A 461,373-nucleotide genomic window follows, 5' to 3' on the forward strand; every position below is an offset into this window, starting at 1 on the left:
GGGTCCCCTGGCAGGCTGCCCGGTGTACCGGCGGACGAGCGCTCCCGAAGCGGACAGCGTGAGTACCCCGAGCCCGTCCCGGCTCAGCGCCACGTCCACCACCGGGTCCTGCCGCCCGCGGCTCTCCAGACGCGTCGACGACCGGTCGACGGTGTTCCAGACGAGCAGGTCGCCGTTGGCGCAGCCGACGACGGCGAGGCCCGCGTCTCCGCTGAGCGCGACGGCTCCGGCAGCGGCGCGGTGGCTGCCGAGGTCGAAGACGTTCCCCCCTGAACCGGTCCGCCAGGCGGTTACGCTGTGGTCGTCCCCCGCGCAGAAGACCACGTGGGCGGTTTCGTCGAGGGCCACGCCGTTCACCGCGCGCCCCACCTCGAAGCTCCGCAGGAGGCGCCCGGCCGTGTCCCAGACAGCCACGGTGTGGTCGGCCGCGCCCGACACCACGGTGCGCCCGTCGGGACCGAACGCCACACCCCACACGCCGGCTCGATGCCGAACCGTCGGCACGGGCGGGCCCTCGGGGCGGCCGGTGCCGAGGTTCCAGACGATCACCGCACGGTCGGCGGACCCGGACACGGCGCGACGACCGAGCCGGTCGACCGCCACCGTCCACACCGGTCCTTCGTGCCCGGTGAGCGTGCGGCGCAGTTCGCCGGTCAGGGTGTCCCACAGCCTCACCGTGCCGTCCGAGGAACAGGTCGCGGTCACCGCGCCCTCCGCGCCGCCGACCGCCACTCCGGCCACCACGTCCCGGTGGCCGGTGAGCCGGTGCAGCGTCCGGCCCGAGGGGGCGTCCCAGACGACTGCCGTGCCATCGGCCGAGGCCGAGACGATCCGCCCGCCGTCCGGTGTGACGGCGACTCCGAGTACGGCACCCTGATGACCCTCGTACCGGCCGAGGATCCGCCCTGTTGTCACTTCCCAGCGGATCACCGTGCGGTCGTCCGAGCCCGATACGGCGACCCGCCCGTCGGCCGACAGCGCGACTGCGCGTACGTGCCCGCTGTGTCCCTGAAGGGTGCGCACCGTGCGGTGTGTGACCGGATCCCACACGATCACGGTCTTGTCGGCCGCTGCAGTGACGAGGACACCGGCCCGCTGAGCGACGGCCCAGACGGGGGCGGTGTGTCCGAAGCGCAGTTCGTCACGCAGCCCCGGCCGGTAGGCGACTTCGGCAAGTGCTTGCAGTGCCGTGGGGGACGGATGCTCCAGCCGTCCGGCGGCGAGCGCCAGCGCCAGCGCGCTCTTGGGCTCGTCGTGCCGCAGCGCGCGGGTGGCCCACAGCGTGCTGCGGGACTCGTCGGCGGTGCGCCGGACCCGCCAGGCGTTCTCCTGCTCGCGCTCGATCCGTTCGACGCTGGCCTGTACGTACGCGCGGGCCGGGCCCGCCATGAGGTCCGGTAGCTCCTCACACCACTTCCGCGCCGCCTCGGTGATCGGCTTGGGCAGGAGGAACTCCTCCCTGCGGTCGTGGTTCGCCCAGAGCTGGAACGCGGGCGCGAAGTCCCTTCCGTACCAGGCCGCGAACTTCTTGTGGTTGCTCACCAGGTTGGCGAGCATCGGCCACGCCTCCAGCAGAGCCTCGTGGGCGATCTCCACCGCCGGCTGTCCGCTGACCGGATCGCTGCGCAGGGTCAGCAGCCGAGCCTGGACGAACTTGGCGATGACGGAGCGGGCCGTGACGTCCCACTCGTCGAGCCAGGCGCGCCGTGCCGTGAGGACTCCACCGGCGGCCGCGGTGTCGCCGAAGTCCTTCTCGGTCGCCACGAGCCGCAGGAAGACGGCTGGGGCGACCCGTCTCTCCTCGGCCGTCAGCTTCTTGTACCAGGTTTCCTCCGCGGCCCGGTACACGGCTCCGGCGACGCCTTGCCGGGAGATCCCGCCCCGCGCGTCGTGCCGTACGGGGATGTCGTCTCCGCCCAGCTCGAGGTAGCTGCCGAGTGTGAGCACGCCGGTGTGGGCGTCACGTTTCCAGAGTTGTTCCAGGGTCAGTTGCAGCAGCGGCAGGGCGCCGGGGCGTCCGCGTACGTCGGCGATCAGCCTTTCGACCAGGCCTCCTTGCACTTGTCGGCGCTGGCGGCGGGCAGGCATGACGATGGCCTGGCGGAGTTCCTCATGGCTCATGGGCAGCACGGTGAGCTGTGCCTTGGTGAGGGCGTTCGCCAGTCCCGTGTGACGCAGTGCGCGGCCGTAGAAGTCCGCCCGCAGGGCCATGCCCACGGCAGCGCCGTGTCGGGTCAGCGCGAGGAGGATGTCGACGAAGTGGTCGGCGGTTCCCTGGTCGCACGCGGTGTACAGCCGCTCCAGCTGGTCGACGAGAAGCAGCAGTCTGGTGGGAACGGTCTCTGCCAGGACCTCGGCCGCCGCGTCGGGCGACATGGTCCGCAAACGCCGGGCGGCCTGCTCACGGAGGTCTGGAAAGGCGACCGTGGCGGTGGCACCGTCCGTGGTCCCGGTCGGATCGACCGTGAGCGCCTCGGCCAGCCGCCCGAGGGTTTCCCGCGCGGCGGGCGAGGGTTCCGGAGCCGAGTGTGCGGTGTTCTCGTTGCGGCCCCCGCTGCCGGCATCGTCCTCTGCGCCGGGCTCGTCGTCGAGTTCGTCCTCCGGCACCCAGGCCTCGTGCGCCGGGCGGCCATCGGCGAGTGACTGGACGAGCGCCGAGAGCGGGTCGGCGTCCGGAACCATGTCGCAGCGCAGCCGGTCCGCCAGCACGCCCGAGGAACGGAAGAGCGCGGTGTGCAGTCCCGCCCGTAGGAGGGAGGACTTACCGGAGCCCGAGTTTCCCACCAGGACGGCTATTTCGTGTTCTCTGAGCGAGTCGGTCAGCTGCTCCACGGCGCGGGTACGGCCGTAGTAGAAGTCGGGGTTCTCCAGGACGTCGAGGCCGCGGTACGGACTGCGGTTCCGTAACTCCAGTTCCGGGCACCGCTGGCGGATCGTGGCGGCCGGAATCATGAATGCCGTGCGGCCCTGACGCCCTCCGGGATCGAAGGGGGCCGGAAACTTGGCCTTTTCGCCGATTCCCGCAACGACCTCACGGGCGGCCGTGATACTTACCACCATGCCCACGACAACGCCGAGTTTCTCGTCCACGACCGGTGCGCCACTGTAGCCCTTGGTCACCTGGTCGCTTTCGATCACATGGACGGCGTAGCCGTGTTCCCTCGCCGGTCCCACCACCCGGCACGAACCCGACATGCCGTCGATGGGTTTCGCCGCGGGAAATCCGTAGGTCCACAGCCACCGGTCCGCGGAGAGGTCCGGGCTCCCCAGCAAGAGGGCCGCTTCCGCGGGTGCTTCCTGGACCCTGAGGACGGCGACGTCGTCGTCCTGCTCGCCACCCCACCACTCCTCGGCGACCGTGCCCAGCCAGCTCGCTCCGTCGGAGTGCCGTACGAGTCGCACGTGCTGTCCGGGGCCCGCTCCGGCCTTCACCACCACATGAGCACAGGTGACGACCAGCCCCGCGGATGCGATGAAGCCCGTGCCCATCGTCCCGCCGTCGCCGCCGACCACTCGCACGATGCCCGCCTCATACGGCCCGGCCACCCGCGCCACCCCCTGTCGCCACGCGCTCCGTGCCTACGGCTGGGAGGTGTCGGTACGTTGCTCCCCGTCCTGCCGCGTGTCCGCGTCTCGCCGGGGAGCGTTCCAGACCAGCCTGACTCCGTAGTTCATTTCGCCCGTGACTTTGGTGACGACGAAATTACCGGCCTCTCCGGTGGCTTTCAGGCCGAAACTGATTTCCGCCTCGTCAGGCGGGTCATCGATTGCTCGGATGGCATTGACGAACGTTCGGGCGTGAACTTCGACAACCTTGCCGATCACTCGCTCGAAGGATTCCTGTGCGACTGCCGTTCCGTCCCTCAGCCGACCCCTCAACCCCGCCTTCTGGACACCGTTCCGATCCGCGAGATCATCACTCTCGCTCTCGACGAGCACGGAGATTCCATCGGGATTCTCGAACCGCAGATAACCGGACATCAGCTCCCCCTCCGATCCGTATCACCATGCTACCGACGCCTTTCGACCCATGTCCGGGAATCCGGGCGGTTCATCGGTTCATCCGCAGTCGGGCTCAAGGATCTCCGCGTCGACGATCGGGCTAGTCGGTCTCCTCCAGAAGCACCTTGACATCCCAGGGGCCGAGCGGCACCGCGTCGGCGTACACGGTCTCCGACAGCACGTCCCGCAGGGCCGAGGGCACCGGCACGGACACCTCCTGCCACGACCAGTTGTGCAGGAAGCGCACGCGGCGGCCGTCCCGGGCGGTCGCCGAGGCGGCCGTGACGCTCGGGTGCGCCGGACGCCAGGCGTCATCGGGGGCGTAGCGGTCGAACAGGGCCCGGGCGAAGACCGGGTCGGGCACGGTGCCCACGTAGGTGATGCGGCCGGCACCGTGGCGGCGGGTGGTGACCGCGGGCCAGCGTCCGAAGTGCGGATGCACGTACGCCGCCAGCGTCTCGGCGCCCTGCGGCAGCAGCCCGTCCGCCCAGTGCAGGGCGTGCGCGTCGGCCGGGAGGGGGAGGGAGTCCGTGCCGGTGACGGGCAACGGGTCGCGCAGGTTGCTGAATTCGTCGTACGTCACCCCGGCCGCCTCGGCCAGCCCGCCCGGCTGGAGATCGGTGCGGGCCCTGGCCTCGGTGTCGCCGTAGCCGGTGCGGGGGCCCAGCACGAGGTGGCCGCCGGCCTCGGCGTAGGCGCGGAGCCGGTCCAGGACGGTGTCGTCGGCGGCGTAGTAGGCGGGGACGACCAGGAGCGGCGGCAGGTCGGCGTCCGGGAGCTGCCCGGGGTGCAGCACGCGGGCCTGGAGTCCCGCGTCGAAGGCGCCCCGGTAGAAGGCGTCGAAGATCCTCTCGTACGACCGCCCGTCCGGGCCCCCGTCGGCGTCGGCCAGCGGCGGCTGCCCCTGTAGGGCCCACTTGCTGGGGCCGTCGTACAGGAAGGCGACGTCGGCGTCCGGGGTGAGGGCCGACACGAGGTCGCCGGCCTTCTCCAACTCCGCGCCCAAAGCGGCCAGTTCGCGGTAGACGCGGCCGGGGCGCCCGTTGTGCGGGAGGATGCCGCCCCAGTAGGTCTCGGTGCCGAAGTGCAGGGTGTGCCAGTGCCAGTACTCGATCATCGAGGCGCCTCGGGAGATCAGCGCCCAGGCCGCCTGCCGCCACTGGCCGTCGTAGGCGGGGCGGTTGTCCCACGGCCCGCTGATGGCCTGCGCGTTGGTCTCGGTGACCAGGAACGGCTCCTGGCGGGAGGAGTACATGCGGTCGGCGCTGCGGTACAGCGCCCAGGTGCCGTTGGTCGTCCAGTTCTGCCCGGCGGCGCCGGTGTCGGGCAGGGCGAGGGCGTCCTGCATCGTGTAGTACGGGTTGCCCGCGGTGACGTCGAGGCGCTCGGTGAGCCGGTCGTCCTCGACGCCCTGGCGGTCGTAGGAGATGCAGGTCGTGACGAACTGGCCGGGCCGGGCGTACTCGCGCACGATGTCCGCCTGCCAGGCGATGAACTCGGTGGTGAGCCGGGCCTGGAAGCGCCGCCACGCCAGGTCGTACTGCGGCTGGGCGTTGCCGTCCGGGGTCCACAGGTCGGCCCAGGTGGACAGCCGGTGCGACCAGTAGACCAGGCCCCATTCGCGGTTGAGGGTCTCCACGTCGCCGTATTTCTCGCGCAGTTCGTCGGTGAAGCGCTGGAAGACGCCGTGGTTGTGGAAGAGGTGCAGGCCCGGTTCGTTGTCGACCTGGTAGCCGATGACCGCCGGGTGGCCGGCGTACCGGGCGACGACCTTGCGGATGATCCGCTCGGCGTGGAAGCGGAACGCCGGGTGGGTGAAGTCGACCTCCTGCCGGGCACCCCAGCCGATGCGCTCACCGGTACGGTGCTCCCCCGCGATCTCCGGGTACTGGCGTGCCAGCCAGGGCGGTACCGCGTACGTGGGCGTCCCGAGGACGACCGAGATGCCCCGCTCGTGGGCGCCGTCCAGCACCGGCTGGAGCCAGTCGAGGTCGAAGCGGCCGTTCTCGGGCTCCCAGGTGGACCAGACGGACTCGCCGACCCGGATCACCGAGAAGCGGGCTTCGGCCATCAGGTCGAGGTCGTCCTTGAGGCGCTCGTACGGCTGGTACTCGTGGTAGTAGGCGGCACCGAACAGAACGCGCCGGGGCAGCTCGAACATGCTTCTCCTTCAGATGATGTGACGGCTATTCAGCCCTTGACCGCGCCCGTGGACAGGCCTTCGAGGAGCTGTTTGCGCAGCAGGACGAAGAGGGCGACGGCGGGCAGGACGGCGAGGACGGCTCCGGCGAGCACGAGGTCGTACTGCCGTTGCTCCGACACGAACAGGGTCTGCAGGCCCAGCGGCAGGGTGTACTGGGAGCTGTCGGAGACCAGCACCAGGGGCCACAGGAAGCTGTTGTAGCTCTGGAGGAACTGCCAGACGGCCAGGGCGCCCAGCGCCGGCCGCAGCAGCGGCAGCACGATGGTCCGGAAGATGCCGAACTCGCTCGCCCCGTCGATCCGGGCGGCCTCCAGCACCGAGTCCGGGATGGACTGCACGATGTACTGCTGCATCATGAAGATCCCGAACGCGGGCGCCACCCAGGGCACGATCAGCGCGAACCACGGACTGCCGAGCCCGGTCTTGACGACGATCACGAACAGCGGCACGAGGATCACCGCGAACGGGATCGACAGCGAGCTGAACATCACGTTGAACAGCAGCCGCTTCCCGGCGAAGCGGAACTTGGCGAAGCCGTAGCCGGCCAGCGCGCACACGAAGACGGACACGGTGGTGGCGACGACGGCGACGACCGTGCTCATCAGGAACCAGCGGCCGAAGGGCTGGTCGGTGAGCAGGGTGCGGTAGTTGTCGAGGGTGAGCGGGTCGGGGACGAGCTTCGGCGGGTAGCCGAAGATGTCGCCGCGCGGTTTGAACGAGCCGCTCAGCGCCCACAGCAGCGGGGCGAGGAAGCCCAGGAGCAGCAGGACCAGTGCGCCGTAGAGAGGTGCGCGGGTGCGGGTCATCAGGCGGCCCTCCCGATGCCGAGGAGACGGTTGAAGAGCCGGCTGAGGCCGAAGACGAGGACGAAGAGGACGACGGCCGCGGCGGCGGCGTAACCGAACTGCTGGCGCTGGAAGGCCGCCCGGTAGATGAACATGGTCACGGAGAGGGTGGACTCGGCCGGTCCGCCGCCGGTCAGCAGGTACGGCTCCTCGAAGATCTGGGCCGCGCAGATGAAGGACGTGACGACGACGAACGCCGTCACCGGCTTCAGCGCCGGCAGGGTGACGGTGGCGAAGGTGCGCAGCCGCCCGGCCCCGTCGAGAGCGGCGGCCTCGTACAGCTCCCGGGGCACGTTCTGGAGGCCGGCGAGGAAGAAGACGGTGAGGTAGCCGGTCCAGCGCCACAGCATCACCAGCGCGATGCTCACCTTGGCCATGCTCGGATCGCCGAGCCAGTCGACGCCGCCGGTGCCGAACAGGGCGCGCAGCACCGCGTTCGCCAGCCCGAACTGCCGGTCGAAGATCAGGCCGAAGAGGAGAGCGACGAGGATGGGCGAGACCACGATCGGCACGAAGTAGGCGGTGCGCCACAGGTCCCGCACGCGCAGGCCCCGGGTGTTGAGGGCCTGCGCGATCAGCAGCGCCAGCGGAACGACGACGCACACTGCGACCAGCACGAACACGGCGGTGTTGCCGAGGGCCCGGTGGAAGCTGATGTCGGTGGCGAGCAGCCGGTAGTTGCGCAGGCCCACCCAGTGCGGGGTGCCGAGTCCCACCCACTCGGTGAGGCTCAGCCACAGCGAGGCGCCGACCGGGATCAGCATGAACAGGACGTAGAGGAGATAGAAGGGGGAGATGAAGAGGTAGGGGGCCCAGGACTTGCCGGGGCGGTGTTCTTCCCGGCCCGGGGCGTTGTGCTTGCGTGCGGTGCCGGACGGCCCGGCAACGGTGGTGGTCATGGTGGGTACTCCTGATCCGCCGAGTTCGGCAGCGCCCTCAAGGGCGCGGGGAACTGCGCGACAAGCCACAGCGGCGCCGCGGCCGCATTACCGCCCGGCCTGGTCATGGAAGTCCGCCGCGGTCTGCCGCAGCGCCTCCCGCGGCGACAGAGCCCCGCGGTACGCGCGCAGCAGGTTGCCGGCGAGGACGTCGTAGAGGATCGACTGGTCGGGGCTCTGGTGGAACGGCGGTACGTCCGGCAGCAGATCTCGGTAGAGGCGGAAGAGCCGCTGCCCGCCGCAGAAGTCGTCCGTGTAACCGCCCAGGCGCGGATCGTCGTAGACGGACCGGCGGGTGGGCAGGTAGCCGGTCTCGGTGAAGCGGCGGACCTGGCCGTCGTGGGTGAGCCAGGTCTTGAAGAGGAACTCCGTGGCAGCGCGGGTGTTGGCCTTGTCCTTGACGACGCCGAAGCCGGTGCCGCCGAGCGCGGCGGTCACCCCGCCGCCCTTGCTGAACCGGGGCAGGTCGCGCACCCGCCACTTGCCCTTCTGCTCGGGCACGTTGGGCACCAGGCCGTAGTTCTTGTACCAGATGGCCATGGGCAGGCCGACGACCCGGCCCTGCTTCAGGGCGGTCTGCATGGCGGCCCCGTAGTAGTCGGCGACGTCGACGACGAAGCCGCTGCGCAGCCCCTCGCACAGGAACCGCAGCACCTCCTCGGCCTCCGGCGAGTCCAGGAGCAGCTTCCCGTCGGCGTCGAAGAACGCGCCGCCGCGCTGGTAGAGCAGCATCTGGAAGGACTGCACGACCTGGCCGGGGTCACTGCCCACCGTGGAGACGACGCACAGCGAGGCGCGGTGGTCCTTGTACACCCGGGCGCCGGCCTCGGCGAACTCCTCCCACGTGGCCGCGTCCGTCGGGAGCTTGTACTTGCTGAAGAGGTCGTCGCGGTAGAAGTAGACGACCATCGGGGTGTCCGAGTCGAAGGCGTAGACGCGGCCGTCCTTGCTGAAGGGCGCGGTGCGGGCCGGCAGCAGATCGTCCTTGAGGCCCGGTACGGCCTCGATGTCGGGGGTGAAGTCGTGCAGCAGCCGTTCGGAGATGTCGCCGCGCAGCATGCGCGGGAAGCTGCCGATCTCGAAGCCCACCAGATCAGGCGTGCCGCGTCCGGCGACGGCCTGGGCGAGCAGCTTGGTGACGATGTCCGAGGGTCCGGAGCGGGTCACCTTCAGGTGGTAGCGGAAGTCGGTGGCGCGGTCGGCCTCCGGGACGCCCATGACGAAGAACTCCTCGTAGCCCGGGTCGTGGGTCCACAGGGAGAGGGTGACGTCGCCGGAGGTGCGGGGCGTGGTACTGGCGTCACCGCAGGCGGAGAGTGCGGCGGCCGTACCGAGGCCGAGGGCACCGCGCAGCAGGGCGCGGCGGGTCGGAGGGCTGGGGGGCATGGGGGTGTACACACGTGACTCCTCACGTGGTGCGGCTACGGGCGGGCGTGCGCGGAGTCCTGGTCGCGTACCGGCCCGGTGGAGGCCCGTACGGTCAGTTCGACTGCCTGGCCGGGTTGTGCGGCCGGGGCGGGGCGGCCCTCGATCAGGGCGATCAGTACGTCGACGGCGCGGTCGGCGACGGCGGCGAAGTTCTGCCGGACGGTGGTCAGCGGCGGGAAGAGGTAGGCGGCGGCGGGGATGTCGTCGTAGCCGACGACACTCACGTCGCCGGGGACGGCCCGGCCCGCGTCGGCGAACGCGCGCAGGGCGCCGATGGCCATGTCGTCGTTGGCGGCGAACACGGCCGTGACGTCGGAGAGTTCGGCGAGCTGCCGTCCTGCGGCGTAGCCGGAGGCCGGGCTCCAGTCGCCCGGTGACGGCAGGGGTGGTTCGGGGGCGCCGGCGGCGGCGAGCGCCTCGCGCCAGCCGCGCAGGCGGTCGCGGGCGGCCCACCAGTCCTGCGGACCGGGCACGTGCCAGACGGTGCGGTGCCCCAGGGAGAGCAGGTGCTCGGTGGCGAGCCGGGCCGCCGCCACACCGTCGGCGCCGACCACGGCGCTCGTGCCCGGCGTCAGCTCCACGCCCTCGCCGAGGCTGACCACCGGCAGTTCGGCGCTCAGTCTGAGCGGCGTGCCGTCGTCGATGGGCTCGGACAGCACGATCCCGTCCACGCCCTGTTCCAGCAACGCGTCCACGGCGACCGAGACTTTCTGCCCTTCCAGGGTGCTGGCCAGGGCGACGGAGTAGCCGGCGCGCTGCATCGCCCGCTCCAGGGCGATGAGCAGGGTCGAGGGGCCGTAGAGCGAACTGCCCAGCGAGACCACGCCGATCCGGCGGTAGCGGCCGAGGAGCAGGGCCCGGGCGGCGGTGTTGGGACGGTAGTCCAGGTCGCGGACGGCCCGCAGGACGCGGTCGCGCACCTCGGGGCTGACGTGCGGTTCGCCGTTGACGACCCGCGACACGGTCTTCTGCGACACCCCGGCGGCCCGCGCGACCTCGGTCATCCCGGGGCCACGCCGCCGGCGCCCACCGGCGGCCGGGTGGCCTTCGGCTCCGCTCGTCATGTGGTCTCCCGGGGGTGACAAAAGGGTGTGGACTACGTAGTCAACGACGGCACGATGGATGAACGGGCCGGGTATGACTACGTAGTCACGCCAGTGTCGAGGCGCCTCACCGCCGCGTCAATGGTCCGGACGGAAGCGGTTTCCCGGTGCACGGTGCACGGGGTGTGCGGCTTCCGCAACGGCTTTCCTGGGCGGCTGGACAGAACCCGGGGCCTCGCGGAGGATGTGGGCGATGCGGCCCGACCCCAAGCACTTTCTCACCCACGCGGTCCGTCGCGTCGCGCGCGCCGGACATCCGGCGCAGGTACTGGAGGAACTCTGCGGGGCGACGGTGCCGTCCGTCGCGGACGCCCTCGTCGTGTATCTCGACGCCGCGCCGGGCACCGCGGACCCGACGGCCTCCGACGCGCAACTGCGCCTGAGCGGAACGGGGTTCCGCCGCTCCCCCATCCCGGCCCAGCCCTCCGGCCCGGCCTCGTCCCCGGCGGGCGGTCCGCCCTACGACACCGGCGCGCAGTGGCATCCCGGGTCCCAGGACGGGCTGTGCGGTGTCCTGGGCGGGGCGGCGCCGGTCACCGTCTCGATGGCGCCGTCCGGCGTCCTGGCGAAGGTCCTGGACGCCGGCGAGGCGCTGGGCGGGGACTCCGGTGATCTGGATCCGGCCCTGCGCGAGCTGCTGGGGCCGAACTCCCGTGTGCCGCGGGGGGACCGTGTTCTCCTCGTCCCCCTCGTCGGCCCCGAGGGCACCGTGGGTGCCGCTCTGTTCCTGCGGCGCCCCGACCGGGACGTCTTCCGGGCGCAGGACCGGCAGGTGCTCGGCGAGTTGTCGGCTCATGCCGCGCTCGGCGTGAGCGGGACGCCGCCGGCCTCGCACCCGGCGGCGCCCCCGCCGCCCCAGGCCTCGCGAGCCGCTGCCGCCGGACCGATGCGGCAGGACGCGGACCGGCTGCGGTTCGTGGGTGCCGCGACGCGGCGGATCAGCCGTGCCATGGATCTGGACGAGATCGTGGCGGGCCTGTGCCGGGCCGTCCTGCCCAGCTTCTCGGACGGGATCCTCGTCTGTCTGCGCGAGCCGCTGCCGGTCGGCGACGAGCGGCCCACCGGCCCGTTGGTCCTGCGGCTGCACCGCGCCGACCGCGCCCCGGCGGAGGACGACACGGACGCCTCCCCGTCCTCCGAGCCGGGCATGCCCGCCCCCGGACTGCGCGAGGTCCGGCCGGGCAGCGATCTCGCCGAGGTGCTGCGGGGCGTGCGCCCGGTGTTCACCGACTCCCCCGCCGGCCGCGGCGCACTGTCCGAACTGACCGGCGAAGACGGCGCGTTCGCCCCGCCGGACGGACAGCGCGCGATCCTCGCCCCGCTGCGTGGCCGGCGCCGCGTCATCGGCACGGTCCTGTTCCTGCGCCGCCCCGAGAGCAGGCCCTTCGAGGTCAACGACCTCCTCGTCGCCGCGCAGCTCGCCACCCACAGCGCCCTCGGCATCGACAAGGCCGTGCTGTACGGCCGCGAGGCCCACATAGCCGACGAACTCCAGCGCACGATGCTGCCCGAGACCCTGCCCAGCCCGCCCGGCATCCGGCTCGCCGCCCGTTACCTGCCCGCCGCCGAATCGGCCCGGGTCGGCGGCGACTGGTACGACGCCATCCCGCTGCCGGGCAGCCGGGTCGCCCTGGTCGTCGGCGACGTCATGGGCCACTCCATGACGTCGGCCGCCATCATGGGCCAGCTGCGCACCACCGCCCAGACCCTCGCCGGCCTGGGGCTGCCGCCGCAGGAGGTCCTGCACCACCTCGACGAACAGGCCCAGCGCCTCGGCGCCGAGCACATGGCGACCTGCCTGTACGCGGTGTACGACCCGGTCTCGCACCGCATCACCATCGCCAACGCCGGGCACCCGCCGCCCGTCCTGCTCCACCCGGGCGGCCGGGCCGAGGTGCTGCGCATGCCGCCCGGCGCGCCCATCGGCGTCGGCGGCGTCGACTTCGAGGCGGTCGAGCTCGACGCCCCTGGGGGCGCGACGCTGCTGCTCTACACCGACGGCCTGGTCGAGTCCCGCCTGCGCGACGTGTGGACCGGCATCGAGCAGTTGCGCGACAAGGCGGGGACCACCGGCAGGCTCGCCGGACCCGACCGTCCCCCCGCGCTGGAGACCCTGTGCGACGACGTGCTCGACATGGTCGGCCCCGGCGACCGGGACGACGACATCGCGCTGCTGGCCGCCCGCTTCGACGGCATCGTGCCCGGCGACGTGGCGTACTGGTCCCTGGATCCGGAGGACGCCGCGCCCGGCCAGGCCCGCCGGCTGGCCCGCCGCACCCTGTCCCGCTGGAACCTGGAGGAGCTCGGCGACTCCGTCGAACTCCTCGTCAGCGAGCTCGTCACCAACGCCGTGCGCCACAGCTCCCGGCCCGTCACCCTCCGCCTGCTGCGCACCGATGTGCTGCGCTGCGAGATCGGTGACGACGCGCCCGAACTGCCACGCCTGAGGCGCGCCCGGCCCACGGACGAGAACGGCCGGGGGCTGTACCTGGTCAGCCGGCTGGCCATGCGGTGGGGCGCGGCCCGGCTCAGCACCGGCAAGATCGTGTGGTTCGAGTTCGCCCGGCCCTGAAAGGCCACAAGCGTCGGTCCTGAAGCGTCTCAGGTCCGGACGGCCTCCTGGAAACGCCGGTTCAGCTCGCCGTGCGGCGGATCCGGCCCGCGTACTTCTTCTCCAGCTCCAGGTTGCCCTCGAACCCGCCGGGCACGTTGGCCGAGACGTAGACCGGGGGGCGCTCGCCCGCGGCGAGGAGGCGGCCGGCCGCCTCGGCGACCGTCATCTGGACCAGCATCACGCCGGTGAGCGTGGACAGGGCGCAGACCGAGCCGCCGCCGGGGAGTTCGAGCAGGGAGTCGCCGCGCGGGGCGGCGTTGTCGAGGACGACGTCGGCGATGTCGGCCAGCTTCCGGCCGCTGGGATGGGCGGCGGGGACGGCCCGGGTGTGGGCGAGGGAGGTGACGGCCAGGACGCGGTGGCCGTGTTCCCTGGCGTGCAGGGCCATCTCCACGATGACGTTGTTGACGCCGGAGTTGGAGATGACGACGAACAGGTCCTGGGGATTGGGGGCGGCCAGTTCGTAGAGCCGGGCGGCCACCCCGGCCCGGCGTTCGAGGAGCGGATCGTCCAGGACGGCCGGGTCCTCGCCGCCGTAGAGGACGAGGTCGGCGATGCTCAGCCGGTTGGTGGGGACCAGTCCGCCCGCGCGCCCGGCGAGTTCGAGGACGAGGGCCTGCGAATGGCCCGTCCCGAAGGCCTGGACGACGCCCTCCGCGCGGACGCACTCGGCGACCAGGTCCGCGGCGGCGGCCACGTCGTCCCGGGCGGATTCGATGACGTGCTGGAGGACGGCGAGGCTCTCCCGCGCGAACCCCTGGGCGCTCACAGACTCGACGGACACGCGTCACGCTCCCCACTGATGGATTGATTCACCCTACACTTCTCCACTGATGAATCAATAAATCACACACCTCCCCGGTCATCAATCGGGGCGTGGATCGGGCATCGGTCGGGTCCTGGTATTCAATCCGCGCCTGGAAGGGTGGCTGGTACCTTCTCCCCATGCCTCCCACGGACGTCACCACACTGATCCGCACCGAGCTGCCCCGGCTGGCGGGGTCCCTGCGGAAGGTCGGCGAGCTGATCCTGGAGGATCCGGCCGCCGTCACCCACTGCTCGGCCGCCGAGCTGGGCCGCCGCACCGGCACCTCCCAGGCGACGGTGACCCGTTTCTGCCGGGCCATCGGGCTGGACTCCTACCAGCACCTGCTGATCGAACTGGCCCAGGAGCGCGGCCGGGGCGAGGCCTCCGACTGGGGGACCGCCGAGATCGGTCCGGACATCTCCCCGGACGACAGCCTCGAACGGGTCGTCCAGGTCGTCGGCACGGCCGACCTGCGGGCCATCCAGCAGACCATCGACCGGATCGACCTCGACGCGCTCGAGCGTGCGGCCCAGGCGCTGTCCCGCGCCCGGCGCATCGACGTCTACGGCGTCGGCGGCAGCGGCGCGGTGACCCAGGAGACGGAGACCCGGCTGTTCCGCATCGGCTGCGCGGTCCGCGGCTGGACCGAGGTGCACGCGGCCGCCACCTCCGCGGCCCTGCTCACCCCCGCGGACGTGGCCATCGGCATCTCCCACTCCGGGGCGACCCGCGAGACCCTCGAACCGTTCGAGATGGCCAAGGAGCGGGGCGCCACCACGATCGCCCTGACCACCGACCCGCGCTCGCCGCTGTCCAGGTCCGCCGACATCCGGCTCATCTCGTCCTCCTCGGAGACCAGCTTCCGGGCCGAGAGCATCAGCAGCCGGCACTCCGTCCTGATGCTGGTCGACTGCCTGTACGTGCGGGTCGCCCAGCTCACCTACCAGCGGGCGAGCGCCTCGTTGGCGCTGACCGACCACATCACCCCGCAGCACGCCGTGAAGTCCCGGCGGGCCAGGTGATCCGACCGAGCGTGCATGGATGAACCACCAAGTTGACGTGAAGATGGTTGTTTGAATCACTCCTGCCGTGCAGGATGGGGCTCCCCCCAGAGCACTCGTAGGAGCCCCATGCGCGTCACCTCTGTCGAGTCGACCGAGCTCTTCACCGGGACCACCGAGCAGCCGCGCCAGGTGGTGGCCGTCGAACTGAGCCACACTCCGGGCCGGACCGTGCGGCTCACCGTCGAGGGCCCGGGCCTCACCGGCACCGCGGAGGCCACAGCCGGCGAGGACGGCACCGTACGCGCGGAGATCCCCGTCACCGGCGAGGACCTGGTCCCCGGCGACCGCCGCGAGATCACGGTCACCGCGGCCGACGGCGACCAAGTCACCACCCGTACCGGCGAGTTCACGGCGGCCGAGCCCGGCTGGACCATGTTCATGGTCAGCCACTTCCACTACGACCCCGTCTGGTGGAACACCCAGGGCGCCTACACCGAGACCTGGGACGTCGCCGACGACTCCGCCGCCACCGGCCTGCCCGCCCGCACCTTCGACTCGCGCGGCCAGTCCGGCATGAGCCTGGTCCGGGCCCACTGCGACCTGGCCCGTCGCGACCCGGCGTACACCTTCGTGCTCGCCGAGGTCGACTACCTCAAGCCCTACTGGGACGCCTTCCCGGAGGAGCGCGCCTTCCTGCGGCAGCTGATCCGCACCGGCCGCGTGGAGATCATGGGCGGCACCTACAACGAGCCCAACACCAACCTCACCGGCGCCGAGGCGACGATCCGCAACGCCCTGTACGGCGACGGCTTCCAGCGCGGCATCATCGGAGCGTCCCCCGAAACCGCCTGGCAGCTGGACGCCTTCGGGCACGATCCCCAGTTCCCGGGTCTGATGGCGGACGCGGGGGTCGGCTCCAGTTCGTGGGCGCGCGGGCCGTTCCACCAGTGGGGGCCGACGCTGTCGGTGTTCGGCGAGGAGCCGAGGGACCCGGGCCGGATGCAGTTCCCGGCCGAGTTCGACTGGATCGCCCCGTCGGGACGCGGGCTGCTGACCGCGTACATGGTCAACCACTACGGCGCCGGCTGGGCCATCGACAACGCGCCCGCCCTGCCCGAGGCGGAGGCCGCCGCGTACACACTCTTCCAGCGGCTCAAGCAGGTCGCCCTCACCCGCAACGTGCTGCTCCCGGTGGGCGGGGACTACGCGCCGCCGTGCCGCTGGGTCATGGACATCCACCGCGACTGGAACGCCCGGTACGTCTGGCCCCGCTTCGTCAGCGCGATCCCCCGGGACTTCTTCGCCGCCGTCCGCGCGGAACTGGAGGCCGAGGGCCGCAGGGCATCACCCCAGACCCGCGACATGAACCCCGTCTACACCGGCAAGGACGTCTCCTACATCGACACCAAGCAGGCCCAGCGGTACGGCGAGACCCTCCTCGCCGACGCCGAGGCCTGGGCGACACTCGCCTCCCTTCTCACCGGCCGCCCCTATCCGGACGCGGCCCTGGACAAGGCCTGGCGGCAACTCGTCTACGGCGCCCACCACGACGCCATCACCGGCTCGGAGTCGGACCAGGTCTACATCGACCTGATGACCGGCTGGCGGGAGCTGCACGACCTCGCCCGGAGCGTGCACGCCGACGCGACCCAGGCACTGGCCGACCAGGTTACCCCGGGCGACGGCCCCGACCTGGTCGTGTTCAACTCCGCTACCTGGGAGCGCCGTGACGTGCTGACCGTCGACGACCCGGGGCTCGTACCCCAGGGGCTCCCCGCGGTCCGGGAGGACGGCCGGCTCCATGTCGTCGTCCCGGAGGTGCCCGGCATGGGCCTCACAGCGCTCCCGCTCACCGAGGGCTCCGCCCCCGGCTGGGCGCCCGGCGAAGGGCTGACCATCCGCAACGAGTTCTACGAGGTGACGGTCGACCCGGCGCGCGGCGGTGGCGTCAGCGCTCTGCGCGCCCTGGCCGACGGCGGCCGGGAGCTGCTGCGCCCCGGAGACATCGGCAACGAGATCGTCGTCCAGGAGGAGTACCCGAGGCATCCGCGCTTCGGCGAGGGCCCCTGGCACCTCACCCCGACCGGCACGACCGCGGCCCGCGGCCGGGACGTGACCGCCGAGGTGCGCGTCGAGCACTCCCCCGCCGGTTCCCGCATCACCGTCACCGCCGACCTCGGCCTCTTCCGCTACACCCAGCGGCTCACCCTGTGGCAGGGCGTCGACCGGCTCGACGTCACCACGACCGTCGACGGGTACGACGGCGCCGACCGGCTGATCCGGGTGCGCTGGCCCTCGGACGTACGCGGCGGACTGCCGGTGCACGAGGTGGCGGACGCGGTGATCGGGCGCGGGTTCGGCTTCGTCGAGGTGGACAGCGAACGGTTCCCGTGGACGCTGGACAACCCGGCCAACACCTGGTTCGGCATCGGCTCCACCGCCCGCGTCGCCGTCCACGACGACTCCGGCGTCCTCCTCGGACACCGCTCCATCGGCGTCGCCGAACTCGTCTACGCCGACTGGGACATCGCGGGCGACCTCGGCACCCCGCTCGCGGCGGCCCTGGTCCGCGCCGGGGTCACGGCGACCTCGACCATCGCGGGCGGCCCGCGCTACGGCGACCTGGAGGTCGACTCCAATCTCCCGGACGTCCGGATCGCCGTCGGCGGCCCCGACCGCAACGCCGTGGTCGCCGAGGCGCTCGGCTGGGACCCGGCGGCCGGCCGGGAGCTGAAGCGCCAACTGGCCGAACGGGGTGTGGCCGCCGTCTGGGTCGCGCCGCGCGCCTGTCTGCGCGAGGAGTGGGTCCCCGGGGCCGATCTGCGCGATCTGGAACGCCTGCCGCTGCTGGTGGTGGCGGGCGCCCGGCCGGAGGACGACGCCAAGGCGGTCGACGCGCTCGTCGCCGACCTGGACGACTTCACGGTGACGGCCACGGCCGCCGGCGGCGGCGAGGCACTGCCGCCCGGCGACGCCTGGGACGGCCGCAGCTTCGCGATCCTCAACCGCGGCACGCCCGGCTGCGTGATCACCTCCTCCGGCGACCTCTACATGTCCCTGATGCGCTCCTGCACCGGCTGGCCGTCCGGGATCTGGGTGGACCCACCGCGCCGCACCGCCCCCGACGGCTCGGGATTCCAGCTCCAGCGCTGGTCGCACACCTTCGAGTACGCCGTCGTCGCGGGCACCGGCGACTGGCGCGAACTGCGGCTGCCGCAGGCGGGGCACGCGTACAACCGCCCACTGACGGCACGGCTGCGGCAGTCCGCCGGTGACCTGCCCTCGGGTACCCGGTCCTCCGATGCCCTGCCGGTTAAGGCCACCCTGCTCGGCCTGGAACCCTCCGGCGAGGTGCTGCTCGACGCGCTCAAGCCGCTCGGCTCCCCGCTGGCCCGGGGCAGCCAGGCACCCGTGGATCCCGGACGGGGCCTCGTCGTCCGCGTGCACGAGGTCGACGGCCGACCGGTACGGGCACGCGTCACCGGGCCGGTGGCATGGACGGCGGGCGCCCGCGCCGACGTCCTGGAGAGGCCCGGGGCGCCTCTCGCCCCGGAGGAGACCGGCGGCCTCGAAGCCGACCTGACCGGCTTCGAGGTCGCCACCCTCCTCGTCACGCCGGCCCATGCGCCGGAAAGCGCGGTCGGCCCCGGCATCGGCGCCCACGAGCCCGCCCAGCCCGTCGCCACCCGCTACTGGCTGCACAACTCCGGCCCTGCCCCACGGGGCAACATGCCGGTCGCCGTGTACCTCTCCCCCATCGCCCTCACCGCCGACGGCCCGGTCACCGCGACCGTCCGGGTCTCCTCGGAGCTCACCGACGCGCCCGTGTCGGGCACGGTGGCCTTCGAGGTGCCGCCCGGCTGGAGCGCCGAGCCCGCCACACTCCCGTACACACTCGGCCCCGGCGGCTTCACCCTCACGGACATCACGGTGACGCCCCCGCCGGACCCCGTCCCCGGCCGGCACTGGCTCGCCGCACGGCTGTCCTACGACGGCCAGACGTACGAGGACGTGGTGGCCCTGGACGTGCCGGACGGGCACACGGGCCCGACTCTGATGACAGATCTGGGAGTTGACCGGGTGACCGTACGCCGGGGCGAACGGGCCCGGGTCCCCGTGACCCTGCGGAACCCCACACGCGGCCCCGTCAACGGCACCCTGTGGGCCGTCTCCTCCTGGGGCACCTGGCCCGGAGTCGCCCCGGCCTGCCAGGGCTTCACGGTGCCCGGCGGGGAGCAGCGGGAGTGCGCGATCGAGGTGGACGGCGCCGCGATCCCACCGGGTTCGTACTGGCTGATGGCGAAGACAGCCTGGCACGGCTGCGTGGCGTACACGAAGGCAGTGGAGCTGGAGGTGACGCCATGAGGGAGGAGTACGCGGCGCGCGTCCGGGGTGAGGCGATCCCGAAGCAGCACGTGGAAACCTTCCTGAGCACCGTTGCCCCCAGGGGCGCGGGGAACTGCGCGACCAGCCACGACGCCGCCGCACAGGCAAGACGACACCGCCAACAACGGCGCTGGGCAACCCAGGTCATCGTCACCGACGAACTCGCCCGCCACGCCTGCGCGGAACGCGGCCTGGCCCCACCGGACGACGTCCTGCCGATGCACCTGCTCACCATCCCGGAAACCGACGTCGCCGACCTGGGCAGCATCATCGCCGCAGCCCTCGCCCACTCCCCCGCCGCCCGAGCCCTGCTCGCCGACCTGGAACGCGAGCAACACATCCCCGAAACGGCCGTACGGGACTACTACGACCGCAACCGGGACCGCTTCCTCGCCCCCGACGCGCTGAGGCGCGGAGTCGACCCGTTCAACACCGTTGAACCGTCGGACATCCATCCCTACGAGCACGTCCGCGACGGCATCGCACAGCAGCTGCGCCACGCCGCAGCCCGCCGCGCCTTCTTCGACTGGCTCGACCGGGCAAAGGCGGACGTCGTGTACGCCGAAGGCCACGAACACCCCGGCGACCCCTCCCAGCCGGACCACGAACACCGGCACTGATCGCCGCACGCAACCGAACAGCAACACGGCAAACCATTGACCTCCGATGAATTCTGGTCCACCTTTTCATCAATCGAAGTCCAACTTGGTGATTTGATCCAGCGAAGACTGGTCCCAGGAGGGCAGCAATGCGCGCAAGAAGACTCACCGGATCCCTGACCTGTCTGGTCGTCCTGACGCTGACGGCCGCCGGCTGCGGTCTGTCCGGCGGGGGTTCCGACGGCGGTGACGCCACGGCCGGCGGCTGCAAGGTCGACAAGGGCAACGTCGGTTCCGGCAAGCTCTCCGGCGACGTCAACGGAAAGATCACTTTCCAGACCACCAACCTGAAGAAGGACTTCGGGAAGTACTTCAACGGCGTCATCGACGCCTTCGAGCAGGCGCACCCCGGCACCAAGGTCAACTGGATCGACGACCCGGGCGACGCCACCTTCACCCAGCGCCTGGTCGCCGACGCGCAGGGCTGCACGCTGCCGGACGTGGTGAACATCAACGTCAACACGGCGGTGGCCCTGACGAAGAACGGCTACCTGCTGAACCTGGACGACAAGGCCCCGGACGCGGGCAAGCCGTTCGCGCCCGCGCTGTGGAAGTCGAGCATGTACGCCGACGGGGACGGCAAGAAGGTGCACAGCGTGCTGCCCTGGTACTCGGGCGGCATCGTGCAGACCTTCAACACCGACCTGATGGAGAAGGCGGGCCTGGACCCGGCGAAACCTCCGACGACCGTCCTCGGCCTGTTCGACGACGCGGAGAAGATAGCCAAGGCCTCCGACGGCAAGTACTACGCGTTCCTCGCCAACCCGCAACTGCGCATCCCCGCCGACTGGCAGCAGATGGACATCAAGATCCTCTCGCCGGACGGCAAGAAGTTCACCTTCGCCGACGACCCGAAGACGGCCCAGTGGGTCGAGGCCATGACGAAGCTCTACAAGGCCGGCGGCATGCCGAGGGACTCCCTGTCCTCCACGCAGGACCCGGCCAACGTCTACGGCCAGGGCAAGCTGGTCTACGGCCCCACCAACCCCAACTTCCTGCGGTTCATCCAGCAGAACAACCCGAGCGTCTACAAGAAGACGGGCGTGGCCCCCTTCATGCTGGACGCCCTCGGCCACACCGTTGGCGCCCCTCAGTACATCGGTGTCGCGTCCACCAGCAAGAACGCCTCGACCGCGCTGGCCTTCGCGCAGTTCCTGACGAACGCCGAGAACCAGCTCGCCTGGGCCAAGGACCCGAACGTCGTCATCTTCCCGTCCACCACGGCCTCCCTGAACGACCCGTTCTTCCAGTCGGTCAAGGGCGACGACCCGTTCGCCGAGGCCCGCAAGATCGTCGCCAGTGACCGCAAGACCGCCACGGCCGACGAGATCGCGCTGACGCCCGGCGAGCTGAACGCCATCTCGGCCCAGATCCAGCTGGCCATGCAGGGCAAGAAGAGCGCCGAGGACGCTCTGAAGGAGGCCCAGTCCAAGGCGAACCAGCTGATCGAACAGGGCAGTTGAGGATGACCCAACCGACCGTCCACCAGGCGCCCGTCCCCGCTCCCCCGGGTGCGGGCGCCCGCCGCCCCGGTGCTTCCCCCTCGCCTGGCACGCCGGGGCCCCTGCGCCGCGCCCTCCGCTTCGTCCTGCCCGGCCCGAGCGCCGACGCGGGGGGCGCGGCGCTCTACCGCCGCTGGTGGCTGCCCTGGCTGTGGATGACCCCGGCCATCGTCGGCGCGACCGTGTTCGGGGTCTTCCCGTTCCTCAACACGGTCGTCGTCTCCTTCACCGACGCCAAGCCACTCGGCGGGGCGTACGACGTCGTCGGCCTGGAGAACTACCGCCGGATGCTCAGCGATCCGGACTTCTGGCTGGCCACCCGCAACAGCCTGCTGTACGCCCTGTTCGTCGTCCCGCTGATGGTGCTGCTGCCGCTGCTGCTCGCGATCCTCGTGGAGAAGAACCTGCCGGGCATCGGCTTCTTCCGCTCGGCGTTCTACACGCCGGTGCTCGCCTCCAGCGTGGTCGTCGGTCTGAGCTGGCAGTGGCTGCTGAGCGACCAGGGACTGGTCAACACCTGGCTCCAGAAGGCCCACATCATCCGCGAGGCCATCCCGTTCCTGTCCGACTCGTGGCTGATCCTGCTGTCGGCGATGGGCCTGACCCTGTGGAAGGGCCTCGGCTGGTACATGATCTTCTACCTGGCGGCCCTGGGCAACGTCCCAAGGGAACTGCACGAGGCGGCGGCCGTGGACGGCGCGGGTGCCGCGCGCCGCTTCTGGCACATCACCGTGCCCGGCGTCCGCCAGTCGATGATGCTGGTCGGCACCCTGACCGGCATCGGCTCCCTGCGGGTCTTCACCGAGATCTACATGCTGGGCGGTGCCACCGGTGGCCCGGGCGGCGCCGACCGCACGCTGCCCTTCTACATCCGCGACGTCGGCCTCGACCCGCTCACCGGCAACGCCGGCTACGGCGCGGCGGTCAGCGTCGCCCTCTTCGCGCTCACCCTTGGCCTCACGCTGCTCGCCCAGCGCCTGACGAAGGAGGACGAGGCATGACGACCGCCGTCGACAAGCCCCGGCGCCTGATGCCCCGCTGGCGGGACTACGGCCGCCCGCGCGAACTGGTCGTCCGCTACCTGCTGTTGGTGTTCGTCCTCTTCATCACCGTCGGCCCGCTGCTGTGGCAGTTGCTGTCGTCCCTCAAGGGCGCGGGCGAGGACGTCTTCGGCGCCGGCGCCTCCCTGATCCCCCGTCACCCGTCGCTGCGGGCGTACCGCGAGGTCTTCGACCAGGTACCGGTGTGGACGTACATCCGCAACAGCGTGTTCGTCGCCCTGCTGTCCATCACCAGCCAGCTCGTCTTCTCCACCATGGCCGGCTACATGCTGTCCAAGCCCGGCTGGAAGGGCCGCAAGCTGGTCTGGATCGTGTTGCTGGCGTCCATGATGTTTCCCTTCGAGTCGATCATGGTGTCGCTGTTCCTCAGCGTCCGGGACATGGGTCTGGTCGACAACCTGGTGGGCGTCTGGCTGCCCGGCTTCGTCGCCGCGATCAACGTCCTCATCATGCGGGCCGCGTTCCTCGCCGTGCCGCGCGAGATCGAGGACGCGGCGATGCTGGACGGGGCGGGCGAGTGGAAACGCTTCCGGTACCTGTATCTGCCCTCCGCCTACGGCGCGATCCTCGTCGTCACCATCAACACCTTCATCAGCGCCTGGGACGACTTCCTGTGGCCGCTGATCGTGCTGCGCACCGAGGACCACTTCACGCTGACGCTGGGCCTGGCCCGGCTCCAGACCTCGTCCTTCGGCTATGACCAGCGGATGGTGATGGCGGGCTCGGTGATCTCCGTGATCCCCGTGCTGGTGCTGTTCGTCATCACCCAGCGGTGGTTCTACAAGGGGGTTTCCTCGGGGGCCGTGAAGCTCTGAGTCGGTACGGCGGTCAGGGCGGCCCGCGCGGACGCGGCGACGCGGAACTCGACCACCGTGCCGGGCGGCACGGCTGCGGCGAAGTCGGCGCCGAGCGGGAACGTGACCGTGCGGGTCTCGCCCGGCGCCAGATCGACGGCCCGGAAACCGTGCAGTTCGAGCGTGCGCGGCCAGACGGGGGTCCGCAGCCGGCGCAGGTAGAGCTGGGCGACGGAACGGCCGTGGCGCCGGCCCGTGTTGGTGACATCGGCCTCGACGGCGTGCCCGGACAGCCGCGGCGGACCGTACGCGAAGCTCGTGTACGACAGTCCGTGCCCGAAGGAGTGCAGCGGCTCGGCGCTGTCGTCCACGTAGCCGCCGTACTCGGTGTCCTTGTGGTTGTAGTAGACGGGGAGCTGGGCCGCGGAGCGGGGCACGGAGACCGGCAGCCGGCCGGCCGGCTCGGCTAGCCCGAGCAGCACCTCGGCGATCGCCTCACCGCCCCACGGGCCGGGGTACCAGGCGGTGAGCAGCGCGGCCGCCGTGTCGGGCACGACGTGCGGGCGGCCCTGGACCAGCACGACCACGGTCGGCGTCCCCGTCGCGACGACGGCGTCCAGCAGCGCGTACTGGGCGTCGCCCAGCCGCAGCCCGGCCAGATCGACGCCCTCGCCGCAGGTCATCTCGGACACGACGGTGCGCGCGGCTCCGTTGGCGTCGAAACCGGTCCCGGCGGAGCGCGCGCTGCTGCCGCCCAGCACCAGCACGGCGACGTCGCAGGCGGCGGCCCGGTCGATCGCCTCGGGGATGCCCGACAGGTCGCCGCCGGTGAGGGCGCATCCCCGGGCGTGGCGTATGTCGACGCCGGCCGGGGCGAGCTTCCGCAGCCCGTCGAGGACGCTGGTGCCGGTGCCGGGCCGTTGCGGGGCGGTGTAGTCGCCCAGTTGGTGGGCGACGGTGTCGGCGTGCGGACCCAGGACGGCGATACGGGAGACGGTCGCCGGGGAGATGGGCAGCACGCCGTGGTCGTTGCGGAGGAGGGTGACGGCGGCGCGGGCGACGGCGGTGCTCAGGTCGCGTCCGACGGCCGGGGACGGCAACGGCGAAGCCCGGTAGGGCTGTTCGAACAACCCCAGGCGGAATTTCAACCGCAGGACGCGTGCCACGGCCTCGTCGAGAGCGGCCTCGCTCACCAGGCCTCGCTCGACCGCCGCCTCCAGATGCGTGAAGCCCTCGTCCCACAGGCTCAGATCCACCCCCGAGTTGAGCGCGAGGGCGCCTGCGGAGACCTTGTCCCCGGTGATCCGGGCCAGCCGGTCCACAGCGAGCCCGTCCGCCATGACGAGCCCCTGGAAACCCCAGCGTTCCCTGAGCAGTTCGTGGAGCAGGGCGCGGTTCCCGGAGCAGGGCAGGCCGTCGACCTCGTTGTAGGCGGCCATGACGGCGGCGGCTCCGGCCCGGACCCCGGCGCGGGCGGCGGGGAGGTGGATCTCGTGCAGCTCCCGGAGCCCGAGCTCGGACTCGGCGGAGTTGCGGCCGCCGACGGTGGCGCCCTGCCCGGCGAAGTGCTTGAGGACGACGGGGGCCTTGTCGGCGGGGAAGTACTCGGCGGGTGCGCCCTGCATGCCGCGCACCAGCGCCTCCGTCAGCCGTGCGGCCAGATACGGATCCTCGCCGAAGCACTCCTCGGTCCGCCCCCAGCGCGGGTCGCGGGCGATGTCGAGGGCCGAGACCAGGGCGACATGCCCGCCGCGAGCGCGCAGTTCGGCGGCGGCGTGCGCGGCGGCCCGTTCGTACAGCCCGGGGTCCCAGGTGGCACCGACGGCCAGGTTGACGGGCAGGACCGTGCCGTCGAGGGCCATGTGCCCGTGCGGCACCTCCTCGACGAACAGGGCCGGGATGCCGAGCCGGCTGCGTTCGACGACGTGGCGCTGGACGAGGTGGGCCAGTTCGGCGCCGTCCCCGGCGCCGGATCCGGTGGCGTGGTCGACCCCGGACCAGGCGTCGGCGCGCAGCAGCCCGTACAGCGCGCCGAGTCCGGCGAAGCGCTCGGTCTCGGCGTACAGGGCGTCGGTGAGCTCGAAGCGGCCGTCGGGGGTACGCCGGTAGGCGTCCCAGCCGTACATCCGCTGGTTGAGCTGGCCGGCCTTCTCGCGCAGGGTCATACGGGAGAGCAGGTCACGGACGCGGGCGTCGACCGGGGCGGCGGGATCGCGGTACAGGGGCGCGCCCTGCCGGGTGGCGGTCACGTACGGCCGCCGTGGGCGAGCCGGGCCAGTGCGACGGCGCCCCGGCAGCCGTCGGGGACCCAGTCGAGGGTCAGGCCGAGGGCGTGGAGGCGGGTTTCGAGGCGGCCGGTGAGGGGCCCGTCGGGCCCGAGCAGCCCACCGGTGGCGACCACCCGCTCCCCCGGGCTCGGCTCCAACGCCCGTACAGTCTCCGTGAGTTGATCCGCAGCCTCGTCAAGGATCGCCAGGGCGACCGCATCCTCGGCGTCCCGGGCCGCCGCGACGACCAGCGGCGCGAGCCGTGCCAGCCGGACGGGGGCCTCGGCCATGACGGCGGGGAGCAGGTGCCTGCGGTAGGCCTCGCGGTGGGGGCGGGGCCAGGGGATGTGGTCGTGGGGCGGAAGAGGCCGCCGCCCGACGACCGAGGTCCCGACCACGCCTGGCACGACCCCGGCTGCACCGACCGGCCCCGGACCTCCGGCTACTCCGGCCTGCCCCGGACCCCTGGCCACGTCGGCCTGCCCCGAACCCCCCGCCACGTCGGCCTGCCCCGGGCCCCTAGCCACGTCGGCCTGCCCGAAACCGCCGGTCACACCGGCCTGCCCCGGACTCCCGGCCACACCGGCCTGCCCCGGACCCCCGGTCACACCGGCCTGCCCCGAGCCCGTCGGCCCTCCGGCCGGGCCGCCGGTCTCTCCAGTCTGCCCCTGGCCCTCCGACCGCCCGCCCACGTCCCCGCCTCTTCCGGACTGCCCGGGTCCCGTCGACCACCCACCCGCAGCGCTCGGCCCCGTCACCGGCGGCACTCCCTCCTGCCGCCCGTCACGCGGCGTGCCCTCCGCGGTGCCCGGGACGACGTCGGGGGACAGTCTCCGCACCGCGCCACCGGCTGCGCCGCCGCCGGGCAGGACGTCGCCCGGCAGCCCGAGTTCCCGGCCCACCGCCTCCGCCAGCACCGTCGGCGCGCCCCTGCCGTCGGCCATGCGCAGCGCGGCCCGTACTGCCGCGCGGCCGATCCAGAAGCCGCTGCCGTCGTCGCCGAGGAGCCAGCCGTCGCCGTCCACGGTGACCGTGCCGCGGCGGTCGGTGATACGCATGGCGACCGCGCCCGTGCCGGCCACCAGCGCGAGACCGCCGGCCGGGGTGCCCGGCGCGGAGGCGAAGGCCGCTTCGATGTCGCTGCCGATGACCGGCGGGCCGGCGTCGATGCCCAGCCGGCGCAGGGCGGCGGTGAGGGCGGCCAGGGCGTTGCGCCGCCCCGGCTCGTCGTCGGCGGCGTCCGTCGCGCCCGCGAAACCGCCGGCCACGGCCACCACCCGGTCCCGGACCGGCTCCGGCACGGCCCGCCCGATGGCCTCGGTGAGGTGCTCGGTGAGCTGCGGCAGCGGCACGGTCAGGGCATTGCCCGGCCCGGCGGCGCCCTCGCCCACCGGACGCCCGTCGTCCGCCGTCGCCAGGACCGCCCGGGTCCGCGTGCCGCCCGCGTCGATACCGATCACCAGGGACGAGGCGGCTTGACGCTCCTGGAGCAACTCCTGGTTCAATTCATTACCCATCGCCGACTATGGTGATTGATGCATTCACCCAGGGCAAGCACCAGGCACGCCTCGACCCGAGGAGGACCCCATCCTCACGCTCCGCTTCGGCGTCAACTACACGCCCCGCCGCGGCTGGTTCCACTCCTGGCACGACTTCGACCCGAAGCACGCCCGCGAGGACCTGGACCAGATCGCCGCGCTCGGCCTCGACCACGTCCGGGTCTTCCACCTGTGGCCCCTCCTCCAGCCCAACCGCACACTCATCCGCACCGCCGCCGTGGACCAGCTGGCGCACCTGGTCGACCTGGCGGCCGAGGCCGGTCTCGACGTCCTGGTGGACGGCGTGCAGGGCCACCTGTCCAGCTTCGACTTCTACCCGGAGTGGACCCGCAGCTGGCACCACCGCAACGTGTTCACCGACCCGGAGGCCGTCGCCGCCCAGGCCGAACTCATGCGCACCCTCGCCCGCGCCCTCGCCGGCCGCCCCAACCTCATCGGTCTCCAGCTCGGCAACGAGCTCAACAACCTGGTCGAGCACAACCCGGTGACCCCAAAGGAGGTGGACCGCTACCTCGACACCCTGCTGGCCGCCACCCGCGAGCACCTGCCCCCGGGCCGGCTCGCGACCCACTCCGCCTACGACGCCGCCTGGTACGGCGACGACCACCCCTTCACCCCTCACGCCTCGGCCCGCAAGGGCGACGTCACCACCGTCCACCCCTGGGTGTTCTCCGGCGACTGCGCCCGCCGCTACGGCCCCCGCTCCCCGCAGGTCCTGCACCTGGCCGAGTACGGCACGGAACTCGCCAAGGCCTACGCCGAGGACCCGGCCCGCCCGGTCTGGGTCCAGGAGACGGGCGCCCCGGAACCGCACATCCCGGCGGCCGACGCGCCCGAGTTCGCCCGGGCGACCGTGCGGAACGCGGCCGGGTGCGAGGGACTGTGGGGCGTGACGTGGTGGTGCTCCCACGACGTGGACCGCTCGCTGGCCGACTACCCGGAACTGGAGTACACCCTGGGCCTGTTCGACGCGCGGGGCAGCGCCAAGCCGATCGCCACCGCCCTCGCCGAGACGGTCGCCGAGGTCCGCGCGGGGCACCACCCGGCCCGCCCCCGCGACACGGCCCTCCTCCTCGACTGCACGCCGTCCACGCGTTCCGTGTCCGGCCCGGGAGGCGCGTACTTCGACGCGTGGATGGCCCTGCGCACCGAGGGCGTCCGCCCGGCGGTGGTCCTGGCGACCCGGGCGGACGACGCCGCGTACCTGGCGGCGCGCGGCATCAAGGAGGTCGTACGGGTGCCATAGGGATGCCGCGGGGATGCGGTAGGGGTCCCGTAGGGATGCCGGAGGGCTCAGCCGCCCGCCAGCGCCTCGGCGAGGGCCCGCAGATTCACCCGCCCCCGCCCGTAGGAGCACAGTGCGCCGCCCTCCGGCAGCCCGGTGTCGACCCGTACGGCATCGGGCCGCCGGGCCAGCAGGGCGGCGCGCAGCCGTTCCTGCCAGGGGTGCAGCCCGGCGTCGCAGGTGGCGACGACCAGCGGCGCGTCACCGGACGCGCGCAGGATCCCGTCCGCGACGGCGGCCGGATCGGCCGGCTCCCCGGCGACCGCCGTACCCGTGGCCGCGGGGTCCACGGCGCGCACCTCGCTCAGCAGGTCCTCGCCACCCCAGTTGAGCGCGGGGTGCGGCGGCGGGAACAGGTCGACGACATGGGCGCCGCGCACGGCCGACGGCACCGGACGGCTGCGCACGGCCCGGCGGGCCGCCTCCAGCCCGGCCCCCGCGTCCCAGCCCCCGACCGCCCCGTCCGTCACCGCGTACCGCCCGGCGAGCCGCCGCACCCGCCCGGCGGCCTCCCACAGCCGCTCCTCGGCCAGCACACCGGAGCGCAGCGCGCCGAGCACCGCGTCCCGGCAGGCCAGGGTGACCTCCAGGTCCGGCACGGCCACGATCACCTGGTCGGCACCCGCCGCGAGGGCGATCCGCGCCCCGGCGGCCTCGCCGTAGCGGTCGGCTATGGCCTTCATCTCCAGCGCGTCACTGACCAGGACCCCGTCGAAGTCCAGCTCGTGGCGGAGCAGATCGCCCAGGATGCGGCGGCTGAGGGTGGCGGGCCGCTCGGGGTCCAGCGCCGGGAAGACGACATGCGCGCTCATGAGCATCGGCACCCCCGCGTCGACGGCCGCGCGGAACGGTTCGAGGTCGGCGCGCAGTTCGTCGTACGACCGCGGGTCGACGGCGATGCCGTGATGGCTGTCGGTCTCGGTGCCGCCGTGGCCGGGGAAGTGCTTGGCGCAGGAGGCGACGCCCCGCCGCTCGGTGGCGGCGATCCAGGCCCGCAGATGCCGGGCGGCGAGCGCGGGCTCGGCACCGAAGGAGCGGGTGCGGACGATCGGGTTGCGCGGATGGTGCTGGAGGTCGGCGACCGGGGCGTAGGAGACCGTGATGCCGAGCGAGGCCAGATGCCCGGCCAGGGCGTCGGCGCAGCGGGCGGTCAGTCCGGGATCGTCGACGACACCGAGGGCGAACGACCCGGGCACCTCGGGAGCGCCGGCACCCACCAGGTGCCCGATCCCACCGCCCTCGTTGTCGATCCCCACGAGCAGGTCCGGCCGGACGGCCCGCAGCTCCCCGGTCAGCCGCCGCACCTGCTCCGCGTCCCGCACGTTGCGGGTGAACAGGATGACCCCGCCGAGCCCCCTGTCGACGAGCCGCTTGAGCTCGTCCGGAACGCCCCTGGTCCCGTCGAACCCCGCGACGAGACAGCGGTGGGCGGCATCGTCGAGGTCGGAGGGAAGGGTGGGGTCGGTGGAGGTTTGCTCGAAGACCGGCACCCCATCCATTCTGTGGATCACAGAACCGAAAGTCAACACGAAGGATGGATAATTGATTCATTCACGGCCCCGCGGGGGCTCACCCACGACCCACCATTCGTCTGTGTCCGCTTCGGCGTCCCCTTGCGAGGCCCGACCGGATCCGGCCACCGGTGCCGGCAGTGCCGGCCGCAACCGGGCCAGCAGTCGCCCCCGCTCCGCCGCGAAGGCCGGGTCGGCCTGGTAGCCGGAATGGCCGAGGATCGGTGCGGGCAGCGGATGCACATCCGTACGGCCGTAGGCCAACGGGTCCTTCAACGGCGCGTGGTCGACCTCGGGGCCGTCGCGGCCAGGAACGCGCACCGGGCCGCCGATGGGGTCGGTGAGCCGGTAGAGGTTGCGCCAGCAGTCGACCTCCCGGTGCAGGGAGCCGAGCGCGGCGGGGCCGAAGTGGGCCGGGAACCAGCGGCCGTAGAGCCGCTCCAGCGGGGAGCCGTACGTCAGCAGCGCGACGCGTCGGCGGGTGGACGGGGAGAGCTGCCAGGCCGCGGCGGCGGCGAGCACGCTGCCCTGCGAGTGCCCGGAGATGACCAGCCGTCCGCCGGTGGCGCGGGTCCAGGTCGCGATCCGCCAGGTCAGGTCGGGCACCGCGCGCTCGGCGTAGCAGGGCGGGGCGAAGGGGTGGGCGGCGCGCGGCCAGAAGGTGCCCACGTCCCACAGGATGCCGATGGTGCGCCGCGCGGCGGCGCCCTTGTAGGCGCGCCGCCCCCAGGTGACGAACAGGATGAAGCCGACCGCGATCAGCCAGGAGCCCAGCGCCTGGGCCGCCTGCGCGGCACCGCGCACCACGTGCGTACCGCGCGCGGCCTCACCCGGCGTCTCACCGGTCGCCAGGGCACCGACCAGAGCCCCGGCCCCGAGCAGCAGCGTGGCGGCGGCGGTCACGGCGACGACGAGAGGGGCCCGGTCGGTGAGCGTGGCCATCGCGCGCACGGACGCGATACGGCGGGAGCGCTCGGGGTCGGGCATCTCGCCCGGGTAGTCGTGGTCCACGACGGCCTGCTCGATGCGGGCCAGTCGCCAGGCGCGCCGGGCCGGCCAGGCGCAGAACGTCAGCAGCACGATCAGCAGCGGCGGGATCACGGACGCCTGCCAGGTCAGCAGGACCGGCGGTCCGTCGATCGACGCCCCCGTGCCGTCCAGCCAGTCCGACACCCGCTGGGAAACGCCCCCCGACATCACCCCACCCAGCGCGCAGGCCAGCATCGCGACCGCCGGACCGCCCTGTCCACGCAGCACTGCCCGCCGGTCGGGACGGGTGCGGTACAGGACGCCGGCGACCACAGCGAGGACGATCACGAGCAGGCCCTGGACCAGGGCGATACCACCGAAGATCGAGTCCCCCGCCAGCCGGCCCGACGACTCCCACCCCCGGCGCTCCCAGCCCGCGTACACGAAGGCGAGCGCGAGCAGGACCAGGGCGGCGAGCGGCAGCAGTCGTACCACGTGCTCGTCGAGTGCCAGGTCCGGACGCCTCTCGCTGCGGCCCCGGCGGCACACCACCCACACCACGGCCACCGCACCGACGACGAGCGCGCCCTCCAGCAGCACGCCCAGCACTTCCAGGACGACCGGACCGCCCGGCTCGCGGTCGTACCGGGCCGTGGTGCCGCCGACCGCGGCGGCGACCGTCAGCAGACCGGCGGCGGTGTGCGCGGCGCGCAGCCGTGCCACCAGGCGACGCCCGTACCAGAAACCGGGCCGGCCCAGCGCCGTGTGTCCGTCGGCCTCGGGCTCGTGGGCCTCGGGGGCGTGGGCCATCGGCTGCTGGGACTCGTACGCCCTCCAGGTCCGCAGGGACAGGTACCAGAGCAGGCCGGTCAGAGCCATGGGCACCAGCGCGGCGAGGGCGAGTCTGCGGCCGGGCGCACTCCACCAGCCGCCGCTGCCGGACGTGGGCGACAGGAAGCCCAGCCAGGAGCGCCGCTCGGCGCACGCGCGGGTGCCCGCGCACTGCCACGCCACCAGATCCAGAGCCACCTCGCAGGCCGCCGCGACGAGCAGCACCGTCAGGGACAGTGCCACCAGCCGCACCAGCAGCCCGAACAGGCGGATCGTCCGCCTGCCCCCCTGGGCCGCGGGCCGCATCCAGTGGGCGAGGTTGACCACCATGAAGGGCAGCAGCAACAGCCACAGCGCGCGCGTGCCGTTGCCGGAGGTGAGGTTCCCCCAGACGTAGGCCTCGCGAACCAGGCCGTCCCGGCGCTCGGGCTGCGTCTCCGCGTCCACGTCGTCGGCGCGGCGGAAGACGGCCGCGATGTCGTCGCCGGTGATCCGCACCGTGCGCGGATCGTCCAGCATCTCCTGCGGCGTGGTGCCGCCCACCCCGTGGACCAGGAGTTCCAGGGCGGTCCCCGTCTCCTCCGGCCACCGCTCGGCGCCCGTGGCGGGCAGGGTGTCCCTCGACGGTGCGGGCTGCGCCGAAGAGGAGGACGTGCCGGGGCTCCGGGCGAAGTGCGCCCGCTGCCTGCGGGCCCTTTCCCTGGCCTCGAAGTCCTTGGTGGCCTCGAAGGCGCCGGCGAGCAGCGTGCGTGCGGATCGCGTCAGGGGGTGCCGGGCCCCGAGCACGGCGGAAGCGCGTTGGGCCGCCACGGCCAGGACGTCCAGCAGGTGCTCCATGCGTTCGACGCCGCCGTTCATCTCGGCCACGCCGTGCTGGGTCGCCGCGGTGATGACCAGGGCTTCGAGCGCCCGGGGATGGTCGTTTCCCCACATTCCGATCTGCTGCCGGCACACCGCCGTGAGAGTGCGCGCATACGCGCGGGCCCTGCGGTCGTCGCCCTGAGCGCGTGCCGCCCGGAACAGGGTGAACGTCGCACGCAAGCGGAGGTGGAGACGACCACCGCCGCCGTGCGCGAACCAGGTCCCCCGGAGAGCTTGCCGCGCGTACGAACCCGCTCGCGGCCAGTCGTCGTGGTGCGCGGCGACGGCGCCCAGACCGGCGAGGGTGAGCGCCTTGTCGAGTCGGGTCCCGGGGGCGTGCAGCACGAGTTCGAGGGCCTCGCGGGCCGATTCCCACCGGCCGCTCTCGGCGAAGACGGTGGCCAGTCGGTTGTGCACGGCTCGCCGGTGCCGCCAGGGCACGCGCTCGGCCGCGACCCACTCGGCGGCGGTGGCCAGAGCTCCGTCCTGTTCCGAGCCGGTTCCCGCCTCTCGCAGCAGCGCCACCCAGTAGGCGAAGTGCCCGGCGGTGGTGGCGTCCGTGAGGAGCGCGTCGTCGTCGGGCAGTCCCGCCACCGTCTCCCGGAGGGCCGCGAGGGCCGTCTCGTCTCCTGCCACCGCCCGCTCGGCGACGCTCAGCCGCCGCTGCCACCGCGCCTCCGGGCTCTCAGGCACCGCCGCCCCCGTCGCCCAGCAGACGCTCGCGCAGCATCCGAAGGGCCGAGCGTCGCTCCTCGTCGGCGACCGCCCGCGGTATCACAGCGGACTCCTCCCACTCCCGGATGCGCCGTAGGTAAAGATCAGCGTTGGTGACGAGGCTCTGCGCCGCCTCTTCGCGTTCCTCGCTCCGGCGCGGCCGTGGGACGAGCTCCTGACGCCCGGGCCGGGACGTCAGCTCCTTCAGGCGTTCCATGTGGAACGCGGAGAAGACCTCGAAGGCGTGCAGCACGGAGGCGGCGACCAGCACATTGGTCCCCGACACGTGGTCTTCCCTGCTGAGCTGCTGTTCCATGAGGATGCCGACCACCGACCGTTCCTCCGGCTCCGGCTCCCCCGGGCTTCCGGCGTCGGTGTCCACGGGGCTTCCCGAGTAACCCGAGTAGTCACCCAGCTCCTGCTCCACGGTGAGCTGCACGCCGGTGAAGGCACCGCCCGCCCTGCTGCGATAGCGATAGGGGACGTGAGTGATGCGGCCGCTGAGCTGAGTGTTCTCGCCCGGCGGCGCGTACGCGCCGCGCCATGCGACACCGGGTCGTGGCCGGTCCGTCGGGGACGCGAGGGGCAGGCGGTGCGAGTGGGCCTCCTCCACGGCGATCAGGGCGAGATCGACATCCTCAGCCACATCGCAGAGCCACCCGTGTACCCGGCGTCCGTCGGCCAGTTCGAGGACGAGCCGGGCGTCGTCCGACGAACGCCGGCGCAGGCAGTGCAGGGCGGTGAGGACGTACTCGCGCGTCAGCAGGAAACCGGCACCCAGGTGCCGGTCCTCCTCACCGATGTGTACCCAGTACTCCTGATCACTCACGGAGCGCCGGCACTCCGCTCCACCGTGAGCGTCACCTCGAAAGAGGCCTCGGCGGAGGCCTTCGAGAGGATCACTCCGGCCTCCGCGCCGAGCGTGAGCCCGAAGACCACCTGCATGCTGGTGACCGCCCAGCCCTGGCGCTCGGCCACCTGCGCCAGTGAGTCCTGCGCGATGGCGGACGCCTGCACGATCGCTTCCTGGACCTCTCCCGCGCGGTCGTCCAACGGCGCCGAGAGCCGCGACCTGCTCCCGATCTGCCGTGCTCCATGGGAGTCCAGCTCAACGGTCTCCACCCGCACCACCGCCGGGCCACCGCTCGCTTGTTCCGTCACGACAACTCCCCTCCCCCGCAACCGCGTTGATCACTCTCAGCGTAGACTCCGCCGAGTCCTGGCGCGGCGGGACGGGGAGGTCCGTGACGGGCTCAGCCCTCCTCGGGCGCCAGCCGCAGCGCGATGCTGTTGATGCAGTACCGCTGATCGGTGGGCGTCGGATACCCCTCACCCTCGAACACGTGCCCGAGGTGGGAGCCGCAGCGGGCGCAGCGCACCTCCGTGCGGACCATGCCGTGGGAACGGTCCTCGATCAGTTCCACCGCGTCGGTGTCCTTCGGGTCGAAGAAGGACGGCCAGCCGCAGTGGGACTCGAACTTCGTGTCGGAGGTGAACAGCTCCGCGCCGCAGGCGCGGCAGGAGTAGACGCCCCGGGTCTTGGTGTCGGTGTACTCACCGGTGAAGGCGGGCTCCGTCGCCGCCTGGCGCAGGACCGCGTACTCGCCCGGGGTGAGCTCCGCGCGCCACTGCTCGTCCGGCTTCTCGACGTCGTACGGCATGAGCCTCCAGCCCCTCAGTTCGACAGACGGTCCAGGATGCGCGGGCCGAGGTCGGTGACGTCGCCCGCTCCCATGGTGAGAACGAGATCCCCCGGCTTCGCCATTCCCGCGACCACTGCGGGCACGTCCGCCTTGTCGTGCACCGGCGTCACGTCCGCGCCCGCCGCCCGGGCCGCCTCGATGATCAGCTCGCTGGTCACGCCGGGGATCGGGTCCTCACGTGCCGGGTAGATGTCCAGCACGACCGAGGCGTCCGCCAGGGCCAGGGACTGCCCCATCTCCTTGCCCAGCTCCTGGGTCCGCGAGAAGAGGTGCGGCTGGAAGACGACCAGGATCCGGGCGTCGCCCGCCGCCCCGCGCATGGCCTCCAGGTCGGCGGTCATCTCGGTGGGGTGGTGCGCGTAGGAGTCGATGACCTGCACCCCCGCGGCCTCGCCCTTGAGCTGCAGCCGCCGCTTCACGCCCGTGTACGCCGCGAGCGCCGGGGCCAGCTCCTCGGCGGGGACGCCGAGCGCCACGCCCGCCGCGAGCGCGGCCACCGCGTTGTGCGCGTAGTGGCGGCCGGGCACGGAGACCGTGAAGGTCAGCTCCTTGCCCTCCAGCACCACGGTGACCTCGCTCTTGAGGCCCTGCGGCACGACCGACAGGATGCGCACGCCGGCGTCCGCGGACTCGCCGTACGTCACCACCCGCACGCCGCGACCCGCGACCCGTCGCGTCAGCTCCCGCGCGCCTTCGTGGTCAGCGGTGATCACCAGCGTGCCGCCCTCGGTGACGCGGTCCACGAACGTCTCGAACGACTCGTAGATCTCGTCCATCGACGCGTAGTTGGCGTGGTGGTCGAGTTCGACGTTGAGGACGATCGCGACCTCGGGCGCGTACTTGTGGAAGCTGCGGTCCGACTCGTCCGCCTCGGCGACGAAGATCTCGCCCTCGCCGTGCAGCGCGTTGGATCCGGGCGCGTCCAGGTCCCCGCCGATCGCGTACGACGGCTTCAGGCCCAGCTCGCTCAGCGACACCGCCAGCATGGAGGTCGTGGTCGTCTTGCCGTGCGTACCGGCGACCGCGATCGGGCGCAGGCCCTCCATCAGGGCCGCGAGCGCGTCGGAGCGGTGCACGACGGGGATGCCGAGCTCGGCCGCGCGCGCCAGCTCGGGGTTGTCCTGCCGGATCGCCGAGGACACGACGACACAGCTGGCGTCGTCGGCCAGGTGCTCCGCGGCGTGCCCGATGCGCACCGTCACGCCCAGCGCCCGCAGCGCCTCGGCCGTCGCCGACTCCCTGGCGTCGCTGCCCGCCACGACGGCCCCACGCTGCGCGAGGATCTTCGCGATCCCCGACATCCCGGCCCCACCGATGCCGATGAAGTGCGGTCGGTCCATGGCGGTGGGAAGGCCGGGTGCCATGCGTGTCTCCCTGTACGTGTGCGGAACGTTCAGCGGCACAGCCTATGCCGAAGCGTTTACCGATGCTGACACCGTCGGGAGCTACGCCTTGCTGTGCGAGAACAGCTTCAGCACCGGCACCCCCACCTTGTGCCGGGCCCGGGAGGCCCAGTCCCGGTGGAAGAACTCCTCCACGTAATGGGGGTCGGTCAGCACGATGACCTCGTCCGCGCCGGCCTCCTCCACCAGGGACTTCAGCGCGTCCAGCGGATGGTCCTCGATCAGCCGCCCCTCGGCCCCGCTCCCGGATGCCCGCAGCGCCGCGAGCGAGACCTCCAGCGCCCGCTGCCCGACGCTCAGCGCGTCCTCGCCCTCGGGCGTCTCGCCCTCGCGGACGGCCTCGTCGAGCTCGCCGAGCGCGACGTCGTCGATGGCCCGCAGCAGCCGGTCCGCCTGCTCGCCGCGCGGCTGGAGCAGCACCTGGAAGGAGACCGGCTCCTCCCCGTGCAAGGTCGTGACGAACTCCACGTCGGCGGACGTCAGGGCCTTCTCGATCATCAAAACGCTTGTGAACACCAGGCGCCCCTTCTGCTCCCGGGGGCCCGCGGCCCCACTCCTCCGTGGGCCGCGCCGGGCCCTGCGGAAACCATCCTGCCCCGTGGTCGCACGGGCACTGCCGGATCCAGTGTGCCCTCCGGAAACCAAACAGAACGGCACATTCTGTCGATTACCGGACCGGCGACGACCATCGCACCGATTCCGGGCCCACCGGCCGGTCCGACCGTGCGGCCGCCGACACCTGTACCCCGTGCCGGGCGATTCAGTACGTCAGGACCGGCCGTAGCGCGTGTACAGGAAGCCGTCCTCCTCCAGCATCGACACCAGCCTGAAGCGCTGCGGCACCGTGACCGCGGGCCCTCCGGCGATGCGCTGCGCGTCGCCCGCGGTGAGCATCGGGGAGACGGTCAGGCACAGCTCGTCGAGCACACCGGCCGCCACCAGTTGCCCGAGCAGCCGCGGACCGCCCTCGGTCAGCAGCCGGGTGTGGCCGAGGCCGGCGAGGGCCTGGACCGCACGGGCGGGGTCCACGCCGATGCCGTCCCCGGCGGTGACCACCCGGGCGCCCGCCTTCTCGGCGGCCGCGACCCGGTCCGGGGCTGCCGAGGCTCCCGTGAGGATCAGGGTGGGCACCAGGGGCGAGGTGAACAGGGGCAGCGAGAAGTCCAGGTCCAGGCTGGCGGAGACCACCGCGATCGCGGGTGCGGGGCCCTGCCCGGCCGCCTCCCGCTGCTCCGCGAACTCGGCACGCGCGCGTGCCGGCCGGTACCCCTCCTGGCGCACCGTCTGCGCGCCGACGACCACGACGTCCGCCAGCGCCCGCAGCGTGCCGAAGATCCGCATGTCGGTCTTGCTGGAGATGGGCTGCGAACGGCCGTCGTGCTGGGCGGCCCCGTCCAGCGTGGACACCATGTTGGCGCGCAGCCACGGCAGCGGCCCGCCGGGCCCCGCCGCGGGATAGGCGTACGCGGCGGCCAGCTCGGCCGTACTCCACTCCCGCCCGGCCCCGTCGCGGCCCTCCTCCCCGGGCGTCCCGCCCGAGTCCGGAGCTGCTGTTTCATCGGTCACAGGGAACAGACGTCGCATGCCGTGCAGTGTTCCACGCGCCGTAGCATGGTGAACCGTGTCTCCTTCTCCCGTCCCTTCCGGAACCGGCCCGATAACCGACGCGGCCCCGCTCTCCCTGTGCGCCCGTGAGCCGCACGTGCCCGCGGATCGGCTGGTGGCCGAGATGGTGCCGCCGCCGCGGTTCGACTCGGTGCGTTTCAGCACGTACATCCCGGACCCGAACCAGCCCAGCCAGACGGAGGCCGTCCGGGTCCTGGAGGGCTTCGCGGCGGGACTGGGCGGGACGGCCGACTCGGGCAGGCGGCGGCTGTTCGGATTCGGCAGGGCGCCGAAGAAGGCCCCGGCCGGCCCGCGCGGTGTCTACCTCGACGGTGGTTACGGCGTCGGCAAGACCCACCTGCTGGCGTCCCTCTGGCACGCCACCCCGGCCGAGCCCGCGCTCAAGGCGTTCGGCACCTTCGTGGAACTGACCAACCTGGTCGGCGCCCTCGGGTTCCAGCAGACCGTGCAGACCCTGTCCGGCCACCGCCTGCTGTGCATCGACGAGTTCGAGCTCGACGACCCCGGCGACACCGTCCTGGTCTCCACGCTGCTCGGCAAGCTCGTCGACGCGGGCGTCGCGCTCGCCGCCACCTCCAACACGCTGCCCGGCAAGCTCGGTGAGGGCCGGTTCGCCGCGGCCGACTTCCTGCGCGAGATCCAGGGCCTGTCGGCCCACTTCCGCGCCCTGCGCATCGACGGCGAGGACTACCGTCACCGCGGCCTGCCCGAGGCGCCGCCGCCGTACTCCGACGAACAGGTGACCAAGGCGGCGCACGCCACCGAGGGCGCGTCCCTCGACGCGTTCTCGCCCCTCCTGGAACACCTGGCCCGGGTCCACCCCAGCCGGTACGGCGCTCTGACCGACGGGATCAAGGCCGTCTGCCTCACCGGTGTGCGGCCGGTTCCCGACCAGTCGACGGCGCTCCGGCTCGTCGTCCTCGCGGACCGGCTCTACGACCGTGAAGTGCCCGTGCTGGCCTCGGGTCTGCCCTTCGACCAGCTGTTCAGCGAGGAGATGCTGAACGGCGGCTACCGCAAGAAGTACTTCCGGGCCATCTCCCGGCTCACCGCCCTGGCCCGCGACGCGGCCACGTTGGCGAACTCTCGGTAACCACAACCCCCATATCGTGCCAACCGCCGTACGGCAAGGGGTGGTTCAAGCCAACCCGCCTACGGTTTTCAGGCTCTCTTCAGCTTGAAACGTTAAGTTAACCCTGCAAACGACTTTGCAGGGTTAACGTGTTTCTTGACCAGCAGTTGACCAAGTGTTGGTCAGCGCTAGATGTGCGAATCACCTGAAGGGGGGCGCATGTACCGAGGTACGACGGCACGGACCGTGGTTTCGATCCTCGCCGCCGTCCTGCTCGCCCTCCAGCTCTTCGCACCGACGGCGTCCTTCGCATCCGCGCACACGCCCAGTGAAGTAGAGGCCAAGGCTCAGCCCGGAACTGAACCTTCCGGCAAGTCTTCGCGCCCCGGAACCAAGCTTTCCGGGAAGGCTCTGCGCGACGAGATCGCGAACTGCCGCGCCGGACACCACGGGGGCCCGACCGGCCCCCTGCGGACCCGCGACCGGTTCCACAGCACCGACTCAGCGCCCTCGGCGCCCGATCGGCACCTGCTGAGGCTCATCCCGCCGACAGCACCGGACCGGGTCACACCCGGCGTCGCGCACGAACGCACGTCGAGATCCTCGGCGTCGCGCACTCCGGCAGCGCTTCAGGTCTTCCGCTGCTGAGGAACAGAGCAGTTCCATCCCCCATCTCTGTCATGCCCGTCCGACGCGCCCCCACTGCGCGCCAGGAGGAGTCACCACTTATGCAACCCCTCATCGACAACGCCCGCATGTTCGGACAGCGCCCTGAGGAGTTCGCCCGCCTCGCCGAGGGCCAGTCCCCCGACGTCCTGTTCATCACCTGCTCCGACTCCAGGGTCGTACCGGCCCTGATCACGGGCGCCCGGCCCGGCGAGCTCTTCGAGCTGCGCACCGCGGGCAACATCGTCCCCCCGCACGCCCTGGAGCACCCCACGTCCGAGGCGGCCACCATCGAGTACGCCGTGGAAGTGCTCGGCGTCAAGGACATCGTGGTCTGCGGCCACTCGCACTGCGGTGCCGTGGGCGCGGTGGTCCGGGGCGACGACCTCGCCGGCGTGCCGGCGGTGCGCGACTGGCTCGCGCACGCCGCCGAAGAGCCCAAGTGCGAGGACCCGGCCGACCCGACGGTCGCCGAAGCCGTGCAGAACCACGTCCTCACCCAGGTCCTGCGACTGCGGTCGTACCCGTTCATCGAGCGCCGGCTGGCGGAGGGCCGACTCGGCCTGCACGCATGGTTCTACGAAGTGCACACCGGAACCGTGTGGCAGCACCACGCGGAGACCGACACCTTCGAGACCCTGTGAGGGACGCCATGACCAAGTTCCCTTACCTGAGGCAGGACTTCCTCGCCTCCATCGTCGTCTTCCTCGTCGCCGTGCCGCTCTGCATCGGCGTGGCCGTCGCCTCCGGCGTCCCGGCCGAACTCGGCCTGATCACCGGCATCGTGGGCGGCCTTGTCACCGGCCTCATGCGCGGGAGCAGCCTCCAGGTGTCCGGGCCCGCCGCCGGCATGACCGTGCTGGTCTTCGAGGCCGTCAGCCAGTTCGGGGTGGCCGCGCTCGGCGTGATCGTGCTGATGGCCGGTCTGCTCCAGCTCGCCATGGGCTTCCTCGGGATAGGCCGCTGGTTCAGGGCGATATCCGTCTCCGTCGTCGAGGGCATGCTCTGCGGCATCGGCCTGGTGATCATCGCCGGGCAGATCTACGCGGCGGCGGGCCTGAAGGCACCGGAGTCCGGCATCGGCAAGATCGCGGGGCTGCCGGGGGCGTTCACCGACGCGCTGGGCAGCACCGAGGCCATGACCTCGCTCGCGATCGGCGCGGGCTCCATCGCCGTCATCGTGCTGTGGAAGAAGCTGCCGAAGGCCGTGCAGTCCGTGCCGGGCGCCCTCGCGGCGGTGGTGCTGGCCACGGTCGCCACGCTCGCCTTCAGCCTGCCGGTCGCCACGGTCGAGGTGGAGGGCCTGCTCGGCGTCATCCAGCCGCCCGGGACCGAGGCCCTCAGCCAGCTGGCCGGTCCGGCCATCTGGGGCACGATCATCGCGTTCGCACTGATCGCCTCCGCGGAGAGCCTGTTCAGCGCGGCGGCCGTGGACCGGCTGCACGACGGTCCGCGCACCCAGTACAACAAGGAGATGATCGCCCAGGGCGCGGGCAACACCGTGTGCGGTCTGCTCGGCGCGCTGCCCATGACCGCGGTGATCGTCCGCAGCTCGGCGAACGTCAACGCGGGCGCGAAGACCAAGGCGTCCCGTGTGCTGCACGGCGTGTGGCTGCTGCTGTTCGCCGCCGCGATGCCGTGGGCCCTGGCCCTGATCCCGCTGCCCGCCCTTGCCGGCATCCTGGTGCACGCGGGCTGGAAGCTGATCCCGTTCCGCCAGGTCGTGGCGCTGTGGCGGGCTCACAAGGGCGAGGCGCTGATCCTCGTGGTCACCGCCGTGTCGATCGTCGCGGTGAACATGTTCGAGGGTGTCCTGATCGGTCTGGCCCTGTCGGTCGTCAAGACCGCCTGGGAGGCCTCGCACGTCAAGCTGGAGGTCATCGACAAGGGCGCCGGTCCGATCCAGGCGTACCTGTCGGGCAACGCGACGTTCCTGCGGCTGCCGAAGATCCTCGACAGCCTGGAGAGCCTGCCCCAGGACCGCCCGGTCGAGCTGGACCTCTCGGGTCTGCACCACCTCGACCACGCCTGCCGCACGGCCCTGGAGAGCTGGGCCGAACGCCACAGCGCGACGGGCACGGAGCCGGTGAAGGTCACGGAGCCGGAGCCGGCACCGGAGGCCGAGAAGGTCACGGCCGCGTAGTGACGTAGCCGGGACTCCGACAGCCCCTGGTCCGGGGCGCGCCTCAGCGGCGCGCCCCGGACCTTCGCGTGTCCGCCCCAGCTTCCAGGGCATGGCCCCGACCCCGAGTCCAGGCATATCGTTACAGCAACAGACGAATCGGACCTCTGGACGGGGAGGTCGGCATGGTCGAAGAGCTGATCGGGGCGGTGGCGGCGGCAGCAGCCGGAGGGCTGGTCTATCTGGCCTCGGCGGCTCGGGTCGTCAAGCAGTACGAGCGCGGCGTCGTGTTCCGGCTCGGACGGCTGCACGGGGAGGTGCGGCGTCCCGGGTTCAACCTGATCGTCCCCGCGGTGGACCGGATGCGTAAGGTCAACCTGCAGATCGTGACCATGCCGGTGCCCGCCCAGGAGGGCATCACGCGGGACAACGTGACCGTGCGGGTCGACGCGGTCGTGTACTTCAAGGTCGTGGACCCGGCGGCCGCCGTCGTCAATGTCGAGGACTACCGCTTCGCCGTCTCCCAGATGGCACAGACCTCCCTGCGCTCGATCATCGGCAAGAGCGAACTGGACGACCTCCTGTCCAACCGGGAGAAGCTCAACCAGGGCCTGGAGCTGATGATCGACAGCCCGGCCGTGGAGTGGGGCGTCACGATCGACCGTGTGGAGATCAAGGACGTGTCCCTCCCGGACACCATGAAGCGCTCCATGGCCCGCCAGGCCGAGGCCGACCGTGAGCGGCGAGCCCGGCTGATCAACGCCGACGCCGAGTACCAGGCCTCGAAGAAGCTGGCCCAGGCCGCTCACCAGATGGCCGACACACCCTCCGCGCTCCAGCTCCGCCTGCTCCAGACGGTCATGGCCGTGGCGGCGGAGAAGAACTCCACGCTGGTGCTGCCCATTCCGGTGGAGCTCCTGCGGTTCCTGGAGAGGGGTCACCAGGAGGCGGCCCATCAGGAAGGGGCCCAGCAGGAAGCGGCCCATCCGGAGGGGAGCCGGCCGGCACCGGCGCCGGCGGAACACCCCGTCGACACGACCGAACAGGCCATCGACGAGCTGCGGCGCGCGGTCGAGCAGTGAGCCACGCTACGCGCGTGGTTCCCGTGACCCGCACCAGGTGATAGACACAGCGGGATCACAGTTCCTGTCCGCCAGCAGGAAGGTTTCCCCATGACCGAATCCGGTCGTATCGCCACACGACGTCAGGTGCTCGCCGGGACGGGCGCCGTGGGCGCCGGCATTGCGTTCTCCGGCGCCCTGGCCGAACTCTTCGCCGGCACCGCCGCCGCCCAGCCCCTCGGCCACGGCGGCGGCTACGGCCCGCTCGTCCCCGACCCCAAGGGCCTGCTCGACCTGCCGAAAGGTTTCCGCTACCGGGTCCTCTCCCGCGAAGGAGACCCGCTCAGCTCCGGCGAGGGCAAGGTCCCCTCCAACCACGACGGCATGTCGGCCTTCGCGGGCAGAGGCGGCCGGGTCCATCTGGTCCGCAACCACGAGAACCGCGCCGACGGCAGGGTCCCCGTCCCGACGGTCGAGGGCCTCACCTACGATCCGGCGGGCAAGGGCGGCTGCACGGCCCTGACGCTGGACTCCCGCAACAACGTCCTGTCGGAACGCGTCGCGATCGCCGGCACGGCCGTGAACTGCGCGGGCGGCCCCACCCCGTGGGGCACCTGGCTGACCTGCGAGGAGACCGAGGACAGGGCGGGCACCAACGGCTACGCCAAGGACCACGGCTTCATCTTCGAGGTCGACCCGGTCGATCCGCACCGCACGGGAGCCGTACCGCTGACCGCGATGGGCCGCTTCCAGCACGAGGCGATCGCCGTCGACCCCCGGCGCGGGGTGGTGTACGAGACCGAGGACGCCTTCCAGAAGCCCTTCGGCCTGTTCTACCGCTTCCTGCCGGACAGGCCACTGGGCGGGCGGGGTTCGCTGCGCGCGGGCGGCCGGCTCCAGGCCATGCGTGTGCCCGGCGTGCCGGATCTGTCCTCGATCCAGGACATCGGCGCGGAGTTCGACGGCGTCGAGTGGGTGGACGTACCGGACCCGCAGGCGGCGCAGACGCCGATCCGGCTCCAGGACTTCGGCCGCAGGGGCATCACGCACGCGCAGAAGCTGGAGGGCTGCTACTGGGGCGGCCGGTCGGTGTACTTCGTGTCGTCGTTCGCCCGCAGCGCGGAGGGGTCGGCGGCCGACCACTTCGGGCAGATCTGGCGCTACGACCCGGACCGGCGACGGCTCACCCTGGTGATCGTCTTCGGCCCGGACACCGACGTCCAGCTGCCGGGAGAGTCGCCGGACAACATCTGCCTGGCACCCAGCGGCGGCCTCATGGTCTGCGAGGACGGCAACGGCGCCCAGCACGTCTACGGCGTCACCCGGCGCGGCGAGGTGTACCCGATGGCCCGGGGCAGCCAGAACATCGGCACCCCTGAGGAGCCCGAGTGGGGCGAGTTCGCCGGGGTGACCTTCTCGCCCGACGGCGACACGATGTACGTCAACTGCTACACCCCCGGCACCACCTTCGCGGTGACGGGCCCCTGGCGCCGGTAAGCCCGGCTCTGCTCCCGTCCGGGGCGCCGGGTGCGGAACCCGGCGCCCCGGCGGACGATCGAGGCACAGACCGGAAGGGGGCCCGGTGACGGAGAAGGACAGAAAGAAGCAGGACGGGGACGAGCGCGGGACCTCGCTGCGGGAGCGGCTGCGCCTCCCCGGCGGTGAGCCGGTCGATCTGTCCCGTCACGACGCCGCCACCACCCCCGGCGGCCCGGACGGCAAGACCGCGGGCAAGGCCGCCACGGTCCGGATCGGCGAGCAGCTCGCCGGCCTTCAGGAACGGCTGTGGGCGGCGAGCACCGCAGGCGACCGGCGCCGCGTCCTGCTGGTCCTCCAGGGCATGGACACCAGCGGCAAGGGCGGCACGGTCAAGCACGTCATCGGCCTGCTCAACCCGGCCGGCTGCCGGATCACGGCGTTCAAGGCACCGACCGCCGAGGAGCGCGCGCACCCCTTCCTGTGGCGCGTGGAGAAGGCGCTCCCGCTCCCCGGCGAACTGGGCATCTTCGACCGCTCGCACTACGAGGACGTCCTGGTCGCCCGCGTCCGGAACCTCGTGCCACGCGCCATGGCCGAAAGCCGCTACGAGCGGATCAACCGTTTCGAGCGGTCCCTCGCCGACGACGGCGTGACCCTGGTCAAGTGCTTCCTGCACATCTCCTACGACGAGCAGCGCCGCCGCCTGCTCAGACGCCTCGACAAGCCGGAGAAGCGCTGGAAGTTCGCCCCGTCCGACATCGACGACCGCGCCCTGTGGCCCGCGTACCAGGACGCATACGAGAGGGCCCTGGAGCACTGCGGCACCTCGTACGCGCCCTGGTACCTGGTCCCGGCCGACCACAAGTGGTACCGCAACTGGGCGGTCAGCACACTGCTCCTGGAGCACCTGCGGGAGCTGGATCCGCGGTATCCGGAGGCGGACTTCGACGTGGCGGAGTGCCGGAAGCGGCTGCTGCGGGAGTCCTGACCGGGGCGATCGGTCCTGATCCCGGCGGTCAGGCGGCCAGCAGGGCGTCGATCTGGCCGACGGCCTCCTTCAGGCCCTCCTCCATGCCCATGGAGACCAGCTGCTCCATCTGTTCACGGGAGTCGAAGAGGGAGCGCATCTCCATCCGGGTCCCGCCACCGTGCTCGGTGAGCCGCACCGTCACGGACATGGTCGGCATGTCGTCCTTGGGCTTTCCGTCATCGTCGGCGAAGCCGTCGGTGAACTCCAGGGCCGTCGGCTCGGTGACCGAGGAGACACGCCACCAGCCGCGGTGCCGGTCGCCCTCCGGGCCGGTCATGAAGTACGTGACCTCTCCGCCGGGGGTCAGGTCGTGCTGCTCCACGGTCGCCGGGTAGGACGGCGGGCCCCACCAGCGCTCCAGCTGCCGGGGGTCGGCCCACAGCCGCCACACCCGCTCCACCGGGGCGGCGAAGTCGGCGATCAGGGTGAGGGTGAGGTTGTCGAGGTCCTTGTCGACACTGGTGACGCTCATCTTCGGGGTCCTTCCGGGGTGTCGTTCTCTTGGTGACCGGGATCTTCCGGCTCTTCGGCACCGGCGTCCTCCGCGAGCAGCCGGGCCATCCGGTCCACGCGTCCGCGCCATGCCGACTCGAGCTCGTCGAGGGCCTGGCGGGCGCGGCCCACCGCGTCGGGGTCGGTGCGCACGAGCTGCTCCCGTCCGCTGCGCTGTTTGCTGACGAGACCGGCCCGTTCCAGCACCGCGACGTGCTTCTGCACCGCCGCGAAGCTCATCGGATAGGCCTCGGCCAGCCGCGAGACCGACAGCTCCCCGCGCACGCAGCGGCGCAGTATGTCCCGCCGTGTGGTGTCGGCCAGGGCGTGGAACAGCCGGTCCACCGTCTCGTCGTTCAGCTCATCCACATCTACAACCATTTGGTTGTACGTTAGCCCTGCCGGCCCCTTCTGTAAAGCGGCACGTCGGCACACTGAAGCGGGCAGTCAGGGGTACTCGGTGGCTCATGAGCGAGAAGCAGCAGGTCAGCAGCTCGTACTGGATGGAGACGGCACCCGACGGTCGCCATCCGGCCCTGACGGAGGACCTGGACGTCGACGTGGCGGTGATCGGCGCCGGGATCGCCGGACTGAGCACGGCGTGGGAGCTGACGCGGGCCGGCCGGAGCGTGGCGGTACTGGAGGCCGGGCGGGTCGCCGCCGGGGTCACCGGGCACACCACCGCCAAGGTCACCGCCCTGCACACGCTCGTCTACGACAAGCTGCGCCGCACCCGCGGCCCCGAGGGCGCGCGGCTGTACGCCCGCTCCCAGTCCGAGGCGATCGAGCGCGCGGCCGGGATCGCCGAGGAACTGGGGATCGACTGCGACTGGGAGACCAGGAGCGCCTACACGTACGCCTGCGACGCGGGCCGGGTGGAGGAACTGCGCGCCGAGGCGCGGTCGGCCGCCGAGGCCGGGCTGCCCGCCTCGTTCGTGACGGAGACCGGGCTGCCCTTCCCGGTGGCGGGCGCGGTCCGGGTCACCGGCCAGGCCCAGTTCCACCCCCGCAAGTACCTGCTGGCCCTCGCCGCCGACCTGGTCGAACAGGGCGGGCGGATCTTCGAGGACACCACGGTGCTCGGCCTGGACGAGGGCGAGCCGTGCCGGCTGTCGACCACGACCGGGGCGACGGTGCGGGCCCGGGACGTCGTCGTCGCGACGCACTACCCGATCTTCGACCGGGCTCTGCTGTTCGCCCGGCTGACACCGAAGCGCGAACTGGTCGTCGCCGGGACGATCCCCGCGGACCGGGACCCGGACGGAATGTTCATCACGCCGGATGAGAACACCCGCTCGGTGCGCACGGCACCGTACGAAGGGGACCGGCGTCTGCTCATCGTCACCGGTGAGCACTTCACGCCGGGCACGGGCGACCCGCGGGCCGCCTTCGAACGCCTCACCGCCTGGGCCGTCGAGCACTTCCCGGACCTGGACGTCACCAACCGGTGGGCCACGCAGGACAACAGCCCGACCGACACCGTGCCGATGGTCGGCCCGCTGCACCCGGGCGCCCGGCACGCCTATGTGGCCACCGGCTTCGGCGGCTGGGGCATGACCGGCGGCATCATGGCGGGCAGTCTGCTCGCCGCGCAGATCACCGGCGAGGAGCGCGAGTGGAGCGGGCTGTACGACCCGCGCCGGGTGAAGCCCGCCGTGCGGGAGGCGCCGTCGTTCCTCAAGACCCAGGCCAAGGTCGCCGGCCACTTCGTCGGGGACCGGCTGCGGCCCGCGCCGCCGGTGGAGTCCCTGCCGCCCGGCGAGGGGGCCGTGGTCCGCGCCGACGGGCACCACCGCCTCGCGGTCTACCGGGACGACGACGGCAACCTGCACTCCGTCTCCGCCCGCTGCACCCACCTGGGCTGCCTGGTCGCCTTCAACTCCGCCGAACGCGCCTGGGAGTGCCCCTGCCACGGCTCCCGCTTCGACACGGACGGCAAGGTGATCCAGGGCCCGGCGACCAAGCCGCTGGAGCAGCGCGACCTCTGACGGCCGGGTGACGCCGGCAGCCGTTACGCATAAGAGGACGATCCCGCTCATATCTTCATACGGTGATCACCGTACTCCGCCGGGTCACCGCCGTGTGTGCCCTGGGCACGTTCCTCGCCGCGTGCGGGACCGGCCGTCCCGCGCCGCCGCCCTCGCCGCCGGTGTCCGCGCCGCCGTCGCGCCCTCCGACCCTCGCCCCCGGCCCCGCCGGCCTGACCCCGGTCTTCGAGCACGGCCCCCGCACCCGCGGCAGGACCGTCGCCCTCACCTTCGACGCCGACATGACCGCCGGGCAGGGGGCACGGGCGGCGGCGGGTGAGCGGTTCGACCATCCGCGGCTGATCTCGACACTGCGGGCGCTGAAGGTGCCCGCCACCGTGTTCATGACCGGGCGGTGGGCCGAGCAGTACCCCGACCAGGCTCGTTCCATCGGCCGGGACCCCCTCTTCGAGGTCGCCAACCACTCCTACAGCCACTACGCGTACACACCGGACTGCTACGGCCTGCCGACCGTGCCCGAGGGACGGATGCGGTCGGACGTGGAGCGGGCGTACGCCGCCTTCCGGAAGGCGGGTGTGGCGGACCCGATGCCGTACTTCCGTTTCCCCGGCGGCTGTTACGACCGGCGGGCGCTGAAGGCGCTGACGCCGACCGGTGTGACCGCCGTGCAGTGGGACGTGGTCGGCGGCGACGCGTTCGAGACGGACCCGGACGTGGTCGCCCGGCAGGTGCTGGACGGGGTGCGGCCGGGGTCGGTGGTGGTGCTGCACTGCACCCGCAGCGCCGCCCCGGCGACCGAACGGGCGGTGCGCGCGATCGTGCCCGGGCTGCGTCGCGAGGGCTTCCGGTTCGTGAAGGTGTCCGAACTGATCGGGGCCGTGGGCGCACGGCCCTGACCGGCCTACGCTGGACGTATGAGCGAGGACGACTACTGCCTGATCGACGCGACCAGGCCGCCCGTGGCGGAAGGCCCGCCGTACGCGGAGTGCGTGCTGTGCCGGGAGCCGACGGAGTACCCGGAGTCGTACAAGGGCATCACCCTCTGCCCGGTCTGCGAGTGGCAGGAGGCGCAGCGCACCGCCTGCTCAGGTTGATCTGCGGGCCGCGAGCGCACCGGCCAGGGCCAGCGCGGCGGCCGTGACCAGGGCTGCCGCGGCCAGGGGCAACAGCGGCAGCGGGACGGTGCCCGACCGGGAGCCGGTCACCAGGCCCTGCACCGCCGCCTGGGCCGGGGAGCCGGTGGCCACGAGGGACAGCAGCGCCGCGAGCAGCAGGGCCAGGACGGCACGGCCCCGCGACCGCAGCAGCGGCCGGCTGGTGAGCGCGCCGACGGCCGTGCCGAGCAGCGCGCAGGCCAGGGCCGCGAGCAGCCCGGCCCCGCAGGCGGGGGCGAGCGGCACCGGGGTGCGGTGGTCCGAGGCGACCGGAGCGCTCAGCAGCGTCACGCCGAGGGTCGCGACCGTGCCGAGCGCCGCCGCCCCGGACAACGCCACCAGCAGGCAGGCCACATGGGCGCGCGCGGGCCCCACGGCCGCCGCCACACAGCCGCGCGCGGCCTGCGGCTCGGCCGTGACACAGATCCGCGCCAGCCAGGCGGCGACGGGCAGCAGCGCGGCGGCCGTGTAGCCGAGCGAGTCGAGCACCGGCTGCCCTGCCTGGACGCTGACCGCGAGGAACGCGGCGTACAGCAGGAACGGCGGCAGCCAGCGCTGGGAGCGCAGCAGCAGGGCGGCGTGGTAGCGCAGGAGGGCGGTCATCGGCGGCTCCCGGGGGCGTCCGCCTGCCGCGCCACGCTCACCACGTGCCAGGGCGGGCGGGCCGTGAGCAGGGCGCGGAGCAGGACGTCGGAGTGCGGGGCGGCGACGGTGAGGCGGTGGCTGCCCGGCGCGGTCTCCTCGGCGGAGGTGACGGTCCGCCGCACGGCGTCGGGGAGCCGTGCCTCCGGCGGGCCCTGGACCTCGACGGTGACCTGCGGTCCGGACGGCGACGGTCCCGGCACGGCCCGCTCGACGAGGCTCCCGTCGCGCACGGTGTACATGGCGTCGGGCAGGCCGGCGAGGCGGCGCGGGTCGTGGTCGACGAACACCACCGATCCGCCGGCCGTCGTGCGCTCGGCGACCGCCCGCTCCAACGCGGCGCGGGCGTCGGTGTCCAGGCCCGTCCACGCCTCGTCCAGGACCAGCAGCTCCGGCTCCCCCAGCAGGGCCTGGGCGACCGCGACCTTCTGGCTGCTGCCCTTCGACAGCCGGGCCATCGGCGTATCGGCGTACGCGGCGGCCCCGAGGCGCTCCAGCCACTCGGCGGCGGCTCGGGCGGCCCCCGTGCGGGTCAGGCCGTGCACGGTGCCCAGGTGGGTGAGGTAGCCGACGGCGGTGAACGGCAGGGCCGGCGGGAACCGCTCGGGGACGTACGCGGTGCGCGGGCGGCCGGTGATCCGGCCCTCGCTGGGGGCGTCGATGCCGGCGAGCAGCCGCAGCAGGGTCGACTTGCCGCTGCCGTTGGCGCCCTCGACGCGGACGAGCCGGCCCGGGGACACCGTCAGGTCGACGCCGCGCAGCACCCAGGGACCGCGCAGGCCGTAGCGACGGCCCGCGTTCTCCAGGCAGAGGTCGGGTCGCATGGGCCCCATCCTCCACGATCTTCCGGCTGGCACACTGGGATTCGTGAGCGAAGACCCCACGCCCGTGAGTGACAGCCCCTTCCGTTCCGAGCCCTCGGACCGCGACACGGCCCCGCAGTTCGTGCTGCCGCTGGTCGTGCGGATCGAGCGGGCGGACCCGCCGGCGCGCACGGACGCGCTGGAGACGGCCGCGCGGGCCGTGCTGACGATCCTCAGCGACGAGCGGTCGGCCGGCGACGGGCCGTGGGCGCAGGCGGTGCGGGCCTGGCAGGACGCCAGGATCCGCAAGGTGGTGCGGCGGGCGCGCGGCGCCGAGTGGCGGCGGGCCGAGGCCCTGCCCGGTATCACGGTCACCGGCAAGGCGGCCGAGGTGCGGGTCTTCCCGCCGGTCCCGCTGGACGGCTGGCCCAAGGACCTGGCCCGCCTCCAGGTCTCCGGCACCGACCTGGACGACCCTGAACCGCCCGTGGAGGCGGACCCGGCCGCCCCCGTGCTGTGGCTGAACCCCGACCTCGGCATGTCGGCCGGCAAGGCGATGGCCCAGGCCGGCCACGCCGCGCAACTGGCCTGGTGGGAGCTGCCCGACGAGGAGCGGGCCGCCTGGCACGACGCGGGCTTCCCGCTCGCCGTACGGACGGCCGACCCGGCCCGCTGGCCCGGACTGACGGGCAGCGGGCTGCCGTTGGTCCGCGACGCGGGGTTCACCGAGATCGCGCCCGGCTCGTGCACGGTGGTCGCGGACCACCCCGCGCTGCGCGAGGAGCCGTACGCGCCGGGCGGCCGGGTGGCCACCCGTTCGGAGTAGCCGCGGGCGCGCCGGTCGCGGCCGGGTGCTCCAGTGGGGTTACCGGACAACCCGACCAGGAGGCAGCCATGACCAGCGCCGCGCCCCCTCCCCCCGCTCCGCCCGCCCCCGACCGGACGCCAGGCGGCTCCGGCGGCACCGGCGATCCCTGGGCGAGCGGGGGTATCGCTCTCGGCGGCACCCTGATGGTCGTCTACGGCCTGTTCGCGGTGCTCCAGGGCATCACGGCGATCGCCGACGACGAGGTGTACACGAGCTTCGGCGAGTACGTCTTCGAGTTCGACCTGACCGCGTGGGGCTGGATCCACCTGATCGTCGGTGTGCTCGTGGTGGCGGCCGGGTTCGGCCTGTTCACCGGGGCCGCCTGGGCCCGGGTCGTGGGCGCGGTCGTGGTCGGACTGGCGCTGATCGCGAACTTCATGTGGCTGCCGTACCAGCCGTTCTGGTCGATCATCATGATCGTGACCGGCCTGTTCGTGCTGTGGTCGGTGTTCAACTACCGCTCCACCCGGGCGGCGTAGCAGCCGCCCCCGGGTCAGGAGGACGGCGGACGCCGGTCGCGTGCGGCGACCACCGCGTGCAGCCGGCGCGAGAGCGCGGTGGCCCCCGCCGTGAGGAAGACGAACGTGTACAGGATCTGGGCGACCGCCACGAGACGGGCCTCCTGCCCGCTCGGGGTGATGTCCCCGTAGCCGACGGTCGCGAGCGTGACGACGGTGAAGTACAGCGCGTCGACGCGGGTGCTCAGGCCGGTGAACTGGCCCGGCTGCTGGGCGAGGGTGTAGTACCCCGAGGAGAAGACCAGCACGGCCAGGCACATCAGCAGCACGATCATGACGCCGGGCCGGGTGTGCGGCTTCTCGAGCATGACGTAGCGCACCTGGCGCAGCAGCAGCGCGGCCAGCAGCCCCAGGCACAGGACGAACAGCGGCCAGCCCAGCCAGGAGCGGTCGTCGCCGAGCCCCTCCAGCGGCAGCAGGAAATAAGCCGTGCCGACGGCGACCACCAGTCCCCCGGCGCCGGCCCACACCCACCGCTCGCTGCCATCGCGCATACGTCCGGTCTACGACGTATCGGGGGGTGGCGCGACTCCGGTGCCTCCGTCGGTGGAGCCGGGGCCGTCGGGGGCCGAACCTCAAATGTTCCTCTGAAGGCGCCCATGGCGGGGTTCGGGGGCGGACGGCTGGGCCATACCCCCCTCACGTTCGAGGAACCGGCGGTGCGGAGGAGGGGACGATGGAGCGACTGGGGACGGGCATCGGGTGGCGACCGGAGATCGCGGACGCCGTGGAGCGCATGCCGGGCATCGACTGGGTCGAGACCGTGGCCGAGAACGTCTGCCCCGGGCATCTGCCCGAGTCGCTGCGGCGGCTGCGCGAGCGCGGCGTCACCGTGGTGCCGCACGGCGTCTCGCTCGGCCTCGGGGGTGCGGACCGGCCCGACGAAGGCCGTCTGGCCGCGCTGGCCGAGCGGGTGGAGGCACTCGGCTCGCCGCTGGTCACCGAGCACATTGCGTTCGTACGGGCCGGCGGTGCCCTGACGGCGACCCCGCACCTGGAGGCCGGGCATCTGCTGCCCGTCCCGCGGACCCGGGACGCGCTCGACGTGCTGTGCGAGAACGTGCGCATCGCGCAGGAGGCGCTGCCGGTGCCGCTGGCCGTCGAGAACATCGCCGCGCTGATCTCCTGGCCGGGCGAGGAGATGACGGAGGGCCAGTTCCTGTACGAGCTGGCCGACCGCACGGGCGTCCGGCTCCTCATCGACGTGGCCAACCTGCACACCAACCACGTCAACCGCGCCGAGGACCCAGCCAAGGCCCTCGCCGAGCTGCCCCTGGAGGCCATCGCCTACGTCCATGTCGCCGGCGGTTTCGAACGCGACGGCGTCTGGCACGACAGTCACGCCCACCCCGTCCCCCGGCCGGTCCTCGACGTCCTGACCGACCTCGCCTCCCGCGTGTCCCCTCCTGGGGTCCTGCTGGAACGCGACGAGAACTTCCCGGAACCGGCGGAGCTGGAGGCCGAGTTGGCCTCGATCCGGCGGGCCGTGGAGGCGGGGGCCGTCGAGCGGGTGAAGGCGGAGGTGCGCGCGGCGGGCCACGCGGTCGCCGCGCGGCGGCCGGGGGCCGCGCCCGGCGGCTGGAGCGAGGTCCGCGCCGACGTTCCCGCGCGCAGTGACGGGGCGACGGAGCAGGGCCAGGAGACCGGGGCGGCCGGGGCGACACGGGGCGCCACCGGCCGGCCCGAACACACGGGCACCGACGAGGCCCGGCAGCGGCTCGGGGTCGCGCAGGCCGCGCTGCTGTCGGCGCTGGTCGCGGGGACGCCCGTGCCCGAGGGGTTCGACCGGGCGCGGGTCGGCGTACAGGCACGGGCGCTCGCCGCGAAGCGGGCGGACGTCGTGGCGAAGGTCGCGCCCGAACTGCCGGAGGTCCTCGGGGCGGACTACCGTACGGCCTTCCTCGCGTACGCCCAGACGCAGCCGATGACCGGCGGCTACCGGCGCGACGCGCTCACCTTCGCCGAGCACCTGCTGTCCGCCGGGCGGCCCGGCGACGCCGCGGCGCGGCGGGAGCTGCGGGAGTGGTGGCTGGAGCGGTCGGGACCCGCGCCGCGCTCGCGACGCCCGGTCCGCCGGCTGGCCCGCGCCACCCGGAAGGCGCTGCTGCGGCGTTGACGCGGGGATCGCCCGTCAGCGCTTGGGCACCGCCTCGGCCTTGTCCTCCGGCACGGCGTCACCGGCGGCCGCGTCGCCACGGCCGTAGTGGTGGGTGGTGAACATGTACAGCACGCCGGTCCCGACCACCACGGCACCGCACAGCAGGACGATCCAGTTCTCGTACCACGGCTTCTCCGGGCTGCGGGCCCAGCAGATGTTGACGATGGCGAAGATGCCGTAGGCCAGCGCCCCGATGTTCACCGGCAGGCCCCAGCGGCCCAGGGTGAACTCGCCCGCCGGACGCCACCCCTTGAGCCGGGCGCGCAGCGCGGCCAGCACCACCATCTGGAACGAGCCGTAGATGCCGAGGATCGCGAACGAGACGATGTTGGTGAGGGCGTCCTCGGAGAACAGTGAGGCGAAGGCGATGAGCAGCGGCACCGCCGCGGAGACGAACAGCGCGTAGCCGGGTACCGCGCGGGCGTGGGCGAACCGCCGCAGCAGCCGGTGCCCGGCGATCATCTCGTCCCGGGCGTAGGAGTAGATGAGCCGCCCGGCCGCGGCCTGGAGGCTGATCGTGCAGGACAGGAAGGAGATCAGCACCACGGCCATCACCAGCCGCGCCCCGGTCTCGCCCATGGCGTCGTACAGCACGTCCACCACCGGGTCGGCCACCTCGCCCGAGATGACCGCGTTGAAGTCGGTGACCGACAGCAGCAGCGACATGCAGGTGAACGTGGCCGCGGCACCGCCGATGTAGATGGTGCGGCGCATCGCGCGGGGGATGACGCGGCCCGGGTGGGCGACCTCCTCGGCCGTGTCGCCGCACGCCTCGAAGCCGTAGTACTGGTAGAAGCCGATGATGGCGGCTGCCAGGAAGGCCGGCAGGTAGGAACCGTCTCCTTCGGTCCCGTAGGTGTCGAAGATGACGCCGATGCCGTGGTGGCGGTGGGTGGCCAGCAGGTAGATGCCGACGACGAGCGCGCCGATGAGCTCGCCGCCGAAACCGATGATGGCCGCCAGCGAGAGTGCCTTGGTGCCCATGTAGTTGATGAGGATGGCGACGACGATGAGCACGGCCGTGCACAGCACGGTGGTGTGCACGGTGGCGTCGAAGCCGAAGAGGATGGCGATGTAGGGGCCGGCGCCGTACGCGACGGAGGTGATGGTCACCAGCAGCGCCCACATGTAGACCCAGCCGGTCATCCACGCCCAGCGCTTGCCCCACAGCCGCCGGGCCCAGGGGTAGACGCCGCCCGCGATGGGGTACTGGGCGACGATCTCGCCGAAGATCAGCGCGACGAGGAACTGGCCGCAGCCGGCCAGCACGAACGCCCAGATCATCGGCGGTCCGCCGTCGACGATCGCGATGCCGAAGAGGGTGTAGGTGCTCACCACCGGGGAGAGGTAGGTGAAGCCGAGGGCGAAGTTGGCCCAGGGGCCCATGTCCTTGCGGAACTCCGAGCCGGGCTCTCCCCCGGGCGTGCCGGCCGCTGGTGCGGGGGGCGTCGGGCTGGTCATTTCCGGGCCTCCTGTTCGGTGGGGCCGGGCCGGTCGAGGATCAGGTCGGCGGCGCGTTCGGCGGCGAGCAGGACGGTCACCATCGGGTTGATGGTGGGCATCGTCGGGAACACCGACGCGTCGACGATCCGCACGCCCTCGACGCCGAGCAGTCTCAACTCCGGGTCGCAGACGGCCATCCGGTCGTCCGGGGCGCCCATGCGGCAGGTGCCCGCCGGGTGGTAGACGGTGTGCGCCGCGCGACGGCCGTACTCCGACAGGGCGGCGTCGGAGACGACGTCCGGGCCGGGCGCGACCTCGCGCATGAGCCAGTCGCGCAGCGGGTCGGTGGCGGCGACCTCGCGGGCGACCTTCAGTCCGTCCACGATGGTGCGCTCGTCGTGCCCCTCGGGGTCGGTGAAGTACCGGAAGTCCAGGGCGGGATGCTCGGCGGGGTTCTTGCTGCGCAGCCACATGCGGCCGGTGGAGCGGGCGCGCGGCACGTTGGGCGTCATGCACACCCCGTAGGGCGGTACGGGGTAGCCCAGGCGCTCGGTGTTGACGGTGAACGGCACCTGGTAGAAGTGGAACATCAGGTCGGGGCGCGGCTGGCCCTGGTCGCGGCGCAGGAACAGGCCGGCGTCGGAGTCCATCGCGGAGTTGGGCGGCAGCGGCCCCTCCGTCTCCCAGACGATCACGGACTCGGGGTGGTCCAGCAGGTTCTCGCCCACGCCGGGCAGGTCGGCCCGTACGTCGATGCCCAGGGCGCGCAGGTCGTCGGCCGGGCCGAGTCCGGAGAGCATCAGCAGGCGCGGGGTGTCGATGGCGCCCGCGCACAGCAGGAGTTCGCGTTCGGCCCGCACGGTGGCGGGTTCGCCGTCGGCGCCCCGGACGGCGACGCGGGTCAGCCGGCCCGACTCGTCGGGGAGCAGCCGGTGCGCCCAGGTCTCCAGCAGGAGCGTGAGGTTGGGCCGGTCCAGGACGGGGTGGAGGTAGGCGACGGACGCGGAGGAGCGCAGGTTGCCCTCCGGCTGGTAGGCCAGGGAGAAGAAGCCGGTGCCGTCGGCGAAGGGCTCGGCGTTGAAGTCGTCGACGACGGGGACGCCGAGGGCGCGGGAGGCGGCGGTGACGAAGTCCTGGGCGATGGGATTGCGGTCGGCCTCGGCCACCGGGACGATCCGGGTGAGCAGCCGGTCGCGGTAGGGGAGGATCGTCGCCGGGTCCCAGCCGGAGCAGCCCCGGCTCACCCAGTCGTCGAGGTCCTGCGGCAGCGGCAGGAAGCTGATCAGGGTGTTGTGCGAGGAGCAGCCGCCGAGGACGCGGGCCCGTGAGTGCAGGATGTGGGAGTTGCCGCGCGGCTGCTCGACGGTGGTGTAGCCGTAGTCGAACTCCGAGCCCAGCAGGTTGATCCAGTTGCGCAGGCGCAGGATGCGCTCGTCTCCGATGTCGCTGGGGCCGCCCTCGACGACGCAGACGCGGCAGTCGGGGTCCTCGCTCAGGCGGGCGGCGAGCACGCAGCCGGCGGTGCCGCCGCCGACGATGACGTAGTCGTAGGCGGACTCGGCGCCGTGCGGGGTGGTCGGGGCCATGCGGTGCCCTGCTTTCTGTGTCGTTCAGCCCTTGAACCAGCCGGAGGGGGCGGGGGCGAGGTTCTGGTAGATGTGCTTGGCCTCCTGGTACTCGCGCAGCCCGGTGGGGCCGAGTTCGCGTCCGACGCCGGAGCGGCCGAAGCCGCCCCACTCGGCCTGCGGCACGTAGGGGTGGAAGTCGTTGATCCAGACGGTGCCGTGCCGCAGCCGCTGCGCGACGCGTTGAGCCCGGCTCGCGTCGGAGGTCCACACCCCGCCGGCCAGGCCGTAGCGCGTGTCGTTGGCCAGTTCGACCGCCTCGTCCTCGGTGCCGAAGCGCTCGACGGTGACCACCGGGCCGAAGACCTCCTCCTGGACGATGCGCATCGACCGGTCGCAGTCGGCGAAGATCGTCGGCAGCAGGAAGAAGCCGCGGCTCAGGGCGGGGTCGTCGGGGCGGGTGCCGCCGGTGACGAGCCGGGCGCCCTCCTCCTGGGCGACGGCGATGTAGCGCTCGACCTTCTCCCGGTGCTCGGCGGAGCTGAGCGGGCCGCTCTCGGTGCCCTCCTCCAGGCCGTTGCCGAGCCGGATGGCCTGCGCGCGGCGGGCGAGGGTCTCGACGAACCGGTCGTGCAGCGAGTCCTGGACCAGCAGGCGCGAACCGGCCGAGCAGACCTGCCCGGAGTGCAGGAAGGCGGCGTCCAGCGCGTAGTCCACGGCGGCGTCGAAGTCGGCGTCCGCGAACACGATGTTGGGGTTCTTGCCGCCGAGTTCGAGGGCGATGTTGCGCGGTCCCTCGGCGGCGCTGGCCATGATGGACCGCCCGGTGGTCAGACCGCCGGTGAAGGACACCAGGTCGACCTCGGGGTGGCCGGTCAGGGCCGCGCCGACGGTCGCCCCGGAGCCCAGCACCAGGTTGGCGACGCCGGGCGGTGCGCCGGCCTCCTCGATGAGCCGGATCATGGCGATCGTGGTGAGCGGTGTGGTCTCGCTGGGCTTGAGGACGAAGGTGTTGCCGGCGGCCAGCGCCGGGGCGACCTTCCAGGAGGCCTGGAGCAGCGGGTAGTTCCAGGGGGCGATGAGCGCGCAGACCCCGACCGGCTGGTAGACGACGCGGCTGAGGACGTCCGGGCCGACGTCGACGACCCGGCCGCCGTCCTTGCCCGCGAGTTCGGCGAAGTAGCGGAAGGCGTTCGCCACGTCCTCGACGTCGATGCGGGCCTCGGCCAGCGTCTTGCCGGTGTCGAGGGTCTCGGTGCGGGCGATGTCCTCCTGGTCGCGCAGCAGCAGGTCACGGACGCGCAGCAGGACGTCCGCGCGGTGGCGGGAGGTGGCGTTCGCCCAGTCCCCCTGGTCGAAGGCGCGCCGGGCGGCGCGTACGGCGCGGTCCACGTCGGCGGCGTCGGCCTCGTCGACGGTGGTGACGACGGAGGCGTCGTAGGGGTTGACCACCTCCCGCCGGCCACCGGCCGCCGCCTGTGTCCACTCGCCGTCGATGTACAGCTCGCCCACCGCGGGGCCTCCTTCGCATCCGGCCGGTGCCGATCGGCTCGACGGTCAGCAACATGGCCCATCGGGCGGGCGGCGGCCACGGGCCACACCGCCGCGACGGCGTCCCGGTGGCCCAGAGGACCCGGGTGGGCTAGTCGCCCCGCCGCACCCGTCCGCTCGCGAGTGTGCCCGGGCTAACACCCGGGTCCCGGCCGCCTGGAGCCATGGAATGTTTTGCGCCTCTTTGCCCCGGCGAGTCCCCCGTCGCCCCTCCCCCAATCGCCCCTTCCTGCCCCCGTTACAACGATTCGCCCCTGTACGGCAGTTGACGTAGACCCCGCAGTAACATGTCAACTCCGCACCTGAAGCCCATTAGCGTGCGGTGCCGTACCAGGAGGCACCACCATGCGACCGCGACCCCCCGTCAAGGGCCGAGGCATCGTCAGCGGCACGGGGCTCATCGTCACGTGTCTGACGGCGACGCTCGCCGCGCTGGTCTGCTCCCTCTGGTCGTACACCGACCGGCCGGGGACGGGACCTGACGTGCTGAGCGCCCAGACGCTGCGCACGAGCTACGGCCCGTTGTCCGCGCTCGACCAGGACTTCCTCGTCAAGGTCCGGCTGGCCGGGCTGTGGGAGCTGCCCGCGGGGCGGCAGGCGCAGACGAAGGGGACCACTCCGGCCGTCCGGACGGCGGGCCGGCATCTCGTCGAGGGGCACAGGTTCCTCGACGAACGGGTCCGCGGTGTCGCCGCGCGACTGAACCTCGCCCTTCCGGACGCGCCCAGCGACCAGCAGAAGCAGTGGCTCGAAACCCTGGACACGGCACAGGGTGCCGAGTACGACCGCCAGTTCGCCAACATCCTGCGGCTGGCGCACGGCAGGGTCTTCTCGGTCGTCGCCCAGGTCCGTGCGAGCACCCGCAACTCGCTGGTGCGCGACCTCGCCGACGACGCCAACACGACCGTCCTCGACCACATCAAGGTCCTGGAGGCCACCGGCTACGTCGACTTCGACGCCGTGGCCCGCGACATGGCCACCGGGAGCACTCCCCCGACGGGCGCCCCCGCTCCGGCCGCACCCCCGGCGCCGGCCCCCGACCCGGCCACCACGCTTCCGCCGCCCACCTTCCGCCCGCCGCCGGAACAGTGAAACGGAACGTCACATACCGACAACACTCGGTCCGGATTGTGAACAAGGCATGGTGTTTCCGGGACCGTGTCACATACAAACAACATATGCTCTGGGTTCTTTTCCTACTGGCGGCCTGGGCCGCGGCCGGCACGGCGTGCACGCGCCTGTGCCTGGCCGCCGTACGCGCCGCGGCCGGCGACACGGACACCGGCCGGAACCATGAACTCACGCTGTACGAGGCCGCGTTCCTCTCCGGCGGGCCCCGGCGGGTCGCCGACGTGACCCTCGTCGCCATGGCACGGCAGCGCCGACTGCTGCTCGCCCACACCGGCTGGGCGACGGTCGTCGATCCGCGCGGGCGGGACGAGATGGAAAGGTCGGTCATAGGCGCCATCGGCCCCGAGGGGCAGTCCCGGATCGCGCCGGTGCGGGCAACCGCCGCCACGGCGGACGCGGTACGCGGTATCGCCGACCGGCTGGTGCGCGCGGGACTCGCGGTGCCCGACAGTGCCCGCACGACGGTCGCGGCGGCCGTCCGGCAGGTCCGCTCGGCGGCCGTCGCCGTGCTCGGTCTCGGCGTCGCCGCGCTGCTGACGCCCGCTCCACCGGACATGCCGCGGCATCTGGTCGCCCTGTGGTTCGCGCTGCCGCTCGCCCTGACCCTGAGCTCTCTGGCCGTCGCCCGCATCGAGGTCCACCCGTACTCGCGCTGGGCCTCCCCGGCCGGCCAGCGGCTGCTCGGCGCACTCACCCGGAACGCGGACGGCACCGCGGACGACCGCACGTACCTCACGTCCGTGGCCGTACGCGGTGTCAGCGCGATCGGCGAACCGGACCTGCGCGCCGCCTTCACGCACCGCTAGGCGGACACCGCCTGGGCACACGGCTGACAGACCGGGGGCGCGCAGGGGCATTGGTGCCGACACCGGCAGACGGTGCTTGCCTTTCCCAACCGCCGCACCAAACATCCCTTTTGTCGCCACCATGCACCGAAGGGATACGCGATGAGAGCCGCCCTCCTCTACTCGGCAGCAGGATCCTTGCTGCTGAGCGCCCTCACCGCCGCCCCGGACGCCGACGGCCCGACAGCGGCGGCCGAGCTGCGCGGCACCGCGGTGGCCGCCGCGCGGGCGAAGGCGGCAGGCATCGACTTCGGCCCGTGTCCCGACGCGCAGGACCTCCCGGGCAGCATGCAGTGCGGCACGGTCGCCGTCCCGCTGGACTACGCCGAGCCCGACGGCCGGCAGATCGAGCTGGCCGTCGCCCGCGCCCGGGCCACGCACAAGGACCCGCACAACAGCAAGCGCAAGGTCCGCCGCCAGGGCGCCCTGGTCTACAACCCGGGCGGCCCGGGCGCCTCCGGCCTGTACTTCCCCCTCACCGGTCTGCTCCCCGAGTGGAAGCGGATCGCGGCCGCGTACGACCTCGTCGGCTACGCCCCGCGCGGGGTCGGCCGTTCAGCGCCCCTGTCCTGCCAGGACCCCAAGCGGTTCTTCAAGGGACCCACCCAGGCGCCGACGCACCCCTCGGAGTCGTACAAGAAGGAGCGCATCGCGCAGGCGAAGGCGTACGCGCGCGGCTGCGCCGAGCGGGCCGGCGGCGCGCTGCGGCACTACCACTCGCTGAACAACGCCCGCGACCTCGACGTCCTGCGCGCCGCGCTCGGCGAGGAACGGCTGACTTTCATGGGCTCGTCGTACGGCACGTACTTCGGAGCCCTGTACGCGACGCTGTTCCCCGCCCACGTACGGCGGATGGTGTTCGACTCGGCGGTCGATCCCGATCCGGCGGAGATCTGGTACCGCAACAACCTCGACCAGTCGGCGGCGTTCGAGGGCCGCTGGCGGGACTTCCGGAGGTGGATCGCCCGGCACCACGACGTGTACGGGCTGGGCAGGACCGCGCGGGAGGTGCGGCGCAGCTACGAGCGGGCGAGGTCGCGGCTGGCCGTCGAGCCGGCCGGCGGGAAGGTCGGGCCCGGGCAGTTGCAGGAGGCGTTCCTCCAGGCCGGGTACTACGACGACCAGTGGCCGCACCGGGCGCACGCGCTGTCGGCGTACCTCAAGGGCGATCCCGGGCCGCTGGTCGAGCAGGCGGAACAGCGCCCGGAGGCCGCCGCCGAGGCGGAGAACACCCGCGCGGTCTATGTGGCGGTCGAGTGCAACGACGCCCCCTGGCCGACGGACTGGAAGGTGTGGGACCGGGACAACACCCGGCTCGCTCGGCTGGCGCCCTTCGAGACCTGGGACAACGTGTGGATGAACCTGCCCTGCGCCTACTGGGAGGGACCGCGGCAGCGGCCGCTCGACGTCGGCGCCGGGCCGGGGGTACTGCCGCCGACGCTGATCCTGGCCGCCGAGCGGGACGCCGCCACGCCGTACGACGGCGCCCTCGAACTCCACCGCCGCCTCGCCGGCTCGGCCCTGGTGACGGAGCGGGACGCCGGCGCGCACGGCCTGGCGGGCGGGCCGAACGCCTGCGTCAACGGTCATGTGGAGGCGTATCTGCTGGAGGGCCGGCTGCCGGGACGGCGCACGGACTGCGCCGCGCATCCGGAGCCGAAGCCCAAGCCGCGGCCGAAGTCGCAGCCGGCGGCCCCGGCACAGCCCGGGGCCGACCGACCGCGCGGCTGATCAGGCCAGGCCGGCGACCAGCTCCGCGATGTCCTTGCGGCGGCCCGTGAAGAACGGGACCTCCTCGCGGACGTGCCGGCGGGCCTCCGAGGCGCGCAGGTGACGCATGAGGTCGACGATGCGGTACAGCTCGTCGGCCTCGAAGGCGAGGATCCACTCGTAGTCGCCGAGGGAGAACGAGGCGACCGTGTTGGCACGCACGTCCGGGAAGCCACGGGCCATCTTGCCGTGGTCGGCGAGCATGCGGCGGCGGTCCTCGTCGGGCAGCAGGTACCAGTCGTAGGAGCGCACGAAGGGGTAGACGCTCACATAGTTGCGGGGCGTCTCGTCGGCGAGGAAGGCCGGGATGTGCGAGCGGTTGAACTCGGCGGGGCGGTGCAGCGCCATGTTCGACCACACCGGCGTGAGCGCCCGGCCCAGCTTCGTGCGGCGGAAGAGGTTGTACGCCTCCTGCAGCGCGTCGCTGGTCTCCGCGTGCCACCAGATCATGAGGTCGGCGTCGGCGCGCAGGCCCGAGACGTCGTACGTGCCGCGGATGGTCACGTCCTTGGCCGCGAGCTGGTCGAACAGCTCCTGGACCTCGTCGGCGTACCCGGCGCGGTCCTCGGGGAGGACGTCCTTCAGCTTGAAGACGGACCAGAGCGTGTAGCGGATGACCTCGTTGAGGTCCTTGGCCAGCTTGCCCTTGTTCGGGATGCGGTCGGGCTCGGCGCTGGAGGCCGTGGTGGAGGCGTCGTCACTCATGCTCCTCATTCTCCCGCTCCGCCGTGCAGGCTCTGCACCGGGTGGGCGGTGAGCTCCTGCACACCCCGCAGGTCACCGTGGATCTGGTCGACGGCGGCGTACGCGCTCGCGATGCACGCCGGGATGCCGACGCCGTCGTACTGCGCGCCGCACACGGCGAGCCCCGGGAGCTTCGCCACGTGCTCGCGGATGCGGGCCACGCGCGCGTGGTGGCCGACGGGGTACTGCGGCAGGCCGTCGTCCCAGCGGGTGACGCGGGTGGCGACGGGTGTGGCGTCCAGGCCAGTCGCCGCCTCCAGGTCGTGCCGGGAGACCGCCACGAGCTCGCTGTCGTCGCGCTGGAGGATCTCCGTCTCGCCGTACCGTCCGACGGAAGTGCGCAGGACGACGAGGTCGGGGTGCTCGTCGGCGATCCAGCCCCACTTCTGCGAGGCGAAGGTGGACGCCTTGATGGTGCGCCCGTCCACCGGCGGCACGAGAAAGCCGCTGCCCGCGGGCAGGCCCGCCTCGGCGCGGCGGTAGGCGAAGGTGACCAGGGCCATGGAGGCGTACTCGACGCCGCCGAGCTCGGCGGCGGCCCCGGGGGACTGCGTGCGCAGGAGCCGGGCGGCGGCGGCAGCGGGGACGGCGAGCACCACTGCGTCCGCCCGCAGCACGCGCTCACCCGCGACCACGCGCCATCCGCCGCCGTCCGCGGCGCTGTGGCTCAGCTCCGTCACCGGCGTCCCCGTGAGGATCTCGCCCCCGCGTGCCCGCACCGCCTCCGCCACCGCCAGGGGCAGCGTGCCGACGCCGCCCTGGATGCCCATGAACACCGGGCCGGTCTGCTGGGCGGCGGCCGCCTTCGCCTGGATCTCGCGGACCCCCTCCGTCAGGGAGGCATGACTCCGGGCCGCCTGGAAGAGCTGCGGAACGGCCGAGCGCATCGAGATGCGGTACGCGTCGCCCGCGTACACGCCGCCCAGCAGGGGTTCCACCAGGCGGTCGACGACCTCGCGGCCGAGGCGCGCCGCCACGTACTCCCCGACGGCCACGTCGTCGCCGACCTCCGTGCGGGGCAGCTCGGCGTCGCGGCCGATGCGGGCGAGGCCCTCGTCGGACAGCACGCCGGACAGGGCCGCGGCGGTGCCGGGCACGCCCATCACGTGTCCCTTGGGCATCGGGCGCAGCGCGCCCCGGGTCCAGATCGAGGCCGTCGCGGTCGCGGGCGGCCGGAGCCGGTCGGCGAGGCCCACCTCCCGGGCGAGCGCCACCGCCTCGGGGCGGCGGGCCAGCATCGACTCGGCACCGAGGTCCACGCGCGCGCCCGCGATGTCCCCGGGCAGCAGCTTGCCGCCGACCCGGCCGGAGGCCTCCAGCACGGTCACCCGCGCCCCGCGCTCCAGCAGCCGGTGCGCCGCGGCCAGTCCCGCGATTCCCGCCCCGATGACGACGACCTGCCCCGTGCCCGCACGGGCTTGAACTTCGCGCATGCCCCCAGCCTCTCAGACCCCGCTGACAGCGCTTCCGTGCCCCGGTGTCCTGCACGAGTCCCGACCGTGACCGCATCGGAACCGTCCCGGACCAAACGTCCGGCACCTCTCGGGCGTCGAAGAAACGTCAGCCGAACCGATCCCGGGGGATGCCCACATGCGCACACGACGACCCGCCCGCCACCCCGCCCCGGCTCTCGCCGCGCTCCTGCTGGCCGGAGCCCTCGCGCTCACCGGATGCAGCGGCGCAGGAGAGGACTCCGCCGGCAGCAGCGCCGACCGGGGAGTCGCCGCTCCGCACGCGAACGACAAGGCCGGCGCGAACGAGGCCGCCCCCGGCGGTGCCGGAAGCGGAGCCCGGGCGACCGCCCCGCCGAAGCTCCCCACGAGCCACATCATCCGCACGGCGTCCCTGACCGTGCAGGTCAAGGACGTCCCGAAGGCCCTGGAGGAGGCCCGCGCCGGTACCGAGAGCGCGGGCGGCTACGTCGGCAACGAGACCACCACCCGGGACGGGGAGGGCCACGAGCGCACCCGGGTCGTGCTGCGCGTCCCCGTCGAGAAGTACGACGAGGTCCTCACCGAGCTGGAGGGCGCGGGCAAGCTCCTCGACCGCAGCGCCAAGGCGGAGGACGTCACCGACCAGGTCGTGGACGTGGAGAGCCGGATCAAGTCGCAGCGCGCGAGTGTGGCCCGGATCCGCGAGCTGATGGACCAGGCCACCAAGCTCAGCGACGTGGTGACCCTGGAGGGCGAGCTGAGCACCCGCCAGGCCGACCTGGAGGCGCTGCTCGCGCGCCAGGCGTCCCTGAAGGACCGCACGAGCCTGGCCACCATCACCCTGTCGCTGTCCGAGACCCCGGTGAAGAAGGAGAAGGCCAAGGACGACGACCCGGGGTTCGTGGACGCTGTCGCGGGCGGCTGGAACGCGTTCGTGACGATGCTGCGCTGGCTCGCGGTGGCACTCGGCGCGGTCCTGCCGTTCGCGGCGGTGGCCGCCCTGCTCACGTTGCTGTGGCTGCGCGTCGTCCGCCCCCGCCTCCCGCGGCGCCCGCGCCCCGCGCCCGCCACGAGCGCCCTGGGCCCGCTGCCGACGGCCCGGCCGGCCCCGCGGTCCACGCCCGCGCGCACGCCTGACGAGCCTGACGAGCAGGACTGAAATGCCCTGCTCCCGTAGCGTGTTCGCATGAACATGAGCCGTACGCGCAGGGAGCGACTGGTCGTGATCGGCGGCGACGCCGCGGGGATGTCCGCGGCGTCGCAGGCCCGCCGTCTGAAGGGCCCCGACGAGCTGGAGATCGTGGCGTTCGAACGCGGCCACTTCACGTCGTACTCGGCGTGCGGCATCCCGTACTGGGTGGGCGGTGACGTCACCGACCGGGACCGGCTCATCGCCCGCACCCCCGAGGAGCACCGCGCGCGGGACATCGATCTGCGACTGCGCACCGAGGTCACGGACATCGACCTCGACGGACAGCGGGTGCGCGCGCGTGACGTCGACTCCGGCGCCGAGTCCTGGACGTCGTACGACAAACTCGTGATCGCGACCGGAGCCCGGCCGATCCGTCCGGACATGCCCGGCATGGACGCCCCCGGGGTGCACGGCGTGCAGACGCTGGACGACGGCCAGGCGCTGCTCGACACGCTGGCACGCACGCGTGGCCGCCGCGCGGTGGTCGTCGGGGCCGGCTACATCGGCGTGGAGATGGCCGAGGCCCTCATCAACCGCGGCTACGAGGTGACGGTCGTCAACCGCGGCAGCGAGCCCATGTCGACCCTCGACCCCGACATGGGCCGCCTGGTGCACAAGGCCATGGAGGGCCTGGGCATCACGATGGTGAACGACGCCGAGGTCACCGGGATCCTCACAGGGGACGACGACCGGGTCCGGGCGGTGGCCACCCCGGACCGCGACTTTCCGGCGGACGTCGTCGTGCTCGGCATCGGCGTCCGCCCTGAGACGACCCTCGCGAAGGCGGCGGGCCTCCCCCTCGGTATCCACGGCGGCCTCCTCACGGACCGCTCGATGCGGGTGCGCGGCCACGAGAACATCTGGGCGGGCGGCGACTGCGTCGAGGTCCTCGACCTGGTCTCCGGCCAGGAACGGCACATCGCGCTCGGCACCCACGCCAACAAGCACGGCCAGGTCATCGGCACCAACGCGGGCGGCGGTTACGCCACCTTCCCGGGCGTGGTCGGCACGGCGGTCAGCAAGGTCTGCGACCTGGAGATCGCGCGCACGGGCCTGCGCGAGAAGGACGCCCACCGCGTGGGCCTGCGCTTCGAGGCGGTCACCATCGAGTCGACCAGCCGCGCGGGCTACTACCCGGACGCCTCCCCCATGACGGTCAAGATGCTCGCCGAACTCCGCACGGGCCGCCTCCTCGGCGTCCAGATCGTCGGCCGGGAGGGCGCGGGCAAACGGGTCGACATCGCGGCGGTCGCCCTCACGGCGGGCATGACGGCGGAACAGATGACGACCCTGGACCTGGGTTACGCCCCACCGTTCTCCCCCGTCTGGGACCCGGTCCTGGTGGCGGCCCGCAAGGCGGCGGCAAAGGTGCGCGGTTCTTTGTAGGGGACGGTGGGGCTAGGCACCTCGGGGGCGCGGGGAACTGCGCGAACGACCACAACGAGCCCGCACCGGGCAACGCACCCGCACCCCTACGGCGAAACGCTACGCAGTCCCGGCCGAACCATTGATCCGGTCGATCGCCTGCCGAGCCTGCTCCGCCGGAGGCCGAGACGGCAAGGACGACACCGACGCCGAAGCGGCCGTCACCGCCGGCGGCTGCTCCCCCGCCGGCTTCGCGTGGGAAGCCACCCGCGTCGACCGCAACCGGTGACTCACGGCCTCCTCCAGCGTCACCGGCCGCCGCAGCTGGGCCGCCAGCCGCCCGGCATCCTGGCCCAGCCGGGCCACGTCCTCCCACGGGAGCCGCACCACCAGCGTCAGCTCCGCCTCGCCGTCGGGCAGGGCGTGCATCGGAGGAGTAACTCGGTCGTTCATCGCCTGTTCCTCACGTCGGCCCCGCGACCCGCCTTCCCCGCGCCGCGGGCGGTTGCCGAGACATACGCACGGCCGGACGACCGCGTTCACCGCCGCACCCGATTCACCGGCGACTCGTGCGGTGTGCTCACCGCCCGTCAGCCGGTCATGGCCAGCCGCAGCCCCAGTCCGACGATGACCGTGCCCGTGATCCGGTCCAGCACGCGGCGAGCCGCGGGACTCTGGAGCCGGACGCGCAGGGCGCGGGCGCAGCCGATGAGGGCCGCCGACCAGACCAGGCCCAGGGCGATGTGCACCAAGGCGAGCAGCACGCCGGTGGTGAAGTGCGGTGCGCCGTCGGGGATGAACTGCGGCAGCACGGCGACGTAGAAGACGCCCACCTTGGGGTTGAGAAGGTTGGTGAACGCGCCCTGACGCCACCCCTCCCCCAGGCTGTTGCGCACGGTCACCTCGCCGGGCGCGTCCCCGGCCGTCGAGCCCCGGTGGCGCAGCGTGTCCACCAGCATGCGTCCGCCGAGCCACAGGAGGTACACGACGCCCGCCCAGCGCAGGACCTCGTACGCCGCCCGGGAGGCGGTGATCAGGGCCGTGAGCCCGAGGGAGGTGAGGACGCCCCACACCAGGACGCCGGTCTGAACTCCCAGGACCACGCCCCAGGCCCTGCGGTGGCGGCCGAGCGCGGCGGTTCGCAGGATGAGCGCGGTGTCGATGCCCGGCGTGAGGGTGAGCAGCCCGACGACCAGGACGAAGGACCACAGTGCGGAGTCAGGGGCCATGGCCATGCGGGGAGCCTTCCGTGGGCAGCAGCAGGACGTAACGGAGCTCCTGCCGGTAGGCGGGGAGCAGGACCTGTGAGGTGACGGTGATCGTCTCGGGGGATACGTGGGGCAGGCGCAGTTCGTAGCGGTGCCCGTGCCGGTAGGCGAGGACCTTCGGGCTGCGGTCCCACAGTCCGCGGCACACGGGGGCGTCCAGGACGGCGTCGCGCAGCGCGGTGAGGTCCTCGTCGTCGGGACGGGTCACCAGCGCGAAACGCAGCAGGGCGAGGTACTGCACGGCGTGCCGTGGCCAGTCCACGATCTGCTCGCGGGCCGTGGCGGTGGTCAGTGCCCAGCGCATGAGGTTGGCTCCCGGTTCACGGACCCAGGGGAACCAGTGGGCCATGGCCGCGTTGTGGTCGAGGACGTTCCACGCCCGGTCGGTGAGGTAACTGGGGAATTCGGTCTGCGCCGAGGCGAGTACGGCCAGCTCGTCCATGAAGTCCGGCGGGCCTTCGTCCTCGTCCGACTGTCCGCCGGCACCGGCGAGCGCGTGCCCGTACAGCGCCATGCGTTCGTCGGGGCCGAGCAGCAAAGCCTGGGAAAGGCGTTCGAGCACCTCGGTGGAGAGCGGTACGCGCATGCCGGTCTCGAGATTCCGATACCAGCGTTCACTCACACCCATGCGGTCGGCTACTTCTTTTTGGGGTAACGGTCTCCCCCTGTTCATTTTGCTTCCCGCTTCCACCCGCCAAGCACGCAACAGATCGGGCAGCACATCGGTGCCGCACGTGTTGTCCGACACGGAAGAAACAGATTGGGTGCGACGTGACACTGCTCGGAAACACTCCCTCTGCGTATCGCCGGGAGAACACACCGTAACAAGGCCGGGACTGACTCGCGAAAGCGGGGCTACGAAAAGTGAAGGCCGTCACGCCGACACACGGAGTCCGCTCGGGGACATATGCCCTGCTCGGCGCGGTAAGACCGGAGAACCGGCAGAAAATTGCCGGTCCTCGACCGGTCGCCCGCCCCGTTCCGAGGTGCTCTTCCGGGAATTCCAGGACCGCAAAGGAACGGCAAAAAGCTGCCGGTTGACGGACGTTGTCGGCCGCTGACAGCATCACCGACGTGTGCCGCTCACCCATCCATCGCGGAACAGTTGCATACGATCCGTCCGGGCCTGAGAACCGGATTCCATACCGCATTCCGCGCGACATTCACCGCGCAGTTCAGTTCACGTCCGTTCGCTATTCCTGCTCGCCAACGGGGCAGCCGGCGACCGATTGTCCGCAGCATTCCGTATGCCCATAGACATGCGTCCGCGCAGGGATTATCCGCTGCCCAGATCTTTCGAACACTTCGAACGCCTCGAACCCCAGGAGTACGCATGACCGTCGCCACCGCCGAGCCCGGCACGTTCACCGGCTCCCCCCTCCCCGGGGACAGCAGCAGTCTGCACCGGGTGGTCCAGGACCTCGCCCGGGGCGTGCGGACCGCCCACCCCGTGCGGGACACCCTCGCCAACAAGGAGCTGGCGAAGGTTCTCTCGTCCTGGGACTCCTCCCCCGCTCCCGTGCACCCCGACACGCTTGTCGCTCCCCTCTTCCCCGAGCCGTCGCGTGCGGCGGGGGTCCCCTTCCTGCCGAAGGAGCGGCTCCTGTCGCGGGAGGAGAAGAGCGCCGCCGCCGACGCTTTCACGCGGGTGTTGGAGAGCTGCGAGTTCACCAGCGGTCCCGCCGTCACCGCCTTCGAGGACGCCGTCGCCGACTACCTGGCCCTGCCCTGCGCCGTCGCGACCGGCAGTGGGACCGACGCGCTCGTGATCGCTCTGCGTGCGGTGGGGGTCGGGCCGGGCGACGAGGTGATCATGCCGGCCAACAGCTTCGCCGCCACCGAGAACGCGGTCTTCGCCTGCGGTGCCGTGCCCGTGCTCGCGGACGTGACCCGGCCCGACGGGAACCTGGACCCGGAGTCGGTGGCGGAGCTGATCACTCCGCGCACCGTGGCCGTCCTTCCCGTCCATCTGTACGGCAAGCTCGCCGACATGGCGGGGCTGCATGCCGTCGCCGACCGGCACGGTCTGCGGATCGTCGAGGACGCCTGCCAGGCACTCGGGGTGACCGGTGTGGGGCAGTACTCCGACGCGGCCGCCCTCAGCTTCAACCCGTACAAGAACGTCGGGCTGTGCGGGAAGGCCGGTGCCGTCGTCACCGGCTCGGCCGAGATCGCCGAGCGCTGCCGGGTGATCGGCTACCACGGCTTCGAGCCGGGCCGGAAGAACTTCAAGTGCGAGGCGTTCGGGCTCAACGCGCGCATCGACAACACCATGGCCGCGATCGGTCTGGCCCTGCTGCCCTGGACCAGTCTGCGCGGACTGCGGCGCACCTATCTCGCCCGGCGCTACGTGGACGCGCTCCGCCCCCTCGCCGAGGAGGGCGTGCTCGAAGCGCCCGCCTTCGCTCCCGACCACTCCTGGCACCTGTTCCCCGTGCTGCCGGCCGGCGGCGCGGCGGCCCGCGACGCGCTGCTGGAGGACCTGGCGCGGACGAGCCGGGTGGAGTCGGACGTCTACTACCCCGTCCTGACGCACCGGCAGGAGACACCGGTGCGCGAGCGGCTCTTCGGACAGGCTCACCTGCCGCGGACCGAGTGGCTGCACAACCGGGTGCTGCACCTGCCACTGCACGCGGGTCTGTCCCTCGGCGAGCAGGACCGCGTGGTCGAAGCCCTGTACGCGGCGACGCGCCGGGTCCGGTGACGGCATGACCGACACCCTGCCGTTCGACACCACCGGCGGCCCGGCCCCCGGCCCGCCACCCCACCTGCGCCTGCCGGAGGCGGTGGGCTGGGCCGCGTTCTCCGACTTCGACGAGACCTACCTGGCCCATGCCGCGACCCCTGGGCAACGGGCCCACCTCGCGGCGCTGGAGGAGTTCCTGCTGACGGAGGCCGTGGAGCACGGTCTGCTCTTCGGCTGGGTCACCGGCAGCTCGCTGGCCTCCGTGCGGGAGAAGATGGCGCGCTGCGGCGCCCGTGTCCTGCCACACTTCGTGGCCGGCGCGCTGGGCACCGAGCTGACGTTCTTCCCCGACGGCGTCGCCCGCCCGGACCCCGAGTGGCGGCAACTGCTGCTGGACAGCGGATTCGACCGGGACCGGGTCACGAAGGCCGTGGACCGTCTGGCCCGGCACCGGGTCGAGCTGTTCCCGCAGAACGCCCCGCACACCGGGAACCCGACCGAGTTCCTGGTCAACTACTACTTCCGCTCCCTCGGCGACCCGCGGCGCGACGAGCAGAGCCTCGACCTCGTGCGCGACCTCGCCCGCGAGCACGGCCTCGGGCTCAACATCAGCCGCTGCAACCCCGCCACCGGGGACCCCGCCGACTGCTACGACGTCGACTTCCTCCCGCCGGTGTGCGGCAAGCGCAACGTCGTCAGGCACCTGTGCGCCCGCTTCGGCGTCGCGCCGGAGCGGACCCTCGCGTTCGGCGACAGCGGCAACGACCTGGAGATGCTGGGCGCCGTGAGCCACGGCTACCTCGTCGCCAACTGCACGCCCGAGGCCAGGAGCCGCTTCCCGCAGGTGTCGCCGCACCCGCACGCCCAGGCCCTGCTCACCGCCTTCCGTCACCACCTCCGCCGCTGAACCGCTTGCCCCGGTCCGGCGGGTCCGGACCGGAGGGCCGTCACTGAGAGAGGCAGACCATGCAGATAGGAATCATCGGCGCCGGCGGCATCGCCCTCGCCCACCTGCGCGCCGCCGAGACCGTCCCCGGCGTCGTACCGGCCGGTGTGTACGACGTGCTGCCGGAGAAGGCAGCGGAGCTGGCCGAGCGCTTCGGCTGCCCCGTCTTCTCCTCGACGACCGAGCTGTACCGGCACGTCGACGCCGTCGTCATCGCCTCGCCCAACCACACGCACGCCGACTACGCCGAGGAGGCCGTCCGGCACGGCAGGCACGTGCTGTGCGAGAAGCCGATGACGACCACGGTGGCGGAGGCCGAGCGCATCACCGCGCTGGCCGAGGAGAGCGGCCTGGTGTGCGCCATGGGCTTCAACTACCGCTATCTGGAGGCCATCGGCGAGATCAGGAACCTGGTACGGAGCGGGGAGCTGGGCTCCATCCTCTTCGTGGAGGCCGGTTTCCGGCGCGGCAGCGCCCTGACCCGCTCCCGTTTCACCTGGCGGGACAGCGCCCTGGGCCGCTCCACCAGCGGCTCCCTCGGCGACCTGGGCGTGCATCTCGTCGACATGCTCGACCGCCTCTTCGACAGCCCGGTCGACAGCACGAGCTGCCGCACCAAGCTCCAGGTCAACGTGCCGCAGAAGGAGGGCCAGGACGTCCAGGTCGACGACTACGCGTTCGTCACCGGCCGTCTGGAGAACGGCACCTTCTTCAACCTGGTCACGTCCAAGTCCTCGCTGCCGGAGGAGCTCGGCTTCTCGCTGAAGATCATCGGAGACCGCAAGGAGCTGTACTACCACTCCAAGGACGACACGACCTACTTCCTGAAGTCCCGTGTCACCTGGGAACAGGGCACGTTCACCCGCGAGGAGACGCTCGCCTCTCCGCCCGGTGAGGTGCCCGGCTGGAGCGACACCTTCCGGCACCAGCTGCGGGAGTGGCGCGACGCGGTCACCGCGCGGGACACCGGCGTCGCGCGGAGCGCCGACAGCGCCCTGGCCTGCTTCGGCGACGGGCTGCGCAGCCAGCGGGTGCTGGAGCGCCTGCTGGCGGGCGACCAGCAGGACGCGCTCGCCCCTTCGGTGACCTCGTGACACCGCGCGACGCACACGCCAGGGGCGCGACAGGGAAGAGGAACGTCTCTTGACCGGGACCTCGGCGCAGGCCGCGCCACCCCGCACCACCGTGGCGCGGCCCCTGTTCAGTCCGTTCGCCGTCGTCGCGTCGTGCGTGGGCTTCGCCCTGATCGGGGCCCTGCAGGCGCTGTACGGTCCGGCGATCCCCGCGTTCCGCACCGAGTTCGGCCTGTCGCCGGCCGCCGCCGGGCTGAGCCTGAGCGCTCACTTCGTCGGCGGCGTGGCCGGTGTGCTGCTGCTCAACCGGGTGCACGGGCGGCTGGGCAACAGAACGCTGCTGTCCGCCTCGTACGCGCTGATGGCTCTCGGCGGGGCCGGCTTCGCGCTGGCCCCGGCCTGGCCGTGGGCGCTGGCCTGCGCGCTGGTGACCGGGGTGGGCTTCGGCGGCATCGACTACGGCCTCAACCAGCTGTTCTCGGTGGGGTTCGGCCGCCGCAGCCCCGCCATGCTCAACATCATCGGCGCGGCCTACGGCCTCGGTGCCGTGGGCGGTCCCGCACTTCTGGGGCTGCTGGGCCCGGGCGAGTACCCGGCCGTCTTCGCCGGGTTCGCCGCGCTGTCCGCCGCACTGGTGCTGGCGCAGCGCGGCGTGCGCGAGGGCGGGGACGCGCCCGCCCCGTCGCCGTCAGGCGAGGAGGGCGAGGAGAGCGAGGCGGGGACTCCCGGGCTGCGGTCCTCGGTGGCCCTGGTCGTCTCGGTCTTCATCGCGCTGTACGTCCTGATGGTGGCGGTGGAGACCGGGGTCGGCGGCTGGGAGCCGACGCATCTGGAGTCCGTCGGGCACGACGCGGCGACCGCCGCCACGGCGACCTCGGCCTTCTGGCTCATGGTGACCGTGGGACGACTGCTGGTCGCACCGCTGACCCTGCGCTGGTCCGTGCAGACGATCATGGTCGTCAGCTCCGTCGGCATGGTGGTCTGCCTGCTGCTCGCCCTCGTCCCGGCGGCGGCGCCCTACGCGTACGCCGGTGTCGGCCTCTTCCACGCGCCGATCTTCCCGACGGGGCTGCCGTGGCTGTCCCGGGCGGTGCCGCGGGCGCGGCGGGCCGGGGCCTATGTGATCGCGGCCTCGATGATCGGCGGGGTGGCCGCCGGGCCGGTGCTGGGCAAGGGCATCGAACTGGCCGGTGTCGACGCCGTACCGGTGCTGCTGGCCCTGCCCGCGGCCGGTTGCCTCGCAGCCACCTGGTGGCTGATCCGGGCCACCCGGGACCGCTCGCCCTCCTGAACCGCGAACTCGCTCACGTGAGAGGCTGCCATGCTGTACGAGAACGCCAGCGACGTCATACTCGACGATATTTTCCTCGAGCTCACCGGCTTCGTCCCCGGAGTGGAACTCGCCCTGAAAATGGAGGGGTTGAACCCGGCCGGGTCGATCAAACTGAAAACGGCGGTGGGACTCGTGGAGGCCGCCGAGAACAGCGGCGCCCTCGTCCCCGGCGGCCATGTCATCGAGTCCTCGTCGGGCAACCTGGGCATCGCGCTCAGCTCCGTCTGCGCCGCCCGGGGGTACGCCTTCACCTGTGTGGTGGACCCGAACACCTCGCAGCAGAGCAAGGCGCTGATGCGAGCCCTCGGAGCCGAGGTGGTCCTGGTCGGCGAACGCGACGCCTGCGGCGGCTATCTGCAGTCCCGCATCGACTACATCGCGGCGCGACTGCGCGAACACCCCTCGCTGGTTTGGCCGAACCAGTACGCGAACCAGGCCAATCCCCAGGCGCACCACGACACGACCGCACCCTCGATCATCAAGCAGTTCCCCACGGTCGACCACCTGTTCGTCGGGGCGGGCACCACCGGGACGCTGATGGGCGTGGCCCGGTACTTCCGGCAGTACTCGCCGCGCACCCGGATCGTCGCCGTGGACACTGCAGGATCGATCACCTTCGGCTTCCCTCCGGGCCCCCGGCGCATCCCCGGACTCGGTACCAGCCGCCGGCCCGAGATCTTCCGTCCCGGTCAGGCCGACGAGACCGTCCTGGTGCCCGAGTCGGACGCGATCCGCATGTGCCGCCGGCTCGCGGCCGAACGGGGGCTGCTCCTCGGCGGATCGACCGGAGCTGTGCTGTCGGGTGTGCAGCGGCTGCGCGCGGACATCCCCTCCGGGTCCCGGGTGGTGGCGATCTCCCCGGACAACGGCGACCGCTACCTCCAGACCGTCTACAGCGACGAATGGGTCCTCGGCCACTACTCCCCCGCCGCCCTGGAAACGGCCGGCTGAACCCGCGAACACCGTCTTGGGAGAACAGGAACAGAGCATGTTCGAATTCAGCGTCATAGGGGGCCGAACGGCCCGGCAGATCATCGCCGACCACCGTCCCGGCATCGTGAGCGAGGTCAGGGAGACCTACCTCACCCACCGGGCCGGGGACACGGTGAACCCGGACAGCCACTTCCTCCGCTTCCCGGAGAAGCCGGACAGCCGGATCATCGCCCTCCCCGCCTATCTCGGCGGGAAGCACGGGCTGGCGGGGATCAAGTGGATCTCCAGCTTCCCGCGCAACATCGAGCGGGGCGTTCCCCGCGCCTCGGCGGCCCTGCTGCTCAACGACTACACGACCGGCTACCCCTTCGCGGTGCTGGAGGCGTCCCAGATCAGCGCCGCCCGCACCGCGGCCTCCGCGGTGCTCGCGGCGGAGGTGCTCACGGGCGGCACCGCCGCCCGGCGGGTCCTCCTGGTGGGCGGCGGCATCATCGCCCGCAACATCACGGAGTTCTTCGCCGCCCGGGGCTGGACCTTCGACAGCGTCGCGGTCCACGACCGCAGCCCGGAGTACGCCGCGGCGCTGGCCGACCACACCTCCGCCCGGCTCGGGTACGCCTCGGAGGTGGTGTCCGACCTGCCGGCCGAACTGGAGAAAGCCGACCTCGTCGTCCTCGCCACCACCGCCGCCGTGCCGCACATCGTCGATCCGGGCTCCTTCGCCCCGGGCCAGGTGGTGCTGAACATCTCGCTGCGGGACATCGCCCCGGAGATCATCGCGGAGTCGTACAACGTGGTCGACGACGTCGAGCACTGCCTCAAGGCCGACACCTCCGTGCATCTGGCCGAGCAGAAGTACGGCCATCGCGACTTCATCACCGGGACGCTGGCCGACGTCATGCGCGGGGACGCCGTGGCGGCAGACGACAAGCCCTTGGTCTTCTCGCCGTTCGGACTCGGCGTCCTGGACCTGGCGGTCGGCGCCTTCGTCTACCAGAAGGCCGTGGAGACCAACTCCCACACCGTCATCGAGGACTTCTTCGGGGAGACCCGGCGCTGGTAGCCGCCGGCTCGCAGCCACCCGTCATCCGCTCGCGCCCGTCACCGCCCCTTCCGAAAGAGGACTAGCCATGCAGCCCGCCCGCTTCCTGCCCGGCCCGCCCGCTCCCCGTCCGGAGCGCGGGATCTTCTCCCTCGGCGAACTGACGTCCGAGACCGTGCACCGACTGGCACGCCGCGCCTGCGACTTCCACGACGACCCGAAGGCCGGCGGACGGCCGCTGGACGGCCGGACGGTCGGAGTCCTGTTCACCCGGACGTCCACCCGGACCCGCACCGCGTTCACGGCCGGCGCCATCAAGCTCGGCGGTACGCCCGTGACGTTCGGTCCGGACGACCTCCAGACGAACACGGGCGAGTCGCTGACGGACACCGGTCGCGTGCTCGGTTCCATGCTGGACCTGCTGGTGGCCCGGACCTCGGGCCCGCTCCACGAGCTGCGCACGCTCTCCGGCTCCGGAGGCATCCCGGTGATCAACGCCATGGCGACCGAGGAGCACCCCACCCAGGGCATCTGCGACCTGGCCACCATCTCCCTGGTCAGGGGCAGCCTCGAAGGCGTCAGGGTCCTGTACGTCGGAGAGGGCAACAACACGGCGACCGCCCTCGCCCAGGGGCTGTCACACGTCCCCGGCTGCCGGGTCACCTTCGCCACCCCGCCCGGGTACGGGCTCCCCGCGGACGTGGTGGAGGAGGCCGCCAAGCGCGGCGCCGAGCACGGCACGGAGTTGGTCGAGTCGCACTCCATGGACGAGCTGCCCGACCAGGTCGACTTCGTCTACACCACGCGCTGGCAGACGACCGGCACCAGCAAGGGCGACGCGCACTGGCGGCAGACGTTCCGCCCCTTCCACGTCGACGAGGCCCTCATGAACCGCTGGCCGGACGCCTGGTTCCTGCACGACCTGCCGGCGCACCGCGGCGACGAGGTCGCGGCCGGGGTGCTGGACGGAGAGCGGTCCGTGGCCTGGATCCAGGCCCGGATGAAGCTCACCAGCGCCATGGCGGCACTCGAGTGGGCGGCCGGGACGGCCTGAGACCTCCGGTGCCGGAGGCCCGGGCCGTCAGCGGGCGGTTTCCGTGTGGACGTGCGCGGCGAGCCGGGCCGGCGCGGGGTGGGTGCGGCCCCGCGCCCCGGGCCGCGTCAGCGCGCCGTGTGCGTGTGCACGTACTCCACCAGCCGCGTCAGCGCGTCCGGGTCCGTCGACGGCATGACGCCGTGGCCGAGGTTGAAGACATGGCCCTCGAGGTCCTTCGCCGAGTCCAGGACCTCGCGGGTCTTGGCCTCGACGGCCTCCGTCGGGGCGAACAGCACGGTCGGGTCGAGGTTGCCCTGGAGCGCCTTGCCGGGCCCGACGCGACGGGCGGCCTCGTCGAGCGGGACGCGCCAGTCGACGCCGACGACATCAGCGCCGGCCTCGCCCATGAGCCGCAGCAGCTCGCCGGTGCCGACGCCGAAGTGGATGCGCGGGACGCCGTAACCGGCCACGGCCTCGAAGACCTTCGCCGACGCGGGCAGCACCGAGCGCCGGTAGTCGACGGGGGCCAGCGCCCCGGCCCAGGAGTCGAACAGCTGGACCGCCGAGGCGCCTGCCTCGATCTGGACCTTCAGGAACGCGGCCGTGATGTCCGCGAGGCGGTCGAGCAGGTCGGCCCACAGCTCGGGGTCGCCGTACATCATCGCCTTGGCGTTCTCGTACGTCCGGGACGGGCCGCCCTCGACGAGGTAGCTGGCGAGGGTGAAGGGGGCGCCGGCGAAGCCGATCAGGGGCGTGCTGCCGAGTTCGCGGGTGAGCAGGCCGATGGCCTCGGTGACGTAGGAGACGTCCTCGGGGGTCAGATCGCGCAGCTGGGCGAGGTCCGCGCGGGTGCGGACCGGGCGCTCGACGACCGGGCCGACACCGGGCTTGATGTCGAGGTCGACGCCGATGGCCTTGAGCGGGACGACGATGTCGCTGAAGTAGATCGCCGCGTCGACACCGTGCCGGCGCACCGGCTGGAGCGTGATCTCGGTGACCAGTTCGGGCCGCATGCAGGACTCGAGCATCGCGATGCCCTCGCGGACCTTGCGGTACTCCGGCAGTGAGCGCCCGGCCTGCCGCATGAACCACACCGGCGTGTGCGGCACGGGCTCGCGCCGGCAGGCCTTGAGGAAGGCTGAGTCGTACGTGGCGGACGGCTGCTGGGCCCGGGGGGCGTCGTTGGCACTCACGGGCCAAGTTTCGCACGCCCCCGATGGGCGTGATCCAGCCCCTGGAGAGGCGCGGGGTGTCTAGCCCGGCACCCGGGCTCCGGTCCCCGTAATCTTCCGGCATGGCTGCGGCTCAGGGACGACTGTCGGACGGCGCTGGCGGAATGGACGAAGCGAAGGACACCGAGAAAGACCGGCGGGAGGCGGACACCGCCCCGCTGCCCTTCCGGGCCGCCGTCGACGCGCTCAGGTCGGCGCGGCTGCGGCCCCAGATCGAGGTCGAGCCGACGCCCCCGCCGAAGCGGCTCGCCCCCTACGCCCACGCCCTGGAGGCCGCGGTCGTCGACGGTGACCAGGACCTGGCCGACGGCCGGCTGGTGCTGCTGCACGACCCGGCGGGGCACGACGCCTGGCAGGGCACGTTCCGGCTGGTGACGCTGGTGCGCGCGGAACTGGAGCCGGAGATGGCCGCGGACCCGCTGCTGCCGGAGGTGTGCTGGTCCTGGCTGACCGGCGCGCTCCAGACGCGCGGGCTGACGTACGGGGAGCCGAGCGGCACCGTCACGCGGGCGAGTTCGCACTACTTCGGCGGTCTCTCGGCGCGCCCGGCCGCCTCGCAGATCGAGATCCGAGCCTCCTGGACGCCGCGCGAGGGCCTGGGCGGGGTCCCGGACACGGCCGCGCACCTGGCGTCCTGGTGCGATCTGCTCGCCCAGGTCGCGGGGCTGCCGCCGGCCGGGCCGGGGGACGCGTCGGTGGTGACGCTGCCGCAGCGGCGAGGACCGCAGTCCCGCTGACCGAACCAGTTCCGACCCCGTACTGATCGAACTTGTACGGGGCGGTCAACCATGCCCTGTCGACGATCACACCTGCGTCCCCCTCTTGGCCGAATCACTTTGTCGATACGGCCACTTTCGACCGCGTACCGACGCAGACCGAAACCGTCCGGCCTTCGAATGATCGACCGCGTGTCCGAATTGTACGGATTGTTATCACCGATTCGTGATCATTCTCTAAAGGCGGACGGGCTGGGTGCCGAAGACGACTGTGACCTTGAAAGCACGGTTCGTCCCGGCTTAAACCCCACGAGCCGGTCCCGTCCCGCACCCCAGGAGGCCTGGTGTCCGTTCTCCTCGAGCAGCCCGCAAGCCTGGTCGCCTACCGCCCGAACAAGCCGACCGCCATGGTGGTCGTGGCCGACCCGCGCGTCCGCTCCACCGTCACCCGCCACCTGTGGGCGCTCGGTGTGCGCGATGTCATCGAGGCCTCGTCCATCGCGGAGGCTCGTCCCCGCATCGGCAACCCCCGCGACATCTGCGTCGCCGACGTCCACCTGCCGGACGGCTCCGGCCTCACCCTGCTGTCGGAGACCCGCGCCGCGGGCTGGCCCAACGGGCTCGCCCTCTCCGCCGCCGACGACATCGGCGCCGTGCGCAACGCGCTCGCCGGCGGTGTGAAGGGCTACGTCGTCACCGGCACCCGCACCAACGTCGGGCTCCCCACCCGGCCGGGTGCCGCTCCCATCGGCGCCGCCGCCGCGCGCCTGCACCGCCGCCCCCCGGGTGCCCCGAGCCACCCGGGCGGCTACCGCGAGCTGTCCGGCCGCGAGGTCGAGGTGCTGCGGCTGGTCGCGGAGGGCCAGTCGAACAAGGCGATCGGCGTATCGATGGGCCTGTCCGCACTGACCGTCAAGAGCCACCTCGCCCGCATCGCCCGCAAGCTCGGCACGGGTGACCGCGCCGGCATGGTCGCGGTGGCCCTGCGTACCGGAATCATTCACTGACCCGCTTCACGATGACCTTTTGTGATCATGCGCTCACGTGAACGGGACCGGCCGCGGGTCCCGCTCATGTCACTCACGGTTCGCGCACCCGACACTCCCCCGACCTGACTGGTTTGCGACCCCGGGCGCCCGTCGACGGAACGTTCCGTCGACGGGCGCTGTCCATACACGGATACCCTTGACATGTGACCGACGCCCACGAGACCGCAGCAGACAGCTCACTGCGAACCACCGGAGGCGCTCCTCCGGACGACGGCGGATCTTCTGCTACGGAGGCGCCGATCCCCTTGCTGGAACCGCGCGAGGGCATTCCGCCCGTGATCGCGGACGAGGCCGCCCTGGCCCGGGTGATCGCCGCCTTCGAGGCGGGCTCCGGACCGGTCGCCGTCGACGCCGAGCGGGCCTCCGGCTACCGCTACGGCCAGCGCGCCTACCTGGTCCAGCTGCGCCGCCAGGGCGCCGGAACGGCTCTCATCGACCCCGTCGCCTGCCCCGACCTGTCCGCCCTGGGCGAAGCCCTGTCCGGCGTCGAGTGGGTGCTGCACGCCGCCACCCAGGACCTGCCCTGCCTGCGTGAGATAGGCATGGTGCCGACGCGGCTGTTCGACACGGAGCTGGCCGGGCGGCTCGCCGGCTTCCCCCGGGTCGGCCTCGGCGCGATGGTCGAGGGCGTCCTCGGCTTCGTCCTGGAGAAGGGGCACTCCGCCGTCGACTGGTCGACCCGGCCGCTGCCCGAGCCCTGGCTGCGGTACGCGGCGCTGGACGTCGAGCTGCTCGTCGACCTGCGCGACGCGCTGGAGAAGGAGCTGGACCGGCAGGGCAAGCTGGAGTGGGCCCGCCAGGAGTTCGACGCGATCGCCTCCGCCCCGCCGCCCGAGCCGCGCAAGGACCCCTGGCGGCGTACGTCCGGCATGCACAAGGTGCGCCGGCGGCGGCAGCTGGCCGTCGTACGGGAGCTGTGGCAGACCCGGGACCGGATCGCGCAGCGGCGGGACGTCTCGCCGGGCAAGGTGCTCGGGGACGCGGCGATCGTGGAGGCCGCGCTGGCTATTCCGGCCAACGTGCACGCGCTGGCCGCGCTGAACGGTTTCGGCCACCGGATGAGCAAGCGGCAGCTGGAGCAGTGGCAGGCGGCCGTGGACCGGGCGAAGGCGCTGAGCGAGGCGCAGTTGCCGCAGCCGGGGCAGCCGGTGACCGGTCCTCCGCCGCCGCGGGCCTGGGCCGACAAGGATCCGGCGGCCGCGGCTCGGCTGTCCGCGGCCCGGACGGGTGTTTCGGCGCTGGCCGAGCAGCTCAACATGCCGCAGGAGAATCTGATGACGCCGGACACGGTTCGGCGGGTGTGCTGGGAGCCGCCGGCGGTGGTGGATGCGGAGTCCGTGGGGGCCGCGCTTGCCGGGTACGGTGCGCGACCGTGGCAGGTGGAGTTGGTGACGCCGGTGTTGGTGGAGGCTCTGTCCGCGAAGGAGGCCTAGCCGCCGTAGCGCTTCGTGGCGTACGGCGGCTGCGGGTTCCTTGGGGTTGTTCGCGCAGTTCCCCGCGCCCCTTGAAAGAAGGCCCCCTATTTCGTGGCCCCTCGAGTGAAACCGTTGTAGATGAACCGCTGGAGGAACAGGAAGACGATCAAGGTGGGGGCGATGACGAGGATCGCGCCTGCCGAGATGGTCTCCCAGTGGGCTCCGAAGGGGCCCTTGAAGCGGAACAGGGACGTCGAGATCACGCCAAGATCTTCGGAGGGCATGTAGAGGAAGGGGATGTAGAAGTCGTTGTAGACGTTGATCCCCTTCACGATCACGACCGTCGCGATCGCGGGCTTGAGCAGCGGGAAGATGATCTTCCGGTAGACGGTGAAGGCGTTGGCGCCGTCGATGCGGGCCGACTCGTCCAGTGAGACGGGGATGGCCCGTACGAACTGCAGGAAGATGTAGATCGACACGATGTCCGTGCCCATGTAGAGCGCGATCGGCGCCAAGAGGCTGTCGAACATCCCGAAGCTGTTCACGATCTGGAAGGTGGCCACCTGGGTGGTCACCCCGGGGACCAGCGCGGCGACCAGGAACAGGGCCAGGACGAGCTTCCGGAAGCGGAACCGGAAGCGGTCGATGGCGTACGCCGTCATCGAGCCGATGAGGACCGTGCCCCCGATGGCGACGACCAGGATCACCGCCGTGTTGCCGAACGCCGAGAGCATCCGGCCGTCCTGGAACGCCGTCACGTAGTTGTCGAAGTTGAGCGGGTCGTCGGGCAGCGTGAGGGCGCCGCTGTCGTCCGCCATCTCCCCGGAGGTCTTCAGCGAGGTCAGGAAGACCACGGTGAGCGGCAGCAGCACGACCAGCGTCGCGACGACCAGCGACAGGTACACGAGGACACGGGCCACGGCACGGCGCGTCATACGAGGTCCACCTTGTCGTCCGGGACGAGGCGCCGCTGCACCCAGGTCACCGCCAGGATGATCAGCAGCAGTACGACGGCCGCCGCCGAGGCGAGGCCCGTCTTGTTGAACTGGAAGGCCAGCTTCACGGTCTGGATCACGAAGGTCTCGGTGCCGGTCGCGCCGCCGGTCATGATGTACGGGATCTCGAAGACCGACAGCGACCCGGAGACGGACAGGATCACCGACAGGCTCAGCACGGGCCGGATGCCGGGCGCGATGATGTGGCGGAACTGCTGCCAGCGGTTCGCCCCGTCCAGTTCCGCCGCCTCGTACAGCTCTCCCGGGATGGACTGGATCGCGCCGAGGAAGAGGACGAAGTTCAGGCCCAGGTAGCGCCAGACGGAGACGCCTGCGAGGGAGACGTTGGCCGACGTGGGTGTGCCGAGCCAGGCGCGGTCGCCGTCGTGGCCGAAGAGGCTCAGGATCGCGTCGAGGGTGCCGCCGTCCTGGAAGAAGTACAGGAAGACGAAGCCGATCGCGACGCCGTTGATCAGGTACGGGAAGAAGAGCACGCCCTTGAAGAAGCTGCGGAAGCGGACGTTGAAGCTCAGGACGGTGGCGAAGTAGAGGGCGGCGGCGATCTGCACCACGGACGCGGCCAGGTAGTAGCCGCTGACGAAGAACACCTCGAACAGTTCGGGCCGGGTGAAGAGTTCGGTGTAGTTCTCGGCGCCCGTGTAGTGCAGCTCGGGGCTGACGCCGTCCCAGTCGGTGAAGCTGTACGCGACCATGTTGAGGATCGGCGCGTAGGTGAAGGCGATCAGCAGGGCGAGCGGGGCGATCAGGAACAGCCAGGGGGTCACGCCCCGCCACCGCCGCGGCCGGCGCGCGGCGGACGGCGGTGTCGGCCCGGCGGGCGCGGCCGGCGGCACCGGCCGCGCCGCCTTCCGGGTGGTGTCGGTCATCAGGACCCCAGGTTCTGCTGCGCCTCGGTCCACTTCTCGCCCAGCCCGGTCAGGAAGTCGTCCAGGCTGCCCTTGCGGGCGCCGCGGGCGAGGTCGACGAGTTCCTGGCGGTAGTCGGGCTTGTAGATGCCGACCTCGGACTGGTTGTCGATGGACTTCACCTCGGCGCCCTTGGTGTCGTCGATGTCGAGGAGCTTCACGCCCGCCTCCTCGTACGGCCCCAGGACGTCGGGCAGCGGGGCGTCCTTGAGGGGCGAGAGGGCGAGGTTGGCGTTCGCGTAGCCGGACTTGTCGGTGAACCAGTCGATCCAGGCGCGGGCGGCGGCCTTGTGCTCGGAGTGGACGTTGACGGCCTGCTGGTAGTCGGGCGACGTCACCGCGCAGAAGGTGCCGTTCTTCTGGGCGGGGAACGGCATGAAGCCGATGTCGGCCGGGTCGGTGCCCGCCTGCTTCGCCGCGTCCTGCATCTGCACGATCGCCCAGGAGCCGAGCCACATCGTGGCGATCCGGCCCTTCGCCATGCGGGGCTTGGAGGCCTCCCAGTTGGTGGTCGTCGGGTCCTTCTCGATGAGGTCCGACTTCACGATGTCGTGGAGCAGCGTGTCACCGACCCGCAGGTCGGCGCCTTCCGCCCAGGGGTTCCCCTCGGCGAGCCGGGTGGTGGCCTGCGGGTCGCAGCCGACCGAGCCGTTGACGTTCGTCCACTGGGTCAGCGGCCACATGTCCTTGAAGTTGGTGTAGTACGGGACCGCGTCGGTCTTGGCCTTGATGGCCTTCAGGTCGTCGAGGAACTCGGCCGGGGTCGTGGGCCAGTCGGTGACGCCGGCCGCGCTCCAGACCTTCTTGTTGTAGACGAAGCCCGGGACCACGCCGATCGGGCTCTGCCCGTAGACCTTGCCCTGGACGGTGGAGTAGTCGGTGAAGCGGTACTTCTTGCTGCGCTCGGACCGACTGCCCAGCGAGGCGAAGAACTTCGGGTAGTCCTTCTTCTCGATCACGGCCGGGATCATCAGGACGTCGCCGTAGTTCTCCGTGTTCATACGGATCTTGACCTCACCCTCGTAGTCGGTGAGGCCGTCGAACTCGACCTTCACCTTGGGGTAGGTCTTGTTGAACTCGGCGGCGTACTTCTTCATCGTCCCGTCCTGCACGAGGTCGGTCCGGTGGGTGAGGACGGTGATGGTCCCGTCGACCTTGGCGGGATCGTCGGGCGCCTTTGCATCCGCGCCCTTGGAGGTGCCTCCGGTGCCGGTACAGCCCGAGGCCAGCAGGGCTGCGCCCACGGCGAGGGCGAGGACGGTACGGCGGTTCATGTGCATCAGCTCCGTTCGCGGAGGGGAACTCGGGACGGAAGAGCACGTGCGGTATGGCTGGTTCGGCACTCTGACAGCGCTTTCTCAACCGGTAAAGTCCCATTCCCGCCAACGCTGCGAAAACCTGTACACGACTCTTTACTTGACCGGTTAAGGGAGTGCGCATGCTGGAGGCCACACCGCTCGGCGACGGATGGATCCTGCGGCACGAGCCGGGCCCGCTCCCGGCCTCCGTGCCGGGCTGCGTGCACACCGACCTGATGGCGGCCGGGGCGATCCCGGACCCGTTCCTGGGCCTGGGCGAGTCCGAGGTGGCGTGGGTGGGGCGCCGGGACTGGACGTACGAGCGCGAGCTCACGAGCGCGTCCGCGCAGGAGCAGACCGACCTGGTCTTCGACGGGCTCGACACCGTCGCCGAGATCTCCCTGGACGGGCGGCTGCTGGGCAAGGTGCGGAACATGCACCGCTCGTACCGGTTCGACGTGACGGGGCTGTCCGGGCGGCTGTCCGTGCGGTTCGTCTCCGCCTACGCCGAGGCCGAAGCCGTGCGGGGACGGCTGGGCGAGCGGCCCGCCGCCTACGCCGAGCCCTACCAGTACCTGCGCAAGATGGCCTGCTCCTTCGGCTGGGACTGGGGTCCGACCCTGGTGACGGCCGGGATCTGGCGGCCGGTGCGCCTGGAGCACTGGTCGACGGCCCGGATCGCCCGGGTGCGTCCGCTGGTCACCGTCGACGAGGGCGTGGGCGTCGTCGAGTTGGCCGTCGACGTGGAGCGGACCCGGGTGGAGGCGCCGCTCGCCCTGGAGGCGACGGTCGGCGGGGTGCGGGCGCGCGCGGAGATCGACGGGGCGGGCGGGGTCGTACGGCTGCGGGTGCCGGACGTCCGGCTGTGGTGGCCGCGCGGCTACGGCGAACAGCCGCTGTACGACGTCGAGGTGCGGCTGCTGCACGGCGACGACGCGCTGGACGTGTGGCGGCGGCGGATCGGCTTCCGGACCGTGGAACTGGACCTACGGCCCGACGCGCACGGCACCGGATTCACGCTCGTCGTCAACGGCGAGCGGCTCTTCGCGCGGGGCGTCAACTGGATCCCCGACGACGTCTTCCCGTCCCGGATCACCCGCGAGCGGTACCGGGAGCGGCTGGAGCAGGCCGCCGGGGCGGGCGTGGACCTCGTACGGGTGTGGGGCGGCGGGATCTACGAGAGCGAGGACTTCTACGACGCCTGCGACGAACTCGGGCTGCTGGTCTGGCAGGACTTCCCGTTCGCGTGCGCGGCCTACCCGGAGGAGCAGCCGCTGCGCGGTGAGGTGGAGGCCGAGGCCCGGGAGAACGTCGTACGGCTGATGCCGCATCCGTCGCTGGTGCTGTGGAACGGCAACAACGAGAACCTGTGGGGCTTCAGGGACTGGGGCTGGGAGCCGCGGCTGGCCGGGGACTCCTGGGGCGAGGGGTACTACCTGGGCGTACTGCCGCGGGTGGTGGCCGAGTTGGATCCGACACGGCCGTACACGGCAGGGAGTCCCTGGTCCGGGTCATGGGACCGGCATCCGAACGATCCGGAGCACGGCACGCACCACTCCTGGGAGGTGTGGAACCGGGAGGACTACGCCGACTACCGGCTGAGCGTCCCCCGGTTCGTCGCCGAGTTCGGCTGGCAGGCGCCGCCCGCGTACGCCACGCTGCGGCAGGCGCTGCCCGGGGAGGAGCTCGCACCGGACTCCCCCGGCATGCTGCACCACCAGAAGGCCGACGACGGCAACGGGAAGCTGGAACGGGGGCTGGCCCGGCACTTCGCCGTGCCGAAGGGGGACTTCGACCGCTGGCACTACCTGATGCAGGTCAACCAGGCACGGGCGGTCGCGGCCGGGATCGAGCACTGGCGTGCGCACTGGCCGGTGTGCGCGGGCACGGTCGTCTGGCAGCTCAACGACTGCTGGCCGGTGACGTCCTGGGCGGCGATCGACGGGGACGGGCGGGAGAAGCCGCTGTACCACGAGCTGAGGCGGCTGTACGCGGACCGGTTGCTGACGCTCCAGCCGCGGGACGGCGGGCTGGTGCTGGCGGCCGTCAACCAGGCGGCCGGAAACTGGACGCCGGCCCTTACCCTGCGGCGGATGTCCGTCGGGGGCGAGGTGCTGGGGCAGGTGGCGGTGGAGGTGACCGCCGGGGGGCGGACGGTGGCGCGGGTGGATGTTCCGCGGGAGCTGACGCCGGCCGGGCCTGAGGAGTTCCTGGTCGTGGACGCGGACGGTATGCGTGCGGTGCACTTCCCGGTGCCGGACCGTGAGGTGCCCTACCCCAGGCCGGAGTTCGATGTCGCGCTCGCCCCCGACGGCATCACCGTCACCGCCCGCACCTTGGTCCGGGACCTGCTGCTCCAGGCCGACCGGCTGGATCCGCGGGCGCGGGCCGACCGGGGGCTGGTCACGCTGCTGCCGGGGGAAGAGGTGACCATCGGCGTGCGCGGCTGGAAGACTCCGGACGCGGAGAGTGCTCGTTCGGCCCTGTACTGCGTGGAGCCCACCCGATGACGGCAACGCCGACCCCCCGCGTCACCATCAAGGACGTCGCCGCGCGCGCCGGTGTGTCCAAGGGTGCCGTGTCGCTCGCGTTCAACCACAAGCCCGGGCTGTCGGAGGCGACCCGGGACCGGATCTTCCGGGCGGCACGGGAGCTGGGCTGGGCGCCGAACCTCACGGCGCGGACGCTGGCCGGTTCGCGCGTGGACGTGGTGGGGCTCGCGGTGTGCCGGCCGGCGCGGATGCTCGGGCTCGAACCCTGGTACATGGAGTTCGTCTCGGGCGTGGAGAGCGTCCTGGCCGAGCACTCCTGCTCCCTGCTGCTGAGACTCGTACGGAATCTGGACGAGGAGGTGGGGGTCCAGGAGTCGTGGTGGCGGGGCCGGCAGATCGGCGGGTCGATCCTCGTCGACTTCCGGGCCGGCGACCCCCGGGTGGACCTGGTGGAGCGGCTCGGGCTGCCGGTGGTCGCGGTCGGGCATCCCTCGCTGACCGGGGGGCTCACCTCGGTGTGGACCGACGACGCGACGGCCGTGACGGAGGCGGTGCGGTATCTGGCCGCGCTGGGGCACCGGCGGATCGCCCGGGTGGGCGGGGCGGCGGCCCTCGGGCACACGGCCATCCGGACGGCGGCGTTCGACGAGGCGGCGGGGGCGCTGGCGCTGGCCGGGGCGTGGCAGGTGGCGACGGACTTCTCCGGGGACGCGGGGGCGCGGGCGACGCGTTCCCTGCTGACGGCGGCGCCGCCGGACCGGCCGACGGCGATCGTGTACGACAACGACGTCATGGCGGTGGCGGGGTTGTCGGTGGCGGCGGAGATGGGGTTGCGGGTGCCGGAGGATGTGTCACTGCTGGCCTGGGACGACTCGCAGCTGTGCCGGCTGACGCATCCGACGCTGTCCGCGATGAGTCATGACGTGCACGGGTTCGGGGCGGAGGTGGCTCGGACGTTGTTCTCGGTGATCACGGGCGATGGGGCGACTGGGTCACATCCTGTGCCGACGCCTGTTCTGACGCCCAGGGGATCCACTGCGCCGCCTCGGTGAGATGGGTGTGACCTTCGCCGCTCGCCATGTCAGGACTGTGCAGCTACGTTACTCATAAGTAGCATGGGATGAGCAAGCGCTCAGCGTCCTGGACCCTGGAGGAGAGCCATCGTGCCTCGTACCGTCAGGGACGTCGTCTTCGTAGACGGCGTCCGCACCCCGTTCGGCAAGGCGGGCCCGAAGGGCATCTACCACGAGACCCGTGCCGACGACCTCGTCGTGAAGGCGATCCGGGAGCTGCTGCGCCGCAACCCCGGCCTCGACCCGAAGAAGATCGACGAGGTCGCCATCGCCGCGACCACGCAGATCGGCGACCAGGGCCTCACCATCGGCCGTACCGCGGGGATCCTCGCCGGTCTGCCGCAGTCCGTCCCCGGTTACTCGATCGACCGCATGTGCGCGGGCGCCCTGACGGCCGTGACCACGGTCGCCGGTTCCGTCGCCTTCGGTGCCTACGACGTCGCCATCGCCGGCGGTGTCGAGCACATGGGCCGCCACCCCATGGGCGAGGGCGTGGACCCGAACCCGCGGTTCGTCAGCGAGAAGCTGGTCGACGAGTCGGCCCTGTTCATGGGCATGACCGCGGAGAACCTGCACGACCGTTACCCGCAGATCACCAAGCTGCGCGCCGACGAGTACGCCGTGCGCTCCCAGGAGAAGGCCGCCAAGGCGTACGCCAACGGCAAGATCCAGGCCGACCTGGTGCCGGTCTCGGTGCGCCGCACCAACGCGGAGGCCGGTGAGACGGGCTGGGGCCTGGTCACCGCCGACGAGCCGATGCGCCCGGGCACGACCCTGGAGAACCTCCAGGGCCTCAAGACCCCGTTCCGCGTCCACGGCCGGGTCACCGCCGGTAACGCTGCCGGTCTGAACGACGGCGCCACCGCCTCGGTCATCGCCTCCGAGGAGTTCGCGCGGGAGAACGACCTCCCCGTGAAGATGCGCCTGGTCTCCTACTCCTTCGCGGGCGTCGAGCCGGAGGTCATGGGCTACGGCCCGATCCCGGCGACGGAGAAGGCGCTGGCCCAGGCCGGCCTGTCGATCTCCGACATCGGCCTGTTCGAGATCAACGAGGCCTTCGCCGTCCAGGTCCTGGCCTTCCTCGACCACTACGGCATCGCCGACGACGACGAGCGCGTCAACCAGTACGGTGGCGCCATCGCCTTCGGCCACCCGCTGGCCTCCTCCGGCGTCCGTCTGATGACGCAGCTGGCCCGCCAGTTCGAGGAGCAGCCGCACGTCCGCTACGGCCTGACGACCATGTGCGTCGGCTTCGGCATGGGCGCGACGGTCATCTGGGAGAACCCGCACTTCGAGGGGGACAAGTGAGCACCACCGCCGAGCTTCTGAAGCAGGCTTCCGAGCTGTTCCCGGACGAGGTCGTCACGCAGGCGCACGTACGCCACTTCGACCTCCCGTCGGGTGCCGGGCGCTTCGCCCTGATCACCCTGGACAACGGCCTGGACCACACCAAGCCGACCACCTTCGGCCCAGCCTCGCTGGCGAACCTGAACGCCGCGATCGACCAGGTCGAGAAGGAGGCCGCGGACGGCGAGATCGTCGGCGCCGGCATCACCGGCAAGCCGTTCATCTTCGCGGTCGGCGCCGACCTCAAGGGCGTGGAGATCCTCAAGGAGTACGAGCACGCGCTCGCCATCGGCAAGGGCGGCCACGAGGTCTTCAAGCGGCTGTCCAAGCTGGCCGTGCCGACCTTCGCGTACTACAACGGCGCCGCGATGGGCGGTGGCGTCGAGGTCGGTCTGCACTGCACCTACCGGACCGTCTCCGCGGCCCTCCCGGCGTTCTCGCTCCCCGAGGTCTTCCTCGGCCTGGTCCCGGGCTGGGGCGGCTGCACGCTGCTGCCGAACCTGATCGGCGCCGACAAGGCCGTCTCGGTGATCATCGAGAACAGCCTCAACCAGAACAAGCAGCTCAAGGGCAAGCAGGTCTACGAGCTCGGGATCGCCGACGCGCTCTTCGAGGGTGCGGACTTCCTGGAGCAGTCGCTGATCTGGACCGCGTCCGTCCTCAAGGGCGAGATCGAGGTCGAGCGCCCGGTGATCGACCGCGGCGAGGGCTGGGACCAGGCCGTCGCCAAGGGCCGTTTCATCGCGGACTCCAAGGTGCACGGCGCCGCCCCGGCCGCCTACCGCGCGCTGGACATCATCGCCGCCGCCAAGAACGGCGACCTCCAGCAGGGCTACGACGCCGAGGACAAGGCGCTCGCCGACCTGATCATGGGCGGTGAGCTGCGCTCCGGCATCTACGCCTTCAACCTGGTGCAGAAGCGCGGCAAGCGCCCGGCGGGTGCCCCGGACAAGAACCTGGCCCGTCCGGTCACCAAGGTCGGTGTCGTCGGCGCCGGCCTGATGGCCAGCCAGCTCGCGCTGCTGTTCCTGCGCCGCCTCGAGGTACCGGTCGTCCTGACCGACATCGACCAGGAGCGCGTCGACAAGGGTGTGGGCTATGTCCACGCCGAGATCGACAAGCTGCTCGGCAAGGGCCGTATCAACCAGGACAAGGCCAACCGCCTCAAGGCGCTGGTGTCCGGTGTGCTGGACAAGGCCGAGGGCTTCGCGGACGCGGACTTCATCATCGAGGCCGTGTTCGAGGAGATGGGCGTCAAGCAGAAGGTGTTCGCGGAGGTCGAGGCGGTCGCCCCGGCGCACGCGATCCTGGCCACCAACACCTCCTCGCTGTCGGTGTCGGAGATGGCGTCGAAGCTGAAGAACCCCGAGCGGGTCGTCGGCTTCCACTTCTTCAACCCGGTCGCCGTGCTGCCGCTGCTGGAGATCGTCCGCGGCGAGCAGACCGACGAGGCCTCCCTGGCCACGGCGTTCGGTGTCGCCAAGAAGCTGAAGAAGACCGCGGTGCTGGTGAAGGACGCCCCGGCGTTCGTCGTGAACCGCATCCTGACCCGCTTCATGGGCGAGATCCAGAACGTCATCGACGAGGGCACCCCGGTCGAGGTGGCCGAGAAGGCCGTCGAGCCGCTGGGCCTGCCGATGTCGCCGCTGGTCCTGCTGGAGCTGGTCGGCCCGGCGATCGGCCTGCACGTCTCCGAGACGCTCAACAAGGCGTTCCCGGACCGCTTCACGGTCTCCCCGAACCTCAAGGCGGTCGTCGAGGCGGGCAAGCGCGGCTTCTACGTCTACGACAGCGGCAAGCCCGAGCTGGACCCGGAGGTCGCCGCGCTGCTGAAGCAGGGCGACAGCGTCCTGACGGAGGAGCAGGTGCGCACGCGCGTGCTCGACGCGGTGGCGCAGGAGATCGGGCTCATGCTCGACGAGGGCGTCGTCGCCGAGGCGCAGGACATCGACCTGTGCCTGATCACGGGCGCCGGCTGGCCGTTCCACCTGGGCGGCATCACGCCGTACCTGGACCGCGAGGGCGTCTCCGAGCGGGTCAACGGCAAGAGGTTCCTGGCGCAGGGCGTGGCGAGCGTCCCCGCGTAACGCGTAACCCCTGAGGGGGGTGGGGCGTACGGTAACGATCCGGACGCCCCGCCCCCCTTCTGCATACCGTCACAGATAGGATCCTCACACAATCTGACCATTGTTTACCGTGCCCTGACGGTCTCCACCGGAGACCACCGGGTGTCCTCGAAGGAGTCGTTCGTGGCGTCCTCCCGCCGCCGCCCACCCGGACGCCGGGTCTGGCCCAAGATCAGGCTCCTGCTCCTGGTGGCGGTGGTCGCCGCCGGCGGCACGGCGCTGTATCCCGTGTGGAAGGCGGCGAATCCGGACCCGCCCGAGCTCAAGGTCCGCTACCGGACCGACACCCCGGCGACCGCGACGGCCGCCAAGCCATCGCTGGAGGTCTTCAACGACACGGAGAAGCCACTGCCGTTGAGCGATGTGACGCTCCGGTACTGGTTCACCGCCGACGGCGCCGCCTCCTATACCTTCAACTGCGTCAACGCCGCCTTCGGCTGCTCGAACGTCGCCGGCCGGATCGTCGCGATGGACAAGGCCACCGACAGCGCCGACCACTACTTGGAGGTCAGATTCACGGCCGGCGCGGGCAGCCTCGAGCCCGGCGCCAACAGCAAGGGCATCGACCTCCAGCTCTTCCGCACCGACCACAAGCAGTTGAAGCAGTCCGACGACCGCTCCTTCGACGCCGAGATGACGTCGTACAAGGAGGCGGAGAAGGTCACCGCCTACAAGCGGGGCGTCCTCGCCTGGGGCGAGGAGCCGGACGGCACCGAGGCCAGTGCCGAGAAGAAGGCCTCGGCTCAGGCCGCCGCGCCCGACCCGCTGCCGGCTCCCCCGGCCGGGGTGCTGTTCGACGACTTCACGTACCTGGGTGCCAAGGACCCGGCCCTGTTCAAGCACGGCTGGCTGGTCCGCACCAGCAAGGGCGGCCCCGGCATCGAGAGCACCTGGTCGGCGGACGGCGTCACCTTCCCCGCCGCCGAGGGCGCCCACGAGGACGGCCAGGTGCTCAACCTGCGCGCCAGCACGGACGGCACCAGGGCCGGGACGAAGCAGGCTAGCCTCGGCACGGCCGCGAGCAAGTTCCGCGACGGCACCTACGCGGCCCGGATCCACTTCAGCGACGGGCCGGCCACCGGAGACCCCGGCGACCACGTCAACCAGACCTTCTACACCATCGGCGGCACGGGCTCGAAGTACAGCGAGCTGGACAACGAGTACATGCCGAACGGCGGCTGGGGCCGTCCCGGTCCCAAGCTCGACACCGTGACCTGGTTCGACCACAAGACGAACGACCGGGTCTACGAGACCACGAACAAGAGCCTCGCCGCCTGGCACACCGTGCTGATCAGGGTGAAGGACGGCGTGGTCGCCTACTGGCTCGACGGCAAGAAGCTCTTCCTCAGCAACGGGAAGTACGCCCCGCGCGCGGACATGTCCGTGAACTTCAACCACTGGTTCATCGATCTGCCCTTCAAGGGAAACCGTGCTTGGGACATGAAGGTGGACTGGCTCTACTACAACGCGAACGAGACCCTGTCGGCGAAGCAAGTGCAGTCCGCTGTCGACGGCTTCACCGACGAGGGCATGAACTACTTCGACACGGTTCGGGAGTCCCGGTGAGCAAAAGGCGGTCCGGCGCCCACAGGCACGCTGCACAGGCAACGGAGGACAAGCCGGTGGTGAGCAGGCGCTCCGCGCTGCTGATGGGCGGTACAGGAGGCGTCGCCATGGCAGGCGGCGGCGCGTGGCTGGGCAAGGTGGTGGCGCAGCCCGCCGCCGCGCCGGCCGCCGAGGGAGCCATCGGAGGCCTCGCCACGCCTCCCCTCTACGCCCCCTCCGGCCGCCGACCCAAGTACCGCCGGGCCGGCTGGTCCCAGCAGTTCCAGGCGTCCCACGGCTGGACGCCCGGGGGTGCGGGCACCGCGTCGGCCGAGGCGAACGACAAGTCCGTCTTCGTGCGCGGCACCCAGTCGGTCCGGGTGACCACGAACGGCAGCGGCAAGCAGTCCTACGTCCGCAAGACCGGCATGCCAGCGGTGAGCCTGACCGGCAAGATGATCCGGCTCGTCTTCCGCGTCGACGACGTGACGAACCTGGCCAAGCTCGTCTTCTACCTGGGCAGCGGCTCCCTCGCGAACCACTTCGCCTGGACCTTGCACACCCACTCCAAGACGTCGGCCAACTACGTCCAGTCCGGGGAGTGGGTGACGGTCCACCTCCAGTGGGCGGACGTCAACGCGGCGGCCGGCACGTATTCCATCGGCGCCGACGGCAAGCCGTCCACGAAGACCGGCTTCACCGACATGTCGTTCGCCGTGTACGACAACGCCGGCGGCCCGGTGACGTACCGGCTCCAGGCCGTGGAGCTGATACCGGACACGGTCTCGGTCTTCCCCAAGGGCGTCGTCTCCATCACCTTCGACGACTCACACAAGTCGATCCACGACCTGGCCCGCCCGGTCATGGACCGCTACGGCTTCCCGGGCACGGTCTACAACATCGCCGACGCCATCGGCACCGGCAGCTTCCTGACGCTCAACCAGATGCGTTCGATGCAGGACTTCTCCGGCTGGGAGATGGCGGGCCACTCGTACGCGAACGCCGTCCACACGGCGAGCTATCCCAAGCTCACCGCCGAGGAGGCCGACGCCGACTTCCGGAAGCTGCGCGAGTGGCTGGTGTCCAACGGCTTCACCAGCGAGCACTTCGCGTATCCGCACGGCGCGTTCCAGAAGACGACCGACGGAGTCCCGGTCGACCAGATCGCGAGCCGGCATTTCACCACGGCCCGGTCGATCATCTCCGAGACGATCGAGTCGTTCGCGCCGGCGATGCCGTACCGTCTCAAGGCGCTGACCGGCATCAACGACGGCACCGGCATCGGCGGTACGGCACTGTCGAAGCTGACCGGCGCGGGCGGCCGGCTCGACCGGTGCGTGAACAGCGGTGACTGGCTGATCCTCTGTCTGCACAAGGTCACCGAGGGCGCCCCCGCGACGAGCACCGAGATCGGCAAGGCGGGCCTGGAGACGCTGATGAAGGCGATCGACGACCGGGACATCCCGGTGCTGACGGTCGAGGAGGCGATGGCCTCGTACACCTGAGGCCCGGACGCACCAGACCGGACACATGAGAGAGGGGCGGCCCCCCGGCCGCCCTCTCTCATGCCCGTCCGACGGAGGCGGCCTACCAGCCGCCCTGGCCGTTCCCCTGCTGCCAGGAAGGGTCCTGGTACGGGTACGCGCCCTGCTGGGGCTCGTGGCCATGTCCCGGGTACTGCTGCTGGTACTGGTCGGGGTAGCCGTCATACCCGCCCTGCCACTGCTGATGGCCGGCCGGTTCCGGTGTCCCCCAGCTCACGCGCTGCTGCGGGGCCGCCGCGTGCTGCTCCTCGTCGTAACCGGGGATCGGCTGCGGCTGGGCCGGGATGCCGCCGGACGGGCGGGGCCGGGTGCGCAGGGCCACGCCCTCCAGACGCATCAGCTGGAGCGTCTCGGTGACCTTCTTGTCGGAGTACGGGTCCTCTTCCTCGAAGATCTCCGTCACATCGGACTCGTGGTCACCGGCCACGGACACCTCGACACCGCCCTGGCGGGTGCCCCAGCTGCCCTTGTGCAGGGTGAACAGGGCGTAGAAGCGCAGCGGGGTGAGCAGGGTCAGCTGGATCACGCCGTAGATCGGGGCGAGCAGGAACATGCCGAACCGCTTGACGAAGCCCATGCCGCGGCGCGGGAAGTCGAGGTAGCGCACATTGCGCAGGTAGCCCATCAGGACCATGAAGACCAGGTAGTCACCGATGTGGTTGACGAACTGCTCGGGCTTGATGATGGGCAGGATGACCATCGAGTAGAACATCGCCGAGCCGAAGACCAGCCACAGCGCGAGTTCCATGCAGGTCAGCCAGAAGGCGGGCCGGTACTTCTTCTGGTGCCGGAAGGCCCACAGCGACTCGCGGAAGAAGGACTTGTTCCAGCGGACCTGCTGGCGCAGGAAGTGCGGCAGTTTCTCGGGGACGGCGGTGTAGCCGACGGCCGTCTCCTGGAAGACGACCTGGCCTTCCATCAGGCAGTAGTTGGTCATGCGGCGGTCGTCGCCGAAGACGGCCGGCTTGCCCAGGAACTGCTGGTTGAGGAAGTCCGGCAGGTACTTGCGCACCAGCGTGCCGCGGTAGGCGGAGAGCGCGCCGCAGCAGCACAGGACCGACTTCAGCCGCGAGTAGGCGGCCCGCTCGAAGAGGAACGAGTTGCCGTAGCGCAGGTCCTGCAGGCGCGTGAAGATGTTGCTGTCGTGGTTGAGCGCCAGCACCATGCCGGTGGAGGCCATGATCTTCTCGTCGGCCAGCGGCAGCAGCAGTTCGCGCACGGTGTCCCGGGACAGCACGGTGTCCGAGTCGACGCAGAGGAAGATGTCCGAGTACGGCGCGGCCTCGAAGCCCAGCGCCAGCGCCTCGCGCTTGCCCTTGTTCTCGGGCTGGACGCTGACGGTGTACTTGACGCCCTTGGCCTCGAACTCGCGGCGCATCTTCTTGGCCGCGCGGATGCCGGAGTCGTCGGCGCTGGCGTCGTCGATGATGTGGATCTCGTTGGGCAGGCGGCTCTGCGCGAGGAGGCTGCGCATGCCCTGCTCGAACATCACCGGGTCCTCGTTGTAGATCGGGATGACCGCGGTGACCCAGGCGTTCTCCAGGTACTCCAGCTCCTCCCGCCCGGCCTTGGCCGGACGGTAGAAGAGCGCGCCGAACATCTTCAGGGCGAGCAGGCCCATGGCACCCATCGAGTACAGGTGCAGGGACCCGGCGTCGAGCCGGGTGGCGATCAGCGCGGCCAGGCCCAGGAAGACGAAGTACGAGACCTTCAGGTGCCGCCGTTTGCGGTGCGCGCGGCGGCCGCCGGAGTCGACGGCCCCGGGTATGTACGTGTCTTCGGTTGTCACAGCTTGACCACCCGCGGGTGGTCGGCGGACTTGCCCCGGGTGTCGAAGAGTGTGCGGGCCCGGTCGGCGAGCACGTCCAGGTCGATCTCGCGGTGCGGCTGGAGCAGGATGGTGAGGTCGGCGGCCTCGGCGGCGGCGAGATAGTCCTCGGCACGCTCGACGGGGGCGCCACCGACGCGCCAGTCCTCGACCCGCGGGTCGAAGTAGACGAGTTCGGCGCCGCGCGCGAGGAGGTTCTCCGCGACGGCCAGCGCCGGGCTCTCGCGCTGGTCGGAGATGTCCGGCTTGTAGGTCACGCCGAGCAGCAGGACGCGCGAGCCGCGCACGGCCTTGCCCTGGTCGTTGAGCAGATCGGCGGCCCGGTTGACGACGTGCACGGGCATCCGCTGGTTGATCTCCTGCGCCAGCTCCACGAACCGGAACGGAATGCCCAGCGAACGGACCTTGTACGACAGGTAGTTGGGGTCGATCGGGATGCAGTGCCCGCCGACGCCGGGGCCGGGGTAGAAGGGCGCGAACCCGAACGGCTTCGTGGACGCGCACCGGATCGCGTCCCACAGGTCGACACCGATCTCACGGCAGAACATCGACATCTCGTTGACGAGCGCGATGTTGACGTGCCGGTAGGTGTTCTCCAGCAGCTTGGCCATCTCGGCCTCGCGGGTGCCCTTGGCCTCGACGACCCGGTTCACGAAACGCTCGTAGAGGGCGCGGGCGGCCTTGGTGCAGTCGGCCGTGACGCCGCCGACGACCTTGGGCGTGTTCTCCAGCCCGAAGGAGGCGTTGCCCGGGTCGATGCGCTCCGGGGAGAAGGCGAGGTGGAAGTCGGCGCCGACGCGCAGCCCACCGGCCTCCAGCCGGGGCCTGACGACCTCGTCGGTGGTCCCCGGGTACGTCGTCGACTCCAGCACCACGAGCGTGCCGGCCCGCAGATGGGCGGCGATGTCGTCCACGGCCGCGTGCACCGCGCCGAGGTCCGGAGCACCGTGGTCGGTGAGCGGCGTCGGCACGCACACCACGACCGCGGCGGCATCCGCGATGACCCCGGCGCGGTCGGTGGCCTCGAAGCCCCGCTCCAGCATGGCGCGCACATCGGAGTCGGTGATGTCGTCCACGTGCGAACGGCCGGCGTTCAGCCCGTCGACCACCCGTCGGCTGCGGTCGAGACCGACCACCTTGAGGCCGGCGGCAGCCGCGGACCTGGCCAACGGCAGCCCCACGTAACCGAGTCCGACAACCACAAGATCCACCGCGGAGGATCTGCTCACGACATCATTCCCCAACCCCGTTGCCGCGGCCCCGGCCAGACGCAGCGGCAACCGGCCCCCCAGCAAATCGAACAGTGCGAGGAGGCTAACAAAACCTTCACTTTATGACCATGTTCACCCGAGGTGCGTCTCGTCACGCACACATCCCTACAACCCTTGTCACACTTCGAGTGTCCGGAGCGACGGGAGCCTCAGAAGGAACGGGGTGTCAGATCTCCCGCCAGGCCTCAAGCGCGAGCCCCGGCTCGTCCTTGCGGCGGGTGAGGAACAGCTTCCCGGTCGACGGCGAGAGGGAGGCCGCGACGACCTCGTCGTGCTCGTCGAGCGCCAGCGACACGGCGGCGTCGGCAGGCAGCTGGGGTCCGGACTCGGTCCACCAGGCCCCGGCGGACTCCTGTTCGGTCGGATAGGCGGCGAACGCGACCCGGCCACTGGAGGACCGCTGGGCGAGCACGGTGACGTCGTGCCCCTCGATCTCACAGCGCACGGCGGACACGGGACCCGGCCCCGCGGAGGCGATGAGCGTCACCGGCTTCTCCCCCGGGCGCCAGGCGCACAGGTCGCCGGAGACGTCCGTGAAGAAGAGGGTGGTGTGCTCGGCGGACGTGGCGATCGCCCGGAGGGTCCCCGGACGCGCGGGCACGTCGGCCCCCTCTCCCCGCACCGGGGTCCGGCCCGGCTCCTCCTGCCGCCAGTGCAGAATCCCGCCGCCCGCACTCGCATACACCTCGACCAGCCCCGACTCCCCCGTGACGGCGGCCAACTCCCCCTCCACGTCATGCCCCTCGAGGTCCTGCCAGGGCCCCCAGCCGCCCTTCTCCTTCTGGTTGCGCAGGCTCACTCCGCCGCCCTTGTTACGGACGAAGACATAGCCACGCCCCTGGGCGTCGACGGCGACGGCCGGCTCGCCCGTCCGGTCGCCCTTCTTGTCGGGATGCCCGATCGGAACCCAGTCCAGGGGCGCGAGCCGGGGCCGGAAGTGCGTGGAGTGCACGAGGCCCGACTCGCCCGGCACGGTGGGCCGCCAGGCGGCCAGATGGGCGTAGCCGTCGGCACCCTGGCCGACCGCGACGCCCGGGTGCAGCTTCTGGGTGCCGCCGACGGTTCGGGGGGCGTCCCAGGAGCCGGCGGGGCCGCGTTCCGCACGGCACAGGACGGCGTCGCCGGAGGGCAGGTAGACGGTGAGGCGGCCGTCGCGGCCGCGGATGAGCCAGTCGCCGTTCACCGGTTCACCTTACGCGGACGGGACGCGTTGACGACCCGCCCGCCCCCTGCCCGGCCGGGATCCGCCGTGCGACCCTGACCACATGAACAGCAACGCTCCCCTGCTTGTCGTCGTCGACGCCGCGAATGTCGTCGGGTCGGTGCCGGACGGTTGGTGGCGGGACCGGAAGGGGGCGGCGGAGCGGTTGCGGGACCGGTTGGCGTCGGACGGGGTGCCGGGGGTGGCTGCCGCCGGGGCGGTGGAGATCGTGCTCGTGGTGGAGGGGGCGGCGCGCCGGGTGGAGTCCGTGGCGGGGGTGCGGGTGGAGTCGGCGCCGGGCAGTGGGGACGACCACATCGTGGAGGTGGTCGCGTCGGCCGGTGACCGTTCCGTACTGGTGATCACGGCGGACCGGGAGCTGCGGAGGCGGGTCGGGGAGCTGGGGGCGGAGGTGGCGGGGCCAAGGTCGGTACGGCCGTAGGGGCGGGGGGACGCTCAACCCGGTGCTGCAGCGGCTGCCCGGGTCGGGCGGACCCGCAACCCGGCGGAGCGGGGTGCCGCTGCGCCCACCCGTGCCGCCTGGGGGCACCTCCAGGCCCTAAAGGCACTGGGGGAGGCACGACTGCCCGCAGCTAGGGCAACCACGACGCGCCCGCACCCCCCGGCGCGGCCCCGACCCACCACCCGGCGTCAGGCGCAGGGGGCGCGCTAGAGCGCCTCCTCCGGCTTGGTTGCCTCTCCCCTCGCGAGGCGGCTGTGTGTGCGGCCGTAGAGGAAGTACACGACGAACCCGGCGGCCATCCAGATGCCGAACCGCACCCACGTCTCCGCCGGCAGGTTGATCATCAGCCACAGTGAGGCGCACACCGACAGGATCGGGATGACCGGCACCCACGGCGTGCGGAACGCCCGGTGCAGGTCGGGGCGGGTCCTGCGGAGGACGAGCACACCGATGGCGACGACCACGAAGGCGAACAGCGTGCCGATGTTCACCAGCGCGGCGAGCTCCGTCAGCGGAGTGAAGCCGGCCAGGATCGCGATGATCACGCCGAGCAGGATGGTCGGCCGGTGCGGGGTCCTGAACCGCGGGTGGACGTGCGAGAAGAACCGCGGCAGCAGCCCGTCACGGCTCATCGCGAAGAACACGCGGGTCTGACCGAGCAAGAGGATCATGCACACCGTCGTCAGACCGACCGCGGCGCCGAAGCTGATGAACCCCGCGTACCAGGGATGCCCGGTGGCCTTGAACGCGTCGGCGAGCGGCGCGTCGACGGACAGCCGGCTGTAGTGCTGCATGCCGGTCACGACGATCGACACGGCGACGTACAGGGCCGTGCAGATGAGCAGCGAGCCGAGAATGCCGCGCGGCATGTCGCGCTGCGGATTCCGGGTCTCCTCCGCCGCCGTGGCCACGACGTCGAAGCCGATGAAGGCGAAGAACACGACGGAGGCGGCGGTGAAGATGCCCATCACGCCGAAGTTGGAGGGCGCCCAGCCGAACATGAGCTGGATCAGCGGGGAGTCGAGACTCGACCCGGCCTCCACCGGCTTCTCCTTCGGGATGAACGGGTCGTAGTTCTCACCCTTGATGAGGAACGCCCCCGCGATGATCACGACGAGGACGACCGTCACCTTGATGGCGACGACGAGCGACGTGATCCGCGCGGACAGCTTCATGCCGAGTACGAGGATGAAGGTGAGGACGAGGACGAGCGCGGCGGCGAGGATGTCGAAGCCGAAGACGTCGGCACCCTCTCTGCTGCCCAGGGCCGCGGGCATCTCCCAGCCCGCGTTGTCCATGAGCGACTGGATGTAGCCCGACCAGCCGACGGCCACCACCGCCGTACCGAGCGCGAACTCCAGCACCAGGTCCCAGCCGATGATCCAGGCGGGCAGCTCACCGAGGGAGGCGTACGAGAACGTGTAGGCGGACCCGGCGACCGGGACCGTCGACGCGAACTCGGCGTAACAGAGCGCGGCCAGCGCGCACGCGACGCCGGCCGCGACGAACGCCAGGGCCGTCGCGGGCCCGGCGTTGTTCTTCGCGACTGTTCCGGTGAGGACGAAGATGCCAGTGCCGATGATCACGCCGACGCCGAAGACGGTCAGATCCAGCGCGGACAAGGACTTCTTGAGCGCGTGCTCTGGCTCCTCGGTGTCGAGGATGGACTGCTCGACCTTCTTCGTCCGGAAGAGGGTGCTGCTCACGGGGTACCTCCCACGCTTGTCGTCCTCGACATGATCGAGAGGGGGCACCATCCGTATGCCCCGGCACGGACGCATTCACGCCAATGGGCCGGTTCCACCACCCTTCACGGTGGCGGAACCGGCCCATTCGGCGGCGTCAGTCGCGCGCGGGTTCCACGGAGTCGACGGCGTCGGCCGCGGAGCGTTCGTACCGGCCGTCCAGCCTGGCGACCAGCCCGGTCACCTGGCGGGCGATGTCCGGCGCGGTGAGGCCGATCTCGGCCATGACCTCGGCGCGCGAGGCGTGGTCGAGGAAGCGCGGCGGGATGCCGAAGTCGCGCAGCGGCACGTCGACGCCCGCGTCCCGCAGCGCCTGCGCGATCGCCGAACCGACACCACCGACCCGGCTGTTGTCCTCGACGGTGACGACCACGCGGTGCCGCTCCGCGAGCGGGGCCATGGCCTCGTCGACGGGTTTGACCCAGCGCGGGTCGACGACGGTGGCGGAGATGCCCTGCCTGTCGAGCAGCCCGGCGATCTCCAGGCACATCGGCGCGAGGGCACCGACGGAGACCAGCAGCACATCGGGCCGGTCGGTGCCGGGCTCGCGCAGCACGTCCATGCCGCCGACGCGGCCCACGGCGGGGACGGCGGGACCGACGGCGCCCTTGGAGAAGCGGACCACGGTCGGCGCGTCGTCGACGGCCACGGCCTCCCGCAACTGGGCGCGGACCTGGTCGGCGTCACGCGGCGCGGCCAACCGCAGCCCCGGCACGACCTGGAGGATCGACATGTCCCACATGCCGTTGTGGGACGCCCCGTCGGTGCCGGTGACACCGGCCCGGTCCAGGACGAAGGTCACCCCGCACTTGTGCAGGGCCACGTCCATCAGCACCTGGTCGAAGGCGCGGTTGAGGAAGGTCGCGTACACCGCGAACACCGGGTGCACCCCGCCCGTCGCCAGGCCCGCGGCGGACACGGCGCCGTGCTGCTCGGCGATGCCGACGTCGTAGACCCGCTCGGGGAAGCGCTTGGCGAACTTGTCCAGGCCCACCGGCTGGAGCATGGCGGCGGTGATGGCGACGATGTCCTCGCGCTCCTCGCCGAGCTTGACCATCTCCTCGCCGAACACGGAGGTCCAGTCGGCGCCGGAGGAGGCGATCGGCAGGCCCGTGTCGGGGTGGATCTTGCCGACGGCGTGGAAGCGGTCGGCCTCGTCCTGGAGGGCGGGCTGGTAGCCGCGGCCCTTCTCGGTGAGGCAGTGCACGATGACGGGGCCGCCGAACCGCTTGGCCCGCGCGAGGGCGGATTCAAGGGCCTCCAGGTCGTGCCCGTCGATCGGGCCGACGTACTTCAGGCCGAGGTCCTCGAACATGCCCTGCGGGGCGATGAAGTCCTTCAGGCCCTTCTTGGCGCTGTGCAGGGTGTCGTAGAGCGGCCGGCCGACGACGGGGGTGCGCTCCAGAACCTCCTTGGTGCGGGCGAGGAACCGCTCGTAGCCGTCCGTCGTGCGCAGCGTCGCGAGGTGGTTGGCGAGACCGCCGATCGTCGGCGCGTAGGACCGCTCGTTGTCGTTGACGACGATGACGAGGGGCCGGTCCTTGGCGTCGGCGATGTTGTTCAGCGCCTCCCAGGCCATGCCGCCGGTCAGCGCGCCGTCACCGATCACGGCGACGACGTGGCTGTCGCGCTCGAGGAGCTCGTTGGCCTTGGCGATGCCGTCGGCCCAGCCGAGGACCGTCGAGGCGTGCGAGTTCTCGATGATGTCGTGCTCGGACTCGGCCTGCGAGGGGTAGCCGGACAGGCCGCCCTTCATCTTCAGCTTCGAGAAGTCCTGACGGCCGGTGAGCAGCTTGTGCACGTAGGACTGGTGGCCGGTGTCCCAGAGCACCTTGTCCTTGGGCGATTCGAAGACCCGGTGCAGGGCGATGGTGAGCTCCACCACGCCGAGGTTGGGGCCGAGGTGACCGCCGGTCTTGGAGACCGCTTCGACAAGGAAGGTCCGGATCTCCTCCGCCAGCTGGTTCAGCTCTTCCAGGCTGAGCCGGTCCAGATCGCGCGGTCCCCTGATACGGGTCAGCAGCGGCACCCGTGCCTCCTTGCAGTAGAGCTGTTGCCGGGCTTGTCGAGTCTAATGTTCCGCCTTCGCGGGCGGCGCCGAGGCCATGCGTCGTACGTCACGCGTTCGGCTGTACCCAAGTTGTGCCACACCTACGACATGACTGTGCCCGGCACCTGGCGGTGCCGGGCACAGTCATGTTCCTCGGAGCTACGCGCGCCCCGCGGTCTTCTGCGTCTTGCGCGTCACCGCGTCGATCACGACCGTGGCCAACAGCACACCACCCGTGATCATGTACTGCACCGGAGAGGCGATGCCCTCCAGAGCGAGCCCGTACTGGATCGACACGATCACCAGCACACCGAGCAGCGCGTTCCACGTCCGTCCACGGCCGCCGAACAGCGACGTACCGCCGATCACCGCGGCCGCGATCGCGTTCATCAGCAGGTCACCTCCACCGGCGCCCTGGTTCGCCGCGGCGATCTTCGACGCGATGAACAGACCGCCGACCGCCGCGAACGTCCCGGAGATCGCGAAGACCGAGATCCGGACCATCTCCACGTTGATACCGGCCCGGCGCGACGCCTCGACGCTGCCGCCGAGTGCGAACACCTTCCGCCCGTACGCCGTGCGCCGCAGTACGAAGTCCGTGACCAGCAGCACCACGATGAAGATCACCACGGCCAGCGGCAGGCCCTTGTACTGGTTGAAGACGATGGCGACGGCGAACGCGACGACCGCCAGCAGCACCGTCCGCACGATGGTCTCGCTCAGCGGCCGCGACGGCACCCCGGCGGCCTCACGGCGCCGGTTGCCGAGGAAGGAGCTGAGGAAGAACCCGGCGGTCACCACGGCGGCCAGGCCGTACGCGGCGGCCACGTCCGAGAAGTAGTAACTGGTCAGCTGGGCCACGACCCCGTCCGGGTCGAGGTTGATCGTGCCGTTGTCACCCAGGATCTGGAGCATGAAGCCGTTCCAGAACAGCAGTCCGGCCAGGGTGACGGCGAACGCCGGGACGCCGATCTTCGCGAAGAAGAAGCCGTGCAGCGCGCCGGCGACGGTGCCGGTGACGATGGCCAGCACGAAGGCGAGCCACTCGTTCATGCCGTTGGTGACGTTCAGCACGGCGAAGCTCGCGCCCGCCACACCGCTGACCGAGCCGACCGACAGGTCGATCTCGCCCAGCAGCAGCACGAACACGATACCGACGGCGATCATGCCCGTGCCGACCATGGCAACGGACATGTCGGACAGGTTGCCCGCGGTGAGGAAGTTGGAGTTCAGGCTCGTGAAGATGAGCCAGATGATCGCCAGACCGATGACGACCGGGATGGAGCCCAGGTCACCGGACTTCATCTTCCGCTTGAACTCGGTGACGTAGCCGGCGAGACCCTGCTCGCGCACCAGCAGCCGGGGGTCGACGACCGTGACGGCGGCCTTGGCCGCCTCGGGGTTCTCCACGACGTGGTCCTCGGGGGCTCCCGTGGCCGCGGAGGTCTTGTCGATGCTCACTTGGAAACCTCCCCGTTCGTGCGCGCCGCACGGCGGGTCACGGCGTTGTCGGTGGCGCCGGTGATGGCGGAGATGATCTCTTCCTGCGAGGTCGACTTGACCTCGAAGACGCCGTTGTTGCGCCCGAGGCGCAGCACGGCGACCTTGTCCGCGACGGCCTTCACATCGGCCATGTTGTGGCTGATGAGGATCACGGCGTGGCCGCGCTCGCGCAGCCGCTCGACCAGGTCGAGGACCTGCGCGGTCTGCTCGACGCCGAGGGCGGCGGTGGGCTCGTCGAGGATGACCAGCTTGGGCTCGCCGAGCATGGACCGGGCGATGGCCACGGTCTGGCGCTGGCCGCCGGACAGCGAGGCGATCGGGATGCGCACGCTGGGGATGCGGATCGACAGCGTGTCGAGGAGCTCGCGGGAGCGGCGCTCCATCTCCACCTCGTCCAGGACACCGCGCTTGCGGATCTCCCGGCCCAGGTAGAGGTTGCCGACGACGTCGATGTTGTCGCACAGCGCGAGGTCCTGGTAGACGGTCGCGATGCCCAGATGCTGGGCGTCGTGCGGCTTGTTGATCTGGACGGACCTGCCGTCCCATTCGATGACGCCCTCATCGATGGGGTGCACGCCGGCGATCGTCTTGACCAGCGTGGACTTTCCGGCGCCGTTGTCGCCGACCAGGGCGACCACCTCACCGGCGTGGACCTCAAGCTCTACGTCGGTGAGCGCCTGTACGGCACCGAACCGCTTGGAGACCCCGCGCAACGCCAGCACGGGCGTAGCGGACACGTGAACCATCTCCTTCGCCGCCTGACCCGGCGGGAGGTTGTGCAGAAGTGTGGGAGGAGTGATCACTCCGGCGCCCCGCAGAGCTTGCGGGGCTGATGTGGCGGGGCGCCGGAGGAACTCGGGGCAGCGGGTCCCGTACGGGGGTAACGGGAGCCCGGTCCGGACTCCCGTGCCCCTCCGGGGACTTGGTGGCTGCTTACTTGAGACCGATCTTGTCGCAGGCGGCCTTGTACTTGCCGCTGCAGATCTCGCTCACGGTGTAGATGCCGTCCTTGATGACGGTGTCGTTGATGTTGTCCTTGGTCAGCGAGACGACCGGGACCAGGACGGAGGGGATGGCCTTGGTGGTCGGGCTGTCGACCTTGTCCTTGGCGATCGAGTCGAGCGACTTGCCCTGGGCGAGGGCGACGGCCATCTCGGCCGCGACGTCCGCCTCCTGCGGGTAGGGCTTGTAGACGCTCATGTACTGCTCACCGGTGACGATGCGCTGCACGCCGGAGAGTTCGGCGTCCTGGCCGGTGACCGGGATGTCGGCGATGCCGGCGGCCTTCAGGGCGGTGATGATGCCGCCCGCCATGCCGTCGTTGGCGGAGTAGACGCCGACGATCTTGTCCTTGCCGAGGGCGGAGATGGCGCCCTCCATGTTGGCGTTGGCGTTCTCCGGCTTCCACTCCTTGGTGTCGTACTCGCGGCCGATCTTCACCTTGCCGTCGAGGACGGAGTGCGCGCCCTTCTTGAACTGGGCGGCGTTCGGGTCGGTGGACGACCCGTTCATCATGACGATCTGGCCGTCCTTGGCCTTGGAGCCCAGGGCCTTCAGCAGGGCCTCGCCCTGGGTCTTGCCGACGGTCTCGTTGTCGAACGAGGTGTAGGCGTCGATCGGGCCCTCGGCCAGGCGGTCGTAGGCGACGACGGGGATGCCGGCGTCCTTGGCCTTCTTCACCGAGCCGGCGATGGCCTTGGAGTCCACCGCGTCCACGATCAGCACGTCGACCTTGTTGGTCACCATCGTGTCGACCTGCTGGTTCTGCGTGCTGGCGTCCTGCTTGGCGTTGGCGTAGACGACCTCGCCCTTGCCGTTGGTGAGTTCCTTGACCTTCTTCTGGATCAGCGGCCGGTCGAACTTCTCGTAACGAGCGGTCGCGTTCTCCGGAAGGAGCAGGCCGACCTTGATGGCGTCGCCCTTCTTGGCGGACCCCGTGGAGTCGGCGTTGTCGCCGGACTCCTTGGCGCTGCCACAGGCAGCAAGCGAAACGGCCATCGCACCGGCGGCAATCGCAACAGCGGCGCGACGCATACGCGTGTTCACTTCAGAAACCTCCCTGACGAGGCCGCGACATTGCGGCCGAGGTGGCTGGAAGTCAACTCGGCCACACGTGCGACGTCAAGAAGTAAATCCTTAACGAGATGGCAACGGTGCCATCCGTTCTCTAAGTGAAGGCAGGGGTCGCCGCCTGCAGGGCCCCGACGGCGGTCCCGTCCAAAAGTGTTGAATCGCCCATCTCGCTGAGGGCCAGTGCGAGCGCTCCGAGCACCTCCGCACGGCCGCCGAGTGCCCCGGGGAGAACGGACAGCTGGCGTGCCGCACTGGGGATGGCGTAGCGGCCCACGGACTCCCGGATCGGCCCGAGCACCAGCTCACCGGCCTCGGCGAGATCACCGCCGAGGACCACCCGGCTCGGGTTCAGCAGGTTGCAGAGATTGGCGACTCCACTGCCGATGTGGCGGCCGACGTCGGCGATCACCCGACGGCAGCCCGGGTCTCCGTCCCGCGCGAGCCGTACGACGCCTTCCATCGTCAGGTCGGTGCCGTGGCTGGACTGGAGGAGCGGGAGCACGTAGCGCGCGGCCGCGAAGGTCTCCAGGCAGCCGCGGTTTCCGCAGCGGCAGACGGGGCCGGATTCGTCGAGTGTAATATGTCCGATTTCTCCTGCGGTACCGCCCGGGCCGCGGTAGATCTTGCCGTTGATCACCAGGCCCGCGCCGACACCGCTGGCGACCTTGATGTACGCCAGGTCGCGCACGCCGCGGCCGCTGCCCCAGACCATCTCGCCGAGGGCGCCGAGGTTGGCGTCGTTGTCCACGTGCACGGGTACGCCGAGCCGCTCGCGCAGCTCCTCGGCGGGCTTGGTGCCCGTCCAGCCGGGGAGGATGGCGGTCGAGCCGAGGGTGCCGGACTCGACGTCGATGGGGCCGGGCACGCCGAGGCCGACGCCGGCGATCTTGGACCGGTCGACTCCGGTGGCCTCGATCAGCCGGCTGACCAGCTGTTCCGCCCGGTCGAAGCCCTGGGTCGACGAGGCGTCGACGTCGAGGGGCTCGGACTCCTCGGCCAGGACCTGGTGGGCGAGGTTGCCGATGGCGACGCGGAGGTGGGTGTGGCCGAAGTCGACCCCTATGACGATACCGGCGTCCCCGCTGAGGGACACGCTGCGGGCCCTGCGGCCGCCCGCCGAGGTGGGTGTGACCTCGACGGTGCCGCCTTCCTTCAACTCCCGGACGATGTTGGACACCGTCGCGGCGGACAGGCCCGTCGTCCGCGCGATCTCGGCCTGGGTGAGGGAGCCCGCCAGGCGCACGGCTCGTACGACCCGCTCCAGGTTGGCTCGGTGCAGCGACGACTGCGACCCCGGAGTCTCCACGACGACCTCCTGCGCGCGGGGCCGCTTCGATGAGACCCCGTCCATGTCCAACTAGTGAACTCTAAGCTGAGCCGTTCGGGTTGCCTCCCGTCAAGAGGTTGAGCTGATTCCTCGGTGTGCGCGTGTGGTCGCGCAGGGCTACGGGTGCCCGCTTGCGCCTTCGCGGTGGTGGTGGGTCGGGGCCGCGCCGGGGGGTGTCCGTCCTCGGAACGGCGCGATGGGGTCGGACGCCGACTGACTCTCCGTTGACGCGCCGACCGCTGCGGGCGGACACCCCCCGACACGTCCCCTTCCGTGCGTCGGCGGGCGCGGGCGCGTCGTGGTTGCCCTAGCTGCGGGCAGTCGTGCCTCCCCCAGTGCCTCAAGGGCCTGGGAGGTGCCCCCAGGCGGCACGGGAGGGCGCAGCGGCACCCCGCTCCGCCGGGCTGCGGACCCACCCCGCCCCGGGCAGCCGCCGGCAGTGGTTACTTCAGCGCCCCCGCCGTCAAGCCCTGCACCACCTGTCGCTGGAAGATGATGTACGCCGCCAGGACCGGGAGCATGGCCATCACCAGGCCCGCGAAGAGACCCGACCAGTCGCCCTTGTAGCCCTGGCTGACCGCCAGCTGCACGAGGCCCTGGGTGAGGACGCGCTTGTCGGGGTCGGTGTTCAGGACCGTGGGGAGCATGTACTGGTTCCACTGGCCCAGGAAGTTGAAGATGCCGACGCTGACCAGGCCCGGCTTGGCCATGGGGAGCATGATCTGGAAGAACGTACGGCTGTGGGAGGCGCCGTCTACGAAGGCCGCCTCGGCGATCGAGGTCGGCAGGGTGCGGAAGAACGCCGTCAGGAAGAAGACCGTGAAAGGCAGCGAGTAGGCGATGTAGACGAGGATCAGGCCGTGGATGGTGTTCAGCAGGCCCATGTTGTTCACGACGTAGAACAGCGGGACCAGCGCCAGCATGATCGGGAAGCTCATGCCGCCGATGAACAGGTAGTAGATGAAGCGGTTGCCCGGGAAGTCGAAACGGGCCAGGACGTAGGCCGCCATGGAGCCGAGGACGAGCGTGCCGATGAGGGAACCGCCGACCACGAGGACCGTGTTGAGGAAGTAGTCGCTCATGTTGGCCTCGGTCCACGCCCGCGACCAGTTGTCGAAGTGCAGCGTGTCCGGCAGCGACCAGGGGGAGGAGAAGATCGAGCGGTCGTCCTTGAAGGACGTCATGACCGCCCACAGCAGCGGCATGACCACCATGACCGCCCAGATGACGAGGATGCCGTGGGAGAAGGCGTTGAGGACCGTGCCTTCCTTCTTCTCCTTCGGGCGCGGGCCCGGCGGGGCGTCGACCTTGGTGACGGGCGCACCGGACTCGGCCGGCACGGGCGCGGGGGTCTGTGTCGTCTTCATCAGTACTCCAGCCGCTCGCGACGGCCCAGCCGCATCACCACGGCGGCGAAGGCCAGCGTGACGACGAGCAGGGCGACACCGATGGTGGTGGCGTAGGCGGCCTGCCCGTCACGGAACGCCTTCTGGTACACGTACAGGACCATGACGGTGGTCGAGTAGTCGGGACCGCCCGGCCCGGTCGTCATGATCTGCACGACCGCGAACGACTCGGCGCCCAGGGCGAGGATGCCCATGTAGACCCAGCCCGACTGCACGGTGTCCCAGAGCAGGGGCAGGGTGATGCGGAAGAACGTGGTGAAGCGGCTCGCGCCGTCCAGCAGCGCCGCCTCGTACATCTCCGCCGGGATGGACGCCATGCCGGCGGAGAAGAGGACCACGAAGAAGCCGACCGTGGACCAGACGAGGACCGCCATCACGGCCCACAGCGCCAGGTCGGGGTCGCCGAGCCACAGGGGCTGGACGTCGCCGAGTCCGATGCCGCGCAGGACCGAGTTGATCGCGCCGCTGTCCGGGTTGTACGCGAACGCGAACAGCAGCGCGACGATGGCGATCGAGAGGACCTGCGGGAAGAAGTAGACGATTTTGTAGAAGGAGGAGCCGCGGACGCCGGAGACGACCGGGCCGTTCTTCCTCTTTCTGCCGCCCACGTTGATCATGAAGGCGAAGAACAGCGCGAGGCCGATCGTCACCACCGGCAGCAGGAGGGCGAACAGCAGGCTGTGCTGCAACGACTTCCAGAAGATCTCGTCGTCGAGCAGCCGGCTGTAGTTGTCGAAACCGACCATCTTGAATTCGGGGCTCAGGCCGGTCCAGTCCGTGAACGAGTAGTAGATGGACTGGATGAACGGCCAGACCACGAAGAGCGCGTACAGTCCCAGGGGCAGCGCGAGGAAGCCCACGATGAACCGGTACTTGCCGTGCTGCATCGCCACTCCGGTGCCGTTGCGGAAATTGGGTTTCCGGTGCTGTTACTGGTGCTTGTAGTGCTTGATGGAGTCGTCCTTGGCGGCCTCGTCGGCGAAGCCCTGGATTTTCTTGATGGCCTCGGCGGGGGTGAGGCGGCCGGCCATCATCTCGCCGAGGCCGGAGACGCCGATCTTCTCCTTCTGCAACTGCACGTACCAGTCCTGAAGGCGGGGGTTCACCACGTTCTCGCCGGCCTTGTCCAGCGCCGCGACGCCCGACTTCAGCCCCGGGGTGAGGGCGATGCCGTCGGTGCCGCCGTTGTACGCGGTCAGCGACTTCACCTTGCTGGTGAAGTTCTTCGAGGAGGCCTCACTGAGCATGATGCGCAGCTGCTCCATGCCGCCCTCGGCGTTCTTCGCCTTCGCCGGGACGATGAAGGGCTCGCCGCCGGAGGCCCAGATGGTGCCGAAGGGCATCTTGTCGGAGGAGTCGAGGCCGGTGGGCGCGGAGACGGCCAGGTCGAAGTCCTTCGGGATGACCTTCGCCGACTCGTTCTCCACCCAGGAGCCGTTCGGGATGAACAGCGCCTTGCCCTCGGCCCAGGCGGTCTGGGACTGGATGTGGTCCAGGCCCGGGGTGCCCTTGAGGACGTAGCCCTTCTTGTAGAGCTCGTAGTACGCGTCGAAGCAGGCCTTGACGGCCGGGTGCTTCCAGGCGTTCGGCTCCAGGTTGTCGATGGCGTCGAGGACTTCGCGGCCGCCGACCTTGCCGATCATCGGGTAGAGCGAGAAGGGCAGGTAGTAGGGGTATTTGCCCGCGTATGTCCAGCCCGCCATGCCCTTCTTCTTGGCCTTCTCGCAGACCGCGAGCATCTGGTCCCAGGTCTCGGGGTACTGCTCGTCGAGCGAGTCCAGGGCCTTCTGCGAGTACCAGACGCCGTAGACCGTGTAGGCGTAGTAGAGGATCCAGACCTTCTCGCCGTCGAACTGGCCCATCTCGACGATGCCGGGGCGCAGCGTGTCGCGGACCTTCTTGTTCGGGTCGTCGTAGGAGGGCGCGTCCAGCAGCGGGGTGAGGTCGGTGAGCTGGTTCTTGCCGACGAGGACGCCCATGTCCATCTGCTCGGCGCCGGAGTTGTCGATGAGGTCCGGCGGGGTGCCCTGGTTGAAGCGGGGCTGGAGGGTGGACTGGATCTTCTGGGTGGCGGAGAACTTCACCTTCACCTTGGGGAAGTTCTTCTCGTAGATCTTCACGGCGTCCTCGGCGTACTCCTTGCCGAAGCCGCCGTCGAACAGGACGAATTCCATGCCCGCGGTGTCGTTGACGCCGAGCGGGTTCTTCGCGGTCTTCTTGCCGGCCTTGGCCTTGTCCCCGCTGTCGTCGCCGCCGCTGCTGGCGCAGGCGGACAGGAAGCTCATCGTGGGAACGGAGATCAGCCCGAGCGCGGCGGACCTTTTGATCAGATCACGGCGGCCGACACCCTCGGTGCCGTGGTTCTCGGCGGAAGTGGATCCCATGCTCAAGTCCTCGCCTTCTCCAGGACTCAGGCGGTGAACCGGATCCTTCCGGCACCGCGATCGGGTCAAGCTGGGTCGTGCAGGAAAGTGCGGGTGGAGACGTGCGGATCGTGTGAAGCGTGCGACAGGTATAGTCCACTTCCCGCCAGCGGATCAAGATCGAACACAGGGTTGGCCGTGGGTCTTATCCGAGTTGAGACCTCACGGAAAGCCGAGCGCTCCGCCTGTTCCTCGGCGGAAATATCCCGGTCGTCACCCCCGAATGCCACAACCAACACCCTTGACACTCCTTGGCACTTGGGCAACTACTGGTGCTTGCGCATCGAAGTTGACAACGTTGTCCACTGCGCAGGGAGGGTACCCGTTGATGCAACGGAAAGCTCGGCACAGATGGGGTACGGCGGTCGTGTCGGCGACCGCCTTCGCTGTGGCCCTGGGGTCCCAGGGCGTTGCGGTCGCACTGCCCGAAGCGCCCGAGAAGGCCGACCGGAGGTTCACCTCCTCCTTCGAGGCGGATGACCCGGTTCCGGACTGGCTGAACACCGTCGACACGAACCCGGACGGCGGCAAACGCGCCTCGGGTGTCGACGGTGGCTACAGCAGCGGCATACCGGGCAATGTGACCGACCATGTCACCGATGTCCGGGCCAGTGCCGAGAACACGGGCGGGGGTGAGGTGAAGGAGAACCTCGCCGACGGGGAGCCGAGCACCAAGTGGCTCACCTTCGAGTCCACCGGCTGGGTGGAGTTCGACCTGGACAAACCAGTCAAACTGGTGCGATACGCACTGACGTCGGCCAACGACCACGACGAGCGCGACCCGAAGGACTGGACCCTGAAGGGCTCCGCCGACGGCAAGGAGTGGAAGACGCTCGACACCCGCTCCGGGGAGTCCTTCTCCGAGCGGTTCCAGACGAAGACCTATGACGTGGCGGAACCGGCCGAGTACCGGCACTTCCGGCTCGACGTCACCGGCAACAACGGCGGCGACATCCTCCAGCTCGCCGACGTCCAGTTCTCCACCGGCGGCGGCGACGGGCCCGTCCCCCAGGACATGCTCTCCCTCGTCGACCGGGGCCCGAGCGGCTCCCCCACCGCCAAGGCGGGCGCCGGGTTCACCGGAAAGCGCGCCCTGCGGTACGCCGGCCGGCACACCGCCGACGGGCGGGCGTACTCGTACAACAAGGTCTTCGACGTGAACGTGGCCGTCGGCCGGGACACGCGGCTGGCCTACCGCATCTTCCCGTCGATGGCGGACGGCGACCTCGACTACGACGCGACGAACGTCTCCGTCGACCTCGCCTTCACCGACGGCACCCACCTGAGCGACCTGAGGGCGACGGACCAGCACGGCTTCCCGCTGACCCCGCGGGGGCAGGGCGCGGCGAAGGTCCTCTACGTCAACCAGTGGAACAACGTGGTCGCGCGGATCGGATCGGTGGCGGCCGGGAAGACCGTGGACCGGATCCTGGTGGCGTACGACTCCCCCGAGGGTCCGGCGAAGTTCCGGGGGTGGCTGGACGACGTGACCATCGAGTCCGTCGCTCCCGAGCGGCCGAAGGCGCATCTGTCCGACTACGCGGTGACGACGCGCGGCACCCACTCCAGCGGCGGCTTCTCGCGGGGCAACAACTTCCCGGCGACGGCGGTGCCGCACGGCTTCAACTTCTGGACGCCGGTGACCAACGCGGGCTCGCTGAGCTGGCTGTACGACTACGCGCGGGCGAACAACGCGGACAACCTGCCGACGATCCAGGCGTTCAGCGCGAGCCACGAGCCGAGCCCGTGGATGGGTGACCGGCAGACCTTCCAGGTGATGCCGTCGGCCGCCTCCGGCACCCCGGACACCGGACGGGAGGCGCGGGAGCTGGCCTTCCGGCACGAGAACGAGACCGCGCGGCCGTACTACTACGGGGTGCGGTTCGAGAACGGGCTGAAGGCCGAGATGGCGCCGGCCGATCACGCGGCGGCCCTGCGCTTCACGTACCCGGGCGATGACGCGAGTGTCCTCTTCGACAATGTGACGGATCAGGCCGGGCTGACTCTGGACAAGGAGAACGGGGTCGTCACCGGCTACTCGGACGTGAAGTCCGGACTGTCGACGGGCGCGACCCGGCTGTTCGTCTACGGCGAGTTCGACAAGCCGGTCACCGAGGGCTCGTCGTCCGGCGTCAAGGGCCACCTCCGCTTCAAGGCCGGCGACCGGACCGTCACGCTGCGCCTGGCGACCTCGCTCATCAGCGTCGACCAGGCCGAGGACAACCTCCGCCAGGAGATCCCGGACGGCACCTCCTTCGAGGCGGTGAAGCGGAGCGCCCAGCGGCAGTGGGACCGGCTGCTCGGCAAGGTGGAGGTCGAGGGCGCGACCCCCGACCAGCTGACGACGCTGTACTCCAGCCTGTACCGGCTGTACCTGTACCCGAACTCCGGGTTCGAGAAGGTCGGCGGGAAGTACCGGTACGCCTCGCCCTTCTCCCCCATGCCGGACCCGGACACCCCGACGCACACCGGAGCGAAGATCGTCGACGGCAAGGTGTACGTCAACAACGGCTTCTGGGACACCTACCGGACGACCTGGCCGGCGTACTCCTTCCTCACGCCCAGCAGGGCGGGTGAGCTGGTCGACGGGTTCGTGCAGCAGTACAAGGACGGCGGCTGGACCTCGCGCTGGTCCTCCCCCGGCTACGCCGACCTCATGACCGGCACCTCCTCGGACGTGGCGTTCGCGGACGCCTACGTCAAGGGCGTCGACTTCGACGCGAAGGCGGCGTACGACGCGGCCGTGAAGAACGCGACGGTCGTGCCCCCGAACTCGGGTGTCGGCCGCAAGGGCATGGCCACCTCTCCCTTCCTCGGCTACACGAGCACCGAGACCCACGAGGGCCTGTCCTGGGCGCTGGAGGGCTACCTCAACGACTACGGCATCTCCCGCATGGGCCGGAAGCTGTACGAGGAGACCGGTGAGCGGCGCTACAAGGAGGAGTCGGAGTACTTCCTGAACCGGGCCCGCGGCTATGTGAACCTCTTCGACGCCAAGGCCGGTTTCTTCCAGGGCCGCGACGCCGCGGGCGACTGGCGGGTCGAGTCGTCGAAGTACGACCCGCGGGTGTGGGGCCACGACTACACCGAGACCAATGGGTGGGGGTACTCCGTGAGTGTCCCTCAGGACAGCCGAGGCCTGGCGAACCTCTACGGCGGCCGGAAGGGGCTCGCCGACAAGCTCGACACGTACTTCTCCACGCCCGAGACGGCCTCCCCCGAGTTCGTCGGCTCGTACGGCGGTGTCATCCACGAGATGACCGAGGCGCGGGACGTGCGGATGGGCATGTACGGGCACTCCAACCAGGTCGCCCACCACGCCGTCTACATGTACGACGCGGCCGGGCAGCCCTGGAAGGCGCAGGAGAAGGTCCGCGAGGTGCTGTCCCGGCTGTACACCGGCAGCGAGATCGGCCAGGGGTACCACGGCGACGAGGACAACGGTGAGCAGTCGGCCTGGTACCTGTTCTCCGCGCTCGGCTTCTACCCGCTGGTGATGGGCAGCGGTGAGTACGCGATCGGCTCCCCGCTGTTCAAGAAGGCGACCGTCCGTCTGGAGAACGGGCGTCAGCTGGTGGTGAAGGCACCGGAGAACAGCGCGCGGAACGTGTACGTGCAGGGGCTGAAGGTCAACGGCCGGACGTGGACGAAGACCTCGCTGCCCCACTCGCTGGTCGCCAAGGGCGGCGTGCTGGAGTTCGACATGGGTCCACGGCCGTCGTCGTGGGGCACGGGCCGGCACGCGGCGCCGGTGTCGATCACGCAGGACGACGAGGTGCCGACGCCCCGCGCGGACGTGCTCGACGGTGAGGGCGCCCTGTTCGACGACACCTCGGCGACGGACGCGGCGGTGACGTCCGTGGACCTGCCGGTGCCCGAGCGCGCCGAGGCGGTCCAGTACACGCTGACGTCGTCGGCGGACCGGGCGAAGGCACCGGCCGGCTGGACACTCCAGGGCTCCTCCGACGGCACGACCTGGCGGACGCTGGACCGGCGCTCCGGGGAGTCCTTCGCCTGGGACAGGCAGACACGCGCGTTCAGCGTGAGGTCGCCGGGTACGTACGAGAAGTACCGCCTGGTCCTCGACGGCGAGGGCACGCTGGCGGAGGTCGAACTGCTCACCTGAGCAGCCGAGTTGGGGGTCTCATGCCGCTTCCCGTGCCCGTCCTGCCCGAGGGTGTCGACCCGGCCTGGCTGCCGCCCGCCGCCTTCCGTGCGGTCGGCGGCCGGCGGACGCTGATCCGCGGGTCGGGGCCGTTGGCGGAGACGGTGCACGGGGAGGTGGCGGAGGCCTGCCGTCGGTTCGGGGGCCGGGTCGTGTGCGATGCCCGGCCGGGCGATGCCGCGTACGACCTGGTCCTCGACCTCGGTGACGAAGGCCTCGGTGCCGACGACCTCGGTGCCGACGACCTCGGCGAGGAAGGCTTCGCGTGCGCGCGTGAGGGCGGCACGACGACCGTCACCGCCTCCGGCGGGCGGGGGCTGCTGTACGGCCTGTTCCACGTCGTACGTCTCGGCGAGGCGGCGTTCACCGGAGGGTGGGCGCCAGAGAGGCATCGCCCCGCGCTCGCCCTGCGCATGCTCGACCACTGGGACAACGTCGCCGTGCACCCGGTCATGGGCCAGGTGGAGCGCGGGTACGCGGGCGGCTCGCTGTTCTGGGAGGACGGGCGGGCGCGCGGCGACCTGGAGCGGGTGCGGGCGTACGGCAGGCTGCTCGCGGCGTGCGGGATCAACGCGGTCGCCGTCAACAACGTCAACGTCCACGAGACCGAGGCGCACCTGCTGACCGACCGGATCGGCGAAGTGGCCGCGATCGCCGATGTGTTGCGGCCCTATGGGGTCCGCACACACCTGTCCGTGTCCTTCGCCGCGCCGGTGGTGCTCGGCGGGCTTCCCACGGCCGATCCGCTGGACGAGGCGGTGCGAGGTTGGTGGGCCGCCGCGACCCGACGGGTGTACGAGGCGATCCCCGATTTCGGCGGGTACGTCGTGAAGGCCGACTCGGAGGGCCAGCCGGGCCCGTTCGCCTACGGTCGCAGTCACGCGGACGGGGCGAACCTGCTGGCCGCCGCTGTGGGGCCGTTCGGCGGCACCGTCCACTGGCGGGCGTTCGTCTACGACCACCGTCAGGACTGGCGCGACCGCACGACGGACCGGGCCCGGGCCGCGTACGACCATTTCGTGCCGCTGGACGGCGAGTTCGCGCCGAACGCCGTGCTCCAGGTGAAGCACGGGCCCATGGACTTCCAGGTGCGCGAGCCGGTCTCGCCGCTGATCGGCGCGATGCCGCGCACCCGGCTGGCGGTGGAGTTGCAGGTCACCCAGGAGTACACCGGGCAGCAGCGGCACGTCTGCTGGCTCGGGCCGATGTGGAGCCAGGTGCTGCGGTTCCGGCACGGACCGGAGTCGTCCGTGGCGGAACGGGCGCGGGGCGGGCTGGTCGCCGTGTCCAACGCCGGCGACGATCCGTTCTGGGCCGGGCACCCCCTCGCCCAGGCCAACCTGTACACCTTCGGACGGCTGGCCTGGCGGCCGGACGCCGAGCCGCGTGAGGTGCTCGACGAGTGGATCGGGCTGACCTTCCCGGAGGCCTCGGAGCGCCTGTCCGACGGGTTGCACGCGGTGCTCGACGGCTCGTGGCGGACGTACGAGAAGTACACCGCTCCGCTCGGCGTGGGCTGGATGGTGCAGCCGGGCCACCACTACGGGCCGAGCGTCGACGGCTACGAGTACAGCCCCTGGGGCACCTACCACTTCGCCGACCGGGACGGCATCGGCGTCGACCGCAGCGTGGCGAGCGGGACGGGGTACGCCGGGCAGTACGGCAAGCCGTGGGCCGAGCTGTACGAGTCGCCGGACACCTGCCCCGACGAACTGCTGCTGTTCTTCCACCATGTGCCGTACGGGCATCTGCTGCAGAGCGGGACGACCGTGCTCCAGCACATCTACGACACGCACTTCGAGGGTGTGGAGGAAGTCGAGGAGGCCCGGGAGGTGTGGGCTTCGCTGGCCGGACTGGTGGACCGGGCGCGTCACGCGCGGGTGGCGGAGCGGTACGAGGAGCAGCTCAGCAGCGCCCGCGAGTGGCGCGACCAGATCAACAGCTACTTCTTCCGCAAGTCGGGGGTGCCGGACGAGCGGGGGCGGCGGATCTACTGAAGGATCCGGCTCCGCTGAAGGATCCGGCTCTGCTGAAGGATCGCGACAGCCAGGGGGTCGAGGACCAGGGGGTCGCCCTGTTCGACCCGTTTGCCGGTGAGCAGGTCGGTGGCGGTGGTGTGGGCGGTCAGGTGGGCCGGTTCGGGGGCGTGGTTGAGGAGGAAGAACAGTCGGGTGCCGTCGGGGGCGACCCGGGTCGCCGTCTCGACCTCCGGGTGGTCGGCGTAGGGGCCGAGCAGGTCGTGGCGGGCCAGGATCCGGCGGACGACCTGGTCGACGCCCGGCTGGTCGAGGGCGGTGGCGACGTACCAGCCCTCGCCGTCCCCGTACGGGTTGCGGGTGACGGCCGGGGTGCCCGCGTAGAAGTCGGTGCCGTAGGTGGCGACGGGTTCGGCTCCGCGCGGCAGCACGATCTCGAAGACCAGCCGGGCCTCGGCTCCGAGCTCGGGGACGGTCTGGGTGAACTCCGGTGGGCGGGCGTCCCATTCGTCCACGCGGATGCCCGTCAGCGGCGCGAGCGGGCCGGGGACGTCGGTGAGGAAGGCGCGGTCGTGCTCGTCGACGCGGCCGGAGAGGAAGGTGGTCAGGACCGTGCCGCCGCGTGCGGCCACGTCTTCGAGGCGGGTGGCGAGGTCGCCCTTGACCATGTGGAGGGCGGGGGCGATCACCACGTCGTAGGGCGTGAGGTCGGCGGTCTGCGGGATCACGTCCACGTCGGCCCCGGCCTCGCGGGCGGCCCGGTAGTAGGCGTGGACCACGTCCGGGTACTTGACCAGCCGGGACGGGCCGTCGGAGATCTCCAGGGCCCACCAGCTGTCCCAGTCGAAGAGGAGAGCGGTGCGGGCCGGGGTGCGGGCGCCGAGGGTCCGGTCGCCCAGGGCTTCCAACTCCCTGCCCAGTTCCGCTGCTTCGAGGAACACACGGGTGTCGTCGCGGCCCGCGTGGCCGATGACCGCCCCGTGGTACTTCTCGCAGGCGCCCCGGGAGGCGCGCATCTGGAAGTAGAGGGCCGCGTCCGCACCGTGGGCGATGGCCTGGAAGGTGGCGAGGCGGAGTTCGCCGGGCCGCCGGAGCGGGTTGACGTCCCGGCACGCGGTGGTGGACGGCGTCTGCTCCATCAGCCAGAACGGGGCGCCGTCCTTCAGGCCGCGCATCAGGTCGTGGGCGAGGGCGGGCCGGGTCGGCGGGGCGTCGAGGGGCGGGTAGTTGTCCCAGGAGGCGAAGTCGAGGTGGGGCGCCCAGCGGTGGTAGTCGAGGGGGCGAAAGGTGCCCATGAAGTTGGTGGTGACGGGCGTGTCCGGGTCGTGGGCGCGGATCACCTCCTTCTCGGCCAGGAAGCAGCCGAGGAGGGCGTCGGTGGTGAAGCGGAACCAGTCGAGGGTGATGCCCTGGAAGGCGGTGTGGTCGGGGCCGCGCCAGTGCTCGGTGAGGGCGTTCGGCGGCTCGATCTGGTCCCAGCCGGTGTAGCGGTGCGACCAGAAGGTGGTCCACCAGGCGTCGTTGAGGGCGTCGAGGGTGCCGTGCCGGTCGCGGAGCCACTCCCGGAACGCTTCGGCGCACAGCTCGCAGTAACAGGCGCCGCCGTACTCGTTGTTGATGTGCCAGGCGAGCAGGGCCGGGTGATCGGCGTACCGCTCGGCGAGGCGGGAGGCCAGCGCGGTGGCGTGCTCGCGGTAGGCCGGTGAGCTGGGGCAGAAGTTGTGGCGCTGGCCGTAGCGGTGGCGCCGGCCCTCGAAGTCGGTGCGGTTGACCTCGGGGTGCCGCTTGGCGAGCCAGGGCGGGAGGGCGGCGGTGCCGGTGGCCAGACAGACCTGGCGCCCTTCGGCGGCGGCCCGGTCCAGGACGCGGTCCAGGACCGTGAAGTCGTAGGTGTCCGGGGCCGGTTGGGTGAGGGACCAGGTGAAGACACCGACGGTGAGGGTGTCGATGCCGGCCCGCGTGAACAGACGGTGGTCGTCGTCCCAGACGGTCTCGGGCCACTGCTCGGGGTTGTAGTCACCGCCGTACGGGATCTTCGGCGTGCGGGGCGCGGTCATGCCGTGAAGTCCTTCTGGGTCTCGGTGATCACCGCGCGGCTGCCGTGCAGCAGGGACAGCAGCAGCGGGGCGGCCAGCAGAGCGGGCAGGGCCTCGGTCAGCAGGGCGGTCAGCGCGGCCGTCAGGACGAGCAGGGAGGCGGCGGCGAGGGTGGCGCGGCCGTGCCGGAACAGGAAGTACCCGGCGAGGCGGGCGGTGTCCCGGGCGCGGAAGGCGAACAGCGAGGTGAGGACGAGGGCGTGCGCGCCCCAGAGGAGGGAACCGGCGCCGATCGCCGCGAGCAGCAGCGCCCACCAGGCGGGCAGGCCCGTGGCGGAGAAGTGGGTCAGGGTGAAGGCGATGACCGTCAGCCAGGCCAGCAGGGGTGCCCACAGCTGCAGCGCCGGTACGGCGTTGAGCCGCCAGCCGCGCAGGTAGGCGCGGGCCGGGTGCAGTTCGGTGAGATCGTGGCTGCGGTGGTGGAGGGCGTAGAGCGCGGCGGACAGGGCCGGTCCGAGGGGCAGCAGGCACAGGGCCGCGAGGGGGAGGTTGGCGGGGTCGGGTCCGAGCAGGAGCAGTCCGGCCAGGCCCGGGGAGGCGGCGAGGAGCAGCAGCGCCTCGACGGTGAGGACGGTGTGGATCAGGGCGGAGGCGCGGGAGAGGGCACCGGTGCCGAAGTCGGAGGTGCGTACGGTGCTCATGCCGCCTCCCGTCCGGGCAGGCGCCGCTCGTCGCGCCGGGGCGGGGGCTCGTCGGCGACCGGGGTGAGCTCGACGAGGACGACCTCGTGGCGGCCCAGGGGCAGGGGCAGGTGGACGCGGCCGGCGTCGGCGGTCCGTCGCCGGTGGGTGCGCGGGGGCTCGGCGAAGCCCTGGAAGCCGCGACGCAGGGCCAGACCGTCGCGGCCGACATCAACGGCCAGCCCCCGACAGGTACGCGCAGGCACGGCGCAGTCCCGGGCGTCGGTCGGCCGGGCGGTCGGGGCGGCGGGGGCGTGGATCACCCGTTCTCCTTCTTGAACCGCTCGTACGCCTTGTTGTGCAGGTCGACGAGCTGCTGCATGTTCTTCGACTTCAGTTCGGCGAGGTAGGCGTTCCATTCGGACAGGGGCCGTTTGCCGAGGACGAACTGGAGGGTGTTCTGGATGACGGTGTCCTTGAGCGGGGTGTCCCAGAGGGTCGCCTGTTCCTGCTCGAAGGACTGGAGCGGGTGGGCCGGGTCGATGGGCAGTTGCTCGCGCTGGGTCATGGCGTCCTGGAACTTCTTCTCGTCCGGGCTGAACGAGGAGGAGACCAGGGCCCAGCTGCCGCCGTAGGTGAAGACGCCGTTGAAGAAGCCGTAGTCCTTCTGGAGGTCCTTCGGGGCGTCCGGCTCGGAGCCCATCAGGGAGATGCCGGGCTTCAGCCGCGGACGGCCGCCGGACTCGGTGTAGGTGACGCCCTCGACGCCCCACTTGCAGAACTTCTGGCCCTCGTCGGAGTACCAGAGCCAGTCGAGGAACTGCATCATCGCGACGAAGCTGTCGCTCTTGAGGGCCTTTCCGGAGACCATGACGCCGTTCTCCAGACGGGTGCCGCCGAGCACGACCGGGCCGGCCGGTCCGAGGGGCACAGGGACCATCTCGATCCTGGCCCCGTCGACCTGCTTCTCCAGGTTGTAGCGGTAGTTCTGCACCAGCTCCTGGGGGTTGGCGCTGATCGCGTAGGACTTCTCGGCGAGGAGCTTCTGCACGGCCTGGTCGTCGGTCTGGCTGAAGCTCTCGGGGTCCATGAGCTTCTCGGAGACGAGCCCGCGCAGGTACTCGACCATCTGGCGGTAGCCGTCCTGGGCGCCGGTGAAGACGAACTTCTGTGCCTTGTGGTCGAAGCTGATGTTGTCGTACGCCCATCCGGCCCGGACGCCGAAGGCCTGGCCGAGGTAGCCGAACAGGGCGCCGCAGGGGAACGGGGTGTTGGTGCTCCAGCGGTCGGAGAAGGGGTACGTGCCGGGGTACTCCTCCTTGAGCGCCTTGAGGACGTCGTGCACCTCGTCCCAGGTGGTGGGCAGGCTCAGGCCGTGCTTGTCGAGGACGTCCGTGCGGAAGGACAGCGAGTAACCCGCCTTGGCCTTCTCGTGCAGTCCGGGCAGCAGGTAGTACTTGCCGTCGGACTGGCGGATGGAGTCCAGCTCGGGCTCCAGCTTCCACTTGCGCACCTTGTCGCGGAAGTTGGGCATCAGGTGGACGTAGTCGCTGACCGGGAGGATCGCGCCCGAGGAGACGAAGGCGACCTCGGAGGGGTGGTACGTCTTGGGGATCAGGAACGGGGCGTCGCCCGCGCCGATGAGGACGCTGCGCTTCTTCTCGTAGTCGGCCAGGGGGACGTCGACGGGTTTGAGGGTGACCCCGGTGCGCTTGGTGAGTTCCTTCCAGAACAGCCAGCCGTCCTTCATGGGGTAGACGGGGTTGTTGTTGTGCAGCACCGAGAAGGACAGCGGCTTGGCCGCCTTGAACTGCTGCCCGGCCCGGTAGTTCTTCATCGCCCCGTTCTGCTTCTTCGACAGGTCCTTCCCGTCCCCGCCGTCGTCTCCGCTGCCGCAGCCGGTGACCGTGGCGAGACCGATGAAGCCGGCGGCGGCGAGTATCTGGCGCCGCGACAGCTGTCCTGCGTTCTTCACGGAGACTCCTTTGTTCCGTAAGCGAGTTGACCCGTAAGCGAGTTGACCCGTAGGCGAGTTGACCCGTAGGTGAGTTGGCCCTAGGCGAGTTGAGGAGACGGCGTCAGCCCTTGACCGCGCCGAGCATCACGCCCGAGACGAAGTAGCGCTGGACGAACGGGTACACGCAGAGGATCGGCAGGGCGGTGAGGACGATGGTCACCGACTGGATGTTCGCGCCGACCTGGCTGAGCTGCTCCGTGCCCGCGCCGGCGTTGCCGCCGCCTGTGGCGCCCTGGATGAGGTTGCGCAGATAGACGGTGACCGGCATCAGATCCGTCCGGTCCATGTAGAGGAAGGCGCTGAACCAGGAGTTCCAGAAGGACACCGAGTAGAACAGCACCATCGTCGCGACGACCGCCTTGGACAGCGGCAGCACGATCCTGAGCAGGATGCCGTACGTGCTGAGGCCGTCGATCTGCGCGGCCTCCTCCAGTTCGGTCGGCAGGTTCTCGAAGAAGGCCTTCATGACCAGGAGGTTGAAGACGCTGATCGCGTTCGGCAGGGCGATCGCCCAGACGCTGTTCTTCAGGCCGAGGCTGGTGACCAGGATGTAGTTCGGGATCAGGCCGCCGGTGAAGAACATGGTGAACACGGCGATGCCGACGAGCACACCACGGCCCTTGAGGTGCCTCTTCGACAGCACGTAGGCATAACACGTCGTCAGCACCATGGCCACGGCGGTCGCGACGACCGTGTAGAGCACGGTGTTGCCGTAGTTCCGCCAGAACATCGAGTCCTGGAACACGATCTCGTACGTGGTGAGGTTGAACCCCTTGGGCAGCAGGGTCACCTCACCGGCCCGGATCTGCCGCTCCCCGCTGAAGGACCGCGCGAGGATGTTGACGAAGGGGTACAGGGTCACCAGTACGACGAGGGTGAGGACCACCCCGTTGACGCCCTGGAAGACCCGGTAGGAACGACTCGGCTTCACCACAGGCTCGTCCCCACTGTGCGGCGCGAGAGCTGGTTGGCGGACGTGATGAGGACCAGGCCGATGACCGCCTCGAACAGTCCGATGGCGGCGGCGTAGCTGAAGCTGTTGGACTCCACACCGGACCGGTAGACGTACGTCGAGATCACGTCGGCGGTCGGATACGTCAGCGGGTTGTACAGCAGCAGGACCTTCTCGAAGCCGACCGCCATGAACGCGCCGATGTTGAGGATCAGCAGCGTCACCATGGTGGGCCGGATGCCGGGCAGGGTGACGTGCCAGATCTGCTGCCAGCGGTTGGCGCCGTCGATGCGCGCGGCTTCGTACAGGTCCTCGTCGATCGTGGTCAGCGCGGCGAGGTAGAGGATCGTGCCCCAGCCGGCGGTCTGCCAGATCTCCGAGCCGACGTAGATCGTGCGGAACCACTCGGGTTCCTGGATGAAGCGGATCGGCTCGTGCCCGAACCAGCCGAGGAGGTGGTTGACGGGGCCGTCACTGGCCAGCATCTGCATCGTGATGCCCGCGACGATCACGATCGACAGGAAGTGCGGAAGGTACGACACCGACTGCACGAACCGCTTCAGGGAACGCCGGCGCACCTCGTTGAGCAGCAGCGCCAGCACGATCGGGACCGGGAAGCAGAACAGCAGCGTGAGCCCGCCGATCCACAGGGTGTTGCGGAACACCTGCCAGAAGGTGGGGTCGTTGAGGAACATCTGCACATAGCGCAGCCCCACCCACTCCTCGCCGAAGATCGACCCGCCCGGCTCGAAACGCCGGAAGGCGATGACGTTGCCGATCATCGGCAGATAGCGGAAGACCAGGAAGAACAGCAGCGGCAGGATCGCCAGCGAGTACAACTGCCAGTCGCGGCGCAGCGCCCGCCGCCAGCCGGTCCGGGCGGGGTCCCGCTTGCCGCGTCGGGGAGCGGCTCTGGCCGGAGACGGATCCTCGGTGCCCGGCGGGGCCGATGTGGTGGACGTGCTCATGCTCGGGCCTCCCGTGGCATGGGACGCGGAACCGAAACTTTCGAGCTCTTACCGGTAACTTCGCGGCAACTTAAGGGCAGCAGAAAGCGCTGTCAATGGGGGCGGCGGCAGTCGGCTGGGGCGCATGCGCCGCGTTGGAAGAGCGTCGAACATGGGTAGACCCCAGGGACCTGCCGCCCGTCGTCCGTCGCAACTTTCTGGATGACCACCGACTCCTGCGAGGTGCCGCCGTGCCCGCGTTCGACCTGCCGCTGACGGAACTGGAGCGCCATCGCCCGGACGTCGCGGAGCCCGCCGACTTCGACGCGTTCTGGCTGCGCACCCTGAAGGAGGCCGGCCAGGCGGACCCGCTGGTGTCGGTACGGCCGGTGGAGACGGGGCTCCGGCTGATCCGGACCTGGGACGTGACGTTCCGGGGTTTCGCGGGCGACCCGGTGCGCGCCTGGTTCAGCAGACCCGCCGGGGTGGACGGATCCCTGCCCGCCGTCGTGGAGTTCGCCGGGTACGGGCGCGGCCGTGGCCTGCCGCACGAGCGCCTGACGTGGGTGAACGCCGGGTACGGGCACCTGCTCATGGACAATCGCGGCCAAGGCGACGAGTACGGCTGCGGCGGTGACACGCCCGATCCGCACGCCACCGCGCCGGGTGGCCCCGGCCCGGCGGTGCGCGGCCTGCTCTCACCCGAGGACTACCACTACCGCCGCCTGATCACGGACGCGGTCCGCGCGGTCACGGCGGTACGGGAACTACCCGGTGTCGACCCCGCGCGGACCGCGGCCGTCGGCAACAGCCAGGGCGGCGGGCTGGCCCTGGCCGTCGCGGGACTGGTCCCCGACCTGGCGGCGCTGCTCGTCACCGCCCCACTGCTGTGCGGCATCCGCCGCGCGCTCGACCTGACGGATGCGGGGCCGTACGGCGAGATCGCGTCCTACCTCGCCGTCCACCGTGGCGCCGAGCACGACGCCTACCGCACGCTCTCCTACGTCGAGGGCGTCTCCTTCGCCCGTCGCGCCCAGGCTCCGGCCCACTTCGGGGTGGGGCTGCGGGACACGGTGTGTCCGCCGAGCGGGGCGTACGCCGCGTTCAACCGCTACGCCGAACTGACCGGCACGGACCCGCGCAAGGAGATCCACGCGTATCCGTTCAACGGGCACGAGGGGGGTGACGCGGTGCAGGTGCGGCGTCAACTGGCTTGGGCACGGGAGGTGTTGGACGGCCGGGGAGGAAGCGGGTGGGACAGTAGATCACTCGGTTCCTGAACCGCCGTGAGCCGCTGCGGGAGAACCCGCGGCTCGGGGTCACTTCCCGATCGGGGACTCCGCGGTGCAGCCGCCGGCGGTCACCAGGCCCTCCGCGCTCTGTTCCTCGAGCACCTTGCCCTTGTGGATGATCTTGCAGGTGACCTGGGCGCCTTCGGGGTCCGCGGCGACCGGCATGACCGCCGCGGGCATGATGCCGCGCAGCGTGACCGTCTTCTTCCAGGGCAGTTCGGGCTTCGACACCGACTCGACCTTCGGCTCCATGGCCTTGCCACCGCCGCCGTGGAACTCGATCGAGTCGACGTTCTTCCCCGTGACCTCGTAGGTGACTTCGTAGGTCTCGTCCACTGCTTTGTCGACCTGGTCGACCGCCTCGGAACAGGAGCTGAGACCGAGCGCGAGACCGGCGGTGGCGACGGCGCAGACGGCTGCACGGATGGTGCGGTTCAAAGGGATCCCCCCGGATCATGAAAGGTCGGATCCGCAGCCAACCGTGAAGGGATGGCAAAGTCAACTGCGAGCAGCCCGCAGCCAGTTCGCCAGGTGGCGGTTCCATCGAGGGCTTCCGGGAGGCAAGGTGCGCTGCCCCGTACGCCCGTCCGTCCTGACCGGCGCTCTTGCGCCGCAGCCGTAGACAACTGCGCCGTCCGGCGCTAACTTCCGCAACAGCGGGGTGGGAGCGCTCCCATAACGGTGGACCGGAACCCGCCCTCGAGTCGCTCCCACCCCGCGCATCCGCGCACACGCATCCACAGGCCCGTACCTCAAGGAACGGACGATGCTGTCATGATCCTGACAAGAAATTCGGGTGGACCCCCGATGTCCCGCTTAGCACCCCCCGCCCGGGCCAGAGCCTTCTTCCTGGTCCTGCTCTCCCTCCTCGTCACCGTTCCGGCCCTCGGCCTGGTCATGACGGCCGGTGGTGAGGCGGAGGCGCACGGCACCCCCATGAAGCCCGGCAGCCGCACCTTCCTGTGCTGGCAGGACGGTCTGACCGACACCGGTGAGATCAAGCCGGTCAACCCGGCGTGCAAGGCCGCGCAGCAGGTCAGCGGCACCACGCCGTTCTACAACTGGTTCTCGGTGCTCCGCTCGGACGGCGCCGGCCGCACCCGGGGCTTCGTCCCGGACGGCGAGCTGTGCAGCGGCGGCAACACCAACTTCACCGGGTTCAACACGCCCAGCAAGGACTGGCCGCTCACCCACCTCACCTCGGGCGCGACGGTCGACTTCTCGTACAACGCCTGGGCGGCGCACCCGGGTTGGTTCTACGTCTACATCACGAAGGACGGCTTCGACCCGGCGAAGACGCTCACCTGGAACGACATGGAGGAGCGGCCGTTCCTGAGCGTCGACCACCCGCCGCTGAACGGCTCCCCGGGCACGGTCGAGGCCAACTACGCCTGGACCGGGAAGCTCCCCGAGGGCAAGTCGGGCCGCCACATCATCTACATGGTCTGGCAGCGCTCGGACAGCCAGGAGACCTTCTACTCCTGCTCGGACGTCGTGTTCGACGGCGGCAACGGCGAGGTGACCGGCATCAAGGAACCGGGCAACCCGTCCGAGCCGGTGCCCGGCACCTGCACGGCCACCCGCAAGACGACCGGCAGCTGGAACGGCGGCTACCAGTCCGAGGTGACCGTCACCAACACCGGCACCGTCCCGATGCTCGGCTGGATGGTCGACTGGACGCTGCCGTCCGGCCACAAGATCGAGAGCCTGTGGAGCGGCAACGCCACCTACAACGGCCAGTCGGTGATGGTCCACAACGCCGGCTGGAACGGCTCCCTCGCTCCGGGCAAGAGCACGACGTTCGGATACACCGCCTCGGGCTCGGGCGGCGACAGTACGACGAGCCTGCCCTGCCGGGTCGGCTGAACCGTCACTCCGGGCGGGTCCGTCGCTCCGGGCGGGGCCATCGCTCCGGGCGTCGCTCCGGGCGGGGCCATCGCTCCGGGCGGGGCCGTCAGTCCGGGCGGGGCCGTCAGTCCGGGCGGGGCCATCGCTCCGGGCGGGGCCATCAGTCCGGGCGGGGCCATCGCTCCGGGCGGGTCCGGTGGCCGGTGAGTCGGCTGCCGGGCCCGCTCGCGGGTGACCGTGAAGATGCGGCAGCGGCAGCAGCACCGGGCGACCGTGGAGACGCGGCAGCAGCACCGCGTCACCGGCCCCGGCTGAACCGTCGCCCCGGGCAGGTCCGTCGCCCCGGGCGGGGCCGGTGGCCAGTGAATCCCGGCGGCCGGGCCCGCTCGCGAGCGACGTTGAAGACGCGGCAGCGGCACCGTCACCGGCCGCCGGGCGATCTCGGCCTGGGCCATGTGGGGCAACGTCAGCCGGGTGGCGGCTCGGGGAGACGCGCGCGGGCGGAAATCGCCGGACGCCCGAGCGGGCCGGCCCGTCGATCCCCTCGCCGATCCCACACTCCATCCCATATGTCGCTGTTATCCAGGTATGCGATTCTGAGGTGTGGGTGCCCTGCCGCTCACGTGGGCGTGGAGCCGCCGCGTCGTCGTCGCCTGAGTTCCGGGGACTCCCACCTGCCGGTGGCTGCGGCATGGACGGGAGGTGGATGCGGACATGCCCCATTACGGCGATGCCCGGGCCACGGTCCCCGGTTTTCGGGTGCCGGGGAACGGGGGCGCCGGTTCGCCTCGCCCCACGCCGGAGTCCGCCGCGCGGGAGCGGGTGCTGGCGTTCGCCGGGGTGGCGCTGGCGGCGGTGTACGTGCGCAGCGAGGACGGTGCGGAGCTCCAGCTGGTGGAGTCCGCCGGTGCCGAGCCGGAGCGGTACGGGTTGCCGGGTCGTGTGCGGCATGGCGGGGGCACCTCGCCCGCTCCGGCGCCCGGCTATGCGGCGGTGTCCGGGGACAGTGGGTCCGCCGTGGTGGAGGCCTTCCGGAGCGGCCGGCCGCTGTGGCTCGCCGGCCGGCTGGAGGGCGGAGCCACCGGCGCGCCGCTCGGGGTGGTGCCGCTGGGCGCCGCCGGCGGGTGGCTGGGATGCCTGGCCGTGGTGGGAGAACCCGGGGAGGGGTTCGGGGGCGAGCAGCGGGAGTTCCTGGAGCGGTACGCCGAGGCGATCGCCGGGCGGCTCCGGGGGGAGGCCGACCGGTCCGCCCCTTCGCCGCTGCTGGATTCCGCCCTGCGTGCCCTGGGGGTGGGTTCCTTCGCCCTGACCCCCGGCACCGGGCTGGTCGAGACGGACCCGGCCCTGCTCGAACTGGTCGGCATCCCCGAGGGCGGCTTCGACGGCAAGACCGACACGCTGCTCTCGTACAGCCTCCCGGAGGACGTCCCGGCCCTGCTGTCGGTCATCGAACCGTCCGCGCAGACCCCCGGGCGCCGGGAACTGGAGTTCCGTACCCGCCGGGCCACCGGTGAACTGTGCTGGCTGCGCCTGAGCTGCCGGGTGCTGAAGGGGCCCGACAGCGCCCCGGAGCGGGTGCTGGGTGTGGTGACCGCGGCCCCGGTGCTGCGGCGGAGCGCCAGCGACGTCGCCCGGATCCAGTGGCTGACGGCCGCGCTCGACGACGCCACGACGGTCCGGGACGTCAGCCGCGTGGTGGTCGCCGCGCTGCGCGAGCCGCTCGGTGCCGACCGGGTGGCGCTCGCCGAACTGCTGGAGGACCGGCTGGCGGTCACCGTGCTCGATCCGCCGGGTGCCGGTGCCTGGCCGGAGCTGTGGCGTTCCGAGTGGCGCTCGGAGTGGCCCGACGCGCCGGTCACGGCCCTGCCCACGCTCCATGCCGCGGTGCGGGACGGGCGGATGAGCCTGTGGCCGGCGGGTACCGCGCTGGAACCCGGACTCGCGGAAATCGGCCCCGGCGGGCTCGCGGTTTTGCCGCTGCCGGCCAAGAGCAGGGTGGCCGGGGTGTGCCTGGTCGGCTGGGACGCGCCGCACGAGTTCGCGCCCGAGGAGCGGGCCCTGCTGACGGCGACCGCGGGGCTGGTGGGGCAGGCCCTGATCCGCGCGCACGCCTACGACGCCGAGCAGGAACTGGCGACGATGCTCCAGCGCAGCCTGCTGCCGCGCCGTCTCCCCCAGTTGCCCGGCGGCATCGCCGTGGCCCGCTATCTGCCCGCCCGGCGCGGGCTGCAGGTGGGCGGTGACTGGTACGACGTGATCGCGTTGTCGGACGGGAAGGTGGCCCTGGTCATCGGGGATGTGCAGGGGCACAGCGCCGGGGCCGCGACGATCATGGGCCAGATGCGCACGGCGGTTCGGGCCTACGCCGTGGAGGGTCATCCGCCGGACGTGGTCGTCGCGCACGCCAACCGGCTGCTCGTCGGCATGGAGACCGATCTGTTCGCCACGTGCTGCTATGTCGAGCTGGACATGGAGGAGGGCAACGCGCTGTTCGTGCGGGCCGGGCATCTGTCGCCGCTGGTGCGTCATCCCGACGGCGGCACGGAGGAGATCGCGGTCGAGGGCGGGCTTCCGCTGGGGGTGCTGGAGGACGCGGAGTTCCCGCTGACGGCGGTGGCGCTGGCGCCCGGCTCGGTGCTCGCGCTGGTGACGGACGGCCTGGTCGAGTCGGCCGAACTGGACGTGGACGAGGGCATGCGGATCGTGCGCGAGTTGCTCGCCGCGGCGGATCCTGCCGACCCGGGGCGGATGGCCGACGACCTGCTGGGCGAGGCCGGCCGGCGGGAGGACGACGTGGCGTTGCTGCTGCTGCGCTACGACGGGATGCGGGTGCGGCCGGTGCGGGCGGGCTGGGTGGTGTGGCGGCTGCCGGACGCGGTCATGCACGCCCGCCGGTTCAGTGCGCGCACGCTGCGTTCGTGGGACGTCGTGGCCGAGGCCGACACCGTTCTGCTGGTGGTGTCGGAGCTGGTCACCAACGCGCTGGTGCACACGCAGGGCGCGCTCCGGCTGGACCTGACCCTGGCGGCGGACCGGCTGCGGGTGACGGTGAGCGACTCCTCGCCGCGGGCGCCGGCCAAGCCGGTGGTCGTGGACTGGGAGTCGACCGGCGGCCGGGGGCTCTTCCTGGTCGAGGCGCTGTCGGCGGCCTGGGGGTCGGTGCCGGTCGGCGGCGGCAAGCAGGTGTGGAGCGAGATCGTCGTGTCCCGCCCGGAGGCGGACCAGGAACCGGAAGCGGAAGCGACGCCGGAGGCGCAGCCGACGATCGAGCCGGCGGAGGAACCGCAGCCGGCCCGGGACCGGGGCTGGGGCATCGGCCGTAACCGGGTCTGGGGCGTGGGCCGAACCCGCGACCGGAGCGGAGGCGGCAGGGGTTCAGGCCGAAGCCGGAGCCGAGACCGCGACCGGGACCCGGCCGAAGGCCGAACCCCGGACAGCGACGGCAGCCCGGCAGTCGCCCCCGGTGACGCGGTCGGTCCCACCAGGAGGGAGGGGCGGGATGAGGGGCCGTAGGTGGCGGGTGGGGGCCGGGGTCGTCGCGGCCGTCCTGACGGTGGCCCTGGTCGGCTGCAGCGAGGACGGCGGGGAGGGCGCGGGCGGGCTCACCGTCGGGCTGCTGCTGCCGAGCCGCGCGGTGCCCCGCTGGGAGCAGTCCGACAAGCCCATGATCGAGAAGCGGGTGAAGGAGCTGTGCTCCGACTGCAGGGTCGTGTACGCCAACGCGGAGAACGACGCGGCGAGCCAGCGGCAGCAGATGAACTCGATGATCACCAAGGGTGTGTCCGCCCTGATCCTGGACGTCGTCGACCCCAGGGCGCTGCGCTCCTCGGTCCGGGCCGCGGACCGCGCGGGCATCCCGGTCATCGCCTACGACCGGCTCGCCGAGGGCCCGATCTCGGGTTTCGTCAGTTTCGACGGCGACCGGGTGGGCCGGCTCCAGGGCGAGGCGCTGCTGAAGGGCATGGGGGCAAGGGCCGACGACGGCGGTGTCGTCATGGTGAACGGCGACCCGTCCAGCCCCAACGCCGCCTGGTACGAGGGCGGCGCCCGGTCGGTGCTCCGGGACAAGGTGCGGATTCTCAAGTCGTACAACACGCTGGGCTGGCGCACGGAGAACGCGCACGACCACATGTCCGCCGCGATCAGCGCCCTCGGCACGAACCAGATCGACGGGGTGCTCGCGGCCAACGACTCGATCGCCACCGGGGTCATCGCGGCGCTCAAGAGCGCCCGCATCTCGCCGCTGCCCCCGGTCACCGGCCAGGACGCCGACCTCGACGCCGTGCGGCGCATCGTCAAGGGGGAGCAGTACATGACCGTCTACAAGCCCTTCCGGCAGGAGGCCGAGGCGGCCTCCGCCATGGCCGTCGCCCTGGCGCGCGGCAACGACGTCGACGCCCTGGTCACGACGAGCGTGGACAGCCCCACCACCAAGGACGTCCCGGCGGTGCTGCTCGACCCGGTCCCGGTGACGGCCGAGATGATCGGGCAGACGCTCGTCCGGGACGGCGTATACACGATCGACCAGATCTGCACTCCGAAGCTCCGGCCGACCTGCGACCGGATCGGGCTCACCCGGTGAGGGAGGTGACCCCCTGTGGCCCATCCACCCGTATTGGCGTTGCGCGGCATCTCCAAGCGGTTCGGCGGCGTGCAGGCGCTCGTGGACGTCGACCTCCAGGTCCGGGCCGGTGAGGTCGTGGCCCTGGCGGGCGACAACGGCGCCGGCAAGTCCACGCTGATCAAGGTGATCTCGGGCATCAGCCCCGCCGACCGGGGCGTCATCGAGTGGGAGGGGCACCTCGTGCAGATCAAACGCCCGCACGACGCCCACAGCCTGGGCATCGCGACCGTCTACCAGGACCTCGCCATGTGCGACAACCTCGACGTCGTGGGCAATCTCTTCCTCGGCCGGGAGATCGACCGGGTGGGCATCCTCGACGAGGTGGAGATGGAGCGCAGGGCCCGCGATCTGATGCGGACCCTGTCGATCCGTATCCCCGACGTGCGCATGCCGGTCGCGGCGCTGTCCGCCGGGCAGCGGCAGGCCGTCGCGATCTCCCGCTCGCTCATGGGCGCGCCCAAGGTCCTGCTGCTGGACGAGCCCACCGCCGCCCTGGGTGTCGAGCAGACCAGCCATCTGCTCGACCTCATCGAGGAGGTGCGCGACCGCGGTATGGCGATCATCCTGATCAGCCACAACATGGGCGACATCAAGGCCGTCGCGGACCGGGTCGCCGTGCTGCGCCTCGGCCGCAACAACGGTCTGTTCGACGTGAGCACGGTGACGCAGGAGCAGATCATCTCCTCCGTCACCGGGGCGGCGGACAACGCCGTGGCGCATCGCACGAAGGGCGACGAGGAGGCATGGCCGTGACCGGGGGCGGGCCGCACCCCGGCGGTGGGCCTGCCGCGCCGGGCGGCGGCGCCCGGCCGGTCGCGCCCGGCCGCCCGCCGCGCACCCGCGGCTGGTCGGGCACGCTGCGCGCGTACGCCCTGGAGATGCGCGGAAGTGTGCGCGACGGCGAGCGCGGACCACTCCTGGTGATCGCCGGGCTGATCGTGATCGGGTGCCTCTTCCAGGCGCTGGACGACAACTTTCTCTCGCCGAGGAACCTGTCCAACCTCAGCGTGGACATCGTCGGGACCGGCCTGGTCGCCGTCGGCATCGTGTTCGTGCTGCTGATCCGGGAGATCGATCTGTCGGTCGGCTCGGTCAGCGGCCTGGCGGGCGCCGTGTTCGCCGTGCTGAACGTGAACCACGGGATGCCGGAGTGGCTCGCGGTGATCGTGGCGATCGCCGGGGGCATGGCGGTGGGCGCCTTCCACGGGCTCTTCTTCGCCTGGCTCGGCGTGCCCGCGTTCGTCGTGACCCTCGCGGGGCTGCTGATCTGGAACGGCCTGACGCTCGACCTGCTGGGCGCGAGCGGCACCATCAACATCGACGAGGAGGGCCTGGTCGCCTCCCTGACGAGCCGGCACTTCGGTGACGACATGGCGGCCTACGCGGTGGCGGCGCTCGGCACGGCCGGGTACTTCCTGGCCGCCCACCGCAAGCGCGCCCGGCACCGGGCCGCCGGGATGCCGTACCGGCCGCCGGTCGAGATCTGGGTGCGCACCGGTGTCCTCGCGGTGCTCGCCTTCACCGCCGCCTACACGCTCAACCGGTTCCAGGGGCTGCCGCTGGCGCTGCTGATCTTCCTGGTGGTTCTCGTCGTCTCGGACTACGTGCTGCGCCGCACGCGCTACGGGCGGCGGGTGTACGCGCTCGGAGGCGGGGTCGAGGCGGCTCGCCGGGCGGGCATCTCCGTGGAGCGGGTGCGGGTCGCGATGTTCATGGTGTCGGGGACGCTGGCCGCGGTCGGCGGGTTGTTCGTGGCCTCGGGCCTGACTTCGGCGAGCCCCACGACGGCCCGTGCGGCCGGTTCCGGGATGCTGCTGATCAACGCGATCGCCGCGGCCGTCATCGGCGGTACGAGCCTGTTCGGCGGGCGTGGCTCGCCCTGGTCCGTGCTGCTCGGTGTGCTGGTCATCCAGTCGGTCGCCTCGGGCATGGGGCTGCTGGGAGTGGAGGACGCCGTGCAGTTCATGATCACGGGCGGGGTGCTGCTGGCCGCCGTCGCGGCCGACGCGCTCTCCAGACGCGCGGCGGCCCGGCGGGGCCGTCCCTGATTCATCACTTTGTCCCGGAATGCCTAAGAAACGGCAAAGATGGGTAGGGGCCGGACTGTCATGAAACGCAGCCGCCTGGCCCGGGCGGCCGTCGCCGCCACGGCCGTCGCCGGCCTGGTCCTCGCCGGATGCGGTGACACGGACGCGCCCGGCGCTGAGCAGGCCGACATCAGCGTGCTCGCGATGGACGCGTCCCAGATGCAGACCCTGAAGAAGCTCACCAAGAGGCACTTCACCGCGGAGACGGGCATCACGGTCGACTACACCCTGCTGCCGGAGAACGAGGCGCGGGAGCGGATGAACCGCGAGTTCGCGACCCAGGCCGGCACCTACGACGTGGCGAGCTTGAGCGCGTACGAGGTGCCGATCTACGCGGACAACGGCTGGCTCGCCCCGCTGGACTCCTATGTGAAGGCGGACGAGGACTTCGACCAGGACGACGTCTTCCCCAACCTGGTGTCCTCGCTGACCGGCGAGGACGGCAAGCTCTACGCCGAGCCGTTCTACGGCGAGGGTTCCTTCCTGATGTACCGCAAGGACCTCTTCCGCAAGGACGGGCTGACCATGCCGCCGAACCCGACCTGGGAGCAGGTCGCCGACCTCGCCGCCCGGATCGACGGCACCGACGGCGCGAGCGGCATCTGCCTGCGCGGCCTGCCCGGCTGGGGCCAGAACCTCGCCCCACTCAACACGGTCGTCAACACCTTCGGCGGCACCTGGTACGACACGGACTGGAACGCCCGCCTGACCTCACCCGAGTTCAGGAAGGCCGTCGGGTTCTACGTCGACCTGCTCCGCTCCCACGGCCAGCCCGGCGCCGACCGGATGGGCGTACTGGAGATCCTGGACAGGTTCGTCGCGGGCAAGTGCGCCATGATGTACGACGCCACGTCACTGGCCTCGTCGATCGAGGCCGACGGTTCCGCGGTCAAGGGCAAGGTCGGCTACGTCCCGGCCCCGCACGACCGGACGGAGAAGGCCGGCTGGCTGTGGACCTGGGCGTGGGGCATCCAGCAGGCGGCCGAGAACAAGGACGCCGCCTGGGAGTTCATCTCCTGGGCCTCCTCCAAGGAGTACCAGGAGCTGGTCGGGAAGGAGGTGGGCTGGACCGCGGCACCCGCCGGGAACCGCAGGTCGCTCTACTCCAACCCCGAGTACCAGCAGGCGGCGGACGCCTGGTACCGGCAGGAGTACACGGCGGCGACCGATTCCGCCGACCCCAGGAACCCCGGCGTCGGCCCCCGTCCCTACACCGGTATCGGCTTCCTGGGCATTCCCGAGTTCGCCGTGCTCGGTACGGCGGTCTCCGAGCAGATCGCCGCGGCCATCGCCGGACAGCAGTCGGTGGACACGGCCCTGGAGAAGTCGCAGGACCTCGCCCAGGCGGCGGCGGCGAAGTACCGGGGTGAGTGACCCGGCGGTCACCGCCGCTCGGAGAGCCCCATCGCCCCGGCCGGGGACGGCAGTTCCACCTCCGTCCGCGCGGCGGGAGGGAGCTCCACCGTGAACTCGGTGTGCCCCGGTGCGCTGCGCACACCCGCGTGCCCGCCGTGCGCGGACGCGATCGCCTCGACGACGGCCAGGCCGAGACCGGATCCCCCGGCCTCCGGGCCGCTGCGCGAGCGGGAGGGGTCGGCGCGGGTGAAACGGTCGAAGACCGTGGCGAGGAGGTGCGGTGGAATGCCGGGGCCGTCGTCACGGACGCGGATGAGGCGGCACTCGGCGCCGGCCTCCACCGTGGCCACGACCGTGGTGCCGGGCGGGGTGTGCGCACGGGCGTTGGCGAGGAGGTTCGCCACGGCCTTGCGCAGGGCCGGTTCGTCGCCGGTGACCAGCGCCGGCGCGTCGAGGCGCAGCGCCAGCCGCCAGGTGTGCTCCTCGTCCGCCGCCCGCGCCTGCCACACGGCCTCGGCGACCAGCGCCGCCAGGTCCACCTCGGTGGCCGGCAGGGGGCGGCCCTCGTCCAGCCGGGCGAGCAGCAGGAGGTCCTCGACCAGGCCCGTCATGCGGGCCGATTCGGCGGCGACCCGGCGCCAGACCGGCGCCGGGTCGACCGGGCCGGTGCCGCGGTTCATGAGTTCCGCGTATCCGACGATGGCCGCCAGCGGGGTACGGAGTTCGTGGCCCGCGTCGGCGAGGAGGCGGCGCATGCGCTCCTCGCTGCGGCGCACCCGTTCCTCGCCCCGGCGGCGTTCGGCGTGGGCGGTCTCGGCATGGTCGATCAAGCGGTTGAGCGCGGCGCCGACCCGACCCGCCTCGCTGCCGGGGTCGGTGTCCGCCTCGGGCACCCGCGGCAGCCGGCCGATCCGTTCGCGGCCGAGCGGCGCCCGGGCGACCTCGGCGGCGGTGGCGGCGACCCGGCCGAGGGGACGCAGCTGACGCCGTACGGCCACGGCACAGGCGCCGCCCGCGACGGCGAGCCCGGCCGCTGTGACGGCCGCCTCCACCACGGCCAGGCGGTTCGTCATCTCCCGTACGTCGTCCAGGGGCAGTCCGGCGAGGACTCGGACTCCGCTCGCGTCCAGCCCCGTGACCCGGTAGGTGCCGAGGCCGGGGACGGTCCGGGTGCGGGGTGTGCCGTCGGGGGCGATGCCGCGCAGGGCGGCGCGCTGGCCGGGGGTCAGGTTGCGCGGTGTGGCGTCCGGGCCGGTCACCGCCCCGGCCGTGACCGCGCCGTGCGCGTCGAGCCGGGCGGCGAGCAGCCCGTCGGGGTGCCCGCCGCCGTCGAGGAACGTCAGGTCCCGGTCGTCGTGCGGCCGCAGCGAGACCCGGGCCAGACCGTGTTCGGCGGCGTCCATGAGCCGGTCGTCGAGACGGTCGAGCAGATAGGCCCGCTGGGCGAGGACGCCGGTGAGCGCCATCGCGGCACAGACGGCGACGAGGGCGGCACCGATGCGGACGAGGAGCCGGGTGCGCAGTGACCCGGGGGTGCCAGACATGTACCGATCCTGTCCCGGCCCGCTGGGGGAACCCTGTGTTCAGCCTGAGCGTGGGCGATGACCCCGCCGTCGGCCACCCGGCCCCGGGCGTCAACGGCAGGGGCCGCGCCCCCGGTCACCCGGGGACGCGGCCCTCGTACCGCCCTGACTGCCCTGCCGTCCGCTTACTTGCGGATCAGGCTGCGCAGCACGTACTGCATGATGCCGCCGTTGCGGTAGTAGTCCGCCTCGCCGGGGGTGTCGATGCGGACGACCGCGTCGAACTCGACGCCGGTGTCGGTGGTGACCTTCACCGTGCGCGGGGTGGTGCCCTCGTTGAGCTCGGTGACGCCGGAGATGGAGAAGGCCTCCTCACCGGTCAGGCCGAGGGACGACGCGGACTGGCCCTCCGGGAACTGGAGCGGAAGGACGCCCATGCCGATGAGGTTCGAGCGGTGGATGCGCTCGTACGACTCGGCGATGACGGCCTTGACGCCCAGGAGCGCGGTGCCCTTGGCGGCCCAGTCGCGGGACGAGCCGGAGCCGTACTCCTTGCCGGCCAGGACGACCAGCGGGATGCCGGCGGCCTGGTAGTTCTGCGAGGCGTCGTAGATGAAGGAGACCGGGCCGCCGTCCTGCGTGAAGTCACGCGTGTAGCCGCCCTCGGTGCCCGGCGCGATCTGGTTGCGCAGGCGGATGTTGGCGAACGTGCCGCGGATCATGACCTCGTGGTTGCCTCGGCGCGAGCCGTAGGAGTTGAAGTCGCGACGCTCGACGCCGTGCTCGGTGAGGTACTTGCCGGCCGGGGTGTCGGCCTTGATCGCACCGGCCGGGGAGATGTGGTCGGTGGTGACCGAGTCGCCCAGCTTGGCGAGCACGCGGGCGCCGGAGATGTCGGAGACCGGGGTGGTCTCCATCGTCATGCCCTCGAAGTACGGGGGCTTGCGGACGTACGTCGACTGCGGGTCCCACTCGAAGGTGTTGCCGGTCGGGATCGGCAGCGCCTGCCACTGGGCGTCGCCCGCGAAGACGTCCGAGTAGGACTTGGAGAACATGTCCTCGCCGATGGCGTTGGCGACGACGTCGTTCACCTCGGCCTCGGAGGGCCAGATGTCCTTCAGGAAGACCGGGTTGCCGTCCTGGTCGGTGCCCAGGGCGTCACGGGTGATGTCCACCTTCATCGAGCCGGCGAGCGCGTAGGCCACGACCAGCGGCGGGGACGCCAGGTAGTTCATCTTGACGTCGGGGTTGATACGACCCTCGAAGTTCCGGTTGCCGGAGAGGACCGAGGTGACCGCGAGGTCGTGGTCGTTGACGGCCTTGGAGACCTCCTCCGGCAGCGGGCCGGAGTTGCCGATGCAGGTGGTGCAGCCGTAGCCGACGAGGTTGAAGCCGACCTTGTCGAGGTACGGGGTCAGGCCCGCCTTCTCGAAGTAGTCGGTGACGACCTTGGAGCCCGGGGCGAGCGTGGTCTTGACCCACGGCTTGCGGGTCAGGCCCTTCTCCACCGCCTTCTTGGCCACCAGGGCGGCGGCGACCATGACGTACGGGTTGGAGGTGTTGGTGCAGGAGGTGATGGCCGCGACCGTCACCGCGCCGTGGTCGATCTCGTACGAGGTGCCGTCGGGGGCGGTCACGGTGACCGGGTTGGACGGAGCGCCGTTCGGGATCGACGAGGGGGCGTCGGAGCTCGGGAAGGACTCCTTGCTGGCCTCGTACTCGTCGTTGACGTAGGCGCGGACGTCCTGCTTGAACTGCTCGGCGGCGTTGGCGAGGACGATGCGGTCCTGCGGGCGCTTCGGACCGGCGATGGAGGGCACGACCGTCGACAGGTCGAGCTCCAGCTTCTCGGAGAAGTCGGGCTCGGCGGCCGGGTCCAGCCAGAGGCCCTGCTCCTTGGCGTACGCCTCGACGAGGGCGAGCTGCTGCTCGGAACGGCCGGTGAGCTTGAGGTACTTGATCGTCTCGTCGTCGATCGGGAAGATCGCCGCGGTCGAGCCGAACTCCGGCGACATGTTGCCGATGGTGGCGCGGTTGGCGAGGCTGGTGGCCGCCACACCCTCGCCGTAGAACTCGACGAACTTGCCGACGACGCCGTGCTTGCGCAGCATCTCGGTGATGGTCAGCACGAGGTCGGTGGCGGTGGTGCCGGGCTTGAGCTCACCGGTGAGCTTGAAGCCGACGACACGCGGGATGAGCATGGAGACCGGCTGGCCGAGCATGGCGGCCTCGGCCTCGATGCCGCCGACGCCCCAGCCGAGGACGCCCAGGCCGTTGACCATGGTGGTGTGCGAGTCCGTGCCGACGAGGGTGTCGGGGTACGCCTGGCCGTTACGCACCATGACCGTACGCGCCAGGTGCTCGATGTTCACCTGGTGGACGATGCCGGTGCCCGGCGGGACGACCTTGAAGTCGTCGAAGGCGGTCTGGCCCCAGCGCAGGAACTGGTAGCGCTCGCGGTTGCGGCCGTACTCCAGCTCGACGTTCTGCGCGAAGGCGTCGTTGGTGCCGAACTTGTCGGCGATGACGGAGTGGTCGATGACCAGCTCGGCCGGGGAGAGCGGGTTGACCTTCGCCGGGTCGCCGCCCAGCTCCTTCACGGCCTCACGCATGGTGGCGAGGTCCACGACACAGGGCACGCCGGTGAAGTCCTGCATGATCACGCGGGCCGGCGTGAACTGGATCTCCTGGGACGGCTGGGCCTGGGAGTCCCAGCCGCCGATGGCGCGGATGTGGTCGGCGGTGATGTTCGCGCCGTCCTCGGTGCGGAGGAGGTTCTCCAGCAGCACCTTCAGGCTGTAAGGGAGGCGCGCGGCGCCCTCGACCTTGTCCAGCCGGAAGATCTCGTACGACTCGTCGCCCACCTGCAGCGTGCTGCGGGCGTCGAAGCTGTTCGCCGACACGACAGTCTCCTTCATTGATGTGCGCGTACCACCACGATCCTGCCGCCACGGCATCTCGGCCGATCCGCTAAGGTAAGGCTAAGTTAGGTAGGCCTTACCGGGGCTGGCGGCTGCGGTGCTCCCCGGCAGATATCTCGATGTCGAGATAACTCTAGTACACCGGGGCCGGTAGGTCATGCCCCGGCGTCCGCCATGCGGTCATGCACACCCCTCTCCGGGGTATTCGAACCGGGTACCCACGCCACAAACGGAGAGGAGTCAGGCATGCCGCTCACGTTCCGCAAGAGTTTCCGGATCCTTCCGGGGGTGCGCCTGAACATCAACAAACGCTCCTGGTCCATCACCACCGGCGGCGGAAAGAACGGCCCGCGTTACACCCGCAGCAGTACGGGACGTCGTACGACATCGATGGATTTGCCCGGACCTTTCGGGTGGCGGCGTACGCGTACCGCCCGTCGACACTGAAGCCACCAGGGAGGATTGACTTCCTGTCACCCGAATGGACCCCCCCGGCCGGGTGCCATCTCATATCTGAGATAACCTCAACCGCATGGCAGACGATTACCTCGTACGCATCGGCAAGCTCATCCGTGACGCCCGGCAGCACCGGGGCTGGACCCAGTCGCAGCTGGCGGAGGCGCTCGGAACCAGCCAGAGTGCCGTGAACCGGATCGAGCGCGGCAACCAGAACATCAGCCTTGAGATGATCGCGCGTATCGGGGAGGCCCTCGACAGCGAGATCGTGTCGCTCGGCTACGCCGGTCCGATGCACCTGCGGGTGGTCGGCGGCCGCCGGCTGTCCGGCGCCATCGACGTGAAGACGAGCAAGAACGCGTGCGTGGCGCTGCTGTGCGCCTCACTGCTCAACCAGGGGCGCACGGTGCTGCGCCGCGTCGCCCGCATCGAGGAGGTGTACCGCCTCCTGGAGGTACTGGGCTCGATCGGCGTCCGCACCCGGTGGATCAACGACGGTGTCGACCTGGAGATCGTGCCGTCGGCCGAGCTGGACCTGGCGGCGATCGACGCGGACGCGGCCCGCCGCACCCGCTCCATCATCATGTTCCTCGGTCCGCTGCTGCACCGCATGGACCACTTCAAACTGCCCTACGCCGGCGGCTGCGACCTCGGTACGCGCACGGTCGAGCCGCACATGATCGCGCTGCGCCGGTTCGGTCTCGACATCGCCGCCACCGAGGGCCAGTACCACGCGATGGTCGACCGCTCGGTCCGCCCCGACCGTCCGATCGTGCTGACCGAGCGCGGCGACACGGTCACCGAGAACGCGCTGCTCGCCGCCGCCCGGCACGACGGCATCACCGTCATCCGCAACGCGTCCTCCAACTACATGGTCCAGGACCTGTGCTTCTTCCTGGAGGCCCTCGGCGTCAAGGTCGACGGCATCGGCACCACCACGCTCACCGTGCACGGCGTGCCGACCATCGACGTCGACGTGGACTACTCCCCCTCCGAGGACCCGGTCGAGGCGATGAGCCTGGTCGCGGCGGCGGTGGTCACCGAGTCCGAGCTGACGGTGCGCCGGGTGCCGATCGAGTTCCTGGAGATCGAGCTGGCGGTCCTGGAGGAGATGGGCCTCGACCACGACCGCACGCCCGAGTACTTCGCCGACAACGGCCGCACCCGGCTGGTGGACCTCACCGTCCGGCCCTCCAAACTGGAGGCGCCGATCGACAAGATCCACCCGATGCCGTTCCCCGGCCTGAACATCGACAACGTGCCGTTCTTCGCGGCCATCGCGGCGGTCGCCCAGGGCAAGACCCTCATCCACGACTGGGTCTACGACAACCGCGCGATCTACCTGACGGACCTGAACCGCCTCGGCGGCCGCCTCCAGCTCCTCGACCCGCACCGCGTCCTGGTCGAGGGCCCGACCCGCTGGCGCGCCGCCGAGATGATGTGCCCGCCGGCCCTGCGCCCCGCGGTGGTCGTCCTGCTGGCGATGATGGCGGCCGAGGGCACGTCGGTGCTGCGCAACGTGTATGTCATCAACCGGGGTTACGAGGACCTGGCGGAGCGGCTGAACTCGATCGGGGCGCAGATCGAGATCTTCCGGGACATCTGACCGGCGGGTGCCGCCGCACTCCCCTTGAACTGCAGGAATGCGGGTCGGGAAGGAATGCGGCGGCACCTCTGGGACCTCGAAGTGGCGACGTGGCGCCCGGACGGCCGGGTCCTTCAGACGCTCCGCGAGGCCGGGGCGGGCTCATGAGTATGCGTACTCAAATCCTGCGTACTTGGGTGACCGCGCCTTCAGCGTCTGATTACATCTGTCGCCGTTGTCATGCCTCCGCCTACCGGGCGGAAGCGGAACCCGCGGGAGCGGGCAAAGGGGGGATCAAGCAATGGCGTATCGGCGTGCGCTTGGACCGGCGCTCTTCGGGGCACTGTTGCTGGCTGGACTGCTCTGGTGGGCGGGCTCCAGTGCCCACGCACTCAGTTTGCCCGGCGCCACTCGATTCTTCGGCCCCGACCAAGCAAACCGCCTGTTGGCGTGGACGATGCCGTGGTCGACCGACCTCCCGTCCTCAACTCAGTTCACCGATCCCGTCGGCGCGGTCGGTCACGGCGCGGACTACGCGGCTCTGAGAGAGAGCGCCATGCAGGTGCGCTACGCCGCGCTCGTCCTTCTCTTCCCCTGCGGCGCGCTGCCGCTGTTGCGTCGGCTCTCGGGCCGCGGCGTCAGGCGCGCTGTGGTCACCGTGGCGGCCCTGTGGGGTTGGGGCATCACCGCGGCCATGCTGGCTGTCACTGTCTCCGCGCCATGGATGGTCGCTTCCGGCGGCTCGGCGACATTCCGGCTGCTACCCGGCCTCGCGAGCGCCATGTCTCAGGGCCGCGAACTTCCGGTGGGCGCCGCCTTGGTGGCCGCAGCGGCGGTCACCGGCCTCATGACCCTGCTGCGGCGCGAGACGGCATCAGAAACACGCCCGGCCGTGCCGACCACGGCCACCGCACGGCTCGCCGCAACCCTGGGCACCGTCGTGGTCGCTTTCGCCCTCATCGTGCTCTCCAACGACCGGGTCGCCGGGCGCATCCAGACCGGGTTCGGTGGCGGAGGGGGGCTGTCCGAGCCCGGTGATCTGCTCCGGCAGTGGGTCCAGCTCAGCGCCTGGACCATGCCCACCGGCTCCGGCTTCGGACGCTGGCTGCTGTACCGGCTCGGCGATGTGGCGCTGCTGGCCCTGGTCTGGTGGGGGCTGCGGCTGCTGGCCGTCCTGCTCGACCGCGTGACCTACCCTGCCTACGCGCTCGGCGCCGTCGCCGCCACCACCCTCGGCGTCGTAGTGAGTGGGTTGTGGAACTCGCTGCTCTCCTATCAGGGCAGCACCGGCGGGCCACTGCTGTACTACGTCTCTGTGGGCTCAGGTGTGTCTGCGGCGCTCGTCTTCGGCATCCTCGCCGGCTGTGCAAGCGCGCTGACCGTGCGGCTGCGCGCCCGCCCGCAACCGTCTGCCCCAGCCGCGGCTCAGGCCCAACCGGCCTGACCGGACCAGGGCGCGCCTCCTGGGCTACTTGGGCATGACCATCCCCTGGTCCGTCACGTAGTAGTCACCCATACACGTCGGGAATACCGAACTGTCCCCAGCGGGCCCGCGCATCTGGTCCGAGGTGCAGAACTTGAAGAGAATCTGCTGCTTCTGCTGGTACGTCAGTCCGGCGGGCTCCTCGTTCTGTGGCTGCACCTGGTCCGAGGAGGACGGTGAAGGACTGTCCGTACTGTCCTGGGCGCTTCCGATCAAGGCGCCTACGACGAACGCTTCGGCAGAAGCGACGACAGCCACCTGCGCCACTGGCCGCTTCCACCAGGGCAGCTCCAGCCTCGCCAGGATCCGCTGGTACTCCGGGTCACTCTCGTATTCGTCTCGCCACCGGTACCGCACCCGTTTCACAGCTACCCCTCCCCAGCCCGACCGGCATTCCCTAGTGCACTAAGAGCCGGGCGACAAAGGTTAACTACGAGACATACATGGATTCTGCACAGAGGTCGAAATCGTGACCTCAGGTTCGAGATGGTGCGGGCCCCTGCCAAGACAGGCCCGTGAACAGTGAACGGCGTCGATTGAGTGGCCGGTGTACGGGATGCTGCCGTGGGTTGCCTTCAGGGCCACGATGCCCGTGAAATGAGCGGGGGCCACGGACCGAGATGGCCACGTCATTGCCCAGGCCGAGACTGCCGGCCGCGATCGCGGCGGCCTCAACGCGCTGGACCCACCCGGGGTCCGCCGCAGGTCCCAGGGGTTGCGAGTGAGGCCCGCGGCACGCATCCGCGCCACGGCAGTCGCGTCTTCGGCCGGAACGTGGTGGCCGAACAGCCGCGATCCCTGTGTCGTGACCACGCCCGCCGTGTCGAACGAATCCTTGATCGTGAAGGGAACGCCGTGCAGCGGACCGAGATCATCCCCGCGCGCCACGGCCGAGTCGGCCCAGTTACGACAGGCGTCACACCTGAGCCTCGGTCAGGCGGCCGGGTAGTCGGCGCCGACCGTGACGGCCCGCCAGGTGTCGAAGCCGGCCCGGAGCGTGTCGAGCCGTGCGGTGGCGATGTCGTACGCCGCCTTGCCCAGCAGCAGACGCAGCGGGGGCTCGGGTGACTCGACGGCGTCGATGACGGCCGCGGCCGCCCGTAGCGGATCGCCCGGCTGGTGGCCGTAGGTGGCCAGGGTGGCGGCGCGCCGTGCGCCGGCGGTCGCCGCGTAGTCGTCGATCACGGTGGCCGACTGGCGCATGGAGGGGCCGGACCAGTCGGTGCGGAACGCGGCGGGCTCGACGATCGTCACCCCGATGCCGAGCGGGGCGACTTCGGCGGCGAGCGACTCGGACAGTCCCTCCACCGCGAACTTGGTGGCGTGGTAGTAGCCGGTGGCACCGAAGGCTGCCAGGCCGCCGAGGGAGGAGATGTTCACGATGTGACCGGCCCGGCGGGCGCGCATGCCCGGCAGGGCGGCCCGGGTGGTCTCGACGAGCCCGAAGACGTTGGTGTCGAACAGGGCCCGGACCTCCGCGTCCTCCCCTTCCTCGACGGCGGCGAGATAGCCGTAGCCGGCGTTGTTCACCAGGACGTCGATCCGCCCGAACTCCGCTTCCGCCCGCTCCACGGCTTCGGCCACCTGAGCGGGGTCCGTGACGTCGAGGGCCAGGGCGAGGGCCCGCTCGCCGTGGCCGGCGGCCAGGTCGGCGACGGTACGCGGATCGCGGGCGGTGACCGCCGCCCGGTGGCCGCGTTCGAGGAGGGTGGTGGCGAGGGCACGGCCGAGGCCGGTGGAGCAGCCGGTGATGAACCAGACGGGTGTGCTGTCGTTCATGTGCGAAAGTCCTTGGTCGATTCAGTGGTCGATTCGGTGGGGCGCTGGTCGCCCGCGCCGAGGCTGCCCAGCAGGGTGAGCGCCTGTTCGGACGGGCTGCCCGGGGCGGCCTGGTAGACGACGAGTTGCTGGCCGGGGGCGCTGTTGACGGTGAGCGACTCGTAGTCCAGGGTCAGTTCACCGACCTGCGGGTGCCGGAAGCGCTTGGTCTCACGGGTCTTCTGGCGGATGTCGTGGCGGGCCCAGAGTCGGCGGAACTCCTCGCTCCTCAACGACAGTTCGCCGACGGTCGCGATGAGCAGCGGGTCGTCGTGGCCGGTCCCGGCGGCAGCCCGCAGCCCGGCCACCGTGTTGACCGCCACGCGGTCCCAGTCCGGGTAGAAGTCCCGCGCGTCCGGGTCGAGGAAGACCAGGCGCAGCAGGTCACCGCTGTGGGTGTGACCGGCGAACAGCGCACGCCCGAGGGCGTTGTGGGCCAGCACGGTCAGGCAGCGGCCCAGGACCACCGCCGGAGTGCTGTGCCAGCCCTCCATCATGCGCAGCAGGACCGGACTCACCGGCTCGGACCGCGTGCGGCCACGCGGGCGGGCGGCGACGGGGCGTGCCAGCCGGTGCAGGTGGTCGACCGCGTCGTCCTCCAGGCGCAGTGCCCGGGCCAGCGCGTCGACCACCTGCGCCGAGGGGTGCCGTTCCCTGCCCTGTTCCAGGCGGACGTAGTAGTCGGTGCTCACCCCCGCCAGCATCGCGACCTCTTCCCGGCGCAGGCCCGCCACCCGGCGCCGGCTCCCGGTCGGCAGCCCCGACTCCTCGGGGGTCACCAGGGCACGCCGGGCACTCAGGAACCGGCCGAGCCGGTTGTCGCTGTCCATGTCCTCCACCGTAGGTCCGGCCCCGGGGCCGCGGGAGCCCGCAAGGTGGCCGCGCCACTCCTACGATCCGCTCTCCTGCGGGCGGTGCGGCCTGGTCGAGAGTGCACGGCGCACGCACGGTGGACGGCATGACACACACCTCCCCTTCCCTCCCCCTCACCGGCCGGGTCGCGGTCGTCACCGGCGCCTCCAGCGGGATCGGTGCCGCGACGGCGCGCCGCCTGGCGGACGGCGGTGCGCGCGTCGCGCTGCTGGGCCGCCGCGAAGACCGTCTGGAGGCGCTGGCCGGGGAACTGCGCCGCGCCACTCCCGGAGCCGTCCTGCCGGTCGCCGTCGATCTCACCGACACCAGGGCCGTGCCGGAGGCCGCCCGTGCCGTCGCCGGGGCGCTCGGCGCCGTCGACCTGGTCGTCGCGAACGCCGGCGTCATGCTCGGCGCTCCCTTCGAACGCGGCCGGGCCGACGAGTGGGACCGCATGATCGACGTCAATCTGCGGGGCCTGCTGCACACCTCCCGCGCCTTCGCCGACGACCTCCTCGCCGCGGGCGCCCGCGGCGGCCCGGCGGACCTCGTCCACGTCGGCTCCGTGGGCGGACACGCCCTCTTTCCCGACTGGTCCGTCTACTGCGCCACCAAGGCGGCCGTCGCCCATCTCACCCGCAATCTGCGTGCCGAACTCGGGCCGCGCGGTGTCCGCGTGAAGAACATCGAGCCGGGCGTGACCGGCACCGAACTCGGGGCGGACATGCAGGACCTCGGGATGCGCGAGGCCCTGTCCCGCCTGCGCTCCGGCCTGGGGCCCCTGGCCGCGGAGGACGTCGCCGAGGCCATCGCCTTCGCGGTGTCGGCGCCGCCGCACGTCAATGTCGCGGAGATGGTCGTGGTACCGGTGCGGCAGGGATGATCCGCGCCCCGGGCATCGACCGGGTGTCAGGTGTAGGACCGCGAGAACGGGAAAGTCCGGCGCCGTGGACGTGCTTCTGCTGACCTTCGGGCACAGCACCGCCGACCGGGACCGGATCGCCGATCTGCTGGGCCACGCCGGTGTCACGGCCGTCGTGGACGTGCGGATCGCTCCCGGCAGCCGCCGCGACCCCGATCTGTCGCGGCGGCGGCTCGCCGAGTGGATGCCGGGCCGCGGCATCGCCTACCGGTGGGAACCCGCTCTCGGCGGGTTCCGCACCCCTCCCGTGGACAGCCCGGACATCGTCTGGCGCAACGCCTCCTTCCGCGGCTACGCCGCCCACACCCGCTCCCCCGACTTCGTCACCGCCATGGACCGGGTGCTGCGCGAGGCCGCGCAAGGCCGCACCGCCGTGATGTGCAGCGAGGCGGTCTGGTGGCGCTGCCACCGCCGGCTGATCGCCGACTTCGCGGTACTCGCCCGCGGCGTGCCGGTTCACCACCTCATGCACGACGGGCGCCTCAGCGCCCATGCGCCGACGCCCGGCGCACGACTGCGCGATGACGGGCTTGTGGTGTACGACGGTTACGACGGCCGCACAGGGCCCGGCAGCGGCTGAGCCCGTCAGTACAGCTTGTCGACCGCCGTGACGGTGGTGGCCTTGAAGTCGGACACCTGGGCGTGCTGGAAGTTGCCCATCTGGCCCCACCGGACGACCGTCACGGTCGTGCCGTCGCGGCCCACCGAGAACAGGCCGATGTCGGAGGAACCCCACGCCGAAGCGGTGTGGAGGCCGTAGACATGGGCGCCCTCCTCGACGTCCAGCCGGCCGTAGTTCTTCTGCGTCGCCGTGATGTCGGGGTCCTGCTCCATCAGCTTCTTCGCGCAGCCGGCGAGGTCCTTGCGCAGCAGCGCCGCGAAGTCCTTGGCCCGTTGTTCACTGCGCTCCACGACCGTGATCTGCTGGGCGTTGGTGTCGTACTCGGTCCAGTACGAGCGGTGGGAGGCGATGGACGGCAGGGCATCGCCCACACAGACCGGCAGCGGGTCGGGCTGCCCCGCGGTGACCGGACCGGCGTACCAGGGCGAGGCCGGGTGCGGCGGCAGTTCGGCCGGCTCCAGGAACCGGGGTGTGTCGGATGCCGGTGCGGCGGCGGCCGGGACGGCGGCCGCGGTGACACCGGCGACGGCCGCCAGCGCGGCCAGCGCCGCCACGGTGGTACGGATGCCTCGGGTACGGCCGTGCATGGTCTTCCCCATGTTTTCCCCCATGTAGTCGAATGCGCGGGCTTCAGCCCTTGCATCCACTACGACCCGTCACCTCCCGCATACGTTGCCCTGCACACCTGCTACGGGTCCGTCCCGAATGTCACCGGCCCGCTACAGGGCGTCGGGGACGTAGCCGATCAGTACGTCGGCGGGGCCCTGGACGCGGACCTCGCCCAGGGCCGCGGGGAGGAGCAGGGTGCGGGCGCGGTCCAGGCGGCCGGTCCAGGGGCCGGAGGTGACGGTCACCGGGGCTCCGGCGTTTGCTGAGGATCCGCGCGGTGGAGAAGGCGTGCACCAGGTCGAGTTCGGTGCCCACGTCGTCGTTGAAGGCGTGGGGCGGCTGCAACGGCCGGGTGAACCGCTCCAGGGAGACGGGACCCCTCCCGGCGATCGGGGCCGTGATCCGCCTCACTTCCGGCCCGGGTCGGCCCGGGGTCGCCCGTTATGGTGACCAGGGCGTACCAAGGCGCCCAAGAACGGACAAGGTGGCGGAGGACACACGGTGGCGGACGAGAGGCGACTCGTCGCCGGGCGCTATCGGCTCGCCGAGCGGATCGGCCGGGGCGGCATGGGGACGGTGTGGCGCGCCGACGACGAGCTGCTGGGACGCCTGGTCGCCCTGAAGCAGCTGCACGAGCGGCCGCACCTGTCCGCGGACGAGCTCGGCACGCTGTACGAGCGCATGCGCCGGGAGGCCCGCAGCGCCGCGCGTGTCACGCATCCCAACGTCATCGTCGTGCACGACGTCGTGGAGGACGACGGCCGCCCCTGTGTCGTCATGGAGTACGTCCCCGGCCACACGCTCGGCGACCTCCTCCAAGGCGGCCGGACCCTCCCGCCCGACGAGGCGGCCCGCATCGGCCTGGCCATGGTGGGCGCCCTCCGCGCCGCGCACGAGGCCGGCGTGCTGCACCGCGACGTCAAGCCCGGCAACGTCCTCCTCGGCGCGGGCGACCGGGTCGTCCTCACGGACTTCGGCATCGCCATGACGGCCGGTTCGTCGACGCTGACCAGGACCGGCGAGATGGTCGGCTCCATCGAGTACATGGCCCCGGAACGCGTCCGTGGCCTCACCCCCGGCCCGGCATCGGACCTGTGGGCCCTGGGCGCGACGCTCTACCAGACCCTGGAGGGCCGTCCCCCGTTCCGCCGCGCGACGGCGATGGAAACGGCCTACGCGATAGCCACGGACCCCTTGACCCCACCGCGCCGGTCCGGCCCGCTGGGCCCCCTCCTGGAGTCCCTCCTGGCGAGGGACCCGGAGGTCCGCCCGTCCGCGGAAGAGACAGAACGTTCCCTCAGGGCAGTGGTGAACGACGCCCCCCAGGGGCGCGGGGCCGTGTCGAAAGGCGGCTCCGCCGCGGGGCGCGACCAGCCGCGAACCACCCGCACCCGCCGACGCCGCCGCATCACCACCCTCGCCGCGACCCTGACCACCCTGGCCGTGGGCACCACCCTGTACGCGACGGCCCCGCGCGACGCAGCCAAACCCGACGACAGCACAAGCCCACCCCCCGCCCCCAAGGGCTACCACCTCGTCCACGAGGCAAAGCTCGGCATCTCCTTCCCCGTCCCGGACGGCTGGACACCCCGCAACCGCACAGCGGAACAGGTCACCTACACCACACCATCCGGTCTCGCCGGCATCACCATCGGCACGGTCGCCCCCGCAGGCCCGAACCCCGCCGACCACTTCGCCGAGATCGAGGCGAACACCAAGGTCAACTACCCGACCTACCGCCGGATCCGCATGCAGCGCACGACCTTCCGCGAACAGCCCGCCGCCGTCTGGGAGTTCACCTTCCACGGCCGGGCCCGCCCGTTCCGCGCCATCGACCTCGGCTACGGCCGTGAGGGCGGTCGCGAGTACGACATCTACCTCTCGGCGCCCGAGGCGCAGTGGGACACCTACCGCCCCGTCTTCGACCAGGTCAGGAACGGCTTCAGGACAGGCTGAAGAAGATCATGGGGTTGTCCCTGCTGTCCTTGACGGGATGTCCGAGGGCCAGGCGCCGCTTGACGTCGTTCAGCCGGTCGTGGATCTCGGGCGCGTGCGCCCGGGACGCCGTGAAGTACCGGTTCCCCCGCTCGGCGAGCCAGCGCAGCACCACCGCCCCCTCGGTGAACGGCAGCGCCCGGCGCCCGTGGAACACGTCGTGGACGCACACGGGTATGCCGGGCCGCATGCGCGGCAGCAGGTGCCGGACGTACCAGTGGGCGAAGCGCGCGGAGTGCGCGGCGTCGATGAACAGGAAGTCCGCCGTGTCGGGGACCTTCTCCAGGTTCTCCCGTACGTCCCCCTGCGTGAACGTCCAGCGTCCCTCGGCGAGTCGGCCTGGCACCTCGCGCAGGACGTGGTCCACCACGTCGTACGAGTACAGATGGCCCGTGCCGTTGTCACGCAGGGCGCGCAGGATCCAGGTGGTGGACCAGCCGTGGAACGTGCCGATCTCCACCACCGTCTCCGGCCGGGCCTCGCGCAGCAGCAGATAGGTGATCTCCGCCTCGATGTCGTCGAGTTGGGCCTTCATCGCGTGGGGCGGTGCGAGCAGCGCGCGCTGTTCCTCGCGGACCCGTTCGAGGTCGTCGGTGTAGGTGCGGTAGAGGCGGACGACGTGGTCGATGTCGAGGGGCTGGTGCATGTGGGCGCTCCGTGCGTACCGGTCCGTGGTCAGGGTGGGGGGACGGTAGGGCGCGGGACGCGGGCCGCACGTCACACCCGGGTGCCAAGTGCGGTGTGGCACCGGGGTACGACCCGCGCCCCGGGCCTGCGGACTCAGCCGGCCGATCCGGGCACGACCAACCCCGACTCGTAGGCGAGGACGACCAGTTGGGCCCGGTCTCTGGCACCCAGCTTGGCGATCAGCCGGGTCATGTGGGTCTTGACCGTCTGCTCGGCCACCACCAGCGTCCCGGCGATCTCCGTGTTGGACAGGCCCCGCGCGACCAGCCCGAGGACCTCCGTCTCCCGGGGTGTGAGGCCGTTCATCCGCAGCCGGGCCTGCCGCCCGGCCTGGGGGCGGCGGCGAGTCATGTCCTCGATGAGGCGGCGGGTGACGGACGGGGCGAGCAGGGCGTCACCGGCCGCGATCACCCGGACGGCCTGGACGAGTTCGGCGACCGGGGCGTCCTTGAGCAGGAAGCCGCCGGCGCCGGCCTGGAGGGCCTCGTAGACGTAGTCGTCGAGGTCGAAGGTGGTCAGCATGAGCACCTTGGGCCGGTGCGTCACGCCCGGCGGCGGGTCGAGCAGCCGCCGAGCCGCCTCGAGACCGTCCATCTCCGGCATCCGGATGTCCATCAGCACCACGTCGGGGTGGGTTCTGCGGCAGACCTCCACCCCGCGCCGGCCGTCGGGTGCCTCCCCCACGACGTCGATGTCGCTCTGCGCGGACAGCAGTGCGGCGAATCCCGAGCGCACCATGTCCTGGTCGTCGACGACGACCACCCGTACGACCATGCTCACTTCTCCCGTTCCGGCACGCGAACCCGTACGGCCCGGCCTCCCGTTGCCGGGAACGGCGGACCACGGCCAACTCTGCGTCGCGGCGCAGGGCCGCCGCCTCGGCCGAACGGCCAGAGACACCGGCCCGACCTGCGAAGGCTCGGCCGAACGACGGATGCCGCGGCCCCGCGCCGGGCGCGCGCCGCCCGGCCGGACCGTGATCCGCTTCACACCGGCGCAGGGACAGGCCTGGGTCTTACAGGGCGTAAAGCGACCGAAGAATGGATATGGGCTATACGGCGCAACGCGGGGAGTGTCGGCTGTGCCCGGATGCCGGGCACAGCCGCTACAGGGGAAGGAGCTCGCATGGACGGCCGGCCCTTGTATCTCGAACCCCGACTGGAACCACGGCTCACGTCGCTCCTGGCGGCGACCGGGACATTGCACTCGCTCACCGACGCGCTCGGCTCACCCCTGCACGTCGTGGTGCCGGACCAGATCGCCGAGAACCTGGAGCGGTTCCGCTCCGTGTACCGCAGGCATCACCTGTCCGGCCAGGTCTACTACGCCCACAAGGCGAACCGGTCCAGTGCGCTGCTGCGCCGGCTCGCCGCCACGGACGCGGGCGTGGACGTCGCGTCACTGGGCGAGTTGCAGCACGCGCTCGGGGCCGGTTTCACCGCCGACCGGATCACGGCCACGGGTCCGAAGAACCCCGAGTTCCTGTGGCTCGCGGCCCTCACGGGCGTCACGGTCGGTGTCGACGGCGTCGCCGAGCTGGACCAGATCGCGGCGCTGGTGCGCAAGCACGCGCTCGCCCCGGTGCGGGTGCTGCTGCGGCTGTCGGGGTTCGAGACGTCGGGGGTGAAGGTGCTGAGCCGGCGCAGCCGGTTCGGCACGCCCGTACGGGAGTTGGAGCGGCTGCTGGAGGCGGTCGAGCGGCACGGCGACGCGGTCGAGCTGACGGGGGTGGCCTACCACCTGGACACGACGAGCGTCGCGGAGAAGGCGACCGCCCTCGAAGGCTCCCTGGCGGCCCTGGAGGCGTGCCGGAGCCGGGGGCTGCGGCCCCGGGCCGTGGACGTCGGCGGCGGATTCGGCGTCAGTTACCTCGCCGAGCGGGAGCAGTGGGAGGAGTACACGAGCGCGCTCACGGCCGCCGTCCTGGGCCGCCGCCCGCCCCTGACCTGGGGCGGGCACGGCTACGGGCTGCGGGACGAGTCCGGCACCCTGCGCGGCGCGCTCGGTCTCTACCCCGCCCACCGGTCCGTCGCCGGCGCTGCCTATCTGGACGAACTGCTGGCCCAGCCCGCCGCCTCCCTGGGTGGCCGTCCGCTGGCCGCGCTGCTGCTGGAGCACCTGTACGACCTGCACAGCGAGCCCGGCCGGGCGCTGCTGGACCAGTGCGGGCTGACCCTGGCGAAGGTGCTGGAGGTCCGCTCCCAGGAGGGGGGCGGCGCACTGCTCGTACGGCTGGCCGCGAAGGCGGACGACATCGCCCTGGAGGACCACGGAGTGCTGATGGACCCCGTCGTCGTCCCCAGAAGCGCAGCCGGGCCGGGCGAAGGGCCCGTCGCCGTCCACCTCTTCGGCGGCCTGTGCCTGGAGACCGACCTGATCACCCGGCGTACGGTCTTCCTGCCGCGCCGCCCGGTCCCGGGTGACCTGCTGGCCTTCGCCAACACCGCCGGCTACGCCATGGACTTCCACGCCACCCGCGCCCAGCACCAGCCCGCCGCCCGCAAGGTCGCCGCCTGGCAGGACGGCGACGCCTGGCGCTGGTGCCTCGACGACCAGTTCTGGCCGATCACGCCCTCGGGGGGAGCTCAGTGAGGTACGACAGCATCACCGATGCGATAGGCAACACCCCGCTGGTACGGATCGACCCGGCCGTGCACGGCCTGCGCAACATCGACCTGTTCGCCAAGCTGGAGATGCTCAACCCCTTCGGCTCGGTCAAGGACCGGGCAGCCTGGAGCATGGCGCGTCCGCTGCTGGCCGATGCGGTCCAACACGGCAGTCAGGTCGTGGAGTTGTCCAGCGGCAACACGGCGAAGGCACTGGCGGTCCTCGCGGGCATGCACGGCCTGGGCTTCAAGAGCGTCACCAACCGGATGCGGGTCCCGGAGATCAAGGACCTCCTGCTGCTGCTCGGCGCGGAGATCGAGGAGCTGCCGGGGCAGAGCGAGTGTCTGGACCCGACCGCCACGGACGATCCGCTGACCCTCTTCCATCGCACGCTGTCCGCCTCCGGCAGCGCCTATCTCCACACCGACCAGTACTTCAACCCGCGCAACACCGAGGCTCATCTCACCGGCACCGGCCCGGAGATCGTCAAGGACCTGGACGGCCGGGTGCCGGACTGGTTCGTCGCCTGTGTGGGCACGGCCGGTTCCTCGACGGGCGTGGCCCGGGCGCTGCGGGAGGAGGATCCCTCGGTGCGGGTGGTCGGGCTGGTCGCGGCCAAGTCCGACTTCATCCCCGGGATCCGCACCATCGACGAGGTGCAGGAGGTCGGCCTGTTCGACCCGGAGACGTACGACACGATGGAGTCGGTGAGCTCCGACGAGGCGATCGAGGGGATGCTGACCCTGAACCGCCGCTGCGGCATCCTGGGCGGACCCACCGGCGGCGCCGCCTACCACGGGGCGGTGCGTCATCTGCGCGCCGCCGACGAGGAGTTGAGCGAGCGCCGGACGGCGGTGTTCATCGTCTGCGACCGCGTGGAGAGCTATCTGAGCTACGTCCGGCAGCGGCGGCCCGACCTGCTGGGCCGGCCGCCCCGGAAGAACTCGCCGGCCGACCTGACCGAGGCGGAGGTGGGCGGGGCGCCGTCGGTCACGGTGGCCGAGGCCCGGCGGTGGATCGACTCCGAGGGGCCGCTCGTGGTCGACCTGCGCAGCCCGTTCGCGTACGCGGCGCTGCACATCGACGGGTCGGTCAACATCGTCGACGAGCTGTTCGCCGAACTCCTCCAGGGGGGACTGCCGTTCAGCCGGAGCCGGCCGGTGCTGCTGGCGTGTCCGGTGGGCGAGCAGTCCGCCCGGTACGCGGCGCTGCTGACCCGGATGGGCCATCCCGACGTACGCAGTTTGGCCGGCGGCATCATCGCCTGGCGGGACGCGGGCGCGCCGCTGGTGCGGGACTGACCGCCATGACCGCACCCGCGATCCGCGACGATCTGCGCCAGTGGCAGCAGGCCCTGCGCGCCCAGTTCCCCATCGTCACCGGGCACCCGGAGCTGGCGTACCTGGACAGCGCGGCGACGGCACAGAAGCCGCAGGCCGTCCTGGACGTCGTGCAGACGTACCTCACCACCAGCAACGCCAACGCGGCACGCGGCACCTACACCTGGGCCAACCGGACGACGGAGCTGGTCGAGCGCACCCGGGAGCGCGTCGCCCGGTTCCTCGGAGACCCGCAACCGGAGCGCTCCGCCGTCCACTTCACGAGCGGCACGACCGAGGGGCTGCGCACGATCGCCCGCGACTGGCTGCCGGGGTTTTTGCGCGACGGCGACGAGATCGTCGTACCGGACGCCGACCACCAGGCCAACATCGCGCCCTGGCGGGAGGTCCAGCGGCTGCTCGCCCGCGAGGGCACGCACATCCGGGTGGTGCCGATGCCGTACCAGAGCGGTTCCGGGGACTACGACCACCGCGCGCTCGCCGAACGGGCCGGGCCGCGCACGCGGTTCGTCGCCACGACCCATGTGCACCACGTCTACGGCGGCGACATGAACGTGCAGCGCATCCGCCGGGCGGTCGGCCCGGACGCGGTGATCTGTCTGGACGCGGCGCAGAGCGTCGGGCATCTGCCGGTGTCCGTGGCGGAGCTGGACGTCGACTTCGTCGTCTTCTCCGGGCACAAGGCGCTGGCCCTGCCCGGGTCCGGGGCGGTGTGGGCCCGGCAGGAGCGCGGCCCGGCGTTCACACCCGGCGGGTGGAGCGGCACCCCGAACACAGTCGGGATCGCCTCGCTCGAAGCGGCCCTGGACTGGCTGGACGCCGCCGGTCCGGAGCGCGTCGAGGAGTGGACGGTCGCCCTGGCGGCCCGGCTCACCGAGGGGCTGCGCCATCTGGACGCCTACGAGATCCTCGGCTGCCCGCTGAGCCTGGCCGCCGACTCGGCGGTGCAGCGGCGCCAGGCCATCGTCACCCTGCGGCATCGCGCCATCGACTCGGGCGACCTGGGGTTCATCCTCTTCAGCCACGGTTTCATGGTCCGCTCGGACAACCACTGCCAGGGGGACGCGGGCGAGAAGACCGGTTCGGTCCGGGTGAGTCTGCATGTGTACAACACCGTTGAGGAGATCGACCGGCTGCTGTCCGTCCTCGCCTCACTCCAGTGACTCCCCCAGCTATGCGGAATGGGAACCGTTTCCACCTGTAGGCTCGGACCGGCAAGAGTCAGGTGCGAGACGGCAAGGTGGCGCGACCGGATGGGGCTGAGTCTGGCGACGGCGGAGCGATGGGTGGAGCGCTGGGAGCTCCAGCAGCAGCGGTACGCGGTCGACCGCGAGGAGCGGTTCACGGTGATCGCCGACGTCGTCGAGCACGTCACGGCCGGGCAGGACTCCCGGCCGCTCGTCGTCGACCTGGGCTGCGGGCCCGGCTCCTTGGCGGCCCGGCTGGTCCGGCGGCTGCCGGACGCGGAGATCGTGGCCGTGGACCGGGATCCCCTGCTGCTGGAGCTGGGCCGGACCCACCACCCGGACGCGGCCCGCTACGTCGACGCCGAGATCGGCGCACCCGGCTGGACCTGGACCCTGGACCTGGACCGGCCCCTGGACGCGGCCGTCTCCACGACGGCCCTGCACTACCTCGACCGCGACACCCTGCTGCGCGTCTACCGGCAGCTCGCCGCGCTGCTGCGGCCCGGCGGTGTCCTCGTCAACGGCGACCATCTCCCCCAGGGCGACACGGGCCCGGGCGGCATCGCCGCCCATGTCGGACGGTGCCGGGCCGACCGGCAGCGGGTGTTCGCGCACGAGGACTGGGGTTCCTGGTGGGCCGCCGTCGCCGACGACCCCGAGCTGACGGACCTGTTCGCCGAGCGTCGCCGCCGCGAGGCGCCCCTCGGCACCGGCCGCCCCGCCGAACTCCCCCTCTCCGCCCATCTGGAGCTGCTGCGGCAGGCGGGCTTCGCCACGGCGGGCCCGGTCTGGCAGTACGGCGACAGCTGCGTGGTCGTCGCGGTTCGCTGACCCGGGCATCACCCCTGCGCCGTCCTCGGCTCGCGGGCGGCGCCGGTCGCCAGGACAATACATGCAGGAATCGCTATATGTTAATGTCGCCATGACAGTCCCGCGGGAAGCGCCGCGGGCGGCACGAGCACACGCAAGGAGCCACCCCCATGACCACCGCCGAGCACCTCACCCACGAGAACCACGCGCACGCCCACGGCGACGACTGCGGCCACGTCGCCTTCACGCACGGCGACCACACGGACTACGCCCACGACGGCCACATCCACCGGATGCACGAGGACCACGTCGACGAGTGCACGAACGGCGGTCACGCGGTGCACCAGAACCACGACCACCAGCACGGCGACAACTGCGGCCATCTGGCCGTGCGCCACGACGACCACACCGACTACGTCCACGACGGTCACCGGCACGCCGCCCACGAGGGACACTGGGACGACCACTGAGGCACCCGCCCGGCATATTGGAAACCGTTGTCATATGCTAATGTGTGCATATGACAACGACGCCCTCTCTTCCGACGGACGAGCCGGATCCGACCCTGCAGGCGGCCAGCGAGCTGCTGCGCGCGCTGGCCTCGCCCGTACGGCTGGGAATCGTGCGCGAACTGTCCGGCGGCGGGAAGTACGTCCATGAGCTGGTGACCGCGCTGGGCGTGAGCCAGCCGCTGGTCTCCCAGCATCTGCGGGTGCTGCGCACGTCCCGGATCGTCACCGCCCGGCGTCAGGCCCGCGAGACGCGGTACACCCTCACCGACGACCATGTGGCGCACATCGTGCTGGACGCCATTCGGCACGCACAGGAGTAGGGGCGAGACGGTGGCGCAGGCCGGGTCCGGACCGGTGCGCGGCCCGCGTTCACGGGCCGCGCACCGGTCCGTTCACCGTTGCACTCAGGCCCGGGTCAGGGTGATGGCCCGGCCCTGCACCGCGTGGAAGTGAGGCAGCGGCAGGCCGCCGAAGGTGCGCAGTTCCATCAGGGTGGCCTCGACGTGGGCCGCGCCGGGCACGAGTGCGCCGGGCGTGGGCCGGCCCGTGTTCGCCCAGCGGTGCTTCGCGCCGTCGCACACGGCCCGGGTGCCGCCGATGCCGTAGCGGGTGGTGGAGGCACCCTGGCTCACGGAGGAGCTGACGAAGACCGGACCACTGGAGCTCTGGCAGCGGTAGGTGCCGGAGAGGGTGACGGTGCCGTCGGCCGTGATCCGGCCCACCGACTCGACCGTCACGGCGTCGCGCGGGGTGGGCGCCGCGGTGGCGGGCGCCGCTGTGGCGCCGGTGAGCAGGAGCAGCGCGGCACCGGTCGCCGCGCCGAGAAGGGGACGTAGACGCATGGGGGAACCTCCCGAAAGGAGTGGATTTGCGGCTTCCACTCGTACCGGGCCTCCGGCCCGGCGCCCGTGATCCTCACCCCTTCGGTGGCGAGTCCGCCGCGCCCCTTGGGAGCTAGGGCAGCACCGCGAAGCCGTCCAGTTCCACCAACGCCTCCTCGTCCCACAGCCGGACGACCTCGACGACCGCCATGGCCGGGTAGTGGCGGCCCGCCAGTTTCCGCCAGAGCAGGCCCAGTTCGGGGGCGTGGGCGCGGTACGCGGCGACGTCCGTGGCGTAGACGGTCACGCGGGCCAGGTCGGAGGGCGTGCCGCCGGCCGCCGTGAGGGCGGTCAGCAGGTTGGTGAGGGCCTTCTCGAACTGTTCCGGCAGGGTCGCGCCGGTCACCTTGCCGGCGCCGTCGAGGGCGGTCTGCCCCGCCAGGAACACCACCCTGGACCCGGAGGCCACGACGGCGTGCGAGAAGCCCGCCGGCGGGGCGAGGCCGGGCGGGTCGATGCGCTCGGTGGTCACCGGGCCTCCTGGTGGGCTGTGTACAACTCCTTGGCGATGATGCCGCGTTGGACCTCGCTGGCCCCCTCGTAGATGCGGGGGGCGCGCACCTCCCGGTAGAGGTGTTCGAGCAGGTGACCGTGTTGCAGCGCGCGGGCGCCGTGCAGCTGGACGGCCGTGTCGACGACGTACTGCGCGGTCTCGGTGGCGAGCAGTTTCGCCATGGCGGCGCGCTGGGGCACGTCCGGGGCGTCCTCGTCGTACGCCGCCGCAGCCGCGTAGACCATCAGCCGGGCCGCCTCCGTGCGCAGGGCCATCTCGGCGACCTGGTGGGAGACGGCCTGCAGGTCCCGCAGCTTGCCGCCGAAGGCGTCCCGCCCGGCGGTGTGCGCGAGGGTCGCGTCGAGCGCCGCCCGGGCCATACCGACCGCGAAGGCACCGACGCTGGGGCGGAACAGGTTGAGCGTTCCCATGGCGACCCGGAACCCCCGGTCCACCTCGCCGAGCACGTCGTCGGCCGTCACCGGCACGGCGTCGAAGCCGAGCGCGCCGATGGGATGCGGGGAGAGCATGTCGAGCCCGGCCCCCGTCAGCCCCGGCCGGTCGGCCGGCACGAGGAACGCCGTGACGCCACGCGCCCCCGCCCCCGGGGTGGTCCGGGCGAAGACGGCGTAGAAGTCGGCCTCGGGCGCGTTGGAGATCCAGCACTTCTCACCGGTGAGACGCCAGCGGGCGGGGCCGTCGGGGGCGGCGGTCAGGTCCAGCGCCGCCGCGTCCGACCCCGCCCCCGGCTCGCTGAGGGCGAACGCCGCCACCGCGCTGCCGTCGGCCACCCGGGGGAGCCAGCGGGCCCGCTGGGATTCCGTGCCGTGGGCGTGGACCGGGTGGGCGCCAAGGCCCTGGAGGGCCAGGGCCGTTTCGGCCTCCGTGCAGGCGTAGGCGAGGGACTCGCGCATCAGGCACAGGTCGAGCGCGCCGGAGGTGAAGAGGCGGCCGAGCAGTCCGAGGCTGCCGAGTTCGGCGACCAGGGCCCGGTTCACCCGGCCCGGTTCACCCTTCTCGGCCAACGGGCGGAGCCGCTCCGCGGCCAGGGCGCGCAGATCGGCACACCAGGCGAGTTGTGCCGGTTCGAGCGAGAATGCGGTCATCGCCGGTCCCTTCTCCGCCACCCCTGCCTCCCGGCCGGGCCACTCCGAGGCTATCGCGGACCGTTGACTGTCGTCACCAACACGATACGCTCCTGGAGCGAGCCCACCACGCCAAGGGGGCGAATCGTATGAATCCACGGGGTACGGCCCACGTCGACACCTTCGCCCGTGACCATCTGCCACCCCCGGACCATTGGCCCGAGCTCCGTTTCGACCTGCCGGAGCTGCGCTACCCCGAACGGCTCAACTGTGCCGCCGAACTGCTCAGCGGCCCGCCCGGCGACCGCCCGGCCTTCCTCACCCAGGCCGCACAACCGTGGACGTACGCCGATCTGCGCGCCCGCGTCGACCGCATCGCACACCTGCTCACCGGCGAACTCGGCGTCGTCCCCGGGAACCGCGTGCTGCTGCGCGGCCCCACCACACCGTGGCTCGCGGCCTGCTGGCTGGCGGTGCTGAAGGCGGGTGCCGTCGCGGTCACCGTCCTCGCCCAGCAGCGCCCGCACGAGCTGAGCACGATGTGCGAGATCGCCCGGGTCCGGCACGCGCTGTGCGACATCCGGGCCGTCGACGACCTCGCCAAGGCCGAGATCCCGGACCTGCGGATCACGGCCTACGGCGGTGACGCCCCGGACGACCTCCTCAACCGCCCGGCGCCCGGCACACCGTACGAGGCCGTCGACACGGCGGCCGACGACGTCGCCCTGATCGCCTTCACCTCCGGCACCACCGGCCGCCCCAAGGGCTGCATGCACTTCCACCGGGACGTCCTGGCCATCGCCGACACCTTCTCCCGGCACGTGCTGCGCCCGCGCGCCGACGACGTGTTCACGGGCAGCCCCCCGCTCGGCTTCACCTTCGGCCTCGGCGGGCTGGTGGTCTTCCCGCTGCGGGCCGGGGCGAGTGCCCTGCTGCTCGAACAGGCCGGTCCGAAGCAACTGCTGCCGGCCATCGCCCGGCACCGCGTGTCCGTGCTGTTCACGGCCCCTACGGCGTACCGCGCGATGCTCGACGAGCTCGACGGGCACGACGTCTCGTCCCTGCGCCGCTGCGTCTCGGCCGGCGAGAACCTGCCGGCGGCCACCTGGAAGGCCTGGCACGAACGCACCGGCGTGCGCGTCATCAACGGCATCGGCGCCACCGAGCTGCTGCACATCTTCATCTCCGCCGCCGACGAGCGGATCCGGCCCGGCACGACGGGCGTTCCCGTGCCGGGGTGGCACGCGCGCGTGCAGGACGAGAACGGCGAGCCGGTGCCCGACGGGGAGCCGGGACTGCTCGCGGTGCGCGGACCGGTCGGCTGCCGCTACCTCGCCGACCCGCGGCAGCGGGAGTACGTACGCGGCGGCTGGAACATCACCGGCGACACCTACGTCCGCGAACCCGACGGCTACTTCCGGTACGTCGCCCGCGCCGACGACATGATCATCTCGGCCGGGTACAACATCGCCGGACCGGAGGTCGAGGACGCGCTGCTGCGGCACCCGGACGTGGTGGAGGCGGCGGTCGTGGGCCGGCCGGACGAGGCACGCGGGCAGGTCGTGGTGGCGTTCGCGGTCCTCAAGGAAGGCGCCGACCGGGACGCCGAGGCGCTGCGCGCCTTCATGACGAGCGAGCTGGCGCCGTACAAGTGCCCGCGCGAGATCGTCTTCCTGGACGCGCTGCCGCGCACGGCCACCGGCAAGCTCCAGCGGTTCCGGCTGCGCACGGCAGGGTTCCCGGACGGCGGCACCGAAGCCGACCGGGAGTGACCCGTACGACCTAAGATGATCAACGTGTCCGACCAGCATGCACCACGGTCTCTCATCGTCACGCTCTACGGCGCGTACGGCCGCTTCGCGACGGGTCCCGTGCCCGTCGCCGAGCTGATCCGGCTGCTCGCCGCGGTCGGCGTCGACGCCCCGTCCGTGCGCTCCTCGGTGTCGCGGCTGAAGAGACGCGGACTGCTCGTGCCCGCCCGCACCGCCCAGGGCGCGGCGGGCTACGAACTGTCCCCGGATGCCCGCCAGTTGCTCGACGACGGCGACAGACGCATCTACGCCACGGCGCCGCCCGAGGACGAGGGCTGGGTGCTCGCCGTGTTCTCCGTGCCGGAGTCGGAGCGGCAGAAGCGGCACGTGCTGCGCTCCCGGCTGGCCGGCCTCGGTTTCGGCACGGCCGCGCCGGGCGTGTGGATCGCGCCCGCTCGGCTGTACGAGGAGACCCGGCACACCCTCCAGCGGCTGCGGCTGGACGCGTACGTCGACTTCTTCCGCGGTGACCACCTCGGCTTCGCCCCGACCGCGGAGGCCGTGGCCCGCTGGTGGGACCTGGCCGCCATCGCCAAGGAGCACGAGGCGTTCCTCGACCGCCACGCGCGCGTGCTGCAGGACTGGGAGAAGCGCGAGGACACCCCGCCGGAGGAGGCCTACCGCGACTACCTCCTCGCCCTGGACTCCTGGCGCCACCTCCCCTACACCGACCCCGGCCTGCCGTCCGAGCTGCTCCCCCGGGACTGGCCGGGCACCCGCTCGTCGGCGGTGTTCCAGGGCCTGCACGAGCGGCTGCGGGACGCGGGCGCCGAGTTCGTGGGGCGGCTCAGCGTCCCAGAGTGAGGCGCGGCTTGGGCGCGTCCGTGCGGCCCGTCTGGGGGCGGCGGCTGCCCGCGCGGTACGGGGCCGGCCAGACGGCGCCGGGGCCCGTGTAGCCCTGTTCGGCCGCCGCGTGCAGCGTCCAGTGCGGGTCGTAGAGGTGGGGGCGGGCCAGGGCGCACAGGTCCGTACGGCCCGCCAGGATCAGGGAGTTGACGTCGTCCCAGGAGGAGATCGCGCCGACCGCGATCACCGGGATGCCGGTGGTGTGGCGGATCCGGTCCGCGAACGGCGTCTGGTACGACCGCCCGAACTCGGGCCGCTCGTCCGCCACGACCTGCCCCGTCGACACGTCGATCGCGTCGGCGCCGTGCGCGGCGAAGGCCCGGGCGATCTCGACGGCGTCCTCGGCTGTGGTCCCGCCCTCGGCCCAGTCGGTGGCGGAGATGCGTACGGTCATGGGCCGCTCCCCCGGCCAGACGTTGCGTACGGCGTCGAAGACCTCCAGCGGGAAACGGAGCCGCTTCTCCAGCGGACCGCCGTAGGCGTCGGTGCGGTGGTTGGTCAGTGGGGAGAGGAAGCCCGAGAGCAGGTAACCGTGGGCGCAGTGCAGTTCGAGCAGGTCGAAGCCGGCCCGGGCGGCGCGGCAGGCGGCGGCCGCGAACTGCTCGCGGATGTCGGTGAGCTGGGCGCGGGACAGCTCGCGCGGAGTCTGGCTGAACCGCTTGTACGGGAGCGCCGAGGCGGCCACGAGCGGCCAGTTGCCCTCCTGAAGCGGCTCGTCCATGCCCTCCCACATCAGCTTCGTGGAGCCCTTGCGGCCGCTGTGGCCGAGCTGCACCCCGATCGCGGTGCCGGGCGCCCGGTCGTGCACGAAGTTCGTGATCCGCCGCCAGGCCTCGGCCTGCCGGCCGGTGTAGAGGCCGGCGCAGCCGGGTGTGATCCTGCCCTCCTCGCTGACACACACCATCTCGGTCATCACCAGACCGGCCCCGCCCATCGCCCGCGCGCCCAGATGGACGAGGTGGAAGTCGCCGGGGACGCCGTCGACCGCCGAGTACATGTCCATGGGCGAGACGACGACCCGGTTGCGCAGGGTCAGGCCGCGCAGCCGGAACGGGGTGAACATCGGGGGCGTGCCGGGCGGGCAGCCGAACTCCCGCTCCACCGACTCCGTGAAGCGCGCGTCGCGCAGCCGCAGGTTGTCATGGGTGACGCGGCGGCTGCGGGTGAGCAGGTTGAAGGCGAACTGCCGGGGTGGCTGGTCCAGGTACAGGGCGAGGTTCTCGAACCACTCCAGGCTGGCCCGGGCCGCGCGCTGCGTGGAGGCGACGACGGGCCGCCGTTCCGCCTCGTACGCGGTCAGGGCCTCGTCCAGGGTGTCGTGTTCCTCCAGGCAGGCGGCGAGGGCCAGGGCGTCCTCGACGGCGAGCTTGGTGCCGGAGCCGATGGAGAAGTGGGCGGTGTGGGCGGCGTCGCCGAGGAGGACGACGTTGCCGTGCGACCAGCGGTCGTTGACGACCGTGCGGAACGTCGTCCAGGTGGAGTTGTTCGACTTCAGGGGGCGGCCGCGGAGTGCCTCGGCGAAGATCTTGGCGCAGCGTTCGATCGACTCGGCCTCGCCGAGTTCGTCGAAGCCGGCCGCGTGCCAGACCTCTTCGCGCATCTCGATGATCACGGTGGAGGCGTCCGGCGCGTAGGGGTAGCCGTGGAGCTGCATCACGCCGTGTTCGGTCTCGGCGATCTCGAAGCGGAAGGAGTCGAAGGGGAAGTCGGCGGCGAGCCAGATGTAGCGGCAGCGGTGGGTGGTGACGTGAGGGCGGAAGACGTCCGCGTAGGCCTCGCGGGTGGCGCTGTGGATGCCGTCCGCGGCGATGACCAGGTCGTGGGTCTGCGGGAGGTCTTCCGGGGCCTCGGTGTGGAAGCGGAGGTCGACACCGAGTTCGCGGCAGCGGGTGTGGAGGATGTCGAGGAGGCGTTGGCGGCCGAGGGCGGCGAATCCGTGGCCGCCGGAGGTGTGGCGGGTGTTGCGGTGGACGATGTCGATGTCGTCCCAGCGGATGAAGTCCCTCTGGAGGGCCTCGTGGACCTGGGGGTCTGCGTGTTCTATGCCGCCGAGGGTTTCGTCGGAGAGGACCACGCCGAAGCCGAAGGTGTCGTCGGGGGCGTTTCGTTCCCAGACGGTGATGTCGCGGGTGGGATCCAGGCGTTTGAGGAGGGCGGCGGCGTAGAGGCCGCCGGGGCCTCCGCCGATGATCGCCACGCGTAGGGGGTGGCTGGTGTTTTCGTGCGGGTGCGTTGTGGCTTGTCGCGCAGTTCCCCGCGCCCCTTCGGGTACATCCACTACCGTCCACTCCATTTCGGAGGGCGCTTCTCCGTGAACGCCGCGTGGAACTCCGCGTAGTCCTCGCCTGTCATGAGGAGGGCCTGGGTCGAGGCGTCCAGTTCCACCGATGCCGCCAGGGGCATGTCCAGCTCGGCCGTCAGCAAGGCCTTGGTCTGGGCGTAGGCCAGGGCCGGACCGTCCGCCAAGCGGCGGGCCAGTTGCTGTGCTGCCTCGTCCGTATGCCCCTCCTCCGTCAGTTCGCTGATCAGGCCGATGCGCTCCGCCTCGGGGGCGCGGACCGGGTCGCCCAGCATCAACAGGCGGGTGGCGTGGCCGAGGCCCACGACCCTGGGCAGGAGGTAGGCCGCGCCCATGTCGCCGCCGGAGAGGCCGACGCGGGTGAAGAGGAAGGCGAAACGGGCCGTGGGGTCGGCCACGCGGAAGTCGGCGGCCAGGGCGAGCACCGCCCCGGCGCCGGCCGCCACGCCCTGTACCGCCGCGATCACGGGGAAGGGGCACTCCCGGATGGCGCGGACCACCTGGCCGGTCATCCGGTTGAAGTCGAGGAGCTGTGCGGTGTCCATGGACAGCGTGGCGCCGATGATCTCGTCGACGTCGCCGCCGGAGCAGAAGCCGCGGCCCTCGCCTGCCAGCACCAGGGCCCGTACGGACCGCTCCCGGGACAGCTCCGCGAGCAGGTCGCGCAGGTCGGCGTAGGCGCCGAAGGTGAGCGCGTTGAGTTTCTCGGGGCGGGCCAGGGTGACGGTGGCGACGCCGTCGGTGAGGTCGACGCGCAGGTGCTCCCAGCTCGGGGTGCGGGCGGCGGAGCCGGTGAAGGGACTCATGACGTGCGGCCTCCTCGGGCGGGCACTGCCTCACTGAGCTCTACCCCACGAAGTTATCACTCATCCGTGACTGTCGTCATGAGTGCGCGATAGGCCGTCCGGGTAGGACTTCACGGGGAGCCGGGCGTGAACCGGGCCGGTCACATCCGTCACAGATCGTCCACATCGGCGTAACGGCGGGAGCAGCTGTGCGCGGCACCGCGTTCACCTGGGTAAGCCGTGCGGCAAGGGGGCCGCAGGCCCCCGACAGTGCCCCTCGGACGTCTCGGAAGAGTGGCGCCGTACCATTCATCAGGTTGAAAGCAGGATGTCCTGCTCCATGAACGGACCCGCCTTGTACGAACTCCCCTCAGCCCCCGCCTCCTGGCGCGTCGCGCTGCCGCACACCGCCGCGGCGGTGCCCGTGGCCCGCGCCCTGGTCCGTACGGCGCTGGCCGAGCTGGAGCACGGGGCCGACTGCGACACCGCGGAGCTGCTCACGGCGGAGCTGGTGGCGAACGCCGTGGAGCACACCACCGGTGAGACGCCGATAGAGCTGGTGGTGGAGCTGATGCCGTCGGGCTGCCAGGTCGAGGTGCACGACACCGACCCGCAGCCGCCCGGCGATCTGACGTGTCCGTCCGGCGCGATGCCCGACCCCTGGCAGGAGCACGGGCGCGGGCTGCTGCTGATCCGCACACTGAGTTCCTCGTGCGGGCACCGTCCGACCGAGTCGGGCAAGGCCGTGTGGTTCCGGCTGCCCGTGGTGCCGGCTCAGCGGCGGCCGTCGGCCTGACTCGGTTCAGCCGAGTGTCGCGACCAGCACCGCCTTGATGGTGTGCAGACGGTTCTCCGCCTCGTCGAAGACCACGGAGTGCGCCGACTCGAAGACCTCGTCCGACACCTCCAGGTACTCCAGGCCGTGGGCCGCGTGGATCTCCTGGCCGACCTTGGTGCCGAGGTCGTGGAAGGCGGGCAGGCAGTGCAGGAACTTCACGTCCGGGTTGCCGGTGGCGCGCAGGACGTCCATGGTCACGGCGTACGGGGCGAGGGCGGTGATGCGCTCGGCCCAGACCTCCTTGGGCTCACCCATGGAGACCCAGACGTCGGTGGCGACGAAGTCGGCGCCGCGGACACCCTCGTCCAGGGTCTCGGTGAGGGTGATGCGGGCGCCGCTGGTCTCGGCGAGGGCGCGGGCCCGGTCGACGACCTCCTCGGCCGGCCAGTAGTCCTTCGGGGCGACGAGACGCACGTCCATGCCGAGCAGGGCGCCGGTGACCAGGTAGGAGTTGCCCATGTTGAAGCGGGCGTCGCCGAGGTAGGCGAAGGTCGTCCCGGTCAGCGGCTTGGCGCAGTGCTCGGTCATGGTGAGCACGTCGGCGAGCATCTGGGTGGGGTGCCAGTCGTCGGTGAGCCCGTTGTAGACCGGCACACCGGCGTGCGCGGCCAGCTCCTCCACCTTCTGCTGGCTGTCGCCCCGGTACTCGATCCCGTCGTACATCCGGCCCAGCACCCGCGCGGTGTCCCGGACCGACTCCTTGTGACCGATCTGCGAGCCGGACGGGTCGAGGTACGTCGTCGAGGCGCCCTGGTCGGCGGCCGCGACCTCGAAGGCGCAGCGGGTGCGGGTGGAGGTCTTCTCGAAGATCAGCGCGATGTTCCGGCCCCGCAGGTACTGCGTCTCGGTCCCTGCCTTCTTGGCGGCCTTCAGCTCGGCGGCCAGCTCGACCAGACCGCGGAACTCCTCCTCGGTGAAGTCCAGCTCCTTGAGGAAGTGGCGGCCGGCGAGGGCGGTCGGGACTGTCGCCATGGGGCGCTCCAGGGATACGGCGTACGGGGACGGACAGGACTTCTGGAATACTATACGAAACTCAGCATGGCTATACGTCGACGTCGGGTGCCTACACGGGCTCCCGTTCGACCGGGCAGCTCATGCACCGCGGGCCGCCCCTCCCCCGCCCCAGCTCGCTGCCCGGGATCTCTATCACTTCGATGCCCTGTTTGCGCAGGTGGGTGTTGGTGGTGGCGTTCCGCTCGTAGGCGACCACGACGCCGGGTTCGACGGCCAGGACGTTGCAGCCGTCGTCCCACTGCTCGCGTTCGGCCGCGTGCACGTCCTGGGTGGCGGTCAGCACCCGGATCTCGTTCAGGCCCAGCGCGGCGGCGATCGCGCGGTGCATGTGCTCCGGCGGATGGTCGGTGACCTTGAGTTCCTTCTCGCCGACGCCCGGTTCGATGGTGTACGAGCGGAGCATGCCGAGCCCCGCGTACTGGGTGAAGGTGTCGCCGTCGACCATCGTCATCACGGTGTCGAGGTGCATGAAGGCCCGCCGCTTGGGCATGTCGAGGGCCACGATCGTCTCGGCGGAACCGGCGGCGAAGAGCTTGTGCGCGAGCATCTCGACGGCCTGGGGCGTGGTGCGCTCGCTCATGCCGATGAGCACCGCCCCGTTGCCGATGACCAGGACGTCCCCGCCCTCGATGGTGGACGGGTAGTCGGCCTGTCCCTCGGACCAGAGGTGGAAGGTCTCGTCGCGGAACAGCGGGTGGTGCCGGTAGATCGCCTCGAAGTGCACGGTCTCGCGCTGCCGGGCGGGCCAGCGCATCGCGTTGATGGAGACGCCGTCGTAGATCCACGCGGAGGTGTCGCGGGTGAAGAGGTGGTTGGGCAGCGGGTCCAGCAGGAAGTCGTCCAGCTCCATGACGTGGAAGCGCACGGAGGTCGGCTCCGGGTGCACGTCGAGGAACTCGCGCTTGGTCATGCCGCCGACCAGGAGCTCGGCCAGCTCCGCCGCGGGCAGGTTCTCGAAGGCGGCTCTCAGATGGTCGGTGGCGAGCGGGCCGTACTCCTTCTCGTCGAAGACCCGGTCCAGGACGAGGTCCCTGGCCGCCGGGACCTGGAGGGCCTCGGCCAGCAGGTCACCGAAGAGGTGGACGGTGACGCCCCGGTCGCGCAGCACGTCGGCGAACCCGTCGTGCTCGGCGCGGGCCCTGCGTACCCACAGCACGTCGTCGAAGAGCAGCGAGGTCTTGTTGCTGGGGGTGAGCCTTTTGAGCTCGAGATCGGGCCGGTGCAGGATGACGCGGCGCAGCCGCCCGGCCTCGGAGTGGACGTGGTAAGCCATGCCTCCATCCTGACCATCCGAGCGCCTGTTGACGCGCTGCTCGCGTGTTTCGGCGAACTCTTGTTTGCGTCTGCCTGACGACAAACAGCCCCGGCCGGTCAGCCGCTGGGCAGCGGCTGGAGCAGCTCCGGCCGGGCCAGCATGCGCCGCGTCGCCCGGCCCGGTTCGAGCACGGCCCGGGCGACGATCCAGCCGGCCAGGGCGTGCGGCTCGGCAGGGTCGGCGGCCAGCTGTCCGGCGTACCGGGCGAGCGCGGCGGCCGCGTCCCCGGCGGCCAGGTGCTCGTCGGCGGTGTGCGGGGCGGCGGGGCGGTCGGCGAAGGCGTGCGTGCGCACGTCCGGCCAGGAGGTGCGGTCGGGGCGGAAGCGGGGGCCGTCCGGCGGTGTCTCCACCACGGGGTCGACGTTGCGCAGCCGCCACTCGGTGCGGTGCAGCGCGGCGGCCGTACGGGCGCGGGTGAGGGCGGCGTGCGGGACCGGTTCGCGCAGCCAGCCGTCGAGCGTGCCGGCGAGGCCCGACACGAGGGCGCGGCCCTGCGGGGTGAGACGGCCTTCCGCCAGTAGGGTGCGCACGACGAGACGGCTCTGCAGCCGGCGCAGCGCGAAGTGGTACCCGGCCGTGTCGGCCGCCCGGTCGTCCCGCGCCCCGGCCAGGCGGTCCCGCCAGAAGCCCGTGACACCGGTGAAGGCGTACGCGCCGTGCAGCAGGCCGGTCAGATGCCGCGGGTCGGGCCGCCAGGGGGCGTAGTAGCGCTCCTCGCGGTCGTCGTCGAGCAGCGGGAAGAGGTGCAGGAGGGCGGCGAGCTTGCTGTGCTGGAACTCGTGCACCAGCGTCTCGGCCAGGGCCACGGCCGAGGAGGGGCGGGCGATCACCATGGCCCCGAAGGAGTCACCGCTGGAGGCGGAGACCAGGACCGTGGGCGGGGCGGGCGGCAGGGTGCCGGTACGTCCCCAGGGCACGACGGCCCGGATCGACCCCGGGTCGAACCGGCCGGGCCCGTCGCCGCCCGGCTCGGCGAGCAGGGCGACGGCCTCCTCGAACAGCCGCTGCCACGCGTCGGCCTCGTCGGCGTCGAGCCGTGCGGGCGGGAGGGGGTCGTCCAGGTCGCGGTAGGGGTCCAGGTCGTCGAGCGGGACGGCGAGCGGGCCGGCGGGGGTGCGGTGGGTGAGGGTGCGCAGCGGAAGCCAGGCACCCGGGCCGGGGGTGTCCGCGGCGGGTACCGGCAAGGGTCGCGTCGCCGGGCGGACCGTCACCGACACGGTGCCGCCGCCCCGGCCCGGCCCGGACACCGTCAGCTCGCCCCCGCCCGTACGGGCGCGGCCGACCGTCCGTCCGCCTTCGGCGCCGGGAAGCCGGGCCAGTCCCAGCCCCGGCAGCGGCAGTCCGCCGTCGGTGAGGGACACCCTGAGGTCCGCCCGCGTACCGGCGTGTACGGACGCCGCGAGGGCCAGGGCGCACAGGTGTCCCGCCTCCGCCCACAGCGGCGGGCCCGACGCCGTGCCGTGCAGCCGGCGCAGCAGGTGGGCGATCCAGCCGCCGGTCGCCGGGGCGAGCAGCAGCCGGTCGACCGGCCCGGGCGCCGCCGCGGCGGCCTCCTTGAGGACGGCCCAGGCCTCGGCGGCCGGGCTCAGCGGCGTACGCAGCGTGCCGAGCCGGTCCAGCAGGGTCCGCAGGAGCAGCAGCCGCCGCGCCCGCTCGGCCCGTTCGAGGAAGGCGACGGCCTCCGGGGAGCCGCCTCCCGCGGCCAGTTCCGCGAAGGTCCGCTCGGGCATGCGGAACGGGGCGGAGCGCGGCTCGCTGGGCATGCGGGACCTCCGGTCGCGGGTGCGGGCGTACAGGGCCCCGGCGGGCACACGGCATGCTCGTCAGGGGTCTGCCGTGCGGCAGGATGCGGCTATTCGGCCCTCGCACCCCCCGGACCGTCGTTTCCACCTCTGATACTGCTGCGGGCGCGCAGCACCTCCCCGAGCAGCCGGGCGGAGGGGCGCAGCGGTGCGACACCGTCCAGAGCGGTCAGGGGCAGCCCCGCCAGGTCGGCAAGATCCGACTCCCAGACGTCGGTACCAGCGGCGGTGGCCGGCTCAGGAACGGCGGCTTCGGCGTGGCACAGAGCGGGCGGCTGGTCCAAGATGCTCCCCCTTCTCGCACGGTGGCACGCGATGCCCCGTGCCCGTGTCCATGTCCATCATGGCCATTCCTGCCCGGGTCGAAAACCGTACGATCACGCCACCCGATCATTTCTGATCGCGCGGGCGTCCTACGGAGTCCGCGAACTCCCTTAGGGCAGACCCTAGTTCGTCCTTGAGGTCCGGATCGTCGTCGAGCGCGACGACGGCGTCGTACAGCTCCCACAGCCTCTCCGGTCGGCCCCGGGCCAGCCTGTTGAGGATGCCGACGACATCCGTGCGGGCCCTGCTGTGACGAGGCAGCGTCGCAGTGACACGCGGGTCCAGCGTGCCTATCACCGCCTGCCGTTCGACGGGATCCCCCATCGCCGGATAGGCGAGCAGGGCGTCGACGGCTCGCTGCAACGGTGAAGCCGGGCGCGCCCCGGCACCCGCCCGAGCGGGCGTCACGATGTCGGTGCGCTCGGGGCTCTGGAGCCGAATCTCCGGATACTGGAGAGTACGTCCCGCTTCCCTGAGGGCCGCGATACGCGCCCTTACGGCCGGAAACAGTCCCTCCGGATCGGGCAGGGCGGGCAGGACGGCCGTCTCCTCGGCCAGGAGCCCGAGCAGGATCTCGGAGAACAGCCCCGTACCGCGCTCGGGGTCGTTGGCGGCGACCCGTCCGCGCCCGGCCGCCCGCAGCAGCGTCTGCCGATGGGCGAGGTTGCGCCGCCCCACCGGAAGGGCGGCCGACGGCAGTCGCTCCCGGAAGGCGAGGTCCTCCTCGAAGGTCTCGCAGGCGTCCACGATCCACAGCTGCTCACCGAAGGCCGGTACGGCGTCCCCCGCGAACCGGTCGAGCGCGGAGTCCAGATCGATGCCCAGCTTGTCGGCGGTACTGGCGTCGGCACAGAACAACCGCAGGTGCCCGGCCAGGTCGAGAACGCCGTGCCCGCCCCACCACACCCACAGGACGTCGCCCTGGACCAGGGGCAGTTCCCGGACGAGGACGCGGCGCAGGGTGGCATGGTCGGCGGGTTGCCACGGAACGTCCGGGACGTAGGACGGCAGCGGGGCGAGGTGGAGCCGGAGCTGCTCGTCCGGCACCCCGGCCGCCCGGAGCAGCCGGTGGAAGGCCACGGCGTCCCGGGCCGGCCCGGGCAGGTCCCAGCCGGGTCCGGCGTCGTACCGCTCGACACCCACGATCAGCGCGTGCACCCGGGCGGGATTCACGGCAGCCGGTCCACGATGTGCCGGTAGACCTCGGGGTTCGTCCAATAGGCGCTGTGCGAGGCCGGGAAGGGCTGGCGGCTGTCGACCGGGACGTCCGTGACACGGCCCGGGAACAGGCCCGCGCCGAGGTAGGAGAGCAGGTCGCGGTGGTCGTACAGGTTCAGCCAGTCGGGCATGTGCGGCGGGAGCGGGGCGGGGGGTTCGAGGGAGGGCAGGGATCCGGACTCGTACAGGAACGGCCCTTGGGAGCCCGCCGTCACCAGGAGCCGGACCTGCGGCAGCGGCGCGGAGACCAGGGTGTCCAGGGCGATGATCCCGCCCAGGCTGTGGCCGACGAGGGTCACCGGCGGCTCCAGGCCCGCGACCAGGTCGCGCAGGCCGGTGCGGGCGGCCTCGCCCCGGCTGAGGTACCGCAGGATGTCACCGGCGGCCGGATGGGCGGCCTCGGTGAGGGCGCGCCTGCGGCGCACGGCGGCACGGGATGCCGCCGAACCCGCGACCCGCAGCACCAGGGAGCGCACCCCGCGTTCCGTGCCCCGGGGCTGTGCACCAAGAAGTGCGGCGAGCCGGTCGGCGACCGTGTCACGCATGTCGCCGACCGGCACGAGCGGGGCGTCGGAGTCCAGGGCGTCGGCGACGACCCGGGCGGTCAGGCTGCGGGCGGCGAGGATCGCCAGGTCGTCGGGAGCGAGGGCTCCGGCGGCGGGACCGAGGAGGGGGTGAGCCGCCAGGTCCGTGGCGGCGCGGGCCAGGCCCGCCCCCAGCTCGGCTGCGGGCGCGTCCCCTTGGGCGGCCAGGGCGGCGAGGCGCGCCCGGATCACGTGATCGGGCGGCAGGGAACCGGGCGCCCTCTCGGTGACCTGCGGAGCACCGGCCGCGGCGAGGGCGAGTTCGGCGTACGGGTCGGCGTAGAGGGCGGCCCAGGCGGCGGCCGCCTCGTCTTCGGGGGACCGCTCGGCCGGTCCCCGGGACGTACCGCCCGGCTCCGCCGGCAGACTGGCACCGCCGGCGGCGAGCGTGGCGCCGTGCGCGCCTCCCCAGTAGTAGGGCACGATGCGAAGTCCCTCGCGCAGGGCGGTCAGCCCGGCCGCCACGCGCCCCGCAAGCTTCGAGAAGCCTGGTTCGCGCACCCCTGTTCCATGAATGAAGACGACTGTCGCCATGTGCCCCCCGTGACACCCGCGCAGAGTTGTGTACGACTGCCGATACGCCGTCAAGTTACCAGTAACATAAGGAGGTTGGGGTCGAGCAGACAGGCGACGACCCCACCCACGGCCCGATCGAGGCCACGACAACTGGACACAGGGGGACGCAGTGGGCGCTGAAGCGGTGGTCACGCATTTCCTGTTCGCCTCGGCCCTGATCCTGGCGATCGGCCACGGCGCCGGCTGGGTGGCACAGCGTCTGAAGCAGCCGTACATCGTGGGCCAGTTGACGGCGGGTATCGCCCTCGGTCCCTCGCTGCTCGGCAGCACGGCGCCGGATGCCTACACGCTGCTGTTCCCCCAGGAGATCGGCATCGCGCTGAACGGGCTCGCGCAGTTCGCCCTGGTGGTCTTCCTGTTCGCGGTGGGATACGAGCTGGATCTGAAGATCCTGGGCGACCGGGCGCGTACGGCGGTGACGGTGGCGCTGGCGGCGTTCGTGGTGCCGATGGTCGTGGGAAGCGGCTGCGCGCTGCTGTTCCGGGAGCAGCTGCGGGCCCTGGACATGCCCGTGCTCACGGTCGGCATGGTGCTGTTCGCCGGTGTCGCCCTGTCGATAACGGCCGTACCGGTGCTGACGGCCATCGTGCGGGAGAACGGTCTGGCCGACACGGTGCCGGGAGTCCTCGCGGTGTCCGCCGCGGGGCTGCTCGACGTGATCGGCTGGACGGTGCTGGCCGGGACGATGCTGGACGGCGACGGCGGGGAGCACGCGCTGGGCTGGCAGTGGCGGGCGGCCGTCGCGGCCGGTTTCGCCGTGCTGATGCTGGTGGCGGCCCGGCCGGTGCTGCGCAGGCTGCTGTGGCGGACCCGCATGGAGCCGTCCCTGCGGCTGGCGCTGCTGATCGGCTTCGCCTGCGCGTCGGCGTCCGTGACGGCGTACCTCGGGCTGCACGCCATCTGCGGCGCCCTGCTCGCGGGGATCGTCTGCCCGCGTCAGGACGACGGCACGCTCGACCCGGACCTGCTGCGGCCCCTGCACGTCGTCAGCTCGCTCCTGGTGCCCTACTTCTTCGTCTTCTCCGGGCAGTCCGTCACCCTCGACACCATGAACGCCACCGGGTGGATCACGCTGCTGGTGGTGACGGTGCTGGCGGTCACCACGAAGGTCGGCAGTGGCGTGGTGGCGGCCCGCATGGGAGGACTGGACCGGGACGACGCACGGACCGTAGGTGTTCTGCTGAGCGCCCGCGGCCTCACGGAGCTGATCGCCCTCAACGCCGGTCTCCAGGCGGGCCTGGTGAGCAAACCCCTCTACACGGTGCTGGTCTTCATGGCCCTCGCCACGACACTGCTGACCCAGCCCCTGCTGATCCTGGTCCGCCGGCTGTCGGACCACGAGCCGACCCGCGTCCCGGGCCGGGCCGAGAGCGTGACCGTCCTGCCGCTCCAGGACCGCCTCACCGACGCCCCGGTGCCCCCGCAGCCCTCGGACGGCACGCCCACCACGCCGGTGGCGGACGCGGGCTGACCTGCCCGGGGTGGCACACGGGCGCCACCCCGGCCGCACCGGCCGCTACATCGGCATCGGAGCCAAGTCGCACTCGATGCGCCGGCGCTGGCGGGCCGCGACGAGCCAGGGGTGATCGGCGCGGACCACCCGTCCGAAGCCCTCCACGGCCTTGCGCTGCAACTCGTCCGCCTCCTCCCCGCGGCCGAGGCCCCGCAGGTCCAGCGCGAGGTTCGCCATGACGGACAGCGTCAGGGGGTGCTCCTCCCCCGCGACTTCGACGAGCACCGGCAGATTGGCCTCGTCGATCTCGCGCGCCCGCTCGAAGTCGAGTCGGGCGTACGCCGTGTTGGCCTGGCCGATGGTGACGGTCAGGGCGGTGACGTGACGGGGTCCCACCGACTCGGCCAGTCTGCGGGCCGCGTCGTCCTCCTGCTCCTGCGCGGCGTCGATCGCCCCCAGCGCCCGCAGGGTGGCGGCCAGGTTGGCCCTGGCCAGCAGGGTGTACGCGTGGTTCTCGCCGAGGCGCTGCTGGAACCGCCGTACCGTGACCTCCGCGAGCTGCCGGGAACCCTCGAAGTCGCCGGCGAGCCGCAGATCGACGAAGACGTTGGTCGCGGTCGACATCGAGTCGAAGTGGTCGGGCCCGTAGCGGGCGACGAAGCGCCGCAGGGTCTCCTCGGCGAGCTTGGCGGCCTCGGCCAGTGCCCCGTCGCGGCGCCGGCACACGGCGAGGTTGCGGGCGATGCGCAGGGTGAGCGGATGCTCGTCGCCGAGTGCGCTGCGGGCCCGGCGGTAGGCGTCCTCCTGGAAGTCGCGGGCGCCGGGGTAGTCGCCGCTCTCGCGCATGTCGATGGAGAGGGCGTTGAGGGTGTTGAGGGCGAAGAAGCTGGCCGGGCCGAACAGCAGCTCGCGCTGCCGGGCGTTCTCCTGGTCCAGCGGCAGTGCCTCCCGGAACCGGCCGCACAGCCGCAGGGCGACGCCGTACGTGTGGGTGGCGCGCAGCGTGGCCGGGTCGTCGGCGCCGAACAGGGACCGGGCCAACTCGGTGGCCTCCTCGGTCAGTTGCCGTGCCTCGTCGAACCTGCCCTGGTAGTTGCGGGCGTCGGCCATCTCGCACAGGGAGTCGATCAGGTCCTCGTGGTAGCCCTCCAGGCGGCGGGAGACCTCCAGCGCCTTCTCGGTGAGCGGGATGGACTCGGGGACCTGGCCGATCTGGCGCAGCAGGAACGCGAAGGTCTTCGTCATGCGCAGGACGTGCACGTCCTCCTCGCCGGAGGCGGCGAGCCAGGCGCTCCAGGCCTGGCGGGCGAAGTCGGCGGCGCCTTCGTGGTCGCCCCAGAAGTACAGGAACCAGACGGTGTCGTAGACGAGGTCGCGCACATAGGTGTCGGAGCTGGTCACCGCCTGCGAGGTGAGGATGTGCGGGAGCAGCGCCTGGTAGGCGCGCCACTCCAGCGACGAGCCGTAGGGGCCGGGCTTGGCGGCCGAGAGCAGCTGGTGGGCGGCGTCACGCATCCGCGCGCGCTGTTCGCGGCTCAGCTTGGCCAGGAGCACGGTCTGGAGCAGACGGTGCATCTGGAGGGTGTCCGACCGCGGGTCGACCTTGACCAGGGAGAACTGGCTGAGGTCACGGACGGCGCGGTTCAGTTTGATCGACTCGCGCAGCAGGGGGTCGATCTCGGGCGTGATGCTGACGCCCCGGCTGCCGCGCAGCATGGACCGCGGGATGGGCTCGGGCGCCATGCTGGCGCAGATGTCGAGCAGTTGCCGGGCGCCGGGGTTGTTCTCCTTGATGCGCTCCAGCGAGATGTCCCAGGCGGCCGCGACGGAGACCGGGTAGTCGGGGTTCGGGTCGAGTTCGAGGATCTCCGGGCTGCGCTGGGCCAGCAGGTCGAGGTACTCGTCGACCTGCATGCCCGTGACGGCCCGCCAGGAGCCCGCCTGCTCCACCGCGAGCGGCAGGTCGCCCAGGGCCTCGGCGAGCCGGTCGGCGTCCTCGGCGGTCAGGTCGGGGGAACGCTTCTGGAGCAGTTCGATCGACTCCTGCCGCTCGAAGACGTTCACCGGCAGCGGTGTGGCCACCCTTTCCCAGGCGCGGTTCCGGGAGGTGACGATGACCTTCCCGGGGCCGTTGGTGGGGAAGTAGGCGCGTACCGCCTCGACGTCCTCGGCGTTGTCGAAGACGAGCAGCCAGTTGTCGTACGGGGCTCCCGTGCGCAGCGCTTCGAGCACGGCGGGCACGGCGGTGTTGGCCGCGGGGGCGCCCAGGCTGTCCTGACCGGTCGGAGCGACGCCCAGCTGGGCCGCGAGCTGGGCGAGGGCGGCCAGGATGAGGCTCTCGCGTTCGGCGGGGATCCAGCAGATCACCTTGTAGTCGTGCTGGTGGGTGTAGATGTACTCCAGCGCCAGCTGGGACTTTCCGACCCCGCCCAGCCCGTGCAGCGCATGCGGCAGCACCGCCGCCGTGTCCTGCGCCCCCAGCTGTTCCTCCACGGCCCCCAGCAGCGCCTGCCGGCCGACGAACGAGGTGTTCCGCAGAGGCACGTTCACCAGGAGGGCGGGCGATTCGGTTGCGGTGGTCGGCATGGGGGGCTCAGCCTCCGAGGGATCTTGTGGGGTGGCGTCGGTTACCAGGGGTGGCACGGGAGGTTCTCCAGCTTCGTTGGGGCCGTTCGACGGTGGCAGACTTCCCGTTCCGTCGGACAATTCCCCAGGAGCCGCGCGGTTCACCTCAGAGGGTGTAGCACCGGACATTCCCGGACTCACTCCATCGGCGGTACCGGGCCCGCGGGCCCTGGAGAGTCCGGGCTCGATACGGCGGGCCCGCTCGGAGTACGGCCCCGAGAGCGCCCGCATCACGGCGAGCTCGCTCCGCGTCCAGCTCCGCTCGGACGGGTCGGGCAGCGTGGCGCCCATCGGATCGCGCAGGGCGGCGCGCAGCGCGACACCCCGGGCGCCCGCGGCGGGCAGTTCGCCCACCACGCTGACGGTGTGGGCGAGTTGGCTGCGGGTGGTGGTGGCGAGCAGTTCCTCGCGGACACCGTCGGCGAACTCGGGGTGCCCCTCGCCGCCGCTGTCCCAGTCGATCAGCCCGCCCATCAGGATCTCGGCGAGGTGGTCCGGGCCGGTCTCCGGCATGGTGCGCCGCCGCAGCTGTTCCACGAGGTCGAACTCGAAGGGAATGGCGGCGAGTTGGGTGGCGAGCCGGCGCGCTGCCGGGGTGGCGAGCGTGAAGAAGCGGCGCACGGCGGCCTTCGCGGCGCGCGGGAAGCGGGGGGCGCGCAGGCCGGGCGCGGGCGACCCCTTGGTGAGGGTGCCGGCCAGGACGACCGGCAGGCCGCGGCGCACTCCGCGCTCCCCGGTGACGAGGTCGGCCCAGGCGGCGAGGGAACCGGGCTTCAGGGAGAGCACCGGCACGGGCACGGAGCCGTCGCCCGCCTCGGGCAGCGGTCGCAGGGGGTCGGGGCCGCCGGGCGGCGCCCAGTGTTCGAGGCCGTCGTTGGCGGAGCCGAATCCGCCGGCCTCCAGGACGGCCGGGTAGGGGTAGAGCGAGGTGCGGTGACGCAGATGCGGCGACAGCAGATGCACCAGGGCCGTGGGGCCTGCGTGGGCGAGCCGGCCGAGCAGGTCGTCGGCGGCGGGCGAGGCCCACCCGTGGGCGAGTCCGTCGGTGACCACGAGGAAGATGCGGTCGCCACGCCCGTCGAGGAGTTCGGCGGGGTCGGCGGCCGCCCGGGCGGCGGCCCAGCGCAGGGTGGCTGTCCCGGTGCGCGGCACGTTCACCCGGACCGTGCGCACGGCCCGGAAGGCGCCGCTGTGCTCGGCGGCCTGGGCGAGACGGGCGGTGGACTCCTCCCAGATCCGCAGGGTGGGCGCGTCGTCGACGAGCAGGACCAGGTCGAAGGCCGCCGTACGGGCGGGACGCAGGAAGGGCATCCACATGCCGTCCACGACTCCCTGCTCGGCGGTGGTCTCTTCGTCGAGCTCCAGGGTGTCCCGCGAGGGCACGCGGCGGGCCAGCTGGTGCAGCGCGCGGGCGAACCGGGCGGTCGTGCGCCCCGGGGCCTGCCGCGGGCGGTCGTCGGCGGGCAGCAGCGGCTGCCCGAGACGCAGGGTGAAGCGGCCCTCGGCGTCGGGTAACAGGCGGGCCGCGGAGCCCGCTTCTCCGGGCTGCGGGGCGGTGATCCGCGGCTGCAGCCGGTCGCCGGGGTCCTCGGGAGGTGCCGGGGTGGCGGGCGTGTCGGGCTGCTGCGGGGGGCGTACGGAGTCGGGGGCGGTGCCGGCCGGGCGGGCCTCGTCGGCCGGAGGTGTCTCCGGCTGGTCCGCGTCCTCCGTTTCCCGTCGGCGTACGGGAGGCCGAGCCAGGGGCGCGGCAGCCCGGTCCGGCAGGGGCTCGGGGCCGGAGGTGCCCGGGCCGCCGTGGCGGCTCCAGTACGCGGCGAGCCAGACGGCGTCGGCGACGTCCTGCCAGCGTGGGGCGGGCTGATCCAGGGCGGCGGGGACCGGCACTCCGTGCTCTGCCGCCTCGTCGGCGGATTCGGCGAACACCGAAGGAGGCGACGACCCCGAAACGGGAAATCCGTCGCCGGGCCCGGATGCGTGCTCCCTGGGATAGCCCTTCATTCAGCGGCCCTTCGCGAGGTCGCGTAGGAGCATTTCCACGAGCTTACGCCCGTCACCATCGGCCTGGAAACCACCCGCGGTAGTCATCTGGACAGCGTTCAGTAGCTGGTCCAGTGAGTGGGTGCCGCCGGCCTGGACGCGCTGGACGAACAGGTCGACCAGGTCTTCCGTGCCCTGCGGGCGGGTTCCGAGGTGCCCTTCGACCATGGCCAGGAGTTGCTCCCGGGTGGGCGTGCGCATCTCCAGCGGCAGACAGCGCCGGCGGAAGGCCGCGGGGAATTCGCGTTCTCCGTTGCTGGTGATCACCACGACCGGGAACTCCCGGCACTCGACCCGCCCGCCGCGCACCTCGGCGCGGCCCCCCGGGTCGCTGGTGTGGACGCACGCGGTGTCCGCGGCGTCGCGCACCAGCTCGGGGACGTCATAGCTTCCGTTCTCCAGGACGTGCAACAGGTCGTTCGGCAGGTCGATGTCGCTCTTGTCGAGTTCGTCGACGAGAAGCACACGGGGACGATCGTAGGGCAGCAGGGCGGTCCCCAGGGGGCCCAAGGTGATGAAGTCCCCCAGAACTGGGGGAAGTTGACGAGGTTTTTGAGTAAGCACGGTGTTGACGTCTTCGGCCGGCCCCGCGTCGACCGCCGGACCCGGGCCGTCCGCGGGACCCGGGCCGTCGGCCCGCCAGGCGGCGATGGCCTGGGCGCGGCCCATGGCGTCATGGGCATAGAGGCCGTCCCGCAGGGTCGTGCGGCTGACGATGTTCCACTCCAGGACCCGCCCGAGGCCGAGCTCACGCGAGATCAGATAGGCGAGGGTGGACTTGCCGACGCCGGGCGGGCCGGTGATCAGCAGGGGCCGGCGCAGCAGCAGCGCGGCGTTGACGATGTCGATCTCTTCCTCGCCCAGCTGCGGGGTGACGTCGCCGGGGCCCAGGCGGCGGAGCGCGGCCTGCGGGTCGGCCGGGGGCACGGGGCACGGCGGACCGCCTCCGAACCGGCGCCAGGGCGGCGGTTCGGGCAGTGCGGGCGGGACGGCGGGGGCACTGCCCGTGCCGTGGAAGAGCCGCCAGCCGTTCGGAACCGTCTGCTCCTGCGGGCTCATGCCGATGCCTCCTCGCTGGCGAGATCGCCTGGGTCGGTGGGCTGAACATCCACGGGACGCGTTGGATCGTCCCAGAAAAAGCCGATATGTCTACCCAGCAGTTCGCCGGGGCCTCGCCCTTCGCTCTCGGCGTTCCTGCGCAGGAGGTGAACGGCGACCGGGATCCTCGCCGGCGTGGGCGCCGCGGCGAACAGGGCGGTCACCACCTCGCGGCGCTCCTCACGGAAGACACCTCTGCGGTCCCAGATCGCGAGTCCTATCCCCTCCGCTATGGCGGCCTTGAGGGCCTCCAGGGCCAGGACGTCGGCCGGCGCGTCGAGCACCACCGCCGTATGTCTGGGTTCCCCGGCGAGACCGGCCTGCCACTCGCCGAGCCGGCCGCCGTCCGGTTCGCGCCAGCCGTGCACCAGGACGCCGTGTTCGCGCAGGGTGTGCCAGCGCTCCCGCCACTGGTCCAGGACCAGGGCGTCGTCCGTGCGCATCCGCTCCAGACTGCGCAGGTGCACCCCGTATTTCAGGCTGAGCGGCAGCGGCTGCCCGTCACCGATCCGGAAGGTCAGGCCCGCCACATCGTGGTTGAGAAGGTCATACGGAAGGACGAACTCGATGTACGGCGGCGGCTGCCTGCGTCCACTCGGATCGGGGTCGCGGGGCGCCGCCCAGAGGCGGGCGCCCTGGCGTAACGCGCGCTGGACGGCCGTGCCGAGCTCGTCGAGGGTGGTCGTGGCGGGTTCGCCGGGCTGGGGGTTCCAGCGGCCGGGGACGGTGTTGAGCCAGGGCCGGACGACGATCTCGCCGGTACCGTCCCGTGCGGGTTCGACGGCGACGACCAGGCAGCGCGGGATGTCCGGATCGCTCACCACCGCGCCGCGCGCCCGCCGCCGTTCCTCCAGGGCGCCGGTCAGGCCGTGCTGCCCGGTCCAGTCGTTCACCCAGCCGGACAGGGCGGTGCTGTGCTCCGCAGTGGCCGCGAGCCGGGCTGCGTGGTCGACCAGGAGGACCGCGGGGGGCAGTCCGTCCGGCTGCACGTTCCAGTCCAGGACATGGGCGAGGAGCTGTTCCGGGGCGAGTCCGGTGGGCAGGTCGAGGCCGTTGAGGTCCTCGACCAGGGCGTCACGCAGCCGGGCCGCGGGGAGTTCGCCCAGGGCGAGGAGGGAGCGGGCCCGGGTCGTTTCACCGCGGGAGAGGGGGCCCTGGAGGGCGGGCGGTCGTGCGGGCGCGAGCCACTGATCGAGCAGCAGGTCGAGTTCGTCGCCCGCCAGGTCTCCTTCGAGGATCCGGACCACTTCGACCAGTACGCGCTCGCCGCCCGGCACGTTCAGCGCGGCGCGCACCAGCAGCACCACGTCCTCGCGCAGCTTGACCCCGCGCAGGTCGATCTGACGGCCCAGCAGATCGCCCAGCACGACCCCGAAGTGCAGCCGCCCCTGCGCGTCCTCCATGCAGCCCAGACCGCACAGGGCGTTGGTCATCCGTAACAGCAGCCGTAAGCCGTCCGCGCGCCCCGAGTCGCCCTCGGGTTCGCCGAACCCCGCGTGTGTCTCCACCGACTTTCCCCCTGAGCCGGTACACCTGCCTGACCGACCAGCGAAGTTAGCACGGCAACCAGCGGTTAACCAGGGACGAATGGGATCAGAAGGACGACGTCCGGCCAGGATCGTCCCAGGCGGGACAGACCTGGCCGGATGTGAGCGGCAGCCGGCTCACAGACGCGGATCCACCGGCTCCGACTCCAGAGCCAGCACCCCGAACACCGCCTCGTGCACCCGCCACAGCGGCTCGCCCTCGGCCAGCCGGTCCAGGGCCTCCAGACCGAGCGCGTACTCGCGGATCGCCAGGGACCGCTTGTGGTTGAGGAACCGCGAGCGCAGGCGGGCCAGGTTCTCCGGGCGCGTGTACTCGGGGCCGTAGATGATCCGCAGGTACTCGCGGCCGCGGCACTTGATGCCGGGCTGCACCAGGCGGCCCTGACTGTCGCGGACGAGTGCGCCGACCGGCTTGACGACCATGCCCTCGCCGCCGCGGCCGGTCATCTCCAGCCACCAGTCGACACCGGCCCGGACGGACTCGGGATCGCCCGTGTCGACGTAGAGCCGCCGGGTGGTCTGGAGCAGGCCGCTGCCGTCGTGCTCGACGAGCCGGTCGAGCAGGGTGAGCTGCTCGTCGTGCGGGAGTCCGGCGAGGCTGCGGCCCTGGACCGCGAGGATCTGGAACGGTGCCAGGCGGACGCCGTCCAGGCCGTCCGTGGTCCAGCAGTAGCGGCGGTACGCCTCGGTGAACGCGGCGGCGTCGGCGGACCGTTCCCGGGTGCGGGACAGCAGTCCGGTCACGTCGACGCCCCGTGCCGCCGCGCCCTCCAGCGCGGCCAGGGCGCCCGGGAACACCGCGCCGGACGCGGCGCCCACGGCGGCGTACTGCGACCGCAGCAGTCCGGACGCCTTCAGCGACCAGGGCATCAGCTCGGCGTCCAGCAGCAGCCAGTCGGTCTCCAGGTGGTCCCAGAGGCCGGCCTCGCCGATCGCCGTGCGCACCCGGTCGAGGATCTCCTCCGTGAGGGTGTCGTCGTCGAGGAACGGGCGGCCGGTGCGGGTGTAGAGGGACCCGGTGGGTCCGTCGACGCCGAAGCGCTTGCGGGCCGCGTCCGCGTCCCGGCACACCAGGGCCACCGCACGCGAGCCCATGTGCTTCTCCTCGCACACGACCCGGGCGACACCGTCCTGCGCGTACTGGGCGAACGCCTCGGCCGGGTGCTCCAGGTAGCCGTCGACGTGCGAAGTCGCCGTCGGGGCCATCGTCGGCGGGAGGTACGGCAGCAGTCGCGGGTCCACCGCGAAGCGGCTCATGACCTCCAGGGCCGCCGCCGCGTTCTCCTCGCGGATCGAGATCCGGCCCTGGTGCCGGGTCTCCACGACCCTGCGGCCCTGCACGTCCGCCAGGTCCAGCGGGCGGCCGTCCTGCCCGCCGGGTGCCTCGGAGCGCAGCGGCTTCGCCGGCTCGTACCAGACCCGCTCGGCCGGCACGTCGACCAGCTCGCGCTCCGGCCAGCGCAGGGCGGTGAGCTTGCCGCCGAAGACGGCGCCGGTGTCCAGGCAGATGGTGTTGTTGAGCCAGGTGGCCTCCGGGACCGGAGTGTGCCCGTAGACGACGGCCGCCCGGCCCCGGTACTCCTCCGCCCACGGGTAGCGCACCGGCAGGCCGAACTCATCGGTCTCGCCGGTCGTGTCGCCGTACAGGGCGTGGCTGCGGACCCGGCCGGAGGTGCGGCCGTGGTACCTCTCGGGCAGCCCGGCGTGGCAGACGACCAGCCGGCCGCCGTCGAGGACGTAGTGGCTGACCAGGCCGTCGATGAACTCCCGTACCTCGGCGGCGAACTCCTCGCTCTCGCCCGCCATCTGCTCGATGGTCTCGGCGAGGCCGTGGGTGTGCTGGACCTTGCGGCCGCGCAGGTGACGGCCGTACTTGTTCTCGTGGTTGCCGGGCACGCACAGGGCGTTGCCCGACTTCACCATCGCCATCACGCGGCGCAGGACGCCCGGGCTGTCGGGGCCGCGGTCGACCAGGTCGCCGACGAAGACGGCGGTCCGGCCCTCGGGGTGCACCCCGTCCGTGTAGCCCAACTTGCCGAGCAGCGACTCCAGTTCGGCGGAGCAGCCGTGGATGTCGCCGATGATGTCGAAGGGGCCGGTGAGGTGGGCCAGGTCGTTGAAGCGCTTCTCGGTGACGACGGCGGCCTGCTCGACGTCCTCCACACCCCGCAGGACATGCACCTTGCGGAAGCCCTCGCGCTCCAGGTGCCTGAGGGAGCGGCGGAGTTCGCGGATGTGGCGCTGGATGACCCGGCGGGGCATGTCCGCGCGGTCGGTGCGGGCCGCGTTGCGCTCGGCGCACACGTTCTCGGGCACGTCGAGCACGATGGCTATCGGCAGCACGTCGTACCGCCTGGCCAGCTCGACCAGCTGACGGCGCGCCTCGGGCTGCACGCTGGTCGCGTCCACGACGGTGCGGCGGCCCGCGGCCAGGCGCTTGCCCGCGATGTAGTGCAGGACGTCGAAGGCGTCCTTGGTGGCGCCCTGGTCGTTCTCGTCGTCCGAGACGAGACCGCGGCAGAAGTCGGACGAGATGATCTCGGTCGGCTTGAAGTGCCTGCGGGCGAAAGTGGACTTGCCGGAGCCGGAGGCGCCGACGAGGACCACCAGGGAGAGGTCGGTGACGGGCAGGACGCGCCCCTCGCGTACGTCGGTCATGCCGCCTTCGCCTCCTTCGGGGTGGTCAGTGTGAACACGGCCATCTGGGTGGGCGGCCCCACCTCCGGGTCGTCCGGGCCGACGGGTACGAACTCGGCCCCGTAGCCGTGCCGTTCGGCCACCGCCTCCGCCCAGGCCCGGAACTCCGCGCGGGTCCATTCGAAGCGGTGGTCGCCGTGCCGGACGTGGCCGGCCGGGAGGCTCTCCCAGCGCACGTTGTACTCGACGTTCGGGGTCGTCACGAGGACCGTCCGGGGCCGTGCGGCACCGAACACGGCGTACTCCAGGGCGGGCAGCCGGGGCAGGTCGAGGTGCTCGATCACCTCGCTGAGCACGGCGGCGTCGTACCCCTTGAGCCGGTTGTCGGTGTAGGCGAGCGAGCCCTGGAGGAGTTTCACGCGCGCGGCCTGCCGCTCCCCCATGCGGTCCAGCTTCAGCCGCCGGGAGGCGATGGTGAGCGCGCGCATCGACACGTCCAGACCCACGATCTCCGTGAACGCCGGGTCCTTGAGCAGCGCCTGCACCAACTGGCCCTGGCCGCAGCCGAGATCGAGCACCCGGGCGGCCCCGGACGCCTTGAGCGCGGCGGTGATCGCCTCCCGGCGCTGCACGGCCAGCGGGGTCGGCCGCTCCTCGGTCTCGGTCTCCGCCTCGACCGCGTTGTCGATCTCCTCGACCGCGCTGTCGTCCGCCTCCGCCAGCCGCACCAGCTCCAGCCGCTCCGTCGCCTGGCGGGTCAGCGACCAGCGGCGCGAGAGGTAGCGGCTGGTGATCAGCTTCTGCTCCGGGTGGCCGGGCAGCCAGCCCTCGCCGGCACGCAGCAGCTTGTCGACCTCGTCGGAGGAGACCCAGTAGTGCTTGGCGTCGTCCAGGACCGGGAGCAGGACGTAGAGGTGGCGCAGGGCCTCGGCGAGGGTGCGGTCCGCGGACTCCAGTTCGAGCCGGACGTAGCGCGAGTCGCCCCACTGCGGGAACTCGGTGTCCAGCGGCACGGGCTCGGCGGTGACCGTCCAGCCCAGCGGCTCGAAGAGCTTTCGTACCAGCGCGGGTCCGCCGCGGGCGGGCAGCGCCGGCACCTCGATGCGCAACGGCCTGGGCTCGGCGGGCAGTTCGGGCCGGGCGTTGCAGACGCCCTTCATCGCGCTGGAGAACACGGCGCTCAGCGCCACGGCGAGGAGGGAGGAGGCGGCGTACGGGCGGTCGTTGACGTACTGCGCGAGTGCCGCGTCCGGGGCGCCGCCCCGGCCCTTGCCCTTGCCGCGCCGGACCAGGGCCACCGCGTCGACCTCCAGCAGCAGCGCCGCCGTGCAGCGCTCGGCGTCCGCCTCGGGGTAGAGGACGTGGGCCGTGCCGTAGGAGGTGGAGAACGTCTGCGCCTTCTCGGGATGCTTGTGCAGCAGAAAGCCGAGATCGGTGGCGGGGCGCTCCGGGGTGCCGGTGGTCGTGATGGTCAGAAACACGGTGGGTCGACCTTTGATCAGTGGTCTGAACTGCGGATACGTCCACCGTACAGAGCGGGCCCCGGCGGCACCCGGGAATTTTCGCTAGCCTCACGATCGACCGGGCGTTCGAGGGGGATTCAGGAAGAGCGCCCACGCACGCGGAGATGCGGAGGCCTCACGTGACAGACGCCGGGACCAGCGGGGGACAGATCGACACCGGCAAACCCCACTCGGCACGCATGTACGACTACTACCTGGGCGGGAAGGACAACTACCCGGTCGACGCAGAGGCCGCCGAGCAGGTGATATCCCTCTTCCCCGCCACCAGGGAATTGGCGCTGACCAACCGCCTGTTCATGCACCGCGCCTCCCGGCTGCTGGCCGAGCGGGGCGTCCGGCAGTTCCTCGACATCGGCACCGGCATTCCCACCGAGCCGAACCTCCACCAGATCGTCCAAGGGGTCGCCCCGGAGGCCCGGGTGGTGTACGCGGACAACGATCCGATCGTCCTCCGGCACGCCCAGGCGCTGCTGCACAGCACACGGGAAGGCAAGACCGCCTACGTCCACGGCGACGTGCGGGAACCGGGAAAGATCATCGCGGCGGCACGGGAGACCCTCGATTTCAGCCGGCCGATCGCGCTGTCCCTCGTGGCCCTGCTGCACCTGGTGGCGGACGAGGACGAGCCCGCCCGGATCGTCCGCGAGCTTCTCGAACCCCTGCCGTCCGGAAGCTACTTGACGCTCTCCCACGCCACGGGCGACTTCGACCCGGAGACCTGGGAGCGGGTCGTCGAGGTCTACCGGAAGGGCGGGACGGCGGCGCAGGTGCGCACGCGCGACGAGTTCTCGGCGTTCTTCACGGGCCTTGAGCTGGTGGAGCCGGGGGTGGTGCTGGCCGCTCGGTGGCATCCCGAGCTCGGTGAACAGCACGGAGGCGGCGACGAGGGCGAGGAGATGCCCCTCTATGTGGGGGTCGCCCGAAAGCCGTGACGGCGGCGCAAGCCGTGACGGACGGCTGTCCGGCGGATCGCGCGGTCCGTCACGGCTTGCCCTCACCGGGCATTACCGGCCTTACGACAGCTGGGACTGCACCTGCGAGGAGATCAGCTCCAGGTGGTCGAGGTCGTCCAGGTCGAGGATCTGGAGGTAGATGCGGCTCGCGCCGATCTCGGCGTAGCGGCCGATCTTGTCGACGACCTCGGCCGGGGTGCCCGCCAGGCCGTTGAGCCTCAGCTCGTCGGGCTGACGGCCGATCGCCTCGGCCCGGCGGGCGACCTCCTGGTCGTCCCGGCCGACGCAGACGACGAGGGCGTTGGAGTAGACGAGATCGTCACCGCTGCGGCCGGCCTCCTGGGCGGCGGCACGGACCCGGCCGAACTGGCGCTCGCTGTCCTCGATCGAGGCGAAGGGGATGTTGAACTCGTCGGCGTACTTCGCGGCCAGCCGCGGGGTGCGGGTGGCGCCGTGGCCGCCGACGAGCACGGGGATCTTCTCCTGTGCGGGCTTGGGCAGCGCGGGAGAGTCCGTGAGGTCGTAGTAGGTGCCGTGGAAGTCGTAGGTCTTGCCGAGATCCGTCGACCACAGGCCGGTGACGATCTCCAGCTGTTCCTCGAGGCGGGCGAACTTCTCCTTGGGGAACGGGATGCCGTAGGCCTTGTGCTCCTCCTCGAACCAGCCCGCGCCGAGGCCGAGTTCGACCCGGCCGCCGGACATCTGGTCGACCTGCGCGACCTGGATGGCGAGCACGCCGGGGAGCCGGAAGGTGCCGGCGGTCATCAGGGTGCCGAGCCGGATGCGCTTGGTCTCGCGGGCGAGTCCGGCCAGTGTGATCCAGGCGTCGGTGGGGCCGGGCAGGCCGTCCACGGAACCCATGCGGAGATAGTGGTCGGAACGGAAAAATGCGTCGAATCCGAGCTCCTCCGTGGCCTTGGCCACGGTGAGCAGAGTGTCGTAGGTGGCCCCCTGCTGGGGCTCGGTGAAGATGCGAAGATCCATGCTTCCATCCTGCACGCCGGGCCGTGGGGCGACGAGATCGGACCCCCGTGCCGCCCGGTCCCCGGTCGGGTGAAATTACGTCAATACCGCGGGTCCCGCGTGACCGGGCCAGTGACCGGCCCCGTTGGTGATCGTTGGCTCGGGCGGAGCCGGAGCCCCCGGCTTCCGCACCGGCCGGTGAGCGCCGGGGCGTCACCCGCGTCGGCCTCCCCGGGGGGCCAGGGGCCGAGGAGGCCGTCATGTCCGAAGAGACCGTGCCGCAGCAGGGGACCGGGCAGCCGAAAGGGCTGTTGCAGCAGATGGAGGAGCTGATGGCGGCGTTGAACGCGGACCTGTCGGCGCTGGACGCGGATCTGCAGGCGGCGGGGGACGCCGACCGGAGGTCGGGCGAGGAGGAGCAGGTCGGCTGAGGTCCGCTCCGGCGGGGCCGGCCGCGGCCGGCCTTCGGCAGCCGCTACCCCGCCTCCCTCTCCGGTAACGCCTGTTCCCGGTCCGCGAGTCTGCGGAGCATCTCCAGGACGCGGTCCCGGGACTCGTCCGCCGCGTCGATGGCCTCCATGCACTGCCAGTACGTGCCCTCGTCGTCCGCGGCGCAGGCGAGGCCCACGAGGGCTATGCCGACCTCGCCGAGGAGGCCGCCGAGACACATCAGGGTGTGGCGGGCGTCGCCCAACTCGGTGAGCTGGCCCGCCCGCAGCTCACCGGGGGCCAGTTCGGGCGGGTCGAGGACACCGCAGCCACGGCCCGCCAGCTCCGTCAACCCCAGCGCCTCGCCGCGCAGTTCGGGCGGGCCTGCGACCGCGAGGCGGCTTCCTATCGCCTGCGCGAGGGCCTGCGCCTGCCACACTTCGGCCAGGATCCCCGGCACGTCGCCGCCCGCGGCCAGGGACCTCCTGCTCGTCACGATGAGCCGCACCGCGTCCATGCGCTGCCCCCGTCCTGTCCGACGCGCTCCGCGCGTCCGTCCGCCCGAACTCCCTTGCTCACTACCCAGAGTGAAGGGGAGTGAGACGAAAAGCCAGAGGAAGACGGAAATCTGCGGACAACAATTCGGATTCGGGCCGCATTTTGATTACGCAGTGTACAAGTGGACTGTGCGGCTCACTGGAGTGGGCCGTCCGACTCCTGGACCGGGAACCTCCGTTCGTTCCGGTCGATCTTCGCGTCCAGTGCGGCCAGCGGGTCGATGCCGAGCACCTCGCACAGCTGGAGCAGATACGCGAGCACGTCGGCGACCTCGTCCGTGACCCGGTGCGCGGTGTCCGGGTCGGTCATGACGCGGGCCGACTCCTCGGGCGTCAGCCACTGGAAGATCTCGACCAGTTCGGACGCCTCCACGCTGAGCGCGGCGACGAGGTTCTTGGGGGTGTGGTAGGGCTGCCAGTTCCGCGCGGCCGCGAACTCGGCCAGGCGGCGTTGCAGTCTCGCCACGTCGAGAGGTTCTGTCACGGCTTCAGGTGTACCACCGTGACCCCGTCGGTCCCGGCGGCCCACGACGCGTCGCTCACCGCGCCGACGAGCCGGATGTGGCCGCGTTCGCACATCCGGGCCGCGAGCCGCAGCAGTTCGCTCCGCTGCCCGGGGTCGAGGCTCCGGTCGAGGCCGTCGGCGAGGACGGTGAGCGTCTGGAGGGCGGCGGGCACCTCGCCGGCCGGGTCCAGATCGAGCACACCCGGCCCGGTGAGCAGGACCAGTGCGAGCGCGACGTATCTCAACTCCCCCTCGCCCAGCCGGCCGAGTTCCGTCCGGATGCCGTCACCCCGGTCGAGCACCGCCCGCACCGTACCGTCCGCCGGCAGCTCGGCGAGGACGTCCGCCACCGGCCCGGCGCAGCCGGCCCGTACCGCCGCGACGAACTGCGTGTGCCGGTGTCCGCACTCGGCATGGGTGCGCAACAGGACGTCGGCGAGGTTGCCGCAGTGGCGGAGCAGCCGGGCGGAGCCGGCCGGTACGGGGCCGCGCATCCGGCCGGGGTCGGGGTCGCAGGCGAAGGCGGAGCGCAGGGCGACGACCATCTGCTCGGCGGCGGCCAGCACCCTGCGCTGCCCGGATGTCCGGCCGGCCACGCGCAGCGGCAGCAGGGCGGTGCCGAGCCGGTCGTCCGGCAGCGGGCCACGGGTCACCGGCGTCGGCCCGGCCGTGTGCCACGCGGCCTGCACGGAGCGCTTCCCGGGGTCGCGCAGGGCGGTCTCCAGCAGGACCAGTCCGCCGGCCGTCAACCGCTCGCCCACGACACGCAGATGAGGCTCGGCCTGCACGGCGACATCGAGCCGGACCGGGCCGGCGGGCCCGTCGGCCGTGCAGCCGATGCGGAAGCCGCGGCGCTGCTGCGCGTCGGGCCGGGCCCGCTCCGGTACACAGGCGACGGGGTCCGGGAATGCCTCGCCGAGCGCGGCGCCTCCCCCGAGCCGGGCGAGCGCCTCGTACGCCCGCAGGGCGCTGGACTTGCCGCAGCCGCTGGGACCGGCGAGGAGGGTGAGCGGCCCGAGCGGGAGTGCGGCGCGGCGGTGGCCGGCGAAGGCGGACAGCCGCAGTTCGGTGATGCGCGGGCGCACGAGTGAGGTGCAAGGAGTGAGGGGCGCGGCAGCGGGGGGCTGGGTCATGTCCGGACCGTAGGACTCCGCTCACGGGACGAACCGTTCCGTCTCCCGGGGCTTCCCACGAACGGGCGACCCGGCCCCCGGAGGACGTCACACACCGGCCGACGTCCCACCCCAGGCGACGTCACACCCCGGGAACCCCGACCCCCTCCATCAGGCCCGTCACCTCGGTCCCCGCCGGCGTGAGCAGGAACACGTTGCGGTCCACCCGGTGCATTCCGCTCGCCAGGCCGAAGACGACACCGGTGCTGAAGTCGAGGACGCGCTTGGCGACCTCCGTCTCCGCTCCGGTCAGGTCGAGCAGCACCGGCACACCCGCCATCAGGGTCTCGGCGACGTCACGGGCGTCCGCGAAGACGTTCACCCGCAACACGACGAAGCGGCGTCGCGCCTCCGTCTCGGCCTCGGGTATGGACCGGTGGCCGACGGAGGACGGCCAGGCGTCCCGGCCCCGCAGCGGCACGACCTGGGCGAGCCCCTCCCACTGTTCGTCGGTGACATCGTGGCTGTTCACCGGCATGCTCCGTCCTGGCTCGCGCTGGCTGTCTCCATCGGCCAATTCTTGCGCACGGTCACCCGTTCGGCCCAACTGCGACACGCTCCGCCACCTCGATGCACCTCACAGCGGCCGGAAGGCGGCTGTGTGACGGGCGTAACTCCTCGTGATCAAGCAATGTGACACCTGCGTAACGGGACATTCGTACCGTCTACGGCATGACCACGACCCCCCGGCCGCAGCAGGAGACGGAAGCGGTGCGCACCGTCTGCTCGTACTGCGGTGTGGGCTGCGGTCTCGTGCTCGATGTCGGCATGGGGCCGGACGGGCGGCGTACGGTCCTGAAGGCGTCCGGCGACAAGGCGCACCCGGCGAACGCGGGCCGGCTGTGCACCAAGGGCGCGACCACGGCCGACCTGCTCGCCGCGCCAGGGCGGCTCACCACCGCGCTGGTCCGGGACGACCGGGGCGAGGAGCCGGTGCCCTCGCCCGTCGCCGACGCGATCGCCGAGACCGCCGCGCGGCTGCGGGCGATCATCGACACGCACGGGCCGGACGCCGTCGCCTTCTATGTGTCCGGGCAGATGAGCCTGGAGGCGCAGTACCTCGCGAACAAACTGGCCAAGGGGTTCGTGCGGACGAACGCGATCGAGTCGAACTCGCGGCTGTGCATGGCCAGCGCGGGCACCGGCTACAAGCTGTCGCTGGGCGCGGACGGGCCGCCCGGCTCGTACGAGGACTTCGACCAGGCGGACGTCTTCCTCGTCATCGGCTCGAACATGGCCGACTGCCATCCGATCCTCTTCCTGCGGATGATGGAGCGGGTCAAGGCGGGCGCCAGGCTGATCGTCGTCGATCCGCGGCGGACCGCCACCGCCGCCAAGGCCGATCTGTTCCTCCAGGTCCGGCCGGGGACCGACCTCGCGCTGCTGAACGGCCTGCTGCACCTGCTGCACGCGGACGGGCACACCGACCCGGAGTTCGTCGCGGCTCACACCGAGGGCTGGGAGGACCTGCCCGGGTTCCTCGCCGACTACAGCCCGGCTGCGGTCGCGGAGATCACCGGACTCGCCGAGGAAGACATCCGCCGGGCCGCCCGGCTGATCGGCGAGGCCGGCAAGCAGTGGATGAGCTGCTGGACCATGGGCCTGAACCAGTCCACGCACGGCACCTGGAACACCAACGCCCTGGTCAACCTGCATCTGGCGACGGGCGCGATCTGCCGTCCGGGCGCCGGGCCGTTCTCCCTCACCGGGCAGCCCAACGCCATGGGCGGCCGCGAGATGGGCTACATGGGCCCGGGGCTGCCGGGGCAGCGGTCGGTGCTCGTAGCGGAGGAGCGGGCGTTCACCGAGGACGTGTGGGAGCTGCCGCCGGGGACCCTGCGGGCCGACGGGGTCGGGCAGGGCACCGTCGAGATGTTCCGGAAGATGGCCGACGGGGAGATCAAGGCCTGCTGGATCATCTGCACCAACCCCGTCGCCTCGGTCGCCAACCGTCGCACGGTCATCGAGGGCCTGGAGGCCGCCGAGTTCGTCGTCACGCAGGACGTGTTCACGGACACCGAGACGAACGCCTACGCCGACGTCGTCCTGCCCGGCGCGATGTGGACCGAGGCGGAGGGCGTCTTCGTCAACAGCGAGCGCAACCTCACGCTGACCCGGGCCGCCGCGGATCCGCCCGGGGAGGCGATGGCCGACTGGCGGATCATCGCGGAGGTCGCGTGCGCGATGGGGTACGAAGAGGGGTTCTCGTACGACAGCGCCGAGCAGGTCTTCGAGGAGATCCGGCGGTTCCACAACCCGAAGACGCAGTGGGATCTGCGGGGTGTCTCCTACGAACGGCTGCGGCGGACGCCCGTGCAGTGGCCGGCCGCGCGGGAGGACGGGCCCGAGCGCAATCCCGTCCGGTACGTGGGTGACGACGGGCTGCGCTTCCCGACAGCGAGCGGTCGTGCCGTCTTCTTCGCCCGGCCGCATCTGCCCGCCGCCGAGATGCCTGACGACGACTACCCCTTCGTGCTCAACACCGGGCGGGTGCAGCACCAGTGGCACACGCTCACCAAGACCGGGAAGGTCGCCAAGCTCAACAAGCTGAACCCCGGACCCTTCGTGGAGCTCCATCCGTGGGACGCGGACGCGCTCGGGGTCGCGGAGGGCGACCTGGTCGAGGTCGCCTCGCGGCGCGGGCGGGCCGTGCTGCCGGCGGTGGTGACGGACCGGGTGCGGCCGGGCTGCTGTTTCGCGCCCTTCCACTGGAACGACCTGTTCGGCGAATACCTGAGCATCAACGCGGTGACGAGCGACGCGGTCGATCCGCTGTCGTTCCAGCCGGAGTTCAAGGTGTGCGCGGTGTCGCTGGCGAAGGTGGCCACGCCCGTGCGAGAGGCGTCCGCGCACGAGGCGGCGGGCGCGGTACGCGAGGAACCGGCCGGGGCCCTGACGCCGACGACCGTCACCCCCGCCGGGACCGACCCGTTCGGCCTCCAGCCCTCCCCTCCCCCGGTCCTGTCCGCGCAGGAACGCCAGTACCTCACCGGCTTCCTCGCCGGGCTCGGCTCGGGCGCCCCCGGCGTTCCGGTGCTCCCGCCCGACGCGCCCTTCACCCCCGAGCACGCCCTGTGGGTCAACGGCGTCCTCGCCGGCATGTACTCGCGCTCGGCGCCACCGTCCGCCCCCGCGAGGGAGCCGGCCGGCCGTGAGGTCGTGGTGCTGTGGGCCTCGCAGACGGGGAACGCCGAGGAGTTCGCCACCGCCACGGCCGAGCGGCTGACCGCGACCGGGCACCGTACGACCCTCGTCGGCATGGACGAGGCCGACGTCACCGCGCTCGCCCGCACGGCGGACCTGCTCTTCATCACCAGCACCTTCGGGGACGGTGACGCGCCCGACAACGGAACCGGCCTGTGGGACACGCTCGCCGGCGAAGAGGCTCCGCGGCTGGAGGGGGTGCGGTACGCCGTGCTGGCCTTCGGCGACTCCTCGTACGACGACTTCTGCGGGCACGGGCGCCGGCTGGACGCGCGCCTCGACGAGCTGGGCGGGGTGCGGCTGGCCCCGCGTACGGACTGCGAGCCGGACTACGGGACCTCCGCCGGGGCGTGGCTCGACCAGGTGCTCTCGGCGCTGGGCGGTCCGGCCGCCGCTCCGGCCGACTCCCCGGCCTCGCCGCCGGAACCGAAGCCGAAGCCGAAACCGAAGCCCGCCGCCACGATCGCCCGGCTGGTCGGCAACCGGCTGCTCAGCCGGCCCGGAGCGGGCAAGGAGGTCCGGCGGTTCACCTTCGACACCAGCGGGACGGACCTGGCGTACGAGGCCGGGGACGCGCTCGGCGTGCGGCCGGTCAACGCGCCGGACCTCGTGGCGGAGTGGCTTGCGGTGACCGGGCTGGACGCCGGGGCGGCCGTCGAGGTGGCCGGGGTGGGCGAGGTGCCGTTCGCCGAGGCGCTGGGCCGGCACCTCGACATCACGAAGATCACCCCGGACCTGCTGCGGTTCGTCGCCGAACGCGCCCGGGACAAGCACGAGTTGCGCAGGCTGCTGCGGCCCGACAACAAGGACGGGCTGGCGCAGTGGTGCTGGGGGCGGCAGGCCGTGGACGTGATCGCGGAGTACGCGGTGCGGGCGGGCGCCGAGGAGTGGACGGGGGTGCTGCGCAAGCTCCAGCCGCGGCTGTACTCCATATCGTCCAGCCCGCTGGTCGATCCGCACCAGGTGTCGCTGACGGTGTCCGTGGTGCGGTACGAGAACCTGCAGGGGCGTCCGCGCGGCGGGGTGTGCTCGCCGTTCCTCGCCGACGCCGGGTCGGACACCGAGGTGCCGGTGTTCGTGCAGCGCTCGCCGCACTTCCGGCCCCCGGCCGACGCGTCGACGCCGATGGTCATGGTCGGCCCCGGCACGGGCGTCGCGCCGTTCGTCGGTTTCCTGCAGGAGCGGCGGGCCCTCGGGCACCGGGCCCCCAACTGGCTGTTCTTCGGCGAGCAGCACCGCGCGACGGACTTCTACTACGAGGACGAGCTGACGGCTCTGCTCGACGAGGGCACCCTCACCCGTCTGGACACCGCCTTCTCCCGCGACCAGCGCAACAAGGTGTACGTGCAGGACCGGATGCGCGAGCACGGGCCGGAGCTGTGGCACTGGCTGTGCGAGGGCGCCCGCTTCTACGTCTGCGGCGACGCCTCCCGCATGGCCAAGGACGTGGACCGGGCCCTGCGGGACATCGCGGTGGCACACGGCGGGCTGAGCGAGGCGGAGGCCGCCGCGTACGTGAAGCAACTCGCGGCGGACAAGCGGTACGTACGGGACGTGTACTGAGCGGGCGTCGGGTCCTTACTCGCCTCACACCCGCCTCTTCACCGCCGTCCGGGCCGCGCTCACCGGCGGCGATTAGCGTCCTGCGGCGTGTACTCGGCAGAAACCACGCTGGTGGTGCCCGGCCCGCGCACGCAGTCGGCTGCGGCCTGGCCGCCGTCCCCGGCCCAGTGGCACCGCGTCCTGACCCTGCTCGCCGACATCAGCCTGCTGATCGGCACCCGTGCGGTGTGGGCGACGGCGGCCGGTCACCGGCCGGCCGTGGCCGCGGTGATCTCGGTCTGCTACGCCTCGATCCTTGCGTGCGGGGTGCTGGCCCTGGCCGTCCGCACGGAACGGTCACTGGCACGGGTGGACCTGTGCGTGCTGGTGACGGGCGTGACGCTCACCCTGTGCGCGTGGATCATGCTCCACCACGGCTCCGACGAGGCGCTGCTCACCACCCAGGCGGCACGGGAAGTGGCCGCCGGACACCCGGTGTACGGGCAGCCGTGGCCCTGGCTCTTCGGCCACGGCGTGGCCCTCACCCCGACGGTGACCGGGGGCTACGACCTCACCTACGGCTATCCGCCGCTGGCCCCGCTGCTGGCCGTGCCGCTGCTGTGGCTGGGCCACGGCGGTACCCCGGCGACCGCGGTGAGCACGGGCGCGCTGGTCGCCGGCACGGTCGTGCTGTGGCGGATGCTGCCGGCGCCGTGGCGGTCGGCGGCGACCATGGTGTGTCTGGGCTTCGGGATGCTGCCGTCGTACGGGCGGCTCGGCTATCCGGCGATCGTGGCCCTGGCCCTGCTGGTGCCGGTGGTGGTGCGCTGGCCGCGCATCGGTGCGGGCGGGCGGCTCGGGGCGGCCGGTCTGGCGCGGGCCGCGTGTCTGGGGGCGGCGTGCGCGGCACAGCAACTCCCCTGGTTCCTGGCGCCGTTCCTGCTGGCGGGGCTCTACGCCGTGCGGCGCGGTGAGCTGGGCGGCCGGGCCGCGGCGGTGGTGGTGCTGCGGTTCGCCGGGGCAGCGGCGACCGTGTGGCTGCTGGTCAACACCTACTTCGTCGTCAGCGAGCCGGGCCCCTGGCTGACGGGGATCGCCCTGCCGCTGACGCAGGGCGCCGTGCTGCACGGGCAGGGTGTGGTGGACATCTCGCTGTACCTGACCGACGGCAGCGACCGGCTCGACTGGTACTCCTCCGCGAGCCTGCTGCTGCTCGCCGGCCTGCTCGTGCTGTTCGTGCTCTTCGTACGGCGCCTGGGGCCGGCCGCGACCGTCCTGCCCTGGTGCGCCTTCTATCTGGCGACCCGCTCCCAGGACGGCTACTACCTGTTGATGACGCCGCTGTGGCTGGCGGCGGCCGTGACCGCGCCCGCGACGGCGTTCGCCGGGGCGTGGCAGCCCCGGGTGCGCCTGCTGTCCGGGCCGCGGCGCCGCCCGGCCCGGATCGTCCTGGCGGCGCTGCTGCTCCTGCCCGCGCTGAGCGGCGCGGCCGTGGCGGCGACGGGCACGCCGCCCCTGCACATGCGGGTCGTCGCGGCCCGCCATCCCACCGCGGCGACCGTCTCCCGCCTCACCCTCCAGGTCACCAACACGGACGACACGGCCCTCGCCCCGCACTTCACCCTGACCATGGGCCAGGGCATGGACCCGTACTGGCGGATCGTCCGGGGCCCGCGCAGCCTGCCCGCGCATGCCACCGCCCGCTACGAACTCCGGCCGCCCTCGGGCCGGTTCACCGTGCCCCGGCCGGGGGCCCGGATCCGTCTGCGCGCGTTCACGGCGTCGCCGCAGACCCTGTCGAGCACGGATGTGCAGCAGGCGGTGCGCCGGACGGGCTGACACCGCGCCGGGGCCGCGTCAGCCGCTGGTCCGGACGAAGCGCAGGCCGGCGGTGACCGTGGTCCGGCCGCGGATCATGCCCAGCTGGTTCCAGCCCATGCCGAACTGCTCCCGGTCGACGCTGAACTCGGTCTCCAGGGTGAGTCCCGTGGCATTGCCGTCCTTCAGGCGGGCGGTGAGGGACAGCGGCCTGCTGACGCCGCGCACGGTGAGCTGGCCGACGATGTGCACCTGGTCGCCGTCGCGCAGCTCGGCACTGCGGGCCACGAAGGTGATCTCGGGGTGGTGGTCGGCGTCGAAGAAGTCGGCGGACCTCAGATGGGTGTCGCGCTTGGCGTTCTTGGTGTCGAGGGAGGCGACGTCGAAGGTCAGGGTGCCGACGGCGGACCCGTCGGGCCGGACCTCGCCCGAGCCGCCGATCGCGCCGAAGGTGCCCTTCACGGTGACCAGGCCCCACATGGTCTTGTGCCGGATGCCGACGGTCGAGGCGGTCGTGTCGAGCTGCCACAGTCCGGTTTCCACGGCGACGGTCATGGTCTTCTCCACTCGTATCGTCTTGTCCGAGCTCATCTCGTCCAAATTTGGATGACTGCACGCTAGCGGCTAGTCCAAAATTGAACAACCCCCTGTTCCAAATTTGGACAACAGGTAGGCTGGGAGCATGGCCGACCCCCAGGAGCACCCCGCCGACCTGCCTGAATGCCCGTTCGCCGAGGGCAGCGGGCTGCTGCCGGCCGAGCTGCGCGCCTGGATGCTGGTGCTCGCCGCGACGGGGGCGGTGGAGCAGCGGCTGCGCTCGGTCGTGAAGGAGAAGCTGGACGTCTCGCACGACGAGTTCCTGATCCTGTGCCTGCTTGCGGAACAGCCCGAGGGAGGGCTGCGCATGACGCGCGTCGCGGAGCTCCTGGGCCGCCCGAAGACCCGCCTCACCTACCAGATCGCCTGCCTCCAGCACGCCGGCCTCGTCACCCGCAGGTCGGTGTGCGGCGACAAGCGCGGCGTCGAGGTCACCCTCACCGACAAGGCCCGCCGCCTCCTGACCGAGGCCTCCGGCCCGCTCGCCGAGACGGTGACGCAGTCCCTCGCCCGCTTCATGGGCCCGGACCAGCAGGAAGCGCTGCGCGCACTGGTGCCGGACCTCGCCGAGGACTCCCGCACGGAGTCCCGCACAGACTGAGGCTCTCTCTACACCGTCGTAGAATCCGGGAACACGGGCGCGACGACGAACGTTGACCCCGATACACCCCACCCATTGAGGAGCCACGTCTTGTCCGCCAGACCGACGGACCCTCCGGGGCACAGTCCCCGACCATCCCGCCACGAGATCAGTGATCGCGGCACACGGCGGGATGGTGTTCGATGAGTGCCGCGAACGCCCTGCTGGGCCTGCTCGCCGTGTTCGTGCTGACCGCCGGCACGGGCTACTTCGTCGCCCAGGAGTTCGCCTACGTCTCCGCGGACCGGCTCACGCTCGCGCGCGAGGCCGAAGCCGGGGACAAGAAGGCCACCCGCGCCCTGCGAGTACTGGAGCGGCTGTCGTTCATGCTGTCGGGCGCGCAGCTCGGCATCACCGTCACCGGCCTGGTCGTCGGCTTCATCGCCGAGCCGTCTGTGTCCGCGCTGCTCAGGCCCGCCCTGTCCGGGCTCGGCCTGCCCGACGCGGCCGTGAGCGGCGTCTCCGTGACGCTGGCCTTCGTTCTGGCCACGGTCGTGCAGATGGTGCTGGGCGAACTGGCCCCGAAGAACCTCGCGATCGCCGTACCGGAGCGGCTGGCGAAGGCGCTGGCCCCGTCGACGCTGGCGTATCTGAAGGTCGTGGGCCCTGTCGTACGCGTCTTCGACAGCGCGGCGAACAGGCTGCTGCGCAAGGCCGGCATCGAGCCGGTCGAGGAGCTGCATCACGGCGCCACGCTGGAGGAGCTGGGCCATCTGATCGGCGAGTCGCACGAGCAGGGCGCCCTGCCCAAGGACACCGCCGCGCTGCTGGACCACGCGCTGGAGTTCTCCGAGCGGACCCTCGACGAGGTGATGGTGCCGCGCGCCGACGCCGTCTTCGTCCGCAAGGACGCCGGCGCCGACGAGGCGGTCGGCCTGATCGCCGAACACGGCCACTCCAACTACCCGGTCCTCGGCGACCACCCGGACGACATCGTGGGCGTGCTGGGCGTGCGCGAGCTGATGGCGCTGCCCGCCGCGCGCCTCGCCGGTGCGAATGCCGGTGAGGTGGCCCGGCGGCCCCTGCTGCTGCCGGACACCCTCGGGCTGCCGGACGCGGTGACGCGGATGCGGGAGCAGGACGACGAGTTCGCGGTCGTCCTCGACGAGCACGGCGGCGTGGCGGGCATCGTCACGTACGAGGACATCGCCGAGGAGCTGGTCGGCGACATCGCCGACGAGTCCGACCGGGTCACCGTGCTCGCCGTCGCGGACGGCGACGGCTGGCTGGTGGACGCCGGCCGCCGGCTGGACGAGGTGGCCGAGGCCACCGGTGTCCGGCTGCCGGAGGACGACGACTACGACACCGTGGCCGGCCTGGTCGTGGACCGGCTCGGCCGCTTCCCGACAGTCGGCGACCGGGTCACGGTCGAGCTGCCCGGGGGCGGCCGGGTCGTGATCGACGTCCGCACACTGGACCGGCACGTGGCCGACCGGGTCCGGATCAGCCCAGTGGTGCAGGCCGCGGAAGCCGAGGAGATGGCGTGAGTTTCCCGATGGCGGCCTTCGTGACCGTGCTGCTGCTGATCGGCAGCGGCTTCTTCGTGGCGGCCGAGTTCGCGCTGGTCGCCGCCAAACGGCACCGCATGGAGAAGGCGGCGGCCGAGGGTCGGCGCGGCGCCGGGGCGGCCCTGGCCGGTATGCGCGAGCTGTCGCTGATGCTGGCCGGCGCCCAGCTGGGCATCACCGTGTGCACGCTGGGCCTGGGCTCGGTGTCCAAGCCGGCGATCTCGCACGAACTCGACCCGCTGCTGCACAAACTGGGCCTGCCCAGTGCCGTGAGCTACGGCGTGGCGTTCGCCGTGGCGATGGTCGTGGTGGTGTTCCTGCACATGGTGGTGGGCGAGATGGCCCCCAAGTCATGGGCGATCGCCCACCCCGAGCGTTCGGCGATGCTGCTCTCCCCGCCGTTCCGGGCCGTGGTGCGGGCCGTACGGCCGCTGATCCGGCTGCTCAACGCGGTGAGCAACGCGCTGGTACGGCTGTGCCGGGTGGCCCCGCGCGACGAGCTGGCCTCGGTGCACAACCGGGAGCAGCTGACGCACCTGGTGGCGGAGTCCGAGCGGCTGGGCCTGATCAGCACGGCCGACTCGGAGCTGCTGACCCGCTCGCTGACCGAGCCGGAGACACCGGTCGCGGCACTGCGGATCCCGGCCGCGGAGATCACCTGGGTCGAGGGCGGCACGGACGTCGAGGCACTGCTGCGGCTGGCGGCCGACCTCGACCGCACCCGGCTGCTCGTCCGGGAGAACGGCACCGTCCTCGGCTCGGTCCACGCCCGTGACGCCCTGGTCGCCCGGGCCCGGGGGCGGGCCACGACCGCCCGTGAACTGGCCCGGCCGGTGCCCGAGCTGACGGAGGCCACCACGGTCGCCGACGCGATCGAGGTGCTGCGCCGCCGCCGGTCCTCTTTGGCCGTGGTCCGTGACACCGCGGGCCGGCTCACCGGCCTGGTCACCCTGGACGATCTGCTGGCCCGGCTGATGCAGCCGGCCGCGACGGCCTGACGAAGCGGAATCCGAACCTCCAGCACATCTGCACACCGTTCGCCAGGACACCGTGGAACGACGGGCCGGGCGCCAAGTCCGTGACGCGGCACGAGAACTTGGCGCCGAAGTGCCCGCTTCGGGAATCGGGGCGCAATGCACGTGCGCGCGACAGAGCGACAGGGTGTGTGAAGAAGTGGGTGCGTTTCGTGTGCCCGCGGTCATGGCGGTGAAGACGGTCGCCGAAAAGCTCGGTGCGGCGCCGGGAGGCGGCTGGATCTTTTCTCCCGTGGAGTGCTTTGATCCTGCGCACGGCGGAGCCGTCGGTGCGGAATCCCGGTTCTGGATCCGGCGACCCCCCACGCTCGCCGCCACTGCGAGATATTCACGCGAAGGGAAACACCTCCAATGAACCTCACCTCTCGGGTCGACATCGCCGAGCTGTCCGACGCCGACCTGGAGACCGTCTCCGGCGGTATGGCGGGCGGCGCCTCCCTGGGCCTCGTGGGCAGCCTCTCCAGCGGCCTGGTCGAGCCCCTGACCGCGGGCGTCTGCGCCGACCTCCAGGGCGCCGTGTCGCCGGAGGGCGCCGCGGCCGGCGGCAGCGCGGGCGTGCACACGACGTCGCTCTGACGGCATCCGCGTAAAGGGCCCCGGGACGTGCTTCCCGGGGCCCTTCGCCGTGCCCGGGTATTTTCCCACGGTCGCAAAGATGGGGAATTCGCGAAGCTCGTGACGGAATTCTGGACACGACGGGGGTGGGTAACACCCCGGCACGGCATGACGCAGACTTACACGGGCCCCTCAGACCCGGCTGTAAAGCGTTAGGACAACCCCTGTGAAACCCGACTCGCCCAGGAACGAAGAACTGCCGATCTACGAAAGCCTCATACGCGAACGCGGTGACGTCGTCGAGGAGGCTCGCGTCGTCGCCGAAGAGACGCAGCACCAGATGACGCAGGCCCTGAACGGGCACGCACCGGTGCAGCAGGAACCCAGCCCGCAGCAGTAGGCGTCACCCGCGGGCATCGCCCCGCGGCGGGGCCGCGTTCCCGGTGCCGAAGGCCCACGCCATCCCTGGTTCCGTCACACAGCGGAAGACACGCCGCACGGAGGTCGTGCACAGCGCCGTGACGACCACGGCCGCGACCAGGGTGGCGGCAAGCACGCCGACGGGTCCGTGGACCCAGGCCGGCTCGTACCAGCCCCAGTACTTGGCGGCCTGCGCGACGAAACCGTGCAGCAGGTAGCCGGACAGCGTGCCCGCGCCCAGGGCGGTGAACCACGTCCGGCGCCCGGGCACCCATGCGAGGAAGCAGGCGACCAGGACGGCCGAGCAGCCGAAGGACGCCAGCGTCATCACGGGCCCGTACCAGAACGGGGCGGCCAGTTCCCGGGCGCTGTCGGCGTGGAAGAACCAGGCGTAGTTCATCCGCGGCACCACCCAGTACGCCACACCCAGCGCACCGGCGCCCACCGGCACGGCGAGGAGCCGCGCCTTGCGCCGGCGCACCAGCCGGAAGTGCTCCGGCCGCAGCAGCAGGCCGAACACGAAGTACGGCAGGAACTGCAGGGTGCGCTGGAGGTCGAGGTCCTGGCCGATGGACGGCGAGAGCGTCGCCAGCATCGCGATGACGAGGGCCGTCGGCAGCGGCCACCGCACATGCCGCCAGAGAGGTGTCGTCAGCCGCCAGACGAACAACGCCGCCAGGAACCAGGTCAGATACAGCGGGTCCAGCAGGCTTACCGGGCGGTCGGGGTCCTGGCTGGTCCACCGGGTGAACAGGGTGTAGGCCGTCTCGAACACCACGTACGGCACGGCGACACCGGTGACCAGGCGTTTGAGGCGCCCCGGGCTCCCGTCGAAGGTGCGCGAGAAGTAGCCGGAGACGATGATGAACGCCGGCATGTGGAACGCGTAGACGACCATGTAGAGCGCGGTGACGGCCCTGCTGCCCGGCCGCAGCGGCTCCCAGGCGTGTCCCACGGCCACCAGCACGATCGCCAGGTACTTGGCGTTGTCGAAGAACGCGTCCCGCTGCCGCACCGGGCGGGCCGCCGCGCCCTGTTCCGTTTCCCGCGACGCCCCGGTCTCTTCGGCCACCGGGCGGGCCGTCGTCACCGTGTCACTCACGGGCCCTCCCGAAGAAGCTCGAAGCGGCTGTGCCTCGTCTTACCCGGGATAAAGGGGTGGCGTCTGCGCAGAACATCGCCCGCACCCTAATCACAGGGCCGTGCCCCGGTTCAACTCGTAACGGGGGTGACTCGCTTCGGTTCATGCCCGGGTATACGTGTCCGGACGGGCGATCGTCTCCGAGCGGGAGAGGGTGAAGGGGTGCCGGGGCTGCCGGTGCTCGTCGAAGGGAGATCCCCGTCGTCCGCCCGGCCTCAGGTCTCCTTCCACACCAGCACGGTCAGCACCGCGCTCGCGACGGTGACCGGGACGGCGGCCTGGTTCAGCAGCCGTACCCGCATGCTCCGGCGGGACGGGAGCCGCTTCGTCAGGGGCACGACCGCGAAGGTGCCGCCGCCGGTCCCGACGATCTCGTGGATCGGGTGGTCGGCGCGGTGCTGGTCGCCCTCGTACTCCGACATGCGCGCCTGGACGACCGCACCCGCCGGCAGCCCGTCGATGTGCAGGCTGACACTCCCGCTGAAACGGGCCGGGCCACGGGCGAAGACGCTCCCGCCGGTGGCGTGGTGGCCGGTCTCGTCGGCCCATTCCGTGGTGAACTCGACCGAGTCCCAGGCACCGGGCGCGAGCCGATAGCCCCCGGTGGCACCGAGGTTGACGTACTGGGGCATGGGGTCCTCTCCTTCCCACAAGCCGGCCGAGTGGGCCAGGGCGTCGGCGACGTCACGGCGGAAGTCGGCCATGTCGAATCCGCGCGGGTCGACCTTCCAGTCGCTCCACTCCAGGTGACCGATCGCGCTCTTGGGGCCCCAGCCGTGCGCGCGGCAGATCGCGGCGGTGGCCTTGACGATGGCGATGTACTGGGCACTCGGCCACGGGTCCTTGCCGTCGCCCTTGTTCTCGCACTCCCAGCCGTAGAAACGGGCGTTGCCGTCGACCGCGCCGGCCGAGCCGTCGTGCTCGTGCGTCGCGGGCGGGTACGTGCCGTACGACTCGCCGATGACGGCATTCAGCACGTCGCCGTCGCCGCCGCCGGCGTGGTTGGCCCGGCCGTTGCCGGTGAGGTGGACGACGCCGTCCTTGGTGATGCACCCGGTGGCGAGCGGACCGGGCAGGGCGCTGTGGCCGTGGTAGATCAGGTCGACGACGTCCGTGCCGGGCCCGGTGACGGTGTGATGGATCATCACCCCGTGCACGGGACCCCAAGGACCCTTGTGGTTGCGGTTGTTGGTGCGCCATCCACCGACTTCGTGAACGGCGCAGCCCTCGGCCTTCAGCGCGGCGACGAGCCGGGCGGCGGTGAGCGGTGTGGCCATGCGTCGGTCCTCCGTTTCGGCGCGCTCGTGCCGGTCCGAAGACACTCGTGCCGGTCCGAAGACAGTGGTCGCGGTTGCGGAGCGGGTCCGGCGGCTCGTTTCCGTCCGAACCTGCCCCGGGACCCCGCCAGGCCCTCACCCACCATTCTTCCGCCGCTTGCCTCATCGCTCACCTCGCCGTACGCCCGCACACAAATTCGGCGAGATTACGACGCTGCCGGAGCAGGAAGGGCAGGGGCACTGTCAGTGGCCCGGCGTAGGGTCCGCTGCCATGAGCCTCCCCGCCGTCGAGGAGTCCTGGGCCCGCATCGACGCCTGGCTGGCCCGGCACGCTCCCCTCACCCGCGCCACGCTGCGCCCGCCCGCTCCGCAGGCCGGCATCGAGGACGCGCAGCGCACGCTCGGCGTGCCGTTCCCCCCGGATCTGGTGGCCTCGCTGCGGTGCCACGACGGGGCGGAACCCGACGACGGCGCAGTTCAGTTGCCGTCCTACGGACCGCTGTGCGGTGTCGCGGACATCGTGCGGAACACGGCCTTCCTCCAGAGCCTCGGGGCGGGTGAGGCCGGGTTGCCCCTCACCCTGGGCATCGGCCGGCGGCCCTCGGACGGCCTGTTCATCGCCTGCCGTCCCGGCCCCCGCTACGGTCAGGTGGGCCGCCGCTTCGACGAGGACACGCCCTCGTTCGCGCATTGGCCCTCGCTGCGTCATGTTCTGGCCGGCCTCGCGGACGCCCTGGAGGGCGGTCTGGTGTTCCTCGGCCGCATCCCCCTCGCCGTGGCCGGAAAGCTGGGGTGGGAGGAGGAGCGGACCGTGCCCGCCGAGGCGGTCTCCCCGCTGACGCGGGCCGCCGCGCTCGCCGAGCCGGAGTCCGACCCGCCGGCGCCGCAGCGCCCGGTCTTCCCGAACGCGGCCGGGAGCGACCCGCGGCCGCCCGAGCGGGGCGGGACGCAGCGGCTCTTCTTCGTCCGCACCCGCCGGCCGCATCCCGCACCGCTCCCGGACCAGCCTGACGTCGCGTTCGCCGCCGGCCTGACCCCGGCCGAGATGCTGCGCCGGCTCGGCGCGATCCCCGCCACCGTACGGCCGCGCGACCGCCGACAGGCCCAGCGGGCGGCGCAGTCCGCGTGGGCCGCGCACCGGCCCCTGGTCCGTGCGGGCGAGGCCGGCGGCTGGGCGTACGCCACGCTGGAGGGCGGCGCCGCGCAGTTCGCCCGGCCGGAGGTGCTGCGCGCCCTGTCCGCCGGCACGCGCGTGGCGGTGCTGACCCGACGCGGCCCGGAGGTCGTGCTCGCCTTCGCCGAGAACGGCGTGCCGTGTCCCCGGGAGGACACCCGGCGCGTCATGTCACCGCGCGAGGGCACCGCCGCCGGCGGGCCGGAGGCACGGCGCCTCGGCGTCGACCTGTGGCCCGGGTCGACCGCCGCCTACACCCGCTTCCTGGCCGTACTGCGGCGGGACTTCGGCATCGCCTACGACCCGGACGAGGAGGGTCCGGCGGAGCTGACCAGTGCCCTGCTGCTGCCCCTCCTGGACGACCTCCCCACGGAGGACTGCGGAATCCCCGCCCAGGTACGGCACTTGGATCTGGCCGGGCTCGTGGAGCGCACACCGCCGCAGCGGCTGCGCGCGGCCTTCGTGGCCCAGCTGTCGCGCCTGGCCGCGGAGACGCACCTCGACACCTACCCGGAGGTGGCCGAGGCCCTCGACCGGATCCACCGCGGCCTGCCCGTCGACTGCGACCAGGACGGCCCCCTGGATTCGCGCCTGCGCACCCTGGCCGCGGAGGCCCATGCGACCCGGCGGCTGCTACGGGACGGCGGCACCGCCCCCGTGTCCCACGAGGACCTCACCGCGTGGGACGCACGCGACAAGGCGGCCGGCGCGCTGCGCGAGTTCCTCCGACTCCCCCTCCCGGTCGCCGCGGCGACGATCCTCGACCAGCGGGTCTCCCTCCACTGGCACGACGAACTCGCCGCCGACCTGGACAGCGGGTGATGCCCGGGGCCGCATCCGGTGCGTGCTCTCGGCGTGGTCAGAGGCCGCGGACCCGGGCGTGTACGTGACCCTCGAGAGGGAAGGCGGGTGGCGCCGCGGGCCGTAGCGAGGACAGTTCATAGCCGCACTTCTGCGCGACGCGGCACGAGGCCGTGTTGTCCGCCTGGTGCAGGAGCTCCAGACGGGTCAGGCCCTCACCGGCGAAGGTGGCGAAGGCCCAGGCAGTCAGCGCCTCCAGGGCCCGGGGAGCCACGCCCCGGCCACGCGCATGCGCCGCCGTCCAGTAGCCGACCTCCGCCGACGAGCCCTGGGGGGTGACGTCCTTGAGGACGGCGTGCCCCACCAACCGCCCCTCGGTGTCATGCGCGCGCATCTCCGAGATGGCGAACGCGAAACGGTGCCCTGCCTCCCAGCCGCCTTGCTGATCCTCGACCCACTGCGCCGCACTGGCACGATCGTGCACGCGCGCACTCACCCAGCGACGCAGGGCCTCGTCCCGGTACAGGTCGACGAGGTGCGCGGCGTCGGCCGGCCTCCATGGGCGCAGGAGCAGAGCAGGGGCCGACGCCGTGGCCGCGGCGGTCAACCGCGTGATGATCCCGTCCATCAGGCGAGCGTACGTGGCACTTCGGCGCGACGGCCGACGGTACGCGGCAGCACCCCGGGCAGGACGTCGTGGCGGGGTTCAGGACCTGTTCCCTCCCGACGTCGCCCGCCGGCCCGGGCGCCGGAGCCCGGGCATCATGCGGAGATGCCTGACGCAACAGCCCGACCGCTCGCCGTCGACCACCGCGGCAACGCCCTGACTGCCTTCATCCGCCGGGCGGAGGAACAACCGCCCACTGACGCGCCGTTGCCGCTCGCCTTGGTGGCCCTCTGGCACGGCGATCGCGTCCTGCTGGTGTTCGACCGCTTCCGGCAGGGCTGGGAACTGCCCGGCGGACTGATCGAGCCGGGCGAGTCTCCGCGCCAGGGGGCCGCTCGTGAGCTCTTGGAGGAAACCGGGCAGACACCCGGAGGGCCGCTCCGGTTCGTCGGATACCCGCGCTTCACACTCGCGCCGGACCAGCGCGTCGAATACGGCGCGCTGTTCTCCGGACGTTGCGCCGAGGTCGCGACGTTCCAGCCGAACGAGGAGATCGAGGCCGTCTGCTGGTGGGACCTGCACGAGATCCTGCCGGGGCGCGTGCACGCCCTGGACGCCTGCCTCGCCCGGCTCACACACCAACTCCGCCTTCCCGGCACCGGGCGCGGCATGAACGGAGCACCACTCGTTCGCATGGATCGCTGGGCCGTTCAGCCGAGAGAAGCCCCACGTCAGGCGGCTGCTCCGGATCAGTTGGACTAGTTTCCGCCGGGTCGAACCAGCACTGCCGATCGGGGAGCTCATGGCGACACACACCGAACCGGTCGCTCCGGTGCCGGCGGCGGAGCGCCGCGGTCCGGGCCAGGTGATCGTCTCGTGGGCGACGACGACGGACCACAAGAAGATCGGGCACCTGTACCTGATCACCTCGTTCGTCTTCTTCCTCATCGCCGGGGCGCTGGCGATGGCCATCCGGGCCGAGCTGGCCCGGCCGGGGATCCAGTGGCTGTCCCACGAGCAGTACAACCAGGCGTTCACCATGCACGGCACGATCATGCTGCTGCTGTTCGCGACGCCGACGTTCGCCGGGTTCGCCAACGCCGTGATGCCGTTGCAGATCGGCTCCCCGGACGTGGCCTTCCCGCGGCTGAACATGTTGTCGTACTGGCTGTTCCTCTTCGGCGGCCTCATCGTGCTCGGCAGCCTGCTCACCCCGCAGGGCGCCGCCGACTTCGGCTGGACCGCGTACACGCCGCTCAGTGGTGGGGAGCGCACTCCCCAGGTCGGCGGGGACCTGTGGCTCATGGGCCTGGCCCTGTCCGGGTTCGGCACCATCCTCGGCTCCGTCAACTTCATCACCACGATCATCTGCATGCGCGCCCCCGGCATGACCATGTTCCGGATGCCGATCTTCACCTGGAACGTGCTGCTCACCTCGGTGCTGGTGCTGCTGGCGTTCCCGGTGCTGGCCGCCGCGCTGCTGGTGCTGGAGGCCGACCGCCGCTTCGGGGCGCAGGTGTTCAACGCGGAGAACGGCGGCGCGGTCCTCTGGCAGCACCTGTTCTGGTTCTTCGGCCATCCCGAGGTGTACATCCTGGCGCTGCCGTTCTTCGGCGTGATCACCGAGATCATCCCGGTCTTCGCCCGTAAGCCGATCTTCGGTTACACGGGTCTGATCGGCGCCACGATCGCCATCGCCGGGCTGTCCGTGACGGTATGGGCGCACCACATGTTCGCCACCGGCGCGGTCCTGCTGCCGTTCTTCTCCTTCATGACGTATCTGATCGCCGTGCCGACAGGGGTGAAGTTCTTCAACTGGATCGGCACGATGTGGAAGGGCTCGCTGTCGTTCGAGCCGCCGATGCTGTGGGCGGCCGGCTTCCTGGTCACGTTCCTCTTCGGCGGTCTGACCGGCGTCATCCTCGGCTCGCCGCCCCTGGACTGGCACGTCACCGACTCCTACTTCGTGATCGCGCACTTCCACTACGTGCTCTTCGGCACCATCGTGTTCGCGATGTTCGGCGGTTTCAGCTTCTGGTGGCCGAAGATGACCGGCACGATGCTGGACACCCGCATCGAGAAGATCCACTTCTGGACGCTGTTCGTCGGCTTCCACACCACGTTCCTGGTGCAGCACTGGCTGGGCGCCGAGGGCATGCCCCGCCGGTACGCCGACTACCTGGCCGCGGACGGATTCACCTGGCTGAACACCGTCTCGTCGATCGGCGCGTTCCTGCTGGGCCTGTCCACGCTGCCGTTCCTGTACAACGTGTGGAAGACCGCCCAGCAGGGCAAGCGGGTCGAGGTCAACGACCCCTGGGGCTACGGGCGTTCCCTGGAGTGGGCGACCTCGTGTCCGCCCCCGCGGCACAACTTCGTCACCCTGCCGCGGATCCGCTCCGAATCCCCCGCCTTCGACCTGCACCATCCCGACGTCGCCCAGCTGGACGAGGCAGAGAACACCGGCAAGCGCGATGCCGTCGAGCCCGGCGGGCACAGGGGCGAACGGCCGTGAGACACGGCAGCCACGAGGCGCCGCACGACGACCCGCGGCCCGCGCTGGCCGACGAGGCCGAGGGTTACCTCCTCGCGCACGCCCATCGCGACCAGGCGCGACGCGAGGCCGAAGAGCTCTGCGCACGGCTGCCGTGGCTGACCACCGCCGAGGCCGAGGAACTCACCGGCCACTACGTCCGCCGGCGCCTCGACGTCACCCGTCAGCTGGTGCACAGCACGGTCCGGCGGGCCGAGGAGCTGCGGCAGGAGTACGAGAGCCGCTACGCCGACCTCCGGCGCACCCTGCTCCGCCGTCACGCCGCCTGCGCCTGCGCCCTCCTCGCCTGCGCGGGCGGGGTGAGCGCCCTGACGGTTCTGCTCACCCGCTGACCAGTTCGTGCTGGGGCTGGGACTGCCGCGCCGGCACGGCCTCCGTCTCCCACTGACTCGTGGTCCGTACGTAGCCGTAGATCACCGAGGCCATCGCCAGGATGAGCAGCGGCCCGAACAGCCACGGATGCTCTGCCATCTCCATCGGCAGGTAGCGATAGGACAGCAACAGCGCCGTGAAGACGGCCACTCCGTAGGTGACCAGGAGAATTCCGGACCGGTCCCAGCCGCGTTCGAGTGAGCGCAGGGCCGCCTCGATCGTGAGGGTGAAGACCACACCGGCCACGAGGTCCACGCCGTAGTGGTAGCCGAATCCCAGCGTCGCGGTGAGCGTGGCGATCAGCCAGAACGTGCCCGCGTAGCGCAGCACGCGTGGGCCCTTGCGGGAATGGATGAAGATCGCGGTGGCCCACGCCGTGTGCAGGCTGGGCATGCAGTTGCGCGGGGTGATCTCGTCGAACGGTATGGCATGCGGGGCGGCGTCGATCGGCGGCGGCAGATCCGGCCACAGGTTGGCCACCGCCCAGTGCCCGCCGTCGGCGCCGTAGGCGAAGATCGGTCCGACGACCGGGAAGATCATGTAGATGCCCGGCCCGAGGAGGCCGATGACCAGGAAGGTCCGCACCAGGTGATGGCGCGGGAAGCGGCGCTCGGCCGCCACGTTGCGCAGCTGGTAGAGCGCGACGACGACCGCGGCCACCGCCAGTTGGGCGTAGACGTAGTCGAGGGTACGGGCGCCGACCGGGCCGGTGGCCGTGACGATCCGGCCCACCAGCCATGACGGGTTGCCCAGTGCGTGGTCGGCGGTCGCCAGGTACGGGTCGAGCACCGTCGGGCGGGTCTTCGAGGTGATGAGCAGCCAGGTGTCACCGGTCTTGCGGCCGGCCACCAGCAGCAGGCCCAGGCCGACGCCCTTCAGCAGCAGGATGCGTTCCTGGCCGGTGCGGCGCGTGACGGCGATGACGGCGCAGCCGAGAATCACCCACAACGCGCCGTTGCCGAAGGGATGGCCGTCGGTCAGGTCGGCGCCGACCGCCCAGCGCACCAGCAGGAAGACGGCGTCGATGCCGAGCGCGGCGCCGAGCGCGATGAACCGTTGCCGGCGGGTGAGCACCACCATCGTCAGCGCCATGCAGGCGTACAGCAGGAAGCCCGATTTGGGGGCGACGATCACCTCTTGCACCTGGGAGGTGATCGGCCCGGGCAGCCCGTAGTGGCGCGCGGCGATCTCCAGCGCGATGAGAAACCCGAGGACCACCACGCCTGCTGTGGCCCACAGCATTTTGATAGGTATCAATTGTTTTATTCGATTTGTTAGTTGTAATGAGGGCGATCGTCACATGATCGAACATGTTATCGGAGTGCTGCGCCCCCGGGCTGGTGATCCGGAAGGCTTACTCCTGACAAGCTTTGTCCAGCAGAAGACTGATCGCAGCCGACGCGTCCGCGATGTCGTGCTCGGGGTTGTCGCCGATCATCCAGCCACCGTCGGCCAGCGCCAGACCGCACCGGTCAGCGGCCAGCTGGAAGATCCGGACGTCCGGCTTACGGAAGCCGACGTCACCGGAGACACAGCAGGCGTCCACCCGCTCGCCCAGCCCGGACCGTTCGATCTTCGACAGCTGGTTGTCGGCCATCCCGTTGCTGACGATGCCCACTCGCCAGCCCGAAGCCCGCAGTTGCGACAGGCCGTCGAGCACCTTCGGATCGCACCGCACCAAGCCCGGCATCCGGGCGCGGTAGGCAGCCCACAACTCCTCGACCGGTTCCGCCAGTCCGAAGTGTTCCCGCGCCTCACGAACTCAGCCGCCCATGCGGAAAACCCGAGTTGCCGGTCGACCAGAGTGTTGTCCAGGTCGAACAATGAGTACCGGTCAGTACTGCCGGCCTACCGGTGGCTCGGCAGCCTCGGCGGTCGATGGATCGGGCCGGTGAGCCCGGTCAGCGGTCGGCCCGTGCCCTGGTTGGACTGGGCGATGATCTCCGCGGTGATGGAGACGGCCGTCTCCTCGGGCGTGCGGGCTCCGAGGTCGAGGCCGATGGGGGAACGCAGCCGGGCCAGGTGGTTCTCCGTGACGCCCTCCTCACGCAGGAGCCGCAGGCGCTCGTCGTGAGTGCGCCGGGAGCCCATGGCTCCCACGTAGGCGACGGGCAGGTCGAGCGCCCGTCGCAGCAGGGGGATGTCGAACTTGGCGTCGTGCGTGAGGACGCACACGGCGGTGCGCTCGTCCACCTCGGTGCGTTCCAGGTAGCGGTGGGGCCAGTCGACCACCACCTCGTCCGCCTGCGGGAAGCGGGCGGTCGTGGCGAAGACGGGGCGGGCGTCGCAGACGGTGACGTGGTAGCCGAGGAAGCGGCCGGCCCGGCTCAGGGCGGCGGCGAAGTCGACGGCGCCGAAGACCAGCAGGCGCGGCCGGGACGCATGGACGTGGACGAGAACGGACAGCCGTTCGGGGCATCCGTCTCCCTCCCCGCCGATGCCGACGCGGGCGGTGCGACCCGCCCGCAGCAGGGCCCTGGCCTGGTCGGCCACCGCCCGGATCGCCGGGCCGTCGTCCACGCGCCCGTGGGCGGCACGGTCACCGCCGAGCACGCTCAGCGTGGAGCCGAGGAGGCGCTCCGGGCCGTCCACGACCTGTGCCACGGCGACCGGTCGTCCCCGAGTGATCTCGGAGAGGGCCGTGGACAGGTGCGGCCGGCCCGCGGGATCGATCCGCTGGACGAAGACGTCGAGTTCGCCGCCGCAGGTCAGGCCGACGGCGAAGGCGTCGTCGTCGGAGTAGCCGAACCAGGCCCGCTGCGGAGCGCCCCGGTCCCGGAGCACCTGTCGGCACAGCTCGTAGACCGCTCCCTCGACGCAGCCGCCGGAGATGCTGCCGACGGCGTCGCCGCCCTCGTCCACCGCGACCGACGTGCCGGTCGGCAGCGGGGCGCTGCCGTGCACGCCGACGACGGTGGCCAGGGCGAAGGGGCGTCCCTCGCGGCACCAGCGGTGCAGTGTGTCCACGATGTTCAGCATGGCGGGTCAGAGCAACGCCTCGGCGGTGACGGGCAGTTCGCGGACGCGGCGGCCGGTGGCGTTGAAGACCGCGTTGGCGATGGCGGGCGCCACCCCGATCATCACGAGCTCGCCGAGGCCCTTGACGCCGAGCGGGTCGGCCTCGCGGTCCTCGCCGTCCAGGTAGATCGCCTTGAGGTCGGGGACGTCGGCGTTCACGGGCACGAGGTAGTCGGCGAGGTTGGCGTTGACGATGCGGCCGTCGCGGTGGTCGGTGAGCGTGTGCTCCAGCAGGGCCGTGCCGATACCGCCCACCATGCCGCCGATGGCCTGGCTGTCGGCGAGCTTGGGGCTGATGATGCGGCCCGCGTCGTACACGCCCAGCACCCGCCGCACCCGCACCAGGCCCAGGGTCGCGTCGACGGCCACTTCGGCGAAGGTCGCGTTGTAGCCGTAGAAGGAGTGCCGCTGCGGGCCCGACGGCGGTGCGAAGGAGCCGTCCGCTTCCAGGTGGGTGCGGTCGTTGCGGGCCAGCAGCCGCCGGTACGACTCACCGCGCGTGGGATCGTTCTTCACGTGCAGTCGGCCGCCCCGCACCACGACGTCGTCGGCCGCGACCCCGTACAGCGGCGACTCTCGGTCCCCGACGGCCAGTCCGATCGCCTGACGGCGGACCTTGTTGCAGGCGTCGAGAGTGGCGGAGCCGACGCTGGCCATGGTCATCGAGCCGCCGTGCGGCGGGGTCGGCGGGTAGAGGGAGTCCCCCAGCCGGAAGGTGACCGTGCGCACGGTCAGCCCGAGGGCGTCGGCGGCGACCTGGGTCTGGGAGGTGTACGTCCCCGGGCCCATGTCGGTGGCGGCGGCCTCGACCAGCGCCGTGCCGTCGGCGTCCAGGCGGGCCCGGGCCCGGGCGGGCATGCGCGCGGTGTCGTAGACGCCGGCGGCCATGCCCCTGCCGATCAGCCAGTCCCCCTCACGCGTCGAGCGGGGTTCGGGGTTGCGGCGGTCCCAGCCGAACTCGCGGGCGCCGACGCTGTAGCACTCGCGCAACCGGCGGGTGGAGAACGGCAGTCCGGACGACTCGTCCTCGGCCGGCTCGTTGCGCCGGCGCAGCTCGATCGGGTCGACGCCGAGCTCGTGGGCGAGTTCGTCCATGGCCGACTCGATGACGAAGGAGGCCGTCTGGAAGCCCGGGCCGCGCATCCACAGCGGTGTGGGCAGATCCAGCGGCACCGTCCGGTACGCCTGGCTCACGTGGGGCATGCTGTAGAGCATCTGCCCGGCCGCCAGGACGGCCTCGGTGAACTTCTCGTACGACGAGGTCTCGGCGTCCAGGTCGTGGACCGCGGCGGCCAGTCGGCCGCGCCGGTCGCTGCCCAGCCGGAGGCGGTACTCGTAGGAGGGCCGGAAACCGGTACCGAGGTACATCTGTTTGCGGCTGAGGACCAGCTTGACCGGGCGCTTCGTCTCGCGGGCGGCCAGCGCGGCGACGACGACGTGCGGCCAGCAGCGCAGCGCCGTGCCGAAGCCGCCGCCGACGAACGGTGAGATGACTCGCACCGCGTCCAGGTCCAGGCCGAACACCGCCGCGAGTTCGGTCTGTGTGCCCACCACCCACTGGGTCTTGTCCCACACGGTCAGCTTGTCGCCGTTCCAGCGGGCGATGGTGGCGTGCGGCTCCATCGGGTTGTGGTGGTTGCGCGCCGTGCGGTACGTCAGGTCCAGGCGTACGGCCGCAGAACGCAGGGCCGCTTCGGCGTCGCCGCGCGCGTATCGGGTCGGCTCGTCCGGCTCGGCCTCGGTGAGGTCGGTCGAGGGTCGTTCGGCGTCGTAGTCGACCTCGACCAGGCTCGCACCGTGCTGGGCGGCCTCCAGGGTGGTGGCCACCACGACGGCGACCGGCTGGCCGTGGAAGCGGACGCGGTCGTCCTGGAAGACGCGCAGTCGCCGCCCCTCCGGAGGGTTGTTCGACGCGCTGTTGTCGCGGTACGGCAGCTTCGGCGCGTTGCGGTGGTGGATCACCTTCAGCACGCCCGGAAGGGCTTCGGCGGCGCCGGTGTCGATCGACGTGATGCGGCCGCGGCCGATGCTGCTGTCGACGATGACGGCGTGCACGACTCCGTCGACGTCGTGCTCGGCGGCGTACAAGGCCTTGCCCGTGACCTTCAGCCGGCCGTCCACCCGGGACAGCGGCGCACCCACGGCTGCTTGCGGCTGGGGGCTCACTTGGTACCTCCTACGACGCGCAGCTGGCGTTCGACCGTGCGCTTGAGCAGCTCGACCTTGAACCGGTTGTGCTGAAGGGGACGGGCGCCGTCCGACGCCTTCGCGGCAGCGGCCGACCAGAGGGCCCCCGAGGGGCGTTCACCGACGAGGTGTCGCTCGACGGCGGGCAGCTTCCAGGGCACGGTGCCCACTCCCCCGGCGGCGACCCTGGCCTCGCGGATCACCCCGCCGCGTATGTGCAGCGCGACGGCCGCCGACGTCAGGGCGAACTCGTACGACTGCCGGTCACGCACCTTGAGATAGCCGGACCTGAGCGGGCGCGGCAGGGCGGGGATCTCCACCGCAGTGATCAACTCGCCTTTGAGCAGGGCTTGTTCGCGTTGCGGGGTGCTGCCGGGCCGCAACAGGAAGTCGCTGAAGGGAACTCGGCGTGTCCCGTCCGGGCCCAGCAGGTGCACCCGGGCCTCCAGGGCCGCGAAGGCCACGGCGACGTCGGAGGGGTGGGTGGCCACGCAGGCGCCGGAGGTCCCGAGGATGGCGTGCGTGCGGTTGACTCCGTGCAGTGCGGCACAACCGGAGCCGGGGTCACGCTTGTTGCAGTCGGCTGTCACGTCCCGGAAGTACGTGCACCGGGTGCGCTGCATGATGTTGCCGCCGATGGTCGCCATGTTCCGCAGCTGCGCCGAAGCGCTCAGCTCCAGCGCCTCGGAGACGACGGGATACAGGGTGCGCACCTTGGCGTGGGCGGCGGCCTCGGACATGGTCACCAGGGCGCCGATGCGCAAGCCCCCGCGCTCGGTGGCGGTGATCTCGCCGAGCGGCAGGCCGGTGATGTCGACGAGGGTCTCGGGGCGTTCGACGGTCTCGCGCATGAGGTCGACCAGGGTGGTGCCCCCGGCGATGTAACGCCCGCCGCGGCGACCGGCGTCGACGGCCTCACGAATATCGGAGACGCGGGTGTAGGAGAAGGGATGCATGGCGGCCGTTCCTCACTTCCGGCCCGCGGTCTGCTCCACCGCGCGCACGATCTTGACGTAGCAGCCGCAGCGGCAGATGTTGCCGCTCATCCACTCCCGGATCTCCTCCGGCGAGCCGGTGTGGCCTTCCTTGATGCAGCCGACGCCGGAGACGATCTGCCCGGGCGTGCAGTAGCCGCACTGGAAGGCGTCCTGGTCGATGAACGCCTGTTGCAAGGGGTGCAGTCGGTCTCCCTCGGCCAGGCCCTCGATCGTGGTGACCTCGGCGCCCTCCAGCCGGACGGCCAGTGTCAGGCAGGAGTTGACCCGGTGGCCGTCGACCAGGACGGTGCACGCGCCGCAGGCACCGGCGTTGCAGCCCTTCTTGGCACCGGTCAGGCCGAAGTGCTCGCGCAGCAGGTCGAGCAGCGAGGTGCGGTTGTCCACCGTCGCGGTCCGGCGGGTGCCGTTGACCGTGAGGGAGACCCGGCTGGTGGGCGGTGCCTGGGCGGCCACCGCCTCCGGGTCGGAGAGCAGGGGCCCTCCGATCACACCGCCCGCGACGACAGCACCGCCGACCGCGGTGGTGGTGGCGATGAAGGTGCGCCGGGTGGGCGCCGGGGAGGACTCGCCGGCGCCGGTGGGGGGTGGAACGGCGGACTCAGGAGGTTCAGTTGACATACGTACGCCTTCGTATCGCGGACGGATCGGCCGTACACAACGGCGGGACGGGAGACTGGATCGTCGTCACCGCGGGGGGAATGGGGCGACCGTGCGCCTCGGCAGCGGCGACTGGTCACCCGGGGAGTCTTGCACCACCGGCAACGCTCGTGACAGGGAGACTTTTCTCCCCCTTTAGGCTCCGCCGGGAGAGCTTGTGCGGGGCCTAGGGCGTGTCCGCAAAGTCCCGCCTGCCCCGCGGGCGGACGACGGGACTTTGCGGACACGCCCTAGGGGTGTGGGACCTAGCGGGCCACGTAGCCGCCGTCGACGGGGAGGGCGACACCGACGACGAAACTCGCTCCGGGGCTGCACAGCCACAGGACCGCCCGGGCGATCTCCTCGGCGGTGCCGAGGCGGTTGATGGGCTGGTTGGCCTCGGCCTCGGCGCGGTCGAGTTCTCCCTTGGAGATCATGTCGCTGACCATGGGGGTGTCGATGGTGCCGGGGCAGACGGCGTTGACGCGGATCCCGCGCGGGGCGTATTCGAGGGCGGCGCTGCCGGTCAGGCCGATGACGCCGTGCTTGGAGGCGTGGTACGAGGCACGGCCGGGCAGGCCCACCAGGCCGCCGAGCGAGGAGCAGTTGACGATGGCGCCGCTGCCCTGGGCGCGCATGTGCCGCAGCTCGTGCTTCATACAGGCCCATACGCCGCGGAGGTTGACGGCGTTGACGCGGTCGAACCGCTCGGCGCCTTCGTCGGCGGCGTCGCTGGGCGGGATCTGGATGCCGGCGTTGTTGTAGGCCATGTCGAGACGGCCGAAGGTCTCCACGGTGCGGTCGACCGCGGCGGCGACCTGCTCCTCGTCGCTGACGTCGCAGGTGAGGGCGAGGGCTCGGTGGCCGGCGTCGGTGAGTTCCTTCGTGGCCGCGTTCAGGGCGGCTTCGTCGATGTCGGTGAGGGCGACGGCGGCTCCGGACGCGGCGAACGCGCGGGCGGTCGCCAGGCCCATACCGGCACCGGCGCCGGTGACGAGGGCGACCTGGCCGGTGAAGTCATAGGTGGGGTTCACGTCGTGGTCTCCATTCGAGTGCGGATTCGCGGGCAGAGGTGCGCCGAGGCGTCCGACCGGCTCGTCCGCGGTGGGTGGGCTCGGGTCAGTGCTGCGACGGCACCTGCGCGGGGTCGTCGCGTCGCCCGTGCTCGGGAGCGCTGCTCCGGGCCACGATCCGGCCCCTGTGGGACGGGCCGTGGACGGCGAGGGCGATCAGCGGCAGCAGCGTGAGCGCGGCGATGACGGTGCCGACCAGGGGCGGGCCGGTCAGGCCGAGGGAGGAGTCCAGGGCCGTACCGGCGATCGCCGAACCGGCGGCGATGCCGGTGTTGAAGGCGGAGGTGGTCAGCGCCGAGGTGAGGGTGGGGGCATCGCCCGCGAAGCGCATGGCGAGGGCGGTGACGACCGGGTTGACCGTGAAGCCGGTCAGGCCCATCAGGAAGACGAGGAGGGTGGCTGTCACCGGGTTGCCGGACAGCGGGATCATCAGGAACAGGACCAGGGCGGTGGCCGCGGCGGCCGTGATGGTGGTGGCCATCGGGCGGCGGTCACCCAGGCGGCCCCCGGTGGTGGTGCCGCCCAGGGCGCCGACGCCGAACGCGATCAGGACGAGCGGTACCGCGCCTGCCGGGATGCCCGCGCGGTCGGTCAGCAGCGGCGTGACATAGGTGTACGTCGCCAGGACACCACCCATGATCAGCATCGCGGCGCCGAGCGCCAGCCACAGCCGGCCCTGACGCAGAGCCCGGACTTCGGCCCTGAGGGTCACCTCGACGCACTGCTCCCCGGCCGGGATGAAGCGGCCGATGAACACGGCGGCGAGCCCGGAGAGTGCGGCCAGGGCCCAGAAGGGGCCGCGCCAGCCGGTGAACTGACCGGCGAAGGAGCCGATCGGCACACCGACGACGTTGGCCAGGGTCAGGCCGCCGATCATGACGCCCGTGGCGCGGGTGGCCCGGTGCGGGCCGGCGGCGGCGGTGGCGACCACGAAGCCGACGGACCAGAACGCTCCGGTGGCCAGGGCCGTGACGACACGGGCTGCGAGGACGATCGTGAAGGACGTGCTGAGGGCGGCGACCAGATGTCCGAGGCAGAATACGGACAGGGCCAGGACCAGCGTCCGGCGCTGAGGCAGCCGCAGGGTCGCCATGGCCATGGTCGGCGAGCCGACGATCATCCCGACGGCGAAGGCAGCGATCAGCAGGCCGGCGTGGGAGACGCTGACTCCGAGGTCACCGGCCAGCTCCGGCAGCAGACCGGCGACGACGAACTCGGTGGTCCCCATCAGGAACGTGCCGGCGGCGAGCACCCAGACGACGAAGGGGAGCTTGCCGGGGGTGGTCCCGGATGCGGAAGGCATACGTGTGGTGTCTCCTTGCGTGGACATCGCGTTGCGGTGGCGCCCCCTGAGGGGCGAGCGGTGGGGCCGGGTCAGGGCGCGGCTTCGAAGCGCACGTCGCCGGCGGCGTGGATGACTGCTCCGCGCATGGGGTGCTTCCTTCGTGCGAGGGTCGGTGTGCCTCAGCCGGGATGGGGATCGGGATCGGGATCGGGATCGGCTGAATCGATATCGAGCCTCACACGCGAGGACAGGTGCGAAAAGCGGAGGAATTCATCCCGGGAAGGGAGCATCCTGGGAGGGATTTCTCCCCCCTTTCCCAGGTGGAATCGGTGTCATGCTGGGAAGCATGACCGCGAACGCCCCCCTCAATGAGCTGGGAGAATTCCTCAAGAAGCGCCGCTCGGAGCTGAGCCCGCGCACGGTCGGACTACGCGAGACCGGCAAACCACGCCGGGTGGAGGGGCTGCGCCGCGAGGAGGTCGCCCAGCTGGCCAGCATCAGCACCGACTACTACACGCGGCTGGAGCAGGGCCGCATGCAGGCATCGGCCCCGGTGCTGGACGTCCTCGCCCGCGTACTCCACCTGGACGACGACGAGCGCGGCTACCTCTTCCAGCTCGCGGGCAAGACCACCACCCGCACCCGGCGCCGCGGCCGGCAGAAGGTCCAGCCGCAGCTTCAGCGGGTTCTGGACGACCTCACCGCCACCCCCGCCATCGTGCAGGGACGGCGCGGGGACATCCTGGCCTGGAACGCGCTGGCCGCCGCCCTGGTCACCGACTTCTCCCGCATCCCGGAAAAGCACCGGAACTATCCCCGGATCCAGTTCACCGATCCGGCCATGCGTACGTTGTATGCCGACTGGGAGACCTCGGCGCAGATCTCCGTGGCGCAGCTGCGCATGGAGGCCGCGAAGTATCCCGAGGACCCCCGCCTGATCGAGCTGGTCGGTGAACTTTCCCTGCGCGACGAGCAGTTCGCTCGCTGGTGGGGTGAACACCACGTAGCCGCCCGCACCGTGGGCACCAAGACCCTCAACCATCCGGTCGTCGGCGAACTCGTCCTGGACTGGGACACCCTCACCGCCAACACCGACCCCGACCAGCACCTGACCGTCTGGACCGCCGCCCCCGGCTCCCCCACCCACGAGCGGCTGCGCATCCTGGCGTCCTGGGCCGCCGACCAGGACCTGCCGGCCTCCTCCCCCCTCAACTGACGTCGGACGCCGGCTCGTATGACGATTCAGTGGTGCCCGTCAGCAGGGAATTTCCCCCTGACAAGGCGTCCGCAGGCGGATCGGTCACCGACCGGTCGAACCCGTCTCAAATCTTGCGCACAAATTACACACATCCCCTCTACATACTGACCCCCCATGGTCTAGATTGACCATGCTTCGGCGGTTCGGACACGAGGCGACCGCTAATGATCTATAGGTCCGGCACCACGGAAAGCCAGCAGTCGCGTCCCCGCCACCAGACGATGTGGCGATCGATCCTCTGAGCCCGATAGCGGGCCTCGGGTGTGGGGAGCACCCGGGATTTGGGTTGTTCAAGTAACGCGGAAACAGCCGGATGTCACGCACGGAGGGGGGCCTTCCGATGCGGTGAACAGTGTTGGGCGAACACGTCGAACCACTGGCGACCTGGGGGGGTTCTGTGCAGCAGGGGGAGCTAGCCGACCCGTTTTCGTCGGCGCGCGGGCAGCTGGCGAACGGGACGATCAGCCGGCCCGCGATCGACTGGGAGCAGCGGTACCGCCGTGCCGTGATCACCAGCGATACCGTGGCCACCGCCTTCGTGGTGGCAGCGATAGGCAATTTCTTCGGGGCCCGGGACGCGGCCAACTGGCATGAGAAGTGGGGAATTCTCGCATTCGGCACCGAGCTGCTGGTGCTGGGCGCGCTTGCGGTGAGCCGGTCGTGGGCTCCGGCCGTGCTCGGCCAGGGCGCCGAGGAATTCCGCCGGCTCGGACGCGCACTGTTCGCGGCGACCGTCGTGCTCGCGCTCGGCGGGATCGCCCTCACCTCGCGCAACATCAAGCTCTGGATCTTCGTCGCGATCCCCGCGATCGCGCTGGTCACCATGACCGCGCGGTATCTGCTGCGCCTCTCGCTGCACAAACAGCGCAAGGAAGGACGGTGCCTGAGACCGGTGCTCGCTGCCGGGAGCCCGGCCACCGTGCGCGATCTGATCACCCGGACCCGCAAGTTCCCGCACCTCGGCTGGCGGGTGGACGCCGTGTGCACGACGGACGGTCCCGGGCTCGACGGTGACCAGCTGGACGGAGTGCCGGTCGTCGGCCGGCTGGCGGACGTCGCGGGCCACGTCCGCCGCGACGGCTACCGTGTCGTGGCGGTCACACCGGACCCGCACTGGTCACCGGACCGGCTGCAACGGCTGGCCTGGAACCTCGAAGGCAGCGACGCCGAGATGGTCGTGGCCCCCGTGCTGATGGAGGTGGCCGGCCCGCGGCTGCACGTCGACGCGGTGCTCGGCATCCCGCTGCTGCGGGTCAGCATGCCGGCCTTCACCGGGGGCCGCCGGGTGGTCAAAGGGGTCGTCGACCGGATGGGCGCGGCGATCCTGCTGATGCTGTTCGCGCCGCTGATGGTGTTCGTCGGGCTGCTCGTGCTGGCGGACAGCAGGGGTGGGGTGTTCTACCGCCAGCGCAGGGTCGGCAAGGACGGCCGCGAGTTCACCATTCTCAAGTTCCGCACCATGGTTCCCGGGGCGCACAGGGCACGTGCCGAGCTGGCGGACCGCAACGAGGGCGCCGGCCCGCTGTTCAAGCTCCGCCGGGATCCGCGGGTGACCCGGGTGGGAGCGGTGCTGCGCCGGTACTCGATCGACGAACTCCCGCAGCTTTTCAACGTGCTCACCGGAGCCATGTCGCTCGTCGGTCCGCGGCCTCCGCTGCCGGAGGAGTCCGCTGAGTACGGCCCGGACATCCGGCGGCGGCTGCTGGTCAAGCCCGGACTCACCGGGTTGTGGCAGATCAGCGGACGCAGCGACCTGTCGTGGGAGGAGGCGGTCCGGCTGGACCTGCGGTACGTGGAGGACTGGTCGCTCGCCCTGGACACAGTGATCTTGTGGAAGACGCTGCGTGCGGTGCTCCACGGGCAGGGCGCCTACTGATGCGCGGGGGGCCGCAACTCGACGGTCCCGCCGGCGCGGGGACCGCAGGCCGCGAGCGCCTGCTTCGGGGGACCGCAGACCACAAGGGTCTGCCTGGGGGGAGGAACGGGTCATGAGAGTCAGCGTTTTCGGGCTCGGCTACGTGGGCTGCGTGTCGGCCGCGTGCCTGGCCAGCATGGGTCACGAGGTCATCGGGGTGGACGTGAACCAGGCGAAGGTCGACCTGGTCAACGACGGCAAGGCCCCGGTGGTCGAGGAGCGGATCGGCGAGCTCATCGCCGAGGTCGTGCGGACCGGAGCGTTGCGCGCCACCGGCGACGTCCGCGAGGCGATCATGGGCAGCGATGTGTCGCTGGTCTGCGTGGGCACGCCGTCGGAGCCCAACGGCGGCCTGTGCACCACGTACTTGGAGCGGGTCACCGAGCAGATCGGCGCCGCGCTGGCCGAGGGGGCCGAGCAGGGGGGCCGGCACACCGTCGTGTTCCGCAGCACCATGCTCCCCGGCACCTGCCTGAACCTGCTGGTACCGATCCTGGAGAAGTACGTCGGCGGCACTGCCGGGGTGGACATCGGGGTCGCGGTCAACCCGGAGTTCCTGCGCGAGGGCACGAGCGTGCGGGACTTCTTCGACCCGCCCAAGACCGTCATCGGCGAGCTCGACCCGGCGAGCGGCGATGCGGTGACGGCGCTGTACGACGGCTTGCCCGGCGAGGTGTTCCGGGTGCCGGTCCCGACGGCCGAGGCGATCAAGTACGCGGACAACGCGTTCCACGGCCTCAAGATCGGCTTCGCGAACGAGCTGGGCGCGGTGTGCCAGGCGCTCGGGGTGGACTCGCACCAGGTGATGGACGTGTTCCTGGCCGACCGCAAGCTGAACATCAGCCCCGCCTACCTGCGGCCCGGTTTCGCCTTCGGTGGCTCCTGCCTGCCCAAGGATCTGCGCAGCCTGGTCCACGCGGCGCAGCGGGCCGACGTCTCGGTGCCCATCCTCGCCCACGTGCTGCCCTCCAACGCCGACCATCTGCAGCGCGCGGTGGAGCTGGTCGAGCGCACCGGCAAGCGCCGCGTGGGCCTGTTCGGGCTGTCCTTCAAACCCGGCACCGACGACCTGCGCGAGAGCCCGCTCGTCGAGCTGGCGGAGAGGCTCTTCGGCAAGGGGTACGACCTGCGGATCCACGACGCCAACGTGAGCCTCTCCCGGCTGATCGGCGCGAACCGCGAGTACATCGAGACCCGGCTGCCGCACCTCGCGCAGTTGCTCGCGGATTCCGTGGAAGAGGTGCTGGAGCACGCCGAGGTGTGCCTGGTCGGGACCAGGGATCCGGCCGTGCTGTCGGCGCTGCCCCATGGTGACGGCCCGGTGATCGTCGACCTCATCCACCTTCCCGACGCCGATGCGCGCCGGACCGAACCGGGGTACGTGGGCCTTGCTTGGTGACAGATCGTTCGATGACACAGCCGGCGGCGACGGATCGAACCGGCGCGCGCTGGTCCTGGTGGAGAACCTGTCGGTGCCGTTCGACCGGCGGGTGTGGCAGGAGTGCACGACGCTGCGCGACGCGGGCTGGACGGTGCACGTCATCTGTCCGCAGGGGAGCAAGCGCGACACGGAGCCGGAGGCGGTGATCGACGGGGTGCGGATCCACCGCTACCCGTTGCGCGCGGCCACCGGGGGGCCGGCCGGCTACCTGCGGGAGTACGGATCGGCGTTGTGGCACACGGCCCGGCTGGCCCGGAAGGTCGGCCCGGTCGACGTGGTCCACGCCTGCAACCCGCCCGACCTGCTGTTCCTGCCGGCACTGTGGCTGAAGCGGCGCGGCGCGCGGTTCGTCTTCGACCAGCACGACCTGGTACCCGAGCTGTACCTCTCCCGGTTCGACCGCGGCGAGGACCTGCTCTACCGCGCCGTGTGCGCGCTGGAACGGCTGACCTACCGGGCCGCGGACGTCGTGCTCGCCACCAACGAGAGCTACCGGGACGTCGCGGTGCGCCGTGGCGGCCGGCGGCCGGAGGACGTGTTCGTGGTGCGCAGCGCACCCGCCGTCGACCGGTTCCAACCGGTGCCTCCCGAACCGGAGTTGAAGCGCGGCAAGCCTCATCTGCTGTGTTACCTCGGCGTCATGGGCCCGCAGGACGGGGTCGACTACGCCCTGCGCGCCCTCGCGAAACTGCGTGACGAGGTCGGGCGGACCGACTGGCACGCGGTGTTCGTCGGCGCCGGCGACGCCTTCGACGCGATGGTGGAACTGTCCCGGCGGCTCGGGCTCTGTGACCAGGTGCAGTTCACCGGGCGCATCCCGGACGCCGACCTGGTGCGCTACCTGTCCACCGCGGACGTGTGCCTCTCCCCCGACCCGCGCAATCCGCTCAACGACGTGTCGACCATGAACAAGGTCCTGGAGTACATGGCGATGGGCCGGCCGATCGTCTCGTTCGACCTTCGGGAAGCGCGAGTCTCCGCCGGTGACGCCGCCGTCTACGCGCCCGCCAACGACGAGGCCGAGTTCGCCGAGCTCATCGCGCTGCTGCTGGACGATCCGGAGACGCGGGCCCGGATGGGCAAGATCGGCCAGGAGCGGATCAGCGGTCCGCTCGCCTGGCGGCACTCGCAAGCGTCGCTGCTCGCCGCCTACGCCGCCGCCTGCCGGGACCGGCTTCCGGCAGGTGGGCCGGTCCGTACGGGGAAGAGGCCGCGCCATTGAGTGATGACACGATCCGTCTGGTCACGATCGGACGGATTCTCCGTCGGCGGTGGCGGCTCCTCGCCGTCCTCGCCGTGGTGGGGGCGCTCGTCGGCTACGGCACCTCGGTGCTGCTGCTTCCGCCGCGGTACACGGCGTCGGCATCGGTACTGCTGCCGGGGCAGTGGGAGGAGCGCGAACTGCTGACCCAGGTGGACATCGCGACCAGTTCGGCGGTGGTCGACCGCGCGGCCGCCACGCTCGGCTGGAAAGGCGTCAACGGCACCGAACTGCGGGACGACGTGAGCGCCGAGTCCGCCGACGGGAACATCATCAAGATCTCCGGTACGGCCGACACCCCTGAGCGCGCGCAGCGGCTCTCCGACCGGGTGGCCCAGCAGTTCGTCACCTTCGCCGCGCGGATCACAGGTGGCAGTACCGACCTCGAAGCGGCCACGGAGACCGAGGCGCTGCGGAAGAGGGTGGCGGAGACCGACCGCCGCATCACCGACCTGGCCGATGCGGCAGATCCGGGACGGACCGTGGAGAGCGTGCAGGCCCGCACCGAGCTCGAGAAGCTGCGCACCACGCTGCAGGAGGCCATGAAGAAGCTGGACGAAGCCGATCCGGCGACCGACAAGGCCGGCATGGTCGTCATGGGGCCGGCGCCCCGGCCGACCGGCGCGGCGGCGCCGACGAGGACGCAGCTCATCGTCGCCGGGGCGCTGCTGTTCTTCCTGCTCGCGGTCATCGGCCATCTCGCCGCCGCACGGGTGAGTCGCCGACTGCGCACCGAACCGGAGATCGCCGCGGCGCTGGGCTCGACGCTGCTGGGCACCGTCGACGTTCCTGCTGAACGGCCCGCGCACCGGCCGGAAGGCCCCGGCGCGCGGGCCCGGATCCGCCGGCTGCTGGGCGTCGACGTCCGGTGGGACATACCCGTCCCGCAGACCTCCGGCGACGAGACCGACAGCCGGATCCGCTACCGGCGGGTGTGCGCTCGACTCCGGGACCGGCTGCCGGCTCCACCGCGGCTGCTGGTCGTCGTACCGGACGGCGACGAGATCGCCCGCCGGGCCGCCGGGCAGCTCGTCGCCGAGGCCGAGTGCGATCCTGCCCCGAGCTGTCCGAGCGGGGGACATCCCATGCTGCGGGTGGTGGAGGTCTCGGCGGACCGGCCGATGGTGCCGGACCGCGACACCGAGTCCGGTGCCCTGGTCGTCCTCAGCCCGGGCCGCTGGACCGCGGAGGAGCTCACCGGCATCGCCGAGGCCTGCGCGGACGGCGGACATGAGGTGGTCGGCATCGTCGTCGCCGGCCCGGTCCGGGCCCGCCCGGCGCGATCTGCCGGCCATCCTCCGGACGAGGCCACTCCGGTGCTCGCCGTTCGCGGCCATGCGACGGGGGGCTCGGTGTGACGACGAGCAAGACGTCCGAGTCGTCGGCCGCCGCTCCGCTCCTCGACCTGCAGGCGCTGGTGGTGGCGGTGCGCAGGCGCCGCCGCCTCTGGTGCTCCTTGGCCCTGCTGGGGCTGCTGGTCGGCGCGACGGTGGCGGTCCTGATGCCCCCGCCGCCGACCGCGGTGACCAAGGTGCTGGTCGCGCACAAGGAGGACCAGCCGAACGACACCGGGACGCTGATCCGCACCGACGTCGCACTGCTGCACACCACGCGGATCGCCGGCCAGGCCCTGCAGTCCCTCAAGTCCCCGGAGAAGCCGGAAGACTTCATGCGGGACTACCGAGGTACCGGCTTGACCAACAACCTGCTGCAGATCGATGTGACGGGTGACAGCGACGCGGAAGCGGTGGCCCGGGCCAAGGCGCTGGCCGACGCGTTCGTCGCGGACCATGTCAAGCGGATGCGGGAGACCGCCAAGGCCGAGGCCGACGCCCTGCTCGACCAGCGTGACCGCATGCGGAAGGAACTCGCCGAGGTCAACAAGGCGATCGGAGACGGACCGCCGGAGAGCGGCCCGAAATCGTCGGCGAGCATGGAGTCCCTCTTCGCCCGCCGGGCCGAACTCACTTCGCGGATCGCCGACTTCGACCAGCGCGCCGAGGAGGCGCGCCTCGGCACGCCCCAGCTCGTCGCCGGCACACAGATCGTGGACGCCCCGCGCGCGGTGCGGCACTCCCTGCCCAGGACCGCCGCCACCAACGCCGCGATCGGGCTCGTCCTCGGGCTGGTCCTCGGACTCGCGGTGGCCGCGGTCGGCACGGTGGTGGCGGACCGCCCGGTGCTGCGCCGGGACATCGCGGCGAACCTCGGCGCCTCGGTCATCGCGGAGCTGCCCCGCAGGTCGGGCAGGCTGTGGCAGCGCCGGCGGACGCGGGCGGCACGGATACGGCTCACCGGAACCCTGGCCCGCACCGTGCGCGGTTCCGCGGAACCGGTGTCGCTGCTGGAACTGGGCTGTGCGCGCAGCACGAGCGTGATCGCCCTGGATCTCGCCCGGGAACTGGCGGCGGACGGACCGGTGGTCATCGTCGATGGCCTGCCCGGCCCGCAGCTCGCAGGCCGCCGCCCCAAGCCAGGAGACCCCACCGTGGTCGGCGGCGAGCGCGCCGCGGCCGTGTCGCCTGAGGGGTACCGGATCGGCGTCGGCTCGGTGGCGCCCGGCACGGCGTGGACCGACCTCCAGTACCTCGGCACTCAGACCGTGCTCGTCGTGCGTGCCGGGCACGGCAGCGCCGCATGGCTGCACACCGTGGCGCGGCAGCTCGCGGACCAGCGCATCGCGGTGATCGGTGTGGTGCTGATCGACCCCGATCCGCGTGACCGGACCGACGGCACGCTGTGGGACGGGCCGCACACCGCGCTGCGCGGCCGGCCCGAGCGGTCGGCCCGGCAGAACGGTGGGGGTACCTCCCACGCCGTTCAGACAGTGGCGGAGGGCCGGCATCGGACGGAGCGGCTGCCGATGTGGACGGCACGGATCCCGGGCAGCGACCAGGAGGCGCGGTAGACATGTGTGGCATCGCAGGCACTTACCGATGGCCGGACGGGAAGGTCGTGACCGACCGGCTCACCGATACCCTCGCCCACCGCGGTCCGGACGGGGCGGGCCGGTACAGCCACCCCGCCGGTGACGGCGAAGTGCACCTCGGGCACCGCCGGCTGGCCATCATCGACCTGTCCGAAACCGGCGCCCAGCCGATGGTCTCGGGCGGCCTCGTCCTGACGTACAACGGCGAGCTGTACAACGCGCCCGAGCTGCGCGTCGAGCTGGCGGCCGCCGGGGTGCGCTTCCGCGGCACCTCCGACACCGAGGTGCTCCTCGAGGCCTGGCGCCGCTGGGGCACGGACTGCCTGCCCCGGCTGCGCGGCATGTTCGCGTTCGGGATCTTCGACGAGCGGACCGGTGAGCTGGTGCTCGCCCGCGACCAGCTCGGCATCAAGCCGCTGTTCCTGCTCCGGCGCGGCGAGGGTCTGGTGTTCGCCTCCGAGCTGAAGGCACTCGCCGCCGCGACCGGCGGGACGCTGGAGGTGGACCATGCGGCACTGGTGGCCTCACTGTTGTACTACTGGGTGCCGGACTCACGGTGCGCTTTCCGCGAGGCGGAGAAGCTGCCGCCGGGGAGCTGGCTGAGGTGCCGGCCCGACGGCCGGGTGGAGCGCGGCCGGTTCTGGCACCTGAAGGACGTCGCCGCCGAGGGCCGGGAGCGGGCGCAGGCCGGCGAGCAGCCGGACATCGCCGCCGTCGTCGAGGAGTCGACCCGGCGCCACCTGCTGTCCGACGTACCCGTGGCGACCTTCCTCTCCGGCGGTCTGGATTCCAGCTATCTGACCGCGCTGGCGGCCCGTGACCGGCCCGGGATCTCCGCGTACACGATCGGGTTCCGCGCCGAGGACGCCAGGTTCGAGGCGATGCCGGACGACCTGCGCTATGCCCGGCAGGTGGCCGAGCGGTTCGGCGTCGACCTGCGGGAGATCGAGATCGCTCCGGACGTGCTCGACCTGCTGCCGCGGATGACGTACCACCTGGACGAGCCGATCGGCGACCCCGCAGCGATCAACACGTTCCTGATCTGCTCGGCCGCCCGCGAGGCCGGGGTCAAGGTGATGCTCTCCGGGATGGGCGCCGACGAGCTGTTCGCCGGGTACCGCAAGCACCTGGCCAACCTGCTCGCGCTGCGCTACCAGCGCGTCCCGCGGCCCCTGCGGCGCGGCCTGTCCAGGGCGGTGGACCGGCTGCCGGTCGCGACGAGCCGCCGGGGGTACCGGTCGGTGCGCTTCGCGAAGCGGTTCCTCTCCTTCGCCGAGCTGCCGGAGGAGACCGCGTTCCGGCGCAGCTACACCATGTACGACCAGGCGGAGCTGCTCGCGTTGGTCGATCCGGACCTGGGCGGGGCGGTCGAGGACGTGCTGACCGAGCATGCGGACGTCTACCGGGACAACGACCTCGACGACTTCGTCAACCGCATGTGCCTGGGCGACGCCCGGATGTTCCTGCCGGGCCTGAACCTCGCTTACACGGACCGGTCGAGTATGGCCGCGTCGACCGAGGTGCGGGTGCCGTACGTGGACGTCGAGGTGGTCAGGGCGGCGTTCGCCGTGCCCGGTGATCGCAAGATCGTCGGACGCCAGGGCAAGGCCGTCCTCAAGGAGGCCGCCACCTCGATCCTGCCCCGGGAGATCGTCTACCGGCCCAAGGGCCTGTTCAGCGCCCCGCTGCGCGCCTGGATGAGCCGGGACCTGGCACCGCTGGTGCGCGAGGTGGTGAACGACGGTGTGCTCGTCAATTCCGGGTTGCTGCGCCGCGACGCGCTGGCGCGGATGGTCGCCGAGGACGCCGCCGGGCAGCGGGACTTCTCCAAGCATCTCTGGCACGTACTGACCCTCGAGTACTGGTATCGCGACGCGACCTCCGGCTCCGGCTCCGGCCGGAGCCAGGCGGCCTGACGGCATGGAAACAAGAGGAGCTCGGGTGAAACAGGTTGTGCAGAACTACAAGAGCGGCGAACTGGCGCTGCTCGACGTGCCGGCGCCGGGGTGCAAGCCGGGCGGTGTGCTGGTACGGACCTCCTACTCGCTGATATCCACCGGGACCGAGCTCATGAAGGTGTCCGAGGCCGGCATGTCGATGCTGGGCAAGGCCCGCTCCCGCCCGGACCAGGTGGCCAAGGTCATGCAGAGCGTGGCCACCAACGGGGTGCCCGCCACCTACCGCAAGGTGATGGGGAAGCTGGACTCCTACACGCCGCTGGGCTACTCGCTGTGCGGGGTGGTCGAGCAGGTCGGCCCCGGGATCGACGATGTGAAGGTCGGCGACCTCGTGGCCTGCGCCGGCAACGAGCACGCGTTGCACGCCGAGCTGAACTGGGTGCCCAAGAACCTCTACGCCCGGGTGCCGGACGGCCTCGCGCCGCGGCACGCCGCCTTCGGCACCGTCGGGTCGATCGCGTTGCAGGGCGTACGCCAGGGCGAACCGCAGCTCGGCGAAGTGGCACTGGTCGTCGGCCTCGGGCTGATCGGGCAGTTGGTGGTGCAGCTCCTCGCCGCCTCGGGAGTCCGCGTCGTGGGGGTCGACCCCGACCCGGTGCGCTGCGAGCTCGCCGAGCGCCTCGGCGCGGCGGCCTGCGGCGATCCCGAGTCCGCGGCCGTGGAAGCGGCCGTCGCCGAACTCACCGGCGGTCACGGCGTGGACCAGGTGTATCTGGCCGCCGGCGGCGGCAGCAACCAGCCCGTCGAGCTGGCCGCCCGGCTGAGCCGGGACCGCGGCCGGGTCGTCGACATCGGCAAGTGCCGCCTGGACCTGCCGTGGAACGCGTACTACGAGAAAGAGCTCGACGTCCGGTTCTCCCGCAGTTACGGCCCCGGACGCTACGACCCGGAGTACGAGCTGGAGGGCCGGGACTACCCGATCGGCTACGTACGCTGGACCGAGCGCCGCAACCTGGCCTGTTTCCTCGATCTCACCGCCCGTGGCAGCGTCGACGTGGAGCCTCTGGTCTCCCACATCGCCGACTTCGATGACGCCGTCGAGACGTACCGGCGCCTGAAGGACGGCGACCTGAAGGCCGTGGCGGTGCTGTTCCGGTATCCCGACCGGGCGGGGGAAGCCGAGACCCCTGCGCAGGCCCCTTCGGTGGCCGTGCCCGCGGTGACCGTGCAGCGGAGTCCGGCCCGGGCCGCCGGGACGCCGGTGCGCCTCGCGTTCGTCGGCGCGGGAAACTACGCGACGTCGATGCTGCTGCCGCACCTGGCGCAGCGCGACGGCGTCGAGTTGTCGACCGTCGTCACCACGACGGCGCTGTCCGCGGCCAACGCGCAGCGGAAGTTCGGCTTCGCCGAGGCGACCACCGACCTCGACGCCGTGCTCGGCGACAAGTCCGTCGACGCGGTGTTCGTGGTCACCCGGCACAGCTCGCACGCCGAACTGACCCGGAAGGCGCTGCTGGCCGGCAAGGCCGTGTTCGTGGAGAAGCCGTTGGCGCTCACCGAGGACGAGCTGGCCGACGTGCTCGCGGCGGTGGAGGAGTCCGGCAACGACCGGCTGCAGGTGGGCTTCAACCGCCGGTTCGCACCGCTGTTGCAAGAGGCCCGGCAGCGGTTCGGCGCGCGGACCGGTCCGGCGAGCCTGCGCTACCTGGTCAACGCGGGCCGGCTGCAGCACGGCAGCTGGTACCTCCAGCAGGGCACCGAGGGTTCGCGGTTCGCCGGCGAGGGCGGACACTTCATCGACACGGCGAGCTGGCTGCTCGATGCCGACCCGGTATCGGTGTACGCGGTCGCCACGTCCGGCAACGACGACCTGCAGGTCGTGCTGCGCTACCCGGACGGGTCCACCGCCACCATCAGCTACGTCACCACCGGCGCGCCCGGCTTCCCCAAGGAGACGCTGGACCTGGTCGCGGACGGCAAGGTGCTGCGGCTCGACGACTTCGTCCGTGCGTCGGTGTACGGCCGCAAGCGGTGGGTCAGTTCGCGGCTGCCCAAGGCCCGGGACAAGGGCCAGAACGCCGAGCTGGCGGCGTTCATCAAGGCCGTGCGGACCGGCGGGCCGATGCCGGTGCCGCTTCAGTCGCTGGTCGCCACCACGGCCGCCACCCTCGCCGTGCAGGCCGGCCTGGCGGGCGGTGCGCCGGTGACGCTGGCGGGGGCGCGATGACCATGAGCGCGGGCTGGTACCTGCGGCGGCTGTCCCGGATGGGACCGCGGGAGGTCGGCGGACGGGTGGGCGACGCGGTGCGCAGGCGGCGGTGGCGGTCGGCGCGGCCGGACTGCCCGAGCGTGACCGGCGCCCGGTTCACCGCGGTCCTGCCCGCAGGGGCGATCGCCGCGGTGCCACCGGACGCCGCGAAACGGCTCATCGCCGAGGCGGACCGGCTGATGTACGGGCACGCCGAGTTCTTCGGAGTGGTCCGCGACGACCTGGCCGACCCGGACTGGTGGTACGACCCGAAGACCGGGCGCCGGGCTCCGTGGGGCTACGCCTTCGACGTGCCGTACCGCAACGAGGACGCGGTCGGGGACATCAAGCAGATCTGGGAGCTGTCCCGGCATCAGTACCTCACCGTGCTCGCCGCCGCCTACGCGATCACCGGGAACGAGCGGTACGCCGAGCGGGTGGCCGAGCACCTGCGGTCGTGGTGGGCGGCCAACGCGCCGCTGCGCGGGGTGCACTGGACCAGCGGCATCGAGCTGGGGATCCGGCTGCTGTCCTGGGTGTGGATCCGCCGGCTGCTCGACGGCTGGCCGGGCGCGGCCGGGCTGTTCGAGGGCAACCCGGTCGCGGTGAGCCAGATCTGGCACCACCAGCGCTGGCTGGCCGCCTTCCCCAGCCGGGGGTCTTCGGCGAACAACCACGTCATCGCGGAGGCGGCCGGGCAGCTCGCGGCGGCCTGCGCGTTCGGGTGGTTCCCCTCCTCGGCGCGCCTGCGGGCCGACTCGCTGCGGTCGCTGGAGCGGCAGCTGCGCGGCAACACCTTCGCCTCCGGCCTCAACCGCGAGCTGGCCACCGAGTATCACGGACTGGTGCTGGAGCTCGGCCTGGCCGCGGTGGCCGAGGCGGATGCCGCCGGTGTGCCGGTCCCCGACTCGATCCGGCTGGTGCTGCTGCGGATGACCGACGCGCTCGCGGCCGTCGTGGACAGCCGGCTGCGGCCGCCGCGGCAGGGGGACGCGGACGACGGGCACGGTCTGGTCGTGGACGGCGCGGGCACCGAACGCTGGGGCTCGCTGCTGGCCACCGGGGACGCCGTGTTCGGCCGGCTCGACTGGTGGCCGGCGGTGACCGGCACCGATGTGCGCACCCCGCTGCTGGCCGCGCTCATCAAGCCCACTGAACTGTCCGTGACCCGCCCGGCAAGCCGGCCGGCCCACTTCGCGGACGCGGGAATGACGATCCTGCGCGGCCCGGGAGAGATCTGGTGCCGCTGCGACGGCGGTCCGCACGGGTTCCTGTCCATCGCCGCGCACGCCCACGCGGACGCGCTGTCCGTGGAGGTCCGGCACGACGGGGTCGATGTGCTCGCCGACCCGGGGACGTACTGCTACCACGGGCAGCCCGCGTGGCGGCAGTACTTCCGGTCGACCCTCGGCCACAACACCCTGCAACTGGACGGCGGTGACCAGTCCGTCTCCGGCGGCCCGTTCCTGTGGACCCGGCAGGCCAGGAGCCGCGTCCTGGCCGTGGACACCTCCGACGAGGGGGTGGCCCGCTGGTGCGCCGAACACGACGGCTACCAGCGCTCCGTGCACCGGCGCCGGGTGGAGCTGACGGCCGCGAGCCAGGAGCTGAGGGTGTTCGACGAGGTCCGCGGCCGGCACAGTCCGCGCCGGGACGTACGCCTGGCGTTCCACCTCGGCCCGGCGATCGCCGTGGACCTGGTGGGGAACCGGGCGGTGCTCACCTGGTCCCGGGACGGCGAGAACCGCTCCGCGGTGCTCGACCTGCCCGAGCGGCTGTCCTGGCAGGCGCATCGCGGCGAGACCGATCCGCCGCTGGGCTGGTACTCCGCAGGATTCGGGCGCAAGGAACCCGCCACCACGCTGGTCGGCACCGGCTTCACCGACGGCGCGGAGGGTTTCACCACCGTGCTCAGGTTCCGCGGCTAGGGGGGCCGGCGCGTGGGGATCGAGAGGCGGCACTGGGCGTTGGCGGCGGCACCGCTGGCGCTGGCCCTGCTGTCGGTGACCGGCTGTGACAGCACGTCGGACGCCGGGGCGAAGCCGGCACCTGTGCCGTCGTCCACGTCCGTGGCCCGGGTGTGCGCCGAGCCCGCGGCCGGGCCGGCGAAGGCGCCGGCGGGAGCGGTCGCGGTCGACCCCGCGGTGGCCGGTGACCTGGCCGCGAAGACCAAGAGCAGCCCTCCGAACACCACGTTCTGGCTCCGGCCGGGCAAGCACAGGCTCGCCCCGGACCGCTACGCCCAGGTCGTCCCCAAGGAGGGGAACCGCTACCTCGGCGCGCCGGGCGCGGTGCTCGACGGGCGGAAGACCAACCAGTACGCGTTCGGCGGCACCGCCCGCGACGTCACCATCCGCTACCTGACCGTGCAGGGGTTCGTCGCGCCCCATGACGAGGGCGTGGTCAACCACGACTCGGCCGACGGGTGGGTGATCGAGCACGCGACGATCCAGAACAACTCCGGCGCCGGGCTGATGGCCGGTGCCCGCCAGCGGGTCCGCGCCAGCTGCCTGCGCGGCAACGGCCAGTACGGCATGAACGCGTACAAGGGCGAAGGCCGTATCAGCGGCCTGGTGGTCGAGGGCAACGAGATCACGGGCAACAACACCGGCGACTGGGAGCGGCGGCGCAAGGGCTGCGGCTGCACCGGAGGCGTCAAGTTCTGGGCCGTCGACGGCGCCGACGTACGCGGCAACTGGGTGCACGACAACCGCGGAGCCGGGTTGTGGGCGGACACCAACAACAACGACTTCCGCATCGAGGACAACGTGCTCGAGGGCAACGACGGTGCCGCGCTGATCTACGAGACCAGCTACAACGCGGTCATCCGGAAGAACACGATCCGGCGGAACAACTGGGCCGAGGGCCGCAAGGCGGCCGACCGCGGTGACAACTTCCCCTTCGCGACCGTGTACGTGTCCGAGTCCGGCGGCGAACCACGGATCCGAGCCCGCACGGACAAGATCGAGATCTCGCGGAACGTGCTGGAGAACAACTGGTCCGGGATCACCCTGTGGGAGAACGCCGACCGGTTCTGCAACAGCCCGGCCAACACCTCGTCCGGTGACTGCACGTTGCTGGTGCGGGACACCGACCGCTGTGCGCGGCCGGCGATCGCCACCGCGCCGCTCTACGCCGACTGCCGGTGGAAGACCCAGCGGGTGGACATCCACCACAACCGCTTCGTGCTGGACACGTCCGTCGTCCGGTGCACGGCCGAGTGCGGACGGATGGCGGTGCTGGCCAACTACGGCACCTATCCGGACTGGTCGCCGTACCAGGGCGAACGGGTGGCCGAGGCGATCACCCGCAAGCAGCACAACCGCTGGCACGGCAACGTCTACATCGGACCGTGGACCTTCGTCGCCCACGACCCGAGCCGAGAGCTCGACTCCGGGCAGTGGCAGGGCACGCCGTACCAGCAGGACGCGGGCAGCACCTTCCGCGCACAGGACGGTGGTTGAGATGGGCATGGACCGCACGTCGAGGATCGTCGGGACGGTCTGGGGGCTGCTGGTCCTCAACACGCTCGGCTCCGCCGGGGCGCAGACCATCGTCCCGCTGCCCCGCTCCCTCATCCAGATGGTCACCATGGGCGCGCTGGTGGCCGCGTTCGCACTGGCGCTCGCGATCAATCTCCGGCTGCGCATCCGAGCCGGCGCCTTCCTGTTCTGGCTCACCCTGCTGCTGGTGCCGAGCGTGATCTCCAGCGCGGACCTGGAGTCCGGGTTCGGTGCGCTGTTCCGCTGCGCCCGGCTGGCTCTCTTCGTCGGCACGCTGTGGCTGCTCAGCCGCTGGTGGGACGGCGGCCTGACGTTCGTCCGGCACCACATCCGGATGTACTACGCGGTGCTCGGGTCGGTGGCCGCCGGCCTGGTCATCTCACCGGGCGCAGCCATGCCCGAGCTCTACGGCGGGCGGCTGGTCGGGGCGTTGTGGCCGCTCACCCCGCCGCAGATCGGACAGTACGCCGCGGTGATCATCGGGCTCACCGTGCTGCTCGTCCTGGGCCGCCGGACCGACAGGGCGAGCGCGGCGGTGGTCATCGTGCCGTCGCTCGTCCTGCTCGCGTTGACCCATACCCGGACGGCCACGCTCGGCCTGCTCATCGGGCTGGTGCTGGCGATCGGCTCGCTCGTCCTGACCAGCGCCGCCGCCCGCCGGTTCTTCGCCTGGGCGGTGCTGTGCGCCACGGTGGCCGCGGTGGCGTTCAGCTCCGCGCTCCAGGCGTGGTTCCTGCGCGGGCAGAGCCAGGAGAACTTCTCCAACCTCACCGGCCGGGCGAAGGTCTGGGAAGCCCTGCTGGCTGCGCCCCGGTCGACCACGGAGAAGTTGTTCGGCGTGGGCCTGGGCGACAAGTCGTTCGGCGGGCTGCCGATCGACAACAGCTGGCTGGCCGTCTACCAGGAGCAGGGTCTGACCGGCGTCGTCCTGGTGGCGGCGGTCATCATCGTGCTGGGCGGCGTCGCCTTGCTGCGGCCACCGTCGCTGCAGAGGGCCTGCGCGATCTTCCTGATCAGCTACTGCGCGATCGCGTCGTACACCGAGGCCGGTCTCGGCGACGCCTCGCCGTATCTGCTGCACCTGGCCGTGGCGGCCTCGCTGCTGGCGGCACCGGCCGCGGCCACTCCCCTGCCGACGCCCGACGCCCCTCGACGACACGTCCCACGCTGGGCCCGAAGATCGGAGGTGACCTGAGCATGCACGTCCTCGTGGTGCACAACCGCTACGCCTCGGCGCAGCCGAGCGGGGAGAACAAGGTCGTCGACCAGGAGGTGGCGCTGCTGCGCGGGGCCGGCCACCGGGTCGAGGTGTTCGAGCGGCGCAGCGACGACATCGCCGTCCGGTCCCTGCTCGGCAAGGCCGCGGTGCCGCTCCTCGTGCCGTGGAACCCGGCGGTCCGGGCGGAGCTCGCCGCCCGGCTCCGCACCGAGCGGCCGGACGTGGTGCACGTCCACAACGTCTTCCCGCTCCTGTCGCCGGCGGTGCTGGCCGCCTGCGCCGACGCCGGGGTGCCCGCCGTCGCCACGCTGCACAACTACACCCAGGTCTGCCCGCCCGGCACGCTGCAGCGGGACGGCCGCCCGTGCACCGAGTGCGTCGGGTCGACGCCGCTGCCCGCCGTCCGGCACGGCTGCTACCGGAACTCCCGCCTGGCGACGGTGCCGCTCGCGGTCAGCCTGTCGGTCAACCGGCGGCGGTGGTGGTCCGGCGTGGAGCGGTTCTTCTGCATCTCCGCGGCGCAGCGCGACGTCCTGGTGCGGTCCGGCATGCCGGCCGAGCGGCTGGCGGTGAAGCACAACTTCGTGCCCGACCCGGACGCTCGCCGGGCGGGCGCGGGCGAGCATCTGCTCTATCTCGGCCGGCTCGCGGAGGCCAAGGGGGTGCGGCTGCTCATGGCCGCGTGGGACGAGATCGCCGCGACCGGCGGTGTGGGCGTACCGCTCGTGATCGCCGGTGCGGGGCCACTGGAGCGCGAGGTGACCGCCTGGGCGGCGGGCCGGGACGACGTGCGCCATGTCGGTCTGCTGGACCCGGCGGAGTGCCGGAAGGCCGTCGCGCGGTCGGTCGCCGTGCTGGCTCCCTCGACGTGGCTGGAGGCGTTCGGCCTGGTGGTCGTGGAGGCGATGGCGGCCGGGGTCCCGGTCGTCGCCGCCGGTCACGGCGCCTTCGTCGAACTTGTCGAGGACGGTGTGACCGGGCTGCTGCACCAGCCGGGCGACGCGGCCTCGCTCGCGTCCCGCACACGCCGGATCGCGGCCGAGCCGGACCGCAACCGGGAGATGGGCCAGGCCGCCCGGCGCCGTTACGAGCAGGGGTTCAGCCCGGCCGTCGGCCTGGAGCGCCTGGTGGACGAGTACCGCACCGCGATAGCGGGTCGGACGGAATCAATGGGGGGCAGTAGATGACACGATGCCGACTGTGCGGCTCGGCGACGCTGGCGAGCGTCGTCGACCTGGGGGCCACGCCACCGTGTGAGAGCTTTCTCGCCGCGGACCAACTGGACGAGCCGGAACCGGCGTACCCGCTGCACCTGCGGGTCTGCACCGACTGCTGGCTCGCGCAGATCCCGCCGCTGATCACACCGGAGGAGACGTTCAAGGAGTACGCGTACTTCTCCTCCTACTCGACCTCCTGGGTGGAACACGCGCGCACGTTCGTCACCGACGCCGTACAGCGCCTTGCTCTCGGCCCCGACGCCTTCGTGGTCGAGGTCGCGAGCAACGACGGGTACCTGCTGAGGCACGTGGTGGACCGGGGGATCCGCTGCCTCGGCATCGAGCCGTCGGTGAACGTCGGCGCCACGGCGCGCGAGGCGGGCGTGCCCACGCTCACGGAGTTCCTGAGCCCGGACACCGGCTCGGCCGTCCGTGCCGAACACGGCCCGGCGGACCTGGTCGTGGCCAACAACGTGTACGCGCACATCCCCGACGTGGTCGGGTTCACCCAGGGGCTGCGCGCCCTGGTCGCCGACGACGGCTGGGTCTCCATCGAGGTGCAGCACCTGCTGACCCTGATCGAGGAGAACCAGTACGACACGATCTACCACGAGCACTTCCAGTACTACACGGTCGCCGCCGCGATCCGGGCCCTGGCGAGCGGCGGACTCGCGCTCGTGGACGTCGAGCTGCTGCCCACGCACGGCGGCTCCGTCCGGCTGTGGGCCCGGCCGGCCGAGGTGGCGGGCGAACCGAGCGGGCAGGTGGCCGACGTGCTGGCCCGGGAGAAGGCCGCCGGCCTGCAGGAGCTGTCCGGGTACACCGAGTTCTCCGCCCGGGTGGCCAAGGTGCGCCGGGACCTCCTCCAGTTCCTCATCGAGGCGGCCGAGCGCGGCGAGACGGTCGTCGGCTACGGAGCCCCGGGCAAGGGCAACACCCTGCTCAACCACTGCGGCATCCGGCCCGACCTGCTCGCGTACACGGTCGACCGCAACCCCTACAAGCACGGCAGGTTCACCCCGGGCACCCGCATCCCGATCCTGCCGCCCGAGCAGATCGCCGCCGACAAGCCGGACTACGTCCTCGTCCTGCCGTGGAACCTGCGGGCCGAGCTGGTCGAGCAGCTGTCCTACGTGGGCGACTGGGGCGGCCGGCTGGTCTTTCCCATACCGGAACTGAGCATTGTCGAGGTCAAGGCATGAAGGTCGTTCTGTTCTGCGGCGGTTACGGCATGCGGATGCGCAACGGAACCTCCGACGACGTGCCCAAGCCCATGGCGATGGTCGGGCCGAGACCGCTGATCTGGCACGTCATGCGCTACTACGCGCACTTCGGGCACACGGAGTTCATCCTGTGCCTCGGGTACGGGGCCCACCACATCAAGGACTTCTTCCTCAACTACGAGGAGACGACGTCCAACGACTTCGTGCTGAGAGGCGGGCGGACCGAGCTGCTGTCCACCGACATCTCGGACTGGACGATCACGTTCGCGCAGACCGGCATCGAGTCACCGATCGGAGAGCGGCTGCGCCGGGTGCGGCACCACCTGGACGGCGACGAGATGTTCCTCGCCAACTACGCCGACGTGCTCACCGACGCCCCGCTGCCGGAGATGATCGACCGGTTCGCCCGGCGCGACGCGGGTGCGTCGATGATGGTGGTGCCGCCGCAGTCGTCGTTCCACTGCGTGGAGCTGGGCGAGGACGGCCTGGTGGGCGGCATCACCGCGGTGAGCGAACTGCCGCTGTGGGAGAACGGCGGCTACTTCGTGCTCCGCCAGGAGGTCTTCGACCACATCCCGGAGGGCGGGGACCTGGTCGCCGACGGATGCGCCCAACTGGCCAAGCGGGGCCGGCTGGTGGCGCACCAGCACCGCGGCTTCTGGAAGCCGACCGACACCGTGAAGGAGCGGGCCGCGCTCGACGAGGCCTACGCCCGCGGCGACCGCCCGTGGGCCGTGTGGGAAAAGGACAGCGCGGCGGTGAGCGCGTGATCCGGCTCGGCGCCGGGCGCCTGGACCGGATCGTCGCGGTGGGCGCGCACTGCGACGACATCGCCATCGGCGCCGGCGGCACGCTGCTGACGCTGTGCCGCGCGCGGCCGGGGGTCCGCGTCGACGCACTGGTGCTCTCCGGCGGCGGCAGCGAGCGGGAGCAGGAGGAGCAGGCCGCGCTCGCCGCCTTCTGCCCGGGCGCCGACCTGCGGCTGACCGTGCACAAGCTGCCGGACGGGCGGTTGCCCGTGCACTGGGACGAGGCCAAGGCCGCGGTCGAGGAACTGCGCGGCCAGACCGACCCGGATCTCATCCTGGCCCCGCGCACCGACGACGCGCACCAGGACCACCGCGGCCTGGCGCAGCTGATGCCGACCGCGTTCCGCGACCACCTCGTGCTCGGCTACGAGATCGTCAAGTGGGACGGCGATCTCGGCCGTATGGCGGCGTACCAGCCGCTGACGCCGGAGATCGCCGAAGAGAAGGTGCGGCTGCTGCAGGAGCACTACCCCTCGCAGCGGCACCGGCCCTGGTACGACCGGGAGGCCTTCCTCGGCCTGGCCCGGATCCGCGGTATCGAATGCCACGCGCGCTACGCCGAGGCGTTCGCCGTCACCAAACTCACGCTCCACCTGGGGGGATGAACCATGCGCGTACTGCTGACCGGACACCAGGGATACCTGGGCACCGTGATGGCCCCGGTCCTGACGGCCGCCGGGCACGAGGTCGTCGGCCTCGACGCCGGCCTGTTCGCCGACTGCGTCCTCGGCCCGACGCCCGCCGACCCGCAGGGGCACCGGGTCGACCTGCGTGACGTCACAGCGGAACACGTGGCCGGCGTCGACGCCGTGATCCACCTTGCCGCGCTCTCCAACGACCCGCTGGGATCGCTGGCACCGGAGCTCACCTACGACATCAACCACCACGCGTCCGTACGGCTGGCCCGGCTGGCCCGCGACGCCGGAGTGCGGCGCTTCCTCTACGCGTCGACCTGCTCGGTCTACGGTGCCGCCGGCGGCGACGACCTGGTGGGCGAGGACGCCCCGCTGCGCCCGGTGACGCCCTACGCGGAGTCCAAGGTGCGGGTGGAGGACGACCTGCACGCGCTGGCCGACGGCGACTTCACCCCCGTGTTCATGCGCAACGCCACCGCCTTCGGCCACTCACCCCGGCTGCGCGCCGACATCGTGCTGAACAACCTGGTGGGTCACGCGCTCCTGTCCGGCGAGGTCCTGGTGCTCTCCGACGGCACGCCCTGGCGCCCGCTGGTGCACGCCGCCGACATCGCCCGGGCCTTCACGGCCGCGCTGACCGCGCCGCGGGACGCGGTGCACGACCGGGCGTTCAACATCGGCAGCGAGATCAACAACGTCACGGTCGCCGAGATCGCCGAGCAGGTCGCCGAGGCGGTACCCGGATCCAAGGTGGTGATCACCGGGGAGACCGGTGCCGACCCACGCTCGTACCGGGTCGACTTCTCCCGGTTCCGCACCGCGATCCCCGGCTTCGACTGCGAGTGGACGGTGAAGCAGGGCGCGCTCGAACTCGCGGACGCCTACCGGAAACACGGGCTGACCCGGGAGGACTTCGAGGGCCGCTTCACCCGGCTTGCCGTGCTGCGCTCGGCGTCCGACGCCGGTGCCGTGGACGACACCCTGCGGTGGCGCGGATGACCGCGGCCGGCGAACGGCCGGCGACCGCGCCCGGGGACGAGATGTACGCCCTGGTGGAGCGGTTGTACCCGCTGTGCCGGAGCATCACCGGCGACGGTGTGCGCGCCACCCTGGACATCGTCGGGGAGCACATCCCGCTGCAGGTGCACGAGGTGCCGACCGGGACCCAGGTGCTCGACTGGACGGTGCCGCAGGAGTGGAACATCCGGGACGCGTACATCGCCGACACCGACGGCAACCGGATCGTCGACTTCGCCGCGTCCAGCCTGCACGTGCTCGGCTACAGCGTGCCGGTGTCGGCGACCATGCCGCTGGCCGACCTGCGCGCACACCTGCACACCCTGCCGGACCACCCGTCCTGGGTGCCGTACCGCACCAGCTACTACCAGCCGGAATGGGGCTTCTGCCTGGCCCAGGAGACCCTGGACGCGATGCCGGACGGCGAGTACGAGGTCCGCATCGACTCCACCCTCGCCGACGGCCACCTCACCTACGCCGAGCACATGGTCCCCGGGCAGGTCCCCGACGAGGTGATCGTCTCCTGCCACGTCTGCCACCCGTCGCTGGCCAACGACAACCTGGCCGGCATCGCGGTGGCGACGTTCCTGGCCCGGGCGCTGGCGGAGCAGACGCCGTACTACACCTACCGGTTCATCTTCGCGCCCGGCACCATCGGGGCGATCACCTGGCTCGCGCGCAACGCGGAGCGGGTGGACCGGGTCAAGCACGGGCTGGTGCTGGCCTGCGCCGGTGACCCGGGCTCGCTGACGTACAAGCAGAGCAGACGCGGCGACGCCGAGATCGACCGGGTGATGCGGCATGTGCTGGCCGCCTCCGAACGCCCGCACCGCGTCACCGAGTTCACTCCGTACGGCTACGACGAGCGGCAGTTCTGCTCGCCCGGGTTCAATCTCGGCGTGGGCTCGCTCACCCGGACCCCGTACGCCGGCTACCCCGAGTACCACACCTCGGCGGACAACCTGGACTTCGTCTCCCGGGAGGCGATGGCGGACACCCTCGCCGTCTGCCGTGAGGCGTTCGCCGTCCTCGACCGCAACCGGCAGTACGTCAACCTCAGCCCCTACGGCGAACCGCAGCTGGGCCGGCGCGGGCTGTACGACGCGCTCGGCGGCCGCAGCGACACCAAGCAGGCCCAGATGGCCATGCTCTGGGTGCTCAACCTCTCCGACGGCGAGCACAGTCTGCTGGACGTCGCCGAGCGGTCCGGGCTGCCGTTCGACACCGTCGCCGCCGCTGCCGACGCCCTGCACGGCGCCGGGCTGATCAAGGCATGACGCCGATGACCACCGAGAGGGCGAAGACGACGAGACCGGCCGGATCCGCCCGGCGGGCCCTCGTCGGCCGGCTGTCCTGGGGACTGGCCGACCAGGCGGCCTCCAGCATGACCAACTTCGCGGTGGGGATCTACGTGGCCCGCTCGCTGGGGGTGACCGCGTTCGGCGTGTTCAGCCTGGCCTGGGTGACCTACGGCGTGGTGCTCAACGTCTCGCGCGGGCTGGCCACCGACCCGCTCGTGGTGCGCTTCAGCGGCGTGCCGGACGCCTCCTGGCGCGCGGCGGTGGCCCGGTCGTCGGGTACCGCGCTCGGCGTCGGTGCCGCCCTCGGCGCGGCGTGTCTGGTGGCCGGGCCGGCTCTCGGCGGCAGCGTGGGGGCCGCGTTCGCCTGCCTCGGCGTCGTACTGCCGGGGCTGTTGCTGCAGGATGCCTGGCGGTTCTCGTTCTTCGCCGCCGGCGCCGGGCGGAAGGCGTTCGTCAACGACCTCGTGTGGGGCGTCGCGCTCGTCCCGGCCATGGTGGTGGCGGCCCGCGTCGGCAGCGTCGGGGCTTTCGTGCTCGCCTGGGGCGCGTCCGCCGCGGTGGCCGCCGGGTACGGCTGCCTCCAGTCCGGCATCCGGCCCCGGATGACCGGGGCGCGCGGGTGGCTTCGCGAGCAGCGCGATCTCGGCTACCGGTACCTGGTCGAGAACGTCAGCCTCAGCGGCGCGAGCCAGCTGCGGGCATACGGGCTCGGCGCGATCGTCGGGATCGGCGCCGTGGGTGCGGTGCGGGGCGCCGAGCTCCTCCTCGGCCCGTTCCTCGCCGTGCTGATGGGGCTGTCGCTGGTCACTGTCCCCGAGGCGGCTCGAGTGCTGCGGCAGGCGCCGCACCGCCTCGGCACGTTCTGCCTCCTGCTGGGCGGCGGGCAGGCCGCCGCCGCGCTGCTCTGGGGCGGGTCGCTGCTGCTGGTGCCGGACCGGCTCGGCGAGCTGGTGCTCGGCGGCGTCTGGCACTCCGCCGCGGCGCTCATCGTGCCGGTCACCCTCGGCGTCGCGGGCGCCGGCCTCGGCACCGGCGCGGCGGCCGGGCTGCGCGCGCTCGGCGCGGCCCGGCACAGCCTGCGCTGCCAGCTGTTCGCCTCCGCCTGCTATGTCGGCGGCGGGCTCGGCGGGGCGGCCGTGGCCGGCACGGCCGGCTCGGCCTGGGGCGTCGCCGCCGCGACCGTCGGCAGCTCGGGCGTGTGGTGGCTGCACCTGCGCTCCGCCCGGCGCGAACACCACCAAGACCCGATCCGCGAAGTGAGGACGCCATGACCGCCCACCCCCGGCTGAGCATCGGCCTGCCCGTGTACAACGGCGAGGAGTACCTCGCCGAGGCGCTCGACGCCCTGCTCGGCCAGACCTACGAGGACTTCGAGCTGGTCGTCTCCGACAACGCCTCGACCGACGGCACCCGGGACATCTGCCGCAAGTACGCGGCTCAGGACTCGCGCATCCGGTACATCCGGCTGACCCGGAACATCGGCGCCGCGCCGAACCACAACCACGTCTTCACCGAGTGCCGCGGCGAGCTGTTCAAGTGGGCCTCGCACGACGACCTGTACGCCCGGGACCTGCTGCGGCGCTGCGTCGAGGCGCTGGACGAGCGGCCGGACGTGATCCTCGCGCACAGCGGCCAGGCGGTCATCGACGGCGACGGCCAGGTGAAGGTCCCGTACGAGTACGGTCTCGCCACCGACTCGCCGCACGCGCCGGAGCGCTTCCGCAGCCTGCTGTTCGAACCCGGCGGCGACGACTTCTACGGGGTGATGCGGGCCGACGTGCTGCGCCGGGTGAAGCCGCACGACAGCTACCACCACGCCGACCGCACGTTCGTCGCCGAGATCACCCTGCACGGGCCCTTCCACCAGGTGCCGGAGCTGCTGTACTTCCGCCGCGACCACCCCACCCGCGCCGAGCGGGCGAACCCGTCCAAGCGCTCCCGGTGCGTCAACCTGGACCCGCGCCGGGCCGGACCACTGCACCCGACGCCCCGGCTGCTCGCCGAGTACGTCTGGGGCTTCGCCTCGGCGATCCGGCGGGCGCCGTTGTCCCCGGCGGACCGGCGCGCGTGCTACCGCCACCTGGCCGCGTGGATGACCAGCCGGGTCCGGCCGGGCGCCGGCGAGCGGGTCGAGGACCGCGCCCCCATCGACCCGGACCGGCTCACCGTCTCCGTCGACGCCCTCGTCGCCGGCCGTGAGAGGAGGCGGGCATGACCCCCGTGCGGGTGGGGGTGTTCGGCCTGCTCGGCTCCGGCAACCTCGGCAACGACGGGTCGCTGGAGGCCGTGCTCGGGTACCTCCGCGCCGAACACCCGGAGGCCGTCGTGGACGCGCTGTGCGGCGGGCCCGAGGTCGTCGCGGCTCGGTACGGGATCCCCGCGACGCGGCTGCACTGGTACCGCGGGGAGTACAGGACCGCGTCGCGTGCGGGCGCGATCGCAGCGAAGGGTCTGGGCAAACTCGTCGACGCCTTCCGCACCGCTGCCTGGGTACGCCGGCACGACGTGGTGATCGTGCCGGGCATGGGCGTCCTGGAGGCAACGCTGCCGCTGCGGCCGTGGGGGTTCCCGTACTCGCTGTTCCTGCTCTGCGCGAGTGGCCGGCTGCTGCGCACCCGGGTGGCGCTGGTCGGCGTCGGCGCGGACGCGATCGGCGACCGGCCGACCCGGGCCCTGGTGCGCTGGTCGGCGCGGCTGGCCGCGTACCGCTCGTACCGGGACGCCCTGTCCCGCGACGCGATGCGGGCGATGGGCGTGGACACCGCGCGCGACGAGGTCTACCCGGACCTCGCCTTCGCCCTGCCGACGCCGCCGGCGAGCGCGCCCTCGGGCCCCCCGGACCCGCCGGGCCCGGTCTGCGTAGGCGTCATGGCCTTCCACGGCGGCAACGACGACCGCGCCCGGGCCGAGGAGATCCACCGGCGCTACCTCGACGGGGTGACCCGCTTCGTCCGCGCGCTGGTGGCGGACGGCAGGCCGGTCCGGCTGCTCACCGGCGACGAGTGCGATGCGCCGGTGGTCGCGGCGATCCTCGACGCGGTGGACTCCCCGCTGGTCACCGCCGCCGAGGCCGCCTCGCTGGCCGACCTGATGACGGAGACGGCCGCTGCCGACACCGTGGTGGCGACCCGGTACCACAACCTGGTCTGCGCCCTGAAGGCCGGAACGCCGACACTCGCCCTCAGCTATGCGGCGAAGAGCGACGCGCTCATGGACCGGATGGGCCTCGGCGCCTACCGCCACCCGGCGCGCGAGGTCGACGCCGACCGGCTGCTCGAACAATTCCGGGCGCTGGAGAAGCGATCGGCGGAACTGCGACGGATCCTCACCGAGCGGAACCAGACCACCGCCCGGCAACTCGAGGACCAGTTCACCGCCCTGACCGCGGCCCTGTTCCCGGCGCCCGACCACACCCACGCCCACACCCACACGTATCGGGAGGCTCGATGAAGGCGACCGAAGTCCCGGAGATCGCCGGCGCGTACCTGTTCGAGCCGACGCCGTACGCCGACGAGCGCGGCTTCTTCTGCCGCACCTTCGACGCCGACGTGGTCCGCTCGGCCGGCCTCGACCCGGACGCCTTCGTCCAGGACAGCCTGTCCCGCTCGGTCCGGGGCGTGCTGCGCGGCCTGCACCTGCGCTCCGGCGCCGGCGAGGCCAAGCTGGTGCGGTGCTCGTACGGAAGGATCTTCGACGTCGTCGTGGACCTGCGACCGGACTCGCCGACCTACCTGGGCCGGGCCTTCTTCGAGCTGTCCGGCGACACGCAGGCGACCCTGTACATCCCGGCGGGCTGCGCGCACGGCTTCCAGGCGCTGACCGAAACCGCCGACACCTCGTACCGGATCGACCGCCCGCACGATCCGGCCGAGGACGTGACGATCGCCTACGACGACCCGGAGCTCGCCATTCCCTGGCCGCTGCCGGTCACATCGATGTCCCAGCGGGACCGGGAGGCGCCGAGCCTCGCCGAGGTCCTGAAGCACAGCGAGAAGTGAGGACCGGCGTGGACACCGAACACACCGAGGGGACCGAGGAGTTCGCCCTGCCCCGGTCGCGGACGGCGAACGAGCGGCTGCACGCCCTGATCCCCGGGGGCGCGCACACCTACGCCAAGGGCGACGACCAGTACCCCGAGAACCTGGCCCCGGTCATCAGCCACGGCCGCGGTGCGCACGTGTGGGACATCGACGGCAACCGCTACGTCGAGTACGGCTCCGGCCTGCGCTCGGTCAGCCTCGGCCACGCCCACCCCCGCGTGATCGAGGCGGTGCGGCGGGAACTCGACCGCGGCTCCAACTTCGTCCGGCCGTCCATCGTCGAAGTCGAGGCCGCGGAACGCTTCCTGGCCACGGTGCCGACCGCCGAGATGGTGAAGTTCGCGAAGAACGGCTCCGACGCCACCACCGCCGCGGTGCGACTCGCCCGCGCCGCGACGGGCCGCCCGCGGGTGGCCCTCTGCGCCGACCATCCGTTCTTCTCGGTCGACGACTGGTTCATCGGCACCACGCCGATGTCCGCGGGCATTCCGGAGGCGACCACCGACCTCACCATGGCGTTTCCCTACGGGGACTTGGCCGCCACGGAGGAGCTGCTCACCCGCCACCCGAACGAGGTTGCCTGCCTGATCCTCGAACCCGCCACCCACACCGAGCCGCCGCCCGGGTACCTCGCCGGTCTGCGCGAGCTGGCCGACCGGCACGGCTGCGTACTGATCTTCGACGAGATGATCACCGGCTTCCGCTGGTCCGAGGCGGGCGCCCAGGGCCTGTACGGCGTCGTCCCCGACCTCTCCACGTTCGGCAAGGCGCTGGGCAACGGCTTCGCCGTCTCCGCGCTGGCCGGGCGCCGCGACCTGATGGAACTCGGCGGCCTGCGGCACTCCGGCGACCGGGTGTTCCTGCTGTCCACCACGCACGGTGCGGAAACGCATTCCCTGGCGGCCGCGATGGCCGTGCAGACCACTTACTCCGAGGAGGGCATCACCGCGCGGCTGCACGCCCTCGGCGAGCGGCTGGCCGCCGGTGTCCGCGACGCCGCGGCCGGCATGGGCGTCGGCGACCACATCGTGGTCCGGGGCCGGGCCAGCAACCTGGTCTTTGCCACCCTGGACGAGACCGGGCAGCCGTCGCAGCAGTACCGCACCCTGTTCCTGCGCCGGCTCCTCGCGGGCGGGGTGCTGGCCCCGTCGTTCGTGGTGAGCAGCGCGCTCAGCGACGCCGACATCGACCACACCGTCGACGTGGTGGCCCAGGCGTGTGCGGTGTACCGAAAGGCACTGGACGCCGCCGACCCCACCCCATGGCTGGCCGGACGCCCGGTGAAGCCCGTGTTCCGCCGCCTGGCATGACGTGACGTGACGTCAGCTAGGCCACAGCCGGACGGGGGTCGGCCACCTGATCGACCAGCCACGCGGTCGCCGGTACCACCGCCAGCGCGGTGAACCAGCCGCCGAGGACGTCGGTCGGGTAGTGCGCGCCCAGGGCGACCTGCGCCCAGCCCATGGCGGCGCCGGCGACCAGCGCCGCGGCGAGCACGAGTGCCGTGCCGGCCGTCCTGCCGAGACCGAGCCGGCGGGACGCGAGCAGCGCCACCGTGAGGGCGAACGCGGTGAGGAAGGCGGTGTGCCCGCTCGGATAGGAGAGGTTGCCGTCGCCGTGGATGGTGCGTCCCACCACGGACTTGAGCAGTGTGGTCGTCCCCACGGTCACGCCGGTGCCGACAACGACGAGCACCGCCGCACGAGGACACCGAAGCAGCAGGCACCCCGTCACGCCGGCGAAGACCAACGTCGCCGCTCCCACGGGTTCCCCCAGGAAGTCCGTGGCCAGAGCGACGTGCCGCCAGGGCGGCCCCACACTGTCCGCCGTCGGCTGGACGATCCACCTGTCCACCCTGCCGGGCTCACTGTGCCCGGCGAACAGAACCCCGAGCACGACGACCACCACCGCGGCGAGGGCGGCGACCAGCCCGAGCGACGCGCGCAGCGCCGGGGGCAGCACCGCGGACTCGCGCGGCAGTGGTTCGTGTCGCAGTCCCATGTCCCCCGCCGCCACCGCGCTGCCGCGCCCCCGCCAGTCCCTGCTTGCCACCCCACCCTAACCAGCAGTACGGGCAGCGCCACAAGCCATCGCGGAGTCACCCCCGCGGTGAACCGTCGTCACCGTGAAGGCCGCCTTCGCCCACGACGCGGATACCCGTCTTCTCCCCCGGGCGAACGGTCAGGGGACCCGCGACCCGGATGCCGACCGGGGTGTCGTGGCCCTCGACGGTCACGGTGACCATGGCGTCGTGGCCGTAGTACGAGACGTCGGTCACCGTGCCCCTGACCGTGCCCACGGAGTCCACGTCGGTCAGGTGGAGCTGTTCCGGCCGGAGCAGGACCGTGCCGGCGCGCAGGCCGGCAGGAGGGTCGGCGAGGGGCACGGCGCCCAGGGCCGTCACGGCCGTGCCGTCGTCGTCGACGGTGCCGCGGAGCAGGACGGCGTCGCCGACGAAGTCGGCGATCCAGGGGTCCGCGGGACGACGGTAGAGGTTCTGCGGGGTGTCGCACTGGGCGACCCGGCCGTCCCGTACGACGGCGACGAGGTCGGCGGTGGACAGGGCCTCCTGCTGGTCGTGGGTGACGAGGACCGCCGTGGCGCCGGTCGCCCGCAACGCGGCCCGTACGTCCGAACGCACTCCCGTCCGCAGCGCGCTGTCCAGGGCGTTGAACGGCTCGTCCAAGAGCACGAGTTGGGGGCGAGGGGCGAGCGCGCGGGCGAGGGCGACGCGCTGTTGCTGGCCGCCGGAGAGTTCGTGCGGCATGCGGTCGCCGTGTCCGGCGAGGCCGACCAGGTCCAGCATCTCCTCGGTGCGGCGTCGTCGTTCGGCCCGGTCGGTGCCGGTCAGCCCGAAGGCGACGTTGCGGGCGACGTTCAGGTGCGGGAAGAGGGCGCCCTCCTGGGGCACGATGCCGATGCGGCGGCGCTCCGGCGGCAGGTGGACGCCGGGGCCGACGAGGGTGCGGTCGCCGAGGCGGACGGTGCCCGCGTCGGCGTGCAGGAATCCGGCGACGATCCGCAGCAGGGTGGTCTTGCCGCAGCCGGAGGGGCCCAGGACGGCGGCCAACGCGCCTGCGCGGACGGTGAGTGCGAGCCCGCGCAGGACCGGCTCCCCGGCTCCGTAGGACTTGGTGAGCCCTTCTATGTGCAGTTCGTTCATGTCCGGTGCCTGCCTAGGAGGTACGAGGGGACGGCGGCCAGCAGGATCAGCGCGGCGGCGTAGGGGGCGGCGGCCGCGAAGGATCCCGCGCCGGTCTCCGTCCACAGCCGGGTGGCGAGGGTGTCCATGCCGGTGGGGCGCAGCAGGAGGGTCGCGGGGAGTTCCTTCATGCAGACCACGAAGGTGAGCGCGGCGCCGGCGGCCACGCCGGGTGCGGCCAGTGGCACGGTGACCTCGCGCAGCACCTGCCACGGCCGTCGTCCCAGTGAGCGGGCCACGTCCTCCAGGACGGGCGGCGCCTGGAGAACGGCCGCCCGGGTGGCGGCCACCGCGACCGGCAGGAAGAGGACCGCGTACGCGCCGACGAGCAGCGGGAGTTGCTGGTAGAGCGGGTAGGCGTAGCGCACGGCGAAGAAGACCAGCGCGAGGGCGACCGTGATGCCGGGCAGCGCGTGGCCGGCGTAGGCCGCCTGTTCCAGCAGCCCTGCGCCGCGCCCTCGGTGCCGGGCGGCGATCACCCCGACCGGCAGGGCGAGGAACGTGGTGAGACCCGCGCCCGCCGCCGCGACCCCGAACGTGGCCCACGCGGTCTGAGCGAGCCCGCCCAGGTCCCAGGTGGCCGAGCTGCCGACGGCCAGCCAGTACCCGAGGGTGCCCAGCGGGAAGGCGACGGCGACGGCCGTCACCGTGCCGCACCACAGCAGGGCGAAGGGCCGCCACCGGCCGAGGGCGACCGGAACGACCGGGCGGGCGGTGCCCGTTCCGGTCCTGGCGTGGCCGGCCCGGCCGCGCGTACGGGCTTCGGCAGCGACCAGTGCGATCGTCATCGCCACGAGGACGACGCTGAGCGCGGCGGCCGGAGTGCGGTCGAAGGAGGCGCGGTAGGAGGTGTGGATGGCCCGGGTGAAGGTGTCGTACCGCATCAGGGAGACCGCGCCGAAGTCGGAGAGCACGTACAGCGCGACGAGGAGGGCGCCGCCCGCCGCGGCCGGTCGCAGCTGCGGCAGGGTGACGCGGAGGAATGTGCCGAGCGGGCCGTGGCCGAGGGAGCGCGCCGCCTCCTCCTGCGCCGGGTCGATGCCTCGCAGGGCCGCGGCCGCCGGCAGATACACGTACGGGAAGCTGACCAGCGTGAGCGCGAGGGCGGCGCCGCCGAAACCTGCGAGGCCCGGTTCGGCCGACAGCCAGGCGAAGGCGGCGACATAGCTGGGCACGGCGAGCGGCAGCGTGGCCAGCACCGACCAGGCGCGGCCGCCGGGCAGTCGAGTGCGGACGGTGAGCCAGGCCAGTGAGACACCCAGGAGCAGACAGGCGGTCACCACCACGGCGGTGAGGCCGAGGCTGCGTCCGAGGAGGTCCAGGGTGCGTGTGTCGGCGACGACGTCCCAGGCGAAGGCGGGGCCGCGTTGCAGGGCGCGGACGGCGAGATAGCCGAGTGGCAGCAGGGCGAACAGGGCGGCCGCGCAGGCGGGGACGAGCAGGATCAGGGGCGGTCTGCGACCGGCCGTGCCGAATCGTCCCGCCAGGCGCCTCCCTCGTCTGCGACCGCTGTCCGGCCCGTGTTGGGGCTCGCGCCCGACCGGGGCGGCGGCGAGGGTTCCGGTCGGGCGTGCGGAAGACGGCGATGTGGGCACGGCGGGCTAGACCAGTCCGGCTTCCCGGAGCATGGCCAGCGTCTCCTGCAGGGACTGCAGCTTGCCGAGGTCGATGTCGGGGGACACCAGGGACTCGAACGGCGGCAGGCCCTCGACCTTGCTGGTGACGCCCGCGGCGAGCGGGTACTCCTTGGTCTCGTCGGCGAAGTAGGTCTGCGCCTCCTTCGACAGCAGGTAGTCCACCGCCTTCTGCGCCGCCGCGCTCTGCCCGCTGTCCTTGAGGATGCCGGCGCCGGCGACGTTGATCAGCGCGCCGGGGTCCTTGCCGGGCAGGAACTTGAGCTCGGCGTCGACGTTGTCCTCGCCCTTCTCGGCGACCCGCTCGTACCAGTAGTAGTGGTTGACCAGGCCGAGCTCGACCTCGCCGGCCTCGACCGCGTCCAGGGTCGCCAGGTTGTGGGCGTACGTCTTGGCGCCGTTCGCCTTCAGGTCCTCGAGCCATTTGCGGGTGATGTCGTCGCCCTTCAGGACCCGCATGCCGGTGACGAACGCCTGGAAGGAGGCATTGGTGGGCGCGAACCCGACCTTGCCCTTCCACTCCGGCTTGACGACGTCGAAGACACTGTCCGGAACCTTGCCCTCGGTCACCTTGTCCGGGTTGTAGGCGATGACGCGGACGCGCCCCGAGAGGCCGACCCAGTCGCCGCCGGAGCCGCGGTAGGCGTCGTCCACCTCGTCGAGAGTCGTCTGCGGGAGCTTCTGCAGCATGCCTTCCTTGGACAGGGCGCCCAGCGCGCCGGCGTCCTGGGAGAAGAACAGCCCCGCCTTGGTGCGGTCGCCCTCCTCAAGGATCTGGGCGGCGAGTTCCGCGCTGTCGCCGTAACGCACCTCGACCTTGGTACCGACAGCCTCCTCCAGCTTGTCCAGAAGTGGCTTGACCAGCTTCTCGTTGCGGCCGGAGTAGATGACGAGGGAGGAGTCCCCGTTCCGACTCTCACCGTCCTTGTCTTCGGAGCCGCATGCGGCGAGGGCGGGAAGCAGCAGACCGGCCGTGAGCAGCGCGGTGATCTGACGAGCCGTGGGGCGTCGCATGGTGTGTGCCTTCCTGCGGGGCTCGCCTGCACGCGGCCGGTCCTGTCGGTGGAGAGCCAGGGGCGAAGCGATCCTGTGACGTTACTGTGGCTTGTTTTCGACCCTGCTATGAATAAGGTAAACCTTGCCTAACAGTCAAGGGTTGCTAAAGCGGACGTTGCCGCGGAAAGGGCGCGCCCCCGTGATCCACTCCTCCACGCCCCTCCCTGCCCCGCTCCCGGCCCCCCGTCCGGCCGGCCCCTCCGGGGCCGCCGTCCACCCGGCCATGCCCGCCCTGCCGCTCCCGCGGCCGAATGCAGTGCCGTTCGCACGCGAACTCGCGGCATACGGTGACCGCATCGCGCTCATCACGCCCGAGGGGCAGTTGTCGTATCGCGAGCTGGCCGAGCGGGTGGCCCTCACCGCCGAGCGCCTCGGGCCCGTACGGCGGCTGGTGCTGCTGGCCGGTGCCAACCGCACCGACGCGCTCGTCACACACCTGGCCGCCCTGTCCGCCGGCCACCCCGTCCTGCTCGTCCCAGGCGACAGCGAGAGCACGATCCGCTCATTGACCGAGGCGTACGCCCCCGACGTCGTGGCCCGCCCGCACACCGACGGGACCTGGACCCTCGACGAACGGCACCCCACGAGCGCCCACACCCTTCACCCGGACCTGGCCCTGCTGCTGAGCACGTCCGGCTCGACCGGCTCACCCAAGCTGGTACGGCTCTCCCACGACAACCTCCAGGCCAACGCCGAATCCATCGCCGCCTACCTCGGCATCGACGACACCGACCGGGCCGCCACCACGCTGCCCATGCACTACTGCTACGGCCTGTCCGTCATCCACAGCCACCTGCTGCGCGGCGCCGGGCTCGTCCTCACCGAACGGTCGGTGTCCGACGCCGCCTTCTGGGACGAGTTCCGCGCCGCCCGCGGCACCTCGCTGGCAGGAGTGCCGTACACCTTCGACCTGCTCGACCGGGTCGAGTTCGCCCGTATGCACCTGCCGCACCTGCGCTGCGTCACCCAGGCCGGGGGGCGCCTTGCGCCGGAACTCGTCGCCCGGTATGCCGAGTTGGGCCGCCGTTCGGGCTGGCAGCTGTTCGTGATGTACGGCCAGACCGAGGCAACGGCCCGCATGGCCTACCTCCCGCCCCAGCTCGCCGCCGAGCGCCCCGAGGCCATCGGTGTGCCGATACCCGGCGGCTCGTTCCGGCTGGACCCCGTCGACGGACACGGTCCGGGTGCCGGGGAACTGGTCTACTCGGGGCCGAACGTGATGCTCGGTTACGCCGAGAGCCCGGCCGACCTCTCCCTCGGCCGCACCGTCGAGGAGCTGCGCACCGGGGACCTCGCCCGCCGCGCTTCCGATGGGCTGTACGAGATCATCGGCCGCCGCAGCCGCTTCCTGAAGATCCTCGGCCTGCGGATCGACCCGCAGCGCATCGAGGCCCTGCTGGAGGCACACGGCGTCGCCGCGTACTGCGCGGGGGACGGTGAGACTCTGGCCGTGACCGCGCTCGGGGACGCGAGCGCGCAAGGCCGCATCCGGCGGCTGATAGCACAGGACTGCGGGCTCCCGCCCCACGCCGTACGGGTCCGCGCCCTGGCCGAACTCCCCCGCCTGGCCTCGGGCAAGCCCGACTACGAGGCCGTACGACAACTGACGCGCCCCGCGGCCGAGGCGGCGTCCGACCCCGCTGAGGATCTGGTCTGCCTCTACGCGGAGATCCTCGACCGCGTCGACGTCACCGAGGACAGCAGCTTCGTCAGCCTGGGCGGCGACTCCCTGTCCTACGTCGAGATGTCCCTGCGCCTGGAGGAGTCGCTCGGCCACCTGCCGGCCGACTGGCACACGAGAACCATCCGCGAGCTGCGACCCCTGACCGCGCCCGTGGCCCGGACGCCGGACGAACGGGACGGGTCGGTGCCGCGGCGGGACCGGGGAATCCGAAGCGCACTGCGCACCTGGACCAGCCCCGACTCCTGGGGAACCCGCCGCACCCTGGAAACCGGCGTCGTCCTGCGCGCCGCCGGAATCGTCCTCATCGTCGGCTCACACGTCCGGATCTTCGACATCAAGGGCTTCGCCCACATCCTCCTCGGCGTGGCGGGCTACAACTTCGCCCGCTTCCTCCTGACCGACGCCACACGCCGCGAGCGCATACGGCGCCTTGGGCGCAGCATCGCCCGCATAGCGGTGCCGAGCATGGTGTGGATCACCGGCGCCGTTCTCCTGACCGACTTCTACGACCCCGCCAACGCCCTGCTGCTCAACACCCTCCTCGACCAGGGGAACGATCGCTTCGACTGGGCCTACTGGTTCGTGGAGGCCCTCGTCTACTTCCTGATCGCCCTGACTCTCCTCATGGCCGTACCGCTGCTGGACCGGCTGGAGCGACGGTACGCGTTCGGCGTGCCGCTGGCCCTCATGGCCATCGGCCTGGTCGGCCGCTACGACCTGCTCGGCCTGGCGTCCGTCCGACCCCAGCTGAGCCCCTCAGTGGTCTTCTGGCTCTTCGCACTGGGGTGGGCGGCCGCCCGGGCGGACACCGTGCGGCAACGGGCGCTGCTGACCGCGGCCCTGCTGCTCACCGTGCCCGGCCTGTTCGAGGACCAGCCCCTGCGCACGGCCCTCGTGATCGCCGGGCTCGGCCTGCTGATCTGGGTGCCGACCCTGCCCAGCCTCGGCCCGCTCAGCACGCTCGCGGGTGTCCTGGCCAGCAGTTCCCTCTACATCTACCTGACGCACTACCAGGTCTACCCCTACCTCCAGGAAGACTTCCCGATCACCGCTCTGCTCGCCTCCCTGGTCATCGGCGTGGGCTACGCGACGGTCGTGACCCGGACTGCGCGAACGATCCGGTGGCTGTGACCACGATCCTCCGCCACGCACATCAGCCTCTCGTAGGTCAGGAGCCCTCAGCCGGGCTGCGCCCAGCCGTGCAGGCTGAACCGCCGGGCTCCCTCCAGGTTCCGGCGAACAGCGTCCTCGCCGGCGCCGAGGAACGCCACCACGCCTCGCCCGACCGGTCCCCTTGCCTGACTACGGCGTTGAACCGGAGAGCCATGTCCTCACCGTGGCTACCCGAGACCATCACGGTCGACGTCGGTATCGGTCGCCGCCAGCACCGCGACCCGAGTGTGAGTGGGATCGAGTACGGCGAAAGCCACGTCCGACGTGTCGTGGTGGAACCAGTCCGTGAACGCCATGAATCGCAGCCACCGGTGATCCGCGGCCTGCCGCACCGCCTCCAGGAACGGCACGTCGGCGGGCAGCCCCATGAGCGCGTACAGACTCCCCCAGGCATACAGCCGCGCGTACGCCGCGCCCTGTCCCCGGCCATTCACCCCGCCGTGGTACGACGCCGAGAACAGCTCGTCGAGTACATCGTCCGGCGTCGTCGCGCAGGCAACCGCGCTGCCCCGGCGCCTGCCTTCGCCTGCCAGACAGCGCAGGGGCAGTTCCTTGAGGAAGGACATGCCGAAGTCGTCCGGGCTGAGCGGGCTCGGCAGTGTGAAGAACCGCGCCTCGGGCTCACGGGCCCATCCGCCGGCCGTGAACGGCCGGACAGCCGCCTTCGCCCGCGCGTCGTCACGTGTGTCACTGGCCCTGCGGCCCGCGACGGCACCGCTGTCGGTCGAGGGAACCTCCGGGAAACGCGACCGAAGCTGATTGGGCGTCTTGACCGGCCCCAGTCCCCGGACACGACCCGTGAAGCGATGCTCGATGTCCAGTCGCGTCCTGGGCAGCCGAGCCAACGGGTGCCCCAGCTCACCCAGCCTTTCGGCGTACGCGTCCAGGGCGCGCCGACCGGCCCCTGCGCCGATCAGCGCCAACTCTCCGAGGAGACATGCCCGCAGCTCGACAGCCGGCCCCTGGATCCCGTCCGGCAACTCGCCGAACAGGGACTCAAGGTCCCGCAGCTGCTGAGCCTTGACCAGCTTCGCAGCCACCGAACGCAGCAACCGATCGGCTTCCCCACGATCCGTGGCGCCGAGGGGCAGCAGCCGACTCACGATGTCCACTGCAACCGTCGCACACTCCCGCGAGCACGTATCGGCGAGGGCCTCGGCGATACGCCTGACGGCCCCCGCCACAGGGGCGCCGCCAGGCCCCTCGCCGGACACCCCTCGGCACAACTGCTCCGCCGCTCCGTACAGTTCCTCCGGCCGGAGCTCGGCCAGATGCTTGAACTCTGCTCCGGGCCGCTCCCAGAGAGGCCGGTCGGAAACGCCGTCACCGGTCGTCACTTGGTTGTGGCTCACGCGCCGAATCTACGAGCAAGAGGTTCTCGGGTGTCCCGGGCGACGAAGGAGACCGACAAGTACGAGGACGACCCCACCGAGGCGCATGCAGACTCGGCCCCGCGTGCGCTACCGGGCGCACGAGCTACCGGCACACCCTCCAGCATCGCCCGTCCGAGGGACCGTTGACCTTTTCCGGGGCGCTCGAGATACGTCCTGGCGGCACAGACGCCACTATGAGTCCAAGCAGGAAGCCCGCACCACCGAACACCCTTGGCGGCAAGATCGGTGGAGCGAGCACTGAGTACCAGGAGGTACCGCAATGACTGTGGCTCCAACTCGCTCCGTACTGTCAATGGCTCGCCCGAAGGGCTGGGCGGCCCTGCTCATCGTCATCGTGATCGTCTATGCCCCGGCGGCACAGATCCAGGACACCTTGACCAGCCTGATCGCTCTGTCAGCGGTGCTCGTCTCGGGCTCGGCGGTGAAGGCCGTATCAGCGCGTCAACCGCAGACGACCGCCTGAGGACGGACTGAACTCGATCGGGCCGGGAGGGGAAGGCCTCCACCCGGGAAGCCGGGATAGGGCCAAGCGTGCTCCTTGCGTGCCCGATCGAGTAGACCACTCGACACGCCCCTAGTCTGACCGGACGCCCTCACCGCCTGCAGCGCACGCACCGCACATGACACGAGCCGACAAACCCCGGGTCAGGAACCCTTACCCACCGGTTCAAGAATCGCCACGCACTCCACATGGTGCGTCATCGGGAAGGTGTGCAGTTTGGCCCCTCCCAAGAAACATGCAGGTCAGAGCGATTTCGAGGGCGGAATGCAGACGTCTCAGAGAGCCTCGTGCGTCATACGTGCGTCATCGCCACAGCCATGCGTCAAGCGCGCGGAGCGCGATCGATGCCCTGACCGCAGGCTACGCGCTGGCAGGCCGCGCCGCTGGCACTGCGCGAGTTGCCGCCTTCATCTGTCGAAGCGCCGCGGAATCGAGGAGCCACCGCCGAAGCCCCCTGACCGGCAAGCGCCAGATCAGGGGGCGTGGGGAGGCGACAGGAGTCACGGGCGTAAGGAGAATCAGCAAACGCTCGGCCACTGCGTGGGCGACCCGCCACCGCCCACCTCCGCTCGAATGCACCCTCAGCCACAGTGGTTCGTGCGGGACCTGGGCAGTCGCCGCCAGAGGCTCCTAGTACTCCAGCCGTAGATCGTGATCTTGTGGGCAGGGCTGGGATCAGGCGACAGGGATCGATATCGGATCGCGTGAGGTGGTCGCCCCGCTGGCACGCTTCCCCCATGGATCACGCAGAAGTACTGCTCATCGGAGGACGAGCTGGTGTCGGCAAGACGACGGTGGGATGGGAGGTTTCGGCGCTACTGCGCTCCCCGCACACCCGCACCCGGGCCGGCAGCGACCCCCGACGATGCTGAGGAGGTGGCCGACGAGGAGCGGCTGCTTCTCGCGACCGCGACGGCGCACCCCGCTGACATCGAGCAGATGCCGTGGCTGACCGCCGACGACTTCACGCACCCCTTGCACGCCGGGCTGTGGCAGTGCCTGACCGCTCTGACCCGGCGCCGTGCCCCCGTCCACCCGGTCACCGTCCTGTGGGAGGCCCAGCAGCGCGGCCTCCTCACCCCCGGCATCGCGCCCGCCCTCCTCGGAACACCGGCCAGTTCCCCTCAATACTGGGGCGAGCGGATCCTCCAGCGCTTCCTCCTGGCCACCGCGCGTCAAGTGGGCCACCGCATTGAAGCGTCCACCGACGACCGGGCAACCACCCCGTATCAGCTCATCGTCGGCAGCCGACGCGCGCTCGCCGAGCTGTCCGCCGTGCGCACCCGCTGGCACCACGCCACCTCACCGACCCCGACACCGCTGCCCGCACGAACCAGAGCCACGGCACCGCCCCGGGCCGGCCCGCCGCGGACCACGGCTCCCCCCGCCGCCCGCATCTCCCGCTGACCCGGAACCCGCCGGTGGCCGGGCCCCAGAAGGTTCCGGCCACCGGCAGAATGAGCACCCCTTCGTGACGCCCCCATCCGCCGGCGCGCAGGTCCGCCTCGACATGCACGCCAGCGCCATGACCGCCACGGTCACCGGCCCCGAACGGAACTGGCCCGCGCTGCGCTGACAGCCCGTGGCTTCGAGGCCCTCGACGAAGACACCCTGTTCATGGCCCGCATCGATCACGAGGAGTGTCAATGACTGAGTCAAGCCGACTGCATGGTCTATCGAAGAGCGCCGAGGCCCAAGTCTTGCCTGTGCAGCTATCGCCGCCTCGCCGTGCAAAGGCTGGTTCCGCAGTGATTTGCCGCCGAAGATCGACGATGATGGGGCCCCTCGCACCAGACGACGACAAGGGGTGGGTGACGTGGCCAGCCTGATCAGGCGCCAGGAGTATCCGGTGAATGTGGACTACAACGGATGGGCCTTGCAGGACTTCGACGACACGCAGGTTCCTGTGCAGTTCCCTGAGGGCTTCGAGAGCGACACGTTCCTCACTGCTCACCCTGGGCGCCTTGATTTCTACAGTGCCGGGCACACCCACACCGCGTCCCTGATGGTGGAGATCTGGGACGGGGAGCCGGCCGTGCCGGCAGGAGAGTGGGACGAGACAGCCCTGGCCAGCATCGTTTGTTCTTCGGGCAAGTTGCGCGCCAGGGGGATGGCGGCAGGACCGATGCCAGAGGCGATCGAATTGTCGGACGGGCCGGGCGTCTGGACGGTGCGCGTGGTGTGCACCGGCCGTGAGGCGGCAGCTGCGCAGACCCAGCACGGTGTGGTGCACGGAGTCGAGCGCTACATCGCACAGTTCTGGCCGAACGCCTAGATTGCTGAGGGGCGGCTCACATCTCCCGAGCCGCCCCCGCACCTGGCCAAGGGCGCCTACGAAGTGATCTCGACCATGAAGCCGTCGTCCGGTCCGTCTATAACCCTGTTCTTGTCGTAGAACTGCGCGAGCAGGATTTCTGCGTCCCTGTTGCTCTCCTTCTTCACGGGCAGGACACTGAAGTTGCCCGGCTCAGCGAGCGGGTCGTAGTCCGAGTGGCCCGACCCCTCATACGTAGATGCCATCGGGTACTCATCGCATTCCCGCGCGTATCCGGCTGACGTCGCGTAGTCCTTGCCGAAGTACTTCCCGCAGTTGTAGGTAGAGCGGTTACGGTTCAGCTCCCGGCGTTTGTTGTCCCAGTACAGGCGCGTCAGCGCGGGATCTGGGCTTTTACCTGGAACGTCCTTCTTCGCCATGGGGGGCTGCGTCATCCCCGGCTTGGTGAACGCCTTCTGCGCTAGGCAGGTATGGAGCCTTGTCCCATCGGGGCGGCAGCATGAACAAGTCGCCGCCCGTGATCGGCAGCGATGACCAGGCGGGCGGTGCCTTGAGGCTGATGTTCGGCACATACACCGCAGCGATAAGATCGGTCTTCGCGCTGTCAGACCCCTGGCCGGCGGCGACGGTCAACGTGTGCTTGTACGTGTCCGCACCCAGCAACTGACTCCATGTCCGGGTGAAGGGCATCTTAACGCCGCCCTGCGTGTACGCCGCCGTGGACGGCCAGAGATGGGTGATGCTGCCCTTCGTCGTGATGCCCATCGCGGCAGCGCCGTTCTCCTTGGCCGCGGTGAAGTCGGTGAAGTAGTACGTGACCGTGATGGTCCTGCTGTTCTTCGGAATGGTGCCGATGGCAAGAACATCGAAGTGACTGGTGCCGACCGGCTCCCCGTTGCGCAGCCAGACCTGTTCGAACTGTTTACCAGAGCACAGCGCGTAACGGGACTTGATGTAGAACGTCTTCGTCGCCAGTCCCGCAACGCACTCCTGAGTCGTCATCGTGTGCGGCGGCTCAGGAAAGCTGACTGCCGTCGGCGCTCGGGAGGCAAGCGGCTTACGACCCGGAGGCTGGTAGCGTGCCGAAGCCTCCGTGGCGAGCGGAGCGAAGGTCTTGGCCTGGCCGAGCGTCTCACGAGGCAGAACGGCCTGCGTGGTGTCCTCGCTGGAAAGGACACGTAACTTGCTCGGCTGTTGTTGAAGTTCGGCGAGGTCGAGCGGCTCGGCGTTCACCGGCCGCATGTAAGACTCCATGCTCAGCGAGTCAGAGCCGTCAGCCTGGGCACTACTCAAGGGCATGAGCAGTGAGGCCACCAGCCCGGGCACCACGTCTTCCCAGACCCTCATTGCCTGGTCGGCGCGAGAGGTGCGAAGCTCGGTTGTCGCGCAGGAGGGCCCACCAGGACACTGGCGCGTCGGCGGGCGAGCGCGATAACGGCCTGCACGCGCTTGCGGCCCTGCCGCGCTTCTTGAGGTAGAAGTCCCTGTTTGGGCCTTCGCGGATGATGCTGGTCTGCGCCGACAGGTAAGAGACCCTGCGTAGACGTCGGCTATAGCGCTTGGGCCGGTGCAGGTTGCCGGTGCGACGACCCGAGTCCCCCGGAACTGGCACCAGCCCCGCCGCGGAGGCCAGATGGCCGGCGTCCGGGTCGGCCGGACAGCAGGATGCGGTGCACTGGAATGAAGCCGAAACGCTCCAGCCGGGCGCGCTGACACTGCTCGTGCAGCACGCGGTCCAAAGACGCTCGTAGCCCCGCGTCCAGGGTCACCTGCAGCACCGGGGCGGGGGTGGCGCCGGTCGCGGTGAGGGCCCACATACGGCCGGAGACGGGTGTCCCGTAGGGGCTCAGGCCTGGTGAGAGGCGTGCCCGCTCGCTCAGCGCTTCCAGCAGCAGCTGCTCGTCTACTACGTCTCGGCCAGCCAGGATGGCCCGGCGTCTCGACGGCTCGGGCCTGACCCTCATGAGCAGCCATCCGCAGACCGCCGTTCCCGCTCACCGCCCGTCGCAGCGCACTGTCGATCAGACCCATACGGCCAAACCCGCCCCACAGAGTGCCATCAGAGCGCCTGAGCAGGGACACAACGGGCCTGACGCCACATCAGAAAGAGCGTCAAATGAGCGTCGGCAGCGTCAAGGTATCGCCCGTAGCGCCCACACCGCACATAATGCGCACGCACAAAACCGCAGGTCAGGAGCCCTTCGCGGCCGGTTCGAGGATGGCGACACACTCCACATGATGAGTCATCGGAAACAGATCGAACGCCCGCAGCGTCCGCACCCGATACCCACCGTCCCTGAAGTACCCCAAGTCCCGCGCCAACGCCGCCGGATCGCACGCCACGTACGCGATCCGGCGCGCCCCCAGGGACGACAGATGCTCCACCGTCTTCCGGCCCGCCCCCGCCCGCGGCGGGTCAAGCACGATCAGGTCGACCTCCGTGATCCCCGTGCGCGGCAGCACGCTCTCGACCTTGCCCTGCTCGATCCGCACGCGGTCGAAGTCCGCGAGGTTGTGCCGCGCGTCCTCCACCGCCCGCTTGCCGGACTCGATGCCGAGGACCGCGCCCTGGTCGCCGACCCGGTCGGCGAGCGCGCCCGCGAAGAGGCCGACGCCGCAGTACAGGTCGAGGGCCATGTCGCCCTTGCGGGGCAGGAGGCCCTGCATGACGGCCGTCACCAGGGTGTCCGCCGCCTGCGGGTGGACCTGCCAGAAGCCGCCGTTGCCGACGCGGTGGGTCCGGCCGTCCGCGCGCTCGCGGACGAAGGGGCGGCCGTGGACGCGGTGGACGCCGCCGGAGCGCTCGTCCACGCGCAGCACCGACACCGGGCGGTCCAGCTCGACCAGCGGGAGGCGCGCGCCCGGCTTCGGCGTGAGGATCACCTGGCGGTCCTGCGAACCCGTCGCCGCGATCGCCTCGACGGAGTCCATGCCGGTCCAGACCCGCTTCTCGATGCCCAGCTCGCTGACCCCCTCCGCGGCGATCATGCAGTGGTCGATCGGCTCCACCTCGTGGGAGCGGTGCCGGCGCAGGCCCGCGCGGCCGTCGGCCGTGACCGCGTACTGGACGCGGGTACGCCAGGACGGGACCTGGCCAGCGGGCACCTTGTCGCCTTCGGCGGGCATCACCGTGCCGTCCCAGCCGGCCTCCTCAGGGGTGAGCCCGGCGAGGTGCTGGAGCTGCTCGGCGATGACGTCGGCCTTCAGGCGCCGCTGCGCACCCGGCTTGGCGTGCTGCCAGTCGCAGCCGCCGCAGCGGCCGGGGCCGGCGAACGGGCAGGGGACGTCGATCCGGTCCTTGGAGGCGTCCAGCACCTCCACCGCGTCCGCGCGCAGGAACCGGGCGCCCTCCTCGCCCTCCGTCACCCGCGCCACGACCCGCTCACCGGGCAGCGCGTGCCGGACGAACAGCACCTGGCCCTCGGACGTACGGGCGATGCAGTGGCCGCCGTGGGCGACGGGGCCGATCTCGACCTCGTACTCCTCCCCCACCAGCGACTTCCTCGGTTCTGCCTGCATGGTGGGGTGACTCCAAAACACGTGAGGGGCAAGGGCCGAACGGAAACGGCCGGACAACAGCCCACCAGTCTACGTGGGTGCCGCCCGGCCGCTTCACACGAGCCGTCACACGAACCGTCGTCTCACGACTTGTGCTCGGTGGACTCCTTCGACCGCACCTGTGCGGGCCCCCGCCGCACGGAACCCGGCGCGTTCCACTCCTGCTGCCTGCGGGCCCGCTTCTTGGCCGCCTCGGACGACTGCAGCTGGTACGGCACCGAGGTCACCATGATCCCCGGCGTGAACAGCAGCCGGCCCTTCAGCCGCAGGGCGCTCTGGTTGTGCAGCAGGTGCTCGTACCAGTGGCCGACGACGTACTCGGGGATGATCACGGACACCGCGTCCCGCGGCGACTCCTTGCGCAGTCCCTTGACGTATTCGATGATCGGCCGCGTGATCTCGCGGTAGGGCGAGTCCAGGACCTTCAGCGGGACGTCGATGCCGCGCCGCTCCCACTCCTCGCGCAGCGCCTTGGTCTCCGCCGGGTCGACGTTGACGCTCAGGGCCTCCAGGCTGTCCGAGCGCATCAGTTTGGCGTAGGCCAGGGCGCGCAGCGTCGGGCGGTGGATCTTCGAGATCAGGACGACGGAGTGGATCCGGGACGGCCGTACGCTGTCGTCGCTCGGGCCCTCCGGGGCGGCGATCTCCTCGGCGACCCGGTCGTAGTGCTTACGGATCGCCGTCATCGTCGCGTAGAAGATCACCATGCCGAGCAGGGCGACCCACGCGCCGTGCGTGAACTTGGTGACGAGGACGACCACCAGCACGAGGCCGGTGAAGAAGGCGCCGAAGGCGTTGATGGCGCGCGAGCGGATCATGTGGCGGCGCTTGGCCTGGTCCTGCTCGGTGGCCAGGTGGCGGTTCCAGTGCCGGACCATGCCGGTCTGGCTGAGCGTGAAGGACACGAACACGCCGACGATGTACAGCTGGATCAGGCGGGTGGAGTCGGCGCCGTAGATCCCCACCAGGAGTCCGGCGGCGCCCGCGAGAAGCACGATGCCGTTGGAGAAGGCGAGACGGTCGCCGCGGGTGTGCAGCTGGCGCGGCAGGTAGCGGTCCTGGGCGAGGATCGAGCCGAGCAGTGGGAAGCCGTTGTAGGCGGTGTTCGCGGCGAGGAACAGCACCAGCGCGGTGGCCGCGGCCAGCACGATGAACAGGAAACTGCCCTTGCCGAAGACGGCCTCGGCGACCTGGGAGATCACCGGGTTCTGCACGTAGTCCCCGCCGAGCGGGACGCCGTTGTGGAAGAGGTCGCGCCCCGGGTTCTCGGCCATGCGGACGTCGGTCGCGGCGGCCAGCGCGATGATGCCGCAGAACATGGTGACGGCCAGCAGGCCCATCATCGCGAGCGTGGTCGCGGCGTTCTTGGACTTGGGCTTGCGGAAGGCCGGGACGCCGTTGGAGATCGCCTCGACGCCGGTGAGCGCGGCGCAGCCGGAGGAGAAGGCGCGCAGCAGCAGGAAGACCAGGGCGAAGCCTGCCAGGCCCTGGTGCTCGGGTTTGATGACGTAGTCCGCCGTCGGGGCGCGCATGGTGTCGTCCAGGACCAGTCCGCGGAAGGCGCCCCAGGCGATCATGGTGAAGACGCCCGCGACGAAGACGTACGTCGGGATGGCGAACAGCGAGCCCGACTCCTTCACGCCGCGCAGGTTCATCAACGTCAGCAGCACGATCACGCCGATCGCGCAGAGCACCTTGTGTTCGACCACGAACGGGATCGCGGAGCCCAGGTTCTCGATGCCGGAGGAGATCGACACCGCGACGGTGAGGACGTAGTCGACGAGCAGCGCGCTCGCGACCGTCAGGCCGGCTCGGGGGCCGAGGTTGGTGTTCGCCACCTCGTAGTCGCCGCCACCGCTGGGGTAGGCGTGCACGTTCTGCCGGTACGAGGCCACCACGGTGAACATCAGCACGACGACCGCGACCGCGATCCACGGACTGAAGTGGTACGCCGTCACACCCGCGATCGACAGGACCAGCAGCACCTCCCCCGGCGCGTACGCGACGGAGGACAGCGGGTCGGAGGCGAAAACGGGTAGTGCGATGCGCTTCGGCAGGAGCGTTTCCCCCAGCCGGTCACTGCGCAGTGCGCGCCCGATCAGGATCCGTTTGGGCACGTCGGTCAGTTTGGACACAACAGTGGATCGTAAGCGTTCGATTGCGGGCTCGCCCACCCGCCACCCCCCATCGGCGTTCCGTCTGCTCTCCGAGTGAATTCAGAGGCTGCTGCGGCTGCGGGTTCGGCGGGTCCCCCGGATCCCATGCCTATATGACTAAGCCCCGTCCGTCTCCCGGCCGTTGCCGCCCCTGGAGGTCCCATGCACCCCACCGCAGAACTGATCGGCGCCACGGCCGCCCTCGTAGCCCTCGGGATCCTCACACTGGCGAGCGTGCGCAGCATCAGCCGTCGTAAGGAGGTTTCTGCGGGGACACGCTGAGACAGGAGCCGTGGCGGCACCGCAGCCCGTCATCGACTTGCGTCGCTCGGCCCGCTGCCTACCCGCGCCCGCTCCGCCACCCCCGCACGCAGTTCCTCCGGCCCGATGCTGTCCGTCCGGGTCGACGGGACCGTGCAGGCGTATGCGCCGGCCACTGTGCCGTGCAGGGCGCAGTGGTGGGGCGGGGCGCCCTGCAGCCAGGCGTGGAGGAACGCGGCGGCGAAGGCGTCGCCCGCGCCGTTGGAGTCGACGACCGGGGCCGGGGGCGTGGCGGCGGGTACGTGGGTCAGCTCGCCGTCGGCGAGGAGGTACGCGCCGTCCGCGCCGGCGGTGGCGACGACGGTCCGGGCCCTGCCCCGCTCGGTGATCCGCCGCATGGTCCGCTCCGGGTCGGCCAGGGCCGTGCTGGACAGGAAGACCAGGTCGGCCTGGTGGGCGAAGGGCTCGTGGTAGGGGTTGGAGCCGTCCCAGTCGTGCAGGTCGGTCGAGATCGTGATGCCCGCCTCGCGCAGGACGGGCAGCGCGTGCGCGCACGGCTGGGTGATGACGACATGGGCGTGCCGGCTGGCCGCGGCCAGTTCCCGCAGCGTGGACTCGGGCAGCCGGTCCGTCTCAGCCGAGCGGGTGGCGTCGTACAGCGACAGCCGCCGGCCGTCGGGTCCGACGAGATTGACCGCGCGCCTGGTGCCGAGCGGCTGGGGGACGGCGGTGAGCGCGATGCCGCGGTCGCGGTGCAGGGCGCGGACCAGGTCGCCCTCGGGGTCGTCGCCCAGCATGTCGACGTGGTGCGTGCGCAGCCCCAGCGCGCTCGCGGCCAGCGCGACGAAGTCCCCGCTCTGCCCCGCGCGCGTCACGATCCCGGGCCGGATCATGTGGCTGTCGGCGAACGGCACGGGCAGCTCGGGCACGTGCACGATCGTGTCCACGCCCGCGCCGCCCAGGACGAGGATGTCGATCTCGCTGCTCATGTCGGATTCCTCCCCCACCGAGGCCCGGCAGGGCCCTCGGCAACCCCCTCGACTTTGCCGATACGTTGGAGTCGGGCAGTCGAACGCGGCACCGGCCCCGGAAGGCATCATCGCGTGATTCCACCGGCATGATGTTGCCTGGCGGCCCGCACTCAGGCCGCGACTGGTGCCTGGCGAGCCGAAAGAGAGACATGAGCAGGACATTGTTGACGGTCAGAGGGCCCGTAGGAAGCACGGTGTGACGCGATGCATATTGTGATCATGGGTTGCGGAAGGGTGGGCTCCGCCCTGGCCCAGAACCTGGAGCAACAGGGCCACACGGTCGCCGTGGTCGACCAGGACCCCACCGCCTTCCGCCGCCTGGGCTCCTCCTTCGGCGGCCGCCGGGTCACCGGGGTCGGCTTCGACCAGGACACCCTGCGCGAGGCGGGCATCGAGGAGGCCGGCGCCTTCGCCGCGGTCTCCAGCGGTGACAACTCCAACATCATCGCCGCGCGGGTGGCCCGCGAGATGTTCGGCATCGAGAACGTCGCCGCCCGCATCTACGACCCCCGCCGCGCCGAGGTCTACCAGCGCCTGGGCATCCCCACCGTCGCGACCGTCCGCTGGACGGCCGACCAGATGCTGCGCCGCCTGCTCCCCTCGGGCGCCGAACCGCTCTGGCGTGACCCCACCGGCGGCGTCCAGCTCGCCGAGGTGCACACCTCCCCCGCCTGGGTCGGCCACAAGATCAGCCGGATCCAGGAGGAGACCGGGGTGCGCGTGGCGTTCCTGACCCGGCTCGGCGAGGCGGTCCTGCCCACCTCGCAGACGGTGCTGCAGGAGGGCGATCTGGTGCACGTGATGATGCGCACCGACGAGGTCGACAAAGTCGAGGCGGCGTTCGCCAAGGGTCCCGAAGAGGAGGGCGGTCACTGATGAGGGTCGCCATTGCCGGTGCCGGCGCGGTCGGCCGCTCGATCGCGGGCGAACTGCTGGAGAACGGCCACGAGGTCCTGCTGATCGACAAGGCGCCGACCGCCATCTCGGTCGAACGCGTCCCGCAGGCCGAGTGGCTGCTGGCCGACGCCTGCGAGATCACGTCCCTGGACGAGGCGGCGCTCCAGCGCTGCAACGTCGTCATCGCCGCGACCGGCGACGACAAGGTGAACCTGGTCGTCTCGCTCCTGGCCAAGACGGAGTACGGCGTTCCGCGGGTGGTCGCCCGGGTGAACAACCCGAAGAACGAGTGGCTGTTCAACGAGTCCTGGGGCGTGGACGTCGCCGTCTCCACGCCACGCCTGATGTCGGCGCTGGTCGAGGAGGCGGTGAGCGTGGGCGACCTGGTCCGCCTGCTCCGCTTCAGCCACGGCGACGCCAACCTGGTCGAGCTGACCCTGCCGGAGGAGTCGGCCCTGGCCGGCACGCAGGTCGGGGACGTCGAGTGGCCCGAGGACACGTCCCTGGTCACGATCATCCGCGGCACCCGCGTCCTGACGCCTTCGCGGGAGGACTCCCTGGAGGCGGGCGACGAACTCCTCTTCGTGGCCGCACAGGCCCGTGAGGAGCAGCTGGAGGACCTGCTGTCGGTACGCCGGGACAGCGCGGCGAGCTGAGCGGGGCCCCGCGGTGAGCAAGCAGAAGGGGCGTCCCGGGTTTCCGGGACGCCCCTTCTCTCGGCTTCCTTCAGCTCTGGTGGAGCCTCACTGCTCGGCGGACCGGGCAGCAGCCTCCCGTTCCCTCTCCTGCGCGGCCTTCTCCTCCGCCTCCATCTCCGCGAACACGTCGATCGGCGCGGGCGCCTTCGCCAGGAAGACCCACGTGAGCCATACGGCGAGCAGGAACGGCGGGATCTTCAGGGCGATCAGGACCCAGCCCAGCTGTGTGGTGTCGGCCCACCAGTACAGCGGGAAGAGGATCGCGCACTTGGCGAGCAGGATCGCGCCCCATGCGTAACTGGCCTTCGCGTACGCCTTCTTGCGGCCGGGGTTCCGCGTGCGCCAGGAGAGGTTCTCCTTGAAGACCGGGCCGAGGATCAGCCCGATCAGCGGGACACCGCACAGCGTGGTGATGATGTAGGCGAGTCCCAGGCCCAGCGTGTAGAGCATGCCGGGCAGGTAGAAGTCCTTGGCATTGCCGGTCATCATCGCGAAGACGACACCGAAGGCCACGCCGAAGACACCGCTGAAGGCGTGCTTGACGGTGTCCTTCATCACCAGCCGGACCACGACCAGCACCAGCGACACGGCCAGCGCCGCGATCGCCGACAGGTGCAGGTCCTTGTTGATCGTGTAGATGGTGACGAACAGCAGGCCGGGCAGCACCGTCTCGACCATGCCCCGCACGCCGCCGAACGCTTCGAACAGGGCGGCCTCGGTCACCGCCCGGGCGTCGTCCGCAGATGTCTCTTCGGTCGGCTTGTCGAGCGACGTCACCGGCTACTCCCGTCCGAGGGGTCTCAGTTCGTACTTGGGATTGAACAGCACCCGGCGGCCCCGGCTCATGGAGACCCGGCCCGATGCGATCAGCTTTCGCCCCGGCTCTATGCCCACGATCGAGCGCCGGCCGAGCCACACCACGTCCAGCGCGGCGGAGCCGTCGAACAGCTCGGCCTCCAGGGCCGGGACTCCGGCGCGCGGTCGCAGGGTGACCGTGCGCAAGGTACCAGTAACCGTCACTATCTGCCGGTCCTGGCAGTCTCCGATCCGGATACAGCCCGTGGTCTCGGTGTCCTCGCGCAGCTCCTCGGACTCCAGGTCCTCCTGTGACGAGGAGAGCCGGTCGAGCATGCGCCGGAACCGGCCCGCAGGCTTCTGCGAACGAGGAACAGCACTCATGTCTAGAGCGTACCGGGGCCTGCTGGAAGCCACGTAGTGCCGTGGCGAGGACCTCACTTCTCGAACCGGTATCCCATCCCCGGCTCCGTGATGAAGTGCTTCGGATGGGAGGGGTCCGCCTCCAGCTTCCGCCGCAGCTGCGCCATGTAGACGCGCAGATAGTTGGTCTCCGTCCCGTACGACGGCCCCCACACCTCCTGGAGCAGCCGCTTCTGCCCGACCAGTCGGCCGCTGTTGCGGACGAGGACCTCCAGCAGGTGCCACTCCGTGGGAGTCAGCCGTACGTCCTTGCCCGCGCGGTCGACCTTCTTCGCGGCCAGGTCGACGGTGAACTCGCCGGTCTCCACGATCACGTCCTCCTCACCGCCCCCGGCCGGCTCGGCCCGGCGCACGGCGGCCCGCAGCCGGGCCAGCAGTTCGTCCATGCCGAAGGGCTTGGTGACGTAGTCGTCGGCGCCCGCGTCCAGCGCCTCGACCTTCTCGTCGGAGGTGTGCCGGGCGGACAGCACCAGGATCGGCACCCGGGTCCAGCCGCGCAGCCCTCTGATCACCTCGACACCGTCCATGTCGGGCAGGCCGAGGTCGAGGACGACCACGTCGGGGTGGCGGGCGGCCGCGAGCCGGAGGGCGGTGGCGCCGTCGTGGGCGGCGTCGACCTCGTACCTGCGTGCCCTGAGGTTGATCACGAGGGCGCGCACGATCTGCGGCTCGTCGTCGACCACCAGCACACGAGTCATGAGGCCTGCCTTTCCGGTTCGGCTGTGTGTTCCGCCGCACGGCGGAGCTCCGGGCGCGCTCCGGCCGCGCGGAGGGTGAGGACCATGGTGAGCCCGCCGCCGGGCGTGTCCTCGGCGTCGAGCGTGCCGCCCATGGCCTCGGCGAAGCCGCGCGCCACCGCGAGCCCCAGTCCCACGCCGGCGCCGCGCGGGGCGTCGCCGTGGCGCTGGAAGGGCTCGAAGATGCGGTCCTTGGCCTCGTCGGGGACGCCCGGCCCCCGGTCGACCACCCGCACCTCGACCCGGTCGGCGAGCGCGCTGGCGGCGACCAGCACGGGCGTGCCGGACGGACTGTACTTGACGGCGTTCTCGACGAGGTTGGCCATGGCCCGCTCCAGCAGCCCGGGGTCCACGGCGACCATGGGCAGGGTCTCCGGGACGTCCAGACCGACACTGCCCTCGGGCACGCCGCCGAGCGCCATCGGCACCACCTCGTCTAGGTCGATCTCGCGGATCAGCGGCGTGACCGTGCCGGTCTGGAGCCGGGACATGTCGAGCAGGTTCCCGACGAGATGGTCGAGGCGGTCGGCGCCCTCCTCGATGCCCGCCAGCAGCTCCGCCCGGTCCTCCTCGGACCACTCGACGTCCTCGGAGCGCAGGGAGGTCACCGCCGCCTTGATCCCGGCGAGCGGGGTGCGCAGGTCGTGGCTGACGGCGGCGAGCAGCGCCGTACGGATGCGGTTGCCCTCGGCGAGCGTGCGGGCCCGGCCGGCCTCCTCCTGGAGCCTGCGGCGGTCCAGGACGACGGCGGCCTGGGCGGCGAAGGCGGCCAGCACGCGGCGGTCCTCGGCGGGCAGGACGCGGCCGGTCAGCGCGAGCGCCATGTGGTCCCCGACCGGCATGTCCACGTCCGCCTGGTCGGGCCGCTCGACGGGACGTCCCTGCCCGGCGCGGCCGGCGCAGGTCCACGGCTCGACGTCGCTCGCCCGTTCCAGCAGCGCGGCCGACTCCATGCCGAAGGTCTCCCGGACCCGTTCCAGCAGGTCCTCCAGGCCGGTCTCGCCGCGCAGCACGTTGCCCGCGAGGAAGGACAGGATCTCGGACTCGGCCCGCAGCCGGGCCGCCTGGTGGGTGCGGCGGGCGGCGAGGTCGACCACGGAGGCCACCGCGGCACCGACGGCCACGAAGATCACGATGGCGACGATGTTCTTCGGGTCGGCGATGGTCCACCGGTGCAGGGGCGGTGTGTAGAAGTAGTTCAGCAGCAGGGAGCCCACCGCGGCCGAGGCCAGCGCCGGGAACAGCCCGCCGAGCAGGGCCGCCGCCACGGTCAGCGCCAGGAACAGCAGCATGTCGTTGGCGAGGCCGAGGTCGACGGCGCTGAGCACCGCCGCCAGGGCAGGCGGGCCGGCGACACCGACCAGCCAGCCCCACACCCGCCGGGACCGCCCGAGGCGCGCGCCCCGGGCCACCGGCAGTCCGCGGCCCTTGGCGACCTCGTCGTGGGTGACGATGTGCACGTCGAGGTCGGACCCGGACTCCCGGGCGACGGTCGCGCCGACACCGGGTCCGAAGACGTACTGCCAGGTCTTGCGGCGCGAGGAGCCCAGCACGATCTGCGTGGCGTTCACCCCGCGGGCGAAGGCGAGCAGCGCGGCCGGTATGTCGTCGCCGACCACGTGATGGAACGTTCCGCCGAGGTCCTCGACGAGGGTCCGCTGCATCGCCAGTTCCTTGGGCGAGGCCGAGGTCAGCCCGTCGCTGCGGGCTATGTAGACGGCGAGTACCTCGCCGCCGGCGCCCTTCTCGGCCAGCCGCGCCGCCCGGCGGATGAGCGTCCGGCCCTCGGGCCCGCCGGTCAGGCCGACCACGATCCGCTCGCGCGAGCCCCAGATCCGCGACACCCGGTGGTCGCTGCGGTACTGGGTGAGGTGGGCGTCGACCCGGTCGGCCACCCAGAGCAGCGCCAGCTCGCGCAGGGCGGTCAGGTTGCCGGGGCGGAAGTAGTTCGACAGGGCCGCGTCGACCTTGTCGGGTGTGTGGATGTTGCCGTGCGCCATCCGCCGCCGCAGCGCCTCGGGCGACATGTCGACCAGCTCGACCTGGCCGGCCCGCCGTACGACCTCGTCCGGCACGGTCTCCTGCTGCCGCACACCGGTGATCGACTCGACGACGTCGCCGAGGGACTCCAGGTGCTGGATGTTGACGGTCGAGACGACGTCGATGCCTGCCGCGAGCAGTTCCTCCACGTCCTGCCAGCGCTTGGCGTTGCGGGAGCCGGGGACGTTCGTGTGGGCGAGTTCGTCCACCAGGGCGACCTGCGGGCGGCGGGCGAGGACGGCGTCGAGGTCCATCTCCGGGAAGACGCCGCCCCGGTACTCCAGCTCCCTGCGCGGCACCTGCTCCAGCCCGTGCAGCATCAGCTCGGTGCGGGGCCTGCCGTGGTGCTCGACGAAGGCGACCACGCAGTCGGTGCCCCGCTCGACGCGGCGGTGCGCCTCGGACAGCATCGCGTACGTCTTGCCGACGCCCGGTGCCGCACCGAGGTAGATCCGAAGGTTGCCGCGTGCCATGGCCCCATTGTCTTCCGGTCCGCTGCCTGCGCAGCGTCGAGCTTACGGCCGGGAAGAGCGGCACAGCGGTGCCGGGCACGTCGGCGGGACCGTCCTTGACGGAACCCTGACGCGCCCGGCCGTTCAGAGCCTCACGCGGGGTTGTCGCCGTGGGTGAGGGTCTCCCAGGCGACGAAGAGGTTGTTGCTGCCTGCGGGACGGCCGCGCAGGGTCAGCGTCTCGGTGTTGGTCATGGCGTGTCCGAGACGGTTGGCCAGGGCGTTGTGGCCGACCTCGGGTATCGGCCCGAGCCCCGGCTTCAGCGAGCCGCCGCACAGCCAGCCGGGGGCGGCGGTACCGAGCTGGTACTTGGCGTGGAAGCCGAGCCCGTGCCGCAGCCGCTCGCCGACATCGGTTCCGTAGAGGTCCTGCCCCTGGATCCGGCTGGTCTCGGCGACGTGCGAGATGGCGGAGAGGCCGTACCCGGTGTGCGTGAAGTCCCGGCAGGTCTCCTGGCTGAGGCCGTCGACGAAGGTCGACTGGCCCTGCCAGTACTTGACGATCTTCTCCCGGGTGTTGAGGTTCTGGCTCGGCACGGTCTTCGGCAGGTCGCCGTCGGAGGCCAGGTAGACGTAGGCGGCCGTGCGCGTGCGGAACTTCGCCATGGCCTTGTCGTACGACACCTTGTCCTCCAGGAAGACGGAGATGCCGACGGCGGCCTCCATCATCGACAGCTCCCAGTTGCCGTTGGAGTTCGAGCCGTTGATCACCTCGGGCAGGTACACGGTGCGGAGCATGGTGGCGAAGCGGCCGGAGTCGGTCCAGGTGCCGGTGTACGTGTACTTGATGATCTCGGCGGCCTTGGGCCAGGAGGAACCGGCCCAGCCGGTCTGCAGGGGCGCGTTGCTGTTGGTGTGGTCGCGGATCACGGCGGACCAGGCGTCCATCAGCTCGATCGCCTTGCGCGCGTGCCGTTCGTCGCGGGTGACGTACCAGGCGAGGGCCTGGGTGTAGGCGGCGATCGCGTCCTCGCGTTCGTCGGTGCAGCCGTTGTCGGGGTTGGAGTACGAACCGCACTCGACGACCGCCCGGGGCCTGGGCGTGCGGTTCAGGTCGGCGTACGTGCTCGCCATCATCCGGTCGAAGGCGCTCTTCCAGGGCTGGGCGCCGGCGTTGGCCTTGGAGCGGGTGAAGTCCAGCTGGCCCTTGGAGACGGTGACTCCGGGGTGGACGAAGGTGCCGGGGGCGCTGGGAGCGGCGTCGGCGGGCCAGGCGAGCACGCCGGCGACGAGGGCGGCCGCGGCCGCCAAGAGTCCGGTTCTGCGCATACGCGGGGGGCCTTCCGTTCTCGTATGTGAACGTGAAGCGCCTTTATGAACAGACGCGTTGGACGGAGACGGTAGGTACAGACCAATAACCCGTCAAGGCTCCACGCACGAGAAAGGGCCGCACCCCCTGGGGAGTGCGGCCCTGCTGTCTCTGCGACGCTCAGCGAACCTCGGTGATCTCCGGTCCGCGCTGGAGCTGGCCCATTCCGCCGGCGAAACGGGAGCCCTCCTCCTGCTGGACGCCCTCGGGAACCATCTGGGCGTCGTCGGGCAGCTTCAGGACGATCGGGTCGCGCGGCGCCATGGGGCCCTCACCGCGGACCACGACGGTGTCCCGGAAGATCTGCTCCAGCAGTCCGGCGGCCTGCGGCTGCACCGCGCCCTGGCCCGAGATGACCCCGCGCAGGAACCAGCGGGGGCCGTCCACACCGACGAACCGCACGACCTGGAAGCCGCCGGTGCCGTCCGGCAGCTGCACCGGCACTTGGGCTCGCAGCTCCCAGCCCAGCGGCCCTTCGACCTCGTCGACGATGCCGCCCTGCTGGGTGATGCCCGAGCCGATCTCCTCGCGCACCTCGCCCCAGATGCCCTCACGCTTGGGCGCGGCGAAGCCCTGCAGCTGGATGGCGCTGTCCCGCAGCACGACCGTCGCCGCCACGATCGCGTCACCCGCGACCTCGACCCGCAGCTCCATGCCGTCGACGCCGGGCACGAACAGACCACCCAGGTCGACCCGGCCCTCGCCCGGGTCGCGGACCTCGGAGCTGTCCCAGGGCCCGTTCGGCCGCGGCGCCGGTTCGAGCCTCAGGCGCTCGCTCTCGCCGCCCGCCTCACTGTCGACACCGTCGACGACCTGCTCGGCCTCGCCGGCCGCGTCCTCGGCGGCATCCCTCTTCTTGCGACGTCCGAACACGTCACTGTCCTTCCCGGTCGGATACGACCGAAGCGTATCGATTCCCACCCGCCTGACCGCCCAGGGCGGCCTGACCGCTTGTGTCGCTCGTCCCGTCCACCGCGGCGTGTCCTCCGGTGGACCCGAAGCCCCCCTCGGCCCGCGCGGAGCCGGGAAGCTCCGCCACCTCCTGGAAGCGGACCCTCTCGACCTGCTGGACGACCAGTTGGGCAATCCGGTCGAAGCGCTCGAACCGCACGGCCTCGCGCGGGTCGAGATTCACCACGATCACCTTGATCTCCCCACGGTACCCGGCATCAACCGTCCCCGGGGCATTCACCAGGGCGACGCCGCAGCGGGCGGCCAGGCCGGACCGGGGGTGCACGAAGGCCGCGTACCCCTCCGGCAGCGCCACAGACACACCCGTGGGCAGCACGGCCCGCTCGCCCGGCGCCAGTCGGCACGCCTCGGTGGTCCGCAGATCGGCTCCCGCGTCCCCGGGGTGCGCATACGACGGAAGCGGTACGTCCGGATCGACGCGCCGGATCAGCACGTCCACCGGTTGACGGCTCACAGGGCTCGTGAAGGTCATGGGTTCACCTCGAAGGCGCGGGTACGCCGGACCTGGTCCGGGTCGTTCATGGCCGCCCGGATCTCCTCCTGGCGGCCGTGGTCGACGAAGTGGTCGACTTTGACCTCGATGAAGAGCGCGTCGGCGCGGACGGCGACGGGCCCGTCGGGACCGCCGACCCGTCCGGTGGCGGTCGAGTAGATCTTCCGCCCGGCCACCGCCGTCACCTCCGCCTCCAGATACAGCGTGGTGCCGACGGGCACGGGCCGCACGAAGTCGGTCTCCAGCCGTCCGGTCACGGCGATCGTGCGCAGCAGCCAGTTCAGCGAGCCGAGGGTCTCGTCCAGGGCGGAGGTGAGCACACCGCCGTGGGCGAGGCCCGGGGCGCCCTGGTGGGCGGGCTGCACGGTGAACTCGGCGGTGAGTGACACGCCTTCGCCGGCCCGGGCCTCCAGGTGCAGCCCGTGCGGCTGGTCGCCGCCACAGCCGAAACACTGGCCGTAGTGCGCGCCGAGGGGCTCACCGGGCGCCGGAGCGTCCGGATGCCGCACCGGTCGCACGGCGTCGTCCGGAGGCTGAAGAGCAGTGGAAGTACGACTCACAGCCGGAGACCTTACCCGCGCGTCGGCCCCTTCCGGACACCGTGTCAAGCTTGGCTCCATGCAGCTCTCCGCCGCCCCGTACGAAGAACGCCTGACCGCTCCCCGGTCCTGGTGGCTGATCTCGTTCCTGGTCGGGGTCTCCATGGCCCTGGTCCTGCTCCCGTTCGGCACGCTGCCGATGCTCGGCGGCCTGGCCGGCGGCACGGCGGTCGCGGCCGTCGCCGCCAGTTCGTACGGCTCGGTCCGCATCCGTGTGGTGGGCGACGCCCTGATCGCGGGCGAGGCGAAGATCCCGGTGGCGGCCCTGGGCGAGGCGGAGGTCCTGGACGCGGAGGAAACCCGTGCCTGGCGCACCCACAAGGCCGACCCGCGCGCCTTCATGCTGCTGCGCGCCTACATCCCCACCGCCCTGCGCGTGGAGGTCACGGACCCGGAGGACCCGACTCCGTACCTGTACCTGTCCACGCGCGAGCCGGAGCGCCTGGCGGAGGCTCTGAGGGCTGCGAAGCAGGCGTAGCACACTTGCGCGGGGGTTCATCCGGCCGCTGACGGCAGACCGACGGCGCGCACACGCACCGCCTCAGCGTCCGTCCTCGCGCTGGTCGTGTCTCTCGTCGAGGCGACCCAGCGGATCGTGGGTGATCTCGCCCATCTCCAGGGCGTCCGCCGGACGTTCCAGGGCGGGGAGTGACTCCAGGGCCTCCCAGGGCACCTGGATCTTGCGCAGGTCCTCGCGGATCCGGGCGGCGAGCTTTCTCGTCTCGCTGCGGTTCATGGCCGCCCCGACGGCGGCGCCCACCAGGAACGGCACCAGGTTCGGCATGCTGCGGACCATCCGCTTCATGATCCGCTGCCGCAGGTCGCGCTTCATGCGGCTGTTCAGCGCCATGCTCAGGGTCGAGGGCTTGGTCGCGTCGATCCCGCGCTCCCCCGACCAGGCATCGAGGTACGCCGTGCTGCGCTGCTTGAGGCTGCCGGGCGGCCGTACGCCGTAGACCTCGTGGAGCTCGGCGATCAGCTTCAGCTCGATCGCCGCGACGCCGGTGATCTCGGCGGCCAGTTCCGTGGGCATCGCGGGCGGCACGGGAAGCATCGCCGCGGCGCCGATGCCCGCTCCGACCGTCGCCGTCGCCTTCGCCGCGCCCGCGACGAGCTTGTCCGCGAGCTCTTCCGGCCCGAGGCCCGGGAACTGCCGGCGCAGGGTCGCCAGGTCCCGCACGGGGACGCGCGGGGCCAGTTCGATGATCCGGTCGGCGAGGTGCGCGAGCCCCGCACGGGCCCGTTCGCCGCCTTTGCGGGCGCCTTCCCAGGCCCGCTCCCGGATCGCCCCCGCCCGTCGTCGGGTGACGGGTGCGGGGACGTCCACGGAGGCCGGGAGGTCACCCCGGTCCGCTGCCGGTTCGAGCGAGGCCGTCCCCGTACCGGTTGAGCCTCGCTCGTCGTCACGCGCGTCGTGCTGCGGGCCGTCGATCGGCCCTTCGTCCGCCTTCCGCTTGGAGAAGCGGCGCTTCCAGGGAGGGGTCGAGCCAGTCACGGCCGACCCGCCCTCAGTCGCAGTCGCGGCAGATCGGCTGACCGTTCTTCTCCCGGGCCAGCTGGCTGCGGTGGTGCACCAGGAAGCAGCTCATGCAGGTGAACTCGTCCTGCTGCTTCGGGAGCACTCGGACTGCCAGCTCCTCGTTCGAGAGATCGGCGCCGGGCAGCTCGAGGCCTTCGGCGGCCTCGAACTCGTCGACGTCCACTGCGGAGGCCGACTTGTCGTTCCTCCGAGCCTTCAGCTCTTCGAGGCTGTCCGAGTCAACGTCGTCGTCGGTCTTGCGTGGAGTGTCGTAATCGGTTGCCATGTCGCTCTCCCCCTCTGGGTGTCTGCGGTGTCTCCAGCGCACGTAACGCGTGAGAGGCCGGACTTGTGCCCGACCTGAGGCGGAGATTTTGCCTCACATCAAGGTCTGTTACTCAATCGACACCCAACCGGACTCCTCACGAGTGATCGGCTTGGATGGCGATGGGGACCGTACACGGTCCGAATGCCGCACTACAAAGGCGTCTCACCGTGTACTTCCCGTGATCAAGACCCCCGAAAACCGGGATTTTCCCGGCTTTCCGACAGGGTGCATGATCACGGAGAGTAGATGGCCAGAAAGGCGCCCCTGTGATCGATCACACACGGGGCACTCGCGGTGCGATCTCGAAAATTCAGCGCAAAGCGAACATCCCCGTGTGTCGCCGAATTGATCGGCGACATGATCTCAGATGGGCAGCGTGACTCGCATCACGAGCCCACCCCCTTCGCGCGGCTGGGCGTAGATGTGCCCGCCGTGCGCCCGGGCCACCGACCGGACGATGGACAGACCGAGTCCGACGCCCTTGTCGCTGCCCGTGCGCTCCGTCCGCAGCCGCCGGAACGGCTCGAAGAGGTTGTCGATCTCGTACGCCGGTACGACCGGCCCGGTGTTGGAGACGACCAGGACCGCCTGGCCGTGCTGGACGTCGGTGGTGACCTCGACCCAGCCGCCCTCGGTCACGTTGTAGCGCACGGCGTTCTGCACCAGGTTGAGCGCGATCCGCTCCAGCAGCACGCCGTTGCCCTGGACGACCGCGGGCTTCTGCTCGCCGCGGATCTGCACGCCCTTGGCCTCGGCCTCGCCGTGCACCTGGTCGATGGCCTGCGAGGCGACCTCGGCGAGGTCCACCGGCCCCCGCTCGACGACCTGGTTGTCGCTGCGGGCGAGCAGCAGCAGGCCCTCGACGAGTTGCTCGCTGCGCTCGTTGGTGGCCAGCAGCGTCTTGCCGAGTTGCTGGAGTTCCACCGGTGCGCCCGGGTCGGACAGGTGCACCTCGAGGAGCGTGCGGTTGATCGCCAGCGGTGTTCTCAGCTCGTGCGAGGCGTTGCCGACGAAGCGCTGCTGGGCGGTGAAGGCGCGCTGCAGCCGCTCCAGCATGTCGTCGAAGGTGTCCGCCAGCTCCTTCAGCTCGTCGTCCGGGCCGTCCAGCTCGATCCGGCGGGACAGGTCGGAGCCCGCCACCGCGCGGGCGGTGCGGGTGATCCGGCCCAGCGGCGACAGGACCCGGCCGGCCATGGCGTAGCCGAAGGCGAAGGCGATGACCGCCAGACCGAGCAGCGCCAGCAGCGAGCGGCTGAGCAGGTTGTCCAGGGCGCTCTGGCGCTGCTCGTTGACGCAGTGGTTCATGGCGTTGTTGAACTCGCTGGGCGAGGCCTGGTCGGGCAGGTTGCAGATGTCGCTGGTGACCTTGCCCTCGACGATCTTGAACGGCAGCTCGCTGCCCACGTTCAGCGCCTCCGCGGCCAGCAGGTAGATGATCGACAGCAGCAGGATGCCGGCGATCAGGAACATGCCGCCGTAGAGCAGCGTGAGCCTTATGCGGATGGTCGGGCGCAGCCAGGGGAGCGGCGGCGCGGGCCGCCTGGGGTCCCAGGTGGGCTTCGGGGGCGCCTTGGGAGGCGCGGGAGTGGTGGCCACGGTCGATCAGATCCGGTAGCCGGAGCCGGGGACGGTAACGATCACGGGCGGCTCGCCGAGCTTGCGGCGCAGGGTCATGACCGTCACGCGGACGACGTTCGTGAACGGGTCGGTGTTCTCGTCCCAGGCCTTCTCCAGCAGCTGCTCGGCCGAGACGACGGCTCCCTCGCTGCGCATCAGCACCTCAAGGACGGCGAACTCCTTGGGGGCGAGCTGGACCTCCTTGCCGTCGCGGAAGACCTCGCGGCGGTTGGGGTCGAGCTTGATCCCGGCGCGCTCCAGGACCGGCGGCAGGGGCACGCTGGTGCGCCGGCCGAGGGCGCGCACGCGCGCGATGAGCTCACTGAACGCGAACGGCTTGGGCAGATAGTCGTCGGCGCCGATCTCCAGGCCCTCCACCCGGTCACTGACGTCGCCGGAGGCCGTGAGCATCAGCACGCGCGTGGGCATGCCGAGCTCGACGATCTTGCGGCAGACGTCGTCGCCGTGCACGAGAGGGAGGTCGCGGTCGAGGACGACCACGTCGTAGTCGTTGACGCCGATGCGCTCCAGGGCGGCCGCTCCGTCGTACACGACGTCGACGGCCAAGGCCTCCCGGCGCAGTCCGGTGGCCACCGCATCGGCGAGCAGTTGCTCGTCCTCGACGACGAGTACGCGCACGTCCCTGGTCCTTCCTCATGTCCACCCGCGCAGCGCCGCACAAGGCGCAGCCGGGCAGGGGTCTTCGACGGTGTGTTGGTGTGTTGCCCTCCATCCTGCCCTTTTCGGCCATAAGTCGGAGGTAAGGCGGGTGAGAGGCGGAGCCCGACGCGGAATAAGAGATTTTCTCCCGCGGTTAGGTTTCCACGGAAGGGAGCTTGGGGAGGACGGCTTTACATCCCACGATCACGCTCTGCTGGCACCGCACCACCATGCGGTGCGCGTCAACCCGCTTTGCCGCAGGGCGGGCGTGGGTGTCCGGCACCGTCGCCGCCCAGCTGAGCGGCGCTGGGCATCCACCGGAGACGTGATCGTCCCTTCCGAACGGCACACCCCCGTGCCAACGACCCACGACCCAGGACGAGGGGGCGCAGCATGGACGCATTCACCGCAGGACTTCTGCAGCGCATAAGGGCGACCGAGTCCGATCTGTCCCGGGCTCGCGACGAGGGCGACGACTTCCTCGTCGAGGTGGAGCAGGGCGAGCTCGACGACCTGCGCCGTCTCGCCGCCGAGCACGGTGTGGAGGTCGGCGCGACGAGCGTCTGATCAGGCCGTACGGAGCGGGCCCCGGCGAATCCAGCGCCGGGGCCCGCTTCGTCGTTCCAGGGGTCGGTTTCGGGGATCAGTCGTGCCAGGCGCCGAAGTCCTCCAGGAGGCGCTGGAGGGGCTCGAAGACGCCCGGGGTACCCGCGACTGCCAGATCCCCTGACGGGCGCTCTCCGGGGCGTCCACCGGTCAGCGCGCCCGCCTCCCGGGCGATCAGGTCGCCCGCCGCGAGGTCCCAGGCGTGCAGACCGCGCTCGTAGTAGCCGTCGAGGCGTCCGGCCGCCAGGTCGCACAGGTCGACCGCGGCCGAACCGCCGCGCCGGATGTCGCGCAGCAGCGGGATCAGCCGCTGGGCGACCTCGGCCTGGTGGGCGCGGACCTCGTGGACGTAGTTGAAGCCCGTGGAGACCAGCGCCTGGTCCAGGGGCGGCGCGGGGCGGCAGGCCAGCCGGCGCTCGCCGTCCCAGGCGCCGGTGGCCCAGGCGCCGCCGCCGCGCACGGCGTGGAAGGTCTCGTCGCGCATCGGGGCCGCGACGACTCCGACGACGGTCTCGCCGTCCTGCTCGGCGGCGACGGAGACGGACCAGGTGGGCAGCCCGTACAGGTAGTTGACCGTGCCGTCGAGCGGGTCGATGACCCAGCGGACGCCGCTCGTGCCCTCCGTGGCTGCGCCCTCCTCACCGAGGATGCCGTCGTCCGGGCGGCGCTCGGCGATCAGGCCGGTGATCAGCTTCTCGGCCGCGATGTCCATCTCCGTGACGACGTCGATGGGGCTGGACTTGGTCGCGGCCACCGCGAGGTCGGCCGGGCGGCCGTCCCGCAGCAGCGCGCCCGCGCGCCGGGCGGCCTCCTGGGCGAGTTCGAGCAGGTCCTGGTGCAGGGGGTCGGTCACGGGGCTCCTCACGCGTAGGTGCTGTCGGCGCCCGCGGCGGCGGGGCGGGGGGCGCGGGCCGGGCAGCAGCCGACCGGGCAGAGGTGGTGGCTCGCCCCGAGGGCGCCCAGGGCGCAGGGGGTGACCTCCTGCCCGCGCTCGACGGCGGCGCGCTCCACGACGAGTTCGCGGACCGCGGCGGCGAACCTCGGGTCGGCGCCGACGGTGGCCGAGCGGCGCATCGGCAGCCCCAGTTCCTCCGCCTTGGCCCTGGCCTCCGTGTCGAGGTCGTAGAGGACCTCCATGTGGTCGGAGACGAAGCCGATGGGGGCGATCACCATGGCCGGGACGCCGGCCGCGTGCCGCTCCTGAAGGTGGTCGCAGATGTCGGGCTCCAGCCAGGGGATGTGCGGGGCGCCGGAGCGGGACTGGTAGACGAGCTGCCAGGGGTGGTCGACGCCGGTGCGCTCCCGGACGGCGTCCGCGATCAGCTGCGCCACGTCCAGGTGCTGCCTGACGTACGCCCCGCCGTCGCCGTGGTCCTCGACGGGCCCGGAGGTGTCGGCGGAGGCCGTCGGGATCGAGTGCGTCGAGAAGGCGATGTGCGCCCCGTCCCGTACGTCCTCGGGCAGCTCGGCGAGCGAGCGGATCACCCCGTCGATCATGGGCTCCAGGAAACCGGGGTGGTTGAAGTAGTGCCGCAGCTTGTCGACCTTCGGCAGCTCCAGCCCCTCGGCCTGCAGAGCCGCGAGCGCGTCGGCGAGGTTCTCGCGGTACTGGCGGCAGCCCGAGTAGGAGGCGTAGGCGCTGGTGGCGAGGACGAGGATGCGACGGCGGCCGTCGGCGACCATCTCGCGCAGCGTGTCCGTCAGGTACGGCGCCCAGTTGCGGTTGCCCCAGTAGACCGGCAGATCCAGGCCGTGCTCCGCGAAGTCCTTGCGCAGGGCGTCCAGCAGGGCGCGGTTCTGGTCGTTGATCGGGCTGACCCCGCCGAAGAGGAAGTAGTGCTGCCCGACTTCCTTGAGGCGTTCCTTGGGGATGCCGCGCCCCCGCGTCACGTTCTCCAGGAACGGGACCACGTCGTCCGGGCCTTCCGGGCCGCCGAAGGAGAGCAGGAGCAGGGCGTCGTAGGGGCTGACATCGCGCGCGTCTGGCATGAGTCGATCCTGCCACCCTGCACTGACAGCCGGGAAACGGCGGGGTGACACCTGCGCGGCGGACGGCCCGAAGTGAGCCTTGACGGGTGCGTCGGGCGGACCCCGAGGCGTAATCTGTGTCGACTGCGTTCGCAGCTTACTGAGCCTTCCGGAGACCCCGTGCCCAGCCCCTACCGCGCCCTGTTCGCCGCCCCCGGCAGCAAGGGCTTCTCCGCCGCGGGCTTCCTCGGCCGTATTCCGGTGTCGATGATGGGCATCGGCGTCGTCACGATGGTCTCCCAGCTCACCGGGCGGTACGGCCTGGCCGGTGCCCTGTCGGCCACCGTCGCGCTGGCGGCGGCGGTGGCCGGACCGCAGGTGTCGCGGCTGGTGGACCAGTACGGCCAGCGGCGGGTGCTGCGGCCGGCGACGCTGATCTCGCTGACCGCGGCGGCCGTCCTGCTGTGCGCGGCGCACTACGGGTGGCCGGACTGGGTGCTGTTCGCGGCGTGCGCCGGCGTCGGCTGCGTGCCGAGCGTCGGCGCGATGATCCGGGCCCGCTGGGCGGCGCTGTATCGGGGCACGCCGCAGCTGCACACCGCGTACTCCTTCGAGTCCGTGGTGGACGAGGTGTGCTTCATCTTCGGGCCGATCATCTCCATCGGCCTGTCCACGGCCTGGTTCCCGGAGGCCGGTCCGCTGCTCGCCGCCTGTTTCCTGGCCGTGGGCGTCTTCTGGCTGACCGCGCAGCGCGCCACCGAGCCGGAGCCGCACCCGCGCGAGCACCGCGGCGGGGGCACGGCCCTGCGCTCGCGGGGCCTTCAGGTCCTGGTGGCCACCTTCGCGGCCACCGGGGCGATCTTCGGGGCGGTCGACGTGGTCACCGTGGCCTTCGCCGACGAGGAGGGGCACAAGGCCGCCGCGAGCATCGTCCTCGCGCTGTACGCGGCCGGCTCCTGCGTGGCGGGCATGGTCTTCGGTCTGCTGCACTTCGCCGGGGCGCCGGAACGCCGGTGGTTGCTGGGCGTGTGTGCCATGGCCGTGAGTATGATCCCCCTCCTACTGGTCGGAAACTTGCCGTTTCTGGCCGTGGCGCTGTTCGTTGCGGGACTGTCCATCGCTCCGACGATGATCACGACGATGTCCCTGATCGAAGAGCACGTACCACGTGCGCAGCTCACCGAGGGCATGACCTGGGTGAGCACGGGGCTCGCGGTGGGGGTCGCACTCGGCTCCGCCGCGGCCGGCTGGGTGATCGACGCGGCCGGTGCACGTGCCGGGTACGGGGTTCCGGTGGTGGCCGGGGCCGTCGCGGTCGCGGTGGGTTTCCTCGGATTCCGTCGGCTCAAGCGGCCGGCTACGGGTCGGGGAGGCTCCGTTGAGCAGCACAGCGAACGGAAAGAACGGCACGTGGCGTAACTGGGGCGGCAACGTCTCCGCGCGGCCCGCCCGGGAGGTCACCCCGGCCTCCGTCGACGAGCTGGCCGCCGCCGTGCGGCGGGCCGCCGAGGACGGCCTGAAGGTGAAGGCCGTCGGCACCGGGCACTCCTTCACGTCCATAGCGGCGACGGACGGTGTGTTGATCCGCCCTCAACTGTTGACCGGCATACGCGCCATTGACCGCGAGGCCATGACCGTCACGGTGGAGGCCGGCACCCCGCTCAAGAGACTCAACATGGCCCTCGCCCGCGAGGGACTGTCGCTGACGAACATGGGCGACATCATGGAACAGACGGTCTCCGGAGCGACCAGTACCGGCACGCACGGCACGGGCCGCGACTCCGGCTCGATCGCCGCCCAGATCAAGGGCCTGGAACTGGTCACCGCCGACGGCTCGGTCCTCACCTGCTCCGAGAAGGAGAACCCGGAGGTCTTCGCGGCCGCCCGTATCGGCCTCGGCGCCCTGGGCATCGTCACCGCGATCACCTTCGCCGTGGAGCCGGTCTTCCTGCTCACGGCCCGCGAGGAACCGATGCCGTTCGACCGGGTTCTCGCCGACTTCGAGGAACTCTGGGCGGAGAACGAGCACTTCGAGTTCTACTGGTTCCCGCACACCGGGAGCACCAACACCAAGCGCAACAACCGCAGCGCGGGCCCGGAGAAGCCGGTGCCGCAGCTCCAGAGCTGGTTCGAGGACGAGTTCCTCTCCAACGGGGTCTTCCAGGTGGCCAACTGGGTCGGCCGCGCGGTGCCCGCCACGATCCCCGCGATCGCCCAGATCTCCAGCAAGGCCCTGTCCGCGCGGACGTACACGGACATCCCTTACAAGGTCTTCACGTCTCCGCGCCGGGTGCGCTTCGTGGAGATGGAGTACGCCGTTCCGCGCTCGGCCGTCGTCGAGGCGCTGCGCGAACTGAAGACGATGGTCGACCGCTCCGGCCTGAAGGTCAGCTTCCCCGTGGAGGTGCGCACCGCCCCGGCGGACGACATCACGCTGTCCACCGCCTCGGGCCGGGACACCGCCTACATCGCCGTCCACATGTTCCAGGGCACGCCTTATCAGCGGTACTTCACCGCAGCCGAACGGATCTTCACCGCCCACGAGGGCCGTCCGCACTGGGGCAAGGTGCACACCAGGGACGCCGAGTACTTCTCCCGGGTGTACCCGCTCTTCGCCGAGTTCACGGCGTTGCGGGACCGGCTCGATCCTGATCGGCGGTTCCAGAACGACTACTTGCGGAGGGTCCTGGGAGCGTAGGGGAGGCGCTGGGGGTGGTGTTCCCCACGTTCAAGATCGCGAAATGCGGGCAACGGGCGGCCGAGTCCGCCCCCTTGCCAGAAGTTGGACGGCGCGCCAATCCACGCACGTGGCCCAAATGGAGTACTGTTGCGAGCCCTGGGTCCGGTCTCCCGTCAGGGTGTACGGGGCCTTTAAGGACCGCCGGGAGGGGGCTAGTTGCACAGGGTGACAGAGTTCGTCACTTAGCGTTGCGAATAGGTAACCGTGCCATAACGGCGATCCAGGGCCCGCGCCCGACACGCCGGGCAACTCGGCAAGGTTGTGGCAGGCTGCACCCGGGCAGGCCACACTCGACTAGCGGAAGCAGCGACGCACGTGACGTCGGCAGGCACCACCCGGGAGGTCCCCATGCCCGAACTGCGTGTCGTGGCCGTCTCGAATGACGGCACACGGCTGGTGCTGAAGGCTGCGGACAGCACGGAGTACACGCTTCCGATCGACGAACGGCTCCGCGCCGCCGTGCGCGGCGACCGTCCTCGCCTCGGCCAGATCGAGATCGAGGTGGAGAGCCACCTCCGCCCCCGCGACATCCAGGCACGTATACGAGCCGGCGCGACCGCGGAAGAGGTCGCGCAGCTGGCCGGTATCCCCGTCGACCGGGTCCGCCGCTTCGAGGGCCCGGTGCTCGCCGAGCGTGCGTTCATGGCCGAGCGGGCCCGCAAGACCCCGGTCCGCCGCCCCGGCGAGAACTCCGGTCCGCCGCTGGGCGAGGCCGTGGCCGAGCGACTGCTGCTGCGCGGTGCCGAGAAGGACACCGTCCAGTGGGACTCGTGGCGCCGCGACGACGGCACGTGGGAAGTCCTGCTGGTCTACCGCGTCGCCGGCGAACCGCACTCGGCGAGCTGGACGTACGACCCGCCCCGGCGGCTCGTCCAGGCCGTCGACGACGAGGCGCGCATGCTCATCGGCGAGACCGACGACCTGGCCGCGCCCGAGCCCAGCTTCCCGTTCGTCCCGCGGATCGCCCGGCTGCCGCGCGACCGGCCGCTGGACCGTTCCGCCGACCGTGAGCGGCCCAGCCTTCCGGCGCAGGCGTCCGAGCCGGTGGAGGAAAGCACGGGTGAGCGGGACTCGCTGACCAGCCTGCTGGAGGCGGTGCCGAGCTTCCGCGGTGACCTGGTGGTGCCGGAGCGCCCAGCACCGGAGCCCGAGGAGGAGCCCGTCGCCGAACCCGAGGCGGAGGAGCCCCCGGCCCCCGCTGCCTCGGCCGGTTCCGCCTACGCGGACGTCCTCATGCCGCGCTCCGTCGGCAGCCACCGCGACCGGCTCGTCGGGGCCACCGACCGCCAGGCCGAGGCCGACGGCGTCCGGCCGGGCCGCAGAGCCGCCGTCCCGAGCTGGGACGAGATCGTGTTCGGGACGCGGCGCAAGAAGCAGGAGTAGCCGACCGGTTGTACGAGAGCGAGGGCCGCGCCTTCCGGGCACGGCCCTCGCTCGTTCCGGGCTAGCGAGGATCGCTCATTTCGGGTCACTGACGAGCGCTCATGCCGGGGCCGCTGAGGATCGCCCGTTCCGGGTCACTGAGGATCCGGTCCCACGGCCACCGGCCGGTCCGGGTCCGAGGACCACTGCGACCACGAACCCACGTACAGCTCCGCCGGAATGCCCACGACCGCCAGCGCCAGGACCTCATGCGCGGCGGACACCCCCGACCCGCAGTACACGCCGACCCGCGCGTCCTCGGTCACACCGAGTCCCTTGAAACGCGCGCGCAGTTCCTCGGCGGGGAGGAAGCACCCGTCCGCCCCCACGTTCTCCGTGGTGGGCGCCGACACCGCTCCCGGGATGTGCCCGGCCACCGGATCGATCGGCTCCACCTCGCCCCGGTACCGCTCCCCCGCCCGCGCGTCCAGCAGCACCCCGGACCGCGCCAACGCCGCGGCGGCGTCGGCGTCGAGCAGGCCGGCCGCCCCCGGCTCGGGCACGAAGTCGCCCTCGGCCGGAGTCGGCACGGTCTTCTCCAACGGCCCCTCCCAGGCCGGCAACCCGCCGTCGAGGACCCGCACGTCCGGGTGACCCGTCCAGCGCAGCAGCCACCACGCCCGGGCCGCCGCCCAGCCCTGGCCACCGTCGTAGACGACCACCGGCGTCCCGGACGACACGCCCGCCCGGCGCATCGCGGCACCGAAGTGCGCGAGGTCGGGCAGCGGATGCCGGCCACCCTCCCCCGGCGCCGAGGCCAACTCCCGGTCCAGGTCGACGAAGACGGCCCCTGGAAGGTGCCCTTCCTCGTATGCGGCCCGGCCGTCGTACGGCGGCTCACCGGTCGCCTTGGCCACGGTGAGCTGCCAGCGGACATCGAGCAGGACGGGCGGGTTGGCGCCCGTCAGATCGCTCGCGAGGTCGGATGCGGAGATGATGGCGTTCATGGCTCCATCCTCGCGCACGGGGGTGGCCGAGCCGTCCAGGTCCGGCTACTGTGCTCGGCCGGACCGGGACGCTCACGCCGTGTACGGGAACAAGCACGTGCTGTACAGCTGAGCGACACGTGCCGACAAGCGCGCCGCAAGGGGCAGCGCCCCGCACATCAGGCATTCTCCCGGACAGGCGTCGCCCCACCGGGCGTACCCACGTGGGCTGCGGAGAGCGCGCCCACCGCGAGGCCGAGAAGAGAGTGACGATGACCGACGCACGGGAGTCCGCCGGCCCGAACGGCGCAACACCCGCTCGGCACGCGCCCGGCACGCCCTGCTGGGTGAGCCTGATGGTGCACGGGCCGGACGCGACCCAGGAGTTCTACGGAACGCTGTTCGGCTGGGAGTTCCACCAGGGCCCCCGGCAACTGGGCCCGTATGTACGGGCGCTGCTCGACGGACACGAGGTGGCGGGCATCGGCCAACTGCCGCCGGACCGTCATCTGCCCATCGCGTGGACTCCCTACTTCGCCTCGGAGAATGTGGATCTGACCGTCGAGACGGTGCGCAGTTGCGGCGGCACGATCGGTGTGGGCCCGCTGGACGCCGCCGATGCCGGCCGCCTGGCGATCTGCGCCGATCCCTCGGGTGCGGTCTTCGGCGTCTGGCAGGCCGCCGCGCACCTCGGCACGGCCGTCTCGGGCGTCCCCGGCACACCCGCCTGGAACGAGCTGCTGACCTTCGAGTCGGCGAGCGTCGCCAAGTTCTACCGGTCGGTGTTCGGCTACCAGGAGGAGCCGGTGGTGTCCGCCGACTTCGACTACGTGACCCTGCACCTCGGGGGCGGGCCCGTCGCCGGCATCCACGGGCTGGGGCAGGCACTGCCCCGCGACCGGGGCCCGCACTGGGTGACGTACTTCCAGGTCGCCGATGTCGAGGACGCCCTGGACCACCTCGTGCATCTGGGCGGCCACGTCCTCAAGCCGGCTCACGACACGGCGCACGGCCGGGTGGCGATGGTGGCGGACCCGGAGGGGGCGCGGTTCGCGCTGGTGCGACGGCAGCGCTGATGCTCTGCCGACCCTGCCGGGGGTGAAGGCACCGCCCGGTGGTCAGGAGGACGACACGGGCAACACGTCCGGGGACAGGGCCGCCGCTCGGGCCGTCGCCGAGGTCATGCGGCGCCTGTGATGGCGGCGGCACAGGACCTCGTAGCCGACCTCGTCGGCGGAGCGGGTGACGTCTCCGACGACCACCTGGGCACCCTCGACGACCATGACGCCGCCTATCGTGCGGGCGTTGTGCGTGGCCCGGGCGCCGCACCAGCACAAGGCCTCGACCTGGAGCACCTCGACCCGGTCGGCCAGTTCCACCAGCCGCTGGGAGCCGGGGAACAGCTTGGAGCGGAAGTCGGTCGTGATGCCGAAGGCGTAGACGTCGAGGCCCAGGTCGTCGACCACCCGCGCGAGTTGGTCGATCTGCTCCGGCGCGAGGAACTGCGCCTCGTCGGCGATCACGTAGTCCGCGCGGCCGCCCTGGGAGAGGTGGTCGACGAGGTAGGCGTAGAGGTCCTGGCCGTCCTCGACCTCCACCGCGTCCGTGACCAGGCCGAGGCGCGAGGACAACTTGCCCTCGCCGGCCCGGTCGTCGCGCGAGAAGATCATGCCCTGGAGGCCGCGCGCCGAGCGGTTGTGCTCGATCTGGAGAGCCAGCGTCGACTTCCCGCAGTCCATCGTTCCGGAGAAGAACACCAGCTCGGGCATGTCGAGTTGAGCACCTTTCGGCGAGAGAGGTCAGGCGTGGGAGATCGGGATGGGGCTTCAGGAGCGTACTTCGAGCAGCGGGACCAGCTGCTCGGCGGGGGTCATCGAACCGTGGTTGCCGACCATCGCCGACTCCTTCGGCTCCCGCTCGGAGGCGATGAGCAGCACGTCGTCGCGCGCGGCGGCGACCACGTCGCCGATACGGCCGTACACCCGTTCGTCGATCTTCGGGCCGAACCAGCCCGCCGCGATGGCCTCGTCGCGTGAGGCCACCCAGAACTGCTCGCCGAGCACCTCGCGCCAGCAGGTCAGGACGTCGTTCGCGGCGCCGGGCACCGCGTAGACGTGCCGGGCGCGGCCCTCGCCGCCGAGCAGGGCGACTCCGGCGCTCAGCTCCCAGTCCTCGTCGAAGTCGATGCGGTGCTCTTCGTCGAAGGGCACGTCGATCATGCCGTGGTCGGCGGTGATGTAGAGGGCGCTGCGCGGCGGCAGTTGCTCCGCCAGACGCTGGACCAGGCGGTCGGCGTACATGAGCTGGCCGCGCCAGGTGTCGGAGTCGACGCCGAAACGGTGGCCGGCGCCGTCGACCTCGGCGAAGTACGTGTAGACCAGGGAGCGGTCCCCCGCGGCCAGTTGCTCGGCCGCCAGGTCCATACGGTCCTCGCCGGTCAGCCGCCCGAGGAACGTTCCGCCGCTGAGCGCGACCCTGGTCAGCGGGGTGTTCTCGAAGGTCGGCGACGACACCTGCGCGGCGTGCACGCCCGCCTCGTGGGCCAGCTGGAACACCGTCGGGTACGGCTGCCAGGGGCCGGGCGGGGCCCAGGGCTGCCAGCGCAGCTGGTTCATCAGCTCGCCGGTGTCCGGGTTGCGCACGGTGTAGCCGGGAAGGCCGTGCACGCCGGGCGGCAGGCCGGTGCCGACCGAGGCGAGGGAGGTGGCCGTGGTCGCCGGGTAGCCGGCGGTGAGCGGGCGTCCGGTGCCGCCGCGCGAGGTGGCGAGCAGGGACGTCATGAAGGGGGCGTCCTCGGGGTGCGCCCTGAGCTGCTCCCAGCCGAGGCCGTCGATCAAGAACACGCAGTTCCGGTCGGCGGGGGTCAGCTCGGAGATCGCGGCGCTCATGCCCGGCACGCCCAGGCCGGCGGCCAGCGTGGGCAGCAGGTCGGCGAGGGAGCCGCTCCCGTACTCGGGGGCCGGTGCGGAGGTGACGGTGAGCGGTTCGGGGTGCTGGTCCCAGGCCGTCTTGGGGTGTGCCATCAGCGAGCGGTGTCCGCGGTCGCCTCGGAGAGCGCCTGCGCGAAGGCGAGTGCCTGGCGCACGGTCTCCGGTCCGTCCCCCGCCTCGCTGACGCGCAAGCTGAGGTCGTCCGCCGTCGAGTTGCCGGTGTAGCCGTGGTCCGCCTCGCAGTTGGGGTCGCCGCAGGCGGCCGGCTCCAGGTCGATGCGGGAGACGGCGCCCCAGCCGATGGTGAGGACGACCTCACGGGGCAGGGTGCCCGGCTTGTAGGACTCCGGGTTGGCGACCACCCGGCTGACCACGATCGACGAGATGCGGCTCATCTTCACGGACTCCGTCGACGTCGTGGCGTACGGCGTCGGGGAGGTGCTGTCGGCGGCCTGTTCGTCGGTGTGGCTGACGATGAAGCGGTGGTCGGTGAGGACGAGCACCGTCACATGCCGCCGCACCTCGTTCTGGTCGAACGTCGTCTCCTGGTGGACCAGGTACGACCGGATGGGCTCGCCGCCCACGGCGGCCTCCACCGCCTCGGCCACGAGGGCCGGGTAGTAGCCGCTGCGCTCGATCGCCGCCCGCAGCCCCTGGGTCGTCGTACTGGTCTTGGCCATGACGCCCATCCTACGGGGGACCACTGACTGCGAGGCACCGCTCGCCCCCTGTCAGTACGCGGGGAGCGTCCTCGTCAGTACGCGGGGAGCGTCCTCGGGCCGAGGTCGTCGCGGGCGGGCGGTGGCGCGAGGCGGACGGAAGCGCCCAGGACGCTCAGGCCGTGCGAGGCGACGACCACCGGCTCCAGGGTGACCGCGACGACCTCGGGATGGTCGTCCACCAGCCGGGACACCCGCAGCAGCAGCTCCTCCAGGGCGCGGGTGTCGGCCGGTGCGGAGCCGCGCCAGCCGAACAGCAGGGGTGCGGTGCGGATCGAGCGCACCAGCGAGGTCGCCTCCTTGTCGGTGACCGGGATGAGCCGGTGGGCCGTGTCCCCGAGCAACTGCGAGGCGGCCCCGGCCAGCCCGAAGGAGAGCACGGCTCCGGCGGCGGGGTCGATGACGGCCCGTACGACGACGTCCACGCCGCGCGGCGCCATCCGCTGCACGACGGGGCGCAGCTCCTCCGGGGCTCCGAACAGCTCGGTCAACTCGGTGTACGACCGTCGCAGTTGGTCCTCGTCCGCGAGGTCGAGGCGTACGCCGCCCAGGTCGGCGCGGTGCCGCAGGTGCGGGGCGGTGGCCTTGAGGGCGACGGGGTAGCCGAGGGTGCGGGCGGCCTCGGCGGCGGCGTCGGGGGTCGGGGCGGGCAGGGCGCGGTGGACGGGGATGCCGTAGTGGCCGAGCAGGTCGCAGGTCTCTTCCGTGCCGAGCGTGAGTCCCTGCCCGCGCGCGAGGAGCCCGTCGATCAGTGTGGCGGCTCCCTTCTCGTCGATGTCCTCGTACTCGGGCACCTTGCCGGGGTCGGCGGCGTCGCGCCGCCACTGCGCGTAGGTGACGGCCTGCGCGAGGGCACGCACGGCACGCTCGGCGGCGGGGTAGGCGGGGATGAGGTGCTCGCCTTCGGGAGCCTCGGCGGTGGGGAGTCGTTCTTCGGTGGATGCCGGGCGAGGGGCGGTGTGTGGAGGTTGGTCCGCCTCGGTCTGCGGTGCCGTGCTCGCCGCCGCAGACAGCGCCTCCGCGAGGCCCCCCAGCTCCACGTGCACCACCAGGACCGGCTTGGCCGGGGCGGCGGCGGCCGCGGAGCGCAGCGCGTCGGCGAGGGCCGCGTCCGCGACCGAGCCCTCCCCCACCGCCGGTATGGCGGTGACGACCACCGCGTCGCACCGGTCGTCGGCCAGCGCCCGCGACAGGGCCGTGTGGAAGTCCGCGGCGGAGGCCGCCGTGGTCAGGTCCTGCGGGGGGTGCGGCCGCAGCCCCTCGGCGAGGCACGCGTCGTACGTGAGCAGGCCGAGCGACTCGGAGTTGCCGAGGATCGCCACCCGGGGCCCGGCCGGCAGCGGCTGGCGCGCCAGGAGCAGCCCGGCGTCCACCAGCTCGGTGATGGTGTCGACCCGGATGACGCCGGCCTGCCGCAGCAGCGCGGAGACGGTCGCGTGCGGCAGCCGGGTCGCCCGTACTGCGTGCCCCTGGGGCGCGGCCGCGTGCCGGGCGCCCTGGACCACGACCAGTGGCTTCGCCGCGGCCGTGCGGCGGGCGAGGCGGGTGAACTTGCGGGGGTTGCCGATCGACTCCAGGTACATGAGGACGACGTCGGTGTCGGGGTCCTCGTACCAGTACTGGAGGACGTCGTTGCCGGAGACGTCGGCCCGGTTGCCGGAGGAGACGAAGGTGGAGACGCCGGTCACGCCCGTGACGCCGCCGCCGCGCCGGTGCAGCCGGGACAGCAGGGCGATGCCGATGGCGCCGGACTGGGCGAACAGGCCGATGCGGCCCGGGCGCGGCGTCTCGGGCGCGAGGGAGGCGTTGAGCCGTACCCGTGGGGAGGTGTTGATGATGCCGAAGGCGTTCGGCCCGATGATCCGCATGCCGTACGTGCGCGCGTGCCGCACGAGTGCGCGCTGGCGTTCGCGCCCCTCGGTGCCGCTCTCGGCGTATCCGGCGGAGACCACGACCAGCCCCTGCACGCCGTGTTCGCCGCACTCGGTGACGACCTCGGGCACATGTTCGGCCGGCACGGCGACGACCGCGAGGTCGACCGGGCCGTCGATGTCCCGCACCGAGCGGTGGGCGGGAACCCCGTCGAGCTCCTTCTGCCCCTCGGGCAGTGCCCTGTTCACGGCGTAGAGGCGGCCGGTGTACCCGGCGTCGCGGATGTTGCCGAGGACGCTGCGGCCCACGCCGCCCGGGGTGCGCCCGGCTCCGATGACGGCGACCGAGCCGGGGGCGAGCAGCCGCTGCACGGACCGGGCCTCGGCGCGATGCTCGCGCGCGTACTGCACGGCGAGGGAGCGGTCGGTGGGTTCGAGGTCGAACTCCAGACGGACGACGCCGTCCTCGAAGCTGCGTTTCTGCGTGTACCCGGCGTCTGTGAACACCTTGATCATTTTGTTGTTGGCGGGCAGCACCTCGGCGGCGAAGCGGCGGATGCCGCGCTCGCGGGCGACGGCGGCGATGTGTTCCAGGAGAGCGGAGGCGACGCCCCGGCCCTGGTGGGCGTCCTGCACCAGGAAGGCGACCTCGGCCTCGTCGGCGGGCGCGGACGCGGGCGTTCCGTCCGCGCCGATCCGGTCGTAGCGTACGGTGGCGATGAACTCGCCGCCGACTGTGGCCGCGAGTCCCACCCGGTCCACAAAGTCGTGGTGCGTGAAGCGGTGGACGTCCTTGGCGGACAGGCGAGGGTACGGCGCGAAGAAGCGGTAGTACTTCGACTCGTCGGAGACCTGCTCGTAGAAGCTGACCAGGCGCTCGGCGTCATCAACGGTGATGGGCCGGATGCGCGCGGTGCCACCGTCGCGCAGCACCACGTCGGCTTCCCAGTGGGCGGGATACTCGTGCCGGTCCGGCGAGGTCTGCATGGGCCCCAGAGTACGTCTGGCGTCTGACAACGGCGCGAGGCAGTCTGTGGAGGGCGTCAGTCGGGTCGAGGCCGCGATCCGACGGCACCCCGGGGCGGTGCATCAGGACCGCTCCGGCAGCTTCACGTATGGGAAACTGGTCTAGACAACCTTGAAAACCGAAGGGCAGCAACACATGGCTGAGCGCCGCGTCAACGTCGGCTGGGCCGAGGGCCTCCACGCCCGCCCCGCCTCCATCTTCGTCCGAGCCGCCACGGCCGCAGGCGTCCCGGTGACGATCGCCAAGGCAGACGGCAACCCCGTCAACGCGGCCTCCATGCTGGCCGTCCTCGGCCTCGGTGCCCAGGGCGGCGAGGAGATCGTCCTCGCCTCCGACGCCGAGGGTGCGGACGCCGCCCTGGACCGGCTGGCGAAGCTGGTCTCCGAGGGCCTCGAGGAACTGCCCGAGACCGTCTGAGCATTCTTCCGCGCCTGATCCGGTACCCCCGGCCCGGTGCATCCTGAAGGGCTCGTCCGAATTCATCGGGCGAGCCCTTCGCCATTCCCGGGCGCGGGTCGCCATTTCCGGTCTCACGGGCCGTGAATTCCCCGTTCCCGGGCAGCAGAAATAATCCCCCGCGAATTACCTGCTCTTTGTATACGGCTCTTGTGTTAATGCCGCGGGCTCGCCGTGTTTACGGGATGTTGCGAGTTCCTCACACGCTCGGCCCGCTCCCCGGCGGAGCCGAAACGCAGCCGGTGCGCGGCCGTCGCGCGCTCGGTGTGCAGCGCCGTGACCGCCCGCGCGCGCTCGCTGTCCCCGCGCGCCACCGCGTCCACGATCGCGCCGTGCTCGGTCCATGACTCCACGGGCCCGGCCGGCGCCTCGACGGTGTACATCCAGGCGATCTTGTGACGGAGCTGGGTGAGCATCGAGGTCAGCGCGGGGCTGCCGGAGGCCTGCGCGAGCGTCTCGTGGAACCAGCCGCCCAGGGAGCGCAGGTCGTCGCTGTTGCCCCGGCGGGCGCGCTCCTGGCCGAGCCTGACCAGGCCGCGCAGGACCTTCAGATGGGCCTCGGTGCGGCGCTGGGCGGCGCGGGCCGCGCCGAGCGGCTCCAGCAGCAGCCGCATCTCCAGCAGGTCGGCGGCCTCCTGCTCGGTGGGTTCGGCGACGCACGCGCCCGCGTGCCGCCGGGTCACCACGAAGCCCTCTGCCTCCAGGGTGCGCAGGGCCTCCCGGACGGGGACGCGCGAGACGCCGTAGCGGCGGGCGAGGAGTTCCTCGGTCAGCCGGCCGCCGCGTTCGTAGACACCCGCGACGATGTCGTCCCGGATGGCCGTGCACACCGAGTGCGCGGGAATGCGCATGACCGACCTCCGTTTAATCCCCGTGAAACGTCGAACGAGTGACGCGTGTTCCGTGACTCTATTGCAATGAGCCGGAATTTCCGACGGCAGACCGGAATCCAGGGATATTTTTTGGACAGCCGGGCGTCACAAACGCCGAAAGCCCCGGCTCGGGGAGCCGGGGCCTCGGGGAAGCGGAGTGGTACGCCGTCGGACTGCGCCGTCAGACGCTCACGCCGTGCGAGCGGAGGTAGGCGACGGGGTCGATGTCGGAGCCGTACTCGGGGCTCGTCCGGGCCTCGAAGTGCAGGTGCGCACCGGTGACGTTGCCGGTCGCGCCGGACAGGCCGATCTGCTGGCCGGGGGTGACCTTCTGGCCCACCGAGACGCTGATCGACGACAGGTGGCCGTACTGGGTGTACGTGCCGTCGTTCATCTTGATCACGATCTGGTTGCCGTAGGAGCCGCCCCAGCCGGCCTCGACGACCTCGCCCATGCCGACCGCGTGGACGGAGGTGCCGCTGGCGGCGTGGAAGTCGACGCCGGTGTGGCTGCCGGAGGACCACAGGCCGCTGCTGGCCTGGTAGCCGGTGGAGACGTACGAGCCGGAGATCGGGGGCACGAACGTGTTGAGGCGCTTGCGCTCGGCCTCGCGGGCGGCGCGCTCCTTGGCCTCGCGGGCCTTCTCGGCGGCCTCCTTGGCCTCCTTGGCCGCCTCGGCGGCCCGCTCGCGGGCGGCCTCCTCGGCCTTCTTCTTGGCGGCGGCCTCCTCGGCGGCCTGCTTCTGGGCCGCGGCCTGCGCGTCGATCTGCTGGGCCACGGTGTCGCCCATGGTGACGACGGGGGTGAGGCCGGTCTGCTCGACGGCGGGCTCGGCGGCGAAGGCCGGGGCGGCCACGGTGCCGATGACACCGGTGGTGGCGAGGGCCGCGACGCCCGCTGCGCGGGCCGTGCCGCGCTGCATACGGCTGGGACGACGATGCTTCCCGGTGGCGCGGGTGAACGCCATGGAGTGCCTGGTCCTTTCCTTCCTTCTCGCCTACCGGGTTAGCTGACGGGTTCGGAGCAGGAAGGTCTCCTACGGACCCCCTCGCGGCTCGCGCGGGCGTCCGATTCACCCCAGGGACTGCGGTGGGTCCCCGGCTCCCCTGGCTCGCGCCGTACGGGGACTCGGCGATGACTGTCCGGTGCCGCGGGTGCGGCGCACTGCCTGACGAACAGCCCGGACGACGCTAAGCGGGGCCACTTTCAATTCCCAAACGGATCCCGGCTTTTGTAGCGCATCCCACAGGGCAGACAGGCAACCTCCATATCAATTCGGGCATAAAGGAGCCCTGGTGCCTTGGAAGACAACCAGGGCCCCTGCGTGCGCGGGCCGCTACTCGGCGGCCACGACGGAGACTTCGCCGATGCCCAGGGCCTCGACCGGGCCCTTGATCTGCGCCGCGTCACCGACGAGCACGGTCACCAGACGGTCCACCGGGAAGGCGCTGACGACCGCCGCGGTGGCCTCCACGGTGCCGGTCGCGGCCAGCTGCCGGTACAGCGTGGCCTGGTAGTCGTCGGGCAGGTGCTGCTCGACCTGGTCGGCCAGCGTGCTCGCGACGGCCGCCGCCGTCTCGTACTTCAGCGGCGCCACGCCGACCAGGTTCTGCACGGCGACGTCCCGCTCGGCGTCGGTCAGTCCCCCGGCGGCGAGGGTGCGCAGCACCGTCCACAGGTCCTGGAGGGCGGGGCCGGTGTTGGGGGTGTCCACGGAGCCGGTGATGGCGAGCATCGCGGCACCGGTCCCGTCCGGGGCTGACCTGAGGACCTGGCCGAACGCCCGCACCCCGTAGGTGTAGCCCTTCTCCTCGCGCAGCACGCGGTCCAGGCGGGAGGTGAGGGTGCCGCCGAGGCAGTACGTGCCGAGCACCTGCGCGGGCCACACGCGGTCGTGCCGGTCCGGGCCGATGCGGCCGATCAGCAGCTGCGTCTGGACGGCACCGGGGCGGTCCACGATGACGACGCGTCCCGTGTCGTCGGCGGTCACCGGCGGCACCGGGCGCGGCTCGGCCGCGGAGCCGGTCCAGGCGCCCAGCGTGTCGCTCAGCAGGGCGTCGAGGTCGATGCCGGTGAGGTCGCCGACGACCACGGCGGTGGCCGTGGCGGGCCTGACGTGCCGCTCGTAGAAGGCGCGTACGGCCGCGGAGTCGATCGCCGCGACCGTCTCCTCGGTGCCCTGGCGGGGCCGGGACATGCGCGAGCCCGCCGGGAAGAGCTCCTTGGAGAGCTCCTTGGCGGCGCGCCGGGAGGGGTTGGCCAGCTCGTGCGGGATCTCGTCGAGGCGGTTGCGGACGAGCCGCTCGACCTCGCTGTCCGCGAACGCGGGAGCCCTCAGGGCGTCGGCGATCAGGCCGAGCCCCTTGGCGAGCCGGGAGGCCGGCACCTCCAGGCTGAGCCGGACGCCGGGGTGGTCGGCATGCGCGTCGAGGGTGGCGCCGGCGCGCTCCAGCTCGGCGGCGAAGTCCTCGGCCGAGTGCTTGTCGGTGCCCTCGGAGAAGGCCCGGGCCATGATCGTGGCCACGCCGTCGAGGCCGGCCGGCTCGGCGTCCAGGGGCGCGTCCAGCAGCACCTCCACGGCGACGACCTGCTGGCCGGGGCGGTGGCAGCGCAGGACCGTCAGGCCGTTGCCGAGGGTGCCGCGCTCGGGGGCCGGGAAGGCCCACGGCTTGGCCTCGCCCGCCTGCGGCTGGGGGTGGAAGTCCATCGTGGCGAGCTCGGTCACTTGGCCGCCTCCTCGTTCTCGTTCAGGGCCGCGGCTGCGGTGTCCTCGGTGGTGTCGGCGTCCTCGGCGGTCTCCGCGTCGCTCGTCTCGCCGGCGACGGGCTCGTAGACGAGTACCGCGCGGTTGTCGGGCCGCAGCCGGGCCTTGGCGACCTCCTGGACCTCCTCGGCCGTCACCTCCAGCACCCGCTGCACGGCCGTCAGGGCCAGCTGCGGGTCGCCGAACAGGACGGCGTACCGGCACAGTTCGTCGGCACGGCCGGCGACCGTGCCGAGCCGGTCCAGCCACTCGCGCTCCAACTGGGCCTGGGCGCGCTCCATCTCCTCGGCCGTGGGGCCCTCCTCGGCGAACCGGGCGAGCTCCTCGTCGATGGCGGACTCGATGACCGGGACCTCCACGTCACCGGACGTCTTCACGTCCAGCCACCCCAGGGAGGGCGCCCCGGCGAGCCGCAGCAGGCCGAAGCCGGCCGCCACGGCCGTACGGTCCCGCCGCACGAGGCGGTTGTACAGGCGGGAGGACTCGCCGCCGCCGAGGACGGTGAGGGCCAGGTCGGCCGCGTCGCACGCGCGCGTGCCGTCGTGCGGCAGCCGGTAGGCGGCCATCAGGGCACGAGCCGGGACCTCCTCCTCGACGACCTCGCGCAGCTGCTCGCCGATGATCTCCGGCAGCGCGCCGTCCCGGGGCGCGGGCTTGCCGTCGTGGCCGGGAATGGAGCCGAAGTACTTCTCGATCCAGGCCAGGGTCTGCTCCGGGTCGATGTCGCCGACGACGGAGAGCACGGCGTTGTTCGGTGCGTAGTAGGTGCGGAAGAACGCGCGCGCGTCCTCCAGGGTGGCCGCGTCCAGGTCGGCCATCGAGCCGATCGGGGTGTGGTGGTAAGGGTGGCCCTCCGGGTAGGCGAGGGCGGTCAGCTTCTCGAAGGCGGTGCCGTAGGGGACGTTGTCGTAGCGCTGCCGGCGCTCGTTCTTGACGACGTCCCGCTGGTTCTCCATGGACTCGTCGTCGAGCGCGGCCAGCAGGGAGCCCATGCGGTCGGCCTCCAGCCAGAGGGCGAGCTCCAGCTGGTGGGCGGGCATGGTCTCGAAATAGTTGGTCCGCTCGAAGCTGGTGGTGCCGTTCAGCGAGCCGCCCGCGCCCTGGACGAGCTCGAAGTGGCCGTTGCCCTTCACCTGGGCGGAACCCTGGAACATCAGGTGCTCGAAAAGGTGAGCCAGGCCGGTACGCCCCTTGACTTCGTGGCGCGAGCCGACGTCGTACCAGAGGCACACCGCCGCGACCGGGGTCAGGTGGTCCTCGGAGAGCACCACGCGCAGGCCGTTGGCCAGGCGGTGCTCGGTCGCTGTCAGGCCCCCGGAGCCTGCCTGGGCTGTGGCCGTGTGACCCATGGGCATGTACGTCCCTTCGATCGCGGCGCGGTCGCTCGAACCGCGGTTTTTCCTGGCGAGTCCTGCCACTGTATGCAAGCGTGCGGGGCCCTGGTGAAGTTCCCGGGGGGCGTACGCGCAGAGCGAGAGGCGGAAGCGTCCGGGGACCGTGTGCGGCGGTGACGGCGCGCCTGGCCCGGGGCCGGTGGAAGACCGGCGGGAGACCTCGGACCGGCCGGCCCGCTGCGGTCCTCCGACAGCGTCCCGACCGCCGCCCGGGCCCGGCGAGCGGCACCCGCGGCCCGCGTCCGAACCCCTGCCGGGGAGGCCGTGGACCGGGGCCTGGTCCCGGTTGTCAGTGCGGCGGTCCACAATGGTCGGCGTCAGATCTCGTTCAACGCTTCAGCAAGGAGCCGGCAGCGATGGCCCGCCGCAGCACGAAGACCCCGCCGCCCGACGACTCGTACGAGGAGAGAATCCTCGACATCGACGTCGTCGACGAGATGCAGGGCTCCTTCCTCGAGTACGCGTACTCGGTCATCTACTCCCGCGCCCTGCCCGACGCGCGCGACGGCCTCAAGCCGGTGCACCGCCGCATCGTCTACCAGATGAACGAGATGGGCCTGCGCCCCGAGCGCGGGTACGTCAAGTGCGCCCGCGTCGTCGGCGAGGTGATGGGCAAGCTGCACCCGCACGGCGACTCGTCGATCTACGACGCCTTGGTGCGCATGGCCCAGCCCTTCTCGATGCGTGTCCCCCTCGTCGACGGCCACGGCAACTTCGGCTCGCTGGGCAACGACGACCCGCCGGCCGCCATGCGGTACACCGAGTGCCGGATGGCCGAGGCGACGAGCCTGATGACGGAGTCCATCGACGAGGACACCGTCGACTTCAACCCGAACTACGACGGCCAGGAGCGGGAGCCGGTGGCCCTGCCGGCCGCCTTCCCGAACCTCCTGGTCAACGGCGCCTCGGGCATCGCGGTCGGTATGGCCACGAACATGCCGCCGCACAACCTGCGCGAGGTGATCGCCGCCGCCCGCCACCTGATCAGGTACCCGAACGCCGATCTCGACGCCCTGATGAAGCACGTCCCGGGCCCCGACCTGCCCACCGGCGGCCGCATCGTCGGCCTGTCCGGCATCCGGGACGCGTACGAGACGGGCCGCGGCTCGTTCAAGATGCGCGCCACGGTGGCCGTGGAGGCCGTGACGGCCCGCCGCAAGGGCCTCGTGGTCACCGAGCTGCCCTTCACGGTCGGCCCGGAGAAGGTGATCGCCAAGATCAAGGACCTGGTGGGCTCGAAGAAGCTCCAGGGCATCGCCGACGTCAAGGACCTCACCGACCGCGAGCACGGTCTGCGCCTGGTCATCGAGATCAAGAACGGCTTCGTGCCGGAGGCGGTCCTGGAGCAGCTGTACAAGCTGACGCCGATGGAGGAGTCCTTCGGCATCAACAACGTCGCCCTGGTCGACGGCCAGCCGCTCACGCTGGGCCTGAAGGAGCTGCTGGAGGTCTATCTCGACCACCGGTTCACCGTCGTGCGGCGGCGTTCGGAGTTCCGCCGCACCAAGAAGCGCGACCGGCTGCACCTGGTCGAGGGCCTGCTGACGGCCCTGCTGGACATCGACGAGGTCATCCGCCTCATCCGCTCCAGTGAGAACTCCGCGCAGGCGAAGCAGCGCCTGATGGAGCAGTTCTCGCTGAGCGAGGTGCAGACGCAGTACATCCTCGACACGCCGCTGCGCCGGCTGACCAAGTACGACCGCATCGAGCTGGAGACCGAGAAGGACCGGCTCAACGCGGAGATCGAGGAACTGACCCGGATCCTCGACTCGGACACGGAGCTGCGCAAGCTGGTCTCCACCGAACTGGCCACCGTCGCCAAGAAGTTCGGCACCGACCGGCGGACGGTCCTGCTGGAGTCGGGTGGTGCCCCGGTCGCCACGGTGCCGCTCCAGGTGGCCGACGACCCGTGCCGGGTGCTGCTGTCCTCGACCGGTCTGCTGGCCCGTACGGCGAACGGCGAGCCGTTCCCGGAGGACGCCGGTGCCAAGCGCGTGAAGCACGACGTGATCGTCTCGGCGGTGCCCGCCACCGCCCGCGGCGAGGTGGGGGCGGTCACCTCCGCGGGCCGGCTGCTGCGGCTGAACGTGATCGACCTGCCCCAGCTCCCGGAGTCGATGCCGACGCCGAACCTCGCGGGAGGCGCCCCGCTGGCGGAGTTCGTCTCCCTGGAGGACGACGAGACGGTGGTCTGCCTGACGACGCTCGACGAGTCGTCGCCGGGCCTGGCGCTCGGCACGGCACAGGGCGTGGTCAAGCGGGTGGTGCCGGACTATCCGTCCCACAAGGAGGAGCTGGAGGTGATCACCCTCAAGGAGGGTGACCGGATCGTCGGCGCGGTCGAGCTGCGCACCGGAGAGGAGGACCTCGTCTTCATCACCGACGACGCCCAGCTGCTGCGCTTCCAGGCGTCCCAGGTCCGCCCGCAGGGCCGCCCGGCCGGCGGCGTGGCCGGCATCAAGCTCACCGAGGGCGCGAAGGTCATCTCGTTCACGGCGGTGGACCCGGCCGTGGACGCCGTGGTCTTCACCGTCGCCGGCTCGCGGGGCACGCTGGACGACTCCGTGCAGACGACGGCCAAGATGACCCCGTTCGACCAGTACCCGCGCAAGGGCCGCGCCACCGGCGGCGTCCGCTGCCAGCGGTTCCTGAAGGGCGAGGACTGCCTGTCTCTGGCCTGGGCGGGCCCGGCCCCGGCCCTCGCGGCGCAGAAGAACGGCACCCCGGCCGACCTCCCGGAGATGGACCCGCGGCGTGACGGCTCGGGTGTGTCCCTGGCGAAGACGGTGGCCGTGGTGGCGGGGCCGGTCTAGAGCCCGGTGGCGGAGGGCCTCAGGCAGGCTCTTGCAGGTCCTCCCCCGGACTCCGTACGTACCTCAGGACGCCCCACATGCCGTGCTCGTCGGCGTGTGGGGCGTCGCTCCTGCACGCGCCGAGTTCCTTGTCGAGGGCGTGGGTGTCGATGCCGGAGCCGATGAGGACCAGCTGGGTGAGTCGTTCGCCGCCGGTCGGCCAGGGCTCCGGGTAGAAGCGCAGGAACCGCCCGACGGCATGGACGGCGTAGCGGTTGCGGGTGTCGTACGGCCCGAAGTCGACGTAGCCCTTGATCCGGTACAGCCCTTCGGGCCGGCTGTCGAGGAACTCCATCAGCCCGCGCGGGTCGAGGGGTTCCTCCGAGACGAACGACAGGCTGTCGTAGGTGCTGTGCAGGTGCCCGGCGTGGTCGTCGGTGCCGTGCTCGTGCAGGTCGTCGAAGGACAGCTGTCCGATGCGTTCCTCGGTGGGCCGGCAGTCGAAGAGGAACTCGGGGTCGATCCGGCCGTAGGAGGCCGGGACGACGGCGGCGCGGTCGACGAGGGAGCGGACCAGTCCGAGGACGCGTTCGCCGTCCGCCGCCCGGTCGAGCTTGTTGACCACGACGAGATCGGCCAGCGCGAGATGCCGGTCGATCTCGGGATGCCTGGACCGGGTGTCGTCGAACTCGGCGGCGTCGACGACCTCGACGAGCCCGCCGTACACGATCCCCGGGATCTCGCTGGCGAGCACCATCCGTACGAGTTCCTGCGGCTCGGCCAGCCCGCTCGCCTCGATGACGATGACGTCGATGCCGAGGGAGGGTTCCGCGAGCCGTTCCAGGTACTGGTCCAGCTCGCTCGCGTCGACGGCACAGCACAGACAGCCGTTGCCGAGCGAGACCGTCGAGTCGCCGAGCGCTCCCGCCACGGCCATCGCGTCGATCTCGATGGCCCCGAAGTCGTTGACGATGGCGCCGATGCGGCTGCCGCCGCTGCGGTGGAGGAGGTGGTTGAGCAGTGTGGTCTTTCCCGTGCCGAGGAATCCGGCCAGGACGACGACCGGGATCTGCTGCGGTTCCGGACTCGGCAGGCTCACCGTGCGACCTCTCTCACGCCGACGCGTGCACCGGCTCACGTTCCCGGCACACGTAGGAGGATGGGATGCCGCCCCAGGATACGAGCCGTGGGAATCGCGGCGAAGTGAACGATTGTTAGCAGCACTCGCGGGGCAGACGTTGGTCATGGCGCCGGTTTGTGCGACCCTCGCTTCCCTCCGTGCGCCTCCTCTCCGCCTCCCCGCCGATCAGAGCCGCTCGGCACTCTGGGAGACGGCAAGCGCCGCCCACCGCTCGCCGGTCCCCTCCGGTCGACCCGCATACCGACGACCGGCGGACGTCCGCCTGAATCGGGGGTTGACATGGGCACACGGAATTTGAGCTTTCGGGGGCTGGGCGCCACCGCGTCGGCAGGGATCGTCCTGGCGGCGGGCGCCGCCGTCGCCATGGCCGCGCGGTGGCCGACGCTCCATGCGTTGCGTACACGGATCGAGCACCTGGAAGAGGCCGCGCAGTCACAGCGCCGGACCAACTTCGCCCACCAGCAACGCCTGCACTGGGAGTTGCTGAGCAAGGCGATGGACGATCCGGAGCTGGCCGAGGTGCTGGACCCGTACGACGGGACCGTCTCGCCCAGGAAACTCCGCCAGTTCCTCTTCGCCAATGCCCTCTACACGAACGCCCTGTCCTACCACCGCATGGGCAACATGAGCCGGGAGGAGTTCTTCGGCTTCACCCGGAGCATGCTTCAGAACCCCGTCTTCAGGGAGTACTGGTACGCCTCCCGCCCCCATCGGGCGACCCTCGCCGACTCCTCCGAGGAGGCCAGGCTCGGACACATGGTCGACGACCTCCTCGCGCAGTTGGAGGAGGCGGACACCGACGAGTGGTGGGTGGTCGGGGAACCGCCGGGTGAGTAAGGGGCTTGTGATGGATCTCCCCGGAGACCCCCTGATGACCGGGCCTCGGCCGTAAGCGCCGTACCTCCCGGATCACTCTCCTGAACGCATCACACGGCTGGGCGGTAACGAACCCATAAATCGGCGCGTTTCCCCAGGTGCCAACAAGGTTGACTACTGCGCATCCCGCGAACCGGGTCGACCACCTCCGAACCGCCGCTCCACGCCGCCCGGTTGTCGAGGCCGCGGCCCCACAGGGCCGCATCGCACCGCAGGCTACAGTGCGCACCAAGCCTCGAGATCAAAAGGAACGCCAGAACAGTGAGCCACATCATCCGTCGGATTGGCACCCCTCCCAGCGCGCGGGGAAGTGCGACTGGTGCCAATTGCCCCGATATCTTCGAGCTGTCCGACGGCAGGTTTGCTGTAATCGGCACCGACCTCACCGAAGAACTCGACGGAAAGCTCCCCGGCGACGCGTCCAGGGCCGACTACGAGCGCATCGTCGTGGTCACGCGCAAGACCCTCATCGACGCCAAGGCCGACATTCCTGACGCCTGATCTCGTCGGACACCTGTCGGGCCGGCGCGCGGCTCGGGTCCGGCACCTCCTGGTGCCGGACCCTTCGTGTTCCCGCAGCACCGTCCGTCAGGCAGGCACGGGCGCCGGCGCCTGCGGCCCCACATAGCGCGCCACCGGCCTGATGATCTTCGTGTCCTCCGCCTGCTCCAGGATGTTGGCGCTCCAGCCCACCACGCGCGCGGCGGCGAACGTCGGTGTGAACATCTCACGGGGCAGGCCGCAGAGTTCCATGACCACGCCCGCGTAGTACTCGACGTTGGTGTGGAGTTCACGGCCCGGCTTCAGCTCCGCCAGGATCGCTTCGACGTGCCGCTCGACCTCCACGGCGAAGTCCACCCGTGGACCGCCGAACCCCTGGGCGACCTCGCGCAGCATCCGCGACCGCGGGTCCTCCGTGCGGTAGATCGCGTGCCCGAAGCCCATGATGCGCTCACCGGCGAGCACCCGCTGCCGCACCCAGGAGTCGATACGGTCCGGGGTGCCGATCGCGTCCAGGGTGTCCAGCGCGCGGCTGGGCGCACCTCCGTGCAACGGCCCCGACAGAGCCGCCACCGCCCCGGCGAGGCACGCCGCCACGTCCGCACCCGTCGACGCGATGACCCGAGCCGTGAATGTTGATGCATTGAATCCGTGATCAATGGTTGAGATCAGGTATTGCTCGATCGCCCGTGCGTGCCGCTCGGTCGGCACCGAGCCGGTCAGCATGTACAGGTAGTTGGCCGCGTACGACAGATCCTCACGCGGCTCCACCGGCTCTTGCCCCTGCCCCAGCCGGTGCAGCGCGGTGAGCAGCGTGGGTACGGCCGCGGTCGCCTCGACGGCGTCCTGCCTGCGCCGGTCGGCGTCGATGTCGTACACGGGCCGGAAGCCCTTGGCCGCGCCCAGCAGCGACAGCGCCGTGCGCATCCCGGCGAGCGGGCCGGAGCGCCCGCCGGCCGCGGCGATGGCCGGCAGGGCCGCGCGGACCTCGTCGGGCAGCCGCCGCAGCGCCGCGGTCTGCGCCGCGAAGGCCGCGCTCTGCCCGGCGTCCGGCAGTTCTCCGTGCACGAGCAGGTGCCAGACGTCCTCGAAGGCGCGAGTCCGCGCGAGGTCGACGGCTGAGTACTGGCGGTAGTGGTAAAAGCCCTCGACGCCCCGGACGTCACCGATCCGGGTGTCGGTGACGACGACACCGGCCAGTCCCCGTGGTGCATCGATGAGAGCGGTTGCGGACCTGTTGACGGACATGTCTTCCTCCCTGGACTTGATTTGACTGTCCATGGTTGACTTGACTTGTGTCAATATTGATTTAATCAATACACCAGTCAATGGTCCGCTAGGCGGATACGGTGACCCCCATGCGCGATCAAGAACCCGCCCCCCTCGACCCGGAACGGCGGCTGAGCACCAAGGAGGCCGCCGAGCTGCTCGGCGTGAAGCCGGAGACCGTGTACGCGTACGTGAGCCGCGGTCAGCTCAGCAGCCGACGGGTGACCGGCGGCCGGGGCAGCACCTTCGACGCCAGGGAGGTCGAGGCGCTCGCCCGGCGCAACAGGCGGGAGAGCGCGGGGAGTTCCCCCTCCGGCGGCGAGTTGTCCGTACGGACCCGCATCACACTCATCGAGAGCGACCGGTACTACTACCGCGGTGTCGACGCGGTCGACCTGGCCACGCGGCACACCTACGAGGAGGTCGCCGAGTGGCTGTGGACCGGCCGGATGCGGCCGGGCAGCACGTTCACCGCGCCGGCCGCCTCGGTCGCCGTGGCCCGCCGCGCCGTCGACGCGCTGCCCGAACACGCCGCGCCCACCGATCTGCTGCGCGTCGCGACGATCGCCGCCGCGACCGCCGACCCGTTGCGCTTCGACCTGTCCGAGGACGCCGTGCTCGGCACCGCGCGCACCCTCATCCCCACGCTGGTCGCCGCCCTGCCCCCCGCGTGGCGCGACCGCCGTGACGAAGGCCCCCTGGCCCACCGCCTGTGGAGCAGGCTGTCGGTGCACAAGGACCCCGACGAGGCGTCCCTGCGCGCCCTGGACACCGCGCTCGCCCTCCTCGTCGACCACGACCTGGCCGCCTCGACCCTCGCGGTGCGCGTCGCCGCGTCGGCCCGTGCCCACGCCTACGCGGCGGTCTCCGCCGGACTCGGCGTGATCGAGGGCCCGCTGCACGGCGCGGCCAGCGGGCTCGCGCACCGGCTGCTCCAGGACGTGCTCGACCAGGGCGACGCGGCACCGGTGATCGCGGACGAGCTGCGCGCCGGCCGCCGTATCCCGGGACTCGGCCACCGGCTCTATCCGGGCGAGGACCCACGCGCGCGTGCCCTGTCCGCCCTCCTGGAGCAGATCCCGCGCGCGGAACCCGCCCTCCTCGCGGCCCGGGACATCGTCGAGACCACCGCCCGCCACGCCCCGCTGCACGCCAACGTCGACCTGGCGCTCGCCGTGCTCACCACGTCCTGCGGCATGCCCCCGACCGCGGGCGAGACGATCTTCGCGGTGGCCCGTACGGCGGGCTGGATCGCCCACGCCCTGGAGGAGTACGGCGAGCGCCCGCTGCGCATGCGCCCGAGCGGTCTCTACACGGGTCCGAAGCCGCCGCAACCACTGCCGGAGTAAGCGAAGCCGCCACAGCCGCTGCCGGAGTCAGCAAGGGCGGGGCCGGAATGAGTCGCGACCCAACTCAGGTTAGGCTCACCTCTGTGCGTACGTGCTCAAGCGTCTCCCGTGACTCGGACGAGCCCGTTTCGGGAACCGCAGCCACCGCGAGGACCTGGCTGTTGCTGGAACAGCCCGGTCCGTGGGGTGCCAAGGCGCTCACTTCGAGCCACCTGGACCCCGCGCTGGGCCGTGCCCTGGAAGCGGCCGCGAAGGACACGGGCGTACGGATCGTGCTCATCCGCCGCCCCGGACGCCACGCGGACCGCCGGATGCCCGCCACCCGCCGGGTGTACGCGGCCCACACCGTTCCGGGAAACGTATGGCTGCACGGCGCCACGACCTCGGACCCCGGGCAGCTCCTCGATCTCGACTTCGCCGCACTCGGCCGGGGCGACCACGGCACCTTCGACTCGGTGCTCGGGGGACGGCCCCACAACGGCGATCCGCTCGCCCTCGTCTGCACCAACGGCAAGCGCGACCGCTGCTGCGCGCTCCTCGGCCGCCCTCTCGCGGCCGAACTCGCCACGTCCGGGGTCGAGGGCGCCTGGGAGGCCACCCATCTGGGTGGTCACCGCTTCTCCCCGACAGCGCTCGTGCTGCCGTACGGATACGCGTACGGCAGGGCCGAGGCGCACACCCTCAAGGAGGTCCTGCACAGCGCGCGTCAGGGCCGGATCGTCGTGGAAGGGTGCAGGGGCAGCTCGGCCTGGGAACGGCCCGGCCAGGCGGCCGAGCTCGCCGTGCGCACCCGGACCGGCGAATACGCCGCGGAGGCACTGAGCGTCGTACGGACGGCCGGCGCGGCCCCGCGCTGGGAGGTGACCGTCGCCCACGCCGACGGGCGCCGCTGGCAGGTCGAGGTGGCCCAGGGCGCGGCCCTGCCGCCCCGGCCGGAGAGTTGCGGAGCGGCAGTCCTCGGTTCGCCCGCGCGGATGGACGTGGTGGCGGTGCGCGAGGTGAGGGTGACGACGGCGCTCGCGAGCTGACCGGTCCGCCGGCCGCGGTCCGGACGTCTCCTCAAGCATTGATCAAGAGATCCACACCACACCCGTTACGGCACCTGGACAGCCCCACGTACCTTCTTGGGTATGAGCCCCACTCCCCCCGCACGCCGCCTGCGCCTCGGCCTGCCCCGGCGGGTGTTCTCGCAGGTGCTGCTGATGCAGGTGGCGATCGCCGCGGGAGTCGCGGTCCTCGCGACCGGACTGTTCCTCGCGCCCCTGAGCGACCAGCTGGACGACCAGGCGATGCGCCGCGCGCTCGCCATCGCGCAGACCACCGCGCAGCAGCCGGGCCTCGCGAGGGAAGTGAGGGACACGCCTCCCTCACCGAACGGTCCGGTGCAGCAGGAGGCGGAGCGGATCCGGAAGGCCACCAAGGCCGAGTACATCGTGGTGATGGACTGGCGGGGCGTGCGGTGGTCGCACACCGACCCGAAGCAGATCGGCGGCATCGTCTCGACCGACCCCGGCCAGGCCCTGGCCGGCAAAGAGGTCATGGAGATCGACAGCGGCACCCTGGGCCGCTCCGCCCGCGGCAAGGTGCCGCTGCGCGACAGCGACGGCACGATCGTCGGTGCCGTCTCGGTCGGCATCGCCTACGACAGCGTCCGGGCCCGGCTGATCCACGCGATCCCGGGGCTGCTCGCGTACGCCGGAGGTGCCCTGGCCGTCGGCGCGCTGGCCGCGTGGCTCATCTCCCGGCGGGTCCACCGGCAGACCAGGGACCTGGCCTTCTCGGACATCGCGTCGCTCCTGTCGGAACGTGAGGCGATGCTGCACGGCATCCGGGAGGGCGTCGTCGCCCTGGACCGCACCGGTCGCATCCGTCTCGTCAACGACGAGGCGCAGCGCCTGCTGGGCATCGGGGACGCGGTGGTGGGCCGCTCCCCCGACGAGGCGCTCGGCGCGGGCCGTACGGCCGACGTGCTGGCCGGGCGCGTGACCGGCACGGACCTGCTCACCGTGCGGGGCCAGCGGGTGCTGGTCGCCAACCGCATGCCCACGGACGACGGCGGAGCCGTGGCCACCCTGCGCGACCGCACCGAGCTGGAGCAGCTGGGCCGCGAGCTCGACTCCACCCGTGGTCTGATCGACGCCCTGCGCGCCCAGGACCACGAACACGCCAACCGTATGCACACGCTCCTGGGGCTGCTCGAACTGGAGATGTACGACGACGCCGTGGAGTTCGTCGGCGAAGTGGTCGGTGACCACCGGGCCACCGCGGAACAGGTCACGGAACGCATCGCGGACCCGCTGCTCGCCGCCCTGCTGGTCGGCAAGGCGACCGTCGCGGCCGAGCGGGGCGTCGCCCTGTGGGTGTCGGACCGGACCCGGCTGCCCGACCGGCTGATCGATCCCCAGGGGCTCGTCACCGTCGTCGGCAACCTGGTGGACAACGCCCTCGACGCCGTCGCCGGCAAGCCGCACGCGCGCGTGGAGGTGGAACTGCGCGCCGAGGGCCGTACGGCGATCCTCCGGGTGCGCGACACCGGCCCGGGAATCCCGCCGGAGCACCAGGAGTTGATCTTCACCGAGGGATGGTCCACGAAGAAACCGCCCGCGCACCGCGAGCGGGGCATCGGGCTCTCCCTGGTGCGCAGGCTCGCCGAGCGGCAGGGAGGCAGCGCGACCGTCGGGGAGGCTCACGGCGGGGGTGCGGAGTTCACGGTCGTCCTGCCGGAGGCGTTGGCCGACCCGGGCCCGGAGCCGGCCCTGACCGTGCCGTCAGCTCCGCAGACCGCCAAGGAGGAGTCGTGATGATCGAGGTCCTGGTCGTGGACGACGACACAAGGGTCGCGCGGGTCAACGCCGCCTACGTCGAGAAGGTGCCGGGCTTCCATGTCGCGGGTGAGGCCCACAGCGCCGCGGAAGCGCTGAGCCGGCTGGAGACGCTGCCCCGGCTCGACCTGGTGCTCATGGACCACTACCTGCCGGACGAGACGGGGATCGCGGTCGTCCAGGAGATGCGCCGTCGCGGCCACCAGACCGACGTGATCATGGTGACGGCGGCCCGGGACGTGTCCACCGTGCAAGCGGCGATGCGGCACGGCGCCTTGCAGTACCTGGTCAAGCCGTTCGCCTTTGCCGGTCTGCGCGCCAAGCTGGAGGCGTACGCGGAGTTGCGCCGCACCCTGGACGGCGGCGGTGAGGCGGAACAGGCCGAGGTGGACCGCATCTTCGGAGCACTGTCGGCCCCCTCCGAGCCGGACCTGCCCAAGGGGCACTCCCCCACCACCGCGGAGCTGGTCCGCCAGTCCCTGATGAACGCCGACGGGCCCCTGTCCGCCCAGGAGATCGCCGAACGCACCGGGGTGAGCCGGCAGACCGCCCAGCGCTATCTGAAGCTCCTGGAGCGCACGGGACGGGCCAGGCTGACCCTTAAGTACGGCGACGCGGGCCGCCCGGAACACCGTTACGTGTGGGCGACCCGCGCCTAGGCGGTCAGTGGGAGGCTGTTTCGGTTGTCAGCCCGTGGCCTTCTTCGCGAACTCGGTCGTGTAGGTCCGACTCAGGTCGATCTTGGCGTTCTTGATGTTGGGGTTGAACGCCTTGAGCACCTTCTCGACCGTCTCGGGACCGTCCGCGGGCATCACGCCGTCCTTGGTGAACATCGGCAGCGTGCTCTTGATCGCCTGTGCGTAGAGGGCCTTGTCGCCCTGCGAGTAGTCGGCCGGCATCTTGTCGGCGATCTGGGACGCGCTGTGGGTGGACATCCACGTGAGCGTCTTGACGAATGCGTTGACCAGCTTCTGGACGGTGGTCTTGTGGCTGTTCACCCAGTCCGTCTGCATATACAGACTTGATGACGGATAGGGACCGCCGAGCGCCTCCTGGGACCCCTGCGGTGTCCGCATGTCGAGAAGGATTTTGCCTGCCTTCTTGTCCAGGACCTGCGCCACCGTCGGATCGGTCGTCATGCCGCCGTCGATCGAGCCCTTCTGGAGCGCTGAGATGAACGTCGGGCCGGCACCGACGGCGACGGGCGTGAAGTCGCTGACGTTCACGCCGTTCTTGACGGCGAGGTACTTGGTGAGGAAGTCGGTCGAGGAACCGAGGCCGGTGATGCCGAGCTTCTTCCCCTTGAAGTCCTTGGGCGAGGTGATGTCGCCGGTTGCCTTGGCGGAGACGATCTCGACCTCGCCCGGGGCGCGCGAGAACTGCACGACCGACTCGACCTGCTTGCCCTTGGTCTGAAGGTCGAGGGTGTGGTCGTAGAAGCCGACGGCCCCCTGGACCTGGCCGGAGACCAGCGCCGTCTCGGCCTGGACGCCGGCGGGCTCGCTCAGCAACTGCACGTCGAGTCCCTCGGCGCCGAAGTAGCCGAGCCGCTGGGTGAGCATGGCGGGCAGGTAGATGACCTTGTCCAGGCCACCGACCATGATCTTGACGTGTTCGCCCTTGCCGCCGCCTCCGCTGCCGGACCCGGTGGACGCCGTACTGGCGGCGTCGTTGGCACAGGCGGTGAGCGAGGAGAGGGCGAGCAGGCCGGCGGCGGCCAGGGCGGCGTATCGGGCGTTGGTGCGCATGGCGGTTCACGTCCTTGTGACGGGAGAGGAGAGGGGGCGTCCGGGGTGGGTGTCAGTGCTCGGAGTCCGCGGGCTTCCAGCGGAAGATGCGGCGCTCGGCGAAGGTGAGCAGCCCTTCGGCGAGGAGCGCGACGACGGCGAGGATGACCATCGCCGCGTACACCCCAGCCGCGTTGAAGGTGCCCTGCGACTGCGCGACGAGCAGGCCGATGCCCTTGGTGGCGCCGATGTACTCGCCGACGATGGCGCCGATGAGGGCGAAGCCGAAGCTGACGTGGAGGCTGGTGAAGATCCAGGATGTGGCGGAGGGGATGACCACCTGCAGAGTCACCCTGCGGTCGCTCGCGCCCAGGATCCGGGCGTTGGATACGAGGTTCCTGTCCACCTCGCGCGCGCCTTGGAAGGCGTTGAAGAACACCGGGAAGAAGACCAGGACGACGGCCGAGGCGACCTTGGAGGCCGGGCCGAGCCCGAACCAGATCACGAAGATCGGCGCGAGGACGATCCTGGGAATCGAGTTGAGCACCTTGATGTATGGACCAAGAACATCGGCGAGCAATGTGATCCGCCCCAGCGCGATACCGAGTACAACACCCGTGACCACACCGAGGACCCAGCCGAGCAGCGCCTCGTAGAGCGTGTACCAGATCTGCTCGCCCAGGGAGCCGAGCGCGGTCCCGTGCATGACCCAGGTGGAGATCTGGTCCCAGATCTGCGAGGGCATGGAGAAGTTGAACGGGTCGATGACCTTGGCCCGGGACAGCGCCTCCCACAGGCCGAGGACTCCGACCAGCAGCAGCGCCCGGACGAGGTTGATCAGGGCTTTCCGCTTGCGTGCGGCGCGGGCACGCGAGTGGGCACGGTCCGGCGCCTTGACCGTCTCCACGACCGAGGGGCTGATGGTCTCAGGCGACATGGGCGGCACCCCTCTCGCGGGTGATGCGCACCTCTTCGCCGAGGGACTCCCAGATCTCGCGGTAGATCTCTATGAACCGCGGCTCCAGGCGCACCGCCTCGACCTTGCGGGGCCGCGGCAGGTCGATGGTGAAGACCTGTTTGACGGTCGCGGGCCCGGCGGTCATCACGACGACCTTGTCGGCCAGGGCGATGGACTCCTCCAAGTCATGGGTGACAAAGACGACCGAGGCGCGAGTGCCTTCCCACAGTTCGAGCAGCTCGTCCGACATCAGCGCCCTGGTCTGCACGTCGAGTGCCGAGAACGGCTCGTCCATGAGCAGGATCTCGGGGTCGTTGACGAACGTCGCGGCGAGCGCGACGCGTTTGCGCTGGCCGCCGGAGAGCTGGTGCGGGTAGCGGTCCTCGAAGGCCTCGAGGCCGACCCGGGCCAGCCAGTCGCGCGCCTTCCGCTTCGCCTCCGCCTTGGGCACGCCGCGGAAGCGCGGTCCGGCCATCACATTGGACAGGACCGTACGCCAGGGAAAGGTGGCGTCCTGCTGGAAGACGAAGCCGACCTTGTCGCCGACGCCGCGCACCGGCTCCCCGGCGACCAGCACGTCGCCCTCGGTGGGCTCCTCCAAGCCGCTGACCAGGGTCAACGTGGTCGACTTTCCACAGCCCGTGGGACCGACGACCGCGACGAACTCCCCACGGCCGACCGTGAGATCCAGGTCCCGGACGGCCGTGTGCAGGCCTCCCGACGGGGTCCTGAACGTCTTGCTCGCGCCCCGCAGCTCAATGGCGGGGCTGGTGTCTGCGCTCATGGCCGGGGACGGTAGATCCGGCTCGGCAGGCGGCATCAGCCTTGTGAGCGCATACCGTTCTTTTGCTCGCAAGAGCCTGTTGTGCTCGTTTTGCGCGGGATACAAAAACGTAGCCGAAACAAGGGTTTGACGCCCGCATGGCCTTGAGGGAAAGAGGCCCGATGATTGACGTCCTGGTCGTGGACGACGACTTCCGTGTCGCCGAGATCAACGCCAAGTACGTGGGAAGGGTTCCCGGCTTCCGGGTGGCGGCCCGCGCGCACAGCGCTGCCCAGGCTCTGGCGGCGGTGCAGCGCGGAGGGATCGATCTGGTCCTGCTGGACCACTATCTCCCCGACGGGACAGGCCTCGAACTCGTCCACCGCATGCGGGAACAGGGTCACGGCACCGACGTCATCATGATCACCGCGGCCGGAGACGTGACGACCATCCAGACCGCCATGCGCCTGGGCGCCCTGCACTACCTCGTCAAACCGTTCACCTTCGCCGCGCTGCACACCCGCCTGGAGTCCTACGCCGCCCTGCGCCGCACCGTCGAGCGGGTCGGCGGCGGCCGCGGCATCGCCGTCCAGGAACAGGTCGACCGGATCTTCAGCGCCCTGCGCACCACCCCGGTTCTCGCGTCGCCTGGGCTGCCGAGCGGCCACTCGGAGCCGACGACGGAACTGATCTGCCGCATCCTGCACCGCGCCGACCACCCGCTCTCCGCCCACGAGGTCGCCGCCGAGACCGGACTGAGCCGCTCCACCGCCCAGCGCTACCTGCGCCGCCTGGAGCAGTCCGGCCGCCTGCGCCTCTCCCTCAAGTACGGCGACACGGGCCGGCCCGAACACCGCTACGCATGGGTGGCGCCCTAGTGGACGTCACCCCTACGGCCGTGCAGGCACCGCCCCTACGCCGCTCCCGCCCCGGTCAGCGACCGCACCTCGGTCTCCGCGTGCTTGGCCTCGTCCGGGACCTCCGCCGCGGTGACCGTGCCCAGCCAGCCCGCGAGGAAGCCCAGCGGGATCGAGACCAGGCCCGGGTTCTGCAACGGGAAGTACTGGAGATCGACGTTCGGGAACAGCGAGTCCGGGCTTCCGGAGACCACCGGGGACAGCACCACGAGCACCACGGCCGGCACCAGGCCACCGTAGACGGCCCACACGGCACCGCGTGTCGTGAAGCCGCGCCAGAACAGGGAGTAGAGCAGCACCGGAAGGTTCGCCGACGCAGCGACGGCGAAGGCCAGGCCCACCAGGAAAGCGACGTTGAGATCCCGCGCGAGCAGACCGAGGGCGATCGCCACCACGCCGACACCGACGGCCGCTACCCGGGCCACGGCCACCTCGCTGCGTGGCTTGCCGCCCCGGCGCCGCAGAGATGCGTACAGGTCGTGGGCGACCGACGCCGATGACGCGAGCGTGATCCCGGCGACCACGGCGAGGATCGTGGCGAAGGCGACCGCGGCGACCACCGCGAAGAGAACCGTTCCACCCGTGGATCCGGCACCACCGCCCAGGTCGAGCGCCAGCAGCGGAACAGCCGTGTTCCCGGCCGCGTTCGACCCGCGTACCGCGTCCGGCCCCACGATGGCGGCCGCGCCGAACCCGAGCACGATCGTCATCAGGTAGAAACCGCCGATGAGCCCGACGGCCCAGACGACCGAGCGGCGCGCGGCGCGCGCGGTGGGCACGGTGTAGAACCGGGACAGGATGTGCGGCAGCCCGGCCGTGCCCAGCACCAGGGCCAGCCCCAGACTGATGAAGTCGAAACGGGCGGTCCAGTCCCCGCCGTACTTCAGCCCGGGCGCCAGAAACGCCTCCCCGTGACCACTGCGTCCGGCCGCCGTGAGCAGCAACTGGTCCAAATCGCCATGGAAGCGCACCAGTACGAGCACCGTCAGCGCGATCGTGCCGCCGAGCAGCATGACCGCCTTGACGATCTGGATCCACGTCGTCGCCCGCATCCCTCCCAACGACACATAGATCACCATGAGGGCGCCGACACCGATGACGGTCCAGGCCCGCGCCGCCCCGCTCGTGCCGCCGTGCAGCAGCGCCACCAGGCTGCCCGCGCCGACCATCTGCGCCACCAGATACAGAACGGACACGGTGACCGAGGAGGTTCCCGCCGCGATCCGTACCGGCCGCTCCCTCATCCGCGCCGCGACGACGTCGGCGAGCGTGAACCGGCCGCAGTTGCGGACCAGTTCGGCCACGAGGAACAGCACCACCAGCCAGGCCACGAGGAAGCCGACGACATACAGCAGCCCGTCGTAGCCGAACAGCGCGATGAGCCCGGTGACCCCGAGGAAGGAGGCGGCCGACATGTAGTCACCCGCGATGGCAAAACCATTCTCCATGGGTGAGAAGAGCCGCCCGCCCGCGTAGAACTCCTCCGCCGAGCCGCGCCGCTTGCGGCTCACCCATGTCGTGATCGCCAGCGTGACCGCGACGAATCCGCTGAACAGCAGCAGCGCCAGCGTCTGGTGCTCACCCGTCACGAGACACCGCCGTTCACGCCGCGCGTCAGCTCCTGTGTGTCCCAGCGCAGGTCGAGCGCCGCCCGGTCCCTGCGCAGCCGCGCATGCCGCGAGTAGCCCCAGGTGAACAGGAACGTGGTCAGGAACTGCCCGAGCCCTGCCAGGAGCGCCACGTTCACCGCCCCCAGCACGGGCCGGGCCATCAGCTCCGGCGCGGTCGTGGCAGCCACGACGTAAGCCACGTACCAGGCGAAGAACGCCACGAAGGCCGGCACCACGAACCTCCGGTACTGCCGCCGCACTTCCTGGAAGGCGGCGCTGCGCTGCACCTCCAGATACACGTCGGCCGCCGCGACCCCGGTCTCGCCCTCCCCACGCGCCGACGGAACCACCTCCGGAGCCGGCACCGCGGCACCAGCCGACTCGCCCCACCCGGAGGCCAGGGCGTCGTACCAGGGATCGTCGTACCTCAGGTGTCCGGTCTCCTCGGCGGGGCCGACACCGTCGAGTCGCTCGACCGGACTTTCCTGACCAGCCCCATCTCTGGGGGGACGGTCCTTGCTTGGCTGCATGCCCAAGGATGGACAGAACGGGAAGATCCCCGACTCTTCTTCCCCTCGCTCTTCACCCCATCAGGTGACTCAACCCGCTGGGGGCCGCACCAGCCCCTTTCCGTACGCGTAACGCACCGCCTGCGCACGGTCCTTGAGCCCCGTCTTGGCGAACAGGTTGTTGATGTGGGTCTTCACGGTCGCCGTGGAGACATGCAGCCTGCGGCCGATCTCCTGGTTGCTGAGCCCCTCGGCGATGAGCAGCAGCACCTCCGTCTCCCGCACGGTGAGCCCGTCCGGTGCCTCGGGCGGCGCGGCCGGTCTGGCCTCTGCCTCGGTCAGACGCTCCAGCAGCCGTCTCTGGATGCCGGGCGACAGCCCCGCGTCCCCTGACAGCACACTGTGCACGGCTCGCACGATCTCCTCTCCGCCGGCGTCCTTCGTGAGGTAGCCGCGCGCTCCCGCCGCCAGTGCCGGGAAGAGCGACTCGTCGTCGGCGTACGTCGTGAGCACCACGACCTGCGTCCCGGGATACTCCGCGCGGATCCTGCGGGTCGCCTCCACCCCGTCGCAGCGAGGCATGCGCAGGTCCATCAGCACCACGTCCGGAGCGACTTCGGCGACGAGCCGCACCGCCTCCTCCCCGTCCCCCGCCGCGCCGACCACCTCGATCCCGGGCAGCAGACCAAGCAGCATCACAATGCCCTCCCGCACCACGGTCTGGTCGTCCGCGACCACCACCCGAGCGGCCTTGCGCTCGGCCTCCTCCGTCATACCGGCACCTTCAACGTCACCACGTACCCCTCCTCGCCCGGCCCGGCCTCGAGCGAACCGCCCAGCAGCTCTGCTCGCTCCCGCATGCCGAGCAGACCGTACCCGGCTCCCGTCCCGGTCAGTTCGCCCGGCGAGCCGCCCGAGTCCCGCACATCCAGGGTCACTTCGTACGGGTTGTAGTCGAGCCGCAGGCACACTTTGGCGCCCGGGGCGTGCTTGCGGGCATTCGTCAGGGCCTCCTGAGCCGCTCTGCGCACGGCCTGCGAAGCCTCGGCCGGCAGCGCCCTGCGTTCACCCGTGATGGTGATCTCGGCGCCGTCGGTGGTTCCCACCAACTGGTTCAGGAACTCCTCCAGCGGGGTCAGCTCCCCGCGCAGGGCGGACAGCGCCTGCCGCGTCTCGGCGAGCCCGCCACGCGCCATCTCCCGGGCCGCCACCACTCGTTCGAGAACCTGGTCCCGCTCCCCTCCACGCTCGATCAGCAACCGGGCCGCCTCCAGATGCACGAGCTGGGCAGACAGGCTGTGCGCCAGCACGTCGTGGATCTCCCGCGCTATGCGGGCTCGCTCCGCGAGCGCCGCCGACTCCGCCTCGGCCGCACGGGCGGCCCGCTCCTGGGCGAGCAGCCGCTGGGCACTGCCGCGGGCCTCGGCGTCCAGGCGCAGTGTGTATCCGGCCAGGGCGAGGCCGACGCCGGTGACCACGGAGGTCAGCGCATCATCGTTGTTGACGACCCCGAACGAACCGAGTGCCACACCCGCTGCGCTGAGAGCGACTGCCGGTGGAAGCCGCTCCAGCGCCGAGACGGCGCACCCGCACCACATGACCAGGGCCGCGACTTTGAAGCCCGACATCTGGGCCGCGACGGCGACGCCCTGAAGCAGCGCGAGCGACGCCAGCGACGGCCACAACCGGTGCTGGAGCGTGGTCCGGAAGAACACCCAGGCGAGCAGTGCTGCCAGAAGCACCCCGCCGGCTCCGGCTGCCGCCTTCCAGCCGCGCGCCTCGCTCTCGGCGAAGGCCCCCCACATCAGCACGCCAAGCACCAGAGCCCTCACCGTCCAGGCCAGCAGGCACCGGGAGCGTGAGAGTCCCTCGCGGCTCAGCGCCTCCCGGGAGGGCCAGCGTGTCCAGGCGTTCTCCTTCACACGCGCTCCTTCCCCGCAGGCGCCGACGTGCTGTCACCGTACGCCCGGCCCGGGCTCACGGCAGGGCGCAGCAGCCGACCGCGCCACACCAGAATTCCGGCCCGGACGAGCAGAGTGCCGGCAAGCCCCAGCAGCACGGCGGAGCTGTCCTGGTGAACGCCCACCGCGGCACCCAGCGCGAAGAGACCGGCGCGCAGCCCGATTCCGACGACCCAGACGGCAACGCTCGTCGTGCTGCTCTTGCTCCACACGGTCCCGTCCGGCTCCGCCCATATGCGGGTGGTCCAGGCCCAGCCCGCCCCGGTGGCCAGGCCGACGAGCAGTTCCGCGCCGAGCAGCAGCGCCGAAGCCGTGAGGTGGCGGTCGTCGAGTATGCCGGGTTCGCGCAGTGCGACAACGGCCAGGATCGCGGGCAGGAGCCACCAGCGGCGCTCGCCGTCGATGGGCGTTGCCCGGAACTGCCGGGCGATCACCAGCACGGCCACGACCACGATCACCAGCGCGTCGACGAGCCCGGCCATCACGACCTCCGTAAGCAGGAAAAAGGGATGCCGGCAGCGGTGCCGCCGACGCCTTCGACGTTACGGAAATCGCCAGGTCACGGGATCGGAGTGCGGGTGGATCAGGGGTGGATCCCCGACCAGGCGCCTTTCCACCCAGGGGTGGAGAAAGGGCTCGGGCACGGCCGTCTGGGCCGCATCGGAGACCGCCGCGCCCCCGTCCGTCCGCTGACGCGGCAACGGTCAGGCAGGGCACAGACCAGGCGGTGACGTCCCGGCTGAGCCGGTCCCAACCGGAACCGCAGGAGCCGGTCTTGGCCGGAACCGGTCCTGGCCGGGCCCCAACCAGGTGACTGAAGCCGAACCAGGCCTTCCCTGCACCGTGTCTGCACCGCACCGGCCCAGCACGACCAGCACCTGACCCCGTTCAGACCACCAACACCCCAGCCCCGCCCTGCCCCGCCCTGTCAAAGCCCAGCGCAGCGGCTACGCGTCGATCCGCGACCGGTCCAGCGTCGCCGCCGAGTTGGAGATGAACTCCTTGCGGGGCGCGACGTCGTTGCCCATCAGCAGATCGAAGACCTGCTCGGCGGCCTCGAGGTCGGAGAGGTTGATCCGGCGCAGAGTGCGGTGACGCGGGTCCATGGTCGTCTCGGCCAGCTGGTCGGCGTCCATCTCGCCGAGACCCTTGTAGCGCTGGATCGAGTCCTTGTAGCGGATGCCCTTGCTCTGGAGCTCCATGAGCTTGTCGCGCAGTTCCCGGTCCGAGTACGTGTAGACGTACTTGTCCTGGCCCTTCTTCGGCTGGACGATCTCGATGCGGTGCAGCGGCGGCACCGCCGCGAAGACCCGGCCGGCCTCGACCATGGGCCGCATGTAGCGGTGGAACAGGGTCAGGAGCAGCGTGCGGATGTGCGAGCCGTCGACGTCGGCGTCGGTCATCATGATGATCTTGCCGTAGCGGGCCGTGTCGATGTCGAAGGTCCGGCCCGATCCGGCTCCTATGACCTGGATGATCGCGCCGCACTCGGCGTTCTTGAGCATGTCCGTCACGGACGACTTCTGGACGTTGAGGATCTTGCCCCGGATCGGCAGCAGCGCCTGGAACTCGGAGTTCCGGGCGAGCTTCGCCGTACCGAGCGCGGAGTCGCCCTCGACGATGAACAGTTCGCTGCGGTCGACGTCGTCGCTTCGGCAGTCGGCGAGCTTGGCCGGCAGCGAGGAGGACTCCAGGGCCGTCTTACGGCGCTGTGCGTCCTTGTGCTGCCGGGCCGCGATGCGCGTACGGGCCGCGGCGACGGCCTTCTCCATCACGACACGGGCCTGCTGGGCGGCGTCCCGCTTCGTGGACGTCAGGAACGCCTTGAGCTCCTTGCTGACCACGTTGTTCACGATGCGGCGGGCCGCCGAGGTGCCGAGGACCTCCTTTGTCTGCCCCTCGAACTGGGGCTCGGCGAGACGCACGGTGACGACCGCGGTCAGGCCCTCCAGGGCGTCGTCCTTGACGATGTCGTCCTCGGCGACGCGCAGGAGCTTCTTGGCGCGCAGCACCTCGTTCATCGTCTTGGCGACGGCCTGCTCGAAGCCCGCGACGTGGGTGCCGCCCTTGGGGGTGGCGATGATGTTGACGAACGACCTGAGCGTCGTGTCGTAGCCGGTCCCCCAGCGCAGCGCGACGTCGACGCCGAGTTCGCGGGTGACCTCGGTGGGGGTCATCTGGCCATGGTCGTCCAGGACCGGGACCGTCTCCTTGAAGCTGCCCTGTCCGGAGAAACGGAGGACGTCGCAGACCGGCTTGTCGTTCGCCAGGTACTCGCAGAACTCGCTGATCCCGCCGTCGAAGCGGAAGGACTCCTCGCCCTTGCTGCCGCCCTCACCGAGCCCGTACTCGTCGCGCACGACGATGGTCAGACCGGGCACCAGGAACGCGGTCTGGCGGGCGCGCTGGTGCAGGTTCTCCAGGGAGAGCTTGGCGTCCTTGAGGAAGATCTGGCGATCGGCCCAGTACCGCACGCGCGTGCCGGTGCGGGTCTTGGGGATCTTCTTGGCCTTGCGCAGGCCGCCCTTGGCCTCGAACTTGGCGTCCGGGCCGTTCCCGGCGAAGGCGCCGGGTACACCGCGCCGGAAGCTGATCGCGTGGGTGTGCCCACCGCGGTCCACCTCGACGTCCAGACGGGCGGACAGGGCGTTCACCACGGAGGCACCGACACCGTGCAGACCGCCGGAGGCGGCGTACGAGCCGCCGCCGAACTTGCCGCCGGCGTGCAGCTTGGTCATGACGACCTCGACACCGGAGAGGCCGGTCTTGGGCTCGACGTCGACCGGGATGCCCCGGCCGTTGTCCCGGACCTCCACCGAGCCGTCGTCCTGGAGGATGACCTCGATGTGGTCGCAGTAGCCGCCGAGAGCCTCGTCGACGGAGTTGTCGATGATCTCCCAGAGGCAGTGCATGAGGCCGCGGCTGTCGGTCGACCCGATGTACATACCGGGGCGCTTCCGCACGGCCTCGAGCCCCTCGAGGACGAGCAGGTGCCGCGCGGTGTAGTTGGAACCGTCCCGGTCTGCTCCTGCCAGCAGAGCTGTGGACGGCACGGACGTTTCGGCGGTCACGCGGTTCGCTCCTCGCTGAATTTCAGATGGGGCCCTCATGGGTAAGGGCGCGGCTTCAGTCACCGGTGAGAGGGTACCGAGGCCTGGTAGAGCCGTTGTAACGCCACCCTCGTCGGAAACTCACCCTAGTCCAGACTCGCATGCGTGTTCGATCCCTCGTTGGAGTGAAGCACACATCACGTTCCCTTCCAGGCATGAACCATTTAGGCTCCGGGCACGTCCTCATGAACAACCGGCAACCCAGCCGGGAGGACCGACCACCGATACAACGCGAAGCTCCGTAAGACACATAGACACGCAATACGGCACATTCGCCGCCAACCGGCAGCAGACAGCCGCCTCGCAAAGATTTTTTCGAGGAATAGCCACGAGCGGGAACGTTTTGGGGCTGGTTGGATGTTGACCCTGGTACGACAGCTCGTCGAGCTAGAGAAGAGGCGACGTGACTACTGTTCTGACCCCTGCGAGCCAGTTGACGGCCGCTGATCGCTGCGACCGCTGCGGCGCCCAGGCGTACCTGCGCGTCGTCCTGCTCAGCGGCGGAGAACTGCTCTTCTGTGCCCACCACGGGCGCAAGTTCGAGCCGGAACTCAAGAAGATCGCCGCTGAGATACAGGACGAGACGGAGCGGCTGACGTCCGCTCCCGCGACTGCCTCCGAAGAAGAGCGCTGACACCTCGCGTCCGACGACGAGCCAGCCCGGCACAGGCCGGTGAACGGGCGGCTGCCTCCATTACCGAGGCAGCCGCCCGTCCTCGTCCCCGCGAGTCCTCTCAGGGCCCCGGTGCGCACGCCGCGCGCTTTCTTCACACCCGCGTCCAGTCGAACGTGCACGTGACCAACATGCACATGACCTTCACGTCCGTGTCAGGCATCACACCCGTGTCCAGCGGAGCGTGCGCATGATGTCGGACACCCGCATGTACACCCCGGGGCTGCCGGCCCGACCGCAGCCGATCCCCCAGGACACGAGCCCGATCAGCCGCCCCTGGGCCACCAGCGGCCCCCCGCTGTCCCCCTGGCAGGCATCCCGGCCTCCCTTCGCTTCTCCGGCGCACAGCATGCTCCTGGCGTCGTAGACGCCGTCCGCGTCTCCCGGATACGCCTCCTCACAGAGAGCGTCGGGAAGCACACGCACGCGTGCCGCCCGCAGGCTGTTCGGATACTCCCCGGCGCCCGAGACGTCACCCCACCCGTACACCGTCGCAGCCCCGCCCACGGCGTACGCAGGGTCGCCGTCGGCCGCCATCGTGATGGCCGAGCCGGCGGAGAGAGGCTCGGCCAGGGTGAGTACGGCGAAGTCCCCGACGTTGCTGGCACTGTCGTAATCCGGGTTCACCCAGGTTTCCCGCACGGCGACCTCCTGGCCACCGCTGTCCGAGAGCAGGTCCGTGCGCCCCGCTATGACCCTGAGGTCGCGTACGCGCTCCGGTGGACCGCCCAGGACCTCCTCGTCCAAGCAATGGGCAGCGGTGAGCACGGTGCTGCGGCCGACCGCCACTCCGCCGCAGAACTGTCCCGCGCGCGTACCCCCGAACCGGTCACGACTGGACAGGGCCACCGTCCAGGGGCTCTCCGATGCGTCGACGGGGAATCCTCCTATGACCACCCTGTCGGCGGCCACAGGCGCACTGGAAGCCACTGACAGGGCGGATGCGGCGGCTGCCACGACCAGCGGTCGGGCCAGGGCCCGGACAAAGCGGCGACGCATACACGCTCCTCACTCCGTGGTGTCGGCGAGACACCCAGAGTGATTCACGCTGTGGCAGCCCGCATCCGCGGAGAGGCATGAAGAAGGCCCGGTCCCCCATGAGGAAACCGGGCCTTCCGCGTCGTACGGCCGCGACGACTAGTCGAGGTAGTCGCGCAGTACCTGCGAACGGGACGGGTGGCGCAGCTTCGACATGGTCTTGGACTCGATCTGGCGAATCCGCTCACGCGTGACGCCGTACACCTTGCCGATCTCGTCGAGGGTCTTCGGCTGACCGTCGGTGAGACCGAAGCGCATCGAGACGACTCCCGCCTCGCGCTCGGACAGGGTGTCGAGCACGGAGTGCAGCTGCTCCTGGAGGAGCGTGAAGCTGACCGCGTCGGCCGGGACGACCGCCTCGGAGTCCTCGATGAGGTCACCGAACTCGCTGTCGCCGTCCTCGCCCAGCGGGGTGTGCAGCGAGATGGGCTCGCGGCCGTACTTCTGAACCTCGATGACCTTCTCCGGGGTCATGTCGAGCTCCTTGGCCAGCTCCTCCGGGGTGGGCTCGCGGCCCAGGTCCTGGAGCATCTGGCGCTGCACGCGCGCGAGCTTGTTGATGACCTCGACCATGTGCACCGGGATACGGATGGTGCGGGCCTGGTCGGCCATGGCGCGGGTGATCGCCTGACGGATCCACCAGGTGGCGTACGTGGAGAACTTGTAGCCCTTGGTGTAGTCGAACTTCTCGACCGCACGGATCAGACCGAGGTTGCCCTCCTGGATGAGGTCCAGGAAGAGCATGCCGCGGCCGGTGTAGCGCTTGGCCAGGGAGACCACCAGTCGGAGGTTGGCCTCCAGGAGGTGGTTCTTGGCGCGGCGGCCGTCCTCGGCGATGATCTCCAGCTCGCGCTTGAGCTTCGGGGCGAGCTTGTCGGCGTTGGACAGCTTGTCCTCGGCGAAGAGACCCGCCTCGATGCGCTTGGCGAGCTCGACCTCCTGCTCGGCGTTGAGCAGGGGGACCTTGCCGATCTGCTTGAGGTAGTCCTTGACCGGGTCGGCGGTGGCACCGGCCGCGGCGACCTGCTGGGCGGGGGCGTCGTCCTCGTCCTCGTCGGACAGCACGAAGCCGGCGTTCTCCGTACCCTCGGGCTCCTCGCCGGCCTTGCCGGGTGCGGCCTCCTCGAGCACCTCCTCTTCGAGAAGCTCGACGTCGTCCTTCTTGGCGCTGGTCTTCTTCGCCGCGGTCTTCTTGGCGGGAGCCTTCTTCGCGGCCGCCTTCTTGGCGGTCGTCTTCTTGGCTGCTGCCTTCTTGGCGGGGGCCTCGTCCTCGACGGCGGACTCGGCGGCGGGTTCCGCCGGCGTGGCGGTGGCGGTGGCCTTCCTGGTGGTCACCGCCTTGGCCGCGACCGTCTTTGTGGCGGTGCGCTTGGCGGGAGTCTTCGCTGCGACGCTCTTTCGGGTGCGCTTGGGCTCTGCGGCACTGACCATCAGCGTCACACCCTCTTCCTCGAGGATCTGGTTGAGGCTGCGCAGTACGTTCTTCCACTGAGTGGCCGGAATCTGGTCAGCTTCGAAGGCCCGACGCACGTCATCGCCGGCGATCTGCCCCTCAGCCTTTCCCCGCTCAATGAGAGCCATGACAGAGACGGACTCGGCGATCTCCGGCGGGAGCGTACGGGATGTGCTGGCCGACACGAACAACCTCTCGGAACGTTGGAAAACGGCTTCCGGCCCCGTCCACAGTGGACAGGAGCCGACCGCCGGCTTGGGGGTGGGCCGACGGCGCGGGCGGGGGCCGGGAAGATTCACAGCGCCGTGAACGGCGTCCGTATTCCCTCCGCGGCTGTCACCTCTTAGGTCATCGCGTTCTTCCCGCGAGCGTTACGCCCAATTCGCGTGGCCCGAGTCACACCCCGTAAGCAAACAAAAGCGATCAGACGTGGGCAAAGGGGGGCACACTTGGTTGTCACCCGGCCACTCCAGTGGAGCTGCAGCCCCCTTCGCGCCGTCGGACCCCGCAGGATCACGAGGATCCTGCGGGGTCCGACGGGAGGCGGATCACCGAACGGGCACTGCCACAGGAGGGGGGTGGCACACCCGGCCGCGCCGCCCGCGGAACGCGGTCAGTGCTCGCGCGGAGCGGGCACTACGCGTTCCACCTCGGGATGGACCGCGAGGAGTTGCCGCATCGCCGCCTCGGCCGCGGCTCCGTCACCCTTGGCGAGGGCGTCACAGATGCGGCCGTGGTGCGCCAGCGACGTCTCGTTCGGCCGGTCACAGCCCGTGACCGGACCGCCCGAGACCTGGAGTGCCGCGGACACGATCCCGGAGAGGTGCTCCAGCATGCGGTTGTCGGCGACCTGGATCAGCAGTGAGTGGAACTCGGAGTCGGCGCGGGAGAAGGTGAGCGCATCACCCTGGGCCATCGCGTGCCCCATGATCTCGACCATGTCCGTCAGGCGCTGCTGGACATCCTCGCGCCCGTGCCCGGCGGCGAGGCGGGCGGCGAGCGGTTCGATCGTCCAGCGCAGCTCGCTCAGCTCGCGGCGCTGGTCGTCGCGCTGCGGCCCGAAGGCCCGCCACTCGATGATGTCCGGGTCGAGAAGGTTCCAGTCGCTGACGGGGCGCACGCGCGTGCCGACGTTCGGGCGGGCGCTCACCAGGCCCTTGGCCTCCAGGACGCGGAGCGACTCGCGGACGACGGTGCGGGAGACCTCGAACCGCTGGCCGATCTCCTCGGGCACCAGCGGACGGTCGGCGCCCAGGTCACCGGAGACGATCATCTGACCCAGCTGCTGGACGAGTTGGCCGTGCAGCCCGCGTCCGCGGCTGCCCGCGGCGCGCCTGCCCACGCGGCCCAGCTCGGGGTCCGCGCCGTCCCAGGCAGGGGCGCCGACGCGGTCGACGGCGGGCGCCTCCGCGTAGGGGTAGCGGTCGAGTTCGCCCGGGCTCGCGAGGCCGGAGTCAGCGGAGCGGGCGGCGGTCATCATGGTGTGCGCAAGGGTACTCACGCATCCTTTGTCGGCGCCGTCTCCAACTCCCTTGAGGTCTTTGGTGAAAAGCACACGAAAGGGTGATCGCTCACGCCGTCGCAATTGACGCCTTATCGGAAAGAAATGTGCGTTCTGCGGGGAGTTGTACGCATGGCCGAACCAAGGGTTACGGACAGTCGTCACCGGAACCGGCCCCGCAGTGCGGTGAGCAGGTACGCGCAGAGCAGTGCGGTCAGCGACAACGTCAGTGCGCCGCCGACAGGTTGTGAGATCAGGCTGAGCGCGGCTTCCAGATAGCGCTCTCCCCCGAAGGGCCATCGCGGCAGGAGAACCTCGCGCAGTCGCATGGGAAGTCCCGCCGCGGTCCGCACGGACGGCCCCTCCAGGACCTTGTGCACCGCGGGTACGACGAGAAGCGGCACGGCGGCCACAGCGGCGAGCCCGGCCGTGGTGGACCGGAAGATGCCCGCAGCCAGTACGCCCGCCCAGGCGCAGCCGACCACGAGCCCGATCCAACTCGCACTCATCGAAAACCAGTCGGCGGGAACCTGGGCGAGTTCCCGTCCGTAGACGAGATAGAGCACTTCGGCGTCGCAGCCGACGGTGAGGGCGGCCAGCATCAGCGCGGTGGCCGTGGCGACGAGCAGTTTGGCGGCCAGCAGCCCCAGCCGGCGGGGCACGGTGCCGCGGTCCGCGGCCAGGGCGGGGTGGCGGAACTCGTCGCCGAAGGCCAGCGCACCGAGCAGTCCCGCGCCGAGCGCCGCGGGCGGCAGGGGCAGCTCCTGTGGCCACGCGGCCAGCAGGCGCGGCTGCGGGGTGTGCCCGATACGGGCGAGCACGACGGCGGTCACGGCGGACACGGCGAGCACGGCAGCCCCGGTGAGGAACCCGGTGCCGATCCCGGCGGCCCTGCGGATCTCGTAGCGGAGGGGGCGGAGGGGGCTGGGGGCGGGGCGGACGGAGATGGGAGGGGGCAGAGGTGGCAGTGCGTCGAGCGTGCGCGCCGTGCGTGCGCCGGCGGGGTGGCACGCAAGAGGTGCCGTCGTCTCCTGAGGGCGGGACTCGTCGTTGGACGGGTGATCGGCCGAGGGGGCGTCCGGGCGCTCGGGCGGCGCCGCGGCGGGCTGCGCGTGCCCGGCGGAGGGCGACGGCTCGTCGGCGACAGGCTTCGGCGCGTCAACGGTGGGTCGTGGCTCAGCCGGGAGTGGAGGCTCCGCGGTGGCGGCCACGGGCCCGGCGGTGACCGGGGCAGGCTTCGGCTCATCGTGGGAGGGGCACGGCTCACCGTTCGCGGCCTGGGGCGCGACGGTCACCCGGTGCGCGTCGACGACGCGCCCTGGCCGGGCACCCGCGCGCTCCGGCTCGATGCTGACGCGCTCGAGCGTGTCAGCCGACGTGCGCCCCGTGTCGGCCCTGTGTGACTCGCCCGGCGTCCGCCCTGCCTTGCCCAGGTCCGGCTCACGGCCACCCTGCGGCTGCCCTGCCGGCTCTGCTCCCGCTCCGGGCCCCATATCGCCGATCTCGTCGGCGAGTTGGTGGACGACGATGCCGTGGCGGAACGCCGTCTCGCCGATCTCGGCGCAGGTACTTCCGTACACGGAGAGGCGGTTGCCGCCTTCTCGTGCGACTTCGACGGAGCGGCGCGCGGTGCGGGCCTGCTTGGCCAGGAGAGCCGCCAGACGGACCGCGTGGGGGCTGCGTACGGCGACCCGGGGGCGCAGACGGGTGCGCGAGAACTCCGCGACCTCCTGGTCGGCCACGACCCTGCCCTGTTCCAGCGTGACGACGCGGTCCGCGGTGCGCGCGGCCTCCTTGGGGTCGGCCGTGGTGAACAGGACCGTGCCGCCCTGGGCGGAGTGTGCGCGCAGCATGCCGTGCAGCCAGTGGCTCTCGCGGGGGGACAGACCGTCTGCCGGGTCGTCGAGGACGAGCGTGTGCGGATCGGCCAGGAGGACGCAGGCCAGGCCCAGGCGACGGTCCATGCCCCGCGAGAGGGTGCCGAGGCGTTCGTCGCGCAGGCTCACGAGCCCGACCGCCTCGAGGACTTCGTCGGCACGCCGGACCGGGACCCCCGCCGCGGCACACAGCATGCGCAGATGACCGCGGACCGTGCGGGCCGGGTGCCCCGGCACGTCGCCCAGCAGCACACCGACCTCGCGCGAGGGATGGGCGATGCGGTGCAGGGGGCGGCCCCGGAAGTAGGCGATGCCGCGACCCTGTTGGAGTTCCAGCATGAGTCTGAGGACTGTCGTCTTGCCGGCCCCCGGTGCGCCGAGCAGCGCGGTGACGCGGCCCGCTCGCGCCTCGAAGGAGACGTCATCGGCCGCGGGCGGAAGCCCTTTGCGGGCGTTGCTTGTCAGTCCGAAGGCCTGGATCACCTGCAGCAAGATAGCGCGCTATGTCCGTTTTTTCGGGCAGCACGAGGCCTGCCTCGGGCACGACAATCATCCTTGTGCGGACAGCGGGCGCGTGACGCTCCGGACCCGCGTCAGACCTCGGGGCGCAGCATCGGGGGGTTGAGGAGAGTCGCGCCCCCGGCACGGAAGAGCTGAGCCGGGCGGCCGCCCTGGCGGGTGGTCGTCCCGCCCGTGGGGACGAGGAAGCCCGGTGTGCCCGTGACCTTGCGGTGGAAGTTGCGCGGGTCGAGCGCCACACCCCACACCGCCTCGTAGACACGGCGCAGCTCGCCGACGGTGAATTCGGGCGGGCAGAAGGCCGTGGCCAGCGACGAGTACTCGATCTTGGAGCGGGCCCGCTCCACTCCGTCCGAAAGGATCTGTGCGTGGTCGAACGCGAGCGGCGCGACCGGTTCTGCGTCACGCCCGTAACCGCCCTGCCGCAGTAGTTCCTCCACCGGAGCCCAGCGCGCGTTGCTGGCGTCGCCGCCGGCCCTGGGTGCGGGCAGGTCGGGAGCGAGTGCGAGGTGGGCGACACTGACCACCCGCATCCTGGGGTCCCGCTTGGGGTCGCCGTAGGTGGCGAGCTGTTCCAGGTGCGCCCCGTTGTCCTGGGCGGGGACGGACGGGTCGTGGACGCGCAGTCCGGTCTCCTCGGCCAGCTCGCGTGCCGCGGCCTGTGCCAGGTCCTCGTCGGCCCTTACGAAGCCGCCGGGGAGCGCCCAACGTCCCTGGAACGGCGGTTCGCCCCTGCGTACCGCCAGCGCGCACAGGGCATGGCGGCGCACGGTCAGCACGACCAGGTCCACGGTGACGGCGAAGGGTGGAAACGCTGACGGGTCGTAGGGCATGCGGCGATCATAGTCGTCTGCCTGACGATAAACACTCCCTTCGCCGGTCGCATCGGCGACTGATCCACTTCGGTCGGACCTGGACTCCACTGTGGGGCCCGGTTGTCCAGCGGTTGAACGTCGTACCAGGTCACACCCCCAGTTGGAGTCCGTCGGCCGCTTCCTCGACCATGGCGAGGCCGAGTCGGCTGACCCGCACGGAGAACGGGGCGCCCGCGATCCGCAGGCCCGTGAAACCGATCTCGCCCAGGGGCGCACTGCGCATGGGGCGCAGGGTCACCGTCCCGGCCGGGGCGTCGGGGCGGATGCCGACGAGCGTGGTCAGCAGCAGCACTCCGGCGGCCGCTGGAATGGCAGCGGGGCGGCAGGCCGCCGGGTGCGGGAGGGGGGCGCTCCCCTCCGTGCGCTGTTCGCCCGCGTACATGTCGGGCAGCCGATGGTCGAAAGTCTCGGCTGCCGCGAGTGCCCCGCGCAGCAGCGAGGTCGCCTCCTTCTCGTATCCGGCGGCGGCCAGCCCCGCGACGGCGACTGCGGTCTCCTGGATCCGTACGGCCCCGGCGCGGTGGCCGAACGGATTGAACCCCGGTTCCTTGGCGCCCAGTCCGCGCAGGCCCCAGCCCGAGTCCATGACAGGGCTGCCGAGCAGCCGGGCGAGGTTCTCGGTCCGCACCTTGTCGAGCAGGCCTGGTGCCAAGGCGCCCTCGCCCAGCAGGCCGGTGTCGAGAAGGTGGACGGCGGCCGCGCCCAGATGAGGCACGGGGCTGCCGTCCGGGGCACGGGCCGCCGCGGGCCGGCCGCCCCCGAGGTCGTCGACCCAGAAGTCCTTGCGGAAGGCGGTCCGCAAGGCCTGCGCCCACTGTCGGAGTGCTGGCCCGCCCGTGCGGCCGAAGGTGTCGAGCAGGTCGGCGCCGAGGAGCGCGGCACGGTGGGCATGGGCCTGTGTCTCGCAGCGGACGGGACCGCCGGGATGCGGGTCGCGCAGGTACGTGTCGTCGCCCACGGTGGTGCGCAGCCAGGTCAGACAGCGCTCGGCGGCGGGCAGCAGCTCCTCCGTCTCCTGCTCGCCGAGGCCCCAGCGGCCGGCCTCGGCGAGCAGTACGGGGAAGAGCAGCGTGGCCTCCGTGCCGGTGCACTGTGGCGGAAGGTGCGGGCCCGCGTCCCGTCTCGGGCCGGGGATCATCCCGGACTGCGGTCCCGGGCCGGTGAGTTGAGTACGGGCGAGGATCCGCAGCGTCCCGGCTGCCAGGCCCGTGCCGAGCGGCAGGGCCATGCGGGCGGCCACGAGCGCGTCGGCGGGGGCCAGACCGCAGCGCCAGGGTGCCCCGGCCGCGAGGTGGGTGTCGGCGGGGTTCGCGGGGTCACGCAGCAGGAGGGCCTGGAGGTCCTCGAGGCTCGTTCTGAGGAGGCCGGGGACTCCGGGGTCGTCGCCTTCCGCTCGCGCGGCGGCGAGGGGGCTGGTCGCCGCGCGGCCCACGGCTCGGAGGGGACCGGCGCCATCGGGTCGCACCCGCAGCTCCACGCTTCTGCTGCCGCCCGGCGGCAGGTCGAGCTCCCACCGCAGCAGCCCGGCCGAGGCCAGGGCGTCAGAGGGAGGCGGTGCGGCCGTGACGGACGCGTTGCCGGTGGCGCAGGACCAGCGCAGGCCGGAATCGTGGACGCTGGCGGGGAGTTCCGGTCCGGCGCGGCCCGAGGCGATCGACCCCAGGTCGGCCAGGTCCGTGCCCAGGGAGACCTCGACCGGCAGGCGCAGCGGGCGGGGGGCCGCGCTGTGCAGGGTGATCCGCTCTGTGCCGTCCGCGAGACGGTTGCGTTCCACGACCACGTCCGGATCCGGGCCTGCCTGCGGCGACGTGCGGAGCGTGCCCACGAACCTGGCGCGGTCGGCCGCAGCCATGCGGGCCTGCACGGCGAGTGGTTCCCGCCCGGCCACGCGGACCTCGCACCGCGAGAGCACGCGCCGCCCGGCGCGGTAGAACCCTTCCAGTCCCCGGCCGGTCATCTGCCCTTCCTCCGTCGAGATGGCCAGACCGGGAAGCGCGACACAGATCATCATGGTGTGGGCCGGCGGCAGGTCGGCGGACCAGCGCAGTCCGGGGATCGTGGCGCCCCGGGGAGGGGCTACGGGCTGCCCTGTGGAGGACGGGCCCCGGCTCTGGGCCAAGGGCGGCGCGGGCGAGCCGTACCCCGACGCGGAACCAGGGCGACGGTTCTGGCCTGTCTCTTGGGGTGACGGACGCCTCCGGTCCGGTGTCGAGGGCGGACACGCGTCCGGGCCGACGGGCACCGAGGCCGGTGAGGCACCTCCAGGGAACCTGGGACCGAATCCGTCGACGCGTGCCGCCGGCCGCGGAAGGGCGTTCTGGACCCCCGACCGTGGAGCGCCTGCACCGGGCAGGCCGGGCCCCGACCCGCGAGGCGGCGGGGGCACACCCGGGGCGTGGCGGTCGTCGGCGGCGGAGGAGGGCGGAGTCGGCTGTTGCATGGGGCGGCTTCCTCTGCGCTCTGTGCGCCTCGATCGAGTTCGGCGCCGGTGCCGGAGGGCTCCGACGGGGCAGGGGCGGTACGGCGTCACGGCCCGTCCAGGCGTTCCGCCACTCAGGTGAACGGCGTGCACCTCCTCCGGGTCACGCCCGTGTCCCCGTCCCGCGCGCGTCGCGGCCGCCAGGAGGACACTCACTCCTCCACCTCCGTGCCCTGGCCGGGCTGTGCGCTTTCCTTGCCGATGCCTCGGCACGGCATGGCCGTGTTCCGCCTACGCGCAGGCGTGCCGCTCGTGCGTCCGCTGCCGGACCGCGCGGTGCCCGCGGGCGCTCGCCCGGTGCCCAAGCCGGCGTCTGCGGCACCGGCAGGGCGCGGAGTGCCTGCCGGCGTACGCCGACGGGGAGCCCGGGTGCTCGGGACATGGTCTCCCGTGCGGGTACCGCCCGGGGTCGTGCCGACGGCACCGGCAGCACCGGTGGAACGGATACGGCGTCGGCGACGTGAGGGCGCAGTCGTGGATGCGGGCGCCGGCTCCGGCTCGGACGCGGCTGCCTTCTCGGACTCGGGCGCGGCTGCCTTGCCTGTGGCGGCCTCGTCGGCGGCGGGCCGAGCCGGGGAGGCGTCGTTCTGCGCGACGGAGCCGGCCGACCGCCCGGGGGAGTCGTCCGCCCTGGCCCGGGAGCTGCCCACCTGCTCGATGCGGTCGTTCGACCCTGTCAGGGAGCCACCCACCCGCTCGACGCAGTCGTCCGTCGGAACAAGGGAGTCGTCCACCCGCTCGACACACTCTTCTGCCCGAGCCAGGGAGCCGCCTGCCCCGACGTCCAAGCCGTCGGCCCGAGCCACCGATCCGGCGGCTCCCGAGCGCCCACGGCCGTCGCGCTCCGCTCGCAGGCAGCTGCGGATCGACTCCGGGTCGAGGCCTTCGTTGCATGCCTGGTGCAGGAGACGGGCGAAGAGATAGTCGGGATCCGCGCTCAGGGCCATGGCGAGGGCTTCCCGGGCCTCCAGTTCGTCACCGGTGGACCATGCGACCCAGCCGGCGAGAGTGAGCGGCGCCGCGGCGTGCTCGCCGTAAGGTCCGACGCAGCGGCGAGCCAGCGACCGCCAGAGGCGCAGGGCGAGTCCGGCCTCGTCGCCCTCCATCCATTCCGCCGCGCGGTCCCGGGTCGCGCGGTCCTGGAGGCCGAGGATCAGCCGGGCTGCCTCGTCGTGCGCGAGGAGTTCGTCGTCGCGGAGATCGGCCAGGAGCATGCCCGAGACGGGCTGTGCCCCGGCGAAGCGGTCCAAGATCCGCCCGGCCAGTTGCAGTGTCTCGTCGGCCACGTCCGCACGGCCGGCGTCGTCCAGGATCCTCGGGACCAGTGCCAGGCTGGCGGTGTCCAGGGCGGTCTCCTGCTCGAGAGCGGCGGCGTTCTCCCAAGGGAGCAGCCGGGCCCGCAGCTCCCGCAGTGTGCCGCGCACCTGGATCCCCGCATAGGTGGCAGCGGCCGCCAGCACCGATGTGCCGGGCAGGCCCATGGGAGCGCCCTCGGGCGGGCAGCACACCGCGTTGTCACAGCAGAACGACCAGTAGCGGCCGTCGGAGATGCACAGCGCCTCGACCACCGTCACGTCCAGGGAACCGCACTCCACGCGCAGCCTTTGCGCCAGCGGCTTCAGCCGCTCCATGACCTCTCGGCCGGACTCGCCCTTTCGCGGTTCCTGGCAGAGGAAGGCGACCATCGACTCGGGGCGGGCCCCTCGGCGCTCGCTGCCTGTCACCAGTCCGTGGGACAGCTGCCGGGCCGCTGACGGCCAGTCGTCCGGGTTCGCGGGAATGCCGAGGCGGGCCCGGCCCCCGAACCGGCCGCGTCCGTCCCTGTCGTGCAGGGCGACCAGGACGATGCTGTCCTCCGGGCGGTACCCGAGCAGATACGGCAGTGCGTCGGCCAGTTCGGCCGGGGTGCGCAGGGTGACCTGGTGCTCGCCGCCGTGGCCGTCGTATGCGGGACTGGGGACGTGCGGCCCGGTTTCCTGGCTCGCCCGCTTCCGCGGTCCACCGTGCTCGGGTCCACCATGCTTGTGCTTGCCGGACGCGTCAGGTCCGGTGATGTCGCCGTGCTCAGAGGATCCAGGCGTTTCGCTGTGGTTCGTCATGCGGAGACGATCTCGCGGAACCCAAAGCTCCGCTTGAGCCTGTGGATAACTCCGATCAGGGACACGTCACTGAAAACACCGAGGTGCCGGATTACCTCGTGCACCGCTCGCGCTGTCAGTGGCGTCCTGTTGTATGGAACGCATGGAGCACACGAGCAACGCGGATCTCCGGGCGGCGGCCGACACGGTCCTCGCCCGTCTCGTCGGGGACGTCTCGGGAACGGCCCGGCTGCGGGAGGACCAGTGGCGGGCGATCGAGGCACTCGTCGCCGACAAACGCCGCGCCCTGGTCGTCCAGCGCACGGGCTGGGGCAAGTCCGCGGTCTACTTCGTGGCGACGTCGCTGCTGCGGGCGCAGGGCAGCGGTCCGACCGTGATCGTGTCCCCGCTGCTCGCGCTCATGCGGAACCAGGTCGAGGCAGCGGCCCGGGCCGGTATCCACGCCCGGACCATCAACTCCTCCAACACCGAGGAGTGGGAGGCCGTTCAGGACGAGATCGCCGCGGGTGAGGTCGACGTCCTGCTGGTGAGTCCTGAGCGGCTCAACAATCCGGACTTCCGGGACCAGGTGCTCCCCCGGCTCGCCGCCGCCACCGGGCTGCTGGTGGTGGACGAGGCGCACTGCATCTCCGACTGGGGCCACGACTTCCGGCCGGACTACCGCCGGCTGCGCACGATGCTCGCCGACCTCCCGCCCGGCGTGCCGGTACTCGCGACCACCGCCACAGCCAACGCGCGCGTGACGGCCGACGTCGCGGAACAGCTCGGCACCGGCGGCAGCTCGGACGCCCTCGTGCTGCGGGGCCCGCTGGACCGGGACAGCCTGAGTCTGAGCGTGCTCCGGCTGTCTGACGCCGCGCACCGGATGGCCTGGCTCGCCGAGCACCTCGACGAACTGCCGGGGTCCGGGATCATCTACACGCTCACCGTGGCCGCCGCCGAGGAGGTCACCGCCTTCCTCCGCCAGCGCGGGCACACGGTCGCCTCATACACGGGCAAGACGGAGAACGCCGACCGGCAGCAGGCCGAGGAGGATCTGCTCGCCAACAAGGTGAAGGCGCTGGTCGCCACCTCGGCACTCGGTATGGGCTTCGACAAGCCCGATCTGGGCTTCGTGGTGCACCTCGGATCGCCCTCCTCCCCCATCGCCTACTACCAGCAGGTGGGCCGCGCGGGACGCGGCGTGGAGCACGCCGAGGTGCTCCTGCTCCCCGGGAAGGAGGACGAAGCGATCTGGGAGTACTTCGCGTCGCTCGCCTTCCCCTCGGAGGAACTGGTGCGCCGCACGCTCGACATCCTCGGGCACGCGGAGAAGCCCCTGTCACTGCCTGCCCTGGAGCCCTTGGTGGAGCTGCGCCGCTCCCGCCTGGAGTCCATGCTCAAGGTCCTCGACGTGGACGGGGCGGTCAAGCGGGTCAAGGGGGGCTGGATCGCGACCGGGCAGCCCTGGACGTACGACGCCGAGCGGTACGCGTGGGTGGCACGGCAGCGCAAGGCCGAGCAGCAGGCGATGCGCGCATACGCGTCGACGACGGACTGCCGGATGGAGTTCTTGCAGCGCCAGCTGGACGACGAGGCCGCCAAGCCGTGCGGTCGCTGCGACAACTGCGCAGGCCCGCGCTTCGCCGCGGACATGTCCGGGGAGGCGCTCGACGCCGCGCGCGTGGACCTGGGGCGTGCGGGTGTCGAGGTGGAGCCCCGACGGATGTGGCCGACCGGGCTGTCGGCGATCGGGGTGGACCTCAAGGGACGCATCCCGGCCGGCGAACAGGCCGCTCCGGGGCGCGCGTTGGGGCGCCTGTCGGACATCGGCTGGGGCAACCGGCTGCGGCCCATGCTCGCGGCCCAGGCCCCCGACGAGCCCGTGCCGGAGGACGTGGCGAAGGCCGTGGTGGGCGTGCTGGCCGACTGGGCCAAGGGGCCCGGCGGCTGGGCCCCGGGCGTGTCGGACCCGCGCCCCCGCCCGGTGGGCGTCGTCACCGTCGCCTCCCGCACACGACCCCGGTTGATCCACTCCCTGGGAGCGCGTATCGCGGAGGTCGGCCGACTGCCACTGCTGGGAGCTGTCGAGTACGCGGGCGAGGTGTATCCGGGGCCCCGGAGCAACAGCGCCCAGCGGCTGAAGGCGCTCGACGGGGCACTGACCGTGCCGCCCGCCCTCGCGTCCGCCCTCGCCGAGGCCCAGGGCCCGGTCCTCCTCGTGGACGACTACACGGAGACCGGCTGGACCCTCGCGGTCGCGGCCCGCATGCTCCGGCGTTCCGGTGCGCAGGAGGTGTTGCCGCTGGTGCTGGCCGTGCAGGGCTGACAGCACGTCGAGAGGCGCGGCCACCACATCCTCGCCGGACATCGGCCCCTTGCCCGGATACCGCCACCTGCCCGGTCTCGCACACATCTGGACGCCGCGCACCCCTGTGACGTACGAACGTGTCGTGCTCGAACGCCCCATGGGTGGCCCGGCGACGCACAGGGTGAGGATATTAGCCGCGCATCATCTGATAACGGTCGACTGCGCCAATTGCTCGTTGCCGCATTCAAGTTCGACAGGAAGAATTGAAGTCCGCTCCCGCACGGCACGACCGCCGATCCGGTAGGGCTTTGCTGCGGTGCGCGCTCCCAGATTCCGACCCCGCCCGCAGTGTGGGCGCGTAGCCGAAGGGAGGACCGTGACCTTCGGATTCGCTCCGGCCTCGGCAGCGGCGTCGACGTCCGCCGCTTCCGCCAACCGCTTGCTCGAACCCGCGGAATGGGCCGCCGCCGGGATCCCGTTGCTCCGCAACCCCCGTGAAGTCGTCAGCGGACTGCACGCCCGGCACCACCCGCAGCCGGCGACCGCTGTCATCGCCGTACTCGATCCGGACGAGCGGCTGCGGGCGAGCGCCTCGTTCGTCCGCCGGACGGCCCCGGCCGACGGCTGGATGTTCCGCAACGTGTTGCTGGCGCAGCTGCGCCGGATCATCCCGCACGATCTGCGACGCCGCACACCGGTGCGCACCGCCGTGCTGCTCTACTGCCGTGAGGGCGACGCGCGTTGGACCGAGGAGGACGGCGCGTGGATGTGGGGGCTGCGCGACGCCTGCACCCTGCACGGGTTGCGCTGCGGGGCATACATCACGCTGACCCGCGACGGTTGGCAGGTGCTCGGCGAGGGCCGCGGCGGACGCCGCCCGCACTCCGCGTCGGCACCGGAGCCGTTCGCCACGTCGGAAGCACCGCCGCCGCTGCCGCGCACCGGTGGCGCCGCCTCCGAAATGCTGCGCCGCGCTGCGGCGGCACGCTGAGGTCTCGGACAGACCCTCCCTGAGCAGACCCTCCCTGAGCAGACCGTCCCTGAGCAGACCGTTCCGCACGACTGGGATCCGCACGGACTGGAGTCTGCAGGGATTGGGGCCTGCACCCCGTCGCACGGCACGCCGCGGTTCCTGTGACCGGCAGCCGGAACGAGCACTCCGAACAGCGCTGAGGCCCCTCGGGCAGGACCGCGCGCTGAGACGGCGTCCAGCCCTCCGGGCTCGCCGAATCACCCGCCGTGCGGAGCCGCCACAGCGGCGCCTGGGGTCGGCCCCGGGCGCCCGACCGGACGCCACGGCACCGACTCAGACGCTCGTGCCCAGCACCGAGTTGATCCGCTGCGGATCACCGCAGACGATCAGCAGGGCGGTGGCCCGGGAGTGGGCCAGGGACAGCGCGCTCGCGGCTGCGGCCTCGGCACCGCCGTTGACGGCGACAACGACCACTGGACGAGACGCGGCCCGTCCGGCGACGGTGGCGTCCGTGTAGAAGACATCGTCACCGGCGTCGTGCTGGGCCCAGTAGGAGGTCTCGCCGAACGACAGCTCGTGGGCGGCCCACGGGTGCTGTTCGCCGGTCGTGATCACCAGGACGTCTCCGGGGGCGCGGCCGGAGTCCAGGAGCAGGTCCACGGCCTCCTCGGCGGCGTCGAGCGCGCCTTCGGCGGAAGCCGGGATCAGCTGGATCTGCGGGGTGGCCGGAGCGGCGGCACCGGCTTCGGGACCCGACGGACCGGGCTTGGCGGCCGCGTCACGCGGCGTGCGCTGCACCGGCGGCGCGGGCCGGAGAGGACCGGGACGACCGGGACGCGACGGAGCCGCGGGACGGGGGCCGGGTACGGGGCGAGGGGTCGGCGCGGTGCGGCCGCTGGCCGGAGTGGCGCGGGGACCCTGGGCACTCTCGTGAATCTGAGGCTCCTCGGGAATGAGAGGCATGGGTTGATATTTATCAAACGTTGGTACGACCCGCGTCGGCGGGTGGCGCATGCGTGCGAACGAAACCGTCAGAAATCGAAGCCCAGCTGACCCTCGATTTCCGGAACGCTTCCGTCCGTCCAGCTGCGGACCTTCTTGAGGTGCCGCCACTGGGGCAGCGCATCAAGATACGCCCACGACAACCGGTGGTAGGGGGTGGGGCCCCGCTCCGCCAGTGCGGCCTTGTGCACGGGTGAGGGATACCCGGCGTTGTCCGCAAAACCGAAGTCTGCATGGTCGATACCCAGTTCGGCCATCATTTTGTCGCGCTGAACCTTGGCGATCACCGAGGCCGCCGCGACCGCCACGCACGACTGGTCGCCCTTGATCACCGTACGGACCCGCCAGGGCGCACCGAGATAGTCGTGCTTTCCGTCGAGGATGACCGCGTCGGGGCGGACCGGCAGGGCGTCCAGGGCACGTCCTGCGGCGAGCCGCAGCGCGGCCGTCATCCCCAGGCTGTCTATCTCCTCCGGGGAGGCGTGGCCCAGGGCGTACGACGTCACCCACTTCCGCAGTTCCTCGGCGAGTTCGGTGCGTCGCTTGATGGTGAGCAGCTTCGAGTCGGTGAGACCCTCGGGCGGCCGGCGCAGTCCGGTGATCGCCGCGCAGACGGTGACGGGACCGGCCCACGCGCCGCGCCCCACCTCGTCGACACCTGCAACGATCTTCGCTCCGGTCGTGGCTCGAAGGGAGCGCTCGACGGTGTGAGTAGGCGGTTCGTACGGCATGGCGACCCTAGGTTACGCCGCCCGGAACCGCGCGCGACACCCCGGTCGGCCCTCGCGGCGCCACGGCACTCGCCGGCCCCTGTCAGGCGCCGCTCGACCGCAGCAGCGGAACCATCAACTGGTCGATCATCTCCTCGATTTCCTGGTCCCGCCATTCACAGCCGCACATCTTGGAGCGGTACATCATCATCGCCGGGATGGCGTCGAAGACGTAGCCGTTCGCAGCGTCGGAACGTACCTCGCCTCGCCTGATCCCGCGCTCGACGACTTCCCGCAGCATCTTGATGGTGGGCTCCACGACCCCGTCGAAGATCACGGCATGGAAGCGCTCGGCCTGCGTCGTGTCGCATTCGTGAATCACCGAGCGAAGCGCGAAACCAGGGCGGGAGAACATCGCGTCACGGGCCCTCCGGCAGAGCGCCAAGAGGTCCTCACGCACGCTCCCCTCGTCCGGTACCGCGTCGAAGTGCGGCAGTCCGGCGCGCAGAGCGTCGGCGACGAGGTCCTCCTTGGACGGCCAGCGCCGGTAGACGGCGGCCTTGCCGGTCTGGGCACCGGCGGCGACGCCTTCCATCGTCAGGCCGTTCCAGCCGACGGTGCTGAGTTGATCCAGCGCGGCGTCGAGGATCGCGCGTTCGAGCACGGCGCCGCGGCGGCGGGCGGCCGTCTGAGCGGGGGCGTCCGCCCAGCTCGGGGTAACCATCGAACTTTCTCCAACGAGCAGATGAAGTGGGGATTTCGGGGTGGGGGGACGTGCCGGACGGCGGCAAAGGGGGACGTGCCGCACGACGACGCCACAAGTGAACGCTTGCGTTCACTGTCAGGGACTCACTACCTTTGACGCGACAGTGAACGCGAGCGTTCACTAACGCACTCGTGGGGGACCCATAGTGACAACCTCTCCATTGCTCAAGGACCAGAAGCCAGCTCCGGCACGCCGGGAGGGACACCCCGGCATCGCGCTCACCGTCATCGCGGCCTGCCAACTCATGGTGGTACTCGACGCGACGATTGTGAACATCGCGCTCCCGCACATTCAAGACGCACTCAAGTTCAGTACCACCGACCTCACCTGGGTCGTCAGCTCCTACACACTCACCTTCGGCGGCCTGCTGCTCCTCGGCGGCCGCGCCGGTGACATCCTCGGGCGCCGCCGGGTGTTCATGACCGGCATCCTGCTGTTCACCTTCGCGTCGCTGCTCGGCGGGCTCGCCCAGGAGCCGTGGCAGTTGCTTGCCGCGCGGGTCCTCCAGGGCGTGGGAGGCGCGATCGCGTCGCCCACCTCGCTGGCGCTCATCACCACCACGTTCCCCGAGGGCCCGGAGCGCAACCGGGCCTTCGGTGTCTTCGCCGCGGTCTCCGCCGGTGGTGGTGCCATCGGCCTGCTCGCGGGCGGCATGCTCACCGAGTGGCTCGACTGGCGCTGGGTGCTCTTCGTGAACGTACCGATCGGCGTGCTGATCGCCGTACTCACTCCGCTCTACATCAGCGAGTCCGAACGGCACACCGGACGCTTCGACATAGCGGGCGCGGTGACCTCGACCGCGGGCATGGCGTCCCTCGTCTACGGCTTCATACGGGCGGCGGACGAGGGCTGGCGGGACAGCCTCACCATCGGGTCCTTCGCTGCCGCCGTGGTCCTGCTGCTGGCCTTCGGGATCATCGAGTCCCGGGCCAAGGAGCCGATCACCCCGCTGCGGATGTTCACCGACCGGAACCGCTCGGGCACGTATGTGATCATGCTGAGCCTCGCGGCGGCGATGTTCGGCATGTTCTTCTACATCGTGCTGTTCGTGCAGAACGTGCTCGGCTACAGCCCGATCGAGGCGGGGCTCGCCTTCCTGCCCGTGACCGTCGTGATCGCGCTCGGCGCGGGTCTGTCGCAGCGGTTCCTGCCGGTGCTGGGCCCCAAGCCGTTCATGCTGCTGGGCTCGGCACTCGCGGCGATCGGACTGGCCTGGCAGGCGCTCATCAGCTCCGACAGCTCGTACGTCGGCGGGGTTCTCGGTCCGATGCTGGTGTTCGGCTTCGGCATGGGCCTGAACTTCGTGACGCTCACGCTCACCGCCGTGTCCGGTGTCGCCCAGCACGAGGCGGGTGCCGCCTCCGGACTGCTCAACACCACGCAGCAGGTGGGCGGATCGCTGGGTCTGTCCATCCTGACGACCGTGTTCGGCACGGCGACCAGGGACGAGGCGGAGAAGCAGCTTCCGCAGTTCATGGCCGAGGGCTCCCCTGAGCAGAAGGCGGAGTTCGCGACGACGCATCAGCTGCCCGCGCCGTGGGGGCACGAGGTGCTGGCTCAGGGCATCTCCGCTGCCTTCGTCCCGGCCGCGGCCATGGCCGTCCTCGCCCTGGCCACCGCCGGGTTGGTGATCCGGGTCCGCAAGAGCGACCTGGAGGCGCTCTCCGGCTCGGCCGGGCCGGGGCTGGGCTGACGCAAAGGCACGGCGAGACGGCTCCGGCGGCTCACCGGCGGGCTCGACACGGGCCCGCCGGCGGCTGCCGGGCCGATCCGCGACCGGCCGCGCATGTCCGACGTGGCGTGCGAATGCCTCCCACCAGTGGATCAGAACAGCCAGCAGGACCTCCACGATCCCCCCCTTCGCGCTCCCTGTACGTGCCTCCAGCGTGTGCACCCTCAGGGCTCACACAGCGGATGTCATGACAACGAGCGGCCGGTCACGGAGAGTTCCCGATGCGCACGGAGAGTTCTGATGGCGAGGCCGAAAGTTGTTCTGGAGCTTATGCAGAACCGCTAGACCGACGCAGGTACCCAGCCCGGCAGCGGCTCGGTGCGCTCCACCCACTCGGCCGGCGGCGCCCCTGCCTTCCCCGAGGCGATCACGCCGCCCACGATGGCGCAGGTGGTGTCGACGTCCCCGCCGACCTGCGCGGTCGTCCAGAACGCCTGCTGGTAGTCACCGAGACTTCGCGCCGCCGACCAGAGAGCGAAGGGCACGGTGTCGTGGGCGGTCGTCCGCCGTCCGCACCCCAGTACCGCCGCGACCGTGGCCGGGTCGGCGTAGTCGAGCATGTCCCGGGCCCGGCGCAGTCCCGCACCCACCGCGCTCTTCTTCGGCACCAGCTCGATGACCCCGTCGAGGAGGGCTTCGGGACCGGGCGGCCCGCCGGGGGCGGCGGCGAACGCGGCGGCCGCGGAAACGGCCATGGCGCCGACGACGGCCTCGCGATGCTGGTGGGTGGTGTAGGCCGAGATCTCCGCCTGGTGCGTCGCCTGCTCCGGGTCGTCCGCGTACCAGGCTCCCAGCGGGGCGATCCGCATCGCGGCGCCGTTGCCCCAGGAGCCCTGTCCGTTGAAGAGCGCGGCGGCGAGTTCCCGCCAGTCACCGCCCTCCCGGACGAGCCGCAGCAGGCGGTTGACCGCGGGGCCGTAGCCCCGGTCGAGATCGTGGTGCTCGGCGAAGGAGCGGGCCAGGGCGTCCTGGTCGATGCGGTGGTGAGCGAACAGGACGGCGACGACGGAGCCGGCCATCTCCGTGTCGTCGGTCCACTGCCACGGCCCGGACGGAATCTCGCGGCGCTTCAGCAGCGGGTAGTTCACGGGCACGAAGTACTGGGAGCCCAGGGCGTCCCCGACGGACAGTCCGAGCAGGCTGGCCAAGGCGCGGTCCAGGCGCCCGTCGGTGGAGGAATCAGCGGTCATCGCCCTGCCACTCTATCCAGTGATCCCGTAGGGCTCGGGATCTCGCCAGCGGTCGAACGGCCGGTCAAGGGTGTACTTGCCGTCGTCTCCCAGAACGAGCATCCGCACCTCGCCGTTCCCCGGGTTCGACAGCGACTCGAACTCGGCGACCGTCCAGTGGAACCACCGCATGCAGAACAGCCGCATGGCCAGACCGTGGGTGACGATCAGGACGTTCGGCGGATGGTCGGGGTCCTCGAAGCTGCGGAACAGGCTCTCCAGGAAGCCGCCGACCCGGTCGTAGACGTCGGCACCGGACTCACCCTGGGCGAAACGGTAGAAGAAGTGGCCGTACGCGTCACGGTAGGTCTTCTGGAGGCGGACCTCGTCCCGGTCCTGCCAGTTGCCCCAGTCCTGCTCGCGCAGCCGGGGTTCCTCGCGCACCCGTATGAGCCCGGGGTCGAGGCGGAAGGCGCGCAGCGTCTCGTGCGTGCGGCGGTACGGGGAGACGTACACGCTGACGCGTTCGCCGCCGAACAGCTCGCGCAGCCGCTCACCCGTCGCCTCCGCCTGCCGCCTGCCCCGCTCGGTCAGTGCCAGGGCGTGGTCGGGTTCACGCTCGTACACGGAGTCATCAACATTGCCCGTTGACTCGCCGTGCCGGACAAGGACGATGCGCCGTGGTCGTGCCATGCCAAAACCCTAGATCGGGTGAGGGCCCGTCGAGCACTCGTACCGTGCCCATACAGCGTAGGTCACACACATCCTGCACCACAGATCACACAGGTCGCACGCCCGTCCGACGGGATCAATCAGTCCAGGCCCGTCCGCACCGGCCGAGATCAGACGGTCCAGCTCGGTTCCATGTCCACGACGTCCCCGGTCAGCGCCGCCACGTCCGCCTCCGTCTGGGCCCGCAGGGCGAGCCGCTCCACGCGTTCGGTGCGGTACTTGCCGTGCTCGGCGGCCGACCGCCACATCGAAAGAATCATGAACTCGTTCCCGGGCGCCTCGCCGAACAGCCCGCGCACCATGCCGGGCGAGCCGGCCATCGCCGGGTTCCAGACCTTCTCCTGCATCAGCACGAAGTGCTCGACCCGCTCCTCGTGGACACGGCAGAGCGCCACGCGCAGCAGGTCGGCGTCCGTGAAGCGCGGTTCGAAGCCGGTCTTCACGTCGAAGCGGTAGTCGAAGAGTCTGACCTGGGCGTCCTTGAACGTGCCCGACTGGGCCGACGCGAGCCGGTCGTGGGACCGTGCCATGAAGGAGTCGTAGAAGGCGCGGCTCTCCCAGAACGCGAAGATGTGCGCCACGTCCGGCCGCCCCCGGCTCCAGCCACCCCCCTGTCCCCGAAACCCCGGCTCCCCCAGAAGCCCCGCCCACTTCCGCTGCCCCCGCTCGAAACCGCGGCGGTCCACCACGGTGCAGCGAATCCACTTGACCAGCACCGCGCCATGGTAAGGCCACGGAGCGTGGCGCCGGTCACTCTCGGCTGGACCGCTCTCCGGCGCACGCACCCGCATGCGTGGCAGGATGGGCAAACAGTCATGGCTGCCCGGCAGTTGCGGCGAACGGGCGGGTCGGTACGGGGAAGGGGACGCTGGTGGACGGGCTGAACAAGGGGCTGCGCAAGGTCGAGATCGCGGTGCGGTGGGATCCCAGTCCGGCGGGGCAGCCGTCCACCGACCTGGACCTCGTCGCGGCGACCTACCTGGCGGATGATCCGCACGGTGATCCCGCCTACGTGGTGCACTTCGACAGCCGCTCCCCCGACGGCACCATCTATCTCAACCGGGACAGCAAGGACGGCCAGGGCTTCGGCTACGACGAGGTCATGACGCTGGAACTCGACCGGCTCGACAACCGCTACGCGCGCGTGGTGGTCGGTGTCGTCATCCAGCAGCGCCCGGCGGAGCGCACGTTCGTCAGTGTGGTGAACCCCGGGCTGCGTATCCGCGAGGGGTACACGGTCCTGGCCGAGGACGACTTCGGCCGTGTCCTGGGGGCCACGGCGGCGACGATCGCGGAGTTCGTCCGGGACGGCTCCGGTCCCTGGGACTTCCGCCCCGGCCTCCATGGTTTCGAGGGTGACCCCGTGGACTTCGCCAGGACGATGGGTGCCGCACACCGGCCGTGAGTTCTCCCCGAGGAGCCCGCGGGAACCAGGGGTGAACCCGGTCTTCCCGGACGGCTGGGACTGCGAGGCCCGGTTGGTCGACGGCCGCTGGGTCGAACGCCGTCCCCGCCGCCCGGATGTGGAGCGGCAGCTCCTGACGGAAACCCGTCTGCTGCCCTGGCTCGCACCGCACCTGCCGCTCACCGTGCCGGTGCCTCACATCGTGTCGGACGATCCGCTCACCGTTCGACACGTCCTGGTCCCGGGTGAGCCCTTGGAGGAGCCGGATGCCTCCCAGGGCCACGCCTTGGGGCTGTTCCTGCGGGCTTTGCACAGGGCGGACACCGATGAGGCCGTGCGACGCGGCGTGCCGCCCGCGCAGGAGGTGCTCCGGGAACGCGCCGCCCTGCTGGACGACTTCCGGGCGCGCGTACTGCCCCTCCTGCCAACGGAACGGCGCGACCCCGCCTCCGGCCTGCTGAAGGCCGTCGGTGCGCTGCCCGCCGCGGCCCTCGTCCACGGGGACCTCGGACCCGGGCATCTGCTGGCTCAGGACGGTGTCCTCACCGGTGTCATCGACTTCGGCGACGCTCACATCGGAGACCACGCCATCGACCTGGCATGGGCGCTCAACGGCACCTCACCGGCGTTCGCCGACGCCTGCGCAACCGCCTACCGGGTGCAGCCGGCGCCGCGCCGACGCTCCCGGATCTGGCACCGTCTGGGCCCCTGGTACGAGGTCACGCACGGGTTGGACACCGGCGACCAGGACGCCGTCCGTTCAGGGCTGGACGGCGTACTGGACAGGCTCCCCGGCATCCGCAGTCTGTGACGACGAGAGGGGCACCGCCCGACGGCGGTGCCCCTCTGTCATCGGCTCAGACGCTCGGCGTCAGCTGCAACCGCTGGTGGAGCCGCAGCCCTCGCAGATGTAGCAGGAACCGGCGCGCTGCATCTTCGTGCCGCAGGAGAAGCACAGCGGGGCGTCGGCCTGGATGCCCAGCTGCATCTCCACCAGTTCGGCACTGGTGTGGGCCGTCTGCGGGGCGGGCTTGGCCGCCTCTTCGTTCTTCGGCGCGGAGACGGCCTTCAGCTCCTGCGCCCGCGGCGCCGACTGGGCCAGGCCCTCGACGTCGACCTCGTCCTCGTTCGGCTCGTACGAACCGGTCTCCAGGTGACGCTGACGCTCCTCGGCGGAGTGGATGCCGAGTGCGGAGCGCGTCTCGAAGGGCAGGAAGTCCAGCGCCAGGCGGCGGAAGATGTAGTCGACGATCGACTGCGCCATCCGCACGTCCGGGTCGTCCGTCATGCCGGCCGGCTCGAAGCGCATGTTGGTGAACTTCGAGACGTACGTCTCCAGCGGGACGCCGTACTGGAGGCCGACGGAGACCGCGATGGAGAAGGCGTCCATCATGCCCGCGAGGGTCGAGCCCTGCTTGGACATCTTCAGGAAGACCTCGCCGAGACCGTCGTCCGGGTAGGAGTTGGCGGTCATGTAGCCCTCGGCACCGCCGACGGTGAAGGACGTGGTGATGCCGGGACGTCCCTTCGGAAGGCGCTTGCGGACCGGACGGTACTCGACGACCTTCTCGACCTTGGCCTCGACGGCGGCGGGCTCCTCGGCCTTCTCCTCCCACTTCTTGGTGGAGAGCGGCTGGCCGACCTTGCAGTTGTCGCGGTAGATCGCGAGCGCCTTGACGCCCAGCTTCCAGGCCTCGAAGTAGATCTCCTCGACCTCCTCGACGGTCGCCGTCTCCGGCATGTTGACCGTCTTGGAGATGGCGCCGGAGATCCACGGCTGGATCGCGGCCATCATGCGGACGTGGCCCATCGGGGAGATGGCCCGCTCGCCCATGGCGCAGTCGAACACCTCGTAGTGCTCGGGCTTGAGACCGGGCGCGTCGATCACGTTGCCGTGCTCGGCGATGTGGGCGACGATCGCCTCGATCTGCTCTTCCAGGTAGCCGAGGCGGCGCAGGGCCTGCGGGACGGTGCCGTTGACGATCTGCATCGAGCCGCCGCCGACCAGCTTCTTGAACTTGACCAGGGCGAGGTCGGGCTCGACACCGGTGGTGTCGCAGGACATCGCGAGGCCGATGGTGCCGGTCGGGGCCAGCACGGACGCCTGGGAGTTACGGAAACCGTTCTTCTCGCCGAGGCGCAGGACGTCCTGCCACGACTCGCTGGCGGCGGCCCACACCGGGGTGTCCAGGTCGTCCATGCGGACGGCCTTGTCGTTGGCGTCGGAGTGCTGCTTCATGACGCGCTTGTGGGCGTCGGCGTTGCGGGCGTAGCCGTCGTACGGGCCGACGACCGCGGCGAGTTCGGCGGAGCGGCGGTACGCCGTGCCGGTCATCAGGGAGGTGATGGCACCCGCGAGGGAGCGACCGCCGTCGGAGTCGTAGGCGTGGCCGGTGGCCATCAGCAGGGCGCCGAGGTTGGCGTAGCCGATGCCGAGCTGGCGGAACGCGCGCGTGTTCTCGCCGATCTTCTGGGTCGGGAAGTCCGCGAAGCAGATCGAGATGTCCATCGCGGTGATGACCAGCTCGACGACCTTCTGGAAGCGCTCGGCCTCGAAGGACTGGTTGCCCTTGCCGTCGTCCTTCAGGAACTTCATCAGGTTCAGCGAGGCCAGGTTGCAGGACGTGTTGTCCAGGTGCATGTACTCGCTGCACGGGTTCGACGCGGTGATCCGGCCGGACTCGGGGCAGGTGTGCCAGTTGTTGATGGTGTCGTCGTACTGGATGCCGGGGTCGGCGCAGGCCCAGGCGGCCTCGGCGATCTTGCGGAAGAGCGCCTTGGCATCGACCTCCTCGATGACCTCGCCGGTCATCCGGCCCCGCAGGCCGAACTGACCGCCCTGCTCGACGGCCGTCATGAACTCGTCGTTCACACGGACCGAGTTGTTGGCGTTCTGGTACTGGACGGAGGCGATGTCGTCGCCGCCCAGGTCCATGTCGAAGCCCGCGTCGCGCAGGACGCGGATCTTCTCCTCTTCCTTGACCTTGGTCTCGATGAAGTCCTCGATGTCCGGGTGGTCCACGTCGAGGACGACCATCTTGGCGGCGCGGCGGGTGGCGCCACCGGACTTGATCGTTCCTGCGGAGGCGTCGGCACCGCGCATGAAGGAGACCGGACCGGAGGCGTTGCCGCCGGAGGACAGCAGCTCCTTGGAGGAACGGATCCGGGAGAGGTTCAGGCCGGCGCCGGAGCCACCCTTGAAGATCATGCCCTCTTCCTTGTACCAGTCGAGGATCGACTCCATGGAGTCGTCGACGGACAGGATGAAGCAAGCGGAGACCTGCTGGGGCTGTTTGGTACCGACGTTGAACCAGACAGGGCTGTTGAAGCTGAAGATCTGGTGCAGGAGGGCGTACGCCAGCTCGTGCTCGAAGATCTCGGCGTCGGCGGGCGAGGCGAAGTACTTGTGGTCCTCTCCGGCCTTCCGGTACGTCTTCACGATGCGGTCGATCAGCTGCTTGAGGCTGGTCTCACGCTGCGGGGTGCCGACGGCACCACGGAAGTACTTGCTGGTGACGATGTTGACCGCGTTCACCGACCAGAAGTCGGGGAACTCGACGCCGCGCTGCTCGAAGTTGACCGAGCCGTCGCGCCAGTTGGTCATGACGACGTCACGGCGCTCCCAGGCCACCTCGTCGTACGGGTGGACACCAGGGGTGGTGTGGATGCGCTCGATACGCAGGCCCTTGCTCGCCTTGGTGCTCTTGGCGCGGGAACTCCGTGCCGGACCACTCGCCGTCTCTGTCATGCCGCCTCCCTGTACGGGCGAAAACGCCCTGAAGTGCCCCGTTGTTCCCGTGGCACGGTGTTCTGTCTGGTGTTGCGGGCACCCACTCACCTCGCCCGCAACAGGTCTTCACATCGCCGCCGCCCGGCCGGGCCCGGAGCTGCCGTCCGGGTCCGGCCCGCCGGTCAGTCGGCGGCGCCTGCGGGCTCGGGGACGTGTCCCGTCCCTCCGGGCCCGCGGTCGTCTTCCTGACTCCCCGCCTCCGCGTCCTCGCGGTCTCCGTCGTCCGCGTCGGGGCGTCCCGTCTCGTCCCTGAGCTCCACGATGGCCGCCTCGAAGTCCTCGAGCGAGTCGAACGCCCGGTAGACGGAGGCGAATCGCAGATACGCGACGAGATCGAGCTCCTGCAACGGGCCGAGTATGGCCAGCCCCACGTCGTGGGTGGTCAGCTCGGCGCTTCCGGTGGCCCGCACCGCCTCCTCGACCCGCTGGCCGAGCTGGGCGAGCGCGTCCTCGGTGACAGGCCGTCCCTGACACGCCTTGCGCACACCATTGATGATCTTGGTACGGCTGAAGGGTTCGGTGACTCCGGACCGCTTGACCACCATGAGCGAGCACGTCTCCACGGTCGTGAAACGACGGGAGCAGTCAGGGCACTGGCGGCGCCTGCGGATGGACGTGCCGTCGTCGGTCGTACGGCTGTCGACGACACGGCTGTCGGGGTGCCTGCAGAAGGGGCAGTGCATGAACTCCAACCCTCCTCACAGCAGACTCATAAGCATCGCTGGGCTTCTTTCGCCCCACGAAGCAGCCCCAAGCATAGGCGATGACCATGGGCACGGAGACCCGGGGGACCACAACTTGTGGGCTGCTGCTGCAATCCAACCACTAGATGTGGGGATTGGCTCATACATGCACGCCCTACGCGCGCGTCGCGCGCATAGACGCAGGTGACACGCGACCGGCCAGCCGCGCCGACCTCGTACGTCCTCGACGGCACCGCCGAACACGCCGGGTCGACCTCACCAGCCGCATCCGTACACGCTCAGCCGTATCGCCGCGACACATGCGGAGATACCGTGGGCGCGGCGAGGAGGGGACGTGGGACTCCCGCACAGATGAGGGCTGGCCCCGGGGCAGGAGAATGCCGGATGGCAGACTGGGCCAACAGCCCCCGAGGCGATCACCCCGGCGGTGAAGAGTACAGCAATGGGCGCTTTTGTCCGCCAGGTGGAGCGGTAGCCAATACACCCGGACACATGATCGCGTCAGCCGATACGCGATTTTTCACTCGAACGTGTGTTTGGCGCAACCTTTCGAAAGCAACTACCGTTGTCCAGCAGGGAGACCATCGAGAGGGGCCGACGTGACCACCACCGCAGACAGTGCCGCCATCACTGCCCAGGACCGCTCCCAGGGCCGACTGGAGCCGGTGCACGCGATGACCGAAGCCACGAACCCTGAGGGGCACAAGCGCTCCCTGCCGGGACGACCTCCCGGCATCCGGGCGGACAGTTCCGGACTCACCGACCGCCAGCGCCGTGTGATCGAGGTCATCAGGGACTCCGTGCAGCGGCGCGGCTACCCGCCGTCGATGCGCGAGATCGGCCAGGCCGTGGGCCTGTCCAGCACGTCCTCCGTCGCACACCAGCTGATGGCACTGGAGCGCAAGGGCTTCCTGCGCCGCGACCCGCACCGTCCGCGCGCGTACGAGGTGCGCGGTTCCGACCAGGCCGCCTCCGTGCAGCCCACGGACACCGCGGGCAAGCCGGCCGCGTCGTACGTCCCGCTGGTCGGCCGCATCGCCGCCGGTGGCCCGATCCTCGCCGAGGAGTCCGTCGAGGACGTCTTCCCCCTCCCTCGCCAGCTCGTCGGCGACGGTGAGCTCTTCGTCCTGAAGGTCGTCGGTGACTCGATGATCGAGGCTGCCATCTGCGACGGCGACTGGGTCACGGTCCGCCGCCAGCCGGTCGCCGAGAACGGCGACATCGTGGCCGCGATGCTGGACGGAGAAGCCACCGTCAAGCGCTTCAAGCGCGAGGACGGCCACGTCTGGCTCCTGCCGCACAACGCGGCGTACGAGCCGATCCCCGGCGACGACGCGACCATCCTCGGCAAGGTGGTGGCCGTACTGCGCCGCGTCTGAGACCGCGCACCGCGTCGGGTGGGCCCAGTGGCCCACCCTCTGACCGGGCCCCGGAACCCCTGCGCCGGTTCCGGGGCCCTGCGCTGTCCGGGCCCCGGTAGTTCCTGGGGTCTCCGATACGCGGTGTCGGGACGCGGCACTCCTGGTGCGGGGCCCAGTACTCCTGGCGTGGGGCCGGCCCACGGCTTCGTCTCCGCAGACCGGCCCCGAGGCTCAATCGGCTTCCGCCTGCTTCGCCACCGCGTCGATCGCCGCCAGCGACTTCCGCACCTGGTTACGTTCCGTCGTGTACCAGAAGTCGGGCAGTGACGCCTTCAGGTAGCTCCCGTAGCGGGCCGTCGCCAGACGCTGGTCCAGCACGGCGACCACACCGCGGTCGCCCGACGCCCGTACGAGACGGCCGGCTCCCTGAGCCATGAGGAGCGCGGCGTGGGTGGCGGCTACGGCCATGAAGCCGTTGCCACCCGCGTCCTCCACGGCCTTCTGGCGGGCGCTCATCAGGGGGTCGTCCGGCCGCGGGAACGGAATCTTGTCCATGACGACGAGCTGACAGCTGGGGCCGGGGACGTCCACGCCCTGCCACAGCGACAGGGTGCCGAACAGACAGGTCTTCGGGTCGGCCGCGAAGTTCTTGATGAGCTCGCCGAGCGTCTCCTCCCCCTGGAGGAGGATCGGGAACTCCGGGATCCGGGAACGCAGTTCCTCGGCGGCCAGCTGGGCGCCCCGCATGGAGCTGAAAAGGCCCAGGGTGCGGCCGCCCGCCGCCTGAATGAGCTCCGTGAGCTCGTCGAGCATGTCCCCGCGGTCGCCGTCCCGCGCGGGACGCGCCAGGTGCTTGGCGACGTACAGGATGCCCTGCTTGCGGTAGTCGAAGGGCGAGCCGACGTCGATGCCCTTCCACTGCGGGATGTCATCACCTTCGGTGCCCTCGGGGGCGAGCCCGAGGGAGGCACCGACGCCGTTGAAGTCCCCGCCCAGCTTCAGCGTCGCGGATGTCAGGACCACCGAGCGGTCCGCGAAGAGCTTCTCCCGCAGCAGCCCCGAGACGGACATGGGGGCGACGCGCAGGGAGGCACCGAAGCGGTCGTGGCGCTCGTACCAGACCACGTCCCACTCGGAGCCGTTGGTGATCCGCTCCGCCACGTCGTGCACGTTCTCCACGGAGGCCAGCGCCTGCTTACGGACCGCGTCCTCGTCCTGGACGGACTTGTCGCGGGTCGTGCCGATGGCGGAGATGACGGTGCGGCACGCATCGCGCAGTGCCATCAGGGCGTAGCCGAGGTCCTCGGGGATCTCTTCCAGGCGGCCCGGCAGCGCGAGCTCCATCAGCCGCTCGAAACCCTCGGCGGCGGTCTGAAGCTGGTCCGCGGCCTTCTCGTTGACGAGTTTCGCGGCCCGGCGCACCGCACGGTTGACCTGGCCGGGGGTGAGCTCTCCGGTGGCGACTCCGGTGACGCGCGAGACCAGCTCGTGGGCCTCGTCGACGATCAGCACCTCGTGCTGCGGAAGGACCGGCGCGCCCTCGATGGCGTCGATGGCGAGCAGTGCGTGGTTGGTGACGATGACGTCGGCGAGCTTGGCGCGCTCGCGGGCCATCTCGGCGAAGCACTCGGCGCCGTACGCGCACTTCGAGGCCCCGAGGCACTCCCTCGACGACACCGACACCTGCGCCCAGGCCCGGTCCGAGATGCCGGGTGTGAGGTTGTCGCGGTCGCCGGTCTCGGTCTCGTCGGCCCAGTCGCGCACCCGCAGCAGGTCCTGGCCCAGCTTGCTGGTGGGCGCGGCCGCCTCGAACTGGTCGAAGAGGCCCTCTTCCTCGTCCTGCGGGACACCCTCGTGCAGACGGTGCAGGCACAGGTAGTTCGACCGGCCCTTGAGCATCGCGAACTCCGGGCGGCGGCGCAGCAAGGGGTGCAGCGACTCGACCGTTCTCGGCAGGTCGCGCTCCACCAGCTGGCGCTGGAGAGCCAGGGTGGCGGTCGCGACGACCACACGCTCCCCGTGCGCGAGCGCGGGCACCAAGTAGCCCAGCGACTTGCCGGTGCCGGTGCCGGCCTGGACCAGCAAGTGGGAGCCGTCGTCGATCGCCTCTGCGACGGCTTCGGCCATGGCCACCTGACCGGGGCGCTCCGTACCGCCGACGGCAGTGACGGCAGCATGCAGGAGTTCGGGGAGTGAGGGCTTCGTCATAGCGCGACCACCCTACGACCCAGCACTGACAAACGGGTGATCAAGGCGGGGACGGGGGACGGGATCAAGACCTTGGGCTCCTCGGTGGGGGTGGCTCGGATGGGCGGACGGGAGGGGGTGGGGCGGCTCTTGTTCGGGCCCGGCCTCCACTGTGGCCGCGTCCGTTGTGACCGCGGGGGAAAGTCGGCGAGCGGTTGAAGAAATTGTTGTGGCGCGGGTGGGAACCGCGGCGGGCACGCGCCACGTTCATTGAGTGAGGGCGCGATTACACAGCGCTACAACACATGCCGAAGGGACCGGTCTCGGACCATGAGGGCGGCTCGCTTGTCGGGCAGGTCGACCTCGGCGGAGAACCGGAAACCGGCAGTCAGGAAGGCGGCGATGGAGGGGGTGTTGCGAATGTCGGGTTCCGCGATGACGCGTGCGCAGGAGGGTCGCTGCGCGAGTACGAGATCGGCCACGGCTCGCAGGAGCAGACCGCCGAGACCACGCCCTCGGTCGGCGACGGCGCCGACCAGGAGGTGGAGCCCCGTGTCGTGAGGCCGGGCCGGGTAGTGGCGGGCCAGCGGATCCAGGTCCGCCCGGTAGATCTCCCAGTAGCTCATCGGCCTTCCGTCCAGCACGCCGATGCACGGCACGCTTCGTCCGTCGCCGGCCAGCTGGGACAGCACGTGGTCCTCGGTCACGCGCTGGGGCCCGGACAGCTCCCAGAACGCCGCAGCGGCGGGGTCGTTCATCCAGCGGCTGATGAGCGGAAGATCGCGTTCGACGCGCACGGGGACGAGGTGGAAGACGCCCGCGGGGGTGTCGGTCGGGCCCCAGTCGGCGACGCGGTCGAGGAGGTCGTCGGTCGGGAGAGCTGAGAGGACCGAGAGGCCGGAGGCCGCACGACTCGCGGCGGTGGATACGGAGGGCTGTGCCGTGCCCTGGCCCGGCCGTCGTGCTCCGTGACCGTCGGACACCTCGTCCGCGATGAGGGCGAGCAGTTCGTCCGGGAGCCGTAGGTCCATGGTGTCTTCGCCGGGGTCGCTCGCACCGGAATCCGCAGCGGGGTCCGCGTCGGCTCCCGTGCTGGAGTCGGCATCGGAACCTGCCTCGCAGCGGGCGTCGGAGCCGGCACCGGCGTTGACGTCGGCCGTGGCGGGGACAGCGGTACCGGCATCGGCTGCCGGATCAGCGGAAGGCACCAAACGCTCCTCTCAGGAAAGGGGGTGCGGCGTGTCCTCAGGAATGAAGCAGGAATGAAGGAGGTCGGTTGTGTCCAAGGATCGTCAGGTGGTCAGGAGTGCAAGGGGTTGGCGATGGTGACATAGACGGACTGGGTGTCGACCGGACCGACGAGTTCGTCGAGGCCGTGGAGCCGGGTCAGCAGGTTGGCCTTGCAGCGCAGCACGGGTGAATCGAGCAGCCGGGTCGGCAGCGAGGAACACAACCGGGTTGGACCGGCGGCGACGTTGCCGAGGAAACGGCGGAAGGCGGCGAGCAGCAGCCGCTCGTCGGCCAGCCCCTGGGAACCGAACGCGCCGATGAGGCCGAGGACGTTGTTGACCGCCAGGTAGTAAAGGAAGCGCTCGTCGGTGACCTCGTCGCAGACGAACGTGTCGCTCCGCTCACCGATGCCGGGCAGCCGGGCGTCGAGGTCCGCGCGCCGGGACTCCCGGAAGTAGTAGCCCTGGTTGTCACGGTAGCGGCCGCCCGCGGGCCATCCGTCGGCGTCCAGCAGGAGCAGGGTGTTCTGCTGGTGAGCCTCCAGGGCGATGCCGGCCTCACCGTCCAGCCACAGGACGGGACGCACGACGTGCTCGAGGTAGCGCAGGAACCACTCGGCAGCGACGGCTCCGCGGGGCCGGCCGGTCCGGCGGGCGAGACGCATGACGACTTCGGCCAGCCGGGACCGAAGGACCGGGCCATGGATCTCCGGACGGTCGGGAGCGGTTCCCGGCCGGGCAGGGGAGCACGGGCGCGGCGAGACGAATCCGGCGACGCAGGAGACATCGTCCGATGGGCTGAACGGGTTGTGCCGGATCACCACGTCCAGTCCGGGCAACGGGACGCCGCCGGAACCTCCGGAGCCATCGGAACTCCCGGGTCTATTGGGTTCCTTGGTTCCATCGGTTCCATGAATTCCGTCGACAGCGATCCAAGCCGGGTCGCGAACGATGTCGAAGCACGGATGCACGGCCCGCCACTGCTGCGCGAGTCCGCTGCGGAGCAGGCGGTGGACCTCGACGCCGCGGTGGAGTTCCTTACGGAGGTTCTCGCGACGGGAGTTGGTGATACGCAGGCCCAGCGACAGCTTGAGCATCGCGGGGGCACCGGTTTGGTAGACGGTTCGTACGGAGGAGGTGGGGTGCCAGGGAGTGCCGTGGGCGCCGAGGTCGCGGAGCAGTCCGCTGTCGAGCAGGGCAGCGGTCTGCGGACGGTGCCGGATCTCGCGTGCCTGCCAGGGGTGCAGGGGCAGTAGGGCGTATCCGTCCGGCTGAGGCACGTCTCTCCCGGCCAGGCGTGCGGTGAGTCGAGCCGCGGCGACAGGGCGGCCGCGTTCGGTCCAGGCGGAGTCGGTGGCGAGGACGGAAGGATCGACAGCGATCCAGTGCAGGGGGAAGGAGCCGCGCAACTCGGGCGAGTACAGCCGTGCTTCCGCCTCGGAGAGACCCTCGCGGCTCTTCGGGGTCGGATGCAGGGGGTGTCCGAGGACGAGTGACTGTTCCGCAGCCAGGAAGAGGTCGGGGCCCTCGTCCGGGGAGTCACGGTGGTCGCTGGGGAAGGAGAGGAATGAGGTGACGCGGCGGAGAGAGTCGGCGACACCCGCGACGAGTTCTTCGCCGTCGACGCCGCGGTCGCCGTGACCCTGCCCGGGGCCATAGCCGTTGCTGTAGCCGTCTGCGGAGGTCTCCCTGGAGAGCAGGGCGGCGACCGTGATGGCGTCGGCCGGTGGGGCGTGGTCGGGAGCGTCGGCCAGGCGCGGGAGGCCGAAGCGGTGCCAGCCCGTCGGGGACCAGTAGCGGACGGGGACGAGCAGGGCCGTGGCGCTGGCGGGTAGGGGGATGCGGAGGACGCCGTCGGCGGGGGCGGGCTGGTCGGTCTCGCGCACCCAGCAGCGCAACAGCGTCTCGACGGCTGCTGCCTGGGCGACGATGTGCGGCTCGGGGTGCTCCAGGGGGTCGGCGATGCCCCCGCCGACTCTGAGCTCGCCACCCGGCACCTCATCACCGTCCTGCACCTCGGCGGACTGCCCCGCCCCAGGCCTCTGACACGGGACCGCCGGGTTCGCAGAGACTCTCGGGTTCGCCGAGTTCGCCGACACCCCCAACGCCCGGACATCAGCAGAGCCTCGTCCCAGCGTCGTGGGGTGGTCGTCGGGCGTGGGGATGGCGTTCAAGACAGGTACCTCGTTGGGTGGTTCCGGGACGGCGTGGTTGGAGGGTCACGGCATGAGCTCCCACGGCAGTGAGGCTCACGGCCATGAGCGCTCGCGGCATTGAGGCTCACGCCGTCTACGGCGCTGCTGCCGCGCCCCCAGCACATCGAGCCGCCGCCCGGACGGCGTCGGCCAGGCGGTCCTGCACGGCGGCCGCCTGTTCGTCGGTGATCGTCAGGGGCGGCAGCAGCCGGACGACGCCGGCGTGTCGGCCGCCGAGTCCGACGATGAGGCCTCGCCGCAGGCACTCCCGCTGGACCGCGGCCGCCAGTTCGGGGGCGGCGGGAAGAGGCTTTCCCGCAGTCCCGGTCGCCTGCCCAGCCCCTTCGGTCTCGCCCTCCGGGTCCACGAACTCCACCCCGATCATCAGCCCCCGCCCCCGCACATCCCCCACGCACGGAAAGTCCCCGACCAGCCCTTGGAGTTGACTCAGCATGCGCGCCCCGAGAGTCGCCGCGCGTTCGGCGAGGTGGTTTTCCCGGACGTGGGTGAGAGTCGCCGTGCCGGCGGCCATGGCGAGTTGGTTGCCGCGGAAGGTGCCGGTGGGGGCGCCGCGTTCCGGGACGTCGAGGTCGTCGTGGTGGACCACGACGGCCAGCGGCAGGCTTCCTCCGATGGCCTTGGAGAGGACCATCACGTCGGGGGTCACTCCGCTGTGCTCCACGGCCCAGAAGGCGCCGGTCCGCCCGACGCCCGTCTGGATCTCGTCGGCGATCAAGGGGACGGACCGGCCGGCCGTGAGCTGCCGCATGCGCCTGAGCCAGGCGTCCGGTGCGGAGATCACCCCGCCCTCGCCCTGGACGGGTTCGACGATCATCCCGGCGGGGAGCGAAGCGCCCGGCCCGCAGTCGTCGAGGACGGACTCGGTCCAGCGGGCGGCGAGGTCGGCCCCGCGCTCGCCCCCGAGGCCGAAGGGGCAGCGGTAGTCCTGCGGGTAGGGCAGACGGGTGACCCGTACGTCGTGGGCGCTGTCGGACGCGTCGAACGCCCCGGCCGTCCTTCCGTGGGAGGCGCCGGTGAACGCGATGAGGCCGGTCCGGCCGGTCGCCGCGCGCACCAGTTCGCAGGCGATCTGCACGGCGTCGCTGCCGGCTGGTCCGCAGAACCGCACGCGGGCCCGGTCGGCGAGCCCCGGGGGCAGGGTGCGGAGCAGCTCGGTGATGAAGGCGTCCCTGACGGGGGTGGCCAGGTCGAGGGCGTTCAGGGGCGCGCCGGAGTCGAGGACCTTGCGGATGGCTTCCAGGACGACCGGGTGGTTGTGCCCGAGGGCGAGCGCGCCGGCGCCGGAGAGGCAGTCCAGGTAGCGGCGGCCGTCCGCGCCCTCGATGGTCAGTCCCCGGGCCCGCACCGGCACGATCGGCAGGGCGCGGGCGTAGGTGCGGGCCGCGGACTCGCGCGCGGACTGGCGGCGCGGAATCCCTTCGTGCCCGGCGCGCGCTCCCGGGGTCGTGCCGTCGACAGCACCGGGGAGGGCCCTCACCGGCATACGCCCCACAGCGGCCTCCTCGGACGCACATCCCCTATGGGTGGATTCCGCCACGACTTCCCTGACCTCCCACTGGGCACGGGCACAGAGGACCCGCACGCAGACAGCAGGCCACCCACCGCTACAACCCCGGTCCGCTCACCGGGTTACGGGTTGCCTCAAGATCCTTTCCGTGACGGAACTGTTGCGGTTCCGTCGGGCCGCCCCCACAGCCACCGCATAGTGTGTGGTGCCGTTCCCGGACGCCGTGAACTCGGCCTGAACTCCCCATGAGTCGGCGGAAACCAGGGCCTGAGCACCGGTTCGTCCATGTTCGTACACATCAGGGGGAGTCACATCATGCGATCCATACGTCCGTCGTCCATCGCCGGCCGAGGAGGGAGGGCGCGCCGCAGGAACTCCCCCGTGCTGGCCGCCGTTGCCCTCGCCTCGGCGCTCGCGCTGACCGCCACCGCCTGCGAGTCGGGCGACGCCGCGGCGGGCGGTGAGCCCTCCGCGTCGGCCGGCTCCCCCGACGACGGCAAGCTGAGGATCCCGGACGACATCAGGGACCGGCTCCGCGAGCACGGGATCGACATCGACAAGTGGAAGAACGGCGCCTGGAAGAACTGGGACCGGGACGACTGGCTGCGCGAGGCCAACGAGTACATCAACCCGATCATCGAGGGTCTCTGGGACCCGGACCGCATGCGGGACGCGGAGGAGCCCGACCAGGGCGTCGACGACAGCGACCTCTCCGGTGACCAGGGAGTGACCGATCCCACGCCCGAGCCGGTCGAGGCCCAGGCGGTGCCGCCGTCGTACCACGCCAACGCGCCCACGGCCGGAAAGGTGTTCTTCGACTCCCCCAAGGGCTCGGCCGTCTGCTCGGCGACGGTGGTGAAGGACCCGGCCCACCCGGGCAAGTCCAACCTCGTGTGGACGGCGGGCCACTGCGTGCACGCGGGTAAGAAGGGCGGCTGGTACCGCAACATCGCGTTCGTGCCGTCGTACAACGACGACGGCAAGCCGGTCGCGGAGCTGGAGAACGCCACGAGGGAGGACGTCGCTCCCTACGGCGTCTGGTGGGGAGACTGGGCGCAGACCTCGGACCAGTGGATCGAGCAGGGCGGCTCGACGGGCGGGGACGGCGCGCCCTACGACTTCGCGGTCATCCATGTGACGCCAGAAAAGGGCAGCGGCGGCAAGTCGCTGGAGGAGACGGTCGGTTCGGCGCTGCCGGTCGACTTCAAGGCTCCCGCCGTACCGAGGGTGAAGAGCGTCACGGCGATCGGCTACCCGGCCGCGCCGCCGTACGACGGGCAGAAGCTGTACCGGTGCCAGGACCAGCCGGGCCGGCTGTCGGTCACCACGTCGGATCCGACGATGTACCGCATCGGCTGCACGATGACCGGCGGTTCGTCGGGCGGCGGCTGGGTCGCCACGGGCTCGGACGGCAAGCCGGCGCTGGTGTCCAACACCTCGATCGGCCCGGTGACGTCGGGCTGGCTGGCCGGTCCGCGCCTGGGTGAGGCGGCCAAGGGCGTCTACGACTCGGTCAGCGAGAAGTTCGCGGGCCGCTGACGGCCGGCTGCTCACAGTCGGCGGTGGGGTGGCACGCCTGGTGCACCGGCAGCGCGCCCGGTGCACCGGCAACGCACCGGGCACCGACAACGCACCGGCGCACCGGCCCGTGGACTCACGGAAACCTTCACCACCCCACCCCGGTACACCCTCAACTCCACGGGCATAGTGGGGTTTCGCGCCGGGGGCACCGGCGCCCACACCAATGACATGCACACGCAGCACCACACTGTCACGCACCAACGGGGGTCATCGCACCATGCGTTCCACACGTACGCCCGCGGCACCGAGGCGCGGGCGGCGCACCGTCCTCGCCGCCGCCGGGCTCGTCGCCGCCCTGGCGCTCACCGTGACCGCCTGTGAGGGTTCGGCGGGCTCGGCGAGCGACAAGCCCGACGCCACCACCTCGCAGGCCGCGGACGCCGGCGGCAAGGTCGAGATCCCGGCCGACCTCGCCGGCAAGCTCAAGGAGCACGGGATCGACGTCGACCGGTGGAAGGACGGCGGCTGGAAGGACTGGGACAAGGACAAGTGGCTCAGTGAGGCCAAGGACTTCGTCAACCCGGTGATCGAGGGCCTCTGGAAGCCGGAGCGGATGCAGTCCGCGAAGGAGGCCGACAAGACGGTCACGACGAAGGACGCGTCGGCCGGCCAGGGCATCAGCGACCCTGATCCGGCCCCGGTCCGGGCGCAGGCCGAGAAGACGCCGTACCACCGGAATGCCGCCCCGGTCGGCAAGGTCTTCTTCGACTCCCCCGACGGCCCGGCCGTCTGCTCCGGCACGGTGATCAAGGACGTCAATCACCCGGGCAAGTCCAACCTGGTGTGGACGGCCGGCCACTGTGTGCACGCCGGCGGCAACGGCGGCTGGTACCGCAACCTCGTGTTCGTCCCGGCCTACAACGACCTCGGCAAGTCCGAGGCGGAGCTGAGCAACGCGAACCCGACGGAGGTCGCCCCGTACGGCAACTGGTGGGCGGACTGGGCCTCGACCTCGAACCAGTGGATCCAGGGCGGCTCGGAGACGGGGGGTGAAGGGGCGGCGTACGACTATGCCGTGCTGCACGTGAAGCCCGAGCAGGGTGCCAAGTCCCTGGAGGAGACGGTCGGGGCCGCGCTGGACGTGGACTTCTCCGCGCCGTCCGCGGCCGAGGCCGCCAAGATGGGCGCCTGGGGCTACCCGGCGGCGCCGCCCTACAACGGGCTGAAGATGTTCAAGTGCGTCGACGTCCCGGGCCGGTTCTCGCTCAGCCCGAGCCTGCCGACGATGTACCGCATCGGCTGCTCCATGACCGGCGGTTCGTCCGGCGGCGGCTGGTTCCGGGTGCTGAACGGCAAGTCCGTGCTGGTCTCCAACACCTCGATCGGCCCGGCCGACAACACCTGGCTGGCCGGCCCGCAACTGGGCCGCGACGCCGAGGCGCTCTACCAGAACATGAGCAAGACGTACGGCGGTCGCTGACCGGGGCATGCTGAAGGCCCGCTCCCTGCGGACAGGGTGCGGGCCTTCTCACGTCAGGCCCGTCTCACATCAGGGCCTCAAGCCGTCAGAGCGCCGGCGCCGGGACGTACGGCGCGAGCTCCGCCGCCAGTTCCTCGTGCACCCGCACCTTGAGCAGGGTGCCCTCCGGAGTGTGCTCCTTGGAGAGGATCTCGCCCTCGTCGTGGGCACGAGCGACCAGCTTGCCGTGCGTGTACGGCACGAGCGCCTCGATCTCGACCGACGGGCGCGGCAGCTCGTTGTCGATGAGCGCGAGCAGCTGGTCGATGCCCTGGCCGGTGCGGGCCGAGACGGCCATGGACCGCTTCTCGACACGCAGCAGCCGCTGGAGCGTCAGCGGGTCGGCCGCGTCCGCCTTGTTGATCACGACGATCTCGGGCACGTCGGTGGCTCCGACGTCCCTGATCACCTCGCGCACGGCGGCCAGCTGCTCCTCCGGGTTCGGGTGCGAACCGTCCACCACGTGCAGGATCAGGTCGGACTCACCGACCTCCTCCATCGTGGAACGGAACGCCTCGACCAAGTGATGGGGCAGATGGCGGACGAACCCGACCGTGTCGGCCAGCGTGTACAGCCGGCCGCTCGGGGTCTCGGCCCGGCGCACGGTCGGGTCGAGGGTCGCGAACAGGGCGTTCTCGACCAGCACGCCCGCGCCCGTGAGGCGGTTGAGCAGCGAGGACTTGCCGGCGTTGGTGTAGCCCGCGATGGCGACCGAGGGCACCTTGTGGCGCTTGCGCTCCTGGCGCTTGATCTCGCGGCCGGTCTTCATGTCCGCGATCTCCCGGCGCATCTTCGCCATCTTCTCGCGGATCCGTCGCCGGTCCGTCTCGATCTTGGTCTCACCGGGACCACGGGTGGCGAGGCCGCCGCCCTTGCCGCCGCCCATCTGCCGGGACAGCGACTGACCCCAGCCGCGCAGCCTCGGCAGCATGTACTGCATCTGCGCGAGCGCGACCTGCGCCTTGCCCTCTCGGGATTTGGCGTGCTGGGCGAAGATGTCCAGGATCAGGGCGGTCCGGTCGATGACCTTGACCTTGACGACGTCCTCGAGGTGGATCAGCTGGCCCGGGCTGAGCTCACCGTCGCAGATGACGGTGTCCGCGCCCGATTCGAGGACGATGTCACGCAGCTCCTCGGCCTTGCCGGAGCCGATGTACGTGGCCGCGTCGGGCTTGTCGCGGCGCTGGATCACACCGTCGAGCACCAGCGCACCGGCCGTTTCCGCGAGGGCGGCGAGCTCCGCGAGGGAGTTGTCCGCGTCCTGCACGGTTCCCGTGGTCCAGACGCCGACGAGCACGACCCGCTCCAGACGGAGCTGTCGGTACTCGACCTCGGTGACGTCCTCGAGCTCGGTGGAGAGGCCCACCACACGGCGCAGGGCCGCGCGGTCGGAGCGGTCGAACTGGTCGCCGTCCCGCTCTCCGTCGATCTCGTGGCTCCAGGCGACGTCCTCTTCCATCAGGGCATCGGCCCGAAGACCCTCGGGGTGGCTGTGCGCGAAGCGCTTGGTGTCCTGGGAAGGGGAAGAAGAGGAGGTCATTGGATCCTTAACGTAGCTGGGAAACCGTTTACGGCGACGGAGCCCTGCGAGCTTTCGTCACCGGTCATAACGCGCGAGCACTCCGGGAGATTCCCGGCGCTCCGTGCCGCGCCGACCTGAAGATAGTCGCACGGCACGGGGCGTCTCGTCACCGTGTTATCGAGCGGCTGCTTGCGCGGGCGCAGCGGCTTTCGCGGGCGCAGCGGCCTTCGCCGTCGCGGCCGGCTTCCAGTCCGGGTGCCCCGGCATCGGCGGGGTCTTCTCCCCGTACAGCCAGTCCTGGAAGAAGCCGTCCAGGTCGCGCCCGGAGATCTCGGCGGCGAGCCGGACGAAGTCCTCCGTCGTGACGGTGTCGTCCCGGTACCGGCCGGCCCAGGCGCGTTCCAGGCGTTCGAAGGCCGGGCGGCCGATCTCCTGGCGCAGGGCGTACAGGACGAGCGCGGCGCCGCCGTAGACGTTGGGCCGGAAGATGCTGGTCTTGCTGCCGGGCTCGGGAACCTTCGGGGCGGCGGGTGGTCCGCCGGACGCGCGCCAGCCGTCGGAGGCGCCGTACGCGGCCTTCATTCGGTCCCGCATCGGCTTGCCGGCCTGCTCCTCGGCGTACAGCGCCTCGTACCAGGTGGCGTGTCCCTCGTTGAGCCACAGGTCGGACCAGGTCCGAGGACCGATGCTGTTGCCGAACCACTGGTGGGCCAGCTCATGAACCATGATCGACTCGACGTACCAGGCGGGGTGGACGGACTCGGTGAACAGCTCCCGCTCGAAGAGGGAGAGCGTCTGGGTCTCCAGTTCGAAGCCCGTGGAGGCGTCGGCCACGAGGAGGCCGTACGTCTCGAAGGGGTAGCGGCCGACCTTGCTCTCCATCCAGGCGATCTGCTCCGGGGTCTTGTCCAGCCAGGGTTCGAGCTCCTTGCGGTGCTTGGCCGGGACGACGTCCCGTACGGGCAGCCCGTGCGGGCCGGTGCGGTGCAGCACGGTGGAGCGGCCGATGGAGACCTGGGCGAGCTCGGTGGCCATGGGGTGCTGGGTGCGGTACGTCCAGGTGGTCGCCCCGCCGGACCTGTCCACCCCGGCGGGCAGGCCGTTGGCGACGGCCGTGTGACCGTCGGGTGCGGTGACCCGGATGGTGAACATCGCCTTGTCTGAGGGGTGGTCGTTGCACGGGAACACCAGGTGCGCGGCGTCGGCCTGGTTGGCCATGGCGAGACCGTCCGCGGTGCGCACCCAGCCGCCTTCGCGGCCCTTGGCCGGCGCGGGGTCACTGGTGTGCCACACGGTGATCCGCATCCAGTTGCCGTCCGACACGGAGTCCTGGGGCGTGATCACCAGGTCCTCGCCGGCGGTGCTGAAGGTGGCGGGCTCGCCGTCGACCTCGACCGCGTGGACCGTGCCGTGGGCGAAGTCCAGGTTGACGCGGTCCAGGTCGGCGGTGGTCCAGGCGTCGATGGTGGTCACGGCCCGCAGCGGCTCGCTGTTGCTGCCGTGATACGTGAAGGAGAGGTCGTACGACGCGACGTCGTAGCCGGGGTTGCCCAGGTAGGGGAAGAGGCGGTCACCGACGCCGAGCGGGACGACGGGGGCGCTCGCGGCGACCAGGCAGACGGAGACGGCCGAGGCAAGCAGCGCCGCGGACGTCCGCCGACGACAGGAACGGGTACGGGTGTGGGGGGTGAGGCGCATGCGTCACGGCTATCAGCGCGCGCGTGCGCGACGCGGGCGACGCGCGTCCGGCCCACCCGAACCGGGGACCGAGGCCTGCGCCGGGTGCCGCCCTACGTCAGATGACCGACGCCCGCGCGCCCAGCCGACCCTCGTCCGGTGCTCGGCGCTCGGGGAGCCAGCCGACCCTCGTCCGGTGCTCAGCACCCGGGGACCCAGCCGGCCCGCGACCGGCGCCCGGCGCCCGGCGCCCGCGCGCTCTCAGCCGACCCGTGTCAGGTGCTCGGAGCCTGGGCGGGCTCAGCCGACCCGTGTCCGGCCGGCGCCCCGGACTCAGCCGAACCGCATCCGCCGACCGACCCCGGCACACGCACAACCGACCCATATCCGCTGGTCGGCGCCCCGGGCCCAGCCGAACCCGTAGCCGCCGACCCACGCCCGCACACGCACAACCGACCCGCGTATCCGCTGGCCGGCGCCCGGGCGGACTCGCCCGGCCCGTGTCCGGTGGCCGCGCTCGGGCGGCTCAGCCGCCCTGCGTCTGCGGTTGCGCCCGGGTGACGTCGTAGACCCCGGCCACGTTGCGCATCGCGCGCATGAGGGCGGGCAGGTGGGCCGCGTCCGGGAGCTGCACGGTGTACGTGTGACGGACCTGCTGCTGGGTCGGGGGTTCGACGGTCGCGGAGACGATCTCGGCGCCTTCGAGGGCCATGGCCTCCGTGAGGTCCGCGAGCAGATGGGGACGGACGAACGATTCGGCGACCAGCGTGACCCGGCACTCGGTGGCCTCACCCCAGCGCACGCCGACCTCCGCGCGCCCCCCGTCCTTCATACGGGCCACCGCGGCGCACTCGACGCGGTGCACGGTGACCGCTCCCCCGCGTACGGCGAAGCCGGTGATGTCGTCGGGCCGTACGGGTGTGCAGCAGCCGGCGAGCCGGACGGTCGCGCCGGGCAGGTCGGTGAGGACGTTGCCGGTGGCGGGGCGCACGGCCGCCTGGTCGGGGGCCGGCCCCGCCGGATCGGACACGTCGGCGGGCGTGGGCCGGACAGCCGCCGCGCGCTCCCCGGCCTGCCGGTCCTCCTGGGCCTGCCGGTCCCCCCGGGCCTGCCGGTCCTCCTGGGACTCGGTCCGCTGGGCCTCGGCCTGCGCCGGGTGGGCGGCCAGCCACCGCTGGATGGCGATCCGGGCCGCCGGCGTGTGCGCGTGCTCCAGCCACTCCCGGGAGGGCTCGGACGCCGGGTCCTGGCCCATGAGGAGCTGGACGCTGTCGCCGTCCTTCAGGACGGTGCTCAGCGTGGCCAGACGGCCGTTGACCCGCGCGCCGATGCACGCGTGCGCGTCCTCGCCGTACTGGGCGTACGCAGCGTCCACACAGGTCGCCCCCTCGGGCAGGCCCAGCGTGCGGCCGTCGGGCCGGAAAACGGTGATCTCGCGGTCCTGGGCGAGGTCCTCGCGCAGCGTCGACCAGAAGTGGTCCGGGTCGGGTGCCGCCTCCTGCCAGTCGAGGAGCCGGGAGAGCCAGCCGGGGCGGGTCGGGTCGACGCGCTCGCCGTCGGCGGGGTCGTCGGGGGCGGGCGCGTACGGGTTGCCGAGCGCGACGACGCCGGCCTCGGCGACCTTGTGCATCTGGTGCGTGCGGATGAGGACTTCGACGACCTGGCCGTCCTCGCGCGCGACGGCCGTGTGCAGCGACTGGTACAGGTTGAACTTCGGTACGGCGATGAAGTCCTTGAACTCCGAGACGACCGGTGTCAGGCAGGTGTGGAGTTCGCCCAGGACGCCGTAGCAGTCGGCGTCCTCGTTCACCAGGACCAGCAGGCGGCCGAAGTCGGAGCCGCGGAGCCGGCCGCGCTTGCGGGAGACCCGGTGCACGGAGACGAAGTGGCGGGGCCGGATGAGGATCTCGGCCGCGATGTCCGCCTCGCGCAGGACGGTGCGCACTTCGTCGGCGACCTCGGCGAGCGGGTCGTCCGCGCGGGCGGCGTTGCGGACGATCAACTCCCTTGTGTGCGCGTACTCCTCGGGGCGCAGGATCGCGAAGACGAGGTCTTCCAGTTCGGTCTTGAGCGCCTGGACGCCGAGCCGTTCGGCGAGCGGGATCAGCACGTCACGTGTCACCTTGGCGATGCGCTCCTGTTTCTCGGGGCGCATGACGCCGAGGGTGCGCATGTTGTGCAGCCGGTCGGCGAGTTTGATCGACATGACGCGGACGTCGTTGCCGGTGGCGACGAGCATCTTGCGGAAGGTCTCCGGCTCGGCGGCGGCGCCGTAGTCGACCTTCTCCAGTTTGGTGACGCCGTCGACGAGGTAGCGGACCTCCTCGCCGAACTGCTCGCCGACCTGTTCGAGCGTCACGTCCGTGTCCTCGACGGTGTCGTGGAGCAGGGACGCGGTCAACGTCGTGGTCTCCGCGCCGAGTTCGGCGAGGATCAGGGTCACGGCGAGCGGGTGCGTGATGTACGGCTCGCCGCTCTTGCGCATCTGGCCGCGGTGCGAGGACTCGGCCAGGACGTAGGCGCGGCGCAGGGGTTCGAGGTCCGCGTCGGGGTGGTGGGCGCGGTGCGCGTCGACGACGTGGCTGATGGCGTCGGGCAGCCGGTCGCGGGCGGCGGGGCCGAGGAGCGCGGCGCGGCCGAGGCGGCGCAGGTCGATCCGGGGGCGGGCCTTTCTGCGCGGGGCTGTCGGCGTCACCGGCCCTGACACCGCGCCCGGCATCGGGCCTGGGGTCACGGAATTCGTGGCCTCCGCACTCATGGGCACCTCCGGCTGCGTGGACCGGCGGACGGGGTGCCCCAGGGCGGACACGGCTCAGGGAGCGACTTCGATCCCCCGTCCGGGCCGGTGCTTGATGCTACCGAGCCCACCACGCGTGGCTGACCCCCTCTCGCCGAGCGTGAAACTGATCACCCATTCGAGGGATGAATGTGAAGTTTGTACCCCCGTACGTCGGGGCCACGACGGTTCCGTTCCCGCCAAGTGGCCGGTTCCGTACGGTGGTTTCCGTTCGCGTGACCGACAGCCCGCAGCGGTTTCAGGACGGTCGGCGCCTGCTCACGCGCGCGTGGCGGTCGCCAGCCACTCCGCGTCGATCTCACCCTCGGCCACGATCACCGCGGGGCCCGTCATCTCGATCTCGCCGTCGGGCCGCTCGGTGATCACCAGGGTGCCGCCGGGTACGTCCACGGTGTACGTCGCCGGTGTGCCGGTGGCCGTCGGGTCGGCGCCGTCGCGGCGGGCGGCGGCCACGGCGACCGCGCACGCGCCCGTGCCGCACGAGCGCGTCTCGCCGGCGCCGCGCTCGTGCACGCGCAGCGCGACGTGCCCGGGACCCCGGTCGACCACGAACTCGACGTTCACGCCGTCCGGGTAGGCGGCGGCCGGGCTGAAGGGCGGCGGCGACAGCAGGTCACCGGCATGGGACAGGTCGTCCACGAAGGCGACCGCGTGCGGGTTGCCCATGTTCACGTTCCGCGCGGGCCAGCTGCGCTCGCCGACGCTCACCGTGACGTCGCCCTCGGGGAGCAGCGCCTTGCCCATGCCCACGGTGACGTCGCCGTCCTTGGCGATGTGCACGGTCTTCACACCCCCGCGCGTGGCGACGGCGAGGTCCCCTTCGGCGACGTGTCCGGCGCGCTGGAGGTAGCGCGCGAACACCCGCACGCCGTTGCCGCACATCTCCGCGATCGAGCCGTCCCCGTTGCGGTAGTCCATGAACCACTCCGCCTCGGGCGCCATGCGCTTCGCCTCGGGATGCGCCGCGGATCGCACCACGTGCAGCAGTCCGTCACCGCCGATGCCCGCGCGGCGATCGCAGAGGGCTGCGACGGCGGCCGGGGGCAGGTCGATGGCGTTCTCGGGGTCCGGGACGATCACGAAGTCGTTCTCGGTGCCGTGGCCCTTGAGGAAGGGGATCCGCGTGCTCATTCCTCGATCGTACGGTCTGCTCCGCGGGTCGGGCCGAAGGAGGGTGCCAGGGGGTTCGGGCCGTAAGTTCGTGCGGGTGCGTCGTGGCTTGTCGCGCAGTTCCCCGCGCCCCTTATGGGGCGCGCTTCAGCGGAGCCGTGCTACCCGCCAGACCGCCAGCACGACCACCGCTGCCACCATCACGGCATACGCGAGGACGACGCGCCAGTCCGGTCTGCGGCCCGAGCCCTTGGCGGGCAGGCCCGGCAAGGTGTAGCCCACGCGGCGGGCGGCCATCATGCCCCAGCCGGCCGCGCACGAGCAGATCAGCAGCCCGAGCATGGCGATCACGGCCCCGCTGTCGCCGAAGTCGAAGGCGAGCGGGAACGCGAACATCAGGGAGCCGAGCGCGGCCAGGCTCACGATGGGCGCGAGCTGCCAGATGCGCAGCCGGCGCTGCGGGCGCAGCTCGACCTCGACCTCGCCCGCGAACATCTCCTCGGGCTCGGGGCCGTCGTCCGTCACACCCTGCGTCTCGTCGGGCCCGTCGGAGCTGAGACGGTCCGACTCCTGCTCCGGTCCGTCCCGGTGCTCGGGTACGTCCAGGCGCTCGGCATCCCGGCGCTCGGGTTCATCCCGGTCGGCGGTGATGTGATCGGTGCCTTGTGCGGTGTCGCGAGGGCCGGCCTCCATCGCCACGCGCCCTCCCAACTAGGACTCAACTCGGTCGATCGAAGCTCGATGATGGCACGCCGCCGCAGGCCCGGATGACGGCCTGGGCGTCCCGATGCCATGACGTGATCAGGCTGTAACCGGTCGTTCGACCAAAGACAGCGCGAGCTGCGGAAGTTCCGTGAGATCGGCCGCAGCCCCACTCAACCAGTGCACCCGGGGATCGCGCCTGAACCATGAATCCTGACGGCGCGCGAAGCGCTTGGTGGCACGCACGGTCTCGGCCCGCGCGTCCTCCAGGGTGCACTCCCCGGCGAGCGCCGCGAGCACCTGCTGGTAGCCGAGCGCGCGTGAGGCGGTACGCCCCTCGCGCAACCCTTGCGCCTCCAGTGCGCGCACCTCGTCCACGAGGCCGGCCTCCCACATCCGGTCGACCCGGCGCGCGATGCGCTCGTCCAGCTCGGGCCGGGCCACGTCGACGCCGATCTGGATCGTGTCGTACACGGAGTCGTGGCCGGGGAGGTTGGCAGTGAAGGGCCTGCCGGTGATCTCGATCACCTCCAGGGCCCGGACGACCCTGCGGCCGTTGCTCGGCAGGATCGCCCGCGCTGCCTCGGGGTCGGCGGCGGCCAGCCGGGCATGCAGCGCGCCCGGGCCGCGCAGCGTGAGTTCCTTCTCCAGGCGGGCGCGGACCTCGGGGTCGGTGCCGGGGAACTCCAGGTTGTCGACGGCTCCGCGCACGTACAGCCCGGAACCGCCGACCAGGATCGGCCAGCGGCCCTCGGCGAGCAGGGCCTCGATCCGCTCGCGGGCCAGGCGCTGGTACTCGGCGACGGACGCCGTGACGGTCACGTCCCAGATGTCCAGGAGGTGGTGGGGTACGCCACCGCGCTCTTCGGGCGTCAGCTTGGCGGTGCCGATGTCCATCCCTCGGTAGAGCTGCATGGAGTCGGCGTTGACGACCTCACCGCCGAGACGCTGGGCCAGGAAAACGCCCAGATCGGACTTTCCGGCCGCAGTAGGTCCGACGACGGCGATGACGCGGGGGGCGGGGGGTGCACTGCTCACCGACCCAGTCTCGCAAACCTCGAACCCTGCTCTCGAACGAGTTACGTGACGCCACGGCCCCGGGGTCGTTGCCCGTTGCGAGGTTCCTGCCGCCGGATCGCAGAGGCGGTGGCCCGGGTCGCGCAAACGGACGCACCGGGCGACGCGGGATTTCGCCCGCACGAGTAACGTATGGAGTGGATATGGGCGTTTTTGCACGACTTCTCCGGCGGTCCAAGGCCACGGAGGAGGCGGCGCCTGCCGCCGAGGCTCAGGCCGACAAGGCGACGGCCGGGACCGAGGCGGAGGAAACGGCAGGGGCAGAGGCGGCGGCGAAGGGGGCTGACGGGGCAGCGGAAGCGGCCGAGCCGGCTGCTGAGGCGGCCGAGGTCACCGAGACCGAAGGCGTCGACATCCCCAAGCAGCAGTCCACCGACAAGGCGGCCGACAACGAGGCCGGCGAGGGCGCCCGCACGTGACCGCCCCGCGCGAGGGAAGGTGAACCATGGGTCTGCTGGACAACGTGAAGGCCAAACTGGGCCCGGCCAAGGGCAAGGTCTCGGACCTCGCACAGCGGCACGAGGACAAGATCCAGCACGGCCTCGACAAGGCCGCGCACGTCGTCGACAAGAGGACCAAGGGCAAGTACAGCGACAGGATCCAGTCGGGCACGGGCAAGGCCAAGGGCGCCATGGACCGACTCGCGCACAAGGGCGACAGCGGACCGGACGCGAGCGGCACGACGCCGCCGCCGGGCCCGGGCGGCACCATGCCGCCGGACACAGGCCGTACGGCACCACCTCGGGACACGGGCCGCACGGCACCGCCTCGGGGCGCCGGAGGCACCGGCACCCCGCCGCCGGACGCACCACCGCCCACTTCCTGAGCGCATATCGACGCAGCAGTTCCTGACCACACATCGGCACACTGAAGGGCACATCGGCGGACGGCCGCGGAGCACGAAGGCTCCCGGCCGTCCGCCGTTTCCCGCGTCCCGCCGCCGGGGCCGTCGTGCCGCCGGGGCTACGACCAGGTGGCCACGAGGTATCCCACCCCGTACGGCGCGTCCTCGTACAACAGTGATCCGCCGAGGTCCGCGCCCTCGGCCGCGCCCGCCAGGACCTGCCAGGGGGCCCGGCCGGAGACCTTCAATTGGTGTGCCAGCCCTGTGTCCAGGGTCGTGAGCGCGCCCACGTCCGCCGCGCCGAGTGCGCGCGCGACCTCCGCGTCGAAGGGCGCCGCACGTTCGTCCAGATACCCCGGGGCCTTCAGCGTCCGGCACGCGCTGGCGTCACCCATCACCAGCAGCGCGACCCGCTCGGCCCCTGTGGCGAGGTCCCGTCCGATCCGCCCACACCGCTCCGGCGCGAGCCGGTCCCCCACGCCGAGTCCCTCGACCGGAGCGTCGGACCACCCGGTCCGCTCCAGCAGCCAGGCGGCCACCGCCAGCGAGTACGGCAGCCGCTGCTCCGCAGGCGCGCCGTCATCCCCTCCCAGCCGTACGTCGAGATCGACGCCGAAGCCCCGGAACGAGCCCCGCGTGCCCTCCGGATAGGTCTCGGGCCCGGCACTGTCGACCGGCCCGACGACCACGAGCCGGCCGGGCCGGGCGGCGGCGAGCACGCCCAGTGCGTCCGTGCAGGCGGCCCGCGCGGCGTCCAGCTCCGGAGCGGCGCCCGCGGCGACCTCGGGCACCAGTAGGGGCGGGCAGGGGCAGACAGCGGCGGCGACAAGCATGATCGGCAGGGTAACCCAGCAGGACACAGGCCCTGCCCGGCCCGGCGCGGCCCCGGCCGAGGCGGGCCGCAGCCCGCTCAGTCGCAGCCGCAGCCGCTCGCCGCCACCGGGAGCGGCTCGGGGACGCCGATCTTCGGCAGGCCCAGGAGCACGCCGGCCGGCTGGGCCGGCGTGCCCGCCTTCTCGGCGTTGCGCTTCTCCCAGGCGTCGCCCGCGCGTGTGCGGCGCACGTCCAGCACGGGGCCCTCGGCGAGGAGGTGGTGCGGGGCGGCGTAGGTGATCTCGACCGTGACCACGTCGCCGGGGCGCACCTCCTGGTCCGGCTTGGTGAAGTGGACGAGGCGGTTGTCGGGGGCCCGGCCGGACAGGCGGTGGGTGCTGTCGTCCTTGCGGCCCTCGCCCTCGGCGACCATCAGCTCCAGCGTGCGGCCGACCTGCTTCTTGTTCTCCTCCCAGGAGATCTCCTCCTGGAGGGCGACCAGACGCTCGTAGCGCTCCTGGACGACCTTCTTGGGGATCTGGCCGTCCATCTCGGCGGCCGGGGTGCCCGGGCGCTTGGAGTACTGGAAGGTGAAGGCCTGGGCGAAGCGGGCCTCGCGCACCACGTGCAGCGTCTGCTCGAAGTCCTCGTCGGTCTCGCCGGGGAAGCCCACGATGATGTCGGTGCTGATCGCCGCGTGCGGGATGGCGGCGCGGACCTTCTCGATGATCCCCAGATAGCGCTCCTGGCGGTAGGAGCGGCGCATGGCCTTCAGGACCGTGTCCGAACCGGACTGGAGCGGCATGTGCAGCTGCGGCATCACGTTCGGCGTCTCGGCCATGGCGGCGATGACGTCGTCGGTGAAGTCGCGCGGGTGCGGGGAGGTGAAGCGGACGCGCTCCAGGCCCTCGATCTTCCCGCAGGCGCGCAGCAGCTTGCTGAAGGCCTCGCGGTCGCCGATGTCGGAGCCGTACGCGTTGACGTTCTGCCCGAGCAGTGTGATCTCGGAGACGCCCTCGGCGACCAGGGCCTCGATCTCGGCGAGGATGTCGCCGGGGCGGCGGTCCTTCTCCTTGCCGCGCAGGGCCGGGACGATGCAGAAGGTGCAGGTGTTGTTACAGCCCACGGAGATGGAGACCCAGGCCGCATAGGCGCTCTCGCGCCGTGTCGGCAGTGTCGACGGGAACGCCTCCAGCGACTCGGCGATCTCGACCTGCGCCTCCTCCTGGACGCGCGCGCGTTCCAGCAGGACCGGCAGCTTGCCGATGTTGTGCGTGCCGAAGACGACATCCACCCAGGGCGCCTTCTTCACGATGGTGTCGCGGTCCTTCTGCGCGAGGCAGCCGCCGACCGCGATCTGCATGCCCGGGCGGGCGGCCTTCTTCGGCGCGAGGTGGCCGAGGTTGCCGTACAGCTTGTTGTCGGCGTTCTCCCGCACGGCGCAGGTGTTGAAGACGACGACGTCGGCCGCGTCGGCGCCCTCGGGGGCGCGGACGTAGCCCGCGTCCTCCAGCAGACCGGCCAATCGCTCGGAGTCGTGGACGTTCATCTGGCACCCGTAGGTGCGTACCTCGTATGTTCGCGTGCCGCCCACTGACTGGCTCCGGTCGATGCTGCTCATGGGACAAGGGTAGGCGGTCGGCGGAAGTGCCTCGGTCGCCTGTGGACAACCCCGGGCCCCCGGGCTCAGGCCTCTATGAGACCGGCGCGGATCGCGTACCTGGTCAGCTCCAGACGGTCGCGCATGCCGAGCTTCTGGAGGAGGTTGGCACGGTGGCGTTCGACCGTCTTGGCGCTGATGAAGAGGAGTTCGCCGATCTCCTTCGAGGTGTGGCCCTCGGCGACCAGCTTGAGGATCTCCTCCTCGCGTTCGGTGATGGCCCGTTCCGGCAGGCCGTCGCCGCGGTGCAGCCGCTCCAGGTAGGAGCGGACGAGGGCCCGCTCGGCACCCGGGTAGATGAACGGCTCGTCGCGCACGGCCGCCCGGCAGGCCTCGACCAGGTCACGGTCTGCGACGGACTTGAGGACGTAGCCGCTGGCCCCGGCCCTGAGCGCCTCGAAGAAGTACTCCTCGTTGTCGTACATCGTCAGGATGAGGATGTGCAGGTCGGGCAGTCGGCGGGAGAGTTCGCGGGCCGCCTGGAGGCCGGTCATGCGGGGCATGGCGACGTCCAGGACGGCCAGGTCGACGGCGGCGTCCCGGGCCTTGGCTACGGCCTCGGCCCCGTCCCCGGCCTCGGCCACGACCGTCAGGTCGGGCTCCCCGTCCAGGATGAGGCGCACGCCCCGGCGTACGAGGGTGTGGTCGTCGGCGAGCAGGACGCGGATCGGTGTGGACATCAGCGGGGTCCTTCAGTCGCTGGTTCACGCAAGGTCACCGGGATGCGCAGCCGTACGTCGGTGCCCCCGCCCGGTGCCGGTTCCAGGGTGAGAGCGGCTCCGATCAGCAGCGCGCGTTCACGCATGCCCGTGATGCCGGCACCCTCGGGGGCGTCGCCTAGGCCCGTGCCGTTGTCGCGTACGAGGAGCTCGACGCCGCCCGGGACCGGCCGGAGGCGGAGTTCGGCACGGTCGGCGCCGGCGTGCCGGGCGGTGTTGGTCAGGCCTTCCTGGGCCACTCGGTAGACGACGAGTTCCGATTCCGGGGTCAGGGCGGGGAGGTCGCCGGTGACGTGGTGGCGCACGGTCAGCCCGTGGGTCGTGAATTCGGCGGCGAGCGAGCGCAGGGCGCTGGCCAGGCCGAGTTCCTCCAGGACACCGGGGCGCAGCCGACGGGCGATACGGCGGATCTCGTCCAGGCCGGCCCGGGTCGCCTCCTGCGCCTGGCCGACCTCCTCGCGCAGGTCGTCGGGGGCCCGGTCCGCGACGCGCTTGAGCTGGAGGAGGACGGCGGTCAGGGTCTGCCCGACCTCATCGTGGAGCTCCCGGGCGATCCGGTGCCGTTCGCTCTCCTGTGCGGACAGCGCCCGGGCGGCGCCCGCGGCCCGCTCGGCCTCCAGCCGGTCGAGCATCGCGTTGTACGTCGTGATCAGTCCGGCCGTCTCCGCGGGTCCGGCGACCACCGGGCGGGAGCCCGGACGCAGCAGGTCCACGGTGGCCATGGCCCGGTCCAGCCGTTGCAGGGGCCCGAGGCCGAAGCGCAGCACGAGCGCGTTGCCGGCGAGCAGCATCGCCAGGCCGCCGAGCAGGACGAGCGCCTCGCCCGCCAGGACGGGGGTCGACACGGTGACCGGGCCGAGCAGCAACGCGGTGGCCACGACCAGGCCCGCCGCGTTGAGAGAGAAGATCCGCCAGAACAACGACACGTTCCTGGATCCGCTCCTTCCGGCCTTCGCGTATGACACCGCCCCATCCACCCTCTCCGGCGACCGGCCGCTGCGTATATCCGTCACGACACCCATGTCGTCACCGTACGGCCGGATGGCAGCATGCGGACTTGACCCGTCCGTTGATCGACACCGTTCACCAGACCGACAAGAGCCAGACGAACAAGGGGAAGAAACGTGTCAGCTCCGCGCCTGAGGGCGACGCCGCTGCCGGGCATCGGGGTCCAGTACGACCTGGAGACCCGGGAACACCGCCATCTGTCGGTGGTGGCGCACCGAGACGGGACGCGCACGGTGAACGTGTACCGGGCCGACGATCCGGACTCCTGCGCGCAGTCGCTGCGGCTGACCGGTTCGGAGGCGGGGTCGCTGATCGACGCGCTGAAGCCGTCCCACCACAGCCCGAGCCTGCTGTACACCACGGACCTGGGGCTGGTCGCCGAGCGGATCGAGGTGGCCGCGACCTCGCGCTGGAACGGGCGGGTGCTGGGCGACACGCGGATGCGTACGGAGACGGGCGCGTCGGTCGTGGCGGTACTGCGGCGGGCCGAGGCCATCCCCTCACCCGCGCCGGACTTCCGGCTGGCGGGCGGTGACACGCTGATCGTCGTCGGCACCCGTGAGGGCGTCGACGCCGCCGCGACGATACTCGGTCGGGAGTGAGCCGGTGCACTCCGCGGTTCTGCTGATCGAGTTCGGTTCCATCATCCTCGGCCTCGGCCTGCTCGGCCGGTTCGCCGCCCGCTTCCGGCTCTCGCCGATACCGCTGTACCTGCTGGCCGGTCTGGCCTTCGGCGAGGGCGGTCTGCTGCCGCTGGGCGCGAGCGAGGAGTTCGTCGCCACCGGTGCCGAGATCGGCGTCATCCTGCTGCTGTTGATGCTGGGCCTGGAGTACACGGCGAGCGATCTGGTCTCCAACCTCAAGACCCACTACCCGTCCGGTCTGGTCGACTGCGCGTTCAACGCGCTGCCGGGGGCGGCGGTGGCACTGCTGCTCGGCTGGGGGCCGGTGGCCGCCGTCGTCCTGGCCGGTGTCACCTGGATCTCGTCGTCCGGCGTGATCGCGAAGGTGCTCGGCGATCTGGGCCGGGTCGGCAACCGGGAGACGCCGGTGATCCTCAGCGTGCTGGTGCTGGAGGATCTGGCGATGGCGGTGTATCTGCCCATCGTCACGGCGCTGGTGGCGGGAGCCGGGCTGCTGGCCGGCAGCCTGACCCTGGCGATCGCGCTGGGCGCGGCCGGCCTCGTGCTGTTCCTGGCCCTGCGCTACGGCAGGGTGATCTCCCGCTTCGTCTCCAGCGACGACCCGGAGAAGCTGCTGTTGGTCGTGCTGGGTCTGACGATCCTGGTCGCGGGTGTGGCACAGCAGCTCCAGGTGTCGGCGGCGGTGGGGGCCTTCCTGGTGGGCATCGCGCTGTCGGGAGAGGTGGCGGAGGGTGCGCACACGCTCCTCAGCCCCCTGCGTGACCTGTTCGCGGCGGTGTTCTTCGTCTTCTTCGGACTGCACACCGACCCGTCCAGCATCCCGCCCGTTCTGCTGCCCGCCCTGGGCCTGGCCGCCGTCACCGCCCTGACGAAGATCGCCACCGGCTACTGGGCGGCGCGGCGGGCCGGGATCTCCGTCAAGGGCCGCTGGCGGGCGGGCGGTGCGCTGGTGGCCCGTGGCGAGTTCTCGATCGTCATCGCCGGTCTGGCCGTCTCGGCGGGTATCGAACCGTCCCTCGGCCCCCTGGCCACGGCCTACGTCCTCATCCTCGTCGTCCTCGGCCCGCTCACCGCGCGCTACACGGAGCCCGTGGCGACCTGGTGGACCCGACGCCGCGAGCCACACCAGGATGCGGCGGAGACGACGCCGCGGGCCAAGGAGGCGGACGCGCAGGTGGCCGACTGAGGGGCGGCGCCGAAGCGGACAGTGGAGCCGCTGCCGGGCCGGGCAACCGCCGGACGAGGTGAGCCGTCGGCCCTGGGACGCCGCCTCAGGCGCCCGCGGCCGGTTCCCACCCCTGCTTCCTCAGCACCCCCGGCACATCCGGTGCCTCGTAGTGCTCCCCCTTGAGCACCTTGCCGTCCTCGCGGCGGGAGACGGAGCCGTCGGGACCGATCTTGGTCATGTTGGAACGGTGGATCTCGGCCAGTACCGCGTCGAGGTCGATGCCGTGCACGAGGGCGGTGCCATAAGCCACGTAGACGACATCGGCGAGTTCGTGGGCGAGCCGGTCGAGCGGGCCCGTCACCGACACCTCGGCGACCTCCGCGGCCTCCTCCGCGAGGAGTTCGCCGCGGTGGGCGGCGAGTTCCGGGGACACCTCGGTCGGGGTGCTGCAGGCGTCCAGGCCGAAGGCGAGGTGGAATTCACGGACCAGGTCAGCGGGCGAGGAGCTCATGGGGCCGACTGTAGTGGCCGCCACTGACACTCCCCCCACCCCCACCGTGTGAGCCCGCCCCTGGTCAGCGGGGCACCACGGCTGGCAGGATCTCGCGCATGCCCAAGACGTTCCCCCCTCTCGGCAAGCGCCGGGCCCTCCAGGGCGGCGCCGCCGCCCTCGTGGTCCTCGGGCTGCTCCTGTGGTGGCTGCGCCCCTGGGCCGAGGAGCCTCCGGGCGGGACGATCAGGTTCAGCACGGGCACGCGCGCGGGGGTGTACTACGAGTACGGCGACCTCCTGCGCAAGGCGATCGACAAGGACATGCCCGATCTGAAGGTGCGGTTGCTGACCAGCGCCGGTTCGCAGGAGAACGTCGCGGACGTGGCGACGGGCAAGGCCGACTTCGCGATCGCCGCGGCCGACGCGGTCGCCACGTACAAGCTCGACAACGGCACGGGCGCCGACCGCCTGCGCGGGGTCGCGCGCCTGTACGACGACTACGCCCAACTCGTCGTCCCGCCGGACTCGGACATCCGCTCCGTCGCGGACCTGCGCGGCAAGCGCGTGGCCATAGGGCTGCCGAACTCCGGCGTACGGCTGATCGCGAACGGCGTGCTCAGGGCCGCCGGCATCGACCCGGAGAAGGACATCAAGCCGTCGTCGGACGGCATCGACACCGGGCCCAAACGGCTGGGACACGGTCTCGACGCGTTCTTCTGGTCCGGCGGACTGCCCACGGACGGGCTCAGCCGGCTGGCGAAGAAGTCGGCGTCGGCCTTCCGCTTCGTGCCGATCGACGTCGGCCTCGTGGCCAAACTGCACGACCAGGGCGGTGCCACGCGCTACTACCGCGCCACCAAGATGCCGGAGTCGGCCTACCCCACGATCCAGCGCGGCGACCCGGTCCCCACCCTGGCGGTGTCCAACCTGCTGGTCACCCGCGACGACATGGACCCCCGGCTCACCGAGTGGCTGACCCGTACGGTGATCGACAGCCGGGACGGCATCGGCTCGACCGTCCACTCCGCCCAGCTGGTCGACGTCCGCACGGCGATCTACACCGACCCTCTCAAGCTGCACGACGGGGCCCGGCGCTACTACCGGTCCGTCAAGCCATAGCCCTTCTTCGACCTCGCCTCGGGCTCCGGCTTCGCTACGCCGGTCCGACCCTCGGCACCGTCACGGTCACCTTCAGCCCGTGCGGCTCGTGATGGTCGTACGCGATCGAACCGCCGCCCGCCGCGAGCAGTGCCCGTGAGATGGACAGTCCGAGGCCCGAGCCCTTGATGTTCTGGTGGCGGCTGCTGCGCCAGAAGCGGTCGCCGATGCGGGCCAGTTCCTCGTCGGTGAGGCCCGGCCCCTCGTCGGTCACGACGACGGTGGAGGTGTCGCCGTTCGGGGCGACGGTCACCTCGACGGTCCGGCCCTCGGGCGTGAACTTCACCGCGTTGTCGATGATCCCGTCCAGCGCGCTGGACAGCGCCACCGGGTCGGCCCATCCGGTCGTCGGCGGGCAGTCGCCCGCCAGGCGTACGCCCTTGGCCTCGGCGGTCGGGGACCAGGCCGCGACCCGTTCGGCGGCGAGCTCGCCGATGTCGGTGATCTTCAGATCGGCCTCGGTGTGCTCGGCCAGCGCCAGGTCGAGCAGATCGTCCAGGACCTGCGCGAGGCGCTTGCCCTCGGACTGGACCGAAGCGATCTCCTGATTGCCCTCGGGCAGCTCGAAGGAGAGCAGCTCGATGCGCAGCAACAGCGCCGCGAGGGGGTTGCGCAGCTGGTGCGAGGCATCGGCGACGAAGGCACGCTGCTGCTCCAGCACGTCCTCGACGTTGTCCGCCATCTCGTTGAACGACCGGGCCAGGCGCCTGAGTTCCGGCGGACCGCCGGCGGCGGCGACCCGGGACTTCAGCCGCCCCGTGGCGATGTCGTGGGTGGTGGCGTCCAGCACCCGTACGGGCTTGAGCACCCAGCCGGTCAGCCGCAGGGCGGCGCCGACGGCCAGCAGCATCGCGGCGAACTCGCCCGCGCCGATGACCAGCCAGCCATGCAGCGTGCGCGAGCGCAGCTGCCCGGTGGGCGAATCGGTGACGACAACCGCGACGACGTCACCGTCCCGGATGACCGGCGAGGCGACCACGAGGTTGCGGCGCTGCCAGGGCCACACCTGCCGCGGGTCGTGGCTGCGGCGGCTGAGCAGCGCCTCGTCGAAGGCGTCGCGTACCTCACCCTCCTTGGGCAGGGACCACCGGGCGGGTGCGTGGGCCATGGCACTGCCGCTGCGGTAGAAGACACCGGCTCGGATGCCGTAGACCGTGTAGTAGCTGTCGAGTTCGCGGCTGAGCGTGGCCAGGCGCTCGTTCTCGAACGCGCTGGCGGTTCCGGTGGGCGAGTCGGTGACGAACTGGGCGAGAGCCGCGAAGCGTGCCGTGTCGTCGATCCGGTCGACGACGACCTTCTGCTGCTGGGCGCCGGCCAGGCTGACGGCGAGCGGGACGCCGAGCGCGAGCAGCACGGCCGCCATCAGGACGATCAGCAGCGGGAGCAGACGAGTGCGCACTCGGCCCCGCTATCCGGCAGGCGCGACGAGCCGGTAGCCGACTCCGCGTACGGTCTCGATGAGGGCCGGCATCCGCAGCTTGGCGCGCAGGGACGCGACGTGCACCTCCAGGGTGCGCCCGGTCCCCTCCCAGCTGGTCCGCCACACCTCGCTGATGATCTGCTCCCGGCGGAAGACCACCCCGGGCCGCTGCGCGAGCAGGGCCAGGAGGTCGAACTCCTTGCGGGTCAGCTGGATCACCGTTCCGTCCACGCTGACCCGGCGCGTGGGCAGTTCGATGTGCACCGGGCCGAGGCGCAGCTCGGTCTCGATGCCGCTGGAGGTGTCCTCGTGCGAGGTGCGCCGGCTCACGGCGTGGATGCGGGCGAGCAGTTCCCCGGTGTCGTACGGCTTCACCACGTAGTCGTCGGCGCCGAGGTTGAGGCCGTGGATGCGGGAGCGCACGTCGGAGCGTGCGGTGACCATGATCACCGGCGTGCTGGTGCGCTTGCGGATCTTGCCGCAGACCTCGTATCCGTCCTGGTCGGGCAGGCCCAGGTCGAGCAGGACGACACCGAAGCCGTCGACCTCGGGCACCAGCGCCTGAAGGGCCTCCTCGCCGCTGCGCGCATGCGTGACGTCGAACCCGTGCCGCGCCAGCACCGCCGACAGGGCGGCGGCGACGTGGTTGTCGTCCTCGACGAGCAGCAGTCTCACCCGGGCCCCCTTCGGTTCACTGGCCGTACGATCTATCTGTGTACAAAAACGCGTGCACGCGCGCGCGTGCACCTTGTGCAGTCACGCTGATGGATGAGGACGGCGTCAAGAGGGTTCCGGTTGCGGAGAGCTTCCGTTACCCGGCCGATATGAGCGCTGCTCACAAGTGCTACGACATGTGTCCGATTGCTATCGGATCGTGATGCTCAGATTCCCCTCAGATGTAATGACGCAGGTCGTAGAGGGTTACTACTGTCCTCCGAAACCGAGGAGGACGGAGCCTGAGAGCGATGACCGAAGTATCGGTGGCCAAGGAAGATGTGGCCGCGACCGGAGAACTGGTCGTCCTGAAGAGCGTCAACAAGCACTTCGGCGCGTTGCACGTACTCCAGGACATCGACCTGACGATCGCCCGCGGTGAAGTCGTCGTGGTCATCGGGCCCTCCGGGTCCGGCAAGTCCACCCTGTGCCGCACCATCAACCGCCTGGAGACGATCGACTCCGGCTCGATCGCGATCGACGGCAAGCCGCTGCCCGCCGAGGGCAGGGAGCTGGCCCGGCTGAGGGCCGACGTCGGGATGGTCTTCCAGTCCTTCAATCTCTTCGCGCACAAGACCGTGCTCGAGAACGTGATGCTCGGCCAGATCAAGGTCCGCAAGAAGGACAAGAGCGCCGCCGAGGAGCGGGCCCGGGCCCTGCTCGACCGGGTCGGCGTGGCCGCGCAGGCCGAGAAGTACCCGGCACAGCTCTCCGGCGGCCAGCAGCAGCGTGTCGCGATCGCGCGGGCGCTGGCCATGGAGCCGAAGGTCATGCTCTTCGACGAGCCGACCTCCGCGCTCGACCCCGAGATGATCAACGAGGTGCTGGAGGTCATGCAGCAGCTCGCCCGGGACGGCATGACCATGATCGTCGTCACCCATGAGATGGGTTTCGCACGATCGGCCGCAAACCGCGTGGTGTTCATGGCGGACGGCCGAATCGTCGAGGAGGCTGCGCCCGACCAGTTCTTCAGCAACCCGCGCAGCGACCGTGCCAAGGACTTCCTGTCGAAGATCCTGCATCACTGACGTCGCGGGTCGCGCGCTGCGCGACCTGCGTCACCGCCCTTGACGGCCCGCATCTCTTCTCAAGTCAAAGGATGTTCACCATGAAGCTCCGCAAGGTCACCGCCGCCTCGGCCACCGTGTTCGCCCTCGCCCTCACCGCCACGGCGTGCGGCGGCGACAACAACGGCGGCGGCTCCGACTCCGGCGGCGGCAAGACGATCACCGTCGGCATCAAGTTCGACCAGCCGGGCCTCGGCCAGAAGACGCCGCAGGGCTACGCCGGTTTCGATGTCGACGTCGCCACGTACGTCGCGAAGAAGCTCGGCTACAACGCCGACCAGATCGAGTGGAAGGAAGCGAAGAGCGCCGACCGCGAGACCATGCTCCAGCGCGGTGACGTCGACTTCATCGCCGCGACCTACTCGATCACCCCGGAGCGCCAGGAAAAGGTCGACTTCGCCGGCCCGTACCTGCTCGCGCACCAGGATGTGCTGGTCCGCGCCGACGACAACTCGATCAAGTCGCCGAAGGACCTCAACAACAAGAACCTCTGTTCGGTCGCCGGCTCGACCTCCGCGCAGAACGTCAAGGACAAGCTGGCCCCCGACGCGGAACTGCAGACCTACCCGACGTACTCGGCCTGTCTGAGCGGTCTGCAGAACAAGGCCATCGACGCGCTGACCACCGACGACTCGATCCTCGCCGGTTACGCCGCCCAGTCCCAGTTCAAGGGCAAGTTCAAGCTCGGCGGTTTCAAGATGACCAACGAGAACTACGGCATCGGCGTCAAGAAGGGCAGTGACCTCAAGGCCGACATCAACAAGGCCCTCGAGGACATGGTCGCCGACGGTTCCTGGCAGAAGGCCGTGGACAAGAACCTCGGTCCGGCCAACTACAAGAACGAGCCCGCGCCGAAGATCGGCGACATCAAGAGCTGACGCAACGGCTGAGGCAACGTCTGACGGGTGCGCCGTCCTCCGGGGCGGCGCACCGGGACATCCCTATACGCGGAAGCGCGGGAGATCGTGTTCGACTTTCTGAGTGACTACGACATCCTGGGAGCCTTCTGGACGACGGTGCAGCTCGCCCTGCTCTCGGCCGTCGGCTCCCTGATCTGGGGCACCCTGCTGGCCGCCATGCGCGTCGGCCCGGTGCCGCTCATGCGGGGCTTCGGGACCGCCTATGTGAACCTCGTGCGGAACATTCCGCTGACTGTGATCATCCTGTTCACCTCGCTGGGCCTGTTCCAGACCCTGGGCGTCAGCCTGGGCGCGCAGGGCGTCGAGGACACCAATTTCCGGCTCGCTGTACTCGGTCTGATCGTCTACACCTCGGCTTTCGTGTGCGAGGCACTGCGGTCCGGTATCAACACGGTGCCGGTCGGCCAGGCGGAGGCAGCCCGGGCGATCGGCCTCAGCTTCTCGCAGGTGCTGGGACTTGTCGTGCTCCCGCAGGCGTTCCGCTCGGCGGTCGGCCCGCTGACGAACGTACTGATCGCGCTGACGAAGAACACCACTGTGGCCGCGGCGATCGGTGTGGCGGAAGCGGCGTTCCTGATGAAGGAAATGATTGAGAACGAAGCCCAGTTGCTCCTGATCTCCGCGATCTTCGCCTTCGGTTTCGTGGTGTTGACGCTGCCGACCGGTCTAATCCTCGGCTGGGTGGGCAAGAAGGTGGCGGTGAAGCGATGAGTTCCCTTCTCTACGACGCCCAGGGGCCTCGCGCCAAGCGGCGCAACGTCCTGTTCACAGTGGTCTTCCTGGTCGCCCTGGCGGCCTTGCTCTGGTGGGTGTACAGGACCCTCGACGAAAAGGGCCAGCTCGCGTGGGTGCTGTGGGAGCCCTTCTTCACCGGCACCGAGGCCTGGTCGACGTACATCTGGCCCGGCTTGCAGAACACGTTGAAGGCCGCCGCGCTCGCCATGATCATCGCGATGCCGCTCGGCGCTGTCTTCGGCATCGCCCGACTGTCGGAGCATGCCTGGATCCGGGTACCGGCCGGAGCCGTGGTCGAGTTCTTCCGCGCCATCCCGGTGCTGATCCTGATGATCTTCGGGCTCGCCCTGTTCGCCGAGTACACGAACGTCTCGTCCGACGACCGTCCGCTGTACGCGGTCGTCACCGGCCTGGTGCTGTACAACGCCTCTGTCCTCGCCGAGATCGTCCGCGCGGGCATCCTGTCCCTGCCCAAGGGCCAGTCCGAGGCGGCCATGGCGATCGGTCTGCGCAAGAACCAGGAGATGCGGCTCATCCTGCTGCCGCAGGCGGTCACCGCGATGTTGCCGGCCATCGTCAGCCAGATGGTCGTGATCGTGAAGGACACCGCCCTCGGCGGCGCGGTCCTCACCTTCCCCGAACTGCTCGCCTCGGCGAACACGATGAGCGGCTACTACGGCGCGAACGTCATCGCCAGCTTCACGGTCGTGGCAGTCATCTTCATCGCGCTCAACTTCGCCCTGACCTCCTTCGCGAGCTGGCTGGAGCGCCGACTGCGGCGGGCCAAGAAGTCGACGGGTGCGGTCGTGGGCGCGGGCGACGCGGAGATCGCCGGCACAGCCGGGACCGGCGCCGGAGGCACCACCTGACACTCGGTCAACCCACATGACACACTCAGGGGCAGTGGCATGATCGCCACTGCCCCTGGTCACTTGACGCAAGCACCGGCAATGGGTTGCATACGTTCTGTGATCGTGCACCCTGCTCCAACTTCCTGTTCACCTACGTCTCTCAGGACAACACCACGGGCAGGGGGCGCCGCGCCGTGGACCCGGTGATCATCGTCGGAGCGGGGCCCGTCGGGCTCACGCTCGCCCTGGCGTTGGCACGTCAGGAGGTGCCGTGCGTCGTCCTCGACGAGGGGCCGGGCAAGGACGAACCCCGTGCGGCGCGCACCGTCGTCCTGCGCGAGGACACCGCCGCTCTCGTGGAACGGCTGACCGGCGTGCCCCTGTCCCGGGCCGGCGCCCACTGGGCCGGATGGCGGTCGATGCGGCGCAAGCAGGTGATGCGCGAGATCGTTTTCGACGGCACCGAGCCCGCTCCCCTGCACATCGCCCAGCACGTGCTGACCGGCGCCCTGCGCGCGGCCCTCTCCGGCGAACGGCTCGTCAGGGTCGCGGTGGAGAGCCGGCTCGACGGCATCGAACAGGAGTCCTCGGGCGTCACGGCCCACACCCGCGGCCCCAAGGGCACCTGGTGGCGCGGAAGTTACCTGGTCGGCTGCGACGGCCCCCGTTCGACCGTGCGCAAACTCCAGGACATCCGCTTTCCGGGCCGTACGGCGGTGGAACGTCACGCCGTCGCCGCGCTGCGTACGGAACTGCCGTGGCACGGCGAGGCGTTGCTGCACCGCATGCCGCCGTGGCGCATGTCGGGCCCCTCGGCCGGCGAGGTCACCGCGCGCCCGCTGCCGGACGGCGTCTGGCGTCTGGACTGGCTCCTGCCGCCCGGCAAGGACCTGGTCACCCCCGAGCTGCTGCTGACCCGCATCCGGGAGACCCTGGCCGGCTGGGCGGGCGGCACGACCCCGCCGTACGAACTGCTGGACACCGGAGTCCACACGGTCCACCACCGCCTGGCCCGCCGCTGGCGCGCCGACCGGGTCTTCCTCGCCGGGGACGCGGCCCACCTGCTCGGCGCGCTGGGCACGCACGGTCTCGACGAGGGCCTCAGGGACGCCGACAACCTCGCCTGGAAGCTGGCGGTGGCCTGGCACCACGGGCCGCACGAGGCGCTCCTCGACAGTTACCAGACCGAGCGCCGGGCGGTCGTCGCCGCCCGGTTGCGCGCCGCCGACCAGGCGCTGCCGCTGCTGCGCGGCGGCGGAGGCCTGCGTTCGTACGTCCCCGGCTCGTCCCGAGGCCATGACGCGCTCCTCACGGACGGCCACTTGGGGTACGGCCAGCTCGGCGCGCCGGGGGCGTACGCTGACTCGCCCCTCGCGCCCCGACGCCTCGAAGGAGAGACCCCCGTCGACACACCGCCCGGAGCGCCGGTCACCGACGTACGGGTCACCGCGGAGGACGGCACCTTCGTACGGCTGCGGGACCGGCTCGGCCGCGGCGCCCTGCTCGTGGTGCTGATCGCGCCTGGCACGGGTGTGTGGGAACGCAAGCACTGGGTCAGCGCCGGCATCATGCCCCGGCTCGCGGCCGCGGTCACGGCACTGCCGCACCCGGCCGAACTGCTGGTCGCCGAGAGCTATCCGGGTGCTGCCGCGCACACGGTGCTCCTGGTGCGCCCCGACGGGCACCTCGTCACCTCGCTGAGCGGAGTGCGCCCGGAAGACCTGTACGCGGCGGCGGAAGCCACGGTGGGCGGACCGGTGAAGGCACAGGCCGAAGCCGGCGCGTCGGCCGGCTCTCGCTGACGTCGACATCGCGGTGACGTGCTCACTGTCACCGTGCGTCCGCATGGTGACAGTGAGTTGACCGGTCCGGGTGGCCATGGTGTACTCCGATGCGTGACCGACACCTGTGTGCGCCTGTGGCGGAGGGTCCATATGGACCTCGTCCGCTATGCGGGCTGCGTGTGTCGCCCGTCCTGCTGACTTCGCATCTCTCTTCCTCATGGGCGCGCGCCGCGCTCTGTCTGCCGCGGCCGACGCGCCTGATTCGCGAACCCTCATCAGGACCTCCAGGACGGCACCCGTGTCTGTATCCCCTTCCCCATCCCCCGCTGTCTTCTCTTCCGGCTCCGCGCATGGATCCTCCGACGGCTCCTCTTCCGCCTCGTCCGCCGCTTCAGCGCCCACGCAGGCCGACCTCTTCGACTTCGTGCGGCGTACGGCCGCCGACACCGAGCTGATCGCTTCCCTGCCGCTCGACCCGGAAGGCCGTACCTGGGTGCGGCTGGAGGGGCCCGGCGGCAGCGAGGCCTGGCTGATCGGCTGGCCGCCCGGCACGGGCACCGGCTGGCACGACCACGCCGACTCCGTCGGCGCCTTCCTGACCGCGTCGGGCGAGCTCAAGGAGAACTCGCTCGCCGCGCGGCTGCCCACCGACGGCTGGAAGACCCTGGAACTCACCGACGGTGTCGATCGTGAACGCCGGCTGCCGTCGGGCCAGGGCCGCGCCTTCGGCCGCCACCACGTCCACGAGGTGCTCAACGAGTCCCCCGACCGGCACGCGATCTCCGTCCACGCCTACTACCCGCCCCTGCCGCAGATCCGCCGCTACAGCCGCAGCGGGTCGATCCTGCGGCTCGAACAGGTGGAACGACCGGAGGACTGGCAGTGAGCGCGACGCACGAGCGGGTGAGCGACGGCAACGGCAGCAGCCGTGGTGGTGGTGTCCAGCGTCCCGTCGGCATCGACGAGTTGCTGGAGCGCGTACGGGCGGGCTACGAGCGGATCGAACCGCAGGAGGCGTACGAGGCCGCCCTGGACGGTGACGCGCTGCTGGTGGACATCCGCTACGCGGCCCTGCGTGAACGGGACGGCCTGATCCCCGGCGCCCTCGTCGTCGAGCGCAACGAGCTGGAGTGGCGACTCGATCCGCAGGGCAGCCACCGTCTCCCCGAGGCCACGAGCCACGCCCTGCGCGTCGTCGTGCTCTGCAACGAGGGGTACGCCTCCAGCCTGGCGGTTCAGTCCCTGCACCAGTTGGGACTGCACCGGGCCACCGACCTGGTCGGCGGGTTCCAGGCTTGGCGGGCGGCGGGGCTTCCGGTGGTGTGACGACGGGGCTCGGCAGCGGGCGCGGCCCCACGAGGGTCTCGCCCTCGCCTCAGACCCCGCCTCAGATCCCCTCGTCCCCGAGGAACTCCGTGTCCTCGCCCTCCTCCTCCAGCGCCTGCCGGACCACGCGCAGGGCCATGCCCTCGGAGTAGCCCTTGCGGGCGAGCATGCCCGCGAGGCGGCGGAGGCGCTTGTCCCGGTCCAGCCCACGAGTGGAGCGGAGCTTGCGCGCGACCAGGTCCCGCGCGGTCGCCTCCTCCTGATCGGAGTCGAGCTGGGAGACGGCCTCCTCGATCAGCGTGGAGTCGACGCCCTTGGTCCGCAGCTCCCGGGCGAGGGCACGCCGGGCCAGCCCTCGGCCGTGGTGCCGCGACTCCACCCAGGCGTCCGCGAAGGCACCGTCGTTGATGAGGCCGACTTCTTCGAACCGCGACAGCACCTCCTCGGCGGCGTCGTCCGGGATCTGCCGCTTGCGCAGGGCGTCGGCGAGTTGCTTGCGGGTCCGCGGGGTCCCGGTGAGCAGGCGCAGGCAGATCGCCCGAGCCTGCTCGACCGGGTCCCCCGGAGGCTCCCCCTGCTCGGCCCTCGACGAGGAGAGGGAACCTCCGTCCTCGGCATCCGCCGCGCCGAAGCCGCGCCGGCGACGCCCACGTCCGCGCCCGCCAGGCGGCCCATCGCCACGCGAGCCGTCCCTGGATGAGCCGCCTCCGCGTGCGGCTCCGGTCAATGAGCCTCTGTCGGATGAGCCGCTGCCCTGGGAGGCCTTGCCGAACGGCCCGTCGTCTCCGAACAGCCCGTCGTCTCCGAACGGCCCGTCGTCTCCGTACAGCCGGTCGTCCCCGTGCCCGTCCTCACCGTCCGCGGCCGAGCCCGTCTCTCCTCCGGTGCCCCTCCCCCGTGGGGCACCGGAGGCGACGTACTCGTACTCCGCCCAGTCGGTTCGTCGTGTCACGGGTCAGCTCTTGGCTGCGGCGGCCTTGGACTTGGCGGACTTGGCCGGTGCCGGGGCGGGGACCGCCGCGGCTTCGGCCGGTGCCGGGGAGACCGCCGCGTCCGTGCCCGGCTCGGCGGCCGGCTCCTCGGGACGCACGCCGACGCCCAGCTTCTCCTTGATCTTCTTCTCGATCTCGTTGGCCAGGTCGGGGTTGTCCTTCAGGAAGTTGCGCGCGTTCTCCTTGCCCTGGCCGAGCTGGTCGCCCTCGTACGTGTACCAGGCGCCGGCCTTGCGGACGAAGCCGTGCTCCACGCCCATGTCGATCAGGCCGCCCTCGCGGCTGATGCCGTGACCGTAGAGGATGTCGAACTCGGCCTGCTTGAAGGGCGGCGCGACCTTGTTCTTGACGACCTTGCAGCGGGTGCGGTTGCCGACCGCGTCCGTGCCGTCCTTCAGCGTCTCGATGCGGCGGATGTCGATGCGCACCGAGGCGTAGAACTTCAGCGCCCGGCCACCGGTCGTGGTCTCCGGGGAGCCGAACATCACGCCGATCTTCTCGCGGAGCTGGTTGATGAAGATCGCGGTCGTCTTGGACTGGTTGAGCGCGCTGGTGATCTTCCGCAGGGCCTGGCTCATCAGGCGTGCCTGCAGACCCACGTGACTGTCGCCCATCTCGCCCTCGATCTCCGCGCGCGGGACGAGGGCCGCGACGGAGTCGATGACGATGAGGTCGAGGGCGCCGGAGCGGACCAGCATGTCCACGATCTCCAGGGCCTGCTCGCCGTTGTCCGGCTGGGAGAGGATGAGGTTGTCGATGTCGACGCCGAGCTTCTTCGCGTACTCGGGGTCGAGTGCGTGCTCCGCGTCGACGAATGCGACCTGGCCGCCGGCCTTCTGCGCGTTCGCCACCGCGTGCAGGGTCAGGGTGGTCTTACCGGAGGACTCCGGTCCGTAGATCTCCACGACACGGCCGCGGGGCAGGCCGCCCACGCCGAGGGCCACGTCGAGGGCGGTGGACCCGGTCGGGATGACCTCGATGGGCTCCTTCGTCCGGTCGCCCATGCGCATGACCGCGCCCTTGCCGAATTGCCGTTCAATCTGTGCGAGAGCGGCATCCAGGGCCTTCTCGCGGTCGGTTCCTGCCATGGGTTCCACCCGATTTGCTTGAGTCGATCGCTTCACGTCAAAGACGCTAACGCCTGCCACTGACAATGCGCCCCGACGCACGTCCGGCCTGTGGACAACTCGGGCACATCTCCACCCAAAGTACGTCGAAATGCCCGCCGTTGAGCCTCGCCGGAGACTCAATAAGAATGGATGTTCGATTTTCGTGTCAAGCGCACCACGCGACACCTCCGCGACAGGGCGCAGCGACTCAGGCCGGGCTGTTCCCGGAGCCCCCGCCCTCGGACCGCCCGTCCTCGGAGCCCCCGCCCTCGGGCCGTTCCGTCTCTGTCCGCCGTGCCCACACCTGCCTCGCGCGCGTGACGAGGCTGGGCCCCTCCCCGCGTCGGCGATGGCCGTGCACCCGGGGGTCGTCCGTGACGGCGTACCGCTTCACGTACGCCCCCAGGAACGCCTGGAGCGTAGCGATGGCGGGGATGGCGATCAGCGCGCCGACGGCACCCAGGAGAGCGGTGCCCGCGATGACCGAGCCGAAGGCGACCGCGGGGTGGATGTCGACGGTCTTGGCCGTGAGCTTCGGCTGGAGCACGTAGTTCTCGAACTGCTGGTAGATCACCACGAAGATCAGCACCCACAGCGCGTACCAGGGGTTGACCGTGAACGCGATCAGCATGGGCAGCGCGCCCGCCAGATACGTGCCGATGGTGGGGATGAACTGCGACACCAGGCCCACCCACACGGCCAGCACGGGCGCGTAGGGCACGTCCAGGGCCTGCAGGAGGACGAAGTGCGCTATGCCCGAGATCAGAGCCATCAGGCCGCGCGAGTAGATGTAGCCGCCGGTCTTGTTCACGGCGATCTCCCAGGCGCGCAGCACCTCGGCCTGCCGGGCGGGCGGCAGGAGGGAGCAGATCGTGCGGCGCAGTCGCGGGCCGTCCGCGGCGAAGTAGAACGAGAACAGCGCGATCGTCAGCAGCTGGAAGAGGCCCCCGATGACCTGGGCGGACACGTCCAGGACACCTGTGGCGCTGTTCTGCACGTAGTTGCGCAGCCAGTCGGAACGGAGCAGGCCCTCCTGGATGTCCACGCGCTTCAGGTCGGTCTTGAAGTGCGTGTTGATCCAGTTGATGACGGAATCGAGGTAACCCGGGAAGCCCTCGATCATCTTGATGATCTGGTCCGCGAGGATGGAGCCGAGCAGCGTGACGAAGCCCGCCGCCACGATGATCACGCCGATGAAGACGATGAAGGTGGCCAGCCCCCGGCGCATGCCACGCGAGGCCATCCAGCTCACCGCCGGTTCGATGGCGAGCGCCAGGAAGAACGCGATGAGGATGTTGATCAGCAGTCCGGTGAGCTGGTGGAAGGCCCAACTGCCCAGCTGGAACGCGGCGACGAGGGCGAGTGCGAGCACCAGGGCACGCGGCAGCCAGCGCGGCATGCGGCCGTTCGGCCCGGCATCCCCGCCGGCGGGGGGCGGGGCGGGCGGTGTCGTACCGAACGGGGAGGACTGCTGGGCTTCCTGCCCGGTCTCGTCAGTGGGTGCCACGCACCAAGTCTCACCCACGCCACCGACAGCCGTCTGCCCGCCCGCGATCTTCGTGGGCCGTCGGTCAGCGGTCTCCACGACTGGTCAACGGTTCTCCCTCGGCACGTCCATCACCGCGCACACCACCTGCCAGACCTCCTTGGCGTCCCAGCCGGCGTCGAGCGCCTCGTGGACGGTGCGTCCGCCGAGCTCCGACATCACATGGTCGCGCGCGAAGGTGTCGGCATAACCCGGACCGAAGTACTCCGCCATCCGCTGCCAGAAGACCGTCAACCGCATGACTCCAGTATCCCGCTCCTGGGGGTGGGCCTGCGCCGGGACCGCCTGCCGGCACCGTGTTCCGCCCTACGGTCTGACCCATGGCCGAAACAGGAGCTCCCTCACTCCCCCAGTCGCTCCCGCCGCACACCCCCGTGGCGCGTGCGGAACGCTTCGTCTGGCTCACCGCGCGCGTGCTCGAGCAGCGCCTCTTCGCCCACCACTTCCGGGGCGGCGCCGCCGACCCGGTGGAGACCGCCCTGGACGCCTACCGCAACGAGGACGGCGGGTACGGCCACGCGCTGGAGCCCGACCTGCGCGGCCCGGTCAGCCAGCCGCTGCACACCGCCCACGCCCTGCGCGTCCTGGACGCCGTGGGACGCTGCGCCGGCCAGCGTGTGGAACGGATGTGCCGCTATCTGACGTCCGTCTCCACGGCGGACGGCGCCCTCCCGGCGATCCACCCGAGCCAGCGCGGCTACCCGACGGCGCCCTTCGTGCCGGTCGTGGACGCCCCGCCCAGCGCCCTCCTGGCCACCGGTCCGGTGGTGGGGCTGCTGCACCGCAACGAGGTGTGGCACGCCTGGCTGTTCCGGGCCACGGACTTCTGCTGGCAGGCGGTCGAGTCCCTGGAGAAGTCCCATCCGTACGAGATCGAGGCCGCCGTGGCCTTCCTCGACTCCGCCCCGGACCGCCCGCGCGCGGAGGCGGCCGCAGACCGCCTTGGCCGCCTGGTCCGCGAACACCGCCTGGCGGCTCTGGACCCCGAGAACCCGGACGCGTACCCGGTCTCTCCCGGTTACGCCCCGGGCGAGCACCACTTCCCGTACGACTACGCGAGGACACCGCGTTCCCTCGCGCGCGAGTGGTTCACGGACGACGAGATGGCCCGCTCCCTGGACCACCTCGCCGCCCAGCAGCAGGAGGACGGCGGCTGGCCCATCCGCTGGCGCCACTGGGCCCCGGCCCCCGCCCTGGAGGCCCGCCCGCTAGTGACGATCGAGGCCCTGCGCACACTCGGCGCGTACGGCCGCGGCATCAGCTGATCGGCCGCGGCATCAGCTGATCAGGCCCCCATGGCCCGCACTCCCGCGGTCACCAGCACGGCTGCCGCGACGACGAGCAGGAACGGCGCCCGCAGCATCAGCGCCACGGCGGCGGCTCCGAGCCCGGCGGCCCGCGCGTCCAGGACCAGCGTCTGCCCGTCGGCGAAGGTCTGCTGGGCCGTGAGGGCCGCCAGCAGCGCGACGGGCAGCAACGCGGCGAGGCGCTTCACGACGGGCCGCTCGAGTGCTCCCGCGGGCACCAGCAGCCCGGCCAGCTTGACGGCGTAGCACCCGAGGACGGTCACACCGATGGCGATCCAGACGTTCATCCCTGGTCCCCCTGTCCCTTGCGCCGGCCGTCCGCCCAGAGCACGACCGGCGCCGCCAGTGCGGCCAGCAGAACCGGCACACCGGCGGGCAGCAGGGGCAGCAGCCCGAGCCCCAGCAGCACGGCGAGCCCGGCGACGGCCCGCTCGGTGCCGGTCTTCAGCATCGGCGCGAGCAGCGCCAGGAACACCGCGGGTCCTGCCGCGTCCAGCCCCCACGCGTCGGTGTCCCCGAGGGCTTCGGCGCCCAGGGCGCCGAGCAGCGTGGTGAGGTTCCACAGGACGTACAGGCTCAGCCCCGTCACCAGGAACCCGATCCTCGCACTGCGCCGCGTGGGCTGCGCGAGCGCGACGGCGGCCGTCTCGTCGATCACCCACTGGGCGGCGAACGGCCGCACCGCGCGCGGGAGGGCCAGCAACTGCGACAGACGCAGGCCGTAGAAGGCGTTCCGCACCCCCAGGAAGAAGGCCCCGGCCGCCGCCGTGAACGGGCCGCCACCGGCCGCGAGCGCTCCCACCAGGGCGAACTGGGACGCCCCGGTGAACACCAGCAGACTGAGCGCGCACGTCTGCAACAGCGTGAGCCCGCTGCCTGCCGACGTCACCCCGAAGGCGAACCCGGAGAGCCCGACGGCCACCCCGACGCCCAGGGCGTCCCGCACGACGGCACGGTCCGCCTTCCCACCGGTCTCTGTATCTCTGAGAGCTGTCCGATCTGCCACGCCCCGCACGCTACGAGGAGCCGCTACCGCAGGTCTTGTACGTTCTTGCGCTCCCGTTGATAGGCCCCGGGAGGCACACCGACCATCCGGCTGAAGTGCCGGTTGAGATGCGGCTGATCGGTGAATCCCACGGCCACGGCGACCTCCGAGGGCGCCGTCCCGAGGTCCAGCAGCCGCCGCGCCCGCCGTACCCGCGCGTCCGTGAGCCACGCGTGCGGCGGCATGCCGTAGGCGTCCCGGAAGGCCCGCAGCAACGCGAACGGACTGGTCCCGAGATCGGCCGCCAATCGCTCCAGGCTCGGCGGCCGCGCCATCCGCTCCTCCAGCACCGCACGCGCGCGTGCCGCGGTCCGGGCCCCCGCCGTCCGCACCTCCCGCCGCGGCATGGGCCCGCCGTTCAGCCGCAGCAACCTCGTCACGGCGACCCGCAGCAGTGTGTCCGCGGCCAGCGCGTTGCCCTCGTCGGCGGCGCGCAGCACCTGATGCACCAGCCCGACCGCGTACGGGTCGTCCACCACGGGGCTGACGAACCCCGGCGTCCCCCGAAGCGCCGTGGTCTCGGCCGCGATCTCCGCCACCACGTCGACGGACGGATACACGGCCCCGTACCGCCACCCTTCCGGCACACCGGCCCGTCCGGTGTGCGGAGTGTCCGGATTCACCAGCGCGAGAGCACCGGCCCCGGCGTACTGGTCGCCCCCGCCGTGGTGAAAGACCTCCACCCCGTCGGCGATGGCGGCGATCACGAAGTTCTCGTGCGTGTGCCGCACGAACGTCTTCCGCACGTACCGGGCCCGCAGCAGGTCCACCCCGGGCAGCTCGTCGTACTGCCAGTGCCGCGCGCGCTCGCTCATACGGCCATTGTCCGATCCCGCGGCCCACCACGAAACGGCAGGCGGAACCGCGGCGGCCTCCCGTTGTCAGTGCCGGGGTGCACGATGGACGCATGCCCAGCAAAGCACCCGGACCCCTGGACGGCTTCTCTCCCGCGACCCGCGCCTGGTTCTCGGGCGCCTTCTCGGCGCCCACCACGGCCCAGTCCGGTGCGTGGCAGGCCATCCACGAGGGCTCGGACGTGCTGGTCGTCGCCCCCACCGGCTCCGGCAAGACCCTGGCCGCCTTCCTCGCCGCCCTGGACCAGCTCGCCTCGACCCCTCCCCCCGCCGACCCCAGGAAGCGCTGCCGGGTCCTGTACATCTCCCCGCTGAAGGCCCTGGCCGTGGACGTCGAGCGCAACCTTCGCAGCCCCCTGACCGGCATCCGCCAGGAATCCGTACGGATGGGCCTGCCCGAGCCCGAGGTCAAGGTGGGCATCCGCTCGGGCGACACCCCCGCAGCCGAGCGCCGCGCCCTGTCCACCCGCCCTCCGGACATCCTGATCACCACCCCCGAGTCGCTGTTCCTGATGCTGACGTCGGCCACGCGCGACGCGCTGACCGGCGTGGACACGGTGATCCTCGACGAGGTGCACGCGGTCGCGGGCACCAAGCGCGGCGCCCACCTCGCGCTCTCCCTGGAGCGGCTGGACGACCTCCTCCCGAAGCCCGCCCGCCGCATCGGCCTTTCCGCGACGGTCCGCCCGGTCGACGAGGTGGCCCGTTTCCTCTCGCCGCGGCGCAAGGTGGAGATCGTCCAGCCGGAGTCGGGCAAGGAGTTCGACCTCTCCGTGGTCGTCCCGGTCGAGGACCTGGGCGAGCTGGGCGGCTCCCCGGTGGCGGACGGCTCGGAGGGCGCCGAGCGCCCGTCGATCTGGCCGCATGTGGAGGAGAGGATCACCGATCTGGTCCAGTCGCACCGCTCCACGATCGTCTTCGCGAACTCCCGGCGCCTCGCGGAGCGCCTGTGCAACCGCCTGAACGAGATCGCGTACGAACGGGCCACGGGCGAGACCCTCGACGAGCACCACTCCCCCGCCGAGCTCATGGGCGGCTCGGGGGCCGCCCAGGGCGCGCCCCAGGTCATCGCCCGTGCCCACCACGGCTCGGTGTCCAAGGAGCAGCGTGCCCTGGTCGAGGAGGACCTGAAGGCGGGCCGCCTGCCCGCGGTCGTGGCCACGTCCAGTCTCGAACTGGGCATCGACATGGGCGCGGTCGACCTGGTGGTCCAGGTCGAATCGCCGCCCTCGGTGGCCTCCGGCCTGCAACGCGTCGGCCGGGCGGGCCACCAGGTGGGCGCGGTCTCCACCGGCGTGGTCTTCCCGAAGTACCGCGGCGACCTGGTCCAGGCGGCGGTGGTCACGGAGCGCATGCGGACCGGCGCCATCGAGTCCCTCAGGGTCCCCGCCAACCCGCTGGACGTCCTGGCCCAGCAGCTCGTGGCGATGACGGCCATGGACACCTGGCAGTTCGACGACCTCCTCGCCGCCGTCCGACGGGCCGCACCCTTCGCCTCGCTCCCGGAATCGGCCTTCACGGCGGTCCTCGACATGCTGGCCGGCCGCTACCCGTCCGACGCCTTCGCCGAGCTGCGCCCGCGCGTGGTGTGGGACCGCGTCACGGGCGAGATCACGGGCCGCCCCGGCGCCCAGCGCCTCGCCGTCACCTCCGGGGGCACGATCCCCGACCGCGGCCTCTTCGGCGTCTTCCTCGCCGGCGCCGATCCCAAGAAAGGCGGCGGCCGGGTCGGCGAGCTCGACGAGGAGATGGTCTACGAGTCCCGTGTGGGCGACGTCTTCACGCTCGGCACGAGTTCCTGGCGCATCGAGGACATCACCCGCGACCGGGTCCTGGTCTCCCCGGCCCCGGGCGTGCCGGGCCGGCTGCCCTTCTGGAAGGGCGACCAACTGGGCCGCCCGCTCGAGCTGGGCCGGGCGGTCGGCGCGTTCCTGCGCGAGGTCGGCTCGCTGCCCAAGGACGATGCCCGGCTCCGCCTCCTCGCCGCCGGCCTGGACGCGTGGGCGGCGGACAACGTGCTCTCCTACCTCGACGAGCAGCGGGAGGCCTGCGGCCACGTCCCGGACGACCGGACGATCGTCGTGGAGCGCTTCCGCGACGAGCTCGGCGACTGGCGCGTGGTCGTGCACTCGCCCTTCGGCGCCCAGGTGCACGCCCCCTGGGCCCTCGCGCTCGGCGCGAAGCTCTCCGAGCGCTACGGGATGGACGCGCAGGTCATGCACGCCGACGACGGCATAGTGCTGCGCCTGCCGGACGCCGACCTGATGGGCCTGGACCTGCTCGACCAGGAGCCGGTGAAGATGGGCCGGGAGTACGACGCCGAGCAGGCCCCCGTGGGCGCCGCCGACGTCGTCTTCGACAAGGGCGAGGTCGACCAGGTCGTCACCGATCAGGTGGGCAGCTCGGCGCTGTTCGCGGCCCGTTTCCGCGAGTGCGCCGCCCGCGCGCTGCTGCTGCCGCGCCGCAACCCGGGCAAGCGCACGCCGCTGTGGCAGCAGCGCCAGCGCGCCTCCCAGCTGCTCCAGGTGGCGAGCGAGTTCGGCTCGTTCCCGATCGTCCTGGAGGCGGTCCGCGAGTGCCTCCAGGACGTTTTCGACGTCCCCGGGCTCGTCGAGCTGATGGGCGACCTGGAGTCCCGCAAGGTGCGCCTCGTCGAGGTCACCACTCCCGAGCCGTCCCCCTTCGCGCGCTCCCTCCTCTTCGGCTACGTCGCCCAGTTCCTGTACGAGGGCGACTCCCCGCTCGCCGAGCGCCGCGCCGCCGCCCTGTCGCTGGACTCACGGCTGCTGGCCGAGCTGCTGGGCCAGGCGGAGCTGCGCGAGCTGCTCGACGCGGAGGTGCTCACGGAGCTGGAGCGGGAGCTTCAGTGGCTGACCGAGGACCGCCGCGTCAAGGACGCCGAGGGCGTCGCGGACCTCCTCCGCCTCCTCGGCCCGCTCACGGAGGCGGAACTGGCCGAGCGGGGCGCCGAACCGCAATGGGCTCAGGACCTGGCCGGCGCCCGGCGTGCCATCCGGGTCCGGATCGCGGGCAGCGACCACTGGGCGGCGATCGAGGACGCGGGCCGGCTGCGCGACGCGCTGGGCACCGCCCTGCCGGTCGGCGTCCCGGAGGCCTTCACGGAGCCCGTCAAGGACCCGCTCGGCGACCTCCTCGCGCGCTACGCCCGCACCCATGGCCCGTTCACCTCGACCACGGTGGCATCCCGCTTCGGCCTGGGCGTGGCCGTCACCGAGGGCGCCCTCCAGCGGCTGGCCGCGGCGGGCCGGGTCGTCCAGGGCGAGTTCCACCCGGCCGGGATCGGCCAGGAGTGGTGCGACGCGGCCGTGCTGCGCCGGCTGCGCCGCCGTTCCCTGGCCGCCCTGCGCCATGAGCTGGAGCCGGTGCCGCCCGCCGCACTCGCCCAGTTCCTTCCCCAGTGGCAGCACATCGGCAAGGGCCACTCCCTGCGCGGCATCGACGGCCTGGTGCGCGCCGTCGAGCAGGTGCAGGGCGCGTCCGTGCCCGCCTCCGCTCTGGAGAAGCTGGTCCTGCCCTCCCGGGTCGCGAACTACAACCCGGCCATGCTGGACGAGCTCACCGCCGCCGGAGAGGTGGTCTGGGCCGGTGCGGGCTCCCTCCCCGGCAAGGACGGCTGGGTCTCCCTCTACCTGGCGGACGCGGCCCCGCTGCTCCTGCCGCCCCCGCACCCCTTGGAGCTGACCGCTCTGCACCAGTCCGTCCTGGACATCCTCTCCGGCGGCTACGGCCTGTTCTTCCGCCAGATCGCCGACCAGGTCCGCGCCACCACCCACCCCGACGCCACCGACCCCCAACTGGCCGACGTCCTGTGGGACCTGGCCTGGTCCGGACGTCTGACCAACGACACGCTCGCTCCCATGCGCTCCCTGCTCGGCTCGGGCCGCACCGCCGGCTCCACGGCCCACCGCGCCAAGCGAGCGGTCCCGCGCGGCCGCTACGGCTCCCTGACGGCCGCGGCCCGCCCCGCCTCCCGGTCCGGGCCTCCGACCGCGGCCGGCCGCTGGTCCCTGCTCCCGGCCCACGAGCCGGATCCCACGGTGCGGGCCCACGCCCTCGCCCGCACCCTCCTCGACCGGCACGGCGTGGTGACCAGGGGCGCGGTCTCGGCGGAGGGCGTCGAAGGCGGGTTCTCGGCGACGTACCGCGTCCTGTCCGCCTTCGAGGAGAGCGGCCAGGCCCGCCGCGGCTACGTCGTGGAGGGCCTCGGCGCCGCGCAGTTCGCGATGGACGGTGCCGTGGACCGCCTGCGCGCGGTGGCCAACGCCCGCGACCGCGGCGAGGACCTGCCCGGCCCCCCTCCGGGCCCCGACCTCGATCCGTTCCCCGCCCATGACTTCGCCGGACTGGACGACTCGCTCCCGTCCAACGACCACCCCGGCGACCCCGGCCCCGACGGCTTCCCCGGCTTCGGCCCCGCCTACGTCACCCCGGCCCCCCAGCCGTCCAGGGACGAGTACGTCTCGCCCCGGGACTACACCCCACAGGACCCTTCACCCTGGCAGAACGGCGGACGCGCACCGTACGCCCCCGGGTCCCCGGGCCGCCGCAACCGCCCGGACCCCGCCTCACGGGCCGTCGTCCTCGCCGCCGCCGATCCGGCGAACGCGTACGGCGCCGCCCTGGCCTGGCCCGAGCCCCCGACCGGCGCCGGGCACAAGCCGGGCCGCAAGGCGGGCTCCCTGGTGGTGCTCGTCGACGGCGAGCTGACGCTCTACATGGAGCGCGGCGGAAAGACCCTGCTGGCCTGGACCACCGCCGCGGACGGCGACCCCACCGACGACCCCCGCCTGCGCACCGCCGCCGAGGCCCTCGCCGCAGCCGCCCGCGCGGGCTCCCTCGGCACGGTCACGGTGGAGCGCGTCAACGGCGCCCAGGCCCTGACCTCCCCCATCGGCACCCTCCTGGAAGGAGCGGGCTTCATCGCGACCCCTCGTGGCCTCCGTCTGCGGGCCTGATCGTCCCGGCGACGTGCCACCCTTGACCCATGCCCGAAGGTGACACCGTCTGGCAGACCGCGAGCCGGCTGCACAACGCCCTCGCGGGCAAGATGCTGACCCGCAGCGACCTCCGGGTTCCCCGGCTCGCCACGGCCGACCTCACGGGCCGTACGGTCCTCGACGTCACCCCGCGCGGCAAACACCTCCTGACCCGCGTCGAGGGCGGCCTGACCCTCCACTCTCACCTGCGAATGGACGGCTCCTGGAAGGTGTACGCGAACGGCCGGCGCTGGAGCGGCGGCCCCGGCCACCAGATCCGCGCGATCCTCGGGAACTCCGACCGCACGGCCGTCGGCTACCGCCTCCCCGTCCTGGAACTCCTGCGCACCACCGACGAGCACCGCGCGGTCGGCCACCTCGGCCCCGACCTCCTGGGCCCCGACTGGGACCCCGACCGGGCGCTCGCCAATCTCCTGAAGGACCCCTCCCGCCCCCTCGGCGAGGCCCTGCTCGACCAGCGCAACCTCGCCGGTATCGGCAATGTCTACAAGAGCGAGCTCTGCTTCCTGCTCGGCGTCACCCCCTGGCTTCCCGTCGGCGACCTGCCCGCCGAGCGCGCCGCCCAGCTGCCCGCGCTCGCCAAGAGGCTGCTGGAGACCAACCGCGACCGCCCGATCCGCACGACGACGGGCCGCCGCGGCCAGGACCTCTTCGTGTACGGCCGGGCGCCCCGCCCCTGCCTGCGCTGCCACACCTCCGTCCGGGTCGCCGACCAGGGCGACGGCTCCCGCGAACGCCCCACGTACTGGTGCCCCACCTGCCAGCCGGGCCCCGCCCCGGTCCCGGCCCGGCGCCGCACCAATTGACGACCCGTCAGAAACGCTCGTACGGTCCCTGTATGCCCGTCACGGCGTACGACCTCACCGGCCGCACCGCGTTCGTCACCGGAGCCGCGAGCGGCATCGGCCGTGCCTCGGCGCTCCTGCTCGGGGAGGCGGGCGCCACCGTGCACTGCGCGGACCGCGACCCCGAGGGCCTGCACGAGACGGCGACTCTGATCAAGGACAGTGGCGGCACCGCCCACACCCACGGCCTCGACGTCACCGACCGCGCCCGGCTGAGGCAGGCCATCACCTCCTGCGAACGCCTGGACGTCGTGGCAGCGATCGCCGGGATCATGCACAGCAGTCCGGTGCTGGAGACCAGGGACGAGGACCTCGACCGGGTGCTCGACGTCAACTTCAAGGGTGTGCTGTACGCCTGCCAGGAGGCGGCCCGCCTGATGATCGCCCGGGGTACCGGGGGCAGCATCGTCACCATGGCCTCGGGCGCCGTCGACACCGGCGCCCCCGGGCTGCTCTGCTACGGCGCGGCCAAGGCGGCGGTGGTTCAGCTGACCAAGACCCTCGCGACCGAGGTCGGCCGGCACGGCATCCGCGTCAACGCGGTCGCGCCCGGCTGGATCCGTACGCCCATGACCGACCGCCACGACAGCGACGCCCAGGCGAAGACGGAGGCCGTCATGGCTCGCATGTCACCCCTGGGGAAGGTCGGCGCTCCCGAGGACATCGCCCACGCGGTCCTCCACCTGGCATCCGACGCCTCGTCCTTCACGACGGGCCAGATCATCCGCCCGAACGGCGGTGTGGCGATGCCCTGGTAAGGCACATCTGGCACTTCCGCCCACCCACAAGAAGACCCTCACGCCACCGAAGTATCCCGCCCCGGCATCACCCCCTCCGCGACACCACACCCCGGCCCCCACCCCCAGCACCCCTCCGCCACCGCCCCGCATCAACGGCCCCACTCGCCCGCCCCTTCGGCACGCAATGCACCGGCAGCACACTCAGCCCCCACCCCCCGGCCACGACCGTCGCCTCCAGCACCCCGGCCCCGGGCACGACCACCAGCCGCAGCACCGCCCACCACCACAGCGCCCCCAGCCCCAGCACAGCTCCGCGGGCCCCCCAGCGCCGTGTCCCCGTCATGGCCGCCACCTCCGGCCCGACGCTATTCGGCCGCCCGGGCCGGCGAACAGGGCGCACCAACGGCACACAGGCGCACCGCTCACCCCACTGCGCCGAGCTGCGAGACCGCGAGCCGCAACACCCCGAGCGGCGGGCCCTCCGGTCGGCCCGTCGCCCGCTGCCGTGCCCGCTCCGGTCACCCGTTCTCGGCCTGGAACATCCAGTGATGCTTCTCCAGGTCCGCCGTGATCCCGATGAAGATGTCCTGGCTCACGGGATCCGGCTCGCCTGTCGCCTCGACCCGCTCCCGCATCCGCGCGATCACCGCACCCAGCGCCTCGACGAGCGCCCCCACGGCGGTCGTGTCGTCGACCCACCCCTCGGGGGTCACGCCGATCCCGCTGCCGACGGCGACCGTCGCGGCACGCCCGTCGGGTGAGATCCCGAGCGCCGCGGCGCGCTCCGCCACGGTGTCGGAGTACTTCCGCGCGGTGTCGACGACCTCGTCGAGCTGGAGATGCACGGAACGGAAGCGCGGGCCCACCACGTTCCAGTGGATCTGCTTCGCCACGAGGGCGAGGTCCACCAGGTCGACGAGGGCACCCTGCAACGCCTCGGACACGGTCTTCAGGCTCGCGTCGGACAGCGGGCTCTTCACGACGTACATCCGCACCTCCGGTGACTTCCCCCCGCCATCCCCTCAACGATGACCGCCGCACGCCCCACCGGCAAACGCAAACAAATCGGGCATAGTCCTGCCCGACAGCCTGCGGGCAAGCGAAAACCCCGACCGACACACCTCCGGATCCCCCGGAGAACCCCGGCCGGGGCCTCACCAGTCTCGGCGCCTGGTCAGCGCCGCTCGTTCATGCCACGCACGCGCGAAGCGTCACGCGGCGGTGGCGGCCACCGCCTCGGCGGGCGCCTTGATGGTCACCCGTTCCGGTGGCACACCGGTCACCGAAACGGAACCCAGCATCGGGCGAACCGGCGTGGGCACAGGTTCGCTGGGGGTGGCCGCAGCGGACTGGGCCAGCTCGGCCAGGGCGAGCTCGTCGCTCACTTCCCGCATGAGCTCGGACATCCGTACGTCCAGCGCGTCGCAGATGGCGGAGAGCAGCTCGGAGGAAGCCTCCTTCTGCCCCCGCTCCACCTCGGAGAGATAGCCGAGTGAGACTCGGGCGGACGAGGAGACTTCGCGCAGAGTACGGCCCTGGCGCTGGCGCTGCCGACGCAGCACGTCACCCAGCAGGCGACGGAGCAGAATCATCGGTGGCTCCCTCCTCGGACCGCGTAGCCGCATCCATTACGCCCCACCGTACCGCCTTGCGCCGCGGCCGTGCGGGGAGCGATGTCGTGTTCACTCAGGGCTGCAAACATCAAAACCCCCCGTTCCGTTCCGTATCCTGTGCCCGCTCATTCCCAGTCTGTTCGCCCGCAAGCTCCTTCAGGAGCAGTGCGAGTACGCTCCGTACACTCTCTCTACGAATTTCCTCGCGGTCGCCGTTCAACCGCAGAGCCTCCACTTTTCCGCCGCCGGCAGAACCGGAATCGACCCTCAGGGGCCCGTCCACGGCGACGAAGACCGTCCCGACGGCCTGTCCGTCCTGCGGCTCGGGACCCGCGACACCGGTGGTCGCGATGCCCCAGTCCGTGCCGAGCGCCTTGCGCACTCCGGCCGCCATCTGGGCCGCGACCTGCGGATCCACCGCTCCTCGCGCCGTCAGCAGGGCGGCGTCGACACCCAGCAGTTCATGCTTCAGTTCGGTGGCGTAGGCCGTCACCGAACCCCGGAAGACCTTGGACGCCCCCGGTACGGATGTGATCTCCGCCGCAACAAGGCCACCGGTCAGCGATTCCGCGACGGCGAGCGTCCTGCCCTTCACCGTGAGTAGTCGTACCACGTCGGTGGCCGTGAAACTCACGCTTCCTTCTCCTCCAACGCGGCCTTGCGCTCGGCGATTCCCTGCCTGCGCAGCACAATGGCCTGTTTCACATAGTCGAGCCCGGTCACCACGGTCAGAACGACCGCCGCGGCCATCACCCAGAACCTCAGGGTGGCCAGCCACCCCGTCAGCGCCAGCACGTACATACCGACGGCCACGCCCTGGGTGAGCGTCTTGAGCTTGCCTCCGCGGCTGGCGGGGATGACGCCGTACCGGATGACCAGAAAACGCAGCAGGGTGATCCCGAGTTCCCGGCCGAGGATGACGCCGGTCACCCACCACGGCAGATCGCCGAGCGCGGACAGACAGATCAGCGCCGCCCCCATGATCGCCTTGTCGGCGATGGGGTCGGCGATCTTCCCGAAGTCCGTGACCAGGTTGTACGTGCGCGCCAGATGACCGTCGAAGAGGTCGGTGATCATGGCGATGGCGAAGGCCGCCCAGGCGAGGGACCGCCACGCCGGGTCGTACCCGCCGTCCGCCAGCATCAGTGCGACGAAGGCCGGTACGAGGATCAGCCGGAGCATGGTCAGGAGGTTGGCGACGTTCCAGACGCTGGCCTGGTTGACGGCCGCGGCCGCCAGCTTCCCGCCCCGCGCCGTCTTCCCGTCGTCCTGTGTGTCGATGACGGCGCTCTCCGGGCCGTCACCGACGGCGGCCCAACCGTCACCCGCGCCGGCCGCCGCACCATGACCGGTACCCGGCGCCGCACCGGCCGCCGTACTCTGCCGCGCATCCGGCGCCGCACCGGCCGCACCGCCCTCGGCCGACCGCGCGGCCGACCGGCCCATCGAAGCCCCGGGGACCTTCCCCGAAGCCGCACCGGACGCGGCCCTCCTCGCGCCGGAGGGGCCTCCCGCCGCGGATGCCGGAACACCGGTCATCTGCCCGCCTCCTCACTCCACGCCGGCGACGCGAACGAGCCCTGAAGCGGCTCGGCCACCAGGTCGACGCCCTCGGTACCGACCACCTTCGCCTCGACCATACGGCCGCTGCTCAGCCCCGCGCCGCTCGTGAGCAGCACCTGGCCGTCCGTCTCGGGCGCCTGGTGCGCCGCGCGGCCGTACACGCCCTCCTCGTCGTCGACGGACTCGACGAGCACGTGCACCGTCTGGCCGACGCGCTCCTCGGCGCGCTGCGAGACGAGTTCCTCGGCCAGCCGCGACACGCGGGCCAGCCGCTCGGCGACGACGTCCTCGTCGAGCTTGTTCTCGTAGGTCGCCGCCTCGGTGCCCTCCTCGTCGGAGTAACCGAAGACGCCGATGGCGTCCAGCCGCGCGCCGTTCAGGAACCGCTCCAGTTCGGCGAGGTCGGCCTCGCTCTCGCCGGGGAAGCCGACGATGAAGTTGGAGCGCACGCCGGCCTCGGGCGCCTTGCTGCGGATCGTGTCGAGCAGCTCCAGGAACCGGTCGGTGTCGCCGAAGCGGCGCATCGCGCGCAGCACGCCGGGCGCGGAGTGCTGGAAGGACAGGTCGAAGTAGGGCGCGACCTTCGGGGTCGACGTCAGCACGTCGATCAGGCCCGGCCGCATCTCCGCGGGCTGGAGGTAGCTCACCCGGACCCGCTCGATGCCGTCCACCTCGGCGAGCTCGGGCAGCAGCGACTCCAGCAGGCGGATGTCGCCGAGGTCCTTGCCGTAGGAGGTGTTGTTCTCGGAGACCAGCATGATCTCCTTCACGCCCTGCTCGGCCAGCCAGCGCGTCTCGTTCAGCACGTCGCTCGGACGGCGGGAGATGAAGGAGCCGCGGAAGGACGGGATGGCGCAGAAGGAGCAGCGCCGGTCGCAGCCGGAGGCCAGCTTCACGGAGGCGACCGGGGAGCCGTCCAGACGGCGCCGCAGGGGCGCGCGCGGACCGGAGGCCGGAGCGAGACCCTCCGGAAGGTCGGCCGGGGCGTGCCCGGGCAGCGCGACCTCGGCGGCCGACTCCTGCCGCTCGGCCGGGCTGATCGGCAGCAGCTTGCGCCGGTCGCGCGGGGTGTGCGAGGCGTGGATGCCGCCGTTGAGGATGGTCTGGAGCCGGTCCGAGATGTCCGAGTAGTCGTCGAACCCGAGCACGCCGTCGGCCTCGGGGAGGGCCTCGGCGAGTTCCTTGCCGTACCTCTCGGCCATGCAGCCCACCGCCACGACGGCCTGGGTTCTGCCGTGCCCCTTGAGGTCGTTGGCCTCCAGGAGGGCGTCGACGGAGTCCTTCTTGGCGGCCTCGACGAAGCCACAGGTGTTCACGACAGCGACGTCCGCGTCCTCGGCGTCCTCCACGAGCTGCCAGCCGTCCGCCTCCAAACGGCCTGCGAGCTCCTCCGAGTCCACCTCGTTACGGGCGCAGCCAAGGGTGACGAGTGCGACGGTACGGCGTTCAGGCATGGGCTCAAGAGTACTTCGTCCCGCTGACACCCCACGTCGACGGGGTTGGCCGTTTCCAGGCCAACCCCGTAGTTACTGCGCCCTTCGGACCGGTTATCCGGCCTCGGGGTCACCCTTCGTGTACGTCAGGCGCTCCACGGAGCCCGGCTGGAAGTCGTCCTTGATCTTCTTGCCGTTGACGAAGAGGTCGATCGCACCGGCGTCCCCGAGGACGAGTTGCACCTTCGAGCTGTCCTGGAAGGTCTTGGTCTCGCCCTGCTTGAGGAATCCGTCGAAGAGCAGCCGGCCGTTGTGGTCCTTGGCGGAGATCCAGCTGCGGCCGTCGGCGGCGGCCACCTGGACCGTCACCTTGTCCTGGGGCGCGGCGGCAATGGCGCTGTCGGACGCCTCGGGCGTGGGATCGGTGGGCTTCTTGGTCTTGGTGGTCGGGGAGGCGGAGCCGCCGGTCGTGGGCGTGGAGCCCTCGGCCACGTTCGCCTCGCCGCCGCTGTCGTCGCCGCCCTGGAACATGGTGAACCCGACGAATCCGATCACCGCGACGATCGCGGCGACCATGGCGGCGGTCCAGTTGGGCCCCCGCCGCTCCGGACGGATGCGTTCCGCCTCGAAGAGGGGAGCTGCCGGGGTCGGTGCCGGGCGCCCGCCGTGCTCGTCGCCGTACTGGGCGAGCAGCGGCGCGGGGTCGAGGTGGACGGCCTTGGCCAGGGTCCTGATGTGCCCTCGGGCATAGACGTCCCCACCGCAGGCGGTGAAGTCGTCCGCCTCGATGGCGTGCACGATGTTCATGCGGACCCGGGTGGCGCTACTGATGTCGTCGACGGTCAGCCCAGCGGCGATGCGCGCCTGCTGAAGGGCACGGCCGATGGAGGGGCGGGCTTCCTCGCGGTCTTCTTCGACGCGCTCGTCTTCGAACGGACGCTCGTCTTCAGGGGAGTTGCCGATGGACACGGGGGCGCCTTTCGAGCGTGTAGCCGCCTGTGCTGGAGGTTCAGTCTAGGGGGGGTACAAAAGGGTGGGGCAACCGGGCGGTGGCACTTTGTACGCCATCGGAATGGCCCGACATTCCGATGGTGGGAAAGCGGTTCATCGCTTCCCTCAACTTGACGTACACCGAAGGGAAACGGTTGCTCGATGATCCCTTACGGGTGAGTCACGATCCGGACACCCGATTGCAGTACGACTCGGCGTGGCGTCCGGCCCTGACCCGCTGTCCCTACCCTTCAGACTCCCCCCGGATCAGCGCGAGCACGCCATCCAGCTCATCAGGCTTCACAAGAACGTCACGAGCCTTGGAACCCTCGCTCGGCCCGACGATGTTCCGGGACTCCATGAGGTCCATCAGCCGCCCGGCCTTGGCGAAGCCGACGCGCAGCTTGCGCTGGAGCATGGACGTCGACCCGAACTGCGTGGAGACGACCAGTTCGGCCGCCTGGCACAGCAGGTCGAGGTCGTCGCCGATGTCCTCGTCGATCTCCTTCTTCTGCTTGGTCCCGACGGTGACGTCGTCCCGGAAGACGGGCGCCATCTGGTCCTTGCAGTGCTGGACGACGCCCGCGATCTCTTCTTCGGTGACGAAGGCGCCCTGCATACGGGTCGGCTTGTTGGCGCCCATCGGCAGGAAGAGCCCGTCGCCCTTGCCGATGAGCTTCTCGGCGCCCGGCTGGTCGAGGATGACCCGCGAGTCGGCGAGCGACGACGTGGCGAAGGCCAGCCGCGACGGCACGTTCGCCTTGATCAGACCGGTGACCACGTCGACCGACGGCCGCTGTGTGGCGAGCACGAGGTGGATGCCGGCCGCGCGCGCGAGCTGCGTGATGCGCACGATCGCGTCCTCGACGTCCCGCGGCGCGACCATCATCAGGTCGGCGAGCTCGTCGACGATGACCAGCAGGTACGGGTACGGCTGGAGCTCCCGCTCGCTGCCCTCGGGCGGTTTGACCTTGCCCTCGCGCACGGCCCGGTTGAAGTCGTCGATGTGCCGGTAGCCGTAGGCGGCCAGGTCGTCGTAGCGCAGGTCCATCTCGCGTACGACCCACTGGAGCGCCTCGGCGGCCCGCTTGGGGTTGGTGATGATCGGGGTGATCAGGTGCGGGATGCCCTCGTAGGCGGTCAGCTCGACACGCTTGGGGTCGACGAGGATCATCCGGACGTCCTCGGGGGTCGCCCGCATCATGATCGAGGTGATCAGGCAGTTGATGCAGGACGACTTGCCGGAGCCGGTGGCGCCGGCGACCAGCATGTGCGGCATCTTCGCCAGCGAGTGCATGACGTAGCCGCCCTCGACGTCCTTGCCGAAGGCGACCAGCATCGGGTCGTCGTCCTCCGCGGACTCCGCGAGCCGCAGCACGTCACCGAGGTTGACCATCTCCCGGTCGGTGTTCGGGATCTCGATGCCGACCGCGGACTTTCCGGGGATCGGGCTGATGATCCGCACGTCCGGGCTGGCGACGGCGTAGGCGATGTTCTTGGCCAGCGCGGTGATCCGCTCGACCTTCACGGCGGGGCCGAGCTCGATCTCGTAGCGCGTGACCGTCGGCCCGCGCGTGAAGCCGGTGACGCTGGCGTCCACCTTGAACTCGGTGAAGACGTTGGTGAGCGCGGCGACTATGGCGTCGTTGGCGGCGCTGCGGGCCTTGCCGGGGCCTCCGCGCGTGAGGAGATCGAGCGACGGCAGCGCGTACGTGATGTCGCCCGACAGCTGGAGCTGTTCCGCGCGCGGGGGCAGGTCGCGGGGCTTGGCGGGCGGGGACTTGGTGAGGTCGCGGACGCCCGCCTTCGGCTTCTCCTGCTCGGGCGTGTCCTGCTTGAGCTTCTCCTGCTGGGGCCGGGCGGCCGGGACGGGCGTCGGCGTGGTCGCCTCGCGGTCCCCGACGGTCACGCCCTGGGTGAGGTCGGCGACGATCGGCGAGGGCGGCATCCCGTGCAGTACGGCCCCGTCGAGCGCTGCGGCGGCCGCTGCGGCGACGTCCACGGCGTCCATGGGGCGGTCCATGTCGGGCTGCGGCACGGCGGACCGCCGGGGGCGGCCGCGTCGCCGGGAGAGCGCCTCCTGCTCGGCGCTGTCGGGGTCGTACGCCGCGGGCGCCGGGGCACGCCTGCCGCGCGGGCGTGCGGGCAGTGCCTCCCGCCACTGTTCGTCGTAGCGCTCATCGTCCTCGGCTAGGCCGAACTCGTCCTCGGCCGGGTCGCGGACGATCCCGAGCCGCACCCCGGCCTGCCGCAGCCGCTGCGGGATGGCGTTGACCGGCGTGGCCGTGACGACCAGCAGCCCGAACACCGTCAGCAGCACCAGCAGCGGCACGGCGAGCATGTGACCCATGGCGTACGACAGCGGGGTCGCCATGGCCCAGCCGATGAGGCCGCCGGCGTCCCTTATGGCCTGCATGCCCTCGCCACGCGCCGGTGAGCCGCACGCGATGTGGACCTGGCCGAGCACGCCGATGACGAGCGCGGACAGGCCGATGACGATGCGTCCGTTGGCCTCGGGCTTCTCCGGGTGGCGGATGAACCGCACGGCGATGACGGCGAGCAGGATCGGCACGAGCAGGTCGAGCCGGCCGAAGGCACCGGTCACCAGGATCTCGACCAGGTCACCCACGGGGCCCTTCAGGTCGGCCCAGGTGCCCGCGGCGACGATCAGCGCGATGCCGAGCAGCAGCAGGGCGACACCGTCCTTGCGATGAGCCGGGTCGAGGTTCTTGGCGCCCTGCCCTATGCCCCGGAACACGGCGCCCACGGCATGAGCGACCCCGAGCCACACGGCGCGCACGAGCCGGTAGATGCCCCCGGTCGGGCTCGGAGCCGGTTTGGGCGCGGCCTTCTTCGCCGCGGCCTTCCTGGCGGGCGCCTTCTTCGCGGGAGCCTTTTTGGCAGCGGCCTTCTTCGCCGGAGCCTTCGCCGAACCGGCCGCCTTCTTCGCGGGCGGCTTCTTGGCTGCGGAGGGACGTGAGGCCATGGGTGTGAGGTTACCGGGGGAGACGACGAGGGACACGTGTGCCTACGGCTTCACCCGTTCGTGTCGCTCCGGGAGAGGCACAGGATTGACGCTGGCTCATGGGCGGGCAACCTCGCCTGCCCGGGCGTCAGTTCTGCGAGGACACCGACGATGTCGTCCCGGTGCCCGGCTCCAGCGCGTCCAGCGCCCGCCGCAACCCCGTGAGCTTGCGCTCCAGATGAGCCGCCGTGGCCACCGCCGCCGCGTCCGTCGAGTCGTCGTTGAGCTGTTTGGTCAGCGCCTCGGCCTGCTCCTCGACGGCCGCGAGCCGCGCGGAGAGCTCGGCGAGCAGACCGGCCGACTCCTTGGCCTCACCGCCCTCGTCCTTGCCGTTGCCCTCCAACTGGAGCCGCAGCAGCGACGCCTGCTCACGCAGCTGGCAGTTCTTCATGTACAGCTCGACGAAGACGGAGACCTTCGCGCGCAGCACCCACGGGTCGAACGGCTTGGAGATGTAGTCGACCGCGCCCGCCGCGTAACCCCGGAAGGTGTGGTGCGGCCCGTGGTTGATCGCGGTGAGGAAGATGATCGGGATGTCCCGGGTCCGCTCCCGCCGCTTGATGTGCGCGGCTGTTTCGAAGCCGTCCATGCCCGGCATCTGGACGTCCAGCAGAATGACCGCGAAGTCGTCCGTGAGCAGCGCTTTGAGCGCTTCCTCCCCGGACGATGCCCGCACCAGCGTCTGATCGAGCGCAGAGAGGATCGCCTCCAGCGCAAGCAGATTCTCCGGCCGGTCATCGACCAGGAGGATCTTGGCCTTCTGCACCATGGCCCGCCCTCCTCGCCCCGGCGTGGGGCCTCCCCTGTCCGCAGGACCTGGGGATGCACCGGTGGGTGCTGCCCCAGGGGACGACTCCCTTGCGCCGCCCGTCCTTGTGCCGGTCATCGTAGCCGCACCCCGCCCGTCGCCACACCCTGTCACCGCGATGTCACTGTGCACGTAGCAGAAACGCAGCAGGAGACCAGAAGGTTCCCCAGATCTCGTACTTCTACACGACTATGCGCACACTGAGTCCGCAACTCCGTGTGAACACCGAACCTTCCCGCCAACGTTGCGTAACGGTCCAACGTTCCCCTCATTCCCCTCGCATCCACTGATCCATCACCGTCAGCAGGTGATCGGGGTCGACCGGCTTCGTGACGTAGTCGGAGGCGCCCGACTCGATCGCCTTCTCCCGGTCGCCCTTCATCGCCTTCGCGGTCAGCGCGATGATCGGCAACCCGGCGAACTGCGGCATCCTGCGGATCGCCGTGGTCGTCGCGTACCCGTCCATCTCGGGCATCATGATGTCCATCAGGACGACCGCCACGTCGTCGTGCTGCTCCAGCACCTCGATGCCCTCGCGGCCGTTCTCCGCGTACAGCACGGACAGGCCGTGCTGCTCCAGGACACTGGTCAGCGCGAAGACGTTGCGGATGTCGTCGTCCACGATCAGGACCTTCTGGCCGCCGAACCGGATGCCGCGCTGCGTCTTCGGCACCGTCTCCTGCTCCGCGGGCGTCCACTGCTCCGGCTGCGCCGGGCGCGGCGCCAGCTCGGGCATCCTGCGCCGCCGCCGGAACAGGGCGGCCGGCCCGTTCTGCGTCTCGTTGTACGACTTCACCTCGGCCGGCGTCTCGACCTCGACCTCGGACAGCTCGGACAGGTCCGACGTCGACGCCATCAGGTGGCCGGCCTCCAGGGCGGGCAGCTGCTGCTGATAGCCCTGCGGCGGCAGTTCACTGGGGTGCAGCGGCAGGTACAGCGTGAACGTCGAGCCGCGGCCCGGCTCGCTCTGCGCGTGGATCTCTCCGCCGAGCAGCTGGGCGATCTCCCGCGAGATGGACAGCCCGAGACCCGTACCGCCGTACTTGCGGCTGGTCGTGCCGTCGGCCTGCTTGAACGCCTCGAAGATCACCCGCATCTTGCTGGACGCGATGCCGATCCCGGTGTCGGTCACGGAGAACGCGATCAGCTCGGCGTCCGGATCGGTCAGCGAACCCGTCTCCAGCAACTGCTCGCGGATCTTCTGCGGCACGTCGTCCCGCGCCGGCCGGATGACCAGCTCCACCGACCCGGAGTCGGTGAACTTCACCGCGTTGGACAGCAGGTTGCGCAGCACCTGGAGCAGCCGCTGCTCGTCGGTGTGCAGCGTCGCGGGCAGCTCCGGCGACACCCGCACGGACAGGTCCAGGCCCTTCTCCGCGGTCAGCGGCCTGAAGGTGGCCTCCACGTAGTCCACGAGCTGGACGAGCGCGATCCGCGTCGGGGAGACGTCCATCTTGCCCGCCTCGACCTTCGACAGGTCGAGGATGTCGTTGATGAGCTGGAGCAGGTCGGAACCGGCCCCGTGGATCGTCTCGGCGAACTCGACCTGCTTCGGGGAGAGGTTCCCCTCGGCGTTGTCGGCGAGCAGCTTGGCCAGGATCAGCAGCGAGTTGAGCGGTGTCCGCAGCTCGTGCGACATGTTCGCCAGGAACTCGCTCTTGTAGCGCATCGACACCGCGAGCTGCTCGGCGCGCTCCTCCAGGACCTGCCGCGCCTCCTCGATCTCGGTGTTCTTCACCTCGATGTCGCGGTTCTGCTGGGCCAGCAGCTCGGCCTTCTCCTCCAGTTCGGCGTTGGACGCCTGGAGGGCCTTCTGCCGCTGCTCCAACTCGGCGGAACGCTCGCGCAGCTGCTCGGTCAGCTTCTGCGACTGCGCCAGCAGCAGCTCGGTCTTGGTGTTGACGGAGATGGTGTTGACGCTCGTCGCGATCATCTCCGCGATCTGGTTGAGGAAGTCCTTCTGGATCTGGGTGAACGGCGTGAAGGACGCCAGTTCGATGACGCCGAGCACCTTCCCCTCGAACAACACCGGCAGCACGATCACCTGCGCGGGCGGCGCCTCACCGAGCCCCGAGGAGATCCTCAGGTAGCCGCTGGGCGCGTTCTCCACCAGGATCGTGCGCTTCTCCGTGGCGGCCGTGCCGATCAGCGCCTCACCGGGCTGGAACGACGTCGGCATGGAGCCCATCGAGTAGCCGTACGAGCCGAGCATGCGCAGCTCGTACTGGTCGTCGTCCGAGGCGTTCATGTCCTCGCCGTCGACGAGCGGCATCGCCAGGAAGAACGCGCCGTGCTGCGCGGACACCACCGGCGTCAGCTCGCTCATGATCAGCGAGGCCACGTCCTCCAGGTCGCGGCGGCCCTGCATCAGCGCGGAGATCCGGGCCAGGTTGCCCTTGAGCCAGTCCTGCTCCTTGTTGGCGATCGTGGTGTCGCGCAGGTTGGCGATCATCTTGTTGATGTAGTCCTGGAGCTCCTGGATCTCCCCGGACGCGTCCACGTCGATCTTCAGGTTCAGGTCGCCGCGGGTCACCGCGGTCGCCACGCGCGCGATGGCACGCACCTGCCGGGTCAGGTTCCCGGCCATCTCGTTCACGGACTCCGTCAGGTCCCGCCAGGTGCCGTCGACGTCACGCACGCGTGCCTGGCCGCCGAGCTGTCCCTCCGTGCCCACCTCACGGGCGACTCGGGTGACCTCCTCGGCGAAGGACGACAGCTGGTCGACCATCGTGTTGATGGTCGTCTTCAGCTCCAGGATCTCCCCGCGCGCGTCGATGTCGATCTTCTTCGTCAGGTCACCCTTGGCGATGGCCGTGGTCACCATGGCGATGTTGCGCACCTGGCCGGTCAGGTTGGACGCCATCTGGTTCACGGACTCGGTCAGGTCCTTCCACGTACCGGCCACTCCCGGCACGTGCGCCTGCCCGCCGAGGATGCCGTCCGTGCCCACCTCACGGGCCACCTTGGTGACCTGCTCGGCGAACGAACTCAGCGTCTTCACCATCGTGTTGATGGTGTCGGCGAGCTGCGCGACCTCACCGCGCGCCTCGATGGTGACCTGCCGCGTCAGGTCACCGTTGGCCACCGCCGCCGAGACCTGGGAGATGTTCCGCACCTGAGTGGTGAGGTTCTTGGCCATCAGGTTGACGTTGTCGCTCAGGTCCTTCCAGATGCCCGTGACACCCGGCACGTGCGCCTGACCGCCCAGGATGCCCTCGGTGCCCACCTCACGGGCCACCCGGGTCACCTGCTCGGCGAAGGAGGACAGCTGGTCGACCATCGTGTTGACGGTCGTGACGAGTTCGAGGATCTCGCCCTTGGCGTCGACGGTGATCTTCTTCGACAGATCGCCCCGGGCGACCGCGGTCGTGACCTCGGCGATGTTGCGCACCTGGATGGTCAGGTTGTTCGCCATGCCGTTCACGGACTGGGTGAGGTCCTTCCAGGTGCCGGAGACGCCCTGAACCTCGGCCTGGCCGCCCAGGATGCCCTCCGTACCCACCTCACGGGCCACACGCGTGACCTCCTGGGCGAACGACGACAGCTGGTCCACCATCGTGTTCAGGGTGTTCTTCAGCTCCAGGATCTCCCCGCGCGCGTCCACGGTGATCTTCTGGGACAGGTCACCCCGGGCCACCGCCGTCGCCACCTGGGCGATGTTGCGCACCTGCGCGGTGAGGTTGCCGGCCATGCCGTTCACGGAGTCGGTGAGGTCGCGCCACACACCGGCGACCCCGGGCACCTGCGCCTGACCGCCCAGCCGGCCGTCCGTACCCACCTCCCGGGCGACCCGGGTCACCTGGTCGGCGAAGGCCGAGAGCTGGTCGACCATCGTGTTGATGGTGTTCTTCAGCTCGAGGATCTCCCCGCGCGCGTCGACGTCGATCTTCTGCGACAGGTCACCCCGGGCCACGGCCGTCGTCACCTGCGCGATGTTGCGCACCTGGGAGGTGAGGTTCCCGGCCATCGAGTTGACGGAGTCGGTGAGTTCCTTCCAGGTGCCCGACACGCCGTCCACGCGGGCCTGCCCACCGAGGCGGCCCTCCGTGCCCACGTCCCGGGCCATCCGCGTCACCTGGTCGGCGAAACTCGACAGCTGGTCCACCATCGTGTTCACGGTGTTCTTCAGCTTGAGCATCTCGCCGGAGACGTCGACCGTGACCTTCTGCGACAGGTCGCCGTTGGCCACCGCCGTCGTCACCTGGGCGATGTTCCTCACCTGACCGGTGAGGTTCCGGAACGCCGTGTTGACGGAGTCCGTCAGGTCCTTCCACGTCCCGGCCGCGCCCGGCACCTGCGCCTGACCACCCAGCTCACCCTCGACACCGATCTCACGTGCCACACGTGTCACTTCGGCACCGAACGCGGACAGCTGGTCGACCATCGTGTTGACGGTGTTCTTGAGCTCCAGCATCTCGCCGGCCACGTCGACGGTGACCTTCTGCGACAGGTCACCGTTGGCCACCGCCGTCGTCACAGCGGCGATGTCCCGCACCTGGGTGGTCAGATTCCGGAAGACCGTGTTCACCGAATCGGTGAGGTCCTTCCACGTTCCCGCCGCACCCGGCACGTTCGCCTGACCGCCGAGCTGCCCCTCGGCCCCGACTTCGTTGGCCACGCGTGTGACCTCGTCCGCGAAGATCCGCAGCGTCTCGGTCATCTGGTTGATCGTGTCGGCGAGCTGTGCGACCTCGCCCCGCGCCGGCACGGTCACCTTGCGCGACAGGTCACCGTTGGCGACCGCCGTCGTCACCTCCGCGATCCCGCGCACCTGGGCCGTGAGGTTCCCGGCCATGGTGTTCACCGAATCGGTGAGTTCCTTCCACACACCCGCGACCCCGGGCACCTGAGCCTGCCCGCCCAGCGCACCCTCGGTGCCCACCTCACGGGCCACCCGGGTCACCTCGGAGGAGAACGCCGACAGCTGGTCCACCATCGTGTTGACGGTGTTCTTGAGCTCCAGCATCTCGCCGGCCACCTGAACCGTGACCTTCCGGGACAGATCGCCCTTGGCGACCGCCGTCGTCACCAGCGCGATATCCCGCACCTGAGCGGTGAGCCGGTACGCCATGGTGTTGACGGAGTCCGTGAGATCCCGCCACGAACCCGACATACCCCGCACACGGGCCTGCCCACCGAGCTTGCCCTCGGTACCCACCTCACTGGCCACACGCGTGACCTCGTCGGTGAACGTCGACAACTGGTCGACCAGATTGTTGACGGTCCGCCCGACCTTCAGGAACTCGCCGCGCAGCGGCTGCCCGTTCCCGTCCGGCACCTGCGTCCGCAACTCCATACGCGGCGACAGGTCACCCTCGGCCACCGCGGACAGCACCCGGCTGACCTCGGAAACCGGCCGCACCAGGTCGTCCACCAGGGCATTCGAGTTGTCGATCGCGGTCGCCCAGGAGCCCTCACAGGCCCCCGTCTCCAGCCGCTCGGTGAGCTTGCCCTCCCGGCCCACCATCCGCCGCACGCGCGAGAGCTCACCCGTCAGATGCAGATTGCGGTCGGCCACCTCGTTGAAAACCGCCGCGATCTCGGCCATCACGCCGTCCCCGGACACCGTGAGCCGCTTGCGGAAGTTGCCGTCCCGCATCGCCACGAGGGCTACCATCAGCCGGTTCAGGGCTGCCGTGTCCACCTCAGTCGTGCCACTGCGCACTTTTCCCTGGTTGCTCGGGGACTGTCCGCCTTTCGCGCGCGTCTTCTTGCCACGCGTCGCTGCGCCAGACTCCACTGTGTCCCTCCCGCAGGGGTCGACCGTCACTGTGCTGGGGTACCACGCTCGGCGTACCGGTTACTACTGCGTATTCTCTGCCCTGCATACCAGGCCGTGCCCAGGGGGCTGCTGCCCCCCGTAAGCAGATGACACTCAGCCTGCCCGGACTTTCACAAGAAGCTTGCCCAGTGTTTCACCCTGCCCGAACCAGGCCATAACAGTTCGGCAGCTTCGCACATCGTCCGCACACCCTCCGGACGGAAACACTGCAGACCGGCATCCGCATGGACCGCGAAGGTAAGTAACCTTGCATCCGGCTGTCCAGCCGCGCCGGTTCGTCCGGCCTGGGCGGTGGCACGAAGACGAGCGGGCATCGGAGGGGCGGCCGCACACATGACCACCGGACTGATCCCGGGGGGACAGCCCCCGGACCCCCGGCCGACGGGTGGCCTGCCGCAACAGCGGCGCGAGCCGGTCGGCCACGCAGCCCAGCACGTCGAGAACCGGTCGAGGAGTTCTGTGATCACCGCGCGCGCGGCCGCCAGTTTCGAGCCCGTCGGGCGATCTGTCGCGAGCGCCCGCTCCTTCGTCCGCGACACCCTCCAAGGCTGGGGCTTCGCCGACATCGTCGACGACGCCGTCGTTCTCACCAGCGAACTGGTGACCAACGCCGTGGTCCACGCCGGCACCTCCGCCGACCTGCTCTGCCTGCGCAGCGACGAGGGCGTACGCATCGAGGTGGCCGACCGGTACCCCGAGCGTGAGATCCCGCTGCAAGCCTCGGCCATCAACATGGGCAGCCCCGACCGCGAGGGCGGACGCGGCCTCCAGCTGTGCGCGGCCCTCGCCGGCCGCTGGGGCGTCGAGTACACCCCCACCCACAAGACCGTCTGGTTCCAACTCGACCTCCCGGCCCGGACGGTGGGCACCCGCGCGGCCGGCCCGGCCCTCCCCGCCGACCTCCTCCCCCTCGCCGACGGCCGGGTCCGCGTGGCCGTCGTCCAGATCGACCGCACCGGCCACATCACCGCCTGGAACGAGGACGCCGAGGACCTCTTCGGCTACCCGGCCGAGCAGGTCACCGGCAAGCCGCTGACCGACCTCGCGGCCTGGCCGCACACCCCGGGCACCAGCACCGGCATCGCGGAGGCACTCCAGCTCTCCCGCTGGGAGGGCAGTTACGGCATCCGCGCCGCCAACGGCCGCGTGACCCCCGTGTACGCCTCCCACCTGCGCGTCCGTGACACCGGCGGCGAACCGTCAACCGTGTGCCTCCTCGTACGGGACCACGAACGGGCCGTTCTCCAGACGCCCCTGCGCGTCCCCGCCTCCGACACCTCCACCACCTCCGAGGGCCAGAGCACCGACCCCTTCGAGGTGTTCATCGGCTACCCCGCCCCGGACGACCTCGACGGCCTCCTCCAGCGCACGGTCGAACGCGCCCGCGACATGCTCGACGGCGACTCCGCGTTCCTCCTGCTGGCCACCGACGACGAGACGGAACTGGAGGTCCGCGCCTCCACGGGCCTGCCCTCCGCCCGCCAGCGCTTCGCCCGCGTCCCCGTCGAGGCGGGCTCCGGCCGCTACGGCTCCGCCCGCATGCCGGCCGTCCACGACGACCTGACGGCGGTCCCCGGCGCTGTGCCGCTGCTGAACGGCACGGGCATGCGCTCTGTCGTCACGGTCCCGCTGAAGGTCGAGGGCCGCCTCACCGGCTCCCTCGGCGTCGCCGCCGAGGCCCCCGGCAGATACTCCAACGAGGAGGCCCTGCGCCTCCAGTTCGCCGCCGACCGCATCGCACTCGCCGTCGAATCGGCCCGCCTCGGCGAACTCGAACGCCTGCGCCGCGGCTCCCTGAACTTCCTCGTCGAGGCCTCCGACCTGCTCGCCGGCACCCTGGACCGCGATCAGACCCTGGCCCTGATGGCCCAGATGACGGTCCCCACCCTCGCCACCTGGTGCGCCGTCTACACGATCGCCCACCAGGCCTCCGAGCCCTACCTCTCGTACGTCCTGCACGAGGACGAGGAACTCATCGACGGCATCAAGTCCCTGCTGTCGAAGGTGCCCCCGCCCGACCCGGTCCCCACCCCCGGCGCCCGCGTCTGGACGGCCCCCGCCGAGGTGGCCCACCAGGCGGCCCTGCGCAGCTCCATGCGCAGCCTCGGCCTCAGCGGCGGCCCGACCCGCCAGGTCACCCCCGGGATCGCCCCCACCCTCGCCACGGCATCCGCGGTGGGCGGCGAGACGGTCGTCCTCCCCCTGGTCGCCCGCAACCGCGTCATCGGCATGCTCACCCTCGGCAAGCCGACCGACGAACACTTCCGCCAGGAGATCCTGGAACTCGCCGAGGACCTGTCCCGCCGAGCCGCCCTGGCCCTGGACAACGCCCGCCTCTACTCCGAGCGCACGGCCATCAGCCAGTCACTCCAGCGCAGCCTCCTCCCGCCGGAACTTCCCACGATCGAGGGAGTCGAGGTCGAGGTCATCTACCGCGCGGCCGGCGAGGGCAACGAGGTCGGCGGCGACTTCTACGACGTCTTCCCCATCCGCGACGGCGCCTACGGCTTCGCCATCGGCGACGTCTGCGGTACGGGCCCGAACGCGGCGGCGGTCACGGGCCTGGCCCGCCACGCCCTGCGCCTCCTGGCCCGCGAGGGCCTCAGCGGCCCGGCGGTCCTGGAACGCCTCAACTCCGCCATCCTCGACGAAGGCGCCCGCAGCCGCTTCCTCACCCTCCTCTACGGCGAGATGCGCCCCCAGGAGGACGGCAGCGCCGAACTGAAGGTCGTCTGCGCCGGCCACCCGCTCCCGCTGCGCCTGCGCCAGGACGGCTCGGTGGAACCGGCAGCCGAACCCCAGCCGCTCCTCGGCGTCATCGACGACCTGGAGCTCTACGAGCAGACGATCACCCTCGACCCGGGCGACGTCCTCCTGTGCGTCACGGACGGCGTCACCGAACGCCGCGAAGGCGCCCGCATGCTGGGCGACGACGGCCTCGCAGACGTCCTCACGACCTGCACGGGCCTCACGGCCGGCGCGGTCGCGGCGCGCATCATGCGCGCGGTCGAACGCTTCGCATCGGACGCCCCGTCCGACGACATGGCGATCCTGGCGATGCGCGTCCCGGGCCTCCACAAGGACTAGGACACGAAAAAGGCCCCACCCGTGAGGGTGGGGCCTTTTCTGCTGGAGCCCCCAAACGGAATCGAACCGTTGACCTTCTCCTTACCATGGAGACGCTCTACCGACTGAGCTATAGGGGCCTGTCGCTTTGCGGGGTTTCCCGCGCGGCAACGGAATAGATCATACCCCGAACAGACCCGTGCTCCCAACCACGTCAGAAAGCGGGCTGAAGCAGCCCTCCAAGGGCATTACAGGCGGACACGATCCGCTGCATGTCCCGCTTGGTCAGGGTGGCGTCTACCGGCAGTGCGAGCGTCTCATCGGAAGCCCGCTCCGTCTCCGGGAGAGAAACACACCGCCGGAATTCGGGCAGTCGATGCACGGGAGTCTTCACCGGCACCCGGCACTCGACTCCCCTGCTCCGCACAGCCCGCGCGAAAGCGTCCCGATCCGGCCGTCCGTTGCCCGGAACGCGCACGACGTACTGCTGATAGGTGTGCCCGTCACCGTCGTCCGGCGTCCGCACACCCCTCAACTTCGCATGGAGATAGGCGGCCCGCTCCCTGCGCTGGGCTATCTCGTCGTACGGCGCCTCGGACTCCCCCTGCTCCAGCACGAGCAGCCCGTGCCGCGCTCCCAGCTCGTGCAGCCGCGCGATGTCGGCGAGCCGGCCGAAGCGGTGTACGACCACCACGGCCGCGGTCCGCGGAGTTACCGCCGCTTCCACAGCGGAGGCATCGAGGCAGTAGGTGAAGGGATCTATGTCGGCGAACACGGGCAGCGCCCCGGCCTTGGCCACGGCCTCGGCGACTTCGACGTTCCCGAAGGCCGGCACGACGACCTCGTCACCGAGTCCGACCCCGGCGGCCCTGAGCATTGCAGCAGTACCCATGCTCTGGATGCTGATCGCGCAACGTGAACTTCAAGTGACGGAGAACAAAAAAGGGTTGGACCCGTAACCGAAGTTACGGGTCCAACCCTGTCAATAATTGTTCGGCGGCGTCCTACTCTCCCACAGGGTCCCCCCTGCAGTACCATCGGCGCTGTAAGGCTTAGCTTCCGGGTTCGGAATGTAACCGGGCGTTTCCCCTACGCTATAACCACCGAAACACTATGAAACTATCCAGCCGCACCACGTGTGGCAACGTGGGGCTGTTCGTGGTTTCAGAACCAACACAGTGGACGCGAGCAACTGAGGACAAGCCCTCGGCCTATTAGTACCGGTCAACTCCACACGTTACCGTGCTTCCATATCCGGCCTATCAACCCAGTCGTCTACTGGGAGCCTTACCCTCTCTAGGAGGTGGGAGTCCTCATCTCGAAGCAGGCTTCCCGCTTAGATGCTTTCAGCGGTTATCCCTCCCGAACGTAGCCAACCAGCCATGCCCTTGGCAGAACAACTGGCACACCAGAGGTTCGTCCGTCCCGGTCCTCTCGTACTAGGGACAGCCCTTCTCAAGACTCCTACGCGCACAGCGGATAGGGACCGAACTGTCTCACGACGTTCTAAACCCAGCTCGCGTACCGCTTTAATGGGCGAACAGCCCAACCCTTGGGACCGACTCCAGCCCCAGGATGCGACGAGCCGACATCGAGGTGCCAAACCATCCCGTCGATATGGACTCTTGGGGAAGATCAGCCTGTTATCCCCGGGGTACCTTTTATCCGTTGAGCGACGGCGCTTCCACAAGCCACCGCCGGATCACTAGTCCCGACTTTCGTCCCTGCTCGACCCGTCGGTCTCACAGTCAAGCTCCCTTGTGCACTTACACTCAACACCTGATTGCCAACCAGGCTGAGGGAACCTTTGGGCGCCTCCGTTACTCTTTAGGAGGCAACCGCCCCAGTTAAACTACCCATCAGACACTGTCCCTGATCCGGATCACGGACCCAGGTTAGACATCCAGCACGACCAGACTGGTATTTCAACGACGACTCCACACTAACTGGCGTTAGCGCTTCACAGTCTCCCAGCTATCCTACACAAGCCGAACCGAACACCAATATCAAACTGTAGTAAAGGTCCCGGGGTCTTTCCGTCCTGCTGCGCGAAACGAGCATCTTTACTCGTAGTGCAATTTCACCGGGCCTATGGTTGAGACAGTCGAGAAGTCGTTACGCCATTCGTGCAGGTCGGAACTTACCCGACAAGGAATTTCGCTACCTTAGGATGGTTATAGTTACCACCGCCGTTTACTGGCGCTTAAGTTCTCAGCTTCGCCCCACCGAAATGGAGCTAACCGGTCCCCTTAACGTTCCAGCACCGGGCAGGCGTCAGTCCGTATACATCGCCTTACGGCTTCGCACGGACCTGTGTTTTTAGTAAACAGTCGCTTCTCGCTGGTCTCTGCGGCCACCCCCAGCTCAGAGCGCAAAGCTCATCACCAGATGTGGCCCCCCTTCTCCCGAAGTTACGGGGGCATTTTGCCGAGTTCCTTAACCATAGTTCACCCGAACGCCTCGGTATTCTCTACCTGACCACCTGAGTCGGTTTAGGGTACGGGCCGCCATGAAACTCGCTAGAGGCTTTTCTCGACAGCATAGGATCATCCACTTCACCACAATCGGCTCGGCATCAGGTCTCAGCCTTGTGTGCGACGGATTTACCTACCGCACGGCCTACACCCTTACCCCGGGACAACCACCGCCCGGGCTGGACTACCTTCCTGCGTCACCCCATCACTCACCTACTACCAGATCGGGTCACCGGCTCCACCACTTTCCTTTCCCCGAAGGGTCCGGAACGGCTTCACGGGCTTAGCATCACTGGATTCGATGTTTGACGCTTCACAGCGGGTACCGGAATATCAACCGGTTATCCATCGACTACGCCTGTCGGCCTCGCCTTAGGTCCCGACTTACCCTGGGCAGATCAGCTTGACCCAGGAACCCTTAGTCAATCGGCGCACACGTTTCTCACGTGTGAATCGCTACTCATGCCTGCATTCTCACTCGTGAACCGTCCACAACTACCTTCCGGTGCTGCTTCACCCGGCACACGACGCTCCCCTACCCATCACAGCCGGCGTTGGCCGTATTGCTGCAATGACACGACTTCGGCGGTACGCTTGAGCCCCGCTACATTGTCGGCGCGGAATCACTAGACCAGTGAGCTATTACGCACTCTTTCAAGGGTGGCTGCTTCTAAGCCAACCTCCTGGTTGTCTGTGCGACTCCACATCCTTTCCCACTTAGCGTACGCTTAGGGGCCTTAGTCGATGCTCTGGGCTGTTTCCCTCTCGACCATGGAGCTTATCCCCCACAGTCTCACTGCCGCGCTCTCACTTACCGGCATTCGGAGTTTGGCTAAGGTCAGTAACCCGGTAGGGCCCATCGCCTATCCAGTGCTCTACCTCCGGCAAGAAACACACGACGCTGCACCTAAATGCATTTCGGGGAGAACCAGCTATCACGGAGTTTGATTGGCCTTTCACCCCTAACCACAGGTCATCCCCCAGGTTTTCAACCCTGGTGGGTTCGGTCCTCCACGAAGTCTTACCTCCGCTTCAACCTGCCCATGGCTAGATCACTCCGCTTCGGGTCTTGAGCGTGCTACTGAAACGCCCTATTCGGACTCGCTTTCGCTACGGCTTCCCCACCCGGGTTAACCTCGCAACACACCGCAAACTCGCAGGCTCATTCTTCAAAAGGCACGCAGTCACGAGATGGAAGCAAGCTTCCATCCGACGCTCCCACGGCTTGTAGGCACACGGTTTCAGGTACTATTTCACTCCGCTCCCGCGGTACTTTTCACCATTCCCTCACGGTACTATCCGCTATCGGTCACCAGGGAATATTTAGGCTTAGCGGGTGGTCCCGCCAGATTCACACGGGATTTCTCGGGCCCCGTGCTACTTGGGTGTCTCTCAAACGAGCCGCTGACGTTTCGACTACGGGGGTCTTACCCTCTACGCCGGACCTTTCGCATGTCCTTCGCCTACATCAACGGTTTCTGACTCGTCTCACGGCCGGCAGACCGTGAAAGAGAGATCCCACAACCCCGTATACGCAACCCCTGCCGGGTCTCACACGCATACGGTTTGGCCTCATCCGGTTTCGCTCGCCACTACTCCCGGAATCACGGTTGTTTTCTCTTCCTGCGGGTACTGAGATGTTTCACTTCCCCGCGTTCCCTCCACACTGCCTATGTGTTCAGCAGCGGGTGACAGCCCATGACGACTGCCGGGTTTCCCCATTCGGAAACCCCCGGATCAAAGCCTGGTTGACGACTCCCCGGGGACTATCGTGGCCTCCCACGTCCTTCATCGGTTCCTGGTGCCAAGGCATCCACCGTGCGCCCTTAAAAACTTGGCCACAGATGCTCGCGTCCACTGTGCAGTTCTCAAACAACGACCAGCCACCCATCACCCCCCCCTTGACAGGCGAGTTCACTGGGGCCGGCACTGAGGAAAAATCCATTCCCTCAGACACCCAACAGCGTGCCCGACCAGCTCCCGTCCGAAGATCATGCGTTCCACGCTCTTGCGAGCAGTACTAGCAGCCTCCGGCCCAAGATCCTGGCCGAGTAGTCAACGTTCCACCCATGAGCAACCAGCATCAGACATTCGCTGATGTACTGGCCTCTGACCAACCGAAGTTGGTGAGAAGTGCTCCTTAGAAAGGAGGTGATCCAGCCGCACCTTCCGGTACGGCTACCTTGTTACGACTTCGTCCCAATCGCCAGTCCCACCTTCGACAGCTCCCTCCCCACAAGGGGGTTGGGCCACCGGCTTCGGGTGTTACCGACTTTCGTGACGTGACGGGCGGTGTGTACAAGGCCCGGGAACGTATTCACCGCAGCAATGCTGATCTGCGATTACTAGCGACTCCGACTTCATGGGGTCGAGTTGCAGACCCCAATCCGAACTGAGACCGGCTTTTTGAGATTCGCTCCACCTCGCGGTATCGCAGCTCATTGTACCGGCCATTGTAGCACGTGTGCAGCCCAAGACATAAGGGGCATGATGACTTGACGTCGTCCCCACCTTCCTCCGAGTTGACCCCGGCGGTCTCCCGTGAGTCCCCAGCACCACAAGGGCCTGCTGGCAACACGGGACAAGGGTTGCGCTCGTTGCGGGACTTAACCCAACATCTCACGACACGAGCTGACGACAGCCATGCACCACCTGTACACCGACCACAAGGGGGACCCTGTCTCCAGGGTTTTCCGGTGTATGTCAAGCCTTGGTAAGGTTCTTCGCGTTGCGTCGAATTAAGCCACATGCTCCGCCGCTTGTGCGGGCCCCCGTCAATTCCTTTGAGTTTTAGCCTTGCGGCCGTACTCCCCAGGCGGGGCACTTAATGCGTTAGCTGCGGCACGGACAACGTGGAATGTTGCCCACACCTAGTGCCCACCGTTTACGGCGTGGACTACCAGGGTATCTAATCCTGTTCGCTCCCCACGCTTTCGCTCCTCAGCGTCAGTATCGGCCCAGAGATCCGCCTTCGCCACCGGTGTTCCTCCTGATATCTGCGCATTTCACCGCTACACCAGGAATTCCGATCTCCCCTACCGAACTCTAGCCTGCCCGTATCGACTGCAGACCCGGGGTTAAGCCCCGGGCTTTCACAACCGACGTGACAAGCCGCCTACGAGCTCTTTACGCCCAATAATTCCGGACAACGCTCGCGCCCTACGTATTACCGCGGCTGCTGGCACGTAGTTAGCCGGCGCTTCTTCTGCAGGTACCGTCACTTTCGCTTCTTCCCTGCTGAAAGAGGTTTACAACCCGAAGGCCGTCATCCCTCACGCGGCGTCGCTGCATCAGGCTTTCGCCCATTGTGCAATATTCCCCACTGCTGCCTCCCGTAGGAGTCTGGGCCGTGTCTCAGTCCCAGTGTGGCCGGTCGCCCTCTCAGGCCGGCTACCCGTCGTCGCCTTGGTGAGCCATTACCTCACCAACAAGCTGATAGGCCGCGGGCTCATCCTGCACCGCCGGAGCTTTCCACCACCAAGAGATGCCCCTAGTGGTTGTATCCGGTATTAGACCCCGTTTCCAGGGCTTGTCCCAGAGTGCAGGGCAGATTGCCCACGTGTTACTCACCCGTTCGCCACTAATCCCCACCGAAGTGGTTCATCGTTCGACTTGCATGTGTTAAGCACGCCGCCAGCGTTCGTCCTGAGCCAGGATCAAACTCTCCGTGAATGTTTACCGGTAATCCGGTCGACACCACGAGAGCGGAACAGCCAGGCGGAATAAGCCCGGCCGTTCACAGCGTCCTCGCTGTGTTTTTTCAAAGGAACCTCGCCCCAGCAGATGCTGGAGACGGGGTATCAACATATCTGGCGTTGACTTTTGGCACGCTGTTGAGTTCTCAAGGAACGGTCGCTTCCTTTGTACTCACCCTCTCGGGCTTTCCTCCGGGCGCTTCCCTTCGGTCTTGCGTTTCCGACTCTATCAGATCTTTTCTCGACCCGATTTCCTCGGCGCTTTCCAGGTTCCCGCTTCCGCGTTTCCCTTTCCGGCGGCTCCGACTTTATCAGAAGTTTCTGAGTCGGATTTCCCTTCCTCGGCCGGGCATGGTTCCCGTGCCTGAGTCGGCCGGGTGCCCCTTCGGAAGGAGTTGTAAACCTACTGGAGCGGGGCTCCTCGATGCAAATCGAGGAGCCCCGCTCCCAGTTGGCGCCTGCTCAGGCCCGACGGACCGTCAGACCTCCACGACCACAGGCAGGATCATCGGCCGGCGCCGGTACGTGTCCGAGACCCACTTGCCCAGCGTGCGGCGAACGAGCTGCTGGAGCTGGTGGGGTTCGACCACGCCGTCCTGGGCGGAGCGCTCGAGTGACTCCGTGATCCTGGGGATCACGTCGCCGAAGGCGGAGTCCTCGATGCCGGAGCCGCGGGCCTGGATGTGCGGGCCGCCGGTGATCTTCCCGGTGGACGAGTCCATGACCACGAAGACCGAGATGATGCCCTCGTCGCCGAGGATCTTGCGGTCCTTGAGCGCCGGCTCTCCCACGTCGCCGACCGAGAGGCCGTCGACGTAGACGTAACCCGCCTGGACCTTGCCCGAGATCTTGGCCTTGCCCTCGACGAGGTCGACGGCGACGCCGTCCTCGGCGATGACGATGCGGTCGTGCGGGACGCCGGTCAGGGCGCCCAGCTCGGCGTTGGCACGCAGGTGGCGCCATTCGCCGTGCACCGGCATCAGGTTCTTCGGGCGGCAGATGTTGTAGAAGTACAGCAGCTCGCCCGCGGAGGCATGGCCGGAGACGTGGACCTTGGCGTTGCCCTTGTGGACCACGTTGGCGCCCCAGCGGGTGAGGCCGTTGATCACGCGGTAGACCGCGTTCTCGTTGCCGGGGATCAGGGACGACGCAAGGATCACCGTGTCGCCCTGGACGATGCGGATCTGGTGGTCCCTGTTGGCCATCCTCGAGAGAGCCGCCATGGGTTCGCCCTGGGAGCCCGTGCAGACGAGGACCACCTCGCTGTCCGGGAGGTCGTCGAGCGTCTTGACGTCCACCACCAGGCCCGGGGGGACCTTCAGGTAGCCCAGGTCGCGTGCGATGCCCATGTTGCGGACCATGGAGCGCCCGACGAAGGCGACGCGGCGGCCGTACTCGTGCGCCGCGTCCAGGATCTGCTGGATGCGGTGGACGTGGCTGGCGAAGCTCGCGACGATGATGCGCTTGCGGGCGCCGGCGAAGACCTGCCGCAGGACGTTGGAGATCTCCCGCTCGGGCGGCACGAAGCCCGGGACCTCTGCGTTCGTCGAGTCCGAGAGCAGGAGGTCGATGCCTTCTTCGCTCAGACGTGCGAATGCGTGGAGGTCCGTGAGGCGGCTGTCCAGCGGGAGCTGGTCCATCTTGAAGTCGCCGGTGTGGACCACCATGCCCGCGGGAGTGCGGATGGCGACGGCCAGCGCGTCGGGGATGGAGTGGTTGACCGCGACGAACTCGCAGTCGAACGGGCCGATGCGCTCGCGGTGTCCTTCCGCCACCTCGAGGGTGTACGGGCGGATGCGGTGCTCCTGGAGCTTGGCCTCGATGAGGGCGAGGGTCAGCTTGGAGCCGATCAGCGGGATGTCCGGCTTCTCGCGCAGGAGATAGGGGACGCCGCCGATGTGGTCCTCGTGGCCGTGCGTGAGGACGATGCCCTCGATGTCGTCGAGGCGGTCCCTGATGGACGAGAAGTCCGGCAGGATCAGGTCGATTCCGGGCTGCTCCTCCTCGGGGAAGAGCACTCCGCAGTCGACGATCAGCAGGCGACCGCCGTACTCGAAGACCGTCATGTTCCGGCCGATTTCGCCGAGGCCGCCGAGCGGGGTGACCCGCAGGCCGCCTTCGGGGAGCGGCGGGGGCGGGCTGAGTTCGGGATGCGGATGACTCAAAAGACTCTCCTCACCACACGCGCCACGTACCGGTGGGGCACGTGGCGCGCATGACGTTCGTGCAGAAGCAGTTGTCGTATGGGTGGTGCGGGCACCGGTGGCCCGCTTATTCAGTTGTGAAGCCGGTGCGCGGGGGTCCGCGCGAAGTCTGGTGTCAGAGCTGTACCCCGCCGGCGGCAAGATCGATCTTGAGTTGCTCGATCTCCTCGGGCGCGCATTCGACCATGGGGGCGCGCAGGGGCCCGCCGGGCAGGCCCTTCAGGGCGAGCGCCGCCTTGGTCGTCATCACGCCCTGGGTGCGGAACATGCCCGTGTAGACCGAGAGCAGCTTCTGGTGGATCTCGGTGGCCTTCTGGACGTCGCCCGAGGTGTACGCGTCGACCAGGGCGCGCAGCTCGGGGGTGACCACGTGGCCGACGACCGAGACGAAGCCGACCGCGCCCACGGAGAGCAGGGGCAGGTTCAGCATGTCGTCGCCGGAGTACCAGGCGAGGCCGGAGCGGGCGATGGCCCAGCTCGCCCGGCCCAGGTCGCCCTTGGCGTCCTTGTTGGCGACGATCCGGGGGTGCTCGGCGAGGCGGACGAGTGTCTCCGTGTTGATCGGGACGCCGCTGCGGCCGGGGATGTCGTAGAGCATGACCGGCAGCCCGGTGGCGTCGGCGACGGCCGTGAAGTGCCGGTAGAGGCCCTCTTGCGGGGGCTTGTTGTAGTACGGGGTCACGAGGAGCAGGCCGTGTGCGCCGGTGCGCTCCGCCGCGCGGGCGAGTTCGATGCTGTGGTGGGTGTCGTTGGTGCCGACCCCGGCCACGACGTGGGCGCGGTCGCCGACGGCCTCCAGGACCGCCCGTACGAGATCCCTTTTCTCCGCATCACTGGTGGTCGGCGACTCGCCCGTGGTGCCGCTGATGACCAGGCCGTCGTTGCCTGCGTCCACCAGGTGGGTGGCGAGCCGCTGCGCGCCGTCGAGGTCGAGTGCGCCGTCCGCCTTGAAGGGCGTGACCATGGCGGTGAGGACCCGCCCGAAGGGGGTCTGCGGAGTCGAGGTCGGAGCCATGGGTTACACGCTACTCGTTGCTCAGGACCGGGTCTGCCCTAGGGGGAGGCGACAAGTCGTGACAAAGGTGGAGCCCGGCACTGCCTGCTCGGGGGTTCAAGCAGTGCCGGACCCGTTTGATCAGGCTAGATGAACTTCTCGAAATGCCGCAATACGGACACTTCGTGCGGCTGAACCGTACATCTGTGCCTGACCGGGGAACCAGGGCGCGTTACGGCGCCACGCGTCCGTTCGCGTTGAAGGCCGCGTAGGTGAGCGGCATGAGCCGGGCCCACTCGGCCTCCATCTTCTCCCCGACCATCTCGATCTCGCGCTGCGGGAAGGACGGGACCTTGGCCAGCTCGTGCTGGGTGCGCAGGCCGAGGAAGTGCATCAGCGAGCGGGCGTTGCAGGTGGCGTACATCGAGGAGTACAGGCCGACCGGGAGGACCGCGCGGGCGACCTCGCGGGCGACGCCGGCGGCGAGCATCTCCTGGTAGGCCTCGTACGCCTGCCGGTAGGAGTCCTCCATCACACGGCCGACCAGCTCCTGCTGGGCCTGGGTGCCCTCGACGAAGACGTACTTGCCGGGGCGGCCCTCCTGGACGAGCTTGCGGGACTCGTCGGGGACGTAGAAGACCGGCTGGAGCTCCCGGTAGCGGCCGCTCTCCTCGTTGTACGACCAGCCGACACGGTGCCGCATGAACTCGCGGAAGACGAAGATCGGGGCGCTGATGAAGAAGGTCATCGAGTTGTGCTCGAAGGGGCTGCCGTGCCGGTCCCGCATCAGGTAGTTGATCAGGCCCTTGGAGCGCTCGGGGTCCTTGTTCAGCTCGTCCAGGGACTGCTCGCCGATGGTCGAGACACGGGCGGCGAACAGGACGTCCGCGTCGGACGCGGTGTGCTTGACCAGCTCGACGGTCACATCGCTGCGGTAGCCGGGCTTGGGGTCGTCGGCGGGGGTGTCGGTCACGGTTGGCAGGGCCTTCCCATCTCGTCGTGTGGCGACGCCACTCTACGGCCCGGCGAAATCAGCGCGATCGGTGGCGTGCCGCAATGAAGTTGGTGAAACAGGGCACCACTGAGGGAGTTCGTTCGTCTTTACGGACGAGAGTCGTTCGTTCCATCCCCGAAGGAGAAGCACCCCTGATGTTCGGTCGGCGTGAACCCGTACCGTTTGCCTTCGTTGCCGAGGCCGACAGGTTCCGCAGTAATGTCACTCCCCCACCGCGTGAGCGGCTGTCCGTCGGCCAGATGGCCGGGCGCTGGCTGCTCGGTCTGACCATCGTGGCGGGGCTCGTGGGTTCCCTGGTCATCGGGACGCCCGCGCTGTCGACGGGCGACCACCCGGGCTCGCAGCCCCAGCAGTCGCAGGCGTCGCAGAAGAACTGAACCGCCGCGGTCCGGCGGTGACTCCATCCGGCCCCCCGCCAGTGGTGACCGGGGACACAGATCGGTAGCCTCACCGGGCACAGCCCACGCATGGATCGAGTGAGGACCAGCCGTGCCCCTGCCCTTCCTGACGGCCGACCGCGTTTTCGAGGCGACGGACGACATTCCGCTGCCGTACGACGACCGTGACCGCTGGCGGCGGCCGTACCGGCCCGGGCCCTGGCGGGTGGGGGCGGCGGCGCTGGCTCTGCTGCTCGCCTCGTTCGTGCTGTTCGCGGCGGTCGTCATCGCGGCGACGGCAGAACCGGCCTCGGCCGGTGTGGTCTTCGGGCTCGCGCTGCTCGTCATCGCCGGGGCGCTGCGGCTGCTGCGCGTGGGCGTGTGGGTGAGCGCACGCGGGCTGCGGCACGTGGGCTTCCTCACGACGCGTACGGCGTCCTGGGAGCAGGTCGCCGCCGTGCGCACGGTGCAGCAGCCGGTGCGCTGGCTGGGGCTGCCCCGGACGGTGCAGGGGCAGGCGCTGCTGCTCGTCCGGCGGGGGCAGTCGCCCGACGGTGGGTCGGCGCTGCTGACCACGCACAACGCGGACTTCCTGGGCCGGGTGGAGGCCTTCGACCGGGCGGCGGACTCGGTGGAGGCGTGGGCGGACGAATACTGTCCGCACTGACGTTTCCGGGTGGCCCCGGATTCTCGTGCCGGAGGGGCCGGACCGTTCGCGGTCCGGCCCCTCCGGTGTGAGTGGGTGCCGTTCAGGCCGTCTCGGGCTGCTTGCCGTCGTGCAGGGCGATCGCGCGTTGCATGGCCTTGCGGGCGCGTGGGGTGTCGCGGGCGTCGTGGTAGGCGACGGCGAGGCGGAACCAGGTGCGCCAGTCGTCGGGGGCGGCCTCCGTCTCGGCCTTGCGCTTGGCGAAGACCTCGTCGGCCGAGTCCCGGTCGATCCGCCCGCTGGGCGTGCGCCTCAGTTCGTCGACGGGCAGGGCGCCCTCGGCGTCGAGTTCGGCGGCGAGGGCGTTCGCCCTGCGGACGAACTGGGTGTTCTTCCACAGGAACCACAGGCCGATGGCCGGCAGGATCAGCACCGCGACACCGAAGGTGACGGTGAGGGGCGTGCCGGTCTCGATGAGCAGGACGCCGCGGCTGCCGACCAGGACGAAGTAGACGACCAGGACGGCTGCCGTGAGGGCGTAGGTGAGCTTCGCGCGCATGACGGTCAGGGACTCAGCTCAGGTCCAGGAAGTGTTCCAAGCCGAAGGTCAGGCCCGGGACGCTCCCCACACGGCGGGCGCCGAGCAGGATGCCCGGCATGAAGCTGCTGTGGTGCAGCGAGTCGTGCCTGACCGTCAGGGTCTCGCCCTCGCCACCGAGCAGGACCTCCTGGTGGGCGAGCAGGCCGCGCAGCCGGACGGCGTGGACCGGCACTCCGTCGACGTCGGCGCCGCGGGCACCGTCCAGGGCGGTGGCCGTGGCGTCCGGGGCCGGGGCGGAGCCGGCGTTGCGGCGGGCCTCGGCGATGAGCTGGGCGGTGCGCGTGGCGGTGCCGGAGGGGGCGTCCACCTTGTTCGGGTGGTGCAGCTCGACGACCTCGACGGACTCGAAGTACGGGGCGGCGATCTGTGCGAACTTCATGGTCAGGACGGCCCCGATGGAGAAGTTCGGCGCGATGAGCACGCCCGTCTCCGGGGACTGCTCCAGCCAGCCCGTCAGCTGCGCGAGGCGCTCGTCGGTCCAGCCGGTGGTGCCGACGACCGCGTGGATGCCGTGGCGCACGCAGTAGTCGAGGTTGGCCATGACCGAGTCGGGCGTGGTCAGTTCGACCACGACCTGGGCGCCGGTCTCGGCCAGCGTCTCCAGCTTGTCGCCACGGCTCAGCGCGGCGACCAGTTCCATGTCCTCGGCGGCTTCGACGGCTCGGACCGCTTCCGAACCGATCCGGCCCTTGGCGCCGAGGACCGCCACGCGCAGCTTGCTCATCTCTTGTGCTTCCTTCACCAGGGGGTTGTCAGGCGACGGCGTCGTGCAGGCGGGCCGCCTGTTTGTCCTTCAGCGGGCCGATGACCGACAGGGAGGGCCGCCGTCCCAGGATCTCGCGGGCGACCGAGCGAATGTCGTCCGGGGTGACCGAGGCTATCCGCGACAGCATGTCGTCGACGGACATCTGCTCGCCCCAGCACAGCTCGCTCTTGCCGATGCGGTTCATCAGCGCGCCGGTGTCCTCCAGGCCGAGGACCGTGGACCCCTGGAGCTGGCCGATCGCGCGCCCTATCTCGTCGTCCGAGAGGCCGTGCTCGGCGACGTGGTCGAGTTCGTCGCGGCAGATCTTCAGCACGTCGTGCACCTGCGACGGCCTGCACCCCGCGTACACGCCGAACAGGCCGCAGTCGGCGAAGCCCGAGGTGTACGAGTACACGCTGTAGGCCAGGCCGCGCTTCTCGCGGACCTCCTGGAAGAGGCGGGACGACATGCCGCCGCCGAGGGCGGTGTTCAGCACGCCCAGGGCCCAGCGCCGCTCGTCCGTCCGGGACAGGCCCGGCATGCCGAGCACGACATGGGCCTGCTCGGTCTTGCGGTCGATCAGCTCGACCCGGCCGGCGGTGCGCAGGGCGCGCCGGCCGCTGCGCGGGGCGACGGGCTCGGCGGCGGGTCCCTTGAAGGCACCGGCCTTCTCGAAGGCGGCGCGGACCTGCCGTACGACCTTGGAGTGGTCGATGTTGCCGGCGCACGCGACCACGAGGTGGGTCGGGTCGTAGTGCTTCTTGTAGAAGCGGCGGATGCGGTCGGCGGTGAGGGAGTTGACCGTGTCGACCGTGCCGAGGACCGGGCGGCCGAGGGGGTTGTCGCCGAACATCGTGTGCGCGAACAGGTCGTGCACGCAGTCGCCCGGGTCGTCCTCGGTCATGGCGATCTCTTCGAGGATGGCGCCCCGCTCGACGTCGACGTCCTCTTCGAGGATGAGCGAGCCGGTCAGCATGTCGCTGACGACGTCGATGGCCAGCGGCAGGTCGGTGTCGAGCACGCGGGCGTAGTAGCACGTGTACTCCTTCGCCGTGAACGCGTTCATCTCGCCGCCGACCGCGTCGATCGCGGAGGAGATGTCCATGGCGGACCTGCGGCTCGTGCCCTTGAAGAGCAGGTGCTCCAGGTAGTGCGTGGCGCCGTTCAGGGCCGGGGTCTCGTCGCGGGAGCCGACGTGCGCCCAGATGCCGAAGGTCGCGGAGCGGACCGAGGGAAGGGTCTCGGTGACGATGCGCAGGCCGCCCGGGAGGGTGGTCTTGCGGACCGTGCCGATGCCGTTCTGGCCCTTGATGAGCGTTTGGGTACGGGCGACGGCCCGCGCCTCGGAGGAGGTGCGGGCCGTCGCCTTGGAGCTACTCGACGTCACTTGTCGGTGTCGTCCTTCGTCTCATCGTTCTCTTCGCCCTCGATGACCGGGATCAGGGAGAGCTTGCCGCGGGAGTCGATCTCGGCGATCTCGACCTGGACCTTCTGGCCCACACCGAGGACGTCCTCGACGTTCTCCACGCGCTTGCCGCCGGCGAGCTTGCGGATCTGCGAGATGTGCAGCAGTCCGTCCTTGCCGGGCAGCAGGGAGACGAACGCACCGAAGGTGGTCGTCTTGACGACCGTACCGAGGTAGCGCTCGCCGACCTCGGGCATCGTCGGGTTGGCGATGCCGTTGATCGTGGCGCGGGCGGCCTCGGCGGCGGGGCCGTCGGCGGCGCCGATGTAGATCGTGCCGTCGTCCTCGATGGTGATCTCGGCGCCGGTGTCCTCCTGGATCTGGTTGATCATCTTGCCCTTGGGGCCGATGACCTCGCCGATCTTGTCGACCGGGATCTTCACGGTGATGATCCGCGGTGCGTTCGGGGACATCTCGTCCGGCGTGTCGATCGCTTCCATCATCACGTCGAGGATGTGGAGGCGGGCGTCACGGGCCTGCTTGAGGGCGGCGGCCAGGACGGAGGCCGGGATGCCGTCCAGCTTGGTGTCGAGCTGGAGGGCGGTCACGAACTCCTTGGTGCCGGCGACCTTGAAGTCCATGTCGCCGAAGGCGTCCTCCGCACCGAGGATGTCGGTGAGGGTGACGTAGTGCGTCTCGCCCTCGATCTCCTGGGAGATCAGGCCCATGGCGATACCGGCGACGGGGGCCTTCAGCGGCACACCGGCGTTCAGCAGCGACATGGTGGAGGCGCAGACCGAGCCCATGGACGTCGAGCCGTTGGAGCTGAGCGCCTCGGAGACCTGGCGGATCGCGTAGGGGAACTCCTCGCGCGTCGGCAGGACCGGGATCAGAGCGCGCTCGGCGAGGGCGCCGTGGCCGATCTCGCGGCGCTTCGGGGAGCCGACGCGGCCGGTCTCGCCGGTGGAGTACGGCGGGAAGTTGTAGTTGTGCATGTAGCGCTTGCGGGTCACCGGCGACAGCGTGTCCAGCTGCTGCTCCATGCGGAGCATGTTCAGCGTGGTGACGCCCAGGATCTGGGTCTCGCCACGCTCGAACACCGCGGAGCCGTGGACCCGCGGGATCGCCTCGACCTCGGCGGCCAGGGTGCGGATGTCGGTGACACCGCGGCCGTCGATGCGCTTCTTCTCCTTGATCACGCGCTCGCGGACCAGCTGCTTGGTGAGCGAGCGGTACGCGGCGGAGATCTCCTTCTCGCGGCCCTCGAACTCCGGCAGAAGCTTCTCGGCGGCGAGCGCCTTGACGCGGTCCAGCTCGGACTCGCGCTCCTGCTTGCCGGCGATGGTCAGCGCGGAGGCGAGCTCCGGCTTGACGGCGGCGGTCAGCGCCTCCAGGACGTCGTCCTGGTAGTCCAGGAAGATCGGGAACTCGCCGGTCGGCTTGGCGGCCTTGGAGGCGAGGTCCGACTGGGCCTTGCAGAGGACCTTGATGAAGGGCTTCGCGGCGTCCAGACCGGCCGCGACGACCTCCTCGGTCGGCGCCTCGGCGCCGCCCTCGACCAGCTTGATGGTCTTCTCGGTGGCCTCGGCCTCGACCATCATGATCGCGACGTCGCCGTCCTCCAGGACGCGGCCCGCGACGACCATGTCGAAGACGGCGTCCTCGAGCTCGGTGTGCGTCGGGAAGGCCACCCACTGACCGCGGATCAGCGCGACGCGGACGCCGCCGATCGGGCCGGAGAAGGGCAGGCCGGCCAGCTGCGTGGACGCGGAGGCGGCGTTGATCGCCACGACGTCGTACAGGTGGTCGGGGTTGAGCGCCATGATCGTGGCCACGACCTGGATCTCGTTGCGCAGGCCCTTCTTGAAGGACGGGCGCAGCGGGCGGTCGATCAGGCGGCAGGTGAGGATCGCGTCCTCGGAGGGGCGGCCCTCACGGCGGAAGAAGCTGCCGGGGATCTTGCCGGCGGCGTACATCCGCTCCTCGACGTCCACCGTGAGCGGGAAGAAGTCGAGCTGGTCCTTGGGGTTCTTGGAAGCGGTGGTGGCCGACAGCACCATGGTGTCGTCGTCCAGGTACGCCACGGCGGAGCCGGCGGCCTGCTTGGCCAGGCGGCCCGTCTCGAAGCGGATGGTGCGGGTGCCGAAGGTGCCGTTGTCGATGACGGCCTCGGCGTAGTGGGTCTCGTTCTCCACTAGCGTTTTCTCCGTTACTTTGTCGTCTTTCGTCCCTCGCTGCCCGTGTGGCAGGGGGACGGTGGCGGAGAAGCGCTCCGTGCGGTGCGGGCCGGTCTTCGATCGAAGCACCCGGGGCTCACTTCCCCCCGGGGGCCACTACCGAGGACCGGCGGCGGCTAGGCGCGCTTCTCCTCTTCTTCTTGTCGTGCTGTGTCGTCCGTATTGCGTTGTGCTACCACACTACAAAGCAGTGGTGACACTCCGCACGTACAGCAAAGGGAGCGGTCCCCTTTCCTGCCGGGAACCGCTCCCTTCACGGCGTCTTACTTGGCGCCCGCCGCACCGCGGCGGATGCCGAGGCGGTCGACCAGCGCACGGAAGCGCTGGATGTCCTTCTTCGCCAGGTACTGCAGCAGCCGGCGGCGCTGACCGACCAGGATCAGCAGGCCACGGCGGGAGTGGTGGTCGTGCTTGTGGGTCTTGAGGTGCTCGGTCAGGTCGGAGATCCGACGCGACAGCAGAGCGACCTGGACCTCGGGGGAGCCGGTGTCGCCCTCCTTGGTACCGAACTCGGACATGATCTGCTTCTTCGTAGCGGCGTCGAGCGACACGCGTACTCCTCATAGTCTGTGATTGGCCACCGAGTGCCCCCGGTCTGCTTCTCGGGGGAGCTTCCGTGACTCGGAAGGCGGGGATCCGCTGGGCGCGGCCTCCAGGGCGAGAGCTCGCTCCGGGGGTGCGTACACAAACGGCCGTCGACCAGGGTACCAGGCGGTCAGGGGCGTCTTTGCGCTGGTCCCCGAACCCGCCGGACGGGGCGGCCGGCGCCACTAGGGTGAGCAGGTTCGGATCGTTCGTACGGCATCCGGACGTTCGGAACCGGTACGTCGGGAAGGGGTCGCTACGGCATGGCGGAGACGGCTGAGGAGATCAAGGCACGCAAGGAGCGGGAGCGGGACGAGCTCTACGCCCTCGACATCTCCGGTGTCGAGTGGCACTGCGCGCCGGGCACCGAGGAGCACGAGGAGCGGGTCGAGATCGCGTACCTGCCCGAGGGGGCGGTGGCGATGCGGTCCTCGCTCGACCCGGACACGGTGCTGCGCTACACCGAGGCGGAGTGGCGGGCGTTCGTGCTGGGAGCGCGGGACGGGGAGTTCGATCTGGAGCCGCGGCGGCACAACGGGGGCTTGCAGGCCGAGGCCGGGCAGTAGGCGCGGCAGCTTCCGCGGAGCGCGACGAGGGGCGTGGCGGGCCGGTGGCCGGCCGTCCCTCGTCGCGCTTCTTCGTGTGCTGCGGGGCAAGGTGGTTCGCGGTTCTCCACCTTAATCGCCCTGATTGTTCACCAAAGTGTGTGCTGTGTACGTCACTTCCGGGCAGCTTCTGGGCAGGTTGTGACGCGGCGGACAGGTGCTCGGGGGTGGACGGGCCTGCCGAGGTGGGGCTTGTGGTGATTAGGCTGGGAGGGGGCGCGGCGTCAGAACCCGTGAGTAGGCGTGGGCGTCCCAGGGGGAGAGCGGGGGAGCCTGGAATTCGGACGACCTCGGACGACCCCTTCTTACGCCTCAGAACGACTTCGTACGACGTCGGACGACAAGCAAGGGTCGCCCCAGCACGGCATGAGGGTGCTCGACCAACCAGGAGGAACACTGTGAGCAGCGATCGGGACGGGAACCGCGGGGGCTGGGCGACACCCGGCGATGACCAGCCCGACGCGGAGTCCGCGGCAGAGGTGACGGGCGAGTTCACCATCGACTACGCGCCGCCGGCCTGGTACACGCAGAACGCCTCGGGGAGTTCCAGCTCGGGGCAGGGGGCGGGGGCGTCCGAGGGCGCCAGCGCTTCCGGGGCGCAGGGGGGTTCCGGGGCGCGTGGGGGTTCCGGTGGGCCGAGCGGGCCGGTTCCGCCGCTGCCGGGGCTCACTCCGCCGCCGCACGCCAATCCTTCCGGTGGGGCGTCGTCCATTCCGAGGCAGGGGCAGGGGCACGGACACGGGCACGGGCAGCCCGCCGGCTCGGCTCCGGCACCGGCTCCTTCTCCGGCTCCGGGGGCGCCTTTCACGCCGCCCGCGCCGCCGCCTGCTCCGGGCGCTCCGTTCACGCCTCCCGCTCCTCCCGCGCCCGCGCCGGGTACGCCGTTCACCCCGCCCGCGCCTTCCGCCGGAGGGCCGTCTGCCGGAGGGCCGACTGCCGTGCCCAGGCTTCCGGTGGGGTTCGAGCCGCAGGGACCGCAGTCGCCGGGACCGCAGCCTCAGGGGCGGACCGAGGCGTCTGCGGCGGATCCGGCCTCTCCCACGGCCGTGCCGAACATCCCCGTCGGCGGGTATCAGGCGCAGTGGGCTCCGGCCGCTCCGGCGGAGGCTCCGGCCGCTCCGGCCACTCCCGAGGCTTCGGTCGCGCCTGCTGCTCCGGAGGCTTCGGCTGCTCCCGAGTCTGAGGACTCGGAGCCGGAGAACGGTGACCTGGAGAGCGGTGCCACGATGCGGTTCTCCGCCGCCGCCCTGAAGCGGGAGATCGAGGAGCGTGCCGCCGAGGTCGAGGCGCGGCTGGAGTCGGCCGACGAGGACGAGGAACGCACGGCCGCTTCCGGCCCGAGCGACGGGTCCGAGCCGGGTGAGGAGTCCGGTGGTGACGTCGAGGACGCTCCCGCCGACGCCGACGAGCACGAGGAGGGGGGCGAGGACGTCTCCTCCGAGACGGCGGTCGCGGTGGATACGGCTGACGTGTCCGTTGCGGACGGTCCTGCTTCCGACGACGCCGACAGCGGGGACGTGGGAGCCGCGGTGACCGCACCGGAGGAGGAAGCTCCCGAGGTCCAGGTCCCCGAGGGCGCGGCGACGGAGGAAGCCTCTCCGGAGGCGGCGACGGACGAGGCCTTGCCGCAGGACTCCGAGCCTGAGGACTCCGTGCCTGCGGATGCGGTGCCCGCAGACGCGGTGCCGGCGGATGCAGTGCCTGTCGACGAGGAGCCGGCCGACGCAGTGGCTGCGGACGAGGTCCCGGCTGCCCCCGAGCCGGCCGACGCAGAGCCCGACGACGCCCCGCCCGTGGGCTCCGAGCCCGCCGACGCCGTGCCCGCCGACGGCGCTCCCGAGGACAGCGTTCCGCAGGATGCCGCCGCGCCGGGTGCGTCCGACGCCCAGCCCGCCTGGACTCCCCCGGCCCCGCAGGCCATGCCGCCGCTGCCGCCGTCGTATCAGCCGGCCGCCCCGGCACCGGCCGGCCAGTGGCCCGCACAGCCGCAGCACCAGCCTCAGCCGCAGGCAGAGCCCACGGACCCGAACGCTCCCGCGCAGGGGCAGCCGCCGTTCCAGCCGCAGGCGCCGCAGCCCGCGCCCGCCGCCTGGAACCCGCCGGCCGCACCGCCGACCCAGCCGCCCGCCCAGCCCGCACCGCAGCCCGGCGCCTACGGCTTCCCGCAGCCGGGAGCTCCGGCCCCGGCCGCACCGAACGCCCAGGGCGGCTACGGATTCCCCCACCCGGGCACCCCCGCGCAGCCCCCGGCCGCACAGCAGCCGCCGGCCCAGCAGCCCACCCCGGCGCCCGCGCCCAACCCGCAGGACGGCTACGGATTCCCGCACCCCGGTGCGCCCGCCCAGCCCCCGGCCGCACAGCAGCCGCCGGCCCAGCAGCCCAACACCCCGCCCACCCCTGCCCCGAACCCGCAGGGCGGTTACGGGTTCCCGCCCCCCGGGCCCAACGCCCAAGGCGGCTACGGATTCCCCCACCCGGGCACCCCCGCCCAACCCCCGGCCGCACAGCAGCCGCCGGCCCAGCAGCCCACCCCGGCGCCCGCGCCCAACCCGCAGGACGGCTACGGATTCCCGCACCCCGGTGCGCCCGCCCCCGCCGCCCCCAACCCCCAGGGCGCCTACGGCTTCCCCCACCCCGGCGCCCCCGCCCAGCCCCCGGCCCCCAGCAGCCCCACCCCGGTGTCCCCCCGCAGGCTCAGCCGCAGCCCGAAGGACAAGGGCAGCCTCCGCAGTCGCAGCCCGTGGATCCGCGGACCGGGGCCGCCTGGCCGCAGCCCATGCAGCACGACCAGCGGCAGCCGACCAACCCGGGTGCGGCGCCGCTCGGTTACACCGCTGCCGTGGAGCTGTCGTCCGACCGGCTGCTCAACAGCAAGAAGCAGAAGGCGAAGAGCAGCCGTCCGGTGGCCGGTGGCGGGCGGTTCAAGATCGGTGGGAAGAAGGAGGAGGCCGAGCGGCAGCGGAAGCTGGAGCTGATCCGCACGCCCGTGCTCTCCTGCTACCGGATCGCCGTGATCAGCCTCAAGGGCGGTGTCGGCAAGACGACCACGACCACCGCGCTCGGCTCCACGCTCGCCACCGAGCGGCAGGACAAGATCCTCGCGATCGACGCCAACCCGGACGCCGGAACCCTGGGGCGTCGCGTGCGCCGCGAGACCGGGGCCACCATCCGTGACCTCGTCCAGGCGATTCCGCACCTCAACTCGTACATGGACATCCGCCGGTTCACGTCCCAGGCGCCGTCGGGCCTGGAGATCATCGCCAACGACGTCGACCCGGCCGTGTCCACGACGTTCAACGACGAGGACTACCGGCGCGCGATCGACGTGCTGGGCAAGCAGTACCCGGTCATCCTCACCGACTCCGGTACCGGTCTGCTCTACAGCGCCATGCGCGGTGTGCTGGACCTCGCCGACCAGCTCATCATCATCTCGACGCCGTCGGTGGACGGTGCGAGCAGCGCGAGTACGACGCTGGACTGGCTGTCGGCGCACGGGTACGCCGACCTCGTCGCCCGGTCCATCACCGTCATCTCTGGTGTGCGCGAGACCGGCAAGATGATCAAGGTCGACGACATCGTGTCGCACTTCGAGACGCGCTGCCGCGGCGTCATCGTCGTGCCGTTCGACGAGCATCTCGCCGCCGGTGCCGAGGTCGACCTCGACATGATGCGGCCGAAGGTGCGGGAGGCGTACTTCAACCTCGCGGCGATGGTCGCCGAGGACTTCACCCGCCACCAGCAGGCGCACGGTCTGTGGACCTCCGACGGCAACCCGCCGCCGGTGGCCGCCCCGCCGCTGCCCGGCCAGCAGGTCCCGGGCCAGCCCGTCCCCGGCCAGCCTCCGTACCCCGGACAGCAGCAGCCGGGCCCGTACCCCCAGCAGCCGGGACAGCCCTACCCCCAGCAGCCGGGACAGCCGTACCCCCAGCCCGGTCAGCCCTACCCCCAGCCGGGGCAGCAGCCGTATCCGCAGGCGGCAGGCCAGCCGCCGTACCCGCAGCCGGGGCAGCAGGGCCAGCCCGGGCAGCCGTACCCCCAGCAGCCCCAGCCCGGGCAGCCCCCGGCCGCCCCTCCGCAGCCGGGCTACGGCTACCCGCAGCCGGGGCAGCCCGGCCACCCCGGGCAGCCCGACGGGCAGGGTCAGACGCCGCCGCCCCCGCCCCCGACGCAGTAATCGCCTCACCCGATCGGCCCCTTTCGAGGGGCCGATCGCCTTTCCGGCCCTCGCCGTTCCGACTCGGCGCGGGCCGGCGTGCGTTCCGGGGCCGTCAGGGGCGAAATCCATTGCCAGGCCCTGGCCAGGGGCGCGTCAGTGGTCTCGACCAATGGCCGTGAAAAGCTCGCCAATTCGTTATTTCCGCAGGCCACAAGGGGTGAACGCGCCGTTGACGGGTGGAGACGGCCGCTGATACACACTCAGCATCCACTGACAGCTGATCAACCCGTCCTTCCCGTCCGAGCGATGACGCGAGGTCCGACCATGGGCACGAAAGATCAGACACGCAGCCTCCCGCGCGGCCTCAGGCTCGTCGCCGCGGCCGGAGCGGCGGCGCTCACCCTCACCGCCGGTCTCGCGACCCCGCTCGACCCGGCGCCCCGGCAGGCCCGGGCGGCCGACGACGGCAAGAAGACGCTGACCGTCGCGGTGGCGCAGAGTGTGGACTCGCTCAGCCCGTTCCTGGCGGTCCGGCTGCTCAGTACGAGCATTCACCGGCTCACGTACGAGTACCTGACGAACTACGACCCCAAGGACAACCACGCCATCCCGGGCCTGGCCACCAAGTGGGAGCCGTCGCCGGACAAGCTGACCTGGACGTACACGATCCGCTCGAACTCCAAGTGGTCGGACGGCAGGCAGGCCACGGCCGAGGACGCGGCGTGGACGTTCAACAAGATGATGACCGACTCCGGCGCGGCGACGGCGAACGGCAGCTACGTCGGCAACTTCCGGAAGGTGTCGGCGCCCAGCCCGACCAAGCTGGTCATCGAGCTGAAGAAGCCGCAGGCAACGATGACCGCGCTTGATGTGCCGATCGTGCCGAAGCACGTGTGGGAGAAGGTCTCGGACTTCTCCGAGTTCAACAACGACAAGAGCTTCCCGGTGGTGGGCAACGGGCCGTTCGTGCTGACCGGGTACAAGGCCGACAGCTACGTCCGGCTCAAGGCCAACAAGAGCTTCTGGCGCGGGGCGCCGAAGTTCGACGAGCTGGTCTTCCGGTACTACAAGGACCAGGACGCGGCGGTGTCGGCGCTGCGCAAGGGCGAGGTGTCCTTCGTCGCCGGTTCGCCGTCCCTGACGCCCGCTCAGGCGGCGTCCCTGGAGGGTGCGGAGAACATCGAGGTCAACGACGCCCCCGGCCGCCGTTTCTACGCCCTCGCCACCAACCCGGGCGCGAAGGCGAAGAACGGCAAGAAGTTCGGCGACGGCCACCCGTCCCTGCTGGACCAGCGGGTGCGCAACGCGCTGTTCAAGGCCGTCGACCGCAAGGCCGTCATCGACAAGGTGTTCCAGGGGCACGCCGTCGAGGGCGAGGGCTACATCCCGCCGCGCTTCTCGCAGTACTTCTGGAAGCCGTCCGGCAGCCAGGAGCTGACGTACGACCCGGCCGAGGCGGCCCGGATGCTCGACCAGGCGGGTTACAAGAAGAACGGCGACGGCAAGCGCGTCGGCAAGGACGGCAAGCCCATCACCTACCGCGTCCTGTGCCACGCCACCGACCCGAACGACAAGGCGGTCGGCAAGTACCTCCAGGAGTGGTGGGGCGAGCTCGGCATCGGCGTCCAGCTCAACTGCCTGGACAACGTGACCGACCCCTGGCTCGCCGGGAAGTACGACCTGGCCTTCGACGGCTGGTCGGTCAACCCGGACCCGGACTTCGTGCTGTCCATCCACACCTGCGGCGCGCTCCCGGCGACCCCGGAGGAGACGGGCGCGACCGACAACTTCATCTGCGACAAGAAGTACGACGAGCTCTACGCCCGGCAGCTCGCCGAGTACGACCCCGCCAAACGGGCGGACATCGTCAAGCAGATGGAATCGCGGCTGTACGACCTCGGGTACATGAACGTCATGGCGTATCCGAACGCGGTCGAGGCCTACCGGACGGACCAGATCAAGTCCATCACGACCATGCCGGCGAAGGCGGGGAACATCTACGGCCAGGACGGCTACTGGAGCTGGTGGTCGGCGGTCCCGGCGGAGTCGAGCGGCTCGTCGGACAACGCGTCGTCGACGGGGGTCGTGGCCGGGGTCGTCGGAGGTGTCGTGGTCCTCGCCGGGCTCGGCGTCTTCGCGGCGATGCGGCGGCGCTCCACCGCCGAGGACCGCGAGTAGAGCGGGGATACGGACACTCATGACCGCTGACGCGACACCCGCGCTGGCCGAGGACAAGCACACGGCGGCCGGGCCGCGGGTACGCAAGGGCTCCGCGTACCCGCGGTACCTCGCGGGCAAGGTGGCGGGCGCGGCCGTCTCGCTGCTGGCCGTGCTCGTCACCAGCTTCTTCCTCTTCCGGCTGATCCCCGGTGACCCGGTGAAGACCATGACGGGCGGTCGTCAGGTCTCGGCCGAGCAGCTGGCCGCCTACCGCGAGGAGTTCGGGCTCGACCTGCCGCTGTGGCGGCAGTTCACGGACTACTGCGGCAAGGCGCTCACCGGCGACTTCGGGACGTCGTACCAGTTCCGTGCCCCCGTCGTCGACAAGATCACCGAGGCGCTGCCGAACACCCTGCTGCTCACCGGGACCGCCTTCGTCCTCTACACCGCGCTGGGCATCTTCCTCGGCACTCGGTCGGCATGGCGGCACGGCAAGCTGGGCGACCGGGTCAACACCGGCCTCGCGCTGACGCTGTACTCCATCCCGTCCTTCTGGCTCGGGCTGCTGCTGATCATCGTGCTGTCGGTGGGCATCGGCCCGATCCCGGGCATGTTCCCCACCGGCGGCATGGAGTCGGGCGGCAAGGAGGGCTTCGCGTACGTCCTCGACGTGGCGCACCACCTGGTGCTGCCGGTGGTGACGCTGGTGGCCGTGGAGTACGGGCAGACGCTGCTGGTCACGCGGTCGGCGCTGCTGGACGAGATGGGCAGCGACTATCTGACGACCGCGCGGGCCAAGGGGCTGCGCGACGACCTCGTACGGCGCCGGCACGCCGTGCCGAACGCGCTGCTGCCGACCGTCACGCTGATCTTCATCAACCTCGGCCGGACGGTCGCGGGCGTGATCCTCGTGGAGACGGTGTTCTCCTGGCCGGGGCTCGGCGGGCTGTTCTACCAGGCGCTGAGCGTGCCGGATCTGCCGCTGGTGCAGGGACTGTTCTTCGTGTTCGCCGCCGCGGTGATCGTGATGAACACCCTCGCCGACCTGGTCTATCCCCTGCTCGACCCCCGGGTGGCCCGATGACGACGACGACCGGCACGGGCACGAGCCCGCGCGCCCTCGCCCGGCAGCGGCGCCGGGCCTCCGTCGCGCGCTTCTGGCGGCAGTACCGCTCCGAGCGGGCGGGGCTGTACGGCCTGACCGCGCTCGCCCTGTGCGCGCTGCTGGCGTTGTTCGCGCCGCTGTTCGTGGGCTCCGACGTGAGCAGTGTGACCGACGCGCCGGGGCGTCCGATGCAGAGCCCGAGCGCCGAGTTCCCGCTCGGCACGGACCAGTTCGGGCGGGATCTGCTGGGCCTGGTGGTCTGGGGTTCGCGGGTGTCGCTGCTGGTCGGGCTGCTCGCGGCCGTGCTGTCGGTGGCGATCGGCACCCTGATCGGGGTCACGGCGGGCCACTTCAGGGGCTGGTACGCGACGGTGATGATGCGGATCACCGACTGGTTCCTGGTCATGCCGACGCTGGTGCTGGCGATCGCCCTGGCGACCGTCATGTCCCGCTCGCTGACCACGACCGTCGTCGCGATCGGCGTCACCACCTGGCCGACCACGGCCCGCCTGGTGCGCGCGCAGACCCTCGCCGTGGAGACCCGGCCGTACATCGAGCGGGCGAGGGCGCTCGGCGGCGGGCACTGGCACATCATGTCGAGGCACGTCCTGCCCAATGTGATGCCGCTGGTGCTGGCGCAGACGACCCTGATCATCTCCTCGGCCATCCTCGCCGAGGCGACCCTCGCCTTCCTCGGGCTCGGTGACCCCACCGTCGTGTCGTGGGGCGGGCTGCTCCAGGACGCGCGCGAGGCGGGCGCGGTCAGTGCCGGGGACTGGTGGTACCTGGTGCCGCCGGGCATCGCCATCGCCGTGGTGGCGCTGGCGTTCACGTTGTGCGGGCGGGCCGTGGAGTCCGTCCTCAACCCCAGGCTGGGGGTGTCGCGGTGACGCTGCTCGACGTCAGGGACCTGACGGTGACGTACCCCGGCGGGGCGGCCGCAGTGCGCGGGGTGGACCTGCGCCTGGACGCCGGGCAGAAGCTCGGCCTCGCCGGGGAGTCCGGCTGCGGCAAGTCCACGCTGGCGCTGGCCCTGCTGCGGCTGCTGCCCGCCGGGACCCGCATCACGGGCGAGGTCCTGCTCGACGGCGAGGACGTGCTGACGATGAAGTGGGGCCGGGTGCGGGCGGTCCGCTGGGCCGGGGCCTCGGTCGTGTTCCAGGGGGCGATGCACTCCCTGAACGCCGTGCACCGCATCGGCGACCAGATCGCCGAGCCGATCCTGCTGCACAGGAAGGCGACCCCGGCCGGGGCGAAGAAGAAGACCGGGGAGCTGCTGGAGCACGTCGGTCTGCCCGCCGCCCGCGCGGACGCCTATCCCCACGAGCTGTCCGGCGGACAGCGGCAGCGCGTCATGATCGCAATGGCGCTGGCCTGCGACCCGCGGCTGATCATCGCCGACGAGCCGACCACCGCGCTCGACGTGATGATCCAGGCGCAGATCCTCCGGCTCATCGAGCAGCTCGTCGCGGACCAGGACCTGGGCCTGATCATGATCAGCCACGATCTGGCGGTGCTCGCCGACACCTGCGACCGGCTCGCGGTGATGTACGCGGGCCGGGTGGTCGAGGAGGGCCCGGCCCAGCAGGTGTACGAGGACGCCCGGCACCCGTATGCCAGGGCCCTGTCGGCCGCGTTCCCGCGCATCGGCGACCCGTCCTCCCGGTTCGCGCCGCAAGGGCTGGCGGGCGACCCGCCCGATCCGGCGGCGCTGCCGTCCGGCTGTACGTTCCATCCGCGGTGCCCGGTGGCGCTGGAGTCCTGTCCGGAGGAGGACCCGCTGCTGCGCGAGGCGGGGCCGGAGCGCCGGGCGGCGTGCGTCCTGGTCGGGTCGCCGGCTCAGGAACCCCGTGAGGCCCGCGAGGATCCGGACGCCCTGGAAGAAGCGAGGCCCAGTTCGCCATGACCACGTCCCCCACGGCCCCCGAGGTCACCACGGCACCCCTGCTGAGCGCCCAGGACCTGCACGTCACCTTCCCCGGCCGGCACGGCGGCCCCCGGGCCCGCGCGGTGGACGGGGTCGACCTCGGCATCCGGCCCGGCGAGATCGTCGCGCTGGTCGGCGAATCCGGCTGCGGCAAGACGACCCTGGCCCGCTGTCTGCTGGGCCTGGTCGAGCCGACCTCGGGCCGGGTCACCTTCGACGGCCGCCCGCTGGAGTACTCCGGCCGGTCCCTCAAGGCCTACCGCAAGCGCGTCCAGCTGGTCCTCCAGGACCCGAGCGGCTCGCTCAACCCGCGGCACACGGTGTACGACGCGGTCGCCGAGGGCCTGCGCATCCACGGGTACGGCGGCGACGAGCGGACGGCGGTCGCCGAGGCCCTGTCCCGGGCCGGGCTGCGGCCCCCGGAGCGCTTCTTCCTGCGCTACCCGCATGAACTCTCCGGCGGGCAGCGCCAGCGGGTCGTCATCGCGGGCGCGCTCGTCCTGGAACCCGAACTCCTCGTCGCCGACGAGCCGGTGGCGTCCCTCGACGCCTCCGTGCGCGGCGAGATCCTCGCCCTGCTGCTGCGGCTGCGCACCGAGCTGGGACTGTCCGCGCTGGTCGTCACGCACGACCTGGGGCTGGCCTGGAACATCGCCGACCGGGTCGCCGTGATGTATCTGGGCCGGATCGTGGAGACGGGCGCGGTGGAGCAGGTGCTGACGGCACCGCGGCATCCCTACACGCAGGCGCTTCTGTCCGTGCTCCCGGAGGCTCCCGGGGCCCCGGTGGTCCTCACAGGCGAGCCCCCCGACCCGTCGCGCGTACCCTCCGGCTGCCGCTTCCACGCCCGCTGCCAGATCCTCGCGAGCGGTGAGGCGGACCGGGCGGGCGTCGCGGACGCGTGCCGCAATCAGGACCCGGAGATCCTCGACGGCAGCGGCACGGCCCAGGTGGCATGCCACTGGGCCACGCGCTGACGGCGGAGCCGGGACCGTCCGCTCACCGCATCGCCCGGCCTAGCTGCGGGACCCCTCGGCGTGGGCGAGGGCGCTGGGGGTCCGGCAGCCGACGATCGCCGGGGCCTCCTGGACGAGCGTGTCGTCGGTGAGCGCTTCCACCATGAACAGCGCGAAGTCCACGCGGCGCGTCAGGTTGCCGGCCAGTACCGGGTCGCCCACGTGCCGGCTCCACACGGGCAGGCCCTGGCTCTCGCCCTCCTCCAGGGAGCTGCCGCGCACCACGGTCCACCGGGTGTCGCTGGCGAACACCCGTCGGCACGCCTCGACCTGGTCGTCGAGTTCGACGGCGCGGACGAGCTTGGCCAGCACGGTGGCGATCCGGACGCCCAGGGTGAACAGCCGTGAGTACTTGTCCTTGCCGTCGCGGGTGATGTGCCAGCCGCAGGAGAAGACCAGGCGCGCGCCCGGCCGTGCGTGGTCGAGCACCGCCTGCGCCGTGCCCGACGCGTACTGCCGCACACCCCACGGCACCAGCACCGTCAGCACGCCGTCGCACCCGGCGACCGCCCGCCGGATCACCTCCGGGTCGTTCGTGTCTCCGGGGACGACGGTCATCCGGCCGTCGAACGCGGCCAGCTTCGGCACGCTGCGCTCCCGGCACACCCCGACCACCTCGTAGCCCCGCTCCAGGGCGTGCCCGACCATGTACTGCCCGAGCTTCCCCGAAGCCCCGATGATGCAGACCTTCTTCACGCGATCCGTGTCCATGGCGCGGCCCCTTTCACCGGGATGCCTACCTTATGTTGTAAGGCAAGCTAGCCTTATGCTGTAAGGCGGTCAAGGGAGCACACGAGGAAGTCAGAAGGAGGATGCGGGTGGGCGCGGGAAACAAGGGCCGGCGGGGGGCGTCGGCGCGCACTCCGCTCAGTCGCGAGCGCGTGATCCGCACGGCGATGGCAGTGGCGGACGAGAAGGGGGCGGCCGCGCTCACCATGCGGGCCATCGCCGGACCACTGGGCGTCGAGGCGATGTCGCTGTACCACCACGTCGCGGGCCGGGAAGACATCCTCGACGGCATGGTGGACGCGGTGTTCGGCGAGATCGAGCTACCGCCGCCGGACACGGACTGGCGGAGTGCCCTGCGCCACCGCGCGGACTCCGCCCGTGCCGTCCTGCTGCGCCACCCCTGGGCCGTCGGGCTCATGGACTCCCGCTCCCAGCCCGGCCCGGCGACCCTGCGCCATCACGACGCCGTCATCGGAACGCTGCGCGCCGGAGGATTCTCCGTCCCCATGGCCGCGCACGCCGTCTCGCTGATCGACAGCTACCTGTACGGGTTCGTGCTCCAGGAGCTGAGCCTGCCGTTCAGGGGCGCGGCGGAGCTGGACGAGGTCGCGGGCGCCATCCTGCGCGACATGCCCGCCGACACCTACCCCCACCTCACCGAACTGGCCACCGAGCACGTCCTCAAGCCCGGCTACGACTACGCCGGCGAGTTCGCCTTCGGCCTCACCCTCATCCTCGACGCCCTCCACCCGGACGAGGCCGCGAGCGCATAGCGAGGGCCTGGATGTGCCAGGGCCGTCAGGCGGACCGCTCGGCCCCCGCCACCAGCTCCCGGCAGCGCTTGACGTCCTCGGCGATCTGCTCCAGCAGCGCGTCCAGCGTGTCGAACCTGGCCTGTCCCCGCACGAACGCCAGGAAGTCGACGGCGACATGGAGGCCGTACAGGTCGAGACCCACCCGGTCGATGGCGTACGCCTCCACCGTGCGCTCGGTGCCGTCGAACTGCGGGTTCGTGCCGACGGAGATCGCGGCCGGCATCGCCTCGCCCTGGGCGTGCAGCCAGCCGGCGTAGACACCATCGGCGGGGATGGCGGTGTGCGGCAGCGTCTCGACGTTGGCGGTCGGGAAGCCCATCTCGCGGCCGCGCTGGGCGCCCCGGACGACGACGCCCTCCACCCGGTGCGGACGGCCCAGGATCTCCGCCGCGCCCCGGAGGTCGCCCTCGGCGACCAGACGCCGGGTCAGTGTCGAGGAGAACGGCTCGCCGCCGCCCGCCTCGCCGGTCACGTACAGGTCGACGACCTCGACCTCGAAGTCGTAGGTCTTGCCCTGCTCGGCCAGGAACTCCACGTTGCCGGCGGCCTTGTGGCCGAAGCGGAAGTTGGGGCCCTCGACGACCGCCTTGGCGTGCAGCTTGTCGACGAGCACCTTGACGACGAAGTCGGCCGGGGACAGCTTCGAGAACTCGGTCGTGAAGGGGAGGATCAGGACGGCGTCCACACCGAGATCGGCCATGAGTTCGGCGCGGCGGTGGTGCGGGGCGAGCAGCGGCGGGTGGCTGCCGGGGCGGACGACCTCGCTGGGGTGCGGGTCGAAGGTGACGACGACGGCGGGCACGCCCAGCTCCCGGGCGCGGTTCACGGCATGCCGGATGATCAGCTGGTGTCCGCGGTGGACTCCGTCGTAGGAGCCGATGGTGACGACGCTGCGCCCCCAGTCCTGGGGGATGTCCTCCAAGCCACGCCAGCGCTGCACTGTGCCTGCTCCTTGTCGAAAGCTCGTCGAACCCGTGTCCGTGGTTGTTCCTGGTTGCCTCGTGCGCAGGTCTAAGGGTGCCATGCCGGGCGCCTGCGGCCCGCATCGGCATGGGGGTGTGACCGGGCGCACGAGGCCGCGTCCCCTCCGGCCTGCGCGGGATCCGGTCAGGCCGGGACGCCTACGCCCGCCAGGTTCTCGATCGTCCGGTGGGAGCTCGGCCCGACCAGCGCCGCCCACTCTTCGGGCGCGGCGGCCAGCCAGCGGGCCACGCGGGCGGCGAAGCCGGGCACGTGCCGGCCGAGGTCGACGAGGGCGCGGTCGAAGCGGGCGGCGCCCTCCGGGGTGCGCACGAGGAGCAGTCCGATGCGGCGGACGAGGTCGCGCAGGTCGTCGCCGCCGTTCCGGGCGGCGGCGTGCAGCAGCGCGTCGAGGACGTCGGTGTCGTGCTCGCGGGCCAGGAGCGCGTCGCGCAGCTCGCGGCGCAGCGGGCGGGAGGCGGGGATGCCGGGTGGGGTGAGGACCGCGGCGAGTGCGCAGCGCAGGCGGACCGGGCCGCCCTCCAGCAGGCCGGTGACCAGCGGCAGGAGCACGGCCCGGGCGGCGGGGCCCCGGTCGAGCCGCTGGTCCACGTACGCGGCCACGTGCCCGGCGAGTTCCGGCCGCCGCTCCGCAGCCCGCCCCACCAGCGCGGCGACCCGCCGGGCCAGGCCGGGCGGGGTGGCGTCGGCGAGCGCCCGCAGCGCGTCCTCCGCGTCCGGCCGCTCCAGCCGCACCGCGAAGGCGCCGAGGACCGGCTCGGGGTGGGGCGCGAGGGCGGCGGCCGGCGCGTCCGGCGGGAGGTTCGGGTCGCCCGCCGCGAAGTGCTCCAGCGCCCGCGGGAGATACCGGTCCCGGGTGCGCGGATCCTGGACGAGGAGGGCGAGTGCTCCGCCGTGCAGGTCGCGGTCGGCGGGGCGGGTGAGGAGGGTGAGGGCCGCGTAGCGCAGGAGGGCGCGGTCGCCTCCGGCGCTCACGTGCGGCGCGACGCGCAGGCCGTGCGCCATCGCGGCACCCCGGCGCGCCGGGCGCTCGTCGCGCGCCCACCGGTCGACGGCCCGGCACACCGCCGAGGGTTCCTCCTCGGCCAGCACGGCGAGCAGTTCGTCGGCCCTGCGGTGGGCGCGGTCGACGAGCACGTCCGCCAAGTCGTCCAGGGCGCCGTGCCGGTGGGTGTGCAGCAGTGCCTGCGCGGCCGTGGCCACGGTCGCGTGCGGGGTGGCGGGCAGCGGCTGCTCGTCGTCGAACCAGCGAGCCAGCAGCGGCTGTACGGCGGTGGGGTCGGCGGCCAGCAGGTGCGCGACGGTGTCCAGGAACCGGGGACCGGCCTCGCACGGCGGGCCGTCGGCGTGCACCAGCCGCCTCAGCAGCGCGAAACGCTCGCCCTCCGGCAGCCGTACGCCGGCCCAGAAGGCGGGCCCGACCTCGTCCGGCACGGGCCTCCCCTGCCGCCGCCAGGCCACGATCCGGTCGGCGAGCAGCCGCAGCACCTCCGCGTAGGGCGTCGCCTCGGGCACGGCCGACAGGGTCCCGGCGAGCAGCCGGGCCGCCCACCAGGACCGCGGACCCGCGTCTAGGGCGTGCACCAGGTCCGCCAGCCGGGAGGCCAGCCGGCCGGTGCCGTGCTGGCGGGCGAGGAACAGCAGGGCCTGCACGACGGGCCCGATGCGGTGGTGCGGGACGGGGGCGGGCTGCGGCCGGTGGTGGACGAGGACGTGCAGGGCCTCGTCGAGGTCGAGGTGCATGCCCTGGAGCCAGTCGGCGAGCTCCTCGTGGGCGAAGCGGTAGCCGGATCCGGCGGGCACGAGCAGGCCCTCGGCGAGGACGGCCGACGCCCAGCCGGTGCCGCCGCCGAGCCGCGCCGGGGCGGGCCCCCACGGGAACACCGTCTCGAACGTTTCCCGGTCCAGATCCCCCGGCCCCGGTCCGAGGCTGCGCCGGGCGGCCTCGTGCACCTGTCCGGCGACCTTGGCGGCCAGTCGGCGCACGGCCGTGCCGCTGAGGCCTTGCCCGGCGGCCAGCCGCCGGGCGATGCGCAGGGACATCAGGTCCAGGTAGGCCGCGAAGACGTCGTCGCGGTCGACGGTGGCGCCGGGGCTGGTGGGCGCGCCGGCGCTTTCCGGGCCGGCGCAGGGCCCGAGGGCGTCCCGGATCTCGCCGAGCAGTCGCAGGGTGAGCGGGTGCCGCGCGTCGCTGTCGACGAGGACGCTCTCAGGGATGCCGTGGCGCAGGCGGGCCTCCCGGGCCTCGTCCTCGGTGAGATCGCCGAGGCGCACACACGCGGGCCCGTATTCGGCACCGGCCGCCCGGTGCAGGACCTCCCCCGGGAACCCCGCCTCCTCCCAGTACTCCGCCCGGCAGGCCACGACCAGCCGCACACCCGTCTCCCGCAGCCACCGCACCGTCCCCTCCGTCCAGTCGGCCAGACGGCGGGCCAGCGCCGGGGGCATCTCCTCCGGGCCGTCGAGGAGCAGCAGCAAGGGCCGGCCGAGGGCACCGGCGAGTCGGGCGAGACGCTCGGGGGTGGTGTCGCCCGGGCCTGTCGGCAGGCCACCCGGCCGGGACGCGGCCACGGCAGGGGCGGCCCGGGTCAGCGCCCGGCGTGCCGCGTCGGCCACGGAGGCGTCGTCGTCCCGCAGTTCGCAGCCGCGCAGCCACAGCGTGGGGTGCCCGCCGCGGGCGCGGCGCGCGGCGAGCGCGGCGAGTTCCGTCGTACGACCGCTGCCGGGCGCCCCGACAAGGCCGAGCACGGCCGCCGGGCCTGCGGCGAACGCGTTGAACTCGGCCGTCACGGCGGCCCGTTCGACCGGCTCCGGGAGACCCGTGCCGCCGGGCGGGCCGTCCAGGCCCACCGCCGTGCCGGTCAGCTCCAGCACCCCGGCCAGGTTGAGGTCGGCGCCGTACGCGGGGACCGTCGCCGCGTTCTCGTCGAGCAGCTCGGCGAGCGGGCCCGCCGCGCCGGGGACCCGGGGATGCAGTGGTACGGCGAATCCGACGTCGCTGTGGTCGGAGCTGAGTGCGGTGCCGAGGACCCCGACGACCGCGCCGGTCGCGGCGTCGAGCACCGGGCCGCCTGCCGCTCCCCCGCCCCGTCGCAGCGCGTCCCGCCCTGCCGTGCCGACCGCCAGCTCCAGCGCGCCGTCGAGGCGGTGGAGGCGGTCGGCGGCCGGGTACGTCACGTCGGTCGAGCCCAGCACCCTGGCCTCCCGCCAGCCGCCGGCGGCGATCCGCACATAGGCGCCGGTCCCGGCCCCGCCCCGAACGGTCACGGGCAGCGGCGGCACTCCGAGGCCCTCGGTCCGTACGAGGGCCAGGTCGAACGCGGGCAGCGGTGTCACCGCGTCGGCGGACACGACATGGCGGCGGTCCCCGGCCCCGTACAGGACGAACCGGGGCAGGCCGTCGATCGCCTCGTGGCTGGTGACGAGCGTGCCGTGGTGGTCGGCGAGGAAGCCGGTGCCCCGTGGGCGGCCGGCCAGGTCCTGGATCCGGACGAGGGCGGGGCCGGATGCCCCGCCGCCGGTTTGCTCGGTCGTCTGCTCCGCTGCTCCGGGGCGGTCCTGGGATCCTGGTGCGCTGTCCTGTGACTCCCCGGACCGGTTCCGCGACGTCATCGTCGAGCCTCCCCGCCGTACACCCGTGCCCTTGCATTCGACGGTAGGGGCGAGATGATCAGCGGGACAGATCGCTCGGCGAAAGCGCCCCCTTCCACTCCCCCGATTCACTCCGAGCGCCTGCACGGACGGGTGAACGAAGCGGGGCGGCTGGATACACCCTAGGGGTGGGGGAACCGAGGGGGGACCGTGGAGCGGCGGCAGTGGAGGTACCCCGTGGTCGCCGCTCCACGGACGGTCCCCGCGTGCTGTCAGCCGAAGACGGCCAGGCTCTTGGCCTTGCCCCGCTGCTCCTCGACGAGGGCGAGGAAGCGGCCCTCCGGATCGAAGACGGCGACGGGTCCGCAGCCCGCGTACTCCTCGGGCATGTCCAGCCGCACGCCGTTGGTGAGCAGCCGGGCGCGCCGGGCGTCGACGTCCCAGCGCCGGAAGGCGGCAGCGGCGGCCTCGGCGACCGGCATCACGGTCAGCTCCTGCTGGAGCTGGTCGAGCGTGCGGGCCGTGTCCAGCTTGTAGGGGCCGACGCGGGTGCGGCGCAGGGCGGTGAGATGCCCGCCGACGCCGAGGTCGGCGCCCAGGTCGCGGGCGAGGGCCCGGATGTACGTGCCGGAGGAGCAGACGACCGAGACGACCAGGTCGAGTACGGCCGTACCGTCTTCGGCGACGGCTTCCCGGACGTCGTACACGCCGAAGGAGGAGACCGTGACGGGCCGGGCCGGGATGTCGAACTCCTCGCCCTCCCTGGCCCGCTTGTAGGACCGCACGCCGTTGATCTTGATGGCGCTGACCTTGGACGGCACCTGCATGATGTCGCCGGTCAGCTTGGCGACGCCGGCGTCGATGGCCTCGCGGGTGACCTCGGAGGCGTCCGTGGAGGAAGTGATGTCCCCCTCGGCGTCGTCGGTGAGGGTGTTCTGCCCGAGCCGGATCGTGCCCAGGTATTCCTTCTCGGTCAGCGCGAGGTGGCCGAGGAGCTTGGTGGCCTTCTCTACGCCGAGGACGAGGACGCCCGTCGCCATCGGGTCGAGGGTACCGGCGTGCCCGACGCGTCGTGTCCTGGCGATGCCGCGCATCTTGGCCACGACGTCGTGCGAAGTGAAGCCCGACGGCTTGTCGACGATGACGAGGCCGTCGGGCGTGGTGTGCTTCTGGGTCATTCGGCGGTGTCGTCCGTCTCGTCGTCCTCGTCCGGCTTGCGGTACGGGTCGGCGTCGCCGGCGTACTTCGCGCCCGCGGACGCCTCGCGCACCTTCTCGTCGGACTGCCGCGCCTTGTCGAGGAGGTCCTCGATGGCACGGGCGGTGTCCGGGAGGGCATCCATGACGAAGGTCAGGGTCGGCGTGAACTTCACGCCGGCGGCCCGGCCGACCTCGGAGCGCAGGATGCCCTTGGCGCTCTCCAGTCCGGCCGCGGCCGCGTTCCGCTCCTCGTCGTCCCCGTACACGGTGTAGAAGACGGTCGCCTCCCGCAGGTCACCCGTGACCCGCGTGTCCGTGATGGTGACGTGCGAGCCGAGCCGCGGGTCCTTGATCCCGCGTTGCAGCTTCTGGGCCACCACTTCCCGGATGAGGTCCGCCAGCCTCTTGGCCCGCGCGTTGTCGGCCACTGGTCCGTCTCCCGTTCTTTCCTGTCTGGGTCGTTCTCGGTTCGTCAGTCGTCTTCGCCGTGGAAGCGCCGCCTGACGGACAGCAGCTCCACCTCGGGGCGGGCGGCGACCAGCCGTTCGCACCGGTCGAGTATGTCGCTGAGGTGCCCCGCGTCGCCGGACACCAGCGCGAGGCCGATGACGGCCCTGCGGTGGAGGTCCATGTGATCCACCTCGGCCGCGCTCACCGCGTACTTGCGCTGGAGCTCGGCGACGATGGGGCGGACGACGGAGCGCTTCTCCTTCAGCGACCGTACGTCGCCGAGGAGCAGGTCGAAGGACAGCGTCCCCACGTACATGTGTGTGTCCGGATGACCCGCCGGTACGGGATCGATGGCCCTGCGGTCGGGGCAGGGACATCAAGAACGGTACCGCGTACCGTCCGGTGGCTCGACGGGGTTTTCCTTTGCCCACCCGCCCGACACGGTTGGACAGGATGTGCCGCCCCCGGGGCTCCGCCCCGGACCCCGGCGGGGACTGCGTCCCCTGCACCCCGCACGCGGCTCCGCACGCACCCGCGGCGGGCGCGCGTCGATTCAGCTCCGCAGGAGGGGCAAACGGCCAGCCGGCCGACGCGGCGGTGCCGCGTCGGCCGACCAAGGCGCCGTGGGGTGTTACACCCGCGGCTTCTCGCGCATCTCGTACGTCGCGATGACGTCGTCGACCTTGATGTCGTTGAAGTTGCCGAGGTTGATACCGCCCTCGAACCCTTCGCGGATCTCGGTGACGTCGTCCTTGAAGCGACGCAGGCCCTCGATGTTGAGGTTCTCCGCGACCACCTTGCCGTCGCGGATGAGGCGGGCCTTGGTGTTGCGCTTGACCTCGCCGGAGCGGATGAGAACACCCGCGATGTTGCCCAGCTTGGACGACTTGAAGACCTCGCGGATCTCCGCCGTACCGAGCTCGACCTCTTCGTACTCCGGCTTGAGCATGCCCTTGAGGGCCGCCTCGATCTCCTCGATCGCCTGGTAGATGACCGAGTAGTACCGGACGTCCACGCCCTCGCGCTCGGCCATCTGCTGCGCACGCCCGGCGGCGCGCACGTTGAAGCCGATCACGATGGCGTCCGAGCCCATCGCCAGGTCGATGTCGGACTCCGTGACCGCACCGACGCCGCGGTGCAGGACGCGGATGTCGACCTCTTCGCCGACGTCCAGCTGGAGCAGGGAGGACTCGAGTGCCTCGACGGAACCGGAAGCGTCACCCTTGATGATCAGGTTCAGCTGCTGGACCTCGCCGGCCTTCAGCACCTTGTCCAGGTCCTCGAGCGACACACGGCGCGTGCGCTTCGCGAAGGCCGCGTTGCGCTCGCGCGCCGCACGCTTCTCCGCGATCTGACGGGCCGTACGGTCCTCGTCGACGACGAGGAAGTTGTCGCCCGCACCCGGGACGTTGGTCAGGCCCAGGACCTGCACCGGCGTCGACGGACCCGCCTCGGTGACGAGGTTGCCGTTGTCGTCGTGCATCGCCCGGACTCGGCCGTACGCGTCGCCGACCACCATGGTGTCGCCGACCCGCAGCGTGCCGCGCTGGACGAGGACCGTCGACACGGCACCGCGGCCGCGGTCGAGACGGGACTCGATCGCGATGCCCTGCGCGTCCTGGTTCGGGTTGGCCCGAAGGTCGAGCGAGGCATCGGCCGTGAGGACCACGGCCTCCAGCAGGGAGTCGATGTTCAGACCCTGCTTGGCGGAGATGTCGACGAACATGGTGTCGCCGCCGTACTCCTCGGCCACGAGGCCGTACTCGGTCAGCTGACCGCGCACCTTGGTCGGGTCCGCACCCTCGACGTCGATCTTGTTGACCGCGACGACGATCGGGACGTCGGCCGCCTTGGCGTGGTTGAGCGCCTCGACCGTCTGCGGCATGACGCCGTCGTTGGCCGCGACGACCAGGATCGCGATGTCCGTCGACCGCGCACCACGGGCACGCATGGCGGTGAACGCCTCGTGACCCGGGGTGTCGATGAAGGTGATCTTGCGCTCTTCGTCGTTGACCTCGGTCGCGACCTGGTAGGCACCGATGTGCTGGGTGATGCCGCCGGCCTCGCCCGCGATGACGTTCGTCTTGCGGATGGCGTCGAGGAGCCGGGTCTTACCGTGGTCGACGTGACCCATGACGGTGACGACCGGCGGGCGGACCATCAGGTCCTCCTCGTCGCCCTCGTCCTCGCCGAACTCGATGTCGAAGGACTCGAGGAGCTCGCGGTCCTCCTCCTCCGGGCTGACGATCTGAACCGTGTAGTTCATCTCGTCGGCGAGGAGCTGGAGCGTCTCGTCGGAGACGGACTGCGTGGCCGTGACCATCTCGCCGAGGTTCATCATGACCGCGACGAGCGACGCCGGGTTGGCGTTGATCTTCTCCGCGAAGTCGGTGAGCGAGGCACCGCGCGACAGGCGAACGGTCTCGCCGTTGCCGCGAGGCAGCATCACGCCGCCGACCGACGGGGCCTGCATGGCCTCGTACTCCTGACGGCGCTGCCGCTTCGACTTGCGGCCACGACGCGCGGGACCGCCGGGACGGCCGAAGGCGCCCTGCGTGCCACCACGGCCACCGGGACCGCCGGGACGACCGCCGAAGCCGGGACGGCCACCGCCGCCACCGAAGCCGCCGCCACCACCGGGACGACCGGCGAAACCGCCGCCGCCACCGGGACGACCGGCGCCGCCACCGCCACCGGGACGACCGGCGAAGCCGCCGCCGCCCGGACGACCGCCACCGCCGGGCCGGCCGGCTCCGGCCGGTCCACGGCCGCCACCGGGGCCGCCGCCGGGACGCGGGCCGGCAGCGGGACGCTGCGGCATCATGCCGGGGTTCGGACGCGGACCGGCGGAACCGCCGCCGGGACGCGGGCCGCCGCCCTGCGGACGCGGCATCGAGCCCGGGGACGGACGGTTGCCGCCCGGAGCCTGCGGACGCGGACCGCCGCCCTGGGCGCCGGGCGCCTGGGGACGGGGACCGCCACCGGGACCGCCGGGGCCGGGACGGGAGCCCTGCGGACGGGGCGCCTGCGGGCGCGCCATGCCGGTGGAGCCACCCGAGGTGAAGGGGTTGTTACCCGGACGCGGGCCGGCCGGACGGGAACCCTGACGCGGCGCCGGAGCGCCGGGACGCGGACCCTGACCACCGGGACGCTGGCCCTGGCCGCCCTGGCCCTGGCCGGGACCGCCGGAGGGGCGACCGCCGGGCTTGGGGGCGCCGGGACGCGCGCCGGGCTTCGGGCCGGCCGGAGTGGACGGAGCCGAGGGCGGTGCCGTGAACTCGGGCGCGGCCGGGGCCGGACGCGGCGCGGGCTTGGGGCCCGGCGTCGGACGCGGGCCCGGGGACGGCGCCGGGGACGAGGGGGCCGACGGCTGCTGGGCAGCCGCGGGCTTGGGCGCGGCCGGCGGCTTCGGGGCAGCCGGACGGGCCGACTGCGCCGGAGAGGGCGCGGCCGGACGGGGGGCGGCCTTCTTGGGGGCCGCGGGCTTCGCGGCGGACTTGCCGTTGCCGCCGCCCTGCTGGAATGCGTCGGTCAGCTTGCGTACAACAGGCGCTTCGATCGTCGAAGACGCCGAACGGACGAATTCACCGAGCTCCTGGAGCTTGGCCATGACGACCTTGCTCTCGACACCGAACTCCTTGGCGAGTTCGTAGACCCGGACCTTAGCCACTTCGCTCCTTTGAGGTCCGGGTGAAGCCGGACCGTCGCTAGTTCATGGGCGTACTCATCGCGTACTCATCGAGTGCTCATCGCAATCTCGACCTGCTTTCGACTCGCGAGGTACCTAGACCGCACGGGGTTCCGTGCGGCACGTTCTTACCGTGTTGCCTGATCGGCAACTGTTGTCTGCTCGACGTATTGGCGCAACGCCTTTGTGTCGAGCGCTCCCGGGGCGCGCAGTGCCCTCGTGAACGCCCGGCGGCGGACCGCCTGGTCAAGACAGACCGGTGTGGGATGCACATACGCACCCCGGCCGGGCAGCGTACCGCGTGGATCAGGGACGCATGCGCCCTCGATCAACACGATCCGCAAAAGATCGGCCTTGGCCACTCGCTCCCGACACCCCACACAGGTGCGTTCAGGGCATGCGCGGGTGCGCGTCCGGCCAGACACCGTTAAGTCTACCTCCCCGTAGGCGCCTCACCCCTTTGGGGCAGGATTCGAACAGTTGCCGCGCCCGAACCTGTCGTGATCTGAACGACCCGCGGCTTGGATCTATTCCCCGGTCCGGTCCGCGGCGGGTTCCGTGTCCGGCCGGATGTCGATCCGCCAGCCGGTCAGCCGGGCCGCGAGGCGGGCGTTCTGCCCTTCCTTGCCGATGGCCAGGGACAGCTGGTAGTCGGGCACCGTCACTCGGGCCGACCGGGTCGCCATGTCCACGATCTCCACCTTGGAGACACGGGCCGGGGACAGCGCGTTCGCCACCATCTCGGCCGGGTCCTCCGACCAGTCGACGATGTCGATCTTCTCGCCGTTCAGCTCGCCCATCACGTTGCGCACACGGCCGCCCATGGGGCCGATACAGGCGCCCTTGGCGTTCAGGCCGGACCGGGTGGACCGTACGGCGATCTTCGTGCGGTGACCGGCCTCACGGGCGATAGCGGAGATCTCCACGGACCCGTCGGCGATCTCCGGCACCTCCAGGGCGAAGAGCTTCTTCACCAGGTTGGGGTGCGTCCGGGACAGCGTCACGGACGGG

General features: G+C 71.2%; 367 protein-coding genes, 1 tRNA gene, 3 rRNA genes, 2 pseudogenes and 1 riboswitch (2 of these 374 only partly in view). Of the genes and pseudogenes, 160 read left to right on the forward strand and 213 right to left on the reverse strand.

Translation table 11 applies throughout. From position 1 onward, the window contains the following. From MQE23_RS10940 to MQE23_RS10970, 7 genes are all read right to left on the reverse strand, one after another. On the reverse strand, window positions 1–3,546 hold the 5' portion of the coding sequence (locus MQE23_RS10940) for a trypsin-like peptidase domain-containing protein (RefSeq protein ID WP_243379026.1). Its footprint begins 1,995 nt before the window's first position; the window shows 3,546 of its 5,541 coding nt (coding positions 1–3,546); it begins with the start codon at window positions 3,544–3,546; the stop codon falls past the left edge of the window. A 33-nt stretch (window positions 3,547–3,579) separates the two neighbouring features. Continuing rightward, window positions 3,580–3,981: a CU044_2847 family protein gene (locus tag MQE23_RS10945; protein WP_243379027.1), complete on the reverse strand. Its 402-nt coding sequence runs from the start codon at window positions 3,979–3,981 to the stop codon at window positions 3,580–3,582. Window positions 3,982–4,102: 121 nt separating this feature from the next. After that, window positions 4,103–6,163 (reverse strand): beta-galactosidase, encoded by a 2,061-nt coding sequence (locus tag MQE23_RS10950; protein WP_243379028.1) that lies wholly within the window; start codon window positions 6,161–6,163, stop codon window positions 4,103–4,105. A 29-nt stretch (window positions 6,164–6,192) separates the two neighbouring features. Beyond that, window positions 6,193–7,011 (reverse strand): carbohydrate ABC transporter permease, encoded by an 819-nt coding sequence (locus MQE23_RS10955; protein ID WP_243379030.1) that lies wholly within the window; start codon window positions 7,009–7,011, stop codon window positions 6,193–6,195. After that, on the reverse strand, window positions 7,011–7,949 hold the full coding sequence (locus tag MQE23_RS10960) for a sugar ABC transporter permease (protein ID WP_243379031.1): 939 nt from the start codon (window positions 7,947–7,949) through the stop codon (window positions 7,011–7,013). The genes MQE23_RS10955 and MQE23_RS10960 overlap by 1 nt, the downstream gene beginning before the upstream one ends. Before the next feature lie 87 nt (window positions 7,950–8,036). Next, a complete protein-coding gene (locus MQE23_RS10965; RefSeq protein ID WP_243379033.1) occupies window positions 8,037–9,386 on the reverse strand; it encodes an ABC transporter substrate-binding protein in 1,350 nt (449 codons plus the stop codon). Between the two features lie 23 nt (window positions 9,387–9,409). Continuing rightward, entirely contained in the window at window positions 9,410–10,480 is a 1,071-nt protein-coding gene (locus tag MQE23_RS10970) for a LacI family DNA-binding transcriptional regulator (RefSeq protein WP_347710128.1), read from the reverse strand. 553 nt (window positions 10,481–11,033) lie between these two features. Between MQE23_RS10970 and MQE23_RS10975 the strand changes: the two genes are divergently transcribed. Next, window positions 11,034–13,091 carry a SpoIIE family protein phosphatase gene (locus MQE23_RS10975; RefSeq protein ID WP_243382588.1) on the forward strand — a complete coding sequence of 686 codons (2,058 nt, stop codon included), beginning with the start codon at window positions 11,034–11,036 and terminating at the stop codon, window positions 13,089–13,091. 61 nt (window positions 13,092–13,152) lie between these two features. Here the strand turns inward: MQE23_RS10975 and MQE23_RS10980 are convergent, their stop codons facing one another. Then, on the reverse strand, window positions 13,153–13,917 hold the full coding sequence (locus tag MQE23_RS10980; RefSeq protein ID WP_037670298.1) for an SIS domain-containing protein: 765 nt from the start codon (window positions 13,915–13,917) through the stop codon (window positions 13,153–13,155). 161 nt (window positions 13,918–14,078) lie between these two features. Between MQE23_RS10980 and MQE23_RS10985 the strand changes: the two genes are divergently transcribed. From MQE23_RS10985 to MQE23_RS11010, 6 genes are all read left to right on the forward strand, one after another. Then, a complete protein-coding gene (locus tag MQE23_RS10985) occupies window positions 14,079–14,963 on the forward strand; it encodes a MurR/RpiR family transcriptional regulator (RefSeq protein WP_020273798.1) in 885 nt (294 codons plus the stop codon). Window positions 14,964–15,071: 108 nt separating this feature from the next. Continuing rightward, window positions 15,072–19,310, forward strand: a complete 4,239-nt coding sequence (locus MQE23_RS10990; RefSeq protein WP_243379034.1) for an NEW3 domain-containing protein — start codon at window positions 15,072–15,074, stop codon at window positions 19,308–19,310. Beyond that, complete coding sequence (locus MQE23_RS10995; protein WP_020273802.1) at window positions 19,307–19,951, forward strand: hypothetical protein; 645 nt, start codon at window positions 19,307–19,309, stop codon at window positions 19,949–19,951. Before MQE23_RS10990 ends, MQE23_RS10995 begins: the two co-directional genes overlap by 4 nt. Before the next feature lie 128 nt (window positions 19,952–20,079). Further along, the gene (locus MQE23_RS11000; RefSeq protein ID WP_243379035.1) at window positions 20,080–21,453 is read left to right on the forward strand and encodes a sugar ABC transporter substrate-binding protein; all 1,374 of its coding nucleotides are present in this window, start codon (window positions 20,080–20,082) and stop codon (window positions 21,451–21,453) included. 2 nt (window positions 21,454–21,455) lie between these two features. After that, complete coding sequence (locus tag MQE23_RS11005; RefSeq protein ID WP_020273804.1) at window positions 21,456–22,493, forward strand: ABC transporter permease subunit; 1,038 nt, start codon at window positions 21,456–21,458, stop codon at window positions 22,491–22,493. After that, a complete protein-coding gene (locus tag MQE23_RS11010) occupies window positions 22,490–23,368 on the forward strand; it encodes a carbohydrate ABC transporter permease (RefSeq protein ID WP_020273805.1) in 879 nt (292 codons plus the stop codon). Before MQE23_RS11005 ends, MQE23_RS11010 begins: the two co-directional genes overlap by 4 nt. Here the strand turns inward: MQE23_RS11010 and MQE23_RS11015 are convergent. Beyond that, on the reverse strand, window positions 23,332–25,512 hold the full coding sequence (locus tag MQE23_RS11015; RefSeq protein ID WP_243382591.1) for a glycoside hydrolase family 3 N-terminal domain-containing protein: 2,181 nt from the start codon (window positions 25,510–25,512) through the stop codon (window positions 23,332–23,334). The two genes, MQE23_RS11010 and MQE23_RS11015, sit on opposite strands and share 37 nt — an antisense overlap. Before the next feature lie 80 nt (window positions 25,513–25,592). Then, window positions 25,593–27,131, reverse strand: a complete 1,539-nt coding sequence (locus tag MQE23_RS11020) for a BadF/BadG/BcrA/BcrD ATPase family protein (RefSeq protein WP_020273807.1) — start codon at window positions 27,129–27,131, stop codon at window positions 25,593–25,595. A 22-nt stretch (window positions 27,132–27,153) separates the two neighbouring features. Here MQE23_RS11020 and MQE23_RS11025 point away from each other — a divergent pair, with 22 nt between their 5' ends. After that, window positions 27,154–28,419 (forward strand): cellulase family glycosylhydrolase, encoded by a 1,266-nt coding sequence (locus MQE23_RS11025; RefSeq protein WP_037670300.1) that lies wholly within the window; start codon window positions 27,154–27,156, stop codon window positions 28,417–28,419. Window positions 28,420–28,466: 47 nt separating this feature from the next. Here the strand turns inward: MQE23_RS11025 and MQE23_RS11030 are convergent, their stop codons facing one another. From MQE23_RS11030 to MQE23_RS11065, 8 genes are all read right to left on the reverse strand, one after another. Further along, window positions 28,467–29,957: a glycoside hydrolase family 3 N-terminal domain-containing protein gene (locus MQE23_RS11030; protein WP_020273809.1), complete on the reverse strand. Its 1,491-nt coding sequence runs from the start codon at window positions 29,955–29,957 to the stop codon at window positions 28,467–28,469. 48 nt (window positions 29,958–30,005) lie between these two features. Continuing rightward, window positions 30,006–32,288, reverse strand: a complete 2,283-nt coding sequence (locus MQE23_RS11035; RefSeq protein WP_243382593.1) for a hypothetical protein — start codon at window positions 32,286–32,288, stop codon at window positions 30,006–30,008. Between the two features lie 1,027 nt (window positions 32,289–33,315). Next, on the reverse strand, window positions 33,316–34,173 hold the full coding sequence (locus MQE23_RS11040; RefSeq protein WP_243379037.1) for a trypsin-like peptidase domain-containing protein: 858 nt from the start codon (window positions 34,171–34,173) through the stop codon (window positions 33,316–33,318). Next, entirely contained in the window at window positions 34,170–34,505 is a 336-nt protein-coding gene (locus MQE23_RS11045; protein WP_243379039.1) for a CU044_2847 family protein, read from the reverse strand. The genes MQE23_RS11040 and MQE23_RS11045 overlap by 4 nt, the downstream gene beginning before the upstream one ends. A 92-nt stretch (window positions 34,506–34,597) precedes the next feature. Beyond that, on the reverse strand, window positions 34,598–35,005 hold the full coding sequence (gene msrB / locus MQE23_RS11050) for a peptide-methionine (R)-S-oxide reductase MsrB (protein WP_020273896.1): 408 nt from the start codon (window positions 35,003–35,005) through the stop codon (window positions 34,598–34,600). Between the two features lie 14 nt (window positions 35,006–35,019). Continuing rightward, a complete protein-coding gene (gene murC / locus MQE23_RS11055) occupies window positions 35,020–36,411 on the reverse strand; it encodes a UDP-N-acetylmuramate--L-alanine ligase (protein ID WP_037670376.1) in 1,392 nt (463 codons plus the stop codon). Between the two features lie 81 nt (window positions 36,412–36,492). Then, window positions 36,493–36,966 carry an indole-3-glycerol phosphate synthase gene (locus tag MQE23_RS11060; RefSeq protein ID WP_243379040.1) on the reverse strand — a complete coding sequence of 158 codons (474 nt, stop codon included), beginning with the start codon at window positions 36,964–36,966 and terminating at the stop codon, window positions 36,493–36,495. A 252-nt stretch (window positions 36,967–37,218) separates the two neighbouring features. Continuing rightward, window positions 37,219–38,034 carry a pyrimidine reductase family protein gene (locus tag MQE23_RS11065; protein WP_020273899.1) on the reverse strand — a complete coding sequence of 272 codons (816 nt, stop codon included), beginning with the start codon at window positions 38,032–38,034 and terminating at the stop codon, window positions 37,219–37,221. 37 nt (window positions 38,035–38,071) lie between these two features. Between MQE23_RS11065 and zapE the strand changes: the two genes are divergently transcribed. From zapE to MQE23_RS11100, 6 genes are all read left to right on the forward strand, one after another. After that, window positions 38,072–39,169, forward strand: coding sequence for a cell division protein ZapE (gene zapE, locus MQE23_RS11070; protein ID WP_037670378.1), 1,098 nt, complete (start codon window positions 38,072–38,074; stop codon window positions 39,167–39,169). 707 nt (window positions 39,170–39,876) lie between these two features. Next, entirely contained in the window at window positions 39,877–40,458 is a 582-nt protein-coding gene (locus MQE23_RS11080) for a carbonic anhydrase (protein ID WP_020273902.1), read from the forward strand. A gap of 8 nt (window positions 40,459–40,466) precedes the next feature. Beyond that, window positions 40,467–41,957 carry a SulP family inorganic anion transporter gene (locus tag MQE23_RS11085; RefSeq protein ID WP_243379042.1) on the forward strand — a complete coding sequence of 497 codons (1,491 nt, stop codon included), beginning with the start codon at window positions 40,467–40,469 and terminating at the stop codon, window positions 41,955–41,957. A 164-nt stretch (window positions 41,958–42,121) separates the two neighbouring features. Next, the gene (locus MQE23_RS11090) at window positions 42,122–43,018 is read left to right on the forward strand and encodes a slipin family protein (RefSeq protein WP_243379043.1); all 897 of its coding nucleotides are present in this window, start codon (window positions 42,122–42,124) and stop codon (window positions 43,016–43,018) included. Between the two features lie 90 nt (window positions 43,019–43,108). Further along, window positions 43,109–44,494 carry a PhoX family protein gene (locus tag MQE23_RS11095; protein WP_020273905.1) on the forward strand — a complete coding sequence of 462 codons (1,386 nt, stop codon included), beginning with the start codon at window positions 43,109–43,111 and terminating at the stop codon, window positions 44,492–44,494. Window positions 44,495–44,579: 85 nt separating this feature from the next. Then, complete coding sequence (locus MQE23_RS11100) at window positions 44,580–45,464, forward strand: PPK2 family polyphosphate kinase (protein ID WP_020273906.1); 885 nt, start codon at window positions 44,580–44,582, stop codon at window positions 45,462–45,464. A 28-nt stretch (window positions 45,465–45,492) separates the two neighbouring features. On the opposite strand, the gene MQE23_RS11105 is transcribed toward MQE23_RS11100, so the two are convergent. Beyond that, window positions 45,493–45,978, reverse strand: a complete 486-nt coding sequence (locus tag MQE23_RS11105) for an SRPBCC domain-containing protein (RefSeq protein ID WP_020273907.1) — start codon at window positions 45,976–45,978, stop codon at window positions 45,493–45,495. Further along, window positions 45,975–46,379 (reverse strand): metalloregulator ArsR/SmtB family transcription factor, encoded by a 405-nt coding sequence (locus tag MQE23_RS11110; RefSeq protein WP_020273908.1) that lies wholly within the window; start codon window positions 46,377–46,379, stop codon window positions 45,975–45,977. Before MQE23_RS11110 ends, MQE23_RS11105 begins: the two co-directional genes overlap by 4 nt. A gap of 86 nt (window positions 46,380–46,465) precedes the next feature. Here MQE23_RS11110 and MQE23_RS11115 point away from each other — a divergent pair, with 86 nt between their 5' ends. The 3 genes from MQE23_RS11115 (at window position 46,466) to MQE23_RS11125 (ending at window position 49,080) form a co-directional block, all read left to right on the forward strand. After that, the gene (locus tag MQE23_RS11115; protein ID WP_020273909.1) at window positions 46,466–47,986 is read left to right on the forward strand and encodes an FAD-dependent oxidoreductase; all 1,521 of its coding nucleotides are present in this window, start codon (window positions 46,466–46,468) and stop codon (window positions 47,984–47,986) included. Between the two features lie 62 nt (window positions 47,987–48,048). Continuing rightward, window positions 48,049–48,882 carry a polysaccharide deacetylase family protein gene (locus tag MQE23_RS11120; RefSeq protein WP_020273910.1) on the forward strand — a complete coding sequence of 278 codons (834 nt, stop codon included), beginning with the start codon at window positions 48,049–48,051 and terminating at the stop codon, window positions 48,880–48,882. Window positions 48,883–48,900: 18 nt separating this feature from the next. Continuing rightward, window positions 48,901–49,080, forward strand: a complete 180-nt coding sequence (locus MQE23_RS11125) for a hypothetical protein (RefSeq protein ID WP_020273911.1) — start codon at window positions 48,901–48,903, stop codon at window positions 49,078–49,080. Here MQE23_RS11125 and MQE23_RS11130 read toward each other — a convergent pair. Beyond that, window positions 49,072–49,743, reverse strand: a complete 672-nt coding sequence (locus MQE23_RS11130; RefSeq protein ID WP_243379044.1) for an ABC transporter — start codon at window positions 49,741–49,743, stop codon at window positions 49,072–49,074. The two genes, MQE23_RS11125 and MQE23_RS11130, sit on opposite strands and share 9 nt — an antisense overlap. Next, complete coding sequence (locus MQE23_RS11135) at window positions 49,740–50,606, reverse strand: ATP-binding cassette domain-containing protein (RefSeq protein WP_243379046.1); 867 nt, start codon at window positions 50,604–50,606, stop codon at window positions 49,740–49,742. Before MQE23_RS11135 ends, MQE23_RS11130 begins: the two co-directional genes overlap by 4 nt. 43 nt (window positions 50,607–50,649) lie before the next feature. Here MQE23_RS11135 and MQE23_RS11140 point away from each other — a divergent pair, with 43 nt between their 5' ends. Then, the gene (locus MQE23_RS11140) at window positions 50,650–51,411 is read left to right on the forward strand and encodes a peptidyl-tRNA hydrolase (protein WP_243379048.1); all 762 of its coding nucleotides are present in this window, start codon (window positions 50,650–50,652) and stop codon (window positions 51,409–51,411) included. Between the two features lie 68 nt (window positions 51,412–51,479). Further along, window positions 51,480–51,932, forward strand: coding sequence for a hypothetical protein (locus MQE23_RS11145; protein WP_243379050.1), 453 nt, complete (start codon window positions 51,480–51,482; stop codon window positions 51,930–51,932). Between the two features lie 14 nt (window positions 51,933–51,946). On the opposite strand, the gene MQE23_RS11150 is transcribed toward MQE23_RS11145, so the two are convergent. Then, entirely contained in the window at window positions 51,947–52,465 is a 519-nt protein-coding gene (locus MQE23_RS11150) for a potassium channel family protein (protein ID WP_020273916.1), read from the reverse strand. A gap of 182 nt (window positions 52,466–52,647) precedes the next feature. On the opposite strand from MQE23_RS11150, the gene MQE23_RS11155 reads away from it, so the two are divergent. After that, a complete protein-coding gene (locus MQE23_RS11155) occupies window positions 52,648–54,087 on the forward strand; it encodes a DUF692 domain-containing protein (RefSeq protein ID WP_020273917.1) in 1,440 nt (479 codons plus the stop codon). A 15-nt stretch (window positions 54,088–54,102) separates the two neighbouring features. Here MQE23_RS11155 and MQE23_RS11160 read toward each other — a convergent pair whose 3' ends face one another. From MQE23_RS11160 to MQE23_RS11170, 3 genes are read right to left on the reverse strand one after another with little or no spacing between them, the layout of a single operon-like run. Further along, on the reverse strand, window positions 54,103–55,590 hold the full coding sequence (locus MQE23_RS11160; protein ID WP_020273918.1) for an amino acid permease: 1,488 nt from the start codon (window positions 55,588–55,590) through the stop codon (window positions 54,103–54,105). After that, window positions 55,587–57,158 (reverse strand): GMC oxidoreductase, encoded by a 1,572-nt coding sequence (locus MQE23_RS11165; protein WP_243379051.1) that lies wholly within the window; start codon window positions 57,156–57,158, stop codon window positions 55,587–55,589. The genes MQE23_RS11160 and MQE23_RS11165 overlap by 4 nt, the downstream gene beginning before the upstream one ends. A 24-nt stretch (window positions 57,159–57,182) precedes the next feature. Then, window positions 57,183–58,649, reverse strand: a complete 1,467-nt coding sequence (locus MQE23_RS11170) for an aldehyde dehydrogenase family protein (RefSeq protein ID WP_243379053.1) — start codon at window positions 58,647–58,649, stop codon at window positions 57,183–57,185. A gap of 384 nt (window positions 58,650–59,033) precedes the next feature. On the opposite strand from MQE23_RS11170, the gene MQE23_RS11175 reads away from it, so the two are divergent. The 3 genes from MQE23_RS11175 to MQE23_RS11185 all read left to right on the forward strand — a co-directional run bounded on the left by MQE23_RS11175 (window position 59,034) and on the right by MQE23_RS11185 (window position 62,395). Beyond that, a complete protein-coding gene (locus MQE23_RS11175) occupies window positions 59,034–59,780 on the forward strand; it encodes a DUF4142 domain-containing protein (RefSeq protein ID WP_243379054.1) in 747 nt (248 codons plus the stop codon). Between the two features lie 86 nt (window positions 59,781–59,866). Then, window positions 59,867–60,625 carry a TIGR04222 domain-containing membrane protein gene (locus MQE23_RS11180; protein WP_020273923.1) on the forward strand — a complete coding sequence of 253 codons (759 nt, stop codon included), beginning with the start codon at window positions 59,867–59,869 and terminating at the stop codon, window positions 60,623–60,625. Between the two features lie 141 nt (window positions 60,626–60,766). Continuing rightward, window positions 60,767–62,395: an alpha/beta hydrolase gene (locus MQE23_RS11185; RefSeq protein WP_243379056.1), complete on the forward strand. Its 1,629-nt coding sequence runs from the start codon at window positions 60,767–60,769 to the stop codon at window positions 62,393–62,395. Here MQE23_RS11185 and hemQ read toward each other — a convergent pair whose 3' ends face one another. After that, window positions 62,396–63,139: a hydrogen peroxide-dependent heme synthase gene (hemQ, locus tag MQE23_RS11190; RefSeq protein ID WP_037670383.1), complete on the reverse strand. Its 744-nt coding sequence runs from the start codon at window positions 63,137–63,139 to the stop codon at window positions 62,396–62,398. A 5-nt stretch (window positions 63,140–63,144) separates the two neighbouring features. After that, a complete protein-coding gene (gene hemG / locus MQE23_RS11195) occupies window positions 63,145–64,611 on the reverse strand; it encodes a protoporphyrinogen oxidase (protein WP_243379057.1) in 1,467 nt (488 codons plus the stop codon). Between the two features lie 157 nt (window positions 64,612–64,768). Between hemG and MQE23_RS11200 the strand changes: the two genes are divergently transcribed. Both MQE23_RS11200 and MQE23_RS11205 read left to right on the forward strand, forming a co-directional pair. Beyond that, entirely contained in the window at window positions 64,769–65,770 is a 1,002-nt protein-coding gene (locus tag MQE23_RS11200) for a DUF4349 domain-containing protein (RefSeq protein ID WP_243379059.1), read from the forward strand. Between the two features lie 27 nt (window positions 65,771–65,797). Next, entirely contained in the window at window positions 65,798–67,189 is a 1,392-nt protein-coding gene (locus MQE23_RS11205) for an FAD-dependent oxidoreductase (protein ID WP_243379060.1), read from the forward strand. Between the two features lie 99 nt (window positions 67,190–67,288). On the opposite strand, the gene MQE23_RS11210 is transcribed toward MQE23_RS11205, so the two are convergent. From MQE23_RS11210 to MQE23_RS11220, 3 genes are all read right to left on the reverse strand, one after another. Next, window positions 67,289–67,621, reverse strand: coding sequence for a hypothetical protein (locus MQE23_RS11210; RefSeq protein WP_082319935.1), 333 nt, complete (start codon window positions 67,619–67,621; stop codon window positions 67,289–67,291). Window positions 67,622–67,758: 137 nt separating this feature from the next. Further along, window positions 67,759–68,403, reverse strand: a complete 645-nt coding sequence (locus MQE23_RS11215; protein WP_342364994.1) for a LysE family translocator — start codon at window positions 68,401–68,403, stop codon at window positions 67,759–67,761. Beyond that, on the reverse strand, window positions 68,387–69,256 hold the full coding sequence (locus MQE23_RS11220; RefSeq protein ID WP_342364995.1) for a helix-turn-helix domain-containing protein: 870 nt from the start codon (window positions 69,254–69,256) through the stop codon (window positions 68,387–68,389). The genes MQE23_RS11215 and MQE23_RS11220 overlap by 17 nt, the downstream gene beginning before the upstream one ends. 513 nt (window positions 69,257–69,769) lie before the next feature. Between MQE23_RS11220 and MQE23_RS11225 the strand changes: the two genes are divergently transcribed. From MQE23_RS11225 to MQE23_RS11255, 7 genes are all read left to right on the forward strand, one after another. Continuing rightward, window positions 69,770–71,140, forward strand: coding sequence for a DegT/DnrJ/EryC1/StrS family aminotransferase (locus MQE23_RS11225; protein WP_243379062.1), 1,371 nt, complete (start codon window positions 69,770–69,772; stop codon window positions 71,138–71,140). Window positions 71,141–71,144: 4 nt separating this feature from the next. Next, entirely contained in the window at window positions 71,145–72,029 is an 885-nt protein-coding gene (locus tag MQE23_RS11230; RefSeq protein ID WP_243379064.1) for an HAD-IIB family hydrolase, read from the forward strand. Between the two features lie 59 nt (window positions 72,030–72,088). After that, window positions 72,089–73,162 (forward strand): Gfo/Idh/MocA family oxidoreductase, encoded by a 1,074-nt coding sequence (locus MQE23_RS11235; RefSeq protein WP_243379066.1) that lies wholly within the window; start codon window positions 72,089–72,091, stop codon window positions 73,160–73,162. Between the two features lie 49 nt (window positions 73,163–73,211). Then, on the forward strand, window positions 73,212–74,432 hold the full coding sequence (locus tag MQE23_RS11240) for an MFS transporter (protein ID WP_020273935.1): 1,221 nt from the start codon (window positions 73,212–73,214) through the stop codon (window positions 74,430–74,432). A 30-nt stretch (window positions 74,433–74,462) separates the two neighbouring features. After that, complete coding sequence (gene sbnA / locus MQE23_RS11245) at window positions 74,463–75,425, forward strand: 2,3-diaminopropionate biosynthesis protein SbnA (RefSeq protein WP_020273936.1); 963 nt, start codon at window positions 74,463–74,465, stop codon at window positions 75,423–75,425. A gap of 37 nt (window positions 75,426–75,462) precedes the next feature. Continuing rightward, the gene (gene sbnB, locus MQE23_RS11250; protein WP_243379067.1) at window positions 75,463–76,470 is read left to right on the forward strand and encodes a 2,3-diaminopropionate biosynthesis protein SbnB; all 1,008 of its coding nucleotides are present in this window, start codon (window positions 75,463–75,465) and stop codon (window positions 76,468–76,470) included. A gap of 67 nt (window positions 76,471–76,537) precedes the next feature. Beyond that, window positions 76,538–77,503 (forward strand): ornithine carbamoyltransferase, encoded by a 966-nt coding sequence (locus MQE23_RS11255; RefSeq protein ID WP_243379069.1) that lies wholly within the window; start codon window positions 76,538–76,540, stop codon window positions 77,501–77,503. Window positions 77,504–77,610: 107 nt separating this feature from the next. On the opposite strand, the gene hemE is transcribed toward MQE23_RS11255, so the two are convergent. After that, window positions 77,611–78,678: a uroporphyrinogen decarboxylase gene (gene hemE / locus MQE23_RS11260; protein WP_020273939.1), complete on the reverse strand. Its 1,068-nt coding sequence runs from the start codon at window positions 78,676–78,678 to the stop codon at window positions 77,611–77,613. Window positions 78,679–78,779: 101 nt separating this feature from the next. Between hemE and MQE23_RS11265 the strand changes: the two genes are divergently transcribed. The 3 genes from MQE23_RS11265 to MQE23_RS11275 all read left to right on the forward strand — a co-directional run bounded on the left by MQE23_RS11265 (window position 78,780) and on the right by MQE23_RS11275 (window position 81,915). Further along, window positions 78,780–79,454 carry a DUF3000 domain-containing protein gene (locus MQE23_RS11265; protein WP_037670399.1) on the forward strand — a complete coding sequence of 225 codons (675 nt, stop codon included), beginning with the start codon at window positions 78,780–78,782 and terminating at the stop codon, window positions 79,452–79,454. Between the two features lie 323 nt (window positions 79,455–79,777). Further along, on the forward strand, window positions 79,778–80,440 hold the full coding sequence (locus MQE23_RS11270; RefSeq protein WP_003993737.1) for a response regulator transcription factor: 663 nt from the start codon (window positions 79,778–79,780) through the stop codon (window positions 80,438–80,440). A gap of 185 nt (window positions 80,441–80,625) precedes the next feature. Further along, complete coding sequence (locus MQE23_RS11275) at window positions 80,626–81,915, forward strand: ribonuclease D (protein ID WP_020273941.1); 1,290 nt, start codon at window positions 80,626–80,628, stop codon at window positions 81,913–81,915. An 86-nt stretch (window positions 81,916–82,001) separates the two neighbouring features. Here MQE23_RS11275 and MQE23_RS11280 read toward each other — a convergent pair whose 3' ends face one another. From MQE23_RS11280 to MQE23_RS11290, 3 genes are read right to left on the reverse strand one after another with little or no spacing between them, the layout of a single operon-like run. Continuing rightward, window positions 82,002–82,832, reverse strand: a complete 831-nt coding sequence (locus MQE23_RS11280; protein ID WP_020273942.1) for a carbohydrate ABC transporter permease — start codon at window positions 82,830–82,832, stop codon at window positions 82,002–82,004. Further along, on the reverse strand, window positions 82,829–83,779 hold the full coding sequence (locus tag MQE23_RS11285; RefSeq protein ID WP_020273943.1) for a sugar ABC transporter permease: 951 nt from the start codon (window positions 83,777–83,779) through the stop codon (window positions 82,829–82,831). The genes MQE23_RS11280 and MQE23_RS11285 overlap by 4 nt, the downstream gene beginning before the upstream one ends. Further along, window positions 83,779–85,092, reverse strand: a complete 1,314-nt coding sequence (locus MQE23_RS11290; RefSeq protein WP_037670424.1) for an ABC transporter substrate-binding protein — start codon at window positions 85,090–85,092, stop codon at window positions 83,779–83,781. The genes MQE23_RS11285 and MQE23_RS11290 overlap by 1 nt, the downstream gene beginning before the upstream one ends. A gap of 164 nt (window positions 85,093–85,256) precedes the next feature. On the opposite strand from MQE23_RS11290, the gene MQE23_RS11295 reads away from it, so the two are divergent. The 6 genes from MQE23_RS11295 (at window position 85,257) to MQE23_RS11320 (ending at window position 95,204) form a co-directional block, all read left to right on the forward strand. Further along, complete coding sequence (locus tag MQE23_RS11295; RefSeq protein ID WP_243379070.1) at window positions 85,257–87,626, forward strand: glycoside hydrolase family 2 protein; 2,370 nt, start codon at window positions 85,257–85,259, stop codon at window positions 87,624–87,626. Continuing rightward, a complete protein-coding gene (locus tag MQE23_RS11300; RefSeq protein ID WP_243379072.1) occupies window positions 87,623–88,660 on the forward strand; it encodes a LacI family DNA-binding transcriptional regulator in 1,038 nt (345 codons plus the stop codon). Before MQE23_RS11295 ends, MQE23_RS11300 begins: the two co-directional genes overlap by 4 nt. A gap of 111 nt (window positions 88,661–88,771) precedes the next feature. Further along, window positions 88,772–89,989 carry an acetyl-CoA C-acyltransferase gene (locus MQE23_RS11305; protein ID WP_020273947.1) on the forward strand — a complete coding sequence of 406 codons (1,218 nt, stop codon included), beginning with the start codon at window positions 88,772–88,774 and terminating at the stop codon, window positions 89,987–89,989. Further along, window positions 89,986–92,115 carry a 3-hydroxyacyl-CoA dehydrogenase NAD-binding domain-containing protein gene (locus MQE23_RS11310; RefSeq protein ID WP_243379073.1) on the forward strand — a complete coding sequence of 710 codons (2,130 nt, stop codon included), beginning with the start codon at window positions 89,986–89,988 and terminating at the stop codon, window positions 92,113–92,115. Before MQE23_RS11305 ends, MQE23_RS11310 begins: the two co-directional genes overlap by 4 nt. Window positions 92,116–92,277: 162 nt before the next feature. Then, window positions 92,278–93,720, forward strand: coding sequence for a cellulose binding domain-containing protein (locus tag MQE23_RS11315; RefSeq protein ID WP_243379074.1), 1,443 nt, complete (start codon window positions 92,278–92,280; stop codon window positions 93,718–93,720). Window positions 93,721–93,779: 59 nt separating this feature from the next. Then, window positions 93,780–95,204: a polysaccharide deacetylase family protein gene (locus MQE23_RS11320; RefSeq protein ID WP_243379076.1), complete on the forward strand. Its 1,425-nt coding sequence runs from the start codon at window positions 93,780–93,782 to the stop codon at window positions 95,202–95,204. Between the two features lie 82 nt (window positions 95,205–95,286). Here MQE23_RS11320 and MQE23_RS11325 read toward each other — a convergent pair whose 3' ends face one another. The 3 genes from MQE23_RS11325 to MQE23_RS11335 all read right to left on the reverse strand — a co-directional run bounded on the left by MQE23_RS11325 (window position 95,287) and on the right by MQE23_RS11335 (window position 99,525). Beyond that, entirely contained in the window at window positions 95,287–97,032 is a 1,746-nt protein-coding gene (locus MQE23_RS11325) for a glycosyltransferase (protein WP_020273951.1), read from the reverse strand. Next, a complete protein-coding gene (locus MQE23_RS11330; protein ID WP_037670404.1) occupies window positions 97,029–98,300 on the reverse strand; it encodes a nucleotide sugar dehydrogenase in 1,272 nt (423 codons plus the stop codon). The genes MQE23_RS11325 and MQE23_RS11330 overlap by 4 nt, the downstream gene beginning before the upstream one ends. A gap of 208 nt (window positions 98,301–98,508) precedes the next feature. Then, entirely contained in the window at window positions 98,509–99,525 is a 1,017-nt protein-coding gene (locus MQE23_RS11335; protein ID WP_020273953.1) for a hypothetical protein, read from the reverse strand. Between the two features lie 82 nt (window positions 99,526–99,607). Between MQE23_RS11335 and MQE23_RS11340 the strand changes: the two genes are divergently transcribed. After that, window positions 99,608–99,985, forward strand: a complete 378-nt coding sequence (locus tag MQE23_RS11340) for a hypothetical protein (RefSeq protein ID WP_020273954.1) — start codon at window positions 99,608–99,610, stop codon at window positions 99,983–99,985. Between the two features lie 227 nt (window positions 99,986–100,212). Here MQE23_RS11340 and MQE23_RS11345 read toward each other — a convergent pair whose 3' ends face one another. The 9 genes from MQE23_RS11345 to ngcE form a co-directional block, all read right to left on the reverse strand. Continuing rightward, the gene (locus MQE23_RS11345) at window positions 100,213–101,712 is read right to left on the reverse strand and encodes an amino acid permease (protein WP_037670406.1); all 1,500 of its coding nucleotides are present in this window, start codon (window positions 101,710–101,712) and stop codon (window positions 100,213–100,215) included. A gap of 136 nt (window positions 101,713–101,848) precedes the next feature. Then, window positions 101,849–103,780, reverse strand: coding sequence for a 1-deoxy-D-xylulose-5-phosphate synthase (dxs, locus tag MQE23_RS11350; protein ID WP_243379077.1), 1,932 nt, complete (start codon window positions 103,778–103,780; stop codon window positions 101,849–101,851). A gap of 180 nt (window positions 103,781–103,960) precedes the next feature. Then, window positions 103,961–105,262, reverse strand: a complete 1,302-nt coding sequence (locus MQE23_RS11355; protein ID WP_020273957.1) for a xylose ABC transporter permease — start codon at window positions 105,260–105,262, stop codon at window positions 103,961–103,963. Beyond that, window positions 105,259–106,050, reverse strand: a complete 792-nt coding sequence (locus tag MQE23_RS11360; protein WP_037670408.1) for an ATP-binding cassette domain-containing protein — start codon at window positions 106,048–106,050, stop codon at window positions 105,259–105,261. Before MQE23_RS11360 ends, MQE23_RS11355 begins: the two co-directional genes overlap by 4 nt. A 187-nt stretch (window positions 106,051–106,237) precedes the next feature. Next, window positions 106,238–107,338: a sugar ABC transporter substrate-binding protein gene (locus MQE23_RS11365; RefSeq protein WP_037670258.1), complete on the reverse strand. Its 1,101-nt coding sequence runs from the start codon at window positions 107,336–107,338 to the stop codon at window positions 106,238–106,240. Between the two features lie 133 nt (window positions 107,339–107,471). Beyond that, complete coding sequence (locus tag MQE23_RS11370; RefSeq protein ID WP_037670264.1) at window positions 107,472–108,683, reverse strand: ROK family transcriptional regulator; 1,212 nt, start codon at window positions 108,681–108,683, stop codon at window positions 107,472–107,474. 464 nt (window positions 108,684–109,147) lie between these two features. After that, entirely contained in the window at window positions 109,148–110,071 is a 924-nt protein-coding gene (locus MQE23_RS11375; protein ID WP_020273749.1) for a carbohydrate ABC transporter permease, read from the reverse strand. Further along, complete coding sequence (locus MQE23_RS11380; protein WP_037670256.1) at window positions 110,071–110,997, reverse strand: sugar ABC transporter permease; 927 nt, start codon at window positions 110,995–110,997, stop codon at window positions 110,071–110,073. The genes MQE23_RS11375 and MQE23_RS11380 overlap by 1 nt, the downstream gene beginning before the upstream one ends. Window positions 110,998–111,039: 42 nt before the next feature. Continuing rightward, window positions 111,040–112,494 carry an N-acetylglucosamine/diacetylchitobiose ABC transporter substrate-binding protein gene (gene ngcE / locus MQE23_RS11385; protein ID WP_020273747.1) on the reverse strand — a complete coding sequence of 485 codons (1,455 nt, stop codon included), beginning with the start codon at window positions 112,492–112,494 and terminating at the stop codon, window positions 111,040–111,042. Between the two features lie 367 nt (window positions 112,495–112,861). Here ngcE and MQE23_RS11390 point away from each other — a divergent pair, with 367 nt between their 5' ends. Together MQE23_RS11390 and MQE23_RS11395 are read left to right on the forward strand one after the other, a co-directional pair. Continuing rightward, a complete protein-coding gene (locus MQE23_RS11390) occupies window positions 112,862–116,659 on the forward strand; it encodes a GH92 family glycosyl hydrolase (protein WP_243379079.1) in 3,798 nt (1,265 codons plus the stop codon). Window positions 116,660–116,679: 20 nt separating this feature from the next. Further along, window positions 116,680–118,695, forward strand: a complete 2,016-nt coding sequence (locus MQE23_RS11395; RefSeq protein WP_243379080.1) for an alpha-glucuronidase — start codon at window positions 116,680–116,682, stop codon at window positions 118,693–118,695. On the opposite strand, the gene MQE23_RS11400 is transcribed toward MQE23_RS11395, so the two are convergent. From MQE23_RS11400 to MQE23_RS11425, 6 genes are all read right to left on the reverse strand, one after another. Then, entirely contained in the window at window positions 118,689–120,731 is a 2,043-nt protein-coding gene (locus tag MQE23_RS11400; RefSeq protein ID WP_243379081.1) for a beta-galactosidase, read from the reverse strand. The two genes, MQE23_RS11395 and MQE23_RS11400, sit on opposite strands and share 7 nt — an antisense overlap. Continuing rightward, window positions 120,728–121,411, reverse strand: a complete 684-nt coding sequence (locus MQE23_RS11405; protein ID WP_243379083.1) for a hypothetical protein — start codon at window positions 121,409–121,411, stop codon at window positions 120,728–120,730. The genes MQE23_RS11400 and MQE23_RS11405 overlap by 4 nt, the downstream gene beginning before the upstream one ends. After that, on the reverse strand, window positions 121,408–121,713 hold the full coding sequence (locus tag MQE23_RS11410; protein WP_243379084.1) for a hypothetical protein: 306 nt from the start codon (window positions 121,711–121,713) through the stop codon (window positions 121,408–121,410). The genes MQE23_RS11405 and MQE23_RS11410 overlap by 4 nt, the downstream gene beginning before the upstream one ends. After that, window positions 121,710–123,365: an extracellular solute-binding protein gene (locus MQE23_RS11415; protein WP_020273741.1), complete on the reverse strand. Its 1,656-nt coding sequence runs from the start codon at window positions 123,363–123,365 to the stop codon at window positions 121,710–121,712. Before MQE23_RS11415 ends, MQE23_RS11410 begins: the two co-directional genes overlap by 4 nt. Window positions 123,366–123,468: 103 nt before the next feature. Next, complete coding sequence (locus MQE23_RS11420) at window positions 123,469–124,341, reverse strand: carbohydrate ABC transporter permease (protein ID WP_020273740.1); 873 nt, start codon at window positions 124,339–124,341, stop codon at window positions 123,469–123,471. After that, entirely contained in the window at window positions 124,335–125,327 is a 993-nt protein-coding gene (locus MQE23_RS11425; RefSeq protein WP_243379085.1) for an ABC transporter permease subunit, read from the reverse strand. The genes MQE23_RS11420 and MQE23_RS11425 overlap by 7 nt, the downstream gene beginning before the upstream one ends. Window positions 125,328–125,557: 230 nt before the next feature. Here MQE23_RS11425 and MQE23_RS11430 point away from each other — a divergent pair, with 230 nt between their 5' ends. Beyond that, complete coding sequence (locus MQE23_RS11430) at window positions 125,558–126,586, forward strand: acetylxylan esterase (RefSeq protein ID WP_243379086.1); 1,029 nt, start codon at window positions 125,558–125,560, stop codon at window positions 126,584–126,586. A 39-nt stretch (window positions 126,587–126,625) separates the two neighbouring features. Here MQE23_RS11430 and MQE23_RS11435 read toward each other — a convergent pair whose 3' ends face one another. Beyond that, window positions 126,626–127,036, reverse strand: a complete 411-nt coding sequence (locus tag MQE23_RS11435; RefSeq protein ID WP_020273737.1) for an MmpS family transport accessory protein — start codon at window positions 127,034–127,036, stop codon at window positions 126,626–126,628. A 369-nt stretch (window positions 127,037–127,405) separates the two neighbouring features. On the opposite strand from MQE23_RS11435, the gene MQE23_RS11440 reads away from it, so the two are divergent. The 6 genes from MQE23_RS11440 (at window position 127,406) to MQE23_RS11465 (ending at window position 136,531) form a co-directional block, all read left to right on the forward strand. After that, on the forward strand, window positions 127,406–128,464 hold the full coding sequence (locus MQE23_RS11440) for a lytic polysaccharide monooxygenase (protein ID WP_020273736.1): 1,059 nt from the start codon (window positions 127,406–127,408) through the stop codon (window positions 128,462–128,464). A 696-nt stretch (window positions 128,465–129,160) separates the two neighbouring features. Continuing rightward, window positions 129,161–131,959 carry a SpoIIE family protein phosphatase gene (locus MQE23_RS11445; protein WP_243379087.1) on the forward strand — a complete coding sequence of 933 codons (2,799 nt, stop codon included), beginning with the start codon at window positions 129,161–129,163 and terminating at the stop codon, window positions 131,957–131,959. After that, window positions 131,946–133,028: a substrate-binding domain-containing protein gene (locus tag MQE23_RS11450; protein WP_037670254.1), complete on the forward strand. Its 1,083-nt coding sequence runs from the start codon at window positions 131,946–131,948 to the stop codon at window positions 133,026–133,028. The genes MQE23_RS11445 and MQE23_RS11450 overlap by 14 nt, the downstream gene beginning before the upstream one ends. Window positions 133,029–133,043: 15 nt before the next feature. Next, complete coding sequence (locus MQE23_RS11455; RefSeq protein ID WP_037670252.1) at window positions 133,044–133,823, forward strand: ATP-binding cassette domain-containing protein; 780 nt, start codon at window positions 133,044–133,046, stop codon at window positions 133,821–133,823. Continuing rightward, window positions 133,814–135,118, forward strand: coding sequence for a sugar ABC transporter permease (locus tag MQE23_RS11460; RefSeq protein ID WP_243379088.1), 1,305 nt, complete (start codon window positions 133,814–133,816; stop codon window positions 135,116–135,118). The genes MQE23_RS11455 and MQE23_RS11460 overlap by 10 nt, the downstream gene beginning before the upstream one ends. A 60-nt stretch (window positions 135,119–135,178) precedes the next feature. Further along, window positions 135,179–136,531 carry a sugar ABC transporter substrate-binding protein gene (locus MQE23_RS11465; RefSeq protein WP_020271321.1) on the forward strand — a complete coding sequence of 451 codons (1,353 nt, stop codon included), beginning with the start codon at window positions 135,179–135,181 and terminating at the stop codon, window positions 136,529–136,531. Between the two features lie 8 nt (window positions 136,532–136,539). On the opposite strand, the gene MQE23_RS11470 is transcribed toward MQE23_RS11465, so the two are convergent. Together MQE23_RS11470 and acnA are read right to left on the reverse strand one after the other, a co-directional pair. After that, complete coding sequence (locus MQE23_RS11470; protein ID WP_243379089.1) at window positions 136,540–138,057, reverse strand: ATP-binding protein; 1,518 nt, start codon at window positions 138,055–138,057, stop codon at window positions 136,540–136,542. Window positions 138,058–138,221: 164 nt separating this feature from the next. After that, a complete protein-coding gene (gene acnA, locus MQE23_RS11475) occupies window positions 138,222–140,939 on the reverse strand; it encodes an aconitate hydratase AcnA (RefSeq protein ID WP_037668026.1) in 2,718 nt (905 codons plus the stop codon). Window positions 140,940–141,203: 264 nt separating this feature from the next. On the opposite strand from acnA, the gene MQE23_RS11480 reads away from it, so the two are divergent. The 3 genes from MQE23_RS11480 (at window position 141,204) to MQE23_RS11490 (ending at window position 144,442) form a co-directional block, all read left to right on the forward strand. After that, complete coding sequence (locus MQE23_RS11480; protein WP_078650671.1) at window positions 141,204–141,404, forward strand: DUF4236 domain-containing protein; 201 nt, start codon at window positions 141,204–141,206, stop codon at window positions 141,402–141,404. 85 nt (window positions 141,405–141,489) lie between these two features. After that, window positions 141,490–143,019 carry a UDP-N-acetylglucosamine 1-carboxyvinyltransferase gene (locus MQE23_RS11485; RefSeq protein WP_020271318.1) on the forward strand — a complete coding sequence of 510 codons (1,530 nt, stop codon included), beginning with the start codon at window positions 141,490–141,492 and terminating at the stop codon, window positions 143,017–143,019. Between the two features lie 280 nt (window positions 143,020–143,299). Continuing rightward, window positions 143,300–144,442 (forward strand): hypothetical protein, encoded by a 1,143-nt coding sequence (locus MQE23_RS11490; RefSeq protein WP_243379091.1) that lies wholly within the window; start codon window positions 143,300–143,302, stop codon window positions 144,440–144,442. Between the two features lie 24 nt (window positions 144,443–144,466). Here the strand turns inward: MQE23_RS11490 and MQE23_RS11495 are convergent, their stop codons facing one another. From MQE23_RS11495 to MQE23_RS11510, 4 genes are read right to left on the reverse strand one after another with little or no spacing between them, the layout of a single operon-like run. Then, the gene (locus tag MQE23_RS11495; RefSeq protein ID WP_243379092.1) at window positions 144,467–144,847 is read right to left on the reverse strand and encodes a hypothetical protein; all 381 of its coding nucleotides are present in this window, start codon (window positions 144,845–144,847) and stop codon (window positions 144,467–144,469) included. Between the two features lie 60 nt (window positions 144,848–144,907). Further along, on the reverse strand, window positions 144,908–145,369 hold the full coding sequence (locus MQE23_RS11500; protein ID WP_243379094.1) for an amidase family protein: 462 nt from the start codon (window positions 145,367–145,369) through the stop codon (window positions 144,908–144,910). Window positions 145,370–145,414: 45 nt separating this feature from the next. Continuing rightward, complete coding sequence (locus tag MQE23_RS11505; protein ID WP_020271313.1) at window positions 145,415–146,260, reverse strand: oxidoreductase; 846 nt, start codon at window positions 146,258–146,260, stop codon at window positions 145,415–145,417. Beyond that, a complete protein-coding gene (locus tag MQE23_RS11510) occupies window positions 146,257–147,129 on the reverse strand; it encodes a helix-turn-helix transcriptional regulator (protein ID WP_037668023.1) in 873 nt (290 codons plus the stop codon). Before MQE23_RS11510 ends, MQE23_RS11505 begins: the two co-directional genes overlap by 4 nt. 128 nt (window positions 147,130–147,257) lie before the next feature. On the opposite strand from MQE23_RS11510, the gene MQE23_RS11515 reads away from it, so the two are divergent. Beyond that, complete coding sequence (locus MQE23_RS11515) at window positions 147,258–148,034, forward strand: SDR family oxidoreductase (protein ID WP_037668029.1); 777 nt, start codon at window positions 147,258–147,260, stop codon at window positions 148,032–148,034. A gap of 64 nt (window positions 148,035–148,098) precedes the next feature. Then, window positions 148,099–148,653 carry a DUF488 family protein gene (locus tag MQE23_RS11520; RefSeq protein WP_020274539.1) on the forward strand — a complete coding sequence of 185 codons (555 nt, stop codon included), beginning with the start codon at window positions 148,099–148,101 and terminating at the stop codon, window positions 148,651–148,653. A 5-nt stretch (window positions 148,654–148,658) separates the two neighbouring features. On the opposite strand, the gene MQE23_RS11525 is transcribed toward MQE23_RS11520, so the two are convergent. Both MQE23_RS11525 and MQE23_RS43510 read right to left on the reverse strand, forming a co-directional pair. Next, window positions 148,659–149,294, reverse strand: coding sequence for a hypothetical protein (locus MQE23_RS11525; protein ID WP_020274538.1), 636 nt, complete (start codon window positions 149,292–149,294; stop codon window positions 148,659–148,661). 120 nt (window positions 149,295–149,414) lie between these two features. Next, window positions 149,415–149,549, reverse strand: coding sequence for a hypothetical protein (locus MQE23_RS43510; protein WP_020274537.1), 135 nt, complete (start codon window positions 149,547–149,549; stop codon window positions 149,415–149,417). Window positions 149,550–149,805: 256 nt separating this feature from the next. Here MQE23_RS43510 and MQE23_RS11530 point away from each other — a divergent pair, with 256 nt between their 5' ends. After that, the gene (locus tag MQE23_RS11530; RefSeq protein WP_020274536.1) at window positions 149,806–151,260 is read left to right on the forward strand and encodes a serine/threonine-protein kinase; all 1,455 of its coding nucleotides are present in this window, start codon (window positions 149,806–149,808) and stop codon (window positions 151,258–151,260) included. On the opposite strand, the gene MQE23_RS11535 is transcribed toward MQE23_RS11530, so the two are convergent. Both MQE23_RS11535 and MQE23_RS11540 read right to left on the reverse strand, forming a co-directional pair. Then, window positions 151,247–151,945, reverse strand: coding sequence for a class I SAM-dependent methyltransferase (locus MQE23_RS11535; RefSeq protein ID WP_020274535.1), 699 nt, complete (start codon window positions 151,943–151,945; stop codon window positions 151,247–151,249). The two genes, MQE23_RS11530 and MQE23_RS11535, sit on opposite strands and share 14 nt — an antisense overlap. Before the next feature lie 134 nt (window positions 151,946–152,079). Next, window positions 152,080–152,760, reverse strand: coding sequence for a response regulator transcription factor (locus MQE23_RS11540; RefSeq protein ID WP_243379095.1), 681 nt, complete (start codon window positions 152,758–152,760; stop codon window positions 152,080–152,082). 351 nt (window positions 152,761–153,111) lie between these two features. Here MQE23_RS11540 and MQE23_RS11545 point away from each other — a divergent pair, with 351 nt between their 5' ends. The 6 genes from MQE23_RS11545 (at window position 153,112) to MQE23_RS11570 (ending at window position 158,762) form a co-directional block, all read left to right on the forward strand. Further along, a complete protein-coding gene (locus MQE23_RS11545; protein ID WP_243379096.1) occupies window positions 153,112–154,578 on the forward strand; it encodes a Y4yA family PLP-dependent enzyme in 1,467 nt (488 codons plus the stop codon). Beyond that, window positions 154,575–155,894, forward strand: coding sequence for a pyridoxal-phosphate dependent enzyme (locus MQE23_RS11550; RefSeq protein ID WP_020274532.1), 1,320 nt, complete (start codon window positions 154,575–154,577; stop codon window positions 155,892–155,894). The genes MQE23_RS11545 and MQE23_RS11550 overlap by 4 nt, the downstream gene beginning before the upstream one ends. 5 nt (window positions 155,895–155,899) lie before the next feature. Then, entirely contained in the window at window positions 155,900–157,096 is a 1,197-nt protein-coding gene (locus tag MQE23_RS11555; RefSeq protein WP_020274531.1) for an aminotransferase class V-fold PLP-dependent enzyme, read from the forward strand. A gap of 90 nt (window positions 157,097–157,186) precedes the next feature. Beyond that, window positions 157,187–157,951, forward strand: coding sequence for a class I SAM-dependent methyltransferase (locus MQE23_RS11560; protein WP_020274530.1), 765 nt, complete (start codon window positions 157,187–157,189; stop codon window positions 157,949–157,951). A gap of 149 nt (window positions 157,952–158,100) precedes the next feature. Next, entirely contained in the window at window positions 158,101–158,400 is a 300-nt protein-coding gene (locus tag MQE23_RS11565; RefSeq protein WP_020274529.1) for a hypothetical protein, read from the forward strand. Window positions 158,401–158,450: 50 nt separating this feature from the next. Continuing rightward, window positions 158,451–158,762, forward strand: coding sequence for a metalloregulator ArsR/SmtB family transcription factor (locus tag MQE23_RS11570; protein ID WP_037670927.1), 312 nt, complete (start codon window positions 158,451–158,453; stop codon window positions 158,760–158,762). Window positions 158,763–158,846: 84 nt separating this feature from the next. On the opposite strand, the gene MQE23_RS11575 is transcribed toward MQE23_RS11570, so the two are convergent. The 3 genes from MQE23_RS11575 to MQE23_RS11585 form a co-directional block, all read right to left on the reverse strand. Next, window positions 158,847–159,284, reverse strand: coding sequence for a DUF6299 family protein (locus MQE23_RS11575; RefSeq protein WP_020274527.1), 438 nt, complete (start codon window positions 159,282–159,284; stop codon window positions 158,847–158,849). Window positions 159,285–159,396: 112 nt separating this feature from the next. Then, window positions 159,397–159,795 carry a RidA family protein gene (locus tag MQE23_RS11580; protein ID WP_020274526.1) on the reverse strand — a complete coding sequence of 133 codons (399 nt, stop codon included), beginning with the start codon at window positions 159,793–159,795 and terminating at the stop codon, window positions 159,397–159,399. Next, window positions 159,792–160,922 (reverse strand): acyl-CoA dehydrogenase, encoded by a 1,131-nt coding sequence (locus MQE23_RS11585; protein WP_037670933.1) that lies wholly within the window; start codon window positions 160,920–160,922, stop codon window positions 159,792–159,794. Before MQE23_RS11585 ends, MQE23_RS11580 begins: the two co-directional genes overlap by 4 nt. Window positions 160,923–161,050: 128 nt before the next feature. Here MQE23_RS11585 and MQE23_RS11590 point away from each other — a divergent pair, with 128 nt between their 5' ends. Both MQE23_RS11590 and MQE23_RS11595 read left to right on the forward strand, forming a co-directional pair. Next, a complete protein-coding gene (locus tag MQE23_RS11590; RefSeq protein ID WP_020274523.1) occupies window positions 161,051–162,673 on the forward strand; it encodes an AMP-binding protein in 1,623 nt (540 codons plus the stop codon). A gap of 15 nt (window positions 162,674–162,688) precedes the next feature. Next, complete coding sequence (locus tag MQE23_RS11595; protein WP_243379098.1) at window positions 162,689–163,516, forward strand: PaaX family transcriptional regulator C-terminal domain-containing protein; 828 nt, start codon at window positions 162,689–162,691, stop codon at window positions 163,514–163,516. Here the strand turns inward: MQE23_RS11595 and MQE23_RS11600 are convergent. Further along, window positions 163,500–165,851: a bifunctional salicylyl-CoA 5-hydroxylase/oxidoreductase gene (locus tag MQE23_RS11600; RefSeq protein ID WP_243379099.1), complete on the reverse strand. Its 2,352-nt coding sequence runs from the start codon at window positions 165,849–165,851 to the stop codon at window positions 163,500–163,502. The genes MQE23_RS11595 and MQE23_RS11600 overlap by 17 nt on opposite strands. Beyond that, on the reverse strand, window positions 165,836–166,663 hold the full coding sequence (locus tag MQE23_RS11605; RefSeq protein ID WP_020274519.1) for an enoyl-CoA hydratase family protein: 828 nt from the start codon (window positions 166,661–166,663) through the stop codon (window positions 165,836–165,838). The genes MQE23_RS11600 and MQE23_RS11605 overlap by 16 nt, the downstream gene beginning before the upstream one ends. Window positions 166,664–166,970: 307 nt before the next feature. On the opposite strand from MQE23_RS11605, the gene MQE23_RS11610 reads away from it, so the two are divergent. Next, window positions 166,971–167,438 carry an ATP-binding protein gene (locus tag MQE23_RS11610; protein ID WP_020274518.1) on the forward strand — a complete coding sequence of 156 codons (468 nt, stop codon included), beginning with the start codon at window positions 166,971–166,973 and terminating at the stop codon, window positions 167,436–167,438. Between the two features lie 6 nt (window positions 167,439–167,444). Here the strand turns inward: MQE23_RS11610 and argF are convergent, their stop codons facing one another. From argF to MQE23_RS11640, 6 genes are all read right to left on the reverse strand, one after another. Further along, window positions 167,445–168,452, reverse strand: a complete 1,008-nt coding sequence (gene argF / locus MQE23_RS11615) for an ornithine carbamoyltransferase (RefSeq protein WP_020274517.1) — start codon at window positions 168,450–168,452, stop codon at window positions 167,445–167,447. Window positions 168,453–168,543: 91 nt separating this feature from the next. Further along, window positions 168,544–169,767 carry an arginine deiminase gene (locus MQE23_RS11620; RefSeq protein ID WP_020274516.1) on the reverse strand — a complete coding sequence of 408 codons (1,224 nt, stop codon included), beginning with the start codon at window positions 169,765–169,767 and terminating at the stop codon, window positions 168,544–168,546. Between the two features lie 98 nt (window positions 169,768–169,865). After that, complete coding sequence (locus MQE23_RS11625; RefSeq protein WP_243379101.1) at window positions 169,866–171,572, reverse strand: HEXXH motif domain-containing protein; 1,707 nt, start codon at window positions 171,570–171,572, stop codon at window positions 169,866–169,868. Window positions 171,573–171,661: 89 nt separating this feature from the next. Further along, on the reverse strand, window positions 171,662–171,895 hold the full coding sequence (locus MQE23_RS11630) for a hypothetical protein (protein WP_243379102.1): 234 nt from the start codon (window positions 171,893–171,895) through the stop codon (window positions 171,662–171,664). 106 nt (window positions 171,896–172,001) lie between these two features. Next, window positions 172,002–173,108 carry a caspase family protein gene (locus MQE23_RS11635; RefSeq protein ID WP_020274514.1) on the reverse strand — a complete coding sequence of 369 codons (1,107 nt, stop codon included), beginning with the start codon at window positions 173,106–173,108 and terminating at the stop codon, window positions 172,002–172,004. Further along, complete coding sequence (locus MQE23_RS11640; RefSeq protein WP_347710129.1) at window positions 173,105–174,238, reverse strand: alpha/beta fold hydrolase; 1,134 nt, start codon at window positions 174,236–174,238, stop codon at window positions 173,105–173,107. Before MQE23_RS11640 ends, MQE23_RS11635 begins: the two co-directional genes overlap by 4 nt. A gap of 184 nt (window positions 174,239–174,422) precedes the next feature. Between MQE23_RS11640 and MQE23_RS11645 the strand changes: the two genes are divergently transcribed. Further along, entirely contained in the window at window positions 174,423–175,784 is a 1,362-nt protein-coding gene (locus tag MQE23_RS11645; RefSeq protein ID WP_243379105.1) for a cation:proton antiporter, read from the forward strand. 45 nt (window positions 175,785–175,829) lie between these two features. On the opposite strand, the gene fxsT is transcribed toward MQE23_RS11645, so the two are convergent. The 5 genes from fxsT to MQE23_RS11670 form a co-directional block, all read right to left on the reverse strand. Then, window positions 175,830–180,389 (reverse strand): FxSxx-COOH system tetratricopeptide repeat protein, encoded by a 4,560-nt coding sequence (fxsT, locus tag MQE23_RS11650; RefSeq protein WP_243379106.1) that lies wholly within the window; start codon window positions 180,387–180,389, stop codon window positions 175,830–175,832. Further along, window positions 180,390–181,487 carry a MoxR family ATPase gene (locus MQE23_RS11655; RefSeq protein WP_243379108.1) on the reverse strand — a complete coding sequence of 366 codons (1,098 nt, stop codon included), beginning with the start codon at window positions 181,485–181,487 and terminating at the stop codon, window positions 180,390–180,392. It abuts the gene before it with no gap. Next, the gene (locus MQE23_RS11660; RefSeq protein ID WP_020273195.1) at window positions 181,484–183,034 is read right to left on the reverse strand and encodes a hypothetical protein; all 1,551 of its coding nucleotides are present in this window, start codon (window positions 183,032–183,034) and stop codon (window positions 181,484–181,486) included. Before MQE23_RS11660 ends, MQE23_RS11655 begins: the two co-directional genes overlap by 4 nt. 156 nt (window positions 183,035–183,190) lie before the next feature. Then, entirely contained in the window at window positions 183,191–185,731 is a 2,541-nt protein-coding gene (locus tag MQE23_RS11665; RefSeq protein ID WP_020273196.1) for a polynucleotide kinase-phosphatase, read from the reverse strand. Continuing rightward, the gene (locus MQE23_RS11670) at window positions 185,728–187,191 is read right to left on the reverse strand and encodes a 3' terminal RNA ribose 2'-O-methyltransferase Hen1 (RefSeq protein WP_020273197.1); all 1,464 of its coding nucleotides are present in this window, start codon (window positions 187,189–187,191) and stop codon (window positions 185,728–185,730) included. The genes MQE23_RS11665 and MQE23_RS11670 overlap by 4 nt, the downstream gene beginning before the upstream one ends. A gap of 161 nt (window positions 187,192–187,352) precedes the next feature. On the opposite strand from MQE23_RS11670, the gene MQE23_RS11675 reads away from it, so the two are divergent. Then, window positions 187,353–188,165, forward strand: coding sequence for an SAM-dependent methyltransferase (locus tag MQE23_RS11675; protein ID WP_020273198.1), 813 nt, complete (start codon window positions 187,353–187,355; stop codon window positions 188,163–188,165). Between the two features lie 81 nt (window positions 188,166–188,246). On the opposite strand, the gene MQE23_RS11680 is transcribed toward MQE23_RS11675, so the two are convergent. Further along, complete coding sequence (locus MQE23_RS11680) at window positions 188,247–189,170, reverse strand: LLM class F420-dependent oxidoreductase (protein ID WP_020273199.1); 924 nt, start codon at window positions 189,168–189,170, stop codon at window positions 188,247–188,249. A gap of 239 nt (window positions 189,171–189,409) precedes the next feature. Between MQE23_RS11680 and MQE23_RS11685 the strand changes: the two genes are divergently transcribed. Beyond that, window positions 189,410–189,580 carry a hypothetical protein gene (locus MQE23_RS11685; RefSeq protein ID WP_020273200.1) on the forward strand — a complete coding sequence of 57 codons (171 nt, stop codon included), beginning with the start codon at window positions 189,410–189,412 and terminating at the stop codon, window positions 189,578–189,580. 44 nt (window positions 189,581–189,624) lie between these two features. On the opposite strand, the gene MQE23_RS11690 is transcribed toward MQE23_RS11685, so the two are convergent. The 4 genes from MQE23_RS11690 to MQE23_RS11705 form a co-directional block, all read right to left on the reverse strand. Then, window positions 189,625–190,095, reverse strand: coding sequence for a DUF6099 family protein (locus MQE23_RS11690; protein ID WP_243379109.1), 471 nt, complete (start codon window positions 190,093–190,095; stop codon window positions 189,625–189,627). 176 nt (window positions 190,096–190,271) lie between these two features. Continuing rightward, a complete protein-coding gene (locus MQE23_RS11695) occupies window positions 190,272–190,619 on the reverse strand; it encodes a nucleotide pyrophosphohydrolase (protein WP_037669716.1) in 348 nt (115 codons plus the stop codon). Further along, window positions 190,616–191,773, reverse strand: coding sequence for an ATP-binding protein (locus tag MQE23_RS11700; protein ID WP_243379110.1), 1,158 nt, complete (start codon window positions 191,771–191,773; stop codon window positions 190,616–190,618). Before MQE23_RS11700 ends, MQE23_RS11695 begins: the two co-directional genes overlap by 4 nt. A 121-nt stretch (window positions 191,774–191,894) precedes the next feature. After that, window positions 191,895–192,290 carry a cell division protein SepF gene (locus MQE23_RS11705; RefSeq protein WP_020273204.1) on the reverse strand — a complete coding sequence of 132 codons (396 nt, stop codon included), beginning with the start codon at window positions 192,288–192,290 and terminating at the stop codon, window positions 191,895–191,897. 194 nt (window positions 192,291–192,484) lie between these two features. Here MQE23_RS11705 and MQE23_RS11710 point away from each other — a divergent pair, with 194 nt between their 5' ends. After that, window positions 192,485–196,579 (forward strand): bifunctional nitrate reductase/sulfite reductase flavoprotein subunit alpha, encoded by a 4,095-nt coding sequence (locus MQE23_RS11710; RefSeq protein ID WP_243379111.1) that lies wholly within the window; start codon window positions 192,485–192,487, stop codon window positions 196,577–196,579. Between the two features lie 111 nt (window positions 196,580–196,690). Then, the gene (locus tag MQE23_RS11715; protein ID WP_243382596.1) at window positions 196,691–198,397 is read left to right on the forward strand and encodes a hypothetical protein; all 1,707 of its coding nucleotides are present in this window, start codon (window positions 196,691–196,693) and stop codon (window positions 198,395–198,397) included. Between the two features lie 18 nt (window positions 198,398–198,415). Here MQE23_RS11715 and MQE23_RS11720 read toward each other — a convergent pair whose 3' ends face one another. Next, window positions 198,416–198,931, reverse strand: a complete 516-nt coding sequence (locus MQE23_RS11720) for a YceI family protein (protein ID WP_037668968.1) — start codon at window positions 198,929–198,931, stop codon at window positions 198,416–198,418. A 127-nt stretch (window positions 198,932–199,058) separates the two neighbouring features. Between MQE23_RS11720 and MQE23_RS11725 the strand changes: the two genes are divergently transcribed. The 5 genes from MQE23_RS11725 (at window position 199,059) to MQE23_RS11745 (ending at window position 203,110) form a co-directional block, all read left to right on the forward strand. Continuing rightward, window positions 199,059–199,574: a MarR family transcriptional regulator gene (locus MQE23_RS11725; RefSeq protein WP_020272400.1), complete on the forward strand. Its 516-nt coding sequence runs from the start codon at window positions 199,059–199,061 to the stop codon at window positions 199,572–199,574. A gap of 182 nt (window positions 199,575–199,756) precedes the next feature. After that, window positions 199,757–201,100, forward strand: a complete 1,344-nt coding sequence (locus MQE23_RS11730; protein WP_243379113.1) for a hemolysin family protein — start codon at window positions 199,757–199,759, stop codon at window positions 201,098–201,100. Then, window positions 201,097–202,119: a hemolysin family protein gene (locus MQE23_RS11735; protein WP_243379114.1), complete on the forward strand. Its 1,023-nt coding sequence runs from the start codon at window positions 201,097–201,099 to the stop codon at window positions 202,117–202,119. Before MQE23_RS11730 ends, MQE23_RS11735 begins: the two co-directional genes overlap by 4 nt. 387 nt (window positions 202,120–202,506) lie before the next feature. After that, window positions 202,507–202,731, forward strand: a complete 225-nt coding sequence (locus MQE23_RS11740) for a hypothetical protein (RefSeq protein ID WP_020272397.1) — start codon at window positions 202,507–202,509, stop codon at window positions 202,729–202,731. A gap of 205 nt (window positions 202,732–202,936) precedes the next feature. Then, window positions 202,937–203,110 (forward strand): hypothetical protein, encoded by a 174-nt coding sequence (locus MQE23_RS11745; protein ID WP_020272396.1) that lies wholly within the window; start codon window positions 202,937–202,939, stop codon window positions 203,108–203,110. A 3-nt stretch (window positions 203,111–203,113) separates the two neighbouring features. Here MQE23_RS11745 and MQE23_RS11750 read toward each other — a convergent pair whose 3' ends face one another. Both MQE23_RS11750 and MQE23_RS11755 read right to left on the reverse strand, forming a co-directional pair. Next, entirely contained in the window at window positions 203,114–204,232 is a 1,119-nt protein-coding gene (locus tag MQE23_RS11750; RefSeq protein ID WP_243379115.1) for an acyltransferase family protein, read from the reverse strand. 254 nt (window positions 204,233–204,486) lie between these two features. Then, window positions 204,487–205,548, reverse strand: a complete 1,062-nt coding sequence (locus MQE23_RS11755) for an N-acetylmuramoyl-L-alanine amidase (RefSeq protein ID WP_020272394.1) — start codon at window positions 205,546–205,548, stop codon at window positions 204,487–204,489. Window positions 205,549–205,819: 271 nt separating this feature from the next. Between MQE23_RS11755 and MQE23_RS11760 the strand changes: the two genes are divergently transcribed. Beyond that, window positions 205,820–207,544, forward strand: coding sequence for a hypothetical protein (locus tag MQE23_RS11760; protein ID WP_243379116.1), 1,725 nt, complete (start codon window positions 205,820–205,822; stop codon window positions 207,542–207,544). A gap of 37 nt (window positions 207,545–207,581) precedes the next feature. Here the strand turns inward: MQE23_RS11760 and MQE23_RS11765 are convergent, their stop codons facing one another. Beyond that, complete coding sequence (locus tag MQE23_RS11765; RefSeq protein WP_243379118.1) at window positions 207,582–208,151, reverse strand: GNAT family N-acetyltransferase; 570 nt, start codon at window positions 208,149–208,151, stop codon at window positions 207,582–207,584. Between the two features lie 144 nt (window positions 208,152–208,295). Here MQE23_RS11765 and MQE23_RS11770 point away from each other — a divergent pair, with 144 nt between their 5' ends. The 3 genes from MQE23_RS11770 to MQE23_RS11780 are packed head-to-tail and all read left to right on the forward strand — an operon-like array spanning window position 208,296 to window position 211,016. Continuing rightward, entirely contained in the window at window positions 208,296–208,892 is a 597-nt protein-coding gene (locus tag MQE23_RS11770) for an NUDIX hydrolase (protein ID WP_063610754.1), read from the forward strand. A 40-nt stretch (window positions 208,893–208,932) separates the two neighbouring features. Further along, a complete protein-coding gene (ctaD, locus tag MQE23_RS11775) occupies window positions 208,933–210,645 on the forward strand; it encodes a cytochrome c oxidase subunit I (protein ID WP_243379119.1) in 1,713 nt (570 codons plus the stop codon). Beyond that, window positions 210,642–211,016, forward strand: coding sequence for a hypothetical protein (locus tag MQE23_RS11780; protein WP_243379120.1), 375 nt, complete (start codon window positions 210,642–210,644; stop codon window positions 211,014–211,016). Before ctaD ends, MQE23_RS11780 begins: the two co-directional genes overlap by 4 nt. On the opposite strand, the gene MQE23_RS11785 is transcribed toward MQE23_RS11780, so the two are convergent. The 8 genes from MQE23_RS11785 to MQE23_RS11820 all read right to left on the reverse strand — a co-directional run bounded on the left by MQE23_RS11785 (window position 211,006) and on the right by MQE23_RS11820 (window position 220,271). Continuing rightward, the gene (locus tag MQE23_RS11785; RefSeq protein ID WP_243379121.1) at window positions 211,006–212,298 is read right to left on the reverse strand and encodes a phosphatase PAP2 family protein; all 1,293 of its coding nucleotides are present in this window, start codon (window positions 212,296–212,298) and stop codon (window positions 211,006–211,008) included. The two genes, MQE23_RS11780 and MQE23_RS11785, sit on opposite strands and share 11 nt — an antisense overlap. A gap of 112 nt (window positions 212,299–212,410) precedes the next feature. After that, window positions 212,411–212,770 (reverse strand): HAD family hydrolase, encoded by a 360-nt coding sequence (locus tag MQE23_RS11790; RefSeq protein ID WP_279345140.1) that lies wholly within the window; start codon window positions 212,768–212,770, stop codon window positions 212,411–212,413. Window positions 212,771–212,904: 134 nt separating this feature from the next. After that, window positions 212,905–214,035: an XdhC/CoxI family protein gene (locus MQE23_RS11795; protein ID WP_243379124.1), complete on the reverse strand. Its 1,131-nt coding sequence runs from the start codon at window positions 214,033–214,035 to the stop codon at window positions 212,905–212,907. A 6-nt stretch (window positions 214,036–214,041) separates the two neighbouring features. After that, complete coding sequence (locus MQE23_RS11800) at window positions 214,042–216,240, reverse strand: xanthine dehydrogenase family protein molybdopterin-binding subunit (RefSeq protein WP_243379126.1); 2,199 nt, start codon at window positions 216,238–216,240, stop codon at window positions 214,042–214,044. Beyond that, a complete protein-coding gene (locus MQE23_RS11805; protein WP_243379127.1) occupies window positions 216,237–217,217 on the reverse strand; it encodes a xanthine dehydrogenase family protein subunit M in 981 nt (326 codons plus the stop codon). Before MQE23_RS11805 ends, MQE23_RS11800 begins: the two co-directional genes overlap by 4 nt. 12 nt (window positions 217,218–217,229) lie before the next feature. After that, window positions 217,230–217,877 carry a (2Fe-2S)-binding protein gene (locus MQE23_RS11810; RefSeq protein ID WP_020272383.1) on the reverse strand — a complete coding sequence of 216 codons (648 nt, stop codon included), beginning with the start codon at window positions 217,875–217,877 and terminating at the stop codon, window positions 217,230–217,232. A gap of 284 nt (window positions 217,878–218,161) precedes the next feature. Then, entirely contained in the window at window positions 218,162–218,929 is a 768-nt protein-coding gene (locus MQE23_RS11815) for a glucose 1-dehydrogenase (RefSeq protein WP_243379129.1), read from the reverse strand. An 85-nt stretch (window positions 218,930–219,014) separates the two neighbouring features. Further along, window positions 219,015–220,271 carry an MFS transporter gene (locus tag MQE23_RS11820; RefSeq protein ID WP_243379130.1) on the reverse strand — a complete coding sequence of 419 codons (1,257 nt, stop codon included), beginning with the start codon at window positions 220,269–220,271 and terminating at the stop codon, window positions 219,015–219,017. A gap of 328 nt (window positions 220,272–220,599) precedes the next feature. On the opposite strand from MQE23_RS11820, the gene MQE23_RS11825 reads away from it, so the two are divergent. From MQE23_RS11825 to MQE23_RS11930, 22 genes are all read left to right on the forward strand, one after another. Next, window positions 220,600–221,469 (forward strand): helix-turn-helix transcriptional regulator, encoded by an 870-nt coding sequence (locus MQE23_RS11825; protein ID WP_020272380.1) that lies wholly within the window; start codon window positions 220,600–220,602, stop codon window positions 221,467–221,469. A gap of 439 nt (window positions 221,470–221,908) precedes the next feature. Next, entirely contained in the window at window positions 221,909–223,387 is a 1,479-nt protein-coding gene (locus tag MQE23_RS11830; RefSeq protein WP_020272379.1) for a sugar transferase, read from the forward strand. 112 nt (window positions 223,388–223,499) lie between these two features. After that, on the forward strand, window positions 223,500–224,825 hold the full coding sequence (locus MQE23_RS11835) for a nucleotide sugar dehydrogenase (RefSeq protein ID WP_037668947.1): 1,326 nt from the start codon (window positions 223,500–223,502) through the stop codon (window positions 224,823–224,825). Beyond that, a complete protein-coding gene (locus tag MQE23_RS11840; protein ID WP_037668960.1) occupies window positions 224,815–226,089 on the forward strand; it encodes a glycosyltransferase family 4 protein in 1,275 nt (424 codons plus the stop codon). Before MQE23_RS11835 ends, MQE23_RS11840 begins: the two co-directional genes overlap by 11 nt. Then, window positions 226,086–227,486, forward strand: a complete 1,401-nt coding sequence (locus tag MQE23_RS11845) for a Wzz/FepE/Etk N-terminal domain-containing protein (RefSeq protein WP_243379131.1) — start codon at window positions 226,086–226,088, stop codon at window positions 227,484–227,486. The genes MQE23_RS11840 and MQE23_RS11845 overlap by 4 nt, the downstream gene beginning before the upstream one ends. Beyond that, entirely contained in the window at window positions 227,483–229,036 is a 1,554-nt protein-coding gene (locus MQE23_RS11850; RefSeq protein WP_020272375.1) for a Wzz/FepE/Etk N-terminal domain-containing protein, read from the forward strand. The genes MQE23_RS11845 and MQE23_RS11850 overlap by 4 nt, the downstream gene beginning before the upstream one ends. Window positions 229,037–229,038: 2 nt before the next feature. After that, window positions 229,039–230,973 (forward strand): asparagine synthase (glutamine-hydrolyzing), encoded by a 1,935-nt coding sequence (gene asnB / locus MQE23_RS11855; protein ID WP_037668945.1) that lies wholly within the window; start codon window positions 229,039–229,041, stop codon window positions 230,971–230,973. Window positions 230,974–230,998: 25 nt separating this feature from the next. Then, window positions 230,999–233,182, forward strand: coding sequence for a bi-domain-containing oxidoreductase (locus MQE23_RS11860; RefSeq protein ID WP_243379133.1), 2,184 nt, complete (start codon window positions 230,999–231,001; stop codon window positions 233,180–233,182). Next, entirely contained in the window at window positions 233,179–235,131 is a 1,953-nt protein-coding gene (locus MQE23_RS11865; RefSeq protein WP_243379134.1) for an alginate lyase family protein, read from the forward strand. Before MQE23_RS11860 ends, MQE23_RS11865 begins: the two co-directional genes overlap by 4 nt. A gap of 12 nt (window positions 235,132–235,143) precedes the next feature. Beyond that, a complete protein-coding gene (locus tag MQE23_RS11870; RefSeq protein WP_243379136.1) occupies window positions 235,144–236,667 on the forward strand; it encodes a right-handed parallel beta-helix repeat-containing protein in 1,524 nt (507 codons plus the stop codon). Between the two features lies 1 nt (window position 236,668). Further along, window positions 236,669–237,901 carry an O-antigen ligase domain-containing protein gene (locus tag MQE23_RS11875; RefSeq protein WP_243379138.1) on the forward strand — a complete coding sequence of 411 codons (1,233 nt, stop codon included), beginning with the start codon at window positions 236,669–236,671 and terminating at the stop codon, window positions 237,899–237,901. Between the two features lie 2 nt (window positions 237,902–237,903). After that, a complete protein-coding gene (locus MQE23_RS11880; RefSeq protein WP_243379139.1) occupies window positions 237,904–239,112 on the forward strand; it encodes a glycosyltransferase in 1,209 nt (402 codons plus the stop codon). Continuing rightward, the gene (locus MQE23_RS11885) at window positions 239,109–240,344 is read left to right on the forward strand and encodes a class I SAM-dependent methyltransferase (RefSeq protein ID WP_020270927.1); all 1,236 of its coding nucleotides are present in this window, start codon (window positions 239,109–239,111) and stop codon (window positions 240,342–240,344) included. The genes MQE23_RS11880 and MQE23_RS11885 overlap by 4 nt, the downstream gene beginning before the upstream one ends. Continuing rightward, the gene (locus tag MQE23_RS11890) at window positions 240,341–241,135 is read left to right on the forward strand and encodes a sugar phosphate nucleotidyltransferase (protein WP_020270928.1); all 795 of its coding nucleotides are present in this window, start codon (window positions 240,341–240,343) and stop codon (window positions 241,133–241,135) included. The genes MQE23_RS11885 and MQE23_RS11890 overlap by 4 nt, the downstream gene beginning before the upstream one ends. After that, window positions 241,132–241,779 carry a PIG-L deacetylase family protein gene (locus tag MQE23_RS11895; protein WP_020270929.1) on the forward strand — a complete coding sequence of 216 codons (648 nt, stop codon included), beginning with the start codon at window positions 241,132–241,134 and terminating at the stop codon, window positions 241,777–241,779. The genes MQE23_RS11890 and MQE23_RS11895 overlap by 4 nt, the downstream gene beginning before the upstream one ends. A gap of 3 nt (window positions 241,780–241,782) precedes the next feature. Then, window positions 241,783–242,808, forward strand: coding sequence for an SDR family oxidoreductase (locus tag MQE23_RS11900; RefSeq protein ID WP_243379140.1), 1,026 nt, complete (start codon window positions 241,783–241,785; stop codon window positions 242,806–242,808). Then, on the forward strand, window positions 242,805–244,103 hold the full coding sequence (locus MQE23_RS11905) for a DUF4910 domain-containing protein (protein WP_243379142.1): 1,299 nt from the start codon (window positions 242,805–242,807) through the stop codon (window positions 244,101–244,103). Before MQE23_RS11900 ends, MQE23_RS11905 begins: the two co-directional genes overlap by 4 nt. Next, window positions 244,100–245,398 (forward strand): hypothetical protein, encoded by a 1,299-nt coding sequence (locus MQE23_RS11910; protein WP_243379144.1) that lies wholly within the window; start codon window positions 244,100–244,102, stop codon window positions 245,396–245,398. The genes MQE23_RS11905 and MQE23_RS11910 overlap by 4 nt, the downstream gene beginning before the upstream one ends. After that, a complete protein-coding gene (locus tag MQE23_RS11915) occupies window positions 245,395–246,342 on the forward strand; it encodes a glycosyltransferase family 2 protein (RefSeq protein ID WP_243379145.1) in 948 nt (315 codons plus the stop codon). Before MQE23_RS11910 ends, MQE23_RS11915 begins: the two co-directional genes overlap by 4 nt. Beyond that, complete coding sequence (locus tag MQE23_RS11920) at window positions 246,339–247,577, forward strand: polysaccharide pyruvyl transferase family protein (protein ID WP_020277322.1); 1,239 nt, start codon at window positions 246,339–246,341, stop codon at window positions 247,575–247,577. The genes MQE23_RS11915 and MQE23_RS11920 overlap by 4 nt, the downstream gene beginning before the upstream one ends. Continuing rightward, window positions 247,574–248,125, forward strand: coding sequence for a dTDP-4-dehydrorhamnose 3,5-epimerase (gene rfbC, locus MQE23_RS11925; RefSeq protein WP_020277321.1), 552 nt, complete (start codon window positions 247,574–247,576; stop codon window positions 248,123–248,125). The genes MQE23_RS11920 and rfbC overlap by 4 nt, the downstream gene beginning before the upstream one ends. Before the next feature lie 8 nt (window positions 248,126–248,133). Beyond that, window positions 248,134–249,477: a glutamate-1-semialdehyde 2,1-aminomutase gene (locus MQE23_RS11930; RefSeq protein ID WP_037674031.1), complete on the forward strand. Its 1,344-nt coding sequence runs from the start codon at window positions 248,134–248,136 to the stop codon at window positions 249,475–249,477. Window positions 249,478–249,493: 16 nt separating this feature from the next. Here the strand turns inward: MQE23_RS11930 and MQE23_RS11935 are convergent, their stop codons facing one another. The 4 genes from MQE23_RS11935 to MQE23_RS11950 form a co-directional block, all read right to left on the reverse strand. Further along, on the reverse strand, window positions 249,494–250,168 hold the full coding sequence (locus MQE23_RS11935; protein ID WP_037674029.1) for a phosphatase PAP2 family protein: 675 nt from the start codon (window positions 250,166–250,168) through the stop codon (window positions 249,494–249,496). A 97-nt stretch (window positions 250,169–250,265) separates the two neighbouring features. After that, the gene (locus MQE23_RS11940; RefSeq protein ID WP_020277318.1) at window positions 250,266–251,330 is read right to left on the reverse strand and encodes an ABC transporter ATP-binding protein; all 1,065 of its coding nucleotides are present in this window, start codon (window positions 251,328–251,330) and stop codon (window positions 250,266–250,268) included. Continuing rightward, window positions 251,327–252,856: an iron ABC transporter permease gene (locus MQE23_RS11945; protein ID WP_051185755.1), complete on the reverse strand. Its 1,530-nt coding sequence runs from the start codon at window positions 252,854–252,856 to the stop codon at window positions 251,327–251,329. Before MQE23_RS11945 ends, MQE23_RS11940 begins: the two co-directional genes overlap by 4 nt. Window positions 252,857–252,970: 114 nt before the next feature. Further along, window positions 252,971–254,017 carry an iron ABC transporter substrate-binding protein gene (locus MQE23_RS11950; RefSeq protein ID WP_020277316.1) on the reverse strand — a complete coding sequence of 349 codons (1,047 nt, stop codon included), beginning with the start codon at window positions 254,015–254,017 and terminating at the stop codon, window positions 252,971–252,973. Between the two features lie 181 nt (window positions 254,018–254,198). Between MQE23_RS11950 and MQE23_RS11955 the strand changes: the two genes are divergently transcribed. After that, window positions 254,199–256,874, forward strand: a complete 2,676-nt coding sequence (locus tag MQE23_RS11955; protein WP_243379146.1) for an AMP-binding protein — start codon at window positions 254,199–254,201, stop codon at window positions 256,872–256,874. A 209-nt stretch (window positions 256,875–257,083) separates the two neighbouring features. Here the strand turns inward: MQE23_RS11955 and MQE23_RS11960 are convergent, their stop codons facing one another. Further along, window positions 257,084–258,268 (reverse strand): DUF6183 family protein, encoded by a 1,185-nt coding sequence (locus MQE23_RS11960; protein WP_243379147.1) that lies wholly within the window; start codon window positions 258,266–258,268, stop codon window positions 257,084–257,086. 334 nt (window positions 258,269–258,602) lie between these two features. Between MQE23_RS11960 and MQE23_RS11965 the strand changes: the two genes are divergently transcribed. The 3 genes from MQE23_RS11965 to MQE23_RS11975 all read left to right on the forward strand — a co-directional run bounded on the left by MQE23_RS11965 (window position 258,603) and on the right by MQE23_RS11975 (window position 261,087). Then, a complete protein-coding gene (locus tag MQE23_RS11965) occupies window positions 258,603–258,773 on the forward strand; it encodes a hypothetical protein (protein ID WP_020277311.1) in 171 nt (56 codons plus the stop codon). 915 nt (window positions 258,774–259,688) lie between these two features. Continuing rightward, entirely contained in the window at window positions 259,689–260,219 is a 531-nt protein-coding gene (locus tag MQE23_RS11970) for a DnaB-like helicase N-terminal domain-containing protein (RefSeq protein ID WP_347710130.1), read from the forward strand. A gap of 409 nt (window positions 260,220–260,628) precedes the next feature. Then, on the forward strand, window positions 260,629–261,087 hold the full coding sequence (locus MQE23_RS11975) for a hypothetical protein (protein WP_243379149.1): 459 nt from the start codon (window positions 260,629–260,631) through the stop codon (window positions 261,085–261,087). Between the two features lie 56 nt (window positions 261,088–261,143). On the opposite strand, the gene MQE23_RS11980 is transcribed toward MQE23_RS11975, so the two are convergent. The 6 genes and pseudogenes from MQE23_RS11980 to MQE23_RS12005 form a co-directional block, all read right to left on the reverse strand. Continuing rightward, window positions 261,144–261,506: a hypothetical protein gene (locus MQE23_RS11980; protein ID WP_020277307.1), complete on the reverse strand. Its 363-nt coding sequence runs from the start codon at window positions 261,504–261,506 to the stop codon at window positions 261,144–261,146. After that, the gene (locus tag MQE23_RS11985; protein ID WP_243379150.1) at window positions 261,481–262,329 is read right to left on the reverse strand and encodes a hypothetical protein; all 849 of its coding nucleotides are present in this window, start codon (window positions 262,327–262,329) and stop codon (window positions 261,481–261,483) included. Before MQE23_RS11985 ends, MQE23_RS11980 begins: the two co-directional genes overlap by 26 nt. Before the next feature lie 43 nt (window positions 262,330–262,372). Further along, a pseudogene (locus MQE23_RS11990) lies at window positions 262,373–262,732 on the reverse strand (transposase); the annotation flags it as partial. Between the two features lie 545 nt (window positions 262,733–263,277). Next, window positions 263,278–264,606, reverse strand: a complete 1,329-nt coding sequence (locus MQE23_RS11995) for a class I SAM-dependent RNA methyltransferase (protein ID WP_243379152.1) — start codon at window positions 264,604–264,606, stop codon at window positions 263,278–263,280. Window positions 264,607–264,728: 122 nt separating this feature from the next. Continuing rightward, a complete protein-coding gene (locus MQE23_RS12000; RefSeq protein ID WP_020277304.1) occupies window positions 264,729–266,780 on the reverse strand; it encodes an APC family permease in 2,052 nt (683 codons plus the stop codon). Window positions 266,781–267,112: 332 nt separating this feature from the next. Beyond that, on the reverse strand, window positions 267,113–268,051 hold the full coding sequence (locus MQE23_RS12005) for an adenosine kinase (protein ID WP_243379153.1): 939 nt from the start codon (window positions 268,049–268,051) through the stop codon (window positions 267,113–267,115). Between the two features lie 246 nt (window positions 268,052–268,297). Between MQE23_RS12005 and MQE23_RS12010 the strand changes: the two genes are divergently transcribed. Further along, window positions 268,298–268,969, forward strand: coding sequence for a TrkA family potassium uptake protein (locus tag MQE23_RS12010; RefSeq protein WP_037673997.1), 672 nt, complete (start codon window positions 268,298–268,300; stop codon window positions 268,967–268,969). Beyond that, a complete protein-coding gene (locus tag MQE23_RS12015; protein ID WP_010035052.1) occupies window positions 268,969–269,646 on the forward strand; it encodes a TrkA family potassium uptake protein in 678 nt (225 codons plus the stop codon). The genes MQE23_RS12010 and MQE23_RS12015 overlap by 1 nt, the downstream gene beginning before the upstream one ends. Window positions 269,647–269,733: 87 nt before the next feature. Here the strand turns inward: MQE23_RS12015 and MQE23_RS12020 are convergent, their stop codons facing one another. The 8 genes from MQE23_RS12020 to MQE23_RS12055 all read right to left on the reverse strand — a co-directional run bounded on the left by MQE23_RS12020 (window position 269,734) and on the right by MQE23_RS12055 (window position 277,528). After that, window positions 269,734–270,465: a DUF3159 domain-containing protein gene (locus tag MQE23_RS12020; protein WP_020277300.1), complete on the reverse strand. Its 732-nt coding sequence runs from the start codon at window positions 270,463–270,465 to the stop codon at window positions 269,734–269,736. A gap of 3 nt (window positions 270,466–270,468) precedes the next feature. Beyond that, window positions 270,469–270,867, reverse strand: a complete 399-nt coding sequence (locus MQE23_RS12025) for an OB-fold nucleic acid binding domain-containing protein (protein ID WP_082319756.1) — start codon at window positions 270,865–270,867, stop codon at window positions 270,469–270,471. Window positions 270,868–270,920: 53 nt separating this feature from the next. Further along, window positions 270,921–271,604, reverse strand: a complete 684-nt coding sequence (locus MQE23_RS12030) for a response regulator (protein ID WP_243379155.1) — start codon at window positions 271,602–271,604, stop codon at window positions 270,921–270,923. After that, complete coding sequence (locus tag MQE23_RS12035; RefSeq protein ID WP_243379157.1) at window positions 271,601–274,156, reverse strand: sensor histidine kinase KdpD; 2,556 nt, start codon at window positions 274,154–274,156, stop codon at window positions 271,601–271,603. Before MQE23_RS12035 ends, MQE23_RS12030 begins: the two co-directional genes overlap by 4 nt. 131 nt (window positions 274,157–274,287) lie before the next feature. Further along, a complete protein-coding gene (locus MQE23_RS12040) occupies window positions 274,288–275,463 on the reverse strand; it encodes an alginate lyase family protein (RefSeq protein ID WP_243379159.1) in 1,176 nt (391 codons plus the stop codon). Between the two features lie 160 nt (window positions 275,464–275,623). Beyond that, window positions 275,624–276,376, reverse strand: a complete 753-nt coding sequence (locus MQE23_RS12045; RefSeq protein ID WP_020270557.1) for a DUF3710 domain-containing protein — start codon at window positions 276,374–276,376, stop codon at window positions 275,624–275,626. Between the two features lies 1 nt (window position 276,377). Next, window positions 276,378–276,947 (reverse strand): dUTP diphosphatase, encoded by a 570-nt coding sequence (gene dut / locus MQE23_RS12050; protein ID WP_037667520.1) that lies wholly within the window; start codon window positions 276,945–276,947, stop codon window positions 276,378–276,380. After that, window positions 276,944–277,528 (reverse strand): PaaI family thioesterase, encoded by a 585-nt coding sequence (locus MQE23_RS12055; RefSeq protein WP_037667522.1) that lies wholly within the window; start codon window positions 277,526–277,528, stop codon window positions 276,944–276,946. Before MQE23_RS12055 ends, dut begins: the two co-directional genes overlap by 4 nt. A 58-nt stretch (window positions 277,529–277,586) precedes the next feature. Here MQE23_RS12055 and MQE23_RS12060 point away from each other — a divergent pair, with 58 nt between their 5' ends. Beyond that, window positions 277,587–278,045 carry a DUF3093 domain-containing protein gene (locus MQE23_RS12060; RefSeq protein ID WP_020270560.1) on the forward strand — a complete coding sequence of 153 codons (459 nt, stop codon included), beginning with the start codon at window positions 277,587–277,589 and terminating at the stop codon, window positions 278,043–278,045. 63 nt (window positions 278,046–278,108) lie between these two features. On the opposite strand, the gene MQE23_RS12065 is transcribed toward MQE23_RS12060, so the two are convergent. The 4 genes from MQE23_RS12065 to MQE23_RS12080 all read right to left on the reverse strand — a co-directional run bounded on the left by MQE23_RS12065 (window position 278,109) and on the right by MQE23_RS12080 (window position 281,670). Then, the gene (locus MQE23_RS12065) at window positions 278,109–279,062 is read right to left on the reverse strand and encodes a hypothetical protein (protein ID WP_020270561.1); all 954 of its coding nucleotides are present in this window, start codon (window positions 279,060–279,062) and stop codon (window positions 278,109–278,111) included. Window positions 279,063–279,075: 13 nt separating this feature from the next. Further along, a complete protein-coding gene (locus MQE23_RS12070) occupies window positions 279,076–279,372 on the reverse strand; it encodes a DUF4193 domain-containing protein (RefSeq protein WP_003993510.1) in 297 nt (98 codons plus the stop codon). A 405-nt stretch (window positions 279,373–279,777) separates the two neighbouring features. Continuing rightward, on the reverse strand, window positions 279,778–281,010 hold the full coding sequence (locus MQE23_RS12075) for a HAMP domain-containing sensor histidine kinase (protein ID WP_020270562.1): 1,233 nt from the start codon (window positions 281,008–281,010) through the stop codon (window positions 279,778–279,780). Between the two features lie 6 nt (window positions 281,011–281,016). Further along, a complete protein-coding gene (locus MQE23_RS12080; RefSeq protein ID WP_020270563.1) occupies window positions 281,017–281,670 on the reverse strand; it encodes a response regulator transcription factor in 654 nt (217 codons plus the stop codon). Between the two features lie 414 nt (window positions 281,671–282,084). On the opposite strand from MQE23_RS12080, the gene MQE23_RS12085 reads away from it, so the two are divergent. Continuing rightward, complete coding sequence (locus MQE23_RS12085; RefSeq protein ID WP_010035018.1) at window positions 282,085–282,258, forward strand: hypothetical protein; 174 nt, start codon at window positions 282,085–282,087, stop codon at window positions 282,256–282,258. Window positions 282,259–282,334: 76 nt separating this feature from the next. Here the strand turns inward: MQE23_RS12085 and MQE23_RS12090 are convergent, their stop codons facing one another. Together MQE23_RS12090 and MQE23_RS12095 are read right to left on the reverse strand one after the other, a co-directional pair. Next, window positions 282,335–283,150 (reverse strand): inositol monophosphatase family protein, encoded by an 816-nt coding sequence (locus MQE23_RS12090; RefSeq protein ID WP_020270564.1) that lies wholly within the window; start codon window positions 283,148–283,150, stop codon window positions 282,335–282,337. An 8-nt stretch (window positions 283,151–283,158) separates the two neighbouring features. Next, window positions 283,159–284,286 (reverse strand): ferrochelatase, encoded by a 1,128-nt coding sequence (locus MQE23_RS12095; RefSeq protein ID WP_020270565.1) that lies wholly within the window; start codon window positions 284,284–284,286, stop codon window positions 283,159–283,161. A gap of 159 nt (window positions 284,287–284,445) precedes the next feature. Here MQE23_RS12095 and MQE23_RS12100 point away from each other — a divergent pair, with 159 nt between their 5' ends. The 3 genes from MQE23_RS12100 to sepH all read left to right on the forward strand — a co-directional run bounded on the left by MQE23_RS12100 (window position 284,446) and on the right by sepH (window position 288,388). Further along, complete coding sequence (locus MQE23_RS12100; RefSeq protein WP_243379161.1) at window positions 284,446–285,684, forward strand: MFS transporter; 1,239 nt, start codon at window positions 284,446–284,448, stop codon at window positions 285,682–285,684. After that, window positions 285,644–286,963: a D-arabinono-1,4-lactone oxidase gene (locus tag MQE23_RS12105; RefSeq protein WP_243379162.1), complete on the forward strand. Its 1,320-nt coding sequence runs from the start codon at window positions 285,644–285,646 to the stop codon at window positions 286,961–286,963. Before MQE23_RS12100 ends, MQE23_RS12105 begins: the two co-directional genes overlap by 41 nt. A gap of 390 nt (window positions 286,964–287,353) precedes the next feature. After that, window positions 287,354–288,388, forward strand: a complete 1,035-nt coding sequence (sepH, locus tag MQE23_RS12110; protein ID WP_020270569.1) for a septation protein SepH — start codon at window positions 287,354–287,356, stop codon at window positions 288,386–288,388. A gap of 134 nt (window positions 288,389–288,522) precedes the next feature. Here the strand turns inward: sepH and MQE23_RS12115 are convergent, their stop codons facing one another. Further along, window positions 288,523–289,374, reverse strand: a complete 852-nt coding sequence (locus MQE23_RS12115; protein ID WP_243379164.1) for a sulfurtransferase — start codon at window positions 289,372–289,374, stop codon at window positions 288,523–288,525. Between the two features lie 251 nt (window positions 289,375–289,625). Between MQE23_RS12115 and MQE23_RS12120 the strand changes: the two genes are divergently transcribed. Further along, window positions 289,626–290,429, forward strand: a complete 804-nt coding sequence (locus MQE23_RS12120) for a VOC family protein (RefSeq protein WP_037667525.1) — start codon at window positions 289,626–289,628, stop codon at window positions 290,427–290,429. Between the two features lie 42 nt (window positions 290,430–290,471). Here MQE23_RS12120 and MQE23_RS12125 read toward each other — a convergent pair whose 3' ends face one another. From MQE23_RS12125 to MQE23_RS12140, 4 genes are all read right to left on the reverse strand, one after another. Then, window positions 290,472–291,122, reverse strand: coding sequence for a thymidine kinase (locus tag MQE23_RS12125; RefSeq protein WP_020270572.1), 651 nt, complete (start codon window positions 291,120–291,122; stop codon window positions 290,472–290,474). 57 nt (window positions 291,123–291,179) lie between these two features. After that, complete coding sequence (locus MQE23_RS12130) at window positions 291,180–292,376, reverse strand: nucleotide pyrophosphatase/phosphodiesterase family protein (RefSeq protein WP_020270573.1); 1,197 nt, start codon at window positions 292,374–292,376, stop codon at window positions 291,180–291,182. Continuing rightward, window positions 292,376–292,972, reverse strand: coding sequence for a DUF5998 family protein (locus MQE23_RS12135; protein WP_020270574.1), 597 nt, complete (start codon window positions 292,970–292,972; stop codon window positions 292,376–292,378). The genes MQE23_RS12130 and MQE23_RS12135 overlap by 1 nt, the downstream gene beginning before the upstream one ends. Window positions 292,973–293,037: 65 nt before the next feature. Continuing rightward, entirely contained in the window at window positions 293,038–295,860 is a 2,823-nt protein-coding gene (locus MQE23_RS12140) for a bifunctional GNAT family N-acetyltransferase/acetate--CoA ligase family protein (RefSeq protein ID WP_243379166.1), read from the reverse strand. A gap of 175 nt (window positions 295,861–296,035) precedes the next feature. Between MQE23_RS12140 and MQE23_RS12145 the strand changes: the two genes are divergently transcribed. Then, a complete protein-coding gene (locus MQE23_RS12145; protein ID WP_003993478.1) occupies window positions 296,036–296,317 on the forward strand; it encodes an HPr family phosphocarrier protein in 282 nt (93 codons plus the stop codon). A gap of 194 nt (window positions 296,318–296,511) precedes the next feature. Here MQE23_RS12145 and MQE23_RS12150 read toward each other — a convergent pair whose 3' ends face one another. From MQE23_RS12150 to MQE23_RS12165, 4 genes are all read right to left on the reverse strand, one after another. Then, a complete protein-coding gene (locus tag MQE23_RS12150) occupies window positions 296,512–297,207 on the reverse strand; it encodes a GntR family transcriptional regulator (RefSeq protein WP_020273712.1) in 696 nt (231 codons plus the stop codon). Between the two features lie 202 nt (window positions 297,208–297,409). Continuing rightward, the gene (locus tag MQE23_RS12155; RefSeq protein ID WP_020273711.1) at window positions 297,410–298,195 is read right to left on the reverse strand and encodes a M23 family metallopeptidase; all 786 of its coding nucleotides are present in this window, start codon (window positions 298,193–298,195) and stop codon (window positions 297,410–297,412) included. Window positions 298,196–298,208: 13 nt separating this feature from the next. Beyond that, window positions 298,209–298,372: riboswitch (cyclic di-AMP (ydaO/yuaA leader) on the reverse strand. A 192-nt stretch (window positions 298,373–298,564) separates the two neighbouring features. Next, complete coding sequence (locus MQE23_RS12160; protein WP_020273710.1) at window positions 298,565–299,953, reverse strand: pitrilysin family protein; 1,389 nt, start codon at window positions 299,951–299,953, stop codon at window positions 298,565–298,567. After that, a complete protein-coding gene (locus MQE23_RS12165; protein ID WP_037670207.1) occupies window positions 299,950–301,347 on the reverse strand; it encodes a pitrilysin family protein in 1,398 nt (465 codons plus the stop codon). The genes MQE23_RS12160 and MQE23_RS12165 overlap by 4 nt, the downstream gene beginning before the upstream one ends. 395 nt (window positions 301,348–301,742) lie before the next feature. Here MQE23_RS12165 and MQE23_RS12170 point away from each other — a divergent pair, with 395 nt between their 5' ends. Further along, entirely contained in the window at window positions 301,743–304,199 is a 2,457-nt protein-coding gene (locus tag MQE23_RS12170) for a DNA topoisomerase IV subunit A (protein ID WP_020273708.1), read from the forward strand. Window positions 304,200–304,218: 19 nt separating this feature from the next. Here MQE23_RS12170 and MQE23_RS12175 read toward each other — a convergent pair whose 3' ends face one another. Continuing rightward, entirely contained in the window at window positions 304,219–305,277 is a 1,059-nt protein-coding gene (locus tag MQE23_RS12175; protein WP_243379167.1) for a GTP-binding protein, read from the reverse strand. A gap of 321 nt (window positions 305,278–305,598) precedes the next feature. Here MQE23_RS12175 and MQE23_RS12180 point away from each other — a divergent pair, with 321 nt between their 5' ends. Next, complete coding sequence (locus tag MQE23_RS12180; RefSeq protein WP_037670205.1) at window positions 305,599–306,156, forward strand: DUF6082 family protein; 558 nt, start codon at window positions 305,599–305,601, stop codon at window positions 306,154–306,156. Window positions 306,157–306,456: 300 nt separating this feature from the next. After that, a complete protein-coding gene (locus MQE23_RS12185; RefSeq protein ID WP_020273705.1) occupies window positions 306,457–306,696 on the forward strand; it encodes a hypothetical protein in 240 nt (79 codons plus the stop codon). Window positions 306,697–306,783: 87 nt separating this feature from the next. Here MQE23_RS12185 and MQE23_RS12190 read toward each other — a convergent pair whose 3' ends face one another. Then, entirely contained in the window at window positions 306,784–307,944 is a 1,161-nt protein-coding gene (locus tag MQE23_RS12190; protein ID WP_243379169.1) for a citrate synthase/methylcitrate synthase, read from the reverse strand. Between the two features lie 110 nt (window positions 307,945–308,054). Between MQE23_RS12190 and MQE23_RS12195 the strand changes: the two genes are divergently transcribed. The 4 genes from MQE23_RS12195 (at window position 308,055) to MQE23_RS12210 (ending at window position 312,795) form a co-directional block, all read left to right on the forward strand. After that, a complete protein-coding gene (locus tag MQE23_RS12195; protein WP_243379170.1) occupies window positions 308,055–309,314 on the forward strand; it encodes a citrate synthase family protein in 1,260 nt (419 codons plus the stop codon). Window positions 309,315–309,397: 83 nt separating this feature from the next. Then, a complete protein-coding gene (locus tag MQE23_RS12200; protein ID WP_243379172.1) occupies window positions 309,398–310,342 on the forward strand; it encodes a sucrase ferredoxin in 945 nt (314 codons plus the stop codon). Window positions 310,343–310,444: 102 nt separating this feature from the next. After that, the gene (locus tag MQE23_RS12205) at window positions 310,445–312,115 is read left to right on the forward strand and encodes a sensor histidine kinase (RefSeq protein ID WP_243379173.1); all 1,671 of its coding nucleotides are present in this window, start codon (window positions 310,445–310,447) and stop codon (window positions 312,113–312,115) included. Next, the gene (locus MQE23_RS12210; protein ID WP_020273699.1) at window positions 312,115–312,795 is read left to right on the forward strand and encodes a response regulator; all 681 of its coding nucleotides are present in this window, start codon (window positions 312,115–312,117) and stop codon (window positions 312,793–312,795) included. Before MQE23_RS12205 ends, MQE23_RS12210 begins: the two co-directional genes overlap by 1 nt. Before the next feature lie 27 nt (window positions 312,796–312,822). Here the strand turns inward: MQE23_RS12210 and MQE23_RS12215 are convergent, their stop codons facing one another. The 3 genes from MQE23_RS12215 to MQE23_RS12225 are packed head-to-tail and all read right to left on the reverse strand — an operon-like array spanning window position 312,823 to window position 315,605. Further along, complete coding sequence (locus tag MQE23_RS12215) at window positions 312,823–313,884, reverse strand: ABC transporter substrate-binding protein (RefSeq protein ID WP_020273698.1); 1,062 nt, start codon at window positions 313,882–313,884, stop codon at window positions 312,823–312,825. A 52-nt stretch (window positions 313,885–313,936) separates the two neighbouring features. Next, a complete protein-coding gene (locus tag MQE23_RS12220; RefSeq protein ID WP_243379175.1) occupies window positions 313,937–314,800 on the reverse strand; it encodes an ABC transporter permease in 864 nt (287 codons plus the stop codon). After that, a complete protein-coding gene (locus tag MQE23_RS12225; protein ID WP_020272244.1) occupies window positions 314,790–315,605 on the reverse strand; it encodes an ABC transporter ATP-binding protein in 816 nt (271 codons plus the stop codon). Before MQE23_RS12225 ends, MQE23_RS12220 begins: the two co-directional genes overlap by 11 nt. A gap of 161 nt (window positions 315,606–315,766) precedes the next feature. Between MQE23_RS12225 and MQE23_RS12230 the strand changes: the two genes are divergently transcribed. Continuing rightward, window positions 315,767–316,462 (forward strand): response regulator, encoded by a 696-nt coding sequence (locus MQE23_RS12230; RefSeq protein ID WP_020272245.1) that lies wholly within the window; start codon window positions 315,767–315,769, stop codon window positions 316,460–316,462. 35 nt (window positions 316,463–316,497) lie between these two features. Here MQE23_RS12230 and MQE23_RS12235 read toward each other — a convergent pair whose 3' ends face one another. The 6 genes from MQE23_RS12235 to MQE23_RS12260 form a co-directional block, all read right to left on the reverse strand. Next, window positions 316,498–318,090, reverse strand: a complete 1,593-nt coding sequence (locus MQE23_RS12235; protein ID WP_243379177.1) for a cation acetate symporter — start codon at window positions 318,088–318,090, stop codon at window positions 316,498–316,500. Continuing rightward, window positions 318,087–318,641 carry a DUF485 domain-containing protein gene (locus MQE23_RS12240; protein WP_243379179.1) on the reverse strand — a complete coding sequence of 185 codons (555 nt, stop codon included), beginning with the start codon at window positions 318,639–318,641 and terminating at the stop codon, window positions 318,087–318,089. The genes MQE23_RS12235 and MQE23_RS12240 overlap by 4 nt, the downstream gene beginning before the upstream one ends. A 69-nt stretch (window positions 318,642–318,710) precedes the next feature. Then, window positions 318,711–319,394, reverse strand: coding sequence for a response regulator transcription factor (locus MQE23_RS12245; protein WP_020272248.1), 684 nt, complete (start codon window positions 319,392–319,394; stop codon window positions 318,711–318,713). Beyond that, entirely contained in the window at window positions 319,391–320,542 is a 1,152-nt protein-coding gene (locus tag MQE23_RS12250; protein ID WP_243379181.1) for a histidine kinase, read from the reverse strand. The genes MQE23_RS12245 and MQE23_RS12250 overlap by 4 nt, the downstream gene beginning before the upstream one ends. Further along, window positions 320,539–321,063, reverse strand: a complete 525-nt coding sequence (locus MQE23_RS12255) for a hypothetical protein (RefSeq protein ID WP_020272250.1) — start codon at window positions 321,061–321,063, stop codon at window positions 320,539–320,541. The genes MQE23_RS12250 and MQE23_RS12255 overlap by 4 nt, the downstream gene beginning before the upstream one ends. A 465-nt stretch (window positions 321,064–321,528) precedes the next feature. Next, on the reverse strand, window positions 321,529–323,652 hold the full coding sequence (locus MQE23_RS12260; RefSeq protein WP_020272251.1) for a DNA topoisomerase IV subunit B: 2,124 nt from the start codon (window positions 323,650–323,652) through the stop codon (window positions 321,529–321,531). A gap of 442 nt (window positions 323,653–324,094) precedes the next feature. On the opposite strand from MQE23_RS12260, the gene MQE23_RS12265 reads away from it, so the two are divergent. Beyond that, a complete protein-coding gene (locus MQE23_RS12265; protein WP_010034922.1) occupies window positions 324,095–324,325 on the forward strand; it encodes a hypothetical protein in 231 nt (76 codons plus the stop codon). Window positions 324,326–324,526: 201 nt separating this feature from the next. Here MQE23_RS12265 and MQE23_RS12270 read toward each other — a convergent pair whose 3' ends face one another. The 7 genes from MQE23_RS12270 to MQE23_RS12300 form a co-directional block, all read right to left on the reverse strand. Beyond that, window positions 324,527–325,363 carry a serine protease gene (locus MQE23_RS12270; protein ID WP_037668829.1) on the reverse strand — a complete coding sequence of 279 codons (837 nt, stop codon included), beginning with the start codon at window positions 325,361–325,363 and terminating at the stop codon, window positions 324,527–324,529. Between the two features lie 138 nt (window positions 325,364–325,501). Then, on the reverse strand, window positions 325,502–327,040 hold the full coding sequence (locus tag MQE23_RS12275) for an RNA polymerase sigma factor (protein WP_037668833.1): 1,539 nt from the start codon (window positions 327,038–327,040) through the stop codon (window positions 325,502–325,504). Window positions 327,041–327,468: 428 nt separating this feature from the next. Then, entirely contained in the window at window positions 327,469–328,356 is an 888-nt protein-coding gene (locus MQE23_RS12280) for a FadR/GntR family transcriptional regulator (RefSeq protein ID WP_037668831.1), read from the reverse strand. A gap of 161 nt (window positions 328,357–328,517) precedes the next feature. Further along, window positions 328,518–330,716 carry an ABC transporter ATP-binding protein gene (locus MQE23_RS12285; protein WP_243382599.1) on the reverse strand — a complete coding sequence of 733 codons (2,199 nt, stop codon included), beginning with the start codon at window positions 330,714–330,716 and terminating at the stop codon, window positions 328,518–328,520. 110 nt (window positions 330,717–330,826) lie between these two features. Continuing rightward, window positions 330,827–331,585: an NUDIX hydrolase gene (locus MQE23_RS12290; RefSeq protein WP_010034909.1), complete on the reverse strand. Its 759-nt coding sequence runs from the start codon at window positions 331,583–331,585 to the stop codon at window positions 330,827–330,829. Between the two features lie 130 nt (window positions 331,586–331,715). After that, window positions 331,716–333,638 (reverse strand): glycogen debranching N-terminal domain-containing protein, encoded by a 1,923-nt coding sequence (locus MQE23_RS12295; protein ID WP_243382601.1) that lies wholly within the window; start codon window positions 333,636–333,638, stop codon window positions 331,716–331,718. A 620-nt stretch (window positions 333,639–334,258) separates the two neighbouring features. Then, on the reverse strand, window positions 334,259–336,205 hold the full coding sequence (locus MQE23_RS12300) for a DUF4192 domain-containing protein (RefSeq protein WP_243379182.1): 1,947 nt from the start codon (window positions 336,203–336,205) through the stop codon (window positions 334,259–334,261). Window positions 336,206–336,347: 142 nt separating this feature from the next. Here MQE23_RS12300 and MQE23_RS12305 point away from each other — a divergent pair, with 142 nt between their 5' ends. Both MQE23_RS12305 and MQE23_RS12310 read left to right on the forward strand, forming a co-directional pair. Continuing rightward, window positions 336,348–338,513 (forward strand): RecQ family ATP-dependent DNA helicase, encoded by a 2,166-nt coding sequence (locus MQE23_RS12305; protein ID WP_037670980.1) that lies wholly within the window; start codon window positions 336,348–336,350, stop codon window positions 338,511–338,513. A gap of 358 nt (window positions 338,514–338,871) precedes the next feature. After that, window positions 338,872–339,486 (forward strand): hypothetical protein, encoded by a 615-nt coding sequence (locus MQE23_RS12310; protein WP_020274575.1) that lies wholly within the window; start codon window positions 338,872–338,874, stop codon window positions 339,484–339,486. Window positions 339,487–339,801: 315 nt separating this feature from the next. Here MQE23_RS12310 and MQE23_RS12315 read toward each other — a convergent pair whose 3' ends face one another. From MQE23_RS12315 to MQE23_RS12325, 3 genes are all read right to left on the reverse strand, one after another. After that, window positions 339,802–340,431 (reverse strand): hypothetical protein, encoded by a 630-nt coding sequence (locus MQE23_RS12315; protein ID WP_082319974.1) that lies wholly within the window; start codon window positions 340,429–340,431, stop codon window positions 339,802–339,804. A 68-nt stretch (window positions 340,432–340,499) separates the two neighbouring features. Further along, complete coding sequence (locus MQE23_RS12320; RefSeq protein ID WP_020274573.1) at window positions 340,500–341,201, reverse strand: ribonuclease HII; 702 nt, start codon at window positions 341,199–341,201, stop codon at window positions 340,500–340,502. Window positions 341,202–341,283: 82 nt separating this feature from the next. Beyond that, window positions 341,284–341,904 (reverse strand): TetR/AcrR family transcriptional regulator, encoded by a 621-nt coding sequence (locus MQE23_RS12325; RefSeq protein WP_243379184.1) that lies wholly within the window; start codon window positions 341,902–341,904, stop codon window positions 341,284–341,286. A gap of 187 nt (window positions 341,905–342,091) precedes the next feature. Here MQE23_RS12325 and MQE23_RS12330 point away from each other — a divergent pair, with 187 nt between their 5' ends. Beyond that, on the forward strand, window positions 342,092–343,639 hold the full coding sequence (locus MQE23_RS12330; protein WP_243379185.1) for an MFS transporter: 1,548 nt from the start codon (window positions 342,092–342,094) through the stop codon (window positions 343,637–343,639). Window positions 343,640–343,959: 320 nt separating this feature from the next. Here the strand turns inward: MQE23_RS12330 and MQE23_RS12335 are convergent, their stop codons facing one another. From MQE23_RS12335 to MQE23_RS12345, 3 genes are all read right to left on the reverse strand, one after another. Continuing rightward, on the reverse strand, window positions 343,960–344,868 hold the full coding sequence (locus tag MQE23_RS12335; protein ID WP_243379186.1) for an ADP-ribosylglycohydrolase family protein: 909 nt from the start codon (window positions 344,866–344,868) through the stop codon (window positions 343,960–343,962). Window positions 344,869–344,880: 12 nt separating this feature from the next. Continuing rightward, the gene (locus MQE23_RS12340) at window positions 344,881–345,540 is read right to left on the reverse strand and encodes a histidine phosphatase family protein (RefSeq protein ID WP_010034874.1); all 660 of its coding nucleotides are present in this window, start codon (window positions 345,538–345,540) and stop codon (window positions 344,881–344,883) included. 149 nt (window positions 345,541–345,689) lie between these two features. Beyond that, window positions 345,690–346,295, reverse strand: coding sequence for a YdbC family protein (locus tag MQE23_RS12345; RefSeq protein WP_037670974.1), 606 nt, complete (start codon window positions 346,293–346,295; stop codon window positions 345,690–345,692). A gap of 155 nt (window positions 346,296–346,450) precedes the next feature. Here MQE23_RS12345 and MQE23_RS12350 point away from each other — a divergent pair, with 155 nt between their 5' ends. Then, window positions 346,451–346,984 carry a TerD family protein gene (locus MQE23_RS12350; RefSeq protein WP_020274567.1) on the forward strand — a complete coding sequence of 178 codons (534 nt, stop codon included), beginning with the start codon at window positions 346,451–346,453 and terminating at the stop codon, window positions 346,982–346,984. Between the two features lie 31 nt (window positions 346,985–347,015). Next, window positions 347,016–347,795 (forward strand): phosphotransferase, encoded by a 780-nt coding sequence (locus MQE23_RS12355; protein WP_020274566.1) that lies wholly within the window; start codon window positions 347,016–347,018, stop codon window positions 347,793–347,795. 60 nt (window positions 347,796–347,855) lie between these two features. Here MQE23_RS12355 and MQE23_RS12360 read toward each other — a convergent pair whose 3' ends face one another. Then, entirely contained in the window at window positions 347,856–350,732 is a 2,877-nt protein-coding gene (locus tag MQE23_RS12360; protein WP_243379187.1) for a vitamin B12-dependent ribonucleotide reductase, read from the reverse strand. A 164-nt stretch (window positions 350,733–350,896) separates the two neighbouring features. Then, the gene (gene nrdR / locus MQE23_RS12365) at window positions 350,897–351,457 is read right to left on the reverse strand and encodes a transcriptional regulator NrdR (RefSeq protein WP_037670983.1); all 561 of its coding nucleotides are present in this window, start codon (window positions 351,455–351,457) and stop codon (window positions 350,897–350,899) included. 620 nt (window positions 351,458–352,077) lie between these two features. On the opposite strand from nrdR, the gene lexA reads away from it, so the two are divergent. Then, window positions 352,078–352,857, forward strand: a complete 780-nt coding sequence (gene lexA, locus MQE23_RS12370; RefSeq protein ID WP_020274563.1) for a transcriptional repressor LexA — start codon at window positions 352,078–352,080, stop codon at window positions 352,855–352,857. A gap of 213 nt (window positions 352,858–353,070) precedes the next feature. Here the strand turns inward: lexA and MQE23_RS12375 are convergent, their stop codons facing one another. From MQE23_RS12375 to MQE23_RS12390, 4 genes are all read right to left on the reverse strand, one after another. Continuing rightward, window positions 353,071–355,047, reverse strand: coding sequence for an ATP-dependent DNA helicase (locus MQE23_RS12375; RefSeq protein WP_020274562.1), 1,977 nt, complete (start codon window positions 355,045–355,047; stop codon window positions 353,071–353,073). A 275-nt stretch (window positions 355,048–355,322) separates the two neighbouring features. Continuing rightward, a complete protein-coding gene (locus MQE23_RS12380; RefSeq protein ID WP_020274561.1) occupies window positions 355,323–356,234 on the reverse strand; it encodes a GNAT family N-acetyltransferase in 912 nt (303 codons plus the stop codon). A gap of 92 nt (window positions 356,235–356,326) precedes the next feature. Beyond that, window positions 356,327–358,252 (reverse strand): IucA/IucC family protein, encoded by a 1,926-nt coding sequence (locus MQE23_RS12385; RefSeq protein WP_347710131.1) that lies wholly within the window; start codon window positions 358,250–358,252, stop codon window positions 356,327–356,329. Between the two features lie 292 nt (window positions 358,253–358,544). Further along, on the reverse strand, window positions 358,545–359,954 hold the full coding sequence (locus tag MQE23_RS12390; RefSeq protein WP_243382604.1) for a diaminobutyrate--2-oxoglutarate transaminase family protein: 1,410 nt from the start codon (window positions 359,952–359,954) through the stop codon (window positions 358,545–358,547). Between the two features lie 339 nt (window positions 359,955–360,293). Between MQE23_RS12390 and MQE23_RS12395 the strand changes: the two genes are divergently transcribed. Beyond that, window positions 360,294–361,517 carry a hypothetical protein gene (locus MQE23_RS12395; protein WP_037670969.1) on the forward strand — a complete coding sequence of 408 codons (1,224 nt, stop codon included), beginning with the start codon at window positions 360,294–360,296 and terminating at the stop codon, window positions 361,515–361,517. Between the two features lie 259 nt (window positions 361,518–361,776). Further along, window positions 361,777–362,979, forward strand: a complete 1,203-nt coding sequence (locus MQE23_RS12400; RefSeq protein WP_243379189.1) for a hypothetical protein — start codon at window positions 361,777–361,779, stop codon at window positions 362,977–362,979. Between the two features lie 85 nt (window positions 362,980–363,064). Here MQE23_RS12400 and hflX read toward each other — a convergent pair whose 3' ends face one another. From hflX to miaA, 6 genes are all read right to left on the reverse strand, one after another. Continuing rightward, the gene (gene hflX / locus MQE23_RS12405) at window positions 363,065–364,558 is read right to left on the reverse strand and encodes a GTPase HflX (RefSeq protein ID WP_020274556.1); all 1,494 of its coding nucleotides are present in this window, start codon (window positions 364,556–364,558) and stop codon (window positions 363,065–363,067) included. Between the two features lie 156 nt (window positions 364,559–364,714). After that, a complete protein-coding gene (locus MQE23_RS12410) occupies window positions 364,715–366,238 on the reverse strand; it encodes a M1 family metallopeptidase (protein WP_243379190.1) in 1,524 nt (507 codons plus the stop codon). Window positions 366,239–366,743: 505 nt separating this feature from the next. Further along, window positions 366,744–368,975: an HD domain-containing protein gene (locus tag MQE23_RS12415; RefSeq protein ID WP_243379191.1), complete on the reverse strand. Its 2,232-nt coding sequence runs from the start codon at window positions 368,973–368,975 to the stop codon at window positions 366,744–366,746. A gap of 297 nt (window positions 368,976–369,272) precedes the next feature. Then, window positions 369,273–370,145, reverse strand: a complete 873-nt coding sequence (gene dapF / locus MQE23_RS12420) for a diaminopimelate epimerase (protein WP_243379192.1) — start codon at window positions 370,143–370,145, stop codon at window positions 369,273–369,275. A gap of 126 nt (window positions 370,146–370,271) precedes the next feature. Further along, window positions 370,272–370,817, reverse strand: coding sequence for a hypothetical protein (locus tag MQE23_RS12425; protein ID WP_243382606.1), 546 nt, complete (start codon window positions 370,815–370,817; stop codon window positions 370,272–370,274). Between the two features lie 108 nt (window positions 370,818–370,925). Beyond that, window positions 370,926–371,864, reverse strand: coding sequence for a tRNA (adenosine(37)-N6)-dimethylallyltransferase MiaA (miaA, locus tag MQE23_RS12430; RefSeq protein WP_020274553.1), 939 nt, complete (start codon window positions 371,862–371,864; stop codon window positions 370,926–370,928). A 182-nt stretch (window positions 371,865–372,046) separates the two neighbouring features. Here miaA and MQE23_RS12435 point away from each other — a divergent pair, with 182 nt between their 5' ends. Both MQE23_RS12435 and MQE23_RS12440 read left to right on the forward strand, forming a co-directional pair. After that, window positions 372,047–372,322, forward strand: a complete 276-nt coding sequence (locus MQE23_RS12435; RefSeq protein WP_243379193.1) for a hypothetical protein — start codon at window positions 372,047–372,049, stop codon at window positions 372,320–372,322. Between the two features lie 26 nt (window positions 372,323–372,348). Then, a complete protein-coding gene (locus MQE23_RS12440; RefSeq protein ID WP_243379194.1) occupies window positions 372,349–372,729 on the forward strand; it encodes an antitoxin in 381 nt (126 codons plus the stop codon). A 137-nt stretch (window positions 372,730–372,866) separates the two neighbouring features. On the opposite strand, the gene MQE23_RS12445 is transcribed toward MQE23_RS12440, so the two are convergent. From MQE23_RS12445 to MQE23_RS12460, 4 genes are all read right to left on the reverse strand, one after another. Beyond that, a complete protein-coding gene (locus MQE23_RS12445; protein WP_037672686.1) occupies window positions 372,867–373,580 on the reverse strand; it encodes a class III extradiol dioxygenase subunit B-like domain-containing protein in 714 nt (237 codons plus the stop codon). A 77-nt stretch (window positions 373,581–373,657) separates the two neighbouring features. Then, window positions 373,658–375,181, reverse strand: a complete 1,524-nt coding sequence (gene miaB, locus MQE23_RS12450) for a tRNA (N6-isopentenyl adenosine(37)-C2)-methylthiotransferase MiaB (protein WP_037672688.1) — start codon at window positions 375,179–375,181, stop codon at window positions 373,658–373,660. A 65-nt stretch (window positions 375,182–375,246) separates the two neighbouring features. Beyond that, the gene (locus MQE23_RS12455; RefSeq protein ID WP_020276288.1) at window positions 375,247–375,900 is read right to left on the reverse strand and encodes a response regulator transcription factor; all 654 of its coding nucleotides are present in this window, start codon (window positions 375,898–375,900) and stop codon (window positions 375,247–375,249) included. Then, window positions 375,900–376,865, reverse strand: a complete 966-nt coding sequence (locus MQE23_RS12460) for a sensor histidine kinase (RefSeq protein WP_020276289.1) — start codon at window positions 376,863–376,865, stop codon at window positions 375,900–375,902. Before MQE23_RS12460 ends, MQE23_RS12455 begins: the two co-directional genes overlap by 1 nt. Window positions 376,866–377,063: 198 nt before the next feature. Here MQE23_RS12460 and MQE23_RS12465 point away from each other — a divergent pair, with 198 nt between their 5' ends. Next, window positions 377,064–377,549, forward strand: a complete 486-nt coding sequence (locus tag MQE23_RS12465; protein ID WP_020276290.1) for a TrkA C-terminal domain-containing protein — start codon at window positions 377,064–377,066, stop codon at window positions 377,547–377,549. 4 nt (window positions 377,550–377,553) lie between these two features. Then, window positions 377,554–378,777, forward strand: coding sequence for a cation:proton antiporter (locus tag MQE23_RS12470; RefSeq protein WP_243379195.1), 1,224 nt, complete (start codon window positions 377,554–377,556; stop codon window positions 378,775–378,777). An 85-nt stretch (window positions 378,778–378,862) separates the two neighbouring features. Here the strand turns inward: MQE23_RS12470 and MQE23_RS12475 are convergent, their stop codons facing one another. Next, on the reverse strand, window positions 378,863–379,270 hold the full coding sequence (locus MQE23_RS12475) for a MazG nucleotide pyrophosphohydrolase domain-containing protein (protein ID WP_243379196.1): 408 nt from the start codon (window positions 379,268–379,270) through the stop codon (window positions 378,863–378,865). Window positions 379,271–379,368: 98 nt separating this feature from the next. On the opposite strand from MQE23_RS12475, the gene MQE23_RS12480 reads away from it, so the two are divergent. After that, window positions 379,369–380,370, forward strand: a complete 1,002-nt coding sequence (locus tag MQE23_RS12480) for a TAXI family TRAP transporter solute-binding subunit (RefSeq protein ID WP_020276294.1) — start codon at window positions 379,369–379,371, stop codon at window positions 380,368–380,370. 34 nt (window positions 380,371–380,404) lie between these two features. Here MQE23_RS12480 and MQE23_RS12485 read toward each other — a convergent pair whose 3' ends face one another. Further along, window positions 380,405–381,808 carry a HAMP domain-containing sensor histidine kinase gene (locus MQE23_RS12485; protein WP_020276295.1) on the reverse strand — a complete coding sequence of 468 codons (1,404 nt, stop codon included), beginning with the start codon at window positions 381,806–381,808 and terminating at the stop codon, window positions 380,405–380,407. Window positions 381,809–381,817: 9 nt separating this feature from the next. Beyond that, window positions 381,818–382,504 (reverse strand): response regulator transcription factor, encoded by a 687-nt coding sequence (locus MQE23_RS12490; protein ID WP_010034790.1) that lies wholly within the window; start codon window positions 382,502–382,504, stop codon window positions 381,818–381,820. A gap of 290 nt (window positions 382,505–382,794) precedes the next feature. Here MQE23_RS12490 and MQE23_RS12495 point away from each other — a divergent pair, with 290 nt between their 5' ends. The 8 genes from MQE23_RS12495 (at window position 382,795) to MQE23_RS12525 (ending at window position 389,226) form a co-directional block, all read left to right on the forward strand. After that, on the forward strand, window positions 382,795–383,571 hold the full coding sequence (locus MQE23_RS12495) for an amino acid ABC transporter ATP-binding protein (protein ID WP_020276296.1): 777 nt from the start codon (window positions 382,795–382,797) through the stop codon (window positions 383,569–383,571). A gap of 80 nt (window positions 383,572–383,651) precedes the next feature. After that, window positions 383,652–384,488: a glutamate ABC transporter substrate-binding protein gene (locus MQE23_RS12500; protein ID WP_243379197.1), complete on the forward strand. Its 837-nt coding sequence runs from the start codon at window positions 383,652–383,654 to the stop codon at window positions 384,486–384,488. Between the two features lie 87 nt (window positions 384,489–384,575). After that, the gene (locus MQE23_RS12505; protein ID WP_243382608.1) at window positions 384,576–385,241 is read left to right on the forward strand and encodes an amino acid ABC transporter permease; all 666 of its coding nucleotides are present in this window, start codon (window positions 384,576–384,578) and stop codon (window positions 385,239–385,241) included. Then, window positions 385,238–386,134: an amino acid ABC transporter permease gene (locus MQE23_RS12510; RefSeq protein WP_243379198.1), complete on the forward strand. Its 897-nt coding sequence runs from the start codon at window positions 385,238–385,240 to the stop codon at window positions 386,132–386,134. The genes MQE23_RS12505 and MQE23_RS12510 overlap by 4 nt, the downstream gene beginning before the upstream one ends. A gap of 176 nt (window positions 386,135–386,310) precedes the next feature. Continuing rightward, window positions 386,311–387,918: an FAD-dependent monooxygenase gene (locus MQE23_RS12515; protein WP_243379199.1), complete on the forward strand. Its 1,608-nt coding sequence runs from the start codon at window positions 386,311–386,313 to the stop codon at window positions 387,916–387,918. A 108-nt stretch (window positions 387,919–388,026) separates the two neighbouring features. Continuing rightward, complete coding sequence (locus MQE23_RS43645; RefSeq protein ID WP_309544753.1) at window positions 388,027–388,098, forward strand: putative leader peptide; 72 nt, start codon at window positions 388,027–388,029, stop codon at window positions 388,096–388,098. A gap of 100 nt (window positions 388,099–388,198) precedes the next feature. Continuing rightward, window positions 388,199–388,786, forward strand: coding sequence for a cysteine dioxygenase (locus tag MQE23_RS12520; protein ID WP_279345141.1), 588 nt, complete (start codon window positions 388,199–388,201; stop codon window positions 388,784–388,786). A gap of 17 nt (window positions 388,787–388,803) precedes the next feature. Beyond that, window positions 388,804–389,226, forward strand: a complete 423-nt coding sequence (locus tag MQE23_RS12525; RefSeq protein ID WP_243382612.1) for a rhodanese-like domain-containing protein — start codon at window positions 388,804–388,806, stop codon at window positions 389,224–389,226. A gap of 61 nt (window positions 389,227–389,287) precedes the next feature. Here the strand turns inward: MQE23_RS12525 and recX are convergent, their stop codons facing one another. From recX to MQE23_RS12545, 4 genes are all read right to left on the reverse strand, one after another. After that, on the reverse strand, window positions 389,288–390,178 hold the full coding sequence (recX, locus tag MQE23_RS12530; protein WP_243379200.1) for a recombination regulator RecX: 891 nt from the start codon (window positions 390,176–390,178) through the stop codon (window positions 389,288–389,290). A 3-nt stretch (window positions 390,179–390,181) separates the two neighbouring features. After that, window positions 390,182–391,306, reverse strand: a complete 1,125-nt coding sequence (gene recA / locus MQE23_RS12535) for a recombinase RecA (protein WP_037672698.1) — start codon at window positions 391,304–391,306, stop codon at window positions 390,182–390,184. A gap of 229 nt (window positions 391,307–391,535) precedes the next feature. Then, window positions 391,536–392,834, reverse strand: coding sequence for an AI-2E family transporter (locus MQE23_RS12540; RefSeq protein ID WP_020276305.1), 1,299 nt, complete (start codon window positions 392,832–392,834; stop codon window positions 391,536–391,538). 84 nt (window positions 392,835–392,918) lie between these two features. After that, window positions 392,919–393,113, reverse strand: a complete 195-nt coding sequence (locus tag MQE23_RS12545) for a DUF3046 domain-containing protein (RefSeq protein WP_020276306.1) — start codon at window positions 393,111–393,113, stop codon at window positions 392,919–392,921. 80 nt (window positions 393,114–393,193) lie between these two features. Here MQE23_RS12545 and MQE23_RS12550 point away from each other — a divergent pair, with 80 nt between their 5' ends. Beyond that, window positions 393,194–394,138, forward strand: coding sequence for a hypothetical protein (locus MQE23_RS12550; protein WP_243379201.1), 945 nt, complete (start codon window positions 393,194–393,196; stop codon window positions 394,136–394,138). A gap of 20 nt (window positions 394,139–394,158) precedes the next feature. Here the strand turns inward: MQE23_RS12550 and MQE23_RS12555 are convergent, their stop codons facing one another. Genes MQE23_RS12555 through MQE23_RS12565 form a run of 3 tightly spaced genes read right to left on the reverse strand, consistent with a single transcriptional unit; the run spans window position 394,159 to window position 396,040 of the window. Continuing rightward, complete coding sequence (locus tag MQE23_RS12555) at window positions 394,159–394,467, reverse strand: AzlD domain-containing protein (RefSeq protein WP_020276308.1); 309 nt, start codon at window positions 394,465–394,467, stop codon at window positions 394,159–394,161. Further along, window positions 394,464–395,186 (reverse strand): AzlC family ABC transporter permease, encoded by a 723-nt coding sequence (locus MQE23_RS12560; RefSeq protein ID WP_243379202.1) that lies wholly within the window; start codon window positions 395,184–395,186, stop codon window positions 394,464–394,466. Before MQE23_RS12560 ends, MQE23_RS12555 begins: the two co-directional genes overlap by 4 nt. Before the next feature lie 23 nt (window positions 395,187–395,209). Continuing rightward, complete coding sequence (locus MQE23_RS12565; protein ID WP_020276310.1) at window positions 395,210–396,040, reverse strand: AraC family transcriptional regulator; 831 nt, start codon at window positions 396,038–396,040, stop codon at window positions 395,210–395,212. 92 nt (window positions 396,041–396,132) lie between these two features. Here MQE23_RS12565 and MQE23_RS12570 point away from each other — a divergent pair, with 92 nt between their 5' ends. The 3 genes from MQE23_RS12570 to MQE23_RS12580 are packed head-to-tail and all read left to right on the forward strand — an operon-like array spanning window position 396,133 to window position 402,700. Further along, complete coding sequence (locus tag MQE23_RS12570; protein ID WP_243379203.1) at window positions 396,133–401,055, forward strand: ATP-dependent helicase; 4,923 nt, start codon at window positions 396,133–396,135, stop codon at window positions 401,053–401,055. A gap of 29 nt (window positions 401,056–401,084) precedes the next feature. Next, the gene (locus MQE23_RS12575; protein WP_243379204.1) at window positions 401,085–401,903 is read left to right on the forward strand and encodes a DNA-formamidopyrimidine glycosylase family protein; all 819 of its coding nucleotides are present in this window, start codon (window positions 401,085–401,087) and stop codon (window positions 401,901–401,903) included. A 32-nt stretch (window positions 401,904–401,935) separates the two neighbouring features. Next, the gene (locus tag MQE23_RS12580) at window positions 401,936–402,700 is read left to right on the forward strand and encodes an SDR family NAD(P)-dependent oxidoreductase (RefSeq protein ID WP_020276315.1); all 765 of its coding nucleotides are present in this window, start codon (window positions 401,936–401,938) and stop codon (window positions 402,698–402,700) included. A 67-nt stretch (window positions 402,701–402,767) separates the two neighbouring features. Here the strand turns inward: MQE23_RS12580 and MQE23_RS12585 are convergent, their stop codons facing one another. The 10 genes from MQE23_RS12585 to MQE23_RS12630 form a co-directional block, all read right to left on the reverse strand. Continuing rightward, window positions 402,768–403,025, reverse strand: coding sequence for a hypothetical protein (locus MQE23_RS12585; protein ID WP_243379205.1), 258 nt, complete (start codon window positions 403,023–403,025; stop codon window positions 402,768–402,770). Window positions 403,026–403,200: 175 nt separating this feature from the next. Next, window positions 403,201–403,671 carry a DNA starvation/stationary phase protection protein gene (locus MQE23_RS12590; protein WP_243379206.1) on the reverse strand — a complete coding sequence of 157 codons (471 nt, stop codon included), beginning with the start codon at window positions 403,669–403,671 and terminating at the stop codon, window positions 403,201–403,203. A gap of 222 nt (window positions 403,672–403,893) precedes the next feature. After that, window positions 403,894–404,274, reverse strand: coding sequence for a helix-turn-helix transcriptional regulator (locus MQE23_RS12595; protein WP_020276318.1), 381 nt, complete (start codon window positions 404,272–404,274; stop codon window positions 403,894–403,896). Window positions 404,275–404,383: 109 nt separating this feature from the next. Next, window positions 404,384–404,929: a CinA family protein gene (locus tag MQE23_RS12600; RefSeq protein WP_243379207.1), complete on the reverse strand. Its 546-nt coding sequence runs from the start codon at window positions 404,927–404,929 to the stop codon at window positions 404,384–404,386. Next, window positions 404,926–405,834, reverse strand: coding sequence for a CDP-diacylglycerol--glycerol-3-phosphate 3-phosphatidyltransferase (pgsA, locus tag MQE23_RS12605; protein WP_243379208.1), 909 nt, complete (start codon window positions 405,832–405,834; stop codon window positions 404,926–404,928). Before pgsA ends, MQE23_RS12600 begins: the two co-directional genes overlap by 4 nt. Continuing rightward, window positions 405,831–407,312, reverse strand: a complete 1,482-nt coding sequence (gene rimO, locus MQE23_RS12610; RefSeq protein ID WP_020276321.1) for a 30S ribosomal protein S12 methylthiotransferase RimO — start codon at window positions 407,310–407,312, stop codon at window positions 405,831–405,833. Before rimO ends, pgsA begins: the two co-directional genes overlap by 4 nt. Window positions 407,313–407,405: 93 nt before the next feature. Beyond that, the gene (locus MQE23_RS12615; RefSeq protein ID WP_020276322.1) at window positions 407,406–408,260 is read right to left on the reverse strand and encodes a helix-turn-helix domain-containing protein; all 855 of its coding nucleotides are present in this window, start codon (window positions 408,258–408,260) and stop codon (window positions 407,406–407,408) included. Between the two features lie 265 nt (window positions 408,261–408,525). Beyond that, window positions 408,526–411,267 (reverse strand): DNA translocase FtsK, encoded by a 2,742-nt coding sequence (locus tag MQE23_RS12620; RefSeq protein ID WP_243379209.1) that lies wholly within the window; start codon window positions 411,265–411,267, stop codon window positions 408,526–408,528. Between the two features lie 127 nt (window positions 411,268–411,394). Further along, a complete protein-coding gene (locus MQE23_RS12625; RefSeq protein WP_020270942.1) occupies window positions 411,395–412,075 on the reverse strand; it encodes a response regulator in 681 nt (226 codons plus the stop codon). Between the two features lie 307 nt (window positions 412,076–412,382). After that, a complete protein-coding gene (locus MQE23_RS12630) occupies window positions 412,383–417,854 on the reverse strand; it encodes a HAMP domain-containing protein (RefSeq protein WP_243379210.1) in 5,472 nt (1,823 codons plus the stop codon). A 375-nt stretch (window positions 417,855–418,229) separates the two neighbouring features. On the opposite strand from MQE23_RS12630, the gene MQE23_RS12635 reads away from it, so the two are divergent. After that, window positions 418,230–420,983, forward strand: coding sequence for a SpoIIE family protein phosphatase (locus MQE23_RS12635; RefSeq protein WP_243379211.1), 2,754 nt, complete (start codon window positions 418,230–418,232; stop codon window positions 420,981–420,983). A 43-nt stretch (window positions 420,984–421,026) separates the two neighbouring features. Here the strand turns inward: MQE23_RS12635 and MQE23_RS12640 are convergent. The 8 genes from MQE23_RS12640 to thyX form a co-directional block, all read right to left on the reverse strand. After that, window positions 421,027–421,102: transfer RNA gene (locus MQE23_RS12640), tRNA-Thr, on the reverse strand. Window positions 421,103–421,176: 74 nt separating this feature from the next. After that, complete coding sequence (locus MQE23_RS12645) at window positions 421,177–421,839, reverse strand: L-glutamine:3-amino-2,3-dideoxy-scyllo-inosose aminotransferase (RefSeq protein ID WP_020270945.1); 663 nt, start codon at window positions 421,837–421,839, stop codon at window positions 421,177–421,179. A gap of 114 nt (window positions 421,840–421,953) precedes the next feature. Further along, window positions 421,954–422,070: ribosomal RNA gene (rrf, locus tag MQE23_RS12650) — 5S ribosomal RNA — on the reverse strand. A gap of 86 nt (window positions 422,071–422,156) precedes the next feature. Continuing rightward, a 23S ribosomal RNA gene (locus MQE23_RS12655) occupies window positions 422,157–425,276 on the reverse strand. Window positions 425,277–425,580: 304 nt separating this feature from the next. Next, window positions 425,581–427,108 (reverse strand): 16S ribosomal RNA (locus tag MQE23_RS12660). Together the 16S, 23S and 5S rRNA genes form the textbook arrangement of a ribosomal RNA operon. 502 nt (window positions 427,109–427,610) lie before the next feature. Further along, entirely contained in the window at window positions 427,611–429,296 is a 1,686-nt protein-coding gene (locus tag MQE23_RS12665; RefSeq protein WP_020273648.1) for a ribonuclease J, read from the reverse strand. Window positions 429,297–429,450: 154 nt separating this feature from the next. Then, window positions 429,451–430,350: a 4-hydroxy-tetrahydrodipicolinate synthase gene (dapA, locus tag MQE23_RS12670; protein WP_020273647.1), complete on the reverse strand. Its 900-nt coding sequence runs from the start codon at window positions 430,348–430,350 to the stop codon at window positions 429,451–429,453. Window positions 430,351–430,561: 211 nt separating this feature from the next. Next, window positions 430,562–431,302, reverse strand: a complete 741-nt coding sequence (gene thyX, locus MQE23_RS12675) for an FAD-dependent thymidylate synthase (RefSeq protein ID WP_020273646.1) — start codon at window positions 431,300–431,302, stop codon at window positions 430,562–430,564. 176 nt (window positions 431,303–431,478) lie between these two features. Between thyX and MQE23_RS12680 the strand changes: the two genes are divergently transcribed. Then, the gene (locus MQE23_RS12680) at window positions 431,479–431,721 is read left to right on the forward strand and encodes a hypothetical protein (RefSeq protein WP_020273645.1); all 243 of its coding nucleotides are present in this window, start codon (window positions 431,479–431,481) and stop codon (window positions 431,719–431,721) included. Between the two features lie 112 nt (window positions 431,722–431,833). Then, window positions 431,834–432,388, forward strand: a complete 555-nt coding sequence (locus MQE23_RS12685; RefSeq protein WP_020273644.1) for a hypothetical protein — start codon at window positions 431,834–431,836, stop codon at window positions 432,386–432,388. A gap of 82 nt (window positions 432,389–432,470) precedes the next feature. On the opposite strand, the gene MQE23_RS12690 is transcribed toward MQE23_RS12685, so the two are convergent. The 5 genes from MQE23_RS12690 to rpsO form a co-directional block, all read right to left on the reverse strand. Continuing rightward, window positions 432,471–432,926 carry a hypothetical protein gene (locus MQE23_RS12690; RefSeq protein WP_020273643.1) on the reverse strand — a complete coding sequence of 152 codons (456 nt, stop codon included), beginning with the start codon at window positions 432,924–432,926 and terminating at the stop codon, window positions 432,471–432,473. Window positions 432,927–432,939: 13 nt separating this feature from the next. Continuing rightward, a complete protein-coding gene (dapB, locus tag MQE23_RS12695; protein WP_037670157.1) occupies window positions 432,940–433,692 on the reverse strand; it encodes a 4-hydroxy-tetrahydrodipicolinate reductase in 753 nt (250 codons plus the stop codon). 28 nt (window positions 433,693–433,720) lie between these two features. After that, window positions 433,721–435,100 carry a pitrilysin family protein gene (locus MQE23_RS12700; RefSeq protein WP_020273641.1) on the reverse strand — a complete coding sequence of 460 codons (1,380 nt, stop codon included), beginning with the start codon at window positions 435,098–435,100 and terminating at the stop codon, window positions 433,721–433,723. Next, the gene (locus tag MQE23_RS12705) at window positions 435,097–437,313 is read right to left on the reverse strand and encodes a polyribonucleotide nucleotidyltransferase (RefSeq protein WP_020273640.1); all 2,217 of its coding nucleotides are present in this window, start codon (window positions 437,311–437,313) and stop codon (window positions 435,097–435,099) included. The genes MQE23_RS12700 and MQE23_RS12705 overlap by 4 nt, the downstream gene beginning before the upstream one ends. A gap of 305 nt (window positions 437,314–437,618) precedes the next feature. Then, a complete protein-coding gene (gene rpsO, locus MQE23_RS12710; protein ID WP_010042739.1) occupies window positions 437,619–437,906 on the reverse strand; it encodes a 30S ribosomal protein S15 in 288 nt (95 codons plus the stop codon). A 297-nt stretch (window positions 437,907–438,203) separates the two neighbouring features. Between rpsO and MQE23_RS12715 the strand changes: the two genes are divergently transcribed. From MQE23_RS12715 to MQE23_RS12745, 7 genes and pseudogenes are all read left to right on the forward strand, one after another. Then, window positions 438,204–438,506, forward strand: coding sequence for a DUF397 domain-containing protein (locus MQE23_RS12715; protein WP_020273639.1), 303 nt, complete (start codon window positions 438,204–438,206; stop codon window positions 438,504–438,506). A gap of 437 nt (window positions 438,507–438,943) precedes the next feature. After that, window positions 438,944–442,719 (forward strand): annotated as a pseudogene (locus MQE23_RS12720) (SCO5717 family growth-regulating ATPase). Between the two features lie 306 nt (window positions 442,720–443,025). After that, window positions 443,026–444,879 (forward strand): ABC transporter substrate-binding protein, encoded by a 1,854-nt coding sequence (locus MQE23_RS12725; RefSeq protein ID WP_020269619.1) that lies wholly within the window; start codon window positions 443,026–443,028, stop codon window positions 444,877–444,879. Between the two features lie 19 nt (window positions 444,880–444,898). Then, complete coding sequence (locus MQE23_RS12730; protein WP_020269620.1) at window positions 444,899–445,945, forward strand: ABC transporter permease; 1,047 nt, start codon at window positions 444,899–444,901, stop codon at window positions 445,943–445,945. After that, window positions 445,942–446,856 (forward strand): ABC transporter permease, encoded by a 915-nt coding sequence (locus MQE23_RS12735; RefSeq protein ID WP_243379212.1) that lies wholly within the window; start codon window positions 445,942–445,944, stop codon window positions 446,854–446,856. The genes MQE23_RS12730 and MQE23_RS12735 overlap by 4 nt, the downstream gene beginning before the upstream one ends. Continuing rightward, window positions 446,853–447,872, forward strand: a complete 1,020-nt coding sequence (locus MQE23_RS12740) for an ABC transporter ATP-binding protein (RefSeq protein WP_020269622.1) — start codon at window positions 446,853–446,855, stop codon at window positions 447,870–447,872. The genes MQE23_RS12735 and MQE23_RS12740 overlap by 4 nt, the downstream gene beginning before the upstream one ends. Next, complete coding sequence (locus MQE23_RS12745; RefSeq protein ID WP_243379213.1) at window positions 447,869–448,870, forward strand: ABC transporter ATP-binding protein; 1,002 nt, start codon at window positions 447,869–447,871, stop codon at window positions 448,868–448,870. The genes MQE23_RS12740 and MQE23_RS12745 overlap by 4 nt, the downstream gene beginning before the upstream one ends. A 39-nt stretch (window positions 448,871–448,909) precedes the next feature. Here MQE23_RS12745 and MQE23_RS12750 read toward each other — a convergent pair whose 3' ends face one another. Further along, on the reverse strand, window positions 448,910–449,620 hold the full coding sequence (locus MQE23_RS12750) for an NAD(P)H-binding protein (protein ID WP_020269624.1): 711 nt from the start codon (window positions 449,618–449,620) through the stop codon (window positions 448,910–448,912). A 185-nt stretch (window positions 449,621–449,805) separates the two neighbouring features. Here MQE23_RS12750 and MQE23_RS12755 point away from each other — a divergent pair, with 185 nt between their 5' ends. Next, window positions 449,806–450,411: a TetR/AcrR family transcriptional regulator C-terminal domain-containing protein gene (locus MQE23_RS12755; protein ID WP_051185453.1), complete on the forward strand. Its 606-nt coding sequence runs from the start codon at window positions 449,806–449,808 to the stop codon at window positions 450,409–450,411. Between the two features lie 25 nt (window positions 450,412–450,436). On the opposite strand, the gene MQE23_RS12760 is transcribed toward MQE23_RS12755, so the two are convergent. From MQE23_RS12760 to nusA, 8 genes are all read right to left on the reverse strand, one after another. Next, window positions 450,437–451,393, reverse strand: a complete 957-nt coding sequence (locus MQE23_RS12760) for a bifunctional riboflavin kinase/FAD synthetase (protein WP_243379214.1) — start codon at window positions 451,391–451,393, stop codon at window positions 450,437–450,439. A 167-nt stretch (window positions 451,394–451,560) separates the two neighbouring features. After that, window positions 451,561–455,046: a serine protease gene (locus MQE23_RS12765; RefSeq protein WP_243379215.1), complete on the reverse strand. Its 3,486-nt coding sequence runs from the start codon at window positions 455,044–455,046 to the stop codon at window positions 451,561–451,563. 251 nt (window positions 455,047–455,297) lie between these two features. Further along, on the reverse strand, window positions 455,298–456,203 hold the full coding sequence (gene truB, locus MQE23_RS12770) for a tRNA pseudouridine(55) synthase TruB (RefSeq protein ID WP_020269628.1): 906 nt from the start codon (window positions 456,201–456,203) through the stop codon (window positions 455,298–455,300). After that, a complete protein-coding gene (rbfA, locus tag MQE23_RS12775) occupies window positions 456,200–456,652 on the reverse strand; it encodes a 30S ribosome-binding factor RbfA (protein ID WP_020269629.1) in 453 nt (150 codons plus the stop codon). Before rbfA ends, truB begins: the two co-directional genes overlap by 4 nt. Before the next feature lie 44 nt (window positions 456,653–456,696). Further along, window positions 456,697–456,990 (reverse strand): DUF503 domain-containing protein, encoded by a 294-nt coding sequence (locus MQE23_RS12780; RefSeq protein ID WP_020269630.1) that lies wholly within the window; start codon window positions 456,988–456,990, stop codon window positions 456,697–456,699. 315 nt (window positions 456,991–457,305) lie between these two features. Then, the gene (gene infB, locus MQE23_RS12785; RefSeq protein ID WP_243379216.1) at window positions 457,306–460,344 is read right to left on the reverse strand and encodes a translation initiation factor IF-2; all 3,039 of its coding nucleotides are present in this window, start codon (window positions 460,342–460,344) and stop codon (window positions 457,306–457,308) included. A 146-nt stretch (window positions 460,345–460,490) separates the two neighbouring features. Then, window positions 460,491–460,787, reverse strand: a complete 297-nt coding sequence (locus MQE23_RS12790; protein ID WP_082319713.1) for a YlxR family protein — start codon at window positions 460,785–460,787, stop codon at window positions 460,491–460,493. A gap of 102 nt (window positions 460,788–460,889) precedes the next feature. Beyond that, a protein-coding gene (gene nusA / locus MQE23_RS12795) for a transcription termination factor NusA (protein WP_020269632.1) crosses the window boundary here: on the reverse strand, window positions 460,890–461,373 show its end. The gene runs 515 nt beyond the window's last position; only the last 484 of its 999 coding nucleotides appear in the window; its start codon lies off the right edge, out of view; its stop codon occupies window positions 460,890–460,892.

The sequence above is a fragment of the Streptomyces sp. HP-A2021 genome (assembly GCF_022807935.1).
Taxonomy (GTDB): domain Bacteria; phylum Actinomycetota; class Actinomycetes; order Streptomycetales; family Streptomycetaceae; genus Streptomyces; species Streptomyces afghaniensis.

Excerpts from the sequence above, each read along its gene's own strand:
- MQE23_RS10945 (WP_243379027.1), bottom strand. The coding sequence starts at position 3,981 with ATGTCCGGTTATCTGCGGTTCGAGAATCCCGATGGAATCTCCGTGCTC.
- MQE23_RS10950 (WP_243379028.1), bottom strand. The coding sequence starts at position 6,163 with ATGTTCGAGCTGCCCCGGCGCGTTCTGTTCGGTGCCGCCTACTACCAC.
- MQE23_RS10955 (WP_243379030.1), bottom strand. The coding sequence starts at position 7,011 with ATGACCCGCACCCGCGCACCTCTCTACGGCGCACTGGTCCTGCTGCTC.
- MQE23_RS10960 (WP_243379031.1), bottom strand. The coding sequence starts at position 7,949 with ATGACCACCACCGTTGCCGGGCCGTCCGGCACCGCACGCAAGCACAAC.
- MQE23_RS10970 (WP_347710128.1), bottom strand. The coding sequence starts at position 10,480 with ATGACGAGCGGAGCCGAAGGCCACCCGGCCGCCGGTGGGCGCCGGCGG.
- MQE23_RS10985 (WP_020273798.1), top strand. The coding sequence starts at position 14,079 with ATGCCTCCCACGGACGTCACCACACTGATCCGCACCGAGCTGCCCCGG.
- MQE23_RS10990 (WP_243379034.1), top strand. The coding sequence starts at position 15,072 with ATGCGCGTCACCTCTGTCGAGTCGACCGAGCTCTTCACCGGGACCACC.
- MQE23_RS10995 (WP_020273802.1), top strand. The coding sequence starts at position 19,307 with ATGAGGGAGGAGTACGCGGCGCGCGTCCGGGGTGAGGCGATCCCGAAG.
- MQE23_RS11000 (WP_243379035.1), top strand. The coding sequence starts at position 20,080 with ATGCGCGCAAGAAGACTCACCGGATCCCTGACCTGTCTGGTCGTCCTG.
- MQE23_RS11005 (WP_020273804.1), top strand. The coding sequence starts at position 21,456 with ATGACCCAACCGACCGTCCACCAGGCGCCCGTCCCCGCTCCCCCGGGT.
- MQE23_RS11010 (WP_020273805.1), top strand. The coding sequence starts at position 22,490 with ATGACGACCGCCGTCGACAAGCCCCGGCGCCTGATGCCCCGCTGGCGG.
- MQE23_RS11015 (WP_243382591.1), bottom strand. The coding sequence starts at position 25,512 with ATGACCCTGCGCGAGAAGGCCGGCCAGCTCAACCAGCGGATGTACGGC.
- MQE23_RS11020 (WP_020273807.1), bottom strand. The coding sequence starts at position 27,131 with ATGGGTAATGAATTGAACCAGGAGTTGCTCCAGGAGCGTCAAGCCGCC.
- MQE23_RS11030 (WP_020273809.1), bottom strand. The coding sequence starts at position 29,957 with ATGGATGGGGTGCCGGTCTTCGAGCAAACCTCCACCGACCCCACCCTT.
- MQE23_RS11035 (WP_243382593.1), bottom strand. The coding sequence starts at position 32,288 with ATGCTGGACGATCCGCGCACGGTGCGGATCACCGGCGACGACATCGCG.
- msrB (WP_020273896.1), bottom strand. The coding sequence starts at position 35,005 with ATGCCGTACGACGTCGAGAAGCCGGACGAGCAGTGGCGCGCGGAGCTC.
- murC (WP_037670376.1), bottom strand. The coding sequence starts at position 36,411 with ATGGCACCCGGCCTTCCCACCGCCATGGACCGACCGCACTTCATCGGC.
- MQE23_RS11065 (WP_020273899.1), bottom strand. The coding sequence starts at position 38,034 with ATGCGACGTCTGTTCCCTGTGACCGATGAAACAGCAGCTCCGGACTCG.
- MQE23_RS11080 (WP_020273902.1), top strand. The coding sequence starts at position 39,877 with ATGCAACCCCTCATCGACAACGCCCGCATGTTCGGACAGCGCCCTGAG.
- MQE23_RS11085 (WP_243379042.1), top strand. The coding sequence starts at position 40,467 with ATGACCAAGTTCCCTTACCTGAGGCAGGACTTCCTCGCCTCCATCGTC.
- MQE23_RS11090 (WP_243379043.1), top strand. The coding sequence starts at position 42,122 with ATGGTCGAAGAGCTGATCGGGGCGGTGGCGGCGGCAGCAGCCGGAGGG.
- MQE23_RS11095 (WP_020273905.1), top strand. The coding sequence starts at position 43,109 with ATGACCGAATCCGGTCGTATCGCCACACGACGTCAGGTGCTCGCCGGG.
- MQE23_RS11105 (WP_020273907.1), bottom strand. The coding sequence starts at position 45,978 with ATGAGCGTCACCAGTGTCGACAAGGACCTCGACAACCTCACCCTCACC.
- MQE23_RS11110 (WP_020273908.1), bottom strand. The coding sequence starts at position 46,379 with ATGGTTGTAGATGTGGATGAGCTGAACGACGAGACGGTGGACCGGCTG.
- MQE23_RS11115 (WP_020273909.1), top strand. The coding sequence starts at position 46,466 with ATGAGCGAGAAGCAGCAGGTCAGCAGCTCGTACTGGATGGAGACGGCA.
- MQE23_RS11125 (WP_020273911.1), top strand. The coding sequence starts at position 48,901 with ATGAGCGAGGACGACTACTGCCTGATCGACGCGACCAGGCCGCCCGTG.
- MQE23_RS11130 (WP_243379044.1), bottom strand. The coding sequence starts at position 49,743 with ATGACCGCCCTCCTGCGCTACCACGCCGCCCTGCTGCTGCGCTCCCAG.
- MQE23_RS11135 (WP_243379046.1), bottom strand. The coding sequence starts at position 50,606 with ATGCGACCCGACCTCTGCCTGGAGAACGCGGGCCGTCGCTACGGCCTG.
- MQE23_RS11145 (WP_243379050.1), top strand. The coding sequence starts at position 51,480 with ATGACCAGCGCCGCGCCCCCTCCCCCCGCTCCGCCCGCCCCCGACCGG.
- MQE23_RS11150 (WP_020273916.1), bottom strand. The coding sequence starts at position 52,465 with ATGCGCGATGGCAGCGAGCGGTGGGTGTGGGCCGGCGCCGGGGGACTG.
- MQE23_RS11155 (WP_020273917.1), top strand. The coding sequence starts at position 52,648 with ATGGAGCGACTGGGGACGGGCATCGGGTGGCGACCGGAGATCGCGGAC.
- MQE23_RS11160 (WP_020273918.1), bottom strand. The coding sequence starts at position 55,590 with ATGACCAGCCCGACGCCCCCCGCACCAGCGGCCGGCACGCCCGGGGGA.
- MQE23_RS11165 (WP_243379051.1), bottom strand. The coding sequence starts at position 57,158 with ATGGCCCCGACCACCCCGCACGGCGCCGAGTCCGCCTACGACTACGTC.
- MQE23_RS11175 (WP_243379054.1), top strand. The coding sequence starts at position 59,034 with ATGCGACCGCGACCCCCCGTCAAGGGCCGAGGCATCGTCAGCGGCACG.
- MQE23_RS11180 (WP_020273923.1), top strand. The coding sequence starts at position 59,867 with ATGCTCTGGGTTCTTTTCCTACTGGCGGCCTGGGCCGCGGCCGGCACG.
- MQE23_RS11185 (WP_243379056.1), top strand. The coding sequence starts at position 60,767 with ATGAGAGCCGCCCTCCTCTACTCGGCAGCAGGATCCTTGCTGCTGAGC.
- hemQ (WP_037670383.1), bottom strand. The coding sequence starts at position 63,139 with ATGAGTGACGACGCCTCCACCACGGCCTCCAGCGCCGAGCCCGACCGC.
- hemG (WP_243379057.1), bottom strand. The coding sequence starts at position 64,611 with ATGCGCGAAGTTCAAGCCCGTGCGGGCACGGGGCAGGTCGTCGTCATC.
- MQE23_RS11200 (WP_243379059.1), top strand. The coding sequence starts at position 64,769 with ATGCGCACACGACGACCCGCCCGCCACCCCGCCCCGGCTCTCGCCGCG.
- MQE23_RS11205 (WP_243379060.1), top strand. The coding sequence starts at position 65,798 with ATGAACATGAGCCGTACGCGCAGGGAGCGACTGGTCGTGATCGGCGGC.
- MQE23_RS11210 (WP_082319935.1), bottom strand. The coding sequence starts at position 67,621 with ATGAACGACCGAGTTACTCCTCCGATGCACGCCCTGCCCGACGGCGAG.
- MQE23_RS11215 (WP_342364994.1), bottom strand. The coding sequence starts at position 68,403 with ATGGCCATGGCCCCTGACTCCGCACTGTGGTCCTTCGTCCTGGTCGTC.
- MQE23_RS11225 (WP_243379062.1), top strand. The coding sequence starts at position 69,770 with ATGACCGTCGCCACCGCCGAGCCCGGCACGTTCACCGGCTCCCCCCTC.
- MQE23_RS11230 (WP_243379064.1), top strand. The coding sequence starts at position 71,145 with ATGACCGACACCCTGCCGTTCGACACCACCGGCGGCCCGGCCCCCGGC.
- MQE23_RS11235 (WP_243379066.1), top strand. The coding sequence starts at position 72,089 with ATGCAGATAGGAATCATCGGCGCCGGCGGCATCGCCCTCGCCCACCTG.
- sbnA (WP_020273936.1), top strand. The coding sequence starts at position 74,463 with ATGCTGTACGAGAACGCCAGCGACGTCATACTCGACGATATTTTCCTC.
- sbnB (WP_243379067.1), top strand. The coding sequence starts at position 75,463 with ATGTTCGAATTCAGCGTCATAGGGGGCCGAACGGCCCGGCAGATCATC.
- MQE23_RS11255 (WP_243379069.1), top strand. The coding sequence starts at position 76,538 with ATGCAGCCCGCCCGCTTCCTGCCCGGCCCGCCCGCTCCCCGTCCGGAG.
- MQE23_RS11265 (WP_037670399.1), top strand. The coding sequence starts at position 78,780 with ATGGCTGCGGCTCAGGGACGACTGTCGGACGGCGCTGGCGGAATGGAC.
- MQE23_RS11280 (WP_020273942.1), bottom strand. The coding sequence starts at position 82,832 with ATGACGCGCCGTGCCGTGGCCCGTGTCCTCGTGTACCTGTCGCTGGTC.
- MQE23_RS11285 (WP_020273943.1), bottom strand. The coding sequence starts at position 83,779 with ATGACCGACACCACCCGGAAGGCGGCGCGGCCGGTGCCGCCGGCCGCG.
- MQE23_RS11290 (WP_037670424.1), bottom strand. The coding sequence starts at position 85,092 with ATGAACCGCCGTACCGTCCTCGCCCTCGCCGTGGGCGCAGCCCTGCTG.
- MQE23_RS11295 (WP_243379070.1), top strand. The coding sequence starts at position 85,257 with ATGCTGGAGGCCACACCGCTCGGCGACGGATGGATCCTGCGGCACGAG.
- MQE23_RS11300 (WP_243379072.1), top strand. The coding sequence starts at position 87,623 with ATGACGGCAACGCCGACCCCCCGCGTCACCATCAAGGACGTCGCCGCG.
- MQE23_RS11340 (WP_020273954.1), top strand. The coding sequence starts at position 99,608 with ATGAACAGCAACGCTCCCCTGCTTGTCGTCGTCGACGCCGCGAATGTC.
- MQE23_RS11360 (WP_037670408.1), bottom strand. The coding sequence starts at position 106,050 with ATGGTTCACGTGTCCGCTACGCCCGTGCTGGCGTTGCGCGGGGTCTCC.
- MQE23_RS11365 (WP_037670258.1), bottom strand. The coding sequence starts at position 107,338 with ATGCGTCGCGCCGCTGTTGCGATTGCCGCCGGTGCGATGGCCGTTTCG.
- MQE23_RS11375 (WP_020273749.1), bottom strand. The coding sequence starts at position 110,071 with ATGAAGACGACACAGACCCCCGCGCCCGTGCCGGCCGAGTCCGGTGCG.
- MQE23_RS11380 (WP_037670256.1), bottom strand. The coding sequence starts at position 110,997 with ATGCAGCACGGCAAGTACCGGTTCATCGTGGGCTTCCTCGCGCTGCCC.
- ngcE (WP_020273747.1), bottom strand. The coding sequence starts at position 112,494 with ATGGGATCCACTTCCGCCGAGAACCACGGCACCGAGGGTGTCGGCCGC.
- MQE23_RS11390 (WP_243379079.1), top strand. The coding sequence starts at position 112,862 with ATGCAACGGAAAGCTCGGCACAGATGGGGTACGGCGGTCGTGTCGGCG.
- MQE23_RS11395 (WP_243379080.1), top strand. The coding sequence starts at position 116,680 with ATGCCGCTTCCCGTGCCCGTCCTGCCCGAGGGTGTCGACCCGGCCTGG.
- MQE23_RS11400 (WP_243379081.1), bottom strand. The coding sequence starts at position 120,731 with ATGACCGCGCCCCGCACGCCGAAGATCCCGTACGGCGGTGACTACAAC.
- MQE23_RS11405 (WP_243379083.1), bottom strand. The coding sequence starts at position 121,411 with ATGAGCACCGTACGCACCTCCGACTTCGGCACCGGTGCCCTCTCCCGC.
- MQE23_RS11425 (WP_243379085.1), bottom strand. The coding sequence starts at position 125,327 with ATGAGCACGTCCACCACATCGGCCCCGCCGGGCACCGAGGATCCGTCT.
- MQE23_RS11440 (WP_020273736.1), top strand. The coding sequence starts at position 127,406 with ATGTCCCGCTTAGCACCCCCCGCCCGGGCCAGAGCCTTCTTCCTGGTC.
- MQE23_RS11445 (WP_243379087.1), top strand. The coding sequence starts at position 129,161 with ATGCCCCATTACGGCGATGCCCGGGCCACGGTCCCCGGTTTTCGGGTG.
- MQE23_RS11450 (WP_037670254.1), top strand. The coding sequence starts at position 131,946 with ATGAGGGGCCGTAGGTGGCGGGTGGGGGCCGGGGTCGTCGCGGCCGTC.
- MQE23_RS11460 (WP_243379088.1), top strand. The coding sequence starts at position 133,814 with ATGGCCGTGACCGGGGGCGGGCCGCACCCCGGCGGTGGGCCTGCCGCG.
- MQE23_RS11465 (WP_020271321.1), top strand. The coding sequence starts at position 135,179 with ATGAAACGCAGCCGCCTGGCCCGGGCGGCCGTCGCCGCCACGGCCGTC.
- MQE23_RS11470 (WP_243379089.1), bottom strand. The coding sequence starts at position 138,057 with ATGTCTGGCACCCCCGGGTCACTGCGCACCCGGCTCCTCGTCCGCATC.
- MQE23_RS11480 (WP_078650671.1), top strand. The coding sequence starts at position 141,204 with ATGCCGCTCACGTTCCGCAAGAGTTTCCGGATCCTTCCGGGGGTGCGC.
- MQE23_RS11485 (WP_020271318.1), top strand. The coding sequence starts at position 141,490 with ATGGCAGACGATTACCTCGTACGCATCGGCAAGCTCATCCGTGACGCC.
- MQE23_RS11490 (WP_243379091.1), top strand. The coding sequence starts at position 143,300 with ATGGCGTATCGGCGTGCGCTTGGACCGGCGCTCTTCGGGGCACTGTTG.
- MQE23_RS11505 (WP_020271313.1), bottom strand. The coding sequence starts at position 146,260 with ATGAACGACAGCACACCCGTCTGGTTCATCACCGGCTGCTCCACCGGC.
- MQE23_RS11510 (WP_037668023.1), bottom strand. The coding sequence starts at position 147,129 with ATGGACAGCGACAACCGGCTCGGCCGGTTCCTGAGTGCCCGGCGTGCC.
- MQE23_RS11515 (WP_037668029.1), top strand. The coding sequence starts at position 147,258 with ATGACACACACCTCCCCTTCCCTCCCCCTCACCGGCCGGGTCGCGGTC.
- MQE23_RS11525 (WP_020274538.1), bottom strand. The coding sequence starts at position 149,294 with ATGGGGAAGACCATGCACGGCCGTACCCGAGGCATCCGTACCACCGTG.
- MQE23_RS11535 (WP_020274535.1), bottom strand. The coding sequence starts at position 151,945 with ATGCACCAGCCCCTCGACATCGACCACGTCGTCCGCCTCTACCGCACC.
- MQE23_RS11540 (WP_243379095.1), bottom strand. The coding sequence starts at position 152,760 with ATGGTCGTACGGGTGGTCGTCGTCGACGACCAGGACATGGTGCGCTCG.
- MQE23_RS11545 (WP_243379096.1), top strand. The coding sequence starts at position 153,112 with ATGGACGGCCGGCCCTTGTATCTCGAACCCCGACTGGAACCACGGCTC.
- MQE23_RS11555 (WP_020274531.1), top strand. The coding sequence starts at position 155,900 with ATGACCGCACCCGCGATCCGCGACGATCTGCGCCAGTGGCAGCAGGCC.
- MQE23_RS11560 (WP_020274530.1), top strand. The coding sequence starts at position 157,187 with ATGGGGCTGAGTCTGGCGACGGCGGAGCGATGGGTGGAGCGCTGGGAG.
- MQE23_RS11565 (WP_020274529.1), top strand. The coding sequence starts at position 158,101 with ATGACCACCGCCGAGCACCTCACCCACGAGAACCACGCGCACGCCCAC.
- MQE23_RS11570 (WP_037670927.1), top strand. The coding sequence starts at position 158,451 with ATGACAACGACGCCCTCTCTTCCGACGGACGAGCCGGATCCGACCCTG.
- MQE23_RS11575 (WP_020274527.1), bottom strand. The coding sequence starts at position 159,284 with ATGCGTCTACGTCCCCTTCTCGGCGCGGCGACCGGTGCCGCGCTGCTC.
- MQE23_RS11585 (WP_037670933.1), bottom strand. The coding sequence starts at position 160,922 with ATGACCGCATTCTCGCTCGAACCGGCACAACTCGCCTGGTGTGCCGAT.
- MQE23_RS11590 (WP_020274523.1), top strand. The coding sequence starts at position 161,051 with ATGAATCCACGGGGTACGGCCCACGTCGACACCTTCGCCCGTGACCAT.
- MQE23_RS11595 (WP_243379098.1), top strand. The coding sequence starts at position 162,689 with ATGATCAACGTGTCCGACCAGCATGCACCACGGTCTCTCATCGTCACG.
- MQE23_RS11600 (WP_243379099.1), bottom strand. The coding sequence starts at position 165,851 with ATGGAGTGGACGGTAGTGGATGTACCCGAAGGGGCGCGGGGAACTGCG.
- MQE23_RS11605 (WP_020274519.1), bottom strand. The coding sequence starts at position 166,663 with ATGAGTCCCTTCACCGGCTCCGCCGCCCGCACCCCGAGCTGGGAGCAC.
- MQE23_RS11610 (WP_020274518.1), top strand. The coding sequence starts at position 166,971 with ATGTCCTGCTCCATGAACGGACCCGCCTTGTACGAACTCCCCTCAGCC.
- argF (WP_020274517.1), bottom strand. The coding sequence starts at position 168,452 with ATGGCGACAGTCCCGACCGCCCTCGCCGGCCGCCACTTCCTCAAGGAG.
- MQE23_RS11620 (WP_020274516.1), bottom strand. The coding sequence starts at position 169,767 with ATGGCTTACCACGTCCACTCCGAGGCCGGGCGGCTGCGCCGCGTCATC.
- MQE23_RS11625 (WP_243379101.1), bottom strand. The coding sequence starts at position 171,572 with ATGCCCAGCGAGCCGCGCTCCGCCCCGTTCCGCATGCCCGAGCGGACC.
- fxsT (WP_243379106.1), bottom strand. The coding sequence starts at position 180,389 with ATGAAGGGCTATCCCAGGGAGCACGCATCCGGGCCCGGCGACGGATTT.
- MQE23_RS11655 (WP_243379108.1), bottom strand. The coding sequence starts at position 181,487 with ATGAGCCCGCAGGAGCAGACGGTTCCGAACGGCTGGCGGCTCTTCCAC.
- MQE23_RS11665 (WP_020273196.1), bottom strand. The coding sequence starts at position 185,731 with ATGACCGACGTACGCGAGGGGCGCGTCCTGCCCGTCACCGACCTCTCC.
- MQE23_RS11680 (WP_020273199.1), bottom strand. The coding sequence starts at position 189,170 with ATGGATCTTCGCATCTTCACCGAGCCCCAGCAGGGGGCCACCTACGAC.
- MQE23_RS11685 (WP_020273200.1), top strand. The coding sequence starts at position 189,410 with ATGTCCGAAGAGACCGTGCCGCAGCAGGGGACCGGGCAGCCGAAAGGG.
- MQE23_RS11690 (WP_243379109.1), bottom strand. The coding sequence starts at position 190,095 with ATGGACGCGGTGCGGCTCATCGTGACGAGCAGGAGGTCCCTGGCCGCG.
- MQE23_RS11700 (WP_243379110.1), bottom strand. The coding sequence starts at position 191,773 with ATGACCCAGCCCCCCGCTGCCGCGCCCCTCACTCCTTGCACCTCACTC.
- MQE23_RS11705 (WP_020273204.1), bottom strand. The coding sequence starts at position 192,290 with ATGCCGGTGAACAGCCACGATGTCACCGACGAACAGTGGGAGGGGCTC.
- MQE23_RS11710 (WP_243379111.1), top strand. The coding sequence starts at position 192,485 with ATGACCACGACCCCCCGGCCGCAGCAGGAGACGGAAGCGGTGCGCACC.
- MQE23_RS11720 (WP_037668968.1), bottom strand. The coding sequence starts at position 198,931 with ATGACCGTCGCCGTGGAAACCGGACTGTGGCAGCTCGACACGACCGCC.
- MQE23_RS11725 (WP_020272400.1), top strand. The coding sequence starts at position 199,059 with ATGGCCGACCCCCAGGAGCACCCCGCCGACCTGCCTGAATGCCCGTTC.
- MQE23_RS11730 (WP_243379113.1), top strand. The coding sequence starts at position 199,757 with ATGAGTGCCGCGAACGCCCTGCTGGGCCTGCTCGCCGTGTTCGTGCTG.
- MQE23_RS11740 (WP_020272397.1), top strand. The coding sequence starts at position 202,507 with ATGAACCTCACCTCTCGGGTCGACATCGCCGAGCTGTCCGACGCCGAC.
- MQE23_RS11755 (WP_020272394.1), bottom strand. The coding sequence starts at position 205,548 with ATGGCCACACCGCTCACCGCCGCCCGGCTCGTCGCCGCGCTGAAGGCC.
- MQE23_RS11760 (WP_243379116.1), top strand. The coding sequence starts at position 205,820 with ATGAGCCTCCCCGCCGTCGAGGAGTCCTGGGCCCGCATCGACGCCTGG.
- MQE23_RS11765 (WP_243379118.1), bottom strand. The coding sequence starts at position 208,151 with ATGGACGGGATCATCACGCGGTTGACCGCCGCGGCCACGGCGTCGGCC.
- MQE23_RS11770 (WP_063610754.1), top strand. The coding sequence starts at position 208,296 with ATGCCTGACGCAACAGCCCGACCGCTCGCCGTCGACCACCGCGGCAAC.
- ctaD (WP_243379119.1), top strand. The coding sequence starts at position 208,933 with ATGGCGACACACACCGAACCGGTCGCTCCGGTGCCGGCGGCGGAGCGC.
- MQE23_RS11785 (WP_243379121.1), bottom strand. The coding sequence starts at position 212,298 with ATGCTGTGGGCCACAGCAGGCGTGGTGGTCCTCGGGTTTCTCATCGCG.
- MQE23_RS11795 (WP_243379124.1), bottom strand. The coding sequence starts at position 214,035 with ATGCTGAACATCGTGGACACACTGCACCGCTGGTGCCGCGAGGGACGC.
- MQE23_RS11805 (WP_243379127.1), bottom strand. The coding sequence starts at position 217,217 with ATGCATCCCTTCTCCTACACCCGCGTCTCCGATATTCGTGAGGCCGTC.
- MQE23_RS11810 (WP_020272383.1), bottom strand. The coding sequence starts at position 217,877 with ATGTCAACTGAACCTCCTGAGTCCGCCGTTCCACCCCCCACCGGCGCC.
- MQE23_RS11820 (WP_243379130.1), bottom strand. The coding sequence starts at position 220,271 with ATGCCTTCCGCATCCGGGACCACCCCCGGCAAGCTCCCCTTCGTCGTC.
- MQE23_RS11825 (WP_020272380.1), top strand. The coding sequence starts at position 220,600 with ATGACCGCGAACGCCCCCCTCAATGAGCTGGGAGAATTCCTCAAGAAG.
- MQE23_RS11835 (WP_037668947.1), top strand. The coding sequence starts at position 223,500 with ATGAGAGTCAGCGTTTTCGGGCTCGGCTACGTGGGCTGCGTGTCGGCC.
- asnB (WP_037668945.1), top strand. The coding sequence starts at position 229,039 with ATGTGTGGCATCGCAGGCACTTACCGATGGCCGGACGGGAAGGTCGTG.
- MQE23_RS11865 (WP_243379134.1), top strand. The coding sequence starts at position 233,179 with ATGACCATGAGCGCGGGCTGGTACCTGCGGCGGCTGTCCCGGATGGGA.
- MQE23_RS11875 (WP_243379138.1), top strand. The coding sequence starts at position 236,669 with ATGGGCATGGACCGCACGTCGAGGATCGTCGGGACGGTCTGGGGGCTG.
- MQE23_RS11880 (WP_243379139.1), top strand. The coding sequence starts at position 237,904 with ATGCACGTCCTCGTGGTGCACAACCGCTACGCCTCGGCGCAGCCGAGC.
- MQE23_RS11885 (WP_020270927.1), top strand. The coding sequence starts at position 239,109 with ATGACACGATGCCGACTGTGCGGCTCGGCGACGCTGGCGAGCGTCGTC.
- MQE23_RS11890 (WP_020270928.1), top strand. The coding sequence starts at position 240,341 with ATGAAGGTCGTTCTGTTCTGCGGCGGTTACGGCATGCGGATGCGCAAC.
- MQE23_RS11900 (WP_243379140.1), top strand. The coding sequence starts at position 241,783 with ATGCGCGTACTGCTGACCGGACACCAGGGATACCTGGGCACCGTGATG.
- MQE23_RS11905 (WP_243379142.1), top strand. The coding sequence starts at position 242,805 with ATGACCGCGGCCGGCGAACGGCCGGCGACCGCGCCCGGGGACGAGATG.
- MQE23_RS11910 (WP_243379144.1), top strand. The coding sequence starts at position 244,100 with ATGACGCCGATGACCACCGAGAGGGCGAAGACGACGAGACCGGCCGGA.
- MQE23_RS11915 (WP_243379145.1), top strand. The coding sequence starts at position 245,395 with ATGACCGCCCACCCCCGGCTGAGCATCGGCCTGCCCGTGTACAACGGC.
- MQE23_RS11920 (WP_020277322.1), top strand. The coding sequence starts at position 246,339 with ATGACCCCCGTGCGGGTGGGGGTGTTCGGCCTGCTCGGCTCCGGCAAC.
- rfbC (WP_020277321.1), top strand. The coding sequence starts at position 247,574 with ATGAAGGCGACCGAAGTCCCGGAGATCGCCGGCGCGTACCTGTTCGAG.
- MQE23_RS11935 (WP_037674029.1), bottom strand. The coding sequence starts at position 250,168 with ATGGGACTGCGACACGAACCACTGCCGCGCGAGTCCGCGGTGCTGCCC.
- MQE23_RS11940 (WP_020277318.1), bottom strand. The coding sequence starts at position 251,330 with ATGAACGAACTGCACATAGAAGGGCTCACCAAGTCCTACGGAGCCGGG.
- MQE23_RS11950 (WP_020277316.1), bottom strand. The coding sequence starts at position 254,017 with ATGCGACGCCCCACGGCTCGTCAGATCACCGCGCTGCTCACGGCCGGT.
- MQE23_RS11965 (WP_020277311.1), top strand. The coding sequence starts at position 258,603 with ATGGCTCGCCCGAAGGGCTGGGCGGCCCTGCTCATCGTCATCGTGATC.
- MQE23_RS11980 (WP_020277307.1), bottom strand. The coding sequence starts at position 261,506 with ATGGCGAAGAAGGACGTTCCAGGTAAAAGCCCAGATCCCGCGCTGACG.
- MQE23_RS11985 (WP_243379150.1), bottom strand. The coding sequence starts at position 262,329 with ATGCGGCCGGTGAACGCCGAGCCGCTCGACCTCGCCGAACTTCAACAA.
- MQE23_RS11995 (WP_243379152.1), bottom strand. The coding sequence starts at position 264,606 with ATGCAGGCAGAACCGAGGAAGTCGCTGGTGGGGGAGGAGTACGAGGTC.
- MQE23_RS12005 (WP_243379153.1), bottom strand. The coding sequence starts at position 268,051 with ATGAGCAGCGAGATCGACATCCTCGTCCTGGGCGGCGCGGGCGTGGAC.
- MQE23_RS12010 (WP_037673997.1), top strand. The coding sequence starts at position 268,298 with ATGCATATTGTGATCATGGGTTGCGGAAGGGTGGGCTCCGCCCTGGCC.
- MQE23_RS12015 (WP_010035052.1), top strand. The coding sequence starts at position 268,969 with ATGAGGGTCGCCATTGCCGGTGCCGGCGCGGTCGGCCGCTCGATCGCG.
- MQE23_RS12025 (WP_082319756.1), bottom strand. The coding sequence starts at position 270,867 with ATGAGTGCTGTTCCTCGTTCGCAGAAGCCTGCGGGCCGGTTCCGGCGC.
- MQE23_RS12030 (WP_243379155.1), bottom strand. The coding sequence starts at position 271,604 with ATGACTCGTGTGCTGGTGGTCGACGACGAGCCGCAGATCGTGCGCGCC.
- MQE23_RS12035 (WP_243379157.1), bottom strand. The coding sequence starts at position 274,156 with ATGGCACGCGGCAACCTTCGGATCTACCTCGGTGCGGCACCGGGCGTC.
- MQE23_RS12040 (WP_243379159.1), bottom strand. The coding sequence starts at position 275,463 with ATGCGCAGAACCGGACTCTTGGCGGCCGCGGCCGCCCTCGTCGCCGGC.
- dut (WP_037667520.1), bottom strand. The coding sequence starts at position 276,947 with ATGACCTTCACGAGCCCTGTGAGCCGTCAACCGGTGGACGTGCTGATC.
- MQE23_RS12060 (WP_020270560.1), top strand. The coding sequence starts at position 277,587 with ATGCAGCTCTCCGCCGCCCCGTACGAAGAACGCCTGACCGCTCCCCGG.
- MQE23_RS12070 (WP_003993510.1), bottom strand. The coding sequence starts at position 279,372 with ATGGCAACCGATTACGACACTCCACGCAAGACCGACGACGACGTTGAC.
- MQE23_RS12085 (WP_010035018.1), top strand. The coding sequence starts at position 282,085 with ATGGACGCATTCACCGCAGGACTTCTGCAGCGCATAAGGGCGACCGAG.
- MQE23_RS12095 (WP_020270565.1), bottom strand. The coding sequence starts at position 284,286 with ATGCCAGACGCGCGCGATGTCAGCCCCTACGACGCCCTGCTCCTGCTC.
- sepH (WP_020270569.1), top strand. The coding sequence starts at position 287,354 with ATGCCCGAACTGCGTGTCGTGGCCGTCTCGAATGACGGCACACGGCTG.
- MQE23_RS12115 (WP_243379164.1), bottom strand. The coding sequence starts at position 289,374 with ATGAACGCCATCATCTCCGCATCCGACCTCGCGAGCGATCTGACGGGC.
- MQE23_RS12120 (WP_037667525.1), top strand. The coding sequence starts at position 289,626 with ATGACCGACGCACGGGAGTCCGCCGGCCCGAACGGCGCAACACCCGCT.
- MQE23_RS12125 (WP_020270572.1), bottom strand. The coding sequence starts at position 291,122 with ATGCCCGAGCTGGTGTTCTTCTCCGGAACGATGGACTGCGGGAAGTCG.
- MQE23_RS12130 (WP_020270573.1), bottom strand. The coding sequence starts at position 292,376 with ATGGCACACCCCAAGACGGCCTGGGACCAGCACCCCGAACCGCTCACC.
- MQE23_RS12135 (WP_020270574.1), bottom strand. The coding sequence starts at position 292,972 with ATGGGCGTCATGGCCAAGACCAGTACGACGACCCAGGGGCTGCGGGCG.
- MQE23_RS12140 (WP_243379166.1), bottom strand. The coding sequence starts at position 295,860 with ATGCAGACCTCGCCGGACCGGCACGAGTATCCCGCCCACTGGGAAGCC.
- MQE23_RS12145 (WP_003993478.1), top strand. The coding sequence starts at position 296,036 with ATGGCTGAGCGCCGCGTCAACGTCGGCTGGGCCGAGGGCCTCCACGCC.
- MQE23_RS12150 (WP_020273712.1), bottom strand. The coding sequence starts at position 297,207 with ATGCGCATTCCCGCGCACTCGGTGTGCACGGCCATCCGGGACGACATC.
- MQE23_RS12155 (WP_020273711.1), bottom strand. The coding sequence starts at position 298,195 with ATGGCGTTCACCCGCGCCACCGGGAAGCATCGTCGTCCCAGCCGTATG.
- MQE23_RS12165 (WP_037670207.1), bottom strand. The coding sequence starts at position 301,347 with ATGCCCATGGGTCACACGGCCACAGCCCAGGCAGGCTCCGGGGGCCTG.
- MQE23_RS12170 (WP_020273708.1), top strand. The coding sequence starts at position 301,743 with ATGGCCCGCCGCAGCACGAAGACCCCGCCGCCCGACGACTCGTACGAG.
- MQE23_RS12180 (WP_037670205.1), top strand. The coding sequence starts at position 305,599 with ATGGGCACACGGAATTTGAGCTTTCGGGGGCTGGGCGCCACCGCGTCG.
- MQE23_RS12190 (WP_243379169.1), bottom strand. The coding sequence starts at position 307,944 with ATGTCCGTCAACAGGTCCGCAACCGCTCTCATCGATGCACCACGGGGA.
- MQE23_RS12195 (WP_243379170.1), top strand. The coding sequence starts at position 308,055 with ATGCGCGATCAAGAACCCGCCCCCCTCGACCCGGAACGGCGGCTGAGC.
- MQE23_RS12205 (WP_243379173.1), top strand. The coding sequence starts at position 310,445 with ATGAGCCCCACTCCCCCCGCACGCCGCCTGCGCCTCGGCCTGCCCCGG.
- MQE23_RS12210 (WP_020273699.1), top strand. The coding sequence starts at position 312,115 with ATGATCGAGGTCCTGGTCGTGGACGACGACACAAGGGTCGCGCGGGTC.
- MQE23_RS12215 (WP_020273698.1), bottom strand. The coding sequence starts at position 313,884 with ATGCGCACCAACGCCCGATACGCCGCCCTGGCCGCCGCCGGCCTGCTC.
- MQE23_RS12220 (WP_243379175.1), bottom strand. The coding sequence starts at position 314,800 with ATGTCGCCTGAGACCATCAGCCCCTCGGTCGTGGAGACGGTCAAGGCG.
- MQE23_RS12225 (WP_020272244.1), bottom strand. The coding sequence starts at position 315,605 with ATGAGCGCAGACACCAGCCCCGCCATTGAGCTGCGGGGCGCGAGCAAG.
- MQE23_RS12230 (WP_020272245.1), top strand. The coding sequence starts at position 315,767 with ATGATTGACGTCCTGGTCGTGGACGACGACTTCCGTGTCGCCGAGATC.
- MQE23_RS12240 (WP_243379179.1), bottom strand. The coding sequence starts at position 318,641 with ATGCAGCCAAGCAAGGACCGTCCCCCCAGAGATGGGGCTGGTCAGGAA.
- MQE23_RS12245 (WP_020272248.1), bottom strand. The coding sequence starts at position 319,394 with ATGACGGAGGAGGCCGAGCGCAAGGCCGCTCGGGTGGTGGTCGCGGAC.
- MQE23_RS12255 (WP_020272250.1), bottom strand. The coding sequence starts at position 321,063 with ATGGCCGGGCTCGTCGACGCGCTGGTGATCGTGGTCGTGGCCGTGCTG.
- MQE23_RS12270 (WP_037668829.1), bottom strand. The coding sequence starts at position 325,363 with ATGCGTCGCCGCTTTGTCCGGGCCCTGGCCCGACCGCTGGTCGTGGCA.
- MQE23_RS12290 (WP_010034909.1), bottom strand. The coding sequence starts at position 331,585 with ATGCCCTACGACCCGTCAGCGTTTCCACCCTTCGCCGTCACCGTGGAC.
- MQE23_RS12295 (WP_243382601.1), bottom strand. The coding sequence starts at position 333,638 with ATGATGATCTGTGTCGCGCTTCCCGGTCTGGCCATCTCGACGGAGGAA.
- MQE23_RS12300 (WP_243379182.1), bottom strand. The coding sequence starts at position 336,205 with ATGACGAACCACAGCGAAACGCCTGGATCCTCTGAGCACGGCGACATC.
- MQE23_RS12305 (WP_037670980.1), top strand. The coding sequence starts at position 336,348 with ATGGAGCACACGAGCAACGCGGATCTCCGGGCGGCGGCCGACACGGTC.
- MQE23_RS12315 (WP_082319974.1), bottom strand. The coding sequence starts at position 340,431 with ATGCCTCTCATTCCCGAGGAGCCTCAGATTCACGAGAGTGCCCAGGGT.
- MQE23_RS12320 (WP_020274573.1), bottom strand. The coding sequence starts at position 341,201 with ATGCCGTACGAACCGCCTACTCACACCGTCGAGCGCTCCCTTCGAGCC.
- MQE23_RS12325 (WP_243379184.1), bottom strand. The coding sequence starts at position 341,904 with ATGGTTACCCCGAGCTGGGCGGACGCCCCCGCTCAGACGGCCGCCCGC.
- MQE23_RS12335 (WP_243379186.1), bottom strand. The coding sequence starts at position 344,868 with ATGACCGCTGATTCCTCCACCGACGGGCGCCTGGACCGCGCCTTGGCC.
- MQE23_RS12340 (WP_010034874.1), bottom strand. The coding sequence starts at position 345,540 with ATGGCACGACCACGGCGCATCGTCCTTGTCCGGCACGGCGAGTCAACG.
- MQE23_RS12360 (WP_243379187.1), bottom strand. The coding sequence starts at position 350,732 with ATGACAGAGACGGCGAGTGGTCCGGCACGGAGTTCCCGCGCCAAGAGC.
- nrdR (WP_037670983.1), bottom strand. The coding sequence starts at position 351,457 with ATGCACTGCCCCTTCTGCAGGCACCCCGACAGCCGTGTCGTCGACAGC.
- MQE23_RS12375 (WP_020274562.1), bottom strand. The coding sequence starts at position 355,047 with ATGACGAAGCCCTCACTCCCCGAACTCCTGCATGCTGCCGTCACTGCC.
- MQE23_RS12390 (WP_243382604.1), bottom strand. The coding sequence starts at position 359,954 with ATGCCGGTGAGGGCCCTCCCCGGTGCTGTCGACGGCACGACCCCGGGA.
- MQE23_RS12395 (WP_037670969.1), top strand. The coding sequence starts at position 360,294 with ATGCGATCCATACGTCCGTCGTCCATCGCCGGCCGAGGAGGGAGGGCG.
- MQE23_RS12400 (WP_243379189.1), top strand. The coding sequence starts at position 361,777 with ATGCGTTCCACACGTACGCCCGCGGCACCGAGGCGCGGGCGGCGCACC.
- hflX (WP_020274556.1), bottom strand. The coding sequence starts at position 364,558 with ATGACCTCCTCTTCTTCCCCTTCCCAGGACACCAAGCGCTTCGCGCAC.
- MQE23_RS12410 (WP_243379190.1), bottom strand. The coding sequence starts at position 366,238 with ATGCGCCTCACCCCCCACACCCGTACCCGTTCCTGTCGTCGGCGGACG.
- MQE23_RS12415 (WP_243379191.1), bottom strand. The coding sequence starts at position 368,975 with ATGAGTGCGGAGGCCACGAATTCCGTGACCCCAGGCCCGATGCCGGGC.
- dapF (WP_243379192.1), bottom strand. The coding sequence starts at position 370,145 with ATGAGCACGCGGATCCCCTTCCTCAAGGGCCACGGCACCGAGAACGAC.
- MQE23_RS12425 (WP_243382606.1), bottom strand. The coding sequence starts at position 370,817 with ATGGAGGCCGGCCCTCGCGACACCGCACAAGGCACCGATCACATCACC.
- MQE23_RS12435 (WP_243379193.1), top strand. The coding sequence starts at position 372,047 with ATGGGCGTTTTTGCACGACTTCTCCGGCGGTCCAAGGCCACGGAGGAG.
- MQE23_RS12440 (WP_243379194.1), top strand. The coding sequence starts at position 372,349 with ATGGGTCTGCTGGACAACGTGAAGGCCAAACTGGGCCCGGCCAAGGGC.
- MQE23_RS12445 (WP_037672686.1), bottom strand. The coding sequence starts at position 373,580 with ATGCTTGTCGCCGCCGCTGTCTGCCCCTGCCCGCCCCTACTGGTGCCC.
- miaB (WP_037672688.1), bottom strand. The coding sequence starts at position 375,181 with ATGAGCAGCATCGACCGGAGCCAGTCAGTGGGCGGCACGCGAACATAC.
- MQE23_RS12455 (WP_020276288.1), bottom strand. The coding sequence starts at position 375,900 with ATGTCCACACCGATCCGCGTCCTGCTCGCCGACGACCACACCCTCGTA.
- MQE23_RS12475 (WP_243379196.1), bottom strand. The coding sequence starts at position 379,270 with ATGAGCTCCTCGCCCGCTGACCTGGTCCGTGAATTCCACCTCGCCTTC.
- MQE23_RS12480 (WP_020276294.1), top strand. The coding sequence starts at position 379,369 with ATGCCCAAGACGTTCCCCCCTCTCGGCAAGCGCCGGGCCCTCCAGGGC.
- MQE23_RS12495 (WP_020276296.1), top strand. The coding sequence starts at position 382,795 with ATGACCGAAGTATCGGTGGCCAAGGAAGATGTGGCCGCGACCGGAGAA.
- MQE23_RS12500 (WP_243379197.1), top strand. The coding sequence starts at position 383,652 with ATGAAGCTCCGCAAGGTCACCGCCGCCTCGGCCACCGTGTTCGCCCTC.
- MQE23_RS12510 (WP_243379198.1), top strand. The coding sequence starts at position 385,238 with ATGAGTTCCCTTCTCTACGACGCCCAGGGGCCTCGCGCCAAGCGGCGC.
- recA (WP_037672698.1), bottom strand. The coding sequence starts at position 391,306 with ATGGCAGGAACCGACCGCGAGAAGGCCCTGGATGCCGCTCTCGCACAG.
- MQE23_RS12545 (WP_020276306.1), bottom strand. The coding sequence starts at position 393,113 with ATGCGGTTGACGGTCTTCTGGCAGCGGATGGCGGAGTACTTCGGTCCG.
- MQE23_RS12550 (WP_243379201.1), top strand. The coding sequence starts at position 393,194 with ATGGCCGAAACAGGAGCTCCCTCACTCCCCCAGTCGCTCCCGCCGCAC.
- MQE23_RS12555 (WP_020276308.1), bottom strand. The coding sequence starts at position 394,467 with ATGAACGTCTGGATCGCCATCGGTGTGACCGTCCTCGGGTGCTACGCC.
- MQE23_RS12565 (WP_020276310.1), bottom strand. The coding sequence starts at position 396,040 with ATGAGCGAGCGCGCGCGGCACTGGCAGTACGACGAGCTGCCCGGGGTG.
- MQE23_RS12570 (WP_243379203.1), top strand. The coding sequence starts at position 396,133 with ATGCCCAGCAAAGCACCCGGACCCCTGGACGGCTTCTCTCCCGCGACC.
- MQE23_RS12575 (WP_243379204.1), top strand. The coding sequence starts at position 401,085 with ATGCCCGAAGGTGACACCGTCTGGCAGACCGCGAGCCGGCTGCACAAC.
- MQE23_RS12580 (WP_020276315.1), top strand. The coding sequence starts at position 401,936 with ATGCCCGTCACGGCGTACGACCTCACCGGCCGCACCGCGTTCGTCACC.
- MQE23_RS12585 (WP_243379205.1), bottom strand. The coding sequence starts at position 403,025 with ATGACGGGGACACGGCGCTGGGGGGCCCGCGGAGCTGTGCTGGGGCTG.
- MQE23_RS12590 (WP_243379206.1), bottom strand. The coding sequence starts at position 403,671 with ATGTACGTCGTGAAGAGCCCGCTGTCCGACGCGAGCCTGAAGACCGTG.
- MQE23_RS12595 (WP_020276318.1), bottom strand. The coding sequence starts at position 404,274 with ATGATTCTGCTCCGTCGCCTGCTGGGTGACGTGCTGCGTCGGCAGCGC.
- pgsA (WP_243379208.1), bottom strand. The coding sequence starts at position 405,834 with ATGACCGGTGTTCCGGCATCCGCGGCGGGAGGCCCCTCCGGCGCGAGG.
- rimO (WP_020276321.1), bottom strand. The coding sequence starts at position 407,312 with ATGCCTGAACGCCGTACCGTCGCACTCGTCACCCTTGGCTGCGCCCGT.
- MQE23_RS12620 (WP_243379209.1), bottom strand. The coding sequence starts at position 411,267 with ATGGCCTCACGTCCCTCCGCAGCCAAGAAGCCGCCCGCGAAGAAGGCG.
- MQE23_RS12625 (WP_020270942.1), bottom strand. The coding sequence starts at position 412,075 with ATGGTGCAGAAGGCCAAGATCCTCCTGGTCGATGACCGGCCGGAGAAT.
- MQE23_RS12635 (WP_243379211.1), top strand. The coding sequence starts at position 418,230 with ATGACCACCGGACTGATCCCGGGGGGACAGCCCCCGGACCCCCGGCCG.
- MQE23_RS12645 (WP_020270945.1), bottom strand. The coding sequence starts at position 421,839 with ATGCTCAGGGCCGCCGGGGTCGGACTCGGTGACGAGGTCGTCGTGCCG.
- dapA (WP_020273647.1), bottom strand. The coding sequence starts at position 430,350 with ATGGCTCCGACCTCGACTCCGCAGACCCCCTTCGGGCGGGTCCTCACC.
- MQE23_RS12680 (WP_020273645.1), top strand. The coding sequence starts at position 431,479 with ATGTTCGGTCGGCGTGAACCCGTACCGTTTGCCTTCGTTGCCGAGGCC.
- MQE23_RS12690 (WP_020273643.1), bottom strand. The coding sequence starts at position 432,926 with ATGCGCGCGAAGCTCACCTACGCCCTCACGGCAGCCGTCCTGGTCGTC.
- dapB (WP_037670157.1), bottom strand. The coding sequence starts at position 433,692 with ATGAGCAAGCTGCGCGTGGCGGTCCTCGGCGCCAAGGGCCGGATCGGT.
- MQE23_RS12715 (WP_020273639.1), top strand. The coding sequence starts at position 438,204 with ATGGCGGAGACGGCTGAGGAGATCAAGGCACGCAAGGAGCGGGAGCGG.
- MQE23_RS12725 (WP_020269619.1), top strand. The coding sequence starts at position 443,026 with ATGGGCACGAAAGATCAGACACGCAGCCTCCCGCGCGGCCTCAGGCTC.
- MQE23_RS12730 (WP_020269620.1), top strand. The coding sequence starts at position 444,899 with ATGACCGCTGACGCGACACCCGCGCTGGCCGAGGACAAGCACACGGCG.
- MQE23_RS12735 (WP_243379212.1), top strand. The coding sequence starts at position 445,942 with ATGACGACGACGACCGGCACGGGCACGAGCCCGCGCGCCCTCGCCCGG.
- MQE23_RS12745 (WP_243379213.1), top strand. The coding sequence starts at position 447,869 with ATGACCACGTCCCCCACGGCCCCCGAGGTCACCACGGCACCCCTGCTG.
- MQE23_RS12750 (WP_020269624.1), bottom strand. The coding sequence starts at position 449,620 with ATGGACACGGATCGCGTGAAGAAGGTCTGCATCATCGGGGCTTCGGGG.
- MQE23_RS12755 (WP_051185453.1), top strand. The coding sequence starts at position 449,806 with ATGGCAGTGGCGGACGAGAAGGGGGCGGCCGCGCTCACCATGCGGGCC.
- MQE23_RS12765 (WP_243379215.1), bottom strand. The coding sequence starts at position 455,046 with ATGACGTCGCGGAACCGGTCCGGGGAGTCACAGGACAGCGCACCAGGA.
- truB (WP_020269628.1), bottom strand. The coding sequence starts at position 456,203 with ATGACCCAGAAGCACACCACGCCCGACGGCCTCGTCATCGTCGACAAG.
- MQE23_RS12780 (WP_020269630.1), bottom strand. The coding sequence starts at position 456,990 with ATGTACGTGGGGACGCTGTCCTTCGACCTGCTCCTCGGCGACGTACGG.